Source organism: Haemophilus sp. SZY H36 (assembly GCF_018829625.1).
GTDB lineage: Bacteria > Pseudomonadota > Gammaproteobacteria > Enterobacterales > Pasteurellaceae > Haemophilus > Haemophilus haemolyticus_K.
In genome coordinates, this window is the sequence record NZ_JAHKKA010000002.1 from 1 (window position 1) to 459,033 (window position 459,033).

The 459,033-nt window shown below is 37.9% G+C and carries 445 protein-coding genes, 4 tRNA genes, 1 other RNA gene, 6 pseudogenes, 2 riboswitches and 1 other annotated feature; of the genes and pseudogenes, 181 read left to right on the forward strand and 275 right to left on the reverse strand.

From position 1 onward, the window contains the following. Positions 1-291: 291 nt before the first annotated feature. The 5 genes from murI to gmk form a co-directional block, all read right to left on the reverse strand. Positions 292-1,101 carry a glutamate racemase gene (gene murI, locus KP713_RS03700; protein ID WP_215769903.1) on the reverse strand — a complete coding sequence of 270 codons (810 nt, stop codon included), beginning with the start codon at positions 1,099-1,101 and terminating at the stop codon, positions 292-294. 29 nt (positions 1,102-1,130) lie between these two features. Further along, positions 1,131-3,212, reverse strand: a complete 2,082-nt coding sequence (gene recG / locus KP713_RS03705; RefSeq protein ID WP_215769904.1) for an ATP-dependent DNA helicase RecG — start codon at positions 3,210-3,212, stop codon at positions 1,131-1,133. Beyond that, positions 3,209-5,323: a bifunctional GTP diphosphokinase/guanosine-3',5'-bis pyrophosphate 3'-pyrophosphohydrolase gene (spoT, locus tag KP713_RS03710; RefSeq protein WP_215769905.1), complete on the reverse strand. Its 2,115-nt coding sequence runs from the start codon at positions 5,321-5,323 to the stop codon at positions 3,209-3,211. The genes recG and spoT overlap by 4 nt, the downstream gene beginning before the upstream one ends. Before the next feature lie 72 nt (positions 5,324-5,395). Next, positions 5,396-5,662 (reverse strand): DNA-directed RNA polymerase subunit omega, encoded by a 267-nt coding sequence (gene rpoZ / locus KP713_RS03715; RefSeq protein WP_005625717.1) that lies wholly within the window; start codon positions 5,660-5,662, stop codon positions 5,396-5,398. Positions 5,663-5,724: 62 nt separating this feature from the next. After that, the gene (gene gmk, locus KP713_RS03720; protein WP_005634932.1) at positions 5,725-6,351 is read right to left on the reverse strand and encodes a guanylate kinase; all 627 of its coding nucleotides are present in this window, start codon (positions 6,349-6,351) and stop codon (positions 5,725-5,727) included. A gap of 250 nt (positions 6,352-6,601) precedes the next feature. Here gmk and gap point away from each other — a divergent pair, with 250 nt between their 5' ends. After that, complete coding sequence (gap, locus tag KP713_RS03725) at positions 6,602-7,621, forward strand: type I glyceraldehyde-3-phosphate dehydrogenase (protein ID WP_005634934.1); 1,020 nt, start codon at positions 6,602-6,604, stop codon at positions 7,619-7,621. Between the two features lie 193 nt (positions 7,622-7,814). Next, positions 7,815-9,623: an AMP-dependent synthetase/ligase gene (locus KP713_RS03730; RefSeq protein ID WP_215769906.1), complete on the forward strand. Its 1,809-nt coding sequence runs from the start codon at positions 7,815-7,817 to the stop codon at positions 9,621-9,623. Between the two features lie 37 nt (positions 9,624-9,660). Here KP713_RS03730 and KP713_RS03735 read toward each other — a convergent pair whose 3' ends face one another. Genes KP713_RS03735 through KP713_RS03745 form a run of 3 tightly spaced genes read right to left on the reverse strand, consistent with a single transcriptional unit; the run spans position 9,661 to position 12,013 of the window. Then, on the reverse strand, positions 9,661-10,446 hold the full coding sequence (locus KP713_RS03735; protein WP_215770123.1) for a Cof-type HAD-IIB family hydrolase: 786 nt from the start codon (positions 10,444-10,446) through the stop codon (positions 9,661-9,663). An 18-nt stretch (positions 10,447-10,464) separates the two neighbouring features. Next, positions 10,465-10,929, reverse strand: coding sequence for an rRNA maturation RNase YbeY (gene ybeY, locus KP713_RS03740; RefSeq protein WP_215769907.1), 465 nt, complete (start codon positions 10,927-10,929; stop codon positions 10,465-10,467). Between the two features lies 1 nt (position 10,930). Beyond that, positions 10,931-12,013 (reverse strand): PhoH family protein, encoded by a 1,083-nt coding sequence (locus tag KP713_RS03745; protein ID WP_215769908.1) that lies wholly within the window; start codon positions 12,011-12,013, stop codon positions 10,931-10,933. A 134-nt stretch (positions 12,014-12,147) separates the two neighbouring features. Between KP713_RS03745 and KP713_RS03750 the strand changes: the two genes are divergently transcribed. The 4 genes from KP713_RS03750 (at position 12,148) to fbpC (KP713_RS03765) (ending at position 17,517) form a co-directional block, all read left to right on the forward strand. Further along, positions 12,148-13,695 (forward strand): methyltransferase regulatory domain-containing protein, encoded by a 1,548-nt coding sequence (locus KP713_RS03750; protein ID WP_215769909.1) that lies wholly within the window; start codon positions 12,148-12,150, stop codon positions 13,693-13,695. A gap of 175 nt (positions 13,696-13,870) precedes the next feature. Continuing rightward, on the forward strand, positions 13,871-14,869 hold the full coding sequence (locus KP713_RS03755) for an iron ABC transporter substrate-binding protein (protein WP_048953703.1): 999 nt from the start codon (positions 13,871-13,873) through the stop codon (positions 14,867-14,869). A 70-nt stretch (positions 14,870-14,939) separates the two neighbouring features. After that, positions 14,940-16,460 (forward strand): ABC transporter permease, encoded by a 1,521-nt coding sequence (locus tag KP713_RS03760; RefSeq protein WP_065265222.1) that lies wholly within the window; start codon positions 14,940-14,942, stop codon positions 16,458-16,460. Beyond that, the gene (fbpC, locus tag KP713_RS03765) at positions 16,447-17,517 is read left to right on the forward strand and encodes a Fe(3+) ABC transporter ATP-binding protein FbpC (protein WP_065265223.1); all 1,071 of its coding nucleotides are present in this window, start codon (positions 16,447-16,449) and stop codon (positions 17,515-17,517) included. The genes KP713_RS03760 and fbpC (KP713_RS03765) overlap by 14 nt, the downstream gene beginning before the upstream one ends. Positions 17,518-17,552: 35 nt before the next feature. Here the strand turns inward: fbpC (KP713_RS03765) and KP713_RS03770 are convergent, their stop codons facing one another. The 3 genes from KP713_RS03770 to KP713_RS03780 are packed head-to-tail and all read right to left on the reverse strand — an operon-like array spanning position 17,553 to position 19,739. Continuing rightward, the gene (locus KP713_RS03770; protein ID WP_048953707.1) at positions 17,553-18,233 is read right to left on the reverse strand and encodes a M15 family metallopeptidase; all 681 of its coding nucleotides are present in this window, start codon (positions 18,231-18,233) and stop codon (positions 17,553-17,555) included. A 1-nt stretch (position 18,234) separates the two neighbouring features. Then, positions 18,235-19,368 carry a succinyl-diaminopimelate desuccinylase gene (gene dapE, locus KP713_RS03775; protein WP_048953709.1) on the reverse strand — a complete coding sequence of 378 codons (1,134 nt, stop codon included), beginning with the start codon at positions 19,366-19,368 and terminating at the stop codon, positions 18,235-18,237. Between the two features lie 26 nt (positions 19,369-19,394). Next, the gene (locus tag KP713_RS03780) at positions 19,395-19,739 is read right to left on the reverse strand and encodes an ArsC family reductase (protein ID WP_215769910.1); all 345 of its coding nucleotides are present in this window, start codon (positions 19,737-19,739) and stop codon (positions 19,395-19,397) included. A 134-nt stretch (positions 19,740-19,873) separates the two neighbouring features. Here KP713_RS03780 and KP713_RS03785 point away from each other — a divergent pair, with 134 nt between their 5' ends. Together KP713_RS03785 and KP713_RS03790 are read left to right on the forward strand one after the other, a co-directional pair. Beyond that, a complete protein-coding gene (locus KP713_RS03785) occupies positions 19,874-20,041 on the forward strand; it encodes a hypothetical protein (RefSeq protein WP_181154000.1) in 168 nt (55 codons plus the stop codon). A gap of 8 nt (positions 20,042-20,049) precedes the next feature. Continuing rightward, positions 20,050-20,406, forward strand: a complete 357-nt coding sequence (locus KP713_RS03790; protein ID WP_140526909.1) for a hypothetical protein — start codon at positions 20,050-20,052, stop codon at positions 20,404-20,406. Positions 20,407-20,437: 31 nt separating this feature from the next. Here KP713_RS03790 and htpG read toward each other — a convergent pair whose 3' ends face one another. The 5 genes from htpG to KP713_RS03815 form a co-directional block, all read right to left on the reverse strand. Continuing rightward, entirely contained in the window at positions 20,438-22,318 is a 1,881-nt protein-coding gene (gene htpG, locus KP713_RS03795) for a molecular chaperone HtpG (RefSeq protein ID WP_215769911.1), read from the reverse strand. 212 nt (positions 22,319-22,530) lie between these two features. Beyond that, positions 22,531-23,043 carry an opacity family porin gene (locus tag KP713_RS03800; RefSeq protein ID WP_106014143.1) on the reverse strand — a complete coding sequence of 171 codons (513 nt, stop codon included), beginning with the start codon at positions 23,041-23,043 and terminating at the stop codon, positions 22,531-22,533. A 50-nt stretch (positions 23,044-23,093) separates the two neighbouring features. Then, complete coding sequence (locus KP713_RS03805; protein ID WP_215769912.1) at positions 23,094-23,609, reverse strand: SprT family zinc-dependent metalloprotease; 516 nt, start codon at positions 23,607-23,609, stop codon at positions 23,094-23,096. 64 nt (positions 23,610-23,673) lie between these two features. Then, positions 23,674-24,828 (reverse strand): methionine adenosyltransferase, encoded by a 1,155-nt coding sequence (gene metK, locus KP713_RS03810; RefSeq protein WP_005627231.1) that lies wholly within the window; start codon positions 24,826-24,828, stop codon positions 23,674-23,676. Positions 24,829-24,912: 84 nt separating this feature from the next. Beyond that, a complete protein-coding gene (locus KP713_RS03815; RefSeq protein WP_106014141.1) occupies positions 24,913-25,494 on the reverse strand; it encodes an anthranilate synthase component II in 582 nt (193 codons plus the stop codon). 41 nt (positions 25,495-25,535) lie between these two features. Here KP713_RS03815 and KP713_RS03820 point away from each other — a divergent pair, with 41 nt between their 5' ends. From KP713_RS03820 to KP713_RS03830, 3 genes are all read left to right on the forward strand, one after another. Continuing rightward, positions 25,536-26,522, forward strand: coding sequence for an aminodeoxychorismate synthase component I (locus tag KP713_RS03820; RefSeq protein ID WP_106014140.1), 987 nt, complete (start codon positions 25,536-25,538; stop codon positions 26,520-26,522). Beyond that, positions 26,522-27,088, forward strand: coding sequence for an aminotransferase class IV family protein (locus KP713_RS03825; RefSeq protein ID WP_106014139.1), 567 nt, complete (start codon positions 26,522-26,524; stop codon positions 27,086-27,088). The genes KP713_RS03820 and KP713_RS03825 overlap by 1 nt, the downstream gene beginning before the upstream one ends. A 92-nt stretch (positions 27,089-27,180) precedes the next feature. Then, positions 27,181-28,218 (forward strand): ABC transporter substrate-binding protein, encoded by a 1,038-nt coding sequence (locus KP713_RS03830; RefSeq protein ID WP_106014138.1) that lies wholly within the window; start codon positions 27,181-27,183, stop codon positions 28,216-28,218. 62 nt (positions 28,219-28,280) lie between these two features. On the opposite strand, the gene fdhD is transcribed toward KP713_RS03830, so the two are convergent. Continuing rightward, positions 28,281-29,093 (reverse strand): formate dehydrogenase accessory sulfurtransferase FdhD, encoded by an 813-nt coding sequence (gene fdhD, locus KP713_RS03835; RefSeq protein WP_106014137.1) that lies wholly within the window; start codon positions 29,091-29,093, stop codon positions 28,281-28,283. A 286-nt stretch (positions 29,094-29,379) separates the two neighbouring features. On the opposite strand from fdhD, the gene fdnG reads away from it, so the two are divergent. From fdnG to fdhE, 4 genes are all read left to right on the forward strand, one after another. After that, a complete protein-coding gene (fdnG, locus tag KP713_RS03840) occupies positions 29,380-32,466 on the forward strand; it encodes a formate dehydrogenase-N subunit alpha (protein WP_215769913.1) in 3,087 nt (1,028 codons plus the stop codon). 1 nt (position 32,467) lies between these two features. Further along, positions 32,468-33,406: a formate dehydrogenase subunit beta gene (gene fdxH / locus KP713_RS03845; RefSeq protein ID WP_048953725.1), complete on the forward strand. Its 939-nt coding sequence runs from the start codon at positions 32,468-32,470 to the stop codon at positions 33,404-33,406. Next, positions 33,399-34,115: a formate dehydrogenase subunit gamma gene (locus tag KP713_RS03850; RefSeq protein ID WP_215769914.1), complete on the forward strand. Its 717-nt coding sequence runs from the start codon at positions 33,399-33,401 to the stop codon at positions 34,113-34,115. The genes fdxH and KP713_RS03850 overlap by 8 nt, the downstream gene beginning before the upstream one ends. 66 nt (positions 34,116-34,181) lie before the next feature. Continuing rightward, the gene (gene fdhE, locus KP713_RS03855; RefSeq protein ID WP_215769915.1) at positions 34,182-35,090 is read left to right on the forward strand and encodes a formate dehydrogenase accessory protein FdhE; all 909 of its coding nucleotides are present in this window, start codon (positions 34,182-34,184) and stop codon (positions 35,088-35,090) included. Positions 35,091-35,135: 45 nt separating this feature from the next. On the opposite strand, the gene rimI is transcribed toward fdhE, so the two are convergent. The 3 genes from rimI to KP713_RS03870 are packed head-to-tail and all read right to left on the reverse strand — an operon-like array spanning position 35,136 to position 36,572. Next, entirely contained in the window at positions 35,136-35,576 is a 441-nt protein-coding gene (rimI, locus tag KP713_RS03860; protein ID WP_106014134.1) for a ribosomal protein S18-alanine N-acetyltransferase, read from the reverse strand. Positions 35,577-35,578: 2 nt separating this feature from the next. Next, positions 35,579-35,983 carry a DNA polymerase III subunit psi gene (holD, locus tag KP713_RS03865; protein WP_046940040.1) on the reverse strand — a complete coding sequence of 135 codons (405 nt, stop codon included), beginning with the start codon at positions 35,981-35,983 and terminating at the stop codon, positions 35,579-35,581. Between the two features lies 1 nt (position 35,984). Further along, entirely contained in the window at positions 35,985-36,572 is a 588-nt protein-coding gene (locus tag KP713_RS03870; protein ID WP_215769916.1) for a membrane lipoprotein lipid attachment site-containing protein, read from the reverse strand. Between the two features lie 94 nt (positions 36,573-36,666). Between KP713_RS03870 and rsmC the strand changes: the two genes are divergently transcribed. Continuing rightward, a complete protein-coding gene (gene rsmC, locus KP713_RS03875; RefSeq protein ID WP_215769917.1) occupies positions 36,667-37,659 on the forward strand; it encodes a 16S rRNA (guanine(1207)-N(2))-methyltransferase RsmC in 993 nt (330 codons plus the stop codon). Between the two features lie 33 nt (positions 37,660-37,692). Here rsmC and KP713_RS03880 read toward each other — a convergent pair whose 3' ends face one another. Beyond that, positions 37,693-38,250 carry a YtfJ family protein gene (locus KP713_RS03880; protein ID WP_111407483.1) on the reverse strand — a complete coding sequence of 186 codons (558 nt, stop codon included), beginning with the start codon at positions 38,248-38,250 and terminating at the stop codon, positions 37,693-37,695. A gap of 115 nt (positions 38,251-38,365) precedes the next feature. Between KP713_RS03880 and KP713_RS03885 the strand changes: the two genes are divergently transcribed. Next, positions 38,366-38,692: a zinc ribbon domain-containing protein YjdM gene (locus KP713_RS03885; protein ID WP_106014129.1), complete on the forward strand. Its 327-nt coding sequence runs from the start codon at positions 38,366-38,368 to the stop codon at positions 38,690-38,692. A gap of 41 nt (positions 38,693-38,733) precedes the next feature. Here the strand turns inward: KP713_RS03885 and KP713_RS03890 are convergent, their stop codons facing one another. After that, complete coding sequence (locus KP713_RS03890; protein WP_048953738.1) at positions 38,734-39,081, reverse strand: DUF496 family protein; 348 nt, start codon at positions 39,079-39,081, stop codon at positions 38,734-38,736. Positions 39,082-39,270: 189 nt separating this feature from the next. On the opposite strand from KP713_RS03890, the gene serC reads away from it, so the two are divergent. From serC to tpx, 3 genes are all read left to right on the forward strand, one after another. Next, the gene (serC, locus tag KP713_RS03895; protein WP_215769918.1) at positions 39,271-40,353 is read left to right on the forward strand and encodes a 3-phosphoserine/phosphohydroxythreonine transaminase; all 1,083 of its coding nucleotides are present in this window, start codon (positions 39,271-39,273) and stop codon (positions 40,351-40,353) included. Positions 40,354-40,418: 65 nt separating this feature from the next. Continuing rightward, complete coding sequence (gene hisC / locus KP713_RS03900) at positions 40,419-41,528, forward strand: histidinol-phosphate transaminase (protein WP_215769919.1); 1,110 nt, start codon at positions 40,419-40,421, stop codon at positions 41,526-41,528. Positions 41,529-41,536: 8 nt separating this feature from the next. After that, on the forward strand, positions 41,537-42,034 hold the full coding sequence (tpx, locus tag KP713_RS03905) for a thiol peroxidase (protein WP_048953743.1): 498 nt from the start codon (positions 41,537-41,539) through the stop codon (positions 42,032-42,034). A gap of 80 nt (positions 42,035-42,114) precedes the next feature. Here tpx and smrB read toward each other — a convergent pair whose 3' ends face one another. Beyond that, the gene (gene smrB, locus KP713_RS03910) at positions 42,115-42,618 is read right to left on the reverse strand and encodes an endonuclease SmrB (RefSeq protein ID WP_140449754.1); all 504 of its coding nucleotides are present in this window, start codon (positions 42,616-42,618) and stop codon (positions 42,115-42,117) included. Positions 42,619-42,747: 129 nt separating this feature from the next. Here smrB and prmB point away from each other — a divergent pair, with 129 nt between their 5' ends. Continuing rightward, a complete protein-coding gene (gene prmB, locus KP713_RS03915) occupies positions 42,748-43,692 on the forward strand; it encodes a 50S ribosomal protein L3 N(5)-glutamine methyltransferase (protein ID WP_106014124.1) in 945 nt (314 codons plus the stop codon). A 103-nt stretch (positions 43,693-43,795) separates the two neighbouring features. Continuing rightward, complete coding sequence (locus tag KP713_RS03920) at positions 43,796-44,860, forward strand: MFS transporter (RefSeq protein ID WP_215769920.1); 1,065 nt, start codon at positions 43,796-43,798, stop codon at positions 44,858-44,860. Between the two features lie 59 nt (positions 44,861-44,919). Here the strand turns inward: KP713_RS03920 and cysB are convergent, their stop codons facing one another. The 7 genes from cysB to KP713_RS03955 all read right to left on the reverse strand — a co-directional run bounded on the left by cysB (position 44,920) and on the right by KP713_RS03955 (position 51,833). Further along, complete coding sequence (gene cysB, locus KP713_RS03925) at positions 44,920-45,891, reverse strand: HTH-type transcriptional regulator CysB (protein ID WP_065265248.1); 972 nt, start codon at positions 45,889-45,891, stop codon at positions 44,920-44,922. Between the two features lie 11 nt (positions 45,892-45,902). Then, positions 45,903-46,976: a 23S rRNA pseudouridine(2605) synthase RluB gene (gene rluB, locus KP713_RS03930; protein ID WP_215769921.1), complete on the reverse strand. Its 1,074-nt coding sequence runs from the start codon at positions 46,974-46,976 to the stop codon at positions 45,903-45,905. A 47-nt stretch (positions 46,977-47,023) separates the two neighbouring features. Beyond that, positions 47,024-47,647 (reverse strand): L-threonylcarbamoyladenylate synthase, encoded by a 624-nt coding sequence (locus tag KP713_RS03935; RefSeq protein ID WP_005638700.1) that lies wholly within the window; start codon positions 47,645-47,647, stop codon positions 47,024-47,026. Between the two features lie 134 nt (positions 47,648-47,781). Beyond that, positions 47,782-48,651: a succinate--CoA ligase subunit alpha gene (gene sucD, locus KP713_RS03940; protein ID WP_215769922.1), complete on the reverse strand. Its 870-nt coding sequence runs from the start codon at positions 48,649-48,651 to the stop codon at positions 47,782-47,784. Further along, on the reverse strand, positions 48,651-49,820 hold the full coding sequence (gene sucC / locus KP713_RS03945) for an ADP-forming succinate--CoA ligase subunit beta (RefSeq protein ID WP_215769923.1): 1,170 nt from the start codon (positions 49,818-49,820) through the stop codon (positions 48,651-48,653). Before sucC ends, sucD begins: the two co-directional genes overlap by 1 nt. A 35-nt stretch (positions 49,821-49,855) precedes the next feature. After that, positions 49,856-50,947, reverse strand: coding sequence for a 23S rRNA (cytidine(2498)-2'-O)-methyltransferase RlmM (rlmM, locus tag KP713_RS03950; RefSeq protein ID WP_215769924.1), 1,092 nt, complete (start codon positions 50,945-50,947; stop codon positions 49,856-49,858). Next, positions 50,940-51,833, reverse strand: coding sequence for a transcriptional regulator GcvA (locus tag KP713_RS03955; RefSeq protein ID WP_215769925.1), 894 nt, complete (start codon positions 51,831-51,833; stop codon positions 50,940-50,942). The genes rlmM and KP713_RS03955 overlap by 8 nt, the downstream gene beginning before the upstream one ends. 475 nt (positions 51,834-52,308) lie before the next feature. On the opposite strand from KP713_RS03955, the gene KP713_RS03960 reads away from it, so the two are divergent. The 5 genes from KP713_RS03960 (at position 52,309) to KP713_RS03980 (ending at position 56,412) form a co-directional block, all read left to right on the forward strand. Further along, entirely contained in the window at positions 52,309-53,340 is a 1,032-nt protein-coding gene (locus KP713_RS03960; protein ID WP_005638711.1) for a branched-chain amino acid aminotransferase, read from the forward strand. 142 nt (positions 53,341-53,482) lie between these two features. After that, positions 53,483-54,142, forward strand: coding sequence for an amino acid ABC transporter permease (locus KP713_RS03965; RefSeq protein WP_048953763.1), 660 nt, complete (start codon positions 53,483-53,485; stop codon positions 54,140-54,142). Next, positions 54,132-54,800 (forward strand): amino acid ABC transporter permease, encoded by a 669-nt coding sequence (locus tag KP713_RS03970; protein ID WP_215769926.1) that lies wholly within the window; start codon positions 54,132-54,134, stop codon positions 54,798-54,800. Before KP713_RS03965 ends, KP713_RS03970 begins: the two co-directional genes overlap by 11 nt. 9 nt (positions 54,801-54,809) lie before the next feature. Next, on the forward strand, positions 54,810-55,574 hold the full coding sequence (locus KP713_RS03975; RefSeq protein WP_046939250.1) for an amino acid ABC transporter ATP-binding protein: 765 nt from the start codon (positions 54,810-54,812) through the stop codon (positions 55,572-55,574). Beyond that, positions 55,558-56,412, forward strand: coding sequence for a cysteine ABC transporter substrate-binding protein (locus KP713_RS03980; RefSeq protein ID WP_215769927.1), 855 nt, complete (start codon positions 55,558-55,560; stop codon positions 56,410-56,412). Before KP713_RS03975 ends, KP713_RS03980 begins: the two co-directional genes overlap by 17 nt. A gap of 79 nt (positions 56,413-56,491) precedes the next feature. Here KP713_RS03980 and KP713_RS03985 read toward each other — a convergent pair whose 3' ends face one another. The 4 genes from KP713_RS03985 to prlC all read right to left on the reverse strand — a co-directional run bounded on the left by KP713_RS03985 (position 56,492) and on the right by prlC (position 62,934). After that, positions 56,492-56,635 (reverse strand): hypothetical protein, encoded by a 144-nt coding sequence (locus tag KP713_RS03985; protein WP_048953769.1) that lies wholly within the window; start codon positions 56,633-56,635, stop codon positions 56,492-56,494. Between the two features lie 77 nt (positions 56,636-56,712). After that, positions 56,713-57,414, reverse strand: a complete 702-nt coding sequence (locus KP713_RS03990) for an MOSC domain-containing protein (RefSeq protein WP_215769928.1) — start codon at positions 57,412-57,414, stop codon at positions 56,713-56,715. A gap of 141 nt (positions 57,415-57,555) precedes the next feature. After that, positions 57,556-60,540 (reverse strand): ESPR-type extended signal peptide-containing protein, encoded by a 2,985-nt coding sequence (locus KP713_RS03995; protein ID WP_215769929.1) that lies wholly within the window; start codon positions 60,538-60,540, stop codon positions 57,556-57,558. A 351-nt stretch (positions 60,541-60,891) separates the two neighbouring features. Continuing rightward, positions 60,892-62,934 (reverse strand): oligopeptidase A, encoded by a 2,043-nt coding sequence (gene prlC / locus KP713_RS04000; protein ID WP_215770124.1) that lies wholly within the window; start codon positions 62,932-62,934, stop codon positions 60,892-60,894. Between the two features lie 122 nt (positions 62,935-63,056). Here prlC and KP713_RS04005 point away from each other — a divergent pair, with 122 nt between their 5' ends. Then, on the forward strand, positions 63,057-63,419 hold the full coding sequence (locus KP713_RS04005; RefSeq protein ID WP_009500077.1) for a YbaN family protein: 363 nt from the start codon (positions 63,057-63,059) through the stop codon (positions 63,417-63,419). Continuing rightward, positions 63,412-64,956 (forward strand): peptide ABC transporter substrate-binding protein, encoded by a 1,545-nt coding sequence (locus KP713_RS04010; protein ID WP_215769930.1) that lies wholly within the window; start codon positions 63,412-63,414, stop codon positions 64,954-64,956. Before KP713_RS04005 ends, KP713_RS04010 begins: the two co-directional genes overlap by 8 nt. Before the next feature lie 320 nt (positions 64,957-65,276). On the opposite strand, the gene ribA is transcribed toward KP713_RS04010, so the two are convergent. Beyond that, positions 65,277-65,927 carry a GTP cyclohydrolase II gene (gene ribA / locus KP713_RS04015; protein WP_140534331.1) on the reverse strand — a complete coding sequence of 217 codons (651 nt, stop codon included), beginning with the start codon at positions 65,925-65,927 and terminating at the stop codon, positions 65,277-65,279. 69 nt (positions 65,928-65,996) lie between these two features. Between ribA and KP713_RS04020 the strand changes: the two genes are divergently transcribed. Further along, the gene (locus KP713_RS04020) at positions 65,997-66,725 is read left to right on the forward strand and encodes a phosphatase PAP2 family protein (protein ID WP_215769931.1); all 729 of its coding nucleotides are present in this window, start codon (positions 65,997-65,999) and stop codon (positions 66,723-66,725) included. Positions 66,726-66,785: 60 nt separating this feature from the next. Then, entirely contained in the window at positions 66,786-67,700 is a 915-nt protein-coding gene (gene nagK / locus KP713_RS04025; RefSeq protein ID WP_215769932.1) for an N-acetylglucosamine kinase, read from the forward strand. Between the two features lie 158 nt (positions 67,701-67,858). On the opposite strand, the gene fbpC (KP713_RS04030) is transcribed toward nagK, so the two are convergent. The 4 genes from fbpC (KP713_RS04030) to KP713_RS04045 form a co-directional block, all read right to left on the reverse strand. Continuing rightward, positions 67,859-68,908 (reverse strand): ferric ABC transporter ATP-binding protein, encoded by a 1,050-nt coding sequence (gene fbpC, locus KP713_RS04030; RefSeq protein WP_215769933.1) that lies wholly within the window; start codon positions 68,906-68,908, stop codon positions 67,859-67,861. 24 nt (positions 68,909-68,932) lie between these two features. After that, the gene (locus KP713_RS04035) at positions 68,933-70,990 is read right to left on the reverse strand and encodes an ABC transporter permease (RefSeq protein WP_215769934.1); all 2,058 of its coding nucleotides are present in this window, start codon (positions 70,988-70,990) and stop codon (positions 68,933-68,935) included. Between the two features lie 63 nt (positions 70,991-71,053). After that, complete coding sequence (locus tag KP713_RS04040; protein WP_215769935.1) at positions 71,054-72,088, reverse strand: ABC transporter substrate-binding protein; 1,035 nt, start codon at positions 72,086-72,088, stop codon at positions 71,054-71,056. Positions 72,089-72,210: 122 nt separating this feature from the next. After that, positions 72,211-73,251: an ABC transporter substrate-binding protein gene (locus KP713_RS04045; protein ID WP_005634063.1), complete on the reverse strand. Its 1,041-nt coding sequence runs from the start codon at positions 73,249-73,251 to the stop codon at positions 72,211-72,213. Positions 73,252-73,415: 164 nt separating this feature from the next. Between KP713_RS04045 and udk the strand changes: the two genes are divergently transcribed. From udk to KP713_RS04065, 4 genes are read left to right on the forward strand one after another with little or no spacing between them, the layout of a single operon-like run. Further along, the gene (gene udk / locus KP713_RS04050) at positions 73,416-74,054 is read left to right on the forward strand and encodes a uridine kinase (protein ID WP_140526830.1); all 639 of its coding nucleotides are present in this window, start codon (positions 73,416-73,418) and stop codon (positions 74,052-74,054) included. Between the two features lie 8 nt (positions 74,055-74,062). Continuing rightward, positions 74,063-74,650: a dCTP deaminase gene (gene dcd, locus KP713_RS04055; protein WP_005627962.1), complete on the forward strand. Its 588-nt coding sequence runs from the start codon at positions 74,063-74,065 to the stop codon at positions 74,648-74,650. Between the two features lie 3 nt (positions 74,651-74,653). Further along, a complete protein-coding gene (locus KP713_RS04060) occupies positions 74,654-75,841 on the forward strand; it encodes a hypothetical protein (protein ID WP_215769936.1) in 1,188 nt (395 codons plus the stop codon). Beyond that, positions 75,841-77,022 carry a sugar transporter gene (locus KP713_RS04065; RefSeq protein ID WP_065265270.1) on the forward strand — a complete coding sequence of 394 codons (1,182 nt, stop codon included), beginning with the start codon at positions 75,841-75,843 and terminating at the stop codon, positions 77,020-77,022. The genes KP713_RS04060 and KP713_RS04065 overlap by 1 nt, the downstream gene beginning before the upstream one ends. Positions 77,023-77,099: 77 nt before the next feature. On the opposite strand, the gene miaB is transcribed toward KP713_RS04065, so the two are convergent. From miaB to KP713_RS04120, 11 genes are all read right to left on the reverse strand, one after another. Beyond that, on the reverse strand, positions 77,100-78,524 hold the full coding sequence (gene miaB / locus KP713_RS04070; protein ID WP_005630294.1) for a tRNA (N6-isopentenyl adenosine(37)-C2)-methylthiotransferase MiaB: 1,425 nt from the start codon (positions 78,522-78,524) through the stop codon (positions 77,100-77,102). Positions 78,525-78,693: 169 nt separating this feature from the next. Next, the gene (gene lipA / locus KP713_RS04075; RefSeq protein ID WP_005628755.1) at positions 78,694-79,656 is read right to left on the reverse strand and encodes a lipoyl synthase; all 963 of its coding nucleotides are present in this window, start codon (positions 79,654-79,656) and stop codon (positions 78,694-78,696) included. A 51-nt stretch (positions 79,657-79,707) separates the two neighbouring features. Then, positions 79,708-80,346 carry a lipoyl(octanoyl) transferase LipB gene (lipB, locus tag KP713_RS04080; RefSeq protein ID WP_065265271.1) on the reverse strand — a complete coding sequence of 213 codons (639 nt, stop codon included), beginning with the start codon at positions 80,344-80,346 and terminating at the stop codon, positions 79,708-79,710. A gap of 1 nt (position 80,347) precedes the next feature. After that, on the reverse strand, positions 80,348-80,626 hold the full coding sequence (gene ybeD, locus KP713_RS04085; RefSeq protein ID WP_005646399.1) for a DUF493 family protein YbeD: 279 nt from the start codon (positions 80,624-80,626) through the stop codon (positions 80,348-80,350). A 103-nt stretch (positions 80,627-80,729) separates the two neighbouring features. Beyond that, complete coding sequence (locus tag KP713_RS04090) at positions 80,730-81,911, reverse strand: D-alanyl-D-alanine carboxypeptidase family protein (protein ID WP_215769937.1); 1,182 nt, start codon at positions 81,909-81,911, stop codon at positions 80,730-80,732. Positions 81,912-81,930: 19 nt separating this feature from the next. Then, positions 81,931-82,788 carry a septal ring lytic transglycosylase RlpA family protein gene (locus tag KP713_RS04095; RefSeq protein ID WP_204713706.1) on the reverse strand — a complete coding sequence of 286 codons (858 nt, stop codon included), beginning with the start codon at positions 82,786-82,788 and terminating at the stop codon, positions 81,931-81,933. Positions 82,789-82,839: 51 nt separating this feature from the next. After that, positions 82,840-83,955, reverse strand: coding sequence for a rod shape-determining protein RodA (rodA, locus tag KP713_RS04100; RefSeq protein ID WP_215769938.1), 1,116 nt, complete (start codon positions 83,953-83,955; stop codon positions 82,840-82,842). Then, on the reverse strand, positions 83,945-85,900 hold the full coding sequence (mrdA, locus tag KP713_RS04105; RefSeq protein WP_215769939.1) for a penicillin-binding protein 2: 1,956 nt from the start codon (positions 85,898-85,900) through the stop codon (positions 83,945-83,947). Before mrdA ends, rodA begins: the two co-directional genes overlap by 11 nt. Positions 85,901-85,920: 20 nt before the next feature. Next, positions 85,921-86,388 (reverse strand): 23S rRNA (pseudouridine(1915)-N(3))-methyltransferase RlmH, encoded by a 468-nt coding sequence (gene rlmH / locus KP713_RS04110; protein WP_005649848.1) that lies wholly within the window; start codon positions 86,386-86,388, stop codon positions 85,921-85,923. Between the two features lie 53 nt (positions 86,389-86,441). Then, entirely contained in the window at positions 86,442-86,750 is a 309-nt protein-coding gene (rsfS, locus tag KP713_RS04115) for a ribosome silencing factor (protein ID WP_005635481.1), read from the reverse strand. 125 nt (positions 86,751-86,875) lie between these two features. Continuing rightward, a complete protein-coding gene (locus tag KP713_RS04120) occupies positions 86,876-88,531 on the reverse strand; it encodes a putative transporter (protein WP_215769940.1) in 1,656 nt (551 codons plus the stop codon). 204 nt (positions 88,532-88,735) lie between these two features. Between KP713_RS04120 and KP713_RS04125 the strand changes: the two genes are divergently transcribed. The 4 genes from KP713_RS04125 (at position 88,736) to mreD (ending at position 93,326) form a co-directional block, all read left to right on the forward strand. Then, positions 88,736-90,514 carry an ABC transporter ATP-binding protein/permease gene (locus KP713_RS04125; protein WP_215769941.1) on the forward strand — a complete coding sequence of 593 codons (1,779 nt, stop codon included), beginning with the start codon at positions 88,736-88,738 and terminating at the stop codon, positions 90,512-90,514. Positions 90,515-90,647: 133 nt separating this feature from the next. Beyond that, entirely contained in the window at positions 90,648-91,703 is a 1,056-nt protein-coding gene (locus KP713_RS04130; RefSeq protein WP_005637582.1) for a rod shape-determining protein, read from the forward strand. Positions 91,704-91,782: 79 nt separating this feature from the next. Further along, positions 91,783-92,838, forward strand: a complete 1,056-nt coding sequence (mreC, locus tag KP713_RS04135) for a rod shape-determining protein MreC (protein WP_140526807.1) — start codon at positions 91,783-91,785, stop codon at positions 92,836-92,838. After that, on the forward strand, positions 92,838-93,326 hold the full coding sequence (gene mreD / locus KP713_RS04140; protein ID WP_215769942.1) for a rod shape-determining protein MreD: 489 nt from the start codon (positions 92,838-92,840) through the stop codon (positions 93,324-93,326). Before mreC ends, mreD begins: the two co-directional genes overlap by 1 nt. 51 nt (positions 93,327-93,377) lie before the next feature. Here the strand turns inward: mreD and KP713_RS04145 are convergent, their stop codons facing one another. Genes KP713_RS04145 through KP713_RS04165 form a run of 5 tightly spaced genes read right to left on the reverse strand, consistent with a single transcriptional unit; the run spans position 93,378 to position 97,475 of the window. After that, positions 93,378-94,154, reverse strand: a complete 777-nt coding sequence (locus tag KP713_RS04145) for a TIGR01619 family protein (protein WP_140526802.1) — start codon at positions 94,152-94,154, stop codon at positions 93,378-93,380. Positions 94,155-94,163: 9 nt separating this feature from the next. Beyond that, positions 94,164-94,967, reverse strand: a complete 804-nt coding sequence (xthA, locus tag KP713_RS04150; protein ID WP_140534373.1) for an exodeoxyribonuclease III — start codon at positions 94,965-94,967, stop codon at positions 94,164-94,166. A 47-nt stretch (positions 94,968-95,014) separates the two neighbouring features. Then, a complete protein-coding gene (locus KP713_RS04155; RefSeq protein WP_215769943.1) occupies positions 95,015-95,689 on the reverse strand; it encodes a TIGR01621 family pseudouridine synthase in 675 nt (224 codons plus the stop codon). Further along, positions 95,689-96,753, reverse strand: coding sequence for a YcjF family protein (locus KP713_RS04160; RefSeq protein WP_009766793.1), 1,065 nt, complete (start codon positions 96,751-96,753; stop codon positions 95,689-95,691). Before KP713_RS04160 ends, KP713_RS04155 begins: the two co-directional genes overlap by 1 nt. Before the next feature lie 59 nt (positions 96,754-96,812). Then, complete coding sequence (locus tag KP713_RS04165) at positions 96,813-97,475, reverse strand: Bax inhibitor-1/YccA family membrane protein (RefSeq protein WP_215769944.1); 663 nt, start codon at positions 97,473-97,475, stop codon at positions 96,813-96,815. A 180-nt stretch (positions 97,476-97,655) separates the two neighbouring features. Here KP713_RS04165 and KP713_RS04170 point away from each other — a divergent pair. The 9 genes and pseudogenes from KP713_RS04170 to mtgA all read left to right on the forward strand — a co-directional run bounded on the left by KP713_RS04170 (position 97,656) and on the right by mtgA (position 102,970). Beyond that, a tRNA-Ser gene (locus KP713_RS04170) sits at positions 97,656-97,745 on the forward strand. A gap of 177 nt (positions 97,746-97,922) precedes the next feature. After that, positions 97,923-98,660 (forward strand): hypothetical protein, encoded by a 738-nt coding sequence (locus KP713_RS04175; RefSeq protein ID WP_065265284.1) that lies wholly within the window; start codon positions 97,923-97,925, stop codon positions 98,658-98,660. A gap of 2 nt (positions 98,661-98,662) precedes the next feature. Next, positions 98,663-99,220, forward strand: a complete 558-nt coding sequence (locus KP713_RS04180) for a septation protein A (RefSeq protein WP_048953818.1) — start codon at positions 98,663-98,665, stop codon at positions 99,218-99,220. Next, positions 99,220-99,702 carry an acyl-CoA thioester hydrolase YciA gene (gene yciA / locus KP713_RS04185; protein ID WP_065265285.1) on the forward strand — a complete coding sequence of 161 codons (483 nt, stop codon included), beginning with the start codon at positions 99,220-99,222 and terminating at the stop codon, positions 99,700-99,702. The genes KP713_RS04180 and yciA overlap by 1 nt, the downstream gene beginning before the upstream one ends. 11 nt (positions 99,703-99,713) lie before the next feature. Continuing rightward, a complete protein-coding gene (locus tag KP713_RS04190) occupies positions 99,714-100,010 on the forward strand; it encodes a YciI family protein (protein WP_215769945.1) in 297 nt (98 codons plus the stop codon). A gap of 627 nt (positions 100,011-100,637) precedes the next feature. Next, positions 100,638-101,139: pseudogene (locus KP713_RS09095) on the forward strand (lytic murein transglycosylase); the annotation flags it as partial. A 32-nt stretch (positions 101,140-101,171) separates the two neighbouring features. Beyond that, positions 101,172-101,906, forward strand: coding sequence for a transglycosylase SLT domain-containing protein (locus KP713_RS09100; protein WP_502793472.1), 735 nt, complete (start codon positions 101,172-101,174; stop codon positions 101,904-101,906). Positions 101,907-101,937: 31 nt separating this feature from the next. Further along, positions 101,938-102,243 carry a trp operon repressor gene (gene trpR, locus KP713_RS04200; protein WP_048953822.1) on the forward strand — a complete coding sequence of 102 codons (306 nt, stop codon included), beginning with the start codon at positions 101,938-101,940 and terminating at the stop codon, positions 102,241-102,243. Further along, entirely contained in the window at positions 102,221-102,970 is a 750-nt protein-coding gene (gene mtgA / locus KP713_RS04205) for a monofunctional biosynthetic peptidoglycan transglycosylase (protein ID WP_373455173.1), read from the forward strand. Before trpR ends, mtgA begins: the two co-directional genes overlap by 23 nt. Before the next feature lie 58 nt (positions 102,971-103,028). Here mtgA and KP713_RS04210 read toward each other — a convergent pair whose 3' ends face one another. After that, on the reverse strand, positions 103,029-104,243 hold the full coding sequence (locus KP713_RS04210) for a pyridoxal phosphate-dependent aminotransferase (RefSeq protein WP_111407528.1): 1,215 nt from the start codon (positions 104,241-104,243) through the stop codon (positions 103,029-103,031). Further along, positions 104,197-104,547, reverse strand: a complete 351-nt coding sequence (locus KP713_RS04215) for a hypothetical protein (RefSeq protein WP_353886446.1) — start codon at positions 104,545-104,547, stop codon at positions 104,197-104,199. Before KP713_RS04215 ends, KP713_RS04210 begins: the two co-directional genes overlap by 47 nt. On the opposite strand from KP713_RS04215, the gene KP713_RS04220 reads away from it, so the two are divergent. From KP713_RS04220 to KP713_RS04235, 4 genes are all read left to right on the forward strand, one after another. After that, positions 104,514-105,671 carry an isochorismate synthase gene (locus KP713_RS04220; protein WP_252346305.1) on the forward strand — a complete coding sequence of 386 codons (1,158 nt, stop codon included), beginning with the start codon at positions 104,514-104,516 and terminating at the stop codon, positions 105,669-105,671. The genes KP713_RS04215 and KP713_RS04220 overlap by 34 nt on opposite strands. A gap of 14 nt (positions 105,672-105,685) precedes the next feature. After that, positions 105,686-107,392: a 2-succinyl-5-enolpyruvyl-6-hydroxy-3-cyclohexene-1-carboxylic-acid synthase gene (gene menD, locus KP713_RS04225; protein ID WP_140449956.1), complete on the forward strand. Its 1,707-nt coding sequence runs from the start codon at positions 105,686-105,688 to the stop codon at positions 107,390-107,392. A 61-nt stretch (positions 107,393-107,453) separates the two neighbouring features. Then, positions 107,454-108,197 (forward strand): 2-succinyl-6-hydroxy-2,4-cyclohexadiene-1-carboxylate synthase, encoded by a 744-nt coding sequence (gene menH / locus KP713_RS04230; protein WP_215769949.1) that lies wholly within the window; start codon positions 107,454-107,456, stop codon positions 108,195-108,197. Between the two features lie 55 nt (positions 108,198-108,252). Continuing rightward, positions 108,253-109,569: an MFS transporter gene (locus KP713_RS04235; protein WP_215769950.1), complete on the forward strand. Its 1,317-nt coding sequence runs from the start codon at positions 108,253-108,255 to the stop codon at positions 109,567-109,569. A gap of 74 nt (positions 109,570-109,643) precedes the next feature. Here the strand turns inward: KP713_RS04235 and raiA are convergent, their stop codons facing one another. The 7 genes from raiA to KP713_RS04270 form a co-directional block, all read right to left on the reverse strand. Continuing rightward, a complete protein-coding gene (gene raiA / locus KP713_RS04240) occupies positions 109,644-109,967 on the reverse strand; it encodes a ribosome-associated translation inhibitor RaiA (protein WP_009499739.1) in 324 nt (107 codons plus the stop codon). A 232-nt stretch (positions 109,968-110,199) separates the two neighbouring features. Continuing rightward, on the reverse strand, positions 110,200-111,570 hold the full coding sequence (locus KP713_RS04245; RefSeq protein WP_215769951.1) for an alanine/glycine:cation symporter family protein: 1,371 nt from the start codon (positions 111,568-111,570) through the stop codon (positions 110,200-110,202). Positions 111,571-111,681: 111 nt separating this feature from the next. After that, a riboswitch (glycine riboswitch) is annotated at positions 111,682-111,792 on the reverse strand. Positions 111,793-111,982: 190 nt separating this feature from the next. Beyond that, on the reverse strand, positions 111,983-112,804 hold the full coding sequence (locus KP713_RS04250) for a metal ABC transporter permease (RefSeq protein WP_140577938.1): 822 nt from the start codon (positions 112,802-112,804) through the stop codon (positions 111,983-111,985). Continuing rightward, a complete protein-coding gene (locus KP713_RS04255; RefSeq protein WP_048953834.1) occupies positions 112,797-113,645 on the reverse strand; it encodes a metal ABC transporter permease in 849 nt (282 codons plus the stop codon). The genes KP713_RS04250 and KP713_RS04255 overlap by 8 nt, the downstream gene beginning before the upstream one ends. Positions 113,646-113,648: 3 nt before the next feature. Beyond that, positions 113,649-114,569: an ATP-binding cassette domain-containing protein gene (locus KP713_RS04260; protein ID WP_111407535.1), complete on the reverse strand. Its 921-nt coding sequence runs from the start codon at positions 114,567-114,569 to the stop codon at positions 113,649-113,651. Beyond that, complete coding sequence (locus tag KP713_RS04265) at positions 114,569-115,450, reverse strand: metal ABC transporter substrate-binding protein (RefSeq protein WP_111407536.1); 882 nt, start codon at positions 115,448-115,450, stop codon at positions 114,569-114,571. The genes KP713_RS04260 and KP713_RS04265 overlap by 1 nt, the downstream gene beginning before the upstream one ends. A gap of 201 nt (positions 115,451-115,651) precedes the next feature. Beyond that, positions 115,652-116,530, reverse strand: coding sequence for a D-alanyl-D-alanine carboxypeptidase family protein (locus tag KP713_RS04270; protein ID WP_111407537.1), 879 nt, complete (start codon positions 116,528-116,530; stop codon positions 115,652-115,654). 246 nt (positions 116,531-116,776) lie between these two features. Here KP713_RS04270 and rlmN point away from each other — a divergent pair, with 246 nt between their 5' ends. The 6 genes from rlmN to KP713_RS04300 all read left to right on the forward strand — a co-directional run bounded on the left by rlmN (position 116,777) and on the right by KP713_RS04300 (position 122,584). Further along, positions 116,777-117,928 carry a dual-specificity RNA methyltransferase RlmN gene (gene rlmN, locus KP713_RS04275; protein ID WP_005637452.1) on the forward strand — a complete coding sequence of 384 codons (1,152 nt, stop codon included), beginning with the start codon at positions 116,777-116,779 and terminating at the stop codon, positions 117,926-117,928. Positions 117,929-118,028: 100 nt separating this feature from the next. Further along, on the forward strand, positions 118,029-118,571 hold the full coding sequence (gene pilW, locus KP713_RS04280; protein ID WP_065265291.1) for a type IV pilus biogenesis/stability protein PilW: 543 nt from the start codon (positions 118,029-118,031) through the stop codon (positions 118,569-118,571). A 70-nt stretch (positions 118,572-118,641) separates the two neighbouring features. Beyond that, positions 118,642-119,553 carry a RodZ domain-containing protein gene (locus KP713_RS04285; RefSeq protein WP_215769952.1) on the forward strand — a complete coding sequence of 304 codons (912 nt, stop codon included), beginning with the start codon at positions 118,642-118,644 and terminating at the stop codon, positions 119,551-119,553. Positions 119,554-119,564: 11 nt separating this feature from the next. Beyond that, complete coding sequence (ispG, locus tag KP713_RS04290) at positions 119,565-120,671, forward strand: flavodoxin-dependent (E)-4-hydroxy-3-methylbut-2-enyl-diphosphate synthase (RefSeq protein WP_005630108.1); 1,107 nt, start codon at positions 119,565-119,567, stop codon at positions 120,669-120,671. A gap of 9 nt (positions 120,672-120,680) precedes the next feature. Beyond that, positions 120,681-121,952 (forward strand): histidine--tRNA ligase, encoded by a 1,272-nt coding sequence (gene hisS, locus KP713_RS04295; RefSeq protein WP_065265293.1) that lies wholly within the window; start codon positions 120,681-120,683, stop codon positions 121,950-121,952. Positions 121,953-121,969: 17 nt separating this feature from the next. Further along, positions 121,970-122,584, forward strand: a complete 615-nt coding sequence (locus KP713_RS04300) for a YfgM family protein (protein WP_065265294.1) — start codon at positions 121,970-121,972, stop codon at positions 122,582-122,584. A 53-nt stretch (positions 122,585-122,637) separates the two neighbouring features. Here the strand turns inward: KP713_RS04300 and KP713_RS04305 are convergent, their stop codons facing one another. Next, positions 122,638-123,399 carry a class I SAM-dependent methyltransferase gene (locus KP713_RS04305; protein WP_215769953.1) on the reverse strand — a complete coding sequence of 254 codons (762 nt, stop codon included), beginning with the start codon at positions 123,397-123,399 and terminating at the stop codon, positions 122,638-122,640. Between the two features lie 7 nt (positions 123,400-123,406). Then, positions 123,407-123,823 carry an EamA family transporter gene (locus KP713_RS04310; RefSeq protein ID WP_140577954.1) on the reverse strand — a complete coding sequence of 139 codons (417 nt, stop codon included), beginning with the start codon at positions 123,821-123,823 and terminating at the stop codon, positions 123,407-123,409. 86 nt (positions 123,824-123,909) lie between these two features. On the opposite strand from KP713_RS04310, the gene KP713_RS04315 reads away from it, so the two are divergent. From KP713_RS04315 to xseA, 3 genes are read left to right on the forward strand one after another with little or no spacing between them, the layout of a single operon-like run. Next, a complete protein-coding gene (locus KP713_RS04315) occupies positions 123,910-124,218 on the forward strand; it encodes an RnfH family protein (protein WP_005639243.1) in 309 nt (102 codons plus the stop codon). Positions 124,219-124,220: 2 nt separating this feature from the next. Then, complete coding sequence (locus tag KP713_RS04320) at positions 124,221-125,435, forward strand: ribosomal protein uL16 3-hydroxylase (protein WP_215769954.1); 1,215 nt, start codon at positions 124,221-124,223, stop codon at positions 125,433-125,435. Positions 125,436-125,495: 60 nt separating this feature from the next. Continuing rightward, positions 125,496-126,815 carry an exodeoxyribonuclease VII large subunit gene (xseA, locus tag KP713_RS04325; RefSeq protein ID WP_215769955.1) on the forward strand — a complete coding sequence of 440 codons (1,320 nt, stop codon included), beginning with the start codon at positions 125,496-125,498 and terminating at the stop codon, positions 126,813-126,815. Positions 126,816-126,879: 64 nt separating this feature from the next. On the opposite strand, the gene KP713_RS04330 is transcribed toward xseA, so the two are convergent. Further along, the gene (locus tag KP713_RS04330; protein WP_065265300.1) at positions 126,880-128,199 is read right to left on the reverse strand and encodes an NCS2 family permease; all 1,320 of its coding nucleotides are present in this window, start codon (positions 128,197-128,199) and stop codon (positions 126,880-126,882) included. 233 nt (positions 128,200-128,432) lie between these two features. Between KP713_RS04330 and KP713_RS04335 the strand changes: the two genes are divergently transcribed. After that, on the forward strand, positions 128,433-128,963 hold the full coding sequence (locus tag KP713_RS04335; RefSeq protein ID WP_005630160.1) for an inorganic diphosphatase: 531 nt from the start codon (positions 128,433-128,435) through the stop codon (positions 128,961-128,963). Between the two features lie 328 nt (positions 128,964-129,291). Then, positions 129,292-131,529: a nitric-oxide reductase large subunit gene (locus KP713_RS04340; RefSeq protein ID WP_215769956.1), complete on the forward strand. Its 2,238-nt coding sequence runs from the start codon at positions 129,292-129,294 to the stop codon at positions 131,527-131,529. Between the two features lie 198 nt (positions 131,530-131,727). Here KP713_RS04340 and mglC read toward each other — a convergent pair whose 3' ends face one another. The 4 genes from mglC to KP713_RS04360 all read right to left on the reverse strand — a co-directional run bounded on the left by mglC (position 131,728) and on the right by KP713_RS04360 (position 136,526). Next, positions 131,728-132,738 carry a galactose/methyl galactoside ABC transporter permease MglC gene (gene mglC, locus KP713_RS04345; protein WP_048953854.1) on the reverse strand — a complete coding sequence of 337 codons (1,011 nt, stop codon included), beginning with the start codon at positions 132,736-132,738 and terminating at the stop codon, positions 131,728-131,730. A gap of 15 nt (positions 132,739-132,753) precedes the next feature. Continuing rightward, positions 132,754-134,280, reverse strand: coding sequence for a galactose/methyl galactoside ABC transporter ATP-binding protein MglA (gene mglA, locus KP713_RS04350; RefSeq protein WP_215769957.1), 1,527 nt, complete (start codon positions 134,278-134,280; stop codon positions 132,754-132,756). Between the two features lie 65 nt (positions 134,281-134,345). Further along, complete coding sequence (gene mglB, locus KP713_RS04355) at positions 134,346-135,341, reverse strand: galactose/glucose ABC transporter substrate-binding protein MglB (protein WP_215769958.1); 996 nt, start codon at positions 135,339-135,341, stop codon at positions 134,346-134,348. 186 nt (positions 135,342-135,527) lie between these two features. Further along, a complete protein-coding gene (locus KP713_RS04360) occupies positions 135,528-136,526 on the reverse strand; it encodes a substrate-binding domain-containing protein (protein WP_005636818.1) in 999 nt (332 codons plus the stop codon). A gap of 210 nt (positions 136,527-136,736) precedes the next feature. On the opposite strand from KP713_RS04360, the gene galT reads away from it, so the two are divergent. From galT to galM, 3 genes are all read left to right on the forward strand, one after another. Continuing rightward, positions 136,737-137,786, forward strand: a complete 1,050-nt coding sequence (gene galT / locus KP713_RS04365) for a galactose-1-phosphate uridylyltransferase (RefSeq protein WP_215769959.1) — start codon at positions 136,737-136,739, stop codon at positions 137,784-137,786. A gap of 69 nt (positions 137,787-137,855) precedes the next feature. Next, positions 137,856-139,010, forward strand: a complete 1,155-nt coding sequence (galK, locus tag KP713_RS04370; protein WP_215769960.1) for a galactokinase — start codon at positions 137,856-137,858, stop codon at positions 139,008-139,010. A gap of 9 nt (positions 139,011-139,019) precedes the next feature. Beyond that, a complete protein-coding gene (gene galM, locus KP713_RS04375; RefSeq protein ID WP_215769961.1) occupies positions 139,020-140,048 on the forward strand; it encodes a galactose-1-epimerase in 1,029 nt (342 codons plus the stop codon). Positions 140,049-140,133: 85 nt separating this feature from the next. On the opposite strand, the gene murA is transcribed toward galM, so the two are convergent. From murA to KP713_RS04430, 11 genes are all read right to left on the reverse strand, one after another. After that, on the reverse strand, positions 140,134-141,408 hold the full coding sequence (gene murA, locus KP713_RS04380; RefSeq protein WP_215769962.1) for a UDP-N-acetylglucosamine 1-carboxyvinyltransferase: 1,275 nt from the start codon (positions 141,406-141,408) through the stop codon (positions 140,134-140,136). A gap of 11 nt (positions 141,409-141,419) precedes the next feature. Next, positions 141,420-141,677: a BolA family protein gene (locus KP713_RS04385; protein ID WP_005631356.1), complete on the reverse strand. Its 258-nt coding sequence runs from the start codon at positions 141,675-141,677 to the stop codon at positions 141,420-141,422. An 11-nt stretch (positions 141,678-141,688) separates the two neighbouring features. After that, complete coding sequence (locus KP713_RS04390; protein WP_215769963.1) at positions 141,689-142,015, reverse strand: STAS domain-containing protein; 327 nt, start codon at positions 142,013-142,015, stop codon at positions 141,689-141,691. Between the two features lie 10 nt (positions 142,016-142,025). Further along, complete coding sequence (gene mlaC, locus KP713_RS04395) at positions 142,026-142,673, reverse strand: phospholipid-binding protein MlaC (RefSeq protein WP_502793469.1); 648 nt, start codon at positions 142,671-142,673, stop codon at positions 142,026-142,028. A gap of 25 nt (positions 142,674-142,698) precedes the next feature. Continuing rightward, positions 142,699-143,205 (reverse strand): outer membrane lipid asymmetry maintenance protein MlaD, encoded by a 507-nt coding sequence (gene mlaD / locus KP713_RS04400; RefSeq protein WP_005636837.1) that lies wholly within the window; start codon positions 143,203-143,205, stop codon positions 142,699-142,701. A gap of 9 nt (positions 143,206-143,214) precedes the next feature. Continuing rightward, positions 143,215-144,000, reverse strand: coding sequence for a lipid asymmetry maintenance ABC transporter permease subunit MlaE (gene mlaE / locus KP713_RS04405; protein WP_118816019.1), 786 nt, complete (start codon positions 143,998-144,000; stop codon positions 143,215-143,217). Next, a complete protein-coding gene (gene mlaF / locus KP713_RS04410) occupies positions 143,997-144,791 on the reverse strand; it encodes a phospholipid ABC transporter ATP-binding protein MlaF (protein WP_215769964.1) in 795 nt (264 codons plus the stop codon). The genes mlaE and mlaF overlap by 4 nt, the downstream gene beginning before the upstream one ends. A gap of 39 nt (positions 144,792-144,830) precedes the next feature. Beyond that, positions 144,831-146,369, reverse strand: a complete 1,539-nt coding sequence (gene lnt / locus KP713_RS04415; RefSeq protein WP_215769965.1) for an apolipoprotein N-acyltransferase — start codon at positions 146,367-146,369, stop codon at positions 144,831-144,833. A gap of 122 nt (positions 146,370-146,491) precedes the next feature. Then, entirely contained in the window at positions 146,492-147,391 is a 900-nt protein-coding gene (corC, locus tag KP713_RS04420) for a CNNM family magnesium/cobalt transport protein CorC (protein ID WP_215769966.1), read from the reverse strand. A gap of 14 nt (positions 147,392-147,405) precedes the next feature. Further along, a complete protein-coding gene (locus KP713_RS04425) occupies positions 147,406-149,163 on the reverse strand; it encodes a DUF3413 domain-containing protein (protein WP_215769967.1) in 1,758 nt (585 codons plus the stop codon). A 1-nt stretch (position 149,164) separates the two neighbouring features. Beyond that, positions 149,165-149,383, reverse strand: a complete 219-nt coding sequence (locus tag KP713_RS04430) for a YejL family protein (RefSeq protein WP_005625990.1) — start codon at positions 149,381-149,383, stop codon at positions 149,165-149,167. 128 nt (positions 149,384-149,511) lie between these two features. Here KP713_RS04430 and yejK point away from each other — a divergent pair, with 128 nt between their 5' ends. The 4 genes from yejK (at position 149,512) to cpxA (ending at position 153,181) form a co-directional block, all read left to right on the forward strand. Next, positions 149,512-150,528, forward strand: coding sequence for a nucleoid-associated protein YejK (gene yejK / locus KP713_RS04435; protein ID WP_048953880.1), 1,017 nt, complete (start codon positions 149,512-149,514; stop codon positions 150,526-150,528). Between the two features lie 64 nt (positions 150,529-150,592). Continuing rightward, positions 150,593-151,006: an outer membrane protein assembly factor BamE gene (bamE, locus tag KP713_RS04440; RefSeq protein ID WP_048953882.1), complete on the forward strand. Its 414-nt coding sequence runs from the start codon at positions 150,593-150,595 to the stop codon at positions 151,004-151,006. Positions 151,007-151,062: 56 nt separating this feature from the next. Beyond that, entirely contained in the window at positions 151,063-151,770 is a 708-nt protein-coding gene (locus KP713_RS04445; protein WP_048953883.1) for a response regulator, read from the forward strand. Between the two features lie 4 nt (positions 151,771-151,774). Next, entirely contained in the window at positions 151,775-153,181 is a 1,407-nt protein-coding gene (cpxA, locus tag KP713_RS04450) for an envelope stress sensor histidine kinase CpxA (RefSeq protein ID WP_215769968.1), read from the forward strand. A 41-nt stretch (positions 153,182-153,222) separates the two neighbouring features. Here the strand turns inward: cpxA and epmA are convergent, their stop codons facing one another. Continuing rightward, positions 153,223-154,194, reverse strand: coding sequence for an elongation factor P--(R)-beta-lysine ligase (gene epmA / locus KP713_RS04455; protein WP_215769969.1), 972 nt, complete (start codon positions 154,192-154,194; stop codon positions 153,223-153,225). Between the two features lie 215 nt (positions 154,195-154,409). Here epmA and frdA point away from each other — a divergent pair, with 215 nt between their 5' ends. The 4 genes from frdA to frdD are packed head-to-tail and all read left to right on the forward strand — an operon-like array spanning position 154,410 to position 157,750. Further along, positions 154,410-156,209, forward strand: a complete 1,800-nt coding sequence (gene frdA / locus KP713_RS04460; protein WP_215769970.1) for a fumarate reductase (quinol) flavoprotein subunit — start codon at positions 154,410-154,412, stop codon at positions 156,207-156,209. Then, positions 156,202-156,972, forward strand: coding sequence for a succinate dehydrogenase/fumarate reductase iron-sulfur subunit (locus KP713_RS04465; protein ID WP_046950006.1), 771 nt, complete (start codon positions 156,202-156,204; stop codon positions 156,970-156,972). Before frdA ends, KP713_RS04465 begins: the two co-directional genes overlap by 8 nt. 10 nt (positions 156,973-156,982) lie before the next feature. Beyond that, a complete protein-coding gene (gene frdC / locus KP713_RS04470) occupies positions 156,983-157,393 on the forward strand; it encodes a fumarate reductase subunit FrdC (protein WP_215769971.1) in 411 nt (136 codons plus the stop codon). Between the two features lie 12 nt (positions 157,394-157,405). Continuing rightward, complete coding sequence (frdD, locus tag KP713_RS04475) at positions 157,406-157,750, forward strand: fumarate reductase subunit FrdD (RefSeq protein WP_048953887.1); 345 nt, start codon at positions 157,406-157,408, stop codon at positions 157,748-157,750. A gap of 128 nt (positions 157,751-157,878) precedes the next feature. Here the strand turns inward: frdD and KP713_RS04480 are convergent, their stop codons facing one another. The 11 genes from KP713_RS04480 to ccmA all read right to left on the reverse strand — a co-directional run bounded on the left by KP713_RS04480 (position 157,879) and on the right by ccmA (position 165,763). Continuing rightward, entirely contained in the window at positions 157,879-158,172 is a 294-nt protein-coding gene (locus tag KP713_RS04480) for a hypothetical protein (protein ID WP_215769972.1), read from the reverse strand. An 8-nt stretch (positions 158,173-158,180) separates the two neighbouring features. Further along, positions 158,181-158,696 carry a DUF8095 domain-containing protein gene (locus KP713_RS04485; RefSeq protein ID WP_048953888.1) on the reverse strand — a complete coding sequence of 172 codons (516 nt, stop codon included), beginning with the start codon at positions 158,694-158,696 and terminating at the stop codon, positions 158,181-158,183. Between the two features lie 210 nt (positions 158,697-158,906). Continuing rightward, positions 158,907-159,824 (reverse strand): c-type cytochrome biogenesis protein CcmI, encoded by a 918-nt coding sequence (gene ccmI / locus KP713_RS04490; protein ID WP_048953889.1) that lies wholly within the window; start codon positions 159,822-159,824, stop codon positions 158,907-158,909. Then, positions 159,825-160,286, reverse strand: coding sequence for a cytochrome c-type biogenesis protein (locus KP713_RS04495; RefSeq protein ID WP_046952745.1), 462 nt, complete (start codon positions 160,284-160,286; stop codon positions 159,825-159,827). Next, positions 160,286-160,831 (reverse strand): DsbE family thiol:disulfide interchange protein, encoded by a 546-nt coding sequence (locus KP713_RS04500; RefSeq protein ID WP_046942240.1) that lies wholly within the window; start codon positions 160,829-160,831, stop codon positions 160,286-160,288. The genes KP713_RS04495 and KP713_RS04500 overlap by 1 nt, the downstream gene beginning before the upstream one ends. 112 nt (positions 160,832-160,943) lie before the next feature. Continuing rightward, positions 160,944-162,890: a heme lyase CcmF/NrfE family subunit gene (locus KP713_RS04505; RefSeq protein WP_111407572.1), complete on the reverse strand. Its 1,947-nt coding sequence runs from the start codon at positions 162,888-162,890 to the stop codon at positions 160,944-160,946. Next, on the reverse strand, positions 162,887-163,408 hold the full coding sequence (ccmE, locus tag KP713_RS04510; RefSeq protein ID WP_005631161.1) for a cytochrome c maturation protein CcmE: 522 nt from the start codon (positions 163,406-163,408) through the stop codon (positions 162,887-162,889). The genes KP713_RS04505 and ccmE overlap by 4 nt, the downstream gene beginning before the upstream one ends. After that, positions 163,405-163,608 (reverse strand): heme exporter protein CcmD, encoded by a 204-nt coding sequence (gene ccmD, locus KP713_RS04515; RefSeq protein WP_005634314.1) that lies wholly within the window; start codon positions 163,606-163,608, stop codon positions 163,405-163,407. Before ccmD ends, ccmE begins: the two co-directional genes overlap by 4 nt. 45 nt (positions 163,609-163,653) lie before the next feature. Further along, positions 163,654-164,394 (reverse strand): heme ABC transporter permease, encoded by a 741-nt coding sequence (locus tag KP713_RS04520; protein WP_005634316.1) that lies wholly within the window; start codon positions 164,392-164,394, stop codon positions 163,654-163,656. Between the two features lie 60 nt (positions 164,395-164,454). Continuing rightward, on the reverse strand, positions 164,455-165,120 hold the full coding sequence (gene ccmB / locus KP713_RS04525) for a heme exporter protein CcmB (protein ID WP_005637214.1): 666 nt from the start codon (positions 165,118-165,120) through the stop codon (positions 164,455-164,457). Positions 165,121-165,124: 4 nt separating this feature from the next. Beyond that, entirely contained in the window at positions 165,125-165,763 is a 639-nt protein-coding gene (gene ccmA / locus KP713_RS04530; RefSeq protein WP_215769973.1) for a cytochrome c biogenesis heme-transporting ATPase CcmA, read from the reverse strand. Between the two features lie 261 nt (positions 165,764-166,024). Here ccmA and sodA point away from each other — a divergent pair, with 261 nt between their 5' ends. Next, the gene (sodA, locus tag KP713_RS04535) at positions 166,025-166,678 is read left to right on the forward strand and encodes a superoxide dismutase [Mn] (protein WP_215769974.1); all 654 of its coding nucleotides are present in this window, start codon (positions 166,025-166,027) and stop codon (positions 166,676-166,678) included. Between the two features lie 42 nt (positions 166,679-166,720). On the opposite strand, the gene KP713_RS04540 is transcribed toward sodA, so the two are convergent. The 7 genes from KP713_RS04540 to KP713_RS04570 form a co-directional block, all read right to left on the reverse strand. Beyond that, entirely contained in the window at positions 166,721-167,476 is a 756-nt protein-coding gene (locus tag KP713_RS04540) for a class I SAM-dependent methyltransferase (protein ID WP_215769975.1), read from the reverse strand. A 131-nt stretch (positions 167,477-167,607) separates the two neighbouring features. Then, positions 167,608-168,753 (reverse strand): N-acetylglucosamine-6-phosphate deacetylase, encoded by a 1,146-nt coding sequence (nagA, locus tag KP713_RS04545; protein ID WP_215769976.1) that lies wholly within the window; start codon positions 168,751-168,753, stop codon positions 167,608-167,610. Positions 168,754-168,810: 57 nt separating this feature from the next. After that, positions 168,811-169,614, reverse strand: coding sequence for a glucosamine-6-phosphate deaminase (nagB, locus tag KP713_RS04550; RefSeq protein WP_048953896.1), 804 nt, complete (start codon positions 169,612-169,614; stop codon positions 168,811-168,813). Positions 169,615-169,792: 178 nt separating this feature from the next. Next, positions 169,793-170,671 carry an N-acetylneuraminate lyase gene (gene nanA / locus KP713_RS04555; RefSeq protein ID WP_005631506.1) on the reverse strand — a complete coding sequence of 293 codons (879 nt, stop codon included), beginning with the start codon at positions 170,669-170,671 and terminating at the stop codon, positions 169,793-169,795. 10 nt (positions 170,672-170,681) lie between these two features. Next, on the reverse strand, positions 170,682-171,548 hold the full coding sequence (locus KP713_RS04560; RefSeq protein ID WP_005625613.1) for a MurR/RpiR family transcriptional regulator: 867 nt from the start codon (positions 171,546-171,548) through the stop codon (positions 170,682-170,684). Next, entirely contained in the window at positions 171,541-172,443 is a 903-nt protein-coding gene (locus KP713_RS04565) for an N-acetylmannosamine kinase (RefSeq protein ID WP_215769977.1), read from the reverse strand. Before KP713_RS04565 ends, KP713_RS04560 begins: the two co-directional genes overlap by 8 nt. A 46-nt stretch (positions 172,444-172,489) precedes the next feature. Then, a complete protein-coding gene (locus tag KP713_RS04570; protein WP_005646238.1) occupies positions 172,490-173,176 on the reverse strand; it encodes a putative N-acetylmannosamine-6-phosphate 2-epimerase in 687 nt (228 codons plus the stop codon). A 359-nt stretch (positions 173,177-173,535) separates the two neighbouring features. Here KP713_RS04570 and KP713_RS04575 point away from each other — a divergent pair, with 359 nt between their 5' ends. From KP713_RS04575 to KP713_RS04595, 5 genes are all read left to right on the forward strand, one after another. Beyond that, positions 173,536-174,522, forward strand: coding sequence for a sialic acid TRAP transporter substrate-binding protein SiaP (locus KP713_RS04575; RefSeq protein ID WP_114890948.1), 987 nt, complete (start codon positions 173,536-173,538; stop codon positions 174,520-174,522). Between the two features lie 70 nt (positions 174,523-174,592). After that, positions 174,593-176,443 (forward strand): TRAP transporter large permease subunit, encoded by a 1,851-nt coding sequence (locus KP713_RS04580; RefSeq protein WP_215769978.1) that lies wholly within the window; start codon positions 174,593-174,595, stop codon positions 176,441-176,443. A 123-nt stretch (positions 176,444-176,566) separates the two neighbouring features. Further along, entirely contained in the window at positions 176,567-177,694 is a 1,128-nt protein-coding gene (locus KP713_RS04585; RefSeq protein ID WP_215769979.1) for an N-acetylneuraminate epimerase, read from the forward strand. 87 nt (positions 177,695-177,781) lie between these two features. Beyond that, entirely contained in the window at positions 177,782-179,245 is a 1,464-nt protein-coding gene (nagE, locus tag KP713_RS04590; protein ID WP_118790179.1) for an N-acetylglucosamine-specific PTS transporter subunit IIBC, read from the forward strand. Positions 179,246-179,308: 63 nt separating this feature from the next. Continuing rightward, positions 179,309-179,743, forward strand: a complete 435-nt coding sequence (locus KP713_RS04595) for a methyltransferase family protein (RefSeq protein ID WP_140450018.1) — start codon at positions 179,309-179,311, stop codon at positions 179,741-179,743. Positions 179,744-179,786: 43 nt separating this feature from the next. On the opposite strand, the gene hflC is transcribed toward KP713_RS04595, so the two are convergent. The 5 genes from hflC to acpP all read right to left on the reverse strand — a co-directional run bounded on the left by hflC (position 179,787) and on the right by acpP (position 184,565). Continuing rightward, positions 179,787-180,674 carry a protease modulator HflC gene (gene hflC, locus KP713_RS04600; protein WP_005631485.1) on the reverse strand — a complete coding sequence of 296 codons (888 nt, stop codon included), beginning with the start codon at positions 180,672-180,674 and terminating at the stop codon, positions 179,787-179,789. Next, positions 180,674-181,909 carry an FtsH protease activity modulator HflK gene (gene hflK, locus KP713_RS04605; protein ID WP_180978647.1) on the reverse strand — a complete coding sequence of 412 codons (1,236 nt, stop codon included), beginning with the start codon at positions 181,907-181,909 and terminating at the stop codon, positions 180,674-180,676. Before hflK ends, hflC begins: the two co-directional genes overlap by 1 nt. A gap of 121 nt (positions 181,910-182,030) precedes the next feature. After that, a complete protein-coding gene (locus KP713_RS04610; RefSeq protein WP_215769980.1) occupies positions 182,031-182,738 on the reverse strand; it encodes a 4'-phosphopantetheinyl transferase family protein in 708 nt (235 codons plus the stop codon). A 59-nt stretch (positions 182,739-182,797) separates the two neighbouring features. Next, positions 182,798-184,129, reverse strand: a complete 1,332-nt coding sequence (locus KP713_RS04615; protein ID WP_005631480.1) for an anaerobic C4-dicarboxylate transporter — start codon at positions 184,127-184,129, stop codon at positions 182,798-182,800. Between the two features lie 205 nt (positions 184,130-184,334). Beyond that, positions 184,335-184,565 (reverse strand): acyl carrier protein, encoded by a 231-nt coding sequence (gene acpP / locus KP713_RS04620; RefSeq protein WP_005627318.1) that lies wholly within the window; start codon positions 184,563-184,565, stop codon positions 184,335-184,337. A gap of 376 nt (positions 184,566-184,941) precedes the next feature. On the opposite strand from acpP, the gene nudF reads away from it, so the two are divergent. Continuing rightward, entirely contained in the window at positions 184,942-185,574 is a 633-nt protein-coding gene (gene nudF, locus KP713_RS04625) for an ADP-ribose diphosphatase (protein ID WP_215769981.1), read from the forward strand. A 9-nt stretch (positions 185,575-185,583) separates the two neighbouring features. After that, complete coding sequence (cpdA, locus tag KP713_RS04630) at positions 185,584-186,408, forward strand: 3',5'-cyclic-AMP phosphodiesterase (protein WP_140585559.1); 825 nt, start codon at positions 185,584-185,586, stop codon at positions 186,406-186,408. A 55-nt stretch (positions 186,409-186,463) separates the two neighbouring features. On the opposite strand, the gene purN is transcribed toward cpdA, so the two are convergent. From purN to KP713_RS04645, 3 genes are all read right to left on the reverse strand, one after another. Then, positions 186,464-187,084, reverse strand: coding sequence for a phosphoribosylglycinamide formyltransferase (gene purN, locus KP713_RS04635; RefSeq protein WP_215769982.1), 621 nt, complete (start codon positions 187,082-187,084; stop codon positions 186,464-186,466). 98 nt (positions 187,085-187,182) lie between these two features. Next, a complete protein-coding gene (gene purM, locus KP713_RS04640) occupies positions 187,183-188,220 on the reverse strand; it encodes a phosphoribosylformylglycinamidine cyclo-ligase (protein ID WP_215769983.1) in 1,038 nt (345 codons plus the stop codon). A gap of 381 nt (positions 188,221-188,601) precedes the next feature. After that, positions 188,602-190,824, reverse strand: coding sequence for a FepA family TonB-dependent siderophore receptor (locus KP713_RS04645; protein ID WP_215769984.1), 2,223 nt, complete (start codon positions 190,822-190,824; stop codon positions 188,602-188,604). A gap of 209 nt (positions 190,825-191,033) precedes the next feature. On the opposite strand from KP713_RS04645, the gene KP713_RS04650 reads away from it, so the two are divergent. The 4 genes from KP713_RS04650 (at position 191,034) to ychF (ending at position 194,940) form a co-directional block, all read left to right on the forward strand. Continuing rightward, on the forward strand, positions 191,034-191,735 hold the full coding sequence (locus tag KP713_RS04650; RefSeq protein ID WP_215769985.1) for a 7-cyano-7-deazaguanine/7-aminomethyl-7-deazaguanine transporter: 702 nt from the start codon (positions 191,034-191,036) through the stop codon (positions 191,733-191,735). Between the two features lie 47 nt (positions 191,736-191,782). Beyond that, entirely contained in the window at positions 191,783-193,090 is a 1,308-nt protein-coding gene (locus KP713_RS04655; protein ID WP_215769986.1) for an MFS transporter, read from the forward strand. A gap of 126 nt (positions 193,091-193,216) precedes the next feature. Then, positions 193,217-193,801, forward strand: a complete 585-nt coding sequence (pth, locus tag KP713_RS04660; protein ID WP_140577973.1) for an aminoacyl-tRNA hydrolase — start codon at positions 193,217-193,219, stop codon at positions 193,799-193,801. 47 nt (positions 193,802-193,848) lie between these two features. After that, the gene (gene ychF, locus KP713_RS04665; protein WP_005627284.1) at positions 193,849-194,940 is read left to right on the forward strand and encodes a redox-regulated ATPase YchF; all 1,092 of its coding nucleotides are present in this window, start codon (positions 193,849-193,851) and stop codon (positions 194,938-194,940) included. Positions 194,941-195,033: 93 nt separating this feature from the next. Here ychF and mtr read toward each other — a convergent pair whose 3' ends face one another. Then, the gene (gene mtr, locus KP713_RS04670; RefSeq protein WP_215769987.1) at positions 195,034-196,290 is read right to left on the reverse strand and encodes a tryptophan permease; all 1,257 of its coding nucleotides are present in this window, start codon (positions 196,288-196,290) and stop codon (positions 195,034-195,036) included. Between the two features lie 140 nt (positions 196,291-196,430). Here mtr and KP713_RS04675 point away from each other — a divergent pair, with 140 nt between their 5' ends. Then, positions 196,431-197,201, forward strand: coding sequence for a M48 family metallopeptidase (locus KP713_RS04675; RefSeq protein WP_215769988.1), 771 nt, complete (start codon positions 196,431-196,433; stop codon positions 197,199-197,201). A gap of 86 nt (positions 197,202-197,287) precedes the next feature. On the opposite strand, the gene pfkA is transcribed toward KP713_RS04675, so the two are convergent. From pfkA to yaaA, 3 genes are all read right to left on the reverse strand, one after another. After that, positions 197,288-198,253, reverse strand: a complete 966-nt coding sequence (pfkA, locus tag KP713_RS04680) for a 6-phosphofructokinase (RefSeq protein WP_048953918.1) — start codon at positions 198,251-198,253, stop codon at positions 197,288-197,290. A gap of 106 nt (positions 198,254-198,359) precedes the next feature. After that, on the reverse strand, positions 198,360-198,941 hold the full coding sequence (locus tag KP713_RS04685; protein ID WP_048953919.1) for an HI_0983 family protein: 582 nt from the start codon (positions 198,939-198,941) through the stop codon (positions 198,360-198,362). Further along, positions 198,934-199,710: a peroxide stress protein YaaA gene (gene yaaA / locus KP713_RS04690; protein WP_215769989.1), complete on the reverse strand. Its 777-nt coding sequence runs from the start codon at positions 199,708-199,710 to the stop codon at positions 198,934-198,936. The genes KP713_RS04685 and yaaA overlap by 8 nt, the downstream gene beginning before the upstream one ends. A 184-nt stretch (positions 199,711-199,894) precedes the next feature. Between yaaA and ssrS the strand changes: the two genes are divergently transcribed. From ssrS to clpB, 3 genes are all read left to right on the forward strand, one after another. Continuing rightward, positions 199,895-200,092: non-coding RNA, 6S RNA (gene ssrS, locus KP713_RS04695), on the forward strand. Positions 200,093-200,109: 17 nt separating this feature from the next. Beyond that, positions 200,110-200,673, forward strand: coding sequence for a 5-formyltetrahydrofolate cyclo-ligase (locus KP713_RS04700; protein WP_215769990.1), 564 nt, complete (start codon positions 200,110-200,112; stop codon positions 200,671-200,673). A 128-nt stretch (positions 200,674-200,801) separates the two neighbouring features. Beyond that, positions 200,802-203,369: an ATP-dependent chaperone ClpB gene (clpB, locus tag KP713_RS04705; RefSeq protein WP_215769991.1), complete on the forward strand. Its 2,568-nt coding sequence runs from the start codon at positions 200,802-200,804 to the stop codon at positions 203,367-203,369. Between the two features lie 65 nt (positions 203,370-203,434). Here clpB and fecE read toward each other — a convergent pair whose 3' ends face one another. The 4 genes from fecE to KP713_RS04725 are packed head-to-tail and all read right to left on the reverse strand — an operon-like array spanning position 203,435 to position 207,064. Next, positions 203,435-204,202: a Fe(3+) dicitrate ABC transporter ATP-binding protein FecE gene (gene fecE / locus KP713_RS04710; RefSeq protein WP_106014029.1), complete on the reverse strand. Its 768-nt coding sequence runs from the start codon at positions 204,200-204,202 to the stop codon at positions 203,435-203,437. Further along, positions 204,202-205,185 carry a Fe(3+) dicitrate ABC transporter permease subunit FecD gene (fecD, locus tag KP713_RS04715; RefSeq protein WP_215769992.1) on the reverse strand — a complete coding sequence of 328 codons (984 nt, stop codon included), beginning with the start codon at positions 205,183-205,185 and terminating at the stop codon, positions 204,202-204,204. The genes fecE and fecD overlap by 1 nt, the downstream gene beginning before the upstream one ends. Beyond that, the gene (gene fecC / locus KP713_RS04720; RefSeq protein WP_215769993.1) at positions 205,185-206,174 is read right to left on the reverse strand and encodes an iron-dicitrate ABC transporter permease FecC; all 990 of its coding nucleotides are present in this window, start codon (positions 206,172-206,174) and stop codon (positions 205,185-205,187) included. Before fecC ends, fecD begins: the two co-directional genes overlap by 1 nt. Next, positions 206,174-207,064, reverse strand: coding sequence for a Fe(3+) dicitrate ABC transporter substrate-binding protein (locus KP713_RS04725; protein ID WP_215769994.1), 891 nt, complete (start codon positions 207,062-207,064; stop codon positions 206,174-206,176). Before KP713_RS04725 ends, fecC begins: the two co-directional genes overlap by 1 nt. Positions 207,065-207,375: 311 nt before the next feature. On the opposite strand from KP713_RS04725, the pseudogene KP713_RS08985 reads away from it, so the two are divergent. Beyond that, positions 207,376-208,192 (forward strand): annotated as a pseudogene (locus KP713_RS08985) (transposase); the annotation flags it as partial. A gap of 170 nt (positions 208,193-208,362) precedes the next feature. Here the strand turns inward: KP713_RS08985 and nadN are convergent. Both nadN and KP713_RS04740 read right to left on the reverse strand, forming a co-directional pair. Continuing rightward, entirely contained in the window at positions 208,363-210,174 is a 1,812-nt protein-coding gene (nadN, locus tag KP713_RS04735; protein ID WP_204713779.1) for an NAD nucleotidase, read from the reverse strand. A 24-nt stretch (positions 210,175-210,198) separates the two neighbouring features. Then, on the reverse strand, positions 210,199-210,978 hold the full coding sequence (locus KP713_RS04740; protein ID WP_215769995.1) for an amidohydrolase family protein: 780 nt from the start codon (positions 210,976-210,978) through the stop codon (positions 210,199-210,201). A gap of 310 nt (positions 210,979-211,288) precedes the next feature. On the opposite strand from KP713_RS04740, the gene rpsP reads away from it, so the two are divergent. The 4 genes from rpsP to rplS are packed head-to-tail and all read left to right on the forward strand — an operon-like array spanning position 211,289 to position 213,274. Next, entirely contained in the window at positions 211,289-211,537 is a 249-nt protein-coding gene (rpsP, locus tag KP713_RS04745) for a 30S ribosomal protein S16 (protein WP_005626429.1), read from the forward strand. 44 nt (positions 211,538-211,581) lie between these two features. Then, positions 211,582-212,109, forward strand: coding sequence for a ribosome maturation factor RimM (gene rimM / locus KP713_RS04750; protein ID WP_215769996.1), 528 nt, complete (start codon positions 211,582-211,584; stop codon positions 212,107-212,109). A 37-nt stretch (positions 212,110-212,146) separates the two neighbouring features. Then, positions 212,147-212,887 (forward strand): tRNA (guanosine(37)-N1)-methyltransferase TrmD, encoded by a 741-nt coding sequence (gene trmD / locus KP713_RS04755; protein ID WP_140526597.1) that lies wholly within the window; start codon positions 212,147-212,149, stop codon positions 212,885-212,887. 36 nt (positions 212,888-212,923) lie between these two features. Continuing rightward, on the forward strand, positions 212,924-213,274 hold the full coding sequence (gene rplS, locus KP713_RS04760; RefSeq protein ID WP_005626422.1) for a 50S ribosomal protein L19: 351 nt from the start codon (positions 212,924-212,926) through the stop codon (positions 213,272-213,274). Between the two features lie 45 nt (positions 213,275-213,319). Here rplS and mnmA read toward each other — a convergent pair whose 3' ends face one another. The 10 genes from mnmA to KP713_RS04810 form a co-directional block, all read right to left on the reverse strand. Further along, a complete protein-coding gene (gene mnmA / locus KP713_RS04765) occupies positions 213,320-214,474 on the reverse strand; it encodes a tRNA 2-thiouridine(34) synthase MnmA (protein ID WP_215769997.1) in 1,155 nt (384 codons plus the stop codon). 116 nt (positions 214,475-214,590) lie between these two features. After that, positions 214,591-214,851, reverse strand: a complete 261-nt coding sequence (gene nqrM / locus KP713_RS04770) for a (Na+)-NQR maturation NqrM (protein WP_005633372.1) — start codon at positions 214,849-214,851, stop codon at positions 214,591-214,593. A 2-nt stretch (positions 214,852-214,853) separates the two neighbouring features. Next, positions 214,854-215,894, reverse strand: coding sequence for an FAD:protein FMN transferase (locus KP713_RS04775; protein ID WP_215769998.1), 1,041 nt, complete (start codon positions 215,892-215,894; stop codon positions 214,854-214,856). A 144-nt stretch (positions 215,895-216,038) separates the two neighbouring features. After that, positions 216,039-217,274 carry an NADH:ubiquinone reductase (Na(+)-transporting) subunit F gene (nqrF, locus tag KP713_RS04780; RefSeq protein WP_005636875.1) on the reverse strand — a complete coding sequence of 412 codons (1,236 nt, stop codon included), beginning with the start codon at positions 217,272-217,274 and terminating at the stop codon, positions 216,039-216,041. A gap of 10 nt (positions 217,275-217,284) precedes the next feature. Beyond that, entirely contained in the window at positions 217,285-217,881 is a 597-nt protein-coding gene (gene nqrE / locus KP713_RS04785; protein ID WP_005633378.1) for an NADH:ubiquinone reductase (Na(+)-transporting) subunit E, read from the reverse strand. Between the two features lie 3 nt (positions 217,882-217,884). Continuing rightward, positions 217,885-218,514 carry an NADH:ubiquinone reductase (Na(+)-transporting) subunit D gene (locus KP713_RS04790; RefSeq protein WP_005633380.1) on the reverse strand — a complete coding sequence of 210 codons (630 nt, stop codon included), beginning with the start codon at positions 218,512-218,514 and terminating at the stop codon, positions 217,885-217,887. After that, positions 218,514-219,299: a Na(+)-translocating NADH-quinone reductase subunit C gene (locus tag KP713_RS04795; RefSeq protein ID WP_215769999.1), complete on the reverse strand. Its 786-nt coding sequence runs from the start codon at positions 219,297-219,299 to the stop codon at positions 218,514-218,516. Before KP713_RS04795 ends, KP713_RS04790 begins: the two co-directional genes overlap by 1 nt. Further along, positions 219,292-220,527 (reverse strand): NADH:ubiquinone reductase (Na(+)-transporting) subunit B, encoded by a 1,236-nt coding sequence (locus tag KP713_RS04800; protein WP_215770000.1) that lies wholly within the window; start codon positions 220,525-220,527, stop codon positions 219,292-219,294. Before KP713_RS04800 ends, KP713_RS04795 begins: the two co-directional genes overlap by 8 nt. Before the next feature lie 2 nt (positions 220,528-220,529). Continuing rightward, positions 220,530-221,873 carry a Na(+)-translocating NADH-quinone reductase subunit A gene (locus KP713_RS04805; protein WP_215770001.1) on the reverse strand — a complete coding sequence of 448 codons (1,344 nt, stop codon included), beginning with the start codon at positions 221,871-221,873 and terminating at the stop codon, positions 220,530-220,532. A 294-nt stretch (positions 221,874-222,167) separates the two neighbouring features. Next, positions 222,168-222,479, reverse strand: a complete 312-nt coding sequence (locus tag KP713_RS04810; protein ID WP_215770002.1) for a BolA family protein — start codon at positions 222,477-222,479, stop codon at positions 222,168-222,170. 92 nt (positions 222,480-222,571) lie between these two features. On the opposite strand from KP713_RS04810, the gene KP713_RS04815 reads away from it, so the two are divergent. From KP713_RS04815 to KP713_RS04825, 3 genes are all read left to right on the forward strand, one after another. Continuing rightward, positions 222,572-223,171: a YajG family lipoprotein gene (locus tag KP713_RS04815; protein ID WP_215770003.1), complete on the forward strand. Its 600-nt coding sequence runs from the start codon at positions 222,572-222,574 to the stop codon at positions 223,169-223,171. A 292-nt stretch (positions 223,172-223,463) separates the two neighbouring features. Then, positions 223,464-224,411 (forward strand): magnesium/cobalt transporter CorA, encoded by a 948-nt coding sequence (corA, locus tag KP713_RS04820; protein ID WP_005629627.1) that lies wholly within the window; start codon positions 223,464-223,466, stop codon positions 224,409-224,411. Continuing rightward, positions 224,411-224,956 (forward strand): YggT family protein, encoded by a 546-nt coding sequence (locus tag KP713_RS04825; protein WP_140450035.1) that lies wholly within the window; start codon positions 224,411-224,413, stop codon positions 224,954-224,956. The genes corA and KP713_RS04825 overlap by 1 nt, the downstream gene beginning before the upstream one ends. An 86-nt stretch (positions 224,957-225,042) precedes the next feature. Here KP713_RS04825 and pdxH read toward each other — a convergent pair. The 5 genes and pseudogenes from pdxH to KP713_RS04850 form a co-directional block, all read right to left on the reverse strand. Further along, positions 225,043-225,675 (reverse strand): annotated as a pseudogene (pdxH, locus tag KP713_RS04830) (pyridoxamine 5'-phosphate oxidase). A gap of 55 nt (positions 225,676-225,730) precedes the next feature. After that, positions 225,731-227,374, reverse strand: coding sequence for an ABC transporter substrate-binding protein (locus KP713_RS04835; RefSeq protein WP_215770004.1), 1,644 nt, complete (start codon positions 227,372-227,374; stop codon positions 225,731-225,733). Positions 227,375-227,527: 153 nt separating this feature from the next. Continuing rightward, positions 227,528-228,916, reverse strand: coding sequence for an MDR family MFS transporter (locus KP713_RS04840; RefSeq protein ID WP_215770005.1), 1,389 nt, complete (start codon positions 228,914-228,916; stop codon positions 227,528-227,530). Further along, positions 228,913-229,428, reverse strand: a complete 516-nt coding sequence (mobB, locus tag KP713_RS04845) for a molybdopterin-guanine dinucleotide biosynthesis protein MobB (protein ID WP_106014017.1) — start codon at positions 229,426-229,428, stop codon at positions 228,913-228,915. Before mobB ends, KP713_RS04840 begins: the two co-directional genes overlap by 4 nt. A 92-nt stretch (positions 229,429-229,520) precedes the next feature. Then, positions 229,521-229,808 carry a DUF5339 domain-containing protein gene (locus KP713_RS04850; RefSeq protein WP_048953940.1) on the reverse strand — a complete coding sequence of 96 codons (288 nt, stop codon included), beginning with the start codon at positions 229,806-229,808 and terminating at the stop codon, positions 229,521-229,523. A gap of 455 nt (positions 229,809-230,263) precedes the next feature. Between KP713_RS04850 and KP713_RS04855 the strand changes: the two genes are divergently transcribed. From KP713_RS04855 to KP713_RS04900, 10 genes are all read left to right on the forward strand, one after another. Then, a complete protein-coding gene (locus KP713_RS04855) occupies positions 230,264-231,829 on the forward strand; it encodes a cytochrome ubiquinol oxidase subunit I (RefSeq protein WP_106014016.1) in 1,566 nt (521 codons plus the stop codon). A 14-nt stretch (positions 231,830-231,843) separates the two neighbouring features. After that, entirely contained in the window at positions 231,844-232,980 is a 1,137-nt protein-coding gene (gene cydB / locus KP713_RS04860) for a cytochrome d ubiquinol oxidase subunit II (RefSeq protein WP_215770006.1), read from the forward strand. A gap of 110 nt (positions 232,981-233,090) precedes the next feature. Next, positions 233,091-233,384 (forward strand): cyd operon protein YbgE, encoded by a 294-nt coding sequence (gene ybgE, locus KP713_RS04865; protein WP_005641612.1) that lies wholly within the window; start codon positions 233,091-233,093, stop codon positions 233,382-233,384. Positions 233,385-233,462: 78 nt separating this feature from the next. Further along, a complete protein-coding gene (ybgC, locus tag KP713_RS04870; protein WP_005626975.1) occupies positions 233,463-233,873 on the forward strand; it encodes a tol-pal system-associated acyl-CoA thioesterase in 411 nt (136 codons plus the stop codon). 17 nt (positions 233,874-233,890) lie between these two features. Next, entirely contained in the window at positions 233,891-234,577 is a 687-nt protein-coding gene (tolQ, locus tag KP713_RS04875; protein ID WP_005626973.1) for a protein TolQ, read from the forward strand. A gap of 64 nt (positions 234,578-234,641) precedes the next feature. Beyond that, positions 234,642-235,061, forward strand: a complete 420-nt coding sequence (gene tolR / locus KP713_RS04880) for a colicin uptake protein TolR (protein ID WP_005634116.1) — start codon at positions 234,642-234,644, stop codon at positions 235,059-235,061. 14 nt (positions 235,062-235,075) lie between these two features. Next, on the forward strand, positions 235,076-236,263 hold the full coding sequence (gene tolA / locus KP713_RS04885) for a cell envelope integrity protein TolA (protein WP_048953944.1): 1,188 nt from the start codon (positions 235,076-235,078) through the stop codon (positions 236,261-236,263). 41 nt (positions 236,264-236,304) lie between these two features. Then, on the forward strand, positions 236,305-237,588 hold the full coding sequence (gene tolB, locus KP713_RS04890) for a Tol-Pal system beta propeller repeat protein TolB (RefSeq protein ID WP_048953945.1): 1,284 nt from the start codon (positions 236,305-236,307) through the stop codon (positions 237,586-237,588). 24 nt (positions 237,589-237,612) lie between these two features. Beyond that, positions 237,613-238,074 (forward strand): peptidoglycan-associated lipoprotein Pal, encoded by a 462-nt coding sequence (gene pal / locus KP713_RS04895; protein WP_048953946.1) that lies wholly within the window; start codon positions 237,613-237,615, stop codon positions 238,072-238,074. A gap of 155 nt (positions 238,075-238,229) precedes the next feature. Continuing rightward, positions 238,230-238,305: transfer RNA gene (locus tag KP713_RS04900), tRNA-Lys, on the forward strand. Between the two features lie 425 nt (positions 238,306-238,730). Here the strand turns inward: KP713_RS04900 and artM are convergent. The 5 genes from artM to lpcA form a co-directional block, all read right to left on the reverse strand. After that, positions 238,731-239,414, reverse strand: a complete 684-nt coding sequence (gene artM / locus KP713_RS04905) for an arginine ABC transporter permease ArtM (protein ID WP_048952865.1) — start codon at positions 239,412-239,414, stop codon at positions 238,731-238,733. Then, entirely contained in the window at positions 239,414-240,079 is a 666-nt protein-coding gene (gene artQ, locus KP713_RS04910) for an arginine ABC transporter permease ArtQ (RefSeq protein WP_215770007.1), read from the reverse strand. Before artQ ends, artM begins: the two co-directional genes overlap by 1 nt. 3 nt (positions 240,080-240,082) lie before the next feature. Next, positions 240,083-240,802 (reverse strand): lysine/arginine/ornithine ABC transporter substrate-binding protein, encoded by a 720-nt coding sequence (locus KP713_RS04915; protein WP_046950422.1) that lies wholly within the window; start codon positions 240,800-240,802, stop codon positions 240,083-240,085. Positions 240,803-240,819: 17 nt separating this feature from the next. Then, positions 240,820-241,551 carry an arginine ABC transporter ATP-binding protein ArtP gene (gene artP / locus KP713_RS04920; RefSeq protein WP_048952863.1) on the reverse strand — a complete coding sequence of 244 codons (732 nt, stop codon included), beginning with the start codon at positions 241,549-241,551 and terminating at the stop codon, positions 240,820-240,822. Positions 241,552-241,676: 125 nt separating this feature from the next. After that, entirely contained in the window at positions 241,677-242,261 is a 585-nt protein-coding gene (lpcA, locus tag KP713_RS04925; RefSeq protein ID WP_065265332.1) for a D-sedoheptulose 7-phosphate isomerase, read from the reverse strand. A 207-nt stretch (positions 242,262-242,468) separates the two neighbouring features. Between lpcA and KP713_RS04930 the strand changes: the two genes are divergently transcribed. Further along, positions 242,469-243,275 carry a DNA ligase gene (locus KP713_RS04930; RefSeq protein ID WP_111407609.1) on the forward strand — a complete coding sequence of 269 codons (807 nt, stop codon included), beginning with the start codon at positions 242,469-242,471 and terminating at the stop codon, positions 243,273-243,275. 28 nt (positions 243,276-243,303) lie between these two features. Here the strand turns inward: KP713_RS04930 and KP713_RS04935 are convergent, their stop codons facing one another. From KP713_RS04935 to mobA, 12 genes are all read right to left on the reverse strand, one after another. Beyond that, on the reverse strand, positions 243,304-244,287 hold the full coding sequence (locus KP713_RS04935; RefSeq protein WP_111407610.1) for a peptide ABC transporter ATP-binding protein: 984 nt from the start codon (positions 244,285-244,287) through the stop codon (positions 243,304-243,306). Between the two features lie 2 nt (positions 244,288-244,289). Continuing rightward, positions 244,290-245,282, reverse strand: coding sequence for a dipeptide ABC transporter ATP-binding protein (dppD, locus tag KP713_RS04940; protein WP_140526574.1), 993 nt, complete (start codon positions 245,280-245,282; stop codon positions 244,290-244,292). Between the two features lie 9 nt (positions 245,283-245,291). Further along, positions 245,292-246,179 (reverse strand): ABC transporter permease subunit, encoded by an 888-nt coding sequence (locus KP713_RS04945; RefSeq protein WP_106014009.1) that lies wholly within the window; start codon positions 246,177-246,179, stop codon positions 245,292-245,294. 14 nt (positions 246,180-246,193) lie between these two features. Next, positions 246,194-247,195, reverse strand: a complete 1,002-nt coding sequence (locus KP713_RS04950; protein ID WP_164994225.1) for an ABC transporter permease subunit — start codon at positions 247,193-247,195, stop codon at positions 246,194-246,196. 88 nt (positions 247,196-247,283) lie between these two features. Further along, a complete protein-coding gene (gene uvrD / locus KP713_RS04955; RefSeq protein ID WP_140523419.1) occupies positions 247,284-249,464 on the reverse strand; it encodes a DNA helicase II in 2,181 nt (726 codons plus the stop codon). A 106-nt stretch (positions 249,465-249,570) separates the two neighbouring features. Further along, positions 249,571-250,326 carry a Nif3-like dinuclear metal center hexameric protein gene (locus KP713_RS04960; protein ID WP_106014007.1) on the reverse strand — a complete coding sequence of 252 codons (756 nt, stop codon included), beginning with the start codon at positions 250,324-250,326 and terminating at the stop codon, positions 249,571-249,573. Positions 250,327-250,500: 174 nt separating this feature from the next. Further along, positions 250,501-251,136, reverse strand: a complete 636-nt coding sequence (locus KP713_RS04965; RefSeq protein ID WP_106014006.1) for a 7-carboxy-7-deazaguanine synthase QueE — start codon at positions 251,134-251,136, stop codon at positions 250,501-250,503. After that, on the reverse strand, positions 251,137-251,562 hold the full coding sequence (queD, locus tag KP713_RS04970; protein ID WP_106014005.1) for a 6-carboxytetrahydropterin synthase QueD: 426 nt from the start codon (positions 251,560-251,562) through the stop codon (positions 251,137-251,139). Continuing rightward, positions 251,555-252,238 (reverse strand): 7-cyano-7-deazaguanine synthase QueC, encoded by a 684-nt coding sequence (queC, locus tag KP713_RS04975; RefSeq protein ID WP_106014004.1) that lies wholly within the window; start codon positions 252,236-252,238, stop codon positions 251,555-251,557. The genes queD and queC overlap by 8 nt, the downstream gene beginning before the upstream one ends. A gap of 1 nt (position 252,239) precedes the next feature. Continuing rightward, positions 252,240-252,284: riboswitch (PreQ1 riboswitch) on the reverse strand. Positions 252,285-252,359: 75 nt separating this feature from the next. Then, positions 252,360-253,799, reverse strand: coding sequence for an alanine/glycine:cation symporter family protein (locus KP713_RS04980; RefSeq protein ID WP_140526569.1), 1,440 nt, complete (start codon positions 253,797-253,799; stop codon positions 252,360-252,362). A gap of 152 nt (positions 253,800-253,951) precedes the next feature. Next, entirely contained in the window at positions 253,952-255,751 is a 1,800-nt protein-coding gene (locus tag KP713_RS04985; protein WP_140523929.1) for an ATP-binding protein, read from the reverse strand. Positions 255,752-255,753: 2 nt separating this feature from the next. Next, positions 255,754-256,350 (reverse strand): molybdenum cofactor guanylyltransferase MobA, encoded by a 597-nt coding sequence (gene mobA / locus KP713_RS04990; protein WP_111407618.1) that lies wholly within the window; start codon positions 256,348-256,350, stop codon positions 255,754-255,756. A 64-nt stretch (positions 256,351-256,414) separates the two neighbouring features. Here mobA and KP713_RS04995 point away from each other — a divergent pair, with 64 nt between their 5' ends. From KP713_RS04995 to KP713_RS05020, 6 genes are all read left to right on the forward strand, one after another. Beyond that, complete coding sequence (locus tag KP713_RS04995; protein ID WP_009500110.1) at positions 256,415-256,681, forward strand: YihD family protein; 267 nt, start codon at positions 256,415-256,417, stop codon at positions 256,679-256,681. Positions 256,682-256,693: 12 nt separating this feature from the next. Continuing rightward, entirely contained in the window at positions 256,694-257,311 is a 618-nt protein-coding gene (dsbA, locus tag KP713_RS05000; RefSeq protein ID WP_009500109.1) for a thiol:disulfide interchange protein DsbA, read from the forward strand. Between the two features lie 61 nt (positions 257,312-257,372). After that, a complete protein-coding gene (locus KP713_RS05005; RefSeq protein ID WP_005626449.1) occupies positions 257,373-257,708 on the forward strand; it encodes a MaoP family protein in 336 nt (111 codons plus the stop codon). Positions 257,709-257,851: 143 nt separating this feature from the next. Further along, entirely contained in the window at positions 257,852-258,943 is a 1,092-nt protein-coding gene (trmA, locus tag KP713_RS05010; RefSeq protein ID WP_140523923.1) for a tRNA (uridine(54)-C5)-methyltransferase TrmA, read from the forward strand. Next, positions 258,925-259,698, forward strand: coding sequence for a class I SAM-dependent methyltransferase (locus tag KP713_RS05015; protein WP_140523920.1), 774 nt, complete (start codon positions 258,925-258,927; stop codon positions 259,696-259,698). The genes trmA and KP713_RS05015 overlap by 19 nt, the downstream gene beginning before the upstream one ends. Further along, positions 259,692-260,126, forward strand: a complete 435-nt coding sequence (locus KP713_RS05020) for a SoxR reducing system RseC family protein (protein WP_140523917.1) — start codon at positions 259,692-259,694, stop codon at positions 260,124-260,126. Before KP713_RS05015 ends, KP713_RS05020 begins: the two co-directional genes overlap by 7 nt. Before the next feature lie 7 nt (positions 260,127-260,133). Here the strand turns inward: KP713_RS05020 and ruvB are convergent, their stop codons facing one another. From ruvB to aspS, 8 genes are all read right to left on the reverse strand, one after another. After that, positions 260,134-261,141: a Holliday junction branch migration DNA helicase RuvB gene (ruvB, locus tag KP713_RS05025; protein ID WP_140523914.1), complete on the reverse strand. Its 1,008-nt coding sequence runs from the start codon at positions 261,139-261,141 to the stop codon at positions 260,134-260,136. A gap of 7 nt (positions 261,142-261,148) precedes the next feature. Then, a complete protein-coding gene (gene ruvA / locus KP713_RS05030) occupies positions 261,149-261,763 on the reverse strand; it encodes a Holliday junction branch migration protein RuvA (protein ID WP_046938633.1) in 615 nt (204 codons plus the stop codon). A gap of 62 nt (positions 261,764-261,825) precedes the next feature. Next, positions 261,826-262,398: a crossover junction endodeoxyribonuclease RuvC gene (gene ruvC, locus KP713_RS05035; protein WP_215770008.1), complete on the reverse strand. Its 573-nt coding sequence runs from the start codon at positions 262,396-262,398 to the stop codon at positions 261,826-261,828. 52 nt (positions 262,399-262,450) lie between these two features. After that, complete coding sequence (locus KP713_RS05040) at positions 262,451-262,885, reverse strand: ACP-like domain-containing protein (protein ID WP_215770009.1); 435 nt, start codon at positions 262,883-262,885, stop codon at positions 262,451-262,453. Between the two features lie 16 nt (positions 262,886-262,901). Continuing rightward, on the reverse strand, positions 262,902-263,642 hold the full coding sequence (locus KP713_RS05045) for a YebC/PmpR family DNA-binding transcriptional regulator (protein WP_048952842.1): 741 nt from the start codon (positions 263,640-263,642) through the stop codon (positions 262,902-262,904). A gap of 12 nt (positions 263,643-263,654) precedes the next feature. Beyond that, a complete protein-coding gene (nudB, locus tag KP713_RS05050) occupies positions 263,655-264,107 on the reverse strand; it encodes a dihydroneopterin triphosphate diphosphatase (RefSeq protein WP_215770010.1) in 453 nt (150 codons plus the stop codon). A 99-nt stretch (positions 264,108-264,206) separates the two neighbouring features. After that, complete coding sequence (locus KP713_RS05055) at positions 264,207-265,475, reverse strand: NRAMP family divalent metal transporter (protein ID WP_111407622.1); 1,269 nt, start codon at positions 265,473-265,475, stop codon at positions 264,207-264,209. Positions 265,476-265,747: 272 nt separating this feature from the next. Beyond that, entirely contained in the window at positions 265,748-267,514 is a 1,767-nt protein-coding gene (aspS, locus tag KP713_RS05060; RefSeq protein WP_215770011.1) for an aspartate--tRNA ligase, read from the reverse strand. Positions 267,515-267,712: 198 nt separating this feature from the next. Here aspS and cmoA point away from each other — a divergent pair, with 198 nt between their 5' ends. The 6 genes from cmoA to hflX all read left to right on the forward strand — a co-directional run bounded on the left by cmoA (position 267,713) and on the right by hflX (position 272,421). After that, on the forward strand, positions 267,713-268,435 hold the full coding sequence (gene cmoA, locus KP713_RS05065) for a carboxy-S-adenosyl-L-methionine synthase CmoA (protein WP_215770012.1): 723 nt from the start codon (positions 267,713-267,715) through the stop codon (positions 268,433-268,435). A 75-nt stretch (positions 268,436-268,510) separates the two neighbouring features. Further along, positions 268,511-268,918, forward strand: a complete 408-nt coding sequence (gene gloA, locus KP713_RS05070) for a lactoylglutathione lyase (protein ID WP_005628548.1) — start codon at positions 268,511-268,513, stop codon at positions 268,916-268,918. 73 nt (positions 268,919-268,991) lie between these two features. Then, entirely contained in the window at positions 268,992-269,660 is a 669-nt protein-coding gene (gene rnt, locus KP713_RS05075) for a ribonuclease T (protein ID WP_215770013.1), read from the forward strand. Positions 269,661-269,709: 49 nt separating this feature from the next. Beyond that, the gene (gene rluC, locus KP713_RS05080) at positions 269,710-270,678 is read left to right on the forward strand and encodes a 23S rRNA pseudouridine(955/2504/2580) synthase RluC (protein ID WP_215770014.1); all 969 of its coding nucleotides are present in this window, start codon (positions 269,710-269,712) and stop codon (positions 270,676-270,678) included. A gap of 91 nt (positions 270,679-270,769) precedes the next feature. Next, positions 270,770-271,045, forward strand: a complete 276-nt coding sequence (hfq, locus tag KP713_RS05085; RefSeq protein ID WP_005641641.1) for an RNA chaperone Hfq — start codon at positions 270,770-270,772, stop codon at positions 271,043-271,045. Between the two features lie 14 nt (positions 271,046-271,059). Then, positions 271,060-272,421 (forward strand): ribosome rescue GTPase HflX, encoded by a 1,362-nt coding sequence (gene hflX, locus KP713_RS05090; protein ID WP_215770015.1) that lies wholly within the window; start codon positions 271,060-271,062, stop codon positions 272,419-272,421. A gap of 11 nt (positions 272,422-272,432) precedes the next feature. Here hflX and KP713_RS05095 read toward each other — a convergent pair whose 3' ends face one another. Together KP713_RS05095 and mepM are read right to left on the reverse strand one after the other, a co-directional pair. Next, entirely contained in the window at positions 272,433-273,389 is a 957-nt protein-coding gene (locus KP713_RS05095; protein ID WP_215770016.1) for a sigma 54-interacting transcriptional regulator, read from the reverse strand. A 120-nt stretch (positions 273,390-273,509) separates the two neighbouring features. Then, positions 273,510-274,952 (reverse strand): murein DD-endopeptidase MepM, encoded by a 1,443-nt coding sequence (mepM, locus tag KP713_RS05100; RefSeq protein ID WP_215770017.1) that lies wholly within the window; start codon positions 274,950-274,952, stop codon positions 273,510-273,512. A 177-nt stretch (positions 274,953-275,129) separates the two neighbouring features. Here mepM and znuC point away from each other — a divergent pair, with 177 nt between their 5' ends. Beyond that, a complete protein-coding gene (znuC, locus tag KP713_RS05105) occupies positions 275,130-275,936 on the forward strand; it encodes a zinc ABC transporter ATP-binding protein ZnuC (RefSeq protein WP_215770018.1) in 807 nt (268 codons plus the stop codon). Then, positions 275,936-276,721: a zinc ABC transporter permease subunit ZnuB gene (znuB, locus tag KP713_RS05110; protein WP_048952832.1), complete on the forward strand. Its 786-nt coding sequence runs from the start codon at positions 275,936-275,938 to the stop codon at positions 276,719-276,721. The genes znuC and znuB overlap by 1 nt, the downstream gene beginning before the upstream one ends. 66 nt (positions 276,722-276,787) lie before the next feature. On the opposite strand, the gene KP713_RS05115 is transcribed toward znuB, so the two are convergent. The 5 genes from KP713_RS05115 to pyrH all read right to left on the reverse strand — a co-directional run bounded on the left by KP713_RS05115 (position 276,788) and on the right by pyrH (position 281,595). Beyond that, positions 276,788-277,405, reverse strand: coding sequence for a MarC family protein (locus KP713_RS05115; RefSeq protein WP_048952831.1), 618 nt, complete (start codon positions 277,403-277,405; stop codon positions 276,788-276,790). 79 nt (positions 277,406-277,484) lie between these two features. Further along, a complete protein-coding gene (gene tilS / locus KP713_RS05120) occupies positions 277,485-278,783 on the reverse strand; it encodes a tRNA lysidine(34) synthetase TilS (protein WP_215770019.1) in 1,299 nt (432 codons plus the stop codon). Further along, positions 278,783-279,649: a pyridoxal kinase gene (pdxY, locus tag KP713_RS05125; protein ID WP_215770020.1), complete on the reverse strand. Its 867-nt coding sequence runs from the start codon at positions 279,647-279,649 to the stop codon at positions 278,783-278,785. The genes tilS and pdxY overlap by 1 nt, the downstream gene beginning before the upstream one ends. 73 nt (positions 279,650-279,722) lie before the next feature. Next, on the reverse strand, positions 279,723-280,670 hold the full coding sequence (gene accA / locus KP713_RS05130; RefSeq protein WP_139989760.1) for an acetyl-CoA carboxylase carboxyl transferase subunit alpha: 948 nt from the start codon (positions 280,668-280,670) through the stop codon (positions 279,723-279,725). A gap of 211 nt (positions 280,671-280,881) precedes the next feature. Further along, entirely contained in the window at positions 280,882-281,595 is a 714-nt protein-coding gene (gene pyrH, locus KP713_RS05135; RefSeq protein WP_048952828.1) for a UMP kinase, read from the reverse strand. Positions 281,596-281,810: 215 nt separating this feature from the next. Here pyrH and KP713_RS05140 point away from each other — a divergent pair, with 215 nt between their 5' ends. Next, positions 281,811-283,379 (forward strand): phosphoethanolamine transferase, encoded by a 1,569-nt coding sequence (locus KP713_RS05140; RefSeq protein ID WP_215770021.1) that lies wholly within the window; start codon positions 281,811-281,813, stop codon positions 283,377-283,379. 227 nt (positions 283,380-283,606) lie between these two features. Here KP713_RS05140 and tsf read toward each other — a convergent pair whose 3' ends face one another. The 5 genes from tsf to KP713_RS05165 all read right to left on the reverse strand — a co-directional run bounded on the left by tsf (position 283,607) and on the right by KP713_RS05165 (position 288,160). Then, entirely contained in the window at positions 283,607-284,458 is an 852-nt protein-coding gene (gene tsf / locus KP713_RS05145; protein WP_215770022.1) for a translation elongation factor Ts, read from the reverse strand. Positions 284,459-284,591: 133 nt separating this feature from the next. Beyond that, positions 284,592-285,314, reverse strand: coding sequence for a 30S ribosomal protein S2 (rpsB, locus tag KP713_RS05150; RefSeq protein ID WP_215770023.1), 723 nt, complete (start codon positions 285,312-285,314; stop codon positions 284,592-284,594). 199 nt (positions 285,315-285,513) lie between these two features. Next, positions 285,514-286,179: a DNA mismatch repair endonuclease MutH gene (gene mutH, locus KP713_RS05155; RefSeq protein ID WP_215770024.1), complete on the reverse strand. Its 666-nt coding sequence runs from the start codon at positions 286,177-286,179 to the stop codon at positions 285,514-285,516. Next, positions 286,176-286,715 carry a methylated-DNA--[protein]-cysteine S-methyltransferase gene (locus tag KP713_RS05160; RefSeq protein WP_215770025.1) on the reverse strand — a complete coding sequence of 180 codons (540 nt, stop codon included), beginning with the start codon at positions 286,713-286,715 and terminating at the stop codon, positions 286,176-286,178. The genes mutH and KP713_RS05160 overlap by 4 nt, the downstream gene beginning before the upstream one ends. Positions 286,716-286,792: 77 nt before the next feature. Beyond that, positions 286,793-288,160 (reverse strand): porin, encoded by a 1,368-nt coding sequence (locus KP713_RS05165; protein WP_502793470.1) that lies wholly within the window; start codon positions 288,158-288,160, stop codon positions 286,793-286,795. Between the two features lie 129 nt (positions 288,161-288,289). Here KP713_RS05165 and KP713_RS05170 point away from each other — a divergent pair, with 129 nt between their 5' ends. Continuing rightward, on the forward strand, positions 288,290-288,577 hold the full coding sequence (locus KP713_RS05170) for a YfcZ/YiiS family protein (RefSeq protein WP_215770027.1): 288 nt from the start codon (positions 288,290-288,292) through the stop codon (positions 288,575-288,577). A gap of 68 nt (positions 288,578-288,645) precedes the next feature. Here the strand turns inward: KP713_RS05170 and KP713_RS05175 are convergent, their stop codons facing one another. The 6 genes from KP713_RS05175 to KP713_RS05200 all read right to left on the reverse strand — a co-directional run bounded on the left by KP713_RS05175 (position 288,646) and on the right by KP713_RS05200 (position 293,423). Continuing rightward, complete coding sequence (locus KP713_RS05175; RefSeq protein WP_502793471.1) at positions 288,646-289,527, reverse strand: alpha/beta hydrolase; 882 nt, start codon at positions 289,525-289,527, stop codon at positions 288,646-288,648. 46 nt (positions 289,528-289,573) lie between these two features. Then, positions 289,574-290,482, reverse strand: a complete 909-nt coding sequence (locus KP713_RS05180; protein WP_215770028.1) for a siderophore ABC transporter substrate-binding protein — start codon at positions 290,480-290,482, stop codon at positions 289,574-289,576. 10 nt (positions 290,483-290,492) lie between these two features. Further along, the gene (locus KP713_RS05185; protein WP_140581621.1) at positions 290,493-291,254 is read right to left on the reverse strand and encodes an iron ABC transporter ATP-binding protein; all 762 of its coding nucleotides are present in this window, start codon (positions 291,252-291,254) and stop codon (positions 290,493-290,495) included. After that, a complete protein-coding gene (locus KP713_RS05190) occupies positions 291,245-292,204 on the reverse strand; it encodes an iron chelate uptake ABC transporter family permease subunit (protein ID WP_215770029.1) in 960 nt (319 codons plus the stop codon). The genes KP713_RS05185 and KP713_RS05190 overlap by 10 nt, the downstream gene beginning before the upstream one ends. Further along, positions 292,197-293,150 carry an ABC transporter permease gene (locus KP713_RS05195; protein WP_215770127.1) on the reverse strand — a complete coding sequence of 318 codons (954 nt, stop codon included), beginning with the start codon at positions 293,148-293,150 and terminating at the stop codon, positions 292,197-292,199. The genes KP713_RS05190 and KP713_RS05195 overlap by 8 nt, the downstream gene beginning before the upstream one ends. 117 nt (positions 293,151-293,267) lie before the next feature. After that, entirely contained in the window at positions 293,268-293,423 is a 156-nt protein-coding gene (locus KP713_RS05200) for a hypothetical protein (protein ID WP_215770030.1), read from the reverse strand. A gap of 117 nt (positions 293,424-293,540) precedes the next feature. After that, positions 293,541-293,662: a sequence feature (His leader region), on the forward strand. Between the two features lie 103 nt (positions 293,663-293,765). On the opposite strand from KP713_RS05200, the gene KP713_RS05205 reads away from it, so the two are divergent. Both KP713_RS05205 and priC read left to right on the forward strand, forming a co-directional pair. After that, positions 293,766-295,118 (forward strand): Na+/H+ antiporter family protein, encoded by a 1,353-nt coding sequence (locus KP713_RS05205; protein WP_215770031.1) that lies wholly within the window; start codon positions 293,766-293,768, stop codon positions 295,116-295,118. Positions 295,119-295,147: 29 nt separating this feature from the next. Continuing rightward, entirely contained in the window at positions 295,148-295,726 is a 579-nt protein-coding gene (gene priC, locus KP713_RS05210) for a primosomal replication protein PriC (protein WP_215770032.1), read from the forward strand. A 14-nt stretch (positions 295,727-295,740) separates the two neighbouring features. Here the strand turns inward: priC and ung are convergent, their stop codons facing one another. Next, entirely contained in the window at positions 295,741-296,400 is a 660-nt protein-coding gene (ung, locus tag KP713_RS05215; protein WP_215770033.1) for a uracil-DNA glycosylase, read from the reverse strand. A gap of 266 nt (positions 296,401-296,666) precedes the next feature. Between ung and grcA the strand changes: the two genes are divergently transcribed. The 5 genes from grcA to era all read left to right on the forward strand — a co-directional run bounded on the left by grcA (position 296,667) and on the right by era (position 301,654). Beyond that, entirely contained in the window at positions 296,667-297,050 is a 384-nt protein-coding gene (grcA, locus tag KP713_RS05220) for an autonomous glycyl radical cofactor GrcA (protein ID WP_005628746.1), read from the forward strand. Positions 297,051-297,209: 159 nt separating this feature from the next. Next, positions 297,210-299,006 carry a translation elongation factor 4 gene (gene lepA / locus KP713_RS05225; protein WP_048952814.1) on the forward strand — a complete coding sequence of 599 codons (1,797 nt, stop codon included), beginning with the start codon at positions 297,210-297,212 and terminating at the stop codon, positions 299,004-299,006. An 8-nt stretch (positions 299,007-299,014) separates the two neighbouring features. Further along, positions 299,015-300,064, forward strand: a complete 1,050-nt coding sequence (gene lepB, locus KP713_RS05230) for a signal peptidase I (protein WP_215770034.1) — start codon at positions 299,015-299,017, stop codon at positions 300,062-300,064. Between the two features lies 1 nt (position 300,065). Further along, complete coding sequence (rnc, locus tag KP713_RS05235; RefSeq protein ID WP_215770035.1) at positions 300,066-300,749, forward strand: ribonuclease III; 684 nt, start codon at positions 300,066-300,068, stop codon at positions 300,747-300,749. Continuing rightward, complete coding sequence (gene era, locus KP713_RS05240; protein ID WP_139989739.1) at positions 300,746-301,654, forward strand: GTPase Era; 909 nt, start codon at positions 300,746-300,748, stop codon at positions 301,652-301,654. The genes rnc and era overlap by 4 nt, the downstream gene beginning before the upstream one ends. 235 nt (positions 301,655-301,889) lie before the next feature. Here era and KP713_RS05245 read toward each other — a convergent pair whose 3' ends face one another. Genes KP713_RS05245 through ppdD form a run of 4 tightly spaced genes read right to left on the reverse strand, consistent with a single transcriptional unit; the run spans position 301,890 to position 305,624 of the window. Continuing rightward, positions 301,890-302,579, reverse strand: a complete 690-nt coding sequence (locus KP713_RS05245; RefSeq protein WP_140578573.1) for a prepilin peptidase — start codon at positions 302,577-302,579, stop codon at positions 301,890-301,892. Further along, complete coding sequence (locus tag KP713_RS05250) at positions 302,579-303,796, reverse strand: type II secretion system F family protein (RefSeq protein WP_140578570.1); 1,218 nt, start codon at positions 303,794-303,796, stop codon at positions 302,579-302,581. The genes KP713_RS05245 and KP713_RS05250 overlap by 1 nt, the downstream gene beginning before the upstream one ends. Next, positions 303,793-305,187 (reverse strand): GspE/PulE family protein, encoded by a 1,395-nt coding sequence (locus KP713_RS05255; protein ID WP_215770036.1) that lies wholly within the window; start codon positions 305,185-305,187, stop codon positions 303,793-303,795. The genes KP713_RS05250 and KP713_RS05255 overlap by 4 nt, the downstream gene beginning before the upstream one ends. Next, the gene (gene ppdD, locus KP713_RS05260) at positions 305,184-305,624 is read right to left on the reverse strand and encodes a prepilin peptidase-dependent pilin (protein ID WP_111696427.1); all 441 of its coding nucleotides are present in this window, start codon (positions 305,622-305,624) and stop codon (positions 305,184-305,186) included. The genes KP713_RS05255 and ppdD overlap by 4 nt, the downstream gene beginning before the upstream one ends. Before the next feature lie 114 nt (positions 305,625-305,738). Between ppdD and ampD the strand changes: the two genes are divergently transcribed. The 6 genes from ampD to tadA all read left to right on the forward strand — a co-directional run bounded on the left by ampD (position 305,739) and on the right by tadA (position 310,412). Next, positions 305,739-306,293, forward strand: a complete 555-nt coding sequence (ampD, locus tag KP713_RS05265; RefSeq protein WP_215770037.1) for a 1,6-anhydro-N-acetylmuramyl-L-alanine amidase AmpD — start codon at positions 305,739-305,741, stop codon at positions 306,291-306,293. 525 nt (positions 306,294-306,818) lie between these two features. After that, a complete protein-coding gene (rppH, locus tag KP713_RS05270) occupies positions 306,819-307,415 on the forward strand; it encodes an RNA pyrophosphohydrolase (RefSeq protein WP_065265378.1) in 597 nt (198 codons plus the stop codon). After that, entirely contained in the window at positions 307,409-308,206 is a 798-nt protein-coding gene (locus KP713_RS05275; RefSeq protein WP_215770038.1) for a sulfite exporter TauE/SafE family protein, read from the forward strand. The genes rppH and KP713_RS05275 overlap by 7 nt, the downstream gene beginning before the upstream one ends. Positions 308,207-308,214: 8 nt before the next feature. Next, a complete protein-coding gene (gene lgt / locus KP713_RS05280; protein ID WP_252346306.1) occupies positions 308,215-309,018 on the forward strand; it encodes a prolipoprotein diacylglyceryl transferase in 804 nt (267 codons plus the stop codon). Positions 309,019-309,027: 9 nt separating this feature from the next. Beyond that, complete coding sequence (locus KP713_RS05285) at positions 309,028-309,879, forward strand: thymidylate synthase (protein ID WP_215770039.1); 852 nt, start codon at positions 309,028-309,030, stop codon at positions 309,877-309,879. Further along, complete coding sequence (gene tadA / locus KP713_RS05290; RefSeq protein ID WP_215770040.1) at positions 309,879-310,412, forward strand: tRNA adenosine(34) deaminase TadA; 534 nt, start codon at positions 309,879-309,881, stop codon at positions 310,410-310,412. Before KP713_RS05285 ends, tadA begins: the two co-directional genes overlap by 1 nt. Here tadA and folA read toward each other — a convergent pair whose 3' ends face one another. After that, complete coding sequence (gene folA / locus KP713_RS05295; protein ID WP_065265383.1) at positions 310,413-310,901, reverse strand: type 3 dihydrofolate reductase; 489 nt, start codon at positions 310,899-310,901, stop codon at positions 310,413-310,415. A gap of 100 nt (positions 310,902-311,001) precedes the next feature. Here folA and proB point away from each other — a divergent pair, with 100 nt between their 5' ends. Then, on the forward strand, positions 311,002-312,105 hold the full coding sequence (gene proB / locus KP713_RS05300; RefSeq protein WP_215770041.1) for a glutamate 5-kinase: 1,104 nt from the start codon (positions 311,002-311,004) through the stop codon (positions 312,103-312,105). A 73-nt stretch (positions 312,106-312,178) separates the two neighbouring features. On the opposite strand, the gene acrB is transcribed toward proB, so the two are convergent. The 13 genes and pseudogenes from acrB to trmB all read right to left on the reverse strand — a co-directional run bounded on the left by acrB (position 312,179) and on the right by trmB (position 326,947). Beyond that, the gene (acrB, locus tag KP713_RS05305) at positions 312,179-315,256 is read right to left on the reverse strand and encodes a multidrug efflux RND transporter permease subunit AcrB (RefSeq protein ID WP_215770042.1); all 3,078 of its coding nucleotides are present in this window, start codon (positions 315,254-315,256) and stop codon (positions 312,179-312,181) included. A 19-nt stretch (positions 315,257-315,275) separates the two neighbouring features. Next, positions 315,276-316,472 (reverse strand): multidrug efflux RND transporter periplasmic adaptor subunit AcrA, encoded by a 1,197-nt coding sequence (gene acrA, locus KP713_RS05310; protein ID WP_215770043.1) that lies wholly within the window; start codon positions 316,470-316,472, stop codon positions 315,276-315,278. 29 nt (positions 316,473-316,501) lie between these two features. Continuing rightward, positions 316,502-317,067 (reverse strand): annotated as a pseudogene (gene acrR / locus KP713_RS05315) (efflux transporter AcrAB transcriptional repressor AcrR). A 191-nt stretch (positions 317,068-317,258) separates the two neighbouring features. Then, complete coding sequence (locus tag KP713_RS05320; protein ID WP_111407640.1) at positions 317,259-318,251, reverse strand: amidohydrolase family protein; 993 nt, start codon at positions 318,249-318,251, stop codon at positions 317,259-317,261. 197 nt (positions 318,252-318,448) lie between these two features. After that, positions 318,449-319,933 (reverse strand): annotated as a pseudogene (locus KP713_RS05325) (DUF3413 domain-containing protein); the annotation flags it as partial. A 15-nt stretch (positions 319,934-319,948) separates the two neighbouring features. Continuing rightward, a complete protein-coding gene (ftsN, locus tag KP713_RS05330; protein ID WP_215770044.1) occupies positions 319,949-320,773 on the reverse strand; it encodes a cell division protein FtsN in 825 nt (274 codons plus the stop codon). A 155-nt stretch (positions 320,774-320,928) separates the two neighbouring features. Beyond that, positions 320,929-321,531 carry a NapC/NirT family cytochrome c gene (locus KP713_RS05335; protein ID WP_048952794.1) on the reverse strand — a complete coding sequence of 201 codons (603 nt, stop codon included), beginning with the start codon at positions 321,529-321,531 and terminating at the stop codon, positions 320,929-320,931. Positions 321,532-321,542: 11 nt separating this feature from the next. Continuing rightward, positions 321,543-322,106: a nitrate reductase cytochrome c-type subunit gene (locus tag KP713_RS05340; RefSeq protein WP_048952793.1), complete on the reverse strand. Its 564-nt coding sequence runs from the start codon at positions 322,104-322,106 to the stop codon at positions 321,543-321,545. A gap of 106 nt (positions 322,107-322,212) precedes the next feature. After that, complete coding sequence (gene napA / locus KP713_RS05345; protein WP_048952792.1) at positions 322,213-324,705, reverse strand: nitrate reductase catalytic subunit NapA; 2,493 nt, start codon at positions 324,703-324,705, stop codon at positions 322,213-322,215. A gap of 40 nt (positions 324,706-324,745) precedes the next feature. Continuing rightward, positions 324,746-325,024, reverse strand: coding sequence for a chaperone NapD (locus tag KP713_RS05350; protein WP_048952871.1), 279 nt, complete (start codon positions 325,022-325,024; stop codon positions 324,746-324,748). Then, positions 325,014-325,556 carry a ferredoxin-type protein NapF gene (gene napF / locus KP713_RS05355; protein ID WP_140537683.1) on the reverse strand — a complete coding sequence of 181 codons (543 nt, stop codon included), beginning with the start codon at positions 325,554-325,556 and terminating at the stop codon, positions 325,014-325,016. Before napF ends, KP713_RS05350 begins: the two co-directional genes overlap by 11 nt. A gap of 188 nt (positions 325,557-325,744) precedes the next feature. After that, positions 325,745-326,089 (reverse strand): YggL family protein, encoded by a 345-nt coding sequence (locus KP713_RS05360; protein WP_005632159.1) that lies wholly within the window; start codon positions 326,087-326,089, stop codon positions 325,745-325,747. A gap of 117 nt (positions 326,090-326,206) precedes the next feature. Continuing rightward, on the reverse strand, positions 326,207-326,947 hold the full coding sequence (gene trmB / locus KP713_RS05365; RefSeq protein WP_215770045.1) for a tRNA (guanosine(46)-N7)-methyltransferase TrmB: 741 nt from the start codon (positions 326,945-326,947) through the stop codon (positions 326,207-326,209). A gap of 84 nt (positions 326,948-327,031) precedes the next feature. On the opposite strand from trmB, the gene priA reads away from it, so the two are divergent. Continuing rightward, positions 327,032-329,224, forward strand: a complete 2,193-nt coding sequence (gene priA, locus KP713_RS05370) for a primosomal protein N' (RefSeq protein WP_215770046.1) — start codon at positions 327,032-327,034, stop codon at positions 329,222-329,224. A 39-nt stretch (positions 329,225-329,263) separates the two neighbouring features. On the opposite strand, the gene KP713_RS05375 is transcribed toward priA, so the two are convergent. From KP713_RS05375 to uppS, 13 genes are all read right to left on the reverse strand, one after another. After that, complete coding sequence (locus KP713_RS05375; RefSeq protein ID WP_215770047.1) at positions 329,264-330,310, reverse strand: AI-2E family transporter; 1,047 nt, start codon at positions 330,308-330,310, stop codon at positions 329,264-329,266. Beyond that, on the reverse strand, positions 330,310-330,648 hold the full coding sequence (gene glnB, locus KP713_RS05380) for a nitrogen regulatory protein P-II (RefSeq protein WP_005627040.1): 339 nt from the start codon (positions 330,646-330,648) through the stop codon (positions 330,310-330,312). Before glnB ends, KP713_RS05375 begins: the two co-directional genes overlap by 1 nt. A gap of 1 nt (position 330,649) precedes the next feature. Next, complete coding sequence (mog, locus tag KP713_RS05385) at positions 330,650-331,243, reverse strand: molybdopterin adenylyltransferase (protein ID WP_048952787.1); 594 nt, start codon at positions 331,241-331,243, stop codon at positions 330,650-330,652. Between the two features lie 27 nt (positions 331,244-331,270). Next, the gene (gene rnhB / locus KP713_RS05390; protein WP_065265397.1) at positions 331,271-331,876 is read right to left on the reverse strand and encodes a ribonuclease HII; all 606 of its coding nucleotides are present in this window, start codon (positions 331,874-331,876) and stop codon (positions 331,271-331,273) included. Then, positions 331,869-333,041: a lipid-A-disaccharide synthase gene (lpxB, locus tag KP713_RS05395; protein WP_215770048.1), complete on the reverse strand. Its 1,173-nt coding sequence runs from the start codon at positions 333,039-333,041 to the stop codon at positions 331,869-331,871. The genes rnhB and lpxB overlap by 8 nt, the downstream gene beginning before the upstream one ends. Before the next feature lie 66 nt (positions 333,042-333,107). Continuing rightward, positions 333,108-333,896 (reverse strand): acyl-ACP--UDP-N-acetylglucosamine O-acyltransferase, encoded by a 789-nt coding sequence (gene lpxA, locus KP713_RS05400; RefSeq protein ID WP_005642748.1) that lies wholly within the window; start codon positions 333,894-333,896, stop codon positions 333,108-333,110. 14 nt (positions 333,897-333,910) lie between these two features. Continuing rightward, complete coding sequence (fabZ, locus tag KP713_RS05405; protein WP_044233196.1) at positions 333,911-334,315, reverse strand: 3-hydroxyacyl-ACP dehydratase FabZ; 405 nt, start codon at positions 334,313-334,315, stop codon at positions 333,911-333,913. Between the two features lie 145 nt (positions 334,316-334,460). Beyond that, positions 334,461-335,486: a UDP-3-O-(3-hydroxymyristoyl)glucosamine N-acyltransferase gene (gene lpxD / locus KP713_RS05410; RefSeq protein WP_111407644.1), complete on the reverse strand. Its 1,026-nt coding sequence runs from the start codon at positions 335,484-335,486 to the stop codon at positions 334,461-334,463. A gap of 15 nt (positions 335,487-335,501) precedes the next feature. Continuing rightward, the gene (locus KP713_RS05415) at positions 335,502-336,095 is read right to left on the reverse strand and encodes an OmpH/Skp family outer membrane protein (protein WP_111407645.1); all 594 of its coding nucleotides are present in this window, start codon (positions 336,093-336,095) and stop codon (positions 335,502-335,504) included. 105 nt (positions 336,096-336,200) lie between these two features. Further along, a complete protein-coding gene (gene bamA / locus KP713_RS05420; RefSeq protein WP_048952782.1) occupies positions 336,201-338,582 on the reverse strand; it encodes an outer membrane protein assembly factor BamA in 2,382 nt (793 codons plus the stop codon). A gap of 21 nt (positions 338,583-338,603) precedes the next feature. Next, positions 338,604-339,935, reverse strand: a complete 1,332-nt coding sequence (rseP, locus tag KP713_RS05425; RefSeq protein ID WP_215770049.1) for a sigma E protease regulator RseP — start codon at positions 339,933-339,935, stop codon at positions 338,604-338,606. Positions 339,936-339,944: 9 nt separating this feature from the next. After that, positions 339,945-340,811, reverse strand: coding sequence for a phosphatidate cytidylyltransferase (locus KP713_RS05430; RefSeq protein ID WP_005634242.1), 867 nt, complete (start codon positions 340,809-340,811; stop codon positions 339,945-339,947). A 20-nt stretch (positions 340,812-340,831) separates the two neighbouring features. Continuing rightward, on the reverse strand, positions 340,832-341,551 hold the full coding sequence (gene uppS / locus KP713_RS05435; RefSeq protein ID WP_215770050.1) for a polyprenyl diphosphate synthase: 720 nt from the start codon (positions 341,549-341,551) through the stop codon (positions 340,832-340,834). A gap of 152 nt (positions 341,552-341,703) precedes the next feature. Between uppS and yggU the strand changes: the two genes are divergently transcribed. The 5 genes from yggU to KP713_RS05460 all read left to right on the forward strand — a co-directional run bounded on the left by yggU (position 341,704) and on the right by KP713_RS05460 (position 346,691). Next, positions 341,704-341,991, forward strand: coding sequence for a DUF167 family protein YggU (gene yggU, locus KP713_RS05440; RefSeq protein WP_215770051.1), 288 nt, complete (start codon positions 341,704-341,706; stop codon positions 341,989-341,991). 128 nt (positions 341,992-342,119) lie between these two features. After that, positions 342,120-344,705: a leucine--tRNA ligase gene (gene leuS, locus KP713_RS05445; RefSeq protein WP_215770052.1), complete on the forward strand. Its 2,586-nt coding sequence runs from the start codon at positions 342,120-342,122 to the stop codon at positions 344,703-344,705. Between the two features lie 95 nt (positions 344,706-344,800). After that, positions 344,801-345,304, forward strand: coding sequence for an LPS-assembly lipoprotein LptE (locus KP713_RS05450; RefSeq protein ID WP_140526441.1), 504 nt, complete (start codon positions 344,801-344,803; stop codon positions 345,302-345,304). Continuing rightward, positions 345,304-346,338, forward strand: coding sequence for a DNA polymerase III subunit delta (gene holA / locus KP713_RS05455; protein WP_215770053.1), 1,035 nt, complete (start codon positions 345,304-345,306; stop codon positions 346,336-346,338). Before KP713_RS05450 ends, holA begins: the two co-directional genes overlap by 1 nt. Before the next feature lie 86 nt (positions 346,339-346,424). Then, positions 346,425-346,691, forward strand: coding sequence for a DUF5339 family protein (locus tag KP713_RS05460; RefSeq protein ID WP_215770054.1), 267 nt, complete (start codon positions 346,425-346,427; stop codon positions 346,689-346,691). Between the two features lie 50 nt (positions 346,692-346,741). On the opposite strand, the gene mutT is transcribed toward KP713_RS05460, so the two are convergent. From mutT to secM, 3 genes are all read right to left on the reverse strand, one after another. Beyond that, the gene (gene mutT / locus KP713_RS05465) at positions 346,742-347,155 is read right to left on the reverse strand and encodes an 8-oxo-dGTP diphosphatase MutT (protein WP_215770055.1); all 414 of its coding nucleotides are present in this window, start codon (positions 347,153-347,155) and stop codon (positions 346,742-346,744) included. Between the two features lie 64 nt (positions 347,156-347,219). After that, positions 347,220-349,925 carry a preprotein translocase subunit SecA gene (secA, locus tag KP713_RS05470; protein ID WP_215770056.1) on the reverse strand — a complete coding sequence of 902 codons (2,706 nt, stop codon included), beginning with the start codon at positions 349,923-349,925 and terminating at the stop codon, positions 347,220-347,222. Between the two features lie 125 nt (positions 349,926-350,050). Continuing rightward, positions 350,051-350,353, reverse strand: coding sequence for a secA translation cis-regulator SecM (gene secM / locus KP713_RS05475; protein WP_065265406.1), 303 nt, complete (start codon positions 350,351-350,353; stop codon positions 350,051-350,053). 77 nt (positions 350,354-350,430) lie between these two features. On the opposite strand from secM, the gene KP713_RS05480 reads away from it, so the two are divergent. After that, a complete protein-coding gene (locus KP713_RS05480; RefSeq protein ID WP_065265487.1) occupies positions 350,431-350,760 on the forward strand; it encodes a DciA family protein in 330 nt (109 codons plus the stop codon). On the opposite strand, the gene KP713_RS05485 is transcribed toward KP713_RS05480, so the two are convergent. From KP713_RS05485 to yedE, 6 genes are all read right to left on the reverse strand, one after another. Further along, on the reverse strand, positions 350,750-351,604 hold the full coding sequence (locus tag KP713_RS05485) for a Dam family site-specific DNA-(adenine-N6)-methyltransferase (RefSeq protein ID WP_065265407.1): 855 nt from the start codon (positions 351,602-351,604) through the stop codon (positions 350,750-350,752). The genes KP713_RS05480 and KP713_RS05485 overlap by 11 nt on opposite strands. A gap of 1 nt (position 351,605) precedes the next feature. Then, complete coding sequence (gene aroB / locus KP713_RS05490) at positions 351,606-352,694, reverse strand: 3-dehydroquinate synthase (protein ID WP_065265408.1); 1,089 nt, start codon at positions 352,692-352,694, stop codon at positions 351,606-351,608. A gap of 20 nt (positions 352,695-352,714) precedes the next feature. Next, positions 352,715-353,257, reverse strand: a complete 543-nt coding sequence (aroK, locus tag KP713_RS05495) for a shikimate kinase AroK (protein WP_065265409.1) — start codon at positions 353,255-353,257, stop codon at positions 352,715-352,717. Between the two features lie 211 nt (positions 353,258-353,468). Then, a complete protein-coding gene (gene rlmB / locus KP713_RS05500) occupies positions 353,469-354,212 on the reverse strand; it encodes a 23S rRNA (guanosine(2251)-2'-O)-methyltransferase RlmB (RefSeq protein ID WP_065265410.1) in 744 nt (247 codons plus the stop codon). Positions 354,213-354,266: 54 nt separating this feature from the next. Continuing rightward, positions 354,267-356,615, reverse strand: a complete 2,349-nt coding sequence (gene rnr / locus KP713_RS05505; protein ID WP_215770057.1) for a ribonuclease R — start codon at positions 356,613-356,615, stop codon at positions 354,267-354,269. A gap of 103 nt (positions 356,616-356,718) precedes the next feature. Beyond that, positions 356,719-357,777 carry a YedE family putative selenium transporter gene (yedE, locus tag KP713_RS05510; RefSeq protein WP_215770058.1) on the reverse strand — a complete coding sequence of 353 codons (1,059 nt, stop codon included), beginning with the start codon at positions 357,775-357,777 and terminating at the stop codon, positions 356,719-356,721. Between the two features lie 228 nt (positions 357,778-358,005). On the opposite strand from yedE, the gene gss reads away from it, so the two are divergent. Together gss and KP713_RS05520 are read left to right on the forward strand one after the other, a co-directional pair. Then, positions 358,006-359,901 carry a bifunctional glutathionylspermidine amidase/synthase gene (gss, locus tag KP713_RS05515; RefSeq protein ID WP_215770059.1) on the forward strand — a complete coding sequence of 632 codons (1,896 nt, stop codon included), beginning with the start codon at positions 358,006-358,008 and terminating at the stop codon, positions 359,899-359,901. 130 nt (positions 359,902-360,031) lie between these two features. Beyond that, positions 360,032-364,546, forward strand: coding sequence for a S6 family peptidase (locus KP713_RS05520; protein WP_215770060.1), 4,515 nt, complete (start codon positions 360,032-360,034; stop codon positions 364,544-364,546). 108 nt (positions 364,547-364,654) lie between these two features. Here KP713_RS05520 and ispC read toward each other — a convergent pair whose 3' ends face one another. The 6 genes from ispC to serB form a co-directional block, all read right to left on the reverse strand. Then, on the reverse strand, positions 364,655-365,842 hold the full coding sequence (ispC, locus tag KP713_RS05525; RefSeq protein ID WP_215770061.1) for a 1-deoxy-D-xylulose-5-phosphate reductoisomerase: 1,188 nt from the start codon (positions 365,840-365,842) through the stop codon (positions 364,655-364,657). 109 nt (positions 365,843-365,951) lie between these two features. Next, positions 365,952-366,509 (reverse strand): ribosome recycling factor, encoded by a 558-nt coding sequence (gene frr / locus KP713_RS05530; protein ID WP_215770062.1) that lies wholly within the window; start codon positions 366,507-366,509, stop codon positions 365,952-365,954. 151 nt (positions 366,510-366,660) lie between these two features. Next, positions 366,661-368,277 carry a phosphoenolpyruvate carboxykinase (ATP) gene (pckA, locus tag KP713_RS05535; RefSeq protein ID WP_118785247.1) on the reverse strand — a complete coding sequence of 539 codons (1,617 nt, stop codon included), beginning with the start codon at positions 368,275-368,277 and terminating at the stop codon, positions 366,661-366,663. Positions 368,278-368,449: 172 nt separating this feature from the next. Then, positions 368,450-369,331, reverse strand: coding sequence for an Hsp33 family molecular chaperone HslO (gene hslO, locus KP713_RS05540; RefSeq protein WP_215770063.1), 882 nt, complete (start codon positions 369,329-369,331; stop codon positions 368,450-368,452). Between the two features lie 83 nt (positions 369,332-369,414). Beyond that, complete coding sequence (locus KP713_RS05545) at positions 369,415-369,906, reverse strand: YajQ family cyclic di-GMP-binding protein (protein WP_005629625.1); 492 nt, start codon at positions 369,904-369,906, stop codon at positions 369,415-369,417. Between the two features lie 17 nt (positions 369,907-369,923). Then, positions 369,924-370,868 carry a phosphoserine phosphatase gene (gene serB, locus KP713_RS05550; protein ID WP_215770064.1) on the reverse strand — a complete coding sequence of 315 codons (945 nt, stop codon included), beginning with the start codon at positions 370,866-370,868 and terminating at the stop codon, positions 369,924-369,926. A 56-nt stretch (positions 370,869-370,924) separates the two neighbouring features. Between serB and KP713_RS05555 the strand changes: the two genes are divergently transcribed. The 4 genes from KP713_RS05555 (at position 370,925) to tal (ending at position 375,774) form a co-directional block, all read left to right on the forward strand. Continuing rightward, positions 370,925-371,563 carry a YtjB family periplasmic protein gene (locus KP713_RS05555; protein WP_215770065.1) on the forward strand — a complete coding sequence of 213 codons (639 nt, stop codon included), beginning with the start codon at positions 370,925-370,927 and terminating at the stop codon, positions 371,561-371,563. Positions 371,564-371,674: 111 nt separating this feature from the next. Continuing rightward, complete coding sequence (tkt, locus tag KP713_RS05560; protein WP_215770066.1) at positions 371,675-373,672, forward strand: transketolase; 1,998 nt, start codon at positions 371,675-371,677, stop codon at positions 373,670-373,672. Positions 373,673-373,830: 158 nt separating this feature from the next. Then, positions 373,831-374,697 carry a VirK/YbjX family protein gene (locus KP713_RS05565; RefSeq protein ID WP_215770067.1) on the forward strand — a complete coding sequence of 289 codons (867 nt, stop codon included), beginning with the start codon at positions 373,831-373,833 and terminating at the stop codon, positions 374,695-374,697. Between the two features lie 123 nt (positions 374,698-374,820). Further along, positions 374,821-375,774 carry a transaldolase gene (tal, locus tag KP713_RS05570; RefSeq protein ID WP_048952756.1) on the forward strand — a complete coding sequence of 318 codons (954 nt, stop codon included), beginning with the start codon at positions 374,821-374,823 and terminating at the stop codon, positions 375,772-375,774. Positions 375,775-375,859: 85 nt separating this feature from the next. On the opposite strand, the gene KP713_RS05575 is transcribed toward tal, so the two are convergent. Continuing rightward, a complete protein-coding gene (locus KP713_RS05575) occupies positions 375,860-377,722 on the reverse strand; it encodes a monovalent cation:proton antiporter-2 (CPA2) family protein (protein ID WP_215770129.1) in 1,863 nt (620 codons plus the stop codon). 132 nt (positions 377,723-377,854) lie between these two features. Here KP713_RS05575 and KP713_RS05580 point away from each other — a divergent pair, with 132 nt between their 5' ends. Genes KP713_RS05580 through hrpA form a run of 3 tightly spaced genes read left to right on the forward strand, consistent with a single transcriptional unit; the run spans position 377,855 to position 382,590 of the window. Next, the gene (locus KP713_RS05580; RefSeq protein ID WP_048952754.1) at positions 377,855-378,307 is read left to right on the forward strand and encodes a DUF441 domain-containing protein; all 453 of its coding nucleotides are present in this window, start codon (positions 377,855-377,857) and stop codon (positions 378,305-378,307) included. Continuing rightward, positions 378,308-378,682 carry a DUF423 domain-containing protein gene (locus KP713_RS05585; protein ID WP_048952753.1) on the forward strand — a complete coding sequence of 125 codons (375 nt, stop codon included), beginning with the start codon at positions 378,308-378,310 and terminating at the stop codon, positions 378,680-378,682. It abuts the gene before it with no gap. Beyond that, on the forward strand, positions 378,679-382,590 hold the full coding sequence (gene hrpA / locus KP713_RS05590) for an ATP-dependent RNA helicase HrpA (protein WP_215770068.1): 3,912 nt from the start codon (positions 378,679-378,681) through the stop codon (positions 382,588-382,590). Before KP713_RS05585 ends, hrpA begins: the two co-directional genes overlap by 4 nt. Before the next feature lie 120 nt (positions 382,591-382,710). Here hrpA and rfbB read toward each other — a convergent pair whose 3' ends face one another. From rfbB to glnA, 16 genes are all read right to left on the reverse strand, one after another. Further along, positions 382,711-383,724 (reverse strand): dTDP-glucose 4,6-dehydratase, encoded by a 1,014-nt coding sequence (gene rfbB, locus KP713_RS05595; protein ID WP_215770069.1) that lies wholly within the window; start codon positions 383,722-383,724, stop codon positions 382,711-382,713. Positions 383,725-383,760: 36 nt separating this feature from the next. Then, positions 383,761-384,813: an acyltransferase family protein gene (locus tag KP713_RS05600; RefSeq protein WP_215770070.1), complete on the reverse strand. Its 1,053-nt coding sequence runs from the start codon at positions 384,811-384,813 to the stop codon at positions 383,761-383,763. Then, positions 384,813-386,234 carry an undecaprenyl-phosphate galactose phosphotransferase WbaP gene (gene wbaP / locus KP713_RS05605; RefSeq protein WP_215770071.1) on the reverse strand — a complete coding sequence of 474 codons (1,422 nt, stop codon included), beginning with the start codon at positions 386,232-386,234 and terminating at the stop codon, positions 384,813-384,815. Before wbaP ends, KP713_RS05600 begins: the two co-directional genes overlap by 1 nt. Before the next feature lie 11 nt (positions 386,235-386,245). Beyond that, positions 386,246-387,184 carry a beta-1,6-N-acetylglucosaminyltransferase gene (locus KP713_RS05610; RefSeq protein ID WP_215770072.1) on the reverse strand — a complete coding sequence of 313 codons (939 nt, stop codon included), beginning with the start codon at positions 387,182-387,184 and terminating at the stop codon, positions 386,246-386,248. Continuing rightward, positions 387,184-388,206 (reverse strand): alcohol dehydrogenase catalytic domain-containing protein, encoded by a 1,023-nt coding sequence (locus tag KP713_RS05615; protein WP_215770073.1) that lies wholly within the window; start codon positions 388,204-388,206, stop codon positions 387,184-387,186. The genes KP713_RS05610 and KP713_RS05615 overlap by 1 nt, the downstream gene beginning before the upstream one ends. Beyond that, a complete protein-coding gene (locus KP713_RS05620; RefSeq protein ID WP_215770074.1) occupies positions 388,207-388,914 on the reverse strand; it encodes an IspD/TarI family cytidylyltransferase in 708 nt (235 codons plus the stop codon). Between the two features lie 20 nt (positions 388,915-388,934). Next, a complete protein-coding gene (locus KP713_RS05625) occupies positions 388,935-390,221 on the reverse strand; it encodes an EpsG family protein (RefSeq protein WP_215770075.1) in 1,287 nt (428 codons plus the stop codon). Between the two features lie 16 nt (positions 390,222-390,237). After that, positions 390,238-391,224, reverse strand: a complete 987-nt coding sequence (locus tag KP713_RS05630; RefSeq protein ID WP_215770076.1) for a glycosyltransferase family 2 protein — start codon at positions 391,222-391,224, stop codon at positions 390,238-390,240. 2 nt (positions 391,225-391,226) lie between these two features. After that, positions 391,227-392,204: a glycosyltransferase family 2 protein gene (locus KP713_RS05635; protein ID WP_215770077.1), complete on the reverse strand. Its 978-nt coding sequence runs from the start codon at positions 392,202-392,204 to the stop codon at positions 391,227-391,229. A gap of 14 nt (positions 392,205-392,218) precedes the next feature. After that, positions 392,219-393,181: a capsular polysaccharide synthesis protein gene (locus KP713_RS05640; protein WP_215770078.1), complete on the reverse strand. Its 963-nt coding sequence runs from the start codon at positions 393,179-393,181 to the stop codon at positions 392,219-392,221. Continuing rightward, positions 393,171-394,019 carry a LicD family protein gene (locus tag KP713_RS05645; RefSeq protein WP_215770079.1) on the reverse strand — a complete coding sequence of 283 codons (849 nt, stop codon included), beginning with the start codon at positions 394,017-394,019 and terminating at the stop codon, positions 393,171-393,173. Before KP713_RS05645 ends, KP713_RS05640 begins: the two co-directional genes overlap by 11 nt. A gap of 9 nt (positions 394,020-394,028) precedes the next feature. Then, positions 394,029-394,823, reverse strand: coding sequence for a DUF4422 domain-containing protein (locus KP713_RS05650; protein WP_215770130.1), 795 nt, complete (start codon positions 394,821-394,823; stop codon positions 394,029-394,031). An 8-nt stretch (positions 394,824-394,831) separates the two neighbouring features. Beyond that, complete coding sequence (gene glf, locus KP713_RS05655; protein ID WP_215770080.1) at positions 394,832-395,944, reverse strand: UDP-galactopyranose mutase; 1,113 nt, start codon at positions 395,942-395,944, stop codon at positions 394,832-394,834. Further along, positions 395,944-397,410, reverse strand: coding sequence for a flippase (locus tag KP713_RS05660; RefSeq protein WP_215770081.1), 1,467 nt, complete (start codon positions 397,408-397,410; stop codon positions 395,944-395,946). The genes glf and KP713_RS05660 overlap by 1 nt, the downstream gene beginning before the upstream one ends. Positions 397,411-397,429: 19 nt before the next feature. Further along, the gene (locus tag KP713_RS05665) at positions 397,430-398,545 is read right to left on the reverse strand and encodes an LPS O-antigen chain length determinant protein WzzB (RefSeq protein ID WP_215770082.1); all 1,116 of its coding nucleotides are present in this window, start codon (positions 398,543-398,545) and stop codon (positions 397,430-397,432) included. A 174-nt stretch (positions 398,546-398,719) separates the two neighbouring features. Then, positions 398,720-400,138 (reverse strand): glutamate--ammonia ligase, encoded by a 1,419-nt coding sequence (gene glnA / locus KP713_RS05670; protein ID WP_215770083.1) that lies wholly within the window; start codon positions 400,136-400,138, stop codon positions 398,720-398,722. Positions 400,139-400,389: 251 nt separating this feature from the next. Between glnA and typA the strand changes: the two genes are divergently transcribed. Next, on the forward strand, positions 400,390-402,240 hold the full coding sequence (typA, locus tag KP713_RS05675; protein ID WP_215770084.1) for a translational GTPase TypA: 1,851 nt from the start codon (positions 400,390-400,392) through the stop codon (positions 402,238-402,240). Positions 402,241-402,304: 64 nt separating this feature from the next. On the opposite strand, the gene KP713_RS09065 is transcribed toward typA, so the two are convergent. The 5 genes from KP713_RS09065 to rplU form a co-directional block, all read right to left on the reverse strand. Beyond that, on the reverse strand, positions 402,305-402,472 hold the full coding sequence (locus KP713_RS09065) for a hypothetical protein (RefSeq protein WP_226385906.1): 168 nt from the start codon (positions 402,470-402,472) through the stop codon (positions 402,305-402,307). A 4-nt stretch (positions 402,473-402,476) separates the two neighbouring features. Continuing rightward, positions 402,477-403,649: an Obg family GTPase CgtA gene (gene cgtA, locus KP713_RS05680; RefSeq protein ID WP_215770085.1), complete on the reverse strand. Its 1,173-nt coding sequence runs from the start codon at positions 403,647-403,649 to the stop codon at positions 402,477-402,479. A gap of 27 nt (positions 403,650-403,676) precedes the next feature. Beyond that, entirely contained in the window at positions 403,677-404,597 is a 921-nt protein-coding gene (locus tag KP713_RS05685) for a DMT family transporter (protein WP_215770086.1), read from the reverse strand. Between the two features lie 80 nt (positions 404,598-404,677). Next, complete coding sequence (gene rpmA / locus KP713_RS05690; RefSeq protein WP_005626413.1) at positions 404,678-404,935, reverse strand: 50S ribosomal protein L27; 258 nt, start codon at positions 404,933-404,935, stop codon at positions 404,678-404,680. A 20-nt stretch (positions 404,936-404,955) separates the two neighbouring features. Next, a complete protein-coding gene (gene rplU, locus KP713_RS05695) occupies positions 404,956-405,267 on the reverse strand; it encodes a 50S ribosomal protein L21 (RefSeq protein ID WP_215770087.1) in 312 nt (103 codons plus the stop codon). 213 nt (positions 405,268-405,480) lie between these two features. Between rplU and ispB the strand changes: the two genes are divergently transcribed. The 3 genes from ispB to gorA all read left to right on the forward strand — a co-directional run bounded on the left by ispB (position 405,481) and on the right by gorA (position 408,785). Next, entirely contained in the window at positions 405,481-406,470 is a 990-nt protein-coding gene (gene ispB / locus KP713_RS05700) for an octaprenyl diphosphate synthase (protein WP_215770088.1), read from the forward strand. Positions 406,471-406,520: 50 nt separating this feature from the next. Further along, positions 406,521-407,258 carry an epoxyqueuosine reductase QueH gene (locus tag KP713_RS05705; protein WP_215770089.1) on the forward strand — a complete coding sequence of 246 codons (738 nt, stop codon included), beginning with the start codon at positions 406,521-406,523 and terminating at the stop codon, positions 407,256-407,258. Between the two features lie 156 nt (positions 407,259-407,414). After that, complete coding sequence (gorA, locus tag KP713_RS05710; protein ID WP_215770090.1) at positions 407,415-408,785, forward strand: glutathione-disulfide reductase; 1,371 nt, start codon at positions 407,415-407,417, stop codon at positions 408,783-408,785. A 70-nt stretch (positions 408,786-408,855) separates the two neighbouring features. Here gorA and pnuC read toward each other — a convergent pair whose 3' ends face one another. The 6 genes from pnuC to cysZ form a co-directional block, all read right to left on the reverse strand. Then, the gene (pnuC, locus tag KP713_RS05715; protein WP_118845752.1) at positions 408,856-409,533 is read right to left on the reverse strand and encodes a nicotinamide riboside transporter PnuC; all 678 of its coding nucleotides are present in this window, start codon (positions 409,531-409,533) and stop codon (positions 408,856-408,858) included. 166 nt (positions 409,534-409,699) lie between these two features. Then, on the reverse strand, positions 409,700-410,467 hold the full coding sequence (locus KP713_RS05720) for an amino acid ABC transporter ATP-binding protein (RefSeq protein WP_215770091.1): 768 nt from the start codon (positions 410,465-410,467) through the stop codon (positions 409,700-409,702). 9 nt (positions 410,468-410,476) lie between these two features. After that, a complete protein-coding gene (locus tag KP713_RS05725) occupies positions 410,477-411,193 on the reverse strand; it encodes an amino acid ABC transporter permease (RefSeq protein ID WP_005633396.1) in 717 nt (238 codons plus the stop codon). Then, positions 411,177-411,950 carry an amino acid ABC transporter substrate-binding protein gene (locus tag KP713_RS05730; RefSeq protein WP_106013926.1) on the reverse strand — a complete coding sequence of 258 codons (774 nt, stop codon included), beginning with the start codon at positions 411,948-411,950 and terminating at the stop codon, positions 411,177-411,179. The genes KP713_RS05725 and KP713_RS05730 overlap by 17 nt, the downstream gene beginning before the upstream one ends. 154 nt (positions 411,951-412,104) lie before the next feature. Continuing rightward, positions 412,105-413,055, reverse strand: coding sequence for a cysteine synthase A (gene cysK, locus KP713_RS05735; RefSeq protein WP_215770092.1), 951 nt, complete (start codon positions 413,053-413,055; stop codon positions 412,105-412,107). A 99-nt stretch (positions 413,056-413,154) separates the two neighbouring features. Then, positions 413,155-413,973 carry a sulfate transporter CysZ gene (gene cysZ / locus KP713_RS05740; protein WP_215770093.1) on the reverse strand — a complete coding sequence of 273 codons (819 nt, stop codon included), beginning with the start codon at positions 413,971-413,973 and terminating at the stop codon, positions 413,155-413,157. A gap of 151 nt (positions 413,974-414,124) precedes the next feature. Here cysZ and zipA point away from each other — a divergent pair, with 151 nt between their 5' ends. Both zipA and ligA read left to right on the forward strand, forming a co-directional pair. Continuing rightward, on the forward strand, positions 414,125-415,111 hold the full coding sequence (gene zipA / locus KP713_RS05745; protein ID WP_215770094.1) for a cell division protein ZipA: 987 nt from the start codon (positions 414,125-414,127) through the stop codon (positions 415,109-415,111). Between the two features lie 110 nt (positions 415,112-415,221). Next, the gene (gene ligA / locus KP713_RS05750; protein ID WP_215770095.1) at positions 415,222-417,240 is read left to right on the forward strand and encodes an NAD-dependent DNA ligase LigA; all 2,019 of its coding nucleotides are present in this window, start codon (positions 415,222-415,224) and stop codon (positions 417,238-417,240) included. Between the two features lie 445 nt (positions 417,241-417,685). On the opposite strand, the gene KP713_RS05755 is transcribed toward ligA, so the two are convergent. From KP713_RS05755 to KP713_RS05815, 13 genes and pseudogenes are all read right to left on the reverse strand, one after another. Continuing rightward, positions 417,686-417,946 (reverse strand): hypothetical protein, encoded by a 261-nt coding sequence (locus tag KP713_RS05755; RefSeq protein WP_252346309.1) that lies wholly within the window; start codon positions 417,944-417,946, stop codon positions 417,686-417,688. A gap of 665 nt (positions 417,947-418,611) precedes the next feature. Then, positions 418,612-418,905: a CRISPR-associated endonuclease Cas2 gene (gene cas2, locus KP713_RS05760; RefSeq protein WP_215770096.1), complete on the reverse strand. Its 294-nt coding sequence runs from the start codon at positions 418,903-418,905 to the stop codon at positions 418,612-418,614. A 3-nt stretch (positions 418,906-418,908) separates the two neighbouring features. Next, positions 418,909-419,922 (reverse strand): type I-C CRISPR-associated endonuclease Cas1c, encoded by a 1,014-nt coding sequence (gene cas1c, locus KP713_RS05765; RefSeq protein ID WP_215770097.1) that lies wholly within the window; start codon positions 419,920-419,922, stop codon positions 418,909-418,911. Positions 419,923-420,213: 291 nt separating this feature from the next. Beyond that, positions 420,214-421,155, reverse strand: a complete 942-nt coding sequence (locus KP713_RS05770; RefSeq protein WP_215770098.1) for an LPO_1073/Vpar_1526 family protein — start codon at positions 421,153-421,155, stop codon at positions 420,214-420,216. A gap of 3 nt (positions 421,156-421,158) precedes the next feature. Further along, positions 421,159-421,422, reverse strand: coding sequence for a hypothetical protein (locus KP713_RS05775; protein ID WP_010129881.1), 264 nt, complete (start codon positions 421,420-421,422; stop codon positions 421,159-421,161). Positions 421,423-421,447: 25 nt separating this feature from the next. Next, positions 421,448-422,104 carry a CRISPR-associated protein Cas4 gene (gene cas4, locus KP713_RS05780; RefSeq protein ID WP_215770132.1) on the reverse strand — a complete coding sequence of 219 codons (657 nt, stop codon included), beginning with the start codon at positions 422,102-422,104 and terminating at the stop codon, positions 421,448-421,450. Positions 422,105-422,118: 14 nt separating this feature from the next. Next, a complete protein-coding gene (gene cas7c, locus KP713_RS05785) occupies positions 422,119-422,991 on the reverse strand; it encodes a type I-C CRISPR-associated protein Cas7/Csd2 (RefSeq protein ID WP_215770099.1) in 873 nt (290 codons plus the stop codon). An 11-nt stretch (positions 422,992-423,002) separates the two neighbouring features. Further along, entirely contained in the window at positions 423,003-424,781 is a 1,779-nt protein-coding gene (gene cas8c, locus KP713_RS05790) for a type I-C CRISPR-associated protein Cas8c/Csd1 (RefSeq protein ID WP_215770100.1), read from the reverse strand. Beyond that, positions 424,778-425,453: pseudogene (cas5c, locus tag KP713_RS05795) on the reverse strand (type I-C CRISPR-associated protein Cas5c). The gene cas8c and the pseudogene cas5c overlap by 4 nt, the downstream one beginning before the upstream one ends. A 150-nt stretch (positions 425,454-425,603) precedes the next feature. Next, complete coding sequence (locus KP713_RS05800; RefSeq protein ID WP_215770101.1) at positions 425,604-427,433, reverse strand: DUF262 domain-containing protein; 1,830 nt, start codon at positions 427,431-427,433, stop codon at positions 425,604-425,606. 85 nt (positions 427,434-427,518) lie between these two features. After that, the gene (gene cas3 / locus KP713_RS05805) at positions 427,519-429,810 is read right to left on the reverse strand and encodes a CRISPR-associated helicase Cas3' (RefSeq protein ID WP_215770102.1); all 2,292 of its coding nucleotides are present in this window, start codon (positions 429,808-429,810) and stop codon (positions 427,519-427,521) included. A gap of 125 nt (positions 429,811-429,935) precedes the next feature. Next, positions 429,936-431,468 carry a DHA2 family efflux MFS transporter permease subunit gene (locus KP713_RS05810; protein WP_215770103.1) on the reverse strand — a complete coding sequence of 511 codons (1,533 nt, stop codon included), beginning with the start codon at positions 431,466-431,468 and terminating at the stop codon, positions 429,936-429,938. A 9-nt stretch (positions 431,469-431,477) separates the two neighbouring features. Further along, positions 431,478-432,635: an EmrA/EmrK family multidrug efflux transporter periplasmic adaptor subunit gene (locus KP713_RS05815; RefSeq protein WP_215770104.1), complete on the reverse strand. Its 1,158-nt coding sequence runs from the start codon at positions 432,633-432,635 to the stop codon at positions 431,478-431,480. Positions 432,636-432,884: 249 nt separating this feature from the next. Here KP713_RS05815 and KP713_RS05820 point away from each other — a divergent pair, with 249 nt between their 5' ends. The 4 genes from KP713_RS05820 (at position 432,885) to hemN (ending at position 436,909) form a co-directional block, all read left to right on the forward strand. After that, a complete protein-coding gene (locus KP713_RS05820; RefSeq protein WP_215770105.1) occupies positions 432,885-434,411 on the forward strand; it encodes a catalase in 1,527 nt (508 codons plus the stop codon). 120 nt (positions 434,412-434,531) lie between these two features. Further along, positions 434,532-435,092: a Der GTPase-activating protein YihI gene (gene yihI, locus KP713_RS05825; RefSeq protein ID WP_215770106.1), complete on the forward strand. Its 561-nt coding sequence runs from the start codon at positions 434,532-434,534 to the stop codon at positions 435,090-435,092. A 3-nt stretch (positions 435,093-435,095) separates the two neighbouring features. Beyond that, positions 435,096-435,542 (forward strand): DUF2489 domain-containing protein, encoded by a 447-nt coding sequence (locus KP713_RS05830; protein WP_140529429.1) that lies wholly within the window; start codon positions 435,096-435,098, stop codon positions 435,540-435,542. After that, entirely contained in the window at positions 435,542-436,909 is a 1,368-nt protein-coding gene (gene hemN / locus KP713_RS05835; RefSeq protein ID WP_215770107.1) for an oxygen-independent coproporphyrinogen III oxidase, read from the forward strand. The genes KP713_RS05830 and hemN overlap by 1 nt, the downstream gene beginning before the upstream one ends. A gap of 38 nt (positions 436,910-436,947) precedes the next feature. Here the strand turns inward: hemN and KP713_RS05840 are convergent, their stop codons facing one another. From KP713_RS05840 to rpmE, 4 genes are all read right to left on the reverse strand, one after another. Further along, positions 436,948-437,694: a glycosyltransferase family 25 protein gene (locus tag KP713_RS05840; protein WP_215770108.1), complete on the reverse strand. Its 747-nt coding sequence runs from the start codon at positions 437,692-437,694 to the stop codon at positions 436,948-436,950. Further along, complete coding sequence (locus KP713_RS05845) at positions 437,691-438,662, reverse strand: glycosyltransferase family 8 protein (protein ID WP_215770109.1); 972 nt, start codon at positions 438,660-438,662, stop codon at positions 437,691-437,693. The genes KP713_RS05840 and KP713_RS05845 overlap by 4 nt, the downstream gene beginning before the upstream one ends. Positions 438,663-438,665: 3 nt before the next feature. Further along, a complete protein-coding gene (locus KP713_RS05850; RefSeq protein ID WP_215770110.1) occupies positions 438,666-439,478 on the reverse strand; it encodes a glycosyltransferase family 25 protein in 813 nt (270 codons plus the stop codon). A 95-nt stretch (positions 439,479-439,573) separates the two neighbouring features. Then, positions 439,574-439,786 carry a 50S ribosomal protein L31 gene (gene rpmE, locus KP713_RS05855; protein WP_005625828.1) on the reverse strand — a complete coding sequence of 71 codons (213 nt, stop codon included), beginning with the start codon at positions 439,784-439,786 and terminating at the stop codon, positions 439,574-439,576. Positions 439,787-439,959: 173 nt separating this feature from the next. Between rpmE and mutY the strand changes: the two genes are divergently transcribed. From mutY to KP713_RS05890, 7 genes are all read left to right on the forward strand, one after another. After that, a complete protein-coding gene (mutY, locus tag KP713_RS05860; RefSeq protein WP_215770111.1) occupies positions 439,960-441,096 on the forward strand; it encodes an A/G-specific adenine glycosylase in 1,137 nt (378 codons plus the stop codon). Continuing rightward, the gene (locus KP713_RS05865; protein ID WP_048952712.1) at positions 441,074-441,346 is read left to right on the forward strand and encodes an oxidative damage protection protein; all 273 of its coding nucleotides are present in this window, start codon (positions 441,074-441,076) and stop codon (positions 441,344-441,346) included. The genes mutY and KP713_RS05865 overlap by 23 nt, the downstream gene beginning before the upstream one ends. Before the next feature lie 14 nt (positions 441,347-441,360). Further along, positions 441,361-442,434, forward strand: a complete 1,074-nt coding sequence (mltC, locus tag KP713_RS05870) for a membrane-bound lytic murein transglycosylase MltC (RefSeq protein ID WP_065265466.1) — start codon at positions 441,361-441,363, stop codon at positions 442,432-442,434. 238 nt (positions 442,435-442,672) lie between these two features. Next, a tRNA-Phe gene (locus KP713_RS05875) sits at positions 442,673-442,748 on the forward strand. A gap of 2 nt (positions 442,749-442,750) precedes the next feature. Further along, positions 442,751-442,826 (forward strand) — tRNA-Asn (locus KP713_RS05880). Between the two features lie 67 nt (positions 442,827-442,893). Beyond that, entirely contained in the window at positions 442,894-443,271 is a 378-nt protein-coding gene (locus KP713_RS05885) for a cytochrome b562 (protein ID WP_215770112.1), read from the forward strand. A 102-nt stretch (positions 443,272-443,373) separates the two neighbouring features. Next, positions 443,374-444,207, forward strand: a complete 834-nt coding sequence (locus KP713_RS05890; protein ID WP_215770113.1) for a class II glutamine amidotransferase — start codon at positions 443,374-443,376, stop codon at positions 444,205-444,207. Positions 444,208-444,292: 85 nt separating this feature from the next. Here the strand turns inward: KP713_RS05890 and KP713_RS05895 are convergent, their stop codons facing one another. The 4 genes from KP713_RS05895 to bcp all read right to left on the reverse strand — a co-directional run bounded on the left by KP713_RS05895 (position 444,293) and on the right by bcp (position 446,600). After that, positions 444,293-445,066: a TonB family protein gene (locus tag KP713_RS05895; RefSeq protein WP_215770114.1), complete on the reverse strand. Its 774-nt coding sequence runs from the start codon at positions 445,064-445,066 to the stop codon at positions 444,293-444,295. 9 nt (positions 445,067-445,075) lie between these two features. Continuing rightward, positions 445,076-445,513, reverse strand: coding sequence for a TonB system transport protein ExbD (exbD, locus tag KP713_RS05900; RefSeq protein ID WP_215770115.1), 438 nt, complete (start codon positions 445,511-445,513; stop codon positions 445,076-445,078). 3 nt (positions 445,514-445,516) lie between these two features. Further along, positions 445,517-445,969, reverse strand: a complete 453-nt coding sequence (exbB, locus tag KP713_RS05905; RefSeq protein WP_215770116.1) for a TonB-system energizer ExbB — start codon at positions 445,967-445,969, stop codon at positions 445,517-445,519. A 163-nt stretch (positions 445,970-446,132) separates the two neighbouring features. Further along, the gene (bcp, locus tag KP713_RS05910; protein ID WP_215770117.1) at positions 446,133-446,600 is read right to left on the reverse strand and encodes a thioredoxin-dependent thiol peroxidase; all 468 of its coding nucleotides are present in this window, start codon (positions 446,598-446,600) and stop codon (positions 446,133-446,135) included. A 101-nt stretch (positions 446,601-446,701) separates the two neighbouring features. On the opposite strand from bcp, the gene dapA reads away from it, so the two are divergent. Both dapA and bamC read left to right on the forward strand, forming a co-directional pair. Further along, positions 446,702-447,598 carry a 4-hydroxy-tetrahydrodipicolinate synthase gene (gene dapA / locus KP713_RS05915; protein ID WP_065265469.1) on the forward strand — a complete coding sequence of 299 codons (897 nt, stop codon included), beginning with the start codon at positions 446,702-446,704 and terminating at the stop codon, positions 447,596-447,598. 86 nt (positions 447,599-447,684) lie between these two features. Next, a complete protein-coding gene (gene bamC / locus KP713_RS05920) occupies positions 447,685-448,686 on the forward strand; it encodes an NlpB/DapX family lipoprotein (protein WP_215770118.1) in 1,002 nt (333 codons plus the stop codon). A gap of 54 nt (positions 448,687-448,740) precedes the next feature. Here the strand turns inward: bamC and rpsT are convergent, their stop codons facing one another. After that, a complete protein-coding gene (gene rpsT, locus KP713_RS05925) occupies positions 448,741-449,004 on the reverse strand; it encodes a 30S ribosomal protein S20 (RefSeq protein WP_005548279.1) in 264 nt (87 codons plus the stop codon). A 266-nt stretch (positions 449,005-449,270) separates the two neighbouring features. Between rpsT and murJ the strand changes: the two genes are divergently transcribed. The 7 genes from murJ (at position 449,271) to KP713_RS05960 (ending at position 458,355) form a co-directional block, all read left to right on the forward strand. After that, positions 449,271-450,845 carry a murein biosynthesis integral membrane protein MurJ gene (gene murJ, locus KP713_RS05930; RefSeq protein ID WP_215770119.1) on the forward strand — a complete coding sequence of 525 codons (1,575 nt, stop codon included), beginning with the start codon at positions 449,271-449,273 and terminating at the stop codon, positions 450,843-450,845. Between the two features lie 46 nt (positions 450,846-450,891). Next, positions 450,892-451,812 (forward strand): bifunctional riboflavin kinase/FAD synthetase, encoded by a 921-nt coding sequence (gene ribF / locus KP713_RS05935; RefSeq protein WP_215770120.1) that lies wholly within the window; start codon positions 450,892-450,894, stop codon positions 451,810-451,812. A 35-nt stretch (positions 451,813-451,847) separates the two neighbouring features. Further along, complete coding sequence (gene ileS, locus KP713_RS05940) at positions 451,848-454,673, forward strand: isoleucine--tRNA ligase (RefSeq protein ID WP_215770121.1); 2,826 nt, start codon at positions 451,848-451,850, stop codon at positions 454,671-454,673. Between the two features lie 76 nt (positions 454,674-454,749). Next, a complete protein-coding gene (locus KP713_RS05945; protein WP_215770122.1) occupies positions 454,750-456,309 on the forward strand; it encodes a phosphoethanolamine transferase in 1,560 nt (519 codons plus the stop codon). A 69-nt stretch (positions 456,310-456,378) separates the two neighbouring features. After that, the gene (gene lspA / locus KP713_RS05950; RefSeq protein WP_048952698.1) at positions 456,379-456,894 is read left to right on the forward strand and encodes a signal peptidase II; all 516 of its coding nucleotides are present in this window, start codon (positions 456,379-456,381) and stop codon (positions 456,892-456,894) included. Next, complete coding sequence (gene ispH, locus KP713_RS05955; RefSeq protein ID WP_048952697.1) at positions 456,891-457,835, forward strand: 4-hydroxy-3-methylbut-2-enyl diphosphate reductase; 945 nt, start codon at positions 456,891-456,893, stop codon at positions 457,833-457,835. The genes lspA and ispH overlap by 4 nt, the downstream gene beginning before the upstream one ends. Before the next feature lie 172 nt (positions 457,836-458,007). Then, positions 458,008-458,355 carry a ComEA family DNA-binding protein gene (locus KP713_RS05960; RefSeq protein WP_048952696.1) on the forward strand — a complete coding sequence of 116 codons (348 nt, stop codon included), beginning with the start codon at positions 458,008-458,010 and terminating at the stop codon, positions 458,353-458,355. Positions 458,356-458,383: 28 nt separating this feature from the next. Here KP713_RS05960 and copM read toward each other — a convergent pair whose 3' ends face one another. Then, positions 458,384-458,761, reverse strand: coding sequence for a CopM family metallochaperone (gene copM / locus KP713_RS05965; protein ID WP_048952695.1), 378 nt, complete (start codon positions 458,759-458,761; stop codon positions 458,384-458,386). Positions 458,762-459,033: the final 272 nt, after the last annotated feature.

The following is a 459,033-nucleotide window of genomic DNA, read 5'->3' on the forward strand; positions in this document are numbered from 1 at the left end:
CTACTTAAAAAGTAATTATGAATTTTCAGTTAAGCACCTATTAAGACTTCAAAATTAAAAATATTTTAAAACAAGTCAATCAACAAGTGCCCACACAGATTGTCTGATATATTGTTAAAGAGCAAAAAACAACGACGCACTTGGAAACTTAAAAACTTCACAACAGTGCGTCGTTGTGTGCGGTGCATTATAGGCGTTTTAAAAACCCTTGCAAGTACTTTTTTGTAAAAATATTTAAAAAAATGATCTTTTGGATAAAGTTAATACAAAAAGGTCTATTTGACATCAATTTTAGTCTATTTTTATTACATCTAAAGATTCAAATCCCCATAGATGTAAAGCTTTTTTAAATTGAGATTCTTCAGGAAAATGTTCGGTGCAAAACATTTGATTATATTTTTCACCTTGAGCACATACACTTTTACCATCGAGTAAATATTTTATCCGCTTAGCAATCGCCGCTCCAGGGTCCATAAAATATTTAATTTGTGGCAAGCACAACTGAATTTCATCTTTGATGAGTGGAAAATGAGTACAACCTAAGACTAATGTATCTAAATCTGCCATATCTGCCCACGGAGATAACTCATCTTTTAAACTAATTAGATCAACGGAATGACCACGAATTTTTTGCTCCGCAATTTCTACTAATTTTGTGGTTCCCAATCTCTCAACAATACAGTCTTGCGCAAATTTATCAATCAACTCATCGACATAATGACGTTTTACAGTACCCTTTGTAGCTAATAAACCAATATGTTTTGTCTTTGTCATTTCTGATGCAGGTTTAATAGCGGGTACAGTCCCAATGATAGGAATATCAAAAGCAGCTCGCAAAGGCGGAAGTACAACTGTACTCGCTGTATTGCAAGCTATCACAATTGCATCTAATGGATAACGTTGATTAATAAGTTGGCAAACAGCTAAAGAGCGGTGAATAATACTTTCTTCTTCGCGTTCTGAATAAGGAAAACCGGCATTATCAAAACAATAGAGATAATGCCAATTGGGTAATAATTTTTTAGCTTCACGATATACGCTAAACCCACCCACTCCAGAATCAAAAAAGAGCACAGTTGGGCGTTTTTCTTTTTTATCCATTTAAAACTCTTTGAAAATTGACCGCACTTTTAAGCGTTCGAGTAAATCTCTTTATTATTTAACCAACGACGAATCAGACTTTCTGCTAGATCCGGGTATTTTTGGATAAGCGATTTCGCATAAAATTGCACCGTTGGTATCACTTTTCTATCTCGCATTAAATTTGCAACTCGCAATTCAGCAACTCCAGTTTGTTTCGTTCCAAGCACTTCACCAGGCCCGCGAATTTCTAAGTCTTTTTCAGAAATAACAAACCCATCTTGGCTATCTCGTAGCACTTGCAAACGTTTTTGCGAAACTTTACCTAGCGGAGGTTTATACATTAGTACACAAAAAGAAGCCGTGCTACCTCGACCGACGCGCCCTCGTAACTGATGAAGTTGCGATAAACCTAAACGCTCTGCATTTTCGATAATCATCAAACTCGCATTGGGAACATCAACCCCTACTTCGATCACTGTCGTCGCCACCAATAAATCCAATTCTGCATTTTTAAAACGCATCATGACATCTTGTTTTTCTTGTGGTTTCATTCGCCCGTGTACTAACCCAATATTTAACATAGGCAATGCCTTAGTTAGATCTTCCCAAATCGCTTCTGCGGCTTGAGCTTCTAAAACCTCTGATTCATCAATTAACGTACACACCCAATAGGCTTGGCGTTTTTCATTAACACAAGCGTTTTTTACACGCATCACAATTTCAGCGCGACGTTCTTCAGAAACCACTACGGTTGTTATCGGCGTACGTCCTGGAGGCAATTCATCAATAATTGATGTATCCAAATCGGCATATACGGTCATTGCCAACGTTCTTGGTATCGGTGTGGCCGTCATAATTAACTGATGGGGATAAAATCCTGCTTTTTCGCCTTTCTCACGCAACATTAATCGTTGATGCACACCAAAACGGTGTTGTTCATCAATAATCACCAATGCTAGATCGGAAAACTCGACTTCTTCTTGGAATAAAGCATGCGTCCCCACCACCATTTGCACGGCACCAGTTTTGATTTTTTCAAGCTCTGCTTGTCTTGATTTTCCTTTTACTTTACCGGCTAACCAGCCAACTTCAATACCGAAAGGCTCAAACCAACGTCGAAAATTATTCGCGTGCTGTTCTGCAAGAATTTCTGTTGGCGCCATTAAGGCGACTTGTTTGCCGTTGTCAATTGCAGTTAAAGCAGCCAATGCGGCAACTAATGTTTTTCCCGATCCGACATCCCCTTGCACTAAACGCATCATCGGATAATCCTTGATAAGATCTTGTTCAATATCCGACACTACTCGCTTTTGCGCATTAGTGGGTTGAAATGGCAAGGTGGATAAAAATCGCTGTTTTAAATCGCTTTGATAATGTAGCGGTAAGGCAGAAAATTGCTGCGTTCCTAACCGCACTTTTTGCATAGCTAAATTATGTGCCAGCAGCTCTTCAAAGATTAAGCGCTGTTGTGCAGGATGCTTACCTTGCTCTAACATTTCTAATGAAATATCTGGCGGCGGACGATGCAATAATCGCAATGCCTCTTTTAAGCTATATTGATGTGGGTTAAATTCATTAGGCAAAATTTCTGCAATCTGAACGTTGTCGAGTAATGCCAAAGCCTGATCCGTTAATTTTCGTAATGAATTTTGTTTGAGCCCTTCCGTCGTGGAATAAATCGGCGTTAGCGTTTCTTCCAATACAATAGGCGCATTATCTCGCACAATTTGATATTCTGGATGATGAATTTCTGGCATGTGACGCCCACGTTTCACTTCGCCAAAAGCCTTTACTCGCACACCTGTTTGAAAACTATTACGCATCCCCGCATTAAAATTAAAAAAACGTAACATAATTTTCGATGTGCCGTCTGACAAACTAACCGATAAAATCGGGCGACGGCCAAAAGTCACTTCACAGGTTTGTACAATTCCTTCAATGGTAAAATATTGTTCGGGGCGAAGATGAGCGATTGACGTAATTCGCGTACGATCTTCATAGCGAATAGGTAAATGAAAGAGTAAATCTTGCAGGTTATGAATGCCGATTTTAGCCAGTTTATTAGAAATGGCCGCACCAACACCAGAGAGGATGGTCAAAGGTACGGCATCGAGAAGTTCAAGGCTCATAGCTCATTAATATTGCGTTTGACATTAACGACGCCAGTGATGCCTTTAATGCGATGAACGATATTGGCAAGGTGTTTGATATCTTTTACACATACCTGCAAAATCACAAGCAATAAATTGTTCTCTAATTCTTCCGTCCAAATATTTTGAAGACTGCTTTCGCTCGCAGAAATTGCGGTCATTAAACTAAGCAAGGCATTCTGCTCATTCAATATTTCTATTTGTAATTCAGCCTCAAAATTTACCGCACTTTGAACATTATCCCATTTAGCCAACGATTGACGACAAGCATTTTTCAAACTGGCACAATGTTGATGGTGTACCACAACAGTATTTTCTTGTGTACAACATCCCACAATAGGATCGCCCGGAATTGGATGGCAACATTGAGCAAATTGTGTTTTACCCACTTGCATTGGTGCAATAGTGAGTATTTGGGATTCAAATTCAAAATTCTGAGTATTAGCAGATTCTAACGGCACGCCCACAAATTGATGCGCAATTATGGCGGCAGACTGATTACCTAAACCGATTTCTCGTAATAATTCATCTAAAGAAGAAAGCGCTAAAGCCTCTAATACAGTGCTAATTTGTTGAATAGAAAAATCACCTAAATTATGAGGCTGTAATGCTGCATTAAGTTCAACTTCACCTAATTTCACCGCATCTTCTTCACAGCGCTGTTTGAGATAATGGCGAATCCGTGTTTTCGCACGAGCCGTTACTACAAAATTTAACCATGCAGCTTCAGGATGAGCATTTGGATCGGTGATGATATTGACGGTTTGACCAGACTCAAGGGCTTGTGAAAGCGGATAAGGTTTATGCTCAACGGTTACGCCAACACAAGTATTCCCCACATCTGAATGCACAGCATAAGCAAAATCTACTGCCGTTGCGCCCATTGGCAATTCAACAATTCGACCTTTTGGCGTAAAAACATAAATTTCTTTCGGGAAAAACTCTGATTTTACATTCTCAATAAACTCAAACGAATTACCTACACTTTGTTGAATTTCGACCAAACTTTGCAACCAGCGTTGTGCGCGAATTTGTGCGGTTGTACTATCGTTTTTACCATTTTCTTTATAAACCCAATGTGCTGTAATGCCCATTTCGGCAACTTGCTCCATATCCTCAGTATGAATATGAACTTCTACGGGAACACCTTTCGGCCCAATCATTGAAGTTTGCAAAGATTGATAGCCATTTGCTTTAGGTACCGCGATATAATCCTTAACTCGACCAGGACGTGGCTTATAAAGATTATGCATTTGCCCCAAAACGCGATAACAATCATCCACATTTTTTACAATCACACGGAACGCATAAATATCCATAATAGAGTGGAATTCTTGATCCTTTATGCGCATTTTTTGATAGATCTTGTAAAGGTGTTTTTCACGTCCCCACACTCGGGCAAAAATGCCTGCGTTTTCTAACCGCACTTTAATCTCTTGTGAAATACGTTCGATTAAATCTTGTCGATTACTACGCGCCACATCAATGAGTTTTTTTAACACCTCATAACGATGTGGATGCATTGCTTGAAAAGATAAGTCTTCTAATTCATTTTTGATATGCTCAATGCCTAAACGATGAGCAAGCGGACAATAGATTTCAAGCGTTTCTTTCGCAATACGGCGGCGTTTATCTGGTCGTAACGAACCAAGCGTGCGCATATTATGCGTGCGGTCAGCAAGCTTGATTAACACAACGCGAATATCGCGCGTCATCGCCAAAATCATTTTGCGAAAATTCTCGACTTGTGCTTCTTGGCGAGTACGGAATTTCAATTTATCGAGTTTTGATACACCGTCCACAATTTCAGCCACACTGGCACCGAACTCTTCTTTCAGTTGTTCTTCCGTATAAGGTGTATCTTCAATAACATCGTGCAAAAGCGCAGCCATTACCGCTTCATGATCTAAGTGTAGTTGAGCAATAATGGAGGCTACCGCCACAGGATGGGTAATGTAAGGTTCGCCGCTGGAGCGAAATTGTCCTTCGTGCGCATCTCTTGCAATCACAAACGCACGCTTGATGAGTTCAATTTTATCTGCGGGCAAATACCCTTGAATAATTCGATCTAAATCCGCAAACAGTTCCAAAGGAGACCTACTTATCGTTGAAAGAGAAAGTGCGGTTAAAATATCGTGATTTTTTACCGCACTTTTAAAAGATTATTCTGTAATTAATGCAACAGCTGCTTCTTCCGTTTCTTGCACTTTCGCCATTTCTTGGAATTCTTGTGCATCCATAATATCTTGATTAATCAAACCTTTTTCGATTTCACGCAATGCGATTACTGTTGGTTTGTCATTATCTTCTGGCACTAATGGTGCACTTTGGTTAAGTTGTAATTGTCTTGCACGACGCGCAGCCGTTAAAATTAAATCAAAACGGTTACCAATTTTTTCTACCGCATCTTGCACAGTAACACGAGCCATAATTTACTCCGATTTGTCAAAAATTACTCTATTGAAAGGGCGTTATAATACTCAATTTCGCCCTATTTTGCTAGTAGCTGTTGAATTAACATTGCATTTTGTTTTTGTTGATAATCTTTAGTTAAGCGTTCCGATTGCAAAATACTTTGTAAATCTTTTAATGCTTTCTCAAAATCATCATTCACAATGACATAATCATATTCGTCATAATGCGAAATTTCACTTATCGCTTTTGACATTCGTTCAGCGATAACCTCTTCACTATCTTGCCCACGACCAATTAAACGACGCTCTAATTCAGGCAATGAAGGCGGTAAAATAAAAATGCTTTTTACCGAAGGCACTTTTTTACGGATTTGTTGAGCACCCTGCCAATCAATATCTAAAAATACATCAATGCCTTTTGCTAAATTTTCTTCAATCGCAGGTAAAGAGGTTCCATAATAATTGCCACCAAAAACTTTGGCATATTCTAGAAATAAATCTTGCTCAATGAGGGATTCAAACTCTTCTTTTGATACAAAATAATAGTGTACGCCTTCAACTTCACCTGGACGTGGGGCTCGTGTCGTATGTGATACAGACACCATTTTTTGAGTTGAACTATCTGATGCCAATAACGCAGAAATTAATGAAGATTTTCCCGCACCACTTGGTGCAGACAAAATATAAAGATTACCTTGAGACATAGAATATTTAACCTTCTCTAACAATTTCAGTCTATTATGCAGATTTCTCTATAAAAAATCATCAAAAGTGCGGTGATTTTTTACGGTACTTTTTCATTCTAATGATGATTTGATATAGATCACAAAAAAGTAGTAGGGTTTATAGTTTTATAAAAATGCTCGTGCTATACTCTGTGCGCTGTCTTACTGAGTGAGCAGTATTACTCAAAGCAAACAGATTTGTTTAACTTAAATAAAAGGTGAAAATCTTATGGCAATTAAAATTGGTATCAATGGTTTCGGCCGTATCGGTCGTATCGTATTCCGTGCAGCACAACACCGTGATGACATCGAAGTTGTAGGTATTAACGACTTAATCGACGTTGAATACATGGCTTATATGTTGAAATATGATTCAACTCACGGTCGTTTCGACGGCACTGTTGAAGTGAAAGATGGTAACTTAGTGGTTAACGGTAAAACTATCCGTGTAACTGCAGAACGTGATCCAGCAAACTTAAACTGGGGTGCAATCGGTGTTGATATCGCTGTTGAAGCAACTGGTTTATTCTTAACTGATGAAACTGCTCGTAAACACATCACTGCAGGCGCGAAAAAAGTTGTATTAACTGGTCCATCTAAAGATGCAACCCCTATGTTCGTTCGTGGTGTAAACTTCAACGCATACGCAGGTCAAGATATCGTTTCTAACGCATCTTGTACAACAAACTGTTTAGCTCCTTTAGCGCGTGTTGTTCATGAAACTTTCGGTATCAAAGATGGTTTAATGACCACTGTTCACGCAACAACTGCAACTCAAAAAACTGTGGATGGTCCATCAGCTAAAGACTGGCGCGGCGGCCGCGGTGCATCACAAAACATCATTCCATCTTCAACAGGTGCGGCGAAAGCAGTAGGTAAAGTATTACCAGCATTAAACGGTAAATTAACCGGTATGGCTTTCCGTGTTCCAACTCCAAACGTATCTGTTGTTGACTTAACTGTTAACCTTGAAAAACCAGCTTCTTACGATGCAATCAAACAAGCAATCAAAGACGCTGCTGAAGGTAAAACTTTCAATGGCGAATTAAAAGGCGTATTAGGTTACACTGAAGATGCTGTTGTTTCTACTGACTTCAACGGCTGTACTTTAACTTCTGTATTTGATGCAGACGCTGGTATCGCATTAACTGATTCTTTCGTTAAATTAGTATCTTGGTACGATAACGAAACTGGTTACTCAAACAAAGTATTAGACTTAGTAGCTCACATTTACAACTACAAAGGCTAATTAAAACTTTGAAAAAATTAACCGCTCTTCGGAGCGGTTTTTTATTATCTATAATTTAGTTTACGATCTAAAAATGAACAAGGGATCACTAAAAATAATTTAAAACAATCAATATTCTTCTAGCTTTTATTCCTATTTAAGATTATATTAGCGCACAACTGTTCGCTCAATGAAATCAAAAAATAGGGTTAATATGAATCTCGATCTCCATTTTGTTCATCGTATTCAACAACAAGCCAAAACTCGTGCAAATATGACCGCACTTCGCTATAAAGAACACGGCTTGTGGCGAGACATCTCTTGGAAAAATTTTCAAGATCAACTCAATCAACTTTCTCGTGCATTACTTGCTCACAATATTGACGTACAAGATAAAATCGCCATTTTTGCTCATAATATGGAACGTTGGACAATCGCTGACATTGCGACCTTACAAATTCGAGCAATTACAGTACCTATTTACGCAAGCAATACAGCCCAGCAAGCAGAATTTATCCTAAATCACGCCGATGTAAAAATTCTATTCGTGGGCGATCAAGACCAATACGATCAAACATTGGAAATTGCTCATCATTGTCCACAATTACAAAAAATTGTGGCAATGAAATCCACAATTCAATTACAACAAGATACTCTTTCTTGCACTTGGGAAAGTTTTATTGAAACAGATTCAAACGCCCAACAAAATGAACTAACCCAGCGCTTAAATCAAAAACAATTATCGGATTTATTTACGATTATTTATACCTCGGGCACTACTGGAGAGCCTAAAGGTGTCATGTTAGATTACGCTAATCTCGCTCACCAATTAGAAACACATGATCTTTCACTTAATGTGACAGATCAGGACGTTTCACTTTCTTTCTTACCGTTCTCTCATATTTTTGAACGAGCTTGGGCGTCTTATATTCTTCATAGAGGTGCAATACTTTGCTATTTAGAAGATACCAATCAAGTGCGGTCAGCTTTAACGGAAATTCGCCCAACTTTAATGTGTGCCGTCCCACGTTTTTACGAAAAAATTTATGCTGCAGTGCTAGATAAAGTTCAAAAAGCCCCAAAACTTCGCCAAATAATGTTTCATTGGGCAATTTCCGTGGGACAAAAACATTTTGATTTACGTGCGAATAATAAAGCTATTCCATTCTTATTGAAGAAACAATTTGCTTTAGCAGATAAATTAGTGCTCTCAAAACTTCGCCAATTATTGGGGGGACGTATAAAAATGATGCCTTGCGGAGGAGCAAAATTAGAACCTGCTATTGGGCTATTTTTCCATGCTATTGGTATCAACATCAAATTAGGCTATGGCATGACAGAAACAACTGCGACCGTTTCTTGCTGGCATGATTTCCAATTTAACCCAAATTCAATCGGCACACTCATGCCAAAAACGGAAGTTAAAATTGGGGAAAATAATGAAATCCTCGTGCGTGGCGAAATGGTGATGAAAGGCTATTACAAGAAGCCAGAAGAAACGGCTCAAACCTTTACAGAAGATGGTTTCTTAAAAACTGGCGATGCGGGAGAATTTGATGAACAAGGGAATTTATTTATTACCGATCGCATTAAAGAATTAATGAAAACCTCAAACGGCAAATATATCGCGCCACAATATATCGAAAGCAAAATCGGTAAAGATAAATTTATCGAACAAATTGCGATCATCGCTGATGCGAAAAAATATGTGTCTGCACTTATTGTGCCTTGCTTTGATAGTTTGGAAGAATACGCTAAACAGCTCAATATTAAATATCATGACCGTTTAGAATTACTAAAAAATTCTGACATTCTGAAAATGTTTGAGCAGCGTATTAATGCGGTGCAAAAAGAATTGGCTCATTTTGAGCAAGTAAAAAAATTCACGTTACTTTCTCAAGCATTTAGCATCAAATTAGGTGAAATTACACCGACATTAAAATTACGTAGAAAAGTGATTTTAGAACGTTATCGTAAGCAAATTGAAGATATGTATAATTCAAAAGAATCAAAAAATTCATAACTAAAAGGCTCTCGTTTGAGAGCCTTTTTCTTGCCAATTATTCAGGAAATTTTTCTTCCAAAATTAATGCTAACCCATCTTCATTATTGGTCGCGGTGACTACATTTGCAGCTTGTTTAATTTCATCAGGCGCATTTCCCATTGCCACCCCAAGCCCCGCATGTTCTAGCATATCCAGATCATTAAAGTTATCACCAAATGCAATCACTTCATGGGTTTGTACGCCAAAATAATCTTCCAAAAAACGCACCGCACTTCCTTTGGTGGCACTCTTGTGCATCACCTCTAAAAAGTTAGCATGGGAACGGCAAATACTCAGATGTGGAAATTTTTCCTTTAAAATAATTTCAATCTCAATGATTTCTTGAGCTTCCCCAATAATTTGAATTTTATGTGGTGAACGAGCCGCCACTTCATCAAACGGGTAAATCTCAATTTTTGTGACGTTGCGTTCAAAAATCACCCATTTATTTTCTACATCGCGAGCATGGCAATCATTATTTGTATAATAATTCACGCCAAGCAAAGGATGATCCGCCAAAACGGTATTAATGTCTAAAATATCTTTTGGATCAATTTGTACGCTATAAATTGGTTCAAGATGTTGATTCAAAATAAGCGCGCCACTAAATGCAACAAGCACATTATTCGTTTCAAGCTGCTTCCAATAAGGCAAAATACCTAAAGGAGAACGAGCTGAAATTGGCACAAAAGGAATACCATTCGCCGTTAAACGATTAATTGCTGCAACAGTTCGAGGGGAAATGGTATGTTGAGAGGTTAATAAGGTGCCATCAAAATCACTAAATACCGCTTTATACATCATTACTCCGAATAAAGATTATTTCTCTGCTAGATAAGGATCATCAAAGCCTAATCCTTGCATAATTTGGGTTTCTAAACTTTCCATTTCTTCAGCTTCATCGTTTTCAATATGATCATAACCGAGTAAATGTAAGCTACCATGCACAACCATATGCGCCCAATGTGCCATTAATGGTTTCTCTTGTTCAACGGCTTCTCGCTCCACGACTTGACGACAAATAACGAGATCCCCTAACAACGGTAACTCCACCTCATCGGGGCATTCAAATGGAAATGAAAGCACGTTAGTTGGGCGATCCTTGCCACGATAAGTTAAATTTAATTCATGGCTTTCGGCTTCATCCACAATACGAACCGTCATTTCGACTTCATCCCCTTCAGGTTGAACAGCCGCTGTTGCCCACTGCACAATTTGGTCTTCTGTTGGCAACCCCTCTAGATTTTCTGTGGCAATTTGCAGATCAACGAATATACTTCCCATTTTACTCTCCTAAATTCTTTTCAATTTCTGACCGCTCTTTTTCACGTTCGGCTTTACGAAGCTCAGCTAATTCTTTTCGACGAATTTCATCTTGCACTTCCCATTCTTCGTATGCTTGCACGACTTTAGCCACCACCGGATGGCGCACAATATCTTTGCTATCAAAATAGTTAAAACTTAATTCTGGTACTTTTTCCAACACTTCAATCGCATGGCGTAAACCAGATTTTGTGCTACGAGGTAAATCAATTTGCGTAATATCGCCCGTAATCACTGCTTTAGAATTAAAACCAATACGGGTTAAAAACATTTTCATTTGCTCAACTGTCGTGTTTTGACTTTCATCTAAAATAATAAAACTATCATTAAGTGTACGCCCTCGCATATAAGCCAAAGGGGCAATTTCAATAACATTACGTTCCATTAATTTTTGCACACGCTCAAAACCTAACATTTCAAACAAAGCATCATAAAGCGGACGTAAATAAGGTTCGATTTTCTGACCTAAATCCCCAGGTAAAAAACCTAGCTTTTCTCCTGCTTCCACCGCAGGTCGAGTAAGTAAAACGCGACGAATTTCTTGGCGCTCTAAAGCCTCAACTGCTGCAGCAACCGCTAAAAAAGTTTTCCCCGTCCCTGCTGGGCCAATACCAAAACTAATATCGTGAGTTAAAATATTATGCAAATACTGAACTTGATTTTCGCCTCTAGGTTTAATCACACCTCGTTTAGTTTTAATCGTTGTGCTGAAAACATTATTTTCAGCGCGGTTCGGTTCAGCTTGAGATAACATTCGGCTTTCTTGCAAAGCCATATGCACATCTTCCAAATCTAACTCTTTCACTTTACCTTTTACGGGCGCAGTTTCAACATATAAATCTTGGATTAATTTCACCGCACTTTTTATCAATTTTACATGATAAGGTTTTGGATCCTCTTCCACAGTATCAATATTAAAAGTGAAATTATGACGAGCAATGACAAGGTTAAATTCTTTTTCGATAAGTTTTAGATGATCATCAAATGCACCGCATAAAGATTGCAAACGTGCGTTATCTTGAGGTTCGAGAGTAAATGAAAGCATGAGGATACTAAGCTGGTGAAAATTGCAGTTATTCTAGCGTAATTACCACTTCATGGGAAATAATCATCACTTTGTTTTCATCCGTATTCTCTCTATAATATGCGCCTTTAATTATGTTACAAACTGGATATATTATGGCTGAACAAAATAACCCTTACGACGAACTTAGATACTACTCAAAACCCTTTTCTTATACGAGCATTGCGCTTTTGGAAGGGAATGCAACATTATGGGGATTAACACCACCAGCATTCAAAGGTGCTAAAGTATTAGAATTAGGTTCTTCTTTTGGTGGAAACTTAATTTCTCAAGCGGTTTATTATCCAGATACTGAATTTGTAGGCATTGATTTATCAGATAGTCAAATTACTCAAGGTAATGAAATTATTAAATCAATGGGATTAACAAACGTTCGTTTAGAAACAAAAAATATTCTAGATATTACGCCTGAATTTGGCATGTTTGACTACATCATCGTGCATGGTATTTATTCTTGGGTACCTGATAATGTTAAAGATAAAATCCTTAAGGTTTGTCGTGAGAATTTAACGCCAAATGGTATTGCTTATATTTCTTACAACACCTATCCCGGTTGGAAAAGCCGCGAAGTTGCACGGGATATTATGCTCTATGCTAATAAATACACTCAGAATTTACCACTCTCTGAGCAAACTCGTCGTGGCAAAGCCGTTGTTCAATTATTCTCAGATGCAATTAAATCGATTGAGTCTGAAAAAAACAATAATAAGAGCCGAATCAATAACTTCGATAATATTCAAACTAAAGGCGATCATTACATCGCACATGAATATCTCGAATATCACAACCACCCTTTCTATTTGAATCAATTTGTTGATAGCCTACATCAACATCAATTAGCTTATATTGGCGATACGGATTTTCAACTTTCATATATTTCTTGGATGCCACAACATCTACGTGACATGATCAATCAATTATCCGAAACAGATTATGTTGCACGTGAGCAATGCCTTGATTATCTTTACGATGTAGCATTCAGAAGAAGTTTACTATGCCATGCTCATTTACAAGATAAAATTAACCGTACAGAAACTATTGATAAAGCATTATTAAATAAATTAACTTTTATTGGACAGAACAAAGAAAATAATCTGAGCCATATATTCAATAATAAAGACGTAGAAAAATTACTTGAATACTTTATCTATCAAGTAGCTCATTTCACTATTCAATCATTAATTGATCACGTTGCTGAGCATAAAGAATTTGAAAATCTCACAGAGAATGAAATTTACTCTTCCGTATTGTTAGCAATTATCTTCGGTTATATCAATGTTTTTCTCACACCTTATCAAACATATACGTTTGAAGATAACAAAACTTATGTACCAAAACGATTTACTCAATATGTACAGGTCTTATTAGAAGGTGCAGATCAATATATCGGTGCAGGCAATATGTATAATGGAGGCGTTGAAAATTTAAATGAACTGCATGTTTATATGATGTCTCAAATGGAAAAACCGACAACTAAAGCGGAACTTAATGCGTCACTCAAAGCATATTTAATTGAAAATGGCTACAAAGATATGAACAACAACGAAAAACTCATTGATGAAGAATATGATTGTTCAGGATTATGTGATTCTATTTGTAAAGTATTAGCAGACTTAGGTTACATCCAACCTGCTACACCATAAGCAAAAAGCAAAATTGAAAGCAAGTAACATACTAAAGGAGATCGATTAGCTCTCCTTTTTTTGTCCCAATCGCAAAATTCAAATTGAAAACTATTTGCATTTATTGGATTTTAGAAATAGAATGAAGCCAATTCAATATAAATTAAGATCCATTCTCAAAAACAAGGAGTTTTCAATGACGTTAAAATCATTCAAAATTGCGACACTCGCTGCCGCACTTACATTCTCAGCAAGTAGCTTTGCAGATATTACTGTCTATAATGGTCAGCATAAAGAAGCAGCAAAAGCTGTTGCTGATGCTTTTACACAAGAAACGGGTATTAAAGTTACTTTAAATAGTGCTAAAAGCGAACAGTTAGCAGGTCAACTTAAAGAAGAAGGCGATAAAAGCCCAGCCGATGTATTCTATTCAGAACAAACCTCTCCATTTGCCACACTTTCTGAAGCAGGTTTATTAGAACCACTTTCAGCCAATACGATCAAACAAACCTCTCACCAAGGTGTACCAGTAGCACCTAAAAAAGATTGGATTGCATTAAGTGGTCGTTCTCGTGTTGTAGTTTATGATCACACTAAATTATCTGAAAAAGATATGGAAAAATCAGTACTTGATTACGCGACACCAAAATGGAAAGATAAAATCGGTTATGTACCAACCTCTGGTGCATTCTTAGAACAAGTTGTCGCTATTGTTAAACTAAAAGGCGAGAAAGTTGCACTTAATTGGTTAAAAGGCTTAAAAGAAAATGGTAAACTTTACGCGAAAAACAGTGTTGCATTGCAAGCTGTTGAAAATGGCGAAGTGCCTGCAGCCTTAATTAATAACTACTACTGGTATGCATTAGCAAAAGAAAAAGGCGCAGAAAACTTAAAAACTCGTTTGTACTTTATTCGTCATAAAGACCCTGGTGCATTAGTCACTTACTCTGGTGCTGCAATCTTAAAATCATCTAAAAATAAAGAAGAAGCGAAAAAATTCGTGGACTTCTTAGCAAGCAAAAAAGGTCAAGAAGCTTTAGTTGCTGTACGTGCAGAATATCCATTACGTACAGATGTGACTTCTCCATTCAATATGGAACCTTATGCTAAATTGCAAGCGCCAGTAGTTTCAGCAACTACTGCTCAAGATAAAGAACAAGCAAATAAATTAATTGAAGAAGCTGGTTTAAAATAAGCCCGCTAACGTTGCAACTGTATTTTCACCAAAAGTGAAGATACAGTTGCCACATATAAAGGATTATCTTTTGACCCGAACTCCCCCACTTTGGCTCACCATCATTATTTTACTTATTGGTTTACCGCTCTTATTACCATTTCTGTATATTCTTTTCCGTGCGATTGAAGTCGGATTAGATCGTAGCTTTGAGCTTCTTATTCGCCCGAGAATGGCGGAATTACTGAGCAACACAATGCTTCTCATGGTCTGTGTAACCATTGGTTCCATTTCTCTCGGTACTCTTTGTGCATTTTTACTTGAACGCTACCGTTTTTTCGGCAAATCATTTTTTGAAGTGGCGATGAGCTTACCACTTTGTATTCCAGCCTTTGTGAGTTGTTTTACTTGGATCAGCCTAACCTTTCGAGTAGAAGGTTTTTGGGGAACGATTGGCATCATGACATTAAGCTCTTTCCCACTCGCTTACTTGCCTATTTCAGCTACACTTAAACGACTTGACCGCTCCCTTGAAGAAGTAAGCCTTTCATTAGGAAAAAGCCAAACTTACACCTTTTGGCACGCAATTTTCCCACAATTAAAACCAGCAATCGGTAGTAGTTTATTGCTAATAGCATTACATATGCTGGTAGATTTTGGTGCGGTTTCTATTTTGAATTACCAAACATTCACCACAGCTATTTTCCAAGAATATGAAATGTCTTTTAATAACAGCACCGCAGCACTACTTTCTGCTGTATTAATGGCAATTTGTAGCATTATTGTGCTGGGAGAAACATTCTTCCGCGGTAAACAAACACTTTACAACAGTGGAAAAGGTGTCACTCGTCCTTATCCAGTAAAAACACTTTCCTTTGGCAAACAATGTTTAACCTTCGGATTTTTCTCTAGTATATTCATCTTAAGCATTGGCGTGCCTGTGATTATGTTAATTTACTGGCTTATAGTGGGAACTTCACTCGAAAGTGCAGGTGATTTTTCAGAATTTTTATCGGCATTCAGTAATTCATTTATCATTTCAGGACTAGGCGCATTGCTTACCGTAGTTTGTGCTTTGCCATTGGTTTGGGCAGCTGTACGCTATCGTAGCAAATTAACCGTTTGGATTGATCGCTTACCTTACCTATTACACGCCGTACCCGGCTTAGTTATCGCATTATCACTGATCTACTTTACGATCAACTATGCCAACAGCTTATATCAAACCTTTTTAGTTATCATCGTGGCTTACTTTATGCTCTATTTACCAATGGCACAAACCACACTTAGAGCCTCACTTGAACAACTTTCTGATAATATTGAGAAAGTAGGACAAAGCCTAGGACGAAGCCCATTCTATATTTTCCGAACTTTAACATTACCAGCAATGCTACCAGGCATTGCGGCGGCATTCTCTCTAGTATTTTTGAATTTAATGAAAGAGCTTACGGCAACACTTTTGCTCACGCCAAACGACATCAAAACCCTTTCGATTGCCGTTTGGGAATATACTAGTGATGCGCAATACGCTGCAGCAACGCCTTATGCACTCATGCTCGTTCTCTTTTCAGGGATTCCTGTGTTTTTATTGAAAAAATATGCATTTAAATAAAATGATAAATAATCCGTTATTAGCCGTTAAAAATCTCAATAAATTTTTTAATGAACAACAAGTTCTTCACGATATTTCCTTTACCTTGCAACGAGGTGAAATCCTCTTTTTGCTTGGTGCCTCTGGTTGTGGAAAAACAACGTTATTGCGAGCGATCGCAGGATTTGAACAACCTAATACGGGCGAAATTTGGCTAAAAGAGCAGTTAATTTTCGGCGAGAATACAAATGTGCCAACGCAACAGCGTCATCTAGGTTATGTGGTACAAGAAGGCGTGCTTTTCCCTCACTTAAATGTCTATCGCAACATTGCTTATGGATTAGGGAATGGAAAAGGGAAAACGGATGAAGAGAAAATGCGGATTGAGCAGGCAATGCAACTCACTGGAATTAGTGAATTGGCAGAACGTTTTCCTCATCAGCTATCAGGCGGACAACAACAACGAGTGGCTCTTGCACGAGCATTGGCGCCGAATCCAGAACTGATTTTATTAGACGAACCTTTTAGTGCCTTAGATGAACATCTTCGCCAGCAAATTCGTCATGATATGCTGAAAGCGCTGCGTCAAAGTGGTGCATCAGCGATTTTCGTCACCCATGATCGTGATGAAGCATTACGTTATGCGGATAAAATCGCTGTTATCCAACAAGGAAAAATTTTACAAATCGACACGCCTCGTACACTTTATTGGTCGCCTAATCATATTGAAACCGCAAGTTTTATTGGTGAAAACATCGTGCTATCGGCGAATCTGATTGATGAAAACACAGTTCAATGCCAATTAGGTAATATTCCTGTAAAAAACAAATCAATCTCGCTGAAACAAGGTAAGATTTTACTTCGCCCAGAACAATTTAGCCTGTTTAAAACATCGGAAAATCCAACCGCACTTTTCAAAGGGCAAGTAAAACAAATCGAATTCAAAGGGAAAATTACCGCTATTCAAATTGAAATTAATGGCTACGCAATATGGATTGAGAACATCATTTCCCCCGATTTATCTATTGGCGATGAGCTACCAATTTATTTGCATGGAAAAGGGCTTTTTTACGCCTAAGAATAAAGCCTTATCTTCACGATAAGGCTTTATTTTTAAACAATATATTCAGAAAAAATTTGTTCAAGATTTGATATTAAACAGTCTGCGCCTAAAATATTTTCCTCTTTCCATGCCTGTTGCAAAATGTCTGGAGAAAATTGCTGACTTGCCAATTCAGCTAACGGCAAATAACTGATATGCCAAGGCTCCCGCCCCACTTTCTTATTGGACTGCATATTCATAAAAGGCAAAGCAAAATCAAAGTGCGGTAAATTTTCGGTAAGAAACTCACTCAATTCAAAGAAGTAGCCGCCTTTTTCATATTCCCAAGGCTCCAGTTGTAAAGATTGCCCCTGTGGCAAAAGATCAGGATCGAAAATATCCACTTCCGTTCCCCAATGATGACGGCTAGCCCCTGGCAATGCAGACCAACGTAAAATCGCCTGACATTTTTGCCAGTCATCTAATTGGCTCAACTCTAATGCTTTGCCTGTGTCATCATGGACTTTTCTCTCGCCCTTAAATTTACTATTCCAAATAAGCTGTTGGCGTTCAAAATCACGAAAACTGCTCGCTGGCTGTAAATTAAAGCCATTTTTTGCCGCACTTTTTTGCAGCCCTTGAAATGCGTTCACCGCTTGCGTTTGCAAAAAATGATTTGATGAATGATTTGCGGGTAAATTGACTAAATGCTCACGAGACTTTCCTGTAAGCATTTCTGGCGTTAATTTCATTTTAGCTATCCAATAAATTCACTAACATTTTGTGATAAATCTCACCGCACTTGCCAAGATCTTCTACACTGACACATTCATTTACTTTATGAATTGTTGCGTTAAGTGGACCAAATTCCACCACTTCAGCGCCCATCAATGCAATAAAACGACCGTCTGATGTACCACCACCTGTTTCAGCCTTTGGCTTTATGCCTGTAGTTTCCTCAATAGCGGAGGTTATCGAATCTAATAATTTACCTGGTTTTGTTAAAAACGGTTTACCTGATAAATTCCATTCAATACGATATTTCAAATTATGTTTTTCTAGCATTTCAGCTACTTTTTGCTTAATGATTTCATCTGTTACTTCTGTGCAATAACGCAAATTGAACTGAATATATAACTCGCCTGGAATCACATTATTACTTCCAGTCCCCGCATGAATGTTAGCAATTTGTAGGCTTGTTGGAGGGAAAAACTCATTACCTTCATCCCATTGGTAAGTTGTTAATTCTTGCAAAAATGGCGCTGCTTTATGGATTGGATTTTCAGCTAAATGAGGATATGCCACGTGCCCTTGAATCCCCTGAACATAAAGATTTCCTGTAATTGAGCCGCGGCGACCATTTTTGACAACATCGCCTAAGTTTTTAGCACTCGATGGCTCACCAACCATACAATAAGTAATTTTTTCATCACGCGCCATTAAAGTCTCAACTACTCGCACGGTGCCGTCTTTTGCAGCTGCCTCTTCGTCAGACGTAATCAATAATGCAATGGTGCCTTTATGGTTAGGATTCACTTTTACGTATTCTTCTGCCGCCACAATCATTGCTGAAAGGGATCCTTTCATATCCGCCGCACCACGGCCATAAAGCATTCCATCAATAATCTCAGCAGAAAACGGAGAATACGACCACTGATTTTCATCGCCAGTAGGCACAACATCCGTATGTCCCGCAAAAGCAATAACAGGCTCACCCGCTCCGTGTTTTGCCCACAAATTCAACGTATCATTAAAAGGCATCCATTCAATTTGAAAACCTAACTTTTCTAAGCGTTCGGCAATAATTTGCTGACAGCCTTCGTCATTCGGGCTAATAGATGGGCGACGAATTAAATCTTGCGCCAACGAAATCACTTTTTCTCTCATAAAAACTCCTAAGAAAATAACCCACTTTAGGCAAAAGCAGCCTGATATTCCTTCTCATTAAAACCAATTAAAGCCTTCCCATCTTGTAAAATAATTGGGCGTTTAATTAAGGTTGGATTCTCAGCTAGCACGGAAAGTGCGGTCGTTTTATCAAGGGAATTTTTAACTTGTTCATCCAAATTACGCCAGGTTGTACTACGTTTATTCACCAATACATCCCAGCCAAATTGAGCTTCCGCTTGGGTTAAGAAATTCAAATCTACCCCATCAACACGGTAGTCGTGAAGTTTGTGTTCAATATTGTGATCCGCCAGCCATTTCAACGCTTTCTTCACTGTATCGCAATTTTTAATGCCGTAAACTACAATCATATTTTTCTCTCTTTTCTCGCCATTTAATTACAGCATTATACCTGAAAAACGAGCAATAATTCGATGAAAAAACAGATGAAAAAAGTCGCTTAGTCAGGCATAATATTGTCAATATTCACAGTAAGGAGTCTCAAATGGAACTCACTTTTGAACAAATTTCTGATTTACTCAAAACACAAAAAAAAGACAAGGAAGAATACGCTTTCAGTTTGAAAGAAAGGCAATTAGCTGCAAAAGCAAGTGCGGAAACTTGGCAAGCTATTTTAAATCATAAAATTGAGCCATTCGATTTTAAAAAATAGAGTTGATTATGTTGCCCAAATACGATGTTTATATTGCTGAAACATCAGGAGATTGTCTTGAAAAAGATCTTCTAAAACGATTTATCGTAACGTATCTACCTCAAGATGATCTTGATAAACTAAAAATGATTTTAACGAATATCCCGCAACTTAGACCATTCTGGGGAAAGACAGGCTATAAATACATTACAATCAATAATATCTATTTTTTATATGAAGTTGCCGAAGACGAAAGAAAAGTCATTATTTTAGGTGCTAAATTTAATAATAAACGAAAAACATTTAATTTTGCGAATACACTCAAGCAACAAAAAACAATGAAAAAATGGCTTGAGGATTACCCTAAATACTATCCCAATAAATAAGCCCGATTTAATCGGGCTTATTTATTTTTAGTTAGCCTAACAACTTATTGATACGTTTAATAAATGCAGCTGGATTTTCCAAAGATCCGCGCTCTGCTAACATAGCTTGTTCGAGCAACAATTCCACCCAATCAGCAAATTCTGTTTCATCTACAATATCAGCCACTTTTTTCACTAAGTGGTGTTCTGGATTAAGTTCAAAAGTGTATTTTACGTCAGGTACAGGTTGCCCTGCGGCTGCGAACAATTTCGCCATTTGGGTCGTCATTTGATCGTTATCTGTAGAAACTACCGCTGGTGTATCTGTTAAATTGTGGGTTAAACGCACAGTTTTCACTCGTTCACCAAGTAAATTTTTCACACGCTCAATAAAACTACCAAAGGCTTCATCTTGTTGTTTTTGCGTTTCAGATTCTTTATCCGCTAAATCGCCTAAATCCAAATCTGCTTTTGTGATACTTTGTAATTGTTTACCATCAAATTCAGTTAAATAGCTTAACATCCATTCATCAATGCGGTCGGAAAGCAATAAAACCTCAATGCTTTTTTTATTGAATAATTCCAAGTGCGGGCTATTTTTCGCAGCAACATAACTATCCGCTGTAATGTAATAGATAGCTTTTTGCCCCTCTTTCATACGCGAGATGTAATCTTCTAAAGACACAGTTTGCTCGCTGCTATCATTATGCGTTGAAGCAAAACGCAATAACTTCGCAACAGTTTCTTTGTTAGCAAAATCTTCTGCTGGGCCTTCTTTCAAGACTAAACCAAACTCTTTCCAGAATTGCAGATATTTTTCAGCATCATCTTTTGCTAATTTTTCTAGCATCTGTAATGAACGCTTAGTTAATGCTTTGCGTAATGCCGCAGTAATTTTGTTATCTTGCAAAATTTCACGAGATACATTTAATGGCAAGTCATTGCTATCAATTAAACCACGCATAAAACGGAGATAATTCGGCATAAATTGCTCAGCATCATCCATAATAAATACGCGTTGAACATAAAGTTTTAAGCCGTGTTTATGTTCGCGATTAAATAAATCCCAAGGTGCTTTAGCTGGCACATAAAGCAAACTAGTATATGCTTGATTTCCTTCCACTTTGTTATGCGCCCAAGTAACAGGATCAGCAAAATCATGGCTTAAGTGTTTATAAAACTCTTTGTATTCCTCATCGGAAACATCATTTTTAGAACGCGTCCAAAGTGCATCGGATTTATTAATTTTCTCCCATTTTTCACCGCTCTCTTTGCCTTCATCATCGTATTCTTTCGTCAGCATTTCCACTGGCAAGCCAATATGCTCAGAATATTTACCAATAATTTCACGCAAACGCCATTCGTTTAAAAATTCTTTTTCATCTTCTCGTAAGTGCAAAATCACATCAGTGCCACGAGATTTTTTCTCAATATCCGCCACAGAATATTCGCCTTCACCCGCAGATTCCCAAAGTACACCTTTATCAGTTGCCTCACCTGCCGCACGGGTTTTCACCGTGACTTTATCGGCAACGATAAACGCCGAATAGAAACCTACACCAAATTGCCCAATAAGTTGGCTGTTTTTTGCTTGATCTTGACCAAGTGCGGTTAAAAATTCTTTTGTTCCTGATTTTGCAATCGTCCCCAAATGATCGATGACTTGCTCACGAGTCATACCTATGCCGTTATCACTAATTGTGATAGTGCCTCTATCCGCATCAAAGCTAACACGCACACGCAAGTCGCCATCACCTTCATATAAAGCAGGGGAGGAAAGTGCTTTAAAGCGTAATTTATCTGCCGCATCAGAGGCATTAGAAATTAATTCACGTAAGAAAATTTCTTTGTTGGAATACAAAGAATGAATCATTAATTGGAGTAGTTGTTTGACTTCAGATTGGAAGCCGCGAGTTTCTTGATTTTGTGACATAATTTTTTCCTTCATAAAGATAAAAATTGAACGTCACAGATATAAGAATAAAAAGAAAGATTTCAAGGGGAAAAGCAAAGTGCGGTGAATTTTCACCGTATTTTATTCAAACATTTTCCTAAAATATCTAGAAATGAATAACGGTGATCACCATAAGCAATCACCGTTAAACCAAAAGTGTTTTCTTAAGGAGGTTTTGGGTACTCTAAAAATTAGAATCCGTAACCCACACCAACTTTCGCACCATAGTTATTAACTTTGGTATTATCAAAACTACCTAGACGGTTATACTCAACACCGCCATTTGCATACCAGTTACCATCTAATTTATATTTAGCACCTGCTACAACACCATAGCCAATTTTAGTTTCAGAAGAACTTTTATATACTTGGTTAGCTCTATTATCATATCTGAATTGGTTAGCTGCAACACGCGCGCCTACATAAGGTTCAACTTTAGAATTTGTATCAAAATCATATAATACTGATGCACCTAAACCGTGAATTTTCGCACCATCAACTTTTCCATGATGAGTATAATCACCCGCAACACGCGTATTTCCTAATTTATAACCAACCGCTACACGAGGTTCAACTCGAGTATTATTACTACCGTTTGCTTGAGTTTGAGATAAACCGATATCGCCTTCAGCATAGATATTCGCATTTGCGGCAGAAGCAAAGGCAAATGCACCAACAATAACGGCTAATAAAGATTTTTTCATTGGATAACTCCTTTATTTATTGAATAAACTGGAAGAATATATCACAAAAATTATTCTGTTTCATCGACAAAAACTAATTTTCCTTTACATTTTCTACATAAATATTCAATCTTTTCTTTTACTATTCTATTATGTCGGCAAATACTTAGAAAATGTGTTTGGCACGCACAACGATATTCAAAATTTTTACCTTGCACATTTTTTATATCAAACTGATGACAAGTATCCGCAGAAAGCTTAAAAATTTCATTCATTACAAGCTGCCACTCTTTCCCATGAGGTTTTACACGACCAACCATTTGATACACAATCAAATGCGCAAGCTCATGTGGCACGACTTGTCGAATAAATTCATCCGCATTTTCTAATAACAAAGTGCGGTTAAATTTTATTTCATTTTTTTGTAGGTAAGCTACTCCCGCCTTTATGCCACGCAACTCATAATTTACCTCAGGCATTGTAAATTTTCGCTTAAAATAAGCCTCTGCAAGCGACAAAGACTGATTCAATTTACGTTGCACTTGCATTTTTAAATGACGAAATGGAATTTGCTCTATTGATGTCATGATTGAAAAGAAAAAACCGCTAGATAAGCGGCTTTTATATAATTTACTAAATTAAAAAATAAGATTATTTTAATCCTGCTGCAACACGTAATTCTGCTGCACGATCCACTTTTTCCCAAGGGAATTGCTCACGACCGAAATGACCATAAGCTGCCGTTTCACGATAGATTGGTTGAATTAAATCTAACATTTTAATTAAGCCATAAGGGCGTAAATCAAAGAATTCACGAACTAACGACACTAATAATTCATTCGCAACTTTTCCAGTTCCAAAGGTTTCGACCATGATAGATGTTGGATCAGCCACACCAATCGCATAAGAAAGTTGGATTTCACAACGATCTGCCAAACCAGCTGCCACAATATTTTTTGCGACATAGCGTGCAGCATAAGCTGCTGAACGGTCAACTTTAGATGGATCTTTTCCTGAGAATGCGCCACCACCGTGACGAGCAGCACCACCGTAAGTATCTACAATAATTTTACGACCAGTTAAACCACAATCCCCCATCGGTCCACCAATAACAAAACGACCAGTCGGGTTAATGAAGAATTTTGTTTCTTTAGAAAGCCATTCACTTGGTAATACCGGTTTGATAATTTCTTCCATCACACCTTCATGCAAATCTTTTTGGCTAACTTCTTCAGAATGTTGAGTAGAAAGCACAACCGCATCCACACCAACAATTTTATTATCTTCATATTTTAACGTTACTTGGCTTTTCGCATCTGGGCGTAACCATGCTAATTTACCGCTTTTACGCACTTCAGCTTGTTTTTCCATTAAACGATGAGCATAAGTAATAGCTGCTGGCATTAATACATCCGTTTCATTGGTGGCATAACCAAACATGATACCTTGGTCGCCTGCGCCTTGATCTAATGGATTTTCACGATCAACACCTTGATTAATATCTGCAGATTGTTTACCAATCGCATTAAGCACCGCACAAGAATGACCATCAAACCCCATTTCAGAATGTTCATAACCAATATCACAAATCACTTTACGCGTTAAATTCTCAATATCGACCCATGCTGATGTGGTAATTTCGCCACCAACTAATGCCATACCGGTTTTTACATAGGTCTCACAAGCTACTCGTGCTTTTGGATCTTGTTTTAGGATTTCATCAAGTACCGCATCAGAAATTTGATCGGCAATTTTATCTGGATGCCCTTCAGATACAGATTCAGATGTAAATAAATAGCTAGACATATTTTCTCTCTTTTTCTTTTAAATTTAGATGTATTTACGTATAGACGTCTATAATACGTATTTTAGCTTAATAAGCAAGCGCTATTATTGATTAATCGCAGCAGGAATATTCAACCAATTACGCAAAATTTGCTCACCGAAGTCTGACATATAAGACTCTGGGTGAAACTGAACGCCATAAATTGGTAAAGATTTATGCTGCATAGCCATGACCACGCCTTCATCACAAAGTGCGGTAACTTCTAGGCAACTAGGAAAATCTTTTTTCTGTACGCCCCAAGAATGATATAGCCCGATATTAAATTCGCTTGGAAGGCTAAAAAATAATGGAGAATTTGACCGCACTTTTAAAATTCGTTTCTGGCCATGACGGACTTTCTCTAAGTTATACAATGTACCACCAAAAAATTCACATAAGGTTTGATGCCCTAAACACACACCTAAAATAGATTTTTTCTGATGATATTTTTCCAACATGGAAAAAAGTTGAGAATAAACTTGTGGTACATCAGGCCCTGGTGAAATCAATATATGACTATATTTTTCCGCAGTACTTTCCTTTAAATCTTCCACGTTTAAAACATCATAAGGCACATTTAATTTTCGAATTAAATCCACCAAGTTAAAAGTAAAAGAATCGTGATTATTAATGATAAGTAATTTCATAACCGCTCGGCATTCGTTATAATCGGGCAATTTTACGCAAAATGACACAAAGCACAATGCAACATTTTATTGAACAGGCTAATCATTATGGCAAACAGCGTACGCCATTTTTCTTTCTCATTGATTTTGAAAAAGAAAAACCATTGATTTATCCTCTAAAAAATTGCGCACAACAAGGCATTTATTTTGATATTTTAGGGAAAAGAAATCACACAATTTCTCCACAATCTATCCCTCTTAATTTTACCAAACATCCAATGCCCTTCTCGCGTTATCAACAAGGTTTTAAACTTGTTCAAAGTGAATTACAGAAAGGCAATTCTTATTTATTGAATCTAACTTATCCTACTGAAATTTCAGGCAATCTTTCACTTGAACAAATTTTTCATCAAACAAATGCACCTTATAAATTGTGGTTACAAGATCAATTTGTTTGCTTCTCACCAGAATGTTTTGTCAATATTCATGACAACCGCATTTTTACTTATCCCATGAAAGGGACTATTAATGCATCTCTGCCCGATGCAGAAAATCAGTTACTCACAAATGAAAAAGAACAACGCGAACATTACACGATTGTTGATTTGATGCGTAATGATTTATCAATGGTCGCAGAAAACATTCGTGTTAAAAAATTTCGTTATATCGATCGCATCAAAACACAAAAAGGCGAAATACTACAAACCAGTTCTGAAATTTACGGAAAATTGAATAAAAACTGGCAAAATCAAATTGGCGATATTTTAGCGAAACTCTTGCCTGCTGGGTCTATTAGTGGCGCACCAAAAGAAAAAACCATACAAATTATTCAGCACGCAGAAAAACAAAAACGCGGTTATTACACAGGAATCTTTGGCATATTTGATGGTAAAACACTACAAAGTGCGGTGGCAATTCGATTTATTTCTCAAATAGATGAAAAATTTTATTTTCATAGTGGAGGTGGAATTACCATTCATAGCAATGTGCAAGATGAATATGAAGAATTGTTAGAAAAAGTCTATTTACCGATTGAAGGTGCTGATTAATGTATCCTCTATTTGAAACCCTTTGTATTAAAAACGGGAAAATTCAAAATATCGATTTACACCAAGCGCGATATGAACGTAGTTTACGTGAATATTATGGCAAAAGTGCGGTGAAAATTTTTAATCTTTTTTCACTCATTCAACTTCCTGCGCCCTTACAAAATAGAGTAGTTCGCTGCCGCATTGATTACAATGCCGAAATCACACAAATTCAATATTTTGAATACCATCGAAAAATTTACCGCACTTTTCAACCTGTAATTTATGACGATATCGAATATAGCTTGAAATATTCCGATCGCAGTTTAATTAATACATTATTTGCTCAACGTGGTGCTTGTGATGAAATTATTATTATCAAAAATGGAAAAGTAACAGATTGTTCTATTGGTAATTTAATTTTCCGCCAAGAGAAAAAATGGTACACACCAGACACGCCATTGCTTTTAGGCACACAACGAGAAAAATTATTACAAGAGGGGAAAATTCAAGAACGCACAATATTCCAAGAAGATATTGTCAATTTTGATGAAATTAAAATCATTAATGCAATGAATACGCTCTAAAACGGGTATTACCTCTCTTTACAAAATTTTTTTAAAATTTTATATTGCCTAGCGACTTGGCTTAACATGACACTATAATCATAAGGAAAAATATGGCACAACCTCTCCAAACATCATTAAAACTCACTTCACTTCTTGGACTAGCTGTACTAAGTGCTACCTCTACCGCTCAAGCTGCAGGTAAACTTACCGTCTATTGCAGTGTTCAAAATACAACTTGTGAACAAGTGACAAAAGCATTTGCTCAAAAATATCAAATAGAAACACAGTTCATTCGTAATAGCACAGGGACCATTTTAGGTAAAATCAAGTCTGAAAAAGAAAATCCTCAAGCAGATGTTTGGTATGGGGGCACTATTGAACCGCATTTACAAGCAGCCGAGTTGAACTTGCTTGAAAAATACCGCTCCCCAATACAAAAACAGATTATGCCCGAATTCAAATCCTTAATGGCTCAGCGCGGTGATTTCACATCTGTTATTTACCTAATGGAAATGGGAATTGGCATTAACACTAAAAAACTAGCCTCATTGGGGATTACGCCACCAAAATGTTTCGCCGATTTAACCAAACCTGAATTCAAAAATGAAATTCAATACGCAGACCCACGTGTTTCAGGAACCGGTTATTCGTTATTAAGCACGCTCATTTCTCTATGGGGTGAAGAAAAAACGAATGATTACTTAAAAGCCTTGGATCACAATGTTTCCCAATATACAAAAAGTGGGCTCGCAACTAGTTATTTGGCAACGGGTGATGTCGCAATTGATATAGGTTTCATGCTCAATTATGCTAAAGAAAAGAATAAAGGCGCACCCGTTGAAGGTGTTTTACCTTGTGAAGGTGTTGGATACGCATTAGGGGCTGCAAGCATTATTAAAGGGGCGCGTAATTTAGATAACGCAAAATTATTTATTGATTTCGTGTTAAGCAAAGAAGCTCAAGAAATTCCTTGGCGATTTGGCGATTCTTATCAGTTACCGACCAATATTTATGCCCAACCAGCACCAGGCTTTACACCCGCAGACAAACTTAAGCTTATAGATATGAATTTTATAAAATTTGGATCTGATAAAGAAGGTAAACGCTTGATTCAACAATGGATATCAGACATTAAAGAAAGAGGTTAAATATCCCTAAACAAAACAGGAAATAGAAGAGGCACATTACCCTATTTCCTGTTTTATATTCACTAAAATTTCAACCGCTCTTTACCACAGTAAATATTCCCCCGCCCTTCTCTCGCAAACCCAATTAGGGTTAAATTATGCTCATTCGCCATTTTCACCGCCAAATCTGTAGCCGCAGAAATTGTCATTAACATCTCTATACCGCAAGCTATTGTTTTTTGAACCATTTCATAACTCGCGCGACTAGAGGCTAAAATAAATCCCTGAGGTTTATCAGTTTTTGCATACCAACCAAGTAGCTTATCTAGTGCAACATGTCGCCCTACATCCTCACGAATTGCAAGCATATTGCCTTGTAAATCAAAAAAAGCACAAGCGTGTGTCGCTCCTGTTTGTTGAGCAAGTTGTTGATGAATTTGTAATGTAGTTAAGCAACTATCTAACCGATTAATATCAAACTGAAAGGTTTGCTCTAATTTTGGGAAGTGTTTATAAACTTGATTAAGCTGCTCTGTACCACAAATACCACAACCAGTTCTCCCAGTAAGGTTTCGACGATGTTCTTTTAATGCCATAAATTTTCGACTAGAAAGTTCAATTTGAACTTCTATACCATTACAGGCTTCTATCACGTCAATACCATAAATATCCGAAGGTTTATCAATAATTCCCTCTGTTAGAGAAAACCCCAATGCAAAATCTTCTAAATTCTTTGGTGAGCACATCATCACGGCATGAGAAATATCGTTATAAACAAGAGAAACGGGGATTTCAACAGCAAGATCATCCTCTTTCTCGGTTAAAAGTGCGGTAATTTTTTCTTCTTTTTTATTTGTTCTAAACAAATAGATTGAGTGTCGTAAAAGCCAGTTCATTTCTTGTTATATCCATTACACGCATGTAACAATTTTGTTAAATTTGTTTCATTTTTATGATCTAGATCACTTATTTTTAGCAATCTAATGTAATTTGATTATAGATTTATGGTTAAAAAATCGTTATCCTTAGGCCCGCTTAAATTGGTGTTTTTTGCTATCGCCTTTTTATGTTACCTTTCGATAAGGCTATTTTATCGAAATCAATCAAATTATCTAAGCGAATTTTTTACTATCTAAAAATCTAAAACACATTAACGCTCACTGTTAATGTAAAGGAGTGATTATGCAGATCTCAAGAAGAAAATTCTTTAAGGTCTGTGCAGGTGGTATGGCGGGAACTTCAGCCGCAATGTTGGGCTTTGCGCCTACAAGTGCATTGGCTGCACCGCGTGAATATAAATTATTACGCGCATTCGAATCTCGTAACACCTGTACATATTGTGCCGTAAGCTGCGGTATGTTGTTATATAGCACTGGAAAACCTGCTGATACATTAAGTGGCCACACCAGCACAAATACTCGTTCTAAATTATTTCACCTTGAAGGTGATCCAGATCATCCAGTAAGTCGTGGTGCACTTTGCCCTAAAGGTGCTGGTGCATTAGACTATGTAAATAGTGAAAGCCGTTCCTTATATCCTCAATATCGTGCACCTGGTTCTGATAAATGGGAACGAATTTCTTGGCAAGATGCAATTAAACGCATTGCTCGCTTACTGAAAGACGATCGTGATGCTAACTTCGTTGAAAAAGATGCAAGTGGCAAAACCGTGAACCGTTGGACAACTACAGGTATTATGACTGCATCAGCCATAAGCAACGAAGCCGCACTACTGACTCATAAATGGGTGCGGATGTTGGGTATGGTACCGATGTGTAACCAAGCGAATACTTGACACGGACCAACGGTAGCAAGTCTTGCTCCATCATTTGGTCGCGGTGCGATGACAAATAACTGGGTTGATATTAAAAATGCCAACCTTATCATTGTTCAAGGCGGTAACCCTGCAGAAGCTCACCCTGTTGGCTTCCGTTGGGCAATTGAAGCAAAGAAAAACGGTGCGAAACTTATCGTTATCGATCCACGCTTTAACCGTACAGCCTCTGTTGCAGATTTACATGCGCCAATTCGTTCTGGTTCAGATATCGCATTTTTAATGGGTGTTATCCGTTACTTATTGGAAACAAACCAAATTCAACATGAATACGTTAAACACTATACTAATGCTTCATTCTTAGTTGACGAAGGTTTCAAATTTGAAGATGGTTTATTTGTAGGTTATAACGAAGAAAAACGTAACTACGATAAATCTAAATGGAACTATCAATTTGATGAGAACGGGAATGCTAAACGTGATATGACCTTACAACACCCTCGTTGTGTCATTAATATCTTAAAAGATCATGTTTCACGTTATACCCCAGAAATGGTTGAACGTATCACGGGTGTAAAACAAAAACTCTTCTTACAAATCTGTGAAGAAATTGGTAAAACCGCAGCCCCAAATAAAACGATGACGCACCTATATGCGTTAGGTTTTACTGAGCATTCAATCGGTACACAAAATATTCGCTCAATGGCAATGATCCAATTACTTTTAGGTAATATGGGTATGCCTGGTGGTGGTATTAATGCATTACGTGGTCACTCCAATGTGCAAGGTACAACAGATATGGGCCTATTGCCAATGTCTTTACCTGGTTACATGCGTTTACCAAACGATAAAGATACCTCTTATGAGCAATACATCAACGCGATTACACCAAAAGATATTGTTCCAAACCAAGTGAACTATTATCGTCATACTTCAAAATTCTTTGTTAGTATGATGAAAACCTTCTATGGTGATAAAGCAACTAAAGAAAATGGTTGGGGTTTTGATTTCTTACCAAAAGCAGATCGCTTATATGACCCGATTACTCACGTTAAATTGATGAATGAAGGCAAATTACACGGTTGGATTTTACAAGGCTTTAACGTATTAAACTCATTACCTAACAAGAACAAAACTGTTGCAGGAATGAGTAAGTTAAAATTCTTAATCGTGATGGATCCGCTTCAAACTGAATCCTCTGAATTCTGGAAAAACTTTGGTGAATCAAACAACGTGAATTCTTCAGAAATTCAAACTGAAGTCTTCCGCCTACCAACAACCTGTTTCGCAGAAGAAGATGGTTCAATTGTAAACTCAGGACGTTGGGCGCAATGGCACTGGAAAGGTTGCGATCAGCCAGGTGAAGCGTTACCAGATGTTGAAATTCTTTCTATGATTCGTGAAGAAATGCATCATCTTTATCAAAAAGAAGGTGGTCGTGGTATTGAATCCTTTGAAGCAATGACTTGGGACTATGCTCAACCACACTCACCAAGTGCGGTAGAATTAGCCAAAGAATTAAATGGTTATGCGCTTGAAGATCTTTATGATCCAAACGGTAACTTGATGTACAAAAAAGGCCAATTACTCAATGGATTTGCACATTTACGTGATGATGGTACAACAACATCAGGTAACTGGTTATATGTTGGTCAATGGACTGAAAAAGGTAACCAAACCGCAAATCGTGATAACTCAGACCCATCAGGTTTAGGTTGCACCATTGGTTGGGGCTTTGCATGGCCTGCAAACCGTCGTGTACTTTATAGCCGCGCATCATTAGATATCAATGGTAATCCTTGGGATAAAAACCGCCAATTAATCAAATGGAATGGTAAAAACTGGAACTGGCATGATGTAGCAGACTATGGTACACAACCACCAGGTTCTGATACTGGACCATTTATTATGTCTGCTGAAGGTGTAGGTCGTTTATTTGCAGTTGATAAAATTGCAAATGGTCCAATGCCTGAACACTATGAGCCAGTTGAAAGCCCAATTGATACTAACCCATTACACGCTTCAGTGGTAAGTGATCCTACAGTACGTATTTATCCTGAAGATAAAGAGTTTATCGGTTCAAATAAAGAGTTCCCATTCGTGGCAACAACTTACCGATTAACGGAACACTTCCATAGTTGGACAGCACAATCTGCATTAAATATCATCGCACAACCACAACAATTTGTGGAAATCGGTGAAAAATTAGCAGCAGAAAAAGGCATCCAAAAAGGCGATATGGTAAAAATTACTTCTCGTCGTGGCTATATTAAAGCTGTTGCCGTGGTTACGAAACGTCTTAAAGATCTCGAAATTGATGGACGTACCGTACACCATGTAGGTCTTCCAATTCACTGGAATATGAAAGCCTTAAATGGTAAAGGTAATCGTGGATTTGCTACTAATACCTTAACACCATCTTGGGGTGAGGCAAACACGCAAACACCAGAATACAAAACATTCTTGGTGAATATTGAAAAAGTTGGGGAGGCATAATATGGCAGGAACTGCTCAAGGCGTTCAAACGCAAGACGTTATTAAAATCTCCGCAACTTCAGGCTTAACACCTGCACCACACGCGCGAGATCATAAAGTTGAAGTCGCAAAATTAATCGATGTTACTACCTGTATTGGCTGTAAAGCTTGTCAGGTAGGCTGTTCAGAGTGGAATGATATCCGCTCTGATGTCAATGCTCAGTGTGTAGGGATCTATGATAACCCTGTTGATCTCAATGCAAAAGCATGGACAGTAATGCGTTTTAACGAAGTAGAAGAAAACGATCGTTTAGAATGGTTAATTCGTAAAGATGGTTGTATGCACTGTGCTGAACCAGGCTGTTTGAAAGCTTGTCCATCACCAGGCGCAATCATCCAATACGCCAATGGTATTGTAGATTTCCAATCTGATAAATGTATTGGTTGTGGCTATTGTATCGCAGGATGTCCATTCAATATTCCTCGAATGAATCCTGAAGATAATCGAGTATACAAATGTACCCTTTGCGTGGATCGCGTATCTGTAGGTCAAGAGCCGGCTTGCGTGAAAACCTGTCCAACTGGTGCAATTCGTTTCGGTTCTAAGGAAGAAATGAAAGTATACGCAGAACAACGCATTGCTGAATTAAAAGCACGTGGTTATGAAAATGCGGGACTTTACGATCCTGAAGGTGTTGGTGGTACGCATGTAATGTATGTATTACACCATGCGGATAAACCTGAACTTTATTCAGGTCTTCCTAAAAACCCAAGCATTGATCCTAGCGTTACTTTATGGAAAGATGTGTTAAAACCAGTTGCGGCAGTGGCAATGGGTGGTTTAGCCCTTGCAGAAATTGCACACTACTTAACTGTTGGTCCAAATGTAGAAGAAGATGTGGAAGATCATCACCACGAATTTGAAGAAGAAAAATCAACTAAGGGGGAAAACCATGAGTAAAATTGAAATTAGCAACGATACTCGCGTTATCCGCCATAGAACGCCTGCGCGTATCAGCCACTGGGTGTTGGTAATTTGCTTTTTTATGACAATGTTCACTGGGGTTGCCTTTTTCTTCCCAGATTTTGCATGGTTAACAGAAATTTTGGGAACACCACAAATTGCACGTGCAGTTCACCCGTTCACGGGGATATTAATGTTCTTTGCTTTTATTTACTTAGCTTTATTATACTGGGATCACAATATCCCAGAAAAAAATGATATTCGCTGGGCAAAAGGCATATTAGAAGTATTAAAAGGTAATGAGCATGCTGTAGCTGATAATGGTAAATATAACTTTGGTCAAAAAATGTTATTTTGGACATTAAATTTAGCTATGGTGACATTATTAGTAACAGGCATCATTATGTGGCGCCAATACTTCTCACATTACTTCTCAATTCCAGTATTGCGTATTGCAATTTTGCTTCACTCATTAAGTGCTTTCATGCTATTCACTGGCATCCTAGTACATATGTATATGGCATTTTGGATCAAGGGCTCTATTCGTGGTATTGTTGAAGGATGGGTAACTGTTCGCTGGGCGAAAAAACACCATCCAAAATGGTATCGTGAAGAGGTGTTAGAAGCACTAGAGAATGACCTTATTAACGAAAAAAATGACAAAGGTGGGAAAACCAAAGTATTATTTAAAGGCTTTGGAAAATAACCCCCTAGTATGAAAAAGTGCGGTTAAATAACCGCACTTTTTATTAGTGACAATCAAGAGTATCTTATGAGCATTAAAATTCTTTCAGAGGATGAAATTAAACAAAAAAAGAACGCTTATGATGTTCCACCTGTTTTATTTGCGAATCCTAAAAACCTTTACCAGCGTCGCGCAAAACGTCTGCGTGATTTAGCGAAAGATCATCCACTAAGCGATTACTTAAATTTTGCTGCAGATATTGTAGAAAGCCAACTTTCTACATTAGAAAAAAATCCTTTACCTGCTCATCCATTTAAACAGTTAAATGAAATTGAGCCCTTAAATGCAAAAACTTTTCAACGAAATAATATTTGGAGAGAATATCTCACAGAAATTATTCACGAAATAAAACCTAAAGCTAATGAACAAGTATTAGCAACCATTGAACAACTTGAAAAAGCATCATCTTCAGAATTAGAAGATATGGCAACTAAACTTCTTACTCAAAAATTTAACTTAGTAAGTAGCGATAAGTCTATTTTCATTTGGGCAGCCCTGTCCCTCTATTGGTTACAACTCACTCAACAAATTCCACATAATAGCCAACTGGAAAATACTGAAAATCTCCATCACTGCCCAGTTTGTGGCTCATTACCTGTCGCGAGTATTGTACAAATTGGTACATCACAAGGTTTACGCTACTTACATTGTAATTTATGTGAAAGTGAATGGAATTTAGTACGCGCACAATGCACCAACTGTAATAGTCATGACAAACTTGAAATGTGGTCATTAGATGAAGAACTTGCACTTGTTCGTGCTGAAACTTGTGGTAGCTGTGAAAGTTACTTGAAAATCATGTTCCAAGAAAAAGATCCTCATGTAGAGCCAGTAGCCGACGATTTGGCTTCTATTTTCTTAGATATTGAAATGGAAGAAAAAGGTCTCGCACGCAGTGGATTAAATCCCTTTGTTTTTCCTGCAGAAGAAGCATAAAAAAATATAGCCTAGGATAAACATTCTAGGCTATATCATTTGTATCTATAAATAACAGGCCATTACTACGGCATTTTCTCGTCCACCACTGGGTTTTGGATAATAATTTTTTCGAATATCGACTTCATTAAAACCAATTTTTTCATACAAGAAACGAGCGGGGTTAGACTCTCTGACTTCCAGCCATAGGGTCTGTACACCTTTTTCTTTCAAGCGAGCGATTAACTCATTCAACAATAATTTCCCCAATCCATTACCTTGATGGGACGGTAAAATAGCAATATTAAACAAAGTCGCTTCATCCAATACTGTTTGGCAAATAGCAAAACCAATAATCTGATTATTCTCTATTAATTTTAAATTGATATAACGCTCCCCTTGATTATTTTTTAACGTCCCCCGCGACCAAGGCACAAGATGTGTTTGCTGCTCGATTTCATACAATCGGTCGAAATCACTGGCTTCAATTTGAGAAATAATAGACATAATTAAGGCTGCTGAATTTGTTGCCACAACTCTCGTTTGGCTTGGTGATTAGATTGAAATTGTTGCCAACTTGGCGAGCGATAAACACGCTCAGCCTGCATACAAAATGATAAAGTGCGGTCAATTTTGTCGCTATTTTCTGATAATAACCAATAACGAATAGGCTGCTTACATTCGATATGCTGGATTTGATCGTAATTCAAACATAAGCAATCTTCTTTTTTAAGATCAAGGCTAAGTAACACATCAGCCAACAAAGGCGAGCCACTTATATTTTCATCAGAAACAGTGATAAAGCGGATATTCTCCGCAACACTAATTCCTACTGAACCTTGTAGCACCTCTGGGCGATATAACGTCCACTGGGAAATGCCCATTTCTTGTAAAAGAAGATCGCGTCTATTCATATTAACGAGCAATACTATCAAATGGATAATCGACTAATGCCTTAATAATCGCACGTTCTTCAGCCTGTGTAGGTTCCACTTGATATGAGGTATAACTACGATAAGCAATAATATTTTTATCTTTATGTACTAAAGCAACATAACGTTTAAATTTATCATTGGCACAAGCATAATAATCATGAATATCTGATTTCACAGCCTGTAACTGGCAGGTCTCTTTATTTTTGGCAAAATAACGTTCCGTAATAGCTTTCTCATGAGAAACATCAGTTAAATAGAATGTATCACTTAACACGGCTTTACGTGCCTCACTATTTTTACTTAATGCTAGACTCACAAAACGAGGATCGTCACCTTTTACCGCTTGCGTTTGTTTCACATATTTCTCGCCATTGAAGTCAATTTCGATACCTTTAGCTGAAATACGCTGAAACTGTTCATCTAACTTTTGTAATACTTCAGTTTGCGCAGGCGTTAATACCGGCTTTGATACTTTAGATGCCTTTTGAGTCGTACCTTGAACAAGGTCGAGAACTTGACATCCAGATAGTAATGTTGCCATTAAGGCTGCAGAGAGAATTTTTTTCATAAAGGATTTTCCTAAAATAGTTTTAATCAATTTTTATTAATAATTTTGCTAAAATAGCGCGTAATTTTAACTAATAACCCACAGGATTCAAAGCGTGATTTCTCTAGAGAGCCAAGTTTTAGAACGACATCTTTCATTTTTTGATGGAAAATCGGTATTATTTGCTGGCGGTATTTCTGACAATTTTCCTCAAACATTAGTCTCTAAATGCCAATCAATCCAAATTTGGAGTTGCTATTTTGACTATGCAAGAACACAAAGTGCGGTCAATTTTTCCGTTGAATTTCAAGGTCAAGCTGATTTAATCGTTTATTATTGGACTAAAAACAAACAAGAAGTCAATTTCCAACTCCTTCAACTATTAGCTCAGGCGCCTATTGGCCAGGAAATATTAATTATTGGAGAAAATCGTTGTGGCGTGCGTTCAGTAGAAAAAACATTAGAACCCTATGGTGAAATAGCGAAAATTGACTCTGCTCGTCGTTGCGGTTTATATCATTTTTTACTACAAAATAAACCGCACTTTGAACTTAAAAATTTCTGGAAAACCTATCAGCATCCTACGTTACAAGACTTAACTATATATAGTTTACCCGGGGTATTTAGTGCAGCGGAATTAGATACGGGCACAGAACTGTTACTTTCAACTATTGATAATAAAATAAAAGGAAAAGTACTTGATCTTGGCTGTGGGGCGGGAGTAATTGGATCTATGATCAAAAAACGCGCTCCTAACGCACAAATTACCATGACTGATATTCATGCTATGGCGTTAGAATCAGCGCGTAAAACACTTTCTGAAAATCAATTACAAGGCGAGGTTTACGCCAGTGATGTCTTTTCTGATATAGAAGGAAAATTTGATTTAATCATTTCGAATCCTCCATTCCATGATGGCATTGATACCGCCTATCGAGCAGTAACAGAACTCATCACGCAAGCAAAATGGCATCTCAATCAAGGTGGAGAATTACGCATTGTCGCCAATGCATTCTTGCCTTATCCTGAATTACTTAGACAACATTTCGGTGATTACGAAGTTGTTGCTCAAACAGGAAAATTTAAAGTGTATTCAGTTAGAAATTAACTATAATAAAGGCGGATTTTTCCGCCTTTATCATTAATGAGTAAATTCTCTTACTAATGAAAGCACTGTCTGAATATCAGAGGCAGACAACTGGCCTTCCTTTACAAATTTTACTTTACCATTTTTATCTAATACGATAATCGCACTTTCTTTGGCATTTAAAGCCCATGCATTTTTTACCGCACTTTTATCATCTAACACGACCTGGCTATGTGGATTCTCTACCTTGCCTTTCTCCGCACTACTTTTCACAAACATTCCTGTACCAACAATAGCATCATCAGCATTAATAATTGTTGTGGTTTGATATTTTGCAGGATTAAAATGAGACGCCTTAATTGCATCAATCATTGCTTGATTTTTCTCTTTTGCTGAAGTTCTTCCCGCTAAATGATGCACGATTCTCACTTTTCCAGGTAGCGTAGAAGATGTCCAAGACTGGAATGCAATATCCTTTCCATTTAACACAATTTCCCCATAATCAGATACTTTCACAGCAGGTAATAATTGATCTATTTGTAAATTATGTGCAAACGTAGAACTGCTCAACATCGCTAACCCCAATCCCAGCACTAAAAAATTTTTTTTCACGTAATTTCTCCCAAAACTTTACCGAAAAAAAGCCCACCTTTGTTTATTTTGGCGAACTTGACATTTTTTGCTATACTCGCGCGCCTATTATATGCTAACCAAGAAGGAAAACCCAATGGATCAAATGCCTGCTTGTCCAAAATGCCAAAGTGAATACGTTTATCACGACACGGTTAATTTTGTATGCCCTGATTGTGGTAATGAATGGAATAGTAATGAACAAATTGAAACTGATGATGATCAACTCATCGTCAAAGATAGTAATGGTAATTTACTTACCGATGGTGATGATGTGCTACTCATTAAAGATCTAAAATTAAAAGGCTCATCAGAAGTATTGAAAAAAGGAACAAAATTCAAAAATATTCGCCTAGTTAATGGCGATCACAACGTAGATTGTGGCAAAATTATGCTTAAATCTGAGTTTTTGAAAAAAGCTTAATAAAAAAATAAACCGATTCTTATTCAGAATCGGTTTATCATTTAAGCCATTCCACCTGATTTCATCAATTCAGCATGTGCTTTTTTCTGTTCTTTCATCTTAGCACTTGTTTCTCGACGCTGCTTTGAAAGCTCTGCATTACGAATAGTGTAATCATCCACTCGTCCTTCATAATCATCTCGCATACTTTCAATAATTCCGCGCACTTCTTCAATGCTCATATCATCACGAATATATTGATTCAAATTATCTAACAATAATACTCGTTTTTGGTTATCACGAATTTTACGGTTGTTGTCTTCCATATCACGTTTAATCTTATTCTTTAAACGATACATTCGGACATACTCCAACACATCCTGGAAAGATTGCTTATTTACATTTTCCATAATTACTCTCTTTTAAATAGACAAAGTGAACTTCACTAATTTAGCTTTTTTTCATCTATTCGTCAAAACCTTACCAATAACTTTTAACAACATTCACCAAAATTGATGGATTTATTTAAAAAGCGTTGATTATCCGCTTTTGTAGTGATAAAAAGAGACCAATATCATTCATAAAAATAAGGAAACACAATGTCACAAGTCTTTAATTTTAGTGCAGGTCCTGCAATGATTTTCCCAGAAGTTCTTCATAAAGCACAAAGTGAGCTTACAAATTGGCTTGATCAAGGGGTATCTGTCATGGAAGTCAGTCATCGTGGCAAATACTTTATGGAGCTTATCACTCAAGCTGAAAAAGATTTGCGTAATATTTATCATATACCTGATAACTACCGTGTCCTTTTCTTACAAGGTGGTGCTCGTGGTCAATTTGCCGCAATCCCAATGAATTTAATTGGGAAAAAAGGGAAAGCACTTTATTTAAATAGTGGACATTGGTCTGCCACAGCAGCAAAAGAAGCACGTAATTTCGGAGAAATTGATGAAATTACAATTGTAGAAAACGGAGACAAAACGCGTATTACTCAACTCGATTTTAGTGATATTGCGGAAAAATATGACTATGTTCACTATTGTCCGAATGAAACTATTAGCGGAGTTGAAATTTTTGATATTCCTAACGTGGGAGATGCCGTATTAGTTGCAGATATGTCATCAAATATCCTCTCTCGCCAAATAGATATCAGCAAATTTGGGGTGATTTATGCCGGTGCACAAAAAAATCTTGGCCCAGCAGGGATTACATTAGTCATTATTCGTGACGATTTAATCGGTCATGCCCGCAAAGACACCCCCTCTATTTGGAACTATGCGGTGCAGCGTGATGCCGATTCAATGATAAATACGCCACCAACCTTTGCATGGTATTTATGTTCTCTAGTATTTAAACATATTCAATCAATAGGTGGCTTAGACATTATTGCTAAACGCAACACATTAAAAGCACAAACGCTTTATAATTACATTGATTCAAGCAAACTATATAAAAATGTTGTTGCAAAGGAAAATCGCTCAACTATGAATGTGACTTTTATCACTGGTAATGCTGAGCTCGATGCGAAATTTGTAGCTGAATCAACGGCAGCAGGCTTACAAGCATTAAAAGGACACAAAGTCCTTGGAGGGATGCGTGCATCTATTTACAACGCCATGCCATTAGAAGGGGTAGAAGCGCTGATTAAATTTATGAAAAAATTTGAAGTAGAAAATAGCTAATCAGAACAGTCTTAACGCCTATTTCTATAATATCTACAATATGAATAAAAAAACGTATAAAAACAATGCAGTACATTAACATCGCCAATCAAGGGGTGAAATCCCTTTCACCTTACCAAGCAGGAAAGCCAATAGAAGAACTCGAACGTGAGCTCGGCATTTCAAATATTATTAAACTCGCCTCAAATGAAAATCCATTTGGCTTTCCCGAAAGTGCTAAACGCGCTATAAATGCACAACTAAATCAACTCACACGTTATCCCGATGCCAATGGTTTTGAACTCAAACAAACTATTGCTCAAAAATTTGGTGTTCAACCTAACCAAATTACGCTTGGAAACGGATCAAATGATTTATTGGAACTCTTTGCCCATACTTTTGCTAGTGAACATGATGAAGTCATTTATTCACAATATGCCTTTATTGTCTATCCACTAGTCACTAAAGCAATTAATGCAGTAGCAAAAGAAATTCCCGCTAAAAATTGGGGACATGATTTAAACGGATTTTTAGCCGCTCTTTCTGATAAAACGAAGCTTATTTATATTGCGAATCCAAACAATCCCACAGGTAACTTTTTAACTGAGCAAGAAATCGATGCTTTTTTAGAGCAGGTTCCTGAAACTGTCATTGTTGTGTTAGATGAGGCTTACACAGAATTTACCCAAAAAGAAGAACGCATAGATTCTTTTAGTCTTTTAAAAAAATACCCTAATCTTATTGTTTCTCGCTCTCTTTCTAAAGCTTACGGATTGGCAGGATTACGTATCGGTTACGCAGTATCTAATCCCGAAATTGCCGATTTATTAAATCGTGTTCGTCAACCTTTTAACTGTAATGCATTAGCATTAACGGCAGCAGTTGCCGTGATGAATGATGATCATTTTGTTGAAAAAGTGGCGGAAAATAACCGCTCAGAAATGATTCGCTATGAAACATTCTGCCAAAAGCACAACTTAGAATATATTCCTTCAAAAGGAAATTTTATTACGATTAATTTTAAACAACCTGCCGCACCAATTTATGATGCCTTATTGCATGAAGGTGTGATTGTTCGTCCAATAGCAGGCTATGGAATGCCAAATCATCTTCGTATAAGTATTGGTTTACCAGAAGAAAATGATCGATTTTTCACCGCACTTTCTAAGGTGCTACATCTCCCTCTCATAAAATAGGAGCTTTTATGACAAAAGTAACAATGATGGGTAATCCCATTGAAGTAAAAGGCCATTTCCCACAAAAAGGCGAAAAAGTAGAAAATGTACACTTTACAAATAAGGATCTAGCTGATGTAAGCTTAGGGGATTTTTCTGGTAAACGTAAAGTCCTTAATATTTTCCCAAGTATTGATACTGGTGTATGTGCAACGTCTGTACGAGTATTTAATCAAAGAGCAGCCACATTAGAAAATACTGTCGTACTCTGTATTTCAGCGGATCTCCCTTTTGCACAAGCACGCTTTTGCGGTGCCGAAGGAATTGAAAATGTACAAACATTATCAACCTTCCGCCATAAATCCGTACATGATACGTTAGGCGTTAATATCACTACAGGTCCAATTGCAGGATTAACTGCGCGTGCAGTCATTATTCTTGATGAAAATAATAATGTCATACACAGCGAATTAGTCTCTGAAATTAAAAATGAGCCGAATTATGATGCGGCTTTGGCTGTGCTATAACTTACATTAGCTAATTAAAATATCCCCTATTTGCAAAAACTAGGGGATATGATAAAAGTGCGGTCAATTTTCTTAATATTTTACACATCCACTAAAATCAAAATTGCCGCCTCACCGCCCCATTCTCTTGGCGCTTGATGTAATGCCCGCACTTTGGGATGTTGTACTAGCCAACGTGGAATTTGTTTTTTCAATGTAAAGGTGCCATAGCCCGTCATGATACTGGCACAATCAACATGCTCATTTTCACAAGCTAGTAAAAGTGCGGCTAATTCTTGCTTAGCTTGTTCACGGGTTAAACCGTGTAAATCTAAAAACAATTCTGGTGAAAAATCTCCACGACGAAGTTGTTTTAATAAATGGGAATCTTCCCCATCACGTAAATATTTCACAACACCATCATGCTCATTCAGTAACGGTTCATATTCATCAGAAAAATAGAACAATGTATCTTCTTTCGCTCGTAATTCTTTCAATTCTATTTTTTTCTGATCACGTTTTTGGCGGGGGGCAACAAAAGTATCTTGTTTAATTGGCTTAATGCCTTTGGTTTCCGCTCGGAATAAATCAAATTCGTCTTGCATTTTTTCTCATTAATTTCAAATTTTGCGTATCATATCATAGTTCTACATTCTCATCTGTGGTATAACTACGCCAAATTTTCATACCGAATTTTATGCTAACTTTTCTACTCACTTTTATGGAGAAATGCGATGGAAACCTCACATAACCAAGAATTAGTTGCAACTATCTTGGAAGATAATGTTGCAAACGAACTGCAAACCATCCAAGATTTTCTGCGTTGGACGTATAGCATTCTCAATCGATCTGATATTTACTTCGGGCAAGGGCACGATAATCCTTGGGATGAAAGCCTGCAACTCGTTTTAAGTGGCTTACATTTACCCATTGATTTACCTACCGAATTATTTAACAGTCGATTAACCCCATCTGAAAAAGAAACCCTAGTTCAACTTGTATTAACCCGAATCGAACAACGTGTACCAGTGGCATATTTAACAAATAGCGCTTGGTTCTGCGGTCACGAATTTTATGTAGATGAACGAACCATTATTCCACGTTCTCCAATTAGTGCGTTAATTCAAGATCGCTTTGAAGATTTAATTTCACAAGAGCCGAATCATATTCTCGATCTATGCACAGGTAGCGGTTGTATTGCCATTGCTTGTGCTTATGCTTTCCCGAATGCGGAAGTAGATGCGGTAGATTTATCAGTTGATGCACTTAATGTCGCGGAGATCAATATTTCACGTCATCAATTAGAGCATCGCGTATTCCCGATTCAATCAAACTTATTTGAAAATATTTTAGGACAAAAATACGATCTTATCGTGACCAATCCACCTTATGTGGACGAAGAAGATCTCGCCGATATGCCAGAAGAATTCCATTTTGAACCAGAGTTAGCCTTAGGTTCTGGCTATGATGGATTAAACATTACCAAACAAATTTTGAAACAAGCGCCAGATTACTTAACCGAAAATGGCGTGTTGGTGTGTGAAGTGGGCAATAGCATGGTAAGCTTAATTGAGCAATATCCAGATGTGCCCTTTGAATGGGTAGAGCTTAAAAATGGAGGACTAGGCGTATTTGCTATTCAGCGTAAGGATTTAGTGAAATATCACGATCTGTTTTAATCTTTCAAGTGCGGTAAAATTTTAATATCAATTTTAACCGCACTTATAAAACTCATGGCGCGCGTTATTCAATGCGTGCTTTTCTTTTTTATCATTTGACTCTATGAATTTACAAAAACTTTTACTTACTCGGCGTTTCTTTTCCACCCTTGCCTTTTTTTCTGTGCAAACGGTATTTCTGATTTATCTACAAAGTAAAGGATTGAACAACAGCGAAATTGCCTTTTCCTTATCACTGCTCTTTTTCTCAAACCAAGCCCTTTCCATTCTTGCTGGTATTTGGGGCGATCGTTATGGTTTAGCCAAAATGATGTTGCTCGGCTGTTTTTTAGATGTAATCGCTTATATTTTCTTTCTCGCAGCAGATAATTATTTATTACTTCTTATTGCGACCACTTGTTTTGGTTTAGGCAGTTGCTTATTTGGAACCAATGCCAAAGCGTGTTTGCTTGTGCTGGCTGGGGATGAATACAAAGAAAAAACGCGCTTGCAAGGGAAATATCTAAAAGTGACCTCCATGTCATCCATGTTTGCGCCGCTTTTAGTTATCCCCTTTATTAAATACGAACATATCGACTTGCTCATCTGGGTTTGTTTTTCAATGGAAGCCGTATTATTCGCCTTAATGGTGAAGCCTTTCTATCAAATTCAAACCTTACAAACGTTGGTGAAATTTCGTTTTACTCAAATTAAAGAAATTATTACAAAAGAATTTCTTATGGTGCATTTAATGCTCTTTTTACCTCTTGCCATTGCGAGCTCTTTCTTTGTCATTTTCCCATTTTTATTTAACAATAAACTTGGCATGCCTGAACATTCGCCGATAGCATTATTTGGTAACGGCTTACTCACCGTGCTATTACAAAGCTATTTTTCCCAAAAAATTAATTTAACGATCAAACAAGCCGCATGGGTTGCCCCTCTGTTGGCTATTGGAATTATCGTGCCTTGGTTTATCACCTTACGTTATCTTTCCGTATTTTCCGCCTATGCCTATCTTGTCATTTTTACCGTCATTGAAGTATATGCCCTCACAGCGATGGCAAACTTATTAGTAAAATTTGATAATGGAACTAATCGTGGTTTTATTTTTGGCGCATCAAGATTATTGCTTTCCATCGCGACAGTTGGTGTGATGAACCTTGTTCCAGTTCTATTTTTAGTATAAAAAAGTGCGGTTGAAATTCTTATTAAATTTCAACCGCACTTTACACCATATAAATAAAATTATTTCACTTCTAATTCAATGCCTTCAAATAATCGCTTCACGGCATTGTTATCACGCAAATGTTCCGCCTTTTCAACAACAGGGCGTGTTAAGTGCGGAGAAAAATATTCCATAAAATCATACATATAATTACGTAAAAACGTACTATGTTTAAAAGCAATATTTGTCATACTGGCACGGAATAAATGACTCGCATCAATTGCAACAAGATCTTTATCAAGCTCAGTATGTGCCATTGATGCCATAATGCCCACACCTAATCCTAAGCGCACATAAGTCTTAATGACATCCGCATCAGTAGCTGTAAATACAATATTAGGCAATATTCCTGCGCTATTAAAAGCATAATCTAGATCGGATACGCCTGTAAAACCAAAGGTGTAAGTAACAAGAGGATATTTTCCTAGTGCTTCAATCGTTAGTTTTTCTGCATTAACTAAAGGGTGATCTGGTTTTACAATGACGGAACGGTTCCACCAATAACAAGGTAATTGAATTAAATCATCATACAAATGTGGCGCTTCAGTTGTAATCGCCAGATCCACCTCACCGGACATTAACGCATCGTGAATTTGTGTTGGTGAACCTTGATGAATATGTAAACTCACATCTGGATATTGTTTAGAAAAACGTTCAACAACTGCAGGTAGCATATAACGAGCCTGCGTATTCGTTGTCGCAATACGTAGTACCCCATGATTAGGTTGCGTATATTCATCAGCTACCGCACGAATACCCTGGGCTTTCACTAATAATTCACGCGCAATCGCAACAATTTTCTTACCAGCAGGTGTTACAGCCTTAATATGTTTGCCATTTCGCTCAAAAATCTCAAGTCCAAGTTCATCCTCTAACAGACGCACTTGCTTACTTATACCGGGCTGAGAGGTATAAAGCGCATTCGCGGCTTCTGTGACACTCAAATGTTGATTTACAATCTCAACAATATAGCGCAGTTGCTGCATTTTCATAAAAAAAGTCCTTATTTTTTATAACGTTTGCTCAGTTCAGAATAACGTTTTACCGCTTTACGAATTTGTCCAGATTTTGGACGACGACGTGGTTGTGTAACATCTAATTTCGTTTCGGTTTCAGCCGGTAATCCCACAAGTTCACGCAAGTAATTGACGTTTTCAAGATCCATTTCTTCCCAGCCACCACGAGGCAAACCTTTCATCAGTTTGATATTGCCGTAACGAATACGAATCAGACGGCTGACTTGGATCCCTTGGGATTCCCACAAACGGCGAACCTCACGGTTACGTCCTTCCATCAAGGTTACGTCATACCATTGGTTAATACCCACACCACCTGTAAATTTAATTTCTTTAAAGTTGGCAGGTCCATCTTCAAGCTGAACGCCTTTGCGTAAACGTGCCAACATTGCATCATCCACTTGACCAAATACACGAACCGAATATTCACGTTCCACTTCACGGCTTGGGTGCATTAGGCGATTAGCCAGCTCACCATCAGTAGTGAAAAGCAACAAACCCGATGTATTAATATCTAAACGCCCCACAGCAATCCAACGAGAGCCGGTTAAACGTGGCAAACGGTCAAACACGGTCGCGCGCCCTTCTGGGTCACTACGAGTACAAAGTTCACCTTCAGGTTTGTAATACATTAACACGCGGCAAATTTCTTTTTGTGCGTGGCTAAGATTAATGATTTGGCCATCAATACGCACTTTCATGCCAGAATGTACGTCAATACGATCACCTAAAGTCGCAATTTTACCCTCTACACTCACTCGGCCGGCGGCAATCATCGTTTCAATTTCACGACGAGATCCTTGTCCAGCACGCGCTAAAACTTTCTGTAATTTTTCGCCCTCTGCTTTAGGTTGATTAGAGGCTTTTACAACAGGTTTTGCTTTTGGCTTAGATAAAAATTTGTTGTCAGCATTAACCGCACTTTTTTTCGTATTTGCTGTTTCTACGCGAGCAGTACGAGACACTGAACGTCTATCATTTTTAGTTGAAAAATCACTTTTCTTTGCTGAATCTTTGGAAAAGTGCGGTTGTCTTTGAGTTTGTTTTTGACTAGGTTTCATTGTTTTCCTTAAATAATGGAAAGGTCGCTTTCACAAGCGTCTATAAGTTAAATAAAAGGAGCGGTACTTCCACTTCCTTCGCGCAAAATCACTGGAGATTCTTCCGTTAAATCCACCACTGTTGTAGGCTCTTGCCCTAAATATCCACCATGAATAATTAAATCGACTTGGTGCTCTAAACGATCTCGAATTTCCTCAGGATCAGATTGAGTGGTATGTTCTTCACCTGGCAACATTAACGAACAAGATAAAATCGGCTCACCTAAGGCTGAAAGTAAATCTAAAGCGATTTTATTATCTGGTACGCGTAAACCAATGGTTTTACGTTTTGATGTCATTAAACGACGCGGTAATTCTTTCGTTGCTGTAAGAATAAAAGTATAACGCCCTGGCGTATTATTTTTAATCAAACGATACGCAGTATTACTTACCGTTGCATAAGTTGAAAGCTCCGATAAATCACTACACACCAACGTAAAATTATGTCCTTCTGGCAATTTACGAATTGCTACAATGCGATCCATTGCATGTTTATCGCCCATCATACAGCCTAAGGCATATCCCGAATCCGTCGGATACACAATCACACCGCCTTTTTGTAAAATCTCTACGGCTTGATTAATCAAGCGCGCTTGTGGATTTTCAGGGTGGATATAAAAAAATTGGCTCATCTGTTTCTTCCTTAAAAAGTGTACGCTGATTATAGCAGTTTTGCGCTCACTTTATAATGGCGAGCATATAAAAATAAAGGCGTAGAGAGTCAATCTACGCCTTATCAAACTAAAGTGTGGTTAATTTTCTGAAATTATTTTAATACCTTTCTCAAGGCTGCACCAATTTCAGCTAGGCTTTTTACACAAGTCACACCTGCGGCCTCAAGAGCTGCAATTTTTTCTTCGGCAGTACCTTTTCCGCCACTAATAATCGCCCCCGCATGTCCCATCCGTTTACCTTTTGGTGCAGTGATACCCGCAATATAGGTAACCACGGGTTTGGTGACGTTATCCTTAATGAAGGTTGCCGCTTCTTCCTCTGCGGAACCGCCGATCTCACCAATCATCACAATAGCTTCTGTTTCGGGATCTTGTTGAAATCTTTCGAGAATATCAATAAAACTAGAACCTGGAATGGGATCGCCACCGATACCCACACAAGTAGATTGACCAAAGCCTTCATCTGTAGTTTGTTTTACCGCTTCATACGTTAAAGTACCAGAACGAGAAACAATCCCCACTTTGCCTTTTTTATGTATGTGTCCTGGCATGATGCCGATTTTACACTCATCAGGCGTAATCACACCTGGGCAATTTGGCCCAATCATTACAACGCCAGTTTCATTTAATTTTTGTTTTACCTTAAGCATATCCAATGTAGGAATGCCCTCAGTAATGCAGACAATTAACTTAATCCCTGCATCAATGGCTTCAATTATGGCATCTTTACAAAATGGTGCTGGTACATAAATGACTGTCGCTCTTGCCCCCGTATTTTCGACAGCTTCACGAACCGTATTAAATACAGGCAAACCAAGATGAGTGCTTCCACCTTTATTTGGTGATACGCCACCGACTAATTGCGTTCCATAGGCTAATGCTTGTTCAGAATGAAAAGTCCCTTGTCCACCAGTAAAACCTTGGCAAATCACTTTGGTATTTTTATCAATTAAAATCGCCATTAGTGTTCTCCTTTTGCTGCATTCACGGCTAATTCTGCGGCTTGTTGTAAACTCTGTGCGGTAAGAATATTAACGTCGCTTTCCGCTAAAATTTGGCGACCGATTTCAGCATTCGTTCCTTCTAATCGCACAACCACAGGCACTCTCACGCCCACTTCATTTACTGCAGCAATCACGCCTTCAGCAATCAAATCACAACGAACAATGCCACCAAAAATATTCACTAAAATCACCTTCACAGAAGGATCGGTTAAAATGATTTTGAATGCTTCAGCAACCCGCTCTTTCGTTGCACCACCACCGACATCAAGAAAATTCGCAGGCTTCCCACCATAGAGTTTCACAATATCCATAGTTCCCATTGCAAGCCCTGCCCCGTTTACCATACAACCAATGTCGCCCTCTAAAGCCACATAGTTTAACTGGAATTTTTCAGCTTCTGCTTCACGAGCATCATCTTGAGTTAAATCTTGCAGTGCCAATAAATCTTTATGACGAAATAAAGCGTTATCATCAACTGATATTTTGGCATCGAGACAAACCAAATTGCCTTGTTTAGTTAGAACAAGCGGATTGACTTCCACTAAAGATAAATCTTTTTCTAGAAACAACCGAGATAATCCCATAAAAATATCGGTAAACTGTTTGTTTTGCGCACCACTTAATCCTAATTTAAACGCTAATTCACGCCCTTGATAAGGCAATCCTCCAAATAAAGGATCAATGGTGACTTTGTGAAGTAAGTGCGGTGAATTTTGCGCGATTTCTTCAATATTCATTCCACCAGCAGGAGAAGCAATAAACACCACTTTTTGAGAAGCGCGATCAACGACCGCACTTAAGTAAAATTCTTTATCAATATCGCAAGTTTCTTCAAAATAAATCTGGTTTACTGGCTGACCCGATTTATCCGTTTGAAAAGTGACTAAACGTTGTCCCAGCCATTTTTCTGCAAAAGCTCTTGCTTCCTCTATATCATGTACCAATTTTACGCCACCCGCTTTACCACGCCCACCAGCATGAACTTGGCATTTCGCCGCCCACTTATCGCCAGAAAGTTGAGCCAGTACCAAATCTACTTCATCAACAGATTGACAGACTGCCCCATTTTTTACAGGTAATCTATAATGCTCAAATAGTTGTTTTGCTTGGTATTCGTGTAAATTCATTCGCGACGTCCTTTTTGGTTATGAAAACAATTCACTCAAGGTTTTAATGCTATATGTACCGTGATTTCTTCACGATCGTGATATAAATGTTTTGCTTGAATATCAAAATTTAAATTCTGCTCAGCCAACATCACAGCCAAATTTTCTAAGCATAATATCACTTCTTGATAACGTTTTTTCATGGGTAATTTTAAATTGAAGATCGTTTCTCGGCACCAACCATTCAACAACCATTTGCCAATCAATAAAGAAATACGACTTGGTTGTTCCACCATATCACAGACTAACCAATCCACTTTTTTCCTTTTTGGGGGCTGAAATTTAAAACCATCTTCCGCACAATGTTCAATGCGCCCCGTATCATGCAAACTCGCTGCCATTTTTCCGTGATCAACTGCATAAACAAATAAACCGCGTTTGACTAATTGATACGTCCAACCGCCAGGGCAAGCCCCTAAATCAACGCCAATCATATTTTCATTTAAACGTTTATTCTCTTCTTTACGCGGAATAAAAGTCAAAATAGCTTCTTCCAGTTTTAACGTAGATCGACTCGGCGCATCTGCCGGAAATTTTAAACGAGGGATTCCCATAAAATGAGGAGAATGATTATCTACATAAGAATATCCCACATAACAGCAATTCGGTTTCACAAAAAAACAATGTAAAAATTGACCGCTCTTTTGACTCGCCTTTGCCGAAAACCAACCTTGTTTTTTCAATGCCTGACGTAAAGGCACGGTAAATTTACGACAAAAAGTGGAAAGCTCCTTCGCTTCATTTGTATCTGCAGTTTCGACAAAAAGCTCGCTAGATTGAGCAAAATTAATTTGTTGTGATAATTCTTCAAACGCCGCGACGATGGGACTAATACGATCAGCGGGATCTAAATCTTCCAATAAGTCGGAAATAACCATCATCTGACGAGCAAAAATCAAACGATTAAAAGGAATATCTCGAGCAAGGCGATCTGCCTCATCAGGTTGATAACATTCAAAAATGACATAGCCCGAATTATCTTGTACTCGTGCAAAACCAAATATACCTAAATTACTTGCTTGATCGGTGATCTCTGCGGCGACTTCTTTCTCAAAACCTGGACGACAATATAATGCGAGTTTATTCATTTTCTTCTTGTTTAATTGAGTTAATAATCCACTGACGGAATGCTTGAATTTTTTGATCATCTAGGCGATCAAGATGATTGACCACATAAAATGATTTTGGATCAGACAAATTGGTTGGCAATACCACTTTTAAAGAGCCATTTTCAATTTCTTGCAAGGCTAATAAGCGATTAGCTAAGACAATGCCTTGCCCATGAATCGCAGCCTGTAACGCCATGAATGTATGGCTAAATAACGGCCCTTGCTGAATATTTAAATCGTCTAACTGTAAATGATTTGCCATCACTTGCCAATTATCGCGCGTATGAATATGAATTAATGTGTGTTTTTTTAAATCTTCAGGCTGAATAATTGGATTTTCGGCTAACAATTCAGGTGCGGCTAAAATCAATAAATTTTCTTCGCAAAGACGATCTACTTGAAGATTCTGCCAATTTCCCAAACCATAATAAATAGCAAGATCAATTTCTTTATTTAACAAGCCTTCATCTTGATCCACGCCGGTTAAACGCACCTCAATTTGCGGATAAAGCTGATTAAATTCACTTAAATGTGGCACGAGCCATTGGATACCAAAAGTTTGTGGCACGCTAATATTTAAATGCGGATCCGTTTTTAACGTTAACAATCGCTCTGTTGCTTCATTTAAGCGGCGCAGAATTTTATTAATATCAACAAAATAAGCTTTTCCAAGCTCTGTTAATTCTAAAGAACGATTCTTTCGCTTAAATAATTCAATTCCTAAGAACTCTTCTAATAATTTAATTTGATGACTAACTGCCGCTTGTGTCACACAAAGCTCATCTGCCGCTTTAGTAAAACTTAAATAGCGAGCAGCTGACTCAAAAGCTTTTAGCGAATTCAACGGTGGCAAACGTTTATACATAAGTATTTCCATTCATAAAATTTTTGTCTATAATAGACAAGATTTAATTCGGATTAGTTTTTCTAATACTTCAGATAAAAAAACGTCATTTGTCCTTTTCTACCCTTTTTCCTTACAATACAGCCATACTTAATGATTGGTAATTCCTTACTAGTTAATGAGTTTCGGACTTAAGTATGATGTTGTGTTTGCATATAGTTCGGGTAACCGAACTTGAGTAACAAAATCAAGTTACTCATTTACTTCCTGTATATTTAAACCTTATTGGTTAAACGCTACTCTTCTTGAGTGGCGTTTTTTTCTTCCTGATTCTATCACAGTTACATCTTGATTTTCTGATCGACTTCACAAATTTCACAATTATTCGTTAATTTTCTAAAAATTAATCAATTTTGAAAATTTAAGATTCAAATTCCCATAATAATGATGTAGATTAACCCCTATTTCATTCATAAAAATAAATTAAGGAAGCAAAATGAAAGACTTAGACTGGAATAACCTTGGTTTTAGTTATATCAAAACAGATTACCGTTTCATCGCCCACTGGAAAGATGGCAAATGGGATGAAGGCAAACTCACCACAGACAATACCTTACATATTCACGAAGGTTCTACCGCACTGCACTATGGTCAACAATGCTTTGAAGGCTTAAAAGCTTATCGTTGCAAAGACGGTTCAATCAACTTATTCCGTCCACAAGAAAATGCAAAACGCATGCAGCATACTTCTGATCGTTTACTCATGCCACAAGTGCCAACAGAATTATTTATCCGTGCATGTAAAGAAGTAGTGAAAGCAAACGAAGAATGGGTCGGACCTTACGGTTCTGGTGCAACTCTATACTTACGCCCATTTTTAATTGGTGTGGGTGAAAATATTGGTGTAAAAGCTGCGCCAGAATTTATTTTCTCTGTATTCTGCTGCCCAGTGGGAGCCTATTTCAAAGGTGGTTTAACTCCATCTAACTTTATTACCACCGAATACGATCGCGCTGCACCAATGGGAACCGGTGGCGTAAAAGTGGGTGGTAACTACGCTGCAAGCCTTCTTCCACACGTATTAGCAGCAGAACAAGGTACGCCAGAACGTAAATTCGCTGATGCCATTTATTTAGATCCCAAAACTCACACTAAAATTGAAGAAGTCGGTGCGGCAAACTTCTTTGGAATCACAAAAGATAATAAATTCATCACACCAAAATCAGAATCTATTTTACCAAGTATCACCAAATACTCTCTTTTACATATCGCAAAAGAGCGTTTAGGTATGGAAGCAATTGAAGGCGATGTTTATATCGATCAGCTAGATCAATTTGCTGAAGCGGGTGCCTGTGGCACTGCAGCGGTCATTTCACCTGTTGGCGGAATCCAACATAAAGGTAAATTCCATGTGTTCTATTCTGAAACTGAAGTTGGCCCAATAACACGTCGCCTTTATGAAGAGCTCACAGGCATCCAATTCGGTGATGTCGAAGCGCCTGAAGGCTGGATTGTGAAAGTAGAATAATAAATAAGTGCGGTGACTTTTCACCGCATTTTCTTTATCTCGTCTTATTCTATTTCGCTATAAATCATTCATTTCAATTCTTTCTCAACATAAAAAATCTCTTTTATTATCTTTTTACAAACAATGCTTTCATAAAAAGAAAATGAACTGGGATTATATCATTAACGTTTTTCCGCGATTTGTAGATGCAACATTAATGACACTTGCTCTCTCCTTTTGGGGAATCTTACTTTCGCTGATTATCGGTACTATTTGTGCAGTGATAAGTACTTACCAAGTGAAATCATTAAGTTGGCTAGTAAAAAGCTACATTGAGCTTTCTCGTAATACCCCACTTTTAATTCAAGTGTTTTTCCTTTATTTCGGCTTATCTAAAGTTGGCATTAAATTAGATGGATTCACTTGTGGTGTAATTGGATTAGCTTTTTTAGGTGGGAGCTATATGGCTGAGGCCATTCGCGGGGGATTAGAAGCAGTCTCAAAAGGGCAAATAGAATCTGCACTCAGCATCGGTTTAACACCTTTTCAAGCTTTCCGCTATGTGATTTTACCTCAAGCCTTTGCCATTTCTATACCAGCTATTGGAGCAAACTGTTTATTTTTAATGAAAGAAACATCCGTTATCAGCGCAGTTGCTGTCGCAGAATTAATGTTTATTGCAAAAGAAATCATTGGTATGGATTACAAAACAAATGAGTCCTTATTTTTATTGGTTGTATTTTATCTAATTATTTTATTACCGATGTCAATTTTGATTCGCTATTTAGAAAAACGTACTCGGAGAGCAAAATATGGGGCTTGAATTATTATTCCAAGGTAACCAATTAAACCGCTTACTCCATGGGCTTTGGATTACCGCTGAGATTGCATTTATTTCAGTATTTTTTGCTTGCTTCTTCGGGATTATTTTAGGCGTACTTATGACAAGCAAAAATAATATTATCAAAGCAATTACAGGCTTTTATCTTGAATTTGTACGCCTTATTCCATTATTAGTGTTGTTGTTTCTTGCCTATTTTGGATTAGCAAAATGGTTTGATATCCATTTAGATAGTGTCACCGTCTGTATTCTTGTCTTTATTTTTTGGGGAACTGCAGAAATGGGGGATCTCGTGCGTGGTGCGCTCACCTCCATTGAAAAGCACCAAATTGAATCGGCTTACTCCCTAGGCTTAACGCCCTTGCAAACCTTCATTTATATTTTACTTCCTCAAAGCCTAAAACGAGTGACACCAAGTATGATTAACTTATTCACACGTATGATAAAAACCAGTTCACTTGCCATGTTAATTGGTGTGGTTGAAGTTATCAAAGTTGGCCAACAAATTATTGAACATTCTCTTTTCACTAATCAATCCGCTGCCCTTTGGATATACGGTGTAATTTTCTGTTTATATTTTGTAATTTGTTATCCACTTTCATTATTTTCTCGTTATTTAGAAGCGCGTTGGGAAAATTAAGGAACCAAAATGGCATTACTAGAAATCAAAAATCTTGTTAAAAATTATGGCGATGTAGAAGCATTAAAAGGAATAAGTCTTTCTGTCGAAAAAGGGGAAGTTGTCGTAATTTTAGGGCCATCTGGCTGTGGGAAAAGCACTTTTCTACGTACACTAAATGGCTTAGAACCAATAAAGAGCGGTCAATTATTACTGCAAAATGCAGGCATACTTGGCAAAGACATCAGTTGGGTAAAAGCGCGCCAACGTATTGGTATGGTATTTCAAAGTTATGAATTATTTGCACATTTATCGGTGATCGACAACATTCTACTTGGACCATTAAAAGTACAAAAACGCGATCGTGCTGAAGCAGAAAAACAAGCAGATGAATTACTCAAACGAGTGGGATTATATGAGCGTAAAAATGCCTACCCACGCGAGCTTTCAGGTGGGCAAAAGCAACGCATAGCTATTGTGCGCACCCTATGTATGAATCCTGAAATTATTCTATTTGATGAAGTGACCGCTGCATTGGATCCAGAAATGGTACGCGAAGTACTCGATGTTATTTTAGGTCTAGCCAAAGATGGCATGACAATGTTGATTGTGACACATGAAATGAATTTTGCACGTCAAGTCGCACATCGCATTGTATTTATGGATAAAGGTCAAATTATCGAACAAGCCAAGCCTGAAGATTTCTTCACGAATCCGACCACGGATCGGGCGAAAACATTCTTAAACATCTTAAACTATGAACCAAGAGGGACAAACTATGAAGAAAACATTTAAAAAATTAACCGCACTTTTTGCCACGGCAGCACTTGCTTTAGGATTATCGGCCTGTAACGATAAAGAACAGGTCAAAGAAACGAAACAAGCTTCTGCAATTGAACAAATCAAACAAGCAGGCAAAGTACGCATTGGCGTATTCAGTGATAAACCGCCATTTGGCTATGTAGATGCCCAAGGAAAAAGCCAAGGTTTTGATGTGGAAATCGGTAAAGCGATTACGAAGGATCTATTAGGCGATGAAAATAAAGTGGAATTTGTGCTTGTAGATGCGGCAAACCGCGCTGAATATTTACTTTCCAAGAAAGTAGATATTATTCTAGCAAATTTTACTGTCACCGCAGCACGTAAAGAAGTGGTTGATTTTGCGAACCCTTATATGAAAGTTGCACTTGGCGTGGTGTCTAAAAATGGTGAGGTCATCACAAACCTTGAACAATTAAAAGATAAAACCCTGATTGTGGATAAAGGGACTACCGCTGATATTTTCTTTACCAAAAATTATCCCAACATCAAATTACTTAAATTTGAACAAAATACCGAAACCTTTGAAGCATTACGTGACGGACGTGGTGATGCACTTTCTAATGACAACACCTTCTTATTTGCTTGGGCAAAACAAAACCCAGGCTACACAGTAGGCGTAAAAAGTTTTGGCGATCAAGATGTTATTGCCCCTGCAGTACGCAAAGATGCGCCAGATTTACTCAATTGGTTAAATACTGAAATTGTAAAACTTTCTAAAGAAGGCGTATTAAAACAAGCCTATGAAAAAACATTATTGCCAGTTTATGGCGATAGCGTCAGCGAAAGCGATATTGCGGTTCAATATAAATAATAAATGCAAATAAAAATAAGCGCGGGGAAACCAGCGCTTATTTTTTATAGATGAAAATAGGGCTAAAACCTACCGCACTTTATGGGTTCATTCCCCAATGACGTGTATTTTTATCAAATTTGATCCCAGAATGCGAACCTTCCGCCCCATTAAAATATACATCTTTATTCGCACAAGCCGAAACAACCAATGCAGCCGCGACCACTAACAACCATTTTTTCATGATTTATCCTTTATTGAAAATTGAATGATGAAAAAATTATAGCATAAATTTAAACTTTGCCTGACTTTCTACCCTTATTAAAATTCAGATGTATTAAAAAAGGCACTTTGTGAAGAATTTTGAGCCAGTTTATCTGCTTGCTTACGCAAAGTGGTTTTATAACTCTCTGCTAACACATTGCACTGTAAGGTTTGTTCTAAAAAGGCTTTATTTAAAGTATTGGCTGGTTTTGAAAGTAGTTCATGCACAGCCATCACAGTTAATGCTGGATAAGGACGTTTAACCAAGACCAGTTCATCATCTTGATGAATTTCACCTGCCTCTAATACACGCGCATACCATCCCACCAACCCCGTTTCCACCACCACTTTTCGTGTTTCTGGTACATTCGTATTTTGAGATAACGTATTACACGGCTTGCGAGGTTGGCAAACTTCAATTAACGCTTCGCCAATACGAAACTGATCACCAATACAAACATTATTTTCATCCAAATCAGACACCACAAAATTTTCACCAAAACGGGAATCTTGTAAATAATCATACGACAAAGCCAAAAGTGCGGTCAGTTTTTCTAAACTTTTTTGCCCATTGAAAAAAATAGCTTTATCAACCCCACCATGATGTTTAATGTTCGCCACTTCATCCCCGACAGGGCCCAAACGTTCAACCCGAATGTGCGATACCGAATGTTTACGAATAGCCGTTGTAATTTGTTTACCATCAGATAATGTGAGCACGCTCGCTTTGGCGGCTTTCACGGCTAAAATTTTGCTCATTTATATTACTCCAAGTTTTATTTAAGCCTTATTCCTGAATTTTATCATGAACCATCATTTCTTTAACATATTGCGGATAAAAAAGCGCCCAGCATTTGCCAGGCGCTTCACTTACTTTAGAGATTTATTATTGTTATTAGATTACCATTGGTATCCGTATGCTGCACCAACCATCGCATCTTTCTTACCAGAAAGGTTAGATGCACCGCTGAATTTGATAATGTGTTTACCATTATCAGATAAGCGTGAATAACCCACCGCTAAAGATTGCTGACCACGATAGCTTGTCGTTGCCGCAGAAACCATTGAACGACCTGAAATATGTGGCTGTGGTAACATACCCATTGCACCTGCAGTCGCGATACCACGGCTTGCGCGTTTATCCACACCATCAATTTTGTTGTTCAATCTACCCATTTTACCATCAATATCACCTAAACGATTGTTAATATGATTGATTGCTTGAGTATTTTTGTTTACTTTCTGATCAACTTTATGTAATTGATCACCGTTCACTGCATCTTTCGATCCTGCTTCAACTTTACCACCATTTACTTGAAGGTTATTGATTACAGTATTTCCACCAGCAGGGTTATTAATGTTCATGATAACATCTTTGTTATCCACTTTTTCGCCTGTTGGGTTGCCGTTAGCATCCGCTTTTACGTAATTGCCATTATCATCACGAACAACATTGTTACCATTTTTATCCGTGAATTTAATGCCATCTACATCAACAGAAATTGAGGTTTCATCAGATGCTGTTGGTGTTGCACCTTTTTTCGTTACCGCTTTCACCGTTGTACCGTTACCATTTTTAAAGTTAACGGTATCTTTCGGTGTAACTTTTTCAGTTGTAGTTAATGGATTGCCGTTAGCATCTAAGGTGTTTTTGCCATTTTGTTTAATTGCAAAACCAACATCTTTATTATTCAATACATTCTCAATATTGTTACTGATATCATTTGCAATGTTTTGCTTATCGGCATCAGTTAAACCACCTTTAATAGTTACAGTATTGCTACCTTTATCTAAGCTTACTGTTACACCATTTTCACCTTTAAATGTGACTTTATCATCTTTAATTGGATTTTCATTTGTACCATCAGAGATAGTCCATGCACGGTTGCCAAGAGCCGTGACGTTTGTATTGATATCACCTAACTTAGTATTAATATTTGCAATATCACCTTCATTTTTAGTTACACGACCATCAAGATTTTTAATATCGTCCTCATTTTTAGTCACACGAGTGTCAAGTGCAGATGTCATACCATAAAGCTGTGAACCATTAATTGCATCGGTTGAATTTGCTGAAATCTCACCTGCTGCAACGTGTTTGATTTGACGTTCCTCACCTTTTTTACCAATAGAAACAAAGCGACCTTGTTTATCTCCAGCGGCATCAGCAGGTTTACCATCTGTATCTTCACCACCTAAATTACCCTTAAACCCTGCGTAAGTAGTTTTACCAACTGTTGCTGAATTTACAGCTTTAACAGTATGTTCTTTACCTGTACTATTATGACCTAATACTACTGCTCCGTTACGTGTTTTACCGTTATTATCAATTTCAACATTGTTACCTAAAACCATCACTTCTTTGGTATCTACAATATTATTTGTACCGATAGCAGTGCTGTCTGTACGTGTGTTACCGAATGTTTTACCAACAATTGTTTTATAACCTATAGCATTTGAGCGATCACCTTCAGCTCTAGCCTCATAACCAACAGCATTTGAACCTGCTCCGTAAGCTTTTGCGAAGCGACCAATTGCCGTTGTTTGATAGTTGTTAGCATGAGCGCTAGAACCAATCGCTATAGAAAATTGAGTATTACTATCTTTATTGGAAAGACGAGTTGCATCTTTCTTCGCTCGTTCGATTGCTAGATTGATTCTTTCCAATGTAGCTGTCGCAGAAGCCACTTTGAATTTATTTTCAGCAGAGCCATCATCTTTTAGACGCTTTTGAGCCTCACCTAATATGCCGTTAGCTCGGTCCCACAATGCTTGTAAACGAGCAATTTCCCCATCTTTCTTTTGCAGTTGCTCTATTTCAGCCTTAGTTAAACCACCCGCAAGCGCATTATCACCTATCGCAAGGGAGTTATCTTTTACAGCGTGTGCACGTACACCGACAGCCGTTGAGTTTTCACCAAACTTCGTATTTGCAACACCAGTTACCGCTTCAAAACCTAAAGCTGTTGAAGCACCACCACGTGCACCAGCTTTATAACCAACCGAAGTGAGACCTTGACGGACATTACTTGGACCATAGCTTTCTAAAATTTGATATTTAGCTTTATCTTTACCAGCTTGATTAATTCCAGGATTAAATTGTTCACCAATACCGCGATCTTCCCAATCCGCTGCTGCACCAGAAAGTGCGCCTATAGCAACAGAATTATCATAGTTTGCAGCCGAAAGTGCACCTATAGCAGTAGTGCCATTTTTATTATCTGCGGCCAAAGCGAAAGGTCCGACTGCAACAATACCTTCTTTAACTGAATCCCAACCTTGGTATGCTCGCATATCTGAACGAGCACCAACCCCCATTGCTACAACAGGGCCTACAGCTTGAGAACCATAACCTACCGCAGTACTAAATGAATCTTGAACATTTTTAGCTGTATCACCAGCAGTTGTACCATCAGAACCACCTAAGGTAATGTGATGACCGATAGCAACATCCCCAGCCTTACCTGCTGATTTCCCGTTTTTACCATAAACTTCAGCTGGGCTATTGATTTCATAACCAATTAAGATTTGTCCATCATAAACTTGCTTGTTTTGTGAACCAACTACAATAATATGTTTAGGCTTACCATCCCCACGATTTGTTTCAGTCGTAACACTATTTTTACTATCGTTATTAATTATAATAATCGTTCTTCCATCTTTAGTAACGATATTAGTAGCAGGAGTCTCTTCGACAGATGTTAATTTTGGTAATTCATTATCTGCCGCCATTGCACTTGATACACCTAATACGGATGCCACAGAAAGTGCGGCTAATGTTGAAACTGTTTTTGATGCACTTTTGCCTTTTGCAGAAGCTAATTCTCCTGCCACAGTCCATGATTGCGTTGCTACATTCCAGATAGTTTTATAAATTCGATTCATTTGTTTTATCCTAAAATAGTTAAACCGATAATGGTTAAATATGGTTCTAAAAGTTCTTTAGATAACCCAATAACCATACATTATTCCCGATTAATCTAAAGACGCGTGAATTATAGTGTTTTTTTTAAGGGAATAAAGTAAATTTACAATTCTTTACATTACATTTACATTCCACTGTTCCACCGGCACTCACAATTCAGTATAAAATCCCTTTCCTAACTGGCATTACCAACATTATTAAGCACGTAAATTAAATGCAAAAAAACTGTAAAATATTTAAACAATATTGATTATATTTATAGCAAATAAGAATAGGTGGAACAAAAAGGCGGACTTAAGTCCGCCTGATGATTAGTTATTTGCAATGCCTTTATGTCTTAACAAGGCATCTAATTGCGGTTCACGGCCTCGGAAGCGTTTGAAGAGTTCCATTGGTTCTTCTGAGCCACCACGCGTGAGAATTTCATCTAAGAATGATTTACCAGTGATTGGGTTGAAAATACCTTCTTCTTCAAAGCGTGAATAAGCATCAGCCGATAATACTTCAGCCCATAAATAGCTGTAATAACCTGCGGCATAGCCCCCTGCAAAAATATGGCTGAAGCTATGTGGGGTTCTTGCCCAATCTACGCCTTTTATGACGGCAACTTGTGATTTCACTGATTTAAGTGTTTCTAAAATTTGATTGGTTTTTTCCGCATCAAAGGTGTGATGTAGACGGAAATCAAAAATACCAAATTCAAGTTGACGTAAGATAAACATTGCAGCTTGGAAATTTTTCGCTTTTAACAATTGCGTGAGTTTTTCTTTTGGCAACGGCTCGCCTGTTTCGTAATGCCCTGAAATAAACGCCAAAGCCTCTTCTTCCCAGCACCAGTTTTCCATAAATTGACTTGGTAATTCCACGGCATCCCAAGGTACACCGTTAATTCCCGCCACATCGGAGACATCAATTTGCGTGAGCATATGATGAATGCCGTGACCAAATTCGTGGAATAGCGTGGTAACTTCATCATGTGTAAATAAGGCTGGTTTATTCCCTATCGGGGCGTTGAAGTTGCAAGTTAAATAAGCCACTGGAGTTTGAATGCTGCCATCCAGTTTACGCTTACGCCCAATACAATCATCCATCCACGCGCCACCACGTTTATGTTCACGCGCATATAAATCAAGATAGAAACTGCCACGGAGTTGATCATTTTCATCAATTAAATCAAAGAAGCGTACATCTTTATGCCAAGTATCCACGCCTTTGCGTTCGACCGCACGAATATTGAAAATGCGTTTAATCAATTCAAATAAACCTGAAATTACGCGATTTTCAGGGAAATATGGACGAAGTTCTTCATCATTAATGGCGTATAAATGTTGTTTTTGTTTTTCGCTGTAAAAAGCAATATCCCAAGGTGCAAGTTCAGTGACACCAAATTCTTTTTCGCAGTAATCTCTCAATTCTTGCAATTCTTTTTCGCCTTGTGGTTTAGCACGTTCGGCAAGATGATCTAAGAAATCAAGCACTTGCTGTGGGTTTTCTGCCATTTTGGTGGCAAGTGAAAGTTCGGTGTAAGTATTAAAACCGAGTAATTTCGCCAATTCCACGCGCAATGTAAGAATTTCTTCCATGACTTTACTGTTGTCCCATTTGCCAGCATTAGGGCCTTGTTCAGAGGCGCGTGTTGCATAAGCACGGTACATTTCTTCACGCAATGTACGATTTTCACAGTAAGTCATCACTGGCAAATAACTTGGGATTTCTAACGTAAAACGATAGCCTTTTAATCCTTTACTTTCGGCAGATTGTTGCGCTGCTTGTAGTGCGGATTCAGGTAAGCCTGCAAGTTCTGCTTCGTTTTCAATGAGTTTTTCCCAACCCATGGTGGCATCTAAGACGTTATTGCTAAATTGTGAATTTAATTCCGATAAGCGCGCCACAATTTCGCCATAACGTTGTTGTTTATCTTCTGAAAGCCCGATACCTGAAAGTTCAAAATCACGCAGTGAATTTTCAATGGCTTTCTTTTGCGCAATAGAATAGCCCGCAAATTCAGCACTGTTTTTTAATGCTAAATAGGCATTATAAAGCCCTTTATGCTGACCAACCCAAGTGCTGTATTCAGAAAGTAAAGGCAAGCACGCTTGATAGGCTTCACGTAATTCAGTGCTATTTTTTACTGAGTTGAGATGAGAAACGGGTGACCAAGCACGATTTAAGCGATCATTGCTTTCCGTTAAAGGCAAAATGAAATTTTCCCAAGTAAAGTGCGGTTGTTTTAACACTTGTTCTATCGTATCGCGACAGTTTTGAATTAATTTTTCAACAGCCGGTTGAATATGTTCTGGCTTGATTTGTGAAAATGGCGGTAAGCCTTGAATGTTAAGTAATGGATTTGACATAGACATAAATGTTCCTTTTTTGAAAACTACTTTTTATGTGACGGCAAATTCTATAATATCAAGGTTGAAAAATCTAAAAAATCAGTAATAATGGTTCGCATTTTCTTTTTATTAGGAACATTATGAAGTTTATTTACATTGTTTTAGGTTTTCTTTCTCTTGCACTTGGCATTATTGGAATTTTCCTTCCTATTTTACCTACCACGCCTTTTTTATTACTTACTTTATTTTTCTTTGCAAAAGGTTCAAAACGCTTAGAACAATGGTTTTTAGGCACAAGTATTTATCAAAAACATCTTAAGTCCTTTAATGAAAATCGTACATTAAAGAAAAATACTAAAATTTGCATTTTGAGTTTTGCGACCACTATGTTGCTCATTGGTTTTTATTTCACGCCAAGCGTAATGGGGCGTAGCGTTATTGCGGCGTTGATTTGTATTAAGTTTTGGTTCTTCTTATTTTGGGTTAAAACTGAAAATGAATAATTTTCTCGCTTTGTGCCAGCGAAGTGCGGTTATTTTTTCTATTATTTTTACGGTGGTGGCTTGCGATAAATTGGATAATCCCAAGAAGCCTGTTTCGCCACAAGTTGAGGCACCGAAAAATCCTCAATTAGAGTCCAACCGTGTTGAATTAAAACGCGGTGTTTATAGCGATCTTACTTTGCAATCTTGGCAAGCACAAAACGAAGAACAAACGCAATTATTACGCGATCTGTTTGAAGGCTTAACAGCTTATGATGCGCAAGGTAATCTTGTTCCTGCCGTAGCAGAAAGCTGGCAAACTAAAGATAATAAAACGTGGATTTTCACTTTGCGTGAAAATGCCAAATGGTCAAATGGTGAAGCAATAACAGCATCAGATTTTGTGCAATCTTGGCAAGCACTTTCTCAATCTGAAAGCCCGCTAAAAAATTATTTGGCTTTCATGAATGTGAAAAATGCAAAGGCAGTATTGGAAAAAACACTAGCTGTGGGCTCACTTGGATTATTCGCCGAAAATGACCGCACTTTACGCATTGAATTAGATAAAGCATCGCCATATTTACCTTCTATGCTGGCGCACGTCAGCCTTTTACCTCGCTATGCTAAATCGACTCAAACCCTTATCAGCAATGGTGCTTATCAATTACAAAGCCAGTCTGAAAATCAGTACATTTTAACAGCCAATCCTTATTATTGGGCAAAAGAAAAAGTGATATTTCAGCAAGTGAAGTATCAAAAAATTGCAGCAGATGCAGATTTGTCTGATTTTGATGTTGTAATAAATCCGCAAAAAACAGTTCAAAATATCCAAGATTATCCGCAACTTTGTACTTACTTCTATGAGTTTAATCTTGCCGATCCTATGTTGCAAAAAAGTGCGGTAAGAAAAGCGATTGCTTCTATGATTTCTACGAAAAATTTGGTTGCCGATATTACTCATCTTCATCCTAGTAATACTTTTTTACCTAAATCAATGCTCGGTGACCAAGAATCTGTTTGGGAGCCCGTTGTTGCAGAACAGCTTTTTTCTCAAAACCAAATTAGTGAAACTCACCCATTAAAATTACGCATTCGTTATGATGATTCGTCTCTGAATCAAACTATTGTAACAAGATTAAATCATCAATTATCGCAATCAGATTTATTACGAGTTGAAAATCAAGGGATGAGTTGGCAAGAATTGCAAACAGCTCGCACAAAAGGGGATTTTCAATTAATTCGTTCTGGCTGGTGTGCTGATTTTAATGATCCCGTCGCTTTCTTAAATTTGTTCTATTCAAAAAGCCCTGATAACAAAAATGGCTATAAAAATGCAGAATTTGATCGTTTATTTGAAACTGCAATGACGACGACATCCGAAAAAGTGCGGTTAGAAAATTACGCGAAATTAAAAGGGATAGTTCAACAAGAATATTTAGTATTACCCATTTTTCAATATAGTACGCCAGTTTATCTCTCACCAAGCATAATGGGCGCACAAGTAAATTCTGTTGGAACCATTTATAGTAAAGATTTATGGCGAAAGGTTAAAAATTAGTAATCGCACTTGCAATCAAGGAAAGAATTCTTTAAGATTGGAGGCATTGGGGACAACTCCGACATCGTCCCCGTAGCGATTATCTTAGATAACTGTGCCTGAACAGCTAACTAAACAACAGATAATCAAGAAAATGAAAAAGAGCGTTTTTTTCATTTTACTTACTCCTGATAAGCCCCGATCTTTGGAATACGAGACGGGGTTTCTCGTTTTTAGCAATATGCTAAAAAATCTTTTGATTATTCCATGGCATGGAGTTTAAATAAAAAAGCCATACTGTTCAATACAACAGTATGGCTTTTTTAACATGTGTTATTTTATTAAATAATCTCTTCTTGGCAATGTGGACAGCTCATTAAATGTTGTTCATCATTGTTATGCACAATGTAATGGCCCATTTTTTTCGCTTTAGTATCAAGATATTTTGTGTTGTAGCGGTTTTCGCCGACATTAAGTGGTACTCGTTCAACCACGTTGATACCTGCTTTTTTCATGGTTTCTACTTTTTCTGGGTTGTTGGTCATCAAACGAACTTTTTTGACACCAAGTAGCTCGAACATATCGGCACAGACTTCAAAGTTACGTTCATCCGCTTTGAAACCTAACGCGAGATTGGCTTCAATCGTATCCATTCCCTTATCTTGTAAAGAATATGCGCGGATTTTATTAATCAAACCAATTCCGCGGCCTTCTTCGCGATGATAAATTAAGACACCGCGACCTTCTTCTTGAATTTGTTTTAATGCTGTCGCTAGTTGGAAACCACAATCGCATTTTAAGCTGTGGAGCGCATCGCCAGTTAAACATTCAGAATGAATGCGTGCTAATACAGGTTCATCCGCATTAGAAATATCGCCCATCACTAAAGCTACGTGCTCTTTTTTAGTATCTGGAAATTCAAACCCCACCATTCTGAAAAGACCGTATTCAGTGGGTAAATTGGCTTGCGTAACTAACTGAATTTTTGCCATAAAGTTATCCTTATTCGTCATCATTTCTGCTAAAATGCGCGCGTTATTTTTTATTATCAAGGGGCGAGCATGTTCAAAAGGCTGTCATTATATACGTTATTACTTTGTCTTGTACCATTTTTTATCTGGGGTATTTCCTATCAGTGGCATGGCAATAGCCAATTAACTGAAGCTGATTATTGGCTTTATTTACTCACCGAAACAGGAAGTATACCTTATGCGTTGATCACCTGTGTGTTATTTGCGCTTTTGTTTGCATTTTTATTCAAAAATCCAAAACAATGGATATTAGGTGTAATTGTGATGGGGATTTCAGTTATTGCCACTCAAGCCGCAAAAACGGGGGCAAAAGCATTGTTTGAAGAGCCTCGTCCGTTCACCGTTTATCTAGCTGAGCAAACTCATTCAACGCCTGAAAACTTTTATAAAAATGACCGCACTTTGCGTGCAGAAATAGCTAAGAATTTTTATTCGATGGATGCTATCACGCCAGCTTGGTTAGTTCATCATTATGAAAATGAAACGGGTTATTCGTTCCCTTCTGGACATACGATTTTTGCGGCAACTTGGCTAATGCTTGCTGTTGGCTTTACCCAATTATTGGGTAACCGTTCTTTTAAAGCAAAATTGCTGGTGGCGGGTATTGCAGTGTGGGGCTTATTGATGTTGATTAGCCGTGTGCGATTAGGCATGCATTACCCAATAGATTTATTCGTGGCAACATTGCTGGCATGGTTGATTAATAGCATTATTTTTGCTTTTTTAAAGAAAAAGGCAATTTTTGCCACTAAATCATGATTTAAGTGCGGTTAAAATTTTTCCTAATTTTAACCGCACTTCTTTATAAAGGAGCAGACTATGTATTATGGTTTAGATATTGGTGGCACAAAAATAGAGCTTGCCGTATTCAATGAAAAATTAGAAAAATTATATTCTGAACGGGTACCAACACCTAAAACCGACTATGATGAATGGCTTAACACGATTGTGGATTTAGTCAATCGTGCTGATGAAAAATTTGGTGAAGTGGGCACAGTAGGTTTGGGTATACCTGGTTTTGTGAATCAACGAACTGGATTAGCCGAAATTACCAATATTCGTGTGGCAGATAATAAACCAATTTTACGCGATTTGTCTGCACGTTTAGGCCGTGAAGTGCGGGCAGAAAATGACGCAAATTGTTTTGCGTTATCTGAAGCGTGGGATGAGGAAAATCAGCAATATCCGACTGTACTTGGTTTAATTCTTGGAACTGGTTTTGGTGGTGGTTTTGTCTTAAACGGTAAAGTTCATTCAGGTCAAGTAGGAATGGCGGGAGAGCTTGGTCATTTACAACTAAATTATCATGCCTTGAAATTATTGGGATGGGATAAAGCCCCAATTTATCAATGCGGTTGTGGCAATAAGGCTTGTTTGGATAATTATCTGTCTGGTCGCGGTTTTGAAATGCTTTATCGAGATTTGAAAGGCGAAACATTATCTGCTCGTGAAATTATTGATTTGTTCTATCAAGGCAATGAAAGTGCGGTAGATTTTGTGAATCTTTTTGTTGAATTGGCAGCGATTTCTATTGGCAATATCATTACGGCATTTGATCCACACATGATTGTGTTAGGTGGTGGGTTATCTAATTTTGATTACCTTTATCAAGCACTTCCTAAAGCATTACCAACCTACCTTATGCGTTCGGCTCAAGTTCCGCCGATTAAAAAAGCCAAACACGGGGATTCTGGTGGTGTGCGTGGTGCGGCCGCCTTATTCCTTTCAAAATAATCCTTACTCTCGCCTATCCGATTGTTAGGATAGGCGATGTAAGAACGCATTTTTATTCAACTAACATATCCTGAAGTACTTCATCATATTACGTCTTAGTCAATTCACACGATGATAAAAAAGTATGGCTATTATTCACCGCACTTTTATGCGCTATACTACTCTTTCTTCAATAAGAAAATACCGTGATCAGATAAATTGACATAGGCTTGTTTCAAATTAGCATTAAAATCTTCTGGTTTACAATTCACCAATAAATCTTTTCCTGCCCAATTTGCGACAACTTCCCAATGATTCCCCATATAAACCGCACTTTTAATCTCACAATGTTGTGCATCACCGCCCTCTGCAGCAAGATAAATTGCTTCTGGACGAATACCTACTAAGCATTCACCATCGGGTAAATTAAACTGCGCTGCATTTTTTAAAGGCACATTATAGCCATTAATATCCACCACGCCATTTTCTAATTTTCCATCGAAAATACTGGATTCCCCCATAAAGTTTGCTAAGAACAAGGAATTTGGTCGGAGATAAAGCTCTTTCGCTGGCGCTTTTTGCATAATTTTACCTTTATGCATAACAATAACCTCATCGGATACAGCGAAAGCTTCTGTTTGGTCATGGGTCACATAAAGCGAAGTAATGCCTAAACGTTGTTGCAATTCACGGATTTTTTCACGCATTGAACGACGTAAGTTTGCATCCAAATTACTTAATGGTTCATCAAACAATAGGACTTTTGGTTTCAATACTAAAGCACGAGCCAATGCGACACGTTGTTGTTGACCGCCAGAAATTTGATCCACGAAACGATCTTCAAACCCTGCTAAATCTACCAACTCTAAAGCCTCTTTTACACGTTGAGCACGTTCTTCTTTGCTAACGCCCTGCATTTTTAAGCCGTAGCCCACGTTATCGCCAATGCTCATATGCGGGAAAAGCGCATAAGATTGGAAGACAATACAAATATCTCGATTTTGAATAGAGGATTTTGTTACATCTTCACCATCAATAAAAATTTGTCCTGATGTTGGATTTTCTAACCCCGCGACTAAACGCAACACGGTAGTTTTGCCGCAACCTGATGGCCCTAACAATGTCACCATCGTGCCACGTTTGATCGTTAAATCTAAATTATCAATGACGACAGCTTTACCAAATGCTTTGGTGATATTTTTTAATACTAAGAAATCATTATTACTCATAATATTTACCTACAACTTAACGAGTTAATTCATTTTTTTCGCTTTAGAACGAGAGATACGTGTATCACCTACAATCCAGTCGAAGAATAAAATAATTGCCATCATGACAACAATTAGGATTGAACCGTATGCAATAGCAACACCGTATTCACCATCTTCAACGCGATTTAGGATATAAGCTGTTGCGACCCGAGTATCTGCTGTCACTAAGAATATAATTGCGCTCACCGTCGTCATTGCACGAACGAAACTGGTAACAAGCGCTGAAAGCAATGCGGGTTTTAATAATGGCAAGACGATATACCATAAGGTTTTCCACGAACTTCCTTTTAAAGAAAGCGATGCTTCATCAAGAGATTTATCAAGCTGACCTAACCCCGCAATCGCTGCTCGCATACCGATTGGTAAGTCACGCATTACCATTGAAATAATAACGATAATGCCTGTGCCCGTAATATAAAGTGGCGCATTGTTGAAGGCTAAAATGTAAGACACCCCCGCCACAGTCCCCGGCACGGCAAAGCAAAGCATAGTTAAGAACTCAAGGGATTTTTTACCTTGGAAATCTTTACGCACCACAATGTACGCAATCAATAATCCAAAGAATGCGGTTAATGGTGCGGCAATACCTGCATAGATTAAGGTATTGATTAGTGACGGCCACGCTCCATCGCTCAATCCTTGCCCGAATAACATGCCATAGTTTTTCAAGGTTAAAGTGTAATCTACGCCCCAATTTACCGTGAAGCTTCCGTAGAAAATACTTCCATAAAGCGCCATATTAAAGATTACCCAGAATCCAAGCATACCAATGATGGTATATTTCAAACCAGTTGGAAGATCTTGCACATCACCACGATAAGATTTACCTGAAACGGTGACATAAGAGCGGTTACCAATCCAAATGTATTGAATGATAAAAATCGCTAGAGAGAAAATTAATAATATTGAACCTAAGGTACTTGCTGACGCGTAATCTAATTGAGAACCCGCAATATAGAAATAAATCTGTGTTGCAATCACATCAAAGCTACCACCCAATACCAATGGATTACTAAAATCTGCAAGGGATTGGATAAAGACAATTAAAAATGAGTTCGCCAATGCGGGGCGTAACAATGGAAAAATAATATTATAAAAAGTTTGATAGCGATTGGCTCGTAACGTATAAGAGGCTTCTTCAATAGAAGGATGTACAGATTTTAATGCGCCATCTAAAATCATAAAAGAAATAGGGGCAAATGCGAGAATTTGAGCAATCGCAATCCCATTAAAACCATAAAGCCAGTTATGATTGGTGAAACCAAAATTCGTACTTAAAAATTCGGTTACATAACCAGAACGGCCGAGCATCAAAGTTACCCCTAATCCCACAACAAATGGTGGCGTAACAATTGGCAAAATAGAGAAAATTTTTCCGATAAATGCCGTTCTACGAGCGATACGCGTGGTATAAAGCGCAAAGGCTAAACCAAATACAGTAGACACTACGCCCACAAAGCCCGATAAGAAAAGAGAATTAGTAATCACGCGAACAATATAGCTCTGCGTTAAAATACGCATCACTTGTTGTGGCGCAAATATGTCTCCGTCATAAAACATTGAAACGAAAATCGCCAATGTTGGATAAACGATAAAGAAGAAAATGAGCAAAATAATGCAAAGTAAAGAAGCGATAATAAACTTATCCCCTTGCATTACTTTAAGTTTGGCCAATGAAAGTGTTGCTAATGCGGTATAGCCCACAAGTAACACAATCACAGAATAGCCCATGCTAATTTTGTACAGCGTCGCACTGATAAACATAAATAGTACAGAAAGTGCGGTCAAAAATAGCTCTGTTTTTGCTTGGGTTTGCTGTGGCAATCTCAATAACGGCAAAGCACCATACACAATAACAGGCAGGAACCAAGCCCAAGTTAAATTGAAAGAAGCCCAGCCCATTGCCTCTAAATATTCATCTGAAGTACTTTCAAACAAACCGTAATCAAGTGCATTGGAAGGCAGGAGCGCAAACGCCAATAAGGATAAAATAATCCAAAAATAAGCAGAATGCATTATGGAAAGTTTTTTTGCGTTCATACAACCTCGCATAAGGTAAAAAAACGAAGCGATATGCGACATATCACTTCGTTAGTGACATCATTATTTGGCTAATTTTACTTCATCAACCCATTTTGTGATTAAGCGTTTACGTAAATCAGTCGCACCGTATTTATCAAAATCATAGTTAATTAAATTAATAGATTTAAAATCTAACGCATAAGGCGATTGTTGTGCAGTGGTGTTCGTTAAAATGGAATACGCCTCACCTTTTTGCCAAGTTAATTCTTGCGCTTCTTTGGATAATGCCCAATCAACAAAAAGCTTCGCATTATCTAAATTTCGAGCTCCTTTAATGACACTCACACCGCCAATTTCATAGCCAGTACCTTCACAAGGTACAACTAATTCTACTGGCGCGCCTTTCGCTTTTTCTAAAGAATATTCATGTAAGAAACCAATGCCAATTGCCGTTTCTCCACGCGCTGTATTACGTGTTGCCGTATTACCAGATTTGGTATATTGCGATACGTTTTTATTCAACTCTTTTAAGAATTTAAACGCCTCATCTTCTCCCCAAAGTTGCATATAAGTGGCTAGCTGAGTGTAACCCGTACCAGAACTTTGTGGATCTGCGGCTTGAATTTCATTTTTGTAAATTGGGTTAGCTAAATCCTTCCAGCATTTTGGAATAGGTAAATTCAATTTTTTCAAACGTTCTGGATTTACCCCAAAACCTAACACACCTAAATAAATCGCCGAAGAATAATTCCCTTTCATTTTGGCTGGATCACGGAATTTTTCTACGATCTGAGGAAGATTAAATGATTTATAAGGCTCTAACAAGCCCATTTCTCCTGCTTGAGAATGAGGATCCATCGTTCCACCATACCAAACATCACCTTGTGGATTATCTTTCTCAGCATCAATTTTCGCTAGAATAGTACCTGTTCCACCACGAATAAAACTTGTTTTAACATCAAATTTTTTCTCAAATGCCATCGCTTCTTGCTCGCACATCGTATTTTGCGCACTGCAATAAATGACTAAGCGTCCTTTTGCAAAAGATGGATTACTTAACACCAATCCACTTAGCATCACTCCAGACAAGGTTACTGCGATTTTTGATAGTTTCATCTGATTATAACTCCCTTATGAATGAAAATTTTGCAATCTCGTAGAGGGAAAACGAAATCACATTAAAAATACGAAAAAGTGCGGTCAAAAACTTCAGTATTTTTTTCCGCACTTATTCAGCGCTATTTCGCTAATTTAACTTCTTGTACCCATTTTTCAATTAAGGCTTTACGTTGTTCTGTTGCACCGTATTTTTCAAAGTCATAATTGATTAATTTGAGTTTATTTGGATCAAATGCAGTTGGTGATTGTTCTGCTGTTGTGTTAGTTAAAATTTGTAAAGAATCCCCTTGTTTCCAAGCTAATTCTTGACCTTCTTTTGATAACGCCCAATCGACGAATAATTTTGCATTATCAATATTACGTGCGCCTTTTAAGATACTCACGCCACCTAACTCATACCCCGTTCCTTCGCAAGGCACGACTAATTCTAACGGTGCACCATTGCGTTTTTCTAATGCATAATCATGTAAGAAACCCACACCAATAGTTGCCTCGCCACGAGCAGAGTTACGTGATGGCGTGATACCCGATTTAGTATATTGAGAAACATTAGGATGCAATGCTTTTAAGTATTCAAATGCCTCTTTTTCACCCCATAATTGAACAAATGTCGCCAATGCTGTGTAAGCTGTACCCGCACTTTGAGGGTCTGCAATTTGAACTTCGCCTTTTAGGCGTGGATCGGTTAAGTCTTTCCAGCATTTTGGCACTTCTTTAATGCCTAATTTTGCCAAACGTTCAGTATTCACACCAAAACCTAAGATCCCCATATAAATTGAGGAAACATAGTGACCTTTTGTTTTCGCTGGATCACGGAAACGTTCTACGATTTCATCAATGTGTTTGGATTTATAAGGTTCAATTAACCCTAATTCAGCCGCTTGAGCTTGAGGGTCAAAAGTACCACCGAACCAAACATCCGCTTGAGGGTTATTTTTTTCAGCTTCAACTTTGGCAAAAGTACTACCTGAACCATTACGAATAAAGGATGTTTTCACATCATATTTTTCGCCAAACGCCTTCGTTGTTGCTTCGCATAGCGCATTCGTTGCACTACAATACACTACCAATCTACCCTTTGCACTAGCCGAACCAGAAATTGCTAAGCCAGCCGCTAAAAGTGTGGCAGAAACAGAAAGAGAAATCTTATTGAACTTCATAATAAACACTCCTTATTGGATAAAAACATCAAAATCTTACGTTAAACCCCAAAATAATACCGTGATGAAGTTCACAGTTTTATAAATTATCAGAAAAAAATAAACGTGAAATTCACCGCACTTTTCTTTATAATTCATCAAATTTTTTTATACCTCGCAAAACTATGTCAGATTCTTGTATCATCATCGCCATCACTGGCGCATCCGCATCAGGAAAAAGTTCTATCGCCTCTACCGTTCACAAAGAACTCTGTAATGAATTAGGCTGCCAAGAAATTGGGATTATTGCCGAAGACAGTTACTACAAAGATCAAAGTCATTTAGAAATGAGTGAACGTATAAAAACAAATTACGACCATCCAAGTTCAATGGATCGCGATTTGCTCATTCAACATTTAAAAGATTTAAAATCAGGAAAAGCGGTTGATGTGCCTGTTTATAGCTATGTTGAGCATACTCGTACGGGTGAAACCACAACATTTACACCAAAACGTATTGTGATTTTAGAAGGAATTTTACTGCTAACTGATGAACGCGTTCGTCAACTTGCAGATATTTCCGTATTCGTGGACACACCATTAGACATTTGTTTTATTCGTCGTTTACAACGCGATATGGAAGAACGTGGTCGCTCCCTACAATCGGTTATTGATCAATATCGTGCAACCGTGCGCCCAATGTTCTTACAATTTATTGAGCCCTCTAAACAATATGCGGATATTGTTATTCCTCGCGGCGGCAAAAACCGTATTGCAATCAATATGTTAAAAGCTCAAATCCTTCATTTATTGAATCAAAAATAGGAAACTTTATGCGTCTTTGCGATACTGATATTGAACGCTATCTCGATGATGGCATTATTTCTTTAACTCCTCGTCCAAGTAATGACAAAATCAACGGTGCAACAATTGATGTTCGCTTGGGTAATTCTTTCCGCGTATTTCGTGAACATTCCGCGCCTTTCATTGATTTAAGCGGTCCGAAAGAAGAAGTATCTGCACAACTTGAATCGGTAATGAGTGATGAAATTATTGTGCCTGAAGGTGAAGCATTTTTCTTACATCCAGGTACTTTAGCGTTAGCAACCACACTTGAATCAGTGAAATTACCCGCCAATATTATCGGTTGGTTAGATGGTCGCTCTTCTTTAGCGCGTTTAGGCTTAATGGTACACGTCACGGCACACCGAATTGATCCAGGTTGGGAAGGAAAAATCGTGTTGGAATTTTATAATTCAGGGAAATTACCATTAGCATTACGTCCAAATATGGTGATTGGTGCATTAAGCTTTGAAATATTAAGTGGCGAAGCGAAACGACCATACAGTAGCCGCAAAGATGCAAAATATAAAAATCAACAAAGTGCGGTTGCGAGTCGTATTGACGAAGACAAGGAATAATCGATGAAAAAGTTCGCGCTTGGCGTAGGGATCGTCTCTTTGACGATCTTTTCTTTTTTGTATATCCAACTTTATCGAGCACAAAGTTCTATCGCTGCACAACTAGCGCAACAAAATATTGCGGTTCAATCAGTCAATCTATCTCTATTTCCACCCGCACTTTCTCTCGAGAAAGTTCAGTCTGAACAATTTTCTGTGCAAAAGATTGAAAGCCAACTTAACCTTTTGCCACTTTTTTACGGTAATATTAACCTTTCCTCACTTCAACTTAAACAGCTCAAATTAAGCAATAAAGCACAAAATCTAGCCGATATAAAAATGCATTTTTCAGCGCTTTCTTTAACGCAATTATTGGCAAAAAAAATAATTTTAAATGGTAATAATCAAATATCTATTAAGTTAGAAAAACCATTTTATGGGAAAAATAAAACCTTTGATTTTACTTTTACTAAAGCTAATATTAACCTCTCTAATGAAAAATCATCGCTCATTCAGTTTGTCAATGCCAAATTAAATAATCAATCACTTGGTTATATTGAAGCTCATGGTGATTTTAACAAGCCATTAAAACGACTTGTTACCTATATCAAACCACAATGTGATAATAATTGTTTAGCTGTAGTTAATTATCAGAGTGTGGGTGATCAAAGCATGATCAATTTTTCTGGTAAGGAGTTTCCTGTCAAGCCATTGCTTAGCTTATTGAGCTTTCCTGAATCCTTGAGTGGTTACACTGATTTTAAAATCAATTTAGGTTTTAAGAATTCTGAAATAACACAAGGAAAATTCAATTTTCAGGCAAAAAATGGCGAAATTATTGGTGTAAATTTATTAGATATTGTCTCACAATATTTCCCTATTAATTACAGCAATGATTTATTAGTGAATAAAGAATTAAATACGCAGTATGAACAATTTCAAATACAACTCTCACTGTTAAAAGATCAATTAAATGCTGAAAAATTTGAATTAAAAACCCCCACACTTTTGGGAAGTGGTACAGGTGTTGTCTCATTAAATCAAATGCAATGTGATATAAATCTTACAATACGTTCTACAAATAAAAATTATCAAAATCTTATCTTACCAATCCGATTCTTTGGGGATTGTTATTCACCTCAATATAAATTTAATTTTACAAGAGAATTTCGTCATCAACTCATAGACATCATAAAAGAGAAGCTACATTAATGTCACCACTAAATATAAGAAAAATTCAATCATGGCGAGTCCTATTAATGGCATTCGCAGGGTTTATTTTTAATACAACTGAATTCGTCCCTGTTGCAATGTTAAGTGATATAGCAACCAGTTTTGATATGCAAACTGCCGATACAGGACTAATGATGACAGTATATGCCTGGACAGTACTTATTGTATCTCTTCCAGCAATGCTTCTAACAGGTGAAATGGAGCGGAAAAATTTACTTACCAAGCTCTTTATTATTTTCATCATAGGGCATATTTTATCTGTTATAGCATGGAACTTCTGGATTCTACTTATTGCTCGGGTTTGTATTGCTATTGCCCATTCTGTCTTCTGGTCTATTACGGCTTCGCTTGTGATGCGAATCGCACCGAAAGATAAAAAGACACAAGCGCTAGGAATGCTTGCTATAGGAACATCCCTTGCAACAATTTTAGGGTTGCCTATTGGAAGAATTATAGGACAACTCGTAGGCTGGCGTGTTACTTTCGGAATTATTGCGCTTTTAGCATTCTTCGTTATGCTACTAATAATTCAACTCTTACCAAAACTACCAAGTAAAAACGCAGGTTCTATTGCAAGCTTACCAATACTCGCTAAGCGTCCGTTACTCATTGGGCTTTATATCGCCACAATGCTGATTGTTGCCGCACATTTTACGGCTTATACTTATATTGAGCCTTTTATGATTGAAATAGGCCATTTGGATCCAAATTTTGCAACTTTTGTACTTCTTATTTTTGGTATATCTGGCATTTTAGCTAGCCTTTTATTCAATCGATTACACCGTTTTGGCCCGACTAAATTTGTTGTTGTCGCAATGGCTTTACAAAGCCTTTCTCTCTTACTATTACTCCTTTCAACAGAATATATCATCACAATGCTTGCTCTTTCTTTTCTTTGGGGTATTGGTGTTGGTTGTATTGGTCTTGCTTTACAAATACGCGTATTAAGACTTGCACCTGATGCAACAGATGTGGCTACGGCTATTTACTCTGGTATTTATAATGCAGGTATCGGCACTGGGGCATTATTTGGAAATCTTGTGGCAACCCATATAGGGCTAGACAAAATTGGCTATATTGGCGCAATGTTAGGATTATGTAGCCTTATTCTTTTTATTGGGTCACATTTAAAATATCGTCATACATTTCTCTCTAAATAATTGAAGCCCTGAATATTCAACAAAAAATAACCGCACTTTAATTTCTCAAAGTGCGGTTAAATATTTCAAGATTTCAATTAGCCGTGATAACGCCCTACACCTAATTCATCTTCTTTACGTGTACGATTCATCACTTCTTGTGGAGACTGTGCAATACGTAATCCCATTTCATCTTCAGTACGCACCACTTCGCCACGTAGAGAATTGGTATAAACATCAGTGATTTTCACGTCCACAAATTTTCCAATCATTTCTGGAGAACCTTGGAAATTGACAATACGATTCGTTTCAGTACGTCCCGTTAATTCCATGATGTCTTTCTTCGATGGCCCTTCAACCAGCACACGTTGTTCTGTGCCAAGCATGCGACGGCTAAACTGTGCAGCTTGTTGATTAATACGCTCTTGTAACACATAAAGGCGCTGTTTCTTTTCATCTTCTGTTACATCATCTGGCATATCTGCAGCTGGCGTACCTGGTCGGGCTGAGTACACAAAACTGAAACTCATATCAAAGTTCACTTGTGCAATCAAATTCATAGTTTGCTCAAAATCTTCCGCAGTTTCACCAGGGAAACCAACAATAAAGTCAGAGCTGATTTGAATATCAGGACGTACAGCACGAAGTTTACGAATAATAGATTTATATTCTAATGCTGTATGACCACGTTTCATCATTGTTAATACACGATCAGAACCAGCTTGGACTGGAAGATGTAAGAAACTCACCAATTCAGGCGTATCACGATATACATCAATAATATCATCTGTAAATTCTATTGGATGACTGGTTGTAAAACGTAAACGGTCAATACCATCGATAGACGCTACAAGACGAAGCAACTCAGCAAAGCTACAAATTTGACCATCATGTGTCGGACCACGATAAGCATTCACGTTTTGTCCAAGTAGGTTAACCTCACGCACACCTTGATCCGCAAGCTGCGCAATTTCAAATAAGACATCATCCACAGGACGGCTGACTTCTTCACCGCGTGTATAAGGTACAACACAGAAAGTACAGTATTTATTACAGCCTTCCATAATCGAAACAAATGCCGTTGGACCTTCTGCGCGAGGTTCAGGTAAGCGGTCAAATTTCTCAATTTCAGGGAAACTTACATCTACAACAGAACTCTTACCACCACGAATTTGATTAATCATTTCAGGCAGGCGGTGCAAAGTTTGCGGACCAAAAATAATATCTACATAAGGCGCACGATGACGAATATGTTCACCTTCTTGAGAAGCCACACAGCCGCCTACGCCAATCACTAAATTTGGATTATTTTTCTTTAATTCTTTCCAACGACCAAGTTGGTGGAACACTTTTTCTTGTGCTTTTTCACGAATAGAGCAGGTATTCAATAATAATACGTCTGCTTCTTCAGGAATTTCGGTAAGTTCTAATCCATGAGTACTTAATAAAAGATCTGCCATTTTAGATGAATCGTATTCATTCATCTGGCAGCCCCAAGTTTTAATATGTAATTTTTGAGTCATTTTCTACAATATCGTCAGGTGTTATAAATAATTAGTCGAATAAAACGGTCGGCTATTTTACAGGCTTGCAATAATTCTGGCTAGTAAATATTCGGTGAAAAAAATATCAAAAATAAACCGCACTTTTGTGACATGCCAAAAGTGCGGTTTAATTCAGCGCAATTTTTAATTACTTCACCAATCCACCACTGGCTTGTAAATCAGCATGATAAGAAGAGCGAACAAATGGCCCACAAGCCGCATGTTCAAAGCCCATTTCATTGGCTTTTTCACGGAATTCATCAAATTCAGCTGGCGGTACATAACGGGCCACTGGCAAATGATGGCGGCTAGGTTGAAGATATTGCCCCAACGTGAGCATTGTCACACCGTTATCACGTAAATCTTGCATGACTTGTAAAATTTCCTCGTTGGTTTCTCCTAATCCCACCATTAAACCAGATTTAGTTGGGATATTCGGGAACATTTCTTTAAATTCACGCAATAATTTAAGTGACCATTCGTAATCTGCTCCAGGACGAATCTCTTTATATAGGCGCGGGACGTTTTCTAAATTATGGTTAAAGACATCTGGCGGATTATCTTTTAATTTTTCCAATGCCTGTGTAATGCGACCACGGAAATCAGGCACTAAAATTTCAATCTTAATGTTAGGATTAAGTTCGCGCACCGCTTTTACACATTCAGCAAAGTGACCTGCACCACGATCAGGCAAATCATCGCGATCCACCGATGTAATCACCACATATTTAAGTTTCATATCTTGGATAGTTTCAGCTAATTTTTGTGGCTCTTCAGGATCTGGCGGTAATGGTTTCCCATGCGCAACATCACAGAACGGACAACGGCGCGTGCAAATTGCGCCTAAAATCATAAAAGTTGCTGTTCCATGATTAAAACATTCGTGTAAATTTGGACAAGATGCTTCTTCACACACGGAATGTAAACCATGACGACGCATTCCATTTTTGATGCTTTCAATTTTAAGTGAATTTGCTGGAAGTTTAATTTTCATCCATTCTGGCTTTTTTAATAGCTCTTGGTTTGGATCAATATTTTTAACTGGAATAATCGACGTTTTTGCCGCATCGCGATATTTTACACCGCGTTCCATTTTGAAAGGCGTTGACATAAGCGTTCCTAAATAAAAATGCCCAAACCGGGCATTTTTGATCATTAAATATTACAAATTTGTTACATTATAGCCTAAAAGCTCAGCAAAGTGTTTAATTAATTTTGGTGAAACCTTATCGCAATTAGCTTCATCCTGATTAACAAAATCTGCCAATTGACACATTTCAAGACCAGCATAGCCGCATGGATTAATATAATGAAATGGATTCAGATCCATATTGATATTCAATGCTAACCCGTGAAAAGAGCAACCACGACGAATACGCAGTCCAAGAGAACAAATCTTTTTTCCATCCACATACACGCCTGGTGCATCAGGTTTTGGATAACTTTCAATGCTATATTCAGCTAAAGTTTTTACCACCGTTTGTTCAAGTGCGGTAACTAATTGACGTACATTTAAATTCTCATGACGCCTAATATCAATGAGCACATACATCACTTGCTGACCGGGTGCATGATAGGTTATCTGCCCACCACGATCGGACTGCACCACAGGTATTTCACTACGTTGTAAAAGATGTTCAGGTTTACCTGCTTGCCCTTGAGTAAATACAGGGGGATGTTGCACCAACCAAATTTCGTCTTGCGTTTCCACGGTGCGGCTATCTGTAAAATTCTGCATTTTATGCCAAATTTCTTGATAATCTTGCAACCCTAACTGACGAACGATAAGGGAATTATTCATGCTAGATAACCATTTTTACGCCTTCAACTTTAGCAAGTTCTTTATAAAGTGTTTCTACCTGCTCAAAGTTTTCAGCAATAATGTCGATTGAAACCGAATTATAGGTACCTTTACTACTCCGTTTTTCCTTAGGAATATAATCGCCTTTAACATATTTTTGGACGACCTGAATTAGATCTTGCGCTAACCCCTCGCGATTAATTCCAGCAACTTTAAATGTCATTTTTGCTGGAAATTCCATTAATTCTTTAAGTTTTGCGTAATCGTTTTCTGTTGTCATATCATTTCCCAATAATAAAAATGATGTGTGGATGGTACACTACCCACACATTACGAATGCCTCAGTTAAAAATGAAAAAAGTGCGGTAAGTTTCTGGCATATTTTATGCAAATAAGCCTTTTACAGTGAGCACGAGCCAATCCCAAGCTTTTCCGAAAATACTCGCTTCGCCCACTTCATCCATCACTTGTAAGTTTACCGCTGCAATATCTTTACCTTCTAATTGATAAATGACTTTACCAACGACTTGTCCTTTTGCTAAAGGCGCTTGTAAGTTTTTACTTTCTAACTCATATCGAGCTTTAAGCTCATTTTGTTTACCTTTCGGAACAGTGATAAAACTATCTTGTAAGGTTCCTAATTTCACACTACCTTTATTACCATAATAAACAGGTTGTTCTGAAACTTCTTTGCCTGCCTCTAAAGTTTTAAATGTTTCGAAATTAGCAAAGCCCCATTGTAAAAGTTTTTTACTTTCTACTTCACGACCTTTGTAAGTTGGAACACCCATTACTACAGAAATTAAACGCATATTGTTTGGTGTAGTCGCTGAGGCAACTAAGTTATATCCTGCTTGGCTAATATGGCCTGTTTTCATTCCATCAACATTGATGGTTTTATCCCATAATAGGCCATTACGGTTAGGTTGTTTGATTTTATTAAATGTAAAATCTTTTTCTGAGTAAATTTTATATTCTTCAGGTAAATCACGAATAATATGTGCTCCAATAAGCGCCATATCACGAGCAGAAGAATATTGATTAGGATCGTCTAAACCATGCGGCGTAGTGAAATTTGTATTTTTCAAACCAAATTGTTGAACATATTTGTTCATTGTTTCTACAAAGTTCGGTACATTGCCAGAAATATGTTCAGCCAATGCCACTGTTGCATCATTACCGGATACAACAATCACACCACGATTCAAATCTGCTACAGATACTTGTGTATTTAAATCTAAAAACATTTTTGATGAGTCAGGGAAATTACGCCCCCACGCACTCTGACCAATAGTTACCATATCGGTATTGTGAATTTTACCCTGTTTTAAAGCGCTCCCTACCACATAACTTGTCATCATTTTTGTTAATGATGCAGGATATTGACGCTGATCCGGATTAAGTGCGGTTAGAATCGCACCTGAATTATAATCCATCAATACATAAGTTTGCGCTGTAATCTGTGGTGGTGTTATGCCATATTGGATATCTTCTGCAGAAGCAGAAAAAGTTACACTTGCCACTAATCCTGATAAAATTAAAATTCTTGTTGTTTTCGTTAACATAATGCATTCCTACAATAACTTAGTTTTTATATGTATAAACAATTAATGGCTTATTGCTCACCATTTTTTGTAATTGGCTTCTAACCTGAGTCAGTTGTTCCTTATTATCAAAAGGTCCAATATGAATTTCATACTTACTTCCAGCACGATTGACTTCAGTTTTCACATTTTCCAAAGATAATTGTGTGATCAACTTATCAGCCTGACTACGTGAAGTTAGCTCAAGCATTTTTAATCTATAACTATCTTTTTCAGAGATATTTTTTGCGGCTGTCTGGCTGACTAATATATTTTTATTTAATCCCAAACGTTCTGCAGCCTCTTTTGTTTTAGCATGCATTGCTAAAGTTTTGGTTGCAGCCCCTGACAATTGTCCATTTTTCGCTACATGTAAAGCCTCAATTCTTACTTGTCCTGTTCCTCGAGCAATTAACCCTAATTCCTTAGCCGCCGCATGAGAAAGATCAATTAAACGTTTATCACTAAAAGGTCCTCGATCATTAATACGTACAATCACTTTTCGATTATTATGTAAATTCGTCACCAAGGCATAAGAATTGATTGGAAGCGTTTTATGTGCTGCAGTAAATAGAGATGAATTATAAATATCTCCGCTTGCAGTTTTGTTTCCGTTAAACTTTAAATGATAATAACTAGCTAAGCCCTCTTTACTGTAATTTTTTGCTTCATCAGCATCTTTTGTTGTATATATTTTTCCTTTCACAGAATACGTATTGGGAGCGGGAACAGTCGTAGCAATAGATAATTTATCGCCTTGAATACCATACATTTTCTGAGGATCCGCTTGTGATGGAAAAGTCGTCACTAATACAAAAAATGCAAGTGCGGTTAAATTTAATAACATTTTTAATTTCATACGTCTCTCATTCTTTTATTTCATACTTATATAAGAAAAGCAAAAATGAAATTAGTTCCCTTTCATAAATTTGCTCTTATGTGTGTGAATTGACATAAGCAATCCAAAACTTGCCATAATCGCGACATATGACGTCCCGCCATAACTAAATAATGGCAAGGGAACACCTACTACAGGCAAAATACCACTTACCATTCCAATATTCACAAACACATATACAAAGAAAATTAGCGTCGTTGCGCCTGCTAAAATACGACCAAAAGAAGTTTGCGCATTTACAGCAATCATTAAACCTCGCACTATAATAAACATATAGATTACCATTAAAATGAGGAAACCGATCATCCCATGTTCTTCACCCATTACCGCAAAAATAAAATCGGTATGAGGCTCTGGTAGAAACTCAAGTTGAGATTGCGTTCCTTGCATCCAGCCTTTTCCCCAAACCCCTCCTGAACCAATCGCAATTTTTGATTGTAAAATATGATAGCCCGCTCCTAAGGGATCTTTTTCTGGATCAAGCAATGTCAGAACTCGAGTTCGTTGATAATCATGCATCAAATAAAGCCACATAATTGGTATAAATCCCGCCAATCCAACAACTGCAACTAAAATTATCCACCAACTCATCCCTGCTAAAAATACTACAAATAAACCTGAGGCACTCACTAATATTGAAGTCCCCAAATCAGGTTGAATCGCGACCAACAATGTTGGTACCATAATCATCGCTATCGCTATAAACGTTTCACTCAATTTAGGAGGAATCGGACGATTTCCTAAATAAACGGCAACCATTAAAGGTACTGCAAGCTTCACAATTTCAGAGGGTTGGAAACGAATAAAACCAAGATCGAGCCAACGTTGAGCTCCTTTACTTGTCGTACCAATCGCATCCACTAAAACTAACATTGCAAATCCAATTAGATATAAATATGGCGCAATACGTTGATAAAACTTAGGTGGAAATTGCGCGATAATCAGCATGACCATAAATCCAAGCATCACCTGTATAATACGGTTTTGGAACATGGTTTCACTCGCACCAGTGGCGCTATAAAGCACAAGCATGCCATAGGCTGTTATTGCAACTAAGCCAATAAAAAGCCAAAAATCAATATGCAAACGTTGCCATACACGCAACCAGAAAGGGATTTTATCTTCCATTTATCTGCTCGCCCTCTTGTGGTAAATCTTCTTTTTGCTGAATATTTGCATTATATTTTTCAACTTGTGGTAAACGCTGATTTAAATAGTAATCCATCACTTTACGCGCTAACGGTGCGGCATTACTTGAACCACCGCCTGCATTCTCTAAAATAACTGTCACAACCAATCTAGGGTTTTCATAAGGTGCATATGCGGTAAACCATGCGTGATCGTGCAATTCTTTTTTCAATCCAGCCGCATTGTATTTTTCATTTTCTTTGAGACTAAAAACTTGTGCCGTACCAGACTTACCCGCAACTCTATAATTAGCACCGGCAAATGCCTTTCGTCCAGTGCCTGCAGCAGAATTAACAACATTATACATTCCACGTTTTGCTGCATCCCAATAATTTTGTTTTGGCTCACTAATATCAGGATAAATCAATGGATCTTTATAAGGTGATAATTCCGCACCTTCAATAGCTTTCATTAAATGTGGTGTATTTACTTTACCGTTATTGACTAATATTGCTGTTGCTTTTGCTACTTGTAACGGCGTAGCAGTCCAATAACCTTGCCCAATACCAACTGAAATCGTATCACCCAATACCCAAGGACGTTTATAGCGTTTTTGTTTCCATTCACGACTTGGCATATTGGCAGCCGCTTCTTCCTGAATTTCAATGCCTGTTGGCATGCCGAAACCAAAGCGTTTCATCCATTCCGAAAGACGGTCTATCCCCATATTATGAGCAACTTGATAAAAATAAGTATCGGATGATTCTGTAATCGCCTTATTTAAATCCGTATAGCCATGACCTGATTTTTTCCAATCGCGAAAACGTTTTGAGGTATTCGGTAAAATCCAATAACCTGGGTCAAAAATGGTTGTATTTTGCGTAATCACATTTTCAGTTTGTGCGGCTACGGAAATAAAAGGTTTCACTGTAGAAGCGGGGGGATATACACCCTGTGTAGCCCGGCTATACAATGGACGAGCTGGATCATTTAATAAACGTTTATAATCTTCAGATGAAATGCCATCCACAAAAAGATTATTATCATAACTCGGTGTCGAGACCATTGCTAACACGCCACTATCTTTTGGATCTAGAACAATAATTGCACCTTTTTGCCCAGATAAAAGCTCCGTAATATAGCGTTGTAATTCTAAATCAATGGTGAGATGAATACTTTTTCCTGCTACAGCTGGTTGTTCTCGTAATTTACGAATTATCTTTCCACGGTTATTAATTTCAACCTCTTCAAATCCCGTTACACCATGTAAACTATCTTCATAATAACGCTCAATACCTAATTTTCCCATATCACTCGTTCCCGAGTAATTAGCAAATTTTTCCTCTTTTTTCAGGCGATCTACATCTTTATCATTAATTTTTCCCACATAACCTAAAATATGCGTCATAATCTCGCCATATAAATAATAGCGTTTGAAATAAGGACGTACATCTAAACTCGGATACTGATAGCCACTCACTGCAAAACGTGCGATTTGTTCCTCTGTTAAATTCGGTTTCAATAAAATAGGCGTGTAACGAGTTCCTCGGCGACGTTCCTTTTTAAAATTTTCAATGTCATTATCCGTTAATCCCACAATGTAGCGTAATTCATCTAAAGTGCGGTCTAAATTTTCAGTTTTTTCCGGCACAATGTATAAACCAAAAAAAGTAAGATTTTCGGCTAATAATTTACCGTAACGATCATAGATTAAGCCACGCGTTGGAGGTAAAGGTAATAATTTAATTCGGTTACCATTAGAACGCGTTTGGTAAGTATCGAAATTAACAATCTGTAGCTGATAAATATTGGCGAATAACACACCTGTTAGTAGCAAAATCCCCAAAAAAGCCACTAAAGTTCGGCGTGCAAAAAGGTTACGCTCCGCTTTTTTATCGCGGAACGGTTCATGAGTTGGCGTATTGAAGAATCTTTTTAAATTCATCTGACTAAAATGAGGATTTACTATTCTCGGTGATAAGGATGATTAGTCGTGAGCGACCACGCACGATATAAACTTTCAGCCACCACAACACGAACAAGCGGGTGAGGTAATGTCAATGGTGAAAGCGACCAGCTTTGCTCTGCAGCAGCTTTACATTCAGGTGAAAGTCCCTCTGGCCCACCGATCAACAAACATACATCACGACCATCATTTTTCCACGCTTCTAATTGCTCTGCTAACTGTGGTGTGGTCCAAGGTTTACCTGGAATATCTAACGTCACGACTTTGCCTTTTCCACAGGCGGCTAACATCGCCTTACCTTCTTGCTCTAAAATACGTTTAATATCAGCATTTTTTCCACGCTTACCTGCTGGGATTTCAATCAGTTCAAAAGGCATATCTTTTGGGAAACGGCGTTGATATTCCTCAAAACCCGTTGTAACCCAAGAAGGCATTTTTGTTCCGACAGCAATTAACGTGATTTTCACAAGTCATCCTTATCTAAAAAGTGCGGTTATTTTTCACCTCACTTTACTAAAATTTACGCCCAAAGTTTCTCTAATTGATACATTTCACGCGCGTCACGTTGCATGATATGTACGATTGCTTGACCAAGATCCACCACAATCCAATCTGCAGTATTTTTACCTTCTTCACCAAAAGTTTCAAAACCTGCTTTTTTACATTCTGTAATTAAATTATCTGCCATTGCAGAAACTTGGCGGCTCGATGTACCCGTGCAAATAATCATATTATCCGTAATTGATGATTTTCCACGTACATCAAAATGTACAATATCTGTTCCTTTTAACCCATCTAAGGTTTCCATCAAAAATTCAACTAATGCCATTTTGTTCTCGCTTCGCAATAAAAGTGCGAGATTCTATCATTGAATACCCTCTCGCGCAAAATCCACACAAAAAATAAGCGCGAAATTAACCGCGCTTTTGTTTGTATAAATTGAACTTATTTTGGCTATGCTGCCCATAATAATACAGCCAATAACTGCGGCGACATTATCCGCAAGAACATCACCAATGGATACACAGTGGCATAAGAAAGTGCAGCCGCACCGTTATCTTCTTTAATTTCATTAGCAAATGCTAAAGCTGGAGGATCTGTCATGGAACCGGCAAGTAAACCACAGATTATAAGGTAATTCAGTTTGCCATATAGACGAGCTAAAATACCGGTAATCATTAATGGAATAAAGGTGATAAAAATACCGTATCCCATCCATTCAAGACCTGAGCCATTCAACAAGGTATCAAAGAAACTTCCGCCTGATTTTAAACCTACCACAGCCAAGAAAAGAACAATCCCTATTTCACGTAATGCCAAGTTAGCACTAGGTGGCATAAACCAGTAAAGTTTACCAATCGTACCAATTCTCGCTAAGATCAACGCAACTACTAATGGTCCGCCAGCAAGTCCTAATTTTAACGCGACAGGGAAACCGGGAATATAGAATGGAATCGAACCAACTAGCACCCCTAAGCCAATACCGATAAAAACAGGTAGCATTTGAACTTGAAGTAATTTTTGTTGTGCATTACCAATTACGGAAATAGCTTTGTTTAGCACATCAGTATGTCCCACCATATGAAGTACGTCACCAAATTGCAAGGTTGTATTCGCTGTTGGCACTAATTCAATACCGGCACGATTCAATCTAGAGATCACCACACCATATTTTTGATGAATACCCAAAGTGCGGATCTTTTTACCCAAGACTTTTTCATTAGTAACCACAACTCGTTCGGCACGAATCTCTCCACTATAAGAGGATGTTGGCGCATCTACCTCATGACCAATAATCAAACGCATTTTGGCAAGCGAATTATCATCCCCAACTAGTTGTAAAATATCGTTGGTACGAATCTCAGTACTTGCCTTTGGAACGATTTCCATATCATCGCGTTTTAAACGTGAACATACGACTTCTTCATCACTAAATCCTGGAATTTGAATTAACGTAAGACCATCCAGATTTTGGTTCGTCACTTTTAAAGAAATATTGTGTAAACTTTCTTTTTCTTGACCGCTCTCTGCATTAAAACGAGCGGCTTCATCGTCCACTTTGACTTTAAAAAATAAGCGTATTAACCACATTGCAAGCAAAATACCACAAATCCCGAATGGATAAGCCATCGCATAAGACATCCCCATTGTCACTGTAGTTTGTTGCACACCAAGTTCAGTCAAAATTTGCTGACCGGCACCAAGGGCTGGCGTGTTAGTTACCGCCCCAGCATAAATACCAAGTGCAATATCTAACGGAACATCCGCGACCTTATGCACGATCACCGCAGCAACAGAACCTAGTACAACGATTAAAATGGCAAAAGCATTGAGTTTTAGACCTGATTTTCGTAAAGATGCAAAAAAACCAGGCCCAACTTGGATCCCAATCGTATAAACGAACAGAATCAGACCAAATTCCTGCACAAAATGCAGCGTACGCGCATCTAGTTGCAAGCCATATTGATTGGTGAAATGAGCCACAATGATGCCGCCAAACAGCACACCACCGATGCCAAGCCCAACCCCACGGATCTTCCAATGCCCGATCCATAAACCGATTACGGCAACGAGGGCAAGAAGACTAATCGTGATTGCAATATCACTCATATTGACCCCTTAAAAATGGAATTCAACTCTTTTGGATTATATCCAAGTTGTTTTTTGAAAACCTCAACCAAACTCAAAAAATGCTACGTTCGTCACATTTTTTCTTGCGAAATTGAGCATAGACTCTACAATACCGAAAGTTTTGCCCCTTTTACAAAAAGTGCGGTTATTTTTTACCGCACTTTTATCTCGGATGGAATATTTATGGATTACGGCCAAGAAGCCATTACTTCTCTTATTTGGATTTTACAAACGCTAGCTATCACCTCAGTCGTCTTTAGTTTTGGCATTTTTCTTTTGGTACGTTTTACCCAATGGGGAAAACAATTTTGGATGTTTGCAGGTGGCTATCTTTCACCTAAACGCAACATAAAACCTATCCTATTCTTTCTGCTTATTGTTGCGATGACATTACTCAGTGTGCGTATCAGCCTTGTACATTCTGAGTGGTACAAAAATATGTACACATCATTGCAAGAATTTAATGAACATGTATTTTGGCAACAAATGGGCTTGTTCTGCGTCATTGCCGCAAGTTCTGTTTCTGCGGCATTAGTAAGCTATTATTTAGAGCAACGTTTCGTCATCAACTGGATTGAGTGGCTTAACGAACAGCTTGTTGATAAATGGATGGCACACCGAGCCTATTACAAAACACAGTATTTATCAGAAAACCTAGATAACCCCGATCAACGTATTCAACAAGATGTCCAATCTTATGTAAAAACCACGCTTTCTTTAAGCACTGGAGTCATTGATGCGGTCACCTCGATGATCTCTTACACGATTTTGTTATGGGGATTAGCGGGTCCAATGATGGTACTTGGCGTGGAAATTCCACATATGATGGTGTTCTTAGTGTTTGGCTATGTCATTTTCACTAGCCTCATTGCATTTTGGCTCGGTCGTCCATTAATCTCTTTGAATTTTATTAATGAACGCTTAAACGCAAACTATCGTTATTCTTTAATTCGCATAAAAGAATATGCCGAAAGCATTGCTTTTTATGCAGGTGAAAAGGTAGAAAAAAATCAGCTTTATCAACAATTCAATTCTGTCATCCATAACATGTGGGTAATCGTATTTAGAACACTAAAATTTTCAGGATTTAACTTAGTTGTAAGTCAAGTGTCTGTTGTTTTTCCGTTGTTAATTCAAGTTGGACGTTACTTTGAAAAACAAATAAAACTCGGTGATTTAATGCAAACTTTACAAGTATTTGGAAAATTGCACAGCAATCTTTCATTTTTCCGTAATACTTACGATAGTTTTGCTGGGTATAAAGCGACACTCGATCGTTTAACTGGTTTCAGCTATGCCATTGAAATGGTTAATCATGAATCGCAAACACAAATACACAATCACCCTACAGATGTGATTTTCAAAAACTTAAGTGTTAAAAATCCATTAGGTCACACACTGGTAGAAAATCTCAACATTACGCTACCGCAAGGAAGTAGTTTACTCATTCAAGGAAAATCTGGTGCAGGAAAAACGACACTTTTACGAACAATCGCTGGACTCTGGAGCTACGCAGAAGGTGAAGTGAGTTGCCCAACAAACAGTCAACTTTTCTTATCGCAAAAACCCTATGTGCCACAAGGAAATTTGATTTCAGCATTAACTTATCCCAATAAGCCAGACAATATTTCACATACACAAGCGATAGAAATATTAAATAAAGTGCAACTAGGACATCTGGCTGAACAATTAGAAAAAGAACTAGACTGGACGCGTATTCTTTCGCTTGGTGAGCAACAGCGTTTAGCATTTGCGCGTTTGATTCTACACAAACCTGCCGTAGCCTTCTTAGATGAAGCCACCGCAAGCATGGATGAAGGTTTAGAATTTGCGATGTATCAACTATTAAAACAAGAGCTACCAAAAACCACGCTAATCAGTGTTGGCCACCGTTCAACCCTGAAAGCTTTACATCAGCAACAGCTGACTCTGCAAGATAAAGGCCAGTGGCAACTGATGTAAAAAACACGAAAAACAACTGTAATTTCAACACATTTTTTGGTACATTTAGCACAATTTTTTGCGTGCTTGGCGATGAGATAATTTCACATTTTCAGCCAAGCAAAATTAACTCTGATTTTAGAATAGGATAATTATGTTATTTAAAAAAATTCGTGGACTTTTTTCAAACGATCTTTCTATCGACTTAGGTACTGCAAACACGTTAATTTATGTGAAAGGTCAAGGTATTGTCTTAGATGAGCCTTCGGTTGTTGCAATTCGACAAGACCGTGTTGGTTCACTAAAAAGCATCGCGGCTGTAGGTAAAGAAGCGAAATTAATGCTTGGGCGTACACCAAAAAGTATCGCTGCTATTCGCCCAATGAAAGATGGCGTAATCGCAGATTTCTTTGTTACAGAAAAAATGTTGCAATACTTTATCAAACAAGTTCACAGCGGTAATTTTATGCGCCCAAGCCCTCGTGTACTTGTCTGTGTGCCTGCTGGTGCAACACAAGTAGAACGTCGTGCAATTAAAGAATCCGCAATCGGTGCTGGTGCGCGTGAAGTATATTTAATTGAAGAACCAATGGCAGCCGCAATCGGCGCTAAATTACCTGTTTCTACTGCAGTTGGTTCTATGGTAATTGATATCGGTGGTGGTACAACTGAAGTCGCTGTTATTTCCTTAAATGGTATCGTATATTCTTCTTCAGTTCGTATCGGTGGTGACCGTTTTGATGAAGCGATCATTTCTTATGTTCGCCGCACTTTTGGTTCTGTTATCGGTGAACCTACTGCTGAACGCATTAAACAAGAAATTGGTACAGCCTACATTCAAGAAGGTGATGAAATTAAAGAAATGGAAGTGCATGGTCATAATCTTGCTGAAGGTGCGCCTCGTTCATTCACCTTAACCTCACGTGATGTGTTAGAAGCTATTCAACAGCCCTTAAATGGTATTGTTGCAGCCGTTCGAACCGCACTTGAAGAATGTCAGCCAGAACATGCAGCAGACATTTTTGAACGTGGTATGGTATTAACTGGTGGTGGTGCACTACTACGCAATATCGATATTCTCCTTTCTAAAGAATCGGGAGTGCCAGTCATCATTGCTGAAGATCCATTAACCTGTGTTGCTCGCGGTGGTGGTGAAGCGTTAGAAATGATCGATATGCACGGTGGCGACATTTTTAGTGACGAAATTTAATTTAGACCAAAAATAAAAAGTGCGGTTAAAAATGACCGCACTTTTCCTTTTAATCTTTTATCTCAACGTAGGACGCTTAATGAAGCCTATTTTCGGTAAAGCCCCCCCGCTTGGCATTCGATTATTATTAGCTGTAGCGGCTTCCCTTTCTTTAATCTTAGCTGATGGTCAAACGAATTCCATGACTAAAGCGCGCAGTGCTATGGAAACTGCAGTAGGTGGTCTATATTATCTTGCCAATAGCCCTCGTACCGTATTAGATGGGGTATCAGATAATTTAGTAGATACCAGTAAATTACAAATCGAAAATAAAGTGTTACGCGAACAATTACGTGAAAAAAATGCAGATTTACTCCTACTAGATCAACTCAAAGTCGAGAATCAGCGTTTACGTTTATTGTTAAACTCCCCTTTACGCACAGATGAATACAAAAAGATTGCAGAAATTTTAACTGCAGAAACAGATATTTATCGTCAACAAATTGTTATTAACCAAGGCAAAAAAGACGGTGCTTATGTTGGTCAGCCTGTAATTGATGAAAAAGGCGTTATTGGTCAAATTATTTCTGTGGGCGAGAACACGAGCCGAGTACTACTCTTAACTGATGTCACTCATTCTATTCCAGTACAAGTTCTACGTAACGATGTTCGCGTCATTGCGAGTGGTACAGGGCATACCGATGAGCTAACTCTTGATAATGTACCTCGTTCTGTGGATATTGAAAAAGGTGACTTACTTGTAACGTCTGGTCTTGGTGGTCGTTTCCTTGAAGGCTATCCAGTAGCGATTGTACAAAGCGTTTCGCGCGATGGTTCCAATTACTTTGCGACGGTCAAAGCTAAACCTCTCGCTGCCCTTGAACGCTTACGCTATGTATTACTACTTTGGCCAAGCAATTTAGATATGTCTAAAGTAAAATCTATGTCTCCAGAAGAAGTGCGTAATTTAGTGCAAAAACGTTTAGAAAGCCAAGCGAATGAAGCTGATTATAAAGTAAAAAAAGCCCCATTAACAGACGATAATCTTCAAGAAAATAAGGATAAATCAACGGTTGAACCTGAAATTCCAACCGATGCACCGCAAAATGAAGAAGCTGTACCGTCAGAACAACAAGAACATAGGGAAGAAGATTAATGCAAACTCGCTTTATTTTACAATGGCTCACAATTTTAAGCTTCTTTGTCGTGGCATTAGTGCTAGAACTCGCACCCTGGCCACTTGGTTTTCAGGCATTTAAGCCAGCTTGGTTAATTCTCGTTTTACTTTACTGGGTTCTGGCTATTCCAAATAAAATCAGTATTGGATGGGCATTTTTATTAGGACTTGTATGGGATTTAATCCTAGGTTCCACATTGGGTATTCATGCCCTAGTCCTTTCTGTGACAATTTATTTTGTAGCAAAAAACTATCTGGTACTCAGAAATTTATCGCTTTGGTTTCAAAGTCTTTTAGTGATTGCGTTTGTGTTTATTGTTAGATTATCTATTTTTTTAGTCGAATTTTCCCTGCATACCGCATTTTTTAACTGGCAAGAAATCTTTGGCGCATTGGCCTCAGGAATATTATGGCCATGGGTATTTTTATTAATGCGTAAAATGCGCCGAAAAGTTAAATTACATTAAAAAAGAGAGATAAATATCTCTCTTTTTTATGAGTTGTGAATGTACAAACACCTAATTCAACTGCTTGTTCACATCCATTAAAGAATCACATTCCCAGCCAATATACTCTCCCGAAAATTGACCAGCAAGTTTTTCAAAACGTTCTACTTGTTCAAAAATTTCACCATTATCTAATGAAATTTCTTGCTCTAATTTCACCAAGAAATAAGGCTCATCATCTTCATTAAACTGAATCGCTTGCGCAGAATATTGTAATGTCGTGAAAGAATAATCCCCTAAACTAAGCTCATCCATAAAAGGAAACATTTTTTCTTCTTCATCAAAATGAAAACTATGTTCTACCAGATAGGTATCACTTAAATTACGACCTTTATTTTTCAATAAATCAAGCAACTCTTCCGTTGCATTTAACTTAATCTCTAATGGTGAAGCGAGCAAAAAGTCAAAATAAGTATCCCAACTTAAATCCTTTTGCACATTAATATCTTTAACAAAATCAATTTGTTGTAAAGTTTCTACAACAAGATTTTCATGCTCACAGTAAAAATGCATTTTAGCTTGGGAATTACAAATAAAATGTCCCGCAAAAAATACATTCGGAAGTGCGGTTAATTGCGCCAGAATTTTAAATACCCGATTAATTAACTTATCGTATTCAACTTCTGAAGGCAAACCGGTTTCATCATCTGCTTTATAAGCGATAGTGAATTGCACTATTTTATCGAGATCTTTACCGTGATATTTTTCAACATCTTCAATATTTGCAGTAAACACGGCAGGCATACCATTCACGGTAGAACGATAATTCTGCCAATTTGCCATATCCATTTCGCTTTCCTATTTAAATTCAGCCCAAATCGGTGCGTGATCAGAAGGTTTTTCCATTGCTCGAATATCCAACGCAATGCCCACATCGACACAGCGTTCAGCTAATTTTTGACTTACTAAAATATGATCAATTCGTAAACCTCGATTATCATCAAAACCTTTAGAACGGTAATCAAACCACGAGAATTTATCATTTGCTGTCGGGTTCAGCTTACGGAAACTATCTTCTAATCCGTAATCGTACAAACGTTGATACCACTCTCTTTCTTCTGGTAAGAAAGAACATTTACCTGTGCGTAACCAACGTTTACGATTTTCATCTCCGATACCAATATCTAAATCACTTGGACTAATATTCATATCACCCATAATTAAAATAGGATTCGATTTGTCGTGTTCTTTTTCTAAATACTGTTGAAGATCTGCATAAAATTTCTCTTTAGCTGGAAATTTAGTCTCGTGTGCACGGCTTTCCCCTTGAGGGAAATAGCCATTAATTACGGTCAATAAACCAAAATCAGTTTCAAGATCAGCCATAATAATGCGTTTTTGCGCATCTTCATTGTCTGTTGGAAAACCACGACGAACCGCTTTAGGTTCTTGTTTAGTCAATAATGCTACGCCATAGTGACCTTTCTGTCCGTGATGAAATACGTGATAACCTAAGTTTTCTGTAATTTCATAAGGAAAAGCCTCATCAGCGACTTTAATTTCTTGCAAGCCGATTACATCTGGCTGATATCTTTCAATAATGGCTTCAAGTTGATGTGGGCGAGCACGTAAACCATTTATATTAAAAGAGATAAATTTCATTTTTGTTCCTATTAAAGAGTAAAATTGTCTTTATTATACAGAGATTTCTATTTTGATAAAAACGGCTTTGCCAGATAAGCCTTTATTTGCTCAAACACACTGGATTTAATCCAAAATTGACCTTGAGAGGGTAAACAAGTTACTGAAATAAAATCATTCAAATAATCAAATTCCAATTGGGCAGCATGCAAATAAGTGCGGTCAATTTTTTCAGTGTTTTTAGCATAAAGTCCATCACCCAAAATCGGACTACCTAAACTTTTCATCGCAACACGTAATTGATGCGTTTTCCCTGTTTGTGGTTTTAAAATAAATAAACGTAAATTAGGCTCACAGCTTACACTTTCAAAACGCGTAATTGCGGGGTTTTCTTTTGTTTGACAAAGTTTCCATGCGCCATCTCGAGCTTTCTTCATATCCCCGATAATCAAACCTTGTTTCTTTTTAGGCTTTTGGTTACTTAATGCCAAATAAGTTTTATGAATTTTGTGTTCAGAAAAAAGTCGTGAAAATTCAGCCGCACTTTCAGTATTCAATGCCAAAATCAATAAACCCGATGTAACTTTATCCAAGCGATGAACTAACCAGACTTGAGGCACATTCAGTTGTTTTGCAACAAGTTCTGTTAAACCTTGTTCTGCTTGATCTTTATGAACGCTAATACCTTCCGGCTTGTTGATAATAATAAAATCGCTATGTTGATAAACAACCTCGATTTTCATCAGACTTGCTCCTTTTTGTAAATTTTATTTTTACCGAGAACAATATCTTTCACCGAGCTAAGTAATTCCTGTTGAATATGTGAGAGCTTTGGTTTTTCATTTAATTGAAATGCTAATGGGCGACAAAGCTCCATTGCTTTCACGCCTAATCTAGCAGTGAGCAATCCCACGCCGATTCCTTGAGCTATGCGCGCAGAAAGTTTTGCTGTTACATCTTGAGAAAGCCAATCCATTCCAATATCTTGTGCCACTTCGGTTGCTCCAGCAAAAGCAATATTGACCAATACCATTCTTAACAATCGAATACGTGAAAAATACCCTAATTCAATTCCATAAATCTCAGCAATCTTATTCATTAATCGAAGATTTCTCCACACAATAAAAAACATATCCACCACAGCAAGTGGACTAATCGCAACAATCACCGCTGATTCAGCGGCCATTTTACTAATCAATTTTTTAGCTTGTGAATCAAAAGAAGACAAAACATTACGGCTGAATAAATGCGTAATTTCTTGCGCTGAATAAGCTTCATTTAATTGGTGTTGCCATTGAATTACCTCTGAAGAATCATTTTCCAAACGTAGCGATTTTGCAATATCTAAGCAAAGAACTTTACTTTTTTCTGCGTTATGAACAGAAAAAACATCGCCATTTTTTACCGCACTTTCTAACCAAATCTGCTGACTTTGTTGTTGCAATTGCTCACGTTTTTTTAAACAAACTAAACGTCGCCACTCACCAATAATCTCTTTAATCCCCAATAAAATGACAATTAAACTGACTAAAGCAAAAGCAAGATAAATCCATTGATGTTGTTGATAGCTATCCCAAATCCACTGCACGGATTGCGCAACTGTCGCTGCACCAAATAAAAGTGCGGTAAATTTTAATAAAGTTTTTCCAAAACCTGATTTTGGTTTCAATGCCTGTTCAAGCTGAGCATCAAGTAATTCCCCTTCCAAGGGTTCATCCAGCTTTGTTTCTACATGATGAAACTCTTGCTTAGGCTGATATTGTTCTTCCTCAACGTTGACTGCGTGTTCAAAAATTTGTTTTTCCATTGCCTATTCCAAAAAATAACCCCACTGAAAAGTGGGGTCACAACGTTAAAATTCAATCATTATTCATCGCTTGAGAAAATAGAAAGTAATCTTAATAAACTCAAGAATAAATTGTAGATTGAAACATAAATATTCACGGTTGCGCGAATGTAATTCGTTTCACCACCATGGATGATATTACTCGTTTCATACAAAATAGTCATTGTAGAGAACACAACAAATAATGCACTAATTGCGACTGATAATGCAGGAATTTGGAAGAAGAAACTCGCCACCATACCAAGCAATAGCACAATAAATAATGCAAACATTGCGCTTGATAAGAATGACATATCTTTTTTCGTAGTTAACACATAAGCTGAACATGCGAAGAACACAATTGCAGTTCCTGCGAATGCAAGCATAATCAAATCTTCCATTCCACGTGCCACATACATATTTAAAATTGGCCCGATGGTGTATCCCATAAATCCAGTGAAAGCAAAGGCAGCCAAAATACCAGTAGGGCGATCAGCTAATTTATTGGTTAAGAAAAGTAAGCCATAAAAACCCACTAGTAACACAATAATATTTGGATAGGGCAAGTTTAGACTCATTGAAATAAACGCAACAACAGCCGAAAATGCCATTGTTAATCCCAGTAAAAAATACGTGTTACGCAACACTCTATGTGTGCTGAGTAACGATTCTTGTTGAGCATCCACAATAAGACGTGATTGCATAAAAACTCCTTGTAAAATAAGTAAAAAGTCTTCAGTAAAGTAAGGGCTAGGGATAAAAAAGTCAATGGTATTAATGGAATTAATTTCATCAAAATGAATAAATTATCATCATCTAAAGTTAAATCATCAAATTTCTATTTACATCAATAAAATATTCATTATACTACGCCCATCAATCACGGAGGAATGGTCGAGTGGTTGAAGGCACCGGTCTTGAAAACCGGCGAGGGTTTACGCCCTCCTAGGGTTCGAATCCCTATTCCTCCGCCATCAGAATTGAATAATCCCTAAGTCGAAAGGCTTAGGGATTTTTACATTTCGTAAGCCATCTTTTCGCCTGTAAGCTTGATTATAGTTTAAGATAAACGAATATGGTAATTTTTACAATTTAAGACAATCCCAAACAAACCCTGTATAATCACCACATATTTTTATAGAGAACACCCCATGCAAATCAACTTTACCCACATATTACAAGATAGTTGGAATTTTTTTAGAAACCAACAAAAAGTCATGTTTCAATTTGTCTTAATTTTATTTATTTCACAAAATGTAGGAGCACTATTAAGCTCCCCACTCAATAATGAATCCCATAGTAATTTAAGTGAACTAGCCAATATAAATATTGAAAACATAGCCTTTTCTATTGTTATCACACAACTTTTAACAAGTTTTATCTCTGCATGGGGACTCATTTCAATCCATAGTATTAGCCAGCAAAACTACCAAACTTTAACTAAAGCGTTTACTCTCGCATTACGTCGTTTTCTTGGTGTTATTGTACTTAATTTACTCATGACAGCCCCAATGCTACTTGGATTAAGTGAGGCATTCGCTGCATTATTAACAAAATCCTCTCCATCAATAATATCACTTATCGCAATGCTCGTAGGAATATGGTTCTTTGTACGCTTAAATTTAACTGCAGTACACTACCTTTCAACCCAAGATGATATAAAACAAACAATCCAAAAAATTTGGATTAAAGGAAGTTCTCGTAAGAATGTATTATTTATTTATACACTATTGGTTTATTTCCTAGCTCCTATCCTAGTTTTCCAACTTACTACATTTTCAAATAATGTATTATTTGATATGGTAATCAGCATCCTTAGCGCCGTATTAAATGTTTTTATGTTAGTAATAACTTATCGCTTTTATAGTTTATTTATAAAGGAAGAATAAAGATGAAACAACTACTTGAATTTATCCCTTTAGTACTATTTTTTGTTACATACAAACTTGCCGGCGTACGCGATGCAGCCATCGTACTTGTGATCGCAACCATTATTCAGCTAATTGTTTTGAAATGGAAATATAGCAAAATTGAAAAACAACAAAAAATCATGGCTGGTTCAGTTATTTTCTTCGGTTTATTAACTGCATATTTCAATGAAATTCGCTATCTTCAATGGAAAGTAACAATTATTAATGCATTATTTGCTATTATTTTATTAATTGCACAATTCCAATTTAAAATACCCTTAGTAAAAAAGTTACTAGGAAAAGAAGTGCAATTACCAGATAAAGTATGGAATACTCTAAATCTCGGCTGGGCACTATTTTTTATTATTTGTATGTTGGTAAATATTTATATTAGCCATAATATGTCAGAAGAGGCATGGGTAGATTTCAAATCTTTTGGTATTCTTGGAATGACTGTGATCGCGACTCTTATTTCAGGTGCATATATTTATCGCTATTTACCCAAAGATAAAACGCATTCAAAAGACGGAGAAAAATAATGTCTTCTAATTTTCTTATTGATAAAAACGGGCGACAGTCAAAAGGTGTTCTCTTATTAAGAACACTTGCAATGCCATCAAACACTAACGCCAATGGTGATATATTCGGCGGTTGGATTATGTCTCAAATGGATATGGGGGGAGCAATTTTAGCTAAAGAAATAGCTCATGGTCGAGTCGTAACCGTTGCTGTTGAAAGTATGAATTTCATCAAGCCTATTTCAGTTGGAGATGTCGTTTGTTGTTACGGCCAATGTCTAAAAATAGGCCGTTCATCCATTAAAATAAAAGTAGAAGTTTGGGTAAAAAAAGTTGCTAGTGAACCTATTGGTGAACGCTATTGCGTGACAGATGCAGTATTTACTTTTGTTGCTGTCGATAGCAATGGTAAATCACGTACAATTCCGCGTGAAAATAATCATGAATTAGAAAAAGCACTAGCTTTGATTGCAGAACTTGAATCTGAACAAACTAATCAATAAAGGGAGCCATTATGTACTACGTTATTTTTGCTCAAGATATTCCAAATACGTTAGAAAAACGTCTTGCCGTGCGTGAGCAACATTTAGCCCGCTTAAAACAACTTCAAAAAGAAAATCGTCTACTCATTGCTGGCCCAAATCCAGCAATTGATAATGAAAATCCTGGTGAAGCAGGTTTTACAGGTTCAACAGTCATTGCACAATTTGAAAACCTGCAAGCAGCCAAAAATTGGGCTGCGCAAGATCCTTATGTGGAAGCAGGCGTATACGGTGAAGTAATTATAAAACCATTCAAAAAAGTGTTTTAGCATTTCTAGATATGTGAATTCGAAAGGCTTATCCAAAAATAAAAATGTGTGTGAAATCAGTATATTTCACACACTCATATACGATTCCATGAATAAAAAACATTTCATTCTATGAAAAAACAAGTTCTTATTTTCCTCACTGTTTTTACTATACTTTCCACATTGGCTGAAGAGCCTCCTATAACCAATAATCCCTCCGTTATTAATCTAGAACAAGAAAAGCAAATTTGGAAACAAACACAACACCAATCCTATTTGACTCACTTAGCGCAACGTGAGACTTTCTTGCAAATTGAAAACCTATTAAAAAGTGCGGTTAAAAATCAACAATTTTCTGAAAACACCCAAGAACTTACGAAGAATTTAATTAGATCAATCCCAGAGTATCCTTTACAAATGGATCTTATTTTACGTTTTTGGGAAACAAAAATTCGATTTTTGAAATCTAATGATGAAAAAAATATATCTCTGGCAAACCATGAACTCGACAAACTTATCGCTCAAAATCCCCTATTTATAACCAAATCATTGAAAGAGTTAAAACAAAAATTGAAAAATCTTATCAGTGATTCCAAGGATATTTCAGGTCAAACTATACAAAATAAAGATTTACAGGATAAAGTGGTTCAAATAGAGGATCCGGCTAAGTTACCTGAAATTATAGAAAATAGCGATCCCTCTACCTTAAAAAAAGATGTTTTACTTGAGGCCTTCCCTCGGTATCTAAAAACACGTCCAGAAAAAATACAGAACCCAAGTTTTGTACCTTATCAACAATGGGCTGAAATTTGGCGACTTTCAGAAGATGAGCTAAAACAATGGAAAATCGCATTTTTGACACGTTTTTTTGATAACGAAAATACTCATTTCCAAGCATGGCGGGATACACAAATAACTCAATTAAAAACCGATAATCTTACTGAACGTCGTTTACGAATGGCTATCTGGCAAAAAAATGACCTCACCCCCTGGCTTTCTTTGCTTTCTGATACAGCAAAAGAAAAACAAGAATGGCGTTACTGGATAGCCAAAAATGATAAACAAAATATAACAGAAAAACTTACCGCTCTTTCTCAAGAACATGGTTTTTATCCTATGTTGGCAGCTGCTCAATTAAAAAAAATTTATAAATTTGACATCCCTCACTCACCTAATCTTAGCATAGAAGAACAAAAATCATTTGAGAGCGCATTTAATATAATTTCTGAATTACGTGAGCTGGGGCGATACGGATTAGCCAAACAACGTTGGAGATTATTATTAGATAATACTGATTTCAATACACAGCTAAAACTTGCAAAATATGCACAAGAACAACAATGGTATGAATTGTCAGTTGATAGTACCATTGTCGCCAAAGCTTGGGATTATCTTAATTTGCGTCTGCCAAACGCTTATTCTGATTATTTTGATATTGCGTTAAAGAACTTAAACATCAGTAAAACCTTTTCTATGGCTATTGCTCGTCAGGAAAGCGCTTGGAATCCAATGGCTCTATCATCAGCAAATGCCAAAGGACTCATGCAACTTTTACCAACAACCGCTAAATTAACTGCTGAAAATAATCAAATTCCATATTTAAATGAACAAGATTTATTTAAGCCATTAAATAATATTTTGCTCGGCACGGCACATTTGAACGACCTTAATACTCTATATCCCAATAATAGAATATTAATTGCCGCATCTTACAATGCAGGTACAAATCGAGTAAATCAATGGCTCTACCGTGCCAATAATAAGCTAACATTAGATGAATTTGTCGCATCAATTCCGTTTTATGAAACTCGTGATTATGTTCAAAATACTATTGTCTACGATTTTTACTATCAAATTTTACAACAAAAAGAAAATCCACAAATGTTTAGCCAAGAAGAATGGGATCGGCTATACTAAACGCACTAGTTTAATAGTATAAGGTGATAACATGTATATTAGTCGCAATTTAGAACAATGGAATGCATTTTTGTCCATGCTACAGACTGCTTTTAAAGAAAATAAAGCTCAAGAATTGCTAACCTTGTTATTAACTGCTGACGAACGCGACGCAGTGGGATTACGCCTACAAATTGTTTCACAATTATTGGATAAAAATCTTTCTCAACGTGAAATTCAACAAAATTTGAATACAAGTGCCGCCACTATTACACGTGGTTCTAATATGATAAAAATAATGGATTCAGATTTTATGAAATGGGTGAAAGAACATCTTGATAACATTGAAAAAAAGTAAACGGATTTTTACCGCACTGTCTCACTTATCTCTTCCCCAATGGTGGCAAAAAAATTGGCAACGCGTTGCCTTTCTATTTTTCCTCACCATTTTTATTTTTTTATTCATTTTTCGTTTTCTGCCTATCCCCTTTTCAGCCTATATGGTACAACAAAAAATTGGGCATATTCTACAAGGTGATTTTCGTTATAAAACGCAATATGATTGGGTGAATTTAGAAAACATATCCCCCTCTGTTCAACTCGCTGTTATTGCATCTGAAGATCAACGCTTTCCTGATCACTTTGGTTTTGATTTTGAGGCGATTCAACGAGCCATAAAATACAACGAAAAATCTCCCAAAAGGGTTCGTGGTGCCTCTACAATCTCTCAGCAAACTGCAAAAAATCTCATTCTTTGGCATGGGCAAAATTGGTTACGTAAAGGATTAGAAGTTCCTGCAACCCTACTACTCGAAATCACTTGGTCTAAAAAAAGAATTTTAGAAGTCTATTTAAATATTGCTGAGTTTGGTAATGGAATATTCGGTATTGAAGCGGCAAGTCACTATTATTTCAAAAAGGCAGCAAAAAATTTAACCTCAAATGAAGCTGCGCTTCTTGCAGCTATTTTACCTAACCCGATTATTTATAATGCGAATAAACCAAGTGCTTTAATACGTAAAAAACAAGCATGGATATTGCGTCAAATGAGAAATTTAGGTACCGAATATCTCAACGGCTTATAATATAAAAAGGGGAATGATTCTAGTCCTCCCCCTTTTTAAATCCCGTTCAACCCCATCATTACTGATGATAACTTTCCAAAAATCTTCCTAATTTTGTAATGGCTTCTTCAAGTTGATTCACATAAGGAAGGGTCACAACACGGAAGTGATCAGGTGAATGCCAATTAAATCCTTTACCGTGCACAAGTAGTACTTTTTCTTGGCGGAGCAAATCTAGTACCATTTTTTCATCACTGTGAATATTGAATTTTTTCACATCAATTTTCGGGAACATATACATCGCCCCCATTGGTTTCACGCAAGTAATGCCTGGAATTTGAGTGATGAGATCGTATGCTTTATTGCGTTGCTCAAGTAATCTGCCACCTGGCAAAATAAACTCATTAATACTTTGATAGCCACCAAGTGCGGTTTGAATTGCATGTTGCATTGGTACGTTAGCGCATAAACGCATTGATGCCAGCATATCCAAGCCTTCAATATAACCTTTCGCATTATGTTTTGGGCCGTTTAAAATCATCCAACCTTGGCGGAAGCCTGCAACTCGATAAGCTTTTGATAAACCATTCAGAGTAACGGTTAATAAATCAGGAGCAAGTGCGGCAATATGATGATGTACTGCGCCATCATATAAAATTTTGTCGTAGATTTCGTCAGCGAAGATAATCAAATTATTTTGGCGAGCGATTTCCACAATTTCTTGCAATAATTCTTTGTTGTACACCGCGCCAGTTGGGTTATTAGGGTTGATGATGACAATCGCTTTAGTCTTCGCATTCACCTTGTCTTTAATATCATCAATAGCGGGAAACCAATTTGCTTCTTCATCACAAAGGTAATGAACAGCCTTGCCGCCAGAAAGTGTTACCGCAGCAGTCCAAAGCGGATAATCAGGCATCGGCACGAGTACTTCATCACCATCATTGAGTAATGCTTGCATAGCCATTGTAATAAGCTCAGAGACGCCGTTACCAATATACACATCATTGACGGTCGCGCCATGAATCCCTTTTGATTGATAATATTGAACAATGGCTTTACGAGCAGAATATAAACCTTTTGAATCACAGTAGCCTTGCGCTGACGGCAAATTACGTAATACGTCAACCAAAATTTCATCGGGTGCTTCAAAGCCGAAAGGTGCGGGATTGCCGATATTAAGTTTTAAAATTTTATTGCCTTCTTCTTCTAAGCGTAGTGCTTCTTTGTGCACTGGCCCGCGAATATCATAACATACGTGTTCTAATTTGTCGGATTTTGGGAATAATCGCATAGTGAAATCCTTTTGTTTTTAATAAATTTTTCGTGAAAAGTGCGGTTAATTTACGCTGAATTTTCAATATTGAAAAGATTTTGTAAAAAAATTTTTTGTCATTAACAATCTGCGGTAGAATACGGCCAACTTTTTGTGTATTTAAAACAAAATCTAATGAATGATTTAGCGCAGGCAATAGGCGAGTTAAAATCGCAAATTCACGCATATTTACAGCAATCAACGAATGAACTTGTCCGTTTTCAGGTGAAACTGGACAAGGTCGATTTGTTGGCATGGCTGAAAGTTCAATCTGCGTATCCACAATTTTATTTACATTTTCGAGATGAAGCAAAAGCATTAGCTGCTATTGGTGAAGTGCAGTCATTTTCACGGTTAAATTTAGCTCAAGAATTTATCAAAGAAAGTGGTTTTCCATTAGTCGGTGGTTTGCAATTTCAAGGTGCTGCACAATTTGTATTACCAAAAATTCTTGTTGAACAGGATGAGAAAGGTGCATTGGTATCATTTTTTGTGAAAGATGAGCAAAGTGCGAATGATACTTTAGCCCACCTCAAAACTTTTGAAAATCTCACCGCACTTTCTGCTTTGCCAAAACAGATTCCTTTACATACAGAGCCTAGAGCTAACGAAAGAACTTGGTGTGATTGGGTAAATCAGGCTTTGGTAGAAATTAAAAGTGGAGAACTGACAAAAATTGTATTAGCCAATGAAACCACTTTTCATTTAAAGCAAGCGATTAATGCGTACGATTTTTTAGCAGAAAGCGAAAAACAAAATCAAGGTTGTTATCATTTTTTGTGGGCTGAAAATCCTCATTCGGTTTTTGTCGGTTCTACGCCAGAACGCCTATTTGCTCGAGAGTATAATTTGTTGCTAACCGAGGCATTAGCGGGGACAGCATCGGTTTCTGAAAGTGAGGAAGAAACGCAATCTCAAGCTAATTGGTTATTAAATGACGAGAAAAATTTAAAAGAAAATTGGTTGGTCGTAGAAGATATTTCACAGAATTTACGTAAGCAAGTGGAAAGTTTTGATGTAAGCAATGTGGAATTGAAACCGTTACGTAAAGTACAACATTTGATTCGTAAAATTCGTGCAAATTTGACCGCACATTATGCAGATGTAAATATATTAAAAGCTATTCATCCTACAGCAGCGGTATCTGGTTTGCCACAGCAACAAGCCAAAATGATTTTGTCAGAAATCGAAACCTTTGATCGTGGCTGGTATGCGGGAACATTGGGCGTGATGAGCGATACATGTTCAGAGTTTTGTGTGGCGATTCGTTCGGCCTTTATTGAAGGTCATCGAATTCGTGTATTTGCTGGTGCGGGCATCGTGGCGGGCTCGCAGCCATTGGAAGAATGGAAAGAAATTGAACGTAAAGCGGCAGGGTTAATTTCCTTGTTTGCAGAAGAAAAATGATAACGGAGAAAAAAATGTCGGTAAGCGTGTTTAATCGTTGTTGGTCGAAAGTGATTTTAGAAACCTTGGTGCGCCAAGGCGTTTCTCACGTTTGTATCGCGCCAGGTTCGCGTTCGACACCTTTAACTCTTGAAGCTGTGCGTTTGCAAAATGCGGGTTCAGTCACTTGTCATACACATTTTGATGAACGTGGTTTAGGTTTTTTTGCCTTGGGTATTGCTAAGGCAACTCAATCACCAGTTGCCATTATTGTTACATCAGGCACGGCGACTGCAAACCTTTATCCCGCAATTATTGAAGCACGCCAAACGGGTGTTAATTTATTTGTTTTAACTGCCGATCGTCCACCAGAACTTTGGGAGTGCGGCGCAAATCAGGCTATTTTGCAGCAAAATATGTTTGGTCAGTATCCGGTTGCAAATGTTAATTTACCTAAACCGAATGCAGATTATTCTGCGCAATGGTTGATTTCTCTACTTGAACAGGCTGCCTTTCAACAAAAACAACAGGGTGGCGTTGTTCATATTAATGTGCCATTTGCCGAGCCACTTTATGATGCAACTGATGAGGAAGTAGATTCTCACCCTTGGCTTCAGACGTTACAGCGCTGGTTAATTCAAACTAAGCCTTGGATGAATGTGGAAGCGCAACAGAACGAAGTATTAATGCATGAGAACTGGGATCATTGGCGTACCAAACGTGGTGTCGTTGTGGTTGGTCAATTACCTGCAGAACAAGCAATGGGCATTAATTCTTGGGCAAGCGCTATGGGCTGGGTATTACTGACGGATATTCAATCCGGTGTTGTTCCAACGACGTCTTATGAAGATATTTGGCTAGCAAACCAAACTGTTCGTGAAAAACTTCTGCAAGCTGATATTGTTATTCAATTTGGTGCACGCTTTATTAGTAAACGAATTAATCAATTCTTACAGGCGTTTAAAGGTGAATTTTGGTTGGTTGAACAAAGCGGTAAAGCATTAGATCCTTACCATCATTCATTGACAAGATTCAATGCTAAAGTACATCATTGGTTACGTGCGCATCCTCCTTTACGCCAAAAGCCTTGGTTGCTTGAGCCGTTAGCTTTATCTAAATTCTGTGCAACCTTTATTGAACAGCAAGTAGGCGGAAATTTAACGGAAGCCTCGCTCGCATTACGTTTACCAACACTTTTACCTTATAACGGTGTTTTATTTTTAGGTAATAGTTTACTTATTCGTCTGGTTGATGCGCTAACGCAATTACCAGAAAGTTATCCTGTTTATACCAATCGTGGCGCGAGTGGAATTGATGGTTTGTTGGCTACGGCTGCGGGAATTGGTATCGGTTCAAATAAACCTGTTGTTGCGGTGATTGGCGATACGTCTACTTTATATGATTTGAATTCTTTCGCATTATTCAAAAACGTTACGCAACCAACGGTAATCTTTGTCATCAATAATAATGGTGGCGCGATTTTTGATATGTTACCTGTGGATGAACAAGTCAAAGATCAGTTCTATCGATTACCGCATAATGGCGATTTTTCTCAAATAGCAGCAATGTTCGATCTTAAATACGCTCATCCTTATACTTGGGCAGATCTCAATTCCGTTGTTAAACAGGCTTATAGTCGTCGCAAGGCAACGTTAATTGAAATTAAAACGAATCCGAGTGATGGTAGTAGTTTGTATAAACGCTTAATCGAGCAAATTAGTCACGCAGTGATTGGTGCTTAAGTATTCTGTAGGCGGGCTTTAGTCCCGCCATATTTTATTATTTCTATCAATAATCCCTTCAATGATAAACATCATTTTTCTCCACGGACTTCTTGGTACAAAAAACGACTGGCAAAAAGTCATTGAAAATCTACCGCACTTTAATTGTATTTCGTTAGATTTGCCTTTTCACGGGCAAGCTAAAGATATTGAAGTCACAAATTTTGAAGAAACGGCGGAGTATTTGGCTCAACAAATTAAAAGTGAGGTGAAAAATGAACCGTATTTTCTTGTTGGGTATTCTCTAGGCGGACGGATCGCTTTGTATTATGCGCTGCAGGCTCAGGTAGAAAGATCTAATTTGCAAGGTGTTATTTTAGAAGGGGTGAATCTAGGTTTAAAAACCGGCGAAGAAAAGCAGGCTCGTTTTCAGCAGGATTTTGCTTGGGCGCAACGTTTTATGCAAGAATCACCAGAAAATGTATTAAATGATTGGTATCAACAGCCCGTGTTTTATCATTTGACTGCAGAAGAAAGACAGCGGTTAGTTGAAAAACGAAAATCAAATTGCGGTGAAAATATTGGCAAGATGCTGCTGGCGACAAGTCTATCTAAACAACCTGATTTTAGTGAAAAAGTGCGGTTAAGTTCTTTGCCATTTTTTTATTTTTGTGGGGAACGAGATCATAAGTTCCAAGTTTTAGCCAAAGAAAATCAAATTGATTTAGTAACCATTCCTTCCGCTGGGCATAACTCACATTTAGAAAATTCAAAATATTTCTCTGAAAAAATAGAAAATTGCATATTAAAAATTGATAGACCTTAGTTAAAATGCTAGGATTCAATCCTTTCTATTTATAATAAACTACTAAGGAAACACAATGTCTACACAACTTCGTAATAATCCGATGAAAGTGGCGTTAGCCTCGATGGTCGGTACGGCAATCGAATTTTTTGATTATTATATCTATGCGGCTGCCGCTGTATTAGTTTTCAATACGCAATTCTTCCATAGCGATGATCCGCTTTCTAATGATTTGCTTTCTCTTTCTACGCTTGCTTTAGCATTTTTTGCACGTCCGATTGGTTCCGCATTATTTGGTCACTTTGGCGATAAAATTGGTCGTAAAAAAACCTTGGTAGCCTCCCTTGTTTTAATGGGTGGTTCAACAGTAGTAATTGGCTTACTTCCTAACTATGCTCAAATCGGTATCTGGGCACCGATTTTGCTTTGCGTATGCCGTGTTGGCCAAGGAATTGGACTTGGTGGTGAATGGGGCGGTGCTGCTTTAGTCGCAACAGAAAATGCACCGGAAGGCAAACGAGCTTGGTACGGTACTTTCCCTCAACTAGGTGCGCCAATCGGCTTATTTGTAGCAAATGCAACATTCTTCTTAGTCAGCTATTTCCTCGGTCAAGATGCCCTTGTGGAATGGGCGTGGCGTATTCCGTTTGTATCTTCCGTTTTATTAGTCGCTGTCGGCTTATATGTTCGCTTAACTTTGCATGAAAGCCATGTATTTATGGAAGCGGAGCAAAAAGGCAAAAAATTGAATGCACCAGTGAGTGTTGTTTTTACTAAACACTTAAAACCAATGATTATTGGCACATTTATCATGGTGGCAACTTATTCTCTGTTTTACATTATGACGGCTTTTGCTCAGGCATATTCTCGAACAGCACCAAAGATTTCTGAAGCAGGTTATGCGCTTGGCTTAGGTATACCAGCAAATACATTTACTGGCTTGTTATTAATTAGTGCTATTGTATTTGGTATTTTTATCAGTATTTCTGGTGTTTATGCCGATAAAATTGGTCGCCGTAAATGGTTGATTTGGGTGACTGTAGCGGTTGGCGTGCTCGGTTTAACAATGCCATTCTTCTTAGAAAATGGCACTCCAATGAGCGTATTTGCATTTTTAGTAATTGGTATGGCGATCATGGGGATGACATTTGGTCCAATGGCTGCACTATTGCCAGAATTATTTCCAACAGAAGTGCGTTATTCAGGCGCATCTCTCGCCTATAATTTAGCATCCATTATTGGTGCAACGATTGCCGCGATGATTTCTTTAAAAATTAATGCATCATTTGGTGTGATGGGCGTAGGTATTTATTTAGCAATCAATGCGCTGATGACGCTATTGGCATTATTAGCGTCAAAAGAAACCAAAAATGTAGATTTAACGCAAATCTAATCCTAGTTAAGAAAAAAGAGTGGTGAAAAATTTCACCGCTCTTTTACTTTTCTTTCTTTAGTTTATTTTCAATATTAGCTTTCAAATGAATCTTTTAAGCGTTCATCTGCTCGACGAGATTCACTTTTATGTTGAAGTTTATTGAGCTGGCGCTCCAATTTTTCCTCAACTTCATTAATTGCTTTATACATATCATCTGAGGTTGCACTTGCCAATAAATTGCCCAGTGGCGTGCCAATAGATGCTTCTACAGTAAATCCATTCGGTACTTTGTTTAAAACAAAATGGGGGTTAATTAACTGTGTTTGCCATTTACCTAATTTCGCGAGTCTTTCCTCCACGTGTTCACGAATTGCAGGGGTGATTTCCATTTGTTTGCTGGTGATATTAAGTGTCATAGCATTTACCTCTTTGTTGCGTGATTTACAGTTTTCTTTAACTACAAAATAGCCTTCTTAATTCAGGTTTTCAAGAGCTTTAAGAGGAAATGTCAAAGTAATTTTTAAAAATATGATCTATGTCTAATTTCTGAAAAAAGCTGCTTTTCTTTCTAAGATAAGTTGTTAAGATGGGAAATTGTGATAAGAAAAAGGTGTGGATATTGACTGTATCCACACCTTTTTCATTTGATTATTCTACGATTTCATCTTGATCGTGATGATTTATCTTCAAGCGTTGGAAATAATCTTTTGTTTCTTCAATCACAACTTTTCTCAATCCAATGAGTGCGATGAGATTTGGAAAGGCCATGAAACCATTTACGATATCGGCGATAATCCAGATTAAATTTAAGTGTAAGAATGAGCCTAACCCTACCAACACAATATAAGCTAAACGATATAGTTTTACGCCACGAATACCAACGAGATAAACAAAGCAACGTTCACCGTAGTAACACCAGCCTAAAATAGTTGTGAATGCAAAAAATAATAAACCGACGGTTACAATCGTTGCGCCAATTGATGCCCCTAAACCTTGTGCAAAGGCGTAGTTTGTTACTGTTGCACCCGCTAATTCAGGGTTATTCCAAGCGCCTGTTAACACTAATACAATACCTGTCATTGTACAAACGATGATAGTATCCAAGAATGTACCTGTCATGGAAATTAAGCCTTGGCGAACAGGTTCACGAGTTTGTGCCGCTGCGGCTGCAATTGGTGCGCTTCCTAAACCTGATTCATTGGAGAAAATGCCTCGAGCAACGCCTGATTGAATAGCCTTCATTACGGTAAAGCCAACCGCCCCGCCTAGCGCAGCTTGCGGATCAAAAGCGCTATAAATAATTAATGAGATCGCATCTGGTACTTTTTCTATATTTAAAAGGATAATAACCAGTGAAGTAGTGACGTATAAAATCGCCATAAACGGTACAATTACCGATGATGCGGTTGCGATACGTTTTACACCACCAAGAATGATTAAGCCAACTAAAAGTGTAACAATAATTGCAGTAACTAAAACCGGAATATTAAAAGTATCTTGCATTGCATGGGTGATCGCATTGACCTGTGGGAATGTACCGATTCCGAAAAAGGCAACCATTACACCAAATAATGCAAATAATTTTGCTAGCCACTTGATACCTAGACCGCGTTCAATGTAATACATTGGACCGCCAGCCATAAAGCCATTTTTATCGCGAACACGATATTTAACTGCGAGTAAACATTCGGCATATTTTGTTGCCATTCCTAACAAGGCGACCAACCACATCCAAAAAATAGCGCCAGGTCCACCTGCTTGTACAGCAGTTGCAACGCCCACAATATTCCCTGTTCCAATTGTTGCGGCTAATGCAGTACAAAGTGCGGCAAAAGATGACACATCACCTTTTCCACCTTTATCTTTTTTAAATAAGTAACCTAGCGCACGTGGTAAATAGCGAATTTGAATAAAACCTAAACGTAGCGTTAAATAGAGCCCTGTGCCAGATAAGAGTATGAGTAGCGGTGCGCCCCAAATAAAACTATCAATAGCTGAAAGAATTGACTCAATTGTCATGTGATTCCTCGTCGTTTAAATCAAAAATAAACACGACAAGAAGACGAAAAGATACAATGGAAAAGAAAGTGCGGTGAAAAGATAGATAATTTCCACACTTACGATAGATTGTCTTTTGCCCCTGTCCTTTTGCCTGAGCGTTTGAAAAACGATTGAAAAATTAACCGCTCTTTTGCGCCTTCGGCGTCCATTTCTAAAATGGATCTCTCCAAGGGTTCGTCCAGTAACAGTCCCTGCCATCGCACCTGAAAGATTTTACATCGTCGGTGTGGGGTCAATTCCCCGCTCTCCAGCTACCTTCATCCGAACTCACTTTTCATTCCTATATAAGAGATAAAAAGCGCTTAAATTCTAACAAAATAAGAAATAAATTTCAAAAATCATTTCGAATGATAAGTTAAGTAATAAAAACTTAGTACGTTTTTTGCTTTATGCGACTCAAAAATAATGCTCCTATGAAAAATATCGCTTGTAATAAAATAATACAAGCACCAGTTGACGCATCAAAATGATAGCTCAATATTACGCCAATCAGGCTTGATGTAATGGAACTTACTATAGCAACCCATAACATTTTATCAAAAGATTTTGTGAGTGTAAGTGCGGTAATTCCTGGCGCAATTAACATTGCTACCACCAAAATAACGCCTACCACCTGCATCGTGCTTACAATGGTTAAAGCAAGCAACATTAACAATCCATAATGCAAAATCTTTGGAGAAAGCCCTGCAACACGAGCATGACTTGGGTCAAAACAATAAAGCAAAAAGTCTTTACGTTTAAAGACAATCATACAAAAAATTATCGCAGAAATGACCGCACTTTGAATAAGCTCTTGATGACTAACACCCAATACATTACCAAACAAAATATGCGTTAAATGCTGTTCTGTTTGAATTTTGGTGAACATAACAAGACCAATGGCAAACATTCCAGAAAATACAATGCCCATTGCTGTATCTTCTTTTATACGACTATTTTCTTTTAAATATCCCACGCCAAGTGAACAAAAAATGCCTGAAAAAAATGCGCCAATCGCTAAAGGAATTCCTGCCAAATAAGCAAGTACAATACCAGGCAACACTGCATGGGAAATCGCATCGCCCATTAATGACCAACCTTTCAAGACTAAATAGCAAGAAAGCAAGGCACAAATAATTGAAACAATAAATGCAGTCAACAAAGCATTTTGCATAAACTCAAATTGTAGCGGTTCTAAAAGCCAATCAAACATTTTCTACCGCCTTTTTATTACGAGTGAGCAAACCATATTTTGGTGAAAATAAGAAAGCAGCCAAGAATAATAATGTTTGCAATGTCACAATCACTCCGCCAGTGGCACCATCTAAATAATAGCTAATATAAACACCAACAAAACTTGTCACCGCCCCTAAAATAATAGCGATAATTGACAAGGTTTTGAATTTATCCGTCAGTAAATATGCTGTTGCCCCCGGGGTAATGACCATCGCAATCACTAAAATAGCGCCTACAGTTTGCAATGCCGCTACCACACAAGCACTTAATAGAGTAAAAAACAAAACTTTATAAAATAATGGCGAAAGCCCTACCGTTCTTGCTTGTGTTTCATCGAAAAAAATCAGCAGTAAATCCTTCCAAAATAATAAAAGCAATACTAAACAAACACCGATGATAATTGCCACTTGGTAAATATCTTCGTCGGCAATGCCTAAAATATTGCCTAAAATGATGCTTTGCACATTTACTGCGGTTGGATTTAAAGAAATGATCAATAGACCTAATGCAAAGAAAGTGCTAAAAATAAAACCGATAACAGCATCTTCTTTCAGTTTAGAAATGGATTTAATCCAAAGAATGGAAAGTGCGGCTAAAATTCCGGCAAAAAATGCACCAAGTGCATAAGGCAAAGAAAAGGCATAGGCTATCGCGACACCAGGCACAACAGAATGAGAAAGCGCATCGCCAATCAAAGACCAGCCTTTAAGCATTAAATATGAAGACAAAAAAGCACAAATCCCACCAACTGCCGTACTCAAGATCATCGCCTTGAGCATATAATCATAGGAAAAAGGTTCTAATAATAATGCTAACATGCCTTAATCCTTCTCTTTTTTCACCGCACTTTTACAAGGACAGTCTTCAAAATGACAATCCTGTGTTGTTGGTGCTGGTGGATCTTGCTTAGTTTCGCCATAGAATACAACGGCTTTTTCATCATCCGTTAAGACAGTAACCGCACGTTTATCTTCATCATTATGTAAATCTTCGCCCAATAATTTAATATGGCGTAATACCCCACCAAACACAATTTCCAAATTATGTTGGTTAAAGGTATCTTCCGTTTTCCCTGCTGCAATCACCGTACGATTAATCATCACTACTTGATCACAGAAATCTGGGACAGAACCTAAGTTATGAGTTGAGACAAGAACAAGATGACCTTCTTCTCGAAGCTGTTGAAGAAGATCAACAATAGCATTTTCAGTTTTCACATCAACGCCAGTGAAAGGTTCATCCAATAAAATAATTGGACTTTGTTGTGCTAAAGCGCGGGCCAAAAACACGCGTTTTTTCTGCCCGCCAGATAACTCACCAATTTGACGATGCGCGAGATGCTCAATGTTCACTCGCTGCATCGCCTCTTGAACTTTTTGTTTATCAATCGCCTTGGGGATACGAAGGAAATTCATATACCCATAACGCCCCATCATCACGACATCATACACTGACACAGGAAATTGCCAGTCCACTTCTTCAGATTGTGGAACATAAGCAACCAAATTACGTTTCAGTGCTTGGGAAATTGGCAAATCACAAAGTCTGATTTCACCTTGTTGTGGCTTCACAAGCCCCATTATGCTTTTAAATAATGTGGATTTACCACTGCCATTCACACCCACTAATGCACAAATAGTTCCACTGTTTAATGAGAACGTCATATTGTGAATAGCTGTATGGCCATTGTTGTAACGAACAGTTACATCATTAACCCAAATTGATGTCGAGAAAGAGTCCATTATTTTCCGAATCCTTTAACAATGGTTGATACAGTTACGTTAAGCAAATCAATATAAGTTGGCACAGGGCCTTTTTTCGCAGAAAGAGAGTCAACATACAATACGCCACCGTATTTTGCGCCACTTTCTTTAGCTACTTGTTGTGCTGGTTTTGCTGAAATTGTACTTTCACTAAACACAACAGGAATATTGTTTTTACGAACTAAATCAATCACTTTACGCACTTGTTGTGGTGTGCCTTGTTGTTCAGCATTAATTGGCCATAAATAACCTTCTTTTAAGTTGTAATCTTTCGCCAAATAACTGAAAGCACCTTCACTTGTCACAAGCCAGCGTTGAGCTTCTGGAATCTGTGCTAATTTTGCACGAAGTGGCTCATCAAGTTGTTTAATTTTTTGAGCATAGTCAGCGGCATTTTTTTCGTACACTGCTGCATTTTGTGGATCGTATTTCACCAATGCATTTTTAATATTTTCAATATAAATTAATGCATTAGATGGCGACATCCACGCATGTGGGTTAGGCGCATCTTTATACGGTCCTTCATAAATAGACAATGGTTGAATCCCTTCAGTCACCACCACGGCTGGTTTATCTTTAATATTTTGGAAGAAACGTTCAAACCAACGTTCCAAATTTAAACCATTCCATAAAATTAAATCGGCAGATTGTGCTTTCACAATATCTTTTGGAGTAGGTTCATATTCATGAATTTCAGCACCTGGTTTGGTGATAGATTCCACTATAGCTGCATTACCCGCCACATTTTGTGCAATATCTTGAATCACAGTAAAGGTGGTAACAACTTTGAATTTTGCATTAGCCTGCATTGCAAACAAACCAAGTGCAAGTGCGGTCATAATTTTTAATGAATTACGCATAATATGTCCTTATAAAAAAGTAATAGAGGTTGGATGCCTGAATAATCGCTCAACTGCTCAACAATTATTCATCAAATATCATACTATCACCTTTTAACTTAATCTCAAATGAAAATGATTATCAAGCTAAAGTTTTTTCTTATAACTTATGAAGAGCATAACAAAAATAATGATAGGTTTTCCCTATGGTTATAACACTTATTATCCTGAAATTCTTTTAATTAAATTATTTAATCCTTCTTCATCATAGCCCTCTTCATATTGTGCCTCGCCTTCAACATCATGAATAGTTCGTCCATTCAATGCAGTACAACCGTATTTTTCTAATTTGTTTTTAGTAAAGCTAGAACGATATGCAGAAGAAGAATTATTGAGACTAATTACACCAATAGTGGAACTTTTACATGGGTGTTTATTGATGAAAACAAGGTTATAGCCAGATTCTCGAATGTAGCCCGTCTTATTTACCACCGCATCAAAAATTTCATCGCGCACTAATTTATTTGTATTTTTCATTAATACGCTATGTCTTCCAGCTTGAATATTCGTAGCACTGATATTGGATAGTTGTCGAATTTCAGGTTTATTTAAAGAATGTTTAGCAAGTTTAACTAAATCCATAGGACTAGAGATATTGCTACTCGATAAACCAGAACTATCATGAAAACGAGTAGAATACATACCTAATTGACGAGCTTTTTCATTCATTTTATTAATGAATTGTATTCTGCTCATTCCTGCTGCACGAGAAAGCGCATGGGCGGCATAGTTATCAGAATGCACGAGCATCGCCTTTAATAATTCTCTGCAAGCCATCGGAACATTCATCGGTAATTTCGTGCTTGTACCTTTAATGTAATCACGATCGTCACTGGTTATCGCAATAGTGCAATTAGGATTTGTATTATTCTCTAGAAAAACGTTCGCCGTCATTAATTTCGTTACAGAAGCAATAGGCTGAACGCTATCAGGCGCATGGCTTTCCAACACTCGATTATGCGTAAAATCATACACAACATAAGACTGTGCCACTGCAAAAGAAGGACACAAAGATAAAATAAATAAAGCTTTTTTAAACATTATTGGTCACCTTAAAAAATAGGCTCACATTTTACCGCACTTTTTACGCTGTAATTGGAAATATTTTCGATCTAGATCGCAAAAAAGTGCGGTGAGATTTTCCATCATTTTTGAATTCCGCTAGATTATGCGGTGACAAATCTGTACAATCGCCGTTCATTTTTTAATTGCGAATTTTTCGTTGTGAGCTTTTGATAAAAACACCAACACAACGCTATCGCCACAATGTGTAATAACGAGGCTAAAATGTCAGAATTATTGTCTGTGCAATCAGATGCACCTGCTAAAAAAATTAATCTAATGGATTTAACGCGCCAACAAATGCGCGAATTTTTTAAAGAACTCGGCGAAAAACCATTCCGAGCAGATCAGTTAGTAAAATGGATTTATCATTTTGGCGAAGATAACTTCGACAATATGACAAACATTAATAAAAAATTACGAGAAAAACTTAAAGCTGTTGCAGAAATTAAAGCCCCAGAAGTTGCCGTTGAACAGCGTTCAGCCGATGGCACAATAAAATGGGCAATGCAAGTGGGTGAACAACAAGTTGAAACTGTGTATATTCCCGAAGCAGATCGCGCTACGCTTTGTGTATCTTCCCAAGTGGGCTGCGCCTTAGCTTGCACATTCTGTTCAACCGCACAACAAGGATTTAATCGCAATTTAACGGTTTCAGAAATTATCGGCCAAGTTTGGAGAGCCTCTAAAATTATTGGCAACTTTGGGGTGACTGGCATTAGACCAATTACAAATGTGGTAATGATGGGAATGGGTGAACCCTTGTTAAATGTCGCTAACGTCGTTCCCGCAATGGAAATTATGTTAGATGATTTTGCCTATGGTTTATCAAAACGTCGTGTCACTTTATCAACTTCTGGCGTTGTGCCGGCACTAGATAATTTGAGCAAAATGATCGATGTGGCTTTGGCTATTTCATTACATGCCCCAAACGATGAATTACGTGATGAAATTGTGCCAATCAATAAAAAATATAATATCAAAATGTTGATTGACTCGGTAAATCGTTATTTAAGCGTATCAAATGCAAACCATGGCAAAGTCACGATTGAATATGTTATGCTCGATCATGTAAATGATGGCGTTGAACATGCTCATCAACTTGCAGAAGTATTAAAAAATACACCTTGTAAAATTAATTTAATTCCGTGGAATCCGTTCCCAGAAGCACCTTATGCAAAAAGCTCGAATACGCGTATTGACCGTTTCCAAAAAACCTTGATGGAATATGGCTTTACCGTGATTATCCGTAAAACTCGAGGAGATGACATTGATGCAGCTTGCGGACAGCTAGCCGGAGATGTTATCGATCGTACTAAACGTACGGCAATGAAACGCCAATTTGGACAAAATATTGGGGTGACAGAAATTAATTAATATTCTAGGCATGTGAATTAATCAAATTCACATGCCCTATGTTTTCATAAAAATTAAAGTATATTAAATATTTCTTCCTGCCCTGTTAAAAGGAGAAAAAATGCAAACAATAAGTAAACAACTCAGTGCGGTGATTTTCCCTTTCATTTTTTCTGCTTGCGTTTCTCAATCAACCATTCAAGATTTCAATCAACAATCAGCAGCTAAAGCTCGCGTAGAACTTGCACTAGGTTACCTTCAACAAAATAATCCTCAACTCGCTAAAATCAACTTAGATAAAGCGCTTCAACACGATAAAGATTACTATCTCGTGCATTCAGCGCTTGCGCATTATTATCAACAACAAGGGGAAATCGAGAACGCACATCGTGAATATGAAATAGCTTTAAAACTCAATAATCAACAGGGAGACTTACATAATAATTTTGGCACATTTTTATGTCGTCAAAAGCAATTTGAACAAGCTCAGCAGCAATTTCAACTCGCACTGAATTCACCTAATTATTATCATCAAGCAGATACATTTGAAAATATGGCTCTTTGTGCTTATTCCGCTCAAAAAATGGATATTTATCAACAAGCATTACAAAAATTGCGACAAACAGATAGTAAACGAGCGGAAAAATTTAATACCTTTAAATAAAGCATTGCCAAATCAAGCGTTGGACTTTAAAATTTAGCCTTTATTTATCGCATATTATTTAATTGAATTTATGAATCCAACAACTGAGCAAGAACTTTCACCAGGTGAGATTTTTCGCCAAGCACGTGAAAACTTGAATCTTTCTCTCGAAGACGTCGCCAAAGAAATTTCGCTGCGTCCCTCCATATTACAACAACTTGAAAACAACGAATTTATTCAAAAATCTACCCCTGCAATCTTTGTAAAAGGCTATGTGCGTAGCTATGCCAAGTTCTTACGCTTACCTGATTCTGTATGGGAAAATATTACATTTGCAGAAAATGATAAAAACGATCTGAGTAAAAATGCTCGTTCAACTCGTGAAGTAAATCAATATTCATCGCACTCTCGTTGGGTCGGGCGTTTATCTATCATTGTACTTATTTTAGTCCTTGGCATGACTGGACTTTGGTGGTGGCAAAGTTACCAACAAAATAACCAAGAACGTGATGATTTAGTACAAAGCTATGTTACCTCTACCGAAAATAATCAATCAGCTACAGCTCTTGTGACGACAGAAGAAAGTAATAAAATTGCACCAGAAACAACAGCACCTGTCTCACAACCAGTAGAAATAACAAATAATGTATTACCAGAAATAACACAAGAAAATACCGTTCCACAAACAAAAAACGATGAAAAATCAGTTTCAGACACTCAAAGTGCGGTAGAAAATCCATCAATTTCTCCTGCAGCCCCTACTGTGAAAGGAGACTTGATTGTAGAAATCTTAAATAATACTAGCTGGCTCAGCGTAAAAGATAAAAATCGCCGAGTATTAGCACAAAAAGAATACAAAAAAGGTGAAATATTAACTTTTAATGGCAATGAGTTTTCATTAATTGTTGGAGCACCAAGTAATGTACGTATCACCTATAAAGGTGAAAATTATCCATTAAAAGTAGATGGCCGCATTGCAAAATTCAAACTTTCACAGCCTTAATAAGGAAAAAGATGTCAGCTTTTCAACCAAGCATTAAGCGTCGTGAATCGACAAAAATTTATGTAGGAAATGTACCCGTTGGTGGTGATGCACCAATTGCCGTGCAATCAATGACAAATACTCGCACCACTGATGTGGAGGCGACTGTTGCTCAAATTAAATCATTAGAACGTGTTGGCGCAGATATCGTTCGCGTATCTGTTCCAACAATGGATGCCGCAGAAGCATTTAAACAAATTAAACAGCAAGTGAATGTCCCGCTCGTAGCAGATATTCATTTCGACTATCGTATCGCGCTAAAAGTCGCAGAATATGGAGTAGATTGTTTACGTATCAATCCAGGCAATATTGGTCGTGAAGATCGTATCCGTGCCGTTGTTGATTGTGCTCGTGACAAAAATATTCCGATTCGTATCGGCGTAAACGCAGGCTCTTTAGAAAAAGATCTGCAAGAAAAATACGGCGAGCCAACACCAGAAGCATTATTAGAATCAGCATTGCGTCATGTAGAAATTCTAGACCGTCTTAACTTCGATCAATTTAAGGTGAGTGTAAAAGCCTCTGATGTGTTCTTAGCGGTAGAAGCTTATCGTTTACTTGCCAAATCTATCAAACAGCCATTGCATTTAGGTATTACTGAGGCAGGCGGCGCGCGTGCAGGTGCAGTTAAATCTGCAATAGGTTTAGGTATGTTACTTGCCGAAGGTATTGGTGACACATTACGTGTATCATTAGCAGCCGATCCCGTAGAGGAAATTAAAGTAGGTTTTGATATTCTCAAATCTTTACGAATTCGCTCTCGTGGCATTAATTTTATTGCGTGCCCAACCTGCTCTCGCCAAGAATTTGATGTGATCGGTACAGTAAATGCGTTAGAACAACGCCTTGAAGATATTATTACACCAATGGATGTATCAATTATCGGTTGCGTAGTGAATGGTCCTGGCGAAGCGCTCGTATCAGATCTCGGGGTAACTGGTGGTAACAAAAAAAGTGGTTATTATCTTAATGGCGAACGTCAAAAAGAACGCTTCGATAACGAAGATATTGTTAACCAATTAGAAGCAAAAATTCGTGCAAAAGTCGCACAACAAGATCCAAAAAACAGAATTATTTAAGGAAAGCTCGTGGCTAAAACTATTCAAGCAATTCGCGGAATGAACGATTGCTCCCCTACTGAATCTCCATTGTGGCAATGGATTGAAGCGCAAGTACGCCAGGTATTAAACAATTATGGTTATTCCGAAGTGCGTATGCCAGTTGTAGAAAGCACACCATTATTTGCGCGTGCAATCGGTGAAGTAACCGATGTTGTTTCAAAAGAAATGTACACATTTTGGGATAACGACGAACAATTAACCTTACGCCCTGAAGGCACTGCAGGTTGCGTGCGTGCCGCCATTGAACATGGTTGGATCTATAACAATGAACAACGTTTATGGTATATGGGGCCAATGTTCCGTCATGAACGTCCACAAAAAGGTCGTTACCGTCAATTCCATCAAGCAGGTGTTGAGGTATTCGGTATTGCGAATCCAGAAATCGATGCCGAATTAATCATGCTTACCTATCGTTTATGGAAAGCATTAGGTATCGATCAACATGTGACACTTCAACTTAACTCAATTGGCTCTTTAGAAGCACGAGCAAATTATCGTTCAGCTTTGGTTGGATTCTTAGAAAATCATCAAGATTTAATGAGCGATGAAGAAAAAGATCGATTGGTAAAAAATCCGCTTCGTATTTTGGACACAAAAAATCCAGAATTACAAAAAGTATTAGATAACGCACCAAAATTGCTTGATTATCTAGATGATGAAAGCCGTGAGCATTTTGGACAATTATGTTCATTATTAAATGCTGTTGGTATTCAATATGAAATTAATCCTAAACTCGTTCGTGGCTTAGATTATTACAATAAAACTGTATTTGAATGGGTAACCTCAGCCCTTGGTGCACAAGGTACCGTGTGTGGCGGTGGTCGTTATGACGGTTTAGTGGAACAACTTGGCGGACATGCAACGCCAAGCATCGGATTTGCGATGGGATTAGAGCGTTTAATCTTGTTGGTACAAGAAGTTAATCCAAATGTTCCGGTTAAAAGTGCGGTGGATATTTATGTTGTTTATCAAGGTGAAGGCACAACATTAGCCGCTTTTGAATTAGCAGAAAAAGTACGCTCAGAATTACCGCACTTAAATACTATGTTGCACTGCTCTGGCGGTAATTTCAAAAAACAATTTAAACGTGCAGATAAATCTGGTGCAACATTGGCATTAGTTATCGGCGAAAGCGAAGTTCAAAATAAACAAGTCGTTGTTAAACACTTACAAGGTGGTGCAGATCAGCAAACCTTAGATTTAGTGAATATAATCGACTATATTCAAACTCAATTTTAATTTAAAAGGGGAAAAACATGGCTTATTCCATTGAAGAAGAACAAGAGATTAACCAGTTGAAAGACTGGTGGAAAGAGAATGGCAAAACAATTATTGTCGCCTTTATCTTAGGTGTGGGTGGTATGTTTGGATGGCGTTATTGGCAAGCGCACCAAGCAGAACAAATCGCTCAAGCTTCAGCTCAGTATGATGCGTTAATCTATTCTGCACAACAAGATGAACAAGCTAAAAAAGCAAATATAGAACAATTTGTGCAAGCTAACAGCAAAACTGCATACGCTGTCTTTGCTTTGTTAGATGAAGCGAAAAAAGCGACTGAAAAACAAGATTTTGTAGCAGCAGAAGTAAACTTAAATCAAGCATTAACTCAATCTCAAGATGAAGTATTAACATCTATTGTTGCATTACGTCTAAGTGCGGTGCAATTTCAATTAGGTCAATTAGATAATGCGTTAACCAGCTTAAATCAAGTGAAAGGTGAAAGTTTTAATGCTCGTAAAGCGATTTTAACTGGCGATATCCAAGTCGCCAAAGGAGATAAAGTTGCGGCTAAAAACAGCTTTGAGCAAGCACAACAAAGTGGTAGCCAATTAGAACAACAAATGGCCAAAATGAAATTAAACAATCTTTAAAAAATAATACCCGCATCAAGATGCGGGTATTTCTTATCTTTTTAGCCACAAAATCACACAACCTTCCTAGCAAGGATAAAAAGCAAAACGGGGCGATGCTGTAAATCTTTAAATTCATGATGCCATTGAACCTGATCTGCTAACATAGGTTCTTCCATTTGCTCAATTTGAAAACCTACTTTAATCAAATTATTAATAATCGTTGCAGTCGTACGATGATAAGTCTTAAAAGTCTGCTTAAACCAACTCCGTTCTCTTTCTCCTTCATCTCGATAATGATTCAAACGGTAAGCAATTTGCTGTTTATTCTCATTTTTTTCCCAACGTTCCCCCGTCTTATGGCAGGTCGTGATAGGATGTTCTTGAGAAAAAACAAGCACACCATTTGCTTTCAACTTATTAAAAATTGCAGACAACAATTGAGGAAATTCTTTTACATAATGAAAAGCAAAAGAACTCGTAATTACATCAAAATTATCTTCTGGCAATTCAATAAGTTTTTCCATAGGTAATTGATAAAGAGAAAAACAATCTTTAAATTCACCGCGCTTTTCTAAATCAATTTTAGCTTGCTTTAACATATTTGCGGACAGATCGATTCCAACTACGTGTCTAGCGCCTCTTGATAAATAAAGTGCTAAATGTTCACCAGCCCCACACCCAAGATCAAGTAATTTTTTTCCTTGTAAGTCTGACAAAAGTGAAAGCATTGTCGGTTTCTCAACAACTTCATTTAGACTAATAGGATTAGAACGAAGCTTTTGGTAAAGCTCAAAGAAATTTTCTTTATCGTAAACACTGATTTGATTTATCATATTTTTACTATAGCGCCAAAACAAGTACACCTGATAAAATTAAAATACTACCGATAATTAATTTTAGGCTGAGTGGCTCCCCTAAAATGACAACCCCCAGCATAATCGCAATAACTACACTTAATTTATCAATCGGTGCAACCCAAGAGGCAGGGGCAAGTTGGAGCGCGCGATAATAACAAAGCCAAGACAACCCGGTTGCAATACCTGATAAAATCAGAAAACTAAACGGTTTTACTGCAATATGCTGTGGCAATTGCCACTCGTTACGAGCAGATAGAATGCCTGCCGTCACAAATAAAATGACAAGAGTTCGAATAAAGGTGGCAAGATTACTATTCATCCCTTCTACACCAAGCTTGCCTAAGATTGCCGTGAGCCCTGCAAAAAATGCAGAACCTATCGCAAAAAATACCCAACTCATATTCTTTCCTTATTTACCCACAGCCCCTAAAATTCGCTACACTTTTCCGCTATAATAACGGAAATTTTTTTTATGAAGAAGTAAAAATGAATCAGATTAACATTGAAATCGCTTATGCTTTGCCCGAACGTTATTATTTGAAATCTTTTCAAGTTGATGAAGGAATCACCGTGCAAACTGCGATTACTCAATCAGGGATTTTAAGCCAATTTCCAGAGATTGATTTGAGCACAAATAAAATTGGGATTTTCAGTCGTCCAATAAAATTGACTGATGTATTAAAAGAGGGCGATCGTATTGAAATTTATCGTCCATTACTTGCTGATCCAAAAGAAATTCGCCGTAAACGTGCAGCAGAGCAAGCTGCAGCCAAAGACAAAGAAAAAGGAGCTTAAAAATGACCGCACTTTCATCTGTTGATTTTTGTTTACCTGAACATATCACGACAGAAATTTTTCTACGTGATTATTGGCAGAAAAAGCCACTTGTGATTCGTAACGGTTTGCCTGAAATTGTTGGGCAGTTTGAGCCACAAGATATTATTGAGCTTGCACAAAATGAAGATGTTACTGCTCGTTTAGTGAAGACATTTTCTGATGATGATTGGAAAGTTTTTTTTAGCCCTTTAAGCGAGAAGGATTTTCAAAAGTTACCAGAAAAATGGTCAGTGTTAGTTCAAAATTTGGAGCAATGGTCGCCTGAATTAGGACAACTTTGGAACAAATTTGGCTTTATTCCTCAGTGGCAACGTGACGACATTATGGTGTCTTACGCGCCGAAAGGTGGCTCTGTTGGTAAGCATTATGATGAGTATGATGTATTCTTGGTGCAAGGATATGGTCATCGTCGTTGGCAATTAGGTAAATGGTGTGATCCAAGTACCGAATTTAAACCCAATCAGCCAATCCGTATTTTTGACGATATGGGCGAATTGGTGATTGATGAAGTGATGAATCCGGGCGATATTTTGTATATTCCAGCCCGTATGGCACATTATGGTGTGGCTGAAGATGATTGTTTAACCTTTTCTTTTGGCTTGCGTTATCCAAATTTAAGCAATTTGATTGATGGGATAAGCAAAGGTTTTTGTCATCAAGATCCTGATTTAAATTTAAATGAGTTTGATTTACCGCTACGTTTAAGCCAGTCTGAACAACGTACAGGTAAACTTGCGGATGAAAATATTCAAGCAATGAAACAGCTTTTATTAGATAAATTGGCCCATTCAGAAGCTTTTGATGCATTGTTTAAGCAAGCCGTAGCAAGTGCAGTGAGTTCTCGTCGTTATGAGTTATTAGTCTCTGATGAAATGTGCGATCCTGATGAAGTGCGATCAATTTTAGAAGAGGAGGGGGCATTCCTTTCTCAAGACAACAATTGTAAATTGCTTTACACCGAAAATCCGCTGCGAATTTATGCGAACGGCGAGTGGTTAGATGAACTTAATGTGATTGAGACCGAAGTGTTGAAACGCTTATCTGATGGTGAAAGTTTGGACTGGGCATTTTTATCAAATTTAGTAAATGAAACCGAAGATCCTGAAACCTCAATGGATTTACTGTTGGATTCCATTTGTAACTGGGTTGATGATGGTTGGGTCATTATAGAATAATCAAGCTTCCCTCTTTAGAAAAGAGGGGGATTATCTTTAACTTTTAAGCCATAACAAATTATGTCGGACAATATTTATTCCGTCTCTCAACTGAATTCTGCTGCGCGCCAGATGCTCGAAGGAAATTTTTCACAAATTTGGTTAACGGGTGAAATTTCCAATTTTACGCAACCCGTGTCTGAACATTGGTATTTAACGCTGAAAGATGAAAATGCACAGGTGCGTTGTGCGATGTTTCGCATGAAAAATTTGCGTGTTGCTTTTCGTCCGCAAAATGGGATGCAAGTGCTTGTGCGTGCCAATGTCAGTTTATATGAGCCTCGTGGTGATTATCAGCTTATTATTGATTCTATGCACCCAGCCGGTGAAGGTTTGTTGCAACAGCAGTTTGAAGCATTAAAAATGAAATTGGCCGCGGAAGGATTATTTGCTCAAAATCTTAAGAAAAATCTACCGTACTTTAGTAAAGCGGTTGGGATTATTACGTCTTCTACAGGTGCGGCATTGCAAGATATTTTGCATATTTTGGCACGCCGTGATCCAAGTTTAAAAGTCGTTATTTATCCCACTGCAGTACAAGGCAAAGAGGCGACAGCAGAAATTGTGCAAATGATTGAACTTGCCAATCTGCGACAAGAAGTGGATGTATTAATTGTTGGCCGTGGTGGTGGTTCATTAGAAGATCTTTGGTGTTTTAATGAAGAAGAAGTGGCGAGAGCGATTTTTCGTTCAACCTTACCTATTATCAGTGCTGTGGGGCATGAAACGGATGTAACGATTGCCGATTTTGTCGCAGATCTTCGTGCGCCGACCCCTTCAGCTGCGGCTGAATTAGTGAGTCGTAATCAAGATGAATTATTACAACAACTTCGCCATCAACAGCAACGTTTAGATATGGCATTTGATCGTTTATTTACTCGAAAAAGCCAGCGTTTGAAACAGATAATCTTAAAATTACACAATCAACATCCACAGAATCAGCTACGCACTCAACAAGCGAAAAATGAACAACTTACGCATCGCTTGCAACTTGCTATGTTGCGTCAGTTTGAAAATACACAACAAAAATTCACCGCACTTTCTTCTCGTTTGAAACAAAATCCATTGCCATATCGAGTGCAACGTCATCAACAACGCTTAGAGCAGTTACAAGTGCGGTTAAATTTTTGCGTAAATCGGCAACTGGCGGAACGTCAAAATAAACTGGCAACGTTATGCGGAAAATTGGATGGTTTAAGCCCGTTGAAGGTATTGGCGAGAGGTTATTCCATTGCGGAAAATGCTCAAGGAAAAGCAATAATAAGTACTCAAGATGTGAAGAAAGGTGAATGTATCACGACGCAAGTTAAAGACGGAAGAATTATCAGTAAAGTTATATAATATTTGTCATTTACATCAATAAGCAAAGGGAGTAGCAAATAAGATACTCCCTTTTGTTATTTAATTATGATAATGCCCAACCGCCTGCATAGAATGCAACAAGTACGATTGCAATAATCACAGTCCCTACATTTAAGCGTTTAATATCGCCACTCACGATTCTTCCAATCACTAATGCCGCAAAACCTAGCATAATGCCTGTTACGATGTTAGCGGTAAGTACGATAAACACTGCGCAGATTAATCCGCTCATCGCGCCAACGAAATCATCGAAATCTAATTTGCTTACATTGCTTAACATTAATAAACCAACATACATTAATGCTGGGGCAGTTGCGTATCCAGGCACTAAGAAAGCTAATGGTTGAAAGAAAAGCATTAATAGGAATAACACACCAACAACGATTGCAGTAATACCGGTTTTACCGCCTGCTGCTGTTCCTGCTGCTGATTCAATATAAACAGCAGCTGGTGCTGTACCGAATAAGCCTGAGAATAAGCTACTGATTGAGTCTGAAGTTAAAGCTTTACCGCCATTGATAATTTGACCGTCTTTATCAAGTAAGTCTGCTTGACCTGCAACTGCGCGAATAGTGCCCGTTGCATCAAATACGGCGGTCATTACCAACGCAAATACGACAGGTAAGATTGCGGGTTGTAGTGCGCCCATAAAGTCTAATTGTAAGAAAAGAGAATTTTCACCAAAGGTTGGCATTTTGAAAATCTCTCCGCCAAATTTTACATTTGGATCAAAAATTAAACCTACGATAGTAATAGCGATAATTACCCATAAAATGCCGCCTTTAATTTTCATTTTTTCAAGGCCGATAATGAGCGCTAAACCAATTAAGGACATCATTACAGGGAATGAGGTGAAATCGCCTAATTTTACTGGTAAGCCAGCTTGGTTGTTGACGACTAAACCTACGCCGTTTGCCGCAATTAAAAGTAAAAAGAGTCCGATACCAATGCCTGCTCCGTGAGCGATACTGGATGGTAAATTACGCAAGATCCATGCACGAATACCCGTGGCAGAAATTAAGGTAAACACAACCCCCATTAAGAATACTGCGCCTAGCGCAACAGGAATGGCAACCTTTTGACCAATTACTAGGCTAAATGCTGTAAAAGCTGTAAGAGAAATTGCACAACCAATTGCCATTGGTGCATTTGCCCATAAGCCGATTAAGATAGACCCTAATCCTGCAACTAAGCAGGTGGCAATAAAGACAGATTCCGCCGGAAAACCTGCAGCACCTAGCATATTGGGTACCACGATTACAGAATAAACCATTGCTAAGAACGTGGTTAAACCCGCGATAATTTCTTGACGAACAGTTGAACCACGTTGCTTGAGCTCAAATGTTTTTTCTAAAGTTGGCATAGTGTTCCTTAAAGTTGAGTGAAAAATTGAAGTGAATAAGGCGCGCTATTTTACATCATAAAAATGAGAAGTAAACGTTTGCGTTAGTTTTGTTTAGAATAAAGTGTGGTCAAAATTATGAATAGTTATGAAATAATCTATTTGCTGATTTTCTCTACAAATGAGACTGCGAGTCAGCAGAAAAACTGCTATACTTGTCACGTTTTTTAACTTGATAAAATGAAGGAAACAAAATGGCTGATTTTAATCAAATTTTAACGCCAGGCGATGTAGATGCTGGCATTATCAATGTAGTAAACGAAATTCCAGAAGGTAGCTGCCATAAAATTGAATGGAATCGTAAAGTTGCGGCATTCCAATTAGATCGTGTTGAGCCTGCAATTTTTGCAAAACCAACTAACTATGGTTTCATTCCACAAACTTTAGATGAAGATGGCGATGAGTTAGATGTGTTATTAATCACTCGTCAACCATTAGCAACAGGTGTATTCCTTGAGGCTAAAGTAATTGGTGTCATGAAATTTGTTGATGATGGCGAAGTGGATGACAAAATCGTTTGTGTTCCAGCAGATGATCGTGATACAGGAAATGCCTATAATTCATTAGCAGATTTACCTGCGAACTTAATTAAACAAATTGAGTTCCATTTCAATAACTATAAAGCGCTTAAGAAACCTGGCTCAACGAAAGTAACGCATTGGGGCGATGTAGAAGAAGCGAAAGAAGTGATTCGTGAGTCTATTAAACGTTGGAATGAACGTTAATTAACTTTAAAGATAAAAGAGCGGTGATATTTCACCGCTCTTTGTATTAGAATTACACAAACCAATTTTAATCCCGCCAATCACTCCAATTTTAATTTTGAATAAGCATCTGATTACTAAACATTTAAGTGTGGTTAAATCATTTTTTAATCACACTTTTTTTAATTCCAATCAAAATAACCTACTAATTTAGTCAATTACTTTGTTTGGGGTATTATTTTAACGCCACAATACCCGATATAATTAGTCAGGTATTTTACTTTATGTAAAATATTTGCCTATGATTTTAAATAGGAAGTTAATTTTTCAATAACCTAGGAGTGATAAAATGGGACAGTATAAAAAGTTCTGGTACCTATTAGTCGCCGTATTGATTGGGTCATTCTCAATTTTAGGCTACTACGGGTTCGAAGTTTATCGTGAAGCACCGCCAATTCCGCAACAATATGTTTCTGAATCTGGCGAAAAAGTGATTACGCACGATGATATTTTACATGGTCAAACCGCTTGGCAAACTACAGGCGGTATGCAAGTGGGGTCAGTTTGGGGCCATGGTGCATATCAAGCACCAGACTGGACAGCAGATTGGCTTCACCGTGAACTAATTAACTGGTTAGACATTACAGCGAATCAAGAGTTTGGTAAAAACTTCGCTGATTTAAATGATGAACAACAAACTTTATTAAAAGCGCGTTTAACCAAAGAATATCGCGGTAGTAAAGTTGAAAACGGTACCGTTGTGCTTTCTAACACCCGTTTAGCAGCAATGGAAAAAACGGCACAATACTACATCTCTTTATATAGTGATGATCCTGCAACTAAAGTGACTCGTGAACACTTTGCGATGAAGGATAATACCCTTCCTGACTTACAAGCGCGTAAAGACTTAGCTAAATTCTTCTTCTGGACAGCATGGACTGCCTCAGCTGAACGTCCAAATACTCATGCAAGTTATACCAACAACTGGCCACATGAGCCGTTAATCAACAACGTACCAACACCAGAAAACGTCATTTGGTCTATTGCAAGTGTCGTATTCCTCATTGCAGGTATTGGTTTCGTGGTATGGATTTGGTCATTCAAAAAACGTGAAGATGAAAAAGAACCAGCAACACCTGAATTCGATCCACTTACAAAATTACAACTTACCCCTTCTCAACGTTCGTTAGGTAAATACCTCTTCACTGTGCTTGCATTATTCTTACTTCAAGTGAACTTAGGGGCGATTGTTGCTCACTATACCGTTGAAGGTCAAGAATTCTATGGTATTGATATTTCTCAATACTTACCTTATTCATTAGTGCGTACATGGCATATTCAAGCAGCATTATTCTGGATTGCGATGGCATTCTTAGCTGGCGGTTTATTCCTTGCACCAATCATCAATGGTGGTAAAGATCCGAAATTCCAAAAATTGGGGGTAGATGTTCTCTACTGGGCATTAGTGGTATTAGTAGTGGGTTCATTTACTGGTAGCTACTTAGCGATTGCGCATATTCTTCCTGAAGAATGGAGCTTTATGTTCGGTCACCAAGGTTACGAATTCATTGACTTAGGCCGTTTCTGGCAAGCAGTGAAATTCGCAGGTATCTTGTTCTGGTTAGTCTTAATGCTTCGCGGTACAGTGAATGCGTTCAAACAACCCGGTGATAAAAACTTATTGGCATTATTCTTCGCTTCCGTCATTGCGATCGGGTTATTCTATGGTCCAGCATTATTCTACGGCGAGCACACTCACATTTCTGTGATGGAATACTGGCGTTGGTGGGTAGTTCACCTATGGGTAGAAGGATTCTTCGAAGTATTCTCTGTAGCGGCACTCTCATTCATCTTCGTAAGTTTAGGTTTAGTTTCACGTCGTACTGCGACTGTGGCAACCATTACTGAAGCAGCGTTGTTCTTAATCGGTGGTATCCCTGGCACTTTCCACCACTTATACTTCGCGGGTGCAACCACTCCAATTATTGCTGTAGGTGCATCATTCTCTGCACTTGAGGTGGTACCTTTAGTATTATTAGGTCACGAAGCATGGGAACATTGGGCAATGAAACAAAAAGCACCTTGGATGGAACGCTTAAAATGGCCTCTTTACTGCTTCGTAGCCGTCGCATTCTGGAATATGTTAGGTGCAGGTGTATTTGGTTTCTTAATCAACCCACCAATTTCACTCTACTATGTTCAAGGCTTGAACACGACTGCTGTTCACGCTCACGCTGCATTATTCGGTGTGTATGGCTTCTTAGCATTAGGTTTCGTCTTCTTAATCGCTCGTTATTTACGTCCAGATACACCATTTAACGATAAGTTAATGAAATGGGGATTCTGGTTATTAAACGGCGGTTTAGTACTGATGATCGTATCAAGCTTACTACCTATCGGTGTTATCCAAGGATATGCAAGTATCTCAGAAGGCTTATGGTATGCACGTAGTGAAGAATTTATGCAACAGCCATTATTCGATACCTTACGTTGGGTACGTCTAGGCGGTGATGTGGTATTCATCTTCGGTGCACTAGCCTTCTTCTGGCAAATCTTTACAATGATTTTCTTCAGACCTAAACATTAATTAAGCCTTCCCAAAAGCGACTTATGTAAAAGTAAGTCGCTTTTTATTTATATAGACTATAAATACTTAATGATTGATTTCAACATAGTTACCAAGAAACATCTCTTTCAGAATTCTACCTACCTTTAAGATTTATATAAAAAATAACCGCACTTTACAAAGTGCGGTTATTTTCTCTACTCTTTTTATCTAGAATAATTATTTCTTCTTCGCATATTTTAATGAGTCAATGGCTACCGCTAAAATAATAATGCTACCTTTGATGATGTATTGCCAGTAAGGGTTTACACCGATGTAAGTTAAACCGTAGTTTATAACTGTAAAGATGATAACGCCAGTGATGACACCAATTACTGTCCCTACACCACCCGCGAAGGATACGCCACCCACTACGCAAGCGGCAATCGCATCTAATTCATACATAAAACCTAAGTTGTTAGTTGCAGAACCGATACGGCCTGCTTCGAGCATCCCCCCAAAGGCATAAAACACACCGGCGATCATATAAATCACAACTAAATTACGTGCAACATTCACGCCTGAAACTTTTGCAGCTTCCGGATTTCCCCCAATAGCAAAGATATTTTTACCAAAACGGGTTTTGTTCCACATTATCCACACCAGAAATGAAGCAATTGCAGCATAAATAGTAATATAAGAAAGCTTGAAACTCCCAATTCGGAAAAAGCCTTGAGCAAATGTTGAGAAATTTTCACTAAAACCAGCGATTGGCGATCCACCTACAGCATCATAGTATAGTGAGTTGAAACCATATACGATAATCATGGTTCCCATAGTTGCAATAAACGGTGTTACATTTAAGTAAGCAATAACCAATCCATTTATTAAACCAATAATTGCTCCCACAGCACAAACGGCAAGAATAACAACAGGAATTGGAATTTCACCCATTTCAGGAAATACGCGGTTCATATTTTCCATTGATTGCAACATAGTTGCAGAGATAACTGCAGCCAAACCAACTTGACGACCAGCAGATAAGTCCGTTCCTTGTGTAATTAATAAACCAGCAACCCCAAGCGCAATAATTAAACGAACTGAAGATTGAGTTAAAATATTACTAAAGTTCATCAAATTTAAGAATGTTGGATCTTGCGCAATAATAATACCGAGCAAAATCAATAGCACAAAATAAATGGCATTTTGCTTTAAGAAATCAAAGGATTTGTTTTTTTGTAAGGCACTCATAATCTGTTCCTTTTGTTATAAATATTTCGCAGCGAGTTGCAAAATTTCTTCTTGCGAAGTTTTTGCAGTTTCTACAACACCCGCCAATTTACCGTTACTCATCACTAAAATACGGTCAGTTACACCTAGTAATTCAGGCATTTCTGATGAAATCATAATAATGCCTTTGTCTTTTTTAGCGAGTTCTTGAATGAGTTGGTAAATTTCAAATTTAGCCCCAATGTCGATACCGCGAGTCGGCTCATCAAGCATCAGAATTTCAGGTTGAGTTAAAAGCCAACGACCAATAATGACCTTTTGTTGGTTACCGCCGGAAAGAGAACCAATTGTTGTTCTATGTGATGGTGTTTTAACATTCATTGAATCAATCACCCACTGAGTATCACTTTTCATTTTCTTCGTGCTAAGTAATTTCCATGGGGTGAGATAAGATTTCATATTTGAAATCAATGAGTTAAATTCAATGCTTAAATTAGAGTAAATACCTGTTGAACGACGCTCTTCAGTTACCAATGCAAAGCCATTATTAATCGCTTCAAGTGCGGTATGATTTTTCACGGTTTTTCCGTGCAACTTGATAGTTCCTTCGGTTAATTCACGTACACCAAAAATAGCTTCAACGATATCAGTACGTTTAGCCCCCACAAGGCCTGCAATACCGAGAATTTCACCTTTTCGTAATTCAAAAGATACGTCTTGAATGGATGGTTGATTTTTAGCGGTAAGATTTTCCACCTGTAAAATTACTTCTTTTGGCGTGTTTGTTTTTTCAGGGAAACGCTGTGTTAATTCACGACCTACCATCATTCCGACAATTTGTTCCATGCTGGATTCTTTCACGTTTACCGTGTTGATCCATTTACCGTCGCGTAAAATAGTAATTTCATCACAGATTTTGAAGATTTCATCCATTTTGTGAGAAATATAAATAATTCCGCAACCGCGTTGTTTTAATTTGTCGATAATTTTAAACAGATGCTCAACTTCTTTTTCAGAAAGCGAGGATGTGGGTTCATCCATGATTACGATTTTAGCGTTATACGAGAACGCCTTCGCAATTTCGATCATCTGCATTTGAGAAACTGAAAGTTTGGCGACCTTTTCTTTAGGATCTACATCAATATCCAATTCATCAAAAATCGCTTTAGTATCACGGTACATTTTCGCGTGATCGACAAAAGGTCCTTTAAGTGGATAGCGTCCAAGCCACAAGTTATCCATTACGCTAGTTTGGCGCACGAGGTTGAGTTCTTGGTGCACCATTGAAATACCATTCTCAAGGGCTTCTTTAGATGTTTTAAAATTGACGGGTTTACCTAAGAAAAGGATTTCACCTTCATCTTTGGCATAAATACCGAATAAACATTTTAGTAATGTAGATTTACCCGCGCCGTTTTCACCCATTAAAGCATGAACAGAATGTGATCGAACCGTTAAGTTTGCGTTATCTAAGGCTTTTACGCCTGGAAAGGACTTGCAGACATTGGTCATTGTGAGCAGCACTTGGCTGTCTTGACTTTGAGTTTGAGTTTGAGATGTCATATCCAACCTCGTTAAAAAGGGGAAGGGCAACTTCCCCTTGGATTACAACAAAAATTGATGAGAAATTATTTTAAGAAGTCGCTTAAGTTGTCTTTATCTACACCAACATAAGGGATACGTACAACACGATCTTTTAATTCCCATTTTGTGCCCTCAGTTGCTGCTTTGCCTTGTGCTAAGTTGTTAGATAATTGAACAACTGCTTTACCTTGGTTCACACCATCGTTTAACACAGTACCAGCAAGTTCACCTTTTTTGATGAGTTGTAATGCTTCTGGTAATGCATCCACACCGAAGATAGGGAGTTTTTTACCATGTGCTTTGGTTGCTTCTAATGCGCCTAATGCCATACCATCGTTGTTAGAAATAATTACTTCAATGTCGTTCGCTTTAGAGCTAGATAACCAAGCATCTACTTTATCTTTCGCCATTGCAGCATCCCACATACCTGTATCAATAAATAATTGTTCAGTTTGGATACCTTTTGCATTAAGTTCTTCAACTACGAATTTTGTACGTGCTTCAGCATCAGGGTGACCTGGTTCACCTTTTAATAATACGAATTGGATTTTGCCATCTTTATTTAAGTCTAGAGCTGGATTCGCTTTCCATTGTTTTGCAATTAAATCCCCTTGAATTAAGCCAGATTCTTTTGGATCAGTACCTACATAGTAAGCGTGTTCATAAGAACCGATAGCTTTTGCACCTGGGTCTTTATTAAAGAATACAACCGGAATGTTATCTGGTTTTGCTTTGCTAATAATGGTTGGCGCTGCAGCTGGGTCAACTAAGTTAATTGCAAGAGCTTTCACACCTTTGGAAAGTAATACATCAACTTGGTCATTTTGAATTGATTGTGCATTTTGGGAGTCATTCATTAATAAGTTAATGCCACCAAGTGCTTTAGCTTCTTTGTCGATTTCTTTACGCATTAAAGACATGAAGTTGTCATCGTATTTGTAAATGGTTACACCAATTTTGTTACTTGCTGCGAAGCTAGAAGATGCTGCACCTAAACCGATAGCCAAAGCAACCGCACTTAATACTGCTGTTTTTTTCATAATAACGCTCCTATTTTGGAATGTTGATGTTAGAGATAAATATTGCATTACATTCTGCAATTGATGCCATATTAGCGAATAATCTGCTTGGAATCTGTGATCAAACTCACATAAATGAAAACGATTACATTAAAAATTCGGATTTGTGATCGCTATCACATTTTATGAGTGCGTTTATCTTCAAATTTAGATAGATTCTACAGAAAAACGACGTACTAATGTTGGGTTAAATTGAATTGTTGATGGCGTTCTCACCTCATTATCGACAAGGCTTAATGCAAGGTTGGCTGCATAAGTTGCCATTAAATCAATAGGATAGCGAATGGTCGTCAATTTGGGAATTAAATAACGAGCGATTGGCATATCGTCAAAACCAATGATTGAAAATTGGCTTGGTACACTAATATTGTTTTCATTGAGAACTGAAATAGCTCCCGCTGCCATTGAATCGTTATAGGCAACTACCGCAGTGAGATCTTTGTTATAACTAAGTAAATCAATCATTGCTTTTTCACCACCTTCGAAGTCTGGTGAATTGTGCGTTATGGCATGCTCAATAATTGGATAATTATGATCTTTTAATGCAGTTAGATAACCATCTCGACGCTCAATTTCATCGAAAATTGCATGGTTAGATCCAATATATGCGATATGTTTATGACCACAACGGATAAGCATTTCCGTTGCTAAGTAGGTTCCTTTTTTATTGTCTAAACTTACGCAACGATTTTCATAGCCTTGAATCACTCGGTTGATAATCACCATTCCTGGTACTGTTTTCAAATAATGGCTAAGCTCATCGTCAGATAACGCTTTTGAATGCACAACTAAACAACTACAACGCTTGCGAAGTAAAGTATCAATAGCTTCACGTTCCTTCTCTGCATGGTGATAGCCAATACCAATCAAGATTGTTTTACGGTGTGCTTCTGCAACTTTATCTACGGCTTTCACTAAAATAGCAAAAAATGAGTCTGTTACATCGGTAACAACCACACCAATAGTATCGGTGTTTTGTATTGCAAGGGCTTTAGCATTTGCATTAGGCTGATAATTAAGTTGTTCAATTGCTTGTTTTACTGCAAGGCGGGTATCTTCACTGACTGAGGGATGCTGATTTACAACACGAGAAACAGTAGCAATAGATACATGGGCTAATTCGGCTACATCATGAATGGTGCTCATAGAATGCTCTCCATAATGAAATCACGTTTCTTATTATGTTCTTTCTAGATAAAATTGAAAGCGGTTACTTTCTGATTTGTAACCGAGATCACAAAAAACTTTCAGAGATTTTCCCATTATGTGATACTGATCACGGTTTATTTTTTTGAATTTGCTATCTTATGCGCAGTATTTTGTGTAATCGTTTACAATTTAGAAGGGGAGCCAATTATGAGTGATATTTTTGAACCAACCGAGCATCCACATCGTCGCTATAATCCGTTAATTGATCAATGGGTTTTGGTATCACCACATCGTGCTAAGCGTCCATGGCAAGGTCAACAAGAAAAAGTGAATGAAGAACAAAAACCAAGTTATGATCCAACTTGTTATCTTTGCCCGAGTAATAAGCGTATTACAGGTGAATTAAATCCAGATTATCGTAAACCTTATGTGTTTAAAAATGATTTTTCCGCGCTTTTAGAAGATACGCCAGCCCCTGAAAAATCCTCAGATCCACTTTTCCAAAGTTCTCAAGCTCGTGGGGAAAGTCGAGTCATTTGTTTCTCTCCAGATCATAGTAAAACATTGCCATTATTGACCGCACTTGAGATTGAAGAAGTGATTAAAGTATGGCAAGAGCAACTTCGTGAACTTGGTGCGAAATACCAATGGGTGCAAATTTTTGAAAACAAAGGAGCAGCAATGGGGTGTTCTAACCCACATCCACATGGTCAAATTTGGGCGAATAGTTTCTTGCCAAATGAAGTTGCTCGTGAAGATTGCACACAACGCGATTATTTGCTAAAACATGGTTCAGTAATGTTGGTTGATTATGTAAAACGAGAACTGGAGTTAAAAGAACGTATTGTCGTTGAAACTGAACATTGGGTAGCTTTAGTGCCTTATTGGGCTGTTTGGCCATTTGAAACATTGCTTTTACCAAAAACTCATGTAAAACGTTTAACTGAATTAAGTAACGAACAATCAAAAGATCTTGCGGTTATTTTGAAAAAATTGACGACCAAATACGACAATCTATTTGAAACCTCTTTCCCATATTCAATGGGATTTCATGCGGCACCATTTAATGGCGAAGATAACGAACATTGGCAGCTACATGCTCATTTTTACCCTCCTCTTTTACGCTCAGCAACCGTGCGTAAATTCATGGTGGGATATGAAATGTTAGGCGAAAGCCAACGCGATTTAACGGCAGAACAGGCAGCAGAGCGATTACGTGCTTTGAGTGAAGTTCATTACAAAGAAAGAACTAAATAATATAGCCAGTCCCCCTCTTTACAAAAGAAAGGGGAGATCGAGTACAGATTTAATATAAAGGATAGAAATATGACCCCAATCCAAAATGCTCAACAAATTTTCAATAAACAGCATAAAAATTTACCAGAAATTACCGTCTATGCGCCTGGCCGAGTCAATATCATCGGTGAACATACCGACTACAACGACGGCTTTGTTATGCCTTGTGCGATTAATTTTGGTACGGCCGTTTCTGGTACAAAACGAGATGATCATATTTGGAATGTTTATGCAGCGGATCTTGATGAAACTGATGAGTTTTCTCTCAATGTTGAAATTCCTAAGAGTGAACACAAATGGGCTAATTACGTGCGTGGGGTTGTAAAATTTATCCAAGAACGTTACCCGCACTTTCAACAAGGTGCAAATTTAGTGATTTCTGGAAATGTGCCTCTTTCTTCTGGATTAAGTTCTTCTGCTGCGTTAGAAGTTGCGGTGGGTAAATTCTGCCAACAACTTGGCGATTTACCACTTTCTAACACGGATATTGCATTGAATGGGCAAAAAGCGGAAAACCAATTTGTTGGTGCTAATTGTGGCAATATGGATCAGTTAATTTCCGCACTTGGGCAGGAAAATCACTTACTGATGATCGATTGTCGTAGTCTTGAAACCACTCCAACACCCGTGCCACAAGATGTCGCCGTTATTATTGTGAACTCAAACGTACCGCACGATTTGGTAACGGGTGAATACAATACTCGCCGTCAGCAATGTGAAGACGCAGCAAAATTTTTTGGAGTAAAAGCATTGCGTGATGTTTCAGTTGAACAATTCCGAAAAAGAGAAGCAGAATTGACCGCACTTTCACCATTAGCAGCAAAACGTGCTCGTCATGTCGTCACAGAAAATCAACGAGTACTCGATGCAGTGGAAGCATTGAAGAAAAATGATTTGACTCGTTTAGGTGAGTTAATGGGGGAATCCCATGATTCAATGCGTGATGATTTTGAGATTACCGTGCCACAAATTGATTATTTAGTTGAATTAGCTCAACTTGTTATTGGCAAAAGTGGCGGTGCACGTATGACGGGCGGCGGTTTTGGTGGTTGTATTATCGCACTTGCGCCGCATGATAAAGTCGATGCAGTTCGTAAAATTATTGCGGATAATTACGAGAAAACGACTGGTTTAAAAGAAACTTTTTATGTGTGCACTGCATCACAAGGTGTTCGAGTGATTTAAGAGAAAATGATGTTAGAACAAACCACTTTTAATGCGCCTGATGGTGCACCTTATCAGCTGATAACCCTACAAAATGAAAATGAAATGCGTGTTCAATTTATGGATTGGGGCGCAACTTGGCTTTCTTGTAAAGTGCCAGTAAACGGCAGTTTACGCGAGGTTTTATTGGGTTGTAAGGTTGAGGATTATCCCACTCATCAAAGTTATTTAGGTGCAAGCGTAGGGCGTTATGCAAATCGTATTGCAAATGCACAATTTGAATTGAATGGTGAACTCATTCAATTGAGAAGTAATCAAGGTAAACATCAGCTTCATGGTGGAGAGGGCTTTGATAAACGCCGTTGGAAAATTCAAAAGTGCGGTGAGAATTTTGTGTGTTTTTCATTACATTCAGTGGATGGTGATCAAGGTTTTCCTGGTAATGTGGATGTGTCTGTAACCTATACGCTAACAGATGATAATAGTGTAAAAATTGAATATGCAGGGATGAGTGATAAGGATACTGCATTGAACCTAACAAATCATGCTTATTTCAATTTAGAAAATGCAGAGCAAGGCAGTGACGTGCGTGAACATACATTACGTTTAAATGCTGATTTTTATCTGCCTGTAGATAATGAAGGGATTCCTAATTCTCCATTAAAGCACGTGGTGAATACAAGTTTTGACTTCCGTATTGCTAAACCCATCAAACAAGATTTTTTACAAGGGGATCAGCAAGTAACAAAAGGTTACGATCATTCTTTTATTGTCAATAAAGCTTGGCAAAAGCCTTGTGTGTTACTGACTTCTCCAACTGGTGATTTAAGTTTGGAAGTAAGAACCTCGCAAGCTGCATTGCAGGTTTATACGGGTAATTATCTTGTAGGCACACCAACGAGAAATGGCGGACAATATGCCGATTTTTCTGGCGTAGCGCTAGAAACCCAATGTTTACCCGACACTCCAAATCATCCTGAATGGCAAAATTACGGCGGAATTCAAAACGCAGGCGAACGATATTATCAATGGACGGAGTTTAAGTTTTTTAAAAAGTAATAATTACTGATAAACAGAGGGCTAATTTCTGAAAAACTCGAAATTAGCCCCTATATTAAATGAATCTAATAGTTAGTTTATTTTATTAAACTTCGCTCTCTCCAGAGAAACGTTCAATTCTAGCACCTAAACAACGAAGTTTCTCTTCTATATGTTCATAACCACGATCGATATGATAAATACGATCTACTATGGTTTCACCTGTTGCGATACAACCTGCAAGAACCAAACTGATTGATGCGCGTAAATCTGTCGCCATCACTTCTGCACCAGATAACTGTTCAACACCATGGCAAACCGCAGTATTCCCTTCAATTTCAGCTTTTCCACCCATGCGAATTAATTCAGGAATATGCATAAAACGATTTTCAAAAATCGTTTCAGTAATAATACTTGTACCCTCTGCCACCATATTTAATAAGGTGAATTGCGCCTGCATATCAGTAGGGAAACCAGGATGTGGTGCAGTACGAATATTTACTGCTTTAGGGCGATTTCCAAGCATATCTAAAGTGATACTATTCTCAGTAACATCAACTTGAGCGCCCGCTTCACGAAGTTTATCAATCACTGCATCTAAAGTATCAGCCTTAGTATTTTGACAAACAACACGACCACCCGAAATTGCTGCGGCAATTAAGAATGTACCCGTTTCAATACGATCTGGCACGACACTATGCTCACAACCAGTTAAACGTTCAACACCTTCAATAGTAATATGATCAGAACCCGCACCTGTTATTTGGGCACCCATTTTATTGAGGAAGTCAGCGGTATCAACAATTTCAGGTTCTCGTGCAGCATTTTCAATAATTGTTGTTCCTTTCGCAAGCGTTGCTGCCATCATAATAGATAAAGTTGCACCTACGCTTACCTTTTCCATTACAATACGAGTTCCCACGAGGCGATCTAATACTTGTGCTTTTACATATCCTTCTTCAAGAACGATGTCCGCGCCTAATTTTTCTAAACCGCTAATATGGAGATCAACCGGACGAGCACCGATAGAGCAACCGCCAGGTAACGATACTTGACCTTGATGAAAGCGAGCAACTAAAGGCGCCAATGCCCAAATTGAAGCACGCATGGTTTTAACTAATTCATAGGGGGCAGTGAAATGATCGATATTCGATGCATCTAATAAAACTGCGCCAGTTTCATCACGATCTACAACCACGCCTAATTTACGTAAAATTTTCAACGTGGTTTCAATATCTTTAAGCGCAGGAACGTTCGTGAGTTTAACTGGTTCCGTTGCCAAAATAGCGGCAAAAAGAATCGGAAGCGCGGCATTTTTTGCACCTGAAATATTCACGGTTCCACTTAAACGAGATTGCCCATAGACACGAAATTTTTCCATTTTTTGAATCCTTAATTAAGTTGGTTTAATGCACGATCACGTTTCCACTTTTCAGTGGTATAAGTTTTAATTGTTAACGCGTGAATTTCGCCAGTAGTAAAATAAGCCATTAACGGCGCATAAATTGTTTGTTGTTGTTTTACGCGAGAAAGTGCAGCAATTTCATCACTCACTACAATCACGCCAAAATGCGCGTTTTCACCTTGAGCATAAACCTCTTCTACATTTAGCGCATCTTTTAAAATTCGTTCAATTTCTTGAAGTTCCATCAGATTTCCGTTTAATTCAGATCTGTAAAATTTGCGATCCAATCAGACAAACCAACAAGATCTGCAAGGGTTAATAATTGTTTTGGTGGATAAACTAATCGCACTGTTTTGTTAAGCTTTTGGCACTCTCGTAAAAAATCACAAAGCGCTGCAAAACCGGCTGAATCAATATGTTGAATACCAGACAAATTCCATTCAACAACTGTTTTATCCAACGCATTAGCAGATAAAAAAACGTCATGTTGCTGCCACATAGGCAACAACGTATTGCGAGATAGCTCCCCTGACAAAAGGAGCGCTATCTTATCATCATTTTTCTTTAAATCCCAATTTAACATGGCAACAAAATTATTTGCTGAATGTTACAGGTTGAGCGGCTGATTTTTGTACTTGTGCAGTTAATGCATCAATACCCTGTTGACGTAAGATACCACTCCATTCTTGTTGTTTTGTTACAACCATGCTCACGCCTTCAGCAACCATGTCATAAGCTAACCATTCACCCGTTTTACCATTCTTACGCCATTTAAAATCTAATTTAATTGGTGCTGCACCATTGGTTTGAATAATATTCACACGAATATTTACTAAGTTTTTATCACCTAATGCTTTTTCTGGCTCAATTTGGATTTGTTGATTTGAATATGCCGTTAATACTTGTGCATAAGCTTGTTCAATAAAATCACCAAAAGCTTTAAAGAATTTTTCACGTTGTTCAGGCGTAGTAGATTTGAAATGAGAACCTAAAACTAAAGAACCTGCATAATTGACTTGAACATAAGGCAGTAAATCATTACGAACGATAGTACGTAGATAATTTGGATTCTTTTTAATCTGGCTTTGATTTGCCTGAATATCAGAAAACAATTTATCTGACGCTTGTTGCATTAATACATAAGGACTTGTTTCAGCCATAGCAGTACCAGCAACAAAAAGTGCGGTAAATACTAAGGTTAAAATTGCAAACCATTTTTTCACTCGGAAAAATTTCATCATAAATCTCCTAAATAAATGTTAGTTGTTATTGTACTGTAGGCTCAGTCTTTTCACTGTTACCATCAGATTTTTTATCGCCGTAAAGGAATTGGCCGATTAAATCCTCCAACACCATCGCAGATTTTGTATCCTGAATTTGGCTACCCTCTTTAAGCATTGCCGATTCACCATCATCAAACCCCATTGTCAATGCAATATATTGCTCACCTAACAAGCCAGATGTCTTAATTGATAAAGAACTGTTTTCTGGGATTTCATTATATTCCTGATTAATTGCAATACTAACTTTTGGTAAATAGCTTTTTTCATCAAGCGTAATACCGCTCACACGCCCAATAACCACTCCACCAACTTTTAATGGTGCACGTACTTTAAGTCCACCAATATTATCAAAAGTTGCCGTCACAGTATAAGATTTCGTCTCACCAAAACCTTGTACGTTGGCCACACGTAAACCTAAAAAAACTAAGGCACCAATACCAAGTAATAAAAATAATCCAACCCAAAATTCATATTTAATTGTTTGTCTCATAAAAAATCCTTAACCTGCTCCAAACATAATAGCAGTCAAAATGAAATCTAATCCTAGAACAACAAGAGAGGCATGCACAACTGTTCGTGTCGTAGCTTGGCTGATACCTTCTGATGTTGGCATACAATCATAACCATTAAAAAGCGCAATCCAAGTTACGGCTACAGCAAAGAAAACCGCTTTAATAAAGCCATTTAAAATATCATAGCTCCAACTCACGGAATTTTGCATCACAGACCAAAAGCTGCCTGAATCAACACCTTTCCAATCCACACCAACTAAGGAACCGCCCCAAATACCAATCGCGATAAACAAAATTGACAAAATTGGCATGGAAATAACGCCTGCCCAAAAACGAGGTGCAATCACTCGACGTAAAGGATCAACAGCCATCATTTCAAGACTAGAAAGTTGTTCAGTGGCTTTCATTAAGCCTATTTCAGCCGTCAATGCAGAACCTGCTCGACCAGCAAATAAAAGTGCGGTAACAACAGGACCTAATTCTCGTAAAAGAGAAAGCGCTACAAGCTGTCCCAAACTTGTTTCAGCAGAAAAATCGACTAACACAACATAACCTTGTAGTCCTAATACCATTCCAATAAATAAACCGGACAACAAAATAATGAGTAACGATTGGACACCTAAAACATGCATTTGCTTCACAAGCAAAGGAAAATGCTTACGAATTTGTGGCTTGCCGATCAAAGCGCCAAATAACATAAAGCCTGCTCGGCCTAATGCACGGAAAAAGTTAATCACCTGTTTTCCCAAAGCAGAAATAAAATTGACGATCATTCAAACAATTCCTTCACATAATCTTGCGCTGGGTACTTAAAGCGCACAGGACCATCAGATTCACCTTTTAAGAATTGCACCACTCGCGGATCTTGGCTTTGTAAAAGCTCCTCAGATGTTCCTTCTGCGATGACTTTTTGGTCTGCAATAATATAGGCATAATCTGCAATACTCAATACTTCCTCCACATCGTGCGACACGACGATAGAAGTCAAATTTAACGCTTCATTTAATCGTTTAATCAGGCTCAAAATTACGCCCATACTGATTGGATCTTGCCCCGTAAATGGCTCATCAAACATAATTAAATCAGGGTCAAGCGCAATAGCGCGTGCTAATGCAGCTCGACGAGCCATACCACCCGAAAGTTCTGAAGGCCTCAATGCGGCTGCGCCTCGCAACCCAACAGCCTCCAATTTCATCAACACGATTTGACGAATTAAACTTTCAGGCAAATTCGTATGTTCACGAATAGGAAAAGCGACATTATCAAAAGTAGAAATATCCGTAAAAAGCGCACCGGATTGGAATAACATCCCCATCCGCTTGCGTACTTCGTACAGTTCACTATTAGATAGGCGACAAATATCTTGCCCATCAAACAAAATTTCACCTTGTTCTGGTATCAGTTGCCCACCTATCAATTTAAGTAAGGTGGTTTTACCAATCCCCGACGGCCCCATAATCGCAGTGATTTTTCCCTTTTTTACTTGCAAATTCAGGTTATCGTAAATCACGCGATCACCGCGTTTAAAGGTGAGATTCTTAACTTCAATTAGATTTTGATTCATTAAAATCTCGTTTATAAATAAAAAGTGCGGTCGTTTTGACTAGCGTTTTTGTGAAAGGTTCATCTTACGACGAACAAACGCCATCATGCCGTGTAATACTAAAAACAACAATGACAAAGCATATAAAGGCATATTTCCTAGCACAGAATAAGGGGTTTTGCCTTCCGCAGGTGCAATTTTCTGCGTCAACGTTGTTTCAATAAACTGCGGTGCCTGTGTTAACACCTTACCTTGTGCATCAACAAAGACTGAAATCCCCGTATTCGTTGCACGAATAAGCGGTTTACCCAATTCTAAAGCGCGCATTCTTGCCATCTGTAAATGTTGCCAAGGCCCAATCGAATCACCAAACCAGGCATCATTAGAAATTGTGAGCAAATAATCCGTATCTGGTTTCAAATTTTGCCGCACTTGTTCGCCAAAAATAATCTCATAGCAAATTGCTGGCGAAAAAGCACGTTTTTTTGCCATTAAAGATGGCTGAATCGCGTCCCCGCTTTGAAATGCAGACATCGGCAAATTAAACACGGAATTCAGTGGTCGCAGAATACTTTCTAGTGGAACATATTCACCGAACGGCACGAGATGATGCTTACTATAACGATTTAACGTATCTGGCTGATAAGGAAAGTCTGGGTTTCCAGCAGTCATAATAGAATTAAGCAATTTACCAGATTTCGTATCTTGGAATACCGTGCCAATCATTATCTCCGTTTTCGTTTCTTTAGCAGCACGATCTAATCCTTCAAAAAATGGGGTAATCGCATTTTCAAGAGTTGGCAACGCTGATTCAGGCAAAATAATTAAATCTGTTTTACCAAGATTTTCTGCAATTAATTTTTGATAAATCTCCAAAGTAGAATAGAAATAAGCAGGATCCCATTTGAGATTTTGTTCAATATTTCCTTGAGCAAGCGTGACTGAAATTGCCTTATCTTCAACAGATTTTACAAAGTGAATTCGGGATAAATAAGTACTTAATCCCCCCACGATGATCAATAATAAAACATTCGCCAAGACTAATTTAAGATTTTTTGTTTTAAACAAAGATAAAACAAAATTAAAAACCACCGCACTTGCCCAAACGGTAAAAAACGTCAATCCTGTTACCCCAAAAATCGGAGCGATGCCATAAAATGGGCTGTCAATTTGTGTATAACCAAACTGAAGCCAAGGAAAACCAGTAAAAATCCAACCACGTAAAAACTCTGTAAATGTCCAAATCACGGCGAAAATTACCGCACTTTGAACGTTGAAACGCTGAACCAAATAGGTAAAGAGCATCGGGTATAGCGCAAGATAAGCTGCAAGTAAACCGACAAGGAAATAACTTACACCTAAAGACGCACCGCCAAATTGGTGAATACTGACATTAAGCCAACTCACCCCAAAACAGAAAAATCCCATCGACCACAAAAACGTCGCTAAAAGTGCGGTGGATTTTTTAGGATTTTTAGCGACATAAAGTAAACCGAGTAAAGAAACATAGGCTAAAGGCCAATAATCAAATGGCGAGAAGGCAAAAACACCGGCTAAACCAGATATAATCGCAATAAGATAAGTAAAATATTTATTCATAGATTCAATTATATTTTGCACGCCCTCACGAGCGTCTTTTGTGTTGAAATTTAAAATTCCATTTCAAGTAAATAAAAAGCACGCGTTATAAAACGCGCGCCATCATTAAAGATGATAAAATGCTATTCGGCTTTTTCTTCCACATCATCCATTTCTGCCAAATGTTCATCCGGCACTGTGACTCGAAGTTGAATCAATCGGCGACTATCTGCCGAGGTGACTTTAAATTGAAGATTGTTCAACGTAATTTCTTCACCACGTTTTGGTAAATAACCAAAAGTTTGCATAATCAGACCACCAATGGTATCCACTTCTTCATCATCAAAATCTGTATTAAATTGCGCATTGAAATCATCAATATCTGTGAGCGCACGCACAGCATAAGTATGACGAGAAAGCTGACGAATATCTGCGACCTCCTCTTCATCAAATTCATCTTCAATATCGCCAACAATTTGTTCCAGTATATCTTCAATGGTAACAAGGCCAGATACCGCACCAAATTCGTCCACCACAATAGCCATATGGAAACGCTCAGAGCGGAAATCTTTCAACATACGATCCACTCTTTTGCTTTCTGGCACAATCACGACGGGACGTAATAATAAAGATAAATCAAACTCTTCGGCATCTTCACGTAAAAATTTCAATAAATCTTTTGCATGCAAAATGCCTACGATATTATCGCGATCATCTGCATCGGCAATCACAGGAAAACGAGAATGTGCGGATTCAATAATTGTGTTTAAACAAGTATTTAAATCTTGTTGATCTTCAATAAAAATAATTTGTGAACGAGGAATCATAATATCTCGAACACGAAGCTCCGCGATTTCCATCACGCCTTCTATCATTTCACGCGTATTTTGATCAATTAAATCGTTTTGTTCTGAATCGCGAATCACTTCCACAAGTTCTTCACGATTTTTTAGTTCACCTTGAAAAAAGCGACCAAATAAAGATTGAAAAAAAGTTTTTTTCGTATTTTCAGATTGGTTTAAATTTTGCTGTTCGTCGTTCATATTATTTTATCTATCTATTTTTCAAAAAATTGATTTTCAAGTTGAAACGTTTCCAAGAATAAGCCTAACGGCGGTCTATCCGAAGATTGCTCCTCATAGTTAGGGTTAAACTTTTTGTAGTTACCTTTACGATTAATATGATATTGAGTGCCATCTGATTGAATAATTACATTCCAATTAAAATTAGACGCTTGAACCCAATCGCGCCCGCTCAGGTCAAATAAATTAGCCCCTTGTGTATAATCCATTAATCTATTTTCTACATGGAAAATTTGTCTCATCAATGCAGGTAAAATATCGGTATGACTGCTTAACCCATATTGCTTGCCTACCGGTAAATCTTTCCAATATACAAGCAATGGCACTTGAACTTCATCGCGCCCAAAGTAGTTTTCTCGCTCTTTTTCATTCATTTCATTAAAGGTTACACCATGCTCTGACGTGATAATGACTAATGTATTTTCAAGCGGTGTACTTTCTAACGCTTTTGCTAAAAGAGAATCAATGTCCTGCAAAGTGCGGTCATAATCTGATGGATTTTTAGCCTCCAAGGCTAAATCCAAATAAGCAAACCAAGGTGAGACAGTTTTTTGTGCTTTAATAAAATCATTGAGATTTTTTACCGCACTTTCATTATTTGGTTTATTGGTTTTATTCGATGAAAGTTTCATTTCACGAAATAATGCTTGGCGGAAGACGCTATCTTTGAAATTCGTAGCAGAAAATAAACCCAATTGATAATTTTCAGCACGTAATTTTTCGATTAAAACAGATTGGGTATGATTGCTTAAAACGCTATCGGTGTAATTTGCATTTAGCCCGTAAAATAACCCAATTAAGCCTGCGTTGTTACTGTTACCTGTGCTGTAATGATTAGTGAATTCTGTTGAACTTGTCGCAAATTCAGCAAGTTTTGGCATCTTTTCACTAGAAATCGCATCATGGCGCAAACCTGAAACCGTTACGATCAGAATATTAGATTTATGCGTAATTGGTGCATAAGTGAGTTCTTTTTTCGGATAATCAATTTTTAAGGCATCTAAACGACCTTCTTGCTCCAATTTTTGCGTATATTCTTCTCCATCCAAGAAACCGTGTTTTTCTAAAAAAGAACGAGCTGTCATTGGATAAGATAAAGGGAAATTAGAACGTTGCATGGTGATAGGACGATACAAATAAGCATCAGCCCAAGCATAAATTAAATGCGTCGCAATGAACGTTGCGGTTAAGAATATGCCAGTACTTTTTAGCCATTTTTGGCGTTCAAGACTGCGTAATTTTTCCCAACTCCAGCGAGAAAATAACATTTGAGCCAGTAAAATTATTGGCATTGGTGCAAAGAAAATTTGCCAATCGCGTGACATTTCACCATTTTCTGGATTGACCAGCAAATTCCATACAACAGAGGATAAATGCAGATTAAAACGATTGAAAACGGCGGTATCAAATAATAATAAGGTTATACAAATCGTGGAAAAAATCACGGTTAATCCGCGAAAAGTGCGGTGGTTTTTAACAATGAAACTCAGTGGAAAGACCACGAGTAAGTACAACGCAAAAACATTGAAACTGAAATGCCCGAGCAAACTCACAAAGAAATAAAGTTTTCCTGCGAGAGTATCTGGCCAGTCAATGATAAAGGCATAACGAGTGCCAATAAGAATAGCAACAATAATATTAAAAAAGGCAAACCAATGACCCCACGAGATTTTTCGTGAAACGTCATCGCGGTATTGTTTGCCACTGAAGGTGCCTTTTTTAATCCATTTCATATTAACGTGTTTTTACCGCATTAATTAAGGAATTAGAAAACGCTTGAGCTAATGCCTCACGTTGAGTTTGTGGCACACTGGTGGTTAATAAATTACTCGCCATGTTACCCAGTGCGATTAAGGATAGATCTACAGGGGCTTTATGCTTTTCTAATACTGCGATCATATCGTTTACAATCGCACTTAATTGAGCATCAGAATATTTAGAATGTTGAGCCATAATGTTAAAAATAAAACAAAAAATTTGGCTTATGATACCCGATTATTTGGTAGAACCTAAATAATTTCTTTTTTCTTGCTTAAAAAGTGCGGTTATAATTTGCGGCAAATTTTTCAAAGGTGACAAAAATGAGTATTACCGTTAATCAAATTGTTTTGCATCAGTTAGTCAAAAATGTGGATGGCGACAGCATAAAAATGGAAAGCGTATTACGCGATGAGCTGTTGTCAATTACGCCAGAAGTAGAACAAATGATGTTGCAACTTCATCAAGGCTATCAAAATAAAGCTAAGGCTTTTGGTGTGTTTCAGGAAAAGTCTATATTTGCACAACATTTAAATCGTTTATTGGAACAAGAAATTGAGTTTTTAGGTTTTAGTCAATACTCAACAAAATTGCTTGCAGATGAGCTAGGTAAATATAACTTTGCAGAAAGTGGTACTTTGATTTTATGTCAATATAATTTCTTAGCAACAGATTATTTGTTTATTGCATTGCTTGATAGCCGTCATAGTATGTTAGTGGATGAGCATTTAGATATTCGCCGTACAGAATATCTTGATATTACTCAGTTTGATATTGCGGCAAGAGTGAATTTGACGGATTTGCAGGTGAATGCAAACTCTAATCGTTATTTAACTTTCATAAAAGGCCGTGTCGGTCGAAAAATTAGTGATTTTTTCATGGATTTTTTAGGTGCCGAAGAAGGATTAAATCCACAAGTACAAAATCAGTGTTTATTGCAAGCAGTGAGTGATTACTGCGATCAAGGCGAACTCAACAAAGAGCAAACTCAAGCGGTGAAAAAACAAGTGTTTGAATATTGCAAAGCTCAACTTGCAGGCGGTGATGAAATTGAATTGCAGGAACTTTCTGATTCCTTACCCACTCTAAACGAACAGCCTTTTGTTACCTTTGCGGGAGAACAGAATTATGGCTTGGAAGATAGCATTCCGCCAGTACGTTCAACTTTAAAATCCCTAACGAAATTCACTGGTTCAGGAAAGGGGGTGAGTATTAGTTTCGATGCCGATTTATTAAATACTCGAATTCAATGGGAACCAATGACGGATACGCTTACTATCAAGGGTTTACCGCCGAATTTAAAAGATCAATTACAAAAGGCTTTAAAATCAGAGAATTAATTTGGAAATATGCTCAAACTTGGGTATTATTTGACAGTACTTTTGCACAAATAAGGTAAAGAAAATGCAAGTTAAAACACTTTTAGGCGCAACCTTTTTAGCATTAAGCGTCGCTTCTTGTTCCACCGTTGAAAAAGTTGTATATCGAATTGATGTACCGCAAGGCAACTATTTAGAAGCGACTACAGTTGCTCAAGTTAAAGAAGGCATGACAGCTCAACAAGTACAATATTTGTTGGGTACGCCAGTATTAATCGATCCTTATAATAGTCAGACTTGGTACTATGTGTTCTTACAACAACGTGCTTATGAAACACCTGTTCAACACACTTTCACTGTAAAATTTGATCAACGTGGTATGGTGACAGAAACCAATCTTGATAAACCTTTGCCAGAAGTTTTGCAACAAGGCGAAAACAACACCATTATTCAAACTGGTGAGAAACCAAAATCAAGCTGGTGGCAATTCTGGAAATAAGCTTACACTTATAATGACAGTATAAACACAGACGTTTGATAAAAAGGACAGCGCCTATGTCAAAGCTCTTACTCGTTGATGATGACATTGAATTAACGGAATTACTATCTGCACTCCTGAAACTGGAAGGATTTGAAGTTCAAACAGCAAATAATGGATTAGAGGCATTACAAAAACTGGATGAAGGCCATGAGTTGGTTTTACTTGATGTGATGATGCCTAAGCTAAATGGTCTTGATACATTAAAAGAAATTCGTAAAGTCTCTAATGTGCCAGTGATGATGCTTACTGCAAGAGGTGACGATATCGATCGCGTGCTTGGTTTAGAATTGGGTGCGGATGATTACTTGCCTAAACCATTTAATGATCGTGAATTAGTTGCCCGTATAAAAGCTATTTTACGCCGTAGCGTCCTCCTCAAAACAGAAAACGGTAAATCTACAAAAAATTCTGAAAATGAAAATTCAGTAATATTCTTTCACGGGATTGAATTACATCCAATTTCTCAACGAGCTATTTATCAAGGTAAAGATTTAAATTTAACTAGCACAGAATTTTTACTATTTTACCAATTAATTCAATCTCCAAATGGTAGCGCAACCAGAGATGAACTCAGTGAGAAAGTATTGGGCAAGCCTCTTACTCCCTTTGACCGTTCCATTGATATGCATATGTCAAATCTACGTAAAAAACTCCCTCTCCGAGAGAATGATCTACCTTGGTTTAGAACATTACGTGGACGTGGATATCTTTTAGTGCCATAGAATAATGAAACTCACTAAGATTTTTAATATTAACCAATTAGCCATACGTACATTTTCAGTTTTCTGGATAGCATTCTTTGTCATGATGACACTTATTGTTATCATGCCTTATTTTGATCTTCGAATTTATACGCCTTTAAAAGAATCTGAAGTAATCAACTACCAGAAAAGAATCATGGATACAATACGGAATAAACAACTTAGTAATCTACTCGTAGAGGCCCCCGTATTGCCAACAGATAAATACAATCCATATCGTCCTGTTTTAGTCAATTTACAGACCCAAAATATATTAGGTGAATTACCGGAAGAGCGTGATGCAATTTTAGCATTCTCTGTTGTTTCTGATGATTTTTCTCATCCCAAACGAAAAACTTTCAATGATTTACAAATTGTTGGCCCATTCCAAATTTATCTTAGTGATAAACCTGACGAATATGCTTTATTCTTCATCAATCATATAAATCCACAACAAGCAATTTTAAATTATTTATTTGATAACCCAGCTATGCTTGGTTTCTTAATCTTATTAATTACTACACCATTACTCTGGTGGTTCACAAAAACCATTGTCAACCCAATATCTCGTTTACAAGAAGCCGCAAATTCTGTCGCCCTAGGGAACTTTAAAATTGATCGTAACTTATCCCTATCAGGCCCTCTTGAACTTCGACAAGTTGGAAGAAGTTTTAATAGAATGTCAACGGCGATTGACAATCTTATCTCCAATCAACAATCTTTACTGTCTTCCATTTCACATGAGCTTAAAACACCACTAGCACGTTTACAACTAGCTACAGCGCTTGTTCGCCATGAATGTGGTGAAACAGATAGCGTAAAACGCATTGAAAGAGAAATTGGCCGAATGGATAAAATGATTAGTGAATTGCTTCTACTTTCACGCCAGCAAATGAATAGCCAAATGGAACGGGATATTTTTTATGCTAATACGCTTTGGACTGATATTATCAACGATGCAAAATTTGAGGCAGAGCAACGTGGTATAGCGTTTCTCACAAATATTCGTTTACCTAAAAATGAATTACAACTTAACGGCAATTTTAGATTGCTAGAAAGTGCGGTCGAAAACATTGTGACAAATGCTCTTAAATACACCAAGGATAAGATCGAACTTCATATTTTTATCCAAGAAGAAGAAGAAGAAGAAGAATTTCTCAGGATCCGTATAGATGACAACGGATCTGGAGTCCATCCAGATGAATTTGAAAAAATCTTCAAACCATTTTATCGAGTAGATGAGACGCGAACTAGAACGACTGGCGGCACAGGACTAGGATTGGCGATTGTGTCTAATGTTATTCAGGAACATCAAGGAAAGGTCTGGGCTGAAAAAAGCCCACTAGGCGGGCTTGCTGTTACTATACGATTGCCATTATGGATCAGTAACTAAAAATATCAAAAGTGCGGTAAATTTTTTACCGCACTTTTCGTCTAGGCATTATCTACGGCAAAAGAAATCACTTCATTAATTTTCTCACAACCTAACGCAACCATAATCAGACGATCGACTCCTAGCGCAACGCCAGAAGAGTTTGGTAAGCCAGCTTCTAATGCAGCCAGAAAACGTTCGTCAATATCTCGAATTGGCAATCCGTGTTTCTTTCTTTGTTGATTATCTAATTCAAAACGATGTCTTTGTTCTCGTGCATCTGTCAATTCATGGAAACCATTTGCTAGTTCTAACCCTTTGTAATAAAACTCAAAGCGTTCTGCAACTCGCTGATCTTCTGGGCTCACTTGTGCTAGGGCGGCTTGCGTTGAAGGGAAATGATAAACCGCAACAGGTCGTTCTTTTCCTATTTGAGGTTCAACGACTTCACTAAATAAGAACTGCAATAAAGTATCTCGCTCTTCATTATCTTCAGCCATAAAGCTATGTTTACGCGCCACTTCGATTAATTCTGAACGTTCTGCAGATAAGGGATCTAAACCTACATATTCTTGGAAAACAAATTGGTAGCTTAAACTTTCTGCAGGTGGGCAATCTAAAATTTGTTGGAGTAAATCATCTACTTCATTAATTAAACGATGCATATTAAAGTGCGGTCGATACCATTCTAACATAGTAAATTCTGGATTGTGGCGATTACCGGCTTCTTCATTACGGAACACTTTACTGATTTGGAATATCGGTCCACTGCCTGCAGCAAGCAAGCGTTTCATATGATATTCAGGGCTTGTAGAAAGCCAAAGTGTTTTCGATTGTTCACCAAAAGGCGCGAGAAATTCTGTGCTAAATGTGGAAAGGTGCAAATCAGTGACGCCAAATTCACTTAGAACAGGCGTTTCAACTTCAAGCAAGCCTCGCTCTGTAAAAAATTGACGAATTTCAGCAATAATTTTTGCACGTTTAAGAAGATTTTTTATATCGGCAGAAGGTTGCCAATGAGTAAGTGCGGTCATTTTTATTCCCATTTTTAAATTTGCATCATTGTAAACGAGAGCCCTTCTCAACTCAATCTAAGCTTTTTTGAGGTAGATCACAAAATCATCCTTTTTCCCTTTCCCTACATAAAAAACGTTATTAATTTGTAACAAAAAATGGCAGAATGACCTTACTAGATTACCCTTTTAGGGTGATTTCTATTTTTTACTTTCTACATTTATTGGAGGATATCGTGCAAACAGTTAATGTCGATATTGCGATTGTTGGCGCTGGTGGCGGCGGTTTACGTGCAGCGATTGCAGCAGCAGAAGCAAATCCTAACTTAAAAATTGCATTAGTTTCAAAAGTGTACCCAATGCGTAGCCATACCGTGGCAGCAGAAGGTGGCGCAGCGGCAGTTATCAAAGAGGAAGATTCTTACGATAAACACTTCCAAGATACCGTTGCTGGTGGTGACTGGCTTTGCGAACAGGATGTTGTGGAATATTTTGTACAACATTCACCTGTGGAAATGACTCAATTAGAACGTTGGGGATGTCCTTGGAGCCGTAAAGCTGATGGCGATGTAAACGTACGTCGTTTTGGTGGAATGAAAATTGAGCGTACTTGGTTCGCTGCCGATAAAACAGGTTTCCACTTATTACACACGCTTTTCCAAACTTCTATTCAATATCCACAAATCCAACGTTTTGATGAACACTTCGTATTAGATATTCTTGTTGATGATGGCCATGCTCGTGGTATGGTTGCAATGAATATGATGGAAGGTTCGCTTGTTCAAATTAATGCAAATGCGGTTGTGATTGCAACGGGTGGTGGTTGTCGTGCATTTAAATTCAATACCAACGGCGGTATTGTAACAGGTGACGGCTTATCTATGGCGTATCGTCATGGTGTACCACTTCGTGATATGGAGTTTGTTCAATATCACCCAACAGGTTTACCGAATACAGGTATTTTAATGACTGAAGGTTGTCGTGGTGAAGGCGGTATCTTAGTGAATAAAGATGGCTACCGCTATCTTCAAGATTACGGTCTAGGACCTGAAACACCAATTGGCAAACCACAAAATAAATATATGGAACTTGGTCCACGTGATAAAGTTTCTCAAGCATTCTGGCAAGAATGGAAAAAAGGTAATACCTTAAAAACAGCGAAAGGCGTAGATGTGGTGCATTTAGATTTACGTCATCTTGGTGAAAAATATTTACATGAGCGTCTGCCATTCATTTGTGAATTAGCAAGTGCTTATGAAGGTGTAAATCCAGTGAATGAGCCAATCCCAGTTCGTCCAGTTGTTCACTACACGATGGGCGGTATTGAGGTTGATTTTAACAGCGAAACTCGTATCAAAGGTTTATTTGCTGTAGGTGAGTGTGCATCTTCAGGTTTACATGGTGCAAACCGCTTAGGCTCTAACTCTTTAGCTGAACTTGTTGTGTTAGGTCGTGTTGCTGGCGAATATGCGGCACAACGTGCTGTAGAGGCTCAATCTGTAAATCAAAGTGCGGTTGATGCTCAAGCTAAAGATGTTGTTGCTCGTTTAGAAGCCCTTCATAAACAAGAAGGTAACGAATCTTGGTCTGAAATCCGTGACGAAATGGGTTCTGTAATGGAAGAAGGCTGTGGTATTTACCGTGACCAAGCAAGCATGCAAAAAGCAGTAGATAAAATTGCAGAATTAAAAGAACGTTACAAACGTATTCGTGTAGCAGATAACTCAAGCGTGTTCAATACAGATGTACTTTATACAGTTGAGTTAGGCTACATCCTAGATGTTGCACAATCTATTGCAAATTCAGCGATTGAACGTAAAGAATCTCGTGGTGCTCACCAACGCTTAGATTACACTGAACGTGATGATGTAAATTATTTAAAACACACACTTGCTTTCTACAATGAGAATGGTGCACCGCGCATTGAATACAGTCCGGTGAAAATTACTAAATCTCAACCTGCAAAACGTGTTTACGGTGCGGAAGCAGAAGCTCAAGAAGCCTCTGCGAAAGCTAAGGAGCAAGCAAATGGCTAATTCACCAGTAATGAATGTTGAAGTATTACGCTACAATCCTGAAATCGATCAAGAGCCGCATCTAAGTACCTATCAAGTACCTTATGATAATCAAACTTCATTGCTTGATGCGTTAGGTTATATTAAGGATAAACTTGAGCCATCTCTTTCTTATCGTTGGTCTTGCCGTATGGCGATTTGTGGTTCTTGCGGGATGATGGTAAATAACAAACCGAAATTAGCTTGTAAAACGTTCTTACGTGATTACAGCGGCCATATGCGTATTGAGCCGTTAGCAAACTTCCCAATTGAACGTGACTTGGTGGTTGATTTAAGCCACTTTATCGAAAGTTTAGAGGCAATTAAACCTTATATTATTGGTAACGAAGCACCAGCATTAGATGGTAAACCACATCCATCAAAAGAATTGCAAGCAAGTCGCACTAAACAAACGCCTGCACAGCTTGAGAAATATCGTCAATTCTCAATGTGTATCAACTGTGGTTTATGCTATGCTGCTTGCCCTCAATTTGGTTTAAATCCTGAATTCTTAGGCCCTGCAGCTATTACTATGGCTCATCGTTATAATCTTGATAACCGTGACCATGGTAAAGCAAAACGTATGTCATTGTTAAATGGTAAAAACGGGGTTTGGAGTTGTACTTTCGTTGGCTATTGCTCAGAAGTTTGTCCAAAACATGTGGATCCTGCTTCTGCAATTAATCAAGGAAAAGTGGAAAGTGCCAAAGATTATGTTATCTCTATGCTAAAACCAAAAAGCTAAGGGGGAAGGAATGTCAGTAACAGTTAGTAAACGTAAAAAATATGTTCGTCCAATGACAGCGACTTGGTGGCAAAAATTGGACTTCTACAAAGCTTATATGCTACGTGAAGCGACTTCAATCTTTGCTGTATGGTTTTGTATCGTGTTGCTTTATGGTGTTCTTTGCCTCGCAAGCAATCCAATGCCAGGCTTAGGCATCTTGAGCTTTATTGAGTTTTTAAGAAACCCAATTGTGGTGTTCTTAAATATTATTACGCTTATCGCAACGTTTTATCATACGGTGACATATTTCTTAATGACGCCAAAAGTGATGAATATCATTGTGAAAAATGAACGCTTACCACACCGCGTTGTAAGAAATGCACTTTGGGCGGTAACAGCATTAGTTAGCGTGATTGCTTTAGTTTTAGTTTATATCTAAGGGAGAGAAAAAATGGTTGATCAAAATCCAAAACGCTCCGGCGAACCGCCAGTATGGTTAATGTTCGGTGCAGGCGGCACAGTGAGTGCAATTTTTTTCCCTGTCGTTATTTTAATTATCGGTTTGTTATTACCATTTGGTTTAGTCGATGCGCATAATTTAATTACTTTTGCTTATTCTTGGATTGGTAAATTAGTTATTTTAGTGCTTACTATTTTCCCAATGTGGTGCGGTTTACATCGTATTCACCACGGTATGCACGATCTTAAAATACATGTGCCAGCTGGTGGATTTATCTTTTATGGTTTAGCCACAATTTATACCGTTTGGGTGTTATTTGCGGTAACGAGTCTATAAGAGCTAGATTCATTATAAAAAAGCGAGCATAAGCTCGCTTTTTTTACTATAAAATTATCGTCCTTTCTAATTATTACAATCAAAAAAACAGCTATAAAAATATAGCTGTCTAAATTCTCAAATTTCTATTACCAATTATGATAATGATGATAATAACCGACACCCACAGCGGGGACCACAGGAAGAGTAGGGCTAATAATTCTTACTTTCGCTTTCTCATCACTCGCATTCATTTTTAGTGGTGTTTCTTCTTGTTTAGAGACCCGAGCTTTTTGTAAGGCAACAACAGTATTTCCACTCTGCACTCGGGCGTTATATTCCTGAACTGTTTTCATATCATAAATGCCATTATCTGGCTTATTATCAGAAGAACATGCAACTAATAAACATGTTATACCTAATACTAAAATATTTTTTTTCATATCCACCTCTATTTACAAATTACTTCTGTTAACACCGCTTTCCCTTCTGATACATTGTTAACAGCCTTTTCCTTCAATTTCTTATTTTCTATAATTTGAATACGCTCAGATACTTTTTTATCAGAAATAGAATAAACGGGTACATAACTTAAATTTTGCGTATTCTTCCCACCATAAATTGTAGCGCCAGTTACGCTGCCATAATATTCTGTTTTATCATTGGGTGAAAGATAATTGTGGGTTGAATTTGTATAATTTACACCTCTAGCCTTAAACCCTTTACAAATCCCAGCCGGAGATTCATAAATAGTTTGAGATGAACTCATCTCATCCATTTTATAAACTTTTAATTCAATACTCTGCCCCAAAAGCTGTACATCATTATCTGAAATTTCAGACGAAAAGCTTTTTTGATCTGCCGAATCAACATAAGTAATATTACTTGCAATAGAAACCCGAGCAATAACAAGGCTGCTAACCATAAGAAAAAATAACGGAACCGAAATATAAGATTGATGCTTCATATTTATTTTTTCCTTAGTCTTTACTATATTGATATCGCTCTAACGTCAAACCATCAGGCTTAAAAAAGAATAACATTTCAAGCGATAAATTATCTATTCTAATTAGTTCGTATTAATTATGATAGTAACATAATGAAAACCTAATAAATAGGTTCATCATCAATAATCATTTTTACCGCACTATATCAGAAAGCACTACAATGCTCTAGGTTATTTTTCAGGGGTAATACTTTTTGATTTTTCTTCGTTCTGCGCTTCTAAAGCATCACGCGCGGCACGAATACTTTTTTCAATTAATGGAACCCTCTCATCATCTTTCGGCATTAAGCGCAGCATCATCGCCCAAGTCACTGCCGCCATTTTATAATCTTCCGTTTCAAAATAACGGAATGCGAGCAAACTTAGGGCCTCAACATTAGTATGATCTTGACGAATCACTTCACGTAATAAATCGCCACCTTTTAGTTTATCAGTCGCATCATCAGAGAACATCAACACGCGAGCATAGCCTAATTTATATTGCACATTATCTGGTTCTAACTTGTTGGCCTTCTGATAACTATCAAATGCTAAACGTACATCACCTAAATTCATCCCAATCTGACCGAGCATCCACCATTTTTTTGCATCAGTTGGATTTTTCTGCAAATCGATTCGAAGTGCGGTAGAAAATTGCTGCATTTCTGCATCAGAAAATGGATTTTTATCTTCATCTTTCATTCGCTCATAGAAATATGGCAATTTCGCATAAGTTTGCTCTAACATCGATTCAGCTTGCCAAGAGCCCACCATAAAATAAGAAGAGCCCGCGATAATTCCTAGCGCCAACACGCCAGACACAAACCACACTTTTCCATAAGATTTGCCAGAATAATCCGCATTCTCTTGAACCTTGCTCGGCACATCATCAAGCAAGGTCTTCTGTAATTCTTGTTTGAGTTGCTCAACATTTTCAACTAAACCTTGGGAATTATCTTGCTCAATTTCTTCCAAGCGCGAGAAATATAACGCCTTATTTAAATCATCACGTTTTTGCCAATGTTTCGCTTTGAATTGACGCAATAAAGGATAAAAACAAATTAACGCCACAACTAAAGTGGTTAATATAAAAATTAATGCAAAATTCATCTATTTATCCTTGTTTAATAATTCTGCCAAACGCGCATTATCTTCATCAGTTAAAACATCTTGGGATTTCACCGCACTTTGAGCTTTTGGTTTACGTCTTAATAAAAATACCACGCCTAACAATACAAGCAATAATGGCGCAATCCATAGCACTAATGTACTCGCTGTCATAGGAGGATCGTAAGTTACAAAATTGCCGTAGCGTGCCACCATATAATCCACTACATCATTTTTCGATTTGCCTTCTTGTAAAAGCTCAAATACTTTGCCACGCATATCCACTGCGATAGTCGCATTGGAATCCGCAATATTGTTATTTTGACATTGAGGGCAACGCAAAGATTGTGTTAATTGGTGGTAATCGCTCTCTTGCTGTGGAGAAGTAAAATTAAGTGCATCAATGGCTGAAAACGCCACTGAGCTAAACAAAAGTGCGGTCAAAAATAGCCATGTTTTTTTCATTATTGTTGCTCCGAAAGTTTGTCATAAATTGGTTTTAAAGTCTGAGTCCAAACTTTCTCGTTTACATCACCGGCATAACGATAATGAATCACACCTTTTCCATCTACAATGAAAGTTTCTGGTGCCCCATATACTCCTAAATCCAAACCGAAAGAACCTTTTTCATCTTTTAAAACAACTTTATAAGGATTGCCAAGATCTTTTAACCACTTCATTGCTTTAGGGGATTCATCTTTATAATCTAAACCGATAATTCGCACACCGTCCTTAGCAAGTTTATTTAAATATTGATGTTCGGCATAACAAGTCGGACACCACGTCGCCCACACATTAAGCAAAACCGGCTTACCTTGTTGAAACAATTCATTCGTGTAAGCTTTATTTTCAAAAAGCTCTGTTAAATTTTTTGCCGGCACAGGCTTTCCAACCAAAGCAGATTCTAGTGCTTTAATATCTTCACCTTGCGCATTGCGTTTTAATTGCACTAAAAATGCAATTGTTATCGATAAAAAGAGAATAAGAGGAACGAGTAATTTTTTTTTCATTTTTTACCGCACTTTAAATATAAAAAACCAAAGTAGACTTTTATAAAAGCCCGCATTGTTCACATAATCTAATTAAAAGTTAAGGCACACCTAATCAAGGTGCGCCGTCATATTATTTTTTCAATAAAGCGTTAAATCGATAGCGTCGATCGAACATACACAACAATCCACCTAACGCCATAAACAAGCCACCAATCCAAATCCAACGAATAAACGGCTTATAATATAAACGTAACGCCCAAGAATTATCATCAATCTTTTCACCGAGAGCCACATAGAGGTCACGAGTTAAACCACCAGCAATGGCGGCTTCCGTCATAGACATACGACTTACTGTGTAAAAACGTTTTTCTGCAAATAAGCTTGCTTCTGGTTGCCCATCTTTCGAAATATCAATTTGAGCTTTTCCACCAATATAGTTTGGGCCATTTGCATCCGTCACACCAGCAAATTTAAAATCGTAACGACCGATTTGTGCACTCTCGCCAACCTTCATTCGAACATCACGTTCTACGCTGAAGTTTTGGCTAAAGGCGATCCCCCAAACTGTCATTGCTACGCCTAAGTGAGCTAACATCATTCCCCAATGAGAACGAGATAGTTTGCGTACGCCAACAAAGAATGATTCACGATGCGTCGCACGTTGTTGCAATTCATAAAGCGCAAGTAACGCAATAATTACAGTCATCATTGAACCCAGCACAGAACTTACTGTAATTTTATCTTGCAAGAAGTAAGGTAACGCAAAACCTGCAATCAGCATAACAAATACGCTGATAACAACAGGCATACGAATTGCAGAAAATTGGTCTCTACGCCATTTCACCAAAGGTCCAATACCAAGCAATAATGCAAATGGTGTCATAATAATTAAGAACATTTGATCAAAGAATGGCGCACCAATAGAAATAGAACCTAAACCAAGTTGTTTGTGAACGAGTGGTAATAACGTTCCTAAGAATACAACGCAAAGTGCGGTCATTAATAAGATATTATTTAATAACAACATACTTTCGCGTGAATAGCGTTCTGCATTATCACGAGAGCGAATTTGACTGCCTTTATACGCATAGAGCGCAAGCGAACCACCAATTACTACAACAAGGTAAGCCAAAATATACAAACCACGAGTTGGATCCGATGCAAATGCGTGAACTGAAACTAAGATGCCAGAACGAACTAAGAACGTGCCGAGTAAACAAAGCGAAAAGGCTAAAATCGCAAGTAATACCGTCCAAGCTTTGAAAGAACCACGTTTTTCTGTCACAGACAGAGAGTGAATCAATGCTGTACCAGCAAGCCAAGGCATAAACGAGGAGTTTTCCACAGGATCCCAGAACCACCAGCCGCCCCAGCCAAGCTCATAATAAGCCCACCAAGAACCGAGAACGATACCTAAAGTTAAAAACACCCAAGCAGCAAGCGTCCAAGGACGAGACCAACGCGCCCAAGCTGAATCTAATTTTCCAGTCATTAAGGATGCGATCGCAAACGCAAATGCCACAGAAAAACCAACATAGCCCATATAAAGTAATGGCGGATGGAAAATTAATCCTACATCTTGCAACATTGGGTTAAGTTCTTTTCCGTCCACTGGGAAATCTGGGAAAGTACGAGTAAAAGGATTTGAGGTGAACAAGACGAACAACACAAAACCGACGCTAATAATCCCCATTATACCAAGTACACGAGCAACAGCTTCTTGAGGTAAATGTTTACTCAATAAAGCAACGGCAGATGACCAAACGGCCAGTAACCAAATCCACAGTAATAAAGAACCTTCATGAGAGCCCCATACGGCAGACAAACGATAATAAATCGGTAAAGCCGTATTAGAGTTATTCACAACATACTGAACACTAAAATCATTTACTGCGAATAAATAAAATAACGCAGCAAAAGCGATGCTTAGACTTGCCAATAAACCATAAGTCATTGGGCGAGCTAATGCCATTAATTGAGCATTACCCTTTTCTGCCCCCCACAAAGGGAAAATCGCCAACATAAGCGATACGGCTAAGCTTAAAGCCAGCGCATAATTTCCTAATTCAGCAATCATTTTGCGCCTTCTTTTTCTTGACGATCACGTGTGCTTTCGCCTTTTAAATCCGCATCACCAATCCCCATTGGTTTATGCACTTTTTGCATTTTTTCACCTAATTCTGGTGGCACATAATTTTCATCATGTTTAGCCAATACTTCTGTCGCGGTTAAAACGGTTGGCTGAGTTAATACACCTTGAGCCACAATACCTTGTCCTTCGCGGAAAAGATCCGGCAAAATGCCTTCATATTCAACAGTGATCGCAGGGCCAATATCATTCAAATCGAACCGCACTTTCAAGCTTTTTGGATCACGCACTACTGTGCCTTCAACCACCATACCGCCAACACGAATACGTTGCCCCACTTCAGGTTTTTGATTCGGGTTATTATCCTTGCCTTGAATCACTTCAGATGGCGTATAAAACAAGTCGATATTTTGACGTAACGCATACAGCATCAATCCACTTGCAATAGCAATGCCGAGCACAACAAAAATGACTAATTTAAATCTGGATTTACGTCTTGGATTCATAGTGTGTTCCCTTTATTTGCTTGTTGTAAACGTTCTTCGCGTTGTTGCTCACGCAATACATTTTGTAACACTGTCTTGCGTTGTTTTACACTTTGAACAATTAAGGCAATCACTGCCACTAAACTTACTGCATAGGATAACCATACGTAAAAACCGTAGCCACCCATATTAAAAAAATCACTCCAAGTCTGGAAAAACATAAAATATTCCTTATAAAAAATCGCTAAAAAACTAACCGCACTTTATTATTTCAGTGTTTGAGCCAATGCTTTAACCCAAGGACGTTTCGCATCTTCTTTCAATAATTCCACGCGATAGCGAACTAAAGTAAGCCAAATATACAAGGTTAAAAAACCGAAAATACACAAAATTAATGGAACCAACATTGGAATTGCAATGGATGGTTTTTCCAGTTTAGTGATACTCGCACCTTGATGTAACGTGTTCCACCATTCCACAGAAAAATGAATAATCGGTAAAATCACGACCGTTGTAATGCATAAAATCCCAGCCGCTTTTGCCCCTACGTTACGATCTGAAAAAGCAGAATAAAGCGCTAAGATACCAAGATAAAGAAAGAATAAAATCAATTCTGCAGTTAAGCGAGCATCCCACACCCACCAAGTGCCCCACATTGGTTTACCCCAAATGGCGCCCGTAACAAGCGATAAGAAAGTAAACAATGCTCCAATTGGCGCCATTGCAATCATGGCGAGGTGAGCTTGCTTAATTTGCCATACAAGGGCAACCACAGCTGCAATCGCCATTGATCCGTACACACCCATTGACCAAATCGCTGTCGGCACATGAACATACATAATTCGGAAACTATTACCCTGTTGGTAATCTGCTGGGGCGAATGCTAAGCCCCATACAATGCCAACACCGAGTAAAATAAGTGTTAAAAATGCAAATAGCGGACTCAATTTACCGCAGATACGATACTGAGTTTCGGGTTTTGCATAAGGATGTAACCACTTCCACATAAAAAAGATCCTTAAAAATTTAAGAGAAAAACCACCGCACTTTTATACGGTAGAATGAAATTAATTATCTAAACTAATTCGCAGTGCCGCGGCGATGGCAAAAGGCGAAAGTGTTACTGCGCCAACCATCATAGCACCTAAAATTGCCAGTTGCCCGCCATAAGGCACATTTAAGCCTGCAGCCTCTAATACTGATGAGGCAAAAATTAAAACAGGAATAAACAACGGAACAACAAGCAAACTCAACAACACGCCCCCTTTTCGCAATCCCACTGTTAAAGCCACACCAATTGCACCGATACAACTCAATACAGGAGTGCCCAGTAACAATGTCAAAACCAATGCCCACCAAATATTGACCTCAAGAGAAAGCAATAAAGCGGCAATAGGCGATAGCAAAATAAGCGGTAAGCCTGTGAGTAACCAATGCGCAACCACTTTCGCCAAAGCAGTCATCGGCAAAGGCTGTGCGGTTAACATTAATTGTTCAAGAGAGCCATCAATAAAATCATCACGAAACAAACGTTCAAAAGAAAGCAATGCTGAAAGCAATGCGGCTACCCATGCAATACCCGGTGCGATACGGGAAAGTAATTTAGGATCTGGCCCAATAACAAGCGGAAACAAAGTAATCACAAGCAAAAAGAACCATAGCGGATTTAAAATCTCCGCATTTTTGCGCATCGCAATTTGAAGTTCACGTTTAATTATTTCTAAAAAAATCATTAAGTTATTCCGCTTTATAAGCCGCTAAATTCAATTTTTGCAGATGAGAACTTGGTACTTCTTGGTGGCTGGTTAACAACACAATGCCACCTCGTTGAGCATGCTCATCAAAAAGTGCGGTTAGAATTTCCACGCCTTTTTTATCAATCGCAGTAAACGGCTCATCTAAAATCCATAAGGGCGCTTGAGACAGCCATAAGCGACCTAACGCAATACGCTTTTGTTGTCCTGCTGAAAGTTGTGCGGCAGGCAAATCTTCACGACCTAATAATCCCACTTCCTCAAGCAAATCCCACAAAATATCAGTATTTTGTTCCGCTTGGCTAATTCGTTGATAAAACTGCAAATTTTCCCATGCTGTTAGTTCTGGTTTTACGCCTGAAAGATGACCTAAATAAAGCAAATTTTGATGATACTGTTCACGTTGTTTAGAAATTGCTTCAGCATCCCACCGCACTTCGCCTTCTAAAGGTTGAGCTAAACCCGCAAGAATACGTAATAAACTGGTTTTACCTATGCCGTTATGCCCTTCAATTTGCACAAAATCACCGCTATTAAAATCGCAAGTCAAAGCACGAAAAAGTACTCGCTCACCACGTTGGCAGGATAAATTTTGCAGAGATAACTTGTGTGGTTCAAACATAATTGCAAAGGGAAAATAAAAAGTGGCGATATTCTATCACAAGGGAAATATTTGACGAGATTTTAGCCCTCAAAACAAATAACTATTTAGGTGTAGATCGATAGGTTTATTGATTTAAAACAAGGTTTAATAAATTCGTCTATTAATGCAAAAGGAAAAACATTTAATGATCTAAATCAAATTTTTTGCTATTATTTGCTCACTTTTGGTTATAGACCAAAACCCTCAACGAAATTTGTCTTTACATAGAAGGAATAAATTATGGCTTACACTCTACCTGAATTAGGCTACGCCTACGATGCATTAGAACCACATTTCGATGCGCAAACAATGGAAATCCACCACAGCAAACACCATCAAGCTTATGTAAACAATGCAAACGCTGCATTAGAAGGTTTACCCGCTGAATTAGTGGAAATGTGCCCAGGTCAATTAGTTTCTAACCTTGACAAAATCCCTGCAGAAAAACGTGGTGCATTACGCAATAATGCAGGCGGTCACACAAACCACAGTTTATTTTGGAAAAGTTTGAAAAAAGGTACTACTTTACAAGGTACATTAAAAGATGCGATTGAACGTGATTTCGGTTCTGTAGAAACATTTAAAGCTGAATTTGAAAAAGCAGCCGCAACTCGTTTTGGTTCAGGTTGGGCATGGTTAGTATTAACTTCTGAAGGTAAATTAGCCGTGGTATCAACAGCAAACCAAGATAACCCATTAATGGGTAAAGAAGTGGCAGGTTGTGAAGGTTTCCCACTTTTAGGTTTAGACGTTTGGGAACACGCTTACTACTTGAAATTCCAAAACCGTCGTCCAGACTACATTAAAGAATTCTGGAACGTGGTAAACTGGGATTTCGTTGCAGAACGTTTTGAACAAAAAACAGCCCATTCAGAATGTAATTGTGCTAAATAATAAAAGATAAAGGCCTAGAAAACTAGGCCTCTGTTTTTTATATTATTTTTGACTACATACAGCAATAAAATGTAATTTATGTTCAGGATCATTAAAGGTTTTGAACATTCTTTTAAATTGCTCACGATTTTCCGCTTTCATGGCATTACGGATGATTTTTAAGGTCCCAAGAATGCCCTCATCATAAATCATTCCTTTTGGTGAAAGTAAGGTCATCTGACCAGAGAAAGTATCAACATTTCTAAAGCCACTTTCTTGGAATATTCCTTTCCAGCCATCTTTCGTTAATGGCGTGACCATCACGTTAATCGCGTTGCGCATATTCTCTAGAATCGTTTGATGATCATTCCCCACCAGCATAACATCGTGAGTAAGCAATAAACCATTTGGTTTTAACACTCGAAAATATTCTGCAATGGCTTTTTTCTTAGCTTCCACGGGTAACATCGTGAGCATCGCTTCATTGATGACAATATCAAAACTTTCATCCTCGAAAGGTAACTTCATCGCATTCGCTCGCTGCACATGAATTTTTTCTTGCAAGCCATTTGCTTCGATATTTGCTTGTGCTTTTTCTAACGCATGTTCGTCTAAATCAACACCTTCAATATGGCAACCAAATTGTTTCGCCAATCCAATGGCTGTCGTTCCCATATTACAGGCAACCTCTAACACTTTTTTATCTTGGCCAAAATCGCCATTGGCAATTAACCAGTCTGTCGCTTTTTTACCGCCTGGACGCAAACGAGTTTTACCTAAACGTGCAAGAAAATTATGCCCTACTTCATCTTTCGCCATATCTATCTCCTAGTAATTAACTTGGTTTTATATTATAGATGAAAATTATTCTTATTAAAGTAGTAAAGCAAAAAATAACCCAACCGATTGGTTGGGCTATAAAAGATCAGAAAAATTTACCGCACCTTAAATCAATTAGGTTTCCATTCACCATTAAGCACAGTTGCTGTCACTTTATAATCTGACGTAAACACGGCTAAATTTGCGATTTTTCCTTTTTCTACCGAACCTAAACGATCATCCACACCAATTGCTCGTGCAGGATAAAGGTTACTCATTCGAATTGCTTCAGCAAGCGGAATTTCTACAAACTCCACTGCATTTTTAATAGACTCGATCATGGTAATTGATGCACCAGCGATCGTACCATTAGCATCAAAACAGTGACCATCTCGGATATAAATAGTTTTTCCTACGAAGGTGAAGGTTTCCAATTCAGGTGGCGCACCTGCTGCTGCGAGAGAGTCCGTCACAATACAAAGTTTGTCACCTTTGATTTTTTTATCAATGCGAACATTGCCGTAATTGATATGCACACCATCCACGATAATACCAGTGTAAACATCTGAATCGAGTACTGCACCTACTACGCCCATAGCACGTCCAGAACTAATTGGCGACATTGCATTATGCAAGTGAGTCGCAAAAGTTGCGCCTTTGTGGAATGCGGATTTAGCGACTTCATAAGTCGCATTAGAATGGCCTACAGAGACAATAATGCCCGCTTTCACAAAATCAGGCGTATAGTTAATAGTTGGGTTTTCTGCGGCAATGGTAATTTTTGTAATGACATCACCATTTTCACAGAGGAAATCTTTCATTTCAGGCGTAATTTCACGAATATATTCGGGACGGTGTACACCTTTTTTCTCAACACTGATAAACGGCCCTTCAATATGTAAACCAAGTGCTTGGTTTTTATGCTTATTTAAATATTCACGCATAATTTTCACCGCACTTTTTATGTTTTCATCTGGTGCCGTGATAAAAGTAGGAAGGAAACTGGTACAACCTGATTTCAAGTTAGTTTCCTGCATAATTTCCAAGGTTTCAACGCTAGTTTGGTCGTTAAACATCACGCCACCGCAGCCATTTAATTGAAGATCAATAAAACCCGCCGTTAAATTATTACCTTGTAAATCAATGGTTTTGATGCCTGTTTCTAATTCAGCTTGTGGAACTACCGCTTCAATAATTTCACCGTTAATAATTACCGCAAAATCACGTAAAACATCATATTTTGTGTAAATCACACAATTTGTTAATGCATATCTCATTTTTTGTCCTTAAATAAAATAATCAGAAAAATGACCGCTCTTTTGAGCGGCAGGATCTTATAACACGCTATGAATGGCGCGTTGTTCTAATTCAGTAAAATATTTAACTGTTTTTACTTTCAATTCTTGCTGTGCAGGTTCATCACAAACTAACACAAAATGGCGATGTAATTGAAGTGCACTCACTGTCCACATATGGTTCACACCACCTTCGACTGCTGCTTGAACGGCAAGCGCCTTATGATGGCCAGTTGCAAGGATCATCACTTCTTCTGCATCTAATAATGTGCCTACACCAATAGTCAAAGCATATTTAGGCACTTTATTCACATCATTATCAAAGAAACGTGAATTTGCGATCAGCGTGTCTTGAGTTAACGTTTTAATACGAGTGCGAGAGCTCAATGATGACGCTGGTTCATTAAAGGCGATATGGCCATCATTTCCTACTCCGCCCATAAATAAATTAATTTTTCCGTAAGATTTAATTTTTTTTTCATAACGGTGGCATTCCGCATCATGATCATCCGTATTGCCGTTAAGAATATTGATATTTTCTGGCTGAATATCGATATGATTGAAGAAATTGTTATACATAAAACTATGATAACTTTCAGGATGTTCCTCTGGTAAACCCACATATTCGTCCATATTGAATGTTACTACATGCTTAAAGCTCACCTCTCCCGCTTTACAAAGTGCGATTAATTCTTGGTAAGTTTTTAATGGCGTGCCACCAGTTGGTAAACCGAGAACGAAAGGACGTTCAGCTGTAGGATTAAAATGATTGATACGATCAACAATATGGCGTGCAGCCCAACGACTCACCTGTTGTTCGTTGTGTAGAGGGATAAGACGCATACTATACTTCCTTCATTTTCAATACCGTGGATAAACAAACCAACGGTTAAACATAATGGTTCCCCACTACGAAATAGAAAAACTGAGAAGCAGGAAACGAGAATTGCTACCCCAAGAGGGATAAATTATGAGTAACCTAGGGAAATCAATCCCCTAGGTTCTCACGATATTCCATTAATTATAAAAATTTCGCTTTCAACTCTTTTGCTTTAGCAAGCTGAGCATCCGTTGCTTTTGCTGTCATTGGCTCACGGCAATAACCCGCATCCACACCTTCTAATTTAAGCAATTCTTTGATGGTTAAATATAAACCATTCGCTAAAATGCCTTCGATTAAATCGTTGGTTACATGTTGAATTTCTAACGCTTCGGCTAATTTACCCGCTTTGGTCAATTCAAAAATTTGACGAGCACGAACGCCGTTTACGTTGAAAGTTGAACCGATTGCACCATCCACACCAAGTGCGGCCGCAGGTAACATCATTTCATCGAAACCAGCCCAAATTAAGTGGTTTGGATAAGCTTTTTTCAAACGTTCTAATAAGTAGAAATCACCTGCTGTGAATTTTACCCCTAATACTTTAGGGTTTTTGTAAAGTTCACCAAATTGTTCAATTCCCATATTCACGCCAGTTAAGAACGGAATAGAATACACGATCATATTATTACCCGTTTCTGCAATAATGGTGTCGTAATAATGTTTGATTTCAGGGAAACTAAATTTGTAGTAGAACGGAGTAACTGCAGATAAGCTATCGTAGCCTAATTCTGTCGCATATTTACCTAATTCCACCGCTTCTTTTAAGTTTACGCTGCCCACTTGAGCAATTAGCGCGATTTGATCTTTTGCTTCATCTTTTGCAATACGGAAGATTTCTTTTTTCTCTTCAGTTGAAAGCATAAAATTTTCGCCTGTTGAACCACCCACATATAAACCATCAACTTTCATTTTATCGATATTGTGGCGGATAATTTGACGTAAACCTTTTTCATTAATTGTGCCATCTTCATTAAATGACACTAATAATGCACTAAAAATACCTTTTAAATCACGCATAAGTTTTCTCCTATTTTATACGTTGTTCAAGAATCACATTGAGGGTTTTTTGCTTGGTTTGAGCTGCAAGTTCTTCTTCGCCTTGCACTAACAAAGCATAAATTAAATCTAATACAAAAAGCTGTGCAATTTTGGTACCAATGGAGTCACCTTGTAGCTTCCCTTGTTTATTACCATTTACCAAAACATAATCAGCATATTCTGTAACAGGTGAACGCAAACTATGAGTTAATGCCACTGTCGTTGCACCATTTTGTTTAGCAATTTTGAGTGTATGTGCTGTTTCAGCGGAATATCCTGAATGACTTAAACCAATTGCCACATCAGAAGACGTAAGTAATGCCGCCTGCATATACATAAAATGATTATTACCTGTTGCATCCACTTGGAAACCGATACGCATCAATTTATTTTTTGCATCTTCAGCTGTCACGCCAGATGATCCCACGCCGAATAAAAAGATACGACGTGCTTTTTTAATGGCTTTAACCACTTGTTCAAGCTGTTTTAAATCTAATAAATTAACCGTTTCTTCCATTACATTAGAAACTGCCGCTTGCAACTTTTGTGCAATCGTTAAAGAATCATCGCTAGGCATAATTTCTGTTTCGAGCACAGTTTCATCATTGTTATCTTTCGTGGCAAGCTCAATGGAGAGTTCTAATTTAAAATCGCTGAAACCTTTAAAACCAATGGTTCGACAAAAACGGACGAGCGTAGCTTCTCCAACTTCCAAATGTTTAGCGATTTCTGAAAGGGGACATTGAGACACCAAATCAGGGGAACGCAAAATCGTATCAGCAATTTTTTTCTCTGACTTAGTTAGACTGTGGTAAAGCGAGCTAATGGTGTTTAACACATTTCCGGATTTAGCCATAAATTGTTCCTTTTGGTTTATCAAGCAGAACATCTTTCACCCAATAAGCTGCGCCAACTAATCCTGCATCTTGACCAAATTTAGCAGATTCAATGTCACAGCTATATACAGCTGGCATAGCCTGTAAGAAACGTTTGACTAATGGTAAATAACCTTCAGCCAACCCGACACTACCACCTACAACAACTTTTTGCACATCCAATCCAATCACTAAATCCGCCACTAAATTGGCAATGGCTTGGGCTGAACGTTCTATAAGTGCGGTAGCTTTTTCATCATTTTTTTTAAAACGTTCAAAAACTTCTCTTGGTTCGCAAGGATCATCCCATTGGGAAGATACCGCTTCAATAGCACGACCCGCAGCAACGGCTTCTACACACCCACGGCGACCACAACCACACATTGGGCCATTTGGATCCGCTAATGTATGCCCGATATGTCCTGCGATTCCCTTTGGACCAGTTTGTAATTGTTGGTTTAATATGACACCACCACCCACGCCAGTAGAAACAGTAATAAAAACAAAGTTTGATACTTTTTCTGAATCTTGGAGTTGGTATTCCGCATAAGTTGCGGCTTGCGCATCATTTAATAAGCCAATTGGTTTATCCGTGTGTTTAGCAATACTTTCTTTTAGTGGAAATTGATTCAAACCACCCAAATTTTTAGGGTTAAGTGCGGTTAAAACACCGTCATTTATAATGCCTGTTGAAGCCACCGCCACATAATCAAATTGCCCCGCATAATGGGTAAGAAGTTGTTCCAATGCTTGATGCATTCCTTCCACCACATTTTCACGCGGCGTATAAATTTGTTGGCGTTGTTCAACTTCGCCATTTTTTACGATAGCCGCCGCGATTTTTGTACCACCAATGTCTAGAGCTAAACAACGCATAACTTATCCTTAATTAGTATGAAGTATTTTCTCACACGTCTTACGACTATCTTGCAGATTTCACAGAATTAGCAAACCAACTCACGATATGCTCAAGGCGAGTTAATGCTGAACCAACGGTTACACAATCTGCGCCAATTTCAATGGCCACTTTTGCCAATTCAGGGGTGTTATAGCGACCTTCTGCCATAACAAAACAACCTGCCGCTTTTAAATCTTTCACTAATTGATAATCAGGCTCTTCAGGAACTGGACCACCTGTATAACCAGACATTGTGCTGCCCACAATATCAAAACCGAGTTTTTGACAATACAAGCCTTCTTCTAAATTAGAGCAATCTGCCATTGCCAAGCAGCCCATTTCATGAATTTTTTTCACCGCACTTTCAATATCAACTGGACGAGGACGGCTAGTGCCATCTACCGCAATAATATCTGCCCCAGCATTGGCAAGATCTTCAATATCTTGCAGAAATGGCGTAATACGAATCGGACTATCAGGTAAGTCCCGTTTTACAATACCGATAATTGGAATGTTTACAAAAGGACGCGTCGCTTTAAGGTTATCTACACCTTCAATACGTAAGCCTGATGCGCCACCAGCAACAGAAGCTTGAGCCATAGCAGAAACAATTTCTGGTTTATCCATTGGACCATCATCAACTGGTTGGCAAGAAGCAATGAGACCATATTGAATTTGAGAAAGCACATCTTGATGAGATAATTTCGACATAATATCACTCCTAAATATATTGAGGCCGATAATGCTTAAATGCTTTATTATAAGCCATCTAGGCATTAGCATTATTTAGACTCAACCATCCTCAAAAATATAACTGAGCCCGCATTTTCGTCAGTGCTCAGCATTATATAAAAACATAACTCCATTTTAAAAGATTTTTTGAAGTATTTTTTTGCAAATGTGATCTACCTCTCAATTTTGAAATAAAACTTCACAGAGCAGTTCAAAAAGTATTTTTTTACTTTAGAATAGCGCCCGAGTCGTTTTTTTGATGTCTAAAACATCAAGCATTCACTTTCAATCCAAGCCAATTATGGCTTATATCAACATAGGTTCACACAGGAGCGAACATTATGAAATTTACTAAACTTTTCCTTGCAACTGCTATCACATTAGGCGTTTCTTCAGCCGTTTTTGCCGCAGATTATGACTTAAAATTTGGTATGAATGCGGGTACTTCATCTAATGAGTACAAAGCAGCAGAAATGTTTGCAAAAGAAGTAAAAGAAAAATCACATGGTAAAATTGAAGTTTCACTTTATCCAAGTTCACAACTTGGTGATGACCGTGCAATGTTAAAACAATTAAAAGACGGTTCTCTTGACTTCACTTTTGCTGAATCAGCTCGTTTCCAATTATTCTATCCTGAAGCTGCAGTGTTTGCGTTACCATATGTCATCACCGACTACAACGTTGCACAAAAAGCATTAAAAGAAACCACATTTGGTAAAGATTTAGTTCAAAAAATGAATAAAGAATTAGGCTTAACCTTATTATCACAAGCTTATAACGGTACTCGCCAAACAACTTCAAATAGAGCGATCAATAGCATTGCAGATATGAAAGGCTTAAAACTTCGTGTACCAAATGCTGCAACTAACTTAGCATACGCAAAATATGTAGGCGCATCTCCAACACCTATGGCATTCTCCGAAGTGTATCTTGCACTTCAAACTAACTCTGTAGATGGTCAAGAAAACCCATTAGCAACAGTACAAGCACAAAAATTCTATGAAGTGCAAAAATTCTTAGCGATGACTAACCACATTTTGAATGACCAACTTTATTTAGTGAGTAACGAAACTTATAAAGAATTACCGGAAGATCTTCAAAAAGTAGTCAAAGACGCCGCTGAAAATGCAGCAAAATACCACACTAAATTATTCGTAGATGGTGAAAAAGATTTAGTGACATTCTTTGAAAAACAAGGTGTTAAAGTGACTCACCCAGATTTAACGCCATTCAAAGATGCGATGAAACCATTCTATGCTGAGTTTGTAAAACAAACTGGTGAGAAAGGTGAAAAAGCATTAAAAGAAATCCAAGCTCTTAAATAATCTCTATCACGTGCGCCAGCAATTTGGTTGGCGCACTCATTTTCGTTCTCCACAATCTCCGGAGTGAAGTATGAAATTTTTTAACAAACTTGAAGAATGGATTGGCGGCGCGCTATTCCTTGTCATCTTCGGTATTCTTGTAGCCCAAATTCTATTCCGTCAAGCTTTCCACTCGCCGTTAATTTGGAGTGAAGAACTCGCTAAACTCTTGTTTGTTTATGTAGGAATGCTCGGTATTAGCGTGGCAATTCGCAAACAAGAACACGTTTACATTGATTTCTTAACCAATTTGATGCCACCTTCAGTTAAAAAAGTCGCAAACTCTTTTGTACAGTTAGTGATTTTCCTTGGTATTATTTTCTTTATTCATTTTGGTGTCAAAACTTTCCTAGGTTCTAGTTTCCCGATTGATGCATTAGGTGGAATTTCAGAAAAATGGATTTACGCTTCTTTACCGATCATTTCTATTCTAATGTTAGTGCGTTTTTTCCAAGCACAAGCGGACAATTTTAAAGAAGATAAAAGCTATTTACCTACAACCTTCTTTATTGTAAGTGCGGTCATTTTATTAGGCATTTTGTTTACTTTCCCAGAGTGGTACAAAGTATTACGCATCACAGAATATGTGAAGTTTGGCTCGAACTCAGTATACATTGCCCTAATATTCTGGCTAGTTATTATGTTCCTTGGTGTGCCGGTAGGTTGGTCATTATTTATCACCACATTACTTTATTTCTCAATGACTAGATGGAACGTGGTAAATGCAGCAGCCGAAAAACTAACCATGAGTTTAGATAGTTTCTCATTACTTGCTGTGCCGTTCTATATCCTAACGGGTATTTTAATGAATACTGGCGGTATCACAGAACGTATCTTTAATTTTGCGAAAGCCTTACTCGGTCACTACACTGGTGGTATGGGTCATGTAAATATTGGCGCAAGTTTATTGTTCTCAGGGATGTCAGGTTCTGCACTTGCTGATGCAGGTGGCTTAGGTCAGTTAGAAATCAAGGCTATGCGCGATGCAGGTTATGATGATGATATTTGTGGTGGTATCACTGCAGCTTCTTGTATCATCGGTCCATTAGTTCCACCAAGTATCGCTATGATTATTTACGGTGTAATCGCCAACGAATCCATTGCGAAACTCTTCGTTGCAGGTTTTGTACCTGGCGTACTTGTTACGATTGCCTTGATGATCATGAACTACTACATCTCTAAAAAACGTGGTTATCCAAGAACACCAAAAGCAACTCGTGAAGAACTTTGCACATCATTCAAAAAAGCGTTCTGGGCAATTTTAACCCCATTACTCATCATCGGTGGTATCTTCTCTGGCTTATTTAGCCCAACAGAATCTGCTGTTGTTGCTGCGACTTATTCCGTCATCATTGGTAAATTCGTTTATAAAGAATTAACCATGAAAATGCTCTTTAATAGCTGCGTTGAAGCAATGGCAATTACTGGTGTGGTTGCATTAATGATTATGACTGTGACCTTCTTCGGAGATATGATCGCACGTGAACAAGTTGCAATGCGTATTGCAGATGTGTTCGTTGCTGTAGCTGATTCTCCACTTATGGTATTAGTCATGATCAATGCGCTCTTGCTCTTCTTGGGTATGTTCATTGATGCATTAGCATTGCAATTCTTAGTGTTACCAATGTTAATTCCAATCGCAATGCAATTTAATATCGACTTAGTATTCTTCGGTGTAATGACTACCTTGAATATGATGATCGGTATCTTAACACCGCCAATGGGTATGGCTCTCTTTGTGGTGGCTCGTGTGGGGAATATGTCAGTATCCACTGTAACGAAAGGTGTATTGCCGTTCTTAATACCAATATTCTTAACATTAGTATTAATTACGATTTTCCCACAAATCATTACTTTTGTACCAAATCTATTGATGTCTTAACACTAAAGTGCGGTTAAAAAAAGCAAGGCTTTTATAACCGCACTTTTTTTATAAAATAAATCCTATTCAATGCGGTTTTATGAATAGCAAACTATAAACATAACTTAATAAATGAGGTTTATTATGAAATTGACAAAAACAGCATTATGCGCCGCACTTTTTGCAACTGTTGCATTTTCAGCTAGCGCACAAGCCTATCCAGATTTACCAGTAGGCATCAAAAGTGGAACAGGTGCACTCATCGGCGATACCGTATATGTAGGCTTAGGTTCGGGTGGCAATAAATTCTATTCTTTAGACTTAAAAAATCCTGCTGCACAATGGAAAGAAATTGCAGCATTCCCTGGTGGTGAACGTAATCAACCTGTTGCAGCAGCTGTAGATGGAAAACTTTATGTATTCGGTGGTTTGCAAAAAAATGAAAAAGGCGAGCTCCAACTTGTTAATGATGCTTACAGCTACAATCCAGCTGATAATACTTGGGTGAAACTTCCTACTCGCTCTCCGCGTGGTTTAGTGGGTTCAAGCAGCGCATCTCACGGCGATAAAGTTTATATTTTAGGTGGTTCTAACCTCTCTATATTTAATGGTTTCTTTCAAGACACCCTGGCAGCAGGCGAAGATAAAGCGAAAAAAGATGAAATCGCAGCAGCTTATTTCGATCAACGCCCAGAAGATTATTTCTTCACAACAGAATTATTGAGCTATGAACCATCAACCAATAAATGGCGCAATGAAGGTCGTATTCCATTCTCTGGTCGTGCTGGTGCGGCATTCACCATCCAAGGTAATGACTTAGTGGTGGTCAATGGTGAAGTTAAACCTGGGCTTCGTACCGCAGAAACTCACCAAGGTAAATTCACTGCTAAAGGTGTTCAATGGAAAAACTTACCTGACTTACCTGCGCCAAAAGGTAAATCACAAGATGGTTTAGCTGGGGCACTCGCAGGCTATAGCCATGGCCATTATTTAGTCACGGGTGGAGCTAACTTCCCTGGTTCAATTAAACAATTCAAGGAAGGCAAACTTCACGCGCATAAAGGTTTAACCAAAACATGGCATAACGAAGTTTATACTTTAAATAATGGTAAATGGAGTATCATTGGTGAATTACCAATGAATATTGGCTATGGTTTCTCAGTGTCTTACAACAATAAAGTATTGCTCATCGGTGGTGAAACTGACGGTGGTAAAGCGTTAACCAGCGTCAAAGCTATTAGCTACGATGGTAAAAAATTGACCGTTGAATAATTTGGCATAGAATAATGTATAAGGCTTGAGGCAAGAATGGGCTCAAGCCTTTTGATTTCATCAAAATATAAAAATTAAGGAGATTATATGAGTGTACTTAGTTACGCACAAAAAATCGGTCAAGCCTTAATGGTGCCTGTGGCAGCCTTACCTGCTGCGGCATTATTAATGGGTATTGGCTATTGGATCGACCCAGATGGTTGGGGGGCAAACAGTCAATTAGCGGCATTATTAATTAAATCTGGCGCGGCAATTATTGATAACATGGGCTTACTCTTCGCTGTGGGCGTCGCGTTTGGTCTTGCAAAAGACAAACACGGTTCCGCCGCACTTTCAGGTCTTGTTGGTTTCTACGTAGTAACCACCCTGCTTTCCCCTGCTGGTGTAGCACAATTACAACACATTGATATTAGTGAAGTGCCTGCCGCATTCAAAAAAATTAATAACCAATTTATCGGGATTTTAATTGGTGTGATTTCAGCTGAACTTTACAACCGGTTCTATCAAGTTGAATTACCAAAGGCACTTTCGTTCTTTAGCGGAAAACGCCTCGTCCCAATTTTGGTTTCTTTCGTCATGATCGCCGTATCATTTGCCTTACTCTATATTTGGCCTCATATTTTTAATGCGCTCGTTTCATTTGGTGAATCCATCAAAGATTTAGGTGCAGTCGGTGCGGGGATCTACGGTTTCTTCAACCGTTTATTAATTCCTGTTGGCTTACACCATGCCTTAAACTCTGTATTCTGGTTTGACGTAGCAGGTATCAACGATATTCCAAACTTCTTGGGCGGTGCTAAATCCATTGCCGAAGGTACTGCAACTGTGGGTGTAACGGGTATGTATCAAGCTGGTTTCTTCCCAGTGATGATGTTTGGTTTACCAGGTGCGGCTCTTGCAATTTATCACTGCGCAAAACCAAATCAAAAAGTACAAGTGGCCTCAATTATGCTTGCGGGTGCATTAGCCTCTTTCTTTACAGGGATCACTGAACCGCTTGAATTCTCATTTATGTTCGTTGCGCCTGTACTTTATGTATTGCATGCATTATTAACGGGTATTTCTGTATTCATTGCAGCCACAATGCACTGGATCGCAGGATTCGGCTTTAGTGCTGGTTTAGTGGATATGGTACTTTCTAGCCGCAACCCACTTGCCGTTAGCTGGTATATGTTACTTATACAAGGTATTGTATTCTTTGCTATCTATTATTTTGTGTTCCGTTTTGCAATTAATGCCTTTAATCTCAAAACGCTAGGACGTGAAGATAAAGCAGAAACAGCTGCAGCCCCAACACAAAACAACCAATCTCGAGAAGAAAAAGCGGTGAAATTTATCGCTGCTTTAGGTGGTTCAGAAAACTTCAAAACTGTGGATGCTTGTATCACTCGTTTACGCTTAACTTTAGTTGACCATCACAATATTAATGAAGATCAACTTAAAGCGCTTGGTTCAAAAGGTAATGTAAAATTAGGCAATGATGGATTACAAGTCATTTTAGGGCCTGAAGCTGAACTTGTAGCAGAAGCAATTAAAGCAAAATTAAAATAAATTTTGACCGCACTTTACATGCCGTCTATCACTAGGCGGCATTTTTATTAATGAGATTTAGCGATGTTATTTATTCCACCACCACTACTCTGTTTATTAATTGGCACAGCAATGTATTTTTTGCCAAAAGTTGCCAGTTATTCTGTCCATTTTGCAGTTATTGCCTTTGTCATTACGCTTTCATTTTTGATTGCCGGGGGCAGTGTGCTTCAATTTTTTATCCGCAAAACGACTATCAATCCTCACGACTTTAAACACACAACACAATTAGTTTCTACAGGCATATTTCGATTTAGCCGTAATCCAATGTATTTAAGTTTGCTGTTAATGTTAATTGCGTGGGCTCTTTGGTTGGGTAATAGTTTGGCTTGGTTAGGCGTAATTGTCTTTATACTAGTTATGAATCGCTTTCAAATAGCCCGAGAAGAAGCCTATTTGGAAAGTAAATTTGGCAATGAATATCGTCTTTACAAACAAAAAGTAAGACGCTGGCTATAAAAAAAACACCTTCACAAGGAAGGTGTTTTTATCAATTTAAAATCTATTTCTTCGGTGCCTGCATAAAGCGGAAGAAATCACTATCTGGTTTTAAAATCATCATATTGTCAGAGCTTGCAAAACTCGCTTCATAGGCTTTTAAGCTACGTACAAAACTGAAGAATTGTGGTTCTTGAGCAAAAGCATCTGAATATAATTTTGCCGCCGCTGCATCGCCTGAACCTCGTAATTCTTGTGCAGTTTTATTTGCATTAGCAAGAATCAAGGTCACTTTACGATCTACATCTGCTTGGATAAATGCTGCTTTTTCTTTACCTTGAGAACGGTGTTCACGTGCGACTGCATCACGTTCTGCACGCATACGTTGGTAAATTGAAGAAGATACTTCGTCCGGTAAATTGATTTGTTTTACACGCACATCAATCACTTCAATACCCAATTCTGCCGTACTATCTTGCCCTGAATTTAAAGCTTTTTTGGCACCTTCCATTAATTCACCGCGTGTACCAGAAACGATATCTTTAATGGTTCTTGTACCAATTTCAGAACGCAAACGGTCATTTACTTTACGGCTTAACAAGCTTGAAGCTTGGGTATAATCACCACCACCAGTAGATGTGTAGAATCGACCAAAATCACTAATTTTCCATTTCACATAAGAATCGACTAGCAAGTCTTTTTTCTCAACAGTAACAAAACGTGTTGCTGATCCATCTAAGGTGCGAATACGCGCATCTAAAACTTTAATGCTATCAATCAAGGGCACTTTAAAATGCAAGCCTGGTTCATATACAACTACTTTGTTATCTGCATCACGTTGTACTTTGTTGAATCGCAACATAATACCGCGAGTACCTTCCGTCACGACCACGACGCTGGAATACACCACTGCCGCAATGACAAAAATAGCTGGTAATAAAAATTTACGCATTAGTTAAATCTCCCTTGGCGAATCGGCTCAACAGTGCTTGGTAGTTGGCTTGAAGAATGATTAATACGCTCTGGCTGTGATAAAACAGGCGCAGATTCTACCGCTCTTTCTGTTACGGCTGGCGCTTTAGCTGATACTTTTTTACCCATAATTTGTTCTAACGGTAATACAGTTAAATTGTTACCATTATTGCCATCAAGCATCACTTTTGGCGTATTTGCCATGACTTTTTCCATGGTTTGAATATATAAACGCTCACGCAGTAAATCTGGCGCAGCTTTAAATTCAGGCAATAAACGCTGCAAACGTTCCACTTCGCCTCGAGCATCTAACACAATACGATCTTTATAAGCTGTCGCTTCTTCAATAATACGTTGTGCATCACCACGCGCAATCGGCTCTTTCTCTCGGGCATAGGCTTCCGCTTCACGAATGAAACGTTGTTCATCTTCCTGCGCTTTAATCGCATCATCAAACGCATCTTTTACTTCTTCAGGTGGGCGCGCAGATTGGAAGTTCACATCAATCACCTCAAGTCCCATATCATAGGATTTGATAATGTCATTTAACGCCTTCCACGTATCTTCACGAACAACCGCACGGCCTGTTGTTAAAATATCATTCATTGACATATGACCGATCACATAACGCAATGCACTGTCAGTCGCTTGACCTAAACTATCATCCGCATTCGTCACGCTAAAACGATATTTGGCAGGATCTTGCACACGATATTGCACGGTCATTTCCACACGAACCATATTTTCATCTTTAGTCAGCATTGAACCTTGCGTACGAAGTTCTTTAACTTGCTCGACATTCACCGGCAATACTTTATCTACAAATGTTGGTTTCCAATTCAAACCTGGTTGAACAATAGAATGTAATTCACCAAAACGAAGCACCACACCACGCTCAGCCTCTTTAATGGTGTAGAAACCACTTACGCCCCAAATAATCGCACCAATAGCAACGGCAAGTGGAACCACTTTTCCAAAATTAAATGGCGTACTGTTTTGAGAACTACCATTGTTTTGACCGCTCTTTTTATTTCCACCACCTAATTTTCTGAGAAGGTTATTAAAAATCTCCTCAATATCTGGCGGAGATTGTTCTTGATTCCCACGATTTTGATTGTTATTCCATCCATTATTATTGGATGAATTTCCCGGCTGTTGGTCGTTGCTTTGCCCTGGTTTACTCCAAGGATCGCGATCTGAACCGTTCTGTGACATTTCATTCTCCATTTGTCAAAAAATTGTTAAGAGTTTAGCTAAATAAATGGGGCGCGTCTATGAAAATGCAAGGCTTTTTAGGCAATAAAAAATCCTTGATTTTACACAAGGATTTTCTTGATTAATTCACCTCATAAAGAACGCATTTTTGAAGTTCTTTTATCTGTAAACTTTCACCACTCCACTCATAAAAGTGCGGTAATTTTTCTTGATGATTGACAAAAGCGGCTAAATAAACAGGGAGTTCATCAGTAAACGACAACTGGCCTTGCGGACAATAATCTGAAAAAATTTTTTGTTGTTCAGGAAAATGACGAACATTGGATAATTTTACAATCCCAAATCCTTGAGATTTCAATACAGCTTCTCGCAAACACCAACAACGATAAAAAGCCTTCAAAGAATCCTGCTGATGATGAAACCAATCAATTTCTTCTTTTGGTGCAATATGTTCCATCAACGCCGTAAAATTTCTTATTTTAGGAAATTCAATATCAATTCCCACCGCACTTTTTTCTTCATTTCTAATATCTAATATTACCGCCACCCAATCACCAGAATGGCTAATATTAAAATCTATTCGCTCATCAAGAAAATAAGGTCTGCCACTTTCGGTACGATGAATTTGAGATAAAAGTGCGGTGGATTTTCCTGAGATTTTTAGAAGTTGGAAAAGTAATAAGTGAGCAAGCCGACGGCACTGATGACGCTGAAAAACACGCGAGCTATTCGTTTCAATTTGATATAGATTTTCTGGAATCAGTTCATCGGGTAAGGATTCCAAAGAAAAAGGTTGATTTATATTGCCGTAGGCGATGTAGGTTGTCATAAAATAAAAGCACCATTCAAAGGTGCTTTTATATTAAAAGGATTTAGTTTATGTGTAAATTAGCGAATCACTAATTCCGCCACAGAAACACCGACCAAGCAAGCAACAACAACCCCAATTAAACCTGGCACCATGAAACTGTGGTTAAAATAATATTTACCAATTTTCGTTGTACCCGTTACGTCAAAGTTTACAGTAGCAATATCTGACGGATAATTTGGGATGAAGAAATAGGCATAAGTTGCGGGCATTAAACCAACCAAGATTGGTGCTGGAATACCTAAACCAATACCAACAGGTAATAACATAACTGCGGTTGCTGCTTGACTGTTAATTACGACAGAAACTGCAAATAATGCCAATGCGAATGTCCAAGGATATGTTTGAACCATATCAGTAATCGCAGCTTTAAATTCTGGCATTGCATATTGGAAGTAAGTATCGCTCATCCAAGCAATACCATAAATCGCAATCGCTGCCACCATACCAGACTTAAATACTACGCCATTTGGCACGATTTGAGGATTCGTTTTCGTTGCGAGTAAAATCACACCACCAAAGCAAAGCATCATCATTTGGATGATTAGCGACATGGAAATTGCTTTTCCGCTACCGATAGTACGAATTTCAGGAATCATCGCAATCGCAACAATCACCACCAATGCTAATAAGAACAAATAAACTGATTTTTTAGCACCTTGTGGAAGGGCTTCATTCAATGTTGTGCTTGTGGTATTTAAAATACGTTCACGCCATACGGGATCTTGTAAGCGACGTTGATATTCAGGATCTTGTTCTAACTCTTTACCACGACGCATACTATATAAAGAAAGCGCTATCGTACCCGCTAAGGTTGCAGGAACTGTTACACAAATAATATCTAACAAACTAATATGCTCAAAACCAGGCATTGCAGTAATTTTACCTAGATAGAAGACAACAGCTGCAGAAAGTGGGCTAGATGTGATCGCTAATTGAGATGCCACCGAAGACGCTGCCATTGGACGCTCTGGACGGATTTTGTTTTTCAATGCAACATCACCGATGATTGGCATAATTGTGTAAACAGAGTGACCTGTACCTAGCATAAACGTTAATAAATACACGACTAATGGGCCGAGTAAAGTTACACGTTTTGGATTTTTACGGAGAATGCGTTCGGCAATTTGTAACATAAATTTCAAACCGCCTGCCGCTTCAAGTACGGATGCACAAGTCACCACCGCAAGAATGATGAGCATTACATCAATCGGCGCTTTCCCCACTGGCATACGGAATACAAAAACTTCGATAGCAAGACCAATACCAGAAACAACGCCTAATCCGATACCACCGTAACGGCTTCCCATATAAAGCATTAATAATAAGAATAAAAATTCTAAATAAAGCATAAGTACCTCAAAAATAAAAAAACTGTGAAAATAATACCCTTTTTGAGGCATAAAACTAAATATTTTTTAAATTTTAGAGCAAGAATTTTATTAAAAGGTAATTCAGATCAATTTTACAATGCAGGAATAAGGGAAAAGTGCGGTGATTTTAGAAAGAAATTTTTGAAAAAAAATTAGGCGACTTAAAAAGTCGCCCAACTTGAAATTATTGATTGTTTTGCACGTAGTCAATCGCAGATTGAACAGTTGTGATTTTTTCAGCTTCTTCATCTGGAATTTCGATATCGAATTCTTCTTCTAAAGCCATTACTAATTCAACTGTGTCTAAAGAGTCCGCACCTAAATCTTCAACGAAAGAAGCTTCAGATTTAACATCTTCTTCTTTAACACCTAATTGTTCAACGATGATTTTTTTCACGCGTTCTTCAATACTCATTTGTTTTTCCTATTTTGTTGGTTTTAACTCATAAAAGAGCAGTTAGTGTATGTATTTTTTATCAACTTGCAACTATTTTATAGGCTGGTCGCACCACGAAATAGACAATAAAAAAACATACACCGAGAAAAAAGCTGCATAGCACGTCTGATTCTATCACTATCTATCACACTTTACCACATTCTATAGTCTGAATTTTACTGCCTGTTCTAGATAACGCCCAAAAACAGGAAACGTGATTATCAATGAATATTTTCTGCTCAATACCTAATAATATTTTGTGACTCACTTCAAACTTTCAGTAAAAAGTAATCCCATTCTATTTTTTTTATCATCTTTTAAGCGTATTATCTCCAGCGAAGTATTGGAGAAAAAGATGTCTGACATTCAACAATTTAGTCAAGAAGATATGGAAATTGTGGCGGAAAAAACGCTATATAAAGGCTTTTTCACGCTAAAACAAATTCAATTTAAACATAAGCTATTTGCTGGTGGTGAAAGCGGGATTGTCACGCGAGAGTTACTCGTTAAAGGTGCAGCTTCTGCAGTTATTGCCTATGATCCTAAAGCTGATTCTGTCGTTTTAGTTGAACAAGTACGTATTGGTGCAGCTTATCACCCTGAACCCATGCGTTCACCTTGGTTGCTCGAATTAATTGCGGGCATGGTGGAGAAAGATGAAAAACCAGAGGAAGTCGCTTTACGTGAAAGCAAAGAAGAAGCAGGAATAACCGTAAAAAATTTAACTCATTGCTTGAGTGTTTGGGATAGCCCTGGTGGCACGGTAGAAAGGCTTCATTTATTTGTTGGAAAGGTAGATAGTACACAGGCAAAAGGCATTCACGGCTTGGCTGATGAGAATGAAGACATTCGCGTACATGTTGTAAAGCGCGAGCAAGCGTATCAATGGATGTGCGAGGGGAAAATTGATAACGGCATTGCGGTCATTGGATTGCAGTGGCTTCAATTAAATTATGCTCAATTACAAAAACGTTGGTTACGTAATTAGGTGGCATCGATGAAAAATACCTTTGTCTATCAAACAGAGAAATCTATCATAAAATTATTACAAATTACTGATCCGCATTTATTCAAAGAAAAAGAAACTGCCCTTTTGGGTGTAAATACACAAGCAAGCTTCACTCAAGTATTAAAAGAAATCCAACAAGAAAATAATACATTTGATATTATCCTTGCTACAGGTGATCTAGTTCAAGATGGGAGTGATGAGGGATACCACCGTTTTGTAGAAATGGTGACGCCTCTAAATAAACCTATTTTTTGGATACCAGGTAACCATGATTTTCAACCTAAAATGGTAGAACACCTAAACAAAACACCAATAGAAAGTGCAAAGCATCTTTTATTGGGTAAATATTGGCAAGCATTATTATTAGATAGTCAAGTTTATGGTGTTCCTCATGGTCAACTCAGCCAACACCAGTTAAATTTATTAGAAGAAAAACTTGCACAACATCCTAATCGCTATACGTTGGTAGTTCTACATCACCACTTATTGCCAACAAATTCTGCTTGGCTTGATCAACATAACTTGCGCAATTCACATGAACTGGCAGAAGTACTTGGGAAATTTAGCAATGTAAAAGGTATTTTATATGGGCATATTCATCAAGAAGTTAATGCTCTTTGGAATGGCTACCAAGTAATGGCAACACCCGCCACAAGTATCCAGTTTAAACCGGATAGCCATCATTTTACACTGGATAATCTACAACCGGGTTGGCGTGAAATTGAGCTACATGAAAATGGTTCAATTTACACTCAAGTAAAGCGTATCCAAGAAGCTCAATTTTTACCTAATATGCAAGAAGAAGGCTATTAATACATAAAACGACAGAATAAACTCTGTCGTTTTTTAATTATTTATTTGCATAGCCTTACTCTGGTAAAGGAATATCATCCAAATAAGCCACACCATTTTGAAGCTTTAAACGATTTTCCACAAACCATTTCACCACGATCGGATAAATACGATATTCTTGTTCACGAGTACGAGCTTCAATAACTTCCACCGTATCATCATCAAAAATAGGCACCTTGGCTTGTAATATAATGGCACCATTATCAACTTCCTCATTGACAAAATGTACTGTCGTACCATGTTCTCTATCGCCAGCGTCTAAAGCTCTTTGATAAGTATTCAAGCCCGGATATTTAGGTAAAAGTGAAGGATGAATATTAATAATCTTTCCCTCAAAACGTTGTATAAACTCAGGTGTCAGGATTTTCATATAACCAGCCAGCACAATTAAATCAACATCAAATTTATCCAACTCATCAGCAATAGATTGATCCATTGCCAAATTGCTCTCAAAATTATTGCGTAAAAAAACACGTGAAAAAATACCCGCACTTTGAGCCCGAATTAAACCAAAAGCATTTGCTTTATTGCTTATAACACAAACAATTTCCGCGGGTATTTGCTGTGTTTGGCAAGCATCAATTATCGCTTGTAAATTATTACCTTGACCAGAAATTAGAATGGCGATTTTTTTCATAATATTATCGATAAAATAGTACTCAATAAGTTTCACTTTTAATATCTAAAACATAGGGGCAGATATAAAATCTGCCCCTAAACCCGAATAATAATATGCTATAAGATCACAACCTTTTCATCATTTTCTTTAACATCTTCTATGTGGCCAATTAACCATGCATTCTCACCGGCTTGTTTTAATATCGCCAATGCTGTATCAATTTGATCTTGAGGTAAAGCTATTACCATTCCAACACCACAATTAAAAGTGCGGTACATTTCATAGGTATCAATATTACCCTTTTCTTGTAACCATTTAAAGATTACAGGCCATTGCCAACTTTTTTCGCAGATGACCGCTTTAGCATTTTTGGGCAAAACACGAGGAATATTTTCCCAAAAACCTCCGCCAGTTAAATGCGCAATAGCATGAACATTGACTTGTTTAACTAAAGCTAATACTGATTTCACATAGATTTTTGTTGGAGCAAGTAAATGTTCACTCAATGGCTTTCCTTCAAGCAGCGCTGTCGCTGGATTAACATCTGCAACCTCAATAACTTTACGTACCAAAGAATACCCATTAGAATGTGGTCCACTAGAGCCTAATGCAATTAAAGCATCTCCATGACGTACCTGACTACCATCAATTATTTCAGATCTTTCCACTACACCTACGCAGAAGCCAGCCAAATCATAATCACCCTCGTGATACATGCCAGGCATCTCAGCAGTTTCCCCTCCCACTAAAGCACAACCAGCCTCTACACAACCATCTGCAATACCTTTCACAACATCAGTAGCTATATTTACTTCAAGTTTACCCGTGGCATAATAATCTAAGAAAAACAGCGGTTCGGCACCTTGCACAACTAAATCATTCACACACATAGCAACTAAATCTACACCAATAGTATCGTGTTTTTTTAAATCAATTGCTAAACGTAACTTCGTACCAACTCCATCTGTGCCAGAAACTAAAATAGGTTCTTTATATTTACTTGGAATTGAACATAAGGCACCGAACCCACCTAATCCACCAATGACTTCTGGCCGTGTTGTGCGTTTTACTTCCGGTTTAATTCGGTCAACCAAGGCATTGCCAGCATTAATATCTACACCGGCATCTTTATAGCTTAATGATGGTTTACTCACTATTTTTTTCCTATTGAGATATTGGAGAAATAAAATCGAAATTGATTTTAACAGGTTAAGCAAACGTTTGCGATAAAATTTTTATGCTTAAATAATAAAAAATCTGCACCTCAAAAGTTTCCTAAGTTAAGGCTCTTGAGGTGCAGATAGTTATGAGTATTGAATAATTAAAAATTAATCTAGAATGTATAATTTACATTAAAGCGAATATCACGACCAGGTTCAGGCAATGTTGACACACCTGCACGTTGGCTGTGGCTTCGATAATATTTGTTATTTATTTTGTGTATTAAATCCAAAATCTCTTTGCGTTTTTGTGATCTAAGTTGGCTACACGTAAAAAAGCCCTGTATAAACAGGGCTTGAATCATCTATTCTTACTTAGAAAGTATATTTTACCGTTGCGTAATATGCACGCCCCGGCTCATTGTAAGTGCTTGCTCCATTATTTTTGCGATAAACATGTTTATCAAATAAGTTGCTCACGCCAATACGTACACTAATCGTATCTTTCCAGTTATAGCCTGCACTTAATCCCCAAACGGCATAACTACCGATTTCAGTTGAGTTAGCTAATGCTACCGCATTTTCCATTCTAATCTCTTTTACTTTACGACCTACTTGTTTACCATATTGTGTATAAGTCAGCATTGCATCAAAACCATCTGTAATCTGATAGCTCAAGCTAGAATTTAACGTATATTTCGGCACAATAGAAAGCGGATTGCCAGTATCTTTATTTTTGGTTTTGTGCATATAAGTGAAGTTATTAACCCAAGATAATTTATTCTCGATTAATGGTAAGGTTAAATTTCCCTCTAGACCTTCAACAAGTGCACGATTCGCATTACTCCATTGGTATACTTCATTTTTATTAGAAGTCACACCAATGAGCTTATCTGATGGAACAATTTTGTTACGATAATCATTACGGAAGTATGTAAGAGATGCGAGATAACCGTCTTTATTGTATTCCACACCAATCTCTTTATTCCAACTGGTTTCTGGTTTTAAATCTTCATTACCTTGGAAATAACATGCATAATCACCTGCGGTTGGGCAACCTTGTCCACGTGTATAAAGTAAATAATTTGGATTAGTTTGATAAAGATTTGGTGCTTTATAAGCTCTAGCAATTCCCCCCTTTACATTCACATTATCCGTGACAGCATACAGGAAATTAAGCCCACCGCTCACATTCGCCCCCGAATAACTATTATGATCATAACGAGCCGAAGGTGTTAAAATAAGCTTATTAGTCGCAGAAATATTATCTTCTAGGAAAATAGCCCATTCGCTCTGGCTAGAATAACCACCTCGATTTGTTGTAATACCAGGGAATGTTTCTGTTGAATCAGAAATAATTTTCCTTTCTCTTTTACCTCCATTTTTTGGCACAAAAATCACTTTTTCTCCAAGATTTTGTGTCATTGATTGCTTATCATCTAAGCTACTATGTGTACCTTCAAATCCCAAGGTCACCATGTGTTCTACACCGAATGTAAATGGGATATAGAATTCTGAGCTTAAACGCGTATTTTTTAAAATTGAGTTAGTAAAACCTGTAGTGCTGGTATAACTTCCCTCTGGACCACCGGCTAATCCTTCAGGTAATCGGCTATTTTTAGTTTTATCAAACGCGATATAAGTTTTGTTATCAAAATGATCAAACTTACCTTCATAAGTTAACGCATAATTTTGTCGGTATAAACGAGCAGTTTCCGCCTTTGAGCTAGCAAGTTGTCTGGTATAAGGTGCTTTAATACTATTGTAAAGATCAGTCGCACTATTTTGTGTATCACCGTTATAAATATTACCTTGACGGCTAAAACCGGAATCCAAGGTTAATTTATTTTTTTCATTGATATTCCACACCAAACGGCCATTAATATCTTTATTACGTACACCTTCACGACCAGCAATCGCAGGATTTCCATTAATACCGACTTCATCCGCTAGAGTTTTGTTCCAGTTACCATATAAACGGAATTGCAATACATCTTTAATTAACGCACCACTTAGATTAAAACCAACACGATTCGTTGCGCCTTCGTCGCTATCTTCCGGCTGGTTAGTGTAATAGCTTAAGCTACCGTGTAAATCATTGGTAACAGGTTTAGTGATGATATTAACCACCCCACCCATTGCACCTGAACCATAGCGTGCTGCTGAAGGACCACGTAATACTTCAATTTTTTCAATCGCTTCAACTGGCACCCAGTTGCTGTCGCCACGAGAATTACGCTCACCACGCACACCATAACGCTCTGCATTACGAGAGGTAACAGGTTTTCCGTCCACTAGAATTAATGTATTTTCAGGCCCCATACCACGAATATCAATTTGACGTTTATTACCACGTTGTCCTGTGGATGAGTTACCCGTTAAATTCACGCCAGGCATGGTACGTAATACTTCAGAAATATCATTTGTCGCTGGGCGTTTCTCTAAATCTTTTGCAGTAACAAGAGAAGAACCAAGTGATTGTTTTACCTGATTCTCAGCAGTAATTTTAATTTCATCTAAAGATTCGGTCTGATTTGCATAGCTAACAGTTGCAATAAAAACAGATAAAGGCAGTAATGCAAATTTAGTTTTTTTCATATTATTTCCTTAAGCATATAATTGATAAAAATTATCGTTTTTTTTTGTATTTTATGTCAAGTAATAAATTTCATAGAAAAAATGAAAATTTTTGTCATGCTATTTCGCTGATACTATCTTGCAATCCAAATAAATCTGCGTATTATCTACCGCCTCATCTGAACATCTCGGGTTCCCTCACCCCGATTCTTAGTTTAAAAAGGTACAAAATGAAATTAAATACACCAATCTTTAATGCACAACAAAAATATCGAGCCGTTATTTGGCTGAGTTTTTTTCATATTCTGATCATTGCAGCCAGCAATTATTTTGTGCAGATTCCTTTCGAAATAACGTTAAAATTAACCGCACTTGGTGCAGACAATGATTTTTCTTTTCATAGCACCTGGGGAACCCTCACTTTTCCTTTTATATTTTTAGCAACAGATCTCACAGTGCGCGTATTTGGTGCAAAAGATGCGCGGAAAATTATTTTCGTTGTTATGTTTCCGGCATTAATTGTCAGTTATGTTGTCTCTGTTTTATTTTCCGAAAGCCAATTCCAAGGCTTTAACGCATTAACCCAATTTAATATATTTGTATTTCGCATCGCAATTGCCAGCTTCTCCGCTTATGTTGTTGGACAATTATTAGATGTCATCGTATTCAACCGTTTACGCCAATTAAAAACATGGTGGATAGCACCAACTAGCTCAATGACATTTGGCTCCATGGCTGATACATTTGTCTTCTTCAGCGTTGCGTTCTATGAAAGTGCCGATCCATTTATGGCTGAACACTGGGCTCAACTTGGTTTTGTCGATTATTTATTTAAGCTATTTGTCGGTATTATGCTATTTGTGCCAGCTTATGGCATTGTGCTAAATATGATTTTGCTAAAGCTGCAAAAACTTACCGCTACGCACCTTTAATATAGCAATATGCACATGATTTTTTATAACAACAAAAAGGAACAATAATGACACAACATTCTCTTTCTCTTCGAGAAAAAATTGAACAAAGTCCTATGAGCGGTTATCAATGGTTAATTGTCGTGATGGCTGCCATTATGAACTTATTAGATGGCTTTGATGTCCTCGCACTTGCCTTTACTGCAACGGCCATTCGTAGCGAATTTAGTCTATCTGGCATAGAGTTAGGTTATTTATTAAGTGCGGGTTTATTTGGCATGACGGCGGGATCACTTTTCCTTGCTCCACTAGCAGATAAAATCGGTCGCCGCCCATTACTTTTAATTGCGGTATTTTTATCAGCTGTTGGTATGTTAGGTTCAGCATTTATTGCCCAATATGAAATGCTCGGTTTCTGGCGAGTCATTACAGGCCTTGGTGTAGGTGGAATTTTAGTTGGAACCAATGTGATTACCAGTGAATATTCATCAAAAAAATGGCGTAGTTTTGCCATTAGTGTATACGCTGCGGGTTTTGGTATTGGTGCCGTATTGGGTGGAATGTTTTCCGTTATGCTACAAAGTGAGTATGGCTGGCGCTCCGTCTTTTTAGCAGGAGCAATTTTAACCGCCTTATGCTTTCTTATTTTGCTTATTTGGTTACCTGAATCAATTGATTTCTTAACGAACAAGCAGCCTAGAAATGCAGAAATACGCTTAAATATGATAGCCAAAAAAATTGGTTTAGGTGAAGGATGGGTATTACCATCTAAAATAGAAAAAATAAAAACTAAATTACCTATTACTCAGTTATTCAGCGAAAAATACTTGCGTTCAACCTTATTAATTTGGACCTCGTTCTTTGCCATTATGTTCAGCTTCTATTTTGTGAGCTCATGGACACCCGCCCTACTAAAAGAGGCTGGAATGACCACCGAACAAAGTGTTAGTGTAGGCATGATGATCTCACTAGGTGGAACCTGTGGCGCATTAATTTATGGCTTACTTGCAAGTCGTTGGACTGCCCGTTCTGTATTAATTTTATTTACCCTATTATCTTCTGCATCCGTGATGTTATTTATTGGTTCAGCCTCCATTTTATGGTTAGCAATGGTATTCGGTATTCTTGTTGGCGCATTAATGAATGGATGTATTAGCGGATTATATACATTAAATCCACTCACCTATGATGCTGATATTCGTGGTACTGGTGTAGGTTGGTCTATCGGTGTTGGGCGTATTGGCGCAATTTTAGCCCCTACTGTTGCAGGTAAACTTTTAGATAGTGGTTGGGAAAAACAAAATTTATATATTGGTGTTGGATTTGTTCTCTTAATTTCCACTATTGCCCTCTTCTTTTTAAAACGTCGTCATTAATCGAATTTCCCGCTCACTTGAGCGGGTTTTCTTTGATATAACAGTCTTTACCAATACAGACTATCCTTTCAAAACATTCTCTTTTTCGCTACAATACGCCACTATTTTTTACATCATCAAATAAAAATGTCAGAAATAAAACTCATTGTTGGTTTAGGAAATCCTGGCGATAAATATACCGATACACGCCACAATGCAGGCGAATGGCTTATTGAGCGCTTGGCACGTCGTTTTAACGTTTCGCTAAATCCAGAAAGTAAATTCTTCGGAAAAACTGCCCGCACTTTAGTGAATGGAAAAGAAGTTCGCCTTTTAGTGCCGACAACTTTTATGAATTTAAGCGGTAAAGCGGTTGGGGCATTGGCAAGTTTTTATCGTATTAAACCTGAAGAAATTTTAGTTATTCATGATGAATTAGATTTACCGCCAGGCACAGCAAAACTCAAACAAGGTGGCGGGCACGGTGGACACAACGGCTTAAAAGATATTGTGGCTCAACTAGGCAATAACAATAATTTCTACCGTTTACGTATTGGCATTGGGCATCCTGGCCATCGTGATTTAGTGGCAGGTTACGTCTTAAATAAACCCTCACCGGCAGATCGCGATGCACTTGAAAAAGTGCTAGATGAAGCGACTGATTGTATAGAAATGATTTTCAAAGATGGAATGGTCAAAGCGACCAACCGTTTAAACAGTTTTAAAATTTAAAAGTGCGGTTACTTTTACAACCGTTTTACTCAAAATAAGGAAAAATTATGGGATTCAAATGTGGTATTGTGGGATTGCCAAATGTCGGCAAATCTACTCTTTTTAACGCGCTCACTAAAGCTGGTATTGAAGCCGCAAACTATCCATTCTGTACTATCGAACCAAATACTGGTGTCGTGCCAATGCCAGATCCGCGTTTAGATGCATTGGCAGAAATCGTTAAGCCTGAACGCGTATTGCCTACCACGATGGAATTTGTGGACATCGCAGGCTTAGTTGCGGGAGCAAGTAAAGGTGAAGGCTTAGGTAACAAATTCCTCGCTAATATTCGTGAAACCGATGCGATCGGTCACGTCGTTCGTTGCTTTGAAAATGACGATATCGTGCACGTTGCGGGGAAAATTGACCCACAAGATGACATTGATACCATCAATACCGAATTAGCCTTAGCAGACTTAGACAGCTGTGAACGTGCGATCCAACGTTTACAAAAACGTGCAAAAGGTGGCGATAAAGAGGCTAAATTTGAACTTTCTGTTATGGAAAAAATCCTCCCTGTACTTGAAAATGCGGGAATGATTCGCTCTGTTGGATTAGACAAAGAAGAATTGCAAGCAATTAAGAGTTACAACTTCTTAACTTTAAAACCAACAATGTATATCGCAAACGTAAATGAAGATGGTTTTGAAAATAACCCATATTTAGATCGCGTTCGTGAAATTGCTGCAAAAGAAGGTGCAGTTGTTGTTCCTGTATGTGCGGCAATTGAATCTGAAATTGCGGAACTTGATGATGAAGAAAAAGTCGAATTTTTACAAGATTTAGGCATTGAAGAACCAGGATTGAACCGCGTAATTCGTGCGGGTTACGCACTTTTAAACCTCCAAACTTACTTTACCGCAGGTGTAAAAGAAGTGCGAGCTTGGACTGTTTCAGTTGGCGCAACCGCACCAAAAGCAGCAGCAGTAATTCACACCGACTTTGAGAAAGGCTTTATCCGAGCAGAAGTTATCGCTTATGAAGACTTTATCCAATTCAACGGCGAAAACGGTGCAAAAGAAGCGGGTAAATGGCGTTTAGAAGGCAAAGATTACATTGTACAAGATGGCGATGTGATGCATTTTCGTTTTAACGTGTAAGCCGTCAATATCACTCTATTAAAAATTTATATGGTCGATAAACAAAATTATCGACCATTTTATTTATTTAATTCTAATACCTTTTATTTAATACTAGCCTGTAAAGCTAGATAACCATCCCAAATTTATACCCACCTGAGCAATTATATTTAATAATCCAAACAAAATAATAAAGCCAATCATCATACTTCCCCCATAGACTTTATAATCTGCCATTGGAAATTTTTTACGACTTGCACGAACCAACAAGGCAGGCACAATAGCGGCCCAAATCGTTGCAGCAAGCCCAGCATAACCAATCGCAATCACAAATCCATAGGGAAACTGGAGGCTTAACAACAAAGGCGGAATAAATGTCACTATTGTTGTTTTTGTTCGTCCTAGAAAGCTATCATCAAACTTTAATAAATCAGCAATATAATCAAATAACCCTAATGTTACCCCTAAAAATGAACTTGCAATCGCCATGTAAGCAAAAAAATTCAGAATAATCGCGATATAATCAGTTTCAATATATTTATGTAACGCTTCCAGTAAAGCAGATACATCCCCCCCTTTTTCTATTACTGGTGCAAATTCTGTACGCGGTAAATTACCTTGAATCGCTAATTGCCATAAAATATAAATAACGAGCGCTAAACTGGTTCCAATAAAAATCGCTCTCATTACTCGCTGAGCATCTCGATTATAATATTTCACTAAGCTTGGTACATTGCCATGAAATCCAAAAGAGACTAAACACACAGGAAGTGCGGTCAATATATAAGGTAAATATTGCTGTTCACCAGAGCTTACGGTATTCAATAACACCTCTTTTTTTACCGAACTAAGCAATCCCGTCGTTGAAAGAAAAAAAGCAACAACCATTCCCGCAATTAAAACCGTCGTAAATCGATCCACAGCTTTTGTAGAAAACCAAACGAATACAGCTAAAACAACACAAAAAATTAAGGAACCTGAAGTACGCCCAATTTCTACCGCACTTTCTGGTGATCTCAAAAATTGATTTAATAAACTTTGTGTAATACCACCACCAGAGGTTATATAGGCATAAGTTAAAATATAAAGTACAAAAGCAACCGATAAGCCATTTATAAGATTCCATCCCTTGCCTAGCAAATCTTTCACAATCGTATCAAAGCTTGCGCCCATCGGATAATGCAAGTTAGCCTCTAGAATCATTAATCCTGACGTAGTCATACAAAACCAGGTATAAATCAAAGCTAAAATGGAACCAATAAACCATACACCAGCAGTTGAAGTTGGATTAGCTAACATACCTGCACCAATTGCTGTTCCGGCAATAATCATCGCTCCACCAAGCAAAGAAGGCTGTTTTTTTTGTATCATAATCTTTTCTCAAAATAAAAATTCGCACTATTATAGTAGTGCAATGATAAAACGCAATATTTTATCTCTCGTAAAATGGTTACAATATCCCTATAATCAATCTATATTGTTTACTAGATATTTTTATAAGATTGTTCAATATGCTTAAAGACTATAAAAAACCGTTTTTTATCCTTCTCAACTCTTTTGTTCTTGCTGCTTGCGTAAGTTCAGCTGAAGTTAACCAACAATCAGAACACAACTACAGACAAGAAATTAATAAAATGAAAGCAAGAGGTGAAATAGACTATAGCTCCACAACAGCAAAACGCATTCACTCAATCTTTGAAAAAATGGTGCCTTATGCTGATCGTGAAAATCACACTAATCTGCCTTTCAAATGGCAAATAAATGTTATTAAATCGGATCAACTCAATGCATGGGCAATGCCTGGTGGAAAAATGGCATTCTATACAGGATTAGTGGATCGTTTAAAACTTACTAATGATGAAATCGCGACTGTTATGGGACATGAAATGGCACATGCATTAAAAGAACATGGTAAATCTCAAACAAATTTTGGAATAGTCACCAATATTGCTGCACAGCTTACTCATGTAGCTCTTTCAACAACCATTGGAGAAGAGGCTAGCGGATTGGCTGTCGGATTAGTAAAAGATTACGCTTTAGATAAACCTTATTCACGTAGTGCAGAAACAGAAGCAGATGAAGTTGGATTAATGTTAATGGCTAAATCAGGTTTTAATCCTCAGGCTGCGCCAGGGCTATGGGATAAAATGAAAACGGCATCTGACCATACAGGTGGTGTATTGGCAGCACTGTCATCAACGCATCCTACTGATGAGTCTCGACAAGAAAATTTGAGACGTTTATTGCCGAAAGCGATTGAACTTTATAAAAGTTCTAAGTAGATAGAATAGACTAATCAAATTCTATTACTAATCCTGAAATATAAAAAACAGGCACAATATGTGCCTGCTCAAGATTAAATAAAAGATTATTCTAAACGTTTTGCGACTTCTAACCAATCAGCTTTAAACTCACGTTGCATATTGTTAATAGCATCAATGATATCATGATGAACAAGTCGTTCATTTTGAATTCCCACGCAATAACCACCTTTGCCTTGAAGTAACAAATCAACGGCATATGCGCCCATACGAGACGCAAGTATTCTATCAAATGCACAAGGTGAGCCACCACGCTGAATGTGACCTAATACGGTTGCACGAGTTTCATGCCCTACACGCGCTTCAATTTCTTTCGCAAGAGAATGCACATCAGTTAATAATTCTGTAATCGCAATAATTGCGTGACGTTTACCACGGATAATACTACGTTCTATTTGTTGAATAAGTTCTTCTCGATTAAATTCAACTTCTGACGCCACAATATATTCACATCCCCCCGCAATCCCCGCAGAAATCGTTAAGTCACTACAATGACGTCCCATAATTTCTACAATTGAAATACGTTGATGAGAACTTGATGTATCACGTAAGCGGTCGATAGCATCAACAGCTGTTTGCAAAGCAGTTTGATAACCAATTGTATAATCAGTACCCGCTACATCATTATCAATCGTACCAGGCAAACCAACACAAGGAAAACCATGCTCTTCCGTTAATAATTTTGCCCCCATATAAGATCCATCACCACCAATAACAACTAATGCATCAATATCATGAGAACGCAAAATTTCCGCACATTTTGCTCTTACAGTAGAATCTTTAAATTCAGGAAAACGGGCGGAACCTAAAAACGTACCGCCTCGATTAATAATATCAGAAACACTATAACGGTTTAGTTGTTTAATTTTATTATTAAATAAACCTTGATAACCATCATATATTCCAAACACTTCCAAGCCTTCGGCAAGTGCTGAACGAACAACCCCTCTGATTGCTGCATTCATACCTGGCGCATCGCCTCCACTTGTTAATACTGCAATTTTTTTAATCATAATTTCCTACTTCTAATCTCAATTGAAAATACTGTTAAGATTACACCATTTGAGGTATCTGCTCTAGTGAAATCTTACGAGATTTTGATTCTGTGTAACACTTATATTAATGCTTACAATCCCATAACCATTCTAGATCTTGCAAATGCTTAATCTCTTTTTCGACAATATATTTTTGGATATATTTACGTACTTTTTCATCAGAAAAACGAGCTGAAAGATAAGGTTGTTGTACTTTTTGAGCATATTGAAACTGCACAAAACCACACTGAGGCAAATCACGGCCCCTCATCATATTTACCTGCCAAGAGGGATTTTCTTTTGTTGGTGAATATACCACATACCCCTCTAGTTCAGTCGCATTAGGAGATTTGTCAGGAACAATATCAAAATGAAAATGCTTTACCCCCGTATTGCGATAAATACGCTCACGTAACGCAATACGCGATGTTATTGAACGCGGAGGATGATTACGATCAAAAAGCACCTCTATTTGTGACTGCCAATTTTCTAAGGTATCTGGCTTCGCAACATAAACATATCGAGCTATCGTATCTAAATCTTGACTACCCGCAAGTACATAATTTTTTCCATTATGCTCAATTTGGGTAGGAATATTAAGTTGTGTTAATTTAGTTGCACAGCCTGAAAGTAAAAGTGCGGTCAATATGATAAAAATTTTATTCATTGATATCTCGCTTAAATACAAATTCGGTTTCAGTTGATGATGTTGAATCAAACCAATAACCACCTAAATCAAATTCTTTTAATTGTTCAATTTCGGTTAAACGATTTTGAATAAGATAACGGCACATTAAGCCTCGAGCTTTTTTAGCATAAAAGCTAATTACTTTGTATTTGCCATTTTTATTGTCTAAGAAAACAGGTTTGACTATCTTGGCCTTAAGCTGGTTTTCTTTAACCGATTTATAATATTCATCCGAGGCTAAATTTATCAGAATATTATCACCTTGTTCATCAATAGCTTGTTGAACCGCTTGGGTAATCACATTTCCCCAAAAGGCGTACAGATCTTTTCCTTTTGGATTGACTAATTTTGTGCCCATTTCTAATCGGTAAGGTTGCATTAAATCAAGCGGTTTTAAAAGTCCATAAAGGCCAGAAAGCATACGTAAATGGGATTGTGCAAAGGCAACATCATCCTCAGAAAGTGAATCAGCATCTAAACCAGTATAAACATCTCCTTTAAATGCAAATAATGCAGCACGGGAATTGTTTTCATTGTGAATTTTTGTCCATTCAGCAAAACGTGCAACATTTAGACCGGCTAACTTATCGCTGATAGACATAAGTGATGAAAGATCTTGCGGGGAAAGTTTACGACAAACTTCAATAAGCTGTTCGCTGTAATCAGTAAAGTGCGGTTGAGAAACAGGAAAATTTTTTACCGCACTTTCAAAATCAAGAGTTTTAGCGGGAGAAATAATAGCTAGCATAGTCATCCTTTTATCAGAGATAATCCTTGGTATTTTAGCATAAGTTAATAGTCTGAGGCAGACAATGATTTGGTCTTTTTTGAAACTATCACAAACACCAAGGTTCATTTTATAACCAACTCTACAACATAAAAAAATAAATGCTAGTCAAGCTAATAAAATTGGGCTAGTATAATCTCATAAGAATTACCTGGAGTGTTCGTCAGTGGGCTATGTCCCTGAGCCGATACTTTAAATCTTATAAATTGGTTTCCTATCGTTGGTGTGTAGGCTTAACCTTTGACTCGTTCATTGGGCTAAGAAACCTGAAAACGGTATCAACTGATTTCCTTGAACCGTCGGGTTCAAGGACTACTGCCCGCAGCGGCACTCTGGGTCCTATCTTCTTCTTTCATTTCTATGAATATTCAAAAACGCCAGCAAATCCGCTCTGAAATTCGAAAAATACGAGCAAATTTAACCGCACTTCAACAGCGACAAGCTGAACAATCAGTGACTCAACAGGCGTTAAATCTTATCGAGCAACGACAAGCCAAAAATATTGCATTATATTTTTCTTTTGATGGTGAAATTTCGACAAAAGCGTTAATCCAATCCCTTTGGATGCAAAACAAAAATGTGTATTTGCCTGTTTTACATCCTTTTACTCAACATCATTTATTGTTTTTACGCTATTTACCTGATACGCCAATGAAACAAAATCAGTTTGGTATTTGGGAGCCTAAGCTGAATGTTCAAAATGTTTTGCCATTAAATGAACTGGATATTTTATTCACGCCATTAGTGGCTTTTGATAAACAGGGAAATCGCCTTGGCATGGGCGGTGGGTTTTATGATCGCACGTTGCAGAATTGGCAAAATAAGTCTTTTATTCCTGTTGGTTTGGCACATCAATGTCAGCAAGTAGAAAATCTTCCCACTGAGCATTGGGATGTCCCACTATTCGATATTTTTGTAGGTTAAAACCTATCATCAAATTTTTATCGATAGATAAAATCAAAAATATTTCATTTTTTCTCTTGAAATCCTTTCAAACGATCTTACTTAATTTGGGCAAACGGCGAAAGCCAAAACCAAATTGAGGAAAGTGTATGAACATTGAAAAATTTACAACAAAGTTCCAAGAAGCGTTAAGTGAAGCGCAATCACTTGCTATCGGAAAAGATAATCAATTTATTGAACCCGTGCATTTATTGACCGCACTATTAAATCAACAGGGAGGCTCCGTTGCTCCAATTTTAACTGCAAGTGGCGCAAATGTGGCTTTATTGCGTAATGAGTTAAAGACTGAGTTAAATAAATTGCCGCAAGTGATTGGCAATGGCGGTGATGTACAACTTTCACGCCAGCTCATTAATTTACTTAATTTATGTGATAAATTTGCACAGCAAAACCAAGATAAATTTATTTCGAGCGAATTGTTTTTGCTTGCTGCCTTAGAGGAGCGAGGAGCACTCAGCGATATTTTGAAAAAGTGCGGTGCGAAAAAAGAACAAATTTCGCAAGCCATTCAGCAAATTAGAGGGGGACAAAACGTGAACGATCAAAATGCAGAAGAAAGCAGACAAGCATTAGAAAAATATACGATTGATTTAACCGCTCGTGCAGAAAGTGGCAAACTTGATCCTGTAATTGGGCGTGATGAAGAAATCCGTCGAGCGATTCAGGTATTACAACGTCGTACCAAAAATAACCCTGTGTTAATTGGTGAACCAGGTGTGGGAAAAACGGCGATTGTAGAAGGCTTGGCACAACGTATTGTAAATGGTGAAGTACCTGAAGGTTTGAAAAATAAACGCGTCCTTTCATTAGATATGGGCGCATTGATTGCTGGTGCGAAATATCGTGGTGAATTTGAAGAACGTTTAAAAGCGGTGCTCAATGAACTTTCGAAAGAAGAAGGTCGCGTTATCCTCTTTATCGATGAAATTCATACTATGGTCGGCGCGGGTAAAACCGATGGTGCGATGGATGCGGGTAACTTGTTAAAACCAAGTTTAGCACGCGGTGAATTACATTGCGTGGGGGCAACCACTTTAGATGAATATCGTCAATATATCGAAAAGGATGCCGCACTTGAACGTCGTTTCCAGAAAGTCTTTGTGGATGAACCAAGTGTAGAAGATACGATTGCGATCTTACGTGGTTTGAAAGAACGCTATGAAATACATCACCATGTAGATATTACTGACCCAGCGATTGTCGCAGCAGCAACGCTTTCACATCGTTATATTTCCGATCGTCAATTGCCGGATAAAGCCATTGACTTAATCGATGAAGCAGCGTCTAGCATCCGTATGGAAATAGATTCTAAACCTGAACCGCTTGATCGTCTTGAACGTCGTATTATCCAATTAAAATTGGAACAACAGGCATTACAAAAAGAAGAAGACGAAGCAAGTCGCAAACGTTTAGAAATGTTAGAGAAAGAATTGGCTGACAAAGAACGTGAATATGCCGAACTTGAAGAAGTGTGGAAATCTGAAAAAGCAACGCTTTCTGGCTCTCAACATATTAAACAAGAGTTAGATACTGCAAAAACCGAACTAGAACAAGCTCGTCGCGCAGGTGATTTAGCTAAAATGTCTGAGTTGCAATATGGCCGCATCCCTGCTCTTGAAAAGCAACTCGAGCAAGCTGAAACCAGCGAAGGAAAAGAAATGACACTTTTACGCTATCGCGTCACAGACGAAGAAATCGCAGAAGTGCTTTCTAAAGCTACAGGCATTCCAGTATCAAAAATGATGGAAGGCGAGAAAGAAAAACTCTTGCGCATGGAAGATGAACTACATAAACGAGTGATTGGCCAAGAAGAAGCAGTTGATGCCGTCGCAAACGCGATTCGTCGTAGTCGTGCTGGTCTTTCCGATCCTAACCGCCCAATTGGTTCTTTCTTGTTCCTCGGTCCGACAGGTGTAGGTAAAACAGAGCTTTGCAAAACTTTGGCTAAATTCTTGTTTGATAGTGAAGATGCCATGGTGCGCATTGATATGTCTGAGTTTATGGAAAAACACAGTGTCTCTCGCTTAGTCGGGGCACCTCCAGGTTATGTTGGTTATGAAGAAGGCGGTTATTTAACTGAAGCTGTTCGTCGTCGTCCGTATTCAGTGATCTTATTAGATGAAGTTGAAAAAGCTCATGCGGATGTATTCAATATCTTGTTACAAGTATTGGATGATGGTCGTTTGACTGATGGTCAAGGTCGTACCGTGGACTTCCGTAATACGGTGGTGATAATGACCTCTAACTTGGGTTCTGATTTAATCCAAGGTAACAAAGAGGAAAGCTATAGCGAAATGAAGTCCTTAGTGATGTCGGTTGTTAGCCAACATTTCCGTCCGGAATTTATCAACCGTATTGATGAGACAGTGGTATTCCATCCGCTTGGTAAAGAGAATATTCGTGCGATTGCAAATATTCAATTAGAGCGCTTAGCAAAACGTATGGAAACTCGCGGCTATGAATTGGTGTTTACTGACGCTTTATTAGATTTCATTGGTGAAGTGGGTTACGACCCAATTTATGGTGCACGTCCATTGAAACGTGCAATTCAACAAGAAATTGAAAATGGTTTAGCTCAGGAAATATTATCAGGTCACTTATTGCCAGGACAAGTCATTGTTGATTATATAGATAACAAAGTCCAAACAAGACAATAACCAATTAAAAGAAGCCATTTAGTTAATACTAAATGGCTTTATCATAAGTACAACCAAATTTCGATTTATTTTAATATAAACATCGGCGTATCACTGATTGGATCACGGTGAATAATGACGTCCAAATCAAACACTTCTTTTAACAAATCCTCTGTCATCACTTCATCCGGGGCTCCCTGTGCCATTACAGCACCTCTTTTCATCACAATTAAATAATCGCAATAACGACAAGCTTGATTAAGATCATGCAATACAGTAATCACTGTTTTTCCATTCTGCTGCATTTGTCGCATCATGCCCATGAGTTCAGCTTGGCGGTTTAAATCCAGATAAGTGGTAGGCTCATCGAGTAGCACTAATTCAGCATCTTGCGCAAGAGTCATGGCTAAGAAGACGCGTTGTTGCTGACCACCAGATAAATCAGAAACCAACTGTTCGGCAAGTTCGGCAGTTTGTGTTTGATCCATCGCCCAAGTGACCAATTCTTCATCTTTTTGGCTGAGTTTGCCCCAGAGATTTAAGTAAGGCGAACGCCCGTAGGCGATCAATTCTCGCACTTTAATCCCTTCTGGTACCAGGTGTTGCTGCGGGAGAAAAGCCAATTCTTGGGCATATTCTTTAGGGCTTTTTTGCCAAATATCCTGACCTTTATGGGTGATTGAACCTTGCTTCGGTTTGAGCAAACGAGCCACCGCTTTTAATGTGGTGGACTTACAGCAACCATTTGGGCCGATTAATGCAATCACTTTATTTTTCGGGAATTTTAGCGACAGATTTTTAACCACGAGTTTATCTTGATAACCCAAAGATAAATTATTGATTTCAATGCTCATTATTTAGTTCTCATCAATAAGTAGAAGAAATATGGCGCACCGATAATTGCAGTCAGAATACCCGCTGGGAGTTCAGTTGGTGGGTCAATTACCCGCGCCAAAATATCCGAAAGTTGTAATAAGAGGGCGCCAATAATCAAGGCTGCCGGTAATAGGGTGCGATGCCTGCCACCGACTAAACGGCGAGCAAGATGCGGAGCAACTAAGCCTAAAAAGGCAATCGGACCACAAATTGCCACGGCTGTAGTAGAAAGGGCTACCGCTAGCACTAAAACGCTAATTTGCACTTTATTTACGGTCACCCCCAAGGTGGAAGCTTTGTTTTCACCTAAACCAAGGGTATCGAGATCGCGACAGAAAATAAATGGCAAGGGTAGCAACACTACTAACCATGGTAATACCACATTTAAATAAGACCAGCTGCGCCCCCACAGGCTTCCTGTGAGCCATAACATTGCCGTATTGATCTCGACTGGATTAGTAAGCATCAGATAATGACTAATGGCTGCCCATAACGCGGATAGTGCGACCCCAATAATTGCCATTTTGATAGGGCGGAAGTTAAAACCGCACACGACCCATAAAATGACAAAAGAGAGTACGCCGCCTAAAAAGGCAAAAATTGGCATCCAGTAAAATGCTAAGTTTGGCAAGAACATCAATACCGAAACGGCAACCAACCCTGCCGCATTGTTAATCCCTAAAATATCGGGAGAGGCAAGTGGATTGCGCACCACACTTTGTACTAATACACCAGAAATTGCTAAGGCTCCGCCTAATAAAATGGCTAACACAGCACGGGGGAGGCGATATTCCATCAAGGTAAAATAGTTTTTATCATCAGGCTGAAAGGCCGCCCAAATTTCCTCAAAGGAAAGCGTATAAGTGCCAAGGCGAATACTCAATCCAAAGAGTAGTACCATCAGACTGAGCGTGACAACATAAAAGCTGATAGCACGAAAAGATACATGAGAGGTTCGCATTAGTGTCTTCCTCTGGCAAATAATACAAAGACTGGTGCACCGATTAAGGCAAGCACCGCACCAGCAGGTACTTCACTAGGGAAGTTGACCGCGCGGGCAATGGTATCTGCAGCGAGCATTAAAATTGCACCGAGTAACATCGCCATAGGGAGCAATTTTCGCAAGTCATAACCAATCCAATAGCGGGCAAGATGGGGCACGAGTAAGCCGATAAAGGCAACTGGGCCGGCAACACTCACGCTTGAACCCACAATCAATAATGCAATGATATTAGCGTACCAGCGTAAACGAAAGAGATTGATGCCTAGTGAACGCGCGGATTCATCACTTAAATTGAGTAAATTTAAACGGCTAGCAAAAAGCAGACAGAAAAGTGCGGTCAAAATAAAGAATGGAAATAACGTCAATAATTCATTCCAACGGGCATGTGCAATGCCACCCGCTAGCCAGCTCATAATACCGAAGGCATGATCTTCCGCGATAATGAGCACTAATTTTGTGAGCGCTGCACACAGTAGTGATACGGCAATCCCCGCTAAAATCACTCGGCTACGATCTCCACTGTTGTCTTTCCAACCATTGCTGATCAGCATTACCACAAACCAACTCAGACCGCCGCCGATGCTAGCCACTAAAGCAATACTATAACCAGAAAGAATCAAAGGGCTAAAAGCACTGGCGGTGACCATGGCAAGACTGGCTCCCGAGTTCACGCTGAGTAATGTAGGCGAGGCCAATGGATTGCGCGTAATGGTTTGTAACAACGCACCCGCCACCGCAAGATTGGCGCCTAAAATCATGCTAACTAATGCACGTGGTAGGCGTAAATCGGTAACCGTAATTTTGACAATTTCATCTCCATCGGGAAGGAACGCTTGTAACGCTGCAAGCGGTCGGATTTCGATGGGATAATACAAAAACAGGCTTCCCCATAATAGGAAAGCCAGAATGATAAGGGGAAGTCCCCAACGGAAAGTGGACTTCATCATTATTTTTGTTTCACGAAACCTTCAATTTGTTTTGCCATAATTTTGCTCGCTTCTAAGCCACGACCGCGAGCCCACATGTCGGCATCAACGCTGTAAACATGGTTTGCTTTTACGGCAGGAATGGCTTTCCAAAGTGGTTCAGCTTCCCATTTGCGCGCGATACTTTCATCACGATAATGGGCGATGAACAAGTATTCCGGTTTTTCCATTACTAATTGTTCAAGGTTGATTTCTACGAAAGCTTGATCACTATTGAGTTTAGTTGGGGCAAAACCTAATGTCGTTAAGAAACTACCCACATAGCCATTGTCATTTTGGATATTAAATTTATCTTCTCGGGAAGTACCAAATGAGGCTTTTTTGCCTTGCACACCTAAATTTTTTGCGATGTTGGCAATGTAATCATTATGTTCATTGATCTTCGCTTTCATTTCAGCACTTTTACCCACTAAATCACCAATTTTTTGCGCAGTTTCAAGATTTTCTTGATAACTTTCATGACGAGAATCGAACATCACTGTTGGCGCAATTTTTTTCAATTCTTCAAACACCGCTGTGTGACGGGAAGGATCAGCAATAATTAAATCGGGTTTGAGAGAAGCAATCACTTCAAGACTAGGTTGAGAACGCGTACCAACGGATTGCCATGCAGCAATTTTTTCGCGTACTTGCGGCAAAATACGCTCAACTTTATTATCGTCAGCCACTCCCACAGGACTTACCCCCACTTGTGCTAGGGCATCTACGAAAGAATACTCTAATGCCACCACTCTGGTTGGGGTTTTATCAAGGGTAAACTCACCATTAGCATCTTTTACCGTTACTGCACCGGCGAAAGTAGATGCCATTAACAATACAGAAGTGAGAGTTGTTTTTAATAATTTTTTCATGACATGTCCTCCAGTAATAAAAACGAGGTAATTATACACAAAAAAAATGAATTGATAATGATTTTCTTTTGATTGAATCCTAAAATTACTGAATTCTTGCTATATAGCATTTTGTTATTTCTAATAACATCTAAATATTAATTACTAAGAGGCTACTTTAAAACAGAAATAGCGCGTTAAATACGTGTTATTTTAGACCGCTAACATAGCTCTAGAAGTTTGATCTAATAGACATATCAAACAAGAAAATGCCTATGCTTAAAAATACTGCCCCTCCTCTATATGAACTCAAGATGATAAGTCTTTAGCAATTGGTTCAACAAGACCATCTTGTTCACAAAGTAGCGAGATCCATTGATTTTGAATTTATCCATGATGAGGGCGTTCATCTTTATTGTCAGGATAACGGTCATCCAGCTGTTGACCCTATTTGATAGTTTAAAATAATACTGTTGGGCTATCTCTTTGGTATTAAAAGTGAACGGCAATGGATAAGCCAATGTGGTTTACCACTGGTTTTAGGGATGTCCTTAACAAAAAAGTGATTGACACCAGCACACTTAGCCAAAATAATCTTCGTCGTTTTAATGGTGCGGATGTATTTGAGCATATTTTTTACTTGTATCGTATGGAAAGCAATTGAAAAAGGCTTGATGGGGGCAAGTATCCGTTTACAGACAGTACCCATTTAAAGCCAGCTCTAATAAGAACGAAAAACATAATAAAAAGTATAAGGTACAAGTCAGTCAGTATATTGATATGCTCACCCAAGATGTGGTGAAAATACGAAAAAAAGGAAAGAAGCCGTTAAAAGCGAGTGAAAAAGTGGCAGAAATCAAAGACATCAAGGCAAGCATAGGATTATTTTAAATACCTTTGCCTCGGGCAGGTAATATCAATGACAACTAACCCTATATTGCTCACCTTGATTCCTCGACATAACGCTTTCAGCTCCTCCTAAAAAAAGCCGTCAGACTTGATGCTGGCTATTTTACCGTCCCTATCACAGAAAGCTTGGCTCGCCGAGAGGTTATTAGTGTATTTGATTATCGTCGCCCGACAAAAATAAAAAGCCGAAAGGCTGATTACCTGACACACTTATCAAGCTACGATAGAAAACACCAATGTAGTTAAGTCATCGGAGCAAGGGAAAAACTCTACGAAACTGACTGCTTGAATGGCAATCTAAAGTGAAATGTAATAGAAAGAGACAAAACCCACCTTTATACCAGATGGTCTATAAAGTGGGTTTGCCTGAGGTATAAAATCGAGTGTTAAATACACGCTATTTTTAAATTTTATTTTTTAGGTAACGCATCAGTCGAAGCATTAAATTTTACATTTGATGAAGTGTAAGCCTCAAAGTGCGGATGTTTTTTCATAAATTTAATGAAACTTTCCGCATCAGGCAAGTATGTATCAACGCCTTCATATTTTGGATCATTAAATAATTTACCAAAAGTTTTGTAACCATCTTTACCGCTAGCTACATAAGCATTGGTACCAACGAGATAACGTTTATTATCATCAATTGGTTCCCATTGTTGGGTTTGTTTATTCAAGACTTCCACGCTGACTAAACGTTTACCTTCCGAATTTGGTGTTTCATTCGCTTCATAACGAATGCCTGCACCATAAGGGAATGCCCCTGTAGAGCCATCAACTAAAGCAAATTGCATCGCATCTTCAAGCACTTGTTTCACTAACGAACCTTCCATTTTATAGGTATATAACGTATTTCCGAAAGGTAAGAAAGTATAAGCATCATTAAAAGTCACATTGCCCGGTAAAATATCCGCACGCACACCACCTGCATTTTGAATGGTTAAATCCACTGTTTTGAGTTCGTTATACATTGTTTCTGCAATAAAGCGTGTCGCAATAGAACCTTCTGGATTTGAGCCTGCTTTATTTGGGATACGGTTTGCTGAACCACCCGGCATTGCAGAACCAGTGATAACACCAACAATTTCTTGTGCTAAACGATCTTTTTCACTTTTATATTTTGAAATAAGCATGTCTGTTTTTGCATCATGATCATCAAGTGAAATACTCTTCATTGATTTTAAAGTATCAAGCGCTTTTTTACGTTCATCGCCTGTTAATTCAGTCCATTTACCTTCCGCATTTTTCACTTGAAGTTTATGAGAACTCATTAACACATGAGGAATTTTACGAGTAATAGATGCAATACCTTCAGGACTGAATTTAACACCTAAGTCACCCACAACAGCAGAATAAGCCCAACCCTCCATTACAAATACCGGTTCGCCATTTGGATTTTTAAATTCAAGTGGATATTCATAGATTACTGGAAGTTTTAAACCACGTAATTCATCATTTCCGTATAAATAATGCGAATCGCCAGTAACGATCACATCAATATCATTAACTTTTTGCGCGATTTCGATATTTTTTTCACTACCTGCGTGTGAAAGTAGGATGATTTTATTAATACCTTGTTGTTTTAGCGCATTTGCCATAATTTGTGCGGTAGCAATTTCATCATAGAACTTCACATCTTTACCTGGTGAAGAGGAATTAACCGTTTTATTCACGGTATCTAAACCGATAATGGCAATTTTTTCTCCATCCACAGTGAAAATATCGTAAGGTTTCCATTTGTTATATAAAATTGAATTTTTATCAGGAATAACATTGGCTGAAAGTACTGGAATTTTTAATGGCTCAAGTAGTTTTAATAAACCTTCATTGCCCGCATCAAATTCATGATTACCCAAAGTAAAATAATCAAAATTACCTGCATTCATGACAGCCGCATCAGCGGAACCGCCAAAAAGGGTGAAATACAGCGTACCCGTAATCGCATCACCAGCATGTAGCACTAATGGATTTTTATACTTTTTGCGTAACTCATAAAGTTTTCCATTCACAGCAGAAAAACCACCAATATCAACCTTTGTTTGTTGACCATTTAAATTAATTCTCGCTTCGTGCGGTTCCAAGTAAGAATGGTGGTCATTAATATGTAAGATACTTAACTCCACAGCTTTATGAGCTTGTGGCGCTTCTTTAGCAAAGGTTGAACCAGAGCAAAGCATTGCTAACGCACTAACTGCAAAGGTAACTGATTTTTTAGATAAAAACATAATGGCTCCTTATGAGTAAACGGATTAATTTAAGCCTTCAAGCATTGCTTGGAAAGTCTTATAACGAATAGCATAGTTATTGTGTTGAAGATTTTCACGTGCTTGATCTAAATACGAAAAATCATCAATCTCCACCCCTTTAAATTGGCGAGCAAACATCATATTAGCTAGAGCGAGACGGGGCTTAATTTCTGAAGAAGGGGTTATCAAACTCATTCGATTCTCGGTAATAGAAAAAGTTGTTTGATTAGGAAAATCTTGACGTATCTGTTCAATAATTTTTTGAAATATGCCTTTAGCATCCAAAGACAATAATATGATTTGATCTGCTTTTGCTCCCCTTTCTAGTAAAGCCTGAACAAATTGCTCCGAATTATCTGTTTGACGAATATAAATTTTTGCCTGCTCATTCGCTAAAAAAGACACCAGTAAGTTTTTCTTCATTTCCTGAATTAAATTAGCATCACTAGTATTTATCGGCTCAAAGTATAAGTAATCAAGAAATTTAGGAGTGAGATTTTTATCTGTTTTAAAAATACGAGTGAGGATTTTTTCGCTTATTTGGATCTGATTATCTAGGAATTGAGGAGGTAAAGAAAAAAGTGCGGTGAGTTTTTTCTGTAAAATCGAAACTTGTTGCTTTTCTTGTTTGGCTAAAGCGATTGAAAATTGTTGTTTTAAAGCCTCAGCGGACTCAGTAGATACTGATTGTTGAGAAGACGAAGGAGGACTCGCTACCACAGATTGTTGAATGCCAATACATGACGCTAATCCAAGTAACACTGAATGAAAACCGATTTTCATAATAAACCTCATTTAACTGATATTTTATCAATGTGAAATACCGCTTAACGCGTAAACTTGACCTAAAACTGCTTGAGAGTTTCTTAGATTATACGTAAAACAAAATTGCATGTGAATGATAATATTTACCTTTTCAAGAGAAAATAACGTACCGATTAGAATGCTCATCCAAAACTTGCAATTTTGTTCAAAAAGTATAAAATTCGCAGGCTTTTTGTCTATATATACAGAGAAAAAAGTAAGCTATATTCTTAAATCACTTTCGAATTTGGGAATATTCTTTTAGTAATTAAACATTTAGAGGAAGGTTATGGTAACCATTCGTTTATCTCGTGGCGGAGCTAAAAAACGCCCATTTTATCAAATCGTAGTAGCTGACAGCCGTTCACCACGTGACGGTCGTTTCATTGAGCGTGTAGGTTTCTTCAACCCAATCGCACAAGGTAACGCAGAACGTGTTCGTATCGACCTAGACCGTGTTAACCACTGGGTTGGTCAAGGTGCATCACTTTCTGATCGTGTTGCTAGCTTGGTAAAAGAAGCACAAAAAGCAGCATAATTTTGCTTTTTGATTTAGTTCTTAAACTAAGATAGGTGAGAAATATGGAACAACAACGTATTGAAGTTGTGGGCAAATTAGGCTCAACCTACGGTATTCGTGGGTGGTTACGTATTTATTCATCAACAGAACAAGTTGAAAGCATTTTTGAGTATCAACCTTGGTTTTTAAAAATCAAAGGTGAATGGCAGCCAACAGAATTAGAAAACTGGCGTCATCATAATCACGAAATCATCGTGAAATTAAAAGGCGTTGATGATCGTGAAGCCGCACAAATTTTAGCAAATGTTGAAATTGGTGTGGATTTATCTGTTTTCCCAGAACTGGAAGAAGGCGATTATTACTGGCACGATTTAATTGGTTGCTCAGTCATAAATCTAGAAGGTTATACAATGGGAACTGTAACAGAGATGATGGAAACCGGTTCTAATGATGTGTTAGTGGTGAAAGCCAATACGAAAGATGCTTTTGGAAAACAAGAGCGGTTAATTCCGTTTTTGTATGAACAAGTAGTTAAAAGAGTCGATCTCACCACGAAAACAATTGAAGTGGATTGGGACGCTGGTTTCTAATCTCAAGTATGCACAAACGTAATGTAGTAGGCTTTTTATGTGGATAGGGGTGATTTCATTATTCCCCGAAATGTTTAAAGCAATTACGGAATTTGGGGTTACAGGTAGAGCCGTAAAACATAATCTTCTGCAAGTGGAATGTTGGAATCCAAGAGATTTTACGTTCGACAAGCATAAAACCGTGGATGACCGACCTTATGGTGGTGGCCCAGGAATGCTGATGATGGTGCAACCTTTACGGGATGCGATTCATGCTGCGAAAGCAGCGGCAGGAGAAGGCGCAAAGGTAATTTACCTTTCGCCACAAGGACGTAAACTCGATCAAGGCGGCGTAACAGAGCTTGCTCAAAATCAGAAATTGATTTTGGTATGTGGGCGTTACGAAGGTATTGATGAGCGATTGATTCAAACTGAAATTGATGAAGAATGGTCAATTGGCGATTACGTTCTAACCGGTGGAGAATTGCCGGCAATGACATTAATTGATGCTGTTGCGCGTTTTATTCCCGGTGTACTAGGCAAGCAAGCCTCCGCAGAAGAAGATTCTTTTGCAGATGGTTTATTAGATTGCCCGCATTATACCAGACCGGAAGTGTTAGAAGGATTAACTGTACCATCCGTGCTGATGTCGGGACACCACGAAAAAATTCGGAAATGGCGATTAAAACAATCGTTACAAAGAACATGGCTCCGACGCCCTGAGCTCTTAGAAGGCCTAGCTCTGACTGACGAACAACGTAAACTGTTAAAAGAGGCGCAAGCCGAGCATAGCAGTTAGTTTCAGTTACATCTAGGATCAATAAAGGATCAAACAATGTCTAACATTATCAAACAACTTGAACAAGAACAATTAAAACAAAACGTACCTAGCTTCCGCCCTGGTGATACTTTAGAAGTTAAAGTATGGGTAGTTGAAGGTAGCAAACGTCGTTTGCAAGCATTCGAAGGCGTGGTTATTGCAATTCGTAACCGTGGCTTGCACTCAGCATTTACTTTACGTAAAGTATCTAACGGCGTAGGCGTTGAGCGTGTATTCCAAACTCACTCTCCAGCTGTAGATTCTATCGCAGTTAAACGTAAAGGTGCGGTACGTAAAGCTAAACTTTACTACTTACGTGAACGTTCAGGTAAATCTGCTCGTATCAAAGAGCGTTTGGGCGAATAATTTCGCAAAAGAAAAGGCTTGGGTTTCCAAGCCTTTTTTGTTAGGTTATTTAATCCGTTCTTCGATAATACCACCGCCCAAACAAACTTCACCAAGGTAAAATACGGCAGATTGTCCTGGTGTGACGGCTGATTGAGGTTCATCGAAAATCACTCGAATAGTTTCATCATCAATCGGTTCAATCACACAAGGAATATCTTGTTGGCGATAACGAGTTTTCACCGTGCAATGTAATAAATCTCGAATTGGTTCGCGCTCAACCCAATGTAATTGGCTAGCAATCAAACCTTTAGAAAATAAACGAGGATGGTCATACCCCTGAGCGACAATAAGTTCGTTATTTTCTACATCCTTATCTACCACATACCAAGCCTCATCACCCGCATTTTTTAAACCACCAATGCCTAATCCTTTACGCTGTCCCAACGTGTGATACATCAAACCATCATGACGACCAATAATTTTCCCCTCAACAGTACGAATATCACCAGGTTGCGCAGGTAAGTAGCGAGCTAAAAAATCCTTAAATTTACGCTCACCAATAAAACAAATACCAGTAGAGTCTTTTTTCTTCGCTGTAATTAAACCAAGATCTTCAGCAATAGCGCGAACAATTGGCTTCTCGATTTCACCAACGGGGAATAAGCTTTGCCCCACTTGTTTATAGCTTAAGGTATAAAGAAAATAACTTTGATCTTTATTGGCGTCTAGACCACGTAATAATTTTGCATTTTCATCATCACCGGCTCTACGTACATAATGCCCTGTTGCAATATAATGGGCACCAAGATCTTCAGCTGCATATTCTAAAAACGCTTTAAATTTAATTTCTTTATTACACAAAATATCTGGGTTCGGCGTGCGCCCTGCTTTATATTCAGTTAAAAAATGCTCAAATACATTATCCCAATATTCTGCTGCAAAATTAATTTTATGTAGCTTGATACCCAATTTATCACATACTGCTTGAGCATCTGCAAGATCAGCTGCTGCAGTACAGTAATCCGTATCATCATCTTCTTCCCAGTTTTTCATAAACAGGCCTTCCACCTGATAGCCTTGCTGTTGAAGAATAAAAGCTGACACAGAAGAATCCACTCCGCCAGACATACCACAAATCACTTTTTTGGTAGCATTTCTCGCAAGCTGTTCTTGTGTAAGTTGAGGAAAGTGTTGATTATAAGTATTTGAAATTAACATAGTTCTCCCGTAACTTCGGTTAAGGCGAAGCACATTGGTCATTGAATGAGAAAACGGCAAAATAATTTTGCCGTTAATTTTATTTTGCACATAAAGTGCGGTCATTTTTGAGCAAGTTATTTCACTTCATAAAATTGCGAATCATCATCTTTTTTCGCAAATTTTTGCTCATATTCAGCTTTCGCTTGTTCATCGCCCGCATCTAATTTTGATTGAAGCGTGTCACAAGGTTTATCACAATCGCAAGCTTTAGCAATACCAAGGGCAGATAAACCACCGCAGCTGCCTTTTAAACTTTGTTTTTTGATAATAAATCCGATAGACATCAACAATATAATTGCGACGAAAGCGATCAAAGTAAAAAATAAAGTTTGCATAACTATTCTTTTATTTCTGTTAATTTTTTGAAAGCAGAGGATGATTTTGTGATAAAACCATTATCTGTTTTAATGATTAAGTAAACAGCAAGATTATTTTTCTCAGCCACTTCTAACGCCTTGTCTTCACCTAGCACAAATAAACCTGTTGATAGGCCATCTGCAGTCATTGAGGTTGGCGCAAGTACCGTAATTGAGGCTAAATGATGCTGAATCGGGTAACCTGTTTTCGGATCAATTTCATGAGCAAAGCGTTTACCATTTTCTTCAAAGTAAATACGATAATCGCCAGAACTTGCCATTCCCATATTGTCTAATCCAATTACAGCTTCAACCGCTCTTTCACCTGTTGTAGTTGGTTTTTCGATTGCGATCTGCCAAGGTTTGCCTTCAATATTTTTTCCTTTCGCACGAATTTCACCGCCGATTTCAACCATATAATTCTGAGCATTTAGTTGTTCTAACTTTTCAGCCACCTGATCAACGCCAAAGCCTTTAGCAATCGAGGACAAATCGACATAAACTTGAGGAAGTGCTTTGCTTAATGTCGGTTTTGCACCACTCATATCAAGGGCAATTTTATCAATACCAACCCAAGCTTGGCGTTCAGCTAATTGTTCTGGCATAGGTTGTTTTTCTGGGCGTTTTTCAGGACCAAATCCCCATAAATTCACAACAGGACCAACAGTTACATCCAATGCACCTTCAGTCACTTTGTTTAAACGAATCGCTTCAGCTAATACTTTGGCAAAATCTGCTGAAATCTCAATCGGTGTATTCACTTGGGTATTTTGATTGAAACGGCTCAGTTCCGAATCTTTTTTGTAAGTGGACATTTTCGCGTTTACATCTTTTAAGATTGCTTCAATTTCTTCATGCGTCTTTTCAGATGTTGCTCTCATTAAGCCTTCATCAAGGTATTTAACATGATAAGTTGTTCCCATTGTTTTACCACTTAATGAGATAACTTTTGTTTCTTTTTGACAGGCTGCAAGACTTAATGCCATTGCTACCGCCATGATACCGCTTATTAATTTTTTCATCTGGATTTCCTACATCTGTGAATTACTGGCAAACTCAACAAAACTTACCTGTAATCATAGAAAATTTTCTAAAAACACCTTAAATTTTGACCGCACTTCATCACAAAGTGCGGTCAGTTTTTATGATGAATTGATTAACTAAAATCAGCCACCAAAGTCATCTAATAAAATGTTTTCATCTTCAACACCAAGATCTTTCAACATTTTAATTACAGCTGCATTCATCACCGGAGGTCCACACATATAGTATTCACAATCTTCTGGTGCTTCATGATTTTTCAAGTAGTTTTCATAAAGCACATTGTGAATAAAGCCTGTATAGCCAGTCCAATTATCTTCAGGCAATGCGTCCGATAATGCAACATGCCATACAAAGTTTGGATTTTCAGCTTGTAATTGGTCAAAGTCTTCTTGATAGAAGATTTCACGTTTAGAACGTGCACCATACCAGAATGACATTTTACGTTTAGAGTGAAGACGTTTTAATTGGTCAAAAATATGAGAACGCATTGGCGCCATACCCGCACCGCCACCGATAAATACCATTTCTGCATCAGTCTCTTTAGCAAAGAATTCACCAAATGGACCAGAAATAGTGACTTTATCACCCGCTTTTAATGACCAAATGTATGAAGACATTTGACCTGGAGGTGCATCAGGTTGACGTGGAGGAGGCGTTGCAATACGTACATTAAGCATAATGATGCCTTTCTCTTCAGGGTATGAAGCCATTGAGTAAGCACGAATAATATGCTCGTCAACTTTAGAGACATAACGCCATAAATCATATTTATCCCAGTCTTCGTGGTATTCTTCAGGAATATCGAAATCTTTATAGTTCACCACGTGTGGATCAGCTTCGATTTGAATATAACCACCCGCGCGGAAAGGTACTTCCTCACCTTCAGGAATCGCTAATTTAAGTTCTTTGATAAAGGTTGCTTTGTTATCGTTAGAAATAACAGTACATTCCCATTTTTTCACACCGAAGATTTCTTCAGGAAGTTCAACTTCCATATTACCTTTCACGTTAACTTGACAAGCTAGACGATAACCTTCTTTTGCTTCACGTTTGTTAATGTGAGAAAGTTCGGTTGGAAGAATTTCTCCGCCACCATTTTTCACTTTTACCACACATTGACCACAAGAGCCGCCGCCGCCACAAGCAGAAGACACGAAAATACCTTTACTTGCTAGAGCACCTAATAATTTGCCACCTGCAGGTAATGTAATCGCTTTCTCTGGATCGTTATTGATACCAATAGTAATATCACCAGAATCGACTAGTTTTGACTTGGCAAACAAGATAATCGCAACGAGTACTAAAATAATAGCGGTAAATGCTGCAACACCTAATAATAAAATTGAAGATTCGCTCATTTATGCCTCCTTATAATTGAATACCAGAGAATGACATAAAGCCAAGCGCCATCAATCCCGCAGAAATAAAGGTTATTCCTAATCCTTTCAAGCCTGCCGGTACATCAGCATATTTCATTTTTTCAGTTAAACCTGCAAGCGCAACAATTGCTAACATCCACCCCAAGCCTGCACCAATACCGTACACGGCAGATTCTGCGAAGGTATATTCACGTTGAATCGCAAAGGATACGCCACCAAAGATCGCACAGTTTACGGCAATAAGCGGAAGGAAAATCCCCAATGCGTTATACAGTGCTGGGAAGAATTTATCGAGTGTCATTTCAAGAATTTGAACGATACCCGCGATAATACCGATAAACGTAATAAAGCTTAAGAAGGATAAATCTACCCCTTCAACTAATGCGCCATCTTTTAACACATGTTCAAATACAAATTGGTTTGCTGGCACAGAAATGCCAAGCACAACTGTTACTGCAACCCCTAAGCCGAATGCGGTTGACACTTTTTTTGATACAGCAAGGAAAGTACACATCCCTAAGAAGAAAGAAAGCGCCATATTTTCAATGAAGATCGCCTTCACAAATAGGCTAATATAATGTTCCATTGATTATTTCTCCTGTTGCTCAGGTTTCCACGTTCTTAAACCCCAAATGATGAAGCCGATAATAAAGAACGCACTTGGTGCAAGAAGGAACAAGCCGTTTGGTTGATACCAGCCACCATCTTGAATGGTTTGGAATACTGGAAAGCCAAGTAAACGACCAGAACCGATTAACTCACGTAACGTTGCAACAATTAATAAAATTGCACCGTAACCTAAACCGTTACCGATACCATCAACAAAGCTCTCAAGTGGACGAGATTTCATCGCAAAAGCTTCTGCCCGGCCCATCACGATACAGTTAGTAATAATCAAGCCTACAAATACCGAGAGCTGCTTAGATAAACCATAAGCAAAAGCTTTCAATACTTGGTCAACTAAGATTACCAAAGAAGCGATAATTGCCAGTTGTACAATGATACGAATACTATTTGGAATGTAATGACGAATCATTGAAATAAACATACTGGAAAAACCAGTTACTAAACTTACCGCAATGGCCATAACGATCGCGGTTTGTAATTGAGTTGTGACCGCTAATGCAGAACAAATACCCAAAATTTGCAGCGCAATCGGGTTATTTTTTACGATCGGATCAAGCAAAAGTGCTTTTAAATTGCTTTTTGCATCAGCCATTATCTTGCCCCCGCTTTAAATTTTGCTAAGAATGGACCAAAACCGTTTTGACTAAACCAATAATCAAAGGAACCTTGCACACCATTTGAGGTTAAAGTTGCACCTGATAAAGCATCAACACCGTATTCTTTGTTAGAAGAAGCATTTTTAGCAATACGAATAGCCACACGTTGATCATCATCAAACAGTTTTTTATCTACGAAAAGTGCTTGCCAACGCGGATTGGCAATTTCACCACCAAGACCTGCTGTTTCACCTTGATCATAGTAAGTAATACCTTTGATGGTATTGGCATCTGGGGCAACCGCAACAAAACCGTACATTGTTGACCATAAACCGCGACCGTACATTGGCAATATGACTTGATTGACTTGACCTTGTTCATCTTTTACAAGGTAAACTCGCGCTTGATTGGCACGCACTTTAATTCCGGCTTTATCTTGTTCCACCGGAATGGCTTGACTAAGTGCAGTCGATTTTACTGCTGTTTTTGGATCAAATTTTTCTACATCCTCTTTTGATGCTTGAACAAAATCACCACTTTGCAAATCCACTAAACGTGGTTCAATAAACTTGTTATAAGTGTCTTTAATGATGGAAGCATTATCTTCTTTCATTAAGCCAGCAACCGTTAAAATATTACGTTGAACATCCAGTGCTTTTTGCTCATCTTGTTTCGATTTCAATGCCACCGCGGCACCGGAAACAATGATAGAACACACCAAACTTAGCAATACAACAACGGTAACTGTACCGCCTACGCTGTCTTTATTAAACTTAGCCATTTGTTCTTGCTCTCCGACGTTTGATATTTGCTTGAACAACGATGTAGTCGAAAATCGGTGCAAATAAGTTTGCAAATAAAATCGCTAACATCATGCCTTCCGGATAAGCTGGGTTTACAGTACGAATTAATACAGCCATTACACCAATTAATGCACCATACCACCACTTACCGGTATTGGTAAAGGATGCTGAAACAGGATCTGTTGCCATAAATACCATACCTAATGCAAATCCACCTAAAACAAGGTGCCAATGCCAAGGCATTGAGAACATTGGGTTAGTATCAGAACCAACTAAATTGAATAGAGTTGAAGTTGCAATCATACCAATCATCACTCCAGCAATGATGCGCCATGCAGCAATACGAGTGAACACAATCACTGCGCCACCGATTAAAATTGCAAGCGTAGAAACTTCACCCATTGAACCAGGTAAGTTACCAACAAAAGCATCCATCCAAGTAATTGGAGCGCCAGTGACTGTATGTTGTAATGCTCCCTGACCACCTTGTGACCATTGTGAAAGTGCGGTTGCGCCAGAGAAACCATCAGCAGCAGTCCAAACAGTATCACCTGAAATTTGAGCTGGATAGGCGAAGAACAAGAAAGCTCGGCCTGCAAGTGCAGGGTTCATGAAGTTACGACCAACGCCACCAAAAATTTCTTTTGCAACAACGATACCAAAAGTAATACCTAATGCGGCTTGCCATAATGGCAATGTTGGTGGAACGATTAACGCAAATAAAATGGTTGAAACGAACATCCCTTCATTTACTTCATGACCACGCACCACTGAGAACAACAACTCCCAAATTGTACAAACGGTAAACACCACTAAGTAAATTGGTAAGAAGAAGATCGCTCCCAGAGCCATTTTTGAGCCCCAAGTTGCATTGGCTGTTAAATCTAAACCTAATGAACTTGCAAAGGCATAATGCCAATCGTTAGCAATTAGTTGATCTAAATTGCCTAATTGATTTAAGGCTGGAATCGCTTGGTTACCCACATTGTACATCCCGTAGAAAATCGCAGGGAACAACGCAAGGAAAACCGTAATCATCATACGTTTTGAGTCTAACGCATCACGAACGTGAGTATTTTTGTGCGTTACCGTACCTGGTGTATAAAGCAAGGTATAAATCGATTCAAAGATCGGATAAAGCTTGCTGTATTTACCACCTGGTAAAAACGCGGGTTCCATTTTTTCAAAAAGATTTTTTAAACCCATTTTTAACCTTCCTTCTCAATCTTATCTAATACTTGACGCAAGATTGAACCGTATTCATATTTGCCCGGGCAAACGAAAGAACATAACGCTAAGTCTTCTTCATCTAACTCAAGACAACCTAACGCTTGCGCACCATCGGTATCACCCACGATTAAATCACGTAATAATAATGTCGGTAAAATATCCAACGGCATAACACGCTCATAGCTACCAATTGGAACCATTGCACGCTCACCACCATTTTCAGCCGTAGTGAAGTTGAATAATTTCTTACCGAAGTGACCTAACACTGTACGAGTAATTGAATATTTATTTGATTGCGGTGTAATCCAACCAAGGAATTCTTTCTCATTACCTTCAGCAATTACCGATACTTGCAATGCATAGCGACTTAAATAGTCATGAGCACCTTTTGCGGTTTGTCCACAAAGCACTGAACCAGAAATTACGCGATTTTCACCCGCACTTAATTCATTTTGGGTTAATTGAGAAAGATTAGCGCCAATTACAGTGCGAATTAAACGAGGTTCTTTCACTTGCGGACCAGCAAGAGAAATAACACGTTCAACATAAAGCTCGCCTGTTGTAAATAATTTACCCACTGCGATCACATCTTGATAATTGATGTGCCATACTGTTTTATTTACACCAACAGGATCAATAAAATGAATATGAGTACCAACAAGACCTGCAGGGTGAACGCCACCAAAATCATGAATCTGTAAATTTTCAAGATCAACAGTTGGGATATTGGTATCACCTGCTTTACACAAGTGTAACGGTTTTGAAGGGAATAAACGACTTAATACTGTCAAACCATTCGTGAAATCTTGCCAAAATTCTTTTAGCACGATTGCAGGATCTGCGGCTAATGGATTGGTATCCATTGCATTCACGAAAATTGAGGCTGGTTCACTATCAATCGCAGGTACTTTGCTAAATGGACGAGTACGTAATGCAGTCCATAAACCTGATTCAACAAGGTTTTGTCTTACTTGTTCAGAAGAAAGCGAATTCAATTGTTCTGCACTATATTTTGCGAAAGTGATTTGCTCATTTCCTTCCACATTAATTACGACAGATTGTAACACGCGCTTCTCACCACGATTGATTACAGTGATAGTACCACTTGCAGGGGCTGTAAAAATCACACCTGGATTTTTCTTGTCTTCAAAAAGCACTTGGCCTTTTTTTACAACATCACCTTCACGTACCTTCATCGAAGGACGCATCCCCACATACTCCTCACCTAGAATCGCAACTTGATTCACAACATTTCCGTTGTGGATTACTTGTGCTGGTTTTCCCGCAATTGGGAGATCCAAGCCTTTCTTAATTGTAATCATACTGTTTGCACTACTTTTCAAGGTTAAAAATACAATTGCAGATAAACAAGTTAAATGCAATCTCGTGTTTGAGCGTGACAAAACACCTTTAGTAAAGACATCAATGCCACAAAAATAAAAAACTCAAATCGGTTAACTTCACGATAAACATCATTATCGAGAAATTGAATTTGGATAAAATTAAACGCCTTATTCTAGCGAAAATCTGCTTTTTTCGCTACTTAAACGCCTACTTTTTTGTAAAAACCTTTTGCGATATATCAAAAAAATGTTACATCTTCATAACATAAAAAATTAATGTCCAACGCCTGCGCATTTAGTTGAAGCGGGAATTTTCTCATTTAACTCGCCCCATTCCTCTACGGTAAACAAGTGCAATGCTAACGCATGAACACCGCTATTAAGCTCATCTGCAAGCAATTGATAAACACGTTGATGACGCTGTACTTTACGCATTCCTTCAAAAACATTACTCACAATCACACATTTAAAATGAGATTCAGCACCACGACCAGAACTATGTAAGTGGCTTTCATTTTCTACAGTAAAAAAGTGCGGTTGAAATTCTAGTTGAATTTTTTGTTCGATAGTTTGTTGAACAGACATCATAAATCTCCACAAAATCACAATGAAACGCTATACATTAGCAATGAAGTTTGCAAGAATAACACAGTTTTAACTGGCTCATTGGGGAAATTATGACATTATCAAACAAAATCAAAACATTATCAGCAGCAAGTATTGCAGCAGCTACGCTGTTCCTTGCTGGCTGCCAAGCACAATCAAATACATTAACGTTCACACCACCGGCACCGAATGCCACAATGAACATTAATCAAAATGCGATTGTGTATGTAACAACGAAAGATAGCCGCACAACGCAAGATATCGCGAGCTATACCAAACGTGGAGAACTCATTAAATTAAATTCATCACCAAGTGTTACACAATTATTCCAACAAGTGATGCAACAAAATCTTATTAGTAAAGGTTTCAGAATTGGGCAATCCAATGGATCAAATGCCTGGGTAACTGTGGATGTGCGTGAATTTGCTACGCAAGTAGAACAAGGTAATCTTCGTTATAAACTTAATACCAAAATTCAAGCGACTGTTTATGTTCAAGGTGCGAAAGGTTCATATAACAAAGCATTTAATGCTACTCGTTCACAAGAAGGCGCATTAAACGCGGATAATGACGAAATTCAAAAAGTTCTGTCTCAAACATTTAACGATATTGTGAATAACATTTATCAAGATCAAGAAGTATCCGCTGCGATTAATCAATATACAAACTAATTATAAGGGCAATTTTGCCCTTTTTTATTAAGATTAAAACTTGACGAACACCGCTTTCAAGCGTAACATTCGCCCGATTTTTTAACGAGAAGGACACACACTTTGGACAGTCATAGTCGATACCGAATATCGCTCTAGACGCCCGCCTTTTTTATTATCGGCGCGCGTTCGCCGGTAAATTTACCGTTGTTTCGGCATCTCTTAACGAAAACTTTGTGATTTTTCACCACACTTTCGTTTCTTCTTTAATTTGTTCACTGTTAGCTGTTCATAATCCTATAAGGAGTATGAAATGATCAACGCGTTTGCTATCAATGATTCCCGCTTGGTTCGCATTGACGAAGACCAAACTGATCTCAATACTGCCATTTGGCTTGATTTACTTGAGCCGACAGGCGAAGAACGTGAAATGCTACAAGAAGGTTTAGGCCAGAGCTTAGCTTCTTTTCTAGAATTGGAAGATATCGAAGCTTCCGCCCGTTTCTTTGAAGATGAAGATGGTCTACACCTTCACTCATTTTTTTATTGCGAAGATGAAGACAATTATGCTGATTTAGCTAGCGTTGCTTTTACTATTCGTGATGGTCGTTTATTTACGTTGCGTGATCGCGAGCTACCCGCATTCCGTTTATATCGTATGCGTTCACGTAGCCAGCGTTTATTAGAATGTAATTCTTATGAAGTTTTGCTAGATTTATTTGAAACGAAAATTGAGCAGTTAGCAGACGTGATTGAAAACGTTTATGCAGATTTGGAAGAGTTGAGTCGTGTTATTTTAAACGGAAAACAAGATGAAGCCTTTGATGAAGCATTAAATACGCTCACGGAACAAGAAGATACGAGCTCAAAAGTTCGTTTGTGTTTAATGGATACCCAACGTGCATTAGGTTTCTTGGTTCGCAAAACGCGCTTACCAACAAACCAGTTAGAACAAGCACGAGAAATATTACGAGATATCGAATCTTTGCAACCGCATAATGAATCCTTGTTCCAAAAAGTAAACTTTTTAATGCAAGCTGCAATGGGTTACATCAATATTGAACAGAACAAAATTATGAAATTCTTCTCAGTTGTTTCTGTGATGTTCCTTCCTGCAACATTGGTCGCGTCTACCTATGGTATGAATTTTGATTTTATGCCTGAATTACATTTTAAATATGGCTATCCAATGGCAATTGGATTAATGATCGCAGCCGCATTGACACCATATATTTATTTTAGAAGAAAAGGATGGTTATGATGGAATTATCCCAAACCGCATTATTTATCGGATCAATTATTAATCTTTATGCACTAGTCTTAATCTTACGAGCTTGGTTACAGTTTGCTCGAGTGGATTATTACAATCCTGTTTCAACATTTACAGTAAAAATGACTGATCCAGTATTAAAACCTCTGCGTAAAATTGCGCCTACAGTGAAAAATATCGATACTTCTGCTTTACTGCTAATATTTATTATCGGTATGTTGAAAGGTATTTTTTATTTTGGTTTATCAGTTAATTTTCTCTTAATATTGGGTGTATTAACTGTATTGAAAAGCATTGGTTTAGCAATTTTTTATGTGCTTTTTATTGGCGCTGTTCTAAGTTGGTTTAATCGTGGCAATAGCCCTGTGATTTATGCGTTTTATCAACTATCAGAACCACTTTTAAGACCTATCCGTCGATTCTTGCCAACATTAGGCATGATTGATTTTTCCCCTATGGTCGTCGTATTTATCTTATTGTTCTTAAATAACCTAATGCTTGATATGTTAGGTGGACTTTGGATGATCTCTGGTTAAACAATTACTCAAAAATTATTTATATTAATTAGGTTAAGCATTTTTATACTTAACCTAATTTCTCTTAAAGCAACCAAATTCAAAATTTAAGGTGATAATCTTTCACGGATCCAATTGCCATTTCCTTTTCTATAATAAATCCGATCATGTAAACGACTTGGACGACCTTGCCAAAACTCAACTATTTCTGGACGAATTAAATAGCCTCCCCAATGCATCGGCCGTGGTACATGAAATGGATATCTAGCGGCAATTAATGCTGCTTCGCTTAATAAAAATTTATAGCCCGAAATAACCGTACTTTGCTCACTTGCCCAAGCCCCCATCTGACTGGTATAAGGACGACTAGCAAAATACTCATCAGATTGTTCTGTAGGAATTTTTTCCGCTTTCCCTTCAATTCGAACTTGACGCTCTAACTCTGGCCAGAAAAAAGCAATTGCCACATTGGGATTATTGGCTATATCTTGTCCTTTATGACTATGATAATTCGTAAAAAAGACAAAACCCTCTGAATTAACTTCTTTCAACAAGACTACTCGACTACTAGGTCTCCCCTCTTTATCTACTGTCGAGATATTCATTGCTGTCGGTTCGCAAACCTAGCTATTAATAGCCTCATTCATCCACAATTCAAATTGCGAAATCGGATTATCTTGACAATTTTGTTGTGATAACACACGTTTTCTATATTCTTCACGAATATGATGTAAATCCATTTTCCCTCCGTCAAAATAAAAGCCTTAGTATAAAACTAAGGCTTTAAAATATTACTTACTTATTATCAACACTCACACCGTAGAATGAATCATAGCCAAATGGGCTTTGTACATAGCCCTTTACGCGTGGACTAAGTGGTGCAAAACCAACAGAATGTGCCACTGGAATCCAAGGTGCTTGATTATGAACGATAACTTGCGCTTGTTTATAAAGTGCGGTGCGTTCTTCCTTATTTGTTAATCCGATTGCTTTATCTAGTAATGCATCAAATTCTGGATTTTTAAAACGAGCCATATTGGAATTACCCGCATTTGAACTTGCCAATAATGGAGATAAGAAGTTATCAGGGTCACCATTATCACCAGACCAACCAAAGATACCCGCAGTTAATTCCCCCGCTTTCGCACGTTTTTGGTAATCAGCCCATTCATAGGTAACTGGGTTGGTTTTTACACCAACTTTTGCCCAGTCAGCCATGATAAGTTCAGCCATACGTTTTGGATTTGGGTTAGACGCACGTACAACAGGTTGAATCCAAAAATCAGTTTCAAAACCATTTGGGTAACCCGCTTCTGCTAAAAGTTGTTTTGCTTTTTCTGGATCATACGGATAATCTTGAACTTCATCGTTGTAACTCCAAATTGTTGGAGGAAGTGGATTTTTAGCTGGTGTACCTGCACCTTGGTAAACCGCTTCAATAATCGCTTTTTTATCCACTGCGTAGTTCAGTGCTTGACGAACTTTGACATTATCAAACGGTGCTTTTTCGGTATTGAATGCGATATACGCCACGTTCAAACCTTTTTGTTCCAAAAGTTGTACTTTTGGATCTGTTTTCATTTTGGCTAAATCCGCTACATTCGGGAATAAAATTAAATCACAAGAGCCCGCCTGTAATTTTGCATAACGTGTTGTCGCATCTGGCACAATATTGATAACTAAACGATCCAATGGTGTTCTACCCTTCCAATAGTTTTCGTTTGCTACATATTGAGCAGCTTGATCCGTTTTGTAATCAACAAAAACAAATGGCCCCGTTCCCACTGGGCGATTATCAATTGTTTCTGGCTTACCTGCTTTCAGCATTGAATCAGCATATTCTGCGGAATAAATAGAAATAAAATCCATGCCTAAACTTGCCAAGAAAGTCGCATCTTTCTTGTTTAAGGTAATACGAATTGTATTGTCATCTACTTTCTCCACAGATTTTAACAATTCAGGGAATTTCATGGCTTTGAAATATGGATAAGTTCCCTTAGATACATTGTGATATGGATGATTTGGATCTAACTGACGTTGGAATGAGAATACAACATCATCCGCATTAAAATCGCGTGTTGGGGTAAATTCTTTTGTTGTATGGAATTTAACACCTTTTCTTAAATGGAATGTATAAGTTAAACCATCATCGCTAATTTCCCAACTTTCAGCTAAGGCTGGTTCAATATCTGTTGAGCCTTTTTTAAATTCAACTAAGCGGTTATACACTTGTTGTGAGCTTGCATTATAAGATGTTCCCTCCATTACAAGTGCAGGGCTAAATCCTAAAGGTGCTTTTGCTGTACAGTAAACGAAAGTATTGTTAGATGCAGATTTGGTTTCAGATTGTGCAGTCGGTTTATTTGCTGAACCTGATTGATCACAAGCGGCTAATACAAGCGTTGCAGCCGTAAGAGTTAGTGTTGCTTTTAGCTTCATGATAGTTCCTCACTTTGTTAGCAGAGATTTATTCGAGCATTGTCATATAACCATGATGCTAGATAAATCCTATATAAAATAAATGTTTAATAAGATATAAGCAAATGTCGCTTTTTTTAAATAAAAAAATTCCATGGATTATAACAAATTAATCTAAGGATTCTTACGTAAATGATCGCCATCATTTTTATGTAATTTCATAAGCGACCAAACTAAGGCGATTGCAAAAAGTGATGAGGTTAAGAAAGTATAGCTAAATGCCTGTTGTAAGCCATCACTCGCGCTAAAGAAATGTCTATAGAGATTTAGAATTATCGATGAAATAGCAATACCAAATCCAATTCCAACTTGCTGCACAATACTTAATACTGTCGAACCTGTTCCTGCCTGTTGTTTTGAAAGATCGCCTACAGTCAACGTATTAATTGAAGTGAAAATTATCGACATACAAGCACCGTACCACATGAGATTGCAAATAATCCAAGTCAGAGAACTTTGTTTATCTAACCAAGCCATTGAAATAACAGAGCCAGCCATCAAAAGTGCGGATGAAATTAGCGTTGTTTTATAGCCCCAACGATTTAAAATTCGTCCAATTAATATTTTCAAAATCACCGAAATTAACGCAATTGGTGCTAATAGCCAGCCTGACATTTCAGCACTATAACCGAAAGATAATTGGAACATCAAAGGCAATAAAAAAGGAACGCCAGATGCAGATAATCGGATAAAAATATTGGCAATGATGCCTAATCTGAATGTACGAGTGCGGAAAAGGGATAAAGGTAAAATGGAATCTTCATTGTTTTTAGCATAACTAAAATAAGCCACGAGTAACAGAACGCCAACAACTAACACACTATAGGTTGTAATTGGGCTATGTTGGCTTTCACCGAGTAAATCCAAACCAAGCGTGATGCTAACTAACCCCAATGCAAACAGTAAAAAACCTGTCCAATCTAGTTTCTCTGCTTCGCCTTTGATGTTACTCATCACGCTGCCCGATGCCAAAATCCCTAGTGCACCAATTGGAATATTAATTAAAAAAATCCAGTGCCAACTGGCGTGAATGACTAACCATCCCCCTAAAATAGGCCCTAGAATTGGCCCAATCAAACCTGCAGTTGCCATTAAATTCCAAGCATTCACTAATTGTTGTTTCGGGACAGCTTGAATAATAGCTAAACGCGCCACCGGCATCATAAAAGCACCGCCCATCCCCTGAATCACTCTGGCTAAGATTAAACTTTCTAAATTAGGCGCAGCAGCACAAGCAATAGAACCTAAAATAAAAGTCAACACTGCAGCGCGAAAAACGGTCAATGTCCCAAATTTTGCAGCCGCCCAAGCGGTAAGAGGAATAAATAATGCAACGGCTAAAGAATAAGCAATAATCGCCATTTGCATTTCAAAGGCGGGTTTATGTAAATCGGAGGATATCGCCGGTAAGGCGGTATTAAGAATAGTGGCATCTAGGCTCTGCATAAAAAGCGCCATTGCCGCTACCCAAGCTAAACCGCGATAAGCATTGGATTCAGTCATCGTGCTCCGTGAAAATGGTGCAACCAATTTTCAATAAAATCGGCAATTTGCGGAATACAGTTAATATCCAACAAAGTGCGGTCAATTTCAAGGGGATAATTCGTTGCAACTGCGAGCACATATTCGTCAATTTCGGGTAAAGGTTTTGTCATTTCCTGACGATGGAGCAAAATCTTTGGAATTGGCTCTTGTTTAAAGCCTTCTACCAACACTAAATCCGTTAAAGTGCGGTCAAATTGTTGTGCTAAATAATCCAATGAAACAGGTTTGGGTGTTTCCGTCATGATCGCCCAGCGTTCATCATTCGCTAAAATGACTTGAGAGGAACCCGCCTCTTTCATACGCCAACTATCTTTTCCTTCCTTATCAACTTGCATATTGTGATGGCTATGTTTAATCACTGAAACGCGAATGTGACGAGCGATAAGTTCTGGGATAAGTTTTTCTAATAATGTTGTTTTACCACTACCGCTATAACCGGTAATCCCTAACAAAGGTATTGCTCTATTCATCATGTAATCCTTAAATTCTAATTACTCGAGTTTTAACCAAATGGAATAAACTCCAATATAAAAAGCCTTATTGTATTCAATAAGGCTTTTTACTATTCACTATAACTTTTCAAATTACTTAATTTTGCTAAACCAAGCTCACAGCTTTTCAATTGAGTAGCAAGTTCCATTTGTAGAATTTGTTGTTTACTCTGGTTAAGTTTACTTTTAATTTTATTTACCTGAATATGTGTACCAGGCTGTCTCTCGGCCTGATTTATTAAACTTTCTGTTTCTTTAAACAACTGTTCACATTGCTGTGGAACCGAGTTAGGCACAGCTAAAACAGTAGGTGATATGACAGAGAAAAATGCAGTCAAAATAAGGAATGTTTTTTTCATTTTTAGATCCTTTCTTCTCTTTATCCTAGAAAATTTCAAAACTGAAGATAGTAAGAAAATAACAAAATACAATCAATATGTCCAGACTTAAACGGATTTTACTATGCTAATTAATAATAGAATCTAAACTAGAGCTATATTTTTTTGAAAAAGTTACAAATTTGATATAGATCAATTTTACAAACTTTAACAAATAATAGGTATTTCATAACTTACATCAAAAATATGAACCAGATAACGTTTTTTAGTATTTTTTATCCTTACGTTTAGTAGTAAAATAACCACCAATTTGGGTTATCTTTGTAGTGATTTTCTATTTTTCATCGTTGTGTAGTGATTATGTAGATAAACCAATTTAAACTTAGCTAATTGGAGTTGAGTGATTAGGGATTATTTAAGGCTTTGCCTTTTTAATCATTGTTGGAACTAATGTTGTTTATACAGAGGAGTTGAGAATGTTGGACGTTGTTGACCTTTCTCGCTTGCAGTTTGCTTTAACTGCGTTGTATCACTTCATTTTCGTGCCGCTGACATTAGGTTTGTCATTCGTCCTTGTGATTATGGAAACTATTTATGTGGCGACAGGCAAAGAAGTTTATAAAGATATGACAAGATTCTGGGGTAAGTTATTTGGTATTAACTTCGCCCTTGGGGTGACCACAGGTATCATTATGGAATTCCAATTCGGTACTAACTGGTCTTATTATTCTCATTATGTAGGTGATATTTTTGGTGCGCCATTAGCGATTGAAGCGTTACTAGCCTTTTTCTTAGAATCAACTTTTGTGGGGTTATTCTTCTTTGGTTGGGATCGTTTAACTAAAGGTAAACACTTACTTGCTACATATTGTGTAGCTTTCGGTTCGAACTTATCTGCAATGTGGATTTTAGTTGCTAATGGTTGGATGCAGTCTCCAGCTGGCTCAGAATTTAATTTTGAGACAGTACGTATGGAAATGACGAGCTTCTTAGACCTTTGGCTAAATCCAGTTGCCCAAAGTAAATTCTTGCACACGTTAACAGCAGGTTATTCGACTGGTGCAATGTTTGTATTAGGTATTAGTGCATTCTATTTATTAAAAGGTCGTGATATTGGTTTTGCCAAACGTTCATTCTCTGTTGCTGCAACCTTTGGTTTTATCGCGGCATCAGCGGTGTTAATTATGGGGGATGAATCAGGTTACGACATTGGTAAAGCACAACCAGTGAAATTGGCGGCAATGGAAGCCGAGTTTGAAACTCATCCTGCGCCAGCGCCATTTCATCCAGTTGCAATTCCAAATACTGCAGAAATGAAAAATGATTTTGCGATTGAGATCCCATATTTGGGGGGGGTAATTGCAACGCGTTCTTTAGATACTGAAATTGTTGGTTTGAAAGATATTCAAGCGAAAAATGAAGGTCGTGTTCGTAACGGTATGGTCGCTTACGATTTATTCACGCAATTAAAAGCAGAGAAAAAATCAGCAGGCCACGTAAATCCAGAAACTAAAGCAAAATTTGATGAAGTAAAAGGTGATTTAGGTTTTGGTTTATTATTAAAACGTTACACAGATAAAGTTGTAGATGCAACAGATGAACAAATTAAACAAGCTGCTCGCGATACTATTCCAAACGTAGGTCCTAACTTCTGGGCATTCCGTGGGATGTTAGCAGCCGGTGGTTTAATTATTTTACTGACCTTCGGAGCATTTGTTCAAAATTTACGTAACAAAGTCACTTCTTCTCGCTTATTGCTTAAAGCATTGCTTTGGTGTATCCCATTGCCAATCTTAGCAATTGAATTTGGTTGGTTCTTAGCTGAGTCTGGTCGTCAACCTTGGGCAATCTATGAAGTTTTACCTGTTGGGGTATCAGCGTCTCAGTTAAGTACTGGCGATTTATGGTTCTCTATTGGTTTAATTTGTGCGCTTTATCTTGCGTTCATTATTGTTGAGATGTATTTGATGTTTAAATATGCGCGTTTGGGTCCAAGTGCGTTAAAAACCGGCAAATACTACTTTGAACAATCATCTAAATAAGCAGGAGATGAATTATGATTGATTATGAATTTCTACGTTTTATTTGGTGGGTGTTAGTTATTGTATTGTTGATCGGTTTTTCTGTTACCGACGGATTCGATATGGGCGTGACCGCACTTTTACCTGTAACAGGCAAAAAAGAAGTGGAGCGCCGTATTATGATCAACTCTATTGCCCCCCATTGGGATGGTAACCAAGTTTGGTTATTAACTGCAGGCGGCGCAGTATTTGCGGCATGGCCAATTGTATATGCCGTTTCATTCTCAGGTTTCTACATCGCTTTAGTATTGGTTTTAGCTGCGTTATTCTTGCGCCCATTGGGTTTTGAATATCGTGCAAAGATTGATAACCCGACTTGGCGTTCTGTTTGGGATTGGGGGCTATTCGCAGGTGGTTTTGTACCATCATTAGTATTTGGGGTGGCTTTTGGTAATTTATTACAAGGCGTTCCATTCCATTTCAACGAATTGACTCAAGTAACTTATACCGGTTCATTCTTTGAATTATTAAATCCATTTGCATTATTGTGTGGTGTTATTAGCTTATCAATGCTTGTGACTCACGGTGCGAACTGGTTACAAATGAAAACAACCGAAGAATTGCGTGATCGCGCTCGTTCAGTGAGCCAAATCGGTGCTATTGTGACTTTAATTGCATTCGTATTAGCTGGAGCATGGTTATACTTTAAAGAGGGTTATGTAGTAACGAGTGTTGTGGATCATTACGCGCCATCATCTCCAATGAATAAAGAAGTTGCTGTTGAAACTGGTGCGTGGTTTAGAAATTTCAATGAAATGCCAATTCTTTGGATTTTCCCAGTATTAGCAGTAGTTGCTGCATTATTAAATGCGGCATTTTCTAAAGCTAATCGTTGTGGTTTCGCATTCTTTTTCTCTGCATTAACAATGGCTGGCGTGATTATTACTGCTGCAGTATCTATGTTCCCATTTGTGATGCCTTCAAGCTCACATCCTGAACAAAGTTTGTTAATGTGGGATGCAACTTCAAGTGAATTAACATTAACGTTAATGTTGATTTTTGCACTTATCTTTGTGGCTATTTCTTTGGTTTATACTATTTGGTCTTATTCGAAGATGTTTGGTCGCTTAGATGCGAATTTCATTGATGAAAATAAACACTCATTATACTAAGGAGATTAATATGTTATATGTAATTTGGGTAGTGGGTGTGTTATTAGCTATATTTGCCAGTGCAAAATTAACCATTGGCAAAGAAAAAGCAGGAAAATTTGACGAGTAATATGATTCATTCACTCTATCAATTAATTAATAAGGGTTCGTTTCGAACCCTTTCATTTATTTTAGCGCTAGGACTAACAGCCGTATTTTTCTTTAATATTGATAATTTTTCAACGTTGTTACGAAATGATTCTCCTTGGTGGATTTTAATGATCTTTTGGGGATTGATTACGGTTTGGATTCATGGAATAGGATTTGAAATTAAAAGCGTAATTTGGAAACTAATTTTCTTACCTTATATCGCTTATATCATTATATTGATTAGTGCTGTAGAGCATTTTTATCTACGAGGATGATTTTTTTCTTCGGCATATTGCTTATCTAAAAAACAGGTTCTAAAATATCCGACCTATTGCGGTGGGCAAAGCTTAATAATGTCAGAAAAAACCTTCTATCTTCCCGTTCGAGTATATTATGAAGATACTGATGCTGGTGGCGTTGTGTATCATGCTCGTTATTTGCATTTTTTTGAGCGGGCTAGAACAGAATATTTGCGAGCGTTAAATTTTACGCAGCAAACTTTATTACAAGAACAACAACTCGCGTTTGTTGTCAAATCGCTCGCTATTGATTATTGCGTTGCGGCAAAATTGGATGATTTACTCACGGTAGAAACAGATGTCATAGAGATAAAAGGCGCAACAATCCTTTTTGAGCAACGACTTATGCGTGATACGGTGATGTTATCAAAGGCTACAGTCAAGGTAGCCAGTGTTCATCTTGGCAATATGAAACCTGTGGCTCTTCCTAAAGAAGTAAAAGCTGCGTTTTACAACCTAAAATAAACTTTTCGGAGTGTGCAATGACTGCAGAATTGAATTTTTTAGATCTTTTTCTAAAAGCAAGTATTGTTGTTCAACTTGTAATTGTGATTTTGATTTCATTCTCAATTATTTCTTGGGCAATTATTATTCAACGTAGCCGAGTTTTAACGGCAGCTTTAAAAGAAGCGAATACTTTTGAAGACCGTTTTTGGTCTGGTGAGGATTTGAATAAGCTATATGAAGGATTATCAAATCGTCGTGATATTTTAACGGGTAGTGAACAGATTTTCTTTGTTGGTTTCAAAGAGTTTTCTCGCTTGAAACAAGTGAATCCTGATGCGCCTGAGGCGATTATTAAAGGAACTACGCGAGCAATGAATCTTACAATGAATCGTGAAGTTGAAAGCCTTGAAAGTCGCGTACCATTTTTGGCTACAGTAGCTTCTGTTAGCCCTTATATTGGTTTATTCGGAACTGTTTGGGGTATCATGCACGCTTTTATGGCATTAAGTGGTGCTAAACAAGCAACTTTACAAATGGTTGCTCCTGGTATCGCTGAGGCTTTGATTGCTACTGCAATCGGTTTGTTTGCTGCGATTCCGGCTGTAATGGCTTATAACCGTTTAAGTTTACGCGTGAATGCTATCGAACAGAATTATGGTAACTTTATTGATGAATTTACGACGATTTTACATCGCCAAGCTTTCGGCAAAGCACCACACTAAAATATAGAAAAAATACACCGCACTCTTTCGTTAAGTGCGGTGAAAAATAAGAGAGATTTGAATTATGGCTCGTCGTCAGCGTAAAGATATTAAATCTGAAATTAATATTGTCCCGTTTTTGGATGTATTGTTAGTGCTTGTGTTGATCTTTATGGCAACAGCACCAATTATTAGCCAAAGCGTACAAGTGGAATTGCCGGATTCAGTGCAAAGTCAAAATGTATCTAATGAAGATAAAGTGCCGGTAATTCTTGAGGTTTCAGGGATTGGACAATATGCGATTTCTATTGGCGGAGAACGTCAAGAAGGGTTAACGGAAGAAATGGTGACACAGTTATCTCGACAAGAATTTGATAAAGATAATAACACACTATTTTTAGTGGGTGGAGCTAAGGAAGTTCCCTATGAAGAAGTGATTAAAGCACTTAATCTGCTCCACCTTGCTGGAATTAAATCTGTTGGTTTAATGACAAACCCAATTTAACTAAGTAGGTAACCGTGCAAAATAATCGACAAAAAAAAGGCGCAAATGCATTTGTTATTTCTATAGTGATGCACCTTGTTTTGTTTGGATTGTTGATTGTCAGCTCTTTCTACCATACAGTTGAAATTATGGGTGGTGGCGAAGGTGATGGTGATGCTATGGGCGCAGTAATGGTCGATACTGGCTCTGCAGCGCAAGAATGGGGTAGAATTCAACAACAGAAAAAAGGGCAAGCGGATAAACAGAAACGTCCAGAACCCGTTGTTGAAGAAAAACCGCCACAACCTAATCAAGAAGAGATTAAGCGTCAACAGGAAGTTCAACGACAAGAAGAGTTAAAACGTCAGCAAGAACAGCAACGTCAGCAAGAAATAAAAAAACAACAAGAGCAAGCTCGTCAAGAAGCGTTGGAAAAACAGAAACAAGCTGAAGAGGCAAAAGCAAAACAAGCTGCTGAAGCTGCAAAATTAAAAGCAGATGCAGAAGCTAAACGTTTAGCTGCAGCAGCAAAACAAGCTGAAGAAGAGGCGAAAGCTAAAGCAGCAGAACTTGCAGCACAAAAAGCAAAACAAGAGGCTGAAGCCAAGGCAAAAGCTGAAGCCGCAGCTAAAGCAAAAGCTGAGGCTAAAGCGAAAGCTGAAGCAGATGCAAAAGCTAAAGCCGCTGCCGATGCTAAAGCAAAAGCTGAAGCCGATGCAAAAGCTAAAGCCGCAGCTGATGCTAAAGCAAAAGCTGATGCAGAGGCGAAAGCTAAGGCTGCTGCCGATGCTAAAGCTAAAGCGGATGCAGCAAAACGAAAAGCGGACCAAGCCAGTTTAGATGATTTCTTAAATGGCGGAGATATTGGTGGCGGTAGTGCATCTAAAGGCGGAAATGCTAACAAAGGTGGAACTCAAGGTAGCGGTGCTGCGCTTGGTTCTGGCGATGGTGGCAAAGTAGGAGATCAATACGCTGGAGTAATTAAGAAAGAGATTCAACGTCGTTTCTTAAAAGATCCAAGTTTTGCAGGAAAAGTTTGTCGTATTAAAATTCAATTGAGTCGAGATGGAACAATCTTGGGATATCAAAAAATTTCAGGTCCTGATGATATTTGTACAGCAGCATTAAGTGCGGTGGCTAGAACGAAAAAAGTTCCTGCAGCTCCATCGGATGCTATTTATGAGAAATATAAATCGCCAATTATTGACTTTGATATTCGATAATTCTTTATAAAAATTTATTGTTAAATTTTAAAGGTAACAAAATGAAATTATTAAAACGTTTAGTGAGCGTATTAGCGATTGTACTTGCTGTTGCAAACAATGCATTCGCTGATGATGAAGTTCGCATTGTAATTGATGAAGGGGTTGATGGTGCACGTCCTATAGCTGTTGTGCCGTTTGCTGGATCTGCACCAGAAGATATTAGCAAAATTGTTGCTGATGATTTACGTAACAGCGGTAAATTTAATCCTATTGCAGTATCTCAGATGCCTCAACGTCCAACTTCAGCAGCAGAGGTAAATCCTGAAGCTTGGTCTAATATTGGAATTGACGCAATTGTGGTCGGACAAGTTGTTCCATCTGGTAATGGTTATAGTATTACTTATCAATTAATTGACACCGTTGGTGCATCAGGTACGCCTGGAGCGGTATTAATGCAAAATAGCTATACAGTGACAAATAAATGGTTACGCTATGGTGCTCATACTGTTAGTGATGAAGTTTTTGAAAAATTAACTGCGATTCGTGGTGCATTTAGAACTCGTATCGCTTATGTTGTGCAAAAAAATGGTGGTTCACAGCCCTATGAAGTTCGTGTTGCAGACTACGATGGCTATAATCAATTTATCGTAAATCGTAGCTCTCAACCAATTATGTCACCAGCTTGGTCTCCAGATGGTCAACGTTTAGCTTATGTGTCTTTTGAAAATAAAAAATCACAACTTGTTGTACAAGATTTAAATTCTGGTGCTCGTAAAGTGGTAGCATCTTTCCCTGGTCATAATGGTGCACCAGCATTTTCACCGGACGGTTCACGTTTAGCGTTTGCCTCTTCGCAAGATGGACTATTAAATATTTATGTGATGAATTCTCATGGTGGTACACCAACTCAATTAACTCGTGGGGCAGGTAATAATACTGAACCATCTTGGTCACCAGATGGTAGTTCAATTCTTTTTACCTCTGATAGAGGGGGCTCACCACAAGTTTATCGCATGAGTGCGAATGGTGGTAGTGCAACGCCTGTTGGTGGTCGTGGTAGTGCACAAATTAGTGCTGATGGTAAAACCCTTGTAATGATTAATGGTAACAATAATGTAGTTAAACAAGATCTTACAACTGGAGCTTCTGAAGTACTCAGCACATCATTCTTAGGTGAAAGTCCAAGTCTTTCACCAAATGGAATTATGATTATTTATAGCTCTACACAAGGCCTAGGAAAGGTGTTACAATTGGTTTCTGCAGATGGTCGCTTTAAGGCGAGCCTTCCAGGAAGTAATGGCCAAGTAAAATTTCCAGCTTGGTCACCATACTTAACTAAATAAAAAAACTCATTGAGGAGAAATCTAATGAACAAATTTGTTAAATCATTATTAGTTGCAGGTTCTGTAGCTGCATTAGCAGCTTGTAGCTCATCTAACAACGATGCTGCAGGCAATGGTGCTGGTCAAACTTTCGGTGGATACTCTGTTGCTGATCTTCAACAACGTTACAACACCGTATATTTCGGTTTTGACAAATACAACATCGAAGGTGAATACGTTCAAATCTTAGATGCACACGCAGCATACTTAACAGCAACACCATCAGCTAAAGTATTAGTTGAAGGTAACACCGACGAACGTGGTACTCCTGAGTACAATATTGCGTTAGGTCAACGTCGTGCTGATGCTGTTAAGGGTTACTTAGCAGGTAAAGGCGTAGAAGCAGGTAAATTAAGCACTGTATCTTACGGTGAAGAAAAACCAGCAGTTCAAGGTCACGATGAAGCTGCATACTCTAAAAACCGTCGTGCAGTGTTAGCATACTAATTTTTAGTATTCTTAATACTAACAAGGAACAGGGCCTATCAAATGATAGGCCCTGTTTTATTTTCTGATTATAATTTACTCACTCATAGAAAAAAGATAAATTTATTCTTGCATATAAAAATAAACTGGATATGATAGACGCTCTTTATTTTTATGGGTCGTTAGCTCAGTCGGTAGAGCAGCGGACTTTTAATCCGTTGGTCGAAGGTTCGAATCCTTCACGACCCACCAAATAACCACTCATATTACATCTCTAAAATCTAAATCTATACTTCTTCCATACGTCAAATTATTAGTGTCTATTTATCTTCTATAACTAAGAGTCTTATCATTAAATCCTTTCTAAAAAAAGATTATGAATTGATTATGTTTAACGGCTTCTATTTAAAATTATTTATATTATTGTTCAAACATTCTCTCTTGCTCTACTCACCCCTCTTTTTTACTGTCCACAATAATCAACAATACTTTCAAAATCCTCTTCTCTATTAATATAAAGAATTCTGGCTCCCTGTATTACTAATTAATATCAGAGTAACTATTTTGAGACTTAAGCTTGCTCTCAATTTCAATGAATTTAAGACTTATAAATAAATTTAATTAAAAAATCCCAACCTAGGTTGGGATTTAAAAATGACTAAAGATTCTACCGCACTTTATGCTTTGCTTACTTCAAAACGTTCAAATGCCAATACTTTTTTCTCTAATTTACGTAGCAATAAAGTCGCAATACCCGTAATAATTAAATAGATGCCTCCCGCAATGCCGTAAATTGTCAGTGCATCATATTCTGTACCATAAAGTTGGCGAGCATAGCCCATAATGTCCATAATTGTAATAGTGGAGGCTAATGCCGTGCCTTTAAATACCAAAATAATTTCGTTACTGTAAGACGGCAAAGCACGTTTTAAGGCATAAGGAATTAAAATTTTTAAAGTTTGTATGCGGTTTAATCCTAATGCTGCACAACTTTCCCATTGTCCTTTTGGAATGGCTTTCACTGCACCATGAAATAATTGTGTGGAGTAGGCTGCACTGTTTAGCGCTAAAGCTAATGCTGCACAGAACCAGGCATTGGATAAGAGATACCATAATGGGCTGTCAATAATCCACTGAAATTGGCCCGGCCCCGCATAAATTAAAAAGAACTGAACTAACAGTGGCGTGCCAGTGAATAAAGTAAGGTATAAATTAATCGCTCTTTTTACCCATTTATTTTCCATTGAAAGTAAAAAAGTGAGAAATAATGCCAAACAGAAGGCAATCAGTAATGATACGACTGTAAGCAACAAACTCGTTGGAATCCCTTGTGCGATCACGCTTAAATATTCTTGAAACATTATTTCACGCCCCTTTCAAAACGAGTAAAACGTAGCTCTAATTTTCGAATACCAACTTGGCTAATTAATGTTACCGCTAAATAAATTAACGCAGCAATACCGTACCAAGTAAAGGGTTGATGTGTATTGGTATTAATCAGATCCGCTTGGCGCATCAAATCGTCCACACCAATCAATGAAACCAATGCTGTATCTTTTAGTAATACAAGCCATTGATTGCTTAAACCTGGTAAGGCATGACGCCATACTTGTGGCATGACAATGTGGATGAACGTATAACTTTTGCTTAAGCCTAACGCCGCACCAGACTCCCATTGACCTTTCGGAATAGCTTGAATTGCGCCGCGTAATGTTTGTGAAGCATAAGCTGCAAAAATGAGAGAAAGCGCAAATACACCGCAGCCAAATGCCCCAAATTCAATGTATTCTCCTGTTAGCATTTCTACTAATTCAGTGGAACCAAAATATACGAGTAATACAACGAGAATTTCAGGTAAGCCACGCAATAAGGCAATGAATACTGCCGTTGGTTTTCCAACAAAACGATTTGCTTCAAGTACGACAAAAATTAGGCTTAAAAATAACCCTAGGATTAATGAACAGACCGCAAGCCCTAAAGTCATTAGGGCTGCGGTAAACATTAAAGAAAGAAAATCAGAACTCATAGATTATTTTGTCATCCATTTATCATAGATTTTTTGGTATTCACCATTTGCTTTAATTGCAGCTAAACCTTTGTTTAATTGCTCCGCTAATTCTTTATTTGATTTATGCATTGCAATGCCTAAACCATTACCAAAATATTTTTTATTTGCTACCTTTTCGCCTACAAATTGCATTTCTGGTTCTTTGCTAATCATATCTGCAAGTACTGCGGTATCACCAAAAATCATATCAATTCTACCGCTCTTTAAGTCTAAAATTGCGCTCTGTAAGCTAGCATAAGCCTTAGTTGTATATTGTTTGGTTTCTGCTACTGTGTATTGTTGGAATGTGGTTCCATTTTGAACGCCAACATTTTTTGCACTTTCTAACGTTGCTTTTCCTTTAAGGGTTACATAGCTTGCAGTGCTATCGTAATATGCATCAGAGAATAAAACCTGTTTTGCTCTTGCATCGGTAATATCAATAGCGGAAATGGATGCATCAAAGCGTTTTGCTTTTAAATTTGGAATTAATGCATCAAAAGCTTCGCCTTTGAATTTACAGGTTGCTTGGATTTCTTTACAAATTGCATTCGCCACATCGACATCAAAACCAATAATCTCGCCTTTTTCATTTGTGGTTTCAAATGGTGGATAGCTAGGTTCCATTGCAAAAGTAAGCTCTTGTGCGCTTGCTGTTACGGATGCGCCGAATAAAATTGCAGTTAATAATGTTTTTTTCATAATAAAATCCTTATTCTCTAGTGAGAAAGATATTGTTTAAATTGTTCAGTTTTCGGGTTTTCAAAACAATCTGCCGAGCCTATTTCGACAATTTTTCCCTGTTCCATATATACTACTTTCGTTGCTACTTTTTGTGCAACATTGACTTCGTGGGTCACAATCACCTGAGTAATGCCGGTTTCTTGTAATTCTTTAATAATATCTACAACTTGTGCCGTAATTTCAGGATCCAATGCAGCCGTTGGTTCATCAAATAGTAGAACTTGTGGCTTCATCATCAGTGCGCGGGCTATTGCAACACGTTGTTGCTGACCGCCTGATAAGTGTAATGGAAAGCGATCTGCAAATTGTTCTAAACGTAAACGTTTTAACAACTCCATTGCATCTGCTTTGGCTTCATTTTCACTTACGCCACGCACTTTCATTGGCGCTTCAATTAAGTTTTCAATAACAGTTAAGTGCGGCCAAAGGTGATATTGTTGAAATACCATTCCTACATCTTGGCGTAATTGTCGGATTGCTTTGGGATTTGCCATTGCATTGGATAAATTAAAATCATTATTTGCAATACTTAATTCGCCAGATTTTGGTACTTCTAATAAATTTAATGTGCGAATCAATGTGCTTTTACCTGCGCCACTTGGGCCAAGCAATACAACGGTATCACCCTCATTAGCTTCAAGATTAATATCAAATAATGCTTGAGATGAACCGTAAAAGAAATTTAGATTTTTAACACGAATAGTCATTTCAATTTTCTCGTCTTTTAAGATGAAAAAATATTACATTTTTATGAATAATTATGCAAGTGGTGTGAATAAAAAATCCCAAAAAAATTTGGGATTTTAGAAATTCGATTGAAATCAACCGCACTTTAAGCTTCTTTAGCCATTTCAAACTCAATTAACATCATTAAAATATGAATGACTTTGATATGGATTTCTTGAATACGATCTGCATAACGGAAATGTGGTACACGGATTTCAACATCTGCTAATCCAGCCATTTTTCCGCCGTCTTTACCTGTCATCGCAATAACTTTCATGCCTTTTGCTTTTGCAGCTTCAATGGCGTTTAAAATGTTTTTTGAATTGCCAGAGGTTGATAAACCGAATAACACATCACCTTTTTGACCCACCGCTTCAACATAGCGTGAAAAGACATATTCATAACCAAAATCATTACTTACACAGCTTAAATGACTTACATCTGAAATCGCAATAGCGGGGTAGCCAGGACGATTTTCACGATAACGACCCGTTAATTCTTCTGCAAAATGCATCGCATCACAGTGCGAACCGCCATTACCACAAGAAAGCACTTTGCCTCCTTGTTTGAAGCTATTTGAAATTAATAATGCGGCTTCTTGAATTAATTTAATGTTATTTTCATCAGAAATAAATTTGTTTAACACATCTTGTGCTTCCACAAGTTCTGCTTTGATTTGCTCTAAATACATTGATTGCTCCTTGTTGGGAATAAAATCGCGATGGCATTGTATAGCAGATAAACATTCTTCGCTAGCGTAAATAAAAATTCATCTTTTCCCGATGAAGTGATGATTTTTTGCGATTTAGATCGTAATAGTGAATTTGCGTGCTTTTAGATTATTTCAGATACACTTATTCTGAGGAAAATGAACAGTACTAAAATTTACAAAAATATCATGAAATTTTACTGCACTTTATTACTTTTCTTCGTGAGTTCTTTTACTTTGTCTAGCCCAGATTTAATGCTTCTTCATACTTACGATAATCAATCAATAGAAGGTTGGGTCATGTCTGAAAAATTAGATGGTGTACGAGGTTATTGGGATGGAAAGCAATTATTAACCAGGCAGGGGCAACATTTATCTCCTCCAGCCTATTTCATTAAAGATTTTCCGCCTTTTGCGATTGATGGTGAACTATTTAGTGAGCAGAATCATTTTGAGGAAATTTCATCAATCACAAAATCCTTTAAAGGCGATGGTTGGGAAAAACTTAAATTATATGTTTTTGATGTCCCTGATGCAGAAGGCAATTTATTTGAGCGTTTAGCTAAATTGAAAACGTATTTACTTGAACATCCAACAACTTATATTGAAATTATTGAACAAATTCCAGTGAGAGATAAAGCGCATTTATATGAGTTTCTTAATCAAATAGAATCTTTGAAGGGGGAAGGCGTCGTTGTTCGAGATCCTAATGCACCTTACGAACGAAAACGTAGCAATCGGATTTTAAAATTAAAAACGACTCAAGATGAAGAATGTACGGTCATTGCACACCATAAAGGCAAAGGACAATTTGAAAATATGATGGGCGCTTTAACCTGTAAAAATCATCGGGGAGAATTTAAAATCGGTTCGGGTTTTAATTTAAGCGAACGAGAAAATCCCCCTCCGATAGGATCTGTGATTACTTATAAATATCGAGGTCTCACGAGTCGTGGAAAACCTCGATTTGCAACCTATTGGAGAGAGAAAAAATGAGCCTATTTATAAATCTGACAAAATGAATTTAATCAATATGGAAACAAGCGATTAATTTGCCATCAGTATATTGTTCCAAGTGCGGTTGATTTTCACGACATTTTTCTGTCGCTTTCCAACAACGAGGATTAAATGCACAGCCTTTAGGTGGATTAATCGGACTTGGCAATTCGCCCGTTAGCTTTATACGTTCACGGCGCAAGTTTGGTGACAAACGTGGCGTTGCTGAAAGTAACGCTTTGGTATAAGGATGTTGAGGATTAGAGAAAATTTGTTCTGTTGTTCCTTTTTCGACACAACGACCTAGATACATTACCATCACTTCATCAGCGATATGTTCTACCACAGAAAGATCGTGTGAAATGAACACGTAAGACAAGCCTAATTCATCTTGTAAATCCATCATTAAATTGAGTACTTGCGCACGCACGGAAACATCCAATGCAGAAACAGGTTCATCGGCAACAACAACATCGGGATCTAACATTAAACCACGAGCGATGGCGATACGCTGACGTTGTCCGCCAGAGAACATGTGAGGATAACGATCATAAAATTCAGCACGCAACCCTACTTTTTCCATCATTGATAAAACTGTTTCTCGACGTTCTTTGGCAGAAAGTTTTGTATTGATGATCAATGGTTCTTCCAAAATTGAACCAATTTTTTTACGTGGATTTAATGACGCATAAGGATTTTGGAAAACTATTTGAATTTTTTTACGACGTAGCGCCTTTGTTTCGGAATCATTTTCTAAAAAATTGTGCCCTTTGTAATACAATTCGCCTTCGGTTGGTTGTTCAATCATGGTTAGCAAACGCCCTAGCGTTGATTTTCCACAACCTGACTCCCCCACGATAGCTAAAGTTTTACCTCGTTTAAGCTGAAAAGAGACACCATCTAACGCTTTTACTTGCTGTGGTTTTGCAAACAAGCCTTTTCTTACAGGGTAATATTTTTTTAAGCCAATCGCATTTAATAATGGCGTATTTTCTTTTACTTCATTCGTCATTATTAAGCTCCTTGATATTCAACAGGATTGCCTTGCTCGTTCAGCGGAGTATGGCATTTTACTTTACGTGAACCGATCTGATGTAATAGAGGTTCGACTTGGCGGCAATATTCAGTGGCATAAGGACAGCGAGGATTTAATAAGCAGCCTGTTGGGCGATCGTATTTTCCAGGTACCACACCTTGTAACGACGCTAAGCGAGATTTTCCTTCTGCAAATTCAGGTAATGAACGTAACAAGGCCTGAGTGTAAGGATGTTTTGGCTCGCGGAAAATATCTTTTGCGGTGCCTTCTTCAACGATTTGTCCCGCATACATCACGATAATTCGATCTGCAGCTTCAGCAACAAGCGCAAGATCATGGGTAATCAAAATCAGTGACATGCATTCTTTTTTCTGCAATTCGAGTAAGAGCTCCATAATTTGTGCTTGAATGGTTACGTCCAATGCAGTAGTTGGCTCGTCAGCAATCAATAATTTAGGTCTGCAAGCTATTGCCATCGCAATCATCACACGCTGACTCATTCCGCCAGAAAGCTGATGGGGATAAACATCAATCCGAGATTCAGGATCAGGAATACCGACCAATCTTAAAAGCTCTAAAGTGCGGTCTTTTCTTGCCTTTTTTGTACCGCCTTCATGAGTTTTTAACGCTTCCATAATTTGGAAACCCACAGTATAAGCTGGATTCAAGCTTGTCATTGGATCTTGGAAAATCATCGCAACATCAGCACCAATAAGCTGGCGTTTAGCTTTACTCTCTAAAGTGAGTAAATTTGTGTTTTCAAATTGCAAGTATTCTGCAGATACACGTCCTGGATGATCAATTAGCCCCATAATTGCGAGAGAACTCACAGATTTACCTGACCCCGATTCTCCCACAATGCCAAGCACTTCACCTTGTGCGACTTGATAGCTGATGCGATCCACTGCTTTAAATGGCGTATTTTTATCGCCAAAGTGAACAGAAAGTTCTTTTACGTCTAATAATGCCATTCTGTTTTCCTATTGTTTGAGTTTCGGATCAAGTGCATCACGCAAGCCATCACCCATTAAGTTAAAGGCGAGCACTAAAGATAAAATAACTAAGCCAGGAATTGTAACCAACCAGTTTGCTGCTTGCATAAAACCACGTGCTTCTGAAAGCATTGTGCCAAGCTCAGGTGTCGGTGGTTTTGCTCCAATGCCTAAGAAACCAAGTGTTGCGAGTTCTAAGATTGCATTAGAAATCCCCATCGTCATTTGCACAATCAAGGGTGCTAAACAGTTGGGTAAAATCACAATAAACATGAGGCGAAGAACACCTGCGCCAGCGACTTTAGAGGAGGTGACATAATCACGATTTTTTTCATTCATCACCGCTGCTCGAGTTAAACGCACATAGCTAGGAATTGATACAACGGCGATCGCTAAAGTGGCATTGGCGAGTGATGGCTCTAAAATAGAGACGACTACAATCGTCAAGAGTAAGTTTGGAATCGCGAGCATAATATCAATTAGGCGAATAATAATTGTATCTAGCACACCGCCATAATAGCCAGAAATCAAGCCAAGGCTAGTACCAAAGGCGCAGGATAGCAATACGATAACAAATCCCGCAAAGACAGAAATTCGCGTTCCGTAAATGATGCGAGAAAGGATATCTCGCCCAATATCATCTGTGCCGAGTAAATAGGCCGGATTGCCTCCTTCATACCAAGAGGGAGGAAGTAAAAGTGCGGTACGATTTTGTTCTGTTGGATCAAAAGGCGCAATATAAGGTGCGAAAATGCTGATTAAGGCAACAATCACAATAAAGGTTAAACCGATTAGCGCGCCTCGGTTTTGTTTGAAGTAAAACCAAAATTCTTGTAAGGGCGTTTTCGGCGCGAAAGTTGAAGGCGTGCCAGACATAATCTCTCCCACAATTAATGACGGATACGCGGATTGACCACGCCGTAAAGTAAATCGACGGTTAAATTCACCACAATAATAATTGTCGCAATAATCAGTACAGAACCTTGTAATACCGGATAATCGCGCGCTTGAATCGCATCAATAATCCATTTTCCAATTCCCGGCCATGAAAAAATGGTTTCTGTGAGTACGGCACCGGAAAGCAATTGACCAATGATTAATCCGACCACAGTGACAACAGGAATTAACGCATTACGCAATGCATGAACAATGACGATTCGAGTATAACTTAGGCCTTTTGCTTTTGCCGTGCGAATGTAATCTTCGCCTAATACTTCCAACATCGCAGAGCGTGTCATACGAGTAATAATAGCCAAAGGAACTGTGCCTAGGACGATTGCAGGAAGAATTAATGATTTAACTGCATTTTCGAAGGCGCCTGGCATACCAGAAAGCCAGCTGTCAATGAGCATAAATCCTGTTGGTGTATCGATCCAAAATTCATTATCTAAACGTCCGCCTTGCGGTAAACCGAGTTGTGGTGAAACGTATAAAATTAAAATCAATCCCCACCAGAAAATTGGCATAGAATAACCTGTGAGCGATGCAGCTGTAACCGTGTGAGAAATCCAACTATCTTTTTTTACTGCTGCAATCGTCCCTAAAATCACCCCGCCTAATAACGACCAAAATAACGCAAAAAATGCTAATTCAGCTGTGGCAGGGAAAAGTGTAAAAAATTCAGTAAGAACAGATTGTTGAGTGCGGAATGATGCCCCAAAATCACCTTGTAGCACTTTAGCAATATAATGAAAATATTGTTCATGCAAAGGAAGATCTAATCCTAATTGATGCATCATTTGTTGATGTATTTCAGGTGTTAAGCCACGTTCCCCCATCATTATCTCAACTGGATCGCCAGGAATAAAATGCACAAGGGCAAAAGTGATAAAAGTAATGGCAATAAAGGTTGGAATTACCATTAAGATACGCTTGAAGAAAAATTTAAACATTCAATCACTCAAATACAAAAAAAGTGCAGTTAAAATTCACCGCACTTTTCAAAGAAATTAATCGGTAGAAGTAAAACTCTCTTGGATTCTACCGCACTTTTTCCAGTTTTGCCAAATGTGCAATGAGCCATTTAATGCCTTGCGCTTGGAAGGCAATTTGGAGGCGAGTATTGTTATCTGATCCTTCGACATTAATGACGGTGCCAAAACCGAATTTTTCATGTTTGACTTTTTGACCCATTTTCCATTCATTTTCGACCGCACTTGTATTAGACAATGAACCGACTTTTGCTAGATTCATTGCGCGCGTGACAGTTCCTCGTAAACGAATTTCTTGGATACATTCTCTAGGTAATTCGGCGATAAAACGTGATGGTAAATGGCGTTCTTCTTTGGCATATAATCGACGGCTTTCCGCATAAGAGATGGTCAGTTTTTTCTTCGCGCGAGTAATACCGACGTAAGCTAAACGACGTTCTTCTTCTAAACGCCCAGGTTCTTCAAAAGAACGGAAACTTGGGAATAAACCTTCTTCTACGCCAACCATAAATACACGAGGAAATTCCAAGCCTTTAGCGGAGTGTAATGTCATCATTTCTACACAAGATTGATGCGGAGAGGCTTGTTCTTCACCAGCTTCTAAAGAGGCGTGAGTTAAAAAGGCGGTAAGCTCAGTCATATCTTCTGCATCATCAGGTTTGATGAATTCACGGGTTGCGGTAACCAATTCTTCCAAGTTTTCAATACGGACTTCGCCTTTTTCACCTTTTTCTTGTTTATACATTTCATATAAACCCGAATGTTTAATCACAAAATCAGTTTGTGCGAAAAGCGGCATTTCTGCGGTATCACGTTGTAGTGAATTAATTAATTCTTGGAAACGCAATAATGCTGTTGAGGCTCGCCCTGCCAACATATTTTCTTGTGTCCCGATTTGTACTGCTTGCCATAAGGTAATTTGACGTTCGCGTGTTAAGTTGCGCAATATATCTAAAGTGCGGTCACCAATACCACGGGTTGGCGTATTAATTACACGCTCAAAAGCAGCATCATCTTGACGATTATTAATTAAACGAAGATAGGCTAAAGCATCTTTAATTTCTTGACGTTCGAAGAAACGCATACCGCCATAAATACGATATGGAATTTGACAACGAATTAAGGCTTCTTCAATAACGCGTGATTGGCTATTACTACGATAAAGTACAGCACAATCATCAAGTTTTCCACCATGTTCTACCCAATCCTGAATTTGTGAAGCAACGAATTTTGCTTCGTCCAATTCATTAAAAGCGGCATAGATGCCAACCGGATCGCCTTTTTCACCCTCTGTCCATAAATTTTTACCAAGACGATCACTATTGTTTGCAATTAATTCATTTGCGCTGTTTAGGATATTGGCGGTAGAACGATAGTTTTGTTCAAGGCGAATTGTTTCGGCTTTGAAATCTTTCAAGAATTTTTGAATATTTTCGATTTGTGCGCCACGCCAGCCATAAATAGATTGATCATCATCGCCCACGATCATGACTTTGCCAGTTTCTCCCGCGAGAATTTTGATCCATTTATATTGGATTTTATTGGTGTCTTGAAATTCATCCACCAAAATATGCTGAAAACGTTGTTGATAACGTTGCAAAATTAATGGTTTTTTCTCAAATAATTCATAGGCCCGAATTAATAATTCAGCAAAATCGACCAATCCTGCGCGATCGCAGGTGTCTTGATAGATCTTATAGATTTTAATCCATTCACGCTCCTGACGATCATTAAAATCTTCAATATCGTTTGGGCGCAAGCCTTCATCTTTTTTGTTATTGATGTACCAACAAGCCTGTTTAGGAGGAAAAGCTTTTTCATCAAAATTATGTAATTTTAATAACCGTTTAATTAAACGAAGTTGATCTTCTGAATCCAAAATTTGGAAATCTTGTGGCAATCCTACATCTAAATGATGAGCTCGCAATAAACGATGGGCAATGCTGTGAAAGGTTCCAATCCACATACCAAATAATTGATGTTGGGCGTGTTTGGCAAGTGTTGCTTGAATACGATGACGCATTTCTGCTGCCGCTTTATTGGTAAACGTCACCGCCATAATACTGCCTTCAGAAATATTTTCTACCGCAATTAACCAAGCGATGCGGTGCGTCAATACACGCGTTTTACCAGAGCCTGCACCAGCTAGCACTAAGTGATTACCTAGAGGAGCAGCTACGGCTTCGCGTTGTTTATCGTTAAGTCCGTCAAGTAATTCAGAAATATCCATAACAATTAAACTGTTCAAATTTACAGTTATTATAATCCTATTTCTCTTTTGAAACAATAAGATTTGTAGGTATATCAAAAGTGGGGTAAAACATTTTCGAATAATATTAAGCAGGATTATCTATATCCTTAAACTCAACATCAAAACCATATGCTTTAGAAAGCCATTCTCCTAATATTTTTATACCATAGCGTTCTGTTGCGTGATGACCCGCGGCAAAAAAATGAATGCCCTGTTCACGTGCAGAATGAATAGTTTGCTCAGATACTTCACCTGTAACAAATGCATCACAGCCTTGCGCAGCAGCAAGATCAATATAACCTTGTCCTCCTCCTGTACAAATTCCTACTTTTCGAATCAGGCACGGACCATTTTCAATACAAATTAATGGCTTTCTATTCAAAACTTTTTCTATTTTCTCTGCAAATTCTTCTCCCGTCATAGGGGATCGCAATTCCCCCCAAACAGGAATGCTCATCGGCGGCTTTTCTAGTGGGTGTAACTGTTCAATACCAAGTAATTCTGCTAACTGGGCGTTATTTCCTAATTCAGAATGAATATCTAATGGTAAATGATAGCTATATAAATTTATATCATTCACAAGCAAACTTTTTATTCGTTTACCTTTCATTCCTCGAATACAAGGATTTTCGCTTTTCCAAAAATAGCCATGATGAACAATAATAGCATCAGCATCTTGCTCAATGGCATAATTAATCAATGCTTGACTTGCTGTAACTCCTGTAATGATTTTATGAACATTTGCTTTGCCTTCTACTTGCAAACCATTTGGCGCATAGTCAGTGATTTTTTCAGAATTAAGTTTTAGGTTAAGAAGTTGCTCAAGTTCAATGTTATTCATAATTAATATAAATAGGAAAAAGATAAGATATGGTACAAAATTCCAAAAAAAATGGCTAGCACAAAGGAGTGGGGGAAGTGTGCTAGCCAGGTTTGATTATGATTACTATCTAAAACAGGAATCATTATATACTAAATTATATATCGATTAATAAAAAAATAATATTTCTTTCTATTACTCAATACCAATCAATTTATGTGTTTGTAAACTTAGCTGCCATTTAGGTTTATTTGGGCGTTGATTCAACTGACCAAGTAAAGTGATAGTCTCAAGTAAATTCATTTCCCCCGCAATTTCACAAGGTGAAAGATAGTAATTCTCTGCTTTTATTTTTTTCTCAATCAATTCACAAAATGATGATACATTACCATCCATGACAATACGTACTTCATTTGCAAATGGAATACAGCGCTTTTCATACTTATGCGCATAAAGGCTCTTAGGACTCGCCGCAATATAATCTATTTGAGCAGGAACTGTCTTTAGACCATTAGTTTCAATTGCAAGAAAATAGCCATCTGCTTTAAATTGCTCAAGTAAGTATTCAATTTTTGGCACAATTGTTGGCTCACCACCAGTGATGATAATATTTCTTGATGGAAAGGACCGCACTTTTTCCAAAATCTGTGATGCAGACCAGCGTTTAAAATCATTATAAGGCGTATCACACCAAGGACAGTCCAGATTACATTTACCAAATCGAACAAAAATACTTGGCATTCCCGTATTGAACCCTTCTCCTTGCAGACTTTCAAAAATCTCAACTATATTAAAGTACGGTTCAAACTCATGATATTTTTCCACCAACACTTACTCCTGATACTCACAAAACGAAGTTGGAGTTTCCCATAAACGAATGGCTGATATAGCCAGTTGTTCATCATGTTTTAAACGATTAAAAATAAAACGAGCCATTTCTTCTGCCGTTGTTCTAAAAGGAACACCAAAGGTTTTTGAGTTTAACTCTTGCAATAGCGCGGCAATTTGACTTTCTCGCTCACTGGTTTGATCATAAATAAATGCATGATCCATCGGATCTAAAATAGTTTTTTTCACAATAGACTTTAGATCTGAAAAATCAATGACCATTGCTTTTTTTGCACCAGACTCATATAAATCACCCGAAATTTCAACTTGTAATTTATATGTGTGTCCATGTAAATTTTGACATTTCCCATCATGCCCATCTAATAAATGAGCCATATCAAAGCTAAATTCTTTGGAAATTTTAAACATTTTTTCCACCTTTCTGAGCCAAATACTCCTTCAGACCTTTACCGCGTAAAATACAACTTGGGCATTGACTACATCCTCCATCTACACCTTCATAACAAGTATGAGTATAGTTACGCACATAGTCTAGCACTCCTAATTCATCAGCAAGTTGCCAAGTCTGTGCTTTGGTGAGATACATTAATGGCGTTTTGATGTTAAATTGATAATCCATTGCAAGATTTAATGTGACATTCATAGACTTTATAAACACGTCTCGACAATCAGGATAACCACTAAAATCCGTTTCACAAACACCGGTAATAATATCCTGAATACCCTGTCCCTTGGCATAAATTGCAGCATAAAGCAAAAACAATGCATTACGGCCATCAACAAAAGTATTGGGTAATTTATTGTCTTTTTGTTCAATATGCATGTTCTCATCCATTAAAGCATTGTGAGTGATAGCTTTAATAACAGAAGTATCAATAAATGTTTGTTTCACGCCTAAATCTTGTGCAATCCATTTTGCTTTTTCTAATTCAATTGAATGACGTTGTCCATACTGAAATGTCATAGTTTCAACATTTTCTTTGCCATATTCAGCAATAGCTTGAAACAAACAGGTGGTGGAGTCTTGCCCACCAGAAAAGATAACAATCGCTTTACGATTATAATTTGGATTGGAAATATTCATATTTTACCTAGTTTTTTTATGTAGGAGGTTTGCGAACTACGAATTGAGGGCGAGCATTCTAGTGCTAAATAAGATCTTTTACAATAAAAATGACTACCTAATTGAGTAGCCATTTAAATATTTACTTCCAAATACGATAATCTAATACTCTCTTACTTAACTCTGGATAATTACTGATATTAAATTCAGGTGTTTTTCCAGATCTAAGTTGACATTGATAGTCTTTCATTAATTTCCATACAATAGGAGAAAGCATTAAAATAGCCACTAAATTAATAATAGCCATCACCGCCATCACAGTATCCGCAAAACTCCAAACAACATTTCCTGATCGCACTGCACCAAAATAAACGAAAAAGAGTACCATTAATCGGAATAAAAAAATAAACCAAGGTTTATTCTTAATAAAACGAATATTACTCTCCGCATAGGCATAGTTCCCAATAATGGAAGAATAAGCAAATAACAATAAAATAAAAGCAAGAAAATGCACGCCAAATTCACCGACATGATATTGTAATGCCGTTTGCGTAAGAGAAATACTTTTAAGTGTTTCATTACCATAATTATTGGAAAGCAAAATAATAATTGCCGTACAAGTACAAACAATCATGGTATCAACAAACACTCCCAGCATTTGAACTAATCCTTGACTAACTGGGTGTTTTACATGGGCTGCGGCTGCAGCATTTGGTGCCGATCCCATTCCTGCTTCGTTCGAAAATAACCCACGTTTAATCCCCATCATCATAGCTTTTGACACTAATGCTCCAAACATGCCTCCTGCTGCAGCATCAAAATTAAATGCACTTTTAATAATATTACTTAAAACACTGGGAATCATTTCTGTATGCATTCCCAAAATGATCACAGCCATAATGAGATAAAAAAGTGCCATCATTGGGACTAAGCTACTTGAAATTACTGCAATACGCTTAATTCCACCAAAAATAATAAGCGCAGTTAAAATCACTAATGCAAGACCAACGTATTCACCTTGCCAATTCCAAGCATTTTGAGTTGCTTCAACAATAGAATTAGCCTGAACAGAATTAAATGCGAAACCGAAGGTAAAAATTAATGCCACGGCAAATGAGACTGCCATGCAACGTGATTGTAATCCTTGAATAATGTAGTATGCGGGGCCACCGCGAAATGAGCCATCTTTATCTTGAACTTTAAATAATTGTGCCAAGGTTGATTCAGCAAAAGCACTTGACATACCAATAAATGCAGTCACCCACATCCAGAATACTGCACCTTCTCCACCCAATGCAATAGCCGTTGCTACCCCACCAATATTGCCTACTCCTACACGGCTAGCTAATCCTGTAGCAAAGGCTTGAAATGGTGTAAGAGAATTCCCCTCGGTTGCTCTACCAAACCACATTTCTCGAATACTTGCTGGGAAAAGGCGAAACTGTACAAATCCAGTTGTTATAGTAAAAAACAATCCTGTACCTAATAAAATAATAATAGTGATATCCCATAAAGGAGCATCAATGTGTGAAACAATCCAACTTAATGCTTGTTCCAAAATTTTAGAAAATTCAAACTCCATAACCCCCCCTCAAAAAGTAAAAATCTAATTATATGAATTCAAGGTATAATTTCGATAATTTTTAAGCGACTCAACAAAAAAAACAGCAATAACAAAGAAAAAATCTAATAAATGAGAAATATTTTAGATATTTTCAAAAATCAAAATTGAAGTTAACGTTTATAATTTAAAAATTGAATTAAACTATCCACCTCATCTTTCCAGTTCTTATTCATTAATTCAATCCATTTCTCAATAATAATCTTATTAGAAACCTGAGCTGCCTTTTCTAAATCTTCAGCCAACTTATGTAATTGAATGAGTCCTACCGATGCTGCAGCTCCTTTAATTTTATGAGCAAAGGATTCCGTTTCTTTTAAATTATTAACTGATAGTTTAGACAAATAGGTGGGCATTACTTGTTTAAAAATATCTAAATTAGCCAAAACTTGTGCTTTACCTAAAGTTTCAATGAGATCCAAATCAAATACTTCTGTATTATCATTTTCTTGTATTTTTACAGTAGAATGAGATTCATCTGAGAAAAAGTATTGCAGACAATGCTGTAAGTCTTTAATTAAAATAGGTTTACGCAATACACCATCCATCCCCATTTCAAGATAGTCTTTCTCACTATGCATCACATTAGCCGTGAATGCGATCATCGGTGGTAAAAAATCATAAATCCCTTCTTCATAATTTTTTCGTAAATATTGCGCAATATCAAACCCCGTCATATCTGGCAATTTAATATCAAGCAATAGTAAATCATAGGAGTTTTTTTCAAATAGTGCGATGGCTTGCTGACCATTTATCGCCACATCTACCCGATGCCCTAACTTCTCTAGAATTGTTTTTGCAACAATAACATTGAGTTCAACATCTTCAACTAAAAGAATATGTAAATGAGGAATAACTTGATGATTAATTGTGTTAATTTGCGTTTCTTCCGCCTGAATAGATAAATAGAATGTTGATCCCTTTCCTAATTCACTTTCAACTATCAAATCCCCCCGCATTAATCTAGCAAGATTTTTAGATATTGCTAACCCAATACCACTGCCCGCACTTTGCTGACGACTCTCTTTTACTTGGTAATAAAGTTCAAAAATACGAGACTGCTCTTTTGGTGCGATCCCCATTCCTGTATCAATCACATTAAAATAATAATAATCTTTTTCCCTACTTACTTTTAATGTAATTTCCCCATGTTCAGTAAATTTCACTGCATTACTAATTAAATTCCATAAAATCTGGCTTAAACGAACACGATCTAAGGTTAAATAATTAGGTAAACCTGTCTCTGTAATCAAATGAAAGGTAAGATGTTTTTGCTTTGCTAAAAAACTAGCGAAATTATAAATATCATTCAATAATGCAGGAAAATCTGTTGGTTGTAGATTTAACTCTATCCGGCTTGCATCAATTTTCTCTAAATCAATAATATCACTAAAAATATACCCTAAGCTTACCGCACTTATATTGATCGTTTTCAAATAATTGCGTTGTTTATCATCTAATTTATCATCAAGTAAAATTTGGCTTAAACCCACAATACCATTTAATGGTGTACGCAACTCATGGCTAATAGTAGCAAGTAAAGTGCTTTTATCTCTATTATGTTTTTCTAATTTTTCTAGCGCATCGGAAAGTTTTTGCTGAGCAATGATTCGCTCATTTACTTCCTTTTCTAATCGATTAACAGAACAAGATAGCTCTAAACGTGAACGTTCCAATCTTTCAACAAGCAACGTAAAAAAATAAATCACAAAAGGTGCAGTGAGCAATCCAAATGTAACTGATCGAATAATATCGCCCCAAGAGATAGTATGCACAATAAAAAAACTAAATAAAATTTGGGTACATAGTGCAAAAATAGCCAAAATCGTTACGCCTAATAAAGAAAAACGAATTCGTCCTAAACGAATGACCCAATCAACGTAACGCTGTGCAAAATGCTTTATATTTTTCATTATTAGCCCTCTTTAAAATCATCCGAACTATAAGAATCTAAATCATCCAATGTATTAAAATTCTCGAAATGCCCTTCTTCTTTCGTAAATTTTACTGAAATTCCATCATTTTCTTTCATAAACTGTAAAAGACGTCGTTCACCCGATGCTAAGTAGTGTCGCAATTTTTCTTTTAGCTGAACGGACATCAAACAAAAAACGGGATGTTCACGTTCTTCATCGCAAGCATAGGCAATTAAAGTGCGGTTATTTTTAACCGCACTTTTAAGTTTATCTAAAAGATTCGTAGGGAAAAAAGGCGTATCACAAGGTGTAAAAAGGATAAAGTCACTTTTTGTCTTTTCTAGGGCTGTTAGCATGCCACTTAATGGCCCTTGAAAATCGGGTAGTTCATCGGAAAAAACAGGAAAACCAAATTTTGCATATTCTGTTTGATTTCGGTTAGCGTTAATCGAAATATCATGAATTTGTGGTTGCAAGCGATTAACAATATGTTCAATTAAAGATTGTTTACCCAAAATCTGTAATCCCTTATCTTGCCCACCCATTCTGCGTGCTTTGCCACCTGCCAAAATTACCGCGCTTATTGTGATTGTCATATTTTAATCTATCGTTATTTCAAGTATCATTTGCCTATTTTTTACGATTAAAAAGGAAATAGCAATGAAATGTAAGCGTTTAAATGAAGTTTTGGAACTTTTACAGCCTTATTGGTCTAAAGCCCCAGACTTGAGCTTAATGGAAATTTTGCAAAAAATTGCCAATGAATCAGGTTTCCAAAAGCCATTAAATGAATTAACTGATGAAGTGATTATTTATCAGTTAAAAATGGATGGTACAGATAAACATGAGCCAATTCCTGGTCTCAAAAAAGATTACGAAGAAGATTTTAAAACCGCATTGCTCCGTGCTCGCGGTATCATTAAATAAGAAGGAAAGCAAATGAAAAAAGTATTACTTGCGTTAGGTTTAGGTATCAGCGCGCTTATGTCTGTAAATAGTTTTGCTGCAGATTTACAAGAAGGCAAACAATATGTTCAAGTGAGTCAACAGGCTTCACAGCAAAAAGAAGTGATTGAATTTTTCTCATTCTACTGTCCGCATTGTTACGCCTTTGAAATGGAATACAAAATTCCACAACAAGTCGCAGATGCTTTACCAAAAGACGTGAAATTTAAACAATATCATGTGAATTTCTTAGGTCGCCAGTCTGAAAACTTAACTCGTGCTTGGGCGTTAGCAATGGCATTAGGTGCTGAAAGCAAAGTAAAGGCACCATTATTTGAAGCGGCTCAAAAGGATGCCTTAAAATCAATGGATGATATTCGAGCTATTTTCTTATCAAATGGAGTCACCGCCGAGCAATTTGATGGTGGCATTAATAGTTTTGCAGTGAATGGTTTGGTTAATAAACAAGTGAATGCAGCAGAACAATTTAAAGTGCGTGGCGTACCTGATTTTTATGTCAATGGTAAATTCCGTGTAAACCCTGAAGGGCTAAATTACGATGATTTCGTGAAAGATTATGTACAAACCGTAAAAGGTTTATTGCAAAAATAACGAAAAATTGGTTTAATGCCTGCCCTATTTTGTAAATATTAATGAAAGAAGAGAGAATATTATGGCTGCAAGTTTTAGCGTAACACGTCGTTTCTTTGACGACAAAAACTACCCACGTGGTTTTTCCCGTCACGGTGATTACACAATCAAAGAATCACAGGTGCTTGAGCAATATGGCCAAGCGTTCAAAGCATTAGACTTAGGGGAACGTGAGCCAGCGACTAAAGAAGAAAAAGATTTCGTCGCTTTTTGCCGTGGTGAGCGCGCAGCAGAGACTTTCTTTGAAAAAACTTGGAATAAATATCGCACTCGTATTAATACTAAAAAACGTGTTTACACCTTATCTGGTGATGTGAGTGAAGCTGCCTCTGGCGGTGAAGATTATTCCGGCGAATAAGATACCTTAAATAAGGCAGGCGGGAGTCTGCCTTTTGTTTTTGAATAGCTTGTGAAATCTTGCGTAATTCACGGCTGATAACTTTATTCTCCTATCTTTGTATGAATGATTCGTCTTCATACACCCTATGAATACTAATTTCTATGCAATTACCGATTTCTCAATACAACGAACTGCTACAAAAAAAACTTGAAAAATTAACCGCACTTTTACGCCCTTTCAATGCACCTGATATTCAGGTTTTTGACTCTCCAACAAGTCATTATCGTATGCGTGCGGAGTTTCGTATTTGGCACGAGCAAGATGATTTTTACCATATTATGTTTGATCAAGCGACGCTACAGCGTTATCGCGTGGATGAATTTCCAATCGCTAGCACGCTGATTAATCGTATGATGCAAACCTTATTACCTTTGTTAAAAAAACAAGAGGTGCTACACAAAAAATTATTTCAAATTGATTACCTTAGCACCTTGAGTAATAAGATTATTGTGAGCTTGCTTTATCATAAAACACTCACTGAAGAATGGGAAAGTGCGGCTAAAAATCTGAAAGATTTACTCGAAAAGCAAGATTTTGATGTGCAAATAATCGGGCGTGCAAGTAAACAAAAAATCTGTTTTGAGCAAGATTATGTGGATGAAGTTTTACCTGTGAATGGCAGAAATTATGTTTATCGCCAAGTCGAGAATAGTTTTACCCAGCCAAACGCAACGGTAAACTGCAAAATGCTTGAATGGGCAATTGCTTGTACCCAAAATAGCGAAGGTGATTTATTAGAACTTTACTGCGGAAACGGTAATTTTTCTATCGCACTTGCACAAAATTTCCGCAAGGTATTAGCAACAGAAATCGCCAAACCTTCCGTAGCCGCCGCACAGTTTAATATCGCTGAAAATAAAGTCGATAATTTACAAATTATCCGTATGTCGGCAGAAGAATTTACGCAGGCTATGAATGGGGTTCGAGCCTTTAACCGCTTGAAAGGGATTGATTTAAAATCTTACGAATGTAATACTATTTTTGTCGATCCACCTCGAGCAGGGCTTGATCCAGATACAGTGAAACTTGTACAAAATTACGATCGCATTTTGTATATTTCCTGTAATCCACATACGCTGTGCGATAATCTTGTTGAATTTTCAAAAACGCACCGCATTGAAAAAGCTGCGTTATTTGACCAATTCCCTTACACTGACCACATGGAAAGCGGCGTATGGCTCATTCGCAAGTAGGTATTCAACTAATTTCTGAATCTTCAGAAAAAACATTAGCAGAATTGACCGCACTTTGTACTGAACATAACATTATTCATGATGAACAAAGCCCACTTGCTCTTGTTCAAACCGATGAACGTTTAGAACTTCGTAAATTAGATGAACCTAAACTCGGGGCGGTTTATGTTGATTTTGTAGGAGGCACAATGGCTCATCGTCGTAAATTTGGTGGTGGTCGCGGTGAAGCTGTAGCGAAAGCGGTAGGGATTAAAGGTTCGGAATTACCAACCGTTATTGATGCCACAGCTGGTCTAGGACGAGATGCCTTTGTGCTAGCCTCGATTGGTTGCCAAGTTCGCTTAGTGGAACGTCATCCTGTCGTTTTTTTACTTCTACAAGATGGTTTAAATCGTGCTTATCAAGATGAAGAAATCGGTGAGATGTTGCAACAAAATTTGTGCTTGCTGAATGTTCATCATATTAATGAACTTGATCCTAATACCGATTATGCCGATGTGGTTTACCTTGATCCGATGTATCCGCATAAACAAAAATCTGCGCTAGTAAAAAAAGAAATGCGCGTATTCCAGCATTTAGTCGGGGCTGATTTAGATGCTGATGGATTGCTGTTACCTGCACTGCAATTAGCGAAAAAACGTGTGGTTGTGAAGCGTCCTGACTATGCAGAGTTTCTTGGTGGTAAACAACCGCACTTTAGCCGTGAAACGAAAAATCATCGCTTTGATATTTATATGGGAGCATCCCAATGCTAAGAGAAAGTGCCGTTGTTATTAGCTATGAAAATGGCATTGCCAAAGTGAAATGCCAATCCCAAAGTGCCTGTGGCCAATGCGCCGCTAAAAACAGTTGTGGAACATCAAGCCTTTCCGAATTAAATGGTAAACGTGGCGAGCATATTTTTAATGTAGAAACATTAATGCCATTACACGAAGGTCAAATTGTTGAAATTGGATTAGAAGAAAAATCAATGCTACTTTCTGCCTTATTAATGTATATTGCGCCACTTTTAACACTGGTATTAAGTACATTAATTTCTGATTATATTAGCCACAATGAAATTCTTCGTACAATATTAATATTTTTTTCCACCGCTATTTCATTTATCGTTGTGAAAATATATAGCAGAAATTTAGTACAAAAAACGGAGTTTCATCCAACTTTATTACGCGTTCTCTCATAAATAATATTTAATCTGTTAACTTCTGTAAACCAAAATGTCGATAAGTCTGTGATGTAGCAATTCGCCCACGTGGGGTACGTTGTAAAAAACCTTGCTGAATCAAATAAGGTTCTAAAACATCCTCAATAGTATCGCGTTCTTCGCCGATTGCAGCAGCAAGATTATCCAGCCCTACTGGCCCGCCGTCAAAACGCTCAATAACTGCAGACAATAATTTTCTATCTAAATAATCGAATCCGGCATCGTCTACATCCAGCATTGAAAGCGCTTTTTTTGCCACATCTACAGAAATGATGCCACCATTACGCACATCTGCATAATCACGCACGCGTCGTAATAAACGGTTTGCAATTCGAGGTGTACCTCGTGAACGACGAGCAACCTCGAAAGCGGCTTGCCGTTCTAATTCAAGATTCAAACACCCCGCACTTCTTGCAACGATAGATGTTAAATCTTCTACAGAATAGAATTCCAAACGTTGCACAATCCCAAAACGATCACGCAATGGCGAAGTCAAAGATCCCGCTCTAGTCGTCGCGCCAACCAAAGTAAAAGGTGGCAAATCTAATTTAATAGAACGAGCAGCAGGCCCCTCACCAATCATAATATCCAATTGATAATCTTCCATTGCCGGATAAAGGACTTCTTCAATAGCAGGGGAAAGTCGATGAATTTCATCAATAAATAACACATCATGCGGTTCAAGATTGGTTAGCATTGCAGCCAAATCTCCTGCTTTTTCTAATACAGGCCCTGACGTCGTACGAATATTCACGCCCATTTCATTTGCCACAATATTAGCAAGGGTTGTTTTTCCCAAACCTGGAGGGCCAAAAATCAATAAATGATCTAAGGCATCTTGACGTAATTTAGCTGCCTTGATGAAAATATCCATCTGCTCTCGCACTTGTGGTTGCCCAACATAATCTGCTAATAATTTCGGACGAATAGCGCGGTCAATAACATCTTCATCAAGCTTAGCTTGCCCGCTAATAATTCTATCTGCTTCAATCATGTCTCACCTACAGTGCGGCTTTTAAAGCTTCGCGAATAACTTGCTCGCTTGTTAAATCAGGTTTAGCTACTCGTTTCACCATTTTTTCTGCTTCTGAAGGTTTATAACCTAAAGCAATCAAGGCTGAAATAGCTTCATCAGATGAATTTTCTGCACGCGATTCAATAGATGGCGCTGATGGAATATGAGTACTTTCGACAAAGAAATCACTTTGTTTTACGCCTTTGAATTTACCTTTGAGTTCAACTAATAAACGTTCAGCTGTTTTTTTGCCAACACCAGGAATTTTGGTGAGTTTAGAAAGCTCTTCTCTCTCAATTGCATAAGCAAATTGTTCGACCGACATGGCGGATAAAATCGCTAAGGCTAATTTAGGCCCCACCCCATTTGTTTTAATTAATTCACGAAATAAAGTGCGGTCTGTTTTTTGGGCAAATCCAAAGAGTAAGTGAGCATCTTCACGAACAACAAGATGGGTGAACAAAGTAGTTTCTTGACCAATTTCTGGTAAATCATAGAAACTCGTCATAGGCAAAAGCAATTCATAGCCTACGCCTTGCACATTAAGTAAAATTTCTGGAGGTTGTTTTTCTAAAAGAATGCCTTGTAAGCGACCGATCATAATTCTTCCGAATGATAAAAAACTTAACACATAGAATAAAATAAAACTGGACGAACATCCAGTTAAATTTTTAATCTAAAGCGTCCTCGACTATATCTGGTCTTCAAAAGTGCGGTCATTTTTTCTTGCGTTTCTGCCATTTTCACAGAATTGGCAATATGTAAAGAATGTTGAATAGAATGAGCGTGTGTAATCGCGATAGCTAATGCATCCGCAGCATCGGCTTGAGGTTTATCTGACAATTTCAAAATACGAGTCACCATTTCTTGCACTTGCACTTTATCTGCGGAACCAATGCCCACAACCGTTTGTTTTACTAAACGTGCGGCATATTCAAAAACAGGTAAATCATGATTTACTGCAGCAACAATCGCCGTACCACGTGCCTGCCCAAGTTTTAAAGCTGAATCTGCATTCTTCGCCATAAACACTTGCTCAATTGCAAACATATCAGGTTGAAATTGCGTAATGATTTCAGTTACTCCAGCATAAATGCGTTTCAAACGGGTTGGTAAATCTTCAACTTGAGTACGGATTGCGCCACTGCCGAGATATTCCAAATGTCTTCCTGTTTGACGAATCACACCGTAACCAGTTACGCGAGAGCCTGGGTCAATACCTAAAATAATACTCATAAGAATAAAAATAAACGGCTAATCTATTAACACTAGCCGTTTTATTTTTTTATTATCTGTTTGCTTTTGCTGTAGCTTTTATATTAACATCGCAATTCTTTACTAGAATTTTATCTGATTTTTCACCTTTTTCTAAAAGATTTACAGGCACTACAGAATCAAATTTATTTAACGTTAAACCACTATCTACGTTCCAAACATATTTACCTGAAGTAAATGAAGTAAAATCTTTTTGCGCTGTATCACGAGAAAAATCTTTCGCGATAACTTTGTTACCAACCATCACCATTGCAGCTGTGGCTTCCTGATTCTCAAATTGATAAACTGCCGTAACCGTTTTTTTATTACAAGAATAAACAACTGTTTTATCTGTTACGGTTGGCATTGCAGCTTGAGCTGGTTTTGATTCCATTTTTGCTGTTTCACTTGCACAAGCGGATAATACAACAAACGCAGCCATTACAGGCAATACTTTTACTAATTTCATTATTATCTCCTTAAAATTACAGCTGAGCTGCAATTTCATCACTAATTTCACCGTTATGATATACGTTTTGTACATCATCACAGTCTTCTAACATATCAATTAAACGCAACAATTTAGGCGCAGTTTCAAGATCAAGATCGACGGTAGTTGATGGAATCATTGTCACTTCAGCTTCTTGAACTTTAAAGCCAGCTGCTTCAATACCATCACGCACCGAACCTAAATCTTCCCAAGCGGTGTAGATTTCAAATGAACCATCATCTTGGGGTTGAATATCATCAGCACCTGCTTCAATTGCTGCTTCAGTTAACGCATCTTCGTCTGCTTCAGTAATTAGAATTAAACCTTTTTTACTAAACAAATAACCAACCGATCCCTCAGTCCCTAAATTACCACCACATTTAGTGAAACTTGGGCGAACTTGTGAGATCGTACGGTTTGCGTTGTCACTTAGACACTCAACCATCACAGCAGTTCCACCTGGACCATAACCTTCATAAATTTTGGTTTCCATATTGGTGTCATCGCCACCACCTACACCACGATCAATGGCGCGGTTGATAGTATCACGCGTCATATTATTGCTAAGCGCTTTATCAACTGCTGCACGTAAACGCGGGTTAGCACTCACATCGCCGCCACCAATTTTAGCTGCAGTAACAAGTTCACGAATTAATTTAGTAAAAATTTTACCGCGTTGTGCATCTTGTGCTGCTTTGCGGTGTTTAATATTAGCCCACTTACTATGGCCTGCCATGTTGTTTTCCTTCTATTTAACTTTAAGAATATATTTTCTAATTGCTTCCGCATTATTGGAAGATTTCGTCATTTGGATCGCTTTTTTAGGTGAAACCCATTGATACGCCAAATGCTCACTTAATATCGGTTCAAATTCCTGCTCAACTGCCAATAAAAACCAATGTTCATGACATTGAGTCACATTCGGTGCGTATTTATATCGGAAATGTGGAAAAATTTCAAATTCTATGCTCTCTTTGCAATCAAAAAGTGCGGTGGAATTTTCTTCTATTTTTAATCCAACTTCTTCCCAAACTTCTCGAATCGCCGTTGCTCTTGGTGTTTCATTCGCTTCCAATGTACCTGTGACAGATTGCCAAAAAGTGGAATCATCTTGACGTTGAAGCATAAGAACACGATTCGAGCTTTTCGCATAAATTACCACGAGAACCGATTGATTATTTTTATATTTCAAACTTATCATTTACATGATTGAGAATGGGCGCATCATACCTTTTCTATTAAAAACTTTCAAAAAAATTACCGCACTTTAAAACTAAAGGGCGGTAATGATCTCAATTATTTAGTTTAACCAGCCAACTTGTTGGACAATAAATAATCCTGCAAAGGCAGTTAAGTAGAATAAACCAATAAGAGATAACCATAACAATCCGCCTTTTACACTGTGTTTCGCATGCTTAGTCAGAGATAAATTTAACCAAGCAAAAATTGGGGCTGAAACAAATGAAGCAATCATTGCGAATTTCAACATCGGCCCAACGGCATTATTAAAGTAGAAAATAATCGCTAAACCAGACAATGCGGCCAAAATCATACCGATATTAAGAATTCTCACTGAGCTTTCTTGTTTACCGAATAAAATACGTAAAGATTCAACATTGGTACGCGAATAACCATCAATTACCGTGATTGTTGTACCAAACATACACATGAACGCGATTACTGCAATTAATAAACGTGCCCATTCACCGATAGTACTTGCATACATATTGATAAGTTGCGCAATATATTTTCCACCCACCATCTCTACGGTTTCAGGAGAACCATATTGTACCAATGCGCCAAGGGCTAAGAAAACAACGGCTAAAATGGCGGTACCGATGTAACCCACGTTGAAGTCAAATAAACCATCTTGATAAGACACTTTGGTTAAACGACGTTTTGCCACCACCCACATGGAATTAATTGCAGAGATTTCAATTGGCGCAGGCATCCAGCCCATTAAAGCAACTAAAAATGCTAATTTGCTTAATTCCCATGGAGAAGGCGCGACAAAATCAGGTGCGGCTACACCATGGATGCCGTTACGCATAAAGGCAATCACAACGGCGCTTACGGTTGTTACCGTTAAAGCAATCATGATGATTTTCGATAAACTATCTAATAAACGGTATTTACCCAATAATAAAATGCCGGTTGTTACAAGAATCACTAATGAGCTTAACACGGGCATTGGTAATGGAATTGGCGTAATAAACGTTAAAATTGCAGCCGTTAACAACCCCACTGCAGCAGTATTAATCACCGTCGCAAAAATGTTTAAAGCAAGAAATAACCAAAGATAGAATTTCCCTTTTTGACGGTAACCCTCTAACAAGGTATTACCCGTATCTAGGGTATATTGAACACCGAAACGGAAGAAAGGATATTTAAATAAGTTAGCAAGAATAACAATGCTCACTAATTCCCAACCATAGATCGCCCCCGCTTGGGTAGATGCAATAATATGCGAACCACCAACAGCTGCTGATGCCATCACGATGCCCGGGCCTAAGGCAGAGAATTTACTCGCCCATGTTGATTTTTCCACTGGAGTTGAAACTTCACTCATAAAATGTTCTCTTATAAATTGACCATAAATCGAAAAAGGCCTTATTTATAATAGAATTTTATTCTTGGGTAAAGTAGACAAAACCCAACAAAAAGGAACAATAAAAGAACAAAAATCTGATTATGGATATTTTTCAGAATATAATTTTAAAATAAATGACATTAAAGCATATTCATACCAGAAAAGTAATATGTTTAAGTGAATAAAATTTTTTCACAAAAATGTAAAAATGCGGCCAAATCTGACCGCACTTCATTCCTAATATTTCAAACTTATTCTGCTTTAACGACAGAAATTGCCAACTCTTCCAACGCTTGCGGATTCGCAAAGCTAGGAGCTTCTGTCATTAAGCACGCTGCCGCAGTAGTTTTAGGGAATGCAATCACATCACGAATATTTTCCGTTCCAGTTAAAAGCATGGTTAAACGGTCTAAACCAAATGCTAGACCAGCATGTGGCGGTGTACCAAATTTTAATGCATCTAATAAGAAACCAAATTTTTCACGTTGTTCTTGTTCATTGATACCAAGAATGCGGAATACGGTTTGCTGCATTTTCGGATCGAAAATACGGACAGAACCACCACCTACTTCATAGCCGTTGATCACCATATCGTAAGCATTTGCTACCGCATCGGTTGGATTCGCTTCTAATTGTTCCGGCGTAAAATCTTTTGGTGAAGTGAATGGGTGGTGCATTGCAGCAAGATTACCGTCTTCATCACGTTCAAACATTGGGAAATCGATCACCCAAAGTGGTTGCCATTCGTCTAAACGAGTTAAGCCAAGATCACGACCTAATTTTAAACGTAATGCGCCCATTGCATCCGTAGTGGTTTGCCATTTGTCTGCACCAAAGAACAAAATATCGCCAGTTTGAGCATTCACTCGTTCAGCTAAGGCTTTCCATACCTCTTCATTTAAGAATTTCGCAATCGGGCTTTGTACGCCTTCAAGACCAGCATTAATGTCATTTACTTTCGCCCAAGCTAAACCTTTTGCACCGTAAATACCGACAAATTGTGTATATTCATCAATTTGTTTACGCGTGATTTCAGTACCATTTGGTACACGAATGACTGCCACGCGACCGTTTGGATTGTTTGCAGGCTCATTAAATACTTTAAATTCAACATCTTTAACGATATCTGCCACATCGACTAATTCAAGCGGGTTACGTAAATCTGGTTTATCAGAACCGAAACGACGCATTGCTTCTTGCCAAGTCATCACTGGGAACTTACCTAAATCTACACCAATGGTATCAAGCCATAATCCGTGTACCATACGTTCCATAATTTCACGTACTTCTGGCGCAGTTAAGAAAGAGGTTTCCACATCGATTTGGGTAAATTCAGGCTGACGGTCTGCACGTAAGTCTTCATCACGGAAACATTTTACAATTTGATAATAACGATCAAAACCAGACATCATTAAAAGCTGTTTAAAAAGCTGCGGTGATTGCGGCAATGCATAGAATTTGCCTTTATGCACACGGCTTGGCACTAAATAGTCACGCGCACCTTCTGGCGTTGCTTTAGTTAGCATTGGGGTTTCGATATCAAGGAAACCATTGTCATCCATAAAGCGACGCACAAGGCTGGTGATTTTCGCACGAGTTTTTAAACGTTGTGCCATTTCTGGACGACGTAAATCTAAATAACGATATTTTAAACGTTGTTCTTCAGTATTATTTTGGTTGAAGTCTAGTGGTAAAACGTCAGAAGCATTGTAAATGCGTAATTCTTTCGCTAATACTTCTACTTCGCCTGTTGCCATATTTTTATTAACTTGATTATCAGGACGCGCGATCACTTCACCTTTAATTTGGATACAAAATTCGTTACGTAAACCCGCAGCCGCTGTCAATGCATCTTGATATTTCGGATCAAAACAAACTTGCACGATACCATCACGATCGCGCATATCAATAAAAATCAAGCCACCTAAATCACGACGGCGGTGAACCCAACCGCTTAATGTTACCTCTTGTCCGATATTGTTACGGTTTAATGCTCCGCAATAATGTGTACGCATCATATTCAATTCCTTAACTCTCTATAAAAATGGAAAAATACTGCAGAATTATACGGAAAAAGGCGCGTCTTTTAAATCTTAAACGGAAATTTATTTGACCCCTTGAAAACTTTCCTTAAAATGACCGCACTTTTTAAATATTTTCTAATCCGTAGGGTGTGAAAAGTTGAAAAAACACACATACCCCACACAATGTAAACCATGAAAGATACTATTTTTTCCGCGCCCATTGAAAAACTAGGCGATTTTACCTTTGATGAAAACGTTGCCGAAGTCTTTCCAGATATGATTCAACGCTCCGTACCAGGCTATTCCAACATTATTACTGCAATCGGTATGCTGGCAGAACGTTTCGTCACGGCTGATAGTAATGTTTATGATCTTGGTTGCTCACGAGGGGCTGCCACACTTTCCGCTCGTCGAAATATTCATCAACCAAACGTAAAAATTATTGGCATCGATAATTCTCAACCTATGGTTGAACGTTGTCGCCAACATATTGCGGCATATCATAGTGAGGTACCTGTAGAAATTCTCTGTGACGATATTCGCCACATTGAGATTAAAAATGCCTCAATGGTCATTCTCAACTTCACCTTACAATTTTTACCGCCTGAAGATCGTATCGCATTGCTTACCAAAATCTATGAAGGTTTAAATCCAAACGGCGTACTCGTGTTATCAGAAAAATTCCGTTTTGAAGATGAAAAGGTAAATGAGCTACTGATTGATCTCCACCACCAATTCAAACGTGCTAATGGTTATAGCGAGCTTGAAGTGAGTCAGAAACGTACCGCACTTGAAAATGTGATGCGTACAGATTCTATCGAAACACACAAAATGCGGTTAAAAAATGTAGGATTTTCACAAGTAGAACTTTGGTTCCAATGCTTTAATTTTGGCTCAATGATTGCGGTTAAATAATTCATAACAAATTTATTTAATTCAACTTTTTTATGGCATAATGCCCGCACTTTTTATCACAAAAGGATTAAACCGATGCGAATTTTACACACTATGTTACGCGTGGGCGATTTAGATCGTTCAATCAAATTCTATCAGGATGTTTTAGGTATGCGCTTATTACGCACCAGTGAAAACCCAGAATACAAATATACGCTGGCTTTTTTAGGTTACGAAGATGGTGAAAGTGCGGCAGAAATTGAATTAACATACAACTGGGGCGTAGATAAATATGAACACGGCACAGCATATGGACATATCGCTATCGGTGTAGATGATATTTATGCGACTTGTGAAGCCGTTCGCGCAAGCGGTGGTAACGTTACTCGCGAAGCTGGGCCAGTTAAAGGTGGCTCAACCGTCATTGCTTTTGTTGAAGATCCAGATGGTTATAAAATTGAATTTATCGAAAACAAAAGTACTAAATCTGGTTTAGGCAACTAAAGTGCGGTCAATTTTTATTGTATTTTGAATAACGTAGGGATTCCTACGTTATTTTATTTTTAAGAGATAGATTATGTCCGATTCTCAAGAAATCCCTTATCACAACCAATTAAAAAATCGCTTTCGTGGCTATTTCCCCGTTATTATTGATGTTGAAACTGCTGGTTTTGATGCAAAAAAAGATGCGTTACTCGAACTGGCCGCCATCACATTAAAAATGGATGAAAATGGTTATTTGCATCCTGATCAGAAATGCCATTTTCATATCGAGCCTTTTGAAGGGGCAAATATTAATCCTGAGTCCTTAAAATTTAATGGCATTGATATTCACAATCCATTACGTGGCGCAGTGTCTGAACTCGATGCAATTACGGGGTTATTTCAAATGGTGCGTCGAGGACAAAAAGATGCGGATTGCCAACGTTCTATCATTGTGGCGCACAATGCTGCTTTTGATCAAAGTTTTGTGATGGCTGCCGCTGAACGTACTGGCGTAAAGCGAAATCCCTTCCATCCTTTTGGAATGTTTGACACCGCAAGTTTAGCAGGCTTAATGTTTGGTCAGACTGTTCTTGTTAAGGCGTGTCTTGCCGCTAAAATTCCGTTTGATGGAAAGCAAGCGCACTCCGCGCTATACGACACCGAACGTACAGCAGAATTATTCTGTTATATGGTCAATCATTTAAAGGATTTGGGTGGTTATCCCCATATCATTCCAGACAGTGAAGTAAATGACAAATAAGAATAAATTCAAGGAACAAACTCCACTTAGTCTGCCAAAAGAGAAAAATATGACTGAACAAAACGAAAAAATCATTAATTCATCAGTAAAAATGCTGACAATTAGTGAAGATGAAAGTGGCCAACGTATCGATAATTATTTATTAGCAAAACTCAAAGGTGTGCCAAAAAGTCTAATTTATCGCATTGTGCGTAAAGGTGAAGTGCGGGTAAATAAAGGCCGGATTAAGCCAGAGTATAAACTGCAAACAGGTGATATCGTTCGCGTTCCGCCAGTGCGTGTGGCTGAAAAAAACGACGTATCAATTTCAAAAAATCTCAATAAAGTCGCCGCACTTGAAAACCAAATTTTATTTGAAGATGATTGTTTAATTGTTTTAAATAAACCTTCAGGAATCGCTGTGCATGGCGGGAGTGGTTTAAATTTTGGTGTGATTGAAGCCTTACGAGCACTGCGTCCAGAAGCGCGTTTTTTAGAACTAGTTCATCGTTTGGATCGCGATACATCAGGTATTTTATTAATTGCTAAAAAACGTTCAGCATTACGTAATTTGCATGAACAACTTCGTGTCAAAACCGTTCAAAAAGATTATTTAGCGTTAGTTCGAGGGCAATGGCAATCCCATGTAAAAGTTGTTCAAGCACCTCTTTTGAAAAATGAATTATCCAGCGGAGAGCGTATTGTGCGTGTCAGCGAGCAAGGCAAACCATCTGAAACCCGATTTAGCATTGAAGAACGCTATACAAATGCTACGCTCGTGAAGGCCTCACCAGTAACCGGGCGTACACATCAAATTCGCGTACATACACAATATGCTGGACACCCAATTGCATTAGATGATAAATACGGTGATAAAGATTTTGATAAACAAATGAGCGAGTTGGGATTGAACCGTTTATTCTTGCATGCCTTTTCAATTCGGTTTGAGCACCCTAAAAATGGCGAAACACTACGTTTCAATGCGCCACTAGATCATAAAATGAAAGCAATTTTGCAAAAGTTACGGGAAAGCAAATAGACAACATTTGTGTTTATTGCTACACTTGCGTACGGAGACAACTCGTTTCTATCACCAAAATTTCATAATAACGACAACAAAGGATAGCAAAATGGCAAAAGGACAATCTTTACAAGATCCTTATTTAAATGCGCTTCGTCGCGAACGCATTCCTGTATCAATCTACCTTGTAAACGGAATCAAACTTCAAGGTCAAATTGAATCATTCGATCAATTCGTGATTTTATTAAAAAACACTGTGAACCAAATGGTATATAAACACGCAATTTCAACCGTTGTGCCTGCGCGCTCTGTTTCTCATCACAATAGCAGCCATCATGTAGCAACACCTGAAGCCGTTGAAAGCGTGGAAACACAAGCAGAATAATCATAGATCCATCGATGGATAATCAATATTTATTAAGTGCGGTTGAAAATTCTCAGGAAATTTCAACCGCACTTTCTTCATCTCAACAATCTGAAAAAACGCGTGATACCGCCATCGTGGTTCACGTTTTCTTTGCACAAGATAAAAACACTGATGATCTACAAGAGTTTTTGCTACTCGCTGATTCAGCTAATGTAGATATATTGGATACAATCACGACCAGTCGCACCACTCCTCAAGCTAAATATTTTGTAGGCGAGGGAAAAGCTCAAGAAATTGCAGATGCGGTGCGATCACATAATGCTGATGTTGTGCTTTTTAACCATCAATTAACCCCAGCACAAACACGTAACTTAGAAAGTTTATGTCATTGTCGAGTGGTCGATCGCACTGGCGTCATTTTAGATATTTTCGCCCAACGAGCACATTCTCATGAGGGAAAATTACAGGTTGAACTCGCTCAACTAAAACACCTATCCACTCGATTAGTTCGTCGCAAAACAGGCTTAGATCAACAAAAGGGGGCTGTAGGATTACGTGGGCCGGGTGAAACTCAATTAGAAACGGATCGTCGTTTGATTAAAGTGCGCATTTCTCAATTACAAAATCGACTGGCAAAAGTGGAGAAACAGCGCAATCAAAATCGCCAAACACGCCAAAAAGCAAATATCCCGACCATTTCACTTGTTGGCTATACCAATGCAGGGAAATCAACCTTATTTAATCGTTTAACCAATGCAGAGGTTTATGCGGCTGATCAACTGTTTGCAACATTAGATCCAACTTTACGAAAATCACAGATTCAAGATGTAGGTACAGCAATTTTAGCGGATACGGTAGGATTTGTTCGACAGCTTCCGCATGATCTGGTTTCAGCCTTTAAATCGACTTTACAAGAAACGGTAGAAGCCAGCTTATTACTCCATGTCATTGATGCGGCTGATTCGCGAAAACAAGAAAATATCGATGCAGTCAATGATGTGCTAGAAGAAATTGGTGCAGAACAAGTGCCTGTTCTATTGGTATATAACAAAATTGATTTGTTGGAAAATGTTACGCCGCATATCGAATACAATGATGAAAACCAGCCTGTTGCAGTCTATCTCTCTGCGCAAGATGAGCAGGGTATTCATTTATTGTTTGAGGCTATTAAAGTGCGGTTAAAAAACGAGATACTTTCTCTTTCTTTAATTTTGCAACCGCACGAAGGCAAACTTCGCCATACTTTTTATCAGCTTGATTGTGTACGACATGAACAAATTTCTGAACAAGGAGAATTCTTGTTAGATATACAGATTGATAAAATTATGTGGTTAAAGTTATGTAAGCAATTTTCTAGGTTAGCAGATATTAAAATACAATCTGACAATGGCTAATTTATAGAAAATTATTTTCCAATCCCATATTGTTTCAATTTATTCGCAATCGCAGTATGGGAAACGCCTAAACGTTGAGCTAATTTTCTCGTGCTTGGATATTCTGCATAAAATAATTTTAGGACTTCTGCCTCATAAGAACCAATGATTTCATCTAAGGTTTTATTCTCAAATTCATCCAAAGAAATCACCGCACTTTGTGGAGGAGCAAGATCTAAACTCTCCGTAGTTAAGTGATTATCTTTTATCAATGAACAAGCACGATAAAGGGTGTTATAAAGTTCACGAACATTCCCTTTCCAATCATATTTCTTCAAATAAAGAAGAAAATCTTTATCAAAGGTTGGTTTTGCAATTTTTAATTCTTCACTGATTTCCTGTAAAAAACCTTGTGCCAGTGGTTCAATATCTGCCATGCGATCACGTAATGGAGGCACATTAATAGTGAGAACATTTAAGCGATGAAACAAATCAGCACGAACTTTACCTTGCTCAACAAGCAAATGGAGTGGAACCTGTGATGTACAAATCACTCGTACGTTTGCATGATGTTCCTTCTCTTCACCCACTCGACGGAAAGAGCCATCCGTTAAAAAACGCAACAATTTAGCCTGCAAGCTCAATGAAAGTTCAGCAATGCCATCTAGTAATACAGTTCCCTCATTCGCGTATTCAAAAAAACCGATGGTTTCACTGTCTCCGACTTTTCGACCAAACATTTCACTTTCCGCATCTTCATCAGGCAACCCCGCACAATTTACTGCGATAAATTTTTTATCACGACGCAAACTTTGATAATGGCAGGCTTTCGCTAACAAATCTTTTCCACTCCCTGTTTCACCTTGAATTAACAAAGGTGCATCAAACATAGCAAAACGTTTCGCGTTTTCTACCGCACTTTTCATGGATTCACTTTGCACAATAAAACAATCGAAAGGTTGTTGAGGATCAAATTTGAAGGTTGTCATATATCGGAAATATGAGAGAAATAATATGTGGTTATGATAGTTTTTTTACAGAAAGGTGTAAATATTATTTTACACATCGGAAAATAAAAATGCGGCCAATCTTGACCGCATTTTATATGACTATAATTTTAACATTCGCTCTGCTTCACGTGCACGAACAAGGAATTGTTTACGTTCGGCAGTTCCCATACCACTACTTGTGCCAGGCAATTTAACCGTCAACGGATTAACTGCTCGCCCATTAATGTGAAATTCATAATGCAAATGTGGACCTGTTGAAATGCCAGTGTTACCTGAAAGTGCTATTCTTTCCCCTTTTTTGATTTCTTGTCCTGCACGCACAAGTGGCTTGCTTAAGTGCATGTAAACCGTTTGATATTCTCGACCATGTCGAACGACAATATAACGACCCGCACCACCAGCTTGATAAGCTACTTTTTCGACAATACCATCAGCGGGAGCAATAATAGGTGTGCCTTGTGGAACAGAGAAATCCACACCTTTATGCGGTCGTATACGTCCAGTTACCGGATGACGACGATTCGGATTAAATGGTGAAGAAACCCGTGCTTGACGTTGTAATGGATAACGAGCAAAACCTTTACCTAGAGTCTCCCCTTGTTGACTATAATAACGACCATTTGTTGCTTGCACAGCATAATAACTCTTACCTTCAAATGAAAGGTGCAACGCTTCAACGTTACCTTGTCCAGTTAATTTATCATCTAAATATTCACGAGAAACTAAAATTGCAAATTTAGTTCCTTTTTTCAATTTCTGAATACTCACTTGCCATTGAAGTGCAGTTGTTAATTGATTAATCTGACGATTATCCAATCCTTGAGCTTTCAAACTTGCGGCAAAAGTACCATTAATCTCACCTTTTAATACTTCTTTCCGCCAAACACTTTTCTTCTCAATAACTTGACGTTTAAACGTTCCATTTTCTAAACGCTCATAAACTCGCTCTTCTTTTTCTGAAACAAGCCAATTTAAGTATTCTAAATTATCATTTTTATCTAAAATCCAATAAATTTGTTGGCCTGCATTTAAATGGGCCAATTGAGAATCCGTGTCAATTAAACGCTTTGCTGTATCATCTTCCAAACCAGAAAGTTCAAGTATATCTTTTAAAGTATCACCACTTGTAACGGTATGGCTAAATTGATCGGTAATTCGAATAGCCTGATCAGCTGCATCTAATAAACCACTTAGTGCATCTTGGGCATTTTGTGGAAGATCATCCAAATCATCTAAGAATGGTTTTACTTCTTCAACCTCATCATCATGAGCCTGTAATTCATCATCATAAGAGGTTGCTTCATCATGAGAATCTGGATGCGTCGTAATAGTCTCATCCTTAGGTGATGAGTTCAAAGATTGATATGCCACACCATCAACAACAGTCGGCATCATTTGACTGGATTCAGAATGGTTTTCAACATTATCTTTAAGCGTAAGTAAAATCCCAGTAAAAATCAGCAAAATAGCAATAAAAAAAACGCCCGCTTTAATGCGAGAACGCTTTTTCCGTCTATCTCGAGCTAATTTTACGTGTTGCACAGGATTTCCTAAAATTAAAAAGTTTTCAGCACTCAGACTGCAAATTAAAAAGAAAATTCATTTTACCTGAAAAAGTCTCAATTAAACGCCTAAATATTCATCATAAAGCATAAGTTCTTGAGGAATCGATCAAAATGCGCTATTTTGACCAGCTAATCTCAAAAGCGCGGCGATTTTATGAATATAACAGCTATTCACAGTCAACCTGATTTACCCCCATTAATTCAGCTAAAAAACATTAGTGTCGTTTTTTCACAAAAAACAGCATTACAAAATATCAATTTAAATATCTATCCAAATTCTATTATCACTATTGTTGGGCCAAATGGTGGTGGTAAATCAACGTTATTAAAAACTTTGTTAAAACTACAGACACCCACTTCCGGTGAAGTAATTTACAGTAAAAATGTTCGCATTGGCTATGTGCCACAAAAAATTCATTTGGATCATAGTTTGCCTATTACGGTTGAGCGATTTCTTTCGCTAAAAAGAGATCTTAAAACACAAGAAATTTCCACCACACTTGAACAACTTTCGATTTCACATTTACGCAAAAGTAATATGCAAAAACTTTCTGGTGGTGAAATGCAACGCGTATTATTAGCACGTGCAATTTTAAATAAACCGAATTTACTTGTACTAGACGAACCCACCCAAGGTGTAGACATTACTGGTCAAGCAGAGCTTTATCAGCTAATTCATCAGACCCAACAAAAATTAAATTGTGCCGTATTGATGGTATCACACGATTTACACATTGTGATGGCGGATAGTAAAGAAGTATTGTGTATTAACCAACATATTTGCTGTGCAGGTACACCCGATGTTCTCTCAAATGATCCAACATTTATGCGTTTATGGGGAAATCAGCTCGCACAAAATGTCGGCTTTTATACCCATCATCACAATCATCATCACACATTACACGGGGATGTGTGCGGTTGTAATTCACCAGCTGTGCATTGTCAAAATAAGGATAAATAATGTTTGAAATTTTATTTCCCGCTTTTCTAACAGGCATTTTACTTTCACTTATTACTGCCCCACTCGGTGTTTTCGTGGTATGGCGGAAAATGGCTTACTTTGGTGATACGCTATCTCACTCCGCATTATTTGGCGTGGCCTTAGGTATTTTCTTTCAAGTAAATCCCTATATCGCAATCATTATACTTACCCTCATTCTCGCCATTGCAATGGTATGGTTAGAAAGCAACACACAATTTTCTATTGATACATTACTTGGAATTATTGCTCACAGCTGTTTATCTCTTGGGGTAGTAACGGTAGGATTATTAAAAAATGTTCGTGTTGATTTAATGAGTTATTTATTTGGTGATTTACTAGCAATTAACTATACCGATCTTATTTATATTGGTATAGGTGTTATCATTGTACTGGCGGCCTTAGTATATTTTTGGCATGACTTACTTTCTACAACCGTATCACCTGAACTTGCCCAAGTAGAAGGTATCAATATAAAAAAAATGCGCTTTGTTTTAATGATTTTAACCGCTCTTACAATCGCACTTAGTATGAAATTTGTTGGCGCATTAATCATTACATCACTCTTGATTATCCCTGCCGCTACTGCGCGTCGTTTTGCACGAACCCCTGAATCAATGGTGTGTTATGCCACCATAATCAGTATGCTTTCCATTATCGGTGGTTTAATACTCTCGGTATTTTACGATACTGCAGCAGGTCCTTCTGTTGTAATATGTTCTGCATTTTTATTTGTATTATCCTTGATTAAAAAAGAACGCTTATAAAACATAATAAAAAAGACAGACACCAAATTCGGTGTCTGTCCTAAAATTATGAAAGAAAATTGCTAACTATGCTATTTGTACAAAAAAATCTTTTAAACCAATTAACACATTATTCACAGCAACTGTCGCTAAAATTAATCCCATCACACGACTAATAATTGCAGCCCCGGCATTACCAATAAAATGTTGAATGCGATTTGCACCAAGTAATAATAAATAAGTGATTAATAACACCGCTAACATAATTCCCGCCGTAATAAATTGTTCTGTAAAATTAAAACGATGGTTATCTGTTAAAAGTACAATGGCCATCATTGCACCAGGAGAGGCAATAGACGGAACCGCAAGAGGATAAACCGCAATTTCCGTAATATTCACCTTCATCTTTATTTCTTGTTCTGGCTTACTTTCACCAAAAATCATACTTAAAGCAAATAAAAAAAGCACTAAACCACCCGCAATTTGGAATGCAGGTAAAGGCACCTTCATCGCTTCAAAAAGAATTTGTCCACCAATCAAAAAGAAAAGCAAAATACCGGCTGAAATAATCACCGCATTACGCGCAATTTTCCTACGTTCATCTAATGAAAAACCAATCGTTTTCGAAAGATAAACAGGAATCGAACCGATAGGATCAATCACAGCCCATAACACGACAAACTGAACAACAAGAGAATCAAACATTTACGTTCCTTATTTATCACTAAAAACCATAGTTTCTGATTCTAGCAAAGAAATGACATGAAGTGCGGTTGGTTTTCTATCATTTTTCATTTGATTTAAAAACACAGAAAAAACCTACCGCACTTTTTAATTCATCACCATAAAAAATAAGTGGAATTCGATTTCTCTGCCAAGGGGGAATATCAAGTGATTGCCAGATTTTTTTTATATCTTCTCTTGGGCGTTTCGGATGATGTTTAACTTTACCTGAATAGCCAAAGCGGATAGAAATAGGTAAGTCCGTTTTGTCTAGCATAACAGAGTAATTCTGCCAGTAAAAAATCAGATTACGTTCATTTTCTTGAACAGTGAGATTGCCTAAATCATCGGGTAAACTTAGCGTGTTTTGTTCTAATTTTAGGATGTATTTGGTTAGATCAGAAAACGGCTTAGTTAAATATAAACTGTCCTTATAACGTCGAATGACTTTATTTACAAGCTGAAACTGAGGATTCGCATCTTCCCTTGCTAAAATAACATCATTAATAAGTTGTGTAAGCTGGCGTTTACTTGGCATTTCAAGTTGGTTTTCTGCAAGCCACATACGCAAAAGTGCGGTCTGTTTTGCTGGTGAATATTGGCGAAATTGGAGCAGTTTAAATTGGTTTTTAATTTGACAATGTTCTGCAAAAATTTCGCTCAATAAATCATTAATTAGCTGTTGTTGTTCAAAACAATGTTGAGCAGAACGTTGTACGGCTAAATCAAAATGAGCCCAGCGCTCACGTAATTCTGGCAAAATTTCATTGCGCAAGAAATTACGATCGTATCGATTATCCTCATTACTTTCATCTGTAATCCAGTTGAGTTTTTCTTTTTGGGCATAATCTTCTAACTGTGGACGAGTAAAGTCTAACAAAGGGCGTAAAATTGGCATGCCGAATAATACACTTTGTTGTTGCATAGCACCTAAGCCTTGTAGCCCGCTGCCACGTTTCAGCGCTAAGAAAAATGTTTCTATTTGATCGTTTAGATGATGCGCTGTAACCAGCATTTCTTGTGTTTGAAGATGTTTTTTTATGGATTGATAGCGTGCTTCACGAGCACCAGCCTCAATGCCATTGGTTTTATCTACTTGTACTCGCTCGATAATCAATGGAATTTGAAATTGATCGCATAAGTTTTGGCAGTGCTTAGCCCAATTATCGGCGTTTGGGCTTAATCCGTGATGAATGTGGATTGCTCGTATAGATAAAGGTTGTAAGTGCGGTCGTTTTTGACGAAGTTTTGCAAATAAAGAAAGAAGTACAGTGGAATCTAAACCACCACTCAAGGCAATAAGAAATCCTTGAGCAGAGGTTTGTTTGAGTTGTTTTTCAATGTCTGAAAGTAAGTCCATTAGGCAACTTTTTCAGCTTTATAATTGCTGCTTGGATTGAGAATTTCAAAACGCGCAGCAATGGTTTGTAATTCGTAAGAACCTAGTTCAAAGGTAGTTTTCATTACGCCTGCTACTTCGTTATTCATCGCTTCAAAGGCTTCTACATCAGATTTTCCATTGAGTAAATTTGCTAAGAATGTACCCGCAATTAAATCGCCCACGCCCACTGGTTCAAAGTTGAATTGATAAAGCGGACGGCTTAAATGCCAAACACCCTCAGTGGTTGCCATAATAATTTCAAATGTATCAGGATCCTTGATTTTACCCGCACTACCTAAATGTTTAACGAGAACTTTCTTCACGCCTTTTGAAATCAACGCATTCACCGCTTTTAATACATCGTCAAAGGTATTAACTGGGAATTCAGTCAGTTGGCGCAATTCATGTAAGTTTGGCGTCATGATATCCGCGACTGGGATAGCTTTTTCAATAAGTGCTTCACGAACACCATTGGCAACTACGCAGATTTTTTTCGGATGTGGCATCACTGGGTCACATAAATAAAGCGCATTTGGATTACGCAGTTTGATTTGTTCTAAGGCAAAAAGAATTTGATCGACTTGTTCTGCAGAACCTAAGTAACCCGATAACAAGGCATCACATTCTTGTAGTTTTTCAATGTTATCGAGTCCGGTCACTATTTCTCGAATTTGTTCTTGCGGAATAACCATGCCTGTCCATTTTCCGTATTGGGTGTGATTAGAAAATTGAACGGTATTTAATGCCCATACATCTACGCCTAGCAACTGCATTGGAAAAGTCGCGGATTTGTTACCCGCAAAACCATAGACCACATGGGATTGGATCGAAAGTACGTTTTTCATTATGTTTGCTCCTTTATTGTTATATTTAGATCAAAAAAGAGCGGCAAAAATCACCGCTCTTTTAGAATGTCAGCTAGCAATAACCGTAAGACATTAAACGTTCATAACGTCGATTTAATAATTCTTCTTTGCTTAGTCCATCGAGCTCTGCTAAATCTTCTTTTAAACGAAGTTTTAAGTTTTCAGCCATTTTCGCATAATTGCGATGTGCGCCGCCCAAAGGTTCTTGCACAATGTTATCGATAAGATTTAGTTCTTTTAAACGGCTTGCGGTTAATCCCATTACTTCAGCTGCGGTTGATGCTTTTTCTGCACTTTTCCAAAGAATAGAAGCACAGCCTTCTGGAGAAATAACAGAATAGGTCGAATACTGTAACATATTCACTTTATCGCCCACGCCAATAGCTAGTGCGCCGCCAGAACCGCCTTCACCGATAACGGTACAAATAACAGGAACGGTAAGCTGTGCCATTTCGCGTAAGTTACGGGCGATAGCTTCCGCTTGACCACGTTCTTCTGCGCCGATACCCGGATAAGCTCCCGGTGTATCAATAAATGTGATAATCGGTAATTTGAAGCGTTCGGCCATTTCCATTAAACGTAACGCTTTACGATAACCTTCAGGTGCTGGCATACCAAAATTTCGTTGTACTTTTTCTTTTACGGAACGACCTTTTTGATGACCAATCACCATCACTGGGCGACCATCTAAACGAGCCAAGCCACCAACAATCGCTTTATCATTAGCAAATGCGCGATCGCCTGCAAGTTCTTCAAATTCAGTAAAAATATGTTCGATATAATCTAATGTATAAGGGCGGTTTGGATGACGCGCCATACGTGAAACTTGCCAAGCATCGAGGTTAGCAAAGGTTTTTTTAGTGAGTTCGTTACTTTTCTTTTGTAAGCGTTTGATTTCATCAGTTAAATCAACTTTATCATCTGATGCTGCACGTAATGCTTCAATTTTTGCTTCTAATTCAGCAATCGGCAATTCAAAATCTAAATATTCTTGGCTCATTTTCTTATCCTAAAAAGACCGTAAAAATCGACCGCACTTTATCAAGAATTAAAGTATGGCGCAAATGGTTTTCACTGGTTGGGGGAGATAAGTAGCGAAGAAAATAATAGGAAAAAAACAGATCTATAACCACACCTTAAAAAGCAAAAATGGTATTGCTTATACGCATATACCATTTTTATATGAAGCTATATTCTATCTTTTTAAATGATTAAGAAATGATTGTTCCTTCTTCCGTTCCCATTACAACACGACGTAATGCACCAGGTTTTCCCATATTGAACACTCGAATCGGCATATGATGATCTCGTGCAAGTGTAAATGCGGCTAAATCCATCACTTGTAATTCCTTATCAATAACCTCTGCATAACTTAGTTGCTTATAAAGTTTTGCATCAGCATTTTTTGCTGGATCACAATCATAAACCCCATCGACTTTTGTTGCTTTTAATACCACGTCTGCTTCAATTTCAATACCACGTAAACAAGCTGCAGAATCGGTTGTAAAGAATGGGCTTCCTGTCCCTGCTGAGAAAATCACAACTCGTTTCTCACGTAACATTTTGATCGCCTCAGACCAATTGTAAGTATCGCAAATTCCATTTAACTGAAATGCAGACATTAATTTCGCATTTACATCCGCACGAAATAACGAATCACGCATTGCTAAACCATTCATTACAGTAGCAAGCATTCCCATATGATCGCCTACAACGCGATTCATTCCGGCTTTTGCTAATTTCGCGCCACGGAATAAATTTCCGCCACCAAGGACAACACCGACTTCAACCCCCATTTCTACAAGCTCTTTAATCTCTAATGCCATACGATCAAGAATTGATGGATCAATACCAAAACCTTCTTCCCCTTGTAATGCTTCACCACTTAATTTTAATAAAATACGTTTGTAAATTGGTTGGCTCATTATTTTTTCCTTTTGGCTTTAAAAATCGGCTTATTTTATAAAATAACCTAGCAAGAGTGAAGAAGTTTAAGATGGAATTTATGTGTAAAAGGTGGATAATATTGGGCACATAAGTCTAATCTAAAATATTTACGATAGGGCTATTTCAAGCAACCAATACAAATAGTTTTGATATATCAACAACCCCTACACTTTTCTTTTAACAGAAGGTAATTATGAACACTAAAAAAACATGGCTAGTTTTTCCCGCACTTTTTATACTCATTTGCGCATTGCTTGCGGGCTATTTTATTTTGATTGGTTCTGGCATGTTTAACCAGCCAAATTTGACGCTCATTTTACTGACGGCAGCGGTCATTATTTTACTTAGTAGCAGTAAAAAAACATTCTATTTTATTTTACTTCCTCTTTCATTACTTCATGCAATTTATACGCCTACGGGGTTAAACTTTGGTGCACCAAGTTATCAATATATCGCCTCTCTTTTTGCAACAGATATGTTAGAAACTAAAGAATTTCTCTTACAGATTCCTATAAGTAGCTATTTAATTGCTTTTTCTATTCCTATTCTTATCTTTGTGCAATATAAAAGTGCGGTCAAATTTGACATAAAATTTTATCAAAATAAAACCTTTATCGTTTTTACTACCTTACTCTTTGCTTATCATTTACCTATTTCATCCCCATTAAAAGAAACCGTTGATTCCACTGTCAAAATTCTCGATGAGGTGCAGAAACTCAAAAAAATGTCTCAATCAGATGATTGGGGAAAATCTACTTTGGAAAATTCTCCTTATGATGATTACGTCATTGTATTAGGTGAAAGTGCCCGTAAAGATTATCATCATGCTTATGGGTATCCAATTGAAAATACTCCCTTTATGTCAAATTCAAAAGGCATATTAATTGATGGTTTTCGTTCTGCCGGAACCAATACCGTCTCATCACTTCGTCTCATGCTAACCTTACCAAACAAGGAAAAATGGGAACCAAATTATAATTTAAGTCTTATTGATTTAGTAAAATCAGCAGGAATTAAAACATACTGGCTTTCAAATCAAGGTATGTTAGGAGAATTCGATACCCCTGTTTCATCACTGGCCTCAAAAGCAGATGAAACGATATTTTTAAAAAAAGGGGGAAGCTTTAATTCAACCAACTTCAGCGATTTTGATTTATTACCAAAATTTGCCAAAGTGCTAGAAAACCCTATTCAGGGAAAACGTTTTATCGTACTCCATATCTATGGCTCACACCCATTAGCATGCGATCGTGTAGAGGATTATCCAAAAATCTTTGATGATAATAAGATCGCGCCTAAATATGGCTACTTAAATTGTTATATTTCCTCAATTAAAAAAACTGATGAATTTTTAAAACGCGTATATGAGCAACTTAAAGAAAACAATCTAAAAAATCACCGCACCTTCTCTATGGTTTATTTCTCTGATCATGGGTTATGCCACCAACAAGATGAAAAACAAAATATTTTGTTGTTCAACCAAAATTGTTTCAGCCGTGAACATCACAATATTCCATTGTTTAAAGTATCTTCTGACGACACTGAACGTAAAGAATACAAGGTTTTTAAATCTGGACTAAATTTCCTCGAAGGCATTGCACATTGGGTAGGAATTAAAAATCCAAAATTGAATCATGAGGAAGACTTATTTTCTAATGAAAGCGATAAGGATGATTTTGGTTTACAAAAACGAATTAACGAGAAATATCGGAAAGATGATGACCCAGCAATAGATATTCGCCCAAACATTAACGCTCAGTAATATCAATACCATGCATAATTTCGATGATATTTATACATAAAATATCTATATACTTAAATCCTTTTGACTGGATGGACATAAAAACTTTCCTCTCAAGAGGATTTTTCTTTACTAAAAATACAAAACTCGCTTATGAGAACAAATAAGAATAACTTTTATAACCTTTTTCTCTATATAAAAAAAGCGGACATAATGTCCGCTTTTTCAACATGCAATATGGAAATAAATTATGCATTACCGCCAGTAATTTTTGCTACTTCAGCTGCAAAATCTTCTTCTTTTTTCTCGATACCCTCACCAACTTCTAAACGGATGAAGTTAGAAACAGAAGTGTTTACTGATTTTAAGAAGTCGCCTACAGATACAGAAGGATCCATGACGAATGGTTGGCCAGTTAATGAAACTTCACCAGTAAATTTCTTCATACGACCTTCAACCATTTTCTCTGCGATTTCTTTTGGTTTGCCAGAGTTAACAGCGATGTCGATTTGGATTTGGCGTTCGTGTTCCACTACTTCTGCTGATACATCTTCTGGATTTACGAATTCTGGTTTAGATGCTGCAACGTGCATTGCTACTTTTTTAAGTTCTTCAGCTGAACCTTCACCCGCAACTAATACACCGATTTTCGCGCCGTGTAAGTATTGAGCAATTACTTGACCATCTAAGTAAGCAACACGACGAATATTCATGTTCTCACCGATTTTAGCGACTAATGCAGCACGTTTTTCTTCGAATTGTGCTTGTAATGCTTCGATAGTTGTACCTTTGTTTGCTGCTGCGAAATCAGCTACTTCGTTTGCTAAACCTAAGAAGCCAGCATCTTTTGCTACGAAGTCAGTTTCACAGTTCATTTCAACTAATACACCGAAACCATTTTCTACGCGAGCAAGGATAACACCTTCAGCTGCAACACGGCCTGCTTTTTTAGCTGCTTTAGCTTGACCAGATTTACGCATGTTGTCGATTGCTAACTCAATATCACCGTTTGCTTCAACTAATGCTTTTTTACATTCCATCATACCTGCGCCGGTACGTTCACGAAGTTCTTTTACTAATGATGCTGTGATTTCAGCCATTTTTAAAATCCTCTGTCGAAAATGCGGTTTATTTTGACCGCACTTTTAGATAAAAATATAGGGGCTAAATTTTAGCCCCTATGCCAATTAATCGTTTGATTATTAAGGGCTTCGCCTTATTGCAAAACTTAAATTATTCTGCGTCAGCTGCTAATTCTTCAGCAACTTGAGTTTCGTTACCACGACCTTCTTTAACCGCTGCTGCAGCTGCAGAAACGTAAAGTTGGATAGCACGAGTCGCATCATCGTTACCTGGGATAACGAAATCTACGCCAGCTGGAGTTGAGTTAGTATCAACGATAGCAAATACAGGAATACCTAGGTTGTTTGCTTCTTTAACTGCGATATGTTCGTGGTCTGCACCGATAACAAATAATGCATCTGGTAAGCCGCCCATATCTTTGATACCGCCAAGGCTTAATTCAAGTTTTTCCATCTCACGGCTACGCATTAACGCTTCTTTTTTGGTTAATTTATCAAAAGTACCGTCTTGAGATTGGGTTTCTAAATCTTTTAAACGTTTAATTGATTGACGAACGGTTTTCCAGTTAGTCAACATACCACCTAACCAACGGTGGTTTACGTAATATTGCTGACAATCTAATGCTGCTGCTTGAACTGCTTCAGACGCTGCACGTTTTGTACCAACGAATAATACTTTACCGTTGTTGCTAGCAATGCGAGTTAATTCCGCTAAAGCTTCGTTGAATAAAGGTAAAGTTTTTTCAAGATTGATGATGTGAACACCGTTACGCGCACCAAAAATGAAAGGTTTCATTTGTGGATTCCAGTAACGAGTTTGGTGTCCGAAGTGTACGCCCGCGTTGATCATATCGCGCATTGAAACTTGTGCCATAATATTTTCCTTTTGTTGGGGTTGAGCCTCCACATATCAGCTAATCGACCGTTTGGCACCCCGATTAAGCCTTGTTGATATGTGTGTGTTGTTAGTAATTAAAAAGCTGCTTTTGAAAGGCAAAAACAGCGGTGCGATTTATATCATAAAGCACAGTATAATGCTAGTTAATTTTGGCATTTAGGCGACTTTAGTAAGCCTAATGATTTAATAAAAAATCGCTTAAAATACCCGCTGTGAATGATTTTCTTAAATAAAATCCTAAAGGTAAAGTTTCTATCACTTCACCATTTCGTCCAATTCCTTTCGTTATCGACCGACTATTTGCCCCCTTAGGACGAAGTTGCATAACCTCGCCAATTCGAGCAGTAATTTGATCCAATTTGCCAAGTACAATTAAATCCATCAATTCTTCCCAATCTTGTTTTAATTGACGTTCTTGCTCAGCGGTTGGCTTCCATAAAATTGGCGCGCCGATATGGCGTTCACGCAATGGAATATGGCGACTGCCTTCAATAGGCATCCAAAGTACACAAGAAAGTTTATGACGAACGTGGGAATTTTCCCATTTAACCCCTGAATTTTGAACCAATGGGGCAAGGCTCACAAAGGTGGTTTCAAGAGGATAACCCTCCGCATTAATCGGCAATGTTTTAAGTTCAACACCTAAATGAGAAAAATCCTGTTCAGCTTTACTCCCTGCCGTTGCGCCTAAAGCGCGCTCTAATAACATCCCCACCCAGCCTTTATCACGTTTTAAATCTGGCGGGACAGGAATATGCAGTTCATCAGCTAACTCCCCAAAAGTTAAGCCAGCAATTGATTGCGCTTGGGAAAGCAATTGTTCAAGGTTTTGTGGAATCATTCGTGATATTTCTTAAAAAAGCGAGGTTTAGTATTTTCAGTGCCTTTATCAATATAAGGAATTTTCTCTAACTGTAATAAAAAACGTTTTGCCTCTAAGCCACCACCAAAACCAGTTAAAGTACGATCTTTGCCTAAAATGCGGTGACAAGGAATAATAATACTAATCGGATTACTCCCTACAGCACCTCCCACGGCACGAACAGCTTTAGGATTATTAATCCTTAACGCCAGCTCACCATAACTTGAAAGTTCGCCATAATCAATTTCGCGCAAGGCTTGCCAAATGGCTTGTTGAAACGCTGTGCCTTCTGGTTTTAAGGGAATGTCTGAAAAATACTCAACTTCGCCATTAAAATATCGTTCAAAAGCCAACCGCACTTTTTGAAAAATAGGCAATTCATCTTGCTTGAGCCATTTGGGATTAGGCTCATATTGCTCTTTTTCAAAATCAACATGAGTAATACTTTCTCCATCAGATAAAACCAAAAGCCGCCCGACTGGCGAGGGGTAATAAGTGTAATAAAGTGCGGTCATTTTTCGCCTTGTTTTATAAAAAAGAAAAGCACACCTCGATTGGAAGTGTGCTTTATTATGCTAAATTTTTTAACGGATTAGAAACTATAATTTAAGTTTAAACCGTAAAGGTTAGCACTTGCTTTAGAGCTGTAATTGCCTGTAACAACCACCGCACCATTACTAATACGTTGCTCTTCTTTGAAATGAACTTTTTTACCTTTCAAATAAGCATAGCCTAAATCAACTGAAAGATTTGGAGTAAATTTATATGTAGCACCTACGCTATACCAAGTACGATCTGTATCAGGAATTGCCGCACTAGCATGTTCAGTTGCTGCAGCTTGATCATAAGCAATACCTGCGCGTAAAGTTAATTTATCATCTACGTTATAAGTTCCACCTAATGCAATACGTGAGCTATTTCTATAATACATTTTCTTATGGAATGCTTCTCTTCCATCTGAATGATAGCTTGCATATAAGTTTTTCAAACGACTCCAATGAGAATATTTATAACTGTAGTGCATTGCAAATTTTTCAGTTAATTGGTGGAATCCTGAAAACTCTAAGTAATCAGGTAAATTAAGCTTTAAACCACCTTCTTGGCCAATACGATGAGCTTGTAAACTAGTTGCTGTATGATCTGTAAAGTCAACATCTACTTTAGAATGGTAAGCTAAACCAATTCGGTGATTTTCATTAAATTGATACATTACACCAGCATTCCAAGCAAAAGCCCAAGCAGCTTTGTCTTGTAATTGGGTTAAAATAGTATCCTCTTTTACTGGCATAAAATTCGCAAGTACACCAGCTCTACGTTCAATTTTTGCTTGAGCATAAATCGCATTCAAGCCTAAACCAGCACTAAATCCTTCAGTAATACGATAAGAACCGCTTAGGTTTAAATTTAACGCCGTTAAATCTGTTGTGCCGCCAAACACACCGCCGTTATATTTGTTATCATACTCACTTTTCAAACCAAAATTCACATTCATGCCTGCACCAATCGCTACTTTGTCATTAACCGGTGCAACAAAATACATATTTGGTACAAGAGAACCTGGAACTACATTTTTTTGATGAAGATTAGTTGAAGTGCTTGGTAAACGAGCGCCCACATTTCTACCTAACGCAGTAATACCGGTATTACCACTCATATTAATCTTAGAATCAACATAAACGCCACCCACAGAAAATTGATTAGTTTTGAATAAACTCATTAATGCAGGGTTAGTTGCAACTACTGCAGCATTATCAGCAATTGCTGCTTCACCGGCATAAGCACGACCTAAACCAGAAGTCGATACTTCAGATAATTGAAACGCTGCCGCACTTGCCCCACCAGCAGCGAATAACATTGCGGTTGCTAAGACAGATTGATTAAATTTTTTCATTTGGAAACCTTTGTTATAAATAAAAATCTGGGCGATTCTAAAACCCGAATCTATTGAGTGCAAATCCATTTCCTTGTTTTTATTAGAGTTCCGACCAGTTATCGGGAACTTTTTGCATTAAATAGGCTATTTTGTTCAATTTTTGTCATTCATGAGAAAAATGATAAAATGTGCGAAAATTCATATAGGGAAAAGAAAATGACCGTAAAATGTAAAGCAGAAGAATCCTTAACCTGTAGCTGCGTTGATGTGGGCACAATTATTGATGGTTCTGACTGCACTGTAGAAGTACATCAATTTTATAGTACTGAAACTGATGCCTATGCAGCCCTTGAACGATTAACAAAGAAAGCTCGCGACACAGAAAGTGATCCTTGCGAAATTAAAAGCGAAATCGTGGCACTTGAAAACGGCGTTCAATTAAATGCCTCTTTCACTTTTAGTTGCCAAGCAGAGGCAATGATTTTTGAACTGGCGAATCGTTAGTATTTAATAACACACTAAATACTCAAAAAATTAACCGCACTTTTTTAAGTGCGGTTAATTTCCTCTTCCTATTTTGATTGTAAATCTTCCATCATTTGTTTTATTGCATCCTCAATTGAATCCCCATGATTTTTATGAGAAATCCATCGAAATATCACAGGATAACCCTGCTGTACTAATTTCTCTGCCAATTTTGGCGCATTAAATGGTCGCATTTTCTTACGTTGTTCAATACGTTGAAGTTGTTCTGATGTAAGCTTGGGATCTCGCTCAGGATATTCTTCATACTCACCTAAAGTGATCAATATATGCTTAGGACTTAATTTAATCCAAGGCATTGTTTGTGGTAAAAATGAACCATTTCCCCACCAAAGTGATGGACTTGCTAATGTATAATATTGAAATAAATCAGGTTGGTGAAATAATACATATAAACCGAATAGGCCACCAAATGAATGCCCGAAGAAAAACTGTTTCTCTGGATTAATATGGTATTGCTGTTCAATTTCTGGTTTAACTTGGGTTTGGATAAAACGCAGAAAATCTGAAGCCCCTCCACCATTTTTAAAATCCTCCCCATTCACAGGAAAAGTGTAATCCCGTTGACGTTCCGCTATGGCATAGGCATTCTCTGACACATAACCAATTCCGACAATAAGCGGTAACTCTTGAGTAGGATCCACCGTATTAACCGCAATGGGAAATTGTGCATTACCATCAAGCATATAAAGCACTGATAATGGTTTATTGTTAGCCTTAGGTTCCGCAATAAATAAACGATATGGCTTACTTTCAAAAAGAAGGTCTTTTTGATGAATCTTATAAAGTGTATTCATATTTTCGTTAATTTTAGGAATTATAAAATCAGGAGTAGCAAGAATCATGGGCGTATAAAAAACACTCAATAACGCACCAATACATGTCAAAAGAGTTAAGAAGATTCGTTTCATTATTAAAATATCGACCGTATTACTACGGCCGATGATATAGTCAAAATTATTTTATGGCTTTCTCAAGTTCTGCGGCAATCACTTCCATTGATTCTAGTCCACCAAACGCTAAATACCAATTCGCTGCATCTAAATATATGATGTGCTTATTTTTATAAGCATTAGTCTGTTGAACAATGGCATTATCTAATACCTTTTGTGCATTATTGACTTTATCTGTCACCGCTGCCGTACGATCTACCACAAGCAAATAATCTGGATTTTTTTCTAAAAGATATTCAAATCCAACACTCATACCATGTGTCGATGATTTAATATTGGGATCAGCAGGTTTAAAACCAAATTTCTGGAAAACCATACTATAACGTGAATTATCACCAAAGGTACTAATTTTACTTTCATTCACTAACACAAGTAAGGCAGTCTTTCCTTTCGTCTCATTCGCGACTTGTGACACTTTAGCATCTAATGCATCTAATTTTGCTTTTGCTAGTGCTTCTTTACTAAAGATTTTACCTAATGCAGTAACATTTTCTTGGAAGCTTGGATAATAATTCGAGTAATCATTTTCCACATAGAACACGGGCGCAATTTCTTTCAATTTATCCAATAATTTTTGTTGACGCGGTGCGGCAATAATCAGATCAGGATTCAGTTCATTAATCGACTCAAATGCTGGCTCAGGTAATGAACCAACATCTTTAAATTTATCTTGTTTAAACTCATCTAAATATGTTGGAATATGTCCTGCTTTAGGGAAACCCACTATTTTATCAGTTTCTCCTAATGCTCGTAGGGTATCAGCCACACCAAAATCTAACACCACTACTTTTTGTGGATTTTGCGGCACGGTTTGCTCTCCTGCTGCATTTTTAACAATAATATCCTGCGCATTTGCCATCGTAGAAGCAAACAAAACAAAGCTAAGTGCGGTTAATTTTTTTAATGTTTTCATAAAGGAGCTCCTATTTAAAATACACGGCAATTTTTTGTTGGTTAATTTCTTGAATTGGAATTTCCATATCATAAATATTCAGCAACACCTCTGATTGCATTATCTCATCTACGGAGCCTTGAGCGACAAGCTTCCCTCGCTTCATCGCAACCATATAATCAGAATAGCAAGAGGCGAAATTAATATCATGAATCACAATGACCACTGTTTTGTTCAGTTCCGTCACAAGCTTTCTCAATACTTGCATAATTTGTACCGAATGTTTCATATCTAAATTATTCAGTGGTTCATCAAGCAAAATATAATCAGTATCTTGTGCTAGTGTCATGGCAATATAAGCCCGTTGTCGTTGTCCCCCACTCAGGTTTTCAATATATTGCTCACGAATATCATCTAAGTTCATATATTTAATGGCATTATCAATAAAAGTGCGGTCAATTTCTGTTAGGTTTCCTTTCGAGTAAGGAAAACGACCAAATGCCACTAATTCTTCCACCGTAATTCGTAGATTAACGTGATTCGATTGTTTTAATATCGCCATTTTGCGCGCAATATCACTGTTTTTTTGTTCTTTTAATGGCAAATGATTCAAATAGACTTCGCCACTATCAGCTGTTAATAAGCGGCTGATAATACCCAGTACGGTACTTTTCCCCGCCCCATTTGGCCCAATAAATGAAGTGATTTTTCCTGTTGGGATCACGAGTGAAACATCATCCACCACTTTTTTTTCGCCATAAGATTTACAAATATGCTTAATTTCTATTGCCATTTTTTATTTGCTCTTAATAACAAAGAAAGAAAATATAATCCGCCTACAAAATTAATGATAACGCTTAGCGGCGTGCTAAATGTAAAGACTTGTGTCAATAAAAATTGCCCACAAACTAACGTAAATACAGCAAGTAACATCGCGGCAGGAATCAAGAGTTTATGGCGATAATCCTGCATGAATTCAAAGGTAATATTCATCACAAGAAGCCCTAAAAAAACTAAGGGGCCGACAAGGGCGGTCGAGACAGATGTTAAAATAGCTACAATAATCAACAATTTTTTAACCATATGTTGATAATCCACACCCAGACTCAGTGCCTGTTCTCGCCCTAGTGCCAACACATCAAGATACTTCCAGTAACGTAGGCTATATAAAATCACCGCCACTAACATCGCTAACGCCAGCCAAAGAATCTTAGTATTAATCCGATTAAAACTCGCAAAACCAAAATCTTGCGAAATTTGAAACTCATTTGGATCAATCAACACCTCCATAAAGGTGGTTAAGCTACCGAAAAAAGTGCCAAAAACAATACCAACGAGCAATAAAAAGAAAATATTTTGTGATTCTCTTTTAAATAAGAAATGATAAAGCACAAACATAAAACCAATCATTACACCTGTACTCATAAGAAATAGGACAAAAGGATTGATAGACAACAATGTCTTTGAACCAAATAAAAATAAAATTCCAGTTTGAATCAGTAAATACAATGAATCTAGCCCTAAAATACTTGGTGTGAGAATACGATTATTCACCACTGTTTGAAATAGCATCGTCGCAAGGGCAATAGCAATGCCGGTTATCACAATCGCAGATATCGTTAATGCCCGATTATTTAAAGCATATTGCCAACGATTTGGTAAATGATACCCAAGAAATAATACAATACTGACAAGTGCTAATATGCCTAAAATCGCAATACGAAGTAAGGATGATTTACGCATAACGGTACCTTTTCAATAAAAAATACAAGAAAATACCGCTCCCTATCACGCCAACCACTGCATTAATAGAAATTTCATAAGGATAAATCAAACAACGCCCCAAAATATCGCAAAACAATACAAAAACGGCACCTAAAAGTGCGGTGTGAGAAAGAATTTTTTTGAGATTATCACCTAAATATAGTGTAACTAAATTTGGAACGATAAGACCCAGAAAAGGAATTACCCCAACAGAAACAATAATAATCGATGAAACTGTCGATACAATAAGTAAACCTATATAAAGCACTTGGTTATAATTTAGCCCAAGATTAGTAGCGAAATCTTTTCCCATTCCTACAATCGAAAAACGCTGTGCAAATAAATAAGAAATAATCAGCATCGGCAGGCTAAAATAAAGCAATTCATAGCGCCCGCTCATCACTAGTGAAAAGTCCCCTTGAAGCCAACCAGAAAGGTTTTGCAATAAATCTTGTTGATATGCAATAAATGCGGTGATTGAACTGATCACATTGCCAAACATCATTCCCACCAATGGCACAAAAATAGTATCTTTAAACTTTAAACGGGAAAGAATGCTCATAAATAACAGCGATCCAATAAAAGAAATAAGCACAGCAATAGCTGTTTTTAAAAGCATTGATGCACCTGGAAAAAAGAGAATGGCCAATAAAATGCCAAGACGCGCACTATCCATTGTGCCTGCAGTTGTGGGAGAAACGAAGCGGTTTCTGCTTAATTGCTGCATCACCAACCCACAAATACTTAAAGAAGCACCAGCAATCAAAATACTTACTAAACGAGGCACTCGACTATCTAGAAATATTTGCCATTGACTATCTTCCAAATTGAATAAGCCCCTCATAGTGACGGAACTTACCCCAAGAAAAAGTGAAATAACCGAAAGCAAAATAAGCAGAAAAATCCAATATCGCCGTTTAAACATCATTATAATGAGAATAATTATTGATTATAAGAGAATAGCATATTGAATGATTAAAAGAAATTTAAATTAAATACGTGTGTAGTTTATCTTTCCAGAGCATGAAAATAATACATCACTTTACTCAATAAAAGTGCGGTAGTTTTTTCCACTATTTTTACATTCGATTATTTGTTCAATTAACGAAATTAATTTATCCCTTTCAACACTATTTAGTTGATTAAATAATCGATCCAACTGATAAACCTGCTCTGTCGGTTGTAGCTGACGTATCATAACCTCACATAGCTATTCTATAAAAAATATAAAAACTTGTTGCATTCTCCTTATTTTTCCAGTAACTTGGCGACTAATATCTATTTGGAGATTTAATATGTTTATTATCCGTCGTCACCATCATCACCATTTAACTGAATAATCTTTCAGGTTTTTGGTGTGCTTGGAAGATTTCTTCCGAGCTGACAGGATAATCTAAATGTTACCCCTCGGAAGGCAACTTTCGAGGGGTTTTATTTTATGGTGATAAAAGGAGATTATACTATGCAACATCATTATTTATTCAACACATCAAATTTTTACAGTACAGTATTCACTATTTAATTTATAAGGAAAAACAAAATGTTATCAAATCCTGTTGTTATTTCGATCATTGTTTTGCTCACTCTTAGCTTACTGCGTATTAATGTAATTATTGCTCTTGTGATTGCCTCTCTCACAGCTGGGCTTTGCGGTGATCTAAGTTTAAGTAAAACTATTGAAACCTTCACTGGAGGCCTAGGTGGTGGTGCTGAGGTGGCGATGAATTATGCGATGCTTGGCGCGTTTGCTATTGCGATTTCTAAATCGGGTATCACTGATTTAATTGCTTATAAAATTATTACCAAAATGAATAAAACGCCTACTTCTAACAACTTAGTATGGTTTAAATATTTTATTTTTGGGGTACTCGCCTTATTTGCCATTTCATCGCAAAATCTTCTTCCCGTACATATTGCCTTTATTCCTATTGTTGTGCCGCCACTACTTTCTATTTTTAATCGTTTAAAAATCGATCGCCGTGCTATCGCTTGTGTACTCACCTTTGGGTTAACCGCTACTTATATGTTACTTCCCGTTGGTTTCGGTAAAATTTTTATTGAAAGTATTTTAGTAAAAAATATTAATCAAGCGGGGGAAGCTCTCGGATTACATACTGATGTTGCACAAGTTTCTCTTGCGATGCTCTTGCCTGTAAGCGGTATGATTTTAGGCCTGTTTATTGCTGTATTTATTAGTTATCGTAAGCCACGTGAATATGATGTTACTATTGAAGAACCCACTACAAAAGAAATTGAAGCTCACATTGAAAACATTAAATCAAGACAAATTATTGCCAGTATCATTGCGATTATAGCCACATTTACCACGCAATTAATGACAAGTTCAACTATTATTGGTGGGCTAGTCGGGTTAATTATTTTTGCTGTATTTGGTATTTTTAAACTTAAAGAAAGTAATGATATTTTTCAAAAAGGGTTACATTTAATGGCGATGATCGGCTTTGTGATGATTGCCGCATCTGGTTTTGCGAATGTCATTAATGCAACAACAGGCGTCACGGATTTGGTTCAAGGTTTAAGTAATGGTGCGGTACAGAGCAAAGGGTTAGCGGCGTTTCTAATGTTACTAGTCGGGTTATTAATTACCATGGGAATTGGGTCGTCATTCTCTACAGTGCCGATTATTACTTCTATTTATGTGCCACTTTGTTTATCTTTCGGTTTTTCTCCATTAGCAACTGTAGCCATTGTAGGTGTTGCTGCCGCCTTAGGAGATGCGGGCTCCCCTGCTTCTGATTCAACATTGGGTCCAACATCAGGATTAAATATGGATGGCAAACACGATCATATTTGGGATTCTGTTGTTCCAACCTTTATTCACTATAATATTCCATTATTAGTGTTTGGCTGGATTGCAGCCATGTATCTTTAGCGATTATAATCCCCCTTTGGGGGATTTTTATGACGATTCAATTACTTATTCAACGTCTGGAACAAAAAGTCCAGCACCTTTATCAAGATTATTTACCTCAACGTGAAGAAAAAATCTTTGCTAGATTTGACCGCTCTTTATTTAGTGAGCACGGGCAAACTGTCGGTTTTTATCTAACTGAGCTAAACCAAACGCTTGATAAGATTAAAATGTTAGAATCGGACATTCCCACTCACTATGCCTATCTAGCAGAACGTTTAGTGGCTCAGTGTACGGTGCTTTCAGAAGCATTAGCACGCAAAAAAAATACGTTAAATACTCAATCCTCATCAGCTACATTCGCGCCCGTTAAAAGTCCACAACATAACATTCACAGGTTACCGCCAAGAGAACGTCTAGAAAAATATTATGAAGCATTAGAAAAACTAAATAAACTTTACCAGGAACAATGTGATTTAGTACGAATATCTCCCCTTCACGGTGATGCGATTCGCCATACACAGCTTGCAGAACGTTATAAGCAACGCTATCAAAAATGCCAAGATGCGATAGAGCTATTAGAAGAATATTTAGCATTCAAAGAAGAACAAGAAAACCATACTTTATAATAGCGATTATTATATTAAATCTGCCAATCAATGGGATTTATCCCATTTTCTTCTAAATATGTATTCGTTTTAGAAAAATGATGACAGCCAAAGAAACCTCGATGTGCTGACAACGGGGAAGGATGCGGAGCTGTTAAAACAAGGTGACGAGTGCGGTCAATAATTTGCCCTTTTTTTTGTGCGTAACTTCCCCAAAGTAAAAATACGAGTTTTTCACGATGTTCATTAAGCGCCGCAATAACACGATCAGTAAACGTTTCCCAGCCGAAATTAGCATGTGAATGTGCCATGCCACGCTCCACGGTAAGCACAGTGTTGAGCAACAATACCCCTTGTTCTGCCCATTTGACTAAATAACCATGAGATGGCATTTGAAATCCAGAAATATCTTGTGTGAGTTCTTTATACATATTTAATAAGGAAGGGGGGATGGCTACTTCAGGTTTTACCGAAAAAGCCAATCCATGAGCTTGGTTTGGACCATGGTAGGGATCCTGACCTAAAATCACTACTTTCACATCTTCAAAAGCGGTATATTTAAATGCATTAAATACATCTTCTTGTGGGGGATAAATCGTTTTCCCGCTTGCTCTTGCAAGATGAACCTGTTGTAGCGCATATTGAAAGTAAGGTTGTTCTTTTTCTTTTCCGATAACATCTGTCCAGGTTTTCATTATTGTGATCCTATTAATAATTTTGTTCTTATTATAAACAAAAAAATTAAGGCAATAAAAAGCTTAAAAGTTAAATTAATGTTAAACAGTTTTAGATAAACCGCTATAGAAATGACCAAAACTTAATTTAGATCAAGTTTTTAAAATTATCCTAAAAAGATAACCTGTTCTTTATCAAAAAAATCTAAAATAATTTGAAACCTTCAAATTATTTGATAAAATTTATACAGTTTTTATGATTATTCAATGCCAATTAGGAGGCTATTATGATTAAAGGTATTCAAATTACTCAAGCGGCAAATGATAATTTGCTTAATTCATTCTGGTTATTAGACAGCGAAAAAAATGAAGCGCGTTGCTTATGTGCAAAAGGCGAATTTGCTGAAGACCAAGTTGTTGCAGTGAGCGAATTAGGTCAAATCGAATACCGTGAATTACCAGTAAACGTAGCACCAACTGTTAAAGTTGAAGGTGGCCAACATTTAAACGTAAACGTATTACGTCGTGAAACTTTAGAAGATGCGGTAAATAACCCTGATAAATATCCACAATTAACTATTCGTGTTTCTGGTTACGCAGTACGTTTCAACTCTTTAACGCCAGAACAACAACGCGACGTTATTACTCGTACTTTTACTGAAAGCCTATAATTTCAGTTTGAATGAAAAAAGAAACCCTGAAGTTATTCGGGGTTTTGTTTTATCTAAAATTTGACCGCACTTTTCCCTTTCATCCCTAGCGATTTCCATGCTTTTCAGGTACAATCCGCCAGTTAAATTTATTGATTTTTTTGAGAAAAACTATCTTTTATGAAGAATATTCGCAACTTTTCTATTATTGCCCATATTGACCACGGTAAATCAACGCTTTCTGACCGTTTGATTCAAACTTGTGGTGGTCTTTCGGATCGCGAAATGGAAGCGCAAGTGCTAGATTCTATGGATCTTGAGCGTGAGCGTGGAATTACCATCAAAGCACAAAGTGTTACCTTAAATTATAAAGCCAAAGATGGCGAAACTTATCAATTAAACTTTATCGATACACCGGGACACGTGGACTTTTCCTATGAAGTGTCTCGCTCTCTTGCTGCTTGTGAAGGGGCATTGTTAGTCGTGGATGCAGGACAAGGTGTAGAAGCACAAACCTTGGCAAACTGTTATACCGCAATCGAAATGGATTTAGAAGTGGTACCGATTTTAAACAAAATCGACTTGCCTGCGGCAGATCCTGAACGCGTAGCGGAAGAAATTGAAGATATCGTGGGAATTGATGCGATGGAAGCGGTTCGATGCTCAGCTAAAACGGGGGTAGGTATCGAAGATGTATTAGAAGAAATCGTTGCAAAAATTCCAGCACCGGAAGGCGATCCTAATGCGCCATTACAAGCATTGATTATTGATTCTTGGTTCGATAACTATTTGGGTGTGGTATCTTTAGTTCGCATTAAAAACGGGGTATTACGTAAAGGCGATAAAATTAAAGTGATGTCTACAGGACAAACTTACAATGTAGACCGTTTAGGGATTTTTACACCAAAACAAGAAGATACTGCCGTTTTAGAATGCGGTGAAGTTGGTTGGGTAGTTTGTGCGATTAAAGATATTTTAGGTGCGCCAGTTGGGGATACTTTAACGCTTCAACATAATCCAGCAACTGAAGTTTTACCAGGCTTTAAAAAAGTAAAACCGCAGGTTTATGCTGGACTTTTTCCCGTAAGTTCTGATGATTATGAGGCGTTTCGCGATGCCCTCGGCAAATTAAGTTTAAATGATGCCTCACTTTTCTATGAGCCAGAAAATTCTACCGCACTTGGTTTTGGTTTCCGCTGTGGTTTCCTTGGCCTTTTACATATGGAAATCATTCAAGAGCGTCTAGAGCGTGAGTATGATTTAGATCTTATCACTACTGCACCAACGGTAATTTATGAAGTGCAATTAACGAATGGTGATGTTGTTTACGTCGATAGTCCATCGAAACTGCCTCCACTTAATAATATTGCTGAAATCCGTGAACCGATTGCAGAATGTAATATGTTAGTGCCACAAGAATATTTAGGTAACGTCATTACTCTTTGCGTAGAAAAACGTGGCGTGCAAACTAATATGGTATATCACGGTAATCAGATTGCGCTGACTTATGAAATTCCAATGGGCGAAGTTGTTCTAGACTTCTTTGACCGTTTAAAATCAACATCGCGTGGTTATGCTTCGTTAGATTACGGTTTCAAACGTTTCCAAGCTGCAGATATGGTTCGCGTGGATATTATGATTAACAGCGAACGAGTAGATGCTTTGGCTTTAATCGTTCATAAAGATAATTCACAATATCGTGGTCGTGAATTGGTTGAAAAAATGCGTGAGTTAATTCCTCGTCAGCAATTTGATATTGCTATTCAAGCAGCGATTGGAAACCACATTATTGCTCGTTCTACGGTAAAACAATTACGTAAGAACGTATTAGCAAAATGTTATGGTGGAGACGTGAGCCGTAAGAAAAAACTCTTACAGAAACAGAAAGAAGGTAAAAAACGTATGAAATCTTTAGGTAATGTAGAAGTACCACAAGAAGCGTTTTTAGCAATTTTACATGTAGGAAAAGATAAATAGGGAAAATTATGTCAAATTTATTTTTTGTGATTTTACTAGCTGTTGGTTTTGGAGTATGGAAATTATTGGATTATTTCCAATTACCAAACACATTCAGTATTGTACTGCTAATTTTGACCGCACTTTCAGGGGTCTTATGGTGCTACCATTATTTTGTGGCAACACCAAAACGGAATCGTAAAATCGCACGTGCTGAACAGCGTTCAGGTCAGGCATTAACAGATGAAGAAAAAGCAAAAATTGAACCGATCTCTGAGGCTTCTGAATTTTTATCATCTCTTTTTCCAGTACTTTCTGTCGTATTCTTAGTGCGTTCTTTTTTATTTGAACCATTTCAAATTCCTTCTGGCTCAATGGAGTCAACCCTACGAGTGGGCGATTTTTTAATCGTAAACAAATATACTTATGGCATCAAAGATCCTATTTTCCAAAATACAATTATTGCTGGAAATAAACCTCAACGTGGGGATGTTATTGTATTCAAGGCACCTGAACAAGCTTTAATTCGTACGGGCCTAGGTGCAACTCGAGCTGCTTTTGCAGAAAATTTAGCGCTAAGCTCAAAAGATAATATGTCTGGTGTCGATTATATTAAGCGTATTGTTGGAAAGGGCGGAGATCGCGTCATTTTTGATCCGGAACAAAAAACGCTAAAAGTGGTATATGGCAAAGAAGGCAAACCTTGTGAAATTGATTGCGAAACCAAGGCGTTTGAATATACACAAAATCCAACAAATCCCGCTTTTCCAAATGAATTAGAATTGACTGAAAAAGGTGATGTGACACACAATGTGTTAATTAGCGAATATCGTCGTTATTCAGGTCCTGAGTTTTTCCCACAAGAAGGTATGCAAACTGCTGAATGGCTTGTGCCAGAAGGGCAGTATTTTGTGATGGGTGATCACCGCGATCACAGCGATGATAGCCGTTTCTGGGGCTTTGTGCCTGAAAAAAATATTGTGGGTAAAGCCACTTATATTTGGATGAGCTTAGAAAAAGAAGCGAATGAGTGGCCAACAGGTTTCCGTTTTGATCGTTTCTTTACAGCAATAAAATAAGATGAATCATTTAGATCGACTTGAGCGTAAAATCGGCTATCGTTTTAATGATATTGCGCTTTTAAAGCAGGCACTTACGCATCGAAGTGCGGCGGCTCAACATAATGAACGCCTAGAATTTCTAGGCGATTCTATTCTTAATTTCACTATCGCAGAGGCGCTTTATCATCAGTTTCCACGTTGTAATGAAGGCGAACTGAGCCGTATGCGTGCTACTTTGGTGAGAGAACCTACTTTAGCGATTTTAGCGCGTCAATTTGAATTGGGCGATTATATGTCTCTTGGTTCTGGTGAGCTAAAGAGCGGTGGTTTTCGCCGAGAATCTATTCTTGCCGATTGTGTAGAAGCGATTATTGGCGCAATGTCTTTGGATCAAGGATTGGCTATGGCAACCCAAGTGATTCGAAATTGGTATCAACAATTATTAGCTGAAATTAAACCGGGCGATAACCAAAAAGATGCGAAAACTCGTTTACAAGAATATTTACAAGGTAAACATCTACCATTGCCAACTTATGAAGTGGTTAGTATTCAAGGCGAAGCCCATTGCCAAATTTTCACTGTTGAATGCAAAGTGAAAAGTGCGGATAAAATTGACCGCACTTTTGTGGCAAAAGGATCTAGCCGTCGTAAAGCTGAACAAGCAGCAGCAGAACAAATTTTAAAAGAACTGGACATCAAATGACCGAACAATTCGACAAAACCTATTGCGGCTTTATTGCTATCGTAGGTCGCCCAAATGTGGGTAAATCAACTCTCTTAAATAAAATTTTAGGACAAAAAATTTCAATTACATCGCGTAAAGCACAAACCACGCGTCACCGTATTGTTGGGATTAAAACTGAAGGGGCATATCAAGAAATCTATGTGGATACGCCGGGACTTCATATTGAAGAGAAACGTGCGATTAACCGTTTAATGAACCGCGCAGCAAGTAGTGCTATCGGCGATGTTGATTTAATTATTTTTGTCGTGGATGGCACACACTGGAATGCAGATGATGAGATGGTGCTAAACAAATTACGCAATGCAAAATCACCAGTTGTGTTAGCTATTAACAAAGTAGATAACATCAAAAATAAAGATGATTTATTGCCGTTTATTACGGAACTTAGCGGTAAATTTAATTTTGCTCACATTGTGCCAGTTTCTGCACAGCGTGGTAATAATGTTCATGAATTAGAGAAAATTGTACGCCAATCTTTACGCGAAGGTGTGCATCATTTTCCAGAAGATTATGTCACAGATCGTTCGCAACGTTTTATGGCATCGGAAATAATCCGTGAAAAATTAATGCGTTTTACCGGTGAAGAATTGCCTTATTCTGTGACTGTTGAAATCGAACAATTCAAAGTGAATGAACGTGGCACTTATGAAATAAATGGCTTAATTCTCGTTGAACGTGAAGGCCAGAAAAAAATGGTGATTGGTGCGGGCGGTCAAAAAATTAAAACTATTGGTATGGAGGCACGCGCTGATATGGAACGTTTATTTGATAACAAAGTCCATCTTGAACTTTGGGTGAAAGTAAAATCAGGTTGGGCTGACGATGAACGTGCACTGCGTAGTTTAGGATATATGGATGAATAAAGTGCGGTGATATTTCTGATATTCTTAAAATCGCATTATGCTAAGCATAATGCGATTTTTCCATAAAAAATATCCTTTTATTTTTCCTGTTCATTCAATTTAGCAACTACTTTTTCAGTCTTTTATCTACTATATAGGGATCAAAATTGCGGAGGAATCCAACTAACAAGCTTTGATTATAAAATGTGGTAAATAAACATCCTATATTTAAATTATTTGGCATAAATAGTACAAATTAAGTATAAATTTGGACAATAAATAACACGATTGACGATATACACATAAAAGGTGCAAAAGGTAAAAATCGGGATTTTCGTCGATAAACCAATGTAAAAACTATTCCTAATAAGCACGCTATGAGTAAAAAGTGTGGTAAATGTGACAATGGAATAAAACTACCTAACCCTAATGACAACCACCAATCACCTTTACCAAAAACTTCCTTGCCATAATAAACTTTTGCCCCTCCATAAATGAGCCCAAAAACAAAGAAGAAACCAGCTGAGCTTTGCAAGCTTTCGATTAACGATAAAGGGGAAAAATAGAAATAAGCCCCTAATACGCCTAAAGCAAATAATGCTAAGCAAAGCGTTGGAGAAATAAGTTGATAATGCCAATCAAGGTAACTCATTGTCCAAAGCATAAGAAGTACTACTCCAGCCCATAATGAGAGGGATTCATTTTTTAATATCAAATGCAAAAAGAGAAATAAAAAACCGACACTAAAAAAGTAAACTAAAATATGACCGCACTTTTTCTGTTGAATTGTCGAAGCATCAGGTTGAAAAAATGGGGCATTTTCTGGGAACAACTCAATATAAGCATCGTAAATATCTTTCTGTAAACAAGTAATAAACACTGATACATAACACCATAAAACTACGCCACTAATCCCGCCGAATAAAAATGAGGCTAAGTAAATCATTAAATCACTGCGCCCATATTAAAGATAGGTAAATACATTCCCATCATAATAATTCCAATCAGACTGCCGATGATCACCATCATTAATGGCTCTAGCATTTGTGAGAGTAAGTCAATTTGATGATTAAGTTTTTCTTGGTAATTATCCGCGATATGCTCTAGCATCAAAGCGAGTTTTCCGCTTTGCTCGCCAATTTGTAGCATTTGTTGTGCTTCCATCGGGAAAAGATCGCTATTTACACTATGAGAAAAGGCATAACCTTGAGAAACCCATTGTAAAATTGACCGCACTTCTTTATCTAATACGATGTCATTTACAAGCGTTTTCTTGGTTTGCCACGTTTGTGTGCGAGGGAGAAAACTCTCTAGTGCTTGATTAAGCGGTACACCAGCCTGCAACATAATTTGTAAACTTTGACTAAAGTTCACTAAACGTGAAAGCTTTTGAATTGTGCCAAAAATAGGCGTGATAGAAATAAGTTGATTTTTCTTTTGATGAAACCAAGTTTGGCGTTTTAGATAGAAGTTATAAAATAGAAAAAAACTAAAAGCGAAAAATAGCAAAATGCCAATATTTTGCTTAAGAAAATTGGATATAGAGAGCAATATTGCGGTTATTGTTGGTAACTCAGCATTATTGCCACTGTACATTTCAGCAAATTGAGGCACGATAAAAAGTAGTAACGCGAGTGTCAATAATAGAGAAATTCCCAACACCATTGACGGGTACAGCATAATTTTCTGTAATTTGCGTTGTAATGCTAAAGATTCGCTACGATGCGTGGCTATTTTTTTACAAACAACGGAAAGTTTTCCCGTCATTTCTCCCACTTGAATCAGTTGAATTTCTTGTTGTGTGAGATATTTCCCTTGATGTTCAATGGCTTGTGAGAATGATAAACCAGATTCAATGGATTGAAGCAGTCGTTCAAGCCATTCATTGAGCATAATTTGAGTGCAATTTTGTTGCAAAATTTGCAGACTGTTTTTTAACGGAATTGCGGACTGTAGCAATGTTGCTAATTGATTGAGTAATTCGCTAATTCCTGAATTTTTGGGCTTTGCCCCAAATTGCCAGTTTTGTTGTAATTTGATGTGAGTAAGCCCGCGGCTTATTAATTGAAAGTGTGCTTGTTGTTTCGTATCCGCAATAATTGAGCCTTTTTGTTTCTGATTTAATGCATTACTACCTTGATAATAAAAGAGTTTTTTAGTCATAAGTTTTTACCTAACACACGTTCAATTTCTTTCTTATCCGTTATACCTTGGCTAACTTTTTCTAAACCACTCTCACGTAAATTTTTAAAATCCGTTTGATATCCATTCTGCTGCCAATGTAGAAATTGATATACGCCGATTCGACCTCGATAACCTTGATGGCAATCACAAGAATTTATTAAATTTCCACCGCACTTTGGACAGATTTTTCGTACAAGACGCTGTGCAATGACGAGCAGTAAACTGTTTTCAATTTCATGTTGTTGAATACCGAGTTGTTGTAAGCGAGAAATGGCAGATATTGCATCATTGGTATGTAAAGTTGAAAGCACCAAATGCCCCGTTTGGGCGGCACGTAGTGCAATCATTGCACTTTCTTCATCGCGAATTTCACCTAGCATAATGATGTCGGGATCTTGACGTAAAAAAGCGCGCAATAGACGGCTAAAATCTAGTCCTATTTGTGGATTAATTTGGCTTTGAATAATTCCATCAAGCTCAATTTCAATCGGATCCTCAGCGGTGATAATATGTTTATCAGGCGTGTTTAGCCACTGAAGTGCGGTGTAAAGTGAGATACTTTTCCCACTTCCTGTTGGGCCGGTTACTAAAATTAATCCTTGTGGTTGGCTAAGCGCGCGTTGAAATTCTTTCTGTTGACTTTCAGTCATGCCTAGTTCAGAAAAGCTGAGTTCTACTGATTTATTTTGCTGTGCTCTCAGGACAACTTTCTCTCCCCAATGAGTTGGTAACGTTGAAAGACGGAAATCAAGAATATCGGAAAACGTAGTTTTAAATTGAAATCGTCCATCTTGTGGAAGGCGGGTTTCACTGATATCTAATTTAGCGAGCAGTTTTAGGCGAGAAATAATTCGATTCGCTAAATTTTTGCTAAGTGGAGGCTGAGCTTGTAAAACACCGTCAATTCTAAACCGCACTTGGAAATGATCCGCTAAGGTCTCCAAATGAATATCTGAGGCATTGTTTTGTAAAGCGGATTCAAAAATTTGATTAAGCAAGCGAATGACGGGTTCATCATCTTGTTGTTCAAGATGAGACTGCTCTTGATGTTGGTAATATTTAACTTGCTCTTCCACTTGAAGTTGATTCGGGGCAAGTTGTTGTAATAGTTCTTTAAGTTGAGTGCTTTCTAATAAAACAGGCTCAACAAGTTTACCGGTTATAAACGCAATAGTTTCACAGGCAGAAAGATTAGAAAGGGAATCAACACCTAACCAAAGACGATTATTTTCTTCTTTGAGTGGTAAAGCAAAATAACGTAAGAGCAGAGACTGTTGTTGCTGATTACGCCCCCATAAATCAGGCGAGATCGTAAATATCTCGCCATTTTGTGCTTTTACACGAGGTTTGGCACTAGTTAAGTCGATCATTTTGAACAGAATCCAGCAGGGAAAATATCGACATTCGTTGTGCCACAGGTAGTTTTCCATGTAACGCCGTTTGCACTATTGCCTTCAGCAGTAAGTGTGTAACTCATTCCGTCTAATGTACCATTGCCCTCTACTGTTATTGCACCGTTGCTTGTTGTCACTGATTTTACATAGCCTTTTGCTGTTGTAATATCAGCCGCAATTCCATTGCTTCCTCCCGAGCAACTGGAAGGTTTGCCAGTGCTATAAACGCATAATTCCACATCTGACTTATAAGGTGCAGAAGCTTGCAGTAATTCGGATACCGCGGCTTTTTTGGTATAATTTTGATAAGAAGGAATAGCGATAGTGGCTAAAATCGCGATGATGGCGATGACTATCATCAATTCAATTAAGGTAAACCCTTTCTTCAAGGTAGTTTGTGTAGTTAGTTTCATTTATTTTCCTTTCGTTAAGCCTTTATTGGCTGAAATATTGTGAAAAGGGAAAATTGTTTTGTAAAACAGACCGCACTTTTTCTGCGATCCTGATCGCAAAAATAGGAAAAATGTATGCGAAAAATTAAAGATATTGAGAAAGGATTTCTGACTGATTGTCGACAAATTCCATCTCCGCATTTTGATGAACGTCCAGATTTACAGGATATTTCACTTCTTGTGATCCATTACATTAGCTTACCGCCAGAACAATTTGGTGGCGGATATGTGGATGATTTTTTTCAAGGGAAATTAGATCCTAAGATTCACCCTTATTTTGAAGAAATTCATCAAATGCGTGTTTCTGCCCATTGTTTGATTGAACGAGACGGGCGAATCACACAATATGTTAATTTTAACCAAAGGGCTTGGCATGCTGGATTATCTAGCTTTCAAGGGAGAGAAAAATGTAATGATTTTGCCATTGGAATTGAGTTAGAAGGTAGTAATGAGCAGCCTTTTACTAATGAGCAGTATTTGGCATTGCAAGAGCTTACTAACTTAATCATGAAAAATTACCCTAATATTACGAAAGAACGAATTGTTGGGCATTGTGATATTTCGCCAGGACGTAAGATCGATCCTGGTCAATATTTCGATTGGGAACGTTATTTTGCCAGCCTAAAATAATTTGTTTAAAAATTAGACATCAAAAATTAGAGGATTCTGTGTATTAAAGATATTGTTATGTTTTGTTGCTAAGCGATTGAATTTAAATGGATAAATTTTCTCTTGAAATTATCTTGGAAAGGTTTTTTTGAGTTATACAACATTATGGATTTTCTCAACCACAATTTTATCCACAGAAATATTGAATAACTCAAAGAGATAGCTAAAAGATCTTTGGTGAATGGAGTTCCTTTAAAAATTGTATTTTTTTACCGCACTTTCTTCCATTTTTATATGTGAAAAGTGCGGTTTATTTTTATTTTAGATCTTTTGATTGGAAATAACTCAATTTATTTTCAAGTTTGATGAGATAAGGATCCTTTCCCATTTTTACGTGCTCAATTCACAATCAGAAATCTGTTATTCACAATGTTATCCACAATCTGTATATTTTATTGCGTAATCCGCCCTTTGGTTGATAAAAACACTGATTTATGAAACAATCTGCAGACTATTTTTATATGAAAAATTTAAGGTAAAACGATAGTGATCGATTTTGATGGCTACCGTCCAAATGTGGGTATTGTGATTTGTAATCGCAACGGGCAAGTGCTTTGGGCGAAGCGCTGTGGCCAAAATTCGTGGCAGTTTCCGCAAGGTGGCATTAATGATAATGAAAGTGCCGAGCAAGCGATGTATCGTGAACTGTACGAAGAAGTTGGGCTACAGCCTAAAGATGTGCGCATTTTATATGTATCTAAGCATTGGTTGCGCTATAAATTACCAAAACGTTTGTTGCGCTATGACAGTAAACCGATGTGTATAGGGCAAAAACAACGCTGGTTTTTGTTGCAGCTTGTCGGCGATGAAAAAAATATCAATATGCAAACAACCAAATCACCAGAATTTGATGGGTGGCGTTGGGTAAGTTTTTGGTATCCTGTTCGCCAAGTTGTATCCTTTAAAAAGGATGTATATCGTAAGGCAATGAAGGAATTTTCTAACATATTGTTCTCAGATAATCCTCCTATTCATACGACTATATATGATACAGAACAAAAGCATTATTCATATAATAAAAAGCGCAATACATCGAAATATTCTAAACGTCCGTTTTATAAAACAAGGAATGACTCATGCTAACTTTTCTCATACTTTGCTTGTTAGTTGGCGCTGTTGTAGGCTTTTTAGCGGGTCTTTTTGGTATTGGTGGTGGATTAGTCATTGTTCCTACGTTAGTCTATCTGCTACCCATTATGGGAGTACCTGAACCGCTTCTCATGTCTACTGCACTTGGTACTTCTTTTGCCACTATTGTTATCACTGGATTTTCATCAGCTCAACGTCACCATAAATTAGGTAATGTTGTCTGGAAAGCAGTGAAGATTCTTGCACCTTCCATCATGCTAACTGTCTTTATTTTCGGTTTTTTTATCGGAAAACTGGATCGTGATATTTCATCAAAATTATTTGCCTGCCTAGTTATCTATCTTGCCATAAAAATGGTGTTATCTATTAAACCTAAATCACACAAGAAAATAAAACCTTTAACTACCTTATCTTCCATTATTGGTGGCATTTTAATTGGTATCGCATCCAGTGCCGCGGGTATCGGTGGAGGTGGCTTTATCGTACCATTTTTAACTTCACGTGGTATTGATATGAAAAAGGCTATTGGTTCTTCAGCATTTTGTGGCATGCTACTCGGCACATCTGGGATGTTTAGTTTTATGCTAGGAGGCTTAGGTAATCCTAGTATGCCTGAATATTCTTTAGGCTATATTTACTTACCTGCTGTTGTTGGTATTACTACGACATCATTTTTCACTTCAAAACTTGGTGCAAATGCCACTGCAAAACTGCCTGTAACTACATTGAAAAAAGGTTTTGCACTATTACTAATCGCTATTGCTATTAATATGTTTCTAAAATAAGGGAAATTATGAATCAATACCTAACACTTCCACATTTTGATCCAACCATTTTTACGCTTGGCGATAGTAATATCGGCTTACGTTGGTATGGTTTGATGTATCTTTTGGGTTTTATTTTTGCACGCTGGCTTGCAGTTCGTCGCGCGAATCGTCCAAATAGTGGTTGGACAGTGGATCAAGTTGATACCTTACTTTTCAACGGTTTTATGGGCGTATTTATTGGCGGACGTGTTGGTGATGTATTTTTTTATAATTTGAATCGTTTCTTACAAGAGCCTCTTTATTTATTCCGTGTTTGGGAAGGTGGAATGTCTTTCCATGGCGGCTTAATAGGCGTCATTGTTGCCATGATTTGGACGTCTTATTCACAAAAACGCAGTTTTTGGCAAACGGCTGATTTTGTTGCGCCTTTGATTCCGTTTGGTTTAGGTTTAGGTAGAATTGGTAATTTCATTAATCTTGAGCTATGGGGACGCGAAACGGATGTGCCTTGGGCAATGATTTTCCCGAATGATCCTCTGTTACTACCTCGTCATCCATCACAACTTTATGAAGCTTTTCTAGAAGGTATAGTGTTGTTTGCCATTCTGAATATTTTTATTAAAAAGCCACGTCCAATGGGCTCTGTAGCCGGCTTATTCTTAATTGGTTATGGCATCTTCCGTTTTATTGTGGAATATGTACGTGAACCTGAAGTTGAAAATTTCTTTGGGGTCATTACGCGAGGACAAGCGCTTTGCTTGCCAATGATTATTGGTGGAGTTTTAATTATGGCTTGGGCGTATTCACGCAAAAGTGCGGTAATAAAATAGGAGATTTTTATGAAGCAATATCTTGATCTTTGTCGTCGCATTGTTAATGAAGGTGAATGGGTTGCCAATGAGCGTACAGGTAAGCGTTGTCTCACCGTTATTAATGCAGATTTAGAATATGATGTGACGAATAATCAATTTCCGTTGATAACCACGCGTAAAAGTTATTGGAAAGCGGCAATTGCTGAATTTTTAGGTTATATTCGTGGATATGACAATGCTGCTGATTTTCGCGCACTTGGTACTAAAACTTGGGATGCCAATGCGAATGAAAATGCGGCATGGCTTACGAATCCTCACCGTAGAGGCGTTGATGATATGGGGCGCGTATATGGTGTGCAAGGCAGAGCATGGCGTAAGCCTAATGGTGAAACCATCGATCAGCTACGCAAAATTGTTAATAATTTGACCAAGGGCATTGATGATAGAGGGGAAATTTTAACCTTCTTTAACCCAGGGGAATTTGATCTTGGTTGTCTTCGTCCTTGTATGCACACGCATACTTTTTCTCTTGTGGGCGATACTTTATATCTTACTAGTTATCAACGTTCTTGTGATGTTCCGCTTGGATTGAATTTCAATCAAATTCAGGTGTTTACCTTCTTAGCGCTTATGGCTCAGATCACGGGCAAAAAAGCTGGCAAGGCATATCATAAAATTGTGAATGCGCATATTTATGAAGATCAGCTTGAGTTAATGCGTAATGTGCAACTTAAACGCGAGCCTTTTCCATTGCCAAAATTAGAAATCAATCCAGATATAAAAAGCCTTGAAGATTTAGAAACTTGGGTCACGATGGATGATTTTAAAGTCATTGGCTATCAATCTCATGAGCCGATTAAATATCCTTTTTCCGTCTAATGGATGTAGCAAAAGTGCGGTCAGAATTTGACGAGAAAATGATACGCTACGCCCTTGATCTTGCCGATAAAGCGGAAGCATTAGGTGAGATTCCTGTGGGGGCGGTTTTGGTAGATGATGCTGGAAATATTATTGGAGAAGGTTGGAATCTCTCCATTGTTCAAAGCGATCCTACCGCACATGCTGAAATTATCGCTTTGCGAGACGGAGCAAAACATCTCCAAAATTATCGTTTACTGAATACTACGCTTTATGTGACATTGGAGCCTTGCACAATGTGTGCTGGGGCAATTTTGCATAGCAGAATTAAACGCCTTGTGTTCGGCGCTTCTGATTATAAAACCGGTGCGGTTGGATCACGTTTCCATTTTTTTGATGATTATAAGATGAATCATACTCTGGAGATTACATCTGGTGTATTGGCAGAAGAATGTAGTCAGAAATTAAGCGCATTTTTTCAGAAACGCCGTGAACAGAAAAAAGCAGAAAAACAAAAACATCAATTGCATGTAGCATCTTATGAAGAAAGATAATTATTTTTCGCTACGAACAAGAATCAAAAATCGACAGTCATACTCATTATCTTCATCAGCCTGACGATATTCTTCAAATTCAACGATCCATTCGTTCCAATCAAGTGTGGGAAAAAATGTATCTCCTTCAATTTCAGATTGAATTTGTGTAAGATAAAGTTTATCCGCTTTTGGTAAATATTGTTTAAATAATTCACCACCACCGATTAGCATAATTTCATCGCAATCATTCACAAAATTAACCGCACTTTCAAAGCTGTTTTTCCAAATCACCCCTTCATGTTCAAACGGTTGACGAGAAAGTACGATATTTATTCGTTTTGGCAGGGGCCTACCGATACTTTCAAAAGTTTTTCTCCCCATTATTACAGGCTTACCTGTTGTATTACGGCGAAACCATGCCAAATCTGCAGGTAAATGCCAAGGCATCTGATTATCTTTCCCAATCACATTATTCAAGGTTGTCGCTACAATTAAACTCAATGTCATAAATTTCCCCTAAAATTTACTTTACTATACCTGATATTAAGTGATTTTTCATTGATTTAGTGATAACGTAAAAATATAAATAAAAAACTTGGAAAAACTTATGACTAAAAAAACAATAGTTGTAAAATTTGGAACAAGTACACTAACACAAGGTACTCCAAAATTAAATTCACCGCATATGATGGAAATTGTTCGTCAAATTGCGCAATTACACCATGATGGATTTCGAATCGTTATCGTTACTTCGGGCGCAATTGCGGCTGGCAGACACTATTTAAATCATCCAAGCTTACCCCCAACAATCGCATCAAAACAATTACTTGCTGCAGTAGGTCAAAGCCAATTAATTCAAGCTTGGGAAAGATTATTTGCTATTTATGATATTCATATTGGACAAATCTTATTAACCCGTGCAGATATTGAAGATCGTGAACGTTTTCTCAATGCTCGCGATACGTTACATACTCTGTTAGATAATCAAATTATTCCTGTGATTAATGAAAATGATGCTGTTGCAACAGCGGAAATTAAGGTCGGTGACAACGATAATTTATCTGCATTAGTGGCTATTCTTGTTCAAGCTGAACAACTTTATCTACTCACAGACCAGCAAGGATTATTTGATAGTGATCCGCGTAAAAATCCAGATGCAAAATTAATTCCAATCGTAGAACAAATCACCGATCATATTCGTGCCATTGCAGGAGGTTCAGGGACAAATCTTGGTACAGGTGGAATGATGACAAAAATTATTGCTGCTGATGTTGCAACGCGTTCTGGTATTGAAACAATTATTGCGCCAGGTAATCAGCCAAATGTAATCGCTGATTTAGCTTATGACCATAATATTGGTACAAAATTTATTGCTCATCAATCTGATCGTTTAGAAAGTCGGAAACAATGGCTTTTTGCAGCCCCTTCCGTTGGCATTATTACAATTGACGATGGTGCAGAACATGCAATGTTAATACAAAACAAATCGCTTCTCCCTGCTGGTATTATTGCAATTGAAGGATGTTTTTCTCGTGGTGAGGTTGTAAAGATTCGTACACAGTCCGGTAAAGATATTGCGCTTGGTATGCCTCGTTATAACAGTGATGCATTACAACTTATTAAAGGTAAAAAATCAACAGAGATTGAATTTATTCTTGGTTATGAATATGGCTCTGTCGCGATGCACCGTGATGATTTGATTATTTTATAAAATATTTTAACTAAAAAACCGCACTTTGCTCATTGACCAAAGTGCGGCTTTTTTTACATAATTTTTATGTGTATCAATTTGTTAAATCTTCTTTAAATTCTGGTAATGGCTTATGTTCTGTTGCAATGTAGCTATAAACTACTGGTAAGACAAATAAAGTGAAAATTGTCCCAATAGATAATCCTGCTACAATAACAATCCCCATGCTAAAACGAGATACAGCCCCAGCGCCCGTAGCATAAAGTAATGGAATTAATCCAGCTACCATTGCTGCAGTAGTCATAAGGATCGGACGCAAACGTACTTTCGCAGCTGATGTAATTGCTTCAATACGCGTTTTACCATGATTCAACTGCTCTTCTTTTGCCACTTCACACATTAAAATACCATGTTTGGTAATTAAACCGACTAATGTAATTAATCCAACTTGCGAATAAATATTTAATGTCGTTCCGTCAATTTGGAAAAAAGACAATAAGTTTAATGTGAGTAATGCTCCACTTACTGCTAAAGGCACCGAAATCATAATAACCATTGGATCTCGTATTGATTCAAATTGAATCGCAAGAACCAGGAAAATAATGATAACGGCTAAAATAAATGTCACCGCAAGTGCATTCCCCTCTTGAATAAGCTGACGAGCCTCTGATTTAAAATCATAAGTATATCCTTGCGGTAAGTTATTTTTGAAATAATCCTGCAACCACGCTATCGCATCACCTGTAGATGAACCTGGCATCGCAACTGCACCAATTTCAGCAGAGTTTAATTGACTAAAACGAGCTAATGACATTGGCTGCGTTTCTAGTTTCATACTAACTAAACTACTTAATGGTACAGATTGTCCATTTGATGCTGTTAAATAATAGTTTTTGAAGCTTTCTGGAGATAAACGATCATCACGTTTTACTTGCGAAATCACTTTATAAGCACGTCCATCAACATCCACTCGAGTAATCGTTGCACCTGATAAGAAACTCCCCAACGTGTTACTTATTTGTTGCATCGTAATACCATAAGTTCCAGCTTTCTCCTTATCTACAGATATCGTCATTTGGGCCGTATCATAGGCTAAATTCAAATTAGTATAAATAAATTTACCTGATGCTTTCATAGCTTTTTCCAAGCTTTCAGCTGTATTTGCTAACGCTTTGTAATCCTGTGCTGTTTTTAACACAATAGCAATTGGAGGGCCTTGCTCGCCTGTATCTATTTCAGGGAAATTAAACGCTGATATCGATACTTCAGGAATCGATTTTGCTTTTGTATTCAGCTCATTCATTACTGCCGCTTGTTTACGATCTCTTTCTTTCCAATCTTTTAAGGTAATAATATTAAGTGAGCCATTAGAACTTGGCGCCCCCGCAATGCTCATACCAAATGAAACTTCAGGTGTATCCATCACGTTCTTCATATATGGCTTCATTGCATTTTGAATATAGTCAACATTAACACTAGATGGGGCATTACCAATTGCCATGAATGCGCCTTTATCTTCTTTTGGCGTCAATTCACTGGACAGTGAATTAAATAAGAAAGGTAGTGTTGCAAAAATTACCACAGCAAATGTAAGCATACATTTACGATTTTGCATGACAATATCAAGCATATAATCGTAAATTTTATTTACTTTACTTAGTGTATGTTCTATGCGTTGTTCCAGTTTCGTTGGTTTGACATTAGCTTTAAGTAACTTACTACTCATCATTGGTGAAAGTGTCAATGCTACAATACCGGATATAAACACTGCTCCAGCAAGTGTTAATGCAAACTCTTTAAACAGCGTTCCTGTAATTCCTCCCATAAGCGCCATCGGCGAATAAACCGCAATTAATGCAATCGTCATTGAAATAACAGGCACAGCAATCTCACGTGTTCCAATGATTGCCGCTCGAAATGGCGTTTCGCCTTCTTTAATATGACGATCCACATTTTCAAGTACAACGATCGCATCATCTACGACTAAACCAATTGCTAGAATAAGGGCTAACAATGTCATTAAGTTAATAGAAAAATTCAAACTTTGTAACATCATTAGCACGCCAATTAATGAAATTGGAATGGTTAATACTGGAATTAGAATTGCACGAAGTGAGCCAATAAACATCAAAATGACGACTAATACAATAACTGTCGCTTCTATAATCGTTTTAATCACTTCATGTATGGAACTATTAATCGCAATCGTACGATCATAGAGAATATCGGCTTCCATACTATCAGGGAGTTGCTGCTTAATCGTTTCAAAGAGCGGTCGAATTTTTTCAGCAACACTTAATGGATTCGCTGTTGAAGTAGGGTTAATTCCTAACACCACAGAATCAGAACCATTCGCTGTTGCACGTGAGTTATCATTTTCTTTATTCAATTCTATCGTGGCGATATCTCGTAACCGCACAAGGTCATTACCTTTAGCACTAACAATTAAATTGCCTAAATCCTCAACTGATTTTGTTGTAGTTTCAACTTTATTACGATAAGTGACAAAATAGCCATTATCACTACCGGCGGCAGTTTGTACATTGTTTGCAGATAACGCTGACATCACTGTAGGCGCAGAAAGATTTTGAGCAGCCATTTTTTCAGGATCAAGCCAGATACGTAACGAATACTCTGCAGCACCAAATACTTGTACCTCGGCAACACCTTCTATTGTAAAGAACTGAGGTTTCACCACACGATTAATATAATCAGTAACTTGGCTAGAATCTAATTTTTTTGAACGAAAACTAATATACATAATCCCCGTCCCGCCTGAAGAGGAAGCCACTGTTGGATCCTCAATACCTTGTGGCAATTCAGAACGTACCGCATTTACCTTAGCAAGCACATCAGCTAATGCGCCTGCAGGATCGGTATTTAATTTCATTTTCACCGTAATGACAGATGCACTCGGTGAACTTGATGATGACATATAGTCAATATTGTCTGCCTGAGCAATAGACTCTTCAAGTTTGGATGTTACAAAAGCTTGAATTAAGTTTGCATCTGCACCTGGATAAGCTGTTGTTACTGTAATTACGGTAGTTGTCATTTTAGGATATTCACGCACGGCTAGTTTTGAAATCGCTTGTAATCCTAAAATAATAATAAGCAAGCTAATTGAAATCGCTAAAACAGGGCGACGAATAAAGATATCAGTAAATTTCATTCGTATTTCCTAAGTTGAATTAAAGATTAGTTTTTTTAGCGGGCTCTGATCCGCCAACAATGTCTTTTTCAATCCATTCCACAAGGCTGCCATTGCTAATATTTTGCTGCCCCCCTGTAATAATTTTATCACCTGGTTTTATCTCATTACCTTGTAACTGAGAATAAATACCTTGACGATCTTTCGTAAATACGGTGATTTGTTTAGCTCGATACAAACGATCGAATTTATCATTACCTGATAATTTTTCTTTATCTTCGTCTGATAATGGCACTAATATATAGGCAATTTCACCATACATATTGTAACTAATTGCAACTTGGGGGACGACAACTTGATTTTTCTCTGTCGGTAAGGCTATGCGTAATCGAGAAAACATACCAGAAAGTAATTGGCGGCCATCTTCTGGTTCAAAAGTAGCTTGTACATCAACCAACCCTGTTGATGAATTAATTGCGGGTTCAATCGCCGTGATATGAGCTGAAAATGTTTCGCCTTTACGCGCATCCGTCGTTGCTGTAACACGTTGACCGATATGTAATTTATCTAATTCATTTTGAGAAATAGCAAAATCAACCTTCATTGAACTCGTATCTTCTACACGAACAATTTCTGTACCAATATTGACATATTGCCCTACATTAACTTTAACAATACCTGTTTTTCCATCAAATGGCGCAACAATACTACGGCGCTCAATGGTCGCTTTTAGAGATTCAATATTGGCTAGTTGAGCATCATATGCTGATTTTGCATTATCAACATCTTGACGAGATGCCGCATTACTTTTTAAAAGATTTGCATAACGTTGATAAGTCTGACGAAGTGCTGGAAGTTGAGCTTCTGCAGCTTGTAAACTTGCACGTTCAACAGAACTATCTAGCTCCACTAAACGATCACCTTTTTTCACTGATTGTCCATTTTGAACAAATACATGTGAAACGCTCCCCGCATTTTGTGCACTTAACATTGCCCCTTGATTTGGACGAACAAGACCTGTTGTATTAATTACAGGTGTCCATTCGCTAGGCTTAACCTCTAAGGCAGTTACTGGATTCGGTGACTCAGGCATATTGGCTAGAAATTTTCCAATCATCATGTTGCGAATAAAACTAAAAGCAATAACGCCCACAAAAATTAAGACAAAAACAGCCAAAATCACTTTCATAAAGAAAGTATGTGAACGTTTTGGTCTCTGAGATTGAGTTTGACTCATTTTTAAAGCTCCGTAATAAAAGATAACGACTATTTCTGAATTGCTCGCCAAGAGCGTTCAATGATAGATTCTAAAATGTCCTCAGTAAGTACTACATCAAAAAACTTAAGCTCAGATGCAATAATCACCGCACTTTTTAAACTTAATAAAAAAAGTAAATGATTTGGCAAAATAGCAAGTATGCCGCCTGCTGAGCTTTTTTACAAAAAAGCTTCCAGCGGCTATTAATTGTCATTTTCTTACAAACTTCAATAAAGTTTGGTAAAGATTGGTATTGATTCAGATTTGATAAAATTGTTGGATGCTCTTTCAGGAAATACCAGATATTCCACTACATCCGTCGGTATTGCTCGAAAAAAGACATTGTTTCATCATAATCCTTTTCAAGCGTCGCCATAAACATCGCAAACACACGATAAGCAAATTGTTCAAGCAATTCATCTTTATTTCTAAAATAAAGGTAAATTGTACCGGCTGCTATATTCGCTTCTTTTGCAAGCTTATGCATAGAAAGTTGATTTAAACCTTCTTTTGCCATCAAGCGATCCGTAGCTAGAAAAATTTGCTCAGTTAAATCAGCCTTTGCTTGTCGCATAAAATCCTTAGATAAAAATATATTAACACACCAAAAATGAATGAGCGTTCATTTTATTGTTTTTTTGTTTTTTAGCAAGTTAAAAAACACAAAAGCACAACGAAAATGGGCAACATTTAAAAGCTAGATTTTTTAATCAACTTTTAAATGTTGCCCATTTTGACCGCACTTTTGATTGGGAGAATAAAAAGCTAAATTGGCTCTAGTCCTAATACTTTACGACCGTTAATGCTTGCGATGTTGACCATTTCATCCAAGTGAGGGAAACGGCAGCCCGCAGCCAATAGGCTTAATTCTTGCCATAAATCGCCTTCACATAATGGCACCATATAATCGCAAATATTATCTGTACCTAGGGCAACAGTGATACCTTCGGGGATCATTTCATCTGCTGGCGTGAGCGCATTATGGAATGGCATAAGATCTTCTTTGCGATTACTGTCAATCCATGCCATAGGACAGGCGATCATCATCATTTTGGCTTTACGCATTTTTTCATAAAGTTTGTAGCGATATTCTTTTGAATGTGAGCCAATGGAAATACCGTGGATACCCACAACTCGCCCCTCCATTCCATGTTCAATGGTTTTATCGCAAAGTTGCTCAGTTTCTTTTTCACTTGGATTGTTGAATTGGTCGACATGTACATGACACATAATCCCAAGAGATTTGGCTTTATCTAACAAAATATCCATCGCCTCTAGGCCGCGTCCATAATCCAATTCGTCACGATATGGTAAGCCACCAATCATATCTACCATTTCCGCACCAATATCAAACCATTTACGCGCAGTGGGTTCGATTACCCCTTTTAAAGTTTGATTGGCAAATTTCAAAATAATGTCATGTTTATACACTTCACGGGCTTTATGTGCGGCAATAATTGCACGATCTTCACAAATTGGGTCTATATCGACAAAAGTACCAAATGCGGTTACGCCTTGGGATATCATTAATTCAATAGATTGGCAAAAACGTGCGTAATAATCATCAACGCTGGAAGTGCGTTTCACTTCATCCACTAAATCCCATTTTTGTTGCAAATTACTACTATGATAAATCCCAATTTTCTCTGGCGTCATCGTAAAAGCGCGGTCAGCATGTGCATGGGCATTTACCCATCCGCCTTTTTTGATAATTTCATCGCAAATATAGGTTTTAAAACTACAAACGTGGCTTTTCATACAAACTCCGTAAAAAAGAAAGGATAAAAAGACGAGAATGTATATTAATTGAAAGGTACTGTAAGTACGGCGAGAAGCATTATGATAATGTTATGAAAAACTCACGGATTTTCATTAATAACATTTTTCAGTCTTAAACTGAGTCATGAGTATAAAGGCTTAAGGGCAAAAAATCTATTCTTTTATGCCCTTATAGACTATTTTTCAAAGAAGAAATTTTGTAATTGGAAGGCTTCTAAGAAGATTCCAAGTGGCGGTCTATCTGACAATTGCTCAATATAATCTTTATCGAATTTTTTGTAATTACCTTTGCGATCAATGTGATATTGTGTTCCATCTGGTTGAATCACCACATTCCAGTGGAAATTAGAGGCGAGCACCCAGTCATCACCCTTAAGATCAAAGAGATTGCGTCCCTGGCTATAATCCATCAACGAGTTTTCTACGCCGAACACCGTTTGCATTAATGCAGAGAAAATATCCGCATGATTACTTAATCCATTTTGTTTGCCTACCGGTAAATCTTTCCAATATACAAGCAATGGCACTTGAACCTCATCACGCCCAAAGTAGTTTTCTCGCTCTTTTTCATTTATTTCATTAAAGGTTAAACCATGCTCTGACGTGATAATGACTAATGGATTTTCAAGCGGTGTACTTTCTAACGTTTTTTCTAAAAGAGAATCAATGTCTTGCAAAGTGCGGTCATAATCTGATGTTTTTTTTAGCCTCCAAGGCTAAGTCTAAATAAGCAAACCAAGGGAGTCTGTTTTTTGTGCTTTAATAAAATCATTGAGATTTTTTACCGCACTTTCATTATTTGGTTTGTTGGTTTTATTCGATGAAAGTTTTATTTCACGAAATAATGCTTGGCGGAAGACGCTATCTTTGAAATTCGTAGCAGAAAATAAACCCAATTGATAATGTTCAGCACGTAATTTTTCGATTAAAACAGATTGAGTATGATTGCTTAAAATGCTATCGGTGTAATTTGCATTTAGCTCGTAAAATAACCCAATTAAGCCTGCGTTATTACTATTGCCTGTGCTGTAATGATTAGTAAATTCCGTTGAACTTGTTGCAAATTCAGCAAGTTTTGGTATCTTTTCACTAGAAATCGCATCATGGCGCAAACCTGAAACCATTACGATCAGAATATTAGGTTTGTACGTAATGGGTGCATAAGTGAGTTCTTTTTTCGGATAATCAATTTTTAAGGCATCTAAACGGCCTTCTTGCGCCAATTTTTGCGTATATTCCTCTCCATCCAAGAAACCGTGTTTTTCTAAAAAAGAACGAGCTGTCATTGGATAAGATAAAGGGAAATTAGATCGTTGCATGGTGATAGGACGATACAAATAAGCATCTGCCCAAGCATAAATTAAATGCGTCGCAACGAACGTTGCAGTTAAGAATATACCTGTGCCTTTTAGCCATTTTTGTCGTTCAAGACTGCGTAACTTTTCCCAACTCCAGCGAGAAAATAACATTTGAGCCAGTAAAATTATTGGCATTGGTGCAAAGAATATTTGCCAATCGCGTGACATTTCACCATTTTCTGGATTGACTAGCAAATTCCATACAACAGAGGATAAATGCAGATTAAAACGATTGAAAACGGCGGTATCAAATAATAATAAGGTTGTACAAATCGTGGAAAAAATTACCGCACTTAACCTGTAAAATTAACTGATTGATTACATACCAATCACCACGCAATCTGCGACACTCTTTGCTTTACTCTGAGCTTGCATTGCTGCATCTCGATTGGCAAAATTTCCAATTCGCACTCTATTCCATTCACCGTTTACTTGTACTTGTGCATTTAAACCTGTCATTGCCAATCTTCCCTGTAAATTTTCAGCCTGGGCTCTATTCTTAAAAGCACCACACTGTAAACCAAACTTCTTATTGCTATTTTCATTCTCTGTAGTTTTAACCGACTCAACAGTTTTAATAGATTCCACTTTCTTCGCTGTATCTAATTTAGCTTGTTTAGCTTTTTTTTCAGCTTCAGTGCTAAGAGTGTCAATTTTTACGGTTTCCACTTTTTTGACTTGCTCTGTTTTAGCCGGTGATGATTGCTGAACCACCGTACTTTTTGATAAATTATCAACCTTAGTAGATTCTTGAGCTGCTTGTTGTTCAGCTAATTTACGAGCTTCCTCTGCTGCTTTTTGATCTTTCTCCATTTGGATTAAGACTTGACGTTGTTCTTCTGTTAAACGCATATTTTTTTCTACACTTGATGGCTTATCATCAACAGGCACTGTACGCGTTTCTAATGCTTTAATATAACTCCAAACTTCTTCAGGACGATTAGGTAAAATACTTTTAGGCTGCGTTTTTTCTGTTTGAGGAATAATTTCTTTCACTACTTTTTCCTCTGTTTTATTTTTCAGGAAATAAAGCCCAATACCAAATACAAAGACAACTGCAATCATCATCCCAATTAAAATATTCTTATTTTTTCCTTTTTTCTTATTTACGCCACGACGCGCAACAAAATCTCGATGAGCCACGATAAATCCCTAAACTTTGAGTAATTTTTTTTAATCATTTTATGAAACTCGACGATTTTACTGAAAAATTCACTTTTTTTCTAGGATAAAAATCAGATAAAAAAATACCGCACTTTTAAAGAGTGCGGTATTTTTCCTATACATTGCTGAAAGAATTATTTCTCTTCTTTCTTAAATCCTGATTCGACATCTTTCATATCGGGTAACTTATGTGCAATACCTTTATGACAATCGATACAAGTTTTACCATTTTCTTCAGCGAACTTATGCATCTTCGCCGCTACGCCTTTTTGTTGAGAACGATCCATACGATCCATTTTATGGCAGTTACGACATTCTTGAGAATCATTCGCCTTCATACGTGCCCACTCATTTTCGGCCATATGTAAACGACGTTCATTGAATTTCTCAATAGTATCCACTTTACCAGTATAAAATGCATAAACTTCTTTTGCTGCAACAATTTTACGTAATATTTTTGGACCAAACTCATGTGGAACATGACAATCTGGACAGCTCGCGCCTACACCTGTACGTGTTTGAAAATGGGTACTATGCAAATATTCAGGATAAACATCATTTGTATGACAGCTTGAACAGAATTTTTCTGTATTGGTTTCAGCTAGACCATAATTAAAGCCTACCCAAGCCAAAATTCCTGCAATAAATGCAAGTGAAATGATTGTTCCCACTGCAATTCGGCTTGGTGTTCTGAACCAATGCCAAAAAGATTTAATTAAATTTGTTAATTTTTTCATTTTTGCTCACCTTAATGATGTTGGTTCAAATATTTATCTGAAGAATGACCAAATTCTTTGAGCGTTTCCTCAAATTTTTCTTTATATTCAGGCGTTTTAGTCACTTGTGGTAACGGTTGATCTGCTTTTCTATCATAACCTGGCGTAGAGCGATATGTTTGTTCAACAATCGGTTTTGCATCAGTTTGTGGAACATGACATTGTAAACAGAAATAACGACGTGCAGAGACTGTATCGCCTAAATGCCCTTCACGATCATAAAAGTGAGTTTTACTTGGTACAGTAGCGCCAACAAGTTGAGCTACATCAGCATTATGGCATTCTAAACAACGGTTTGTGTTTTTACTCACTTGCATCCCTTTAATACTGTGTGGTACTACAGGAGGTGCAAAAAGCATATCACGAGGTTGGATACCTGTATCTTTTAGGTTATTTTTAAACTCAGGTTGAATCGCTTCATGTGCATTTTCAACACCTGATTTCACCACTTCTACATTAGTATTCGGATAAACTTCAGCATGAAGCATGGCTGAACATCCCAATAATGCCATAATCATGGCCATCATCTTTTTCATTTTTCACTCCATTTGTGAATTTATTTTCACAAAATTGGCATAAGCCGTTAAAAAATACGATAAAGTGCGGCCATATTTCTATTATTTTACTATGACCGCATACGTTTTACGCTTTTACTACTTTAACTGCACATTTTTTATAGTCAGTTTCTTTTGAAATTGGGTCTGCCGCATCTAAGGTTAAGCGGTTAACTTGCTGACCCGCATCAAAGAACATAGTGAAAACTAAACCGCGAGGTGGCTTATTACGTCCACGTGTATCTAAATAAGATACCATCTCACCACGACGAGTAATCAATTTAATTTTATCGCCATGACGCATTCCACGTGCCTCAGCATCTAGCGGATGCATATATACAACATTGTTTGGGAATGAACGGTGAATTTCTGGTACACGACGTGTCATAGTACCTGTATGCCAATGTTCTAAAACACGGCCAGTACATAACCACATATCGTATTCTTCATCTGGTGATTCTGCAGGTGCCTCATAAGGTGCGGCAAAAATAACCGCTCTTTTATCTTTTTGACCATAGAAATCTACTTCACGGTCTTTAGAAGCAAAGAAGTCATAGCCCTTACGATAACGCCAACGTGTTTCAACACCATTTACGACAGGCCAACGTAATCCACGAACTTCTTCACTTTGATACATATCATATGGTGCTAAATCGTGTCCGTGACCGCGCCCAAACTCAGCATATTCTTCAAATAAACCTTTTTGTAAATAGAAGCCAAAATGCTCAGCATCATCATTTAAATGATCTGTTGGTTTTTCAAATTTATTCACGTTGCCATTTAAATAAAGCACTTCATATAACGTTTTACCTTTAAATTGCGGATTAGCGTCAAGCAATTCTTTTGGCCAGACTTCATCAGTTTTAAAATATTTAGAAAACTCAAGAACTTGCCATAAATCAGATTTTGCCTCACCAGGTGCTTTTACCTGCTGTTTCCATGCTTGGGTACGACGCTCAGCGTTACCAAAAGCCCCTTCTTTTTCCACCCACATTGCAGTTGGTAAAATTAAGTCAGCCGCTACTGCACTTGCTGTTGGATAAGGATCCGATACAACAATAAAGTTTTGTGGATCTCGCCAAGCTGGCATACGTTCCTGATTACTATTTGGACCCGACTGCATATGGTTATTACACATTTGCCAGTAAACATTGATTTTGCCATCTTTCATGGCACGGTCAATTTCATTAATTGACAAGCCAACTTGCGTTTGCACCGCACCAGCTGGCAACTTCCAAATACTTTCTGCTTTTGCCACATGTTGTGGGTTGGTAACAAGCATATCTGCAGGTAAACGGTGTGGGAATGTTCCAACTTCACGAGCAGTACCACAAGCAGATGGTTGACCAGTCAAAGAGAATGGATGGTTACCTGGTTTAGAAATCTTGCCTGTTAATAAATGTAAACTATGTAACATTTGGTTTAACCACACACCACGAGTATGCTGGTTAACACCCATTGTCCAGAATGAAGTAACATTTGTTTTTGGATCAGCATATGCTTGTGCAAGTGCTTCTAATTGATTTTTAGGAACCCCTGTTAGTTTATGGGTATACTCAAGATCATACTCTGATACAAACTTCTTATATTCATCAAAGGTAAAATCAAGCATTTTACCTGCACCTTTCCCCGCATTTTTCGCAGCTTTTTCTAAAGCATGATCGGGTCTAAGTGCATAACCAATATCTGTTGTAGCCTTTTTAAATTTAGTATTTTCTGCAACAAATTTCTCATCTACACCACCATTTTGGATGATATAGTTTGAAATATAGTTAGCAATAGCTAGGTCTGTTTGAGGAATGAATACAATGCCATAATCTGCTAATTCAAATGAACGATGCTCAAACGTTGAAAGAACAAAAATTTTCAGATCTGGGTGGTTTAATTTGCGATCGGCAATACGTGACCATAAAATTGGGTGCATTTCAGCCATATTAGAGCCCCAAAGCACCATAACATCCGCATTCTCGATGTCATCATAACATCCCATCGGTTCATCAACACCAAAGGTACGAATAAAGCCAGTTGCGGCAGATGCCATACATTGACGCGCATTTGGATCAATATTGTTTGAACGTAAACCAGCTTTATAGAATTTAGATTTTGCGTAGCCTTCAATAACTGTAGTTTGACCAGAGCAGTAATGTGCAACAGAACTTGGACCTTTCTTACGAATTGCTTCTTTCGTTTTATCCGCAAATACAGTAAATGCAGTTTCCCAACTTACTGGCGTAAACTCACCATTTTTATCATATTTACCATCTTTCATTCGAAGCAATGGCTGGGTTAAACGATCCTTACCATACATAATTTTAGATAAGAACAACCCTTTAATACAATTCAATCCACGGTTTACTTCAGCATCTGGATCGGCATAAGTAGCAACAACACGGCCATCTTGTGTACCAACCATTACACTACAACCTGTACCACAGAAACGGCAAGGTGCTTTTTCCCAATGAATATCTTTATTGATATTTTCTTCCGCTGCAACATTTTTGATTGGAATACTAATACCAGCAGCAACTGCTGCCGCTGCAGCAGCATTTGCCTTCATAAAGTCACGACGACTTATGCTCATAGTGTTTCCCCCACTATTATTAACACTAAAAAATAAAAAACTAATTATCTTCTACTTGATGATAAACTAACGAAACCGTAATAACACCATCAATATCTCTAGCCAATTCCATACGATTAGCTAATTCTTTCTGACTATTTGCTTGCATTACTGCAACAATTTTACCATTTTCCTCATTGACTGCATGAATTTCAGTATCAGGTAATTTGGAAAGCTCACTTTGAATTATACCAAGTTTTGACACCATACATTGCACAACAATGCCACAAACCTGCCATTTCTCAACTGTATCTGTTTTTATTAAATCGTTAATTTTCATTTTCATTATTGTGAGATGGATAAAACAAAGTTATCGCATCAACAGGACAACGTTGAATGCAAGCGCCACAACCGTTACAAGCATCCACATCTAATACAGGCTTGGCTATTCCACCTGCTTGCCAACGAAATTTAATTGCGTTCTTTGGGCAATTATCTTGACAACTACGACAAGCTATATTTTTTTCCGCTAAACAATCTTTACCAATCTCAATTTTATGGTTCCAAGGTTGCTCAGAACAAGAACGGAAAATTGGTTGTTTACATATATCTACACATTTTCCACAAAAAGTACATTCCCCCTTATCGAAACACACTTCAGGGAATCCACCATCACCTTTTACTAAAATATTGGTTTCACAGACAGAAAGACAATCGCCACAACGAGTACATTGCTCTACAAAAATATAATTTTCGACAGCCCAAGGGGGGCGAACTCCATCAAAGCCTTGTTTCTGCTCAGTTTTCGTATGCAGAGATGTTAAAAATTTACCTCGTAAAAATTGTCTGCGGGGCAAGTTTTCAACAGTCATCCAGGCGCCTTCTATAAATCCGTCAGTACTTTTGGGGTGATGATTATGAAGTTCCTAACCAGGAATAGGAACCACCCAAAATAGGTAGTTATTTACTTTTTTTGAACTTTCTTTGTGATAGATCAAATTTAAATCGTAATAAAAAATAACTCGACATAGTTGTTTTTTACCACGATATTTTAACAAAACTACTCTGCTTTTGCTGGATATTCCCACCAAATATCAAACAATTCACTTACTTCAATTTGTTGCAAACCATTTGTTTCTAACCATTTTTTCACAGTTTCACGGTGGCTTTCATCACATTTACCAATTTTTTCTAGGCAAACTAAACCTTCCCAATGTAAATACCCGCTACCTTCATAAGCTAGACCATTTGGTTGAATCACTTCGTTAATAAAACGATCAACGATTTCATCTACAGTTTCAATCGCAGTACCTTCTGCAAATTGGAAATTTACAAGAAAACCAAGTTCTTGGAATTCAGCAAGGTGAAGTTTTTTGCGTTGACGTTGATTGTAAGATTTAGACATGGTATTTCTCCTATTAAGGTCGTATTCAAATCAGTATTCTATATTAAATTCGTGAATTTGGCATCGGATTTCCCCGACTTCAATCTTCACCCAAAAGTTAATTTGCCCAAAATAAGCTTATTTCTTCACAAAGTATAAATCCCAAACACCGTGGCCAAGTCTGTGTCCTCTGGCTTCAAATTTAGTTAAAGGTCTAAAATCTGGTCTTGGAATATAATCGCCATTTTTCGAGGTGTTCACTAAATCAATGTTTGCGCTTAATACTTCTAGCATTTGCTCTGCATAATTTTCCCAATCTGTCGCCATATGGATAAAACCATTTTCACCTAATTTTTGTACCACTTGTGCCACAAAGTGCGGTTGAACAATACGACGTTTATGATGTTTTGCTTTATGCCAAGGATCGGGGAAAAATAACTGTAAACCGCCAAGTGCACCATCTGCAATACTGTCTCGTAAAATTTCCGTTGCATCATGACAAATCACGCGTAAATTCGTTACGCCTTTTTCCACTGCATAAGCAATACAAGCGCCAACGCCGGGAGTATGAACTTCAATACCAAGATAATTCTTGTCAGGATTAGCAAAAGCCATATCCACGAGCGATTTTCCCATTCCGAAGCCAATTTCTAATACAACTGGATTATCGTTACCATAAATCTTCGCAAAATCAAAAGGTTCCGTTTGATAGTCTAAACCAAGTATTCCCCAGTTATCATTCATCATGTTTTTCTGAAATTCGCTCAAACGACCTGTGCGGAGCACAAAACTACGGACTTTGCGTTTATAGTGGCCATCTTCGGTAAATTCTGCGGTTTCAACGGTTTTACGTTTTTGATCAGCAAAAGTTTGTGTCATAAAAATCTTGTTCGTGAAAAAAATTGGCGGCGATTATACACGTTTTTCTCGTATAATAGGGCAAATTTTTTCCCAAGGTTGATTATGAAAATTGTCCGAGTGGCACTGGCTGTGCCGCTTCCTCGTTTATTTGATTATCTCGTCCCCGATGATGTTTTATTACAAATCGGGATGCGCGTTCTTGTGCCTTTTGGCACGCAAAAACGCGTCGCCATTGTAGCTGATTTCCCGACAAAATCAGATGTACCTGAGGATAAACTCAAAGCCATTCTTCAACCATTAGATTTAGCACCGCTCTTCACCCCAATTTATTGGGATTGGCTTCATTGGGCAGCAAATTATTATCAAGCAGGATTAGGCGATGTGTTATTTCAAGCCTTGCCTGTGAAATTGCGTAACGGCGAAAGTGCGGTGAAAAATGACCGCACTTTTTGGCGAATTACAGATGCGGGGAAAAATGCGCTTGAACAAGGCCTGTTAAAACGCTCGAAAAAGCAAGTTGAAGCCCTACAATGCTTATCTGAAACTGATCTTGAAAAAGGCAATAATGAGTTTTCCTCTGCGATTTGGTCAGTCTTAAAAGCCAAAGGGTTTATTGAGGAAATTACTATCCAAACAAAGCCCCTAAGCTGGCAACAAAGCTTAGGCGATAACCCAATTGTCAATGCTGAAAATCGTTTAACCTTAAATAAGCAGCAAGCCTTAGCCTTCAGTCAATTGCTCTTTCATTCTGGTTTCAATGTATGGCTGCTCGATGGGGTAACTGGTTCAGGCAAAACAGAAATTTATCTGCAGTATATTGAAGAAATTTTAAAATCGGATAAGCAAGTATTAGTGCTTGTGCCCGAAATTGGGCTAACACCACAAACGGTGCACCGTTTCAAAGCGCGTTTCAATGTAGAAATTGATGTTCTTCATTCTAATTTAACCGATACGCAACGGCTTTATGTATGGGATCGCGCCCGCTCTGGACAAAGTGCCATTGTGATTGGTACGAGATCGGCATTGTTCACACAATTTTCTAATCTTGGTGCAATTATTTTGGACGAAGAACACGACGCGTCTTACAAACAGCAAGACAGTTGGCGTTATCACGCGCGAGACTTGGCGATTGTACTGGCTCAAAAACTAAATATTGCGGTATTAATGGGTTCCGCCACGCCAAGTTTAGAAAGTATTAATAATGTACAAAACGGCAAATACCAACATTTAGTGTTATCAAAAAGAGCGGGGAATTCTACCGCACTTCGTCATTTCGTTATTGATTTGAAAAATCAAAACATACAAAACGGGCTTTCAAAACCCTTATTGGAGCGAATGAAAGCTCACCTAGAAAAAGGCAATCAAGTTCTGCTTTTCTTAAATCGTCGTGGCTTTGCGCCCGTATTGCTTTGCCATGAATGTGGTTGGATTGCACAATGCCCTCATTGTGAAAAACCTTATACCTATCATCAGCATCAAAATGTATTGCGTTGTCATCATTGTGGTGCACAGAAAACTATTCCTCGACAATGTGGTGATTGCGGTTCGACTCATTTAGTCACCACAGGTCTCGGCACGGAACAATTAGAAGAAACCTTGAAAACGCTATTTCCTCATTATTCTGTAGCGCGAATCGACCGCGATAGCACTTCGCGTAAAGGAAAATTGGAAGGTTATTTAGAAGATATTCAACAAGGCAAAAGTCAAATTTTGATTGGCACACAAATGCTGGCAAAAGGACATCATTTTCCGAATGTTACCCTCGTTGCCTTAGTGAATGTAGATAGTGCATTATTTTCACTAGATTTTCGTGCAGAAGAACGTTTAGCTCAACTTTATGTTCAAGTTGCTGGACGTGCTGGTCGTGCCGATAAACAAGGCGAAGTGGTACTACAAACACATTATCCTGATCATCCTTTGCTCACTACGTTATTAGCGAATGGCTACCAAGCTTTTGCAAAAGAAACCTTACAATTACGCCATTCAATGGGATTGCCACCTTTCACTTTTCAGGCGTTATTCAAAGCACAGGCTAGACATTCTGAGCTTGCAGAAAATTGCTTAAACCAGATTGCAGATTTTTTTCAATCGAAACAAATTGCGGGATTACAAATGCTTGGCCCAATGCCTGCACCGTTCAGCAAAAAAGCAGGGCAATATCGTTGGCAGTTATTATTGCAGCATCCATCAAGAATGACATTGCAAAAAGCATTAAGAGAATATCAACAAGCCGAACTTGAAAAAAACAGCCAAGTGCGATTAATTTTGGATGTTGATCCACAAGACTTATCATAAAAAATGCGGTGAAAATTCACCGCACTTTCTCTATAAAATCTATTTGAAATCTTCGACATCACCCAATAGACAAGCATATTTCGCCGTATTTGGACTGGACTCCAAGGCAATTTTTAATGCCATCGTCAAAGGAACTGACAGTAGCATTCCCACTGTTCCAAGTAACCATCCCCAAAACAATAATGAAAGGAATACTACTAAGGTTGAAAGCCCTAATCGTTGTCCCATCATTTTAGGCTCAATAATGTTACCTACAACCATATTGATCACAATAACACCGATTGCGACGCCAAAGCCAATTCCAAAACCGTTCAGTAATAAGGCTTGAACAATAATCGGAATAGCCGCGATGATAGAACCAATATTGGGAATATAATTCAGCAAGAAACTCAAAGTTGCCCACAAAATGGCATATTGAACCCCACAGGCTTCCAATAAAATAAAAATACCAATGCCAGTAAGCAAGCTGGTGATACTTTTAATGCCGAGATAACCAATTACGCCTTGTAAAACGCGATCAATATGGCGTTCTTCTTTGGCTGCATCATGAGGAGTGGAACTAATCACCATAGCAAATTTATGTTTCATCGTTGGTGCTTCCGCAAGCATAAAAATCACGACCAGCACTAAAACAAACACATTACTCACCACACCAGAGAAATTCAGCAATACTCGGCTCACAAAATTCATAATGATGCTTGGGTCAAAATTTTCTTGGATGGTTTCACGCGAAAGCGTGAAAGGCAGATTGAAACGTTGCAACAATCCTGTTAGATCACTCACACGTTGTGAAAGTAAAACTTTATATTGTGGAATAGATTGGGTAAATTCTCTTGCAGTGCTGTTAATCAGCCCGACTAAAAAGAAAAACACCAAAGAAATCAAGAAGAAAAGCAAAGTTATGGCTAACCAATGAGGAATTCGGCGTTGTGTCATCGCCTTAATCATCGGTGAACAAATGATCGCGATAAATAGCGATAGCAAGAATGGCACCACAATTTCTGCCGCCAATTTTACGCCAGCTAAGATAATAATTACCGCAGCAATGCCAAGCAAAGTGCGGTGTAAATTTAAATTATTTTGCACTAAATCGCATCCTCATTTTCTTCGCCCGTGCGAATGCGGATCGCTCGCTCAACGTTATAAACAAAAATTTTGCCGTCACCGATTTTGCCTGTTTGTGCCGTTTCAATAATAGCTTCAATACATTGATCCACAAGCTCATCAGGAACCACTACTTCCAATTTCACTTTCGGCAGAAAATCCACCATATATTCCGCACCACGATAAAGTTCCGTATGACCTTTTTGGCGACCAAATCCGCGTACTTCCGTGATTGTCATACCTGAAATACCAATATCTGAAAGACTTTCGCGCACATCGTCTAATTTAAACGGTTTGATCATTGCTTCGATTTTTTTCATACTATTTCTCCAGATTTTCACGTCTTGCGGATTTAGGCCGGAAACTTTCGATGATTTCAGGCTTGGTATCAATATATAAGCCGTTAATCAATTGCAAACAATAAGGCACCGCGCTGAAAATGCCTTTTACAAGCACATTTCCCTCTTTATCTTTCACGCCTTCCAAGGTTTCTTTAATCGCTTTAGGCTGTCCCGGAAGATTTAAAATCAGGCTTTCCTTACGAATCACACCTACTTGGCGGGATAAAATTGCGGTAGGCACAAAATGCAAACTCACTTGACGCATTTGTTCGCCAAAACCCGGCATTTCTCGATCTGCTACCGCAAGGGTAGCATCAGGCGTTACATCGCGTTTTGCAGGCCCTGTCCCACCAGTTGTCAGCACTAAATGGCAACCTTGTTCATCCACCAGATCTTTTAATGTTTGTTCAATAACTGGCTGTTCATCGGGGATTAATCTTGTTTCCAAATGGAAAGGATCAACAAGAGCTTGTTCTAACCAAGCCTGTAATTCTGGGATGCCTTGATCTTGATACACGCCTGCTGATGCGCGATCAGAAACAGACACCAGACCAATTTTTAAAAGTGCGGTCATATTTTTCCTTATTTTAAGTGTATATATCTATTTATCAGTAAATTTAGTTTCCAATACCTTTTTAACAGGTGTAAAACTACGACGATGTTGCGGTAACACGCCAAGTTCAGCTAATTTTTCTAAATGTAATTTGGTTGGATAGCCTTTATGCTGGGCGAAAGCGTATTCTGGATATTGCTTGTCTAATTCTTCCATTTCTTGGTCTCGTGCCACTTTCGCCAAAATAGAGGCTGCACTGATTTCCGCCACAAGGCTATCGCCTTTTACGACGGCTTGCGCTGGAATATCTAAATCTTTTGGGATCTTATTGCCATCAACCAACACAAAGTGCGGTTGAATTTTTAAAGATTTTACTGCTCGAGTCATTGCTAATAAGGAGGCTTGCAGGATATTTATCTCGTCAATTTCGTTAGCTTCAGCTCGACCTAATGCCCAAGCAAGAGCTTTTTCTTTGATTTCTTCAGCAAGGGCTAAACGTTTTTTCTCAGAAAGTTTTTTAGAATCAGCGAGGCCTTCAATTGGCTTATTCGGATCTAAAATAACGGCTGCCGTGACAACAGCCCCAACTAGAGGGCCTCGCCCAACTTCATCAACGCCAGCGATCAATTCATAGCCTTGTGGATATTCAAACATTTTCTGTTCCTTCTAATAAATCAATGACTGCTTGAGCCGCTTGCTTATCGGCATTGCATTGAATTTTTTGGTGTAAATCTATGAAGTGCTGAATTAAAACATGGCGATTTTTTACTGCACTTTCATCATCAGAAAAATAAGCAGATAGTTTTTCAGCGAGCAATTCTGGCGTGCATTCTTCTTGAATCATTTCAGGAACGAGCATTTCATTCGCAAGCAAGTTTGGTAAAGAAATATAATCAGTTTTTACTAAACGTTTTGCTAAGAAATAGGTCAGTGGTTTCATTCTATAGCCAACCACCATAGGGGATTTACAAAGCATTGCTTCAAGCGCTGCTGTTCCTGAAGCAAGAAGTGTTGCATCAGCTACGATCATTGCTTGTCGTGCATTGCCATCAATTAAATGCAGGTCTAGGTTTGGCGCAATTTTAGCTTTAATAGCTTCAAATTGAATTCGTCGTTTTTCGTTCACCAAAGGGACTAGGAATTGTAAATCAGGAAATTGTTCTTTTAACAATAAAGCGGTTTTCAAGAAAGGCTCAGTCAAAAACTCCACTTCTGAACCACGACTTCCAACTAAGATAGCTAAATAGCGCTTTGCGGGATCAAGCTGTAGCATTTGGCAAGCTTCGACACGGTTTGGTTTGAGAGGAATAGCATCTGCCATTGTGTGTCCAATAAAACGGCAAGGCACATTAAATTTATCGTAAAAGGCTTTCTCAAAAGGCAAAAAGGCAAGAACTTGATGAGTCGCTTTGGCAATTTTGTGAATGCGATTTTGACGCCATGCCCATACAGAGGGGCTCACGTAATGAATAGTTTTAATTCCGTTGGCTTTTAGTTTAAGTTCTACATCCAAATTAAAATCAGGCGCATCAATGCCGATGTAAACATCAGGTTTTTCTTGCAACATGGTTTGAATGACATTTTTGCGAATTTTCAACAGACGAGGAAGATGTTTCAGAATTTCAGCCAAGCCCATTACTGAAAGTTCTTCCATATCGACGAACGTTTCACAGCCTTCAGCCAACATTCTTGGGCCAGCAATGCCAATAAAGCGAGCATTAGGATAATGAGCTTTGAGCTGGCGAATTAAACCAGCACCGAGAATATCACCAGATACTTCTCCTGCAACAAGAGCAATGGTTGGATTTGTTTTGTTCATCAAATTTATCCTAAAAAATAACCGCACCTTGGTGTGCAAAGTGCGGTTGAAAACAGAGATACTTTATTAACGAATAATACCGCGAGTTGAACGTTTGAAAAATTCAACAAAGAAACTAATTGCTGAATCGGTTTCCGCAATTTGCTCAATTTCTGGCAATACTTCTTCGAGCGTTTTGCCGCTACGATAGATCATCTTATAAACGTTACGGATTGCGTGCATGGTTGGTTTATCAAAACCACGACGTTTTAAACCTTCTAAGTTTACGCCAAATGGACGGGCGTGGTTGCCTTGTGCCATAACGTAAGGAGGTACATCTTGGCTTACCATAGAACCGCCGCCTAACATGACGTGTGCGCCAACGATCACAAATTGGTGAATTGCTGACATGCCACCAACAATGACGAAATCATCTAATTCTACGTGACCTGCAAGCGTTGCATTGTTTGCTAAAATACAGTTGTTTTTAATTTGGCAATCGTGTGCAACGTGAACATTCACCATTAATAAATTGTTATTGCCAATAGAGGTTACGCCACCGCCTTGGATGGTTCCACGATGGATTGTCACATGTTCACGAATTCGGTTGCCATTACCAATAATAGTTTTGGTTGCTTCGCCGTTATATTTTAAATCTTGGTTCACCTCACCAATGCTAGCGAATTGATAGATTTCGTTATCTTCGCCAATAACCGTATCACCACGTACGACAACGTGAGATTTCAATACAGTGCGAGCTTTAATTTCAACGGTGCCTTCAACAATACAGAAAGGCCCAATAACAACACCTTCACCAATAACTGCGCCTTCTTCAACTAAGGCTGTAGGATGGATTTTTGCATTTGGGTGGATCATATTTACCCCCTTAATTAACGACGAGCGCACATTAGTTTTGCTTCACAAGCAATTTCACCGTTTACGGTTGCAACACCAGTAAATGCAGTGATGCCACGGCGTTCTTTAATCACTTGAACGTTTAATTCCATTTGATCTCCAGGTAACACTGGGCGTTTAAAGCGCGCTTCATCAATACCTGCGAAATAGAATAGTTCACCGCCTTTTAATTCGTGAGTTTTAAAGGCTAAAATGCCCATTGCTTGTGCCAAAGCTTCTAAAATTAAAACGCCCGGTAAAATAGGTTCGCCAGGGAAGTGACCTGTGAAACAAGGCTCATTGACGCTGATATTTTTAATCGCTTTTAACCATTCGCCTTCTTTAAAATCCAATACGCGATCCACTAATAAAAATGGATAGCGATGTGGTAATAAAGTCATAATTTCTTTTGATTCGATCACTCTTGGTTGTTGTTCTGACACGTTGACACCTTACAAAAAATAAACAAATAAAATCACTCGGATTATACGATATTTACGGCTAAAAATAAAACGCACCATAAAAGTTGGTGCGCTCTACAATAAATTAATTAATCTTCTTTTCTAACGCTTTCACACGTTTATTTATTTCATCAATTCCCAAAGTTAATGCCGCAGTTTTACGCCATGCTTTGTTCGTTTGCAATGGAATACCAGATGAATAGACGCCAGGCTCAGTAATTGGACGCATCACCATTCCCATACCTGTAATAGTTACCTTATCGCAGATTTCCATATGACCATTGATTACACTCGCACCACCAATTAAGCAATACCGCCCAACTGTTAAGCTTCCAGCCATAATGACCCCTCCCGCAACCGCGGTGCCGGTACCAATATGTACGTTATGGGCAATTTGACAAAGATTATCAATAATAACATTATCCTCAATAACAGTTGCATCTAAAGCACCACGATCAATACAAGTGCAAGCACCTATTTCAACATTATTACCAATAATTACCTGACCAACTTGTGGAATTTTAATCCAACGTCCACGATCATTTGCATAACCAAAACCATCGCTACCAATCACTGCACCCGATTGAATTAAACAATTTATACCAATTTCTACATCATGATAGATACTTACATTTGCCCAAAGCTGTGTATTCGCACCGATTTTTGTATTTTTACCCACAAAGCAATTTGCACCAATAATAACGTTATCGCCAAGAACAACGCCATCTTCAATAACAGTATTTGCACCGATGGAGACATTCTCTCCCAAAGATGCATGACCAGAGACTACCGCGCTAGGTGCAATACCTTGAGCTGCTTTAGGTGTAGTATCCATATATTGGGCTAAAATGGCATAGGCAACATAAGGATCTTTTACGATTAATAAATTGCTTTCAGGTGAACAAAACTCTACATCTGCTTCGGATACAACCAAGATACCAGCCTTAGAATCTTTTAATAAAGAACGGAACTTTGCATTAGAAATAAAGGTAAGCTGATGACATTGAGCCTTATCAAGAGGAGCGATATTTTCTACAACGACATCGGCGTTACCGCGAACGGTAGCGCCGATTTGAGTTGCCAATTCTTGTAAAGAATAGGTTTTTAACATGATTAATAAAGCCTATTATTTTTTCTCTTCTGTTTTTTGTGTTGCAGGAATTGTTTTTAACACAGCATCACTAATGTCTTTACCCTCTACTGCAAATACGACTGAATTTGCATCAAGCACATAGCTATAACCATTTGCTTTTGCATAATTATTTGTTGCAGTTTGAATACTATCTAGCAATTTACCACGCTCTTCAGCTTGACGTTTTTCATTTTGAGCTTGAAATTCAGCCACTTTTTTATCTTGTTCTTGCATCAATTTTTGTAATGAAGCGTCTTCAGAAGAAGCGAGTTTATTAATTTCATCTTGACGTTTTTGAATATCAGCTTTACTTAAACGTGCCGCATCTTTTTCTAATGCAGCTGCTTTTGCTTCTACTTTTTTACGTGCTGCAACAATTTTATCATCAATTTCTTTTTTGCTTGCAGCTAATTTATCAGCAACAGGTTTAAATTCTGCATCTAATTTATCTGCAACAGCTTGACGATCTGGATGGTTTTGGAAAACATAACCTGCATTAATGAAAGCAATTTTTTCCTCAGCAGCAGCGTAGCCAGAAGCAAGTGCAATACCTAATGCAAGTGCGGTTACTTTTACAACATTTTTCATTTTATAAATTTCCTTAAACAATGAGTTATTAATACTTTCTACACTAAAATAAATTTAGCATAGAACGTTTTCTTTGAATGATGATACAACAAAAAGTTCAATTTATTAAAATGAACCACCAATACTAAATTGGAATTGTTCTACATCATCATATTCATATTTCTTAATCGGTTTTGCGTAAGAGAAAACCAACGGTCCAATTGGTGATTGCCATTGGAAACCTACACCAGCAGATGCTCGAATACGACTAGGTGAACTATAATCTGGCAAATTAGCAAATTTAGCCTTATCCTCAGCTTTCCATTTAGTGTTCCACACACTTGCTGCATCTACAAACAAAGATGTTCTCACCGAGTTTTGTCCCTTGTCTCCAACAAATGGCGTTGGCACAATTAATTCAGCACTTGCTGTTGTAATCGCATTACCACCAACAACATCAGTGCTTGGAACCCATTCTGGATGACGTCCTGAAGCATCATTTCGATAGTAGATAGCATTAGGCCCTATTGCGCCATAAGCAAAGCCACGCAATGAACCAATACCACCTGCGGTATAAGTTTGATAAAACGGTAAACGTTTATTACCAAACCCATTCGCATAACCCGCTGATGCTTTTGCAGAAATGACCCAACGATGATCTCGATCGAGTGGATAGAATCCTTGGATATCTGCACTTAATTTATAATATTTGTTATCAGAACCAGGTACCGTAACACGACCGCCAAGCGTTGCTTTTACCCCTTCTGTAGGGAAATAACCTCTATTCAGACTGTTATAGTTCCACCCAAATGAAAAATCAAAATCATCTGTTTTAATAGAATTCCCGTTAAAATTCATTGATGATAGATACAAATCACGATTATATTCTCTCGCAAAATTACTAATCTTATTATAGGTGTAGCCTAAACCCATATAATATGAATTATTTTCGTTAACAGGGAAGCCTAAAGTAAGGTTTCCACCATAGGTAGTACGTTTATAAGTAGATGAAGTCTCACTTTTTGAATTATCATAATTTTCAAAGAATACGTTACCACCAAGGCTTACACCATCCTTAGTAAAATAAGGCTCTGTATAACCAAGATTAAGGCTTGTGCCGTAATCATTTTTGGTTCCACCAAGGCTTACTGCCGCACCAGTACCCAAAAAGTTATCTTGTTTAACACTTGCCTGATAACTAATACCACTTTCTGTACCATAACCAATACCAAAATTGATACTACCTGTTTGACGTTCTTTTACTTTATAAATAACATTGACTTCATCAGAACTGTTTTGAACTGGGATAATTTTACTTTCTACAGTTTCAAAAAAGCCCGTACGATCTAAACGAACTTTTCCTAATTCAACAAGTTGGGAATTATACCAAGTACCTTCTTGTTGTCTCATTTCCTGGCGCAATGTGCTATCCGCGGAAACAGTATTACCTTCAAAACGAACCTCTCTAACCGTTAAACGACGACCTGCATCAACTACAAAGGTGATGGCTAACGTTTTATTTTCTTCATCAAAATCAGGTACTGAATTAACCGTTGCGCTGCCATAGCCTCGCTCTCCTAATTTTGCTTTGATAGCATTCTCTACATCAACAATATCGCTACGACGATAAGTATCATTTAAATGCAATTTTGAAAGTAAAGGCTCAAGTTCTGTTGCCATACCGCCAACATTACCGACAATACGGGCTCCACGTAAATCATATTTCTGCCCTTCATTTATATCAATAGAAACAGTAACACGTTTTTTTTCATCATTTAGCTGAACATCTTGCTTGGTAATGTGCGCTTTTGCATAACCGTTATTATGGTAATACTCTTCAATTGCTTGCAAATCTTTACCAAATTGCTCACCTTCAAATTTATTGCCCCACAATTTCCACCAAGCATCCGGCTGTAATTCCATTTGTTCTTGAAGTGTGCTACTACTTACTGATTCATTTCCATTAAAAGTTACCGAATCTAATTTTGCAGTATCATCTTCATCAATTTGAACAATAACTTCTGCACGGTTATTCGGTAATGTATTCACTATCGCTTCAACTTTTGCGTTATAACGCCCTTTGGCTTCATAACCATCTCTTTTAACGGCTTTAACAAACTCATTTAATATTGTTCTATTAAGTACCGCGCCAGTTGCTATACCACTCTGGGTTAAATTCTGTTTAATTACATCAGCTGGAATTGCAGAACTTCCTTTAACTTGAACATCCGCAATAATCGGTTTTGCAACCACACTGACAACTAACGCATCCCCGTCTTGACGAGCTTTAACATCATCGAACTGTCCACTAACGAATAACGAGCGAACAATATTAGCAACATTTTGATCTGTTACACGCTGTCCTGCTCGCACAGGCAAACTTGCAAGAATAGACTGCTCTAGGTCACCTTGCGCACCTTCAATACGAATTTCTTTAGCAACGAAAGGCGCAGCCAATGCGCTTACCGTTGTACCGAATAATAAACTTGCTATGAGAAGTTTTTTCATCGACTGTATCCTATATAAAAATTATAGACGTAAAAAATCATTAAATAACGCAAACGCTGTTAATATTAGCAACAACGCCGCACCAATTCGATAACAGACATTTTGTACCTGTTCTGAAATGGGTTTTCCTTTTATTGCTTCAACTGCAAGAAAAACCAAATGGCCACCATCTAACACAGGCAACGGAAATAGATTCATAATACCCAAATTAACACTGACTAATGCCATAAAACTCAAAAAATAAATGAATCCAATACTTGATGATGTTCCCGCACCTTTAGCAATAGAGATTGGCCCACTTAAATTATTTAATGACAAATCACCGCTAATCAGTTTTCCTAATACTTTTAATGTTAAAAAAGAAAGCTGAGTTGTTTTTTCAATACCTTTTTGAACTGATTCAAGAATACCATATTTTAACTCTGTGCGGTACTCATCACCTAATTTTATAAAAGTAGGACTCACGCCTACAAACCATTTTCCACTCTGATTACGCACTGGACTGATAATTTTGTCAAGCGTTTCCCCATTACGTTCAACTTTAATAGAAAAAGATTCGCCTTGTTCGACCTGTTTTATAAAATCTTGCCAAGTAAGTGCGGTTAAATTTTCTTTTAAAATTTTATCACCGATTTGTAAACCAGCTTTCTCAGCTGGAGAATCTTGAACAACTTTAGAAAGCACCATTTCCACTTTAGGACGCATAGGCATAATGCCTAATGCCTCAAACGAACTTTCTTTTTCAGGATCAAAAGTCCAATTTGTAAGATTTAAAGTTCGTTGTTGTTCAATATTGGAACCAAAAGAAGAAAGGGTAATCTCAACATTAGGCTCCCCCATTTTTGTGGCAAGTAGCATATTGATGGTTTCCCAATCTTGAGTTTTTTCGCCATCAACCGCTAGAATTTGTGTATTAGGTTCAATGTGCGCTTGTGCAGCGATTGAACTTGGCGTTATCGATTTAATTACAGGTTTAACACTTGGCATTCCATAAAGGTAGATGACCCAATAGGCAAAAATCGCGAAAATAAAATTCGCCAAAGGGCCTGCAATAATCACAAATACGCGTTGTAATACGCTTTTACTGTCAAATGCTTGTGGCTTTTGTTCAACTGGAACCTCTTCATTGCGTCCATCAAGCATTTTTACATAGCCGCCTAAAGGAATCATTGAAACCGCAAATTCTGTACCATGCTTATCGATACGTTTCCAAATTACCTTACCAAAGCCAATTGAAAAACGATGGACTTTTATACCGCACTTTCTAGCAGCCCAAAAGTGACCATATTCGTGAACGGATACTAATACCGCAATAGCAATGATAAAAGAACCTAGCGACCACAAAAATGACATTCAGAATCCTTATAACACAAAGAAATAGAAGTAGCTGAAAAAAGGTACCGCGGCAGTCAAGCTATCAATACGATCTAATACACCACCATGACCAGGAATCAATTGGCTGCTGTCTTTCACACCAGACTCACGTTTAAACATGCTTTCAGTTAAATCGCCCAATACTGAAATTGCAACTGTTGCAACGGAAAGGATAACGAATCCAGTGATATTTCGCTCACCAACTAAAGCATCGCCAGAGAAATGAATAAATACAAAAGCAAGCACTAACGCTGTAATTAAGCCACCAACAACACCTTCCCAGCTTTTACCCGGTGAAACTTTAGGCGCAAGTTTACGTTTACCAAATGCGCGTCCGCTAAAATAAGCGCCTGAATCAGCTGCCCAAACAAGCACAAACACGTAAAGTAATAAAAATAAGCCGTGATAAGGATCATGGGTATAGTGTTCTAAACGTAAACGTAATACCCCCGCGATAAATGGGATTAAAGTAGAAAAGGCAAATAAAAGCTGTAAAAGAGGATTTTTAGACCAAAATTTAGCTGATTTAGGATAACTCACCACAAGTAATAAAGCTAAAATCCACCAACCAACAGCGTTCATTAATAAAAGCTGAAGATGCTGTTCAAACACGCGACCGGCATCTAAATAGTTGCCCTCAGTGTAGAGCCATAAAAAAATAAAGGCGCCTAAAAAAGCAGCAACACAAAAACGTGCTAAAGGCTGTTTAAGGCGAGCAAACTGAGTCCATTCCCAAACGCCTAAAGTCGCTACTGCCCCTAAAGCGAGAGCAAAATAAAAAGGCGTGAATAAAAATAGCGCACATAGCACCGCTGCGATTAACACAATGGCTGATAAAACTCGTTGTTTAAGCATAATTTATTCCATTTATTGAATTATTCTGTCCCACCAAAACGGCGATGACGTTGTTGATAACAGGCGATAGCGCGGTTAAATTCCGCCTCATCAAAATCTGGCCACAGCACATCGGAAAAATAAAGTTCCGCATATGCAATTTGCCATAATAAAAAATTACTAATTCGTTGTTCACCACTCGTACGAATCAATAGATCAACTGGTGGTTCATCTCGTGTAACCAAATGACGCTGAAAAGCAATTTCATCAATCTCGTCAACGCTCATTTCATTATTTTTTACTTTTTCTGCAAGTTGTTTTGCTGCTTGGACAATATCCCAACAACCGCCGTAATTTGCAGCGATATTGAGCGTAAGTGCGGTATTTTTTTCTGTTAAATTTTCCGCTTTTGCAATTTTTTCTTGCAAAGATTCACTAAAACGAGATACATCACCAATAATTTTCAAGCGAATATTATTTTTATGTAATTTTTTCACTTCGCGATCTAAAGCTTGCATAAAAAGCGTCATTAACGCGCTGACTTCTTGCTCTGGTCGATTCCAATTTTCGCTACTAAAGGCATAAAGTGTAAGAAAATTTACTCCAGTTTGGCGAGCATAACTTACCGCACGGCGAACTGCAGATACGCCATTGGTATGGCCAAAAATACGCATTTTATTTTTTTGTTTTGCCCACCGCCCATTACCATCCATAATAATGGCAACGTGTTTTGGAATATTGTTTTGATCGAGTTCTATCATTATTTTTATTATAAAAAGATCCCTATAAATTCGGCTGTGAACTATATCATAAGTTGTATTTGCTTGCTATGGATTAGCGAGCCCTAATTCACACTTTATTTTTTACATAATTCATTTTTATAATAAAGAAAAATAAACAAAACGAAGAATTTATGTCTGCGATTGAACAAAATAAAGACGGCATTAGATTAAGAATATTCTTACAGCCAAAAGCCAGTAAAGATCATATTGCTGGCATTCACGATGATGAATTAAAAATTACCATTACTGCACCACCTGTTGATGGTCAAGCAAATGCGCATTTATTGAAATTTTTAAGTAAATCCTTCAAGGTACCCAAAAGCAGTATTATTTTAGAAAAAGGGGAAGTGAGCCGACACAAACAAGTTTGGATTCCTGACCCTAAATTAATTCCAAAAGAAATTCAAAATCTATTGTAAAAACAAAGAAAAAAATCACCGCACTTTGGACTCCCACCCTATCAATTTATGCGGTTTTACGGTATTCTATGCCACATTTTCTATTGTCAAAATACTGCAAAAGTGCGGTTAAAATTTAAGGTGATTTTATGCAAGAACAATATCGCCCCGATATGATCGAACCAAAGGTTCAACAATATTGGGCAGAAAATAAAGTTTTTAAAGCAATCAAAGACGAATCTAAAGAAAAATATTACTGTCTTTCTATGTTCCCGTATCCTTCTGGCCGCCTACATATGGGACACGTGCGTAACTACACTATTGGTGATGTAATTTCTCGTTATCAACGCATGCTAGGTAAAAACGTATTACAACCATTTGGTTGGGATGCTTTCGGCTTACCAGCAGAAGGTGCTGCGATCAAAAACAAAACTGCACCTGCTAAATGGACATACGAAAACATTGCCTACATGAAAAAACAACTTCAGCTTTTAGGCTTTGGTTTCGACTGGGATCGTGAAATTGCAACCTGTAAACCAGAATACTACAAATGGGAACAATGGTTCTTCACTGAGCTTTACAAAAAAGGCTTAGTATACAAAAAAACCTCAACCGTAAACTGGTGTCCGAATGATGAAACCGTACTCGCAAACGAGCAAGTACACGAAGGTTGTTGCTGGCGTTGTGATACACCTGTGGAACAAAAAGAAATCCCACAATGGTTTATCAAAATTACTGACTATGCAGAGCAATTATTAGGTGGTTTAGATGCCCTTCCTCAATGGCCTGACATGGTAAAAACTATGCAGCGTAACTGGATCGGTCGTTCTGAAGGGGTAGAGATTACCTTTGATGTTGCAGATACCAACGAAAAAGTAGCGGTTTACACCACGCGTCCAGATACCTTTTACGGCGTGAGTTATTTAGGCATTGCGGCAGCACATCCATTAGCAAGTTTGGCCGCTCAAAACAATCCCGAATTAGGCGCCTTTATCCAAGAAGCGAAAAACGCCAAAGTAGCAGAAGCTGATCTTGCGACAATGGAGAAAAAAGGAATGGCAACGGGCTTATTTGCCATTCATCCATTGACGGGTGAAAAATTACCAATTTGGGTTGCGAATTTCGTGTTAATGCACTACGGTACTGGTGCGGTAATGGCTGTTCCAGCTCACGACCAACGTGACTTTGAATTTGCGCAAAAATACGGTTTACAAATCAAACAAGTTATTGAACCCATTGCTGATGAAGAAATTAATTTAACTAAACAAGCTTTCGTTGAGCACGGTAAATTAGTGAACTCAGATGAGTTTGATGGTTTAGATTTTGATGGCGCTTTCAATGGCATTGCAGATAAATTAGAAAAATTAGGTGTTGGGAAACGTCAAGTGAATTACCGTTTACGTGACTGGGGTGTTTCTCGCCAACGTTATTGGGGGGCGCCAATTCCTATGCTAACCCTTGAAAATGGCGATGTAGTACCTGCACCAATGGAAGATTTACCTATTATTCTGCCTGAAGATGTGGTAATGGATGGCGTGAAAAGCCCTATTAAAGCTGATCCTAATTGGGCAAAAACAACCCTTAACGGCGCACCAGCACTCAAAGAAACCGATACCTTTGATACCTTTATGGAATCCTCTTGGTATTACGCGCGCTACACTTGTCCACAATATCAAAATGGCATGCTAGATGCGGAAGAAGCAAACTATTGGCTACCAGTGGATCAATATATCGGTGGTATTGAACACGCAACAATGCACTTGCTCTACTTCCGTTTCTTCCACAAATTATTACGCGATGCGGGATTTGTAACCAGTGACGAACCAGCTGATAAATTATTATGTCAAGGTATGGTGCTTGCAGATGCCTTCTACTACACCAGTCCGACCAACGAGCGTATTTGGGTAAGCCCAACTCAAGTGACCCTTGAGCGTGATGAGAAAGGTCGCATCATTAAAGCCACCGATCCTGAAGGGCGTGAACTAGTCCATAGTGGCATGACCAAAATGTCGAAATCCAAAAATAACGGTATTGACCCACAAGAAATGGTAGAGAAATATGGTGCCGATACTGTTCGTCTCTTTATGATGTTTGCCTCTCCAGCAGAAATGACCTTGGAATGGCAAGAATCTGGCGTAGAAGGTGCGAAACGTTTCTTAGGACGTGTGTGGAATTTGGTATATCAATATCAACAAAATCCGGCAAAAACGAGCCTAGATGTTACCGCACTTTCAGCAGCGCAAAAAGCGCTTCGTCGTGAAGTACATAAAACGATTGCGAAAGTGAGCGATGATATTGGTCGTCGTCAAACATTTAATACTGCGATTGCAGCAGTAATGGAATTGATGAATAAACTCACTAAGGCTTCCTTAGAAAGCGAGCAAGATCGTGCTGTTATGGCGGAAGCGTTAAGTGCAGTTGTTCGTATGCTTTATCCAATTACGCCACATATCTGCTTTGAATTATGGCAAGCGCTAGGAAATGAAAGCAACATCGATACCGCTGAATGGGTGAAAGCTGATGAAGCCGCAATGGTGGAAGATGAAAAACTCATTGTTGTGCAAGTAAATGGCAAGGTTCGTGGAAAAGTGACTGTTCCTGCAACGTCTTCAGAAGAAGAAATTAAAGTGGCGGCCAAAGCAGATCCTAATGTTGCAAAATTCCTTGATGGAAAAGAAATTCTTAAAGAAATCTATATTCCATTAAAAATGTTGAATTTTGTGGTTAAAGCATAATCCGTAGAATCTGTGGAATATTGGGATTTCACAGATTCTATCTTTATTAGTGTATGGATTTTAAATTCATGCACTCCACAATAAAGGTAATTTTTATGATTAAATCAATCAAAGCATTGTTCATTGTAACAAGCATTACCGCGCTTTCTGCTTGCGGCTGGCATTTTCAAAACGGCACATTAATTCCACAAGAATTACGTACTCTTACCTTTGAAAGCCCCGATCCATACAGCGAAATGTCAGTTGCGATGCGTAATCAGTTACAAGCGAATAATGTTCAACTCGTCAATTCGACTCAAGGCATTCCTGTTTTACGTATCAATAAATTCCGCACAAATGATGAAGTTGCTTCTGTCTTTAAACGCGGACGCGAAGCTGAAAAAGTATTGATGTTAGAAGTGGAAGCTAGCATTCGTTTAGCGAATGGTGAAAGCCATCCAATCACGGCAAAAGTCAACCGCACTTTCTTTGATAACTCTCGCGCAGCATTAGCTAAATCTAGCGAACGAGAAGTAATTTGGAATGATATGCGGGAACAAGCTGCACGTCAGCTTATTACTAAAATGGTTGCATTAGAAAAACAAGTGAAAAACAAATAATGAATCGAATCTTCCCTGAGCAACTTAATCAACATCTTTCCCAACGTTTAGCCAAAGTTTACTTTTTGGTAGGGCAAGATCCATTGTTACTGAGTGAAAGTGAAGATGCCATTTATAAAACAGCCAACCAACAAGGATTCGATGAGAAAAATAGCATTCAGATTGATAGCCAAACTGACTGGGCACAACTCATAGAATCCTGTCAGTCCATGGGATTGTTTTTTAATAAACAAGTCATGGTATTAAATTTACCTGAAAATTTCACTGCACTTTTACAGAAAAATCTGCAAGAATTTATTTCGGTTCTACATGACGATATCTTGCTGATTTTACAAATTGCAAAGCTAGCAAAAACAAATGAAAACCAAGCATGGTTTGTTGAACTAAACCAATATGAAACCAGTGCAATTCTTGTAAATTGCCAAACACCTGCGGCTGAAAATCTTCCTCGTTGGGTAAAAAATCGTACCAAAACGATGGGATTAGACTCTGATGATGAAGCCATCCAACAACTTTGTTACAGTTATGAGAATAACCTGCTCGCTCTTAAACAAGCTCTACAGCTTTTAGATTTGCTCTATCCTGACCATAAACTTAACTACAATCGTGTAATTAGCGTCGTAGAACAATCCTCAATTTTTACACCATTTCAATGGATTGATGCTTTGCTAATGGGAAAAGCAAATCGTGCTAAACGTATTTTAAAAGGGTTACAAGCTGAAGATGTGCAACCTGTTATTTTATTACGCACGCTACAGAGAGAATTATTTACGTTACTTGAACTCACAAAACCACAGCAACGTATTATGACAACGGAAAAACTTCCAACTCAACAAATTAAGACTGAATTTGACCGTCTAAAAATCTGGCAAAATCGCCGACCGCTCTTTTTAAGTGCGATTCAACGTTTAACCTATCAAAAGCTCTACGAAATTATTCAAGAGCTCGCCAATATAGAACGTCTTGCTAAGCAAGAATTTAGCGATGAAGTGTGGATTAAACTCGCTGATTTATCTGTAAAAATTTGTTTGTAATTGCTATTGTTTTTTTTTTGCACTAAAGCAGTATAATAAAACGCCACATCGGCAATAACTTATTAATTAACTTTCGTGAGGATATCATGATGAAAAAAACACTAGCTACACTTATTTTAATGGGATTTAGTTTTTCAGCTTCTGCAGCTGATTTGTCTGCAAGTTGTAAAACTTATTTCGCTGAAATTGATTCTTTCTTAGCATCAATGCCAGCTGCGCAAGCAAATGCAATGAAAGCGCAATATGAATCAAGCAAACAACAATTTGCATCAATGCCCGCAGCGGCACAAGATCAGGCTTGTAATCAAGCGGCAGAGCAACTTAAACAAATGAAAGCGGCAATGCCGAAATAATTTGGAAAAGAATCAATAGATGTTATATAAACCCTAGTATAACTAGGGTTTTAGTTTATAGGATGGAGAATTTCATTCAATAACCGATGAATTAATTTTGCATTAGCGGGCGGAAACTGTCCTGCATCTAATGCACGTTGCTCAACCCAAAAACCTTCTTGCCCTTCTCGCCCAAAAGGCTCACCAATCCATTCATCTACGATATAAAAGAAAAAAGAAATAATCTTTGTTGGATATTCGAATTGGAAGCGCTCGTAAAGTTCAGCATTTAATACCACAATGCCAATTTCCTCTTCCAGTTCACGTTTTAAAGCCTGTTCTGGGGTTTCTCCTGCATCCACTTTTCCACCGGGAAATTCTAAAGATTGGGCAAAATCCTGTCCTTCTAAACGCTGCGTTAAATAGATCTGCCCAAACTCATTACGAATAATACCTGCAGCGACTTGTATAATTTTTTTATCCATTTCTTCTATCCAATAGCACCTATGAAAAAAGTGCGGTGAAAAATCACCGCACTTTGGCTAATCATTAATGGCGAGCAGCACGACTGCCATGACAATGCTTGTATTTTTTACCCGAACCACAAGGACAAGGCTCATTGCGCCCAATGCGACGATCTGAATAATCTTCAGAATCTGAATTCTGGATTGCCTGACCATTTTCATCCACAGGTAAATTATTTTGATTAATACGAGCAGCCATTTCTTGACGAGCACGTTCAGCTTCTTCCATTTCTTCTTGAGTACGCACACGCACACGCGTTAAAGTCGTGATAACATGGTGTTTTAAAGAATCCAACATTTCCGTAAACATACGGAAAGATTCTTTTTTATACTCTTGTTTTGGATCTTTTTGTGCATAACCGCGTAAATGAATACCTTGGCGTAAATAATCCATCGCAGCTAAGTGTTCTTTCCAAAGCTCATCTAAAGTTTGTAACATGACGCCTTTTTCAAAGTTACGCATGGTTTCTTCACCAGCCAGCGCTTCTTTTTCTTTATATTCTTTTTCAGCGACTTCTACGATACGTTCACGTAAGTTTTCTTCGTGCAGATTATTATCTTCTTCCAGCCAATGAGAAATTGGTAATTCCATACCAAACTCTTGAGCTAAACGTTCTTCAAGCCCTTTAATATCCCATTGTTCTTCCAAAGATTGCGGTGGAATATATTGATCAATCACGCTATTAAATACATCGTGGCGGATGGCGTTGATAGTTTCAGAAATATCATCATTATCAAGCAAATAATTGCGTTGCTCATAAATGGCATGACGCTGGTCATTTGCCACATCATCATATTCAAGTAGGTTTTTACGACCATCGAAATGGAAAGCCTCAACTTTTGCTTGAGCAGATGCAATCACTTTCGCCAACATTTTCGATTCCATAGCCTCACCAGGCACTGTGAAGGCTTTACGCATTAAATTGAGTTTACCTTCATTCAAATAAATGCGCATTAAGCCGTCTTCCAAAGAAAGGTAGAAACGAGAAGATCCTGGGTCACCTTGACGGCCAGAACGACCACGCAACTGGTTATCGATACGGCGAGATTCATGACGCTCTGTACCGATAATATGCAAACCACCTGCTTTCATTACAATCTCATGATTCTTTTCCCACTCAGCTTTAAGCGCTTCAATTTGTTCTTGAGTTGGATTTTCTAATTTAGCAGCCTGCGCTTTCCAGTTACCGCCAAGAATAATATCCGTACCGCGACCCGCCATATTCGTTGCGATAGTCACCGCACCGGGATAACCTGCTTCTGCTACAATTTCCGCTTCTTGTTGGTGGAATTTCGCATTCAATACATTGTGTTTAATACCCGCTTTATCTAAAGCCTTAGATAACTCTTCCGATTTTTCTACTGAAATCGTCCCCACTAATACTGGTTGCTGGCGTTCTACACAATCTTTGATATCTTCAATAATCGCATTAAATTTATATTGTTCATTTTCAAACATCACATCTGTGCGATCATCACGAATCATTGGGCGGTTTGTTGGAATCACAACGGTTTCCAATCCGTAAATTTGTTGGAACTCAAACGCTTCAGTATCCGCAGTCCCCGTCATACCCGCAAGACGCTCATATAAACGGAAGTAGTTTTGGTAAGAAATTGACGCAACAGTTTGATTTTCGCTCTTAATTTCAACCCCTTCTTTTGCCTCAATAGCTTGGTGTAAACCATCTGACCAGCGACGCCCTGCCATTGTTCGACCAGTATGTTCATCAACAATCACGATTTCACCATCTTTCACAATGTAATCGACATCTTTTTCAAACAATGTGTGTGCACGCAAAGCAGCCATAACATGATGAAGCAACACGATTCGACTAGGAGAATACAAAGAATCCCCTTCAGGCATTAAACCTTGCGCAATCAACCAATCTTCCACTTTTTCTTGGCCACGTTCAGTTAAGTGCGCCTGTTTAGATTTAAGATCTAAAGTAAAGTCCCCTTCGCCTTGATATTCTTCCGTATCTTCTTTTTCTTGTTTAATTAAGTTTGGAATCAGTTTATTGACTGCAATATAAAGCGCAGAACTATCTTCAGCTTGACCAGAAATAATCAATGGCGTACGTGCTTCATCAATTAAGATGGAATCCACTTCATCCACCAGCGCATAACCTAAAGTACGTTGGAAACGTTCTTCTTTTGAGTGGGCTAAGTTGTCACGTAAGTAGTCAAAACCAAGTTCACTATTGGTTGCATAAGTAATATCTGCTGCATAAGCTGCTCGTTTTTCTTCAGGCGGTAAACCAGGAATATTTACGCCTACACTCATGCCCAAAAATTCAAATAATGGACGGTTTGTTTCTGCATCTCGGCGAGCAAGATAATCATTCACCGTCACAACATGAACGCCTTTACCTTCAAGTGCGATTAAATAACAAGGCAAAGTCGCCGTTAATGTTTTACCTTCACCAGTGCGCATTTCTGCGATACAGCGATTAGTCAATACCATCCCACCAATAAGCTGAACATCAAAATGTCTCATACCAAGCACGCGCTTACTTGCTTCACGTACCGTTGCGAATGCTTCTGGTAAAATTTGTTGCAAAGTTTCGCCCGCACTTAAACGTTGACGGAATTCATCTGTTTTTGCACGAAGTTGTTCATCTGTGAGAGCTTCAAACTCAGGTTCTAATTTATTGATTTTTGCAACTTGTTTTCTTAATTTACGTAAAATACGGTCGTTACGGCTGCCAAAAATTTTCGTTAAAATGCTCATAATTTCTCTTTTTAAATATATAAGTTAAATAGTTAAATGCGTATGAAAAACTTTATTTCATGCACAATAATTTTTTAAAAATATCGCTATTTCAATAGCAATATTCTTCACAAAAAACAGAAAAATTAAATAAGCAAAGGGCCTGCTCGAATTGGCGCACTAGGATTCAACGCATCAGCTAAAAAGTGCGGTTGAATTTTAAGTTGTTTTTCAGTTTGGGGGGAAATTGAAGGTTGAGGAATGGCTTGTCGTTGCACTTCACGTGCAACTTTTACCGTCTCTAACGCTTGTTGAATTGAAACACTCGAGGAATAATTTTCCGCATTATTTTGATTTTCAAAACTTTGTGCGTTAGGCAAAGCAAAAATCGCGATGATACTTAAAAGTAATCGCGACCAAAAAGTCGGTTTGACAGTGCCTGAAATCATCGTCTCGTTGTTTATTATGAAAATTGCGTGTATTGTAGCGGAAATCTAAACTAATGTCATTTATGGGGGCAGACTTTATGGAAAACAAGGCTGAACGTTATCAAAAAGCAGTCAATATTATGGATGTGCTTGAGCAATCACCCTTCGCCCAAATAATGAAAAAAGGCCTTGCCATCAATGAACTTAATCAAAAATTTAACCGCATTTTTCCACAGGAATTTCACGGAAAATTTCGTATTGGTTCCGTTAACGGTAATAGTCTTTTTTTAGAAGTATCGAATGCAATAGTGCGTCAAGGAATCTTATTTCGTCAAACTGAACTTATAAAATTAATTCAAGAGGATTTTCCACAAATCATAAAATTGGATATCGTTATAAACCCTGAGCTATCAAAGATTACACCTTAAAAATCGCAATCAACTCTCTTACTTTTACTCGTTTTTCTGAGCTCTGGCTAATCGAACGTTGTACTTTCACACGTTTAAATTTAGCCCCCTTATAAATTTCTCGGGTAAATTTGGTATCGTGGTTAGATATTAAAACCGGAATTTGTTTTTCTTTTTGTGTGAATTTTGCGAGTTCAGCTAAAATGCGTTGATGCTCACAACTAAACTCATTACCCGCATAGCTCGTAAAATTTGAATCCTGCAATAAGGGAGCATAAGGCGGATCGCAGTAAATCACCGAATCTTTATCAGCTAATGCAAATGTTTGCTGAAAATCGCCACATAAAAATATTGCACTTTGTGCCTTATGTGCAAAATAACGTAACTCGTTCTCTGGGAAATAATGCGTTTTATATGCGCCAAAAGGCACATTAAATTCATTTTTGCTGTTATAACGACATAGTCCATTAAACCCAAAGCGATTTAAGTAGAGAAAAAGCACAGATCGTTCAAAAGGATCAGTTGAAGCATTAAATTGGCGACGTTTGTCATAGTAGTAATCAGGATCATTCGCATTAGGGGCAAAAAAAATGGTTTTACAAGCCTCAATGTAAACATCTACATTTTCTTTCACTATATTAAAAAGATTAATTAAATCAGGATTAATATCAGCCAAAATATAGCGCTCAAAATTTGAGTTTAAAAAAACGGCCCCTGCTCCGACGAACGGTTCAATAAGACATTGTTTTCTCTTAGGAAAGATATTATTAATTTCATCTGTTAAACGAAACTTCCCACCAGCCCATTTCAAAAATGGACGGTGTTTAAGTTTCGGTTTTAGGGAATGTTTTTTTGGACGTAACATCTTAGTCCATTTGGGTACAACGCTTAATAGCGTTTAACACAAGATCCTTATCAGTATCAGTTGCTATATAAGCTTGACCTAGTGATTTAAGTAACACCAGACGCAACTTACCTGCTAGAACTTTTTTATCTCGCATCATATGCGGTAGATAGTCCTCCGGCTGCATCGAATCCGGTGATAAGGTGGGCAAATTAGCGCGTGCGAGTAATTTTTCTAAGCGTGAAACATCTGCCACAGAAATATCACCCAACTGCTCGGAAAGCGCGGCAGCCATCATCATTCCGGTAGATACCGCTTCACCATGGAGCCAGTTACCATAGCCGAGATGAGTTTCAATCGCATGTCCAAAGGTATGACCAAGATTAAGTAAAGCTCGATCACCTTTTTCTGTTTCATCACGAGCAACTACATCCGCTTTAATTTGACAGCAACGAGCAATACAATGTTGTAGGGATTCGTTATTTAATGCAACAAGCTCATCAATATGAGCTTCAAGCCATTCAAAAAATTCGTAATCTAAAATTGCGCCATATTTTATTACTTCAGCCAACCCCGCATTTACTTCACGTTTTGGTAACGTGCCAAGAGTATGCGTATCAATAATAACCATAGAGGGTTGATAAAATGCACCGATCATATTTTTCCCAAGTTCATGATTCACTGCTGTTTTTCCTCCAACAGAAGAATCCACTTGGGAAAGTAAAGTGGTTGGAATTTGAATTAATCGTACTCCTCGTTGATAACTTGCTGCGGCAAATCCTGCCACATCACCAATCACACCACCACCTAGTGCCATAATTGTTGTATCACGCCCATGATTACCTTGTAAAAGCGCAGTAAAAATTAAATTTAAGGATTCAAGCGTTTTATACTTCTCACCATCGGGCAAAAGAACATGATCGACTTCGCACCCGCGTTTTTTTAGCGCAAATGTTACCGTATCTAAGTAAAACTGTGCTACCGTGGGATTCGTCACAATCATCACGCGATCTCCTCGCTTAACCGGATAACTGCGTTCATCTTGCAATAGTCCATTACCAATTAAAATTGGGTAACGACGCTCCTGTAATTCCACGTTTACGCACAGCATAAATTTATCCTTAGACACACTTAAAGTGCGCCATTTAATCCATTCATATTATCAATGAGATCAACAATCTGGTTTACCATTACTTTGGCATTTTGCTCATCCGTAGGTAGGGTGATGTCAGCTACTTCCTCATAAAGTGGATTACGAATTTTTGCTAAGTCTTCCAATACTTGACGAGGATCTTCTGCGCCTTGCAACAGTGGACGTTTTTTGTCACGCTGAGTACGTTGAAATTGTTTTTCTACAGTAGTTTCTAAATAAATTACAATACCACGTGCAGATAAATAATTACGGCTATCTTTAGAAAGCACAGCACCTCCACCAGTAGACAGGACAATCCCCTGCATTTGTGTGAGTTCGTTAAGAATACGTTCTTCACGTTTGCGGAAGCCCTCTTCGCCTTCCAGATCAAAAATCCAGCTAATATCTGCGCCAGCACGTTCTTCAATTACGGCATCTGAATCAACAAAATCCATATTTAACTGTTGCGCTAACTGACGACCAATCGTGCTTTTTCCTGCCCCCATTGGCCCTACTAAAAAAATATTACGTTTTTCCGCCATTGTTCTTATCTAGTTTAAAGGTGAAATAAAAATCTAATCTTTCTAACAAAAAATAAACAAGCCAAAATAAACTTCAGTAGTTAAAAAGATTTTCCCGAAATGGTTTAGATTATCGCAATAAATCCCCCTATTTTTCAACCTTTTGAGGGAATTTATTTTCTTTAACGAAAAAGGAAAATAAAAGAGTGGTGAAATTTACAACGCTTCCAACTTAAATGTATGCTAAACGCTGACGCACAATTTCAAATAAACATACCCCTGTTGCGACAGATACATTTAATGATGAAACTGAACCAGCCATTGGAATGCTAATCAGTTGATCGCAATGTTCACGCGTTAAACGGCGCATTCCTTCGCCTTCGGCTCCCATAACAAGTGCTAGTGGCCCTGTCAGTTTGCTTTGATAAATGGTTTCAGTGGCTTCGCCAGCAGTGCCGACTACCCAAATATTATGATTTTGCTGTAAATCGCGTAGTGTGCGAGAAAGATTGGTTACACGAATTAACGGCACGGTTTCTGCTGCACCACAAGCAACTTTACGCGCGATAGACGTTAATTGTGCCGATTTATCTTTTGGTACGATCACTGCCACTGCGCCAGCCGCATCAGCTGTTCTCAGGCAGGCACCCAAGTTGTGTGGATCCGTCACGCCATCTAAAACTAATAAAAGAGGATTTTGTTTATTCGCAAGAACTTCATCAAGATCATTTTCATTAAGTTCTTTTGCCGCTTGTACTCGAGCAATGACACCTTGATGAACCTCACCATCTGCTTTTTTATCAAGTGTTTGTCGATTAACGAATTGCACACCAATTCCTAGGGAATAAAGCTCGTTTAAAAGTGGCTGTAGACGTTTATCTTCACGGCCTTTAAGTACGAAGACTTCGATTAAACGTTCTGGTGAATGGGTTAAAATACTATTAACAGCATGAATGCCGTAGATTTGCTCTGACATAAATTTCTCTTTTTCTTATTTGAATTTTTAATTCATTCCATAATGGGAAGTGAATTATTTTCGTTTTCTAGATGTTTTCTTCGAAACTTCTTTCTTTTTTACCGCACTTTTTCGTTTCTTGGATGCTTTAGACGGTAGTTCTTTAAAGACTTTCTTGGCTTTTTCTTTCGCGGTTTTTCCAGCACGACGAGGTTTGCGTTCACTCCCCATCAACGAGAAATCGACCATTTTATTTTCTAAATGTACCGCTTCAACTTTGATGCGAACTTTATCGCCTAAGCGATATTGCATTCCGCTATTTTCGCCGATTAAACGCTGTTTTGTTGCATCGAATTGGTAATAATCGTTTTCTAAAGTCGAAATATGGACTAAACCATCAATGAATAAATCATCTAAGCGTACAAATAAACCAAATCCAGTCACAGATGAAATAACACCGTTAAATTCACTGCCAACATGATCTTGCATATATTCACATTTCAGCCAATCAGCCACTTCACGAGTGGCGTCGTCAGCACGGCGTTCCGTCATTGAACAGTGATTGCCAAGTAAATCCATTTCATCAAAAGAGTAATGATAACCACCAGTATCCGTTGTTTTACGTTTTGCGCCTTGTTCTTTAGCGAGTAAATACTTGATGCCTCGATGAAGTGTTAAGTCTGGATAACGGCGAATTGGCGAAGTAAAGTGTGCATACTCTTCCAAAGCCAAACCAAAGTGCCCAATATTATCAGCATGATAGACAGCTTGACTTAAAGAACGTAGCAACATTGTTTGAATAAGTTCATGATCAGGTCGTTCTTTAACTTTTTCTAAGAGAGCAGCATAGTCTTTTGTGGTTGGTTTTAATCCTCCTTCTAAAGTTAAACCAAACTCACTTAAGAAAGTGCGGAACGATGTTAATTTTTCTTCGCTCGGGGTGGCATGAATACGATATAACGCAGGCTCTTTATGTTTTTCCATAAAATTGGCTGCTGCGATATTCGCAAGAATCATACATTCCTCAATGATTTTATGGGCATCGTTACGAACAACAGGTTCAATGCGCTCAATTCTTCCCATTGCATTGAAAATAAACTTAGTTTCAATGGTTTCAAAATCGATCGCACCACGTTGATGACGCGCACTAAGCAAAGCTTGATAGAGTTTATAAAGTTCTTCTAAATGAGGCACAAGCGTAGAATAACGAGTGCGTAATTCCTCATCGCCTTCAAGCATTTTTGCTACTTTGGTATAAGTGAGGCGGGCATGAGAATTCATCACTGCTTCATAAAAGCGATAATCTGTTAGCTTACCTTTGGCAGAAATTTGCATCTCACACACCATACACAAACGATCCACTTGAGGGTTAAGAGAGCATAAGCCGTTTGATAAAATTTCAGGTAGCATTGGTACAACTCGGTTCGGAAAATAGACCGAGTTACCACGATTATGCGCTTCTACATCCAAAGCGGAACGCAAACGTACGTAATAACTGACATCCGCAATCGCTACCCAAAGTTTCCAGCCTTTGCCATGTTTTTCACAATAAACAGCATCGTCAAAATCGCGAGCATCTTCACCATCAATGGTCACAAGCGGTAAATTGCGTAAATCCACACGACCTTTTTTTGCTTCTTCAGGGACTTCTTCAGTGAATTTTTTGACGTATTTTTCCACCGCACTTGGAAACTTATGGGGAATATCGTGGTTACGCAGGGCGATTTCCACTTCCATTCCTTTCGCCATATTATCGCCTAGAATTTCAGTAATCACACCAATTGGCTGGTTAAAACTGGCAGAACGTTCTTGTAATTCGACAACGACAACCTGTCCCATACGTGCGCCATTACGATGTTCATTAGGCACGAGAATATCTCGGCCAATTCTGCTGTCATCAGGCACCACATAGCTAAAACCGTTTTCTAAGAAAAAGCGGCCCACAATTTGTTTTTTACGACTTTCTAATACGCGCACAATTCGCACTTCACGGCGACCACGACGATCTAATCCTGCAGGTTGCGCTAAGACAAAATCGCCATGCATGACTTTTTGCATTTGATGGTTCGGAATGAATAAATCATCCTTTTTTCCATCGATCTGTAAAAAACCAAAACCTTCGCGATGACCAATTACCGTGCCTTTAAATAAATCTAATTTTTCTGGTAAAGCATAGCGTTTACGTTTGGTGAACACTAATTGTCCATCATTTTCCATCGCGCGTAATCGGCGACGCATCGCCTCTATTTGATCTTCATTTCGAATGGAAAGTGCGGTCAAAATTTCATCCCGATTCATCGGCGCATTATTGTCTCGAATAACGCTTAAAATGAACTCACGGCTCGGGATTGGATTACCATATTTTTCCAATTCTCGTTTGTAATGAGGATCTTGGTTGATTAAGTTTTTACGTTTTTTTGTCATTATTTTTTACAGTTTTAAAAAGTGCGGAGAGTTTGACACTGTAAGGGGGATAATGCAAGGAAAAGAAAATCTGCACTCGTGATGAGTGCAGATAGAAAGTGAATTAAGCTGATTTTTTGGTAAAGCCAATATAGGCGCAGAATATAAATCCAAGCACTAAAGCATAAGGCGTGAATTCACCAATGCCAGAGCCTGAAGCTGCAAGGCTTAAACGATGTGCAGCGGCTGCACCTAAAAGCATACCAAGCACAAAAATAGCAGAGTCATTATCACCTTCACCAAGGTGAACTAAATGTTTGCCTGGACAACCACCGCCAAGGGCGAAGCATAATCCGCAAAGTGCCATGCCGAGGAAGTTCCAAAGATATTGATTATGTGCGCCAGGTTGTTGTTCAAACCCTAAATGGAATTGATCAAGTAAAGCATTGGTAATTGCGGCAAATACCACTAAAGCGATGACACCGTTCAATAACGAAGAATCACGGAATAGAATAAAATTACGGAATGCGCCAATTGAGCAGAAACGTGATTTTTGCATTAATGCCCCTATGATTAGCCCTCCCACTAAAGATAATGCCCAAAATGCATGCTGTGTGCCAGGGCCTTTTTGCGAGAAATAAAGCGGTAAGCCTTCGCCAAGGCTAAATTGTGTGATAACGCCAATAAGTAATAAACCCGCAATAATGACAGAAATCCAGCCTGTAACGGGGGCTTGTTCTTTTGCTTTACCAAGCGAAAATCCTCGATTGCTAAAGAAAATACTACCTAGTACGCCGACAAATAAACCGACTATACCTGCAATCGCAGATAAATCGCCGCCGCCTAAACGCAAATATGCACGCCATGGACAACCTAAGAAAGTTAGGGCGCCAATCATGGCAAATATGCCTAAAATTAAGCGAACGAATGGTGATGAACCACCACGAGCACGGAATTCTTTTGCAAATAATGCACTCACTAATGCACCGAATATTAATCCGATGAGTTCTGGGCGAATATATTGAAGTGGAGCGGCTTGATGTAAGCCAATCGAGCCAGCTGTATCGCGTAAGAAACAGGCCGCGCAGAATCCCATATTGCCGGGATTTCCGCTATAAGTAAGTAGTGGAGCGATGATACCAAGTGCAGCACCTGCAACCACAGGCCATTTTGATCCTTTCATAATGAAACCCTTGTGATATCTAAAGTTAAACTAAATTGTGTACTCTCGAATACTCGAAAAGCACGTTCATTTTAATCTAAGAAGTTAAATGGTAAAGAATGATTTGATGAAAAGATGAGATAAATCAAAAAGTTGCTACGAAAAAAGTGAGGTAAAAATTTTATTGACTATCGTAATGAAAATAAAAGATCTATACTAACTCCGTTCATTTTTTACTCGGAAGATACTATGACAGAACGTTCAGCCAATATCATTACCCACGATCCTTTTGGTAGCTTGCTTGGATATGCGCCTGGTGGCGTGGCAATTTATTCCTCAGATTACAATACTGCAGATGATAAAGAGTTCCCGAATGATGCTGCATTTAGAAGTTATCTAGGGCGAGAATATATGGGCTATAAATGGCAGTGTGTGGAATTTGCACGTCGTTATTTATATCTCAATCATGGTGTTGTGTTTGCCGATGTTGGTATGGCGTACGAGATCTTTTCTTTACGTTTTTTACGCCAAGTGGTGAACGATGCCTTGTTGCCCTTGCAGGCATTTGCTAATGGTTGTAAACGTAAACCTCAAGCAGGCTCCTTATTAATTTGGCAAGAAGGGGGGGAATTTAAACACACGGGGCATGTGGCAATTATCACCGAGGTATTGCCTGATCGCATTCGAATCGCCGAGCAAAATGTAATTCATTCTCGCTTGCCAAGTGGTCAGCAATGGACGCGTGAATTGCCGATGATTGTTTCAGAACAAGGTTATTTTCTACAAGATACTTTCGATGATACAACAATTCTTGGCTGGATGATCCAAACAAACGATACTGAATTTTCAGAACCCCAACCTTTCCCAAAATCAACCGCACTTCGGTTACAAGCTCATCATGTTGACAATCACGGTCAATTTAATGGGAAATGGTTAAATGAAAATGAGCCATTTGATGCGGCATATATTAAGGCAATGCGCGGGCACAAAGTGAGCCATTCTGATCAATATCGCTATTTTGCTATGTCTGAAAGTGCTCAACAGGAATTGATTCACGCCACTAACGAACTGCACTTAATGTATTTGCATGCAACAGACAAGGTACTTAAAGATGATAATCTGTTGCAGTATTTCAATATTCCGAAACTCCTTTGGCCACGCTTAAGACTTTCTTGGCAAAATCGCCGTTATCAGACGATTACAGGTCGTTTAGATTTTTGTATGAGTGAACGAGGTTTGAAAGTCTATGAATATAATGCAGATTCAGCTTCTTGCCATGCAGAAGCTGGCGATATTATGAATCGTTGGGCAAAACAAGCTGGTGGCGTATTGGGGGAAAATCCATCCGATGGTTTACGTAATGCGTTAGCTGATTGTTGGCAACATAGCCAAGCCTCAAAATTAGTCCATATTCTGCAAGATCACGATGATGAAGAAGATTACCACGCCATGTTTATGCAACAAGCATTGGTACAGGCAGGGTTCCAAGCCAAAATTATTCACGGCACAGAAGGATTACATTGGGATAATCGTGGTCGACTGATTGATGAGGAAAATAACCAAGTTCAAACTGTTTGGAAAACCTGGGCGTGGGAAACCATGCTAGAACAACTTCGTGAAGATGCAACAGGAATGGAAGTCGCACCACCTATTCGCACTGGTTATCCTGAAGATAAAGTGCGGTTAATTGACGTACTACTTCGGCCTGAAGTGTTGGTTTATGAACCACTTTGGACGGCAATTCCAAGTAATAAGGCGATTTTGCCTGTGCTTTGGTCTTTATTCCCTAATCATCGTTATTTGTTAGAGGCAAGTTTTCATCTCACACCAAACTTAATTCAAAACGGCTATGCACAAAAACCAATTGCAGGTCGCCGAGGCGATAACGTTAAATTGATTGGTGAAAATAATTCTATGCTAGACACAACCGATGGACAGTTTGGTCAGCAAGATAGTATTTATCAACAACTCTGGTGCTTACCACAAGTGGAAGATCAATATTTGCAAATCTGTACTTTTACCGTGGGAGGACATTATGGCGGCACTTGTTTACGTTCTGATTCTAGTCGTGTCATCATGGGGAATAGTGATATGCAGCCTTTGAGGGTGTTGAAGGATAAAGTATTTTTTGGACAAAAGAAATAATCAGGTTACCGTGCATTACCTACGAAAATAGGGTAAAATTAACGGATCTAATTTTTAAAGATTTACGGAATTTTTACCGCACTTTACTCGAATTTATATTTTTCTATTTATAAGTTATAAGGCAACCATAATGCATCAAATCAATTTGTTTCGTCCAACACTTTTGGCATTAAGTCTTGCTTTTGCGAATTCTTACGCGCAAGCCTCAATGGTCCGTAATGATGTGGACTACCAATTCTTCCGTGATTTTGCTGAAAATAAAGGACAATTTTCAGTCGGATCTAGCAATATTCCCGTTTTGAATAAACAAGGTCAGAAGATTGCAACTGTATTACCTAATTTACCTATGCCTGATTTACATGTGGCAAATAGGGTAAGTGGTATTGCAACCTTGTTTAATCCTCAGTATATCGCCAGTGTAAAACATAACTCAGGTTATGGTTCTGTACAATTTGGTGATAGTGGCAATAATTCAGATAGTCATTATTTTAATTATCTTATTACAGAGCGAAATAATCATAGCAGATTGGATTTTCACGCCCCTCGGTTACATAAATTAGTGACCGAAGTTGCACCGATACCTCTAAATAATATTGCTTTTGATAATGCTAAAAAAACAGGGCCACATAATGGCGCTTTTTTAGATAAAAATCGTTATCCGTACTTTGTACGAGTAGGTTCTGGACGTCAATATTTAAGAAGTAAAGATGGCAAGGAAAAAACGTCTTTAACCTCAGCATACAACTATCTTACAGGTGGTATACCACTTACACCGCGCTCATCAATGGATAATTGGGTGTTATTCAATGGCGATATTTATGATGGATTAGCAACTTATGGTTTGCCTGGTGATAGTGGCTCACCACTATTTGCTTATGATGCTAAAGAGAAACGCTGGGTATTAGCAGCGGTGTTATCTACTTTTGCAAATTATGATCGCACAGAGAACATTTATACGATTATTCAACCTGATGTCATAGCACAAGCTTTTCAGAACGATGAGATTCAGATTCCATTTCGTGCCAAAGAGATTCAATGGTGGAATTTAGGTAATGGCGATAGTGTATTAAAAAATGGTACTGAAAATATTCATTTAGCATTAGAAAGTTCATCTAAAAAATCATTAGATCAAAATACGCAACGCCCTTCTTTAGATAATGGTAAAACTATTCATTTCCAAGGTGGTGATGGTTCAACTCTCATCCTTAAAGATAGTATTAACCAAGGTGCGGGGGCTTTATACTTCAATCAAAATGCCATTGTTCGCGCAGAAAATAATGATACGACTTGGCTAGGAGCGGGAATTGTTGTCAACGGTGATAAAACAGTTCATTGGCGTGTAAAAAATCCTATTAATGACCGCCTTTCAAAATTAGGTTCAGGCACACTTTATATTGATGGGCAAGGCAAAAACCTAGGTGATATTAGTGTAGGTGATGGAACTGTAGTACTTGATCAAAAGTCGTTTAATGGACAGCAGCAAGCTTTTAATCAAATTGGGATAACAAGTGGCCGAGGAACGGTTATTCTTGCCAATAATAAGCAGGTCAATCCAGACAATATTTACTTTGGTTTCCGAGGTGGGCGATTAGATGTTAATGGAAATTCGCTTACTTTTCATCGTATTCAAAATACTGATGACGGTGCAAAAATTGTCAATAATCACCGCACTTACGCCGCTGAAATTAATGTAATTGGTCGTAATGATGTAACAGCTCAAAATATAGAATGGGTAAAGTGGGGAGAGGAACCAACTACTTCATTTGCGCTTTATGAATATAAAAACATCCACAGAAATAACCGATTAGATTATTTCCGTCTAAAAGATGGGAAAAATCCTCGAGCTTATTTCCCTTTGGATATGACAACCACCAATGATTGGGAATTTTTAGGTAACGACAAACAAAAAGTTGTAAGAAATGAGGTTTTAAAAGAAAATTCTAAAAAACGTTTAGATACGTTTAGTGGTTTCCTTGGCGAGTATGATTCTCAACGTTATAACGGTGCGTTAACGTTTAATTACAACCCTAACTATTACAATAGTATGCTTGTATTGAACGGCGGTACAAATTTAAATGGTAATTTAAACGTATCAGCAGGGCACTTAGTACTTTCAGGTATTCCTACTCCTCACGCTTATGATCATTTAAACAAAAAAGAAGTTATAGATGAAAATAGTTGGATTAATCGCCAATTCAAAGCGCGTGAATTTAATGTTTCAGGCAATGCAAAACTAGAAAGTAGTCGTAATGTAAGCTTATTAGAAGGGAATTTCAACGCTCGACATCAAGCCCAAATTCAGCTAGGTTTTACCCAAGGTAAATCCAATGAATGCATTCGTGAATCTTATACAGGTTACACAGCTTGTTCTGAGAATAAGACTTTAGGGAATTTAGCTTTTAATCGCATGCCTGTTACAGTTGTATTCGGTAACATTGATTTAAAAAATAATAGCCAGCTTAATTTAGGTAAAGCGCATTTAGTTGGGCGTATTAATGCAGCCCCTACGACACAAATTTACTTACAACCTAATAGCCAGTGGTCACTCAACGGAAATAGTACAGTAGGAAATTTAGAGCTTTTACCTAATAGCCAGATCACATTAAATGCCAATTATGATGATGTAAATAAAAACTATCGTGGTTGGATTCAATTTAATGAGTTAACAATTAATGGCAAATTGACAGGGAATGGTCACTTCCGTTTCTTAACGAATGTGGCGGAACGTAGAGGCGATCATATTACAGTAAATGGGCTTGCTTCAGGTTCTTATATCCTTTCTGTAAAAAATACGGGTAAAGAACCTAATGAAGTAAATCCATTAAGCCTTGTTAAATTAAATCATCCAAATCAGCGAATAGGGCAAGCTCGCTTTGCGCTTGAAAATGGTTATGTTGATTTAGGGGCATATCGTTATATTCTAGCTAATCGCAACAATGACTATCGACTATATAACCCATTGCGTGAGGCTGAACAGTCTTTTCAAGGTAGTGAGCAACTTATTGCAAATAGTCAGCGTGAATTTGAGAAAGTGCATCAATTACTTAATCAAAAACAACAAGAGCTAAATCGATTAAATGCTCAATACGAGGATGTGAAAGCAAAAGAAAATACTTATAAATCACATGTTGCACGATTACTTTCAGACATAAACCAAACCAATAATCAAATTGATAATGCTTTTAATGAATACAATCGTACGCCTCGGATTCGTTTTATTAAACGTCGACGATTATATGAACAATTTACGCAATATAAGTCTAAGTTAGAAAATCAACGTAATGAATATCGCAACCTTAATTCTCAAGCAAATTATTATACGCAACAAGTATCTTCGGTACTTAATGGTGTTAATTCGATAAAAAATGAAGTTAATTCACTTTCATCTCAACAAGGTAATTTGCAAGCAGAATTAAATCGTTTACAAGTGGGTTATGCAAATAAAATTGCACAAGCGCAAAAACTTTGCACAGCCCAAGGGCTTTCATCTGATGTATGTCGAAAAGTTGCTAAAGTCGCAAATAATAGTGATCTAGCGGCTTTTGAAGCGGAACTTGATGTAAATATAGAACAAGTAGAATTTGCTCAACAAGCATTAGAACATGCTAAAGCATCAGGTGATGAAAGTGCGGTTCATTTTGCGCAAGAAAATTTAGATCAAGCTATACGTTCTCTCGTTAATGCGCTTGAAGATACTTATGCAACTTTAGGTGATATTAATCATTTCTTAGGTGAGATACCTGAAGATGTGGCAATTCCTGTACAGGCTCAGCTTATCAGTCGTTATTCCAATACGGCTTTATCAGAGCTTTCTGCAAATGTTAATTCGGTATTACAAATTGGACGAAATTTAGATCGTCATTTATTAAGCCAAGATAAATCGAATGTTTGGGTGAATACGGAAACAAGTCAGAGAACTTATCGCTCCAACTATAATCGTCCATATAAGCAAAATTTAACTTTGACTCAAATTGGTGTAGCTCAGAGATTCAATTCGAACATGCAAATTGGTGCGGTGCTTTCTCATTCTCGTGCAAATAATGAGTTTGATGAAAATGTATCGGGTACAAGCCGACTAACAGGTATAAATGGTTTTGTTAAAGGTGAGTGGAATAATGGAGTCTTTGCAAGTTTTGACTTAGGTTATGGACACAGCCGTAACAATGTAAAATTTGACGAAGAAAACAAAATATTCCACCGAAATATTTTTAGTGTAGGTGGAAATATTGGGGTTTCTTTGGACTGGGGAATTAACGTCATACCTTCGGTTGGTATGCGCTACCACCGTCTATCTAGCACAAACTACCAATTAGACGGTGCAAATATCAACAGTAAAACGTTACATTTAACGACTTACCGTGCTGGTGTAATGTTAGATAAAACGTTTGATATAAATGGTGTAAAATTCACCCCAAGTTTCTCAAGCAATTATTATGATGCCACTCAACGAAAACTTGCTATTGAGGGTGTATTAAGCGTCAATGATGTCGCATTAAAACAACAATTTGGACGTTATTTTACTCATGAACTTGGTTTTAATGCTCAAATAAAACAGTGGAATATAAGCACGGATATTGGAATGCTTAAGGGCTATGATGTCGCACCACAGAAATTTGCTTCATTAAAGGTCGGTTTTACTTGGTAGCATTATCTAGTAAGTAAATAAAAAAGTACGGCTATGTTTTGCCGTACTTTTTTATTAGTAGTAAACAAACTCCATCCATAATAAGAATATAAACGCAACATCACACTTTTATATTAGTTCTCCAGCAATCTTTCTCGCTAAATGATCAATTTCCAATACATCGTCAATATATTGAATAGATTGCGGTGTAATCTTCTCAATAGTACGCTCATTAATTTTTGCAATATCCATAAAACTAATTTGACGATCTAAAAATGCTTGTACAGCAATTTCATTAGCTGCATTCATTGCTGTTGTCGCATATTGACCCGCAGCAAAGGCATCAATAGCCAGTTTTAAATTTGGATAGCGATTAAAATTAGGTTCAATAAACGTCAGTTCTTTGATTTTAAAGAAATCGAGAGGTTCTACTCCTGCAAAAGTGCGGTGAGGATATGCCATAGTTTCTGCAATTGGTGTACGCATATCTGGATTTCCCATTTGAGCAATCACTGAGCCGTCAACATAACGTACCATAGAATGAATAATTGATTGTGGATGAATAATGACTTCCATTTCTTCCGCACTTGCGTTGAAAAGCCAACGAGCCTCAATGTATTCTAAGCCTTTATTCATCATGGTAGCTGAATCGACAGAGATTTTTTTACCCATAGACCAATTAGGGTGTGCAACCGCTTGTTCTGGTGTGATGTTGGTGAATTGTTCGAGTGGCGTGTAACGGAATGGCCCGCCAGACCCAGTGAGTATAATTTTACTTACACCTAATTCAGAAAGTGGGCAAAAACCGATTTTTTCTTGTGCTTCTGGCGGTAACGATTGAAAGATCGCATTATGTTCACTATCTACTGGTAAAAGCTTCGCACCATAGTTTTTTACGGCATCAATAAAAAGCTGTCCGCAGGTTACTAATGATTCTTTATTTGCCAGTAATACCCGTTTACCTGCTTTAACCGCTGAAAGAGTTGGTAACAATCCTGCAGCACCAACAATAGATGCCATTATCTGATCGGCATCTGGATGTGCTGCAAGTTCACAAATAGCTTGTTGTCCTGCTAATACTTCGGTTGGAATATGATGTGCAATTAATTTCTCACGTAAAATTTTAGCCGAATTTACATCATCAAGAGCCGCAAAGTGCGGTCGGAATTTTATGCATTGTTCAAACATTGCTTCTACATTTTTTCCGCCTACGAGTGCAAATGCATGATATTTTTGAGGATTATTTTCGATAACCGAAAGGGTACTCTTACCTATTGATCCCGTTGAACCAAGAATGACAATGTTTTGTTTTTGCATAGAATCTTCACCGCACTTTTGTTGATTATATTTTCATTGGTATGTCTAAATTCGCATACCTAATAAAATAAAGGCAGACAAAACTGTCTGCCTTTCGCATTTTTTATGATTAGAAATACATTAATTCTTTTTCTTTATCCGCTAATACTTCATCTACTTTTTTAATGTAAATATCTGTGATTTTTTGGATTTCTTCTTCTGCTTTATGTTGTTCGTTTTCGCTAATTTCTTTGTCTTTTAATAATGCTTTGATTTTATCATTCGCATCACGACGTACATTACGAACCGCAACTTTACCTTGTTCACCTTCGCCTTTTACAATTTTGATTAAATCATGACGACGTTCTTCTGTTAATGGCGGAAGTGGAACACGGATTGTGGTACCCGCTGAAGATGGGTTTAAACCTAAATCTGAGGTTAAAATTGCTTTTTCTACCGCAGAAATTAAAGAACGATCAAAAACAGTTACAGCTAAAGTACGTGCATCTTCTGCCACGACGTTTGCTAATTGGCGAAGTGGCGTCGCTGCACCATAATACTCCACTTGAATTGCATCAAGTAAACTCGGTTGTGCACGACCGGTACGGATTTTCGAAATATGGCCTTTTAATGCTTCAAGGCTTTTTTCCATACGATCTTGAGCATCTTTTTTAATTTGGTTAAGCATTGCATTGTCCTTTTTAATTGACGAAAGTTAAAACGCGGTGATTTTACTGGATTTTTGTAAATTTTTGAATACATTTATCAGCTTGAAAACAGATAAAAAATGACCGCACTTCAGTCACCCAAAGTGCGGTTAATATTTTTAGTATTTTTAATTAAGCTTTAGGGCCAGCTGCAATTAAAGCTTTACCTTCTTCGTTAGTTGCATATTTAACAAAGTTTTTCACAAAACGACCTGCTAAGTCTTCAGCTTTTGATTGCCATTGTGCTTTATCTGCGTAAGTATCGCGAGGATCTAAGATTGCAGAATCTACACCTGGTAATGCTTTAGGAATTGCTAAGTTGAAGATTGGCAATTCGCCCATTTCAGCTTTTTCAATTGAGCCATCTAAGATTGCATCAATAATTCCGCGAGTATCTTTGATTGAGATACGTTTGCCTGTGCCATTCCAACCAGTATTGACTAAGTAAGCTTCAGCACCTGCTGCTTGCATACGTTTTACTAATACTTCAGCATATTGAGTTGGGTGAAGCGTTAAGAACGCTGCACCGAAACATGCTGAGAAAGTTGGAGTTGGTTCAGTAATACCACGTTCAGTACCTGCTAATTTTGCAGTGAAACCAGATAAGAAGTAGTATTTAGTTTGTTCTGGAGTCAATTTAGATACTGGTGGTAATACACCAAATGCATCTGCAGTTAAGAAAATTACTTTAGTTGCGTGGCCAGCACGAGAAACTGGTTTAACAATGTTATCGATGTGATAAATTGGGTAAGACACGCGAGTATTTTCTGTTTTTGAACCATCATCGAAATCAACAGAACCATCTGCACGAACAACTACGTTTTCTAATAATGCATCGCGACGGATAGCGCGGTAAATATCTGGTTCATTTTCTTCTGAAAGGTGAATGGTTTTCGCATAGCAACCACCTTCAAAGTTAAAGATACCCACATCATCCCAACCGTGTTCATCGTCACCGATTAATTCACGTTTTGGATCGGTTGAAAGGGTTGTTTTACCTGTACCAGATAAACCGAAGAAGATTGCTACATCGCCATCTTTACCCACGTTAGCTGAGCAGTGCATTGCACCAACACCTTTAAGTGGTAGGAAGTAGTTCATCATTGAGAACATACCTTTTTTCATTTCACCGCCGTACCAAGTACCGCCGATTAATTGAATGCGTTCAGTTAAGTTGAAAGCAACGAAGTTTTCTGAATTTAAACCTTGTTCTTTCCAGTTTGGATTAGTTACTTTAGAACCATTCATTACAACGAAATCTGGTTCAAAATTTTTGAGTTGTTCTTCAGTTGGGCGAATAAACATGTTTTTCACAAAGTGTGCTTGCCATGCAACTTCAGTTACAATACGTACTGCAATACGGTCGTGTTCGCTAGCGCCACAGAAACCATCAACCACAAATAAGCGTTTGCGAGAGAGTTGGTTAGTCACCAAGTCTTTTAAGCTTTGCCATGTAGCTTGGTTCATTGGTTTGTTGTCATTTTTCGCTGCTTCAGATGTCCACCAAACAGTATCTTTGGTTTTTTCATCTAACACGATATATTTATCTTTTGGTGAACGGCCAGTGAAGATACCGGTATCTACAGCTACTGCACCAGTCGTAGTTAAAGTACCTTTTTCAAAGCCTTCTAAACCCGGTTTAGTTTCTTCTTCGAACAATTGCTCGTAGCTTGGATTGTAGACAACTTCTTTTACGTCATAAATGCCTAGAGCTTCAAGTTCTTTTACTACTTTGTTTAAGTCTGTCATAAGTCACCTCTAATATTTAAGATTAAATTTAACTGTCGCCTATTCTAAAGAATGTCAATGCAAAAAAATGTTAACTAGATCTCATTTTTGAAAAATTATAGCTCTTCATTACCTATTTTTAGGTGTATTGATGATGTAGATCAAAAATCCCGACATGGCGTCGGGATTGTTTTTAAAGTTTTGTTGATTTTAATTTTTCAATTGCTTCTTTATTAAAGAAGTAGTGTGTACCACAGCACTCACATTGCATATCAATACTGCCTTTATGTTCGGTTAATATTTCGTCAATTTCTTCATCGGAGATGAGCAGCAATGCAGAACCAGAGCGCTCTGCAGAGCAGCCACAGAAAAATTGTACATCTTGTGCTGGATAAAGATTGACGGTCTCTTCATGATACAAACGATAGAGTAACTCTTCTGCAGGAAGACCAAATAATTCTTCATCTTTTACTGTTGCTGCGAGCGTAGTTAAATGCTCAAAATCTTCTGGTGTACCAGAACCATCAGGCATAATCTGTAATAGCATACCTGCTGCCACCGGCTTTCCTTCATATTCTCCAGTACGAATAATTAATTGAGTTTGAAGCTGTTCTGAGCGTACAAAATAATCTTCTAAGCATTCTGTGATCGTCGGTTTATCTAAGCTAATTACACCTTGATAGCGTTCGCCTTCTTTTGGTGCAATAGTAATGACCAATACGCCTTTGCCAATCATATTGTGCAGACTCATATTTTCAGTGATATTGCCATCCACTCGAGCAAGGGCGCGGATTTGTTGTTGATCATTGCCATTTACTAATGCTAAGCGTAATGGACCATCGCCTTGAATTTGTACGGTGATATTGCCGTCAAATTTTAGTGTGGCAGTAAGCAAATTAGTCGCCACCATTATTTCACCCAATAAATCCTGTACTGCTTTAGGATAGTGATGGGTATTTAATGTATCAGTGAATGTTTTATTTAAGCGAACCCATTCCCCTCGAACCGCACGATTTTGGAAAAGATAACGGTAAAGCTTGTCATTGTCTTGAATATGTTTTTCCTGTTCTGTCATTAACTATTTCTCATCGATAATACATTGAAAAATATGCGGTAATTTTGCATACTTCTATGAGTTTAAACCTCAATAACTATATCCTAGTCTCTAAAATTATTAAATTGGAATGGTTGGCCTAATTCAGCACCTTTGACAAGTTGAATGACTGCCTGTAAGTCATCGCGTGACTTACCTGTCACGCGCACTTGTTCACCTTGAATTTGAGTTTGAACTTTGATTTTAGAATCTTTTACCAATTTAGTAATCTTCTTCGCCATCTCTGTTTCAATACCCTGTTTAAGTTTGATTTCTTTACTATAAAGTTTACCGTGGTGTTCGCTTTCTGCAGGAATATCTAAAGAACTGTGCTCAATACCACGTTTAATACAAGATCCAATTAAAATCTCAATTAATTGCTCAAGTTGGAAATCAGATTCGGTGGTGATTTTAATCGTTTCATTTTTTTCATTTAATTCAATTACCGCTTCTACACCACGAAAATCATAACGCGTGCTAAGCACACGGTTTGCATTTTCCACTGCATTACGAACTTCGTGTAAAGTAATTTCAGAAACAATATCAAAAGATGGCATAGTCTTCTCCCATTTTATTAACTTCGATCATTAGCACTTAAAAGGCATAAAAGTGCGGTTAAGTCGGCGAAGTTTACCACAATTTGCGCTTGTTGTTGCACTTTAGGTTTAGCATGGAACGCAACACCTAGCCCCGCCACATTCATCATTGCCAAGTCATTCGCACCGTCGCCGATAGCAATAGAATGTTGGGAATTAATACCGTATTCCTCTAACAAACGTTGCAATGTTTTAGCTTTGTATTGAGCATCAACCACATCGCCTTTAACTAAGCCTGTGAGTTTTCCATCCTCAATATCAAATTGATTTGATGCAGCAAAATCAAGCTGTAATAAGTCTTTCAAATAATCCGCAAAATAAGTAAATCCGCCTGAAGCAATCGCTGTTTTCCAACCATATTTCTGTAAGGTTTTAATCGTTTCAACTAATCCAGGCATTAGTGGTAAATTCTCTCTAACTTGCTGCAAAATGCTTTCTGACGCACCTTTTAATGTACCAACTCGACAACGCAAACTTTGCTCGAAATCTAATTCACCTCTCATTGCGCTTTCCGTAATCACAGAAACAAGTTCTCCAACACCCGCTAGTTTCGCAATTTCATCAATACACTCAATTTGAATCGCGGTAGAATCCATATCCATCACCAATAACCCAGCTTGAGACAATTTAGGGCTAAAATCTAATTTAGCTATATCTACTTCAACATCATGAGCAAAGTTAACAAACTCAGCAAACCACTGGCCTTTTAATAAAACGACAATATTTTGCTCCACCATCCAAACATCAAAAATCTGAAAATTTTGACCGCACTTTTGTTGAAATTTTTCCAGCTTAGTCATGTCCAACTTTGTGCCGTATAAGATAAAAGGTTCCCCATTCTGTATAGGCTCCTCGTTAACTAAAAGTGCGGTAGGAAGTTGTGGGTATTTTTGTGTAATGCTTTCGAAACGTTGAATTTGCATAAAAATCCTGTAAATTGTGGCGACTGAAAAGATTTTAACCGATGTGAGTTGAAAAAGTGCAAATAATTAAAGAAAAACTAATCAAATCAACCATGCTTGCAACGATTATTGTGCTAAGCCTAACTGCACTTGGCATTATCTTATTTGGTGTGAAGCAATTTAAGCTGAGTTCACAATTTGCTAGCGTAAACCAAGTGGCGAACATCTCACATATTTTGGTTCGTCAACAAGCCAATTTATTTTCAGTTTTACTTACAAACAATGCCAAAACAGAGCAATTAACGGATAATCTTGATCAAATAGTCAAAGAAGACTTTATTTTAGATGCAAGCTTATATGATGGCGAAGGAAAATTACTGGCTCAAAGTCGCGAGACTCGCAATTCACCCGATGAAAATAACCAACAAATTGTAGAGCCACTTTACGCCCAAAGCGGCATTAAAGGATTTTTACGCGTCACTATTGATGCGCAATATACGCAATCTAACCAATCAAAAATTAATCAGATTTTTCACCAATTATATGGTGAACTCATTATTGTCTTTTTACTTGGCGCGCTGATGGCAAGCTCTATTCATTATTTTTTAAGTCACTATCGACGGACTTACCGCAAATCCAAAGAGAAAAAAAGTGCGGTAAATTTGAAAGTAAAATCGAGTAGCGCGCGTTTTCACCAGCGTCGCCGTAGAATTTGATTATTGTCACAAACTATTAAATTGAGTGCGGATTTTTGCTAAATTTCCTTCAGAAATAAGGTAGAATGCGCAAGATTATTTTTTCAAAGCGAATTATAACAGGAGAACAAAATGGCAACTCGTAGACAATTAGCCAATGCAATTCGTTTCTTATCAATGGATGCTGTGCAAAAAGCTAAATCTGGTCACCCTGGTGCACCAATGGGGATGGCGGATATTGCTGAAGTATTATGGCGCGACTTTTTAAAACACAATCCGACCAATCCTAAATGGGCTGACCGAGATCGTTTTGTACTTTCTAACGGCCATGGTTCTATGTTGATTTATAGCCTTTTACATTTAACTGGCTATGATCTTTCTATCGAAGATTTAAAACAATTCCGTCAATTACATTCTAAAACCCCAGGTCACCCAGAATATGGTTATGCGCCAGGTGTTGAAACCACAACAGGTCCATTAGGCCAAGGTATCACTAATGCGGTGGGTATGGCGATTGCTGAGAAAACCTTAGCAGGTCAATTTAACCGTGAAGGTCATGAAATCGTTGATCACCACACTTACGTGTTCTTAGGCGATGGCTGTTTAATGGAAGGGATTTCTCACGAGGCTTGCTCTTTAGCAGGAACATTAGGCCTAGGTAAATTAATCGCATTCTACGATGACAACAACATTTCAATTGATGGTCATGTAGATGGTTGGTTCAGCGATGATACCGCAGCACGCTTTGAAGCTTATGGCTGGCAAGTAATCCGTAATGTGGATGGCCATGATGCAGAACAAATTCGTCAGGCTGTTGTACTTGCACAATCAGAAAAAGAAAAACCGACTTTAATTATTTGTAAAACGATCATTGGTTTCGGTTCACCAAATAAATCAGCGTCACACGATTGTCACGGTGCACCATTAGGCGATGAAGAAATTGCATTAACCCGCAAAGCCTTAAACTGGGATTACGCACCATTTGAAATTCCGACTGAATATTATGCTGAATGGTCTGCAAAAGAGAAAGGAGCTGCAGCAGAAAAATCTTGGGAAGAAAAATTTGCTGCTTATGCAAAAGCATATCCAGAACTTGCCGCAGAATTTACACGTCGTGTAAACGGTGAATTACCAGCAAACTGGGCGGCAGAATCTAAAGCGTTCATTGAAAAATTACAAGCAAATCCAGAGAGTATTGCAAGCCGTAAAGCATCACAAAATGCAATCGAAGCATATGCTCATGTGTTACCTGAATTCTTAGGTGGTTCTGCAGACTTAGCAAGCTCTAACTTAACGTTATGGAGTGGTTCTAAACCGATTCGTGCGCATGAAAACGTAGGTGGTAACTACATCAACTACGGTGTTCGTGAATTTGGTATGTCTGCCATTATGAACGGTATTGCCTTGCACGGCGGTTTCATTCCTTACGGCGCAACCTTCTTAATGTTCTACGAATATGCACACAATGCGGTGCGTATGGCTTCATTAATGAAACAACGCTCATTATTCGTTTATACTCACGACTCTATCGGTTTAGGTGAAGATGGTCCAACTCACCAACCTGTGGAACAAACTGCATCACTACGCTTAATTCCAAACCTTGAAACATGGCGCCCATGTGACCAAGTGGAATCAGCCATTGCATGGCAACAAGCGGTTGAACGTCAAGATGGTCCAAGTGCGTTAATTTTCACTCGTCAAAATCTTGCACAAATGGACCGCACTTCTGCACAATTAGATGCCGTTAAACGTGGCGCTTATGTATTAAAAGACTGCGAAGGTACACCTGAATTAATTTTCATCGCAACAGGTTCTGAAGTGGAATTAGCAGTGAAAGCAGCGGATGTATTAACCGGTGAAGGTAAAAAAGTACGTGTCGTTTCTATGCCAAGCACTAACCGTTTTGATAAACAAGATGCAACGTACCGTGAAAGCGTATTACCTGCAGCAGTAACTAAACGTGTTGCGATTGAAGCGGGTATTGCCGACTTCTGGTATAAATACGTTGGCTTTGAAGGTCATGTGGTAGGCATGAATAGCTTCGGCGAATCAGCACCTGCTGATCAATTATTCAAACTCTTTGGTTTCACTGTTGAAAACGTGGTAGAGAAAGCGAAAGAGATTTTATAATTCCCTCATGATAAAAAGCGGTCAGCAAAAACTGGCCGCTTTTGATTTTCCTAAACTTCATATCAAATAGCAATATTTCCAAAATTATGTCAAAATTCATTGCATTTTGCGGATCGGTATTCATCATTTATTTTTGACCGCACTTTTAAGGAATCCACATGACTGTACCAACCTTATATCAGTGGCCTAAAGCCGAATTGATTTATCCTGATAGACCTAATAAATCTTATGCAGCAAAACGTTTACGTTATCGTCTTCGTTCACTCTTACATTGTCAAACAATAAAAAAATTTGAAGCCTTCGTTAATCAAACTCCAGTTCTGATTAGCTTGCTAACACAACGTCCCAATTATAGCTATCCCTTAGTTCATCGTTTTTTAGATAAACGTTTCAATACCCAAAAACGTTTATCAACCATTTGTGATAATTTTCTATTTGTACCACAAAAATTATCAAACCTATCTCCTTCTATTTTGGAAACCCCCATTTCTTTTGGTGAAATTATTCCTGATTTTGAATTGCTATTCATGCTAAGCAATCACCAACCCATGGAAGTTTTTTGGACATTAGAGTTACGTTATAAACCCACTGATACTGAAGTTTATCTACTCACATTTGGGAAGTTAGAGGAGGCATTGCTTATTTCTGTTGTGCAAGGCCCAAATTTTGAAGGCGCTAAAGAAATGGTAAAACAACTCACTAAAACTTGCCACGGATTACGCCCAGCCTATCTAATGGTTGAAATAATGAAATCGCTCACAAAAATATTAGGCTATGACAAACTTTATGGTATTCCTCAAAAATACCAAAACAAATCTCGCTTTGTTCAAAGTAAACATTTTGTGGTTGATTATGACGCCATATTTTCAGAAGCTGGTGGTGAACGAAAAAATTATTGGATGTTACCTCTTATTAGAGATACAAACCTAGACGATGTTCCAAGTAAAAAACGCTCAATGTATCGTAAACGTTATGCTATGTTAGATGAAATTGAAACCACACTTAAAAATAAACTTCAAATGTAAATCTTCCGTGCAGATCAATGTCTGCACCTATTTTTTCTATTGAAAAATTTTTCCTTTTCGTCATAAATTTATGCTATCGTAGCTGAGATTATTTATTCCATTTCATTTGAATAGGAGAGACTGATGACAACTCAATTAGATTCACTTCGTAATATGACCGTTGTGGTTGCTGATACTGGCGATATTGAGGCCATAAAAAAATACCAACCACAAGATGCGACAACTAACCCATCTTTAATTTTAAGTGCATCTTCCCTACCACAATATTCACCACTTATTGACGAAGCTGTTTCTTACGCAAAAGCACAAAGCAATGACAAATCCCAACAACTCATTGATGCAGAAGATAAATTAGCGGTAAACATTGGTTTAGAAATTTTAAAAATCGTTCCAGGACGTATCTCTACTGAAGTGGATGCACGTCTTTCTTATGACACACAAGCAACCGTTGAAAAAGCACGTAAATTAATTGCACTTTACAATGCTGCTGGTATTTCAAATGATCGCATTCTGATCAAAATTGCATCAACATGGCAAGGAATTCGTGCTGCAGAAATCCTTGAAAAAGAAGGCATCAACTGTAACTTAACCTTATTATTCTCTGAAGCTCAAGCTCGTGCTTGTGCAGAAGCAGGCGTTTACTTAATTTCTCCATTCGTAGGCCGTATTTTAGACTGGTACAAAGCAAACTCCGACAAAAAAGAATATGCGCCAGCAGAAGATCCAGGTGTTATTTCTGTTACCAAAATCTATAATTACTACAAAGAATATGGCTACAACACCGTTGTGATGGGCGCAAGCTTCCGTAATGTAGGTGAAATTACTGAACTTGCAGGTTGTGATCGTTTAACTATTGCTCCTGCATTACTGAAAGAATTACAAGAAAATTCAACCGCACTTGTACGCAAACTAGAATACAAAGGCGAAGTAAAAGCGAAACCACAACCATTAACAGAGGCTGAATTCTATTGGCAACATAATAGCGATGCGATGGCAGTAGAAAAATTAGCAGATGGCATTCGTAAATTTGCTGCTGACCAAGAAAAATTGGAGACTATGCTTTCATCAAAACTTTAGTCATATGAAAGTGATAACATATCTTTATGTCAAAACTCGCCATAGCCATATATGGCGAGTTTTTTATTTAGAAATTAAAAATGAATTATTTCTGTATTGTTTCTTCTCTATCTTGATGTAAATCATCCTCATCGATTAACAATTCTGCCGTTTCATCATTTAAAGCCTGAGCATCAGCATGAGGTTTAATAAAAGGTTTTGGCGTCCAATACTTTTTCACAATTTCATTAGAAAAACCATGCAGAACTTCCTCATTTAGACGTTCTTGATCCAATGCTCGCACTTCTTTAATGACTTCATCAGCCTCAATCTTATCAATGCCAAGTTTCATCAATGTTGCTTGGCTAAGCGCAATGGCGGATTCAAAAGTTTCACGCACAATAAAATCCACATCTTGCTTAATTAGGCTCACGGTCGTTTTTCTATCATAAGTGCGGGTTAAAATCGGCAAGTTTGGATAAGCCCCTTTAAGTTGGCTCACAATCGTTTCAATGCGATCTGTATCATTAATACCAATCACCACACATTTAGCTTTTTCAATTCCAGCGGCGTAAAGTACATCCAAACGAATACCATCACCATAATAGACTTTAAAACCAAATTTTGCCGCAGCACGGATATTTTCTATATTACGATCAATCACTGAAACGCTGATGCCACGGATTAATAATGTTTGACATACGATCTGGCTAAAACGCCCAAAACCAATTACAAGCACGTTATCTTCTAAATCATCAATAAGCGACAGATCGCTCGTATCTGGTTGAGTCGCCGATTTTCTCTCTCCACATTGCGCTAATTTACGAGTAATTTGTGTAATAAATGGAGAAAACAACATGGAAATAATTACCGCTGCAGTAAAAGTAGCGTTTTCATGGTTGCTCATTACGCCTGCTGTTGTTGCGGCAGAGAAAAGTACGAAAGCAAATTCACCACCGTGCGCCAAGAGTGACATTCTTCCTACTGCTTCCCTATGTTCTAAGCGAGTAATTCGGGCAACGACATAAACGGAAAGCCCTTTGCCAATAATGTAAAGAAATACAATTCCGAGTAGTAATAACCAGTGATTAAACACTAACCTCAAATCCAATGACATCCCCACGCCCATAAAAAACAGGCCAAGCAATAAACCACGAAATGGCTCGATATCCGCTTCTAATTGATGGCGGAACGAAGACTCTGACAGCATAACGCCCGCTACAAATGCCCCCATTGCCATTGAAAGTCCACCTATTTCCATGGCTAATGCCGCGCCAAGTACAACTAATAAAGCGGCTGCTGTCATCATCTCGCGAATATGTGCTTTAGAAATTAATCGGAATAACGGATTCATTAACCATTTACCCGCAACAATCAAGCCGATTACCGCGCCTAATGCGATGCCGATTGACATCCAATCGGTATGAGTGCTTTCTTCAGAATGAGGCGCAAGAAACGCCACTGATGCCAATAATGGTACAATAGCAATATCTTCAAAAATTAAAGTCGAAATAATTCGCTGACCTTTAGATGTGCTGGTAATACAACGTTCTTCCAAAGTTTGCATCACAATAGCAGTTGAAGAAAGTGTAAATCCCATGCCTGCTATAAACGCGACTTCTTTCGGTAAATCGAGCAAATAAATTCCAGCTAAAGTAAGTAATGCACCACAGCATCCCACTTGCAAAAAACCACGTACAAAAATTGCTTTTCTCATTGCCCAAAGGCGTTCAGGGTGCATTTCAAGACCAATAATAAATAAAAACATTACTACACCAAGTTCAGCCAAATGCACAACTGCAGCAGGATCTTGAATTATGCCAAATACAGAAGGCCCAATTAGACAACCAGCCACCAAATAACCTAACACACTACCAAGACCAAGGTGTTTAAATAGTGGCACAATGGTTACACTGGAAGCGAGTAAAATAACGGTTTTGATGAGTTCATGGTTAGCTAGATGCTCAATAGTATTCGACATAAAAACGCTCAATAAAACTGAAATGTAGCTTGTATTTTAGCCTGTTTTATTGAAATAAAGAACACATCAATTATCTAAACTTGCTATAATTCTTCACAACTTTTAACCGCACTTTTACTTATGACGTTACAATTTAATATCGTCGCCTTATTATTGGTGATTTTAATTATTCTCGGATTACTCAGCCATAATAGCGCGATCACAATTTCTGCTGCTGTCTTACTCATTATGCAACAAACTTTTTTATCACAGTATATTCCTTGGATCGATCAATATGGTTTAAAACTAGGAATTATGGTTTTAACCCTCGGTGTCCTCAGCCCTTTAGTATCAGGGAAAATTCCATTGCCTGAACTTTCTTCCTTTATTCACTGGAAAATGTTTTCCTCTATCGGCGTTGGTATTTTTGTAGCCTGGCTTGCAGGCCAAGGTGTTGACTTAATGACAAATCAACCCGTTCTCGTCACAGGGCTTATGATTGGTACGGTTATCGGCGTATCTTTCTTTGGCGGTATACCCGTTGGCCCACTTATTGCTGCAGGTATATTAGCTTTACTTTTAGGGAAAATTTAAATGAAAAACAAATATCTCACTCTTGCAGCTTTAAGCGGTTTCTTCTGTGTCGCACTAGGTGCATTTGCGGCACATGGTTTAAGCCATGTATTAGAAGCCAAAGCATTATCATGGATTGATACGAGTTTAAAATATCAAATGTTCCATACCATTGCAGTACTTGCCGTTGCATTATCTGCTTTACGTGACAACAAATTCGCCCGATTATCCATGGCTTCTTGGTTAATTGGAACCTTATTATTTAGTGGAAGTTTATACGCCCTCGCTTTCGGAGCAAGCAATGCAATAGTGTGGATTACGCCTATTGGCGGAACTTTATTTTTAATCGGATGGATTAGCTTAGCTTACGGAAGTTTCAAAAGTAAATCGCTATGAAAAACAGATCGGTAAAACACGCATTAACACCTTTACAACAATCTCTTTTTTCTCAATTAAATGACATCATGTTGGTGGATAAACGCCGTTTATCTGCCCGCATTCATGGTATTGGAAAAATTAAAAGCCAAGAAGCTCAGCAAGCAGTGGCTGCTGAAATCCAACAGCAAATTGAACAGGCTCAATTGCGTGTAGAAAATCGTAAAAGTGCGGTCAAAAATCCGATTGTTTTTCCAGAGAGTTTGCCGGTTAGCCAACGTAAAGCAGAAATTCAAAAACTGCTTTCTGAACATCAGGTCATTGTGGTGGCAGGGGAAACTGGTTCGGGTAAAACCACCCAATTGCCGAAAATGTGTTTGGAATTAGGTTTCGGCAATTTAGGCATGATTGGTCATACTCAACCACGCCGTATTGCTGCTCGTTCGGTGGCGGTGCGTATTGCTGACGAACTGGAAACGGAGCTAGGCGGTTTAGTTGGTTATAAGGTTCGTTTTAACGATCAAGTCAGTGATGATACACAAATCAAATTGATGACTGACGGGATCCTGTTAGCGGAAATTCAAAACGATCGTTTCCTTAATCAATATTCTTGTTTGATTATTGACGAAGCTCACGAACGCAGTTTGAACAATGATTTTATTCTTGGTTATCTGAAACAGCTGTTACCACGTCGTCGTGATTTAAAGGTCATAATCACTTCTGCAACCATTGATGTAGAACGCTTTTCCAAACATTTTAACAATGCCCCGATTATCGAGGTGTCGGGCAGAACCTATCCTGTTGAAGTACGTTATCGCCCCGTAGTAGAGGAAGACGATCAAGATCAGCTACAAGGCATTCTTAATGCGGTGGATGAACTGCAAGCAGAAGGTCGGGGCGATATTTTGATCTTTATGAACGGTGAGCGTGAAATTCGCGATACGGCCGAAGCTTTACAAAAACAAAATCTAAAACACACGGAAATTCTACCGCTCTTTGCACGCTTGTCTGCGCAAGAACAAAATAAAATTTTCCATCCGAGCGGATTAAATCGCATTGTATTAGCAACTAACGTCGCGGAAACCTCATTGACCGTGCCAGGCATTAAATATGTGATTGACCCAGGCACAGCGCGCATTTCTCGTTATAGTTACCGTACCAAAGTGCAACGTTTGCCGATTGAGCCGATTTCACGGGCTTCAGCAAATCAACGTAAGGGCCGTTGTGGTCGAGTGAGTGAAGGGATCTGTATTCGTTTATATTCGGAAGAGGATTTTAATTCTCGTCCAGAGTTTACTGATCCTGAAATTCTGCGCACCAATTTAGCCTCCGTTATTTTGCAAATGACGGCATTGGGTTTGGATGATATTGAAGCTTTCCCGTTTGTTGATGCGCCGGATAAACGGCATATTCAAGATGGTGTGAAGTTGTTGGAAGAGTTGGGGGCGTTTGAAACCATTCAAACCAAATCGTGTGAAAAACGTCGATTAACGACAATCGGTCGCCAACTTGCCCAACTCCCTGTGGATCCACGTTTGGCGAAGATGTTGCTGACCGCTGTCTCACAAAGTGCGTTGCATGAAGTGATGATTATTGTCGCGGCGTTATCCATTCAAGATCCTCGCGAGCGCCCACAAGAAAAACAACAAGCTTCCGATGAAAAACATCGTCGTTTTGCCGATAAAAAATCCGATTTCTTGGCGTTTTTAAATCTTTGGCATTATCTACAAGAACAACAAAAAGAATTGAGTAAAAACCAATTCCGTCGTCAGTGCCAAAAGGATTTTTTAAATTATTTGCGCATTCGCGAATGGCAGGATATTTATCAACAAATTCGTCTTGCCGTGCGTGAAATGGGCTTGCCGATTAATTCGGAAAAAGCCGAATATCAGCAAATTCACACCGCACTTTTAAGCGGTTTGCTGTCGCATATCGGTTTAAAAGAAGCGGAAAAACAACAATATCTTGGCGCACGTAATGCCCATTTTGCAATTTTCCCCAATTCTGTACTTTTCAAAAAACAACCGAAATGGGTGATGGCGGCAGAGTTAGTGGAAACCTCCAAGCTTTGGGGGCATATGGTGGCGGAAATCGAGCCAGAATGGATCGAGCCGCTAGCCGAGCATTTAATTAAAAAATCCTATTCAGAACCGCGTTGGTCGAAATCTCGTGGGGCGGTGATTGCAGATGAAAAAGTCACGCTTTACGGTGTGCCGATTGTGGCTGCTCGACCAGTGAATTACGGTTCTATTGATCCGACGGTAAGCCGCGAGATCTTCATTCAATCTGCCTTAGTGGAAGGGGATTGGAATACCAAACATAAATTCTTCAAAGAAAATCAACGACTCGTTCGAGAAGTAGAAGAGTTGGAGCACAAAAGCCGTCGCCGTGATATTTTGGTAGATGACCGCACGCTTTTTGAATTTTACGATCAGCGTATTGGTACGGAAGTGGTTTCTCAAAAACATTTCGATACCTGGTGGAAAAAGGCGCAGCAAAAAGATCCGGAATTGCTTAATTTTGAACGCTCATTCTTGATTAATGATGATGCGGAGCAAGTGAGTAAGTTGGATTTCCCGAATTTCTGGCATCAAGGCAATTTAAAACTCAAATTAACTTATCAATTTGAACCGGGTACTGATGCGGACGGCGTGACGGTGCATATTCCGTTGCCATTGGTCAACCAAGTGGAAATGACCGGCTTTGATTGGCAAATTCCAGGCTTGCGTGAAGAGCTGGTGATTGCGCTTATTAAATCTCTGCCGAAATCTTATCGCCGGAACTTTGTGCCTGCACCTAATTACGCCCAAGCCTTTTTAAGTCGAGCCGTGCCATTGGAGAAACCGTTATTAGATACGCTAATTTATGAATTACGTCGCATGACGGGCGTCACCGTAGAGGCGGAACATTGGAATTGGGAACAAATTCCAAGCCATTTGAAAATGACGTTCCGTGTGGTGGATGAAAATGGCAAGAAAATTGCCGAATCCATGAATTTGGACGAGCTGAAATTTAACTTAAAAGATCGTGTACAGGAAAGTATTTCTGCTGTGGCACATGATGGTATTGAACAAAGCGGGCTACATATTTGGAGCTTTGCAGATTTACCACAATGTTACGAACAAAAACAGCGTGGTTTTAGCGTCAAAGCGTTCCCGGCCATCGTAGATGAAAAAGATGCGGTAGGTATTAAACTGTTTGAAACAGAGCTTGAGCAAGCAGTGGCAATGCAACAAGGTTTGCGTCGCTTGTTGCTGCTCAATGTACCGTCACCGATTAAATATCTGCATGAAAAATTGCCGAATAAAGCTAAATTGGGGCTGTATTTTACCCCGTTCGGTCGTGTGTTGGATTTGATCGATGACTGTATCGCTTGTGCCGTGGATAAACTGATTGCCGATTTTGGCGGTTTTGTATGGGATGAGGCAGGCTTTGAAAAATTGCGTGATTTCGTGCGGGAAAACCTTAACGAAGTGACCGCAGATATTGCACAAAAAGTGGAGCAAATCCTATCCCTTAACCATGCCTTAAACCAAGGTTTAAAAGGCAAAATGGATTTCACTATGGCCTTTGCATTGTCGGATATTAAATCACAACTTGCGGATCTTATTTATCAAGGTTTTGTGCAAAAAAGCGGTTATTATCGTTTACCAGATTTATTACGTTATTTACAGGCAATAGGCAAACGCTTAGATAAACTTACCCAAGATACAAATCAAGATCGTGCAGCAATGCTACGCGTGGAAAAAGTGCAACAAGCCTACCAACAACTTCTTGCTAAACTGCCAAAATCTAAACCAATTTCCGATGAAATTGCAGAAATTCGCTATATGATTGAGGAATTGCGTGTGAGTTTATTTGCGCAGCAGTTAGGCACAAAGTATCAGGTATCGGATAAGAGAATTTTGAATATAATGAGAGAAATATAAATAAAGATACTCATAGAAATAATATAAGCAATATGTAATCACTCTATTTTACTGGATTACAAGCTTACTATTCAAATAGTACTTATTTGGAGATGTGGTTCGTTTATTTAATTAGGCAACCTATTTAGCATAATTATCCAATAGATACCATTCTACTGTTTTACGAAGTCCTTGTTCAAAAGTTATTTGCGGTTGCCAACCCAATTCTGCATGAATTTTAGAACAATCCAATGAATATCGCACATCGTGGCCAGGTCGGTCTTTTACAAAAGTAATTAAATCTTCGTAATACTTAATGTGATTAGGCTTATTTGGCACAAGTTCTTCGAGTAATTGGCAAATTGTTTTAACCACTTCAAGGTTTGTTTTTTCACAATTTCCACCGATATTATAGTTTTCCCCGACTCGACCTTTTGTCAAAACTAAATATAAAGCTTGAACATGATCTTCCACAAATAACCAATCACGAATCTGCTGCCCATCACCATAAATTGGCAAAGGCTTTCCCATCACAGCATTTGAAATTATTAAAGGGATAAGTTTTTCAGCATGCTGATAAGCCCCATAGTTATTGGAACTGTTTGTGATAATCACCGGCAAACCGTAAGTGCGATACCACGCGTGAACCAAATGGTCACTCGCGGCTTTTGAGGCTGAATAAGGACTGCTAGGATGATAAGGGGACTGTTCGGTAAAGTCTGGTTCGGAAAGGGATAAATCCCCATATACTTCATCAGTAGAAATATGGTGGAATCGAAAGGTCGTTTTTTTAGCTTCGTCTAAGGTATACCAATAATTCTTAGCAACCTCTAACAACGTATAAGTACCAACAATATTGGTTTGAATAAAATCAGCTGCTCCCATAATAGAACGATCGACATGACTTTCTGCCGCCAAATGCATCACTGCATCCGGCTGATATTTCTCAAAAACACTTTCTATCGCCTTAAGATCACAAATATCAATTTGCTCAAAAGCATAACAAGGACTATTTTCTACCTCTTTCAAAGCGGATTGATTTGCCGCATAGGTCAGTTTATCAATATTGATAACAGAATCTTGAGTATGATTAATAATATACCGAATAAGAGCGGAACCGATGAAACCAGAACCGCCGGTGATGAGAATCTTCATGTGATTATTAATACCTAAAATATCACAAAACCTAAATCATTGGCTTTTACCTAAACCCCAAATTTTATTGGTAATAAATTTATGTACTTTTCTGAGGTGAAAAAATTCGCTAAGCAAATATGTAACAATAAAGATTAAGATAAAAAGGATAATTTTATTTATACCTAAAGGTAATAAGTAAAGCTTACCAAGAGAAAGAAGTTCGCCATGTAATATATATAATTCAAAACTGATATCGCCCAGATGAGTAAATAATTTATTACCAAATAAAATATCAAAAACACCTCCATTAATTGAAAGTAAATGAATTAAAATAATGTCAAATAAGATAAATTGTGTATAAACAAAAGTTTTATCTAAAGCAATATAAACATATATTATCCCTGATAATGAAATAAATTGAAGAAGAGATAAATTAAATGAGCCTCCCAAGCTATTCTTATCTAAATCTCGTAATAAAAAGTACCCTAGATACCCTAAAAGAAAATGAATTAATCTGTATGGTGGAAAAACATATAAAGAAATAGCTTCAGGTAAAGGATATCGAGCTTTAAATATCATCTCATCAATTGTCATCGAGAAAAGATATAGGATAAAAAATGAGATAAGTAATACTGAACGCTTACAATTTTTAAATAAACCATTTATTTTAGGTACAAAAAACCAACAAAATAGCATCGTCGAAAGAAACCATGTTGCACCATTAAAACTGAACATTGCAGGCCTATACCAACTTTTAAGAAGAGTGATACTAAGAAAAGCATCTCTAAATATATTAGTATAACTAGGTTTAATAAAAGATATTACATAAGCAGCAATCAAAAATGTAAGCACGTGTAAGAAATAAAATTTTTTTAATTTATTTATTAGGTAAGAAAAACAAGCTTTCCAGCTTGAATCAACATTCCCATTATTCCGACTAACAAAACCGTAAGCGATGAGATAACCAGATAAAATAAAAAATAACTCTACCCCTCTAGCTCCATAATCAAAAATCTTGCCTGTAGAGATAAGCCCATAAGCATGATTTAAATATATCAATATGAATGCAAGAAACCTTAGCCCCTGCAAATTATTTAATGTAGTCATTAATAAGCACCATCTCTTTTTAGCACGACATTCACTGTTTTAAACAAAATAGCAATATCATTCCAGAGTGACCAGTTTTTTACATACCAAGAATCGAAGTAAACGCGGGTATCATAATCCACATCATTACGCCCGCTTACTTGCCATAGCCCTGTCATGCCTGGTTTTGCCATTAAGTAATAATCTACATCATCTTGATAGCGTTCTAACTCATCAGCAACAATAGGGCGTGGACCTACTAAGCTCATTTCTCCTTTTAATACATTAAATAACTGCGGTAATTCATCTAAGCTGGTTTTACGAATAAATGCCCCAATTTTGGTAATGCGTGGATCATTTTTTAGTTTGAAATCCTTTTCCCATTCTGCTCTTGCCTCAGGATCATTTGCTAATAGTTCTTCCAAGACTTCTTTTGAATTAACTACCATTGATCTAAATTTTAAACATTTAAATGTTTTACCATTTCGACCAATTCTAGGGTGTCCATAAATAGCGTTACCCCCATCTTTTTTAACTGTATAATAGAGATAAAGAAGAACAGGAGAAAGCATGGTGATAATGGATAAAGATCCAAAAATATCCATAGTACGCTTTAATATTCTTGATGAACGTTTCGCTAGATTATTATTTATTCTCATAAATAACATTTCGTGACTAAATAATAGCGACATATCTGTGCTATATAATGGAATCCCCGCAACATTTGGAATAACAGAGATTGAACGACAATTATTTTTTGCTAGGTATCTTAACCAAGCATATAATTTATCTTCATCATTTAAAGTAAGAACAAACTGAACGGTTTCTTTATCTAAGGATAAATACGAAATCACATCCAAATTATCAGAGACTACTTCAACTTGCCCTGTTTTTTTATTGATTATCAAGTTGGGAGAAACAATATATCTAATATCAAATCCCAGATAAGATTCTGTGATTAGTGCTTGATAAACTTCTCTTAACCTTTCTCCATCCCCAATAATAATCGTTTCTTTTTTATAAATTCCCCACTTTAGCAAGAGTTTTTTCATTAAAACTCTAGCTGTTGGGAATAGAATAAAAATGATTAACCAAGTAAATACCCAAAATGTTCGAGAAACATAGAGTTTAGAGAGTGCAACAATGGCAAGTTCAATAATAAAGAAGATGATTAGTGTTCGAATCACTTCCTTTAATTCAAACCAAAATGGCTTACGGTAAGTATAATGTCTTAATCGCAACCAGAACCAAGAAACACAACAAAGTGACATAACTAAATGAATATAAATATATTCATCTGATTGTTCACTAGGGAAATAGCTATGCCCTGCGCCAAAGAAGTTAAGCAGTGGGAAGATTAATAAAATAGGTAAAAACAAAGATAAAAAATCACTAAAAAAAAGAATAATCTTTGATAATGTAATCTGTGTCCATTTAGTCATTGGCATTACCTTTATTTATTTAATTCTAAAATAAAGCTCTTCATACTAGGATACTTATCCAAATCAAATTTTCTTGAGAAAAAATGACCGCTCTTTTTCGCAAATAGAAGCTGAGCTTTATCTGATTCGCTATCTGTCCAAGTATGCGGAGCTCCATCCCACCAATTAATATAACGAAGGTTCCCCTGAAAATCCTCAGGTTGATCTTTTAAGCGAATAGGCGAATAAATTTTATGTTGTAAGTTTAATTTATTTATCATTGTTGGTATAAATATCTCATCACCAAAAACAGAGTAATAAAATATATCTTTAATTAAAGCCTGATTTTTAACTAATAATTGTGTACTCTCTAGATCTATTGATAGCCAATTGGACGCATAGTCCACTTCGATTCGGTATTTATCTAACCTATTGATCCTAAGTGCTTTTTGAATAGTGATTTCTAATTTTCTATAAAGACTAATTGCTTTTCTTATAACTTTATTATTCGTACTTCTTGAACTTATATTAGAGAAATAATGAGCATATTTTACGCGTTCATCAACTCGATTCTTTAGAGCGATTTCTTCACTCACTAACGATAAAAAAATTTTTTCAGGATTAGCTTCAAAGAAAGAATAAATTTCATCATTACTTGCTAAGGGTAAATCTACACCTGACAACAAATGAAAATAGCTATAATCATTAGATTCTAATGCCCAAGAAAAGAGTTTCATTTCTGCTTCAATCTGAGAATACCCGCCCCAATGAATAGTGCATTCTTGAGAAAAATAGATATTTGACTCTTTCGCCACCTTAGTAATCTTATTTTTAACTTCAGCAGAAAAATTAGACTTTTTATCTATGAGAATATAAATATCATGATATTTATAATCCAATAGAGAAACTAAAAATGCTAACTGTTCAAATTTATTATGAGCAATAATTAAATAAGCATGTTTATTATCCATTATACTTCCCATTTAAAGATAGTCTTAAAGGATGTTGTTAAGTCGGTATCAAAAACACGATAAATATCATTGATATTTTGAACAGGTTTATCTTCAAAAATAATATTTTTAAAACGATTTTGAAGACGTTTATTTGCCATTATGTTTACTGCGGTTTCAAAATCTGCACGTCCAGATCTTGATGAACCTACAACAGTTAACCCTTTTTCCAGAATATCACGTGTATTTACGGCAATTTTATTGTCACTTACGCCCATCAAAATAACTGTGCCTTGCGGTTTAATATATTTAATTATATCGTCAATGGCATATTCACTTCCTGCACCACCGCAACATTCAAAAGCGTGATCAAAAGAAAAATCTTCAGGGATTTCGCTGGTTAAATAGGTTTTATCCACAAAATTAAACATACTCAGCTTTTCGTGATTACGCCCAATCACTGTAATTTTAATTTCAGGGAATAGTGCATTAAGTACCGTCGCGGTAACATAGGATAAACTGCCATCACCAATAATTGCCACCTGTTCTCTAACAGGATGAGAAATGCAATTAAAACGTTCAACCGCATGAGCAGCCACACTTACAAACTCTGAAATCACCGCAACGGTATCATCTATGTCATCATATTTTACAAGGCGATCAGGAGGAAGTTGCACCACTTCTTGCATAAATCCATCGAAACCGCTAGAAAGGAATTTTGTTCCTTTCATGTAATTTTCATAGAAAATTTCACCGCTTGCTTCTGGAGGTTGATTAGGAATCATGACCACTTTTTGCCCAACACTAAATGTTTTGGTTGGATCAGAAACAACTATACCGCAAGATTCGTGAATTAACGCCATCGGCAACTTTTTCGCTAAAATACTCGGTTCTCTCTTTCCTTGAAAATAACGCTGATCTGCATGACACAATGCCATATAAAAAGGGCGAACTAATACCCTATCATTTTGATTAACTGAAATATCTTCATATTTAATCATGATATTTTTAGGGCGAACAAGTTGAAAAACTTGATTTAGCATTTACGCCTCCTCTAGCATCGCACGTGCAATTTTAAGATCCGTAATCGTCGTAATTTTAATATTGGAATATTCGCCTCTCGCCAAAGCAACTTGCTTATCACTGATAACAAAGATTTTACAAGCATCGGTCAAAATTTCTTTTTGCTCTGCAGAAAGTGCGTGATAAAGCGATAGAAACTCTTGGCATTTAAAAGACTGAGGCGTTTGCCCTTGATATAAATATTTACGTTCAGGAATATCCGTAATAAACGTATTATTTTTGCTTTCTACAATCGTATCTGTGGCTTCCACAACGGTATCAACAGCGTCATATTGTTGAGCGAGCTCAATATTTTCCCGAATCGTTTTTAATGTTAAAAATGGGCGAACGGAATCGTGTGTCACAATGATATCTTTATCTGTAATAGGACGACGTGCATTAATGGCATTGATCACATTCTCAATCGTCGAATTACGATCAACTCCACCTTCAGTAACTAAAATACGTTCGGTATGTGCACTCAAATATTTATCAATAAGATCTTCTGTATAGCTTACCCAATCAGGATGCACGCCTAACACAATTCTATCAAATTCAGGCACTAGAAGAAATTTCTCAACTGTATGAATCAAAATAGGTTTACTACCTAATTCTAAAAATTGTTTTGGCATATCAGTAATGCCCATACGGGTTCCTTTTCCACCCGCTAAAATTCCAGCGTAGATCATATTTAGTAACTCTTTAAAAATTAGTTAGTATTAAGATAAAATCTTGGCAAATTAGAAAAATACTCAAAAATATTTTTGGTAAAAATATCAGACACAGAATAATCTATATAATCTAAAGGAAAGTTCTTGTTATAAAAGAAGCCAATAAAAATACATAGAAAATAAATACAACCACATGTGAAATATAGAAAGTTTCTATTATTCAAATTATCAACAAAAGAATTAATTCTCGTAATTAATATCGTTGTCGATAACACAATCATCGGATACACAATAAATAGATTTCGGTCAAAAATATTTCTTGCAAAAACAGTACCTAATGAAAATATAGAAAAATAGAATGTAAGAACTATAAATAAACGGAATAATATGTTTTCATTATCTATATTCTTTTTTAAAAAAAGGAATAAAAATAAATATAAAAAAATAACTAAAGTTCCTATATACATTCTTGCCATTATGGTAAAAATAAATAGCTCCGCATATGCATCATTGCTAAGATAAGCTTCTATCTTTGATGCATACATTAATAACATCTCATGACCTAATAAATCAGCTAAACAAGGTACTAAATATGCTAATACTGGGAACGCTAACAAGAGTAATAATGTGCTATACCATTTAATTTTATTAATAAATGGGTATGCAAAACGTATACATATAAAATAGATAACCGCTGGATGCACTAAAAATGGTATAAGATAAAAAATAGAAAAAAATATACTACCTATTTTCCCTTTTTCTATCTTAGCATCAAAATATAATACCATCATCATTAACGACATCGACAAACAATATCTCATACCACTTGTTGTATATCTATAATTATTGGCAAGAATAATTGCTATCAAACCAACCAATAAATATCGTTTTAGAATATGATTTTCTTGATAAAGATCAACAATCGTTACTGTATAGCAATAATAGGTTATAATACAAACAACAAAGCTAATTAAACTATAAGTAAATGTATCACTAAAGAAATACATTATATATGTAAATATGGGAATTTCCTTATAGTTATATCTCCCTACATTAGAGTGTCCATCGTATAACCATTCCATTAAATCACTAAAGCTCCCAAACTTTGAGAATTCAGAAGCGGCAAAATAATGCCAACTTGAGTCATCACCATATGCAGGGCTGTATCTTAAAATAGGTAAAGATATGACGAGAACAAAGAAAAATAAATATAATTTTGCATACTTTCTATTAAAAACTATTCCTACACCACTTGTAATCAAAGTTCCAAATGGCAAAAACAATAAAAATAAAACAGAAAAAAATAGTATTACAATAGAAAACATAAATTAAAAACCATAGTTAAAATAAAGAATTTCTAACTTTTAAATAAAAACTCAGAATATAGAATAAATTAAATTTACTCATCCTTAATAATCTTATCTTCCTACCTTCACGGAATTCATGAAAAACTTCATCTACTCTATAAATAAAATCAATAAATTCTTGTTTAGAAGACTTAACATCATTTCTTAATAAGAAAATATTTGTATGCGTCTCTATAACGTCAGATATTAAGCTTTCAAGTAATTTTCTCTGTATGTCAGAAATATTTTGATAAGAATTATAAAAATGAATTAAAGAAAAAAGTACTTTCTCGTGCATTTTTATATTTTTTATATAGCTAGACATACTCACACTTTGTGTTGGTGAGCCTAATCTATAACGATAAATTGGTAATTCAAAATATGAAATGGTTTTAATATAAGGCATAGGGAATACATTATATTCCAAATCTACATAGAAACAGTTTTCATCAATCTGAATATTATTTTCCTGCAAGATTTCTGTTTTTATACAGATAGCATGCATTTTAGGTAATTCATTTATCTCAGATAAAAAATCATCATATTGGTAAGTTTTTTGATTTAACTTAGGCTTATATGAATAAATTTCTTCTGTGTTTTTATCAGTATATACTTTAACAAATGGAGAGATTACCTCATCATCATTACATTTTTCTAAATAGTAAATAAGCTCACTTAGATTCTTAGATTCTATCCAATCATCAGCATCAACGACTTTAAAATACTTCCCTGTCGCAATTTTAATTCCTGAATTAATAGTAGAACCATGTCCACCATTCTCCTTGTCGACAATCACGATAGTTTCAGGATAATTTTCCTTTAACTGTTGTGCAACAGCTAATGTATTATCCTTAGAGCCATCATTGACAATGATAATTTCTAATTTTTCTGGATTAGAAACTGATAGCATCGTTGGAATTGTCTCTAATAGATAATTTTCTGCATTATAGGACGGGACAGTAATAGTTAATATTTTATTCATATTTAATGAGCTCTATTCTTTAGTTTTAAGATAATTTTCTTATATAGCTTCTCACCGATAAAAAGAGAAATAAAAAGAATTTTTCTTTTTAAAGTAAAATGACGGGAATTTAAAATAAACCATGTATCTTTTTTTAGCTTATAGATAAGTTCGTTAGCAAGTTCATCATATTTATCACGATCTTTAGATACACATAACAGATCTAAAACATAAAAATAAGCCCATAAAACTCGGCGTTTTGCACTAGAAATAATCTTAGGATATTTCTTTTCAACAATTGAATAATTTAAGTTATACGCATCAAGAACATCTCTGCTTTTTTCAGAAAATGGCTTTTTAGTTATGCTATTAGCTCTATGATAATAATAATATTTTCTTTCATTAGTTACTGAAATTAAATTACATTTATCTAACAATCTTACAATAATAAATGCATCTTCAGATGTTTTTCCTAAATCATATCTCAAATCATTAAATATTTCTTTTCGATATAGTTTATTTACCGCAGTAACTGAGGTTATTTTAGAATCTAAAACCATTTGAATAGCCTCTTCTGCATTCATCAAATATTTTTTTACTTCTTTTACCTGAGAATCTTTTCGATTAGCATAAATATTATATAAACCACACATAGAAACATCTGACTTATTTTGCTTAATTAAGTTATATAATGTTTCATACATATCATTATCAATATAATCATCGCTATCAATAAAACCTATAAATTCTCCATTGGCTTTATCTATACCAAAGTTTCTAGCAGAAGATAATCCGCCATTTTCTTTATGATACACCACAATACGGGAATCTTTTTTGGCTAACAGATCACATAAATTACCGCTATTATCTGTCGAACCATCATCAACCAAAATAATTTCTAAATTTTTATATGTCTGATTAATGATAGAATCAATACATTTTTCTAAATATTGTTCAACATTATAGACCGGTATAATTACACTTATTAATTCATTATCCACAATAATATCTCTAACTATTGATCTAGCAAGTGACGATAATAGGTACCATTGCTCGAAAGAATATCTTTACTTAATTTATAAGTTGTTTTAAAAATATATGTATCATTAGTTAAATTCTCCCATACGTTTTTATCATATTGCTCACCTAACAACTTTTCTAATTTAAATAAATTTTTATTTGCAATAGGTATTGCATCTATTTGCACTCTTATATCTAGATTAATTTCATAAGCGATAGCAAACATATAATCAATAATCAAATAATCAACAACTAAATCGTAAGTTTTATAATATTCAAAGAAAAAATCTCGTACAAATGAATATAATGAACTATTTCCTGATAAGAAAAAACCTTTCCATCGATTTTTTGCTATATTTGGTGAATATTCATAATATTCACCAGTTTTAAGAGAAAAGAATGGTAGTTCTAACCATTCGATAGGAAAATCATTTCTGATATAAATAGTTGCATCAGCCCATACTCCACCATACTTTGCTAATAAAGCAACTCTTAAAATATCAGAAAATGCGACATATGGTATATCTCTGCCAACTTTATCCATAATATAATTAGGGATCTCTACATAGTCTGAAATATTATTGGCATCTAATAAAACAAACTTGTAACCGTGTTTTTTCGCATAACTTTCTTGGCTATCTAAAGACATTTTTACAATTTCGGGTGTATTATCATAGCCTTGAAACCAAAGAGACCAGATGATTTTTGCATTATCTCCATTTTTAATCGGAAATTCATACCCTTTCAAAAAATCTGAAAACTCTGATTTAAACCAATTTATTGTAATTTCATGTCTTTTGTCACAAATTCTTTGAACATTCTTTACACCTATTATTTTTATTAAAGCAGGGGAAAATTTTCCTATTAATTGCCAGTTTAATACACGGCTAGGAAACGTACCTCTTTTTCTATTGACATCTTTAAAAAAATTAAAGGCTTTCACTAAATTATTGTTCATGCTCATAACCTAAACTAATGATATGATATTGATGAGGAACCCTGCTGCTTTCCGGTGGTAGTTGCATATAGTTCTCACCATAAATTGCTATAAGGTATTCTTTATATTTTTTAGGTGATTTAATCATTATATCCTCAAAGGGTAAATATTCCCCAGTTGAAAAATACTCTGATGGCACTAATTCACATAACTTATAAGCTCCAGTATAGTTTCCTGCATATCCTTCTTCTATTCTATACTTTGAAATAGTATTAATATAATGTTTCTGCCAAAATCTATAGTTTAGTATTTTTTCAATATTAACAATGTCAGCAATCTTTATTATTATTTTTTCTAGAACAGGTCTATCTTTTTTATTCTGATTAACTATTTTATTAAATTGTGATAACTGAACCATCATTCGAGAGAAAAGATATCGTTTTTCATGAATATATTTCTTTATTGGGTTACTTGGTAATCCATCAATCGGAAAAATATCAATCCAGAGGCTCTCTTCATGGGGAATATTACTATATGTCATTAAGATTTTAGTTGTTGAATCCTGAAGGTTCATAAATGCCTTTGTGAAACTTGGCGTATTACTTTCATTCACTAATTTATAAGGAAAGTTAAACTCACTAGGCTCTAAATTCATTAGCTTGTTATAATCTTCTCTTGGCATGCCAATATCAATATCATCATCCCAAGGAATAAAACCTTTATGTCTCACAGCCCCCAGCAACGTTCCTCCTAACGCAAAATAAGTCAAATTGTGCTTTTCACAAACTCGAATAAATTCTTTAAAAATAGCAAGTTCTTTTTTTTGAATTAATTGCACCGTAGATAGATTATCTGTCATTGCAAACTCCTAAAAACTTTTATCATATTTTCTTCCAAAGAGCTTAGCCATAAGAAATCCTTTTCCCTTTTTCCATAAATCCACTTTTTCCATATATATAAAAGGAATTTCTTTAGGAGAAATATTTTTATAGTTTAGCCAAACATTAAACAATCTTTCACTCACTCGGCCAAATAATCTAGCTTCGAATGCAGTATAAGATGAAAAATCTATCTTCTGATACATTTCATTTAAAATAGGGAAGAGCCATTCACAATACTCATTTAATAATGTTTTTTTCATGATAAACATATTAAACATGTAGCCACTACGTTGTTTCATGACTTCATCAAAAGCAGCAAGATAATCAGAGCTATTTTTTGCAATAATCTCTCTTGCTAGATCTAAATGTGTATGATCAAATGTATGCGCATAGTGAGAATATAATGTTTCTATGTAATATTTACGCTTAGAGGGCACGATAACATCATAATGTTCTATAAGTTTAGATACGTCATTCAGAGATAAAATTACATCGTCAATTTGAATAGAGTTATCAAATATTTTCTTCTTTACTGTAAAGAAACGGCGATAATGAACTAAACCTATATAATCAACATCTAGGTTTTTCCATGCCCAATATACGCCTGTTAGCTCACAAAAATAAGGATTCAGTGCGGAGATATTATTACCCTCATTGTCCTTTTGATAACCTAAATCATCTTTACCTTCTGCCCCAACATGAACAGGCATATAAAGTTCTTTATCTCTAGGCTCATTAAAATTTTTATGTGTTGCTATAATGATTTTTACACTTTTCAAAATAATATCTCTTATTTATTAAGTTCATCTCTTACACATTTTAATGCCACTGCAATTACTTGGTGCATATCAAAATAACGATACATACCTAACCGGCCACCAAAAATGACATTTTTTTGTTCATCAGCCAATTTTGAATATTGTGCATACAAACGGTTATTTATTTCATTATTTACTGGATAATATGGCTCATCACCTTTCCCCCAGGTTTTGGAATGTTCTTTTGTAATAATCGTTTTAGGCTGTGTACCAAATTCAAAGTGTTTGTGTTCAATAATACGAGTATAAGGCGTTGCAGAATCAGTATAATTTACAACTGCATTACCTTGATAATTTTCTATATCTAATGTTTCCGTTTCAAAACGTAAACTTCTGTATTCTAATTCTCCTAATTGATAATCAAAAAACTCATCAATCATACCTGTGAAAACGAGTTTCGGATAAGTGGCTAAGTAGTATTCTTTATTTGCAAAAAAATCAACATTGGTTTCGACATCAATATTTGGATGCGATAACATTTTTTCGACAATTTGCGTATATCCGCCAATTGGAATACCCTGATAAGTATCGTTAAAGTAATTGTTATCGTAAGTTAATCGAACAGGTAAACGCTTAATAATAAAAGAAGGGAGTTCAGAACAAGCTTTACCCCATTGTTTTTCTGTATAGTCTTTAATTAATTTGTTATAGATATCAGTACCCACTAGGGAGATTGCTTGCTCTTCAAGGTTTGAGGGTTCTTTCCCTTTTAATACCTGTCTTTGCTCTTCAATTTTTGTTAGTGCTTCTGCTGGTGTAACGACCCCCCATAATTTATTAAAGGTATTCATATTAAAAGGTAAGTTATAAATTTCACCTTTATAATTTGCGATAGGGGTATTCGTATAGCGGTTAAATTCTGCAAATTGATTTACATAATCCCAAATTTCTTTATCGCTCGTATGAAAAATATGAGCCCCATATTCGTGAACCTGGATCCCTTCCACCTCTTTGGTGTAAATATTTCCTGCAATATGACCGCGCTTTTCAATCACTTTCACTTTTTTACCAGCTAATGCTGCTTCTCTTGCAAAAACAGCTCCGAATAATCCCGCACCAACAACTAAATAATCATAATTTGACATTACAATGCATTCCTTTTTAATTTAATTTTGTTTAAAACAGATGAAAAAATTTGATATACCATTGGTTCTTTTAAAATCAATAAACTTATTAGATAACTACCAAAAAATAAAATTGATGATAATAATAAGTTAATAATTTCATTTGAGTTAAATGGTATTAACAAAGTTACGCCTGTTGAAATAAACAATGCTATTAACACTTTCCAGATGTTTATTTTAGCTAAAATAGGGAAAATGAACTTTCTTAATAAAATAATTTGAACAACAACAACTGCAGATTCTGCACATAAATTTGCAATTGCCGCCCCATTAACACCCAAATGAGGTATTGCGAAAATATTGATTACACCACCTACTAGCGCTCCAATAATTGTAGAAAAAACAATCTGCTTTTCTCTATCCATTGGTACTAAAATTTGCCATCCCATTAAGTTAGATAATGCAATAAAAAACACTGTTGGCATAATAATTTGCATTGGCTCAACTGAAGCTAAAAATGATTCACCTGATAATAGGAAAATGGCATCTTTAGCATATAACGTAAAATAAATCGTTAATGGTAATGAAACAATAAAAATAAAACCTAGTGCATTTTTAACAAGGTCTTTAAACTCATCAAAGCGCTTTTGCTCATAATAAAAGGCTAATCTTGGTAACATTACTGCACCTAATGAGGTTACAAGGCTTACTAAAATTTGTTTAATTTTTACCGCTGCTGAATAGTAGCCAACATTATCATCACTTGTCATGAAACCCAACATTACAGAATCAAGATTAACATAAATCGTAATTGATATTGTCAATAAGAAAAATGTGAATGAGGGTTTTATATGTTTTGTTATCTCTAACTGTTTAAATGTGATTTTATATAATGCAATAATCTTTCTTAGATTATAAAAATTTAATATTCCTGCCCCAACTGACGCCAATACAGTTAGCATTGCGTAAGGGAGTATATCGTTACTTTCTTTAACAAAGATAAAAAGTAAAATAAGTGAGGCTATTTTAAAAAAGATTGAACGAATAGTAATATAAGAATACTGTTCTAAAGCTTTGTATAACCATTCAACACCTAACACATTAAATAACATTGAGAATGCTAGGATAATATATAGCTCTTTATCGATATGGAGTTTATCAAAAAAAATAACAGATAGTAATAATAAAGTTAAAGCAAACGCTAAGAAAATGGTATTTAATATTAATAATTCATAAACCGTTTTTGTTAATTTATAACTGTCATCCCTAATTTTAGCACAGGCCTTAATACCATAAGTGGGAATGCCCATCATCGCAATCATACTAAAATAAGCAACAATAGAAGTTGCAAACCCAACCTTACCTAATCCCGATGCTTGCAAAATACGTGAAACATAAGGAAATGTAATAAGTGGTAAAATAAAGTTGGATAGAGTCAAAATAAAATTCATAATGAAATTAAATTTGACTGACTTGTATTTAACCATTTACATTCCCACTTTTTATTTATTTTCTTCTAAATAATTCTGCTAAAATAATAGAGATTGTTGAAATAAACCCACCAATCAATAAACCAATCATTAAGATTAATGCTTTTTTCGGTTTATCTTTTATTACAGGATAATCCGGCTCACTCAAGTAATAATAAGCACTCACATTATTCTCTTTCTCTACATTGCCTTCTAAATTATTTAATAACGCCAACTGCTTATTCATGTTTGCGTAACTTAGTGGGTAAACTAACGGTGCAGTTTTTAAGGTATCTAATTGTGCTTGTAGGTATTTTTCACCAAGCATAAAAAGATAAGCGCCATCACTGAGTTTTGAATCACTAAATGGTACCTTAGCATCTCCTAACAATACTTCTGGCACGCTTACGTTACCATTTAATGATTTAGAATAATCTTTAATGCCAGCAGATTTGGCAGTAGCTAGGGCTGTCGCTAAGTTCTCTAACTGAATTTTACGAATGTTTTCACTATCACGTTCAATTTTATTTTTTTGAATTTCTAGATTTTTTTCTACTAAATCGATATTAGCTATAAGATCTTGTTTTGCTTCATCAATCACTTTTTTATTGACGAAGCTAATATACTCTTTTAAAACAGATTGTGCTTCGGATGATGTTCCTGCAGTAAAACTTACATTTATACCTAATGCATTAGGATCCTTTTTTACATCAGGGAAAGAAATAATTAAATTCTTTTCAATTAAACCAGATAATAGTTTTAATTTTGCATCTTGTGTTTCTACGATTTTATTGGCATATTCATTAAACCAAGCAGATTGAGCAAAGAATGCTTCTTTTGTACTACGAGAAAGTAATTCTGTTTTAAATTGATTAAATAAATCAACAGCAACTTTCTCTCGTGAGAAATCTTTGATGTCTAAGATAGAGGCATACTCATTCTTTACAAGAAGATAATTGCCAAGATGCGTTGCTTTAGGTGCAATTACTACCGCTTTTGAGGTCCATTGTTCTTTTGCTGTAAATGCATAAATACCAGCAATAACAGTACAAAAACAAGAACATAATAAAATCCAAAGCTTTTTATTCCATAATGTTTTTATTAGCTCAATTAAATCTATTTCATTACTATTTTGATAATTAATATCATTCATATTTATACCTTATTTTAATATATTTTATTTTAACGAATTCTACATAATATAACTATTATTAACAATAAAAGTTATGTAAAGATATTGTAAAGTTATAATAATAAATTCATAAGAAAAATGCGGCTAAAATTAGCCGCACTTCCTGTATTAATGAAATCCTTTTATTAATATTGATTAAGAATAATACATCTCAAACTCAACTGGATGTGGTGTCATATTTAAACGTTCTACTTCTTTACGCTTAATATTAATAAATGCTTCGATAAAGTCTTTAGTAAACACCCCACCTTGCGTTAAGAATTCATGGTCTTTTTCTAATGAATTCAACGCTTCTTCTAATGAGCTTGCAACTGCTGGAATATCTTTTAATTCTTCCGGTGGAAGATCATAAAGATTTTTATCCATTGCATCACCTGGGTGAATTTTGTTCGCCACGCCATCAAGACCAGCCATTAATAATGCAGCGAAAGCCAGATATGGGTTTGCCATCGGATCTGGGAAACGTGCTTCAATGCGGATCGCTTTCGGGCTAGTTACTGCCGGAATACGAATTGACGCAGAACGGTTACTTGCAGAGTAAGCCAATAATACAGGCGCTTCAAAGCCAGGCACCAAACGTTTATATGAGTTAGTACTTGGGTTGGTGAAAGCATTTAATGCTTTAGCATGCTTAATGATACCGCCGATGTAATAAAGCGCGGTTTCAGAAAGACCGGCATATTTATCACCTTGGAAAATATTTTTTCCATCTTTGCTTAATGACATATTACAGTGCATGCCTGAACCATTATCACCCGTAATTGGTTTCGGCATAAAGCAAGCGGTTTTACCGTGTTCTAATGCAACGTTTTGTACCACGTATTTATAGATTTGCGTTTCATCCGCTTTCAAGGTTAAGCTATTGAATTTAGTTGCAATTTCGTTTTGGCCCGCGGTTGCCACTTCATGGTGGTGAGCTTCGATAACTAAGCCCATTTCTTCTAAAATTAAACACATTTCAGAGCGAATATCATGAGCCGTATCAATTGGTGCCACCGCACAATAACCACCTTTCTTCAATGGACGATAAGCATTGTTACCACCTTCATATTTTTTATTGGTGTTCCAAGCGGCCTCAATGTCATCAATGGCGAAAGAAGCACGGTTCATTGATACATCGAAACGCACATCATCAAATAAGAAGAACTCAGGTTCTGGACCAAAGAATGCCTGATCTGCAACGCTTGTTGAACGCATATAGTTTTCTGCTCGAATAGCGATTGAACGCGGATCACGCTCATAGCTTTGCATCGTTGTTGGTTCATAAACGCTACAACGAATTGAAAGTGTTGGGATCTGCGCAAATGGATCGACTACTGCAGTTTCAGCAATTGGCATTAAAAGCATATCGGCTTTGTTAATGGTTTTCCAACCTTCAACAGAAGAGCCATCGAACATTTTGCCATCTTCAAACATATCTTCATCGACAAGGCTAACTGGAATGGAAACACCGTGTTCTTTACCTTTAATATCAGTGAAGCGGAGTAGCACGAACTTAATATCGTTCTCTTCGATCAGTTTGAATACGTTGGCAATTGCATTTGCATTTGGCATAAGGAGTCCTCTATTTTGCTATGTGTATAATCTTTACAAAAATGAAAGGTGCATTATAACGTAACCACTTACCTTTTTCATGGGATTTATTTTATCACCCAGCATAGCAGATCAACGAAATATCGTGTATAATTTTTGCCCTTTCAACATTCTCTTGTAGGGTGAGTTCTACTCACCAATTTAAACTACTTGGACTATTCGGTGGTAATAAAATTCCACCTTATAAAACTTAAACTTTAAGAAAGTAATAAATGAAAAACGACATTGATATTAACAAATTGCGCAATATCGCAATTATCGCTCACGTTGACCATGGTAAAACCACCCTCGTTGACAAACTCCTTCAACAATCTGGTACATTTGAATCCACTCGTGGTGATGTTGATGAACGCGTAATGGACTCAAACGATCTTGAAAAAGAACGTGGTATTACCATTCTTGCAAAAAATACCGCAATTAACTGGAATGGTTATCGTATTAACATCGTAGACACCCCAGGACACGCAGACTTCGGTGGTGAAGTAGAACGTGTGCTTTCTATGGTGGACTCTGTACTTTTAGTGGTAGATGCGTTTGATGGCCCAATGCCACAAACGCGTTTCGTAACACAAAAAGCCTTTGCTCACGGTTTAAAACCAATCGTAGTTATTAACAAAGTTGACCGTCCAGGCGCACGTCCTGATTGGGTGGTGGATCAAGTATTCGATTTATTCGTTAACCTTGGCGCAACGGATGAGCAATTAGACTTCCCTATTATCTATGCTTCAGCATTAAATGGTGTCGCAGGGCTTGAACACGAAGAATTATCGGAAGATATGACGCCGTTATTTGAAGCGATCGTTCAACATGTTGAACCACCAAAAGTGGAATTAGATGCACCATTCCAAATGCAAATTTCCCAATTAGACTATAACAGCTATGTGGGTGTTATCGGTATCGGTCGTATCAAACGTGGTGCAATCAAACCAAATCAACCTGTGACTATCATTGATGGCGAAGGTAAAACTCGTCAAGGCCGTGTGGGCCAAGTATTAGGTCATCTTGGTTTACAACGTTATGAAGAAGATGTTGCTTACGCAGGAGACATCATTGCCATTACCGGTTTAGGTGAATTAAATATCTCAGATACTATTTGTGATATCAACGCCGTTGAAGCCTTACCTTCATTAACTGTTGATGAACCAACTGTAACGATGTTCTTCTGTGTAAATACTTCACCGTTTGCAGGTCAAGAAGGTAAATATGTGACTTCTCGCCAAATTCTTGAACGTTTAAACAAAGAATTAGTTCACAACGTAGCATTACGCGTAGAAGAAACACCAAATCCAGATGAATTCCGTGTTTCTGGCCGTGGTGAATTACACCTTTCTGTATTAATTGAAAATATGCGTCGTGAAGGTTACGAACTTGCGGTTTCTCGTCCTAAAGTAATCTACCGTGAAATCAACGGCAAAAAACAAGAACCTTACGAACAAGTGACTATCGACGTAGAAGAACAACACCAAGGTTCTGTCATGGAAGCATTAGGTATCCGTAAAGGTGAAGTTCGCGATATGATGCCAGATGGCAAAGGTCGTGTACGTTTAGAATACATCATCCCAAGCCGTGGCTTAATCGGTTTCCGTGGTGAATTTATGACCATGACGTCTGGTACCGGTTTACTTTACTCTAGCTTCGATCACTACGATGACATCAAACCAGGTGAAATCGGCCAACGTAAAAACGGTGTATTAATTTCTAACGCAACAGGTAAAGCACTTGCTTATGCACTATTTGGTTTACAAGAACGTGGTAAATTAATGATCGACGCCAACGTAGAAGTTTACGAGGGTCAAATTATCGGTATTCACAGTCGTACAAACGACTTAACTGTTAACTGTTTACAAGGTAAAAAACTCACCAATATGCGTGCATCAGGTAAAGATGATGCCATCGTCTTAACCACGCCGGTGAAATTCACCCTTGAACAAGCTATTGAGTTTATCGATGACGACGAGTTAGTGGAAGTGACACCTGAATCGATCCGTATCCGTAAAAAACTCTTAACGGAAAACGATCGTAAACGTGCAAACCGTACTACAACCAGCACGAGTACTCACTAGAAAAAATGGGATCATTGCGATCCCATTTTTATTTTCCTAAATTCATCATAAAGTTTCATGAAAATTATATATAAGGTGTAAATTCGTTATTTTCACCTCGTAGTAACGACATCAATTTAGGATGAATAAATAATTTATCTCTTCCCAAAGATATCTCACTCAAAACACCTATATCACAAAGCTCTTTTAAGTATTTAGAAGCATATAGCTGATGAACTGCTAGAACCGCCATTTTATTAAGGTTTATAGATAAACTCTATACCTTCATCATCTTCTTCGGTCCAATCATCATCCCAATCTTCGTCATCATCAAATTGATGCTCCGCTAGTTTTTCCTGATGATAATCTTCCCATTTGAATTTTACTTCTTCAGGCGCAACTTGTTGTGTTTCAGCTTCGCGTGGATTCGCTATGATAAAGTCCATAATATCACGACAAAGTGGTGGAACATTTTTCCCTGTTGCAGCTGAAATCAGGTAATAATCTTCTTCCCAACCCAATTGTTCAGTAATTTCTCGAGCCCGCTCTTCAGCTTCTTCATCGCTCATCGTATCAATTTTATTAAATACTAACCAACGTGGTTTCTCTGATAATTTTTCACTGTATTGGAAAAGTTCAGATTCAATAATAGCAACATTATCTGCTGGGTTAGAGCCATCAATTGGGGCAATATCGACTAAATGAATAAGCACTCTACAACGTTCTAGATGTTTTAAAAAGCGAATTCCTAGCCCTGCGCCATCTGCTGCGCCCTCAATTAATCCTGGAATATCGGCGACTACGAAACTGTGTGAGTCATCAACTTTCACAACACCGAGACTTGGTACTAAGGTAGTAAATGGATAGTCTGCAACTTTTGGTTTGGCTGCTGAAACGGCACGAATAAAAGTGGATTTACCCGCATTAGGTAAACCGAGCATTCCCACATCAGCAAGTAGCATTAATTCCAATAATAAATCGCGTTTTTCCCCCGGTGTTCCCATTGTTTTTTGACGCGGTGCACGGTTTACCGATGATTTGAAACGGGTATTCCCTAAACCGTGATAACCACCTTTGGCTACCAACATTTTTTGACCGTGTTGGGTTAAATCTCCCAAAGTTTCTTTAGTATCGTTATCAATAGCGCGAGTTCCTACGGGAACAGGTAAAATAATATCTTTACCACGACGCCCTGTACAATCTGAACTCCGTCCATTTTCTCCGCGTTCTGCGGCAAAGCGTTTATTAAAACGGTAATCGATTAAGGTATTGAGGTTTTCATCTGCTTGTAAATATACATCACCACCATCGCCACCGTCCCCACCATTAGGACCGCCTTTCGGAATAAATTTCTCTCGACGGAAACTTACGCAACCGTTGCCACCATCCCCAGCCTCAATTCGAATAAGGGATTCATCAATAAATTTCATTAAAACTTCTCCAAAATAAACCGCACTTTAATGAGTTTTATGCGGTAATAATTTATGTCCAATCGCGGATAAAATTGCCCCGCATACTACAACAAATGCGCCAATATAGCTAATATTATTCAATTCTGGCGCGGCAAAATCTGCCGGGCTAAAATAATGCGCAATATGAGAAAATAAGATCGTGAAAAGCGGTACAAGCGTGATAACAACACTGACTTTTGATACATCCCAACGATTAAGTGCTTCCGCATAAGAGCCGTATCCAATTAAGGTATTTAAACAACAGTAAATAAAACAAATCAAAGCTAAAGGTGTGAGTTCTTGTACTTGCGAGAATTCAGCCATCGGCATAAAGGCTATGGCACAACCTAAATACATCATTAGCAAGATTTGTTGTGAATTAAATTTACGCAACATTAATTTTTGCGCCATTCCATAAGCGACCCAAATAAGGGATCCTGCTACGCTTAAGATAACACCTGTTGAATACTGATTTAATCCGGCAAATACATCAAAACGATCATTAAAGAATAAGCCTAAACCAATTAACAATAAGAAAAGTCCGATCTTTTGGTGCATCCCCAATTTTTCTTTGAAGATCAGTACACCACAGATAAGCATTCCAAAAGAGGATAAATGAATAAAAATTTGTGCAACTGAAGGTTCAATATAATTCAGCGAACTACTAAATAATAGAAAATTGCCAGTAAGACCAATTACCCCAATAATAGCAAGCCAAGCATATTGGCCGACCTTCATTAGTTCAGGTAATTTCTTTTTATAAGCAAGTAGAGCTAATAATGAGATCGCCGCTACAATAAAACGATACCATACGATAGTTTGCGCATTCATTACAGATAAAGCTTGTTTGAGAGCGATAGGTAAGGATCCCCAAGCCATAGCGGTAATAAGCGCGAAGGTAAAGCCTAATAAAGGTTGTTGTTTCATTGCTTGCTCGCTTATGTGAAATTAAAAAAGACAAAACGCCCCACAAAATTGTAGGGCGTTTCAATCGAATAGATTTTAAATTATTCAGTAACAATACTTACGTATTTACGGCTTTTCTCGCCTTTTACTTCAAATTTAACTTTGCCATCTGCAGTTGCGAATAAGGTGTGGTCTTTACCCATACCTACGTTGCTACCCGCGTGGAACTTAGTACCACGTTGACGAACAATTATGCTACCTGCTAATACAGATTCGCCACCGAAACGTTTAACACCAAGGCGCTTAGCTTCAGAATCGCGACCGTTACGAGTTGAACCACCAGCTTTTTTAGTTGCCATCTACTTGATCTCCTCTGAAATTATGCTTGAATCCCAGTGATTTTCACTTCTGTGAACCACTGACGATGACCTTGTTGTTTACGGCTGTGTTTGCGACGACGGAATTTAACGATTTTAACTTTCTCGCTACGACCTTGTGCAACTACTTCAGCCACTACTTTCGCGCCAGCAACTACTGGTGCACCGATTTTAACATCTTCACCATTAACGACCATCAACACAGAATCGAACTCAACTGTTGCGCCAGTTGCAAGTTCAAGTTTTTCTAAACGAACAACTTGACCTTCGCTCACACGGTGTTGTTTACCGCCACTTTGGAAAACTGCGTACATAAATACTCCGCTTAATTGTGTTTCCCTGCTCTTTAGCAGTCCACACTTAAAAATTCATATAAATAGGTCGCAAATTCTACGGAAAAATCCTACCTATGGCAAGAATTTATTTACAATAAAATAAAAAAATTCCCTTCATTTGCGGATTGATTTCAGAAAGTCTGAAAATTCGGGTAAAATGCACCGCACTTTTGACTAATAATTGATGAAAAAATGAAGAAACAAGATCTTATGAGCATAGACGAGATCCAGAAACTTGCAGCTCCCGATATGAAAAAAGTTAATCAAAATATTCTTGCTCAGCTTAATTCAGATGTTCCATTAATAGGGCAGTTAGGTTTTTATATTGTTCAAGGCGGTGGTAAGCGGATCCGACCATTGATCGCAGTTCTTGCGGCTCGATCTTTAGGGTTTAAGGGCTCTAATTCAATTACTTGTGCTACTTTTGTTGAATTTATTCATACTGCCTCTTTATTGCATGATGATGTGGTGGATGAGTCCGATATGCGTCGTGGGCGCGCTACGGCAAATTCAGAATTTGGGAATGCTGCAAGTGTACTTGTAGGAGACTTTATTTATACGCGTGCATTTCAGTTAGTTGCACAATTAGAGTCATTGAAGATTTTGGGAATTATGGCCGATGCGACTAACGTTTTAGCGGAAGGCGAAGTTCAGCAGTTAATGAATGTTAATGATCCCGAAACGAGCGAAGCTAATTATATGCGTGTAATTTATAGCAAAACTGCTCGCTTGTTTGAAGTGGCTGGTCAGGCCGCTGCAATTGTTGCGGGCGGAACAGAAGCTCAAGAAAAGGCTTTACAAAATTATGGGCGTTATCTTGGCACTGCATTTCAGCTTGTGGATGACGTATTGGATTATAGTGCAAATGCGCAAGCTCTAGGTAAAAATGTAGGTGATGATTTAGCTGAAGGAAAACCAACCCTTCCTCTGCTACACGCTATGCGTCATGGTAATGCTGAACAGGCGGCTTTAATTCGTGAAGCAATTGAGCAAGGCGGTAAACGTGAAGCTATTGATGAAGTGTTAGCTATTATGGCTGAGCATAAGTCTTTAGATTATGCAATGAATCGTGCAAAAGAAGAGGCTCAAAAAGCCGTAGATGCAATTGCAATGTTGCCAGACAGTGATTATAAGAAAGCATTGATTTCTTTGGCTTATTTGTCTGTGGATAGAAATTATTAGCCTTTAATTTAGATTATATACTTGATACCAATTAATTTTAATTAAACTTTATGAATACAGAACTTCAATCTAAACCTGAGCAAAGTGCGGTTAATTTTCAAGGTAAAACTCGTAAACAAAAGGTACGCAAAGATCCTAATGCACCTTTTATTCGTGAAAAACTTGAGTTGCCAGATGGACATAACAAACTCCTTTTACATTCATGCTGTGCGCCCTGTTCGGGTGAAGTGATGGAAGCAATTCTTGCATCAGGCATTGAATTTACGATTTATTTTTACAATCCAAACATTCATCCACTCAAAGAATATTTAATTCGTAAAGAAGAAAATATTCGTTTTGCTAAAAAATTTGGCATTCCATTTATTGATGCAGATTACGATCGTCAAAATTGGTTTAATCGTGCCAAAGGAATGGAATGGGAGCCTGAGAGGGGAATTCGTTGTACTATGTGTTTTGATATGCGTTTTGAAAAAGCCGCTGAATATGCTCATGAACACGGTTTCCCTGTATTTACTAGTTGCCTGGGTATTTCTCGCTGGAAGGATATGAATCAAATCAATGGCTGTGGGCATCGCGCTGCGGAAAAATATGATGATGTTATTTATTGGGATTACAACTGGCGAAAAGAAGGTGGCTCGCAACGCATGATTGAGATTAGTAAGCGTGAGCGGTTTTATCAACAGGAATATTGCGGTTGTGTGTATTCTTTACGTGATAGTAATAAATGGCGAGAAGAGACAGGTCGTCAAAAAATTGAAATTGGTAAACTTTATTATACGCCAGATTAAGCTCTCTCTTTAATAAGGCTGATATTTTCAGCCTTATTTTCTTTTAAAATTAAGATTGATAGACATTTAAAAAGACCAATTACATCAATTTATAGCATTCTTCATAAAAATTAGGCAAAATACAGGAAATTTTTGAATTCAAAAAAGGATCAAACTATGACTAAACATTATGATTACATCGCTATTGGCGGTGGTAGTGGCGGTATTGCTTCTCTAAATCGTGCTGCAAGCTATGGAAAAAAATGCGCAATCATTGAAGCCAAACATCTTGGCGGCACTTGTGTAAATGTAGGTTGCGTACCTAAAAAAGTAATGTTTTATGGTGCACATATTGCAGAAGCAATTAACAATTATGCGCCAGATTATGGTTTTGATGTTGAAGTAAAAAAATTTGATTTTTCAAAACTTATTGAAAGTCGCCAAGCCTATATTGGTCGTATTCATGCATCTTATAACAATGTATTAGCGAAAAATAACATTGATGTAATTAACGGTTTCGGAAAATTTGTCGATGCGCATACTATTGAAGTAACTCTTGCTGATGGTACAAAAGAGCAAGTAACCGCAGATCATATTTTAATCGCAACAGGTGGTCGCCCATATCGTCCAAACATTAAAGGACAAGAATACGGCATTGATTCAGATGGTTTCTTTGCATTAACCGAATTACCAAAACGCGCTGCTGTTATTGGTGCAGGCTATATTGCCGTTGAACTTTCTGGTGTATTAAACAACCTAGGCGTGGAAACGCATTTATTAGTACGTCGCCATGCGCCAATGCGTAATCAAGATCCATTAATCGTAGAAACATTAGTGGAAGTGCTTGAGCAAGATGGAATTCAATTACATACCAATTCCACGCCATCTGAAATTGTTAAAAATGCAGATGGCTCTCTTACAGTAAAATGTGATGGTCAATCTGATATTACTGTGGACTGTGTTATTTGGGCTGCAGGTCGTGTTCCTGCGACAGATAAAATTGGCTTAGAAAATGCTGGCGTAGAAACGAATGAACGAGGCTATGTCAAAGTAGATAAATATCAAAATACCAATGTGAAAGGCATTTATGCGGTAGGCGATATTATCGAAAACGGTATTGAATTAACACCAGTTGCAGTTGCAGCGGGTCGTCGCCTTTCTGAGCGTTTATTCAATAATAAACCGACTGAACATTTAGATTACAATTTGGTTCCAACCGTTGTATTCAGCCATCCACCAATCGGCACTGTAGGTTTAACCGAACCTCAAGCGATCGAACAATATGGTGCTGAAAATGTTAAGGTATATAAATCCTCTTTCACAGCAATGTACACCGCGGTCACTCAACATCGCCAACCGTGCAAAATGAAATTAGTTTGTGTGGGTAAAGATGAAAAAGTTGTGGGTTTACATGGCATTGGTTTTGGTGTAGATGAAATGATTCAAGGATTTGCCGTAGCAATCAAAATGGGCGCAACAAAAGCTGATTTTGATAACACCGTGGCTATTCACCCAACGGGTTCAGAAGAATTCGTGACCATGCGTTAATCTTAAAAGCAAAGAAAAAAGAGCGGTAAAATTACCGCTCTTTTTTGTTTCTAATTTTGCTTAAGTATGTTTAGCTACGTTTAACCAATTTCGTCCAGTTATAATAACCATACAACGAGTTAAGTAAGTAGGCTGAATACATTAAGTACATGGCTGGTGTTTCTGCCCATAAGAAAATAGAAAGGATATTTAAAGCAATCCATAACAACCACTGTTCACGATAACGCAAAATCATTAAAATCTGTGCAGCAACCGTAATAATGGTAGTTAGACCATCTAAACCTGTTGAACTACCGCCAGCCGCTTGTAATGCTTGAACAAAAAGCAAAGTACCAATCGTAGTCACAACGATTAATGTCATCCATCCTTTAACAGTTAAAGCTTTGGCAATCACACTTTCTCCACCATCACTATTTTGCATATTGGCTTTCCACATGAAGTAGCCAATAAATTGAGATGGCAAATATACATAGAGTACGGTATTCATTTCGCCTAAGAAATTTGATCCCCAAGCGACATAAAAATAAGTGTAAGCAAAAATTAATCCAAAGAAATAATTACTAATTTTACCTTTACTTACCAATACCACACACAAAATACCGGAAATACCAGAAATCATTGCTAACCAAGAATCTGGCGCTTGTACATAAGCCCAAATCTGCGCAATGATGAAAAGCGCAAGCCAAACTACCTCAAAAGGTTTCCAACCAGAAACAAATTCTTGTTTTAAACGTTCTGCCAAAGTCATTATTTACTCCTGTTGACTTAAATTTGAATGCGAGCATTCTTGCATTGTGCGTTGATAATGTAAAGATTCAAAGAGATTTAATTCTCAACTTGTGAAATTCATCACGTTTCGATTAAATCCTAAAATAATCCATTATTTAGAAAACTCTCTAAAAATTTACCGCACTTTAAATACAATAATCTGGCTCAAGTGTTATTTTGGCTTGTAATAAGAACTGTTTAGTCCGCTCGTGTTGTGGGCAAGAAAAGAATTTATCTGCTGTATTTTGTTCTACAATATGCCCATCCGCCATCAAAATTACACGATCTGCAACATCTTTAGCAAACTGCATTTCATGAGTAACAATAATCATTGTCCAGCCTTCTTGAGCAAGCATTTTTAGTGTTTGTAACACCTCGCCTACTAATTCGGGATCTAACGCCGATGTAGGTTCATCTAATAAAATAATATCAGGTTTAACCGCAAGGGCTCGGGCAATCCCGACCCGCTGTTGCTGGCCACCAGAAAGTTGAGATGGAAATAAATCCGCTTTATTTTTTAGTCCCACCTTCTCTAACAACATTAATGCTTTTTTTCGAGCCTGCTCTTTCGGTTGTTTTTGAACCACCAGCATCCCTTCCATTACATTCTCAAGTGCTGTACGATGAGGAAATAAATTATATTGTTGAAATACCATTGATGAACGACGGCGTAAACTTAATTCATCCGATTTCGTAATTTTTCGACTAAAATCAATTTTCAAATCACCATCAGTAAAAACTAACTTACCTTGCTCTGGGCGCTCTAACAAATTTAGGCAACGCAAAAATGTCGTTTTCCCTGAGCCTGAGGGACCTAAAATAGCGACAACTTCACCTTTATTTATCTCAAAATCAATGCCTTTTAATACATCATTGCCATTAAAGTTTTTTTGAATATCGGTTACTTTTAACATAAACATTCCTTATAAATGGCGAGATAAGCGAATTTCAAGACGATCTTGTAAGAAAGATAAAACAAAACAGAAAATCCAATAAATCAAAGCTGCCTCACTATAAATTAAAATAAATTCATAGTTTGCTGCCGTAATATTCTGTGCTACACGGAATAATTCTGTCACTAAAACAAGAGAAGCTAATGAAGTATCTTTCACTGTACTAATAAAAGTATTAGAAAGCGATGGTACTGAAATACGTAAAGCCTGTGGCATAATTGTACGAATAAATGCTTGTCGATAATTCATACCTATCGCATAAGAGGCTTCCCACTGCCCTTTAGGTATAGCAATAATTGAAGCTCGAACTGTCTCTGCTGCATAAGCACCAATATTAATAGAAAATGCAATAATGGCTGTTGGGAAGGGCTCTAAAGTAATACCAACTTCAGGTAATCCATAAAAAATAATAAAAATTTGTACTAACATCGGTGTACCTCGAATTATAGAGATATACACTCGACATAAAGCCTGTAACAATTTTAAGGGTAAATTAGGGCTAGGCAAAGTACGAATAACCGCAACAATCACTGCAATAAGCAAACCACAGAAGAAGGAAATGACTGCCAATGGCAATGTGTATAAAATTGCTGCTTCCAACATAGGCCAAAACGAGCTGATTACATAATCAGCTCGTTCTGCGCTCATAAATGGAAGACTCGCCAACCAATTATTGAGTAATATCATCACCAAACCATTCAATTGAAATCTGTTTTAATGTACCATCTTGGCGAAGCGCTTCAAGTGCTTGATTAAATTTTGAAATCAATGCATCTTCACCTTGTAAAAAAGCAAAGGCTGTTGGAATTTTATCCCCACGATCATAAGCAATTTTTAAACCAGCATTTGGATGTTGTTTAAAATAATCTAATACCGCCAATTTATCATTAATTGTTGCTTCTGCACGCCCCTGTTTAATGAGCTCTAAGCTCTGTGCTAAACCATCTACTACAAGAATCTGCGCGCCTGCAGCTTTTGCATCTTTCCCCCAGTTACTTGTTGCAGATTGCGCAGATTTACGCCCTTTCAAATCTTCAAATGATTTAATACTGTTATCCGATGATTTTGTTACAATCACCCCACCAGAATAATTATAAGGCGTTGTGAAACTGTATTTTTTTAAACGCTCTGGGCTTGGGTTAGTTTGGTTTGCAATCACATCAAAACGTTTTGCATTTAACCCTGCATACATTGCATCCCATTGTGTTTCTTTAAATTCTACTTTCAAACCGAGCTTTTCAGCCACTTTACGAATAACCTCTACATCAAAGCCTGTTAATTTTCCACTTTTATCATGGAAAGTAAATGGCGCATAAGTCCCTTCTGTCCCTACGAGCAATGTCTTTGTTTTCTCAACGCGTTCTGAAATTTCACCTGCGTTTGAAAGTGTGGAAAATGTCAAACCCGCAGCCAAAAGTGCGGTTGTAAAAAATAGTTTTTTCATAATTGTATTCCTTATATAGTATTTGAATTAGCTTGATTATAAAAGTCTAGCTAATGGAAAAACAAGACGATTATGTAATGAGTTAGATTTTTTAGTTATAAGAAGAACATTAAAAGTGCAGCAAAATTTTACCGCACTTTACCTGTAATATAACCTATCCCTCAATTCCCTCAAATAATGCGGTACTTAAATAACGTTCTGATGCCGAAGGTAAAATAGCCACAACTAATTTATCTTTAAATTCTGGTAATTTAGCAATGCGATCTGCAGCCGCGACAGCTGCACCAGATGAAATACCTGCAAGAATGCCTTCTTCCGCCATTAAGCGACGAGCTGTGGCAAGTGCAGTATCACTATCAACGGTTTCTACACGATCAATAATAGATAAATCTAAATTTTTTGGAATAAAACCAGCACCGATGCCTTGAATTTTGTGTGGGCCTGGTTTTGCTTCTTCGCCCGCTAAAGTTTGAGTAATGACGGGAGATTCCACTGGCTCAACCGCAACAGAAGTGATTTGTTTACCAAAATCTAATTTAATCGCACGAGAAATACCCGTAATCGTACCGCCTGTTCCTACGCCAGCGACAACAACATCGACTTTTCCATCCGTATCTTTCCAAATTTCAGGCCCTGTAGTTTCTCGATGAATTTGTGGGTTGGCTGGATTTTCAAATTGTTTAAGCATGACATAGCGGTTTGGATCAGACGCAACAATTTCTTCCGCTTTCGCAATCGCGCCTTTCATTCCTTTTGTGCCTTCAGTAAGCACCAAATTCACACCCAATCCGCGCAATAAGCGTTTTCTTTCAAGACTCATTGTTTCCGGCATGGTGAGCGTGATTTTATAACCTCTAGCTGCTGCAACATAAGCCAAAGCAATACCGGTGTTACCGCTCGTTGCATCTACAATTTCTTTTCCTTTCGTGAGCGTGCCATCTTTTTCTGCTTGCCACACCATATTCGCTCCAATACGGCATTTTACGCTGTAGCTTGGGTTACGCCCCTCAATTTTCACCACCACATTGCCATTGTGACCAAAGTGTTTTAAACGCACAAGTGGCGTATTTCCGATAGAATAAGAGTTATCTGCATAAATTGTCATAATATTTCCCTTTCGTTAGGCTTTGTTAATATTGGTTTATTTATAGCACCGCACTTTAGATTAAAAAAATAGTTATTTGATCTATTTTATAACCGTAAGCTATTTAACAATCCCTGTATTTTCTGAATGAACCTCAAGCCCTGCTTGAGATGAAGAATCGCTATTCATATTAAAACGTAAGTCATTACGATAATTTTCCACCCACATCACCGTCGCACTACATACTGCAACAGGCATAATTAATAAATTAATCACAGGCACAAATGTGCAACAAGTCACTAATCCACCAAAAGTTAAACTTTGAGTTCGTTGATTGCCAAGCGCATTTTTCATGATATCAAAAGAGACCTTGTGATTATCAAAAGGATAATCACAATATTGAATTGCCATCATCCAACAAGTGAACAAGAAAGTAAGTACAGGCACGATGGTTTGCCCAACCAAAGGAACAAAACTCAGTAAAAACAAGGCGATAATTTTTGGTAGGCTATAACGTAATTTTTGCCATTCTCGATCAAGCATACGAGGCACATCTCTCATTACATCCACAAGACTATCATCATTAATATTTTCACCTGTCAGCATTTTTTCTACTTTTTCCGCTAACAAGCCATTAAAAGGTGCGGCAATAAAGCCAGAAAGCGTGGTGAAAGTAAAATAAAAGAGTAATAAAATTGTTAAAATGGACAGGGTTAACAAAATTACACTGAGAAAACTAAGCCAGTCTGGAATAAAATTCATCACCCAATCAATCGCACTGGTGATTTGGCTAATAAAAAGCCAAAATAAACCACAAAGCAAAACGGTATTGAGTAAAATTGGAATAATAACAAACCGACGCAAACCTTTTTGTGTGATGTAATGCCAGCCCATTACAAAATAATGGAAACCAGATTTTAATTCATTGGGGTTCAACATTTTTCTTTCCTTTCAATAAAAATACGCCTAAAACAGACCGCTCTTTCCCTTAAAATTCCACGCATTGAAGTATTTTTTCACCTACTGAAATATGGTAGGATTAGCGCCATTAATAGCATTCTCGCAGGACTAGCACGCGTAAGGAATAAAGATGGATTTAAATACAATTTTGATTATTGTGGGCATTTTGGCACTTGTTGCCTTAATCGTGCACGGATTATGGTCAAATCGTCGTGAGAAATCAAAATATTTTGATAAAGCCAATAAATTTGACCGCACTTCTCATGTGCAAAGATCACATCCTCAAGAAGATACGATACCAACAAATGCTAATTTGTCTCACGTTACTACAGCGCAAGCAAATGCTCCAATCCGTCATCAAGTCATGCCTAATGCAGCTGTGAATCAAGAACCTGTTGATTATAGACAAAGTGAAAAAAGCGTCGATGACATTAAGATTTCAATTCCAAATGTTCAACCTGTTTATGATATGGGAAATCATCGTTCTGAGCCGTTAAAGCCGACTCAACCACAATATGATATGCCGACATCAAATAGCGTTGCGAATATGACATTGGAACAAATTGAAGAACAAAGCCAAAATGCTAGTTTCGATGGAATTAATTCGTCATCACCAGAATTAAGAGCGCAACTTGCGGAATTAGCTCACGAAGAACGTCAAGTGGACTACAACGTATCTTTTAATGAACCAAAATCAGAAAAGACAGCTAAACCTAAACAAACAAGTGGTTATATTCAACTTTATCTTATTCCAAAATCTAGTGACCAATTCAATGGTGCGAAATTAGTACAAGCACTTGAAAACTTAGGCTTTATCTTGGGTGAGGATGAAATGTATCACCGCCACTTAGATTTAAGTGTGGCAAGTCCAGTTCTATTTAGCGTGGCAAATTTAGAACAGCCTGGAACATTTGATGCTTACAACTTAGTAGATTTTAGCACAATGGGAATCGTATTCTTTATGCAACTACCATCACCAGGTAATAATCTCGCTAATTTACGAATGATGATTCGCGCAGCGCATACATTAGCTGAAGATTTACAAGGCATTGTGCTTACTGAAGAACAAGAAATCTTTGATGAAAATGCAGAGCAAACATATCTTGCTCGCGTGTAAATTCATACCTTAAATTTACCGCACTTTTATCTTTATTGAGACAGGCTTTATGCCTGTCTATTTTCACTCTAAACAAGCAAAAAATGCGGTCATTTTTCCCTGAGAATTTTATGACAAATATTCAAACTCAAATAGACAATCTACGCAAAACCTTGCGCCAATATGAATACGAATATCATGTTCTAGATAATCCTACCGTGCCTGATAGCGAATATGATCGCCTCTTTCATCAGCTAAAAGCGTTAGAGCTAGAACATCCTGAATTTCTTACTTCAGATTCCCCAACTCAACGTGTTGGTGCAAAACCACTTTCTGGGTTTAGCCAAATTCGTCATGAAATTCCCATGCTCTCTTTAGATAATGCTTTTTCCGATGAAGAATTCAATGCCTTTGTAAAACGCATTGAAGATCGTTTAATCGTATTGCCTAAACCGCTTACCTTTTGTTGCGAACCTAAACTTGATGGTTTGGCGGTGAGTATTTTGTATGTAAATGGCATTCTCACCCAAGCTGCCACTCGTGGCGATGGCACCACAGGCGAAGATATTACAGCAAATATCCGTACTATTCGTAATATTCCATTACAACTTCTAACAGACAATCCTCCAGCACGTTTAGAAGTGCGAGGAGAAGTTTTTATGCCACACGCAGGATTTGAGCGTTTAAATGAATATGCACTAGAACATGGTGAAAAAACTTTTGCTAACCCTCGTAATGCTGCGGCAGGCTCTTTGCGTCAACTTGATCCTAATATTACAAGTAAACGCCCATTGGTATTAAATGCTTATGGTATTGGGATTGCTGAAGGCGTTGAACTGCCAAGCACTCATTATGCTCGTTTGCAATGGCTAAAATCTATAGGTATTCCAGTGAATCCAGAAATTCGTTTATGTAATGGTACGAATGAAGTTTTAGATTTTTACCGAGATATTCAGAATAAACGAAGCTCGCTGGGTTATGACATTGATGGAACGGTATTAAAAATCAATGATATTGCTTTACAAAATGAACTAGGATTTATTTCTAAAGCTCCTCGTTGGGCGATTGCTTATAAATTCCCCGCCCAAGAGGAATTAACGGTGTTGAATGATGTTGAATTCCAAGTTGGCCGAACGGGTGCAATCACACCAGTCGCTAAATTAGAACCCGTATTTGTTGCAGGTGTTACAGTAAGCAATGCCACCTTACACAATGGTGATGAAATTGAACGCTTAAATATTGCTATTGGCGATACTGTTGTCATTCGCCGAGCAGGCGATGTAATCCCACAAATCATCGGTGTACTACATGAACGTCGCCCTGATAATGCTAAACCAATCATTTTCCCAACAAACTGCCCAGTGTGCGATTCTCAAATTATTCGTATTGAAGGCGAAGCAGTAGCTCGCTGTACGGGAGGATTATTCTGTGCTGCACAACGAAAAGAGGCTTTAAAACATTTCGTGTCTCGTAAAGCAATGGATATTGATGGTATAGGCGGAAAATTAATAGAACAATTAGTCGATCGAGAACTGATTCATACACCTGCGGACTTATTTAAACTTGATTTAACTACACTCACACGCTTAGAAAGAATGGGCGCAAAATCTGCAGAAAACGCTCTAAATAGTCTTGAGAAAGCCAAAAGCACGACTCTTGCTCGCTTTATTTTTGCTTTAGGAATACGTGAAGTAGGTGAAGCCACTGCATTGAACCTTGCTAATCACTTCAAAACTTTAGATGCCCTTAAAGCGGCTGATCTTGACCAACTTCAACAAGTACCTGATGTAGGTGAAGTCGTGGCAAACAGAATTTTTGTATTCTGGCGTGAAGCGCATAATGTTGCCGTCGTTGAGGATTTAATCGCACAAGGCGTACATTGGGAAACCGTGGAAGTAAAAGAAGCCAGTGAAAACTTATTCAAAGATAAAACCGTCGTACTAACTGGCACCCTCACTCAAATGGGGCGCAACGAGGCAAAAGCATTACTACAACAGCTAGGCGCAAAAGTAAGTGGCTCAGTTTCCAGCAAAACGGACTTTGTCATCGCGGGTGACGCAGCTGGATCTAAACTAGCCAAAGCACAAGAACTAAATATTACAGTATTAACAGAAGACGAGTTTTTAGAGCAGGTTAATCTTTTAAATTAGTTGAATTAAAATCGTATGAACAAGAGCGGCCAAAAATCATTATATTTTGACCGCTCTTTTGTATTTAGATGTTAATTTATCCTCACTTAAATACACAGTTGCACGGAGGCGGCTGCGATGTTGGCGATAAGGAGAGTTTGAGTTTCAGCTAGTTTCAACACACAGCCACCCGAAGGTGGCTACCAACGTACAACGGAAGAAGCGAAGGCTGAAGAAGTTTCAACACACAGCCGCGCGAAGACGACTGCTCAAAGTGATTAAACCAACTATTCCGCTGATGATGTTTCAACACGCAGCTGCGCGAAGGCGGCTGCGGCGTAGCAATACAAATGACATAAGCACTGCAGTGTTTCAATACACAGCCGCCCGAAGGCGGCTGCTTAATACAGTAGACACAGCATTATCTACATAAGTAAAAACACCCATACAATCCCCTTTTTATTAGTTATTTTTTGCCTAATTCTTTTAAGTCTTTTTCTGAATAAAGACCTTCTTCAAAGAAGTTATATCTGTTGTAAGCAGATTTTACTATATCGCACTTATGCACATTATTTTCTTTTCCACTAATACAATTCTGCATATCACTATCTAGCAAAGGTTTATTCACAAGATAATCATAAACCGTCATTTCCTTACTTTCTTCATTACAAGCAAAGAGAGTAATAGAGAATAAAGCCAATAAAGATAATCTAATTAAATTTTCCATAATTTACCTACTTGATTTCATATTTAAAGTTAGAGTTGATTTTTTTAATTTCATCTTCCCTTTGCTTTTCAGCTTGCGCACAGTTGTACTGCTCAGTACTTAATGCTGTTTCAACACACAGCCACCCGAAGGTGGCCGCGTTCATTCGCCCTACGGGGGATAAGGCTCATCGCTGTTTCAACACACAGCCGCCCGAAAGCGGCTGCGCAATTACTGAATACATTGGGTTTAAGATTTTGTTGTTTCAACACACAGCCGCGCGGAGGCGACTGCTTTTTTAATAGTTCGGTCATGTAACCGCCCATTTTGTTTCAACACACACCCGCGCGGAGGCGGCTGCTCACGTTATGATGTATCAATTTTTACAGCTTCCATGTTTCAACACACAGCCGCCCGAAGGCGGCTGCTATTGCGTCCAGTCTAATTTATTGAGGGTTTTGTAGTTTCAACACACAGCCGCCCGAAGGCGGCTGCTCCCTATATAAAAAAGCAAGAAAAATCAGCGTATTAAACACTGTATTTCGCTAACGGATTTTATGATAAGGAGTTTGGTCAGTATAACGGCCGTACCGCCGTTATACAAATAGATTAACTTATCCAAATTGTTAAAGAAAACAAAGATCGCTATCCCATCAGGGTTTTAATGAGAACAACAGGTTAGCGAACTAAATGACAAGCACGTCTTTAAATACATCTACTGCCGGTTTTGCCCCATTATGCTCCACTTTATTACGCCACTTACTACCCAAATGGTAAAAACGCAAACTGTCACATGTGGGGTCGTAGGTTTCCAACAGTTTGTTTTTCAACATGACCCACTGGTCAGGCGTGACATCGCATTCAAAGACCGAATATTGCGCCCGCACGCCGTAATCTAAGCAATGTTTTGCGATACGGCGCAATCGCGCTTGCCCGTTTGTGTCATCAAAAGAAATATCATAAGTAATCAGCATTAACATGGTTTATCTCATCAAAAACGGCGGATATTCCGCCAAATCCCCGCGCAAGTGCCGCGCCAACAGCATTGCTTGAATATACGGCAGCAGCCCGATTTCCACTTCTTCGCCTAAAAATGGATGTACGATTTTCTCCTGCTTTTTCGCCTGCAAGGCTTGGAACAACAGCTTACGCGCCTCGGCTTTCAGACTCACCGCGCCGCTCGCCTCGGTAACGAAATCCTGCGGTTTGATTTGCCCACGGTTAATCAGCGACAACACCAACCTGTCCGCCCACCACGCGCGGAATTCTTCCAAAATATCCTGCGCCAAACTGTCGCGCCCCGGTCGGTCGGCGTGTAGAAAACCCACCTGCGGATCCAGCCCCACGCCTTGCAGCGCGCCGCTGATGTCCTTGCCCAACAGACTGTACACAAACGACAACAGCGCGTTCACCCCGTCTCTAGGCGGACGGCGGTTGCGCCCGTCAAAAGTAAAGCCGCTTTTTTCGCTCAAAAGCTGCCCGAACACGCCGAAATAACGCGCCGCCGCATCGCCTTCAATGCCGCGCACCATGTCCAGCTCCGCCGCGCCCTTCAACTGCCGCTGCGAAATATTTAAAGAATCGACCGCACTTTGAATCGCCACATTCTCGCCGTAATTGCGAATCTGCCGCTGAAGCACCCGCTTACTTGCCTGAATCTTCGCCGCAATGATATTGCGCGCAATCGGTACAGGATTTTGCTCCGACACCCGATACTGCACCCGACGCAACAGCACATTGCCGCTCTGCCGCCCCTGAAGCCGTCCCAAGAAACGTCCGTTTTCGGTAAAAAACGCCAAATTCACATTATTTTCACCGCAAAATCCCAGTAAAAACGGCGACACCAGCACATTGCCAAAGCAGAAAATATGCCCGATGGAATGCACCGGCAACTGCGCCACTTTCTTACGCTCCTGATCCACCACCAGCGTCTCACGCTCCTTATGCAGATAGCTGCCTTGGGTGGTGATATAGAGCGTGTTTTGCAGTTTGCGCATGTGGACTCCTTGAGTTTTGAACGCACTTTTTGGGGCGTTTAACAGGGGTAGGCTACCTGAAAAACAGTAGGTCAGATCCTTGAATCCGACATTTTCAAAATTATCGCAACAATTTCAAATCATATAAATATCAAACAGTTGTCGGATACAAGTATCCGACCTACGCAGACTGCAGTTTTATTTTGAACCGGCTTGTCAATTTAGGCTGTCTAAAAAATCAGACCTGTAGATAGCTTGAAATAAAAAGCAAATAATCCATCAATATACATGCCCAAATACACACTACGATTTTTAATCAATTTTTATATTGCAATTTTTCGCAATACATTTCCCAAATGGAGTTAATGGCTTAATTAACTCATCAAGTTCAGAAACATCTATTTTCATAAATTCAATAAACTTAATAAAATCTGGGAAGTCAGTCTTTATATTTTCGTTATTATAATCATTCACCCCTAAACCATTACCCAAAAGTTGTAAGGTATTCATCGTATAAGATTTATCAGAAAAAACCATATTATTCAAAGTAAGTAAATCAATATTTACAGGAGAAGAAATATTTTCCATAAAGAATTTCGAAATATTATTTATATACCTTTTGTAAATATCTTTTGCCTTTTGTATTAAATCAGCTTGAGACTCTAGCGAATCAACATTATCTCTAATCATTTGATAAACATCAAGAATATCACTATTGAATTGGTTCTTGCCATAGTGAACTGAAACATAAGGAACGTCTCTAAGATATTTGATGAAACACAAGAAAAACACCTGATCCTTGTTTAAGTATTTTAAATATGATATGGCTTGATTGATCAAATAGTCATCATTATTACTACTTAGCTTATCCATTAACAAATTTGCTAATACCTCATTTAATGAAATATCATTTTTTGTCCCAACTTGGTTAACCATTTCACTAATTAAACTTTGTACTTCAGAAGAAGCAAATCTTTTCTCCATTTCTTCATCAATGCGACCACTTACAACCTCATCGACAGTTGAATTTAGCTTTTCATGGAATTTAAATGCGAAATCTGCAATGGCTTTATATGATTCAGATCTTGCATCTTCTATCAAGCTAGGTAACTTAGCAGAAAATAGTTTCTCAAATAGATTTTGAATTTCAGAAAATGAAAGCCCAATATTTATATTACCAGTGATGTCTCCTTGATTTTGTAAAGATACAGAATTTTCACCCTGAGATAATGTTAAATTTTTTCTAAAAACCATTTTTCAATCCTTTTTGTTTATTTGATTAATATTTATGTTGCCGTTAATTTTTCCAGAATTTTGAATATTTTGTATATTATCTCCATTTAAATTAGCACTTATATTATTTTTAACAAATCTATCTCTCATGTAACTAGCTCCAAATAATAACGACAAAGCACCAAATATCATGGACCAGCTATTAGGATTCAATCCCAGAAAAGACTTATCAAAAATATTTGTAATAAAAGCCAAAAGCAACCAAACAATAACGAAAAATATTTTCATATATTCTCCTAAAAATACTAATAAATCAAAAGCATTTACCAAACAACCCCTCTACATACCCCACACTCCTATCCCGTTTTCCCAGCAACTCCGGCTGGCAAATCTCCACTAACGAACAGGCTTTGCAGCGTTTGGCGTAGTCGGGCGGCGGGGTTAGTCCACTGCCCAAGAGTTTGTGCACGGCGGTGATGGTGGCGAGGGTTTGGGTGCGCAGGTCGTCTGAAAACACGATGGGGACGCGGTGGCGGGTTTGCATATACCATAGCGCGCCCTCAGAGACGGTTTGCCCCGTCATTTCTTCCAAACACAAACCTTGGGCGCAAAGCTGGATTTCGTCCATCGGGTCGGGTTTGGGCTTGCCGCGTTTGTATTCCACGGGTTTCAGACGGCCTGTTTTCGTTTCCACTTCCACCAAATCCAACACGCCGCTGATGCCCAGTTTCTCCGCTGACACATGCACCGTCCGCTCAAAGCGCACGCCCTTGCGCGTTTCCGGCTCGCCCGAATCCACCCGCTCATGTAACGCTTTGCCTTGCGCCGTCAAATAGTTCTCCGCCCACGCCTGCTCGTTGTGAATTAAGGCGCATTGGCGCGGGCAGAAGGCGTAGTGTTGCAAGGCAGAAAGGGGAATCAGGCGCTTGTCCTGATTTTCCTTTTCCGCTTCTGCGATACAAGCGGTCATCTTTTCAGACATTTTTACAAATATTCTTCCACGCTCACGCCATTCAGATCGTCTGAAACCACGCTGATGTTGTAATCGCCAAAACAGCTTGCGGGCGTACCTGATTCACCGTTTACGCGTTCGACTTTTACGGCGTCAAACAATTTATGTGCAGGCTGGCTGCCGAGCGCGCTGTCGTGTTTGAAAACAATCAATTTGCGCGCCGCCATTTCGCCACGGGCAGCGGAGCGGTCGTGTTCAAACATCAGTTGCAGAGCTTGCCAGAGTTTGGCTAAGTCGTCGTCTGAAAAACCGGTTTTGGCGGCAAGGTTGGCGGAGATGAAGCCATGTACGCGGTAGAGCGCGTAGGGGACGATATGCTTGCGGCCCATGGTGCGTTCTTTTTCCAAGTCTTTTTCGTTGGTCACGGCCATGCGGGTGATGGAAACTTCCAGCGGCACAATCGGGTCGATGGATTGGGCAAACGCCAGTTGTACCGGGCCACGCACTTGTCCGCTGTTGACTTCGGTGGTCATCACGGCGCCGAAGGTGCGGATATCGAAGAAGTTTTTGCACATCCATGCGGTAATATCGCGGGCTTTGGCCTCGTCTTTGGGCAATTTTTTTTCTTTAGTATTTGGTTCAATCCCTAAAGCTTCATAAGCGCGTTTGTTTTGTAGGTTTAACACGCTTTTTTCTTTGACGTAGATTTCGTAACCGGCTTCGTTTTCGCTGCTGATTTCTACAAAATTACGGATTTTGCGTTTCAGGCAGACATCGGTTACCAAACCTTTGCTGGATTCAGGGTCAAGACGCGGCATATTGCCCGCATCAGGATCGCCGTTGGGGTTGCCGTTGGTGACATCAAAAAAGTAAACAAATTCATAGCGGTTTTGAATAGCAGACATTTTCTGGCTCCTTAGTTTTCAATAGTTTCAGCGGTTTCTTTTTTAGCAAAATAGGTTTGTTTTTGATGGTAATAGCCGATGGCGAATCGACCTTGCTCGTCAATGCTCAAATGGCGCGGAAAGGTCTCGGGCAGTTTGGCAATGATTTCGCCCAAATCTTTATCCAAATTCACCGCAATACCGGCTTTGTCTTTACGCAAGCGCGACAAATGGTGTTTTGCACCCGACAAAAGGCGCGGAAAAATGGAAAACGGCACGGCGGAGGCAGAACCGTAATAGCGGTCGGCAATGCCGGCATTTAATTCACCCAACGCCTGATATTGAATACGCTCCAACACGGCAAACAGCCGCCCTAAAAGATAAGCGCGATTCGGGCTTTCATTGTTCAAACTCATAGGAACTCCTTCTTCGATAAAACCTTTTCTAAAACGCCGCTCTAATACGGCTTTCATCATTGCCACGCGCAGGCCGTTCACGTCGCCGTCGGCGCGGATTCGGGTAATCAGTTGCGACAGCAAACTCAAGGGATACGGCGTGCCGCAAATCACGGCGCGGGTCATTTCGCCTGCCAATACAGGTGAGATATTTTCGCTTTTGCCCAATACGGCAGTTTGCAATAAGAGTCGCCAAATAGACGGCGGTGTTTTCCATGCGCAAGGCTCAAGGGCTAAATCTTGCCAATGTTGCGCCAAATTTTCCGCCAACTGCCCAAAGGTGGTGTCCAGCCAAAACCGAACAGAAATCCGTGCGGCATTGGGGGCAAGCCCTAAGATATAAAAACGGGTATTGGGAGAGAGTTCGGGCGCAATTTCTTGCAGCGGACGACCTTTGCCGATTTGTTCCAACACATTGAAAACTTTGGCGCTTTCTTGTTCATCATCCGGCGGCGTGAACACGTGCGCGAAAAAGCCTTCGGCAGCCTGCGCCGTGGCGTTATCGTCCGCTTCCGCCCAAAAGACCGTGCTGGCGTCGCCGATGGTCAGGCAGTGATTATTTTCGCGGCGCAACAGATAGTTCAGCGCAGTGGTGTAGGCAAAGGCGGATTGTTCGGAAACGGGCGCATTTGCGCCTTGCTCTTTACCGAACGAAGCAAAAGCTTCTTTGTTAAACGAAATAATCGAACCGCCGGAACTTTGCCCGCCAAATACGCCTTTAATCGCCGGATGCAGCCGCGCAATCGGGGCTGTATCGCCACTAATCAGGCACAAACCCTCGAGTGCTTCGTCGCTTTTCAGGCAGCCTGCCCACAAGGTTTGTGCGGCTTCGCGTTTATGGATAAGTGCGGTCGGTTTTTCAAGAGAAAATGCGATGTTGGCATCCAGCATTTCGGCAGGCAGGTTTTCGGCAGTAAAATGTGCAGGCTGCCAGTTTTGCAGAAAACGGCACAAGGCTTGCAAGCCTTCATCGTCGCTGTTTTGCAGTAAATCAAGATGGTATTGCTTGAAGGCTTCGAAGGTTTTTTCAGACGACGTAAACGGTTTTTCTTTGGCTTCGGCTTTGTTTTTATTGGCTTCCACGCCAAGCGCGTAGGCGGTTTTGTCCCACAAAAAATTCGGTTTGATACCCGACGTGCGTTTTTCAGGGCGAGGCACGCTCATCAGCTTCGGCTGCGGCTTTTTATCAGCAGTCAGATTCGGTACAACGGTTTTCAGACGACCTTCTTTATCCAACACCAAAATCCAGCCGATTTTCTCCTCGCTAAAGCCATAAGGCGGCACTTTTGGGTTGCCCATTTCATCTTTTTCCGCTGCCAAACGGCGGTAATAGTGGGCAAGGGATGCAAGAATCATGCTTTCACCTCCTCGGCGTAAAACGGCGGCACATCAATCACGCCGTCTTTTATTTGTGCACGAAAAAAATGTGGCGTGTTGCCGTGGTCAAAATCAATGTCGTGCAGCATCCAGCCTAAATCTCGGGTTCCCTCGCTTTCCAATAATGCCGACGGCGGCAGCGGCTCGCCCTCGTCAATCAAGGCAAAATCGGCAGGGAATTCACGCACGCCCAAACAAGGCTGCTGAAAGCATTGCCCTTTTTTTTGCACGACGTTCGAACATCTCAATATGCTTGGTAACGGTCTCATCCGCCCCCGCTTTTGCCGTCAGCACCGCATGGGCTTCAATCACATAAGCCACATCTTTAAGCACCGTCGCCGCGCGCTGCTGGCGGTCGTCTTCAATCAGCGTATATAAATCGGCAACGCTCTTACGCTTCATCGCGCCGCTGACCTTGCCCGCCGAAATCTTGCCGCCCAACTCATTGCGCCGCACCGATTCAAACCGAATCGGCTTCAACACATAAATCCGGTCAATCACCCAGCGAATCGCCGGCTTCCAATGCACCGCCGCCAAAATCCCGCGCGCCGCCGACGGCGTGATGACATCATAAGACACCCGCTCCACCTTCATCTCCGGACGGGTAAAACAGGCATAATCGCCCCAAATGTGTAGGCGGATTTGGTTCATTTGGTTCTCCTTTTGTTGTCATCGGCAGTTATTCGAAAATTTCGGATAGCTGGATTTTCTTTGTTTGGTTGGGAAGTGCGGATTTAGACGACGTTTTGAAAACGTTGGGGAAAATGACCGCACTTTTGCTTCTTGATGGAATATTTTCAACTAAGCCCAAATCATTTTGGCAATTTTAAACAGCAAAATATGGCGTTCTTCTAGTGCTTTTGCATCAAATTCATTAATTGCCTTCAATCCATCCAACTTATGTTCCTTCTTAAACCGTTCCACATCAAGATTTGACTTGTAAAAATCCTCTCTCAATGTTTCGTTCCAAAGCAAAGTCCCTGAATAAGTTTTTAATTTTTGCTGATAGATTTCATTGCTACTAGAAATATTGTCTTTTCCTTTTAATAACAAAATTCCACCTAGTCTATTTCGCTCCACAAGGAAAGTATCTTCATCTTCAAAATGTTTTTGACTTTCTTCATTTCGAGATAGGATGTGTTCAATATGAAATCCATTTTTCGCGCCTGTTTTTGTAACTAAATCTTCATAAGTATGTCGCATTTTGACATCAAATTGTTCAGCAAGAAAACCTTCTACCCGCGCAAAGAAATAGCGTTTAAAACGAGTATTTAAATTATCTCCTGTTGTTTTAAACAAGGAATAGATCATTGATTCATCAGATGTTGTTTTATCTTTTAATGCGTCTTTTAACTCTTTATCAAACGCACAACGGATAATTTCGTCGTTATCAGCATTGCGAATAGTTGCAGCAATTCGATGTAGTGCCTCTTGGAAGTTATTACTTTCGTAAACGCTCTGAAGTTGCAACAAAGAAAACAATCTATCTGTTTCTAGTGCAATTTTCTTAATCTTCTCCTCTTCTTTTTCATCATTAATCTTACAGGCAGATAGCCCTAACAAAAGCACACCATCAATATCATTTAAACGATTAAACGCAAATCCACCTACCTCATCTTTTTTAAGATGAGTTGATAATTTCACATACAAATCAGCATAATAAGTAAAATCTTCATCTAAGAAATCCATAACCCCTTGCGGATTATGATCAAGTTTCAAATTTTGTTGAAATTCAGTTGAAAACATTAATCGATGATAATCACCATCATAACGCTTGGCATCACTACGGCTTTGGCTAAAACGAGCTTTTAGATAAAAACGGAAAAAACGATCGGTTTCATCATCAGATAACTTATTAATTGCACGCGTTTTATCTTCCCAAAGTTGGTTATATTGTTTTTTATCCAATATAATCTTATCAATTTGCCCAAGCAGTTTACCTTTTAGAATTTCATAAGGCTTTAAACGTACCCCACGGTCATTAATGACTTCAAATACCATGGGAACGTCTGTCTGTTCTACAGATAAATTAATCAACACCAAGCGACGTAAAAAATAAAATATAAATGTTTCTAATTGATGTTTTTCTTTTATATTCTGATCTAACCAAGATTTGATTTCCTTATAGTTCTTAACCATATTATCGGCTGTTAATCCGCTATCTATTGGCGCGTCATCAATCTTTTCTTTAAACAATGCTTCCAACGTTGCCAAATGAGCTTCATGCCTCATCCAAAAAGTTTTTTTATAGCCTGATTGTCCAAATATTTTATTTTTTACCCAATCAGACAATTCGCTGTCATAGGCAGCAGCCCTATGATGCAAATTTAACAATATTAAAGTTAAAGTGGTTAGCCTTTGCTGTCCATCTACAACATAAACACGTCCATCTATTGTATTGGTTACATAGGTATTCAAGTAATACCAAGGATATTTACTATCGATAACCTGTTCGTCAGGGGGCAAACTACTATTCTGTTGATAGACTTCATTAAATTTATAAAAAATATCATCTAACAACCGCTTTACAGGTTCTTTTGTCCACTTATATTCTCGTTGATAAAAATCAATATAGTATTGAGTATTACTAAAAACTTTATCTATATTTTGTTTGTCTGGAGAAATATCCATGTTGTTTCCTTTAGTTAAGTTAATAAATATATAAAACGAGCATTAAACCATACTGATTTATACTTATTTTATCATCTTGCTTTAATCAAAATACTGAATTTTCAGCTTTGATAAAAACATTATCCTCCCAACTCAACCCCGCCACATCATCATACAAATCCAACCCAATCAGCGTATAAAACTGTTTGCCAAAGTTTTTCTCGTTAATCGGTTCGATACGCCCTGCTTTATACAAAGCGGCGAGGGCTTTTTCGGGAATTTGGACGGTGTAGGGTTGCAGTTTGCGTAAGAGTCCGCCGATGTGGTCGGCGTGGTGCAGGCTGCTGATGAGATTTTCGGCCTCTCCATCGAACGGAATAATCAGCGGCTGCATATGGCTTTCGATCATGCGGAATTGGTCGGCGATGGTTTGGAATGGGAAATCAAGGCTTTGCCCTGTATCGTTGTGCATTTTCAGGATTTTTTTATTGTCCAGTTCGCTGCCTTTTAATTGATAAAGCTCGGCGAAATAGGCGGCGACAGCTTGGGTGGATAAGAGATCGTCTGAAAAGCTGTCGGCGGTCAGGCGCATAACGGCGGCTTGGGCGGCAAGTTCGGTCGGGGCTTTCCATTGTTCTTCGGGCGCGAATATCCAGACAAAGCTGTTTTCAGACGGCCTTTTTCCTTCGCGGTTACAGCGTCCTGCGGCTTGGGCAACGCTGTCTAAACCTGCTTCGGCGCGCATCACCAGCGGAAAATCCACATCAACGCCAGCTTCGATTAAGGAGGTGGCAATAACACGACAGGGTTCGCCGTTTTTCAGATGACCTCGGATCTCATCGAGCTTTTGGCTACGGTGTTTGGCGCACATTAAGGTGGTCAGGTGGAACGTGCCGTCAAGGTGTTTGGCTTGGTCGTACAGGCTGCGGGCGTGGCGGCGATTGTTGACGATGACGAGCATTTGCGGGTGTTCGGCAAGTTTGGCGAGCAGGTCGGCGTCGGTTTGTGTGCCGATGTGTTGCACGGTAGTGCGGCACAGTTTGTCGAAAAGTGCGGTCGGTTTTGGGGCTATTTCGCGCACGTTTTCAAAGCCGCGATAGAAGCCGTTTTCGGCTTGCACGGCTGGCTGGGTAGCGGTGCACATGACGACAGAACAATGATAGTTTTGCGCCAATTCTTTGATGGCTTGTATGATGGGCAGTAAAAGATTGAGCGGCAGCATTTGCGCTTCGTCGAGGATGATGACGGAGCCTGCGATGTTGTGCAGCTTGCGGCAGCGCGAGGAGCCGTCGGCAAAGAGGGATTCGAAGAATTGCACGGCGGTGGTCACGACAATCGGCGCGTCCCAGTTTTCCGAGGCAAGGCGCAGTTTGTCTTTGGTGGCGTCGCCTTGTAATTTGCCGTCGTCGAAGGTGCTGTGGTGTTCCAACACAGCTTGTTCGCCCAATTCACCAAAGGCTTTGCGGAATTCGGCGGCATTTTGTTCAATTATGCTGGTGAACGGGATGACGTAAATGACGCGCTGCATTCCGTGCCGTTTGGCGTGTTCAAACGCAAATGCCATGGAAGTGAAGGTTTTACCGCCTCCGGTCGGCACGGTGAGCGTAAACAGCCCTTGCGGTTGTGCCGCTTGTTCTACGGCGTAATCGAGAATTTCGCTGCGCAGGCGGTTTAAGGCGGCATTACGTTTTTCGGCTTCGGTTTGCGCTGGATCTTGGGCGATACGTCGTCTGAAAGCGTTGATAAATTGATTGAAATTGTGTTGCAAGGCGTTTAAATCAGGATAACCGCCGCGCTCACTGTCTTTGTTTTCTAGGTTTAAATAAAAGGCTTCGGTGTCGAGATAATCAGCATCCACCAAGCAAGAATAGAGCATTCGTGTGAAGAAGGCGTAGGAGAAAAAAGGATGATGTGCGTCGGCTTTGAGTGGCGGTGCGGAAAGGTTTTGAGGGAGTTTGATTTCTTGTTGCCACAGGTTATCGAGGGCGGGAATATCTGCACCAAATTGCAACGCCAAACGCTGCTTTAACGTGCGGCGGTTATCGCCTTCGCCATTACCATTTGCAAGCCCCGCATGATGCCCTGCAATGCAAAACGCCATCAGCTTGCCGATAACACCTCCCCAATGCTCGACAGCAACCTTGGCTCCGGCGGTAGCATGATCAACTGAAGGACCGCCATGCAATCGTTGATTAAAGGCTTCTGAATATTTCCCTAAGTCATGAAGCTGTCCCGTCTGGCAGGCAATTTCCTGCGCCCCAAATACCCAAGCAAACTCCGCCGCCATTTCCCCAACATTTACCAAATGGCCTTGCAAGGTTTGCCAATGTTCGTAAGGCAAGAGATTACCAAGTTCATCTTGCGCAGAATGGGCGTAGTACAAAGGCTTAGCAGGCATAAAAATAATCCTTTATATTTATGATTATTATTTAACCTAATCTACTCCTAATCCTCTTTTAATTCAACAATGTTTACATTGATACATTTTGAGGTTAAATCATTCAAATTTGGAATAATATGATACTAATGACGCCCGCCAAATGGTGGTTTTGCAAACCAAATTACAATAAACAATCCTAAGAATCCCATAGCTGATAGCCAAAATATTTCATTTGCGCCAATAATAAATCCTTGAGATGTTATTTGTTGAGCGAGGTAAGCTGAAGTTTGGGTATCACTTAAACCAAATTGATTCATTTGATGGTAAAAACTTTGGGAAATTGGGTTATAAGGATTAATGTGTTCTGTTAATTGAGTATGGTGAACAGCTTCACGGTTATACCACATAAATGTGGTCAAAGACGTTCCGACAGAACCCGCTAAAGTTCTCAAGAAGTTAAATAAGCTAGAGGCTGAAGCCATTCTATGCGCAGGCAAACCAGATAACGTTATTGTGGTAAGTGGCATAAAGAAACAGGCCACAGCCAAACCTTGCACTAATTGTGGTAAAGCCACATCAGCAAAAGTCATTGATGGCTCGAAAGTCACCGCTCGCCAATAAAATGTTATTGCATATACAATAAAACTTATTGTCACTAAAACTCGCATATCGATCTTATAACCGAAACGCCCAATAATCGGTGAAAGCAAAATTGGGAATAATCCAACTGGGGAAGCCGCAAGCCCTGCCCACGTCGCAGTATAATGGAAGACTTGTTGCAGCAAGAGCGGAATTAATACCACAGAACCTAGATAAATCAAAAAGGCTAAACTAGTACATAAACACCCTACGCTAAAATTACGAGAATGGAAAAGGGAAATATCTACCACAGGATTGTCATCTGTTAGTTCCCAAATAATTAATGCAATCAGACAAACCGCAGCAACAACAGCTAATATAATGATTTCATTAGAATTAAACCAATCTTGCTCACGGCCCTGATCAAGCATTAATTGCAAACATCCCACGCCTAAGACAAGTAAAATTAAACCGACTTTATCAATAGGTTGATGAACAATTTCACTTTCTCGGCTACCCAAAATTTTCCAACTGATTAGCACAACTAGCAAACCAATCGGAACATTAATAAAGAATATCCATCCCCAATGGATATTATCGCTAATCCATCCGCCTAAAATTGGGCCAAAAATAGGCGCAACCACAATAGTCATTGACCAAAACGCCAATGCCATTCCGCGTTTTTCTGGTGGATAATTATTTAATAATAAACTTTGCGAAAGAGGGATCACCGGGCCTGCGACAGCACCTTGAATGACACGAAAAATAATTAATGCCTCAAGACTATCTGCAATCCCACAGAGCCAAGAAGAGACAACGAATAAAAAAGTTGAAACTAAAAATAACCGCACTTCGCCAAAACGTTTTGCTAACCAACCTGTTATTGGAATAGAAATCGCATTTGCCACACCAAAAGAAGTAATTACCCACGTACCTTGACTAAAAGATGCACCAAGATCGCCCGCAATAGTAGGAATCGCCACATTTGCAATGGTAGAATCTAATACCTGCATAAAGGTGGCGAGAGATAAAGCCAGCGTCAATAAAATCAGGGCACCACCTTGAATAGGTGGGAATTTTTTTACCGAATTGTCCATAACGTCGCCTTAATGGCTGTTTTGCTGAATGATAGATTCAATCAAATCTTCTACCGCACTTTCATCATATTTAAGTGTATCAGTAGCAAATAAAGTTTTCGGTTCTGATTTTTCTCGCAACATTGGACCAGATGAATCTGCAATTCTTACTTTTGCCGTTGCAGAAAGACCAATTCGTAATGGGGTTTCAGCAAATTGTTGTGGCTCTAATTTAATTCGCACAGGTACACGTTGCACCACTTTAATCCAGTTACCCGTAGCATTTTGTGAAGGTAAGAGAGAAAACGCATTACCAGTACCCATTTCAATGCCATTTATCACGCCATCAAATTCTTTATTTTTACCGTATAAATCAAAATGAATTTTCACTGGCTGGCCAATGCGCATATTCGTTAATTGGGTTTCTTTGAAGTTAGCTTCTAACCACATTTGTTCATTAGAAACCACCGCCATTAATGCACTGCCCACTGAAACGGCTTGCCCAACTTGAGCATTACGACGCGCTACATACCCATCAATTGGGCTTCTAATTTTTGTACGTTGTAAATTCAACCAAGCCTGTTTGAGCGAACTCATTGCATTCTGTATTTGCGGTTGTTGGCGTAATGGAACGTTACTCAATAAAGCCTGATTGGCCGCTAATTGGTTTCTAGAGGAATTTAAATTTGCTTTAGAGAGTTCAACGGCTTCTTTTGCATGTTGGAAAGATTCTTTATCAATCGCACCCATTTTTTCAAGTTGAACTCGGCGCGCCAAATTGCCTTGTGCTTGAGCTAAAGAAATTTCATTGGCGTGCACAGCTGATTGCAATTGCTGAACAGTAAAACCCAGTTGTACAATCTGACGAACAGCATTGGCGAGATTACTTTTTGCTTGTTCAAAACTAAGTTTTGCATTGGTATCATCCAATTCAACTAGAATATCACCTGCATGGACTTTATCCATATTGTCTGCATTAATCTTCGCTACATTACCCGCAACTTGTGATGACACCATCACTTGATTTCCACCCACATAAGCATCTTCTGTTTCTTCAAAATCTTTCAAGAAGAAAAACCAATACAAAGTACAAGTAATACTTAAAATAAGTAAAATAACGATAAAAATACCGAGACTTTTTTTACGTTTTGCCTGATTAGGAATATCAGATTGTTTAATTTCAGCCATAAATTAATCCTAAATTAGGAATAGCGCTCAAAAATTAACTCATTAAAAAAATTTAAAGCTAATCTTTAAACGCTATCGAAGATCGAAGTGCTTCATTATGAAACTTTATAAAAAGGAACTCAATATAAATAAAGTTTAAAATAGTTTTTTTGAATTGATTTAATAGATTTCAATCGTCGAAACCTTTCTGTATGATACCCAAGAAATTTATTTCAACCAAACGATTATTTACTTTACAAGGAGTATTCTATGAGTTCTCAATGTCCTTTTTCACATTTAAGTAGCTCTAATCTTACCATGGGTAACGGTGCCCCTGTTGCCGATAACCAAAACAGCTTAACAGCAGGACCTCGCGGCCCATTACTTGCACAAGATTTATGGTTAAATGAAAAACTAGCAGATTTTGTGCGTGAAGTAATTCCTGAGCGCCGTATGCATGCAAAAGGTTCTGGTGCTTTTGGTACCTTTACTGTCACACACGATATTACTAAATATACTCGTGCAAAAATTTTCAGTGAAGTTGGTAAAAAAACAGAAATGTTCGCGCGCTTTACCACTGTTGCGGGTGAACGAGGTGCAGCAGATGCTGAACGTGATATTCGTGGTTTTGCATTAAAATTCTATACTGAAGAAGGTAACTGGGACTTAGTGGGTAACAACACTCCGGTATTCTTCTTACGTGATCCACGTAAATTCCCAGACTTAAACAAAGCAGTAAAACGCGATCCTCGCACTAATATGCGTTCAGCAACGAACAACTGGGATTTCTGGACATTATTGCCGGAAGCGTTACATCAAGTTACTATTGTAATGAGCGAGCGTGGTATTCCAGCAAGCTATCGTCATATGCATGGTTATGGTTCACACACCTATAGTTTCTGGAATGAAGCTGGTGAACGTTTCTGGGTTAAATTCCACTTTCATACTCAACAAGGTATCAAAAATTTAACCGATGCAGAAGCTGCTGCAATCATCGCCAATGATCGTGAAAGCCACCAACGTGATTTATATGAAGCAATTGAACGCGGTGACTTCCCTAAATGGAAACTATTTGTACAGATCATGCCTGAAGCTGATGCTGAAAAAGTGCCTTACCACCCATTTGACTTAACAAAAGTATGGCCGAAAAAAGATTATCCATTAATTGAAGTAGGTGAATTTGAACTTAATCGTAATCCAGAAAACTTCTTTGCTGATGTAGAGCAATCTGCTTTTGCACCAAGCAACTTAGTTCCAGGTATCGGTGCAAGCCCAGACAGAATGTTACAAGCACGCTTATTCAACTATGCCGACGCACAGCGTTATCGTTTAGGCGTAAACTATCGTCAAATTCCGGTTAATCGTCCACGTTGTCCAGTACACAGCAACCAACGCGATGGTCAAGGCCGTGTTGATGGTAACTACGGAAGTTTACCACACTATGAACCAAACAGCTTCAACCAATGGCAACAACAACCTGATTTTGCAGAACCACCTCTTCGTATTAATGGTGATGCTGCATTCTGGGATTATCGCCAAGATGATAATGACTACTTCAGCCAACCACGTGCATTATTTAACTTAATGAATGCTGAACAAAAACAAGCATTATTTAATAATACTGCAGCGGCAATGGGGGATGCGCCTGACTTCATCAAATACCGTCATATCCGTAATTGTCACTGGTGTGATCCAGCATACGGCGCTGGTGTTGCAAAAGCATTAGGATTAACAGTAGAAGATGCATTAAAAGCTCGTGATACTGATCCCGCATTAGGACAAGGTGGATTGTTATAATTGTAATCAGTTTTTACTGATAAAGAAAAACGGGAGTGACGTGCTTCCGTTTTTTATTTGCCTATAAATTTAGACATGAAAATGATACAATCCGCAAAATTTTATAAAAAGGAACTATGAATGGCTCGTAAGAAAAAAACACGTCGCATCACTGATGTTATGCCAATCCGTAAAGCGGATAAGAAACCCGAAATCTCCAACTCTCGTCCAGGAAAAAAACTCATACGTTATGAATTAGATGCCAAAGCACGTGAAGATAAGAAAAAACGAAAACATAAAGGTTTAGCATCTGGTTCTCGTCATAGCGCGATAGAAGACAAAACGAACAAAATCCAACAAGAAATTAAAGATCCTAAAATTGGTAGCAAGAAAAAAGTACCATTAATTGTGGAATTTGTTAATAAACCAGAAAAAGGACAAACGATTCCTGTCGTAAAACAGGTGAAAAAGTTAGATCCAATGCAAGAGCTTGAAAAGCTTGAAAATAATGAGATTCTGAATGAATTATTAGATGCCTTAGATGAAGGTAAAGCAATTACCAAAGCAGATCAACAATTTGTGGATGAATGTCTCGAAAGAATTGCCGAATTAATGGAAGAACTAGGCATTGAAGAGGAAGAAGAAAACGAAGATGATTTATACCGCACTTTTGAACGTATTGATATTAATCAATTTAGATAATCTATGATTTGGATCATTATTTTAAGTATTGTTGCACTTATTGTTGTTCTAGGGTTAAGTGGATATGCAATTCGTTTACTAAAACAGCTAAAACAACAAAACATTATGATAGCTAAATCCAAAGCGATAAGGGAAGCCCGCTTAAAGGAAAGTATTGAAATCATTGCTCGAGCAATGCAGTCTGGCGAATGTAATCACTCAGAGGGTGTAATTCGCCTTACCATGTTATTAATGCCCTTTGGTAAAACGCTTACTCCATACCCCAGTATGGCGCAATTACATGAAATCGTACATAACATGCCAACTCATGATGCTCGTAAACAATTAGAAAAAAAAGAAAGAATGCGTTTAGATTTTGCACGTGAAAGAGCTGAAGCCAAATTTGAACACGAAATTAAAGAAGAATTACGTCAGTTTTTAGACGATATTAAACAGATTGGAGTGATTTAATGTCAGAAATTATTTGGGATAGCGCACTTATTCAAAAATACAATCAATCAGGCCCGCGTTATACCTCCTATCCTACAGCCCTAGAATTTAATGAAAATTATACTGAGCAAGATTTTGAAGCCGCCGTAAAACGCTATCCAAATCGTCCGCTCTCTTTATACGTTCACATTCCTTTTTGCCACCAGCTCTGCTATTTCTGTGCCTGTAATAAAGTGATCACTCGCCATCAACATAAGGCTGATATTTATTTAGATTACCTTGAAAAAGAAATTAGTGCGCGCTCAGCATTATTTAAACATCGTCTCGTTACCCAAATTCACTGGGGTGGCGGTACACCCACCTATCTGAGTGAAACCCAATCAGCTCGTTTAATGGCAATGCTAAAAAAACATTTTACAGTATCTGAGACAGCTGAAATTTCAATTGAAATCGATCCTCGTAGAATTGAACTTTCTATGCTTGATCATCTACGTCACCTTGGTTTTAACCGCATGAGCATGGGTGTACAAGACTTTAATAAAGATGTGCAAAAAGCGGTAAATCGTGAACAAGATGAAGATTTTATTCATGCATTGTTAGATCACGCTAGAGAATTAGGCTTTCAATCAACTAACCTTGATTTAATTTACGGTTTGCCATTACAAACTGTAGAAAGTTTTATGTTCACTCTTGAAAAAGTAATTGCACTCAATCCAGATCGATTAAGTGTGTTTAATTATGCGCATTTACCAAGTCGCGTACCTGGGCAAGCAAAAATTAAAGAATATCAACTGCCCGCACCAGAAACAAAACTAACCATTTTGCAAAAAACGATCGAAACACTAGGTAATGCAGGTTATAAATTTATTGGTATGGATCACTTTGCTAAACCCCATGATGAACTTGCCATTGCGCAGGACCAAGGCGTATTGCACCGAAACTTTCAAGGCTACACAACTCAAGAAGAATGTGATTTATTAGGGCTTGGAGTGTCTTCTATTAGCTTATTAGGTGACACTTACGCACAGAATGAAAAAGACTTAAAGCGCTATTATGCCCTCATTGAAGAACAAGGCAATGCTCTACATAAAGGATTAGCATTAACACAAGAAGACTGCTTACGCCGTGATGTTATTAAACAATTAATTTGTAACTTTAAACTCGATTTCGCACCGATCGAGGCGCAATATAACATTCAGTTTGCCACTCACTTTGCCGAAGATTTAGCACTATTAAAACCATTAATCGATGATGAGCTTATCAAACTCACTCATACGGGTCTCCAAGTTTCGCCAAAAGGAAGGTTATTAATTCGTAACATCTGTTTGTGTTTTGATACTTACTCACGTGAAGCAGCAAAACGTCAGCAATTTTCAAGAATAATATAACAAAAAAGTGCGGTAAAAATTTTACCGCACTTTGTCATTTATGGATGCAACAAATTATAAATATTCCTTTTAACACTTGTACTAATATTAAATAATTCTCTTGCTATCACTGTTTTTAATGTCTTGACTTTCTTCTGCTTTTCAAAAATAGTTGATTCAATTTCATAATCTGCCTCTAAGCAAAACGGTACAATTGCATAAGGTGGAACTTTATTTTCAAAAAAGCGATCCATTGTAACATCTACAGTTAAATACCATTCTTGGCTTTGCGCTAAAAATTTCTTAGCCGCTTTAGGTGTTAAATAATAACCTGTCGCACCAATAAAACCTTTACTAAATTGATAAACAGAGAAATGCCCAAAATCCGCCACTAATTTTCTTTTATTTTTTAAACGATCAGGCTGTAGCCAGAAAAACTCAAAGGTATTTTTCTCACTATTAATAAAATCAAGCACGTCTAGAAAATTATCTTTAAACTTAGCATCATCTTCCAACACAATAATAGGGCTATCTAACTCAACACATTTTTCCCACATTGAATAATGGCTAGCATAGCACCCTAGTTGATTGAGCGTGAGTGGATACCCTTTCACATTCAGTCTCTTCTTCTCATTATAACGTTGGAATAAGGGGTGATTCGGATTTTCTTTTCCATTAATTGCCTTAAAGAAATGAATAGCCTGCTCTGTGTTATCCAAAAATAATCGATCAAACTGAGCCTGCATATAAGCTCTACGATCAGTAGATTTTTCTAGGTTAATAATATAGATAGGCAATTTTTTCATTTTAGTCTCTTTAACTTTCTTATTAAATATCTGACATGATACCATACTGAAATAAATTTATTACCATCCTTCCAAAAGTATTTAGATGCTTTTTTTAACCCTAATGTTGTATCAATATTTTCAAATTCTTGCTTTTTCCAAAATGATCTACTTTTATAATAATTATAGATTCTATTGTAGCCAGATATCGACCAAGGTTTATGAGGCCCAATAAAATGGACTAAAGAAACTAATTTACATTCTTCATAAAAATCTTCCCTAGATAGTTTTAACCATTTTTGGTAGTTAAACTTTTCTGATAAAAATACAACAGAACTATTATTTAATATCAGGTTCAGTACATCCTGATCTGGATAAACATAAGAACTCATACCAATTAAACTAAGAAATTTCTCTGTGATTTTATTATTAACCCATTCACTAGTATTTATATACATTACTCCAGAATTAAAATATATTGATTCTTTATTAAAGCCTAATTCATATAGCCTATATAAATGATATTCTTCTATTGTATCAGGTACAGCTGCTACAACCTTTTTAGATAAATTGGTAGAGAATATTTCAGATATAGATCCAACACATATAACATCCGTATCTAAATACAAAAAAGTATCTACTTTTCTATGTAAAATATAAGGGATAAGCAGCCTATAATACATACCTTTTGAAAAATGTTGAGTCGTTTGTAACCCCTCAACAATACTATCGTCTAACCAGTAAAAGAAAATATTTATATTTTTATATGGCAATAATCTTATTCTGTTTAAATCTAATATATCAATCTCATTAACAAATATATGAAAATTATACTTCTCATGAATGTTATTCTCTAAAATTGATAATATTGATATACCGATATATTTAGAATACTTAAAATCTGATGAGAATACTATATTATTATGATTATTATTATGATTAATAACCAAATCTAATCTTTTATTAACTAATTTAATATTACTAAACATAATCTATCTAAATGGTACTATATATTTTTTTCTCTTTCTCTTATATAAGAGTCTCTTAGGTTTAGTTATTAATCGAAAGAGATGTTCTATTAATGTTTTCTTTGAATTTTTAACTTTATTATCTTTTAATATTTTATAACGTTCATCTTCTAACTGACTATATAAAACACTTTTACTCTTTTTCCATTGTAATTCTTGAATACTTATAGCTGGTATAATTTGGTAACTATATACATTATCTAAATTCAGAAAATCTCTAAATGCCAAAATATCAATCGCATCAATATCATCCGATGCAAGCCTGGACATTTGCCTAAACAAACTGATAACTGCATTTTTGGATATAACGTATGCAGCTAATCCATACTGCTCTTCGACTAATTTTAAAATCAACCTACTCTTAAATGATGAGATCTTTACATTTTCACATTTGGCTGGTTTCAAAAAAGTTTCAAATCTCAAAATAAAACTATCATCTGAAGTAAATCGCTCCTTTAACCATTCATCTTCAGCTAAAAATGAATAAGCATCTTCACCTAGCAATACATCATCTTCAAAAATATATATATAAGGAAGGTTTTCATCTATGCATTTTTTCCATAGCATATAATGACTCATAAAACACGCTTTCTCCCCTTCTGAAAGTTTAGCATGAGCAAGATTTGGTAAATAAGTTTGAATGAGTTGATTAAGGCACTCTGATGGGGTTATAGCGTCATAGAACTCAAAAGGAATATGATGTTTACCAAATTCTTTGATGATATGTTCTCGACGTTGAGAAGCAGATGAAAGGCTTATAACATAATTGGTATGCATAGGTATTTCTTATTCAATTTAGATTTAACTATTTTATACGTTCTCTAGATAAAACAAAACCCCACCATTTGGCAGGGTTTCGAAGCAAGTTCAAATTATTTTGTGCTTGGAATTTTGAAACGGCTGTTAAAGCGTTCAACACGACCGCCAGTATCTACAACACGTTGTTTACCTGTGTAGAATGGGTGGCAATTACCGCACACATCAAGGTTGATATCTTTGCCTAAAGTTGAACGAGTTTTGATCACGTTACCGCAAGAGCAGGTTGCCGTGATTTCTTTATATTCTGGGTGAATACCTTGTTTCATAGAAAACCTCAAAATGAAGCCACGCCGCTATAAGAACTTTCTCCTTACACCGCGTGAGTTAATAATACGCCATATCTGGCACCAAATAGGCTGTGAATTATACTGAAAAAACATAGATAAACAAGCCCAATTTTAGTGTAGAATCAAAAACATTCTTAACAAAGCTTTTCCTTATGCAAGCACAATCTTCAATCCATACCTCTTTTGCCAAATCTGTTTTGGCTTGGTACGACAAATTCGGGCGTAAGAATTTGCCTTGGCAACAAGATAAAACGCTCTATGGAGTATGGCTTTCTGAAGTAATGCTACAGCAAACACAAGTAGCCACTGTTATACCTTATTTTAAGCAATTTATAAAAACATTCCCCTCTATTACCGCACTTGCTAATGCATCACAAGACGAAGTCTTACATTTATGGACGGGCTTAGGCTATTATGCGCGCGCACGTAACTTACATAAAGCAGCCCAAAAAGTGCGGGATGAATTTAATGGGAATTTCCCAACTAATTTTGAACAAGTATGGGCATTGCCTGGCATAGGGCGTTCCACAGCGGGTGCTATTTTATCTTCCGTTTTAAATCAACCTTACCCCATTTTAGATGGTAATGTAAAACGTGTACTTGCCCGATACTTTGAGGTGGAAGGCTGGACGGGTGAAAAAAAAGTGGAAAATTACCTGTGGCATTTAACTGAACAAGTCACGCCTGTAACACGCGTTGCTGACTTTAACCAAGCGATGATGGATATTGGTGCAATGGTATGCACACGAACAAAACCAAAATGTGAACTTTGCCCTTTAAATGAGGATTGTTTGGCGAATAAACATGAAAGTTGGGATCAATTTCCAAATAAAAAACCTAAAAAAACCCTACCAGAAAAAGAGACCTATTTTTTAATATTATCAAACAAAGGAAAAGTTTGGTTAGAACAAAGAGAAAATTCGGGGTTATGGGGAGGATTATTTTGCTTTCCTCAATTTGAGGATAAATCAACGTTATTGAACCACCTCATACAAGAAGGTATTTCCCATTATCAATCCTGGCCAAGTTTTCGACATACTTTTAGTCATTTTCATTTAGATATTCACCCAATTTACGCAGAAGTTAATGATAATTTACATATTGAACAAGAAAACGATGATTGGCGTAAAATCACGGAAAACCCAAAAGAATATCAATCAAATCTATCCAGTGCGGTCAAATATTGGTATGATCCGCAAAATCCTGAACAGATCGGGCTTGCTCAACCGGTAAAAAATCTTTTAATTCAATTTGTAAGGAATCATTATGGCAAGAACAGTATTTTGTGAATATCTTAAAAAAGAAGCAGAAGGTTTAGATTTCCAGCTCTATCCTGGTGAACTCGGAAAACGTATTTTTGATTCAATCAGCAAACAGGCTTGGGGAGAATGGATCAAAAAACAAACGATGCTGGTTAATGAAAAAAAACTCAATATGATGAATACCGAGCATCGTAAATTATTAGAACAAGAAATGATCAATTTTTTGTTTGAAGGAAAAGATGTGCATATTGAAGGTTATGTTCCACCATCAAATTAATTGCCTGTAACACAATGAAAAAGTATTTATTATTAGCATTACTGCCTTTTTTATATGCTTGTAGCGACTCTCCGAACCGCAGTATTAATTACGATGAAGCCTTTGCAAAAGATACACAAGGTTTAGACATTCTTACTGGACAATTCTCACATAATATTGATCGTATTTGGGGTGTAAATGAATTATTAGTGGCCAGCCGTAAAGATTACGTAAAATATACCGATTCTTTTTATACTCGTAGCCACGTAAGTTTTGATGAAGGTAATATTGTCATTGAAACACAACAAGACCTTAATCGCTTGCATAATGCAATTGTTCATACGTTATTAATGGGAGCAGATGCAAAAGGAATTGATTTATTTGCCTCAGGTGACGTTCCTATCAGTTCTCGTCCGTTTCTGTTAGGACAGGTGGTAGACCACCAAGGTCAGCAAATTGCAAATCAATTTATTGCAAGTAATTTTGCAACTTATTTGATCCAAAATAAATTACAAACACGCCGCCTACAAAATGGTCATACCGTGCAATTTGTTGCAATTCCTATGATTGCAAACCACGTGGAAGTCCGCGCTCAGAAATATTTACCATTAGTTCGTAAGGCCTCTGAACGTTATGGCATTGATGAAAGTCTGATCTTAGGTATTATGCAAACAGAATCAAGCTTTAACCCTTATGCAATTAGCTATGCAAATGCTATTGGTTTAATGCAAGTTGTTCCACGCACTGCGGGCCGTGATGTATTTGCTATGAAAGGGAAAAGTGGGCAGCCATCAGAGCATTATTTATACGATCCAGCAAATAATATTGATTCGGGCGTCTCTTATTTATGGCTTCTTCAAAACCAATATTTAGATGGCATTACCAATCCGACATCAAAACGCTTTGCTATGATTTCTGCTTATAATAGTGGTGCTGGTGCGGTGTTGCGTGTATTTGATAATGATAAAGATGAAGCGATTTATAAAATCAATCAAATGTATCCGGAACAAGTTTTCCGCATTCTGACAACAGCTCATCCATCTGCTCAAGCACGAAATTACCTATTAAAAGTAGATCAAGCACAGAAAAAATTCCGTGTAAGACGATAATACAGTCCTTTAATCATAACCAAATGCTCGTTGAACCGTTTCAACGAGCATTTTTTATAAAAAGATGACTGTGAAATGAATAAGCAAGTTATGAATTTTAGTTGTTTTAATAAACACTTTGATGATTAACTATCCAAATAAAACAGTTTTTTCATTTTTTTTAAATTTAGTTATTGACCGACTCTCGAAAAAATAGTTTAATACGCTCCGTTGTCAGGCAGTAGCCGATAATGATAACGCCTCGATAGCTCAGTCGGTAGAGCAGGGGATTGAAAATCCCCGTGTCGGTGGTTCGATTCCGCCTCGAGGCACCATTTCCTCCTTAGTTCAGTCGGTAGAACGGTGGACTGTTAATCCATATGTCGCAGGTTCGAGTCCCGCAGGAGGAGCCAAATTCTAAAAAGCCGCTAAAGAAATTTAGCGGCTTTTTGCTATCTTTTATTTTTTAAGGGTATACAAATGAAAAAATTTTTTGCGTTTATGGGCCTTGCTGTATTTGCCTCTTCCACTTTTGCAACAAATCCTATTAATCTTCGTGACGAAATGATAATTATGTCCCAACGTTTAGTATTAGCATCAAAAGCCTCTTCATCAGAAGAATTCCAAAATAACATAAGCGCATTTATTAATGCTGCCGAACACTCAAAAGTAACCATGCCGACAAAATGGAACGGAGATCAATCTCAATTTCCTGGTTATCAACAAGGTATTCAAAAAGTGATTGATGTAGCCACAGAGGCCTCTAATTTAGCTAAAGAAGGCAAACTTGATGCGGCTAAAACAAAGCTATATGAAATGTCAGAATTACGACAAATGTACCATAAGTTATATAAGTAATAAAATGTAACGTTTTATTATAAAAATTCACCGCACTTCTCTTGAAATCCCCCCTATAATGGTGTTAAATCAATACATATTATGGGGTTATATATCTAAACTATGTGTCAATTACTCGGAATGAACTGCAACACACCAACGGATATCGTCTTTTCTTTTGAGGGATTTCGTCGTCGTGCAGGGTTAACAGATTGCCATTCTGATGGCTTTGGTATCGCTTTTTTTGAAGGGCGTGGCGTACGTGTTTTTCGTGATAATCATCCTGCAAGTAACTCGCCTATTGCAGATTGCGTCAAACAATACAAGATTAAATCACTAAACGTTATTGCTCATATTCGTAAAGCAACTCAAGGTGATGTTAATATCGAAAACACCCATCCTTTCATTCGTGAAATCTGGGGGGAGAACTGGGTATTTGCGCATAATGGTAATTTAAAAAATTTACCTGATATGAGTAACTACTTTTTACAACCTATTGGTTCTACTGATTCTGAGGCTGCTTTTTGTTACTTAGCAGAATATCTCAAAAATACCTACCGCCAAAAACCTAGCGAAATGGAAATTTTTGAGGCAATTCAAAAAGTGACAAAAGAGCTAGCTCAACACGGTACGTTCAACTTTATTTTATCCAATGGTGAATGGATGATTGCTCACTGCTCCACTAACCTGCATTATTTAATGCGAAAAGCGCCTTTTGGAAAAGCACATCGTATTGATGACGACGGCGTCATTGATTTTAGCGATTATGCGAAAGAGGGCGATAAGGTAAACATCATTACAACCTTTCCACTTACCAAAGATGAAACCTGGACAAAAATGGAAAATGGCGGATTTGTTTTTTTTAAAAATGGAGATAAAATCGCTGAAGTCATCGGTACACCCAAAGCAGCAAAAGCAGCAATTGATGATGGCACATTAGGTAATAGAACAATCTAACTATTTTCTAGTCAGAATAAAAGTGCGGTTAAGTTTCATTGATTTTAACCGCACTTTTATTTTGTCCTATATACCTTTATTTTTATTACTGAAGCGTAAAACTAATCGGCACATTTAATCCCGAAGGAAATCCAGCAGGTCTTGCACCAACAGGGCTCGCACTATTCACCGCATCAAGCGCCGCATTATCTAAACTTTCATCACCGGATGACTGAGTTATATGTGCACCAATTAATGAACCGTCACCCGAAACATTAAAGGATACGCTGACTTTACCCTGTTTACGCATCATTTTTGCCCTAGTTGGATAACGTTTATGACGTTCAATTTCACGGCGAATTGCTGAACGATAAGCGGCTATTTCACTCGAATCAGTCCCTGAACCAGCTACTTGAGCATTGCTATTAGCTGTACTCGTTGTTGTCGCTTTTGCATTAGCATTCGCAGTAGAATCAATATTTTTATCACCCTTTGGTAAATCTTTATTAATAGGCTTATCTTGAGGTTTAAGCTCTTTCTTAGGTTTATCCTTTGGTTTTTCTTTAGGCTTTTCCTTAGGCTTAGGCTTTTCTTTTTCTGGCTCTTTAATTTTTTTAGGCTCTGGCTTCACTGTGGGATCTTCCACAACCTCTGTCTTCTCCGGCTCAGGTTCTTTCTGCATATTTTGAGGCTCAGGTGCAGGCTCTTCCATAACCATTCCCTGCACCATTTCCATAGAAATGCTCGTTGCAATGTCTCCTGTGGCATTATTGGCGCTATCACTTTGTTTATTCCAAGTCCATAAAAGTAAACCAACAATAATGCCATGTACCAATAAAGAAACTAGCAAACCTAAGAGCGAACGTTTTGTTTGCTGCATAATGATTCCTTAAGGTGCGGTAGAAATAGATTGAGTAGAGAGGGGAGCCCGGCCACTTTTTCCCTGCCCTTTGTCTTTCATTGAAACAATCGCAACATTTTTAATATCATTTTTAGCAAGCATATCTGTGATTGTTACAAAATCCTGAAAAGATGCTTCTGCATCAATCTTCAAGGTGACTTTCTGCTCCTTATTCCAGCGTGCAACCTCAGCCTCAAGAGCCTCTTGCGAAATAGGTTTATCATTAAAATAGAGTTGTTTATCCGCTGTAACCGTTAATAATTTAGCGAGATCATCAGATTTGAATGCCACAGCAGTACTCGCCTTTGGCACATTTACTTGAATTTTACCTTGAGAAATAAATGATGCTGTAATCAAGACGACAGCAAGTAACACCAACATAATATCGATAAAAGGGATAATGTTGATTTCATCAAATTTTTTCACAGACTATTCCTTATCTTTTGGTTCGTTTAACATTTTCCATTTCAAACGATTAACTTCTACCTTACGTCCTAAACCGTTATAAAATACCATAGAAGGAATTGCGACGAGAATCCCTAATGCTGTTGCTTTTAACGCAAGTGAAAGATGCATCATAATAATGCCTGCATCAATATCACCACCACCGTGGCCAATTTGATAAAAAGTAAGCAAAATTCCGATAACCGTTCCGAGTAATCCAACATAAGGCGCATTAGCTCCAATTGTTGAAATCGTGGTCATGTTACGATTCAAATCAATATCTAACTCATGAATAGTTGAGTAATGCGCAACATTAACTTTACGTAAAAAAATATAACGCTCGGTTACCATTGCTAACATCGTCACACTCATCAGTAGCAGTAAACCAATAATGATAAAATCACTGTATTGTTGTAAAAAATCAAAAAGCTGTAACATTTTTCAGTCCTTATTATTTGAGAATTTTATTGGAAATATAATTGAGAATGAATTTCAATTTTAGAGAATTTTAGCAAAGCTAGGATTAGACGTAAATATGGAACTAAAAAATAATGCTTTTTTACCGCACTTTACATAAAGCGCGGTAAGTTTTGAAAAAGGTTTAAAGATTTTTAAGATAATCTACGATAACTTGGTGATGAACTGTAGTTTTAAATTTATCAAATACATGCATAATTTTTCCATTTTCATCAATTAAAAAACTGACTCTATGAATACCGTCATAGGTTTTTCCCATAAATTTCTTCTCCCCCCATACGCCAAACATTTCTGCGACTTGATGATCAGGATCTGAAAGTAGCGTAAAATTAAGTGCTTTTTTCTCAATAAATTGCGCCAATTTTTTCGGCATATCTGGGCTAATCCCCAATATAACAAGCCCTAATTCATCTAACTCAGACTTGCTATCACGTAATCCACATGCTTGACTCGTACACCCAGGGGTAAGTGCTTTAGGATAAAAATAGACAAGCACTTTTTTCCCCCTAAAATCACTTAAAGAAATAGGACTTTCTTGTTGATTCAATAATGTAAAAGCCGGTGCTTGGTTTCCCTCAATCAATCTATTCATAAAAGACTCCTTTGAAAAAAAAGATTTGCAAATTAAAGCCATTTTAGCGACTATAGAGAGCTATACCAAATAATAAAATCAAAAAGATAAACGGAGGTTCTATGTCAGCTCAAAATCCTTTATTTTCTGGCAGTATTGTGGCTCTTGTCACACCGATGAATAACTATGGCGAAATTGATTTTGCTTGTTTAGAAAAATTAGTTGAGCATCATATTGATGCCGGATCTAATGCACTTGTTTCTGTAGGAACAACAGGTGAATCTGCCACATTAAGTATTGAAGAAAATGTAAAGGTTATTGAGAAGACAGTAGAATTTGCGAAAGGACGTATTCCAATTATTGCAGGGGCTGGCGCAAACGCTACTAGTGAAGCAATAACGATGACAAAATTATTACGCGATAGTGGTGTCGCCGGTTGTTTATCTGTCGTGCCTTACTATAATAAGCCGACTCAAGAAGGTATGTACCAACATTTTAAAGCCATTGCTGAATGTACCGATCTACCACAAATTCTTTACAATGTACCAGGACGTACTGGTAGTGACATGAAACCTGAAACAGTTGCTCGTTTAGCCCAGATTAAAAATATTGTAGGTATTAAAGAAGCAACAGGCGATGTAAGTCGTGTAACAAAAATTAAAGCACTTGCAGGTCAAGATTTCATTGTTTTAAGTGGCGACGATGCAACTAGTTTAGAAGCAATGAAATTAGGTGCTGAAGGGGTTATTTCCGTTACTAATAATCTTGCTTCAAAAGATATGGCTGATATGTGTCGTTATGCACTTTCAGGTGATTTTACTAAAGCCGAAGAAATTAATGCTCGCCTGATGCGCTTACATAATGATTTATTTATTGAATCCAATCCAATACCAGTTAAATGGGCAGCTTATCGTTTAGGTTTAATTAAATCTCCTCACTTACGTTTACCGCTAACCATATTAAGCGAAAACGTTCAACCCAAAGTAGAAGAAGCATTAAAATTTGCGGGATTATTATAAATAAAATAAGGGGCAGATCATTGTCCCATATTTTTATTATCGCAAAAGTATTATTGATTTTTCGTTTATTTTATAGGATTCTAAACATGAAAAAAATAATATTAGGTTTGGCTGCAACTGTTGTGCTAAGTGGTTGTTCATCTGATCCAGAAACGCTAAAAACCGCTAATGATACATTCCAAAAATCAGAAGCCAGTATTCCAGGTTTCTCTCCATTAGCAACAGGAGGCGTTAACTTACCTGTTGCAGACAACACTTATGCATTACCTAATATTGCCTTCAAAAAAGGGGAAAATATCGATATTCGTCCACCATCAATACCATTAGCAATTATTCAAAATTCATTAACACAATTTGATGGAGAACGAGCCCTTATAGTATATCCAGAAGAACAAACAAGCATCTATAATTTAAAGCAAGTTGAACGTCTACTGAAAGAAGAAAATATTTCATCCACTGTTCAGGGGAGTGTTTTAACGACGGATTGGTCACCAACTGATCGTATTGGAGATAAAAATGTCGAAATTAAATATCAAATAGAGCATGTTACCGATCGCCGCTCTAGTGCACTTGCCGTATCGGTGTTACAAACACGTCGTGATGGTATCATCTTCACACCAAGTGTGTCTGAAAAACAGCGTTATACCTCTGATCGTCTGAATCGTCTCATATATTCATTAACATCAGCTTATACAAAACAACAGCAAGATTTATCTAACGCTTCTGTAGGGGCTATTTCATCGCACATTATCCAAGATCTAAATGGTCAAATCGCTTTAGCAATGAATACGACATTTAACCAAGCATGGGAAAAATTAGGCTATGCCTTACCTAAAGTGGGTTTTGCGATTAAATCTGAAACCTCTGGCAGAGGATATCGCGAATTGAAATATTCCTCTTTAAATAAAGAAGACTGGCTACGCTTAGGTATCGAATCCCCCAAAATAGATAACGGTATTTACAATATGCAAATCTCGGATCATGGCAAACAAAGTTCAATGGTTATCTCTGATGAAAAAGGGCATTCACTTTCTGGAAATGATGCAAGAAAGATCTATCAGGCGATAAGTAATATCATATCAAGATAAAGAAAAACCGCACTTTAAAGTGCGGTTTTATTTTTCATTCTTTCTAGCTAAAAATTACGCTAATTTTTTGATTTGTGCAGCTAATTTAGATTTGTGGTTTGCTGCTTTGTTAGCGTGGATTAAGCCTTTAGAAGCCATACGGTCAACAACTTTTTGCATTTCAACGAATGCTGCTTCAGCTGCTGCTTTTTCACCTGCTGCTACTTGAGCATATACTTTTTTGATGTAAGTACGCATCATAGAGCGTTGGCTTGCGTTGTGTTGGCGGCGTTTTTCAGATTGAACCGCGCGTTTTTTTGCTGACTTGATATTAGCCAAGGTCAAACTCCTAAAATTTCTGTTGATTGATAGACAAAATAAAGGGCGTCAATATGCCGATTTTTTATACTTTTGTCAATGAAAAATTTGTGTTGATTTCGGTGAGACACAACCGAAAGTAAGTATCGTTATTTTTACAAGCTCTTTCAATATGGGCTCACACAAACGATGTGCGGCGGATTTTATCAGTTTTTTTTCACGGAATATAGCGTAAAAACAAAATTTCTATACAATTAGGCAAAAATTTTAGGGTAGAGAAGAATATTTTGAGTAAACGACTTTTAAAATCTAGCATTGTTGTTAGTTCTATGACTTTATTATCTAGAGTGTTAGGTCTTGTTCGCGATGTAGTTATCGCTCATCTCATTGGTGCAGGCGCCACAGCGGACGTTTTTTTATTTGCTAATCGTATCCCAAATTTTCTTCGTCGTTTATTCGCTGAAGGGGCTTTTTCACAGGCTTTTGTACCTGTTCTCGCAGAATATCAAAAATCTGGTGATATTAATAAAACCCGTGAATTTATTGGAAAAGTTTCTGGTACCCTTGGGGGATTGGTCAGTATTGTTACAATCCTCGCAATGGTTGGATCGCCTGTCGTTGCTGCTTTATTTGGGATGGGCTGGTTTACCGATTGGATAAATGATGGCCCAGATGCACATAAATTTGAACAAGCTTCCCTTTTACTTAAAATAACTTTTCCTTATTTATGGTTTGTTACTTTTGTGGCACTTTCTGGTGCGGTGCTTAACACGATTGGGAAATTCGGCGTGATGTCCTTTTCACCAGTGTTATTAAATATAGCGATGATTGCCACCGCACTTTTTCTTGCACCACAAATGGATAACCCAGATCTTGCACTCGCTATCGGGATTTTTCTTGGCGGATTATTACAGTTTTTATTCCAAATTCCATTTATGAAACAAGCTGGTTTACTAGTGAAACCCAAGTGGGCTTGGCGGGATGAAGGCGTAACCAAAATTCGTAAATTAATGATTCCAGCTTTGTTCGGGGTTTCTGTAAGTCAAATTAACTTGCTACTTGATACGGTTATCGCTAGTTTCTTAATGACTGGCTCTATTAGCTGGTTGTATTATTCCGACCGCTTACTGGAATTTCCTCTTGGTTTATTTGGCATTGCGATTTCTACCGTAATTTTGCCAACGCTTGCTCGCCACCACGTTAATCGTGATGGCGATTCAGATAAAAGTGCGGTTGATTTTCGTAATACAATGGATTGGGGCGTGCGAATGATTTTATTACTTGGCGTTCCCGCAGCCATTGGTATTGCGGTATTGGCTCAACCGATGTTACTTACGCTCTTTATGCGTGGAAATTTCATGCTAAATGATGTTCATGCCGCCTCTTATTCTTTATGGGCATTTAATGCAGGTTTACTTAGCTTTATGTTGATTAAAATCCTCGCCAATGGCTATTACGCCCGCCAAGATACCAAAACGCCAGTAAAAATCGGCATTATTGCCATGGTGAGTAATATGGGCTTTAACCTATTGGCGATTCCTTTCAGTTATGTGGGTTTAGCTATTGCTTCAGCAATGTCGGCAACCTTAAATGCTTATTTGCTTTATCGTGGTTTAGCTAAAGCGGATGTATACCATTTTTCACGTAAAAGTGCGGTCTTTTTTGGAAAAGTTTTATTGGCTGCAATCGCAATGGGGGCAGCAGTTTGGTATTACGTGCCTGAAATCAACCAATGGGCGAAAATGGATTTCTTCATGCGTGTTTATTGGCTTGTTTGGTTGATTGTATTAGCCGCAATAGTTTATGGCACAACGTTGATTTTATTAGGCGTTCGCAAGCACCATTTGCTGACAAAAAACTAACTTCTCGCTATAATGCCGAAATTCTCTTATTTTCATGGATAAGGACATGCAATTAATTCGTGGGCTTCATAATGCAAATCGTGTTTTACAAGGTTGTGCGCTAACGATCGGCAACTTTGATGGTGTGCATTTAGGGCATCAAGCAGTTCTCCGCCATTTGCGCCAAAAAGCTGACGAATTAAATTTACCCATGGCGGTATTGTTATTTGAATCACAGCCGCGTGAATATTTTATGGGAGAAAATGCACCAGCGCGTTTAATGCGTTTGCGTGACAAAATTTATTATCTCGAAAAGGCTAAGGTTGATGTCGTAATTGTGGCGAAATTTGACCGCACTTTTGCCGAACAACCAGCTGATGTGTTTATTGAGCAAACGCTTGTTAATCATCTACATGTGAAATTTTTAAGCATTGGCGATGATTTCAAGTTCGGCTCAAAACGCCAAGGCAATTTTGCAATGTTGCAAGCAGCTGGTCAGCGTTTCGGTTTTATTGTTGAAGATAACCGTAGCTTTTGTCTAGATGAACAGCGAATTAGTAGCACTGCAATTCGCGAAGCGTTAGCGAATGATGACTTACAACTTGCAGAAAATTTACTCGGTAAACCTTATCGTATTTTCGGGCGTGTGATCCATGGTAATAAGTTAGGCAGATCAATAGGATTTCCAACGGCCAATATTCGTTTACATAGACAAGTCAATCCAATCAAAGGCGTTTATGCCGTAAAAGTGCGGTTGAAGTCAGGCGAGATTTTTAATGGCGTCGCCAACATGGGAAAACGCCCAACTATAAATGGATTAATGCAATTATTAGAAGTTCATTTGTTTGATTTTTCTCAGAATATTTATGGCCAAATGGTGGAAGTCGAATTCTGCCACAAGATTAGAAACGAGATTAAATTCCCGTCTTTTGATGATTTGAAAGTACAAATTGAGAAAGACGTAGAAACTGCGAAAGCGTTTTTTTAACAGTTAATTTTAAAATGTAAAAATTGGAAAATAAAATGACAGTCGATTACAAAAACACTCTTAACCTACCGGAAACCAGCTTTCCAATGCGCGGTGATTTAGCTAAGCGCGAACCTGATATGTTGAAAAATTGGTACGAGAAAAATCTTTACCAAAAAATTCGTGAAGCGAGCAAAGGCAAAAAATCTTTTATTCTGCATGATGGCCCTCCGTATGCGAACGGCAATATTCATATCGGTCACGCCGTTAATAAAATTCTGAAAGATATTATTATTAAATCTAAAACGGCGTTAGGTTTTGATTCACCTTATATCCCGGGTTGGGACTGTCATGGTTTGCCAATTGAATTAAAAGTAGAAGGTTTAGTAGGTAAACCAAACGAGAAAATTACAGCAGCTGAGTTCCGTCAAAAATGTCGCGAATATGCTGCAGAACAAGTAGAAGGTCAGAAAAAAGACTTTATCCGTTTAGGTGTGTTGGGCGATTGGGATAATCCTTATTTAACGATGAACTTCGACACCGAAGCAAACATCATCCGTACTCTTGGTAAAGTGATTGCGAATGGCCATTTATACAAAGGCTCAAAACCAGTTCACTGGTGTTTAGACTGCGGTTCTTCTTTGGCTGAAGCAGAAGTGGAATACGAAGACAAAGTTTCTCCGTCTATCTATGTTCGTTTTCCTGCCGTAAGTGCGGTCGAAATTGAAGAGAAATTTAACGCAGTAGGCAAAGGCCACGGCAAATTATCTGCGGTGATTTGGACCACCACACCTTGGACAATGCCATCTAACCGTGCGATTGCGGTAAATGCAGACTTAGAATACAACTTAGTACAACTTGGCGACGAGCGTGTGATCTTAGCCGCTGAATTAGTTGAATCCGTAACGAAAGCGGTGGGCGTAGAACAAGTTAAAGTGTTAAGTTCAGTAAAAGGTCAAGCGCTTGAGTTAGTACGCTTTAACCATCCGTTCTATGATTTCACTGTACCAGTAATTTTAGGTGATCACGTGACCACTGATGGCGGTACAGGTTTAGTTCACACCGCACCAGACCACGGTTTAGACGACTTTATTGTTGGACAAAAATATAATTTACCAATGGCTGGTCTTGTATCGAATGACGGTAAATTTATTTCAACGACTGAATTCTTCGCAGGCAAAGGTGTATTTGAAGCCAATCCATTGGTTATTGAAAAATTACAAGAAGTGGGCAACTTATTAAAAGTTGAGAAAATCAAACACAGTTACCCACACTGCTGGCGTCACAAAACCCCGATTATTTTCCGTGCGACCCCACAATGGTTTATCGGTATGGAAACACAAGGTTTACGTCAACAAGCCTTAGGTGAAATCAAACAAGTTCGCTGGATTCCAGATTGGGGTCAAGCGCGTATCGAGAAAATGGTTGAAAACCGCCCAGACTGGTGTATTTCCCGTCAACGTACTTGGGGCGTACCGATGACGTTGTTCGTGCACAAAGAAACCGAAGAACTTCATCCGCGTACTTTAGAGCTACTTGAAGAAGTGGCGAAACGTGTAGAGAAAGCTGGTATTCAAGCATGGTGGGATTTAGACGAAAAAGAATTATTAGGTACGGACGCAGAAACCTATCGCAAAGTGCCTGATACCCTTGATGTATGGTTTGACTCAGGATCAACCTATTCTTCAGTTGTCGCAAATCGCCCAGAATTTAATGGTCAAGATATTGATATGTATTTAGAAGGTTCTGACCAACACCGTGGTTGGTTTATGTCTTCTTTAATGCTTTCTACGGCAACGGACAGCGAAGCACCGTATAAACAAGTATTAACCCATGGTTTCACCGTGGATGGTCAAGGCCGTAAGATGTCAAAATCTATCGGTAACATTGTGACCCCACAAGAAGTAATGGATAAATTCGGTGGTGATATTTTACGTTTATGGGTCGCTTCTACCGACTATACGGGTGAAATGACCGTTTCTGATGAGATCTTAAAACGTGCAGCGGATAGCTATCGTCGTATTCGTAACACCGCTCGTTTCTTATTAGCGAACTTAAATGGTTTTGATCCAAAACGTGATTTAGTCAAACCAGAAGAAATGATTAGCCTAGATCGTTGGGCGGTAGCTTGTGCGTTAGATGCACAAAAAGAAATTAAAGACGCGTACGATAACTATCAATTCCACACTGTGGTACAACGTTTAATGCGTTTCTGCTCTGTGGAAATGGGCTCGTTCTACCTTGATATTATCAAAGACCGTCAATATACAACTAAAGCGGATAGCCTTGCGCGTCGTAGTTGTCAAACTGCGTTATGGCATATTGCTGAAGCATTAGTTCGTTGGATGGCTCCGATCTTATCTTTCACCGCCGATGAAATTTGGCAACACTTACCACAAATCGAAAGTGGTCGTGCAGAATTCGTATTTACTGAAGAATTCTATCAAGGCTTATTTGGTTTAGGCGAGAATGAAAAATTAGATGATGTTTACTGGCAACAACTCATTAAAGTTCGTTCAGAAGTGAACCGCGTATTAGAAGTCGCGCGTAACGATAAAGTGATTGGTGGCGGTTTAGAAGCAGAAGTGACCGTTTATGCGAATGACGAATATCGTGCATTGTTAGAACAATTAGGCAATGAATTACGTTTCGTGTTAATTACCTCAAAAGCTGAAGTGAAAGCATTAGCAGACAAACCTGAAGATGTGGCTGCGGGTGAGTTAGAAGGTATTGCAGTGAATGTAGCTCGTTCTAACGGTGAAAAATGTCCGCGCTGCTGGCATTATTCTGACAAAATCGGCGTGAACCCTGAACATCCAACACTTTGTCCACGTTGTGTAGAAAATGTGGCGGGTAATGGTGAAGTACGCCATTTTGCATAATTAAATTTGTTGTAAAACAGAAAAGTGCGGTTGATTTTAACCGCACTTTTTTACTTTTGTACAAAAGGAAGTAGAGATGATGTTAGGAAAAGAAATGATTCGCTCAAAAACAATGTGGTTTTATCTCTTATTGCTTGTTTTCTCCATTTTTACCAATATGGGGTTGGGTAATGTATTAAGTGAGAATATTCCCGTTTCAGATTACGCAATTTTATTTGTTATCACGGCGATTTCTTTTTATTTCACCCCTTGGATTGGGCGAATATTAATCACTGTATTATTCCTCAGCGCGATATTTTATTGTTCTGCTGGTTTTTTCTATGGTATTCCATCTTTAGGTATTATCGCTTCTGTTTATGAAACGAATATTAATGAAACTTTGGAATACTATACAACCATTCCTTTTTGGATATTTTTATTTCAAGCTACTTATCTCATTCTGTTTGTTGTTTTAATGAAATTAAGTTTTCATGCTAAACGACAAGCATTTAAATGGCTAAATACTGTTGCTATCGGCATATTATTAGTTTTGTCTTACAATCAATTTTCTGATTGGAACTATGCGTATAAATTCCGTTTTTATCCAGTTCTTTTCTACTCAGAATTTGATCGTATGAATGATCTGTATTTAGAACAACGAGATTTTCTAAATCAATCTGTCAATGCGCCTTCTCAATGGGATATTCAATCTTTTACGCCAAAATATAAAAATTATATTTTGATTATCGGTGAAAGCATGCGAAAAGATTATATGTCGTTATATGGCTTTCCACTGAAAACCACGCCATTTTTAGAAAGTGTGAAAGGCACAGTTTTTGAAAATTATTATTCTGCGGCACCAAATACGCAACCATCCTTACAACGCACCTTATATCGAGCAGATAAAGGGGAAACGGTTTATACGGATAATATTATTTCTTTAGCCAAAAAAGCGGGCGTGAAAACCTATTGGATTTCTAATCAAGGCAAAATTGGTGAATTTGATACGATGGCCTCTCGTATTGGTCAAAGTGCAGATGAAACGATTTTTATGAAGCCGTTAGGTTATAACTCTAAAAAAGTTTATGACGATGAAATGTTACCTGTATTAGATAAAGCCTTAAAAGAAAATATTACGAATCCAAAATTAATTGTGATTCATTTAATGGGTTCACATCCCGCCTTTTGTGAGCGTCTTCCATACGAGGTTAAAAATTATTTTATTAATCAATCTATGTCTTGTTATTTAGAATCGATTAAATATACCGATCAGTTTTTAGAAAAATTAAATTCACAATTGGTAGCACAAAATGAGCCCTATTCGGTGATTTACTTTTCTGATCATGGGCTTGCTCATTATGAGGATTCTAAAGGTTTATCATTGCATCCAAATAATCTTTATAAACAAGATTATGAAATTCCTTTCGTTATGTTTTCGAGTGATAGCCAAAAGGTAGAAAAAATAAAAACGCCACAATCTGCATTTAATTTTGTTTATGGTTTTGCTGATTGGATGGGAATTAAGGAAAAACATTTACAAGACGTGGATTTTTTCCGTCCTGAAAAACAGGAAATTAAGGTATTTGATTGGAAGAAAGTGGTGAATGTTAAAGAGTTAGCTGATGATCCAGCAAAATTACCAGAAGCCGTTCAGTAAATGAGATCGTGCTTTATCATTTATCGGCTTATGCTAGAATTAACGAAATTTTTTTAAAAGGGAAATATTATGTCCAAAAAATCAGGGCTTTCATTTTTATGGTTAAGTGCGGTCGCTTTCGTGATTGATTTGCTCACTAAATATATTGTGGTGCAAAAATTTGATTTGTATGAAAGTGTTAATGTGTTGCCTGTTTTCAATCTTACCTATGTTCGCAATTATGGCGCGGCATTTAGTTTCTTAGCGGATCATAGTGGCTGGCAACAATATTTCTTTATTTTGTTAGCGTTGGCTATTTCTGGCATGTTGGTTTATTTTTTAGCAAAAAATAATGCTCAACAAAAAATCCAAAATTCTGCTTATGCACTCATTATTGGAGGGGCGTTAGCGAATATGGTGGATCGCGCTTACAATGGTTTCGTCGTGGATTTCTTTGATTTCTATTGGGATATTTACCATTATCCAGTGTTTAATATCGCCGATATCGCCATTTGTATTGGCGCAGGTTTGTTGGCATTGGATGCTTTTAAGAGCGAAAAGAAAAAAGTACAAGATAAACAAGCAGAAAAGTGCGGTCAGAAATGAAGATAATTTTAGCGAATCCACGAGGATTTTGTGCCGGTGTAGATCGTGCCATTAGCATTGTTGAACTAGCCTTAGAAATTCATGGCGCTCCGATTTATGTTCGTCACGAAGTGGTGCATAACCGATTTGTTGTGAACGGATTGCGTGATCGTGGTGCGATCTTTGTGGAAGAATTAGGCGAAGTACCTGATGGCGCGATCGTGATTTTTTCTGCGCATGGTGTATCTCAAGCTGTTCGACAAGAAGCGAAAGATCGTAATCTCAAAGTATTTGATGCAACCTGTCCTTTGGTAACAAAAGTGCATATGCAAGTTGCTCGTGCAAGTCGAAAGGGAACAAAAGCGATTCTGATTGGGCATAAAGGGCATCCTGAAGTTGAAGGCACAATGGGGCAGTATAGCAACGAAGATGGCGGGATTTTCCTGATTGAAAAAGTAGAAGATATTGCACGTTTGCCGATGCAAGAAAATGATGATTTAACCTTTATGACGCAAACAACTTTATCGCTAGATGATACAGCAGAAACTATTGCTGCATTAAAGGAAAAATATCCCGCTATTCAAGGTCCACATAAAAACGATATTTGTTATGCGACAACCAATCGTCAAGAAGCGGTGCGAGAATTGGCAAAATTATCTGATTTGGTATTGGTAGTTGGTTCTAAAAATTCATCAAATTCAAATCGCTTAGCTGAATTGGCTTCTCGTATGGGGGTTAAATCACAGCTTCTTGATGATCCTTCCGATATTCAAGCTGATTGGTTTAATGATGTGAAAACCATTGGGATTACAGCCGGCGCGTCTGCACCCGAAGAATTAGTTCAATCGATTATTTCCCGCTTAAAAGAGTTTGGTGCGAATACCATAGAAGAACTACAAGGTTTAGAAGAAAATATGTTCTTTGAGGTTCCAAAAGAGCTGAGAATAAAAGAAGTTAACTAATCTTAAGGGCTTGTCGTAAATGATAAGCCCTTTGTTTTTTCATTCAAATTAAGAATTTTTGCGATCTGAATCGCAAAAGTGCGGTAAGAATCTTGAGCGTTTTCTTGAAAGCATAAAAAATGGCTGTGTTGATATGCTCATCAACATGTTCATATTATAAAAGGAAACCTCTATGAAATTAATGAAAACATTATTTACTTCGGTGGTATTGTGCGGGGCTTTGGGTGCGTCTTCAGCTTTTGCTGAGGAAAAAGCTGCGGAGCAGGCTGTTCAACCTGTTGTAGCAACTCAAACTGAGGCTCAAGTTGCACCGGCTACTGTGAGCGATAAATTGAATATCAATACGGCAACCGTTAGTGAAATTCAAAAAGCCTTAACAGGAATCGGTGCTAAAAAAGCAGAAGCGATAGTGCAATATCGTGAAAAACACGGTAATTTCACGAGTGCTGAACAACTATTAGAAGTGCAAGGGATTGGTAAAGCAACACTTGAAAGAAACCGTGATCGAATCACCTTTTAATTTTAAAACCGCTTATAGATGCCCTGTTTTACAGGGCTTTTTTATTGTGCACTTTAAGCCATTTTTGCATTTGTTCAATTTCCGCTTGTTGTGCGTGAATAATATTCTCAGCAAGCTTACGCATCTCTGGATCTTTTCCGTATTTTAATTCAACTTCCGCCATTTTTACTGCGCCAATATGGTGTGGCAACATACCTGCTGCAAAAGCAACATCAGGATCTTGATATTGCATAGCAGCCATCATGTCCTGATGCATTTGAGTCATACCTTGCATTAATTCTTGTTGCATTGCAGAACCTGTCGGCATTGGCATATTCATGTGTGCTTGATGCGGTTGTTCATTAGCTTGGGCACAAATTGAAACTGCAGCAGCGCTAAGTGTGATAAAAGTCATAAGTTTTTTCATGTTTTTCTCCTATGTGATAACTGAATGAGCGCGAATCATAAACCTTGATCTAAGGTTAAAGTCAATATTTATTCCGAAAATTTTTGGTGAGATATTAAAATAAGACAATATTTGATATGAGGGACAGAATTACGAAGCAAAGATTTGTACTTGCCACGGGCAATAAAGGTAAAGTAAAAGAAATTGTAGATGTATTAGCTGATTTTGGTTTTGAAGTCATTGCTCAGACAGATTTAGGCATTGAAAGCCCAATCGAATCACCTTTTAATTTT

Coding starts and splice junctions, on each gene's coding strand:
- znuC (WP_215770018.1), top strand. CDS start 275,130: ATGAATATAACAGCTATTCACAGTCAACCTGATTTACCCCCATTAATT.
- rimI (WP_106014134.1), bottom strand. CDS start 35,576: ATGTCTATTATTTCTCAAATTGAAGCCAGTGATTTCGACCGATTGTAT.
- KP713_RS04645 (WP_215769984.1), bottom strand. CDS start 190,824: ATGAAAAAAACTAAATTTGCATTACTGCCTTTATCTGTTTTTATTGCA.
- typA (WP_215770084.1), top strand. CDS start 400,390: ATGAAAAACGACATTGATATTAACAAATTGCGCAATATCGCAATTATC.
- ccmI (WP_048953889.1), bottom strand. CDS start 159,824: ATGAATTTTGCATTAATTTTTATATTAACCACTTTAGTTGTGGCGTTA.
- yejK (WP_048953880.1), top strand. CDS start 149,512: ATGAGTATTACCGTTAATCAAATTGTTTTGCATCAGTTAGTCAAAAAT.
- KP713_RS05140 (WP_215770021.1), top strand. CDS start 281,811: ATGAACACTAAAAAAACATGGCTAGTTTTTCCCGCACTTTTTATACTC.
- mtr (WP_215769987.1), bottom strand. CDS start 196,290: ATGATACAAAAAAAACAGCCTTCTTTGCTTGGTGGAGCGATGATTATT.
- fdhD (WP_106014137.1), bottom strand. CDS start 29,093: ATGAACTGGCTTTTACGACACTCAATCTATTTGTTTAGAACAAATAAA.
- KP713_RS04740 (WP_215769995.1), bottom strand. CDS start 210,978: ATGAAAATCGGTTTTCATTCAGTGTTACTTGGATTAGCGTCATGTATT.
- rnc (WP_215770035.1), top strand. CDS start 300,066: ATGAATCATTTAGATCGACTTGAGCGTAAAATCGGCTATCGTTTTAAT.
- folA (WP_065265383.1), bottom strand. CDS start 310,901: ATGACATTGAGTTTAATTGTAGCGACAACCTTGAATAATGTGATTGGG.
- xthA (WP_140534373.1), bottom strand. CDS start 94,967: ATGAAATTTATCTCTTTTAATATAAATGGTTTACGTGCTCGCCCACAT.
- ispH (WP_048952697.1), top strand. CDS start 456,891: ATGAAGATAATTTTAGCGAATCCACGAGGATTTTGTGCCGGTGTAGAT.
- KP713_RS04580 (WP_215769978.1), top strand. CDS start 174,593: ATGAAATTTTTTAACAAACTTGAAGAATGGATTGGCGGCGCGCTATTC.
- KP713_RS05170 (WP_215770027.1), top strand. CDS start 288,290: ATGACCGTAAAATGTAAAGCAGAAGAATCCTTAACCTGTAGCTGCGTT.
- cas8c (WP_215770100.1), bottom strand. CDS start 424,781: ATGATTCTTGCATCCCTTGCCCACTATTACCGCCGTTTGGCAGCGGAA.
- KP713_RS04465 (WP_046950006.1), top strand. CDS start 156,202: ATGGCTAATTCACCAGTAATGAATGTTGAAGTATTACGCTACAATCCT.
- hflK (WP_180978647.1), bottom strand. CDS start 181,909: ATGTCACAGAACGGTTCAGATCGCGATCCTTGGAGTAAACCAGGGCAA.
- KP713_RS04615 (WP_005631480.1), bottom strand. CDS start 184,129: ATGCTTTATTTAGAATTTTTATTCTTATTATTAATGCTTTATATGGGA.
- KP713_RS04120 (WP_215769940.1), bottom strand. CDS start 88,531: ATGAGTGATATTGCAATCACGATTAGTCTTCTTGCCCTCGTTGCCGTA.
- KP713_RS05335 (WP_048952794.1), bottom strand. CDS start 321,531: ATGAAAAAATTAACAAATTTAATTAAATCTTTTTGGCATTGGTTCAGA.
- KP713_RS05725 (WP_005633396.1), bottom strand. CDS start 411,193: ATGATATTACTCAATAATTGGTTGGCGAGTCTTCCATTTATGAGCGCA.
- KP713_RS04425 (WP_215769967.1), bottom strand. CDS start 149,163: ATGAAATGGATTAAAAAAGGCACCTTCAGTGGCAAACAATACCGCGAT.
- bamA (WP_048952782.1), bottom strand. CDS start 338,582: ATGAAAAAACTTCTCATAGCAAGTTTATTATTCGGTACAACGGTAAGC.
- KP713_RS03790 (WP_140526909.1), top strand. CDS start 20,050: ATGTTGCCCAAATACGATGTTTATATTGCTGAAACATCAGGAGATTGT.
- KP713_RS04810 (WP_215770002.1), bottom strand. CDS start 222,479: ATGTCTGTTCAACAAACTATCGAACAAAAAATTCAACTAGAATTTCAA.
- era (WP_139989739.1), top strand. CDS start 300,746: ATGACCGAACAATTCGACAAAACCTATTGCGGCTTTATTGCTATCGTA.
- yaaA (WP_215769989.1), bottom strand. CDS start 199,710: ATGCTAGCTATTATTTCTCCCGCTAAAACTCTTGATTTTGAAAGTGCG.
- KP713_RS05250 (WP_140578570.1), bottom strand. CDS start 303,796: ATGACTAAAAAACTCTTTTATTATCAAGGTAGTAATGCATTAAATCAG.
- KP713_RS05015 (WP_140523920.1), top strand. CDS start 258,925: ATGGCTCATTCGCAAGTAGGTATTCAACTAATTTCTGAATCTTCAGAA.
- KP713_RS05600 (WP_215770070.1), bottom strand. CDS start 384,813: ATGACTACATTAAATAATTTGCAGGGGCTAAGGTTTCTTGCATTCATA.
- fecC (WP_215769993.1), bottom strand. CDS start 206,174: ATGATGAAGTCCACTTTCCGTTGGGGACTTCCCCTTATCATTCTGGCT.
- KP713_RS05020 (WP_140523917.1), top strand. CDS start 259,692: ATGCTAAGAGAAAGTGCCGTTGTTATTAGCTATGAAAATGGCATTGCC.
- KP713_RS04130 (WP_005637582.1), top strand. CDS start 90,648: ATGTTATTTAAAAAAATTCGTGGACTTTTTTCAAACGATCTTTCTATC.
- lipB (WP_065265271.1), bottom strand. CDS start 80,346: ATGAATAATTCCCTTATCGTTCGTCAGTTAGGGTTGCAAGATTATCAA.
- menH (WP_215769949.1), top strand. CDS start 107,454: ATGATAAACATCATTTTTCTCCACGGACTTCTTGGTACAAAAAACGAC.
- mltC (WP_065265466.1), top strand. CDS start 441,361: ATGAAAAAGTATTTATTATTAGCATTACTGCCTTTTTTATATGCTTGT.
- KP713_RS05800 (WP_215770101.1), bottom strand. CDS start 427,433: ATGGATATTTCTCCAGACAAACAAAATATAGATAAAGTTTTTAGTAAT.
- holA (WP_215770053.1), top strand. CDS start 345,304: ATGAATCGAATCTTCCCTGAGCAACTTAATCAACATCTTTCCCAACGT.
- mobA (WP_111407618.1), bottom strand. CDS start 256,350: ATGACAATCACAATAAGCGCGGTAATTTTGGCAGGTGGCAAAGCACGC.
- KP713_RS05840 (WP_215770108.1), bottom strand. CDS start 437,694: ATGAAAAAATTGCCTATCTATATTATTAACCTAGAAAAATCTACTGAT.
- hflX (WP_215770015.1), top strand. CDS start 271,060: ATGGATAATCAATATTTATTAAGTGCGGTTGAAAATTCTCAGGAAATT.
- metK (WP_005627231.1), bottom strand. CDS start 24,828: ATGTCTAGCTATTTATTTACATCTGAATCTGTATCTGAAGGGCATCCA.
- KP713_RS04300 (WP_065265294.1), top strand. CDS start 121,970: ATGGCTTATTCCATTGAAGAAGAACAAGAGATTAACCAGTTGAAAGAC.
- KP713_RS04980 (WP_140526569.1), bottom strand. CDS start 253,799: ATGGAGTTTGAATTTTCTAAAATTTTGGAACAAGCATTAAGTTGGATT.
- mutY (WP_215770111.1), top strand. CDS start 439,960: ATGCAAGCACAATCTTCAATCCATACCTCTTTTGCCAAATCTGTTTTG.
- holD (WP_046940040.1), bottom strand. CDS start 35,983: ATGAATAGACGCGATCTTCTTTTACAAGAAATGGGCATTTCCCAGTGG.
- KP713_RS04360 (WP_005636818.1), bottom strand. CDS start 136,526: ATGAGCACCATTCATGATGTAGCCGAATTAGCCCATGTATCTATTGCT.
- rplU (WP_215770087.1), bottom strand. CDS start 405,267: ATGTACGCAGTTTTCCAAAGTGGCGGTAAACAACACCGTGTGAGCGAA.
- exbB (WP_215770116.1), bottom strand. CDS start 445,969: ATGTTACAGCTTTTTGATTTTTTACAACAATACAGTGATTTTATCATT.
- ruvB (WP_140523914.1), bottom strand. CDS start 261,141: ATGATTGAAGCAGATAGAATTATTAGCGGGCAAGCTAAGCTTGATGAA.
- KP713_RS04570 (WP_005646238.1), bottom strand. CDS start 173,176: ATGTCGAAATTATCTCATCAAGATGTGCTTTCTCAAATTCAATATGGT.
- pckA (WP_118785247.1), bottom strand. CDS start 368,277: ATGACAGACTTAAACAAAGTAGTAAAAGAACTTGAAGCTCTAGGCATT.
- KP713_RS05615 (WP_215770073.1), bottom strand. CDS start 388,206: ATGCTAAATCAAGTTTTTCAACTTGTTCGCCCTAAAAATATCATGATT.
- KP713_RS05205 (WP_215770031.1), top strand. CDS start 293,766: ATGTTATCAAATCCTGTTGTTATTTCGATCATTGTTTTGCTCACTCTT.
- KP713_RS05625 (WP_215770075.1), bottom strand. CDS start 390,221: ATGTTTTCTATTGTAATACTATTTTTTTCTGTTTTATTTTTATTGTTT.
- ybeY (WP_215769907.1), bottom strand. CDS start 10,929: ATGGGAAGTATATTCGTTGATCTGCAAATTGCCACAGAAAATCTAGAG.
- KP713_RS05545 (WP_005629625.1), bottom strand. CDS start 369,906: ATGCCATCTTTTGATATTGTTTCTGAAATTACTTTACACGAAGTTCGT.
- KP713_RS03965 (WP_048953763.1), top strand. CDS start 53,483: ATGAACTGGGATTATATCATTAACGTTTTTCCGCGATTTGTAGATGCA.
- nagB (WP_048953896.1), bottom strand. CDS start 169,614: ATGCGTCTTATCCCTCTACACAACGAACAACAGGTGAGTCGTTGGGCT.
- KP713_RS04540 (WP_215769975.1), bottom strand. CDS start 167,476: ATGGCGAAAGATGAAGTAGGGCATAATTTTCTTGCACGTTTAGGTAAA.
- nudB (WP_215770010.1), bottom strand. CDS start 264,107: ATGATAAGTTTGAAATATAAAAATAATCAATCGGTTCTCGTGGTAATT.
- KP713_RS03745 (WP_215769908.1), bottom strand. CDS start 12,013: ATGCTTTCATTTACTCTCGAACCTCAAGATAACGCACGTTTGCAATCT.
- napF (WP_140537683.1), bottom strand. CDS start 325,556: ATGACTGTTGAAAACTTGCCCCGCAGACAATTTTTACGAGGTAAATTT.
- udk (WP_140526830.1), top strand. CDS start 73,416: ATGTCAGATTCTTGTATCATCATCGCCATCACTGGCGCATCCGCATCA.
- KP713_RS03820 (WP_106014140.1), top strand. CDS start 25,536: ATGACACAAAGCACAATGCAACATTTTATTGAACAGGCTAATCATTAT.
- fbpC (WP_215769933.1), bottom strand. CDS start 68,908: ATGAGTAATAATGATTTCTTAGTATTAAAAAATATCACCAAAGCATTT.
- cpxA (WP_215769968.1), top strand. CDS start 151,775: ATGAAACTCACTAAGATTTTTAATATTAACCAATTAGCCATACGTACA.
- rlmB (WP_065265410.1), bottom strand. CDS start 354,212: ATGTCAGAGCAAATCTACGGCATTCATGCTGTTAATAGTATTTTAACC.
- gloA (WP_005628548.1), top strand. CDS start 268,511: ATGCGAATTTTACACACTATGTTACGCGTGGGCGATTTAGATCGTTCA.
- KP713_RS03735 (WP_215770123.1), bottom strand. CDS start 10,446: ATGTATAAAGCGGTATTTAGTGATTTTGATGGCACCTTATTAACCTCT.
- KP713_RS04390 (WP_215769963.1), bottom strand. CDS start 142,015: ATGTTAAATTGGGATTTAAAGAAAAATGATGATAAGATAGCGCTCCTT.
- KP713_RS04930 (WP_111407609.1), top strand. CDS start 242,469: ATGAAATTTTACTGCACTTTATTACTTTTCTTCGTGAGTTCTTTTACT.
- KP713_RS05770 (WP_215770098.1), bottom strand. CDS start 421,155: ATGGTTTTTAGAAAAAATTTAACATTATCTCAGGGTGAAAATTCTGTA.
- tolQ (WP_005626973.1), top strand. CDS start 233,891: ATGACTGCAGAATTGAATTTTTTAGATCTTTTTCTAAAAGCAAGTATT.
- KP713_RS05275 (WP_215770038.1), top strand. CDS start 307,409: ATGCTAACTTTTCTCATACTTTGCTTGTTAGTTGGCGCTGTTGTAGGC.
- KP713_RS03955 (WP_215769925.1), bottom strand. CDS start 51,833: ATGTATAAACGTTTGCCACCGTTGAATTCGCTAAAAGCTTTTGAGTCA.
- KP713_RS05720 (WP_215770091.1), bottom strand. CDS start 410,467: ATGTTAAAAGTAACCGATATTCAAAAAAACTTTAATGGCAATGATGTA.
- nudF (WP_215769981.1), top strand. CDS start 184,942: ATGTCTGACATTCAACAATTTAGTCAAGAAGATATGGAAATTGTGGCG.
- KP713_RS04855 (WP_106014016.1), top strand. CDS start 230,264: ATGTTGGACGTTGTTGACCTTTCTCGCTTGCAGTTTGCTTTAACTGCG.
- KP713_RS05520 (WP_215770060.1), top strand. CDS start 360,032: ATGCATCAAATCAATTTGTTTCGTCCAACACTTTTGGCATTAAGTCTT.
- mlaC (WP_502793469.1), bottom strand. CDS start 142,673: ATGATGAAATTTTTCCGAGTGAAAAAATGGTTTGCAATTTTAACCTTA.
- KP713_RS05665 (WP_215770082.1), bottom strand. CDS start 398,545: ATGAATGATATTAATTATCAAAATAGTAATGAAATAGATTTAATTGAG.
- prmB (WP_106014124.1), top strand. CDS start 42,748: ATGGAAACCTCACATAACCAAGAATTAGTTGCAACTATCTTGGAAGAT.
- KP713_RS05480 (WP_065265487.1), top strand. CDS start 350,431: ATGGAAAACAAGGCTGAACGTTATCAAAAAGCAGTCAATATTATGGAT.
- KP713_RS04815 (WP_215770003.1), top strand. CDS start 222,572: ATGACATTATCAAACAAAATCAAAACATTATCAGCAGCAAGTATTGCA.
- dapA (WP_065265469.1), top strand. CDS start 446,702: ATGTCAGCTCAAAATCCTTTATTTTCTGGCAGTATTGTGGCTCTTGTC.
- epmA (WP_215769969.1), bottom strand. CDS start 154,194: ATGACCGCACTTACTCATTGGCAACCTTCTGCCGATATAAAAAATCTT.
- KP713_RS04255 (WP_048953834.1), bottom strand. CDS start 113,645: ATGTTAGCATTATTATTAGAACCTTTTTCCTATGATTATATGCTCAAG.
- yedE (WP_215770058.1), bottom strand. CDS start 357,777: ATGAAAGGATCAAAATGGCCTGTGGTTGCAGGTGCTGCACTTGGTATC.
- KP713_RS03885 (WP_106014129.1), top strand. CDS start 38,366: ATGGATCAAATGCCTGCTTGTCCAAAATGCCAAAGTGAATACGTTTAT.
- cmoA (WP_215770012.1), top strand. CDS start 267,713: ATGAAAGATACTATTTTTTCCGCGCCCATTGAAAAACTAGGCGATTTT.
- mglB (WP_215769958.1), bottom strand. CDS start 135,341: ATGAAAAAAACAGCAGTATTAAGTGCGGTTGCTTTGGCTATCGGTTTA.
- ruvC (WP_215770008.1), bottom strand. CDS start 262,398: ATGAGTATTATTTTAGGTATTGACCCAGGCTCTCGCGTAACTGGTTAC.
- gap (WP_005634934.1), top strand. CDS start 6,602: ATGGCAATTAAAATTGGTATCAATGGTTTCGGCCGTATCGGTCGTATC.
- KP713_RS04565 (WP_215769977.1), bottom strand. CDS start 172,443: ATGCGTTGTTTAGCTCTAGACATTGGTGGTACAAAAATCGCGGCGGCT.
- rodA (WP_215769938.1), bottom strand. CDS start 83,955: ATGGAAGATAAAATCCCTTTCTGGTTGCGTGTATGGCAACGTTTGCAT.
- mobB (WP_106014017.1), bottom strand. CDS start 229,428: ATGAATAGAGCAATACCTTTGTTAGGGATTACCGGTTATAGCGGTAGT.
- lpxD (WP_111407644.1), bottom strand. CDS start 335,486: ATGTTAAAAACCTATTCTTTACAAGAATTGGCAACTCAAATCGGCGCT.
- KP713_RS05165 (WP_502793470.1), bottom strand. CDS start 288,160: ATGGATTTGCACTCAATAGATTCGGGTTTTAGAATCGCCCAGATTTTT.
- dppD (WP_140526574.1), bottom strand. CDS start 245,282: ATGGCATTATTAGACGTAAAAGAACTTTCTGTTCACTTTGGCGATAAA.
- frdD (WP_048953887.1), top strand. CDS start 157,406: ATGGTTGATCAAAATCCAAAACGCTCCGGCGAACCGCCAGTATGGTTA.
- KP713_RS05340 (WP_048952793.1), bottom strand. CDS start 322,106: ATGAAAAAGATGATGGCCATGATTATGGCATTATTGGGATGTTCAGCC.
- frr (WP_215770062.1), bottom strand. CDS start 366,509: ATGCTTAACCAAATTAAAAAAGATGCTCAAGATCGTATGGAAAAAAGC.
- nqrE (WP_005633378.1), bottom strand. CDS start 217,881: ATGGAACATTATATTAGCCTATTTGTGAAGGCGATCTTCATTGAAAAT.
- ispG (WP_005630108.1), top strand. CDS start 119,565: ATGTCAGCTTTTCAACCAAGCATTAAGCGTCGTGAATCGACAAAAATT.
- KP713_RS05285 (WP_215770039.1), top strand. CDS start 309,028: ATGAAGCAATATCTTGATCTTTGTCGTCGCATTGTTAATGAAGGTGAA.
- ligA (WP_215770095.1), top strand. CDS start 415,222: ATGACAAATATTCAAACTCAAATAGACAATCTACGCAAAACCTTGCGC.
- KP713_RS04825 (WP_140450035.1), top strand. CDS start 224,411: ATGGAATTATCCCAAACCGCATTATTTATCGGATCAATTATTAATCTT.
- KP713_RS05320 (WP_111407640.1), bottom strand. CDS start 318,251: ATGAAAAGCCACGTTTGTAGTTTTAAAACCTATATTTGCGATGAAATT.
- KP713_RS05895 (WP_215770114.1), bottom strand. CDS start 445,066: ATGCAGCAAACAAAACGTTCGCTCTTAGGTTTGCTAGTTTCTTTATTG.
- KP713_RS04805 (WP_215770001.1), bottom strand. CDS start 221,873: ATGATTACAATTAAGAAAGGCTTGGATCTCCCAATTGCGGGAAAACCA.
- htpG (WP_215769911.1), bottom strand. CDS start 22,318: ATGTCACAAAATCAAGAAACTCGCGGCTTCCAATCTGAAGTCAAACAA.
- hflC (WP_005631485.1), bottom strand. CDS start 180,674: ATGCGTAAATTTTTATTACCAGCTATTTTTGTCATTGCGGCAGTGGTG.
- hisC (WP_215769919.1), top strand. CDS start 40,419: ATGCAGTACATTAACATCGCCAATCAAGGGGTGAAATCCCTTTCACCT.
- KP713_RS05620 (WP_215770074.1), bottom strand. CDS start 388,914: ATGATCTACGCTGGAATTTTAGCGGGTGGAAAAGGAACCCGTATGGGC.
- KP713_RS05960 (WP_048952696.1), top strand. CDS start 458,008: ATGAAATTAATGAAAACATTATTTACTTCGGTGGTATTGTGCGGGGCT.
- KP713_RS03830 (WP_106014138.1), top strand. CDS start 27,181: ATGGCACAACCTCTCCAAACATCATTAAAACTCACTTCACTTCTTGGA.
- proB (WP_215770041.1), top strand. CDS start 311,002: ATGACTAAAAAAACAATAGTTGTAAAATTTGGAACAAGTACACTAACA.
- trmD (WP_140526597.1), top strand. CDS start 212,147: ATGTGGATAGGGGTGATTTCATTATTCCCCGAAATGTTTAAAGCAATT.
- KP713_RS04800 (WP_215770000.1), bottom strand. CDS start 220,527: ATGGGTTTAAAAAATCTTTTTGAAAAAATGGAACCCGCGTTTTTACCA.
- murI (WP_215769903.1), bottom strand. CDS start 1,101: ATGGATAAAAAAGAAAAACGCCCAACTGTGCTCTTTTTTGATTCTGGA.
- KP713_RS03750 (WP_215769909.1), top strand. CDS start 12,148: ATGGCTGAACAAAATAACCCTTACGACGAACTTAGATACTACTCAAAA.
- KP713_RS05005 (WP_005626449.1), top strand. CDS start 257,373: ATGGCTGCAAGTTTTAGCGTAACACGTCGTTTCTTTGACGACAAAAAC.
- KP713_RS04775 (WP_215769998.1), bottom strand. CDS start 215,894: ATGAAAAAATTAATAAGCGGTATCATGGCGGTAGCAATGGCATTAAGT.
- KP713_RS04090 (WP_215769937.1), bottom strand. CDS start 81,911: ATGTTAACGAAAACAACAAGAATTTTAATTTTATCAGGATTAGTGGCA.
- fdhE (WP_215769915.1), top strand. CDS start 34,182: ATGAGCATTAAAATTCTTTCAGAGGATGAAATTAAACAAAAAAAGAAC.
- KP713_RS03870 (WP_215769916.1), bottom strand. CDS start 36,572: ATGAAAAAAATTCTCTCTGCAGCCTTAATGGCAACATTACTATCTGGA.
- tolB (WP_048953945.1), top strand. CDS start 236,305: ATGAAATTATTAAAACGTTTAGTGAGCGTATTAGCGATTGTACTTGCT.
- artM (WP_048952865.1), bottom strand. CDS start 239,414: ATGTTTCAAGAATATTTAAGCGTGATCGCACAAGGGATTCCAACGAGT.
- KP713_RS04285 (WP_215769952.1), top strand. CDS start 118,642: ATGAATCCAACAACTGAGCAAGAACTTTCACCAGGTGAGATTTTTCGC.
- KP713_RS04495 (WP_046952745.1), bottom strand. CDS start 160,286: ATGAAAAAAACATGGCTATTTTTGACCGCACTTTTGTTTAGCTCAGTG.
- KP713_RS05160 (WP_215770025.1), bottom strand. CDS start 286,715: ATGACCGCACTTTATTACACTTATTACCCCTCGCCAGTCGGGCGGCTT.
- ccmE (WP_005631161.1), bottom strand. CDS start 163,408: ATGAATCCAAGACGTAAATCCAGATTTAAATTAGTCATTTTTGTTGTG.
- KP713_RS05645 (WP_215770079.1), bottom strand. CDS start 394,019: ATGACAGATAATCTATCTACGGTGCAATTAATTCAAAAAAAAGAACTT.
- KP713_RS05660 (WP_215770081.1), bottom strand. CDS start 397,410: ATGGTTAAATACAAGTCAGTCAAATTTAATTTCATTATGAATTTTATT.
- ung (WP_215770033.1), bottom strand. CDS start 296,400: ATGAAAACCTGGACAGATGTTATCGGAAAAGAAAAAGAACAACCTTAC.
- cas2 (WP_215770096.1), bottom strand. CDS start 418,905: ATGTTAATGCTGATTACTTATGATATTTCTTTTGATGACACAAACGGG.
- KP713_RS04035 (WP_215769934.1), bottom strand. CDS start 70,990: ATGAACGCAAAAAAACTTTCCATAATGCATTCTGCTTATTTTTGGATT.
- queD (WP_106014005.1), bottom strand. CDS start 251,562: ATGTTTAAAATTTCCAAAGAATTTAGCTTTGATATGGCTCATTTATTA.
- cas1c (WP_215770097.1), bottom strand. CDS start 419,922: ATGCGCAAACTGCAAAACACGCTCTATATCACCACCCAAGGCAGCTAT.
- mglC (WP_048953854.1), bottom strand. CDS start 132,738: ATGAGTGCCTTACAAAAAAACAAATCCTTTGATTTCTTAAAGCAAAAT.
- rseP (WP_215770049.1), bottom strand. CDS start 339,935: ATGTCATTTTTGTGGTCGCTAGGTTCTTTTATCATTGCTATTGCGGTA.
- frdC (WP_215769971.1), top strand. CDS start 156,983: ATGTCAGTAACAGTTAGTAAACGTAAAAAATATGTTCGTCCAATGACA.
- dsbA (WP_009500109.1), top strand. CDS start 256,694: ATGAAAAAAGTATTACTTGCGTTAGGTTTAGGTATCAGCGCGCTTATG.
- smrB (WP_140449754.1), bottom strand. CDS start 42,618: ATGCAAGACGAATTTGATTTATTCCGAGCGGAAACCAAAGGCATTAAG.
- lpcA (WP_065265332.1), bottom strand. CDS start 242,261: ATGTATTTAGAGCAAATCAAAGCAGAACTTGTGGAAGCACAAGATGTG.
- KP713_RS03990 (WP_215769928.1), bottom strand. CDS start 57,414: ATGAGCAAAATTTTAGCCGTGAAAGCCGCCAAAGCGAGCGTGCTCACA.
- KP713_RS03825 (WP_106014139.1), top strand. CDS start 26,522: ATGTATCCTCTATTTGAAACCCTTTGTATTAAAAACGGGAAAATTCAA.
- mglA (WP_215769957.1), bottom strand. CDS start 134,280: ATGACATCTCAAACTCAAACTCAAAGTCAAGACAGCCAAGTGCTGCTC.
- uppS (WP_215770050.1), bottom strand. CDS start 341,551: ATGATAGAACTCGATCAAAACAATATTCCAAAACACGTTGCCATTATT.
- lpxA (WP_005642748.1), bottom strand. CDS start 333,896: ATGATCCACCCAAATGCAAAAATCCATCCTACAGCCTTAGTTGAAGAA.
- KP713_RS04585 (WP_215769979.1), top strand. CDS start 176,567: ATGAAATTGACAAAAACAGCATTATGCGCCGCACTTTTTGCAACTGTT.
- KP713_RS04430 (WP_005625990.1), bottom strand. CDS start 149,383: ATGGCTCAACATTCTAAATATTCTGATGCTCAATTAAGTGCGATTGTA.
- fecD (WP_215769992.1), bottom strand. CDS start 205,185: ATGCGAACCTCTCATGTATCTTTTCGTGCTATCAGCTTTTATGTTGTC.
- KP713_RS05190 (WP_215770029.1), bottom strand. CDS start 292,204: ATGCGTAAATCATCCTTACTTCGTATTGCGATTTTAGGCATATTAGCA.
- hfq (WP_005641641.1), top strand. CDS start 270,770: ATGGCAAAAGGACAATCTTTACAAGATCCTTATTTAAATGCGCTTCGT.
- cysZ (WP_215770093.1), bottom strand. CDS start 413,973: ATGTTGAACCCCAATGAATTAAAATCTGGTTTCCATTATTTTGTAATG.
- KP713_RS03730 (WP_215769906.1), top strand. CDS start 7,815: ATGAATCTCGATCTCCATTTTGTTCATCGTATTCAACAACAAGCCAAA.
- KP713_RS05810 (WP_215770103.1), bottom strand. CDS start 431,468: ATGGACAATTCGGTAAAAAAATTCCCACCTATTCAAGGTGGTGCCCTG.
- ribF (WP_215770120.1), top strand. CDS start 450,892: ATGCAATTAATTCGTGGGCTTCATAATGCAAATCGTGTTTTACAAGGT.
- sodA (WP_215769974.1), top strand. CDS start 166,025: ATGGCTTACACTCTACCTGAATTAGGCTACGCCTACGATGCATTAGAA.
- KP713_RS04095 (WP_204713706.1), bottom strand. CDS start 82,788: ATGAAATTAAAAATGTTATTAAATTTAACCGCACTTGCATTTTTTGTA.
- KP713_RS05830 (WP_140529429.1), top strand. CDS start 435,096: ATGATTTGGATCATTATTTTAAGTATTGTTGCACTTATTGTTGTTCTA.
- rpmE (WP_005625828.1), bottom strand. CDS start 439,786: ATGAAACAAGGTATTCACCCAGAATATAAAGAAATCACGGCAACCTGC.
- tkt (WP_215770066.1), top strand. CDS start 371,675: ATGGCAACTCGTAGACAATTAGCCAATGCAATTCGTTTCTTATCAATG.
- gmk (WP_005634932.1), bottom strand. CDS start 6,351: ATGTCTCAAGGTAATCTTTATATTTTGTCTGCACCAAGTGGTGCGGGA.
- KP713_RS04145 (WP_140526802.1), bottom strand. CDS start 94,154: ATGGATATGGCAAATTGGCAGAATTATCGTTCTACCGTGAATGGTATG.
- galM (WP_215769961.1), top strand. CDS start 139,020: ATGTTAGAACAAACCACTTTTAATGCGCCTGATGGTGCACCTTATCAG.
- pal (WP_048953946.1), top strand. CDS start 237,613: ATGAACAAATTTGTTAAATCATTATTAGTTGCAGGTTCTGTAGCTGCA.
- mlaD (WP_005636837.1), bottom strand. CDS start 143,205: ATGAGACAAACAATTAAATATGAATTTTGGGTTGGATTATTTTTATTA.
- wbaP (WP_215770071.1), bottom strand. CDS start 386,234: ATGACTAAATGGACACAGATTACATTATCAAAGATTATTCTTTTTTTT.
- serB (WP_215770064.1), bottom strand. CDS start 370,868: ATGCAAATTCAACGTTTCGAAAGCATTACACAAAAATACCCACAACTT.
- KP713_RS09065 (WP_226385906.1), bottom strand. CDS start 402,472: ATGGCGGTTCTAGCAGTTCATCAGCTATATGCTTCTAAATACTTAAAA.
- KP713_RS04315 (WP_005639243.1), top strand. CDS start 123,910: ATGAATCAGATTAACATTGAAATCGCTTATGCTTTGCCCGAACGTTAT.
- serC (WP_215769918.1), top strand. CDS start 39,271: ATGTCACAAGTCTTTAATTTTAGTGCAGGTCCTGCAATGATTTTCCCA.
- menD (WP_140449956.1), top strand. CDS start 105,686: ATGTCGGTAAGCGTGTTTAATCGTTGTTGGTCGAAAGTGATTTTAGAA.
- uvrD (WP_140523419.1), bottom strand. CDS start 249,464: ATGGATATTTCTGAATTACTTGACGGACTTAACGATAAACAACGCGAA.
- pyrH (WP_048952828.1), bottom strand. CDS start 281,595: ATGAGCCAACCAATTTACAAACGTATTTTATTAAAATTAAGTGGTGAA.
- znuB (WP_048952832.1), top strand. CDS start 275,936: ATGTTTGAAATTTTATTTCCCGCTTTTCTAACAGGCATTTTACTTTCA.
- ppdD (WP_111696427.1), bottom strand. CDS start 305,624: ATGAAACTAACTACACAAACTACCTTGAAGAAAGGGTTTACCTTAATT.
- ccmA (WP_215769973.1), bottom strand. CDS start 165,763: ATGTTTGAACCACACAAGTTATCTCTGCAAAATTTATCCTGCCAACGT.
- priA (WP_215770046.1), top strand. CDS start 327,032: ATGAAAATTGTCCGAGTGGCACTGGCTGTGCCGCTTCCTCGTTTATTT.
- pdxY (WP_215770020.1), bottom strand. CDS start 279,649: ATGAAAAACGTACTTTCGATCCAATCCCATGTGGTCTATGGTTTTGCG.
- aroK (WP_065265409.1), bottom strand. CDS start 353,257: ATGGCGGAAAAACGTAATATTTTTTTAGTAGGGCCAATGGGGGCAGGA.
- bamC (WP_215770118.1), top strand. CDS start 447,685: ATGAAAAAAATAATATTAGGTTTGGCTGCAACTGTTGTGCTAAGTGGT.
- gss (WP_215770059.1), top strand. CDS start 358,006: ATGACAGAACGTTCAGCCAATATCATTACCCACGATCCTTTTGGTAGC.
- KP713_RS04385 (WP_005631356.1), bottom strand. CDS start 141,677: ATGGAACTTCAAGAAATTGAACGAATTTTAAAAGATGCGCTAAATGTA.
- tpx (WP_048953743.1), top strand. CDS start 41,537: ATGACAAAAGTAACAATGATGGGTAATCCCATTGAAGTAAAAGGCCAT.
- KP713_RS04985 (WP_140523929.1), bottom strand. CDS start 255,751: ATGAAAAATATAAAGCATTTTGCACAGCGTTACGTTGATTGGGTCATT.
- KP713_RS03780 (WP_215769910.1), bottom strand. CDS start 19,739: ATGATTGTAGTTTACGGCATTAAAAATTGCGATACAGTGAAGAAAGCG.
- rluB (WP_215769921.1), bottom strand. CDS start 46,976: ATGAAACCTAGTCAAAAACAAACTCAAAGACAACCGCACTTTTCCAAA.
- lnt (WP_215769965.1), bottom strand. CDS start 146,369: ATGAATAAATATTTTACTTATCTTATTGCGATTATATCTGGTTTAGCC.
- KP713_RS03960 (WP_005638711.1), top strand. CDS start 52,309: ATGAAAGACTTAGACTGGAATAACCTTGGTTTTAGTTATATCAAAACA.
- bamE (WP_048953882.1), top strand. CDS start 150,593: ATGCAAGTTAAAACACTTTTAGGCGCAACCTTTTTAGCATTAAGCGTC.
- KP713_RS04125 (WP_215769941.1), top strand. CDS start 88,736: ATGGATTACGGCCAAGAAGCCATTACTTCTCTTATTTGGATTTTACAA.
- KP713_RS03890 (WP_048953738.1), bottom strand. CDS start 39,081: ATGGAAAATGTAAATAAGCAATCTTTCCAGGATGTGTTGGAGTATGTC.
- corC (WP_215769966.1), bottom strand. CDS start 147,391: ATGAACGACGAACAGCAAAATTTAAACCAATCTGAAAATACGAAAAAA.
- xseA (WP_215769955.1), top strand. CDS start 125,496: ATGTCGGACAATATTTATTCCGTCTCTCAACTGAATTCTGCTGCGCGC.
- accA (WP_139989760.1), bottom strand. CDS start 280,670: ATGAGCCAAGAATATTTAGATTTTGAATTGCCGATTGCTGAATTAGAA.
- corA (WP_005629627.1), top strand. CDS start 223,464: ATGATCAACGCGTTTGCTATCAATGATTCCCGCTTGGTTCGCATTGAC.
- cas4 (WP_215770132.1), bottom strand. CDS start 422,104: ATGACCGCTTGTATCGCAGAAGCGGAAAAGGAAAATCAGGACAAGCGC.
- KP713_RS03785 (WP_181154000.1), top strand. CDS start 19,874: ATGGAACTCACTTTTGAACAAATTTCTGATTTACTCAAAACACAAAAA.
- KP713_RS05415 (WP_111407645.1), bottom strand. CDS start 336,095: ATGAAAAATGTTGTAAAAGTAACCGCACTTGCATTAGGTATTGCACTT.
- tolR (WP_005634116.1), top strand. CDS start 234,642: ATGGCTCGTCGTCAGCGTAAAGATATTAAATCTGAAATTAATATTGTC.
- artQ (WP_215770007.1), bottom strand. CDS start 240,079: ATGAGTTCTGATTTTCTTTCTTTAATGTTTACCGCAGCCCTAATGACT.
- KP713_RS03755 (WP_048953703.1), top strand. CDS start 13,871: ATGACGTTAAAATCATTCAAAATTGCGACACTCGCTGCCGCACTTACA.
- prlC (WP_215770124.1), bottom strand. CDS start 62,934: ATGTCAAATCCATTACTTAACATTCAAGGCTTACCGCCATTTTCACAA.
- tsf (WP_215770022.1), bottom strand. CDS start 284,458: ATGGCTGAAATCACAGCATCATTAGTAAAAGAACTTCGTGAACGTACC.
- secM (WP_065265406.1), bottom strand. CDS start 350,353: ATGATTTCAGGCACTGTCAAACCGACTTTTTGGTCGCGATTACTTTTA.
- mreC (WP_140526807.1), top strand. CDS start 91,783: ATGAAGCCTATTTTCGGTAAAGCCCCCCCGCTTGGCATTCGATTATTA.
- nanA (WP_005631506.1), bottom strand. CDS start 170,671: ATGCGTGATTTAAAAGGTATTTTTAGTGCATTATTAGTGTCATTTAAT.
- secA (WP_215770056.1), bottom strand. CDS start 349,925: ATGAGCATTTTAACGAAAATTTTTGGCAGCCGTAACGACCGTATTTTA.
- acrA (WP_215770043.1), bottom strand. CDS start 316,472: ATGAGTCAAACTCAATCTCAGAGACCAAAACGTTCACATACTTTCTTT.
- KP713_RS04260 (WP_111407535.1), bottom strand. CDS start 114,569: ATGGACTCTTTCTCGACATCAATTTGGGTTAATGATGTAACTGTTCGT.
- KP713_RS05610 (WP_215770072.1), bottom strand. CDS start 387,184: ATGGATAATAAACATGCTTATTTAATTATTGCTCATAATAAATTTGAA.
- cysB (WP_065265248.1), bottom strand. CDS start 45,891: ATGAAAATGCAGCAACTGCGCTATATTGTTGAGATTGTAAATCAACAT.
- tal (WP_048952756.1), top strand. CDS start 374,821: ATGACAACTCAATTAGATTCACTTCGTAATATGACCGTTGTGGTTGCT.
- KP713_RS04675 (WP_215769988.1), top strand. CDS start 196,431: ATGCTTAAAGACTATAAAAAACCGTTTTTTATCCTTCTCAACTCTTTT.
- KP713_RS05200 (WP_215770030.1), bottom strand. CDS start 293,423: ATGATACGTCAGCTACAACCGACAGAGCAGGTTTATCAGTTGGATCGA.
- mrdA (WP_215769939.1), bottom strand. CDS start 85,900: ATGAATTTAAAAAGATTCTTCAATACGCCAACTCATGAACCGTTCCGC.
- KP713_RS05255 (WP_215770036.1), bottom strand. CDS start 305,187: ATGATCGACTTAACTAGTGCCAAACCTCGTGTAAAAGCACAAAATGGC.
- zipA (WP_215770094.1), top strand. CDS start 414,125: ATGGATTTAAATACAATTTTGATTATTGTGGGCATTTTGGCACTTGTT.
- nagK (WP_215769932.1), top strand. CDS start 66,786: ATGTATTATGGTTTAGATATTGGTGGCACAAAAATAGAGCTTGCCGTA.
- KP713_RS05585 (WP_048952753.1), top strand. CDS start 378,308: ATGAAAAACAAATATCTCACTCTTGCAGCTTTAAGCGGTTTCTTCTGT.
- yciA (WP_065265285.1), top strand. CDS start 99,220: ATGTCTTCTAATTTTCTTATTGATAAAAACGGGCGACAGTCAAAAGGT.
- KP713_RS03970 (WP_215769926.1), top strand. CDS start 54,132: ATGGGGCTTGAATTATTATTCCAAGGTAACCAATTAAACCGCTTACTC.
- nqrM (WP_005633372.1), bottom strand. CDS start 214,851: ATGCAAACTTTATTTTTTACTTTGATCGCTTTCGTCGCAATTATATTG.
- rpsP (WP_005626429.1), top strand. CDS start 211,289: ATGGTAACCATTCGTTTATCTCGTGGCGGAGCTAAAAAACGCCCATTT.
- ychF (WP_005627284.1), top strand. CDS start 193,849: ATGGGATTCAAATGTGGTATTGTGGGATTGCCAAATGTCGGCAAATCT.
- recG (WP_215769904.1), bottom strand. CDS start 3,212: ATGAGCCTTGAACTTCTCGATGCCGTACCTTTGACCATCCTCTCTGGT.
- KP713_RS05485 (WP_065265407.1), bottom strand. CDS start 351,604: ATGTTACGTCCAAAAAAACATTCCCTAAAACCGAAACTTAAACACCGT.
- trmB (WP_215770045.1), bottom strand. CDS start 326,947: ATGACACAAACTTTTGCTGATCAAAAACGTAAAACCGTTGAAACCGCA.
- KP713_RS04245 (WP_215769951.1), bottom strand. CDS start 111,570: ATGACAATTGAGTCAATTCTTTCAGCTATTGATAGTTTTATTTGGGGC.
- KP713_RS04835 (WP_215770004.1), bottom strand. CDS start 227,374: ATGAAGCTAAAAGCAACACTAACTCTTACGGCTGCAACGCTTGTATTA.
- KP713_RS05945 (WP_215770122.1), top strand. CDS start 454,750: ATGATGTTAGGAAAAGAAATGATTCGCTCAAAAACAATGTGGTTTTAT.
- nagA (WP_215769976.1), bottom strand. CDS start 168,753: ATGAGATATGCATTAACAAATTGTGTGATTTACACAAAATATGATGTT.
- KP713_RS04040 (WP_215769935.1), bottom strand. CDS start 72,088: ATGAAACTATCAAAAATCGCAGTAACCTTGTCTGGAGTGATGCTAAGT.
- mnmA (WP_215769997.1), bottom strand. CDS start 214,474: ATGTTAATTTCAAATACTTATAATCAACACTTTCCTCAACTTACACAA.
- KP713_RS05630 (WP_215770076.1), bottom strand. CDS start 391,224: ATGAATAAAATATTAACTATTACTGTCCCGTCCTATAATGCAGAAAAT.
- KP713_RS05775 (WP_010129881.1), bottom strand. CDS start 421,422: ATGAAAATATTTTTCGTTATTGTTTGGTTGCTTTTGGCTTTTATTACA.
- KP713_RS05685 (WP_215770086.1), bottom strand. CDS start 404,597: ATGAAACAACAACCTTTATTAGGCTTTACCTTCGCGCTTATTACCGCT.
- KP713_RS04915 (WP_046950422.1), bottom strand. CDS start 240,802: ATGAAAAAAACATTATTAACTGCAATTTTATTCGGCGCATCCGTAACA.
- KP713_RS03975 (WP_046939250.1), top strand. CDS start 54,810: ATGGCATTACTAGAAATCAAAAATCTTGTTAAAAATTATGGCGATGTA.
- KP713_RS05450 (WP_140526441.1), top strand. CDS start 344,801: ATGATTAAATCAATCAAAGCATTGTTCATTGTAACAAGCATTACCGCG.
- ruvA (WP_046938633.1), bottom strand. CDS start 261,763: ATGATCGGTCGCTTACAAGGCATTCTTTTAGAAAAACAACCTCCAGAA.
- glnA (WP_215770083.1), bottom strand. CDS start 400,138: ATGCCAAATGCAAATGCAATTGCCAACGTATTCAAACTGATCGAAGAG.
- KP713_RS04320 (WP_215769954.1), top strand. CDS start 124,221: ATGACCGCACTTTCATCTGTTGATTTTTGTTTACCTGAACATATCACG.
- grcA (WP_005628746.1), top strand. CDS start 296,667: ATGATTAAAGGTATTCAAATTACTCAAGCGGCAAATGATAATTTGCTT.
- ccmB (WP_005637214.1), bottom strand. CDS start 165,120: ATGATTTTTTTAGAAATAATTAAACGTGAACTTCAAATTGCGATGCGC.
- KP713_RS05195 (WP_215770127.1), bottom strand. CDS start 293,150: ATGTTTAAACGGCGATATTGGATTTTTCTGCTTATTTTGCTTTCGGTT.
- KP713_RS04235 (WP_215769950.1), top strand. CDS start 108,253: ATGTCTACACAACTTCGTAATAATCCGATGAAAGTGGCGTTAGCCTCG.
- KP713_RS05820 (WP_215770105.1), top strand. CDS start 432,885: ATGAGTTCTCAATGTCCTTTTTCACATTTAAGTAGCTCTAATCTTACC.
- KP713_RS05845 (WP_215770109.1), bottom strand. CDS start 438,662: ATGTTTAGTAATATTAAATTAGTTAATAAAAGATTAGATTTGGTTATT.
- rlmM (WP_215769924.1), bottom strand. CDS start 50,947: ATGAATAAACTCGCATTATATTGTCGTCCAGGTTTTGAGAAAGAAGTC.
- KP713_RS03805 (WP_215769912.1), bottom strand. CDS start 23,609: ATGACATCAATAGAGCAAATTCCATTTCGTCATTTAAAAATGCAAGTG.
- rsfS (WP_005635481.1), bottom strand. CDS start 86,750: ATGGCATTAGTTGAATTTTTGATGGAAACCTTAGATGGGTTAAAAGGA.
- KP713_RS04190 (WP_215769945.1), top strand. CDS start 99,714: ATGTACTACGTTATTTTTGCTCAAGATATTCCAAATACGTTAGAAAAA.
- KP713_RS04700 (WP_215769990.1), top strand. CDS start 200,110: ATGAATATTCAAAAACGCCAGCAAATCCGCTCTGAAATTCGAAAAATA.
- KP713_RS05730 (WP_106013926.1), bottom strand. CDS start 411,950: ATGAAAAAACTATTTTTTACAACCGCACTTTTGGCTGCGGGTTTGACA.
- rnr (WP_215770057.1), bottom strand. CDS start 356,615: ATGACAAAAAAACGTAAAAACTTAATCAACCAAGATCCTCATTACAAA.
- pth (WP_140577973.1), top strand. CDS start 193,217: ATGTCAGAAATAAAACTCATTGTTGGTTTAGGAAATCCTGGCGATAAA.
- ybgC (WP_005626975.1), top strand. CDS start 233,463: ATGTCAGAAAAAACCTTCTATCTTCCCGTTCGAGTATATTATGAAGAT.
- KP713_RS05180 (WP_215770028.1), bottom strand. CDS start 290,482: ATGAAAACATTAAAAAAATTAACCGCACTTAGCTTTGTTTTGTTTGCT.
- aroB (WP_065265408.1), bottom strand. CDS start 352,694: ATGCTGTGCGTAAACGTGGAATTACAGGAGCGTCGTTACCCAATTTTA.
- KP713_RS04995 (WP_009500110.1), top strand. CDS start 256,415: ATGAAATGTAAGCGTTTAAATGAAGTTTTGGAACTTTTACAGCCTTAT.
- fbpC (WP_065265223.1), top strand. CDS start 16,447: ATGCATTTAAATAAAATGATAAATAATCCGTTATTAGCCGTTAAAAAT.
- mog (WP_048952787.1), bottom strand. CDS start 331,243: ATGACCGCACTTTTAAAAATTGGTCTGGTGTCTGTTTCTGATCGCGCA.
- pfkA (WP_048953918.1), bottom strand. CDS start 198,253: ATGATTAAAAAAATTGCAGTATTAACAAGTGGAGGCGATGCGCCAGGT.
- acpP (WP_005627318.1), bottom strand. CDS start 184,565: ATGAGTATTGAAGAACGCGTGAAAAAAATCATCGTTGAACAATTAGGT.
- KP713_RS04180 (WP_048953818.1), top strand. CDS start 98,663: ATGAAACAACTACTTGAATTTATCCCTTTAGTACTATTTTTTGTTACA.
- KP713_RS03985 (WP_048953769.1), bottom strand. CDS start 56,635: ATGAAAAAATGGTTGTTAGTGGTCGCGGCTGCATTGGTTGTTTCGGCT.
- nagE (WP_118790179.1), top strand. CDS start 177,782: ATGAGTGTACTTAGTTACGCACAAAAAATCGGTCAAGCCTTAATGGTG.
- pnuC (WP_118845752.1), bottom strand. CDS start 409,533: ATGACTTTGGCAGAACGTTTAAAACAAGAATTTGTTTCTGGTTGGAAA.
- rpsB (WP_215770023.1), bottom strand. CDS start 285,314: ATGGCACAAGTTTCAATGCGCGATATGATCAACGCGGGCGTACACTTC.
- lgt (WP_252346306.1), top strand. CDS start 308,215: ATGAATCAATACCTAACACTTCCACATTTTGATCCAACCATTTTTACG.
- KP713_RS03800 (WP_106014143.1), bottom strand. CDS start 23,043: ATGAAAAAATCTTTATTAGCCGTTATTGTTGGTGCATTTGCCTTTGCT.
- KP713_RS05350 (WP_048952871.1), bottom strand. CDS start 325,024: ATGAAAATTAACGATTTAATAAAAACAGATACAGTTGAGAAATGGCAG.
- KP713_RS05815 (WP_215770104.1), bottom strand. CDS start 432,635: ATGGCTGAAATTAAACAATCTGATATTCCTAATCAGGCAAAACGTAAA.
- KP713_RS05850 (WP_215770110.1), bottom strand. CDS start 439,478: ATGCATACCAATTATGTTATAAGCCTTTCATCTGCTTCTCAACGTCGA.
- lepA (WP_048952814.1), top strand. CDS start 297,210: ATGAAGAATATTCGCAACTTTTCTATTATTGCCCATATTGACCACGGT.
- copM (WP_048952695.1), bottom strand. CDS start 458,761: ATGAAAAAACTTATGACTTTTATCACACTTAGCGCTGCTGCAGTTTCA.
- KP713_RS04010 (WP_215769930.1), top strand. CDS start 63,412: ATGAATAATTTTCTCGCTTTGTGCCAGCGAAGTGCGGTTATTTTTTCT.
- KP713_RS03980 (WP_215769927.1), top strand. CDS start 55,558: ATGAAGAAAACATTTAAAAAATTAACCGCACTTTTTGCCACGGCAGCA.
- KP713_RS04060 (WP_215769936.1), top strand. CDS start 74,654: ATGAAAAAGTTCGCGCTTGGCGTAGGGATCGTCTCTTTGACGATCTTT.
- KP713_RS04445 (WP_048953883.1), top strand. CDS start 151,063: ATGTCAAAGCTCTTACTCGTTGATGATGACATTGAATTAACGGAATTA.
- KP713_RS05040 (WP_215770009.1), bottom strand. CDS start 262,885: ATGAAATTAGTAAAAGTATTGCCTGTAATGGCTGCGTTTGTTGTATTA.
- dcd (WP_005627962.1), top strand. CDS start 74,063: ATGCGTCTTTGCGATACTGATATTGAACGCTATCTCGATGATGGCATT.
- KP713_RS04155 (WP_215769943.1), bottom strand. CDS start 95,689: ATGAAAATCGAGGTTGTTTATCAACATAGCGATTTTATTATTATCAAC.
- KP713_RS04335 (WP_005630160.1), top strand. CDS start 128,433: ATGGCTGATTTTAATCAAATTTTAACGCCAGGCGATGTAGATGCTGGC.
- KP713_RS03770 (WP_048953707.1), bottom strand. CDS start 18,233: ATGAAATTAACGCCAGAAATGCTTACAGGAAAGTCTCGTGAGCATTTA.
- fdxH (WP_048953725.1), top strand. CDS start 32,468: ATGGCAGGAACTGCTCAAGGCGTTCAAACGCAAGACGTTATTAAAATC.
- KP713_RS04305 (WP_215769953.1), bottom strand. CDS start 123,399: ATGATAAATCAAATCAGTGTTTACGATAAAGAAAATTTCTTTGAGCTT.
- KP713_RS04505 (WP_111407572.1), bottom strand. CDS start 162,890: ATGATTGCTGAATTAGGAAATTATGCGCTGGCTTTAAGCTTAGCCGTA.
- purN (WP_215769982.1), bottom strand. CDS start 187,084: ATGAAAAAAATCGCCATTCTAATTTCTGGTCAAGGTAATAATTTACAA.
- KP713_RS05885 (WP_215770112.1), top strand. CDS start 442,894: ATGAAAAAATTTTTTGCGTTTATGGGCCTTGCTGTATTTGCCTCTTCC.
- bcp (WP_215770117.1), bottom strand. CDS start 446,600: ATGAATAGATTGATTGAGGGAAACCAAGCACCGGCTTTTACATTATTG.
- KP713_RS04175 (WP_065265284.1), top strand. CDS start 97,923: ATGCAAATCAACTTTACCCACATATTACAAGATAGTTGGAATTTTTTT.
- KP713_RS04210 (WP_111407528.1), bottom strand. CDS start 104,243: ATGCGATTATTCCCAAAATCCGACAAATTAGAACACGTATGTTATGAT.
- yggU (WP_215770051.1), top strand. CDS start 341,704: ATGTCTGCGATTGAACAAAATAAAGACGGCATTAGATTAAGAATATTC.
- sucC (WP_215769923.1), bottom strand. CDS start 49,820: ATGAATTTACACGAATACCAAGCAAAACAACTATTTGAGCATTATAGA.
- dapE (WP_048953709.1), bottom strand. CDS start 19,368: ATGAGAGAAAAAGTGATTTCGTTGGCGCAAGATTTAATTCGTCGCCCA.
- KP713_RS04960 (WP_106014007.1), bottom strand. CDS start 250,326: ATGAATAACATTGAACTTGAGCAACTTCTTAACCTAAAACTTAATTCT.
- KP713_RS04480 (WP_215769972.1), bottom strand. CDS start 158,172: ATGAAAAAAAATATTTTAGTATTAGGTATAACATGTTTATTAGTTGCA.
- pilW (WP_065265291.1), top strand. CDS start 118,029: ATGCAAACAATAAGTAAACAACTCAGTGCGGTGATTTTCCCTTTCATT.
- KP713_RS05045 (WP_048952842.1), bottom strand. CDS start 263,642: ATGGCAGGCCATAGTAAGTGGGCTAATATTAAACACCGCAAAGCAGCA.
- KP713_RS03995 (WP_215769929.1), bottom strand. CDS start 60,540: ATGAATCGAATTTATAAAACTATCTGGAATGTAGCAACGCAATCATGG.
- KP713_RS03850 (WP_215769914.1), top strand. CDS start 33,399: ATGAGTAAAATTGAAATTAGCAACGATACTCGCGTTATCCGCCATAGA.
- fecE (WP_106014029.1), bottom strand. CDS start 204,202: ATGAGCATTGAAATCAATAATTTATCTTTGGGTTATCAAGATAAACTC.
- rpmA (WP_005626413.1), bottom strand. CDS start 404,935: ATGGCAACTAAAAAAGCTGGTGGTTCAACTCGTAACGGTCGCGATTCT.
- KP713_RS04685 (WP_048953919.1), bottom strand. CDS start 198,941: ATGAATAAAATTTTTATCATATTGACCGCACTTTTACTTTCAGGCTGT.
- trpR (WP_048953822.1), top strand. CDS start 101,938: ATGTATATTAGTCGCAATTTAGAACAATGGAATGCATTTTTGTCCATG.
- KP713_RS04270 (WP_111407537.1), bottom strand. CDS start 116,530: ATGTTTAAAAAAGCTTTATTTATTTTATCTTTGTGTCCTTCTTTTGCA.
- sucD (WP_215769922.1), bottom strand. CDS start 48,651: ATGGCGATTTTAATTGATAAAAATACCAAAGTGATTTGCCAAGGTTTT.
- tadA (WP_215770040.1), top strand. CDS start 309,879: ATGGATGTAGCAAAAGTGCGGTCAGAATTTGACGAGAAAATGATACGC.
- mlaE (WP_118816019.1), bottom strand. CDS start 144,000: ATGATCGTCAATTTTATTTCTGCTTTGGGAAAACAGGTGATTAACTTT.
- mlaF (WP_215769964.1), bottom strand. CDS start 144,791: ATGAATCAAAATCTAATTGAAGTTAAGAATCTCACCTTTAAACGCGGT.
- cpdA (WP_140585559.1), top strand. CDS start 185,584: ATGAAAAATACCTTTGTCTATCAAACAGAGAAATCTATCATAAAATTA.
- KP713_RS05360 (WP_005632159.1), bottom strand. CDS start 326,089: ATGTCTAAATCTTACAATCAACGTCAACGCAAAAAACTTCACCTTGCT.
- artP (WP_048952863.1), bottom strand. CDS start 241,551: ATGACTATTCGTGTTAAAAATCTAAATTTCTTTTACGGTTCATCTCAA.
- ispC (WP_215770061.1), bottom strand. CDS start 365,842: ATGCAAAAACAAAACATTGTCATTCTTGGTTCAACGGGATCAATAGGT.
- KP713_RS05865 (WP_048952712.1), top strand. CDS start 441,074: ATGGCAAGAACAGTATTTTGTGAATATCTTAAAAAAGAAGCAGAAGGT.
- raiA (WP_009499739.1), bottom strand. CDS start 109,967: ATGACACTTAATATCACCAGCAAACAAATGGAAATCACCCCTGCAATT.
- KP713_RS04005 (WP_009500077.1), top strand. CDS start 63,057: ATGAAGTTTATTTACATTGTTTTAGGTTTTCTTTCTCTTGCACTTGGC.
- KP713_RS05115 (WP_048952831.1), bottom strand. CDS start 277,405: ATGTTTGATTCTCTTGTTGTTCAGTTTGTCGTGTTATGGGCTGTGATT.
- trmA (WP_140523923.1), top strand. CDS start 257,852: ATGCAATTACCGATTTCTCAATACAACGAACTGCTACAAAAAAAACTT.
- KP713_RS04935 (WP_111407610.1), bottom strand. CDS start 244,287: ATGACGAATGAAGTAAAAGAAAATACGCCATTATTAAATGCGATTGGC.
- KP713_RS04020 (WP_215769931.1), top strand. CDS start 65,997: ATGTTCAAAAGGCTGTCATTATATACGTTATTACTTTGTCTTGTACCA.
- KP713_RS04330 (WP_065265300.1), bottom strand. CDS start 128,199: ATGCCAACTTTAGAAAAAACATTTGAGCTCAAGCAACGTGGTTCAACT.
- ileS (WP_215770121.1), top strand. CDS start 451,848: ATGACAGTCGATTACAAAAACACTCTTAACCTACCGGAAACCAGCTTT.
- cgtA (WP_215770085.1), bottom strand. CDS start 403,649: ATGAAATTTATTGATGAATCCCTTATTCGAATTGAGGCTGGGGATGGT.
- hrpA (WP_215770068.1), top strand. CDS start 378,679: ATGAAAAACAGATCGGTAAAACACGCATTAACACCTTTACAACAATCT.
- KP713_RS04650 (WP_215769985.1), top strand. CDS start 191,034: ATGAAATTAAATACACCAATCTTTAATGCACAACAAAAATATCGAGCC.
- rpoZ (WP_005625717.1), bottom strand. CDS start 5,662: ATGGCTCGTGTTACTGTGCAAGATGCGGTAGAAAAAATTGGTAACCGT.
- lipA (WP_005628755.1), bottom strand. CDS start 79,656: ATGTCAACGCCTTTCAAAATGGAACGCGGTGTAAAATATCGCGATGCG.
- hemN (WP_215770107.1), top strand. CDS start 435,542: ATGTCAGAAATTATTTGGGATAGCGCACTTATTCAAAAATACAATCAA.
- KP713_RS04165 (WP_215769944.1), bottom strand. CDS start 97,475: ATGCAATCACGTCTTATTGTGGATGCTCAACAAGAATCGTTACTCAGC.
- glnB (WP_005627040.1), bottom strand. CDS start 330,648: ATGAAAAAAATCGAAGCAATGATCAAACCGTTTAAATTAGACGATGTG.
- ispB (WP_215770088.1), top strand. CDS start 405,481: ATGAAGAAACAAGATCTTATGAGCATAGACGAGATCCAGAAACTTGCA.
- miaB (WP_005630294.1), bottom strand. CDS start 78,524: ATGACTCAAAAATTACATATTAAAACTTGGGGCTGCCAGATGAATGAA.
- fabZ (WP_044233196.1), bottom strand. CDS start 334,315: ATGACTTTATTACCACATCGCTATCCATTTTTATTAGTGGATCGCGTA.
- KP713_RS05755 (WP_252346309.1), bottom strand. CDS start 417,946: ATGGAAAATTTAATTAGATTATCTTTATTGGCTTTATTCTCTATTACT.
- KP713_RS04595 (WP_140450018.1), top strand. CDS start 179,309: ATGTTATTTATTCCACCACCACTACTCTGTTTATTAATTGGCACAGCA.
- KP713_RS04850 (WP_048953940.1), bottom strand. CDS start 229,808: ATGAAAAAAACATTCCTTATTTTGACTGCATTTTTCTCTGTCATATCA.
- KP713_RS04945 (WP_106014009.1), bottom strand. CDS start 246,179: ATGTCTGGCACGCCTTCAACTTTCGCGCCGAAAACGCCCTTACAAGAA.
- leuS (WP_215770052.1), top strand. CDS start 342,120: ATGCAAGAACAATATCGCCCCGATATGATCGAACCAAAGGTTCAACAA.
- lpxB (WP_215770048.1), bottom strand. CDS start 333,041: ATGAACAAAACAAATCCAACCATTGCTCTTGTTGCAGGAGAAGTATCT.
- lepB (WP_215770034.1), top strand. CDS start 299,015: ATGTCAAATTTATTTTTTGTGATTTTACTAGCTGTTGGTTTTGGAGTA.
- tilS (WP_215770019.1), bottom strand. CDS start 278,783: ATGGACTTACTTTCAGACATTGAAAAACAACTCAAACAAACCTCTGCT.
- hslO (WP_215770063.1), bottom strand. CDS start 369,331: ATGACAGAACAGGAAAAACATATTCAAGACAATGACAAGCTTTACCGT.
- KP713_RS04485 (WP_048953888.1), bottom strand. CDS start 158,696: ATGAAGCATCAATCTTATATTTCGGTTCCGTTATTTTTTCTTATGGTT.
- cysK (WP_215770092.1), bottom strand. CDS start 413,055: ATGACAATTTATGCAGATAACTCTTATTCTATCGGAAATACGCCACTT.
- mreD (WP_215769942.1), top strand. CDS start 92,838: ATGCAAACTCGCTTTATTTTACAATGGCTCACAATTTTAAGCTTCTTT.
- KP713_RS04250 (WP_140577938.1), bottom strand. CDS start 112,804: ATGTTTGATTGGCTTTTAGAACCGCTACAATTTGAGTTTATGCAAAAT.
- rluC (WP_215770014.1), top strand. CDS start 269,710: ATGACTGAACAAAACGAAAAAATCATTAATTCATCAGTAAAAATGCTG.
- KP713_RS04790 (WP_005633380.1), bottom strand. CDS start 218,514: ATGGCTGATGCAAAAAGCAATTTAAAAGCACTTTTGCTTGATCCGATC.
- mutT (WP_215770055.1), bottom strand. CDS start 347,155: ATGGATAAAAAAATTATACAAGTCGCTGCAGGTATTATTCGTAATGAG.
- KP713_RS04840 (WP_215770005.1), bottom strand. CDS start 228,916: ATGACTGAATCCAATGCTTATCGCGGTTTAGCTTGGGTAGCGGCAATG.
- glf (WP_215770080.1), bottom strand. CDS start 395,944: ATGTCAAATTATGATTATTTAGTTGTTGGTGCGGGATTATTCGGAGCT.
- ribA (WP_140534331.1), bottom strand. CDS start 65,927: ATGGCAAAAATTCAGTTAGTTACGCAAGCCAATTTACCCACTGAATAC.
- KP713_RS04065 (WP_065265270.1), top strand. CDS start 75,841: ATGTCACCACTAAATATAAGAAAAATTCAATCATGGCGAGTCCTATTA.
- cas7c (WP_215770099.1), bottom strand. CDS start 422,991: ATGTCTGCTATTCAAAACCGCTATGAATTTGTTTACTTTTTTGATGTC.
- KP713_RS04610 (WP_215769980.1), bottom strand. CDS start 182,738: ATGACAACCTACATCGCCTACGGCAATATAAATCAACCTTTTTCTTTG.
- KP713_RS05640 (WP_215770078.1), bottom strand. CDS start 393,181: ATGAACAATAATTTAGTGAAAGCCTTTAATTTTTTTAAAGATGTCAAT.
- queC (WP_106014004.1), bottom strand. CDS start 252,238: ATGAATATTTCCAATCCAAATTATAATCGTAAAGCGATTGTTATCTTT.
- KP713_RS04045 (WP_005634063.1), bottom strand. CDS start 73,251: ATGAAGTTCAATAAGATTTCTCTTTCTGTTTCTGCCACACTTTTAGCG.
- cydB (WP_215770006.1), top strand. CDS start 231,844: ATGATTGATTATGAATTTCTACGTTTTATTTGGTGGGTGTTAGTTATT.
- yihI (WP_215770106.1), top strand. CDS start 434,532: ATGGCTCGTAAGAAAAAAACACGTCGCATCACTGATGTTATGCCAATC.
- murA (WP_215769962.1), bottom strand. CDS start 141,408: ATGGAAAAATTTCGTGTCTATGGGCAATCTCGTTTAAGTGGAACCGTG.
- KP713_RS04310 (WP_140577954.1), bottom strand. CDS start 123,823: ATGAGTTGGGTATTTTTTGCGATAGGTTCTGCATTTTTTGCAGGGCTC.
- KP713_RS04725 (WP_215769994.1), bottom strand. CDS start 207,064: ATGAAAAAATTATTAAAAACAACTCTCACTTCTGTATTGTTAATGGCA.
- rnt (WP_215770013.1), top strand. CDS start 268,992: ATGTCCGATTCTCAAGAAATCCCTTATCACAACCAATTAAAAAATCGC.
- KP713_RS04795 (WP_215769999.1), bottom strand. CDS start 219,299: ATGGCTAAGTTTAATAAAGACAGCGTAGGCGGTACAGTTACCGTTGTT.
- galT (WP_215769959.1), top strand. CDS start 136,737: ATGAGTGATATTTTTGAACCAACCGAGCATCCACATCGTCGCTATAAT.
- KP713_RS04560 (WP_005625613.1), bottom strand. CDS start 171,548: ATGGCTAAATCCGGAAATGTGTTAAACACCATTAGCTCGCTTTACCAC.
- clpB (WP_215769991.1), top strand. CDS start 200,802: ATGAACATTGAAAAATTTACAACAAAGTTCCAAGAAGCGTTAAGTGAA.
- priC (WP_215770032.1), top strand. CDS start 295,148: ATGACGATTCAATTACTTATTCAACGTCTGGAACAAAAAGTCCAGCAC.
- galK (WP_215769960.1), top strand. CDS start 137,856: ATGACCCCAATCCAAAATGCTCAACAAATTTTCAATAAACAGCATAAA.
- rplS (WP_005626422.1), top strand. CDS start 212,924: ATGTCTAACATTATCAAACAACTTGAACAAGAACAATTAAAACAAAAC.
- KP713_RS03935 (WP_005638700.1), bottom strand. CDS start 47,647: ATGAGCCAATTTTTTTATATCCACCCTGAAAATCCACAAGCGCGCTTG.
- KP713_RS04500 (WP_046942240.1), bottom strand. CDS start 160,831: ATGAAAAAAAAATTACTCGTTCCTCTTATTCTCTTTTTATCGATAACA.
- rfbB (WP_215770069.1), bottom strand. CDS start 383,724: ATGAAGATTCTCATCACCGGCGGTTCTGGTTTCATCGGTTCCGCTCTT.
- rlmN (WP_005637452.1), top strand. CDS start 116,777: ATGTCAGAATTATTGTCTGTGCAATCAGATGCACCTGCTAAAAAAATT.
- KP713_RS04520 (WP_005634316.1), bottom strand. CDS start 164,394: ATGTGGAAGTGGTTACATCCTTATGCAAAACCCGAAACTCAGTATCGT.
- ampD (WP_215770037.1), top strand. CDS start 305,739: ATGCGAAAAATTAAAGATATTGAGAAAGGATTTCTGACTGATTGTCGA.
- rimM (WP_215769996.1), top strand. CDS start 211,582: ATGGAACAACAACGTATTGAAGTTGTGGGCAAATTAGGCTCAACCTAC.
- KP713_RS04160 (WP_009766793.1), bottom strand. CDS start 96,753: ATGGAAAAACAAATTTTTGAACACGCAGTCAACGTTGAGGAAGAACAA.
- KP713_RS05580 (WP_048952754.1), top strand. CDS start 377,855: ATGACGTTACAATTTAATATCGTCGCCTTATTATTGGTGATTTTAATT.
- ccmD (WP_005634314.1), bottom strand. CDS start 163,608: ATGTTTTTCCAGACTTGGAGTGATTTTTTTAATATGGGTGGCTACGGT.
- KP713_RS05095 (WP_215770016.1), bottom strand. CDS start 273,389: ATGACAACCTTCAAATTTGATCCTCAACAACCTTTCGATTGTTTTATT.
- KP713_RS03920 (WP_215769920.1), top strand. CDS start 43,796: ATGAATTTACAAAAACTTTTACTTACTCGGCGTTTCTTTTCCACCCTT.
- lspA (WP_048952698.1), top strand. CDS start 456,379: ATGTCCAAAAAATCAGGGCTTTCATTTTTATGGTTAAGTGCGGTCGCT.
- KP713_RS05705 (WP_215770089.1), top strand. CDS start 406,521: ATGAATACAGAACTTCAATCTAAACCTGAGCAAAGTGCGGTTAATTTT.
- mutH (WP_215770024.1), bottom strand. CDS start 286,179: ATGATTCCACAAAACCTTGAACAATTGCTTTCCCAAGCGCAATCAATT.
- KP713_RS05175 (WP_502793471.1), bottom strand. CDS start 289,527: ATGAAACGAATCTTCTTAACTCTTTTGACATGTATTGGTGCGTTATTG.
- ybgE (WP_005641612.1), top strand. CDS start 233,091: ATGATTCATTCACTCTATCAATTAATTAATAAGGGTTCGTTTCGAACC.
- KP713_RS03815 (WP_106014141.1), bottom strand. CDS start 25,494: ATGAAATTACTTATCATTAATAATCACGATTCTTTTACTTTTAACTTG.
- gorA (WP_215770090.1), top strand. CDS start 407,415: ATGACTAAACATTATGATTACATCGCTATTGGCGGTGGTAGTGGCGGT.
- KP713_RS05055 (WP_111407622.1), bottom strand. CDS start 265,475: ATGAGTGAAGTTTCAACTCCAGTGGAAAAATCAACATGGGCGAGTAAA.
- acrB (WP_215770042.1), bottom strand. CDS start 315,256: ATGAAATTTACTGATATCTTTATTCGTCGCCCTGTTTTAGCGATTTCA.
- aspS (WP_215770011.1), bottom strand. CDS start 267,514: ATGATGCGTACACATTATTGCGGAGCATTAAACCGTAACAATATCGGA.
- KP713_RS04655 (WP_215769986.1), top strand. CDS start 191,783: ATGACACAACATTCTCTTTCTCTTCGAGAAAAAATTGAACAAAGTCCT.
- KP713_RS04265 (WP_111407536.1), bottom strand. CDS start 115,450: ATGCGTAATTCATTAAAAATTATGACCGCACTTGCACTTGGTTTGTTT.
- KP713_RS04340 (WP_215769956.1), top strand. CDS start 129,292: ATGGGACAGTATAAAAAGTTCTGGTACCTATTAGTCGCCGTATTGATT.
- KP713_RS05430 (WP_005634242.1), bottom strand. CDS start 340,811: ATGCTTAAACAACGAGTTTTATCAGCCATTGTGTTAATCGCAGCGGTG.
- cas3 (WP_215770102.1), bottom strand. CDS start 429,810: ATGCCTGCTAAGCCTTTGTACTACGCCCATTCTGCGCAAGATGAACTT.
- KP713_RS05890 (WP_215770113.1), top strand. CDS start 443,374: ATGTGTCAATTACTCGGAATGAACTGCAACACACCAACGGATATCGTC.
- rnhB (WP_065265397.1), bottom strand. CDS start 331,876: ATGTTTGAATATCCACAAGGCTATGAATTGATCGCTGGCGTTGATGAA.
- ybeD (WP_005646399.1), bottom strand. CDS start 80,626: ATGACAACAGAAAACGATTACGCAAAACTTAAAGAATTAATGGAATTT.
- KP713_RS05245 (WP_140578573.1), bottom strand. CDS start 302,579: ATGATTTACTTAGCCTCATTTTTATTCGGCGGGATTAGTGGCGTAGTT.
- nadN (WP_204713779.1), bottom strand. CDS start 210,174: ATGTTTTTATCTAAAAAATCAGTTACCTTTGCAGTTAGTGCGTTAGCA.
- napA (WP_048952792.1), bottom strand. CDS start 324,705: ATGAGCATAAGTCGTCGTGACTTTATGAAGGCAAATGCTGCTGCAGCG.
- KP713_RS05565 (WP_215770067.1), top strand. CDS start 373,831: ATGACTGTACCAACCTTATATCAGTGGCCTAAAGCCGAATTGATTTAT.
- KP713_RS05185 (WP_140581621.1), bottom strand. CDS start 291,254: ATGGCAATAGAAATTAAGCATATTTGTAAATCTTATGGCGAAAAAAAA.
- nqrF (WP_005636875.1), bottom strand. CDS start 217,274: ATGAGCGAATCTTCAATTTTATTATTAGGTGTTGCAGCATTTACCGCT.
- KP713_RS05460 (WP_215770054.1), top strand. CDS start 346,425: ATGATGAAAAAAACACTAGCTACACTTATTTTAATGGGATTTAGTTTT.
- KP713_RS04950 (WP_164994225.1), bottom strand. CDS start 247,195: ATGTTTAAATTTTTCTTCAAGCGTATCTTAATGGTAATTCCAACCTTT.